The sequence below is a fragment of the Pseudomonas sp. ABFPK genome, assembly GCF_001586765.1.
In the GTDB taxonomy this organism is placed as follows: domain Bacteria; phylum Pseudomonadota; class Gammaproteobacteria; order Pseudomonadales; family Pseudomonadaceae; genus Aquipseudomonas; species Aquipseudomonas asiatica.
On sequence record NZ_LQXW01000012.1, the window covers coordinates 56,911 to 388,939 of the forward strand.

The 332,029-nt window shown below is 62.8% G+C and carries 286 protein-coding genes, 3 tRNA genes and 4 pseudogenes (1 of these 293 cut by a window edge); 129 read left to right on the top strand and 164 right to left on the bottom strand.

Features of this window, described 5'->3' with window-relative positions; translation table 11 throughout:
- The 3 genes from dnaX to recR form a co-directional block, all read left to right on the top strand.
- A protein-coding gene (dnaX, locus tag WM94_RS09505; protein ID WP_061551052.1) for a DNA polymerase III subunit gamma/tau crosses the window boundary here: on the top strand, positions 1–71 show its 3' portion. The gene continues 1,990 nt to the left of window position 1, outside the view; 71 of the gene's 2,061 nt are visible here — the last part of the coding sequence; the start codon falls outside the window, past its left edge; its stop codon occupies positions 69–71.
- Positions 72–135: 64 nt separating this feature from the next.
- The gene (locus tag WM94_RS09510) at positions 136–471 is read left to right on the top strand and encodes a YbaB/EbfC family nucleoid-associated protein (protein WP_003259671.1); all 336 of its coding nucleotides are present in this window, start codon (positions 136–138) and stop codon (positions 469–471) included.
- Between the two features lie 290 nt (positions 472–761).
- Positions 762–1,364 carry a recombination mediator RecR gene (recR, locus tag WM94_RS09515; RefSeq protein ID WP_003259670.1) on the top strand — a complete coding sequence of 201 codons (603 nt, stop codon included), beginning with the start codon at positions 762–764 and terminating at the stop codon, positions 1,362–1,364.
- Between the two features lie 144 nt (positions 1,365–1,508).
- Here recR and WM94_RS09520 read toward each other — a convergent pair whose 3' ends face one another.
- The 16 genes from WM94_RS09520 to ccoN (WM94_RS09595) form a co-directional block, all read right to left on the bottom strand.
- On the bottom strand, positions 1,509–2,057 hold the full coding sequence (locus WM94_RS09520) for an adenine phosphoribosyltransferase (protein ID WP_009683910.1): 549 nt from the start codon (positions 2,055–2,057) through the stop codon (positions 1,509–1,511).
- Between the two features lie 55 nt (positions 2,058–2,112).
- A complete protein-coding gene (gene fnrA, locus WM94_RS09525; RefSeq protein ID WP_015271145.1) occupies positions 2,113–2,847 on the bottom strand; it encodes a Crp/Fnr family transcriptional regulator FnrA in 735 nt (244 codons plus the stop codon).
- A gap of 184 nt (positions 2,848–3,031) precedes the next feature.
- Positions 3,032–4,414 carry an oxygen-independent coproporphyrinogen III oxidase gene (gene hemN, locus WM94_RS09530; protein WP_015271144.1) on the bottom strand — a complete coding sequence of 461 codons (1,383 nt, stop codon included), beginning with the start codon at positions 4,412–4,414 and terminating at the stop codon, positions 3,032–3,034.
- 157 nt (positions 4,415–4,571) lie between these two features.
- Positions 4,572–5,255, bottom strand: a complete 684-nt coding sequence (locus WM94_RS09535; RefSeq protein ID WP_061551053.1) for a sulfite exporter TauE/SafE family protein — start codon at positions 5,253–5,255, stop codon at positions 4,572–4,574.
- Positions 5,248–5,463, bottom strand: coding sequence for a cbb3-type cytochrome oxidase assembly protein CcoS (ccoS, locus tag WM94_RS09540; RefSeq protein ID WP_013973501.1), 216 nt, complete (start codon positions 5,461–5,463; stop codon positions 5,248–5,250). Before ccoS ends, WM94_RS09535 begins: the two co-directional genes overlap by 8 nt.
- Entirely contained in the window at positions 5,442–7,916 is a 2,475-nt protein-coding gene (locus WM94_RS09545) for a heavy metal translocating P-type ATPase (protein ID WP_061551054.1), read from the bottom strand. Before WM94_RS09545 ends, ccoS begins: the two co-directional genes overlap by 22 nt.
- A gap of 149 nt (positions 7,917–8,065) precedes the next feature.
- The gene (locus tag WM94_RS09550; RefSeq protein WP_003259657.1) at positions 8,066–8,590 is read right to left on the bottom strand and encodes a FixH family protein; all 525 of its coding nucleotides are present in this window, start codon (positions 8,588–8,590) and stop codon (positions 8,066–8,068) included.
- 15 nt (positions 8,591–8,605) lie between these two features.
- Positions 8,606–10,021: a cytochrome c oxidase accessory protein CcoG gene (ccoG, locus tag WM94_RS09555; protein ID WP_015271140.1), complete on the bottom strand. Its 1,416-nt coding sequence runs from the start codon at positions 10,019–10,021 to the stop codon at positions 8,606–8,608.
- A 321-nt stretch (positions 10,022–10,342) separates the two neighbouring features.
- Positions 10,343–11,323 carry a cytochrome-c oxidase, cbb3-type subunit III gene (ccoP, locus tag WM94_RS09560; protein WP_038410021.1) on the bottom strand — a complete coding sequence of 327 codons (981 nt, stop codon included), beginning with the start codon at positions 11,321–11,323 and terminating at the stop codon, positions 10,343–10,345.
- Positions 11,320–11,511, bottom strand: coding sequence for a CcoQ/FixQ family Cbb3-type cytochrome c oxidase assembly chaperone (locus tag WM94_RS09565; RefSeq protein ID WP_003259925.1), 192 nt, complete (start codon positions 11,509–11,511; stop codon positions 11,320–11,322). The genes ccoP (WM94_RS09560) and WM94_RS09565 overlap by 4 nt, the downstream gene beginning before the upstream one ends.
- Before the next feature lie 5 nt (positions 11,512–11,516).
- Entirely contained in the window at positions 11,517–12,125 is a 609-nt protein-coding gene (ccoO, locus tag WM94_RS09570) for a cytochrome-c oxidase, cbb3-type subunit II (RefSeq protein ID WP_013973496.1), read from the bottom strand.
- A complete protein-coding gene (gene ccoN, locus WM94_RS09575) occupies positions 12,125–13,567 on the bottom strand; it encodes a cytochrome-c oxidase, cbb3-type subunit I (protein ID WP_061551055.1) in 1,443 nt (480 codons plus the stop codon). The genes ccoO (WM94_RS09570) and ccoN (WM94_RS09575) overlap by 1 nt, the downstream gene beginning before the upstream one ends.
- Positions 13,568–14,028: 461 nt before the next feature.
- Positions 14,029–14,970 (bottom strand): cytochrome-c oxidase, cbb3-type subunit III, encoded by a 942-nt coding sequence (ccoP, locus tag WM94_RS09580; protein WP_038410020.1) that lies wholly within the window; start codon positions 14,968–14,970, stop codon positions 14,029–14,031.
- Positions 14,967–15,161, bottom strand: a complete 195-nt coding sequence (locus WM94_RS09585) for a cbb3-type cytochrome c oxidase subunit 3 (RefSeq protein WP_023661030.1) — start codon at positions 15,159–15,161, stop codon at positions 14,967–14,969. Before WM94_RS09585 ends, ccoP (WM94_RS09580) begins: the two co-directional genes overlap by 4 nt.
- 5 nt (positions 15,162–15,166) lie before the next feature.
- On the bottom strand, positions 15,167–15,775 hold the full coding sequence (gene ccoO, locus WM94_RS09590; protein ID WP_013973492.1) for a cytochrome-c oxidase, cbb3-type subunit II: 609 nt from the start codon (positions 15,773–15,775) through the stop codon (positions 15,167–15,169).
- 13 nt (positions 15,776–15,788) lie between these two features.
- Positions 15,789–17,213 (bottom strand): cytochrome-c oxidase, cbb3-type subunit I, encoded by a 1,425-nt coding sequence (gene ccoN / locus WM94_RS09595; protein WP_013973491.1) that lies wholly within the window; start codon positions 17,211–17,213, stop codon positions 15,789–15,791.
- Positions 17,214–17,263: 50 nt separating this feature from the next.
- Here ccoN (WM94_RS09595) and WM94_RS09600 point away from each other — a divergent pair, with 50 nt between their 5' ends.
- Complete coding sequence (locus WM94_RS09600; RefSeq protein WP_025340007.1) at positions 17,264–17,956, top strand: alpha/beta family hydrolase; 693 nt, start codon at positions 17,264–17,266, stop codon at positions 17,954–17,956.
- A 113-nt stretch (positions 17,957–18,069) separates the two neighbouring features.
- Here WM94_RS09600 and WM94_RS09605 read toward each other — a convergent pair whose 3' ends face one another.
- Together WM94_RS09605 and WM94_RS09610 are read right to left on the bottom strand one after the other, a co-directional pair.
- Complete coding sequence (locus WM94_RS09605; protein WP_003259920.1) at positions 18,070–18,354, bottom strand: pyrimidine/purine nucleoside phosphorylase; 285 nt, start codon at positions 18,352–18,354, stop codon at positions 18,070–18,072.
- Positions 18,355–18,428: 74 nt separating this feature from the next.
- Complete coding sequence (locus tag WM94_RS09610) at positions 18,429–18,980, bottom strand: exonuclease domain-containing protein (RefSeq protein ID WP_061551056.1); 552 nt, start codon at positions 18,978–18,980, stop codon at positions 18,429–18,431.
- Between the two features lie 172 nt (positions 18,981–19,152).
- Between WM94_RS09610 and WM94_RS09615 the strand changes: the two genes are divergently transcribed.
- Positions 19,153–19,953 carry an ABC transporter substrate-binding protein gene (locus tag WM94_RS09615; protein ID WP_061551057.1) on the top strand — a complete coding sequence of 267 codons (801 nt, stop codon included), beginning with the start codon at positions 19,153–19,155 and terminating at the stop codon, positions 19,951–19,953.
- A gap of 63 nt (positions 19,954–20,016) precedes the next feature.
- Entirely contained in the window at positions 20,017–21,030 is a 1,014-nt protein-coding gene (locus WM94_RS09620) for a GNAT family N-acetyltransferase (protein ID WP_061551058.1), read from the top strand.
- Between the two features lie 134 nt (positions 21,031–21,164).
- On the opposite strand, the gene WM94_RS09625 is transcribed toward WM94_RS09620, so the two are convergent.
- Positions 21,165–21,695: an RNA polymerase factor sigma-70 gene (locus tag WM94_RS09625; RefSeq protein ID WP_061551059.1), complete on the bottom strand. Its 531-nt coding sequence runs from the start codon at positions 21,693–21,695 to the stop codon at positions 21,165–21,167.
- A 388-nt stretch (positions 21,696–22,083) separates the two neighbouring features.
- Between WM94_RS09625 and WM94_RS09630 the strand changes: the two genes are divergently transcribed.
- On the top strand, positions 22,084–35,037 hold the full coding sequence (locus WM94_RS09630; protein ID WP_061551060.1) for a non-ribosomal peptide synthetase: 12,954 nt from the start codon (positions 22,084–22,086) through the stop codon (positions 35,035–35,037).
- A gap of 248 nt (positions 35,038–35,285) precedes the next feature.
- On the opposite strand, the gene dsbG is transcribed toward WM94_RS09630, so the two are convergent.
- Genes dsbG through dsbD form a run of 3 tightly spaced genes read right to left on the bottom strand, consistent with a single transcriptional unit; the run spans position 35,286 to position 38,597 of the window.
- Positions 35,286–36,044 (bottom strand): thiol:disulfide interchange protein DsbG, encoded by a 759-nt coding sequence (gene dsbG / locus WM94_RS09635; protein ID WP_061551061.1) that lies wholly within the window; start codon positions 36,042–36,044, stop codon positions 35,286–35,288.
- Position 36,045: 1 nt separating this feature from the next.
- Positions 36,046–36,882: a TlpA disulfide reductase family protein gene (locus tag WM94_RS09640; protein ID WP_061551062.1), complete on the bottom strand. Its 837-nt coding sequence runs from the start codon at positions 36,880–36,882 to the stop codon at positions 36,046–36,048.
- Positions 36,882–38,597, bottom strand: a complete 1,716-nt coding sequence (gene dsbD / locus WM94_RS09645; protein ID WP_061551063.1) for a protein-disulfide reductase DsbD — start codon at positions 38,595–38,597, stop codon at positions 36,882–36,884. The genes WM94_RS09640 and dsbD overlap by 1 nt, the downstream gene beginning before the upstream one ends.
- Before the next feature lie 560 nt (positions 38,598–39,157).
- Between dsbD and WM94_RS09650 the strand changes: the two genes are divergently transcribed.
- The 5 genes from WM94_RS09650 to WM94_RS09670 are packed head-to-tail and all read left to right on the top strand — an operon-like array spanning position 39,158 to position 45,270.
- Positions 39,158–41,989 carry a xanthine dehydrogenase family protein molybdopterin-binding subunit gene (locus WM94_RS09650; protein ID WP_061551064.1) on the top strand — a complete coding sequence of 944 codons (2,832 nt, stop codon included), beginning with the start codon at positions 39,158–39,160 and terminating at the stop codon, positions 41,987–41,989.
- The gene (locus tag WM94_RS09655) at positions 41,982–42,518 is read left to right on the top strand and encodes a (2Fe-2S)-binding protein (RefSeq protein ID WP_061551065.1); all 537 of its coding nucleotides are present in this window, start codon (positions 41,982–41,984) and stop codon (positions 42,516–42,518) included. Before WM94_RS09650 ends, WM94_RS09655 begins: the two co-directional genes overlap by 8 nt.
- A 2-nt stretch (positions 42,519–42,520) precedes the next feature.
- Positions 42,521–43,732, top strand: a complete 1,212-nt coding sequence (locus tag WM94_RS09660) for a cytochrome c (RefSeq protein ID WP_061551066.1) — start codon at positions 42,521–42,523, stop codon at positions 43,730–43,732.
- Positions 43,733–43,735: 3 nt separating this feature from the next.
- Positions 43,736–44,707: an XdhC family protein gene (locus tag WM94_RS09665; protein WP_061551067.1), complete on the top strand. Its 972-nt coding sequence runs from the start codon at positions 43,736–43,738 to the stop codon at positions 44,705–44,707.
- Positions 44,704–45,270 (top strand): NTP transferase domain-containing protein, encoded by a 567-nt coding sequence (locus WM94_RS09670; RefSeq protein ID WP_013973474.1) that lies wholly within the window; start codon positions 44,704–44,706, stop codon positions 45,268–45,270. Before WM94_RS09665 ends, WM94_RS09670 begins: the two co-directional genes overlap by 4 nt.
- Before the next feature lie 16 nt (positions 45,271–45,286).
- On the opposite strand, the gene WM94_RS09675 is transcribed toward WM94_RS09670, so the two are convergent.
- The 5 genes from WM94_RS09675 to WM94_RS09690 all read right to left on the bottom strand — a co-directional run bounded on the left by WM94_RS09675 (position 45,287) and on the right by WM94_RS09690 (position 48,879).
- Positions 45,287–45,913, bottom strand: coding sequence for a GAD-like domain-containing protein (locus WM94_RS09675; protein ID WP_061551068.1), 627 nt, complete (start codon positions 45,911–45,913; stop codon positions 45,287–45,289).
- Between the two features lie 22 nt (positions 45,914–45,935).
- Positions 45,936–46,553 carry a GAD-like domain-containing protein gene (locus WM94_RS09680; RefSeq protein WP_061551069.1) on the bottom strand — a complete coding sequence of 206 codons (618 nt, stop codon included), beginning with the start codon at positions 46,551–46,553 and terminating at the stop codon, positions 45,936–45,938.
- 18 nt (positions 46,554–46,571) lie between these two features.
- Positions 46,572–46,739 (bottom strand): polymorphic toxin type 15 domain-containing protein, encoded by a 168-nt coding sequence (locus tag WM94_RS28920; protein ID WP_082810543.1) that lies wholly within the window; start codon positions 46,737–46,739, stop codon positions 46,572–46,574.
- 163 nt (positions 46,740–46,902) lie between these two features.
- Positions 46,903–47,526, bottom strand: coding sequence for a GAD-like domain-containing protein (locus WM94_RS09685; RefSeq protein WP_061551070.1), 624 nt, complete (start codon positions 47,524–47,526; stop codon positions 46,903–46,905).
- A 15-nt stretch (positions 47,527–47,541) separates the two neighbouring features.
- Positions 47,542–48,879, bottom strand: coding sequence for a DUF6861 domain-containing protein (locus WM94_RS09690; RefSeq protein ID WP_061551071.1), 1,338 nt, complete (start codon positions 48,877–48,879; stop codon positions 47,542–47,544).
- Between the two features lie 296 nt (positions 48,880–49,175).
- On the opposite strand from WM94_RS09690, the gene WM94_RS09695 reads away from it, so the two are divergent.
- The 3 genes from WM94_RS09695 (at position 49,176) to WM94_RS09705 (ending at position 52,787) form a co-directional block, all read left to right on the top strand.
- Positions 49,176–49,859, top strand: a complete 684-nt coding sequence (locus WM94_RS09695; protein WP_039615126.1) for a response regulator transcription factor — start codon at positions 49,176–49,178, stop codon at positions 49,857–49,859.
- Entirely contained in the window at positions 49,856–51,178 is a 1,323-nt protein-coding gene (locus WM94_RS09700) for an ATP-binding protein (protein ID WP_061551072.1), read from the top strand. The genes WM94_RS09695 and WM94_RS09700 overlap by 4 nt, the downstream gene beginning before the upstream one ends.
- A gap of 217 nt (positions 51,179–51,395) precedes the next feature.
- Positions 51,396–52,787, top strand: a complete 1,392-nt coding sequence (locus WM94_RS09705) for an aspartate aminotransferase family protein (RefSeq protein ID WP_061551073.1) — start codon at positions 51,396–51,398, stop codon at positions 52,785–52,787.
- Positions 52,788–52,928: 141 nt separating this feature from the next.
- Here WM94_RS09705 and WM94_RS09710 read toward each other — a convergent pair whose 3' ends face one another.
- On the bottom strand, positions 52,929–54,050 hold the full coding sequence (locus WM94_RS09710; protein WP_061551074.1) for a cupin-like domain-containing protein: 1,122 nt from the start codon (positions 54,048–54,050) through the stop codon (positions 52,929–52,931).
- Between the two features lie 142 nt (positions 54,051–54,192).
- On the opposite strand from WM94_RS09710, the gene WM94_RS09715 reads away from it, so the two are divergent.
- Complete coding sequence (locus WM94_RS09715; protein ID WP_061551075.1) at positions 54,193–55,158, top strand: alpha/beta hydrolase; 966 nt, start codon at positions 54,193–54,195, stop codon at positions 55,156–55,158.
- Between the two features lie 141 nt (positions 55,159–55,299).
- Here WM94_RS09715 and WM94_RS09720 read toward each other — a convergent pair whose 3' ends face one another.
- Both WM94_RS09720 and pvdM read right to left on the bottom strand, forming a co-directional pair.
- Entirely contained in the window at positions 55,300–56,586 is a 1,287-nt protein-coding gene (locus WM94_RS09720; protein WP_061551076.1) for an aminotransferase class V-fold PLP-dependent enzyme, read from the bottom strand.
- Between the two features lie 17 nt (positions 56,587–56,603).
- The gene (gene pvdM, locus WM94_RS09725; protein ID WP_061551077.1) at positions 56,604–57,950 is read right to left on the bottom strand and encodes a pyoverdine-tailoring dipeptidase-like protein PvdM; all 1,347 of its coding nucleotides are present in this window, start codon (positions 57,948–57,950) and stop codon (positions 56,604–56,606) included.
- A gap of 346 nt (positions 57,951–58,296) precedes the next feature.
- Here pvdM and WM94_RS09730 point away from each other — a divergent pair, with 346 nt between their 5' ends.
- Entirely contained in the window at positions 58,297–59,916 is a 1,620-nt protein-coding gene (locus tag WM94_RS09730) for a hypothetical protein (protein WP_015271109.1), read from the top strand.
- A gap of 136 nt (positions 59,917–60,052) precedes the next feature.
- Here the strand turns inward: WM94_RS09730 and WM94_RS09735 are convergent, their stop codons facing one another.
- The 3 genes from WM94_RS09735 to WM94_RS09745 are packed head-to-tail and all read right to left on the bottom strand — an operon-like array spanning position 60,053 to position 64,612.
- Positions 60,053–61,471, bottom strand: coding sequence for an efflux transporter outer membrane subunit (locus WM94_RS09735; RefSeq protein WP_061551078.1), 1,419 nt, complete (start codon positions 61,469–61,471; stop codon positions 60,053–60,055).
- Between the two features lie 3 nt (positions 61,472–61,474).
- On the bottom strand, positions 61,475–63,439 hold the full coding sequence (locus WM94_RS09740) for a MacB family efflux pump subunit (RefSeq protein ID WP_061551079.1): 1,965 nt from the start codon (positions 63,437–63,439) through the stop codon (positions 61,475–61,477).
- Positions 63,440–64,612 carry an efflux RND transporter periplasmic adaptor subunit gene (locus WM94_RS09745; protein WP_061551080.1) on the bottom strand — a complete coding sequence of 391 codons (1,173 nt, stop codon included), beginning with the start codon at positions 64,610–64,612 and terminating at the stop codon, positions 63,440–63,442.
- Between the two features lie 478 nt (positions 64,613–65,090).
- Here WM94_RS09745 and WM94_RS09750 point away from each other — a divergent pair, with 478 nt between their 5' ends.
- The 3 genes from WM94_RS09750 to WM94_RS09760 all read left to right on the top strand — a co-directional run bounded on the left by WM94_RS09750 (position 65,091) and on the right by WM94_RS09760 (position 67,613).
- Complete coding sequence (locus tag WM94_RS09750) at positions 65,091–65,567, top strand: sigma-70 family RNA polymerase sigma factor (RefSeq protein ID WP_039615137.1); 477 nt, start codon at positions 65,091–65,093, stop codon at positions 65,565–65,567.
- A 168-nt stretch (positions 65,568–65,735) separates the two neighbouring features.
- Positions 65,736–66,215, top strand: coding sequence for a hypothetical protein (locus tag WM94_RS09755; RefSeq protein ID WP_039615138.1), 480 nt, complete (start codon positions 65,736–65,738; stop codon positions 66,213–66,215).
- 72 nt (positions 66,216–66,287) lie between these two features.
- On the top strand, positions 66,288–67,613 hold the full coding sequence (locus WM94_RS09760; RefSeq protein ID WP_061551081.1) for an MFS transporter: 1,326 nt from the start codon (positions 66,288–66,290) through the stop codon (positions 67,611–67,613).
- 181 nt (positions 67,614–67,794) lie between these two features.
- On the opposite strand, the gene WM94_RS09765 is transcribed toward WM94_RS09760, so the two are convergent.
- Positions 67,795–69,477: an electron transfer flavoprotein-ubiquinone oxidoreductase gene (locus tag WM94_RS09765; RefSeq protein ID WP_082810544.1), complete on the bottom strand. Its 1,683-nt coding sequence runs from the start codon at positions 69,475–69,477 to the stop codon at positions 67,795–67,797.
- Positions 69,478–70,015: 538 nt separating this feature from the next.
- Here WM94_RS09765 and WM94_RS09770 point away from each other — a divergent pair.
- The 9 genes from WM94_RS09770 (at position 70,016) to WM94_RS09810 (ending at position 77,106) form a co-directional block, all read left to right on the top strand.
- Positions 70,016–70,765: an electron transfer flavoprotein subunit beta/FixA family protein gene (locus WM94_RS09770; RefSeq protein WP_025339979.1), complete on the top strand. Its 750-nt coding sequence runs from the start codon at positions 70,016–70,018 to the stop codon at positions 70,763–70,765.
- Entirely contained in the window at positions 70,766–71,695 is a 930-nt protein-coding gene (locus WM94_RS09775) for an electron transfer flavoprotein subunit alpha/FixB family protein (RefSeq protein ID WP_013973453.1), read from the top strand. It begins immediately after the preceding gene.
- 77 nt (positions 71,696–71,772) lie between these two features.
- Positions 71,773–72,594 (top strand): ABC transporter substrate-binding protein, encoded by an 822-nt coding sequence (locus tag WM94_RS09780; RefSeq protein WP_061551083.1) that lies wholly within the window; start codon positions 71,773–71,775, stop codon positions 72,592–72,594.
- 9 nt (positions 72,595–72,603) lie between these two features.
- Positions 72,604–72,957, top strand: coding sequence for a DUF4398 domain-containing protein (locus tag WM94_RS09785; RefSeq protein ID WP_013973451.1), 354 nt, complete (start codon positions 72,604–72,606; stop codon positions 72,955–72,957).
- Positions 72,954–73,766 carry an OmpA family protein gene (locus WM94_RS09790; protein WP_015271099.1) on the top strand — a complete coding sequence of 271 codons (813 nt, stop codon included), beginning with the start codon at positions 72,954–72,956 and terminating at the stop codon, positions 73,764–73,766. The genes WM94_RS09785 and WM94_RS09790 overlap by 4 nt, the downstream gene beginning before the upstream one ends.
- 336 nt (positions 73,767–74,102) lie before the next feature.
- The gene (locus WM94_RS09795) at positions 74,103–75,545 is read left to right on the top strand and encodes a PLP-dependent aminotransferase family protein (protein WP_013973449.1); all 1,443 of its coding nucleotides are present in this window, start codon (positions 74,103–74,105) and stop codon (positions 75,543–75,545) included.
- A gap of 63 nt (positions 75,546–75,608) precedes the next feature.
- The gene (locus tag WM94_RS09800) at positions 75,609–76,082 is read left to right on the top strand and encodes a hypothetical protein (RefSeq protein ID WP_061551084.1); all 474 of its coding nucleotides are present in this window, start codon (positions 75,609–75,611) and stop codon (positions 76,080–76,082) included.
- Between the two features lie 130 nt (positions 76,083–76,212).
- Positions 76,213–76,467, top strand: coding sequence for a YkgJ family cysteine cluster protein (locus WM94_RS09805; RefSeq protein ID WP_023661894.1), 255 nt, complete (start codon positions 76,213–76,215; stop codon positions 76,465–76,467).
- Between the two features lie 33 nt (positions 76,468–76,500).
- On the top strand, positions 76,501–77,106 hold the full coding sequence (locus WM94_RS09810) for an START domain-containing protein (RefSeq protein WP_061304243.1): 606 nt from the start codon (positions 76,501–76,503) through the stop codon (positions 77,104–77,106).
- 68 nt (positions 77,107–77,174) lie between these two features.
- Here the strand turns inward: WM94_RS09810 and gltA are convergent, their stop codons facing one another.
- Entirely contained in the window at positions 77,175–78,464 is a 1,290-nt protein-coding gene (gene gltA / locus WM94_RS09815) for a citrate synthase (RefSeq protein WP_013973445.1), read from the bottom strand.
- 352 nt (positions 78,465–78,816) lie between these two features.
- On the opposite strand from gltA, the gene sdhC reads away from it, so the two are divergent.
- The 11 genes from sdhC to WM94_RS09870 all read left to right on the top strand — a co-directional run bounded on the left by sdhC (position 78,817) and on the right by WM94_RS09870 (position 92,990).
- The gene (sdhC, locus tag WM94_RS09820) at positions 78,817–79,203 is read left to right on the top strand and encodes a succinate dehydrogenase, cytochrome b556 subunit (protein WP_012315350.1); all 387 of its coding nucleotides are present in this window, start codon (positions 78,817–78,819) and stop codon (positions 79,201–79,203) included.
- Positions 79,197–79,565, top strand: coding sequence for a succinate dehydrogenase, hydrophobic membrane anchor protein (sdhD, locus tag WM94_RS09825; RefSeq protein ID WP_003254214.1), 369 nt, complete (start codon positions 79,197–79,199; stop codon positions 79,563–79,565). The genes sdhC and sdhD overlap by 7 nt, the downstream gene beginning before the upstream one ends.
- A gap of 3 nt (positions 79,566–79,568) precedes the next feature.
- Positions 79,569–81,341 (top strand): succinate dehydrogenase flavoprotein subunit, encoded by a 1,773-nt coding sequence (gene sdhA, locus WM94_RS09830; protein WP_013973442.1) that lies wholly within the window; start codon positions 79,569–79,571, stop codon positions 81,339–81,341.
- Between the two features lie 11 nt (positions 81,342–81,352).
- A complete protein-coding gene (locus WM94_RS09835) occupies positions 81,353–82,057 on the top strand; it encodes a succinate dehydrogenase iron-sulfur subunit (protein ID WP_011534752.1) in 705 nt (234 codons plus the stop codon).
- 245 nt (positions 82,058–82,302) lie between these two features.
- Positions 82,303–85,134 carry a 2-oxoglutarate dehydrogenase E1 component gene (locus WM94_RS09840; RefSeq protein WP_013973441.1) on the top strand — a complete coding sequence of 944 codons (2,832 nt, stop codon included), beginning with the start codon at positions 82,303–82,305 and terminating at the stop codon, positions 85,132–85,134.
- Positions 85,135–85,176: 42 nt separating this feature from the next.
- Complete coding sequence (gene odhB, locus WM94_RS09845) at positions 85,177–86,397, top strand: 2-oxoglutarate dehydrogenase complex dihydrolipoyllysine-residue succinyltransferase (protein WP_025339969.1); 1,221 nt, start codon at positions 85,177–85,179, stop codon at positions 86,395–86,397.
- Between the two features lie 93 nt (positions 86,398–86,490).
- Positions 86,491–87,927: a dihydrolipoyl dehydrogenase gene (gene lpdA / locus WM94_RS09850; RefSeq protein ID WP_013973439.1), complete on the top strand. Its 1,437-nt coding sequence runs from the start codon at positions 86,491–86,493 to the stop codon at positions 87,925–87,927.
- Between the two features lie 172 nt (positions 87,928–88,099).
- Positions 88,100–89,266: an ADP-forming succinate--CoA ligase subunit beta gene (gene sucC, locus WM94_RS09855; RefSeq protein ID WP_003254205.1), complete on the top strand. Its 1,167-nt coding sequence runs from the start codon at positions 88,100–88,102 to the stop codon at positions 89,264–89,266.
- Positions 89,266–90,150, top strand: coding sequence for a succinate--CoA ligase subunit alpha (gene sucD / locus WM94_RS09860; protein ID WP_004376004.1), 885 nt, complete (start codon positions 89,266–89,268; stop codon positions 90,148–90,150). The genes sucC and sucD overlap by 1 nt, the downstream gene beginning before the upstream one ends.
- A 481-nt stretch (positions 90,151–90,631) precedes the next feature.
- Positions 90,632–91,945 carry a branched-chain amino acid transport system II carrier protein gene (gene brnQ / locus WM94_RS09865; protein ID WP_004375997.1) on the top strand — a complete coding sequence of 438 codons (1,314 nt, stop codon included), beginning with the start codon at positions 90,632–90,634 and terminating at the stop codon, positions 91,943–91,945.
- Positions 91,946–92,240: 295 nt separating this feature from the next.
- Positions 92,241–92,990 (top strand): DUF599 domain-containing protein, encoded by a 750-nt coding sequence (locus tag WM94_RS09870; RefSeq protein ID WP_004375995.1) that lies wholly within the window; start codon positions 92,241–92,243, stop codon positions 92,988–92,990.
- 67 nt (positions 92,991–93,057) lie between these two features.
- On the opposite strand, the gene WM94_RS09875 is transcribed toward WM94_RS09870, so the two are convergent.
- Complete coding sequence (locus WM94_RS09875; protein ID WP_015271093.1) at positions 93,058–93,351, bottom strand: hypothetical protein; 294 nt, start codon at positions 93,349–93,351, stop codon at positions 93,058–93,060.
- Positions 93,352–93,505: 154 nt separating this feature from the next.
- Between WM94_RS09875 and WM94_RS09880 the strand changes: the two genes are divergently transcribed.
- From WM94_RS09880 to WM94_RS09895, 4 genes are all read left to right on the top strand, one after another.
- Positions 93,506–93,982 carry a PaaI family thioesterase gene (locus WM94_RS09880; RefSeq protein ID WP_004375991.1) on the top strand — a complete coding sequence of 159 codons (477 nt, stop codon included), beginning with the start codon at positions 93,506–93,508 and terminating at the stop codon, positions 93,980–93,982.
- On the top strand, positions 93,979–94,461 hold the full coding sequence (locus WM94_RS09885) for a PaaI family thioesterase (RefSeq protein WP_004375989.1): 483 nt from the start codon (positions 93,979–93,981) through the stop codon (positions 94,459–94,461). The genes WM94_RS09880 and WM94_RS09885 overlap by 4 nt, the downstream gene beginning before the upstream one ends.
- Positions 94,462–94,532: 71 nt before the next feature.
- Positions 94,533–96,437, top strand: coding sequence for a molecular chaperone HtpG (htpG, locus tag WM94_RS09890; protein ID WP_023661535.1), 1,905 nt, complete (start codon positions 94,533–94,535; stop codon positions 96,435–96,437).
- A 79-nt stretch (positions 96,438–96,516) separates the two neighbouring features.
- Positions 96,517–97,242, top strand: a complete 726-nt coding sequence (locus WM94_RS09895; protein ID WP_061551085.1) for a dienelactone hydrolase family protein — start codon at positions 96,517–96,519, stop codon at positions 97,240–97,242.
- A gap of 133 nt (positions 97,243–97,375) precedes the next feature.
- Here the strand turns inward: WM94_RS09895 and WM94_RS09900 are convergent, their stop codons facing one another.
- On the bottom strand, positions 97,376–98,239 hold the full coding sequence (locus tag WM94_RS09900; RefSeq protein WP_061551086.1) for a pirin family protein: 864 nt from the start codon (positions 98,237–98,239) through the stop codon (positions 97,376–97,378).
- Positions 98,240–98,356: 117 nt separating this feature from the next.
- Here WM94_RS09900 and WM94_RS09905 point away from each other — a divergent pair, with 117 nt between their 5' ends.
- Positions 98,357–99,358, top strand: coding sequence for an amidohydrolase family protein (locus WM94_RS09905; protein WP_061551087.1), 1,002 nt, complete (start codon positions 98,357–98,359; stop codon positions 99,356–99,358).
- Between the two features lie 176 nt (positions 99,359–99,534).
- Here the strand turns inward: WM94_RS09905 and fabB are convergent, their stop codons facing one another.
- The 5 genes from fabB to WM94_RS09930 all read right to left on the bottom strand — a co-directional run bounded on the left by fabB (position 99,535) and on the right by WM94_RS09930 (position 106,455).
- Positions 99,535–100,755 (bottom strand): beta-ketoacyl-ACP synthase I, encoded by a 1,221-nt coding sequence (gene fabB / locus WM94_RS09910; RefSeq protein ID WP_013973429.1) that lies wholly within the window; start codon positions 100,753–100,755, stop codon positions 99,535–99,537.
- An 11-nt stretch (positions 100,756–100,766) separates the two neighbouring features.
- A complete protein-coding gene (fabA, locus tag WM94_RS09915) occupies positions 100,767–101,282 on the bottom strand; it encodes a 3-hydroxyacyl-[acyl-carrier-protein] dehydratase FabA (RefSeq protein WP_061551088.1) in 516 nt (171 codons plus the stop codon).
- 207 nt (positions 101,283–101,489) lie between these two features.
- Positions 101,490–103,421, bottom strand: coding sequence for an ATP-binding protein (locus WM94_RS09920; RefSeq protein ID WP_039613080.1), 1,932 nt, complete (start codon positions 103,419–103,421; stop codon positions 101,490–101,492).
- The gene (locus WM94_RS09925; RefSeq protein WP_061551089.1) at positions 103,418–104,308 is read right to left on the bottom strand and encodes a hypothetical protein; all 891 of its coding nucleotides are present in this window, start codon (positions 104,306–104,308) and stop codon (positions 103,418–103,420) included. Before WM94_RS09925 ends, WM94_RS09920 begins: the two co-directional genes overlap by 4 nt.
- A complete protein-coding gene (locus WM94_RS09930) occupies positions 104,308–106,455 on the bottom strand; it encodes a TonB-dependent siderophore receptor (RefSeq protein WP_177342375.1) in 2,148 nt (715 codons plus the stop codon). The genes WM94_RS09925 and WM94_RS09930 overlap by 1 nt, the downstream gene beginning before the upstream one ends.
- 142 nt (positions 106,456–106,597) lie before the next feature.
- Between WM94_RS09930 and WM94_RS09935 the strand changes: the two genes are divergently transcribed.
- The 13 genes from WM94_RS09935 to WM94_RS09995 all read left to right on the top strand — a co-directional run bounded on the left by WM94_RS09935 (position 106,598) and on the right by WM94_RS09995 (position 120,468).
- On the top strand, positions 106,598–107,623 hold the full coding sequence (locus WM94_RS09935; protein ID WP_061551090.1) for an NAD(P)H-dependent glycerol-3-phosphate dehydrogenase: 1,026 nt from the start codon (positions 106,598–106,600) through the stop codon (positions 107,621–107,623).
- Between the two features lie 36 nt (positions 107,624–107,659).
- The gene (locus WM94_RS09940; protein WP_039613082.1) at positions 107,660–108,007 is read left to right on the top strand and encodes a DUF4389 domain-containing protein; all 348 of its coding nucleotides are present in this window, start codon (positions 107,660–107,662) and stop codon (positions 108,005–108,007) included.
- Positions 108,004–108,462, top strand: coding sequence for a phosphohistidine phosphatase SixA (sixA, locus tag WM94_RS09945; protein WP_015271084.1), 459 nt, complete (start codon positions 108,004–108,006; stop codon positions 108,460–108,462). The genes WM94_RS09940 and sixA overlap by 4 nt, the downstream gene beginning before the upstream one ends.
- A gap of 235 nt (positions 108,463–108,697) precedes the next feature.
- Positions 108,698–109,486 carry an alpha/beta fold hydrolase gene (locus WM94_RS09950; protein WP_039613084.1) on the top strand — a complete coding sequence of 263 codons (789 nt, stop codon included), beginning with the start codon at positions 108,698–108,700 and terminating at the stop codon, positions 109,484–109,486.
- The gene (locus WM94_RS09955) at positions 109,483–110,337 is read left to right on the top strand and encodes an alpha/beta hydrolase (RefSeq protein ID WP_039613085.1); all 855 of its coding nucleotides are present in this window, start codon (positions 109,483–109,485) and stop codon (positions 110,335–110,337) included. The genes WM94_RS09950 and WM94_RS09955 overlap by 4 nt, the downstream gene beginning before the upstream one ends.
- Positions 110,338–110,446: 109 nt before the next feature.
- Positions 110,447–111,241 (top strand): DUF4892 domain-containing protein, encoded by a 795-nt coding sequence (locus WM94_RS09960; RefSeq protein WP_023661209.1) that lies wholly within the window; start codon positions 110,447–110,449, stop codon positions 111,239–111,241.
- A 12-nt stretch (positions 111,242–111,253) separates the two neighbouring features.
- Positions 111,254–112,306 carry an AI-2E family transporter gene (locus WM94_RS09965; RefSeq protein WP_015271080.1) on the top strand — a complete coding sequence of 351 codons (1,053 nt, stop codon included), beginning with the start codon at positions 111,254–111,256 and terminating at the stop codon, positions 112,304–112,306.
- 239 nt (positions 112,307–112,545) lie between these two features.
- A complete protein-coding gene (gene kdpF / locus WM94_RS09970; RefSeq protein ID WP_003251485.1) occupies positions 112,546–112,635 on the top strand; it encodes a K(+)-transporting ATPase subunit F in 90 nt (29 codons plus the stop codon).
- Between the two features lie 9 nt (positions 112,636–112,644).
- Positions 112,645–114,339 carry a potassium-transporting ATPase subunit KdpA gene (gene kdpA, locus WM94_RS09975; protein ID WP_061551091.1) on the top strand — a complete coding sequence of 565 codons (1,695 nt, stop codon included), beginning with the start codon at positions 112,645–112,647 and terminating at the stop codon, positions 114,337–114,339.
- Between the two features lie 9 nt (positions 114,340–114,348).
- Positions 114,349–116,403 carry a potassium-transporting ATPase subunit KdpB gene (kdpB, locus tag WM94_RS09980; protein ID WP_038409996.1) on the top strand — a complete coding sequence of 685 codons (2,055 nt, stop codon included), beginning with the start codon at positions 114,349–114,351 and terminating at the stop codon, positions 116,401–116,403.
- Between the two features lie 10 nt (positions 116,404–116,413).
- Entirely contained in the window at positions 116,414–116,965 is a 552-nt protein-coding gene (gene kdpC / locus WM94_RS09985) for a potassium-transporting ATPase subunit KdpC (RefSeq protein ID WP_061551092.1), read from the top strand.
- Between the two features lie 156 nt (positions 116,966–117,121).
- The gene (locus WM94_RS09990; RefSeq protein WP_061551093.1) at positions 117,122–119,776 is read left to right on the top strand and encodes a sensor histidine kinase KdpD; all 2,655 of its coding nucleotides are present in this window, start codon (positions 117,122–117,124) and stop codon (positions 119,774–119,776) included.
- On the top strand, positions 119,773–120,468 hold the full coding sequence (locus WM94_RS09995; protein WP_013973414.1) for a response regulator: 696 nt from the start codon (positions 119,773–119,775) through the stop codon (positions 120,466–120,468). Before WM94_RS09990 ends, WM94_RS09995 begins: the two co-directional genes overlap by 4 nt.
- 172 nt (positions 120,469–120,640) lie before the next feature.
- Here the strand turns inward: WM94_RS09995 and WM94_RS31090 are convergent, their stop codons facing one another.
- The 5 genes from WM94_RS31090 to WM94_RS10015 form a co-directional block, all read right to left on the bottom strand.
- On the bottom strand, positions 120,641–121,411 hold the full coding sequence (locus tag WM94_RS31090; RefSeq protein WP_317246569.1) for a DUF6708 domain-containing protein: 771 nt from the start codon (positions 121,409–121,411) through the stop codon (positions 120,641–120,643).
- A complete protein-coding gene (locus WM94_RS10000) occupies positions 121,411–124,593 on the bottom strand; it encodes a T6SS effector BTH_I2691 family protein (protein WP_061551094.1) in 3,183 nt (1,060 codons plus the stop codon). Before WM94_RS10000 ends, WM94_RS31090 begins: the two co-directional genes overlap by 1 nt.
- Positions 124,590–125,549, bottom strand: a complete 960-nt coding sequence (locus tag WM94_RS10005; protein WP_061551095.1) for a hypothetical protein — start codon at positions 125,547–125,549, stop codon at positions 124,590–124,592. The genes WM94_RS10000 and WM94_RS10005 overlap by 4 nt, the downstream gene beginning before the upstream one ends.
- A 122-nt stretch (positions 125,550–125,671) precedes the next feature.
- Positions 125,672–126,577 (bottom strand): LysR family transcriptional regulator, encoded by a 906-nt coding sequence (locus WM94_RS10010; protein WP_013973410.1) that lies wholly within the window; start codon positions 126,575–126,577, stop codon positions 125,672–125,674.
- Positions 126,578–126,939: 362 nt separating this feature from the next.
- Positions 126,940–129,870 (bottom strand): aminotransferase, encoded by a 2,931-nt coding sequence (locus WM94_RS10015; protein WP_061551096.1) that lies wholly within the window; start codon positions 129,868–129,870, stop codon positions 126,940–126,942.
- Between the two features lie 181 nt (positions 129,871–130,051).
- On the opposite strand from WM94_RS10015, the gene WM94_RS10020 reads away from it, so the two are divergent.
- Entirely contained in the window at positions 130,052–131,215 is a 1,164-nt protein-coding gene (locus WM94_RS10020) for an ATP-binding protein (RefSeq protein WP_061551097.1), read from the top strand.
- 192 nt (positions 131,216–131,407) lie between these two features.
- On the opposite strand, the gene WM94_RS10025 is transcribed toward WM94_RS10020, so the two are convergent.
- From WM94_RS10025 to gloB, 9 genes are all read right to left on the bottom strand, one after another.
- A complete protein-coding gene (locus WM94_RS10025; protein WP_061551098.1) occupies positions 131,408–131,671 on the bottom strand; it encodes a DUF3077 domain-containing protein in 264 nt (87 codons plus the stop codon).
- A gap of 156 nt (positions 131,672–131,827) precedes the next feature.
- Positions 131,828–132,070: a hypothetical protein gene (locus WM94_RS10030; protein WP_013973406.1), complete on the bottom strand. Its 243-nt coding sequence runs from the start codon at positions 132,068–132,070 to the stop codon at positions 131,828–131,830.
- Between the two features lie 390 nt (positions 132,071–132,460).
- Entirely contained in the window at positions 132,461–134,071 is a 1,611-nt protein-coding gene (locus WM94_RS10035; protein ID WP_061551099.1) for an ABC transporter ATP-binding protein, read from the bottom strand.
- Position 134,072: 1 nt separating this feature from the next.
- Complete coding sequence (locus tag WM94_RS10040; RefSeq protein ID WP_013973404.1) at positions 134,073–135,092, bottom strand: ABC transporter permease; 1,020 nt, start codon at positions 135,090–135,092, stop codon at positions 134,073–134,075.
- Between the two features lies 1 nt (position 135,093).
- The gene (locus WM94_RS10045) at positions 135,094–136,167 is read right to left on the bottom strand and encodes a microcin C ABC transporter permease YejB (protein ID WP_009686399.1); all 1,074 of its coding nucleotides are present in this window, start codon (positions 136,165–136,167) and stop codon (positions 135,094–135,096) included.
- A gap of 1 nt (position 136,168) precedes the next feature.
- Positions 136,169–138,004, bottom strand: a complete 1,836-nt coding sequence (locus tag WM94_RS10050; RefSeq protein WP_039613094.1) for an extracellular solute-binding protein — start codon at positions 138,002–138,004, stop codon at positions 136,169–136,171.
- Positions 138,001–139,830: an extracellular solute-binding protein gene (locus WM94_RS10055; protein ID WP_218188720.1), complete on the bottom strand. Its 1,830-nt coding sequence runs from the start codon at positions 139,828–139,830 to the stop codon at positions 138,001–138,003. The genes WM94_RS10050 and WM94_RS10055 overlap by 4 nt, the downstream gene beginning before the upstream one ends.
- A gap of 222 nt (positions 139,831–140,052) precedes the next feature.
- Entirely contained in the window at positions 140,053–141,483 is a 1,431-nt protein-coding gene (locus WM94_RS10060) for a lytic transglycosylase domain-containing protein (RefSeq protein ID WP_013973401.1), read from the bottom strand.
- Between the two features lie 100 nt (positions 141,484–141,583).
- Positions 141,584–142,363: a hydroxyacylglutathione hydrolase gene (gloB, locus tag WM94_RS10065; RefSeq protein WP_061551101.1), complete on the bottom strand. Its 780-nt coding sequence runs from the start codon at positions 142,361–142,363 to the stop codon at positions 141,584–141,586.
- An 85-nt stretch (positions 142,364–142,448) separates the two neighbouring features.
- On the opposite strand from gloB, the gene WM94_RS10070 reads away from it, so the two are divergent.
- From WM94_RS10070 to WM94_RS10085, 4 genes are all read left to right on the top strand, one after another.
- The gene (locus tag WM94_RS10070) at positions 142,449–143,222 is read left to right on the top strand and encodes a class I SAM-dependent methyltransferase (protein ID WP_013973399.1); all 774 of its coding nucleotides are present in this window, start codon (positions 142,449–142,451) and stop codon (positions 143,220–143,222) included.
- 13 nt (positions 143,223–143,235) lie between these two features.
- Positions 143,236–143,682: a ribonuclease HI gene (gene rnhA, locus WM94_RS10075; RefSeq protein WP_003261021.1), complete on the top strand. Its 447-nt coding sequence runs from the start codon at positions 143,236–143,238 to the stop codon at positions 143,680–143,682.
- Between the two features lie 51 nt (positions 143,683–143,733).
- Positions 143,734–144,492 (top strand): DNA polymerase III subunit epsilon, encoded by a 759-nt coding sequence (dnaQ, locus tag WM94_RS10080; protein ID WP_039613097.1) that lies wholly within the window; start codon positions 143,734–143,736, stop codon positions 144,490–144,492.
- Positions 144,493–144,758: 266 nt separating this feature from the next.
- The gene (locus WM94_RS10085) at positions 144,759–147,008 is read left to right on the top strand and encodes an Orn/Lys/Arg decarboxylase N-terminal domain-containing protein (RefSeq protein ID WP_061551187.1); all 2,250 of its coding nucleotides are present in this window, start codon (positions 144,759–144,761) and stop codon (positions 147,006–147,008) included.
- Here the strand turns inward: WM94_RS10085 and WM94_RS10090 are convergent.
- Positions 146,992–147,210 (bottom strand): hypothetical protein, encoded by a 219-nt coding sequence (locus WM94_RS10090; RefSeq protein WP_003261019.1) that lies wholly within the window; start codon positions 147,208–147,210, stop codon positions 146,992–146,994. The genes WM94_RS10085 and WM94_RS10090 overlap by 17 nt on opposite strands.
- 156 nt (positions 147,211–147,366) lie before the next feature.
- On the opposite strand from WM94_RS10090, the gene chrR reads away from it, so the two are divergent.
- Positions 147,367–147,927 (top strand): class I chromate reductase ChrR, encoded by a 561-nt coding sequence (gene chrR / locus WM94_RS10095; RefSeq protein ID WP_061551102.1) that lies wholly within the window; start codon positions 147,367–147,369, stop codon positions 147,925–147,927.
- Between the two features lie 142 nt (positions 147,928–148,069).
- On the opposite strand, the gene WM94_RS10100 is transcribed toward chrR, so the two are convergent.
- Positions 148,070–150,136, bottom strand: a complete 2,067-nt coding sequence (locus tag WM94_RS10100; protein ID WP_061551103.1) for a TonB-dependent receptor domain-containing protein — start codon at positions 150,134–150,136, stop codon at positions 148,070–148,072.
- 220 nt (positions 150,137–150,356) lie between these two features.
- Here WM94_RS10100 and WM94_RS10105 point away from each other — a divergent pair, with 220 nt between their 5' ends.
- From WM94_RS10105 to WM94_RS10115, 3 genes are read left to right on the top strand one after another with little or no spacing between them, the layout of a single operon-like run.
- Complete coding sequence (locus tag WM94_RS10105; RefSeq protein ID WP_003261017.1) at positions 150,357–150,605, top strand: helix-turn-helix domain-containing protein; 249 nt, start codon at positions 150,357–150,359, stop codon at positions 150,603–150,605.
- 11 nt (positions 150,606–150,616) lie between these two features.
- Positions 150,617–150,964: a head completion/stabilization protein gene (locus WM94_RS10110; protein WP_061551104.1), complete on the top strand. Its 348-nt coding sequence runs from the start codon at positions 150,617–150,619 to the stop codon at positions 150,962–150,964.
- On the top strand, positions 150,957–151,319 hold the full coding sequence (locus tag WM94_RS10115) for a hypothetical protein (protein ID WP_015271057.1): 363 nt from the start codon (positions 150,957–150,959) through the stop codon (positions 151,317–151,319). Before WM94_RS10110 ends, WM94_RS10115 begins: the two co-directional genes overlap by 8 nt.
- On the opposite strand, the gene WM94_RS10120 is transcribed toward WM94_RS10115, so the two are convergent.
- Positions 151,316–151,708 (bottom strand): helix-turn-helix domain-containing protein, encoded by a 393-nt coding sequence (locus tag WM94_RS10120; RefSeq protein WP_003261013.1) that lies wholly within the window; start codon positions 151,706–151,708, stop codon positions 151,316–151,318. The genes WM94_RS10115 and WM94_RS10120 overlap by 4 nt on opposite strands.
- A gap of 200 nt (positions 151,709–151,908) precedes the next feature.
- On the opposite strand from WM94_RS10120, the gene WM94_RS10125 reads away from it, so the two are divergent.
- Positions 151,909–152,172 (top strand): ogr/Delta-like zinc finger family protein, encoded by a 264-nt coding sequence (locus tag WM94_RS10125; RefSeq protein ID WP_023662582.1) that lies wholly within the window; start codon positions 151,909–151,911, stop codon positions 152,170–152,172.
- 78 nt (positions 152,173–152,250) lie between these two features.
- Here the strand turns inward: WM94_RS10125 and nuoN are convergent, their stop codons facing one another.
- The 16 genes from nuoN to WM94_RS10205 form a co-directional block, all read right to left on the bottom strand.
- The gene (gene nuoN, locus WM94_RS10130; protein ID WP_013973390.1) at positions 152,251–153,720 is read right to left on the bottom strand and encodes an NADH-quinone oxidoreductase subunit NuoN; all 1,470 of its coding nucleotides are present in this window, start codon (positions 153,718–153,720) and stop codon (positions 152,251–152,253) included.
- A 7-nt stretch (positions 153,721–153,727) separates the two neighbouring features.
- Positions 153,728–155,260 carry an NADH-quinone oxidoreductase subunit M gene (gene nuoM / locus WM94_RS10135; RefSeq protein WP_015271056.1) on the bottom strand — a complete coding sequence of 511 codons (1,533 nt, stop codon included), beginning with the start codon at positions 155,258–155,260 and terminating at the stop codon, positions 153,728–153,730.
- 49 nt (positions 155,261–155,309) lie between these two features.
- Positions 155,310–157,163, bottom strand: coding sequence for an NADH-quinone oxidoreductase subunit L (gene nuoL, locus WM94_RS10140; RefSeq protein ID WP_013973388.1), 1,854 nt, complete (start codon positions 157,161–157,163; stop codon positions 155,310–155,312).
- Positions 157,160–157,468: an NADH-quinone oxidoreductase subunit NuoK gene (gene nuoK, locus WM94_RS10145; protein WP_003251446.1), complete on the bottom strand. Its 309-nt coding sequence runs from the start codon at positions 157,466–157,468 to the stop codon at positions 157,160–157,162. The genes nuoL and nuoK overlap by 4 nt, the downstream gene beginning before the upstream one ends.
- Positions 157,469–157,471: 3 nt before the next feature.
- The gene (gene nuoJ / locus WM94_RS10150) at positions 157,472–157,972 is read right to left on the bottom strand and encodes an NADH-quinone oxidoreductase subunit J (protein WP_003261007.1); all 501 of its coding nucleotides are present in this window, start codon (positions 157,970–157,972) and stop codon (positions 157,472–157,474) included.
- 10 nt (positions 157,973–157,982) lie between these two features.
- Positions 157,983–158,531 (bottom strand): NADH-quinone oxidoreductase subunit NuoI, encoded by a 549-nt coding sequence (nuoI, locus tag WM94_RS10155; RefSeq protein WP_003251442.1) that lies wholly within the window; start codon positions 158,529–158,531, stop codon positions 157,983–157,985.
- Positions 158,532–158,542: 11 nt separating this feature from the next.
- On the bottom strand, positions 158,543–159,550 hold the full coding sequence (gene nuoH / locus WM94_RS10160) for an NADH-quinone oxidoreductase subunit NuoH (RefSeq protein ID WP_003251440.1): 1,008 nt from the start codon (positions 159,548–159,550) through the stop codon (positions 158,543–158,545).
- A complete protein-coding gene (gene nuoG, locus WM94_RS10165; RefSeq protein ID WP_015271054.1) occupies positions 159,547–162,261 on the bottom strand; it encodes an NADH-quinone oxidoreductase subunit NuoG in 2,715 nt (904 codons plus the stop codon). The genes nuoH and nuoG overlap by 4 nt, the downstream gene beginning before the upstream one ends.
- 133 nt (positions 162,262–162,394) lie before the next feature.
- The gene (gene nuoF, locus WM94_RS10170; RefSeq protein ID WP_025339923.1) at positions 162,395–163,759 is read right to left on the bottom strand and encodes an NADH-quinone oxidoreductase subunit NuoF; all 1,365 of its coding nucleotides are present in this window, start codon (positions 163,757–163,759) and stop codon (positions 162,395–162,397) included.
- Complete coding sequence (gene nuoE, locus WM94_RS10175) at positions 163,756–164,253, bottom strand: NADH-quinone oxidoreductase subunit NuoE (protein WP_003251433.1); 498 nt, start codon at positions 164,251–164,253, stop codon at positions 163,756–163,758. The genes nuoF and nuoE overlap by 4 nt, the downstream gene beginning before the upstream one ends.
- 2 nt (positions 164,254–164,255) lie before the next feature.
- Complete coding sequence (nuoC, locus tag WM94_RS10180; RefSeq protein ID WP_013973384.1) at positions 164,256–166,037, bottom strand: NADH-quinone oxidoreductase subunit C/D; 1,782 nt, start codon at positions 166,035–166,037, stop codon at positions 164,256–164,258.
- A 78-nt stretch (positions 166,038–166,115) separates the two neighbouring features.
- Complete coding sequence (locus WM94_RS10185; RefSeq protein WP_003251429.1) at positions 166,116–166,793, bottom strand: NADH-quinone oxidoreductase subunit B family protein; 678 nt, start codon at positions 166,791–166,793, stop codon at positions 166,116–166,118.
- A 9-nt stretch (positions 166,794–166,802) separates the two neighbouring features.
- Positions 166,803–167,216 (bottom strand): NADH-quinone oxidoreductase subunit A, encoded by a 414-nt coding sequence (locus tag WM94_RS10190; protein ID WP_003251427.1) that lies wholly within the window; start codon positions 167,214–167,216, stop codon positions 166,803–166,805.
- Positions 167,217–167,599: 383 nt separating this feature from the next.
- Positions 167,600–168,262, bottom strand: coding sequence for a lysoplasmalogenase (locus WM94_RS10195; protein ID WP_061551105.1), 663 nt, complete (start codon positions 168,260–168,262; stop codon positions 167,600–167,602).
- A 481-nt stretch (positions 168,263–168,743) separates the two neighbouring features.
- The gene (aceA, locus tag WM94_RS10200) at positions 168,744–170,069 is read right to left on the bottom strand and encodes an isocitrate lyase (RefSeq protein ID WP_013973380.1); all 1,326 of its coding nucleotides are present in this window, start codon (positions 170,067–170,069) and stop codon (positions 168,744–168,746) included.
- A 489-nt stretch (positions 170,070–170,558) separates the two neighbouring features.
- Positions 170,559–171,293 (bottom strand): secretin N-terminal domain-containing protein, encoded by a 735-nt coding sequence (locus tag WM94_RS10205; protein ID WP_061551188.1) that lies wholly within the window; start codon positions 171,291–171,293, stop codon positions 170,559–170,561.
- Between the two features lie 164 nt (positions 171,294–171,457).
- Here WM94_RS10205 and WM94_RS10210 point away from each other — a divergent pair, with 164 nt between their 5' ends.
- Positions 171,458–172,900 carry a SulP family inorganic anion transporter gene (locus WM94_RS10210; protein WP_061551106.1) on the top strand — a complete coding sequence of 481 codons (1,443 nt, stop codon included), beginning with the start codon at positions 171,458–171,460 and terminating at the stop codon, positions 172,898–172,900.
- Between the two features lie 112 nt (positions 172,901–173,012).
- Here WM94_RS10210 and fusA read toward each other — a convergent pair whose 3' ends face one another.
- Positions 173,013–175,124, bottom strand: a complete 2,112-nt coding sequence (fusA, locus tag WM94_RS10215; protein WP_013973378.1) for an elongation factor G — start codon at positions 175,122–175,124, stop codon at positions 173,013–173,015.
- 73 nt (positions 175,125–175,197) lie between these two features.
- On the bottom strand, positions 175,198–175,623 hold the full coding sequence (locus tag WM94_RS10220; protein WP_061551107.1) for a hypothetical protein: 426 nt from the start codon (positions 175,621–175,623) through the stop codon (positions 175,198–175,200).
- A gap of 245 nt (positions 175,624–175,868) precedes the next feature.
- Here WM94_RS10220 and WM94_RS10225 point away from each other — a divergent pair, with 245 nt between their 5' ends.
- The gene (locus tag WM94_RS10225) at positions 175,869–176,171 is read left to right on the top strand and encodes a hypothetical protein (protein ID WP_061551108.1); all 303 of its coding nucleotides are present in this window, start codon (positions 175,869–175,871) and stop codon (positions 176,169–176,171) included.
- A 12-nt stretch (positions 176,172–176,183) separates the two neighbouring features.
- Here WM94_RS10225 and WM94_RS10230 read toward each other — a convergent pair whose 3' ends face one another.
- The gene (locus WM94_RS10230; protein WP_061551109.1) at positions 176,184–177,437 is read right to left on the bottom strand and encodes an aspartate aminotransferase family protein; all 1,254 of its coding nucleotides are present in this window, start codon (positions 177,435–177,437) and stop codon (positions 176,184–176,186) included.
- 235 nt (positions 177,438–177,672) lie between these two features.
- Positions 177,673–178,569, bottom strand: a complete 897-nt coding sequence (gene gcvA, locus WM94_RS10235; protein ID WP_015271044.1) for a transcriptional regulator GcvA — start codon at positions 178,567–178,569, stop codon at positions 177,673–177,675.
- A gap of 255 nt (positions 178,570–178,824) precedes the next feature.
- Between gcvA and WM94_RS10240 the strand changes: the two genes are divergently transcribed.
- The 3 genes from WM94_RS10240 to WM94_RS10250 all read left to right on the top strand — a co-directional run bounded on the left by WM94_RS10240 (position 178,825) and on the right by WM94_RS10250 (position 181,546).
- Entirely contained in the window at positions 178,825–180,204 is a 1,380-nt protein-coding gene (locus WM94_RS10240; protein WP_061551110.1) for an amino acid permease, read from the top strand.
- A 61-nt stretch (positions 180,205–180,265) separates the two neighbouring features.
- Positions 180,266–180,763, top strand: coding sequence for a PaaI family thioesterase (locus WM94_RS10245; protein WP_061551111.1), 498 nt, complete (start codon positions 180,266–180,268; stop codon positions 180,761–180,763).
- An 87-nt stretch (positions 180,764–180,850) separates the two neighbouring features.
- Complete coding sequence (locus WM94_RS10250; protein WP_015271041.1) at positions 180,851–181,546, top strand: glutathione S-transferase N-terminal domain-containing protein; 696 nt, start codon at positions 180,851–180,853, stop codon at positions 181,544–181,546.
- Positions 181,547–181,678: 132 nt separating this feature from the next.
- Here WM94_RS10250 and WM94_RS10255 read toward each other — a convergent pair whose 3' ends face one another.
- The gene (locus WM94_RS10255; RefSeq protein ID WP_061551112.1) at positions 181,679–183,295 is read right to left on the bottom strand and encodes an inorganic phosphate transporter; all 1,617 of its coding nucleotides are present in this window, start codon (positions 183,293–183,295) and stop codon (positions 181,679–181,681) included.
- 128 nt (positions 183,296–183,423) lie between these two features.
- Here WM94_RS10255 and WM94_RS10260 point away from each other — a divergent pair, with 128 nt between their 5' ends.
- The 7 genes from WM94_RS10260 to WM94_RS10290 all read left to right on the top strand — a co-directional run bounded on the left by WM94_RS10260 (position 183,424) and on the right by WM94_RS10290 (position 188,156).
- A complete protein-coding gene (locus WM94_RS10260; protein WP_061551113.1) occupies positions 183,424–183,810 on the top strand; it encodes a DUF488 domain-containing protein in 387 nt (128 codons plus the stop codon).
- Between the two features lie 142 nt (positions 183,811–183,952).
- Positions 183,953–184,384 (top strand): GNAT family N-acetyltransferase, encoded by a 432-nt coding sequence (locus tag WM94_RS10265; RefSeq protein ID WP_015271038.1) that lies wholly within the window; start codon positions 183,953–183,955, stop codon positions 184,382–184,384.
- Positions 184,385–184,501: 117 nt separating this feature from the next.
- Entirely contained in the window at positions 184,502–184,891 is a 390-nt protein-coding gene (locus WM94_RS10270) for a helix-turn-helix domain-containing protein (protein WP_061551114.1), read from the top strand.
- A 63-nt stretch (positions 184,892–184,954) separates the two neighbouring features.
- Positions 184,955–185,593, top strand: coding sequence for a UvrY/SirA/GacA family response regulator transcription factor (uvrY, locus tag WM94_RS10275; RefSeq protein WP_015271036.1), 639 nt, complete (start codon positions 184,955–184,957; stop codon positions 185,591–185,593).
- Between the two features lie 6 nt (positions 185,594–185,599).
- The gene (uvrC, locus tag WM94_RS10280; protein ID WP_013973365.1) at positions 185,600–187,423 is read left to right on the top strand and encodes an excinuclease ABC subunit UvrC; all 1,824 of its coding nucleotides are present in this window, start codon (positions 185,600–185,602) and stop codon (positions 187,421–187,423) included.
- Between the two features lie 32 nt (positions 187,424–187,455).
- Complete coding sequence (gene pgsA / locus WM94_RS10285; RefSeq protein ID WP_025339908.1) at positions 187,456–188,016, top strand: CDP-diacylglycerol--glycerol-3-phosphate 3-phosphatidyltransferase; 561 nt, start codon at positions 187,456–187,458, stop codon at positions 188,014–188,016.
- Positions 188,017–188,080: 64 nt separating this feature from the next.
- Positions 188,081–188,156 (top strand) — tRNA-Gly (locus WM94_RS10290).
- Between the two features lie 489 nt (positions 188,157–188,645).
- Here the strand turns inward: WM94_RS10290 and WM94_RS10295 are convergent.
- The 6 genes and pseudogenes from WM94_RS10295 to WM94_RS28950 form a co-directional block, all read right to left on the bottom strand.
- Entirely contained in the window at positions 188,646–189,173 is a 528-nt protein-coding gene (locus tag WM94_RS10295; protein ID WP_061551115.1) for a hypothetical protein, read from the bottom strand.
- A gap of 77 nt (positions 189,174–189,250) precedes the next feature.
- Positions 189,251–189,757: a hypothetical protein gene (locus tag WM94_RS30075; protein WP_156485954.1), complete on the bottom strand. Its 507-nt coding sequence runs from the start codon at positions 189,755–189,757 to the stop codon at positions 189,251–189,253.
- On the bottom strand, positions 189,747–189,902 hold the full coding sequence (locus WM94_RS31095) for an HNH endonuclease domain-containing protein (RefSeq protein ID WP_082810545.1): 156 nt from the start codon (positions 189,900–189,902) through the stop codon (positions 189,747–189,749). Before WM94_RS31095 ends, WM94_RS30075 begins: the two co-directional genes overlap by 11 nt.
- Positions 189,899–190,165, bottom strand: a pseudogene (locus WM94_RS28940) (T6SS immunity protein Tdi1 domain-containing protein); the annotation flags it as partial. The pseudogene WM94_RS28940 and the gene WM94_RS31095, both read right to left, overlap by 4 nt.
- A gap of 61 nt (positions 190,166–190,226) precedes the next feature.
- The gene (locus WM94_RS28945; RefSeq protein ID WP_082810546.1) at positions 190,227–190,658 is read right to left on the bottom strand and encodes an SMI1/KNR4 family protein; all 432 of its coding nucleotides are present in this window, start codon (positions 190,656–190,658) and stop codon (positions 190,227–190,229) included.
- The gene (locus WM94_RS28950; RefSeq protein WP_218188721.1) at positions 190,649–191,575 is read right to left on the bottom strand and encodes an RHS repeat-associated core domain-containing protein; all 927 of its coding nucleotides are present in this window, start codon (positions 191,573–191,575) and stop codon (positions 190,649–190,651) included. Before WM94_RS28950 ends, WM94_RS28945 begins: the two co-directional genes overlap by 10 nt.
- A gap of 128 nt (positions 191,576–191,703) precedes the next feature.
- Between WM94_RS28950 and tssM the strand changes: the two are divergent.
- Positions 191,704–193,689, top strand: a pseudogene (tssM, locus tag WM94_RS10310) (type VI secretion system membrane subunit TssM); the annotation flags it as partial.
- A 30-nt stretch (positions 193,690–193,719) separates the two neighbouring features.
- Here tssM and WM94_RS10315 read toward each other — a convergent pair.
- The 4 genes from WM94_RS10315 to WM94_RS10330 form a co-directional block, all read right to left on the bottom strand.
- Positions 193,720–195,309 (bottom strand): PAS domain-containing methyl-accepting chemotaxis protein, encoded by a 1,590-nt coding sequence (locus WM94_RS10315; protein WP_061551118.1) that lies wholly within the window; start codon positions 195,307–195,309, stop codon positions 193,720–193,722.
- Positions 195,306–197,552: a bifunctional diguanylate cyclase/phosphodiesterase gene (locus WM94_RS10320; protein ID WP_061551119.1), complete on the bottom strand. Its 2,247-nt coding sequence runs from the start codon at positions 197,550–197,552 to the stop codon at positions 195,306–195,308. The genes WM94_RS10315 and WM94_RS10320 overlap by 4 nt, the downstream gene beginning before the upstream one ends.
- 171 nt (positions 197,553–197,723) lie before the next feature.
- Positions 197,724–198,035, bottom strand: a complete 312-nt coding sequence (locus tag WM94_RS10325; protein WP_061551120.1) for a hypothetical protein — start codon at positions 198,033–198,035, stop codon at positions 197,724–197,726.
- Between the two features lie 167 nt (positions 198,036–198,202).
- A complete protein-coding gene (locus WM94_RS10330) occupies positions 198,203–198,889 on the bottom strand; it encodes a FadR/GntR family transcriptional regulator (RefSeq protein ID WP_061551121.1) in 687 nt (228 codons plus the stop codon).
- A gap of 262 nt (positions 198,890–199,151) precedes the next feature.
- On the opposite strand from WM94_RS10330, the gene WM94_RS10335 reads away from it, so the two are divergent.
- Genes WM94_RS10335 through WM94_RS10350 form a run of 4 tightly spaced genes read left to right on the top strand, consistent with a single transcriptional unit; the run spans position 199,152 to position 201,994 of the window.
- Entirely contained in the window at positions 199,152–199,937 is a 786-nt protein-coding gene (locus WM94_RS10335; protein WP_013973355.1) for a transporter substrate-binding domain-containing protein, read from the top strand.
- 22 nt (positions 199,938–199,959) lie between these two features.
- Positions 199,960–200,625, top strand: coding sequence for an amino acid ABC transporter permease (locus WM94_RS10340; protein ID WP_003258372.1), 666 nt, complete (start codon positions 199,960–199,962; stop codon positions 200,623–200,625).
- Positions 200,626–201,273, top strand: a complete 648-nt coding sequence (locus WM94_RS10345) for an amino acid ABC transporter permease (RefSeq protein ID WP_013973354.1) — start codon at positions 200,626–200,628, stop codon at positions 201,271–201,273.
- Positions 201,260–201,994, top strand: coding sequence for an amino acid ABC transporter ATP-binding protein (locus tag WM94_RS10350; protein WP_015271020.1), 735 nt, complete (start codon positions 201,260–201,262; stop codon positions 201,992–201,994). Before WM94_RS10345 ends, WM94_RS10350 begins: the two co-directional genes overlap by 14 nt.
- 165 nt (positions 201,995–202,159) lie before the next feature.
- Here the strand turns inward: WM94_RS10350 and WM94_RS10355 are convergent, their stop codons facing one another.
- The 4 genes from WM94_RS10355 to WM94_RS10370 all read right to left on the bottom strand — a co-directional run bounded on the left by WM94_RS10355 (position 202,160) and on the right by WM94_RS10370 (position 206,150).
- Positions 202,160–203,158: a transketolase family protein gene (locus WM94_RS10355; protein ID WP_015271019.1), complete on the bottom strand. Its 999-nt coding sequence runs from the start codon at positions 203,156–203,158 to the stop codon at positions 202,160–202,162.
- On the bottom strand, positions 203,155–204,003 hold the full coding sequence (locus WM94_RS10360) for a transketolase (protein WP_061551122.1): 849 nt from the start codon (positions 204,001–204,003) through the stop codon (positions 203,155–203,157). The genes WM94_RS10355 and WM94_RS10360 overlap by 4 nt, the downstream gene beginning before the upstream one ends.
- A 23-nt stretch (positions 204,004–204,026) precedes the next feature.
- Entirely contained in the window at positions 204,027–205,325 is a 1,299-nt protein-coding gene (locus WM94_RS10365) for an MFS transporter (protein WP_013973350.1), read from the bottom strand.
- Positions 205,326–205,400: 75 nt separating this feature from the next.
- Positions 205,401–206,150: an SDR family NAD(P)-dependent oxidoreductase gene (locus WM94_RS10370; RefSeq protein ID WP_061551123.1), complete on the bottom strand. Its 750-nt coding sequence runs from the start codon at positions 206,148–206,150 to the stop codon at positions 205,401–205,403.
- A gap of 198 nt (positions 206,151–206,348) precedes the next feature.
- Between WM94_RS10370 and WM94_RS10375 the strand changes: the two genes are divergently transcribed.
- Together WM94_RS10375 and WM94_RS10380 are read left to right on the top strand one after the other, a co-directional pair.
- Positions 206,349–207,269, top strand: coding sequence for a LysR substrate-binding domain-containing protein (locus WM94_RS10375; RefSeq protein WP_061551124.1), 921 nt, complete (start codon positions 206,349–206,351; stop codon positions 207,267–207,269).
- 239 nt (positions 207,270–207,508) lie between these two features.
- Positions 207,509–208,699: a Bcr/CflA family efflux MFS transporter gene (locus WM94_RS10380; RefSeq protein WP_061551125.1), complete on the top strand. Its 1,191-nt coding sequence runs from the start codon at positions 207,509–207,511 to the stop codon at positions 208,697–208,699.
- Between the two features lie 53 nt (positions 208,700–208,752).
- On the opposite strand, the gene WM94_RS10385 is transcribed toward WM94_RS10380, so the two are convergent.
- On the bottom strand, positions 208,753–209,268 hold the full coding sequence (locus WM94_RS10385) for a DUF4880 domain-containing protein (protein WP_003258382.1): 516 nt from the start codon (positions 209,266–209,268) through the stop codon (positions 208,753–208,755).
- Positions 209,269–209,705: 437 nt separating this feature from the next.
- The gene (locus WM94_RS10390) at positions 209,706–210,017 is read right to left on the bottom strand and encodes a DUF6124 family protein (protein WP_025339827.1); all 312 of its coding nucleotides are present in this window, start codon (positions 210,015–210,017) and stop codon (positions 209,706–209,708) included.
- A gap of 130 nt (positions 210,018–210,147) precedes the next feature.
- On the opposite strand from WM94_RS10390, the gene WM94_RS10395 reads away from it, so the two are divergent.
- Both WM94_RS10395 and WM94_RS10400 read left to right on the top strand, forming a co-directional pair.
- On the top strand, positions 210,148–210,801 hold the full coding sequence (locus WM94_RS10395) for a LexA family transcriptional regulator (RefSeq protein ID WP_061551126.1): 654 nt from the start codon (positions 210,148–210,150) through the stop codon (positions 210,799–210,801).
- A gap of 102 nt (positions 210,802–210,903) precedes the next feature.
- Entirely contained in the window at positions 210,904–211,569 is a 666-nt protein-coding gene (locus WM94_RS10400; protein ID WP_371264022.1) for a LexA family transcriptional regulator, read from the top strand.
- 168 nt (positions 211,570–211,737) lie between these two features.
- Here the strand turns inward: WM94_RS10400 and WM94_RS10405 are convergent, their stop codons facing one another.
- The 4 genes from WM94_RS10405 to WM94_RS10420 are packed head-to-tail and all read right to left on the bottom strand — an operon-like array spanning position 211,738 to position 217,296.
- Entirely contained in the window at positions 211,738–213,690 is a 1,953-nt protein-coding gene (locus tag WM94_RS10405) for an acetyl/propionyl/methylcrotonyl-CoA carboxylase subunit alpha (protein ID WP_061551128.1), read from the bottom strand.
- Positions 213,687–214,502: a gamma-carboxygeranoyl-CoA hydratase gene (locus WM94_RS10410; protein WP_039613144.1), complete on the bottom strand. Its 816-nt coding sequence runs from the start codon at positions 214,500–214,502 to the stop codon at positions 213,687–213,689. Before WM94_RS10410 ends, WM94_RS10405 begins: the two co-directional genes overlap by 4 nt.
- Positions 214,503–214,505: 3 nt before the next feature.
- Positions 214,506–216,113, bottom strand: coding sequence for a carboxyl transferase domain-containing protein (locus tag WM94_RS10415; RefSeq protein ID WP_046615628.1), 1,608 nt, complete (start codon positions 216,111–216,113; stop codon positions 214,506–214,508).
- Positions 216,114–216,132: 19 nt separating this feature from the next.
- Positions 216,133–217,296, bottom strand: a complete 1,164-nt coding sequence (locus WM94_RS10420; RefSeq protein WP_013973339.1) for an isovaleryl-CoA dehydrogenase — start codon at positions 217,294–217,296, stop codon at positions 216,133–216,135.
- 323 nt (positions 217,297–217,619) lie between these two features.
- On the opposite strand from WM94_RS10420, the gene WM94_RS10425 reads away from it, so the two are divergent.
- Positions 217,620–219,302 (top strand): AMP-binding protein, encoded by a 1,683-nt coding sequence (locus WM94_RS10425; RefSeq protein WP_061551129.1) that lies wholly within the window; start codon positions 217,620–217,622, stop codon positions 219,300–219,302.
- A gap of 340 nt (positions 219,303–219,642) precedes the next feature.
- Here WM94_RS10425 and WM94_RS30425 read toward each other — a convergent pair whose 3' ends face one another.
- The gene (locus tag WM94_RS30425; protein WP_015271006.1) at positions 219,643–219,804 is read right to left on the bottom strand and encodes a hypothetical protein; all 162 of its coding nucleotides are present in this window, start codon (positions 219,802–219,804) and stop codon (positions 219,643–219,645) included.
- Between the two features lie 140 nt (positions 219,805–219,944).
- On the opposite strand from WM94_RS30425, the gene WM94_RS10430 reads away from it, so the two are divergent.
- The 3 genes from WM94_RS10430 (at position 219,945) to glgB (ending at position 227,664) form a co-directional block, all read left to right on the top strand.
- On the top strand, positions 219,945–221,963 hold the full coding sequence (locus tag WM94_RS10430; protein ID WP_061551130.1) for an alpha-1,4-glucan--maltose-1-phosphate maltosyltransferase: 2,019 nt from the start codon (positions 219,945–219,947) through the stop codon (positions 221,961–221,963).
- 172 nt (positions 221,964–222,135) lie between these two features.
- A complete protein-coding gene (gene treS, locus WM94_RS10435; protein ID WP_061551131.1) occupies positions 222,136–225,453 on the top strand; it encodes a maltose alpha-D-glucosyltransferase in 3,318 nt (1,105 codons plus the stop codon).
- Positions 225,454–227,664: a 1,4-alpha-glucan branching protein GlgB gene (gene glgB / locus WM94_RS10440; RefSeq protein WP_061551132.1), complete on the top strand. Its 2,211-nt coding sequence runs from the start codon at positions 225,454–225,456 to the stop codon at positions 227,662–227,664.
- A gap of 116 nt (positions 227,665–227,780) precedes the next feature.
- Here the strand turns inward: glgB and WM94_RS10445 are convergent, their stop codons facing one another.
- The 9 genes from WM94_RS10445 to WM94_RS30430 form a co-directional block, all read right to left on the bottom strand.
- Positions 227,781–228,857, bottom strand: coding sequence for an autotransporter outer membrane beta-barrel domain-containing protein (locus tag WM94_RS10445; RefSeq protein ID WP_013973333.1), 1,077 nt, complete (start codon positions 228,855–228,857; stop codon positions 227,781–227,783).
- A gap of 300 nt (positions 228,858–229,157) precedes the next feature.
- Entirely contained in the window at positions 229,158–229,967 is an 810-nt protein-coding gene (locus tag WM94_RS10450) for an endonuclease/exonuclease/phosphatase family protein (protein ID WP_015271002.1), read from the bottom strand.
- Positions 229,968–230,120: 153 nt separating this feature from the next.
- Positions 230,121–232,274 (bottom strand): glycogen debranching protein GlgX, encoded by a 2,154-nt coding sequence (glgX, locus tag WM94_RS10455; protein WP_013973331.1) that lies wholly within the window; start codon positions 232,272–232,274, stop codon positions 230,121–230,123.
- A 153-nt stretch (positions 232,275–232,427) separates the two neighbouring features.
- Positions 232,428–232,676: a DUF2934 domain-containing protein gene (locus WM94_RS10460; protein WP_061551133.1), complete on the bottom strand. Its 249-nt coding sequence runs from the start codon at positions 232,674–232,676 to the stop codon at positions 232,428–232,430.
- 14 nt (positions 232,677–232,690) lie between these two features.
- Positions 232,691–235,465 carry a malto-oligosyltrehalose synthase gene (locus WM94_RS10465; protein ID WP_061551134.1) on the bottom strand — a complete coding sequence of 925 codons (2,775 nt, stop codon included), beginning with the start codon at positions 235,463–235,465 and terminating at the stop codon, positions 232,691–232,693.
- Positions 235,462–237,531 carry a 4-alpha-glucanotransferase gene (malQ, locus tag WM94_RS10470; RefSeq protein WP_061551135.1) on the bottom strand — a complete coding sequence of 690 codons (2,070 nt, stop codon included), beginning with the start codon at positions 237,529–237,531 and terminating at the stop codon, positions 235,462–235,464. Before malQ ends, WM94_RS10465 begins: the two co-directional genes overlap by 4 nt.
- On the bottom strand, positions 237,528–239,270 hold the full coding sequence (treZ, locus tag WM94_RS10475; RefSeq protein WP_061551189.1) for a malto-oligosyltrehalose trehalohydrolase: 1,743 nt from the start codon (positions 239,268–239,270) through the stop codon (positions 237,528–237,530). Before treZ ends, malQ begins: the two co-directional genes overlap by 4 nt.
- Positions 239,271–239,284: 14 nt before the next feature.
- Positions 239,285–240,844 carry a glycogen synthase GlgA gene (gene glgA, locus WM94_RS10480; RefSeq protein WP_061551136.1) on the bottom strand — a complete coding sequence of 520 codons (1,560 nt, stop codon included), beginning with the start codon at positions 240,842–240,844 and terminating at the stop codon, positions 239,285–239,287.
- Positions 240,845–241,438: 594 nt separating this feature from the next.
- Positions 241,439–241,606 carry a DUF6026 family protein gene (locus WM94_RS30430; RefSeq protein ID WP_015270996.1) on the bottom strand — a complete coding sequence of 56 codons (168 nt, stop codon included), beginning with the start codon at positions 241,604–241,606 and terminating at the stop codon, positions 241,439–241,441.
- Between the two features lie 152 nt (positions 241,607–241,758).
- Between WM94_RS30430 and gnd the strand changes: the two genes are divergently transcribed.
- The 6 genes from gnd to WM94_RS10510 all read left to right on the top strand — a co-directional run bounded on the left by gnd (position 241,759) and on the right by WM94_RS10510 (position 247,712).
- Positions 241,759–242,793 carry a phosphogluconate dehydrogenase (NAD(+)-dependent, decarboxylating) gene (gene gnd / locus WM94_RS10485; protein ID WP_123085144.1) on the top strand — a complete coding sequence of 345 codons (1,035 nt, stop codon included), beginning with the start codon at positions 241,759–241,761 and terminating at the stop codon, positions 242,791–242,793.
- A complete protein-coding gene (zwf, locus tag WM94_RS10490; RefSeq protein WP_061551137.1) occupies positions 242,790–244,295 on the top strand; it encodes a glucose-6-phosphate dehydrogenase in 1,506 nt (501 codons plus the stop codon). Before gnd ends, zwf begins: the two co-directional genes overlap by 4 nt.
- Positions 244,296–244,439: 144 nt before the next feature.
- The gene (locus tag WM94_RS10495; protein WP_061551138.1) at positions 244,440–246,236 is read left to right on the top strand and encodes a glycoside hydrolase family 15 protein; all 1,797 of its coding nucleotides are present in this window, start codon (positions 244,440–244,442) and stop codon (positions 246,234–246,236) included.
- A 116-nt stretch (positions 246,237–246,352) separates the two neighbouring features.
- On the top strand, positions 246,353–246,631 hold the full coding sequence (locus WM94_RS10500) for a type II toxin-antitoxin system RelE/ParE family toxin (RefSeq protein WP_039613156.1): 279 nt from the start codon (positions 246,353–246,355) through the stop codon (positions 246,629–246,631).
- A gap of 15 nt (positions 246,632–246,646) precedes the next feature.
- Complete coding sequence (locus WM94_RS10505) at positions 246,647–246,934, top strand: HigA family addiction module antitoxin (RefSeq protein WP_025339798.1); 288 nt, start codon at positions 246,647–246,649, stop codon at positions 246,932–246,934.
- 157 nt (positions 246,935–247,091) lie between these two features.
- Positions 247,092–247,712, top strand: coding sequence for a TetR/AcrR family transcriptional regulator (locus WM94_RS10510; RefSeq protein WP_015270992.1), 621 nt, complete (start codon positions 247,092–247,094; stop codon positions 247,710–247,712).
- A gap of 147 nt (positions 247,713–247,859) precedes the next feature.
- Here WM94_RS10510 and preA read toward each other — a convergent pair whose 3' ends face one another.
- The 3 genes from preA to hydA all read right to left on the bottom strand — a co-directional run bounded on the left by preA (position 247,860) and on the right by hydA (position 252,156).
- Positions 247,860–249,134 carry an NAD-dependent dihydropyrimidine dehydrogenase subunit PreA gene (gene preA, locus WM94_RS10515; protein ID WP_061551139.1) on the bottom strand — a complete coding sequence of 425 codons (1,275 nt, stop codon included), beginning with the start codon at positions 249,132–249,134 and terminating at the stop codon, positions 247,860–247,862.
- Positions 249,135–250,502, bottom strand: coding sequence for an NAD(P)-dependent oxidoreductase (locus WM94_RS10520; protein WP_061551140.1), 1,368 nt, complete (start codon positions 250,500–250,502; stop codon positions 249,135–249,137).
- 214 nt (positions 250,503–250,716) lie between these two features.
- Entirely contained in the window at positions 250,717–252,156 is a 1,440-nt protein-coding gene (hydA, locus tag WM94_RS10525) for a dihydropyrimidinase (RefSeq protein ID WP_061551141.1), read from the bottom strand.
- A 341-nt stretch (positions 252,157–252,497) separates the two neighbouring features.
- Here hydA and WM94_RS10530 point away from each other — a divergent pair, with 341 nt between their 5' ends.
- Positions 252,498–253,988, top strand: a complete 1,491-nt coding sequence (locus tag WM94_RS10530) for an NCS1 family nucleobase:cation symporter-1 (RefSeq protein ID WP_013973311.1) — start codon at positions 252,498–252,500, stop codon at positions 253,986–253,988.
- Positions 253,989–254,125: 137 nt separating this feature from the next.
- Complete coding sequence (locus WM94_RS10535; RefSeq protein ID WP_061551142.1) at positions 254,126–255,409, top strand: Zn-dependent hydrolase; 1,284 nt, start codon at positions 254,126–254,128, stop codon at positions 255,407–255,409.
- Positions 255,410–255,451: 42 nt separating this feature from the next.
- On the opposite strand, the gene WM94_RS10540 is transcribed toward WM94_RS10535, so the two are convergent.
- The 4 genes from WM94_RS10540 to nhaB form a co-directional block, all read right to left on the bottom strand.
- Positions 255,452–256,411 (bottom strand): ribonuclease Z, encoded by a 960-nt coding sequence (locus tag WM94_RS10540; RefSeq protein WP_061551143.1) that lies wholly within the window; start codon positions 256,409–256,411, stop codon positions 255,452–255,454.
- A 177-nt stretch (positions 256,412–256,588) separates the two neighbouring features.
- Entirely contained in the window at positions 256,589–257,134 is a 546-nt protein-coding gene (locus WM94_RS10545; RefSeq protein WP_061551144.1) for a lipocalin family protein, read from the bottom strand.
- Between the two features lie 80 nt (positions 257,135–257,214).
- Positions 257,215–257,829, bottom strand: a complete 615-nt coding sequence (locus WM94_RS10550) for a dihydrofolate reductase family protein (protein ID WP_061551145.1) — start codon at positions 257,827–257,829, stop codon at positions 257,215–257,217.
- 195 nt (positions 257,830–258,024) lie between these two features.
- Positions 258,025–259,527: a sodium/proton antiporter NhaB gene (nhaB, locus tag WM94_RS10555; RefSeq protein ID WP_061551146.1), complete on the bottom strand. Its 1,503-nt coding sequence runs from the start codon at positions 259,525–259,527 to the stop codon at positions 258,025–258,027.
- 150 nt (positions 259,528–259,677) lie between these two features.
- Here nhaB and WM94_RS10560 point away from each other — a divergent pair, with 150 nt between their 5' ends.
- Together WM94_RS10560 and nudC are read left to right on the top strand one after the other, a co-directional pair.
- The gene (locus tag WM94_RS10560) at positions 259,678–260,490 is read left to right on the top strand and encodes a crotonase/enoyl-CoA hydratase family protein (RefSeq protein WP_013973305.1); all 813 of its coding nucleotides are present in this window, start codon (positions 259,678–259,680) and stop codon (positions 260,488–260,490) included.
- A gap of 36 nt (positions 260,491–260,526) precedes the next feature.
- The gene (gene nudC / locus WM94_RS10565) at positions 260,527–261,357 is read left to right on the top strand and encodes an NAD(+) diphosphatase (protein WP_061551147.1); all 831 of its coding nucleotides are present in this window, start codon (positions 260,527–260,529) and stop codon (positions 261,355–261,357) included.
- Positions 261,358–261,487: 130 nt separating this feature from the next.
- Here the strand turns inward: nudC and WM94_RS10570 are convergent, their stop codons facing one another.
- From WM94_RS10570 to WM94_RS10625, 12 genes are all read right to left on the bottom strand, one after another.
- The gene (locus tag WM94_RS10570) at positions 261,488–262,267 is read right to left on the bottom strand and encodes a TSUP family transporter (RefSeq protein ID WP_039613166.1); all 780 of its coding nucleotides are present in this window, start codon (positions 262,265–262,267) and stop codon (positions 261,488–261,490) included.
- Between the two features lie 128 nt (positions 262,268–262,395).
- The gene (locus WM94_RS10575; RefSeq protein WP_061551148.1) at positions 262,396–263,292 is read right to left on the bottom strand and encodes an RHS repeat-associated core domain-containing protein; all 897 of its coding nucleotides are present in this window, start codon (positions 263,290–263,292) and stop codon (positions 262,396–262,398) included.
- A 230-nt stretch (positions 263,293–263,522) separates the two neighbouring features.
- The gene (locus tag WM94_RS10580; protein WP_039613168.1) at positions 263,523–264,353 is read right to left on the bottom strand and encodes an alpha/beta fold hydrolase; all 831 of its coding nucleotides are present in this window, start codon (positions 264,351–264,353) and stop codon (positions 263,523–263,525) included.
- A gap of 249 nt (positions 264,354–264,602) precedes the next feature.
- Positions 264,603–265,892 (bottom strand): FAD-binding oxidoreductase, encoded by a 1,290-nt coding sequence (locus WM94_RS10585; protein WP_061551149.1) that lies wholly within the window; start codon positions 265,890–265,892, stop codon positions 264,603–264,605.
- A gap of 233 nt (positions 265,893–266,125) precedes the next feature.
- On the bottom strand, positions 266,126–268,069 hold the full coding sequence (locus WM94_RS10590; RefSeq protein ID WP_061551150.1) for a DNA topoisomerase III: 1,944 nt from the start codon (positions 268,067–268,069) through the stop codon (positions 266,126–266,128).
- Between the two features lie 200 nt (positions 268,070–268,269).
- Positions 268,270–268,698 carry a GNAT family N-acetyltransferase gene (locus WM94_RS10595; protein ID WP_003258855.1) on the bottom strand — a complete coding sequence of 143 codons (429 nt, stop codon included), beginning with the start codon at positions 268,696–268,698 and terminating at the stop codon, positions 268,270–268,272.
- Complete coding sequence (locus tag WM94_RS10600) at positions 268,691–269,857, bottom strand: cupin domain-containing protein (protein ID WP_061551151.1); 1,167 nt, start codon at positions 269,855–269,857, stop codon at positions 268,691–268,693. The genes WM94_RS10595 and WM94_RS10600 overlap by 8 nt, the downstream gene beginning before the upstream one ends.
- Before the next feature lie 81 nt (positions 269,858–269,938).
- Entirely contained in the window at positions 269,939–271,309 is a 1,371-nt protein-coding gene (gene purB, locus WM94_RS10605; protein WP_013973297.1) for an adenylosuccinate lyase, read from the bottom strand.
- A 249-nt stretch (positions 271,310–271,558) separates the two neighbouring features.
- On the bottom strand, positions 271,559–272,185 hold the full coding sequence (gene hflD, locus WM94_RS10610; protein WP_015270973.1) for a high frequency lysogenization protein HflD: 627 nt from the start codon (positions 272,183–272,185) through the stop codon (positions 271,559–271,561).
- The gene (mnmA, locus tag WM94_RS10615; protein WP_061551152.1) at positions 272,182–273,306 is read right to left on the bottom strand and encodes a tRNA 2-thiouridine(34) synthase MnmA; all 1,125 of its coding nucleotides are present in this window, start codon (positions 273,304–273,306) and stop codon (positions 272,182–272,184) included. Before mnmA ends, hflD begins: the two co-directional genes overlap by 4 nt.
- Positions 273,307–273,366: 60 nt before the next feature.
- On the bottom strand, positions 273,367–273,807 hold the full coding sequence (locus WM94_RS10620) for an NUDIX hydrolase (RefSeq protein WP_023662388.1): 441 nt from the start codon (positions 273,805–273,807) through the stop codon (positions 273,367–273,369).
- Positions 273,808–273,998: 191 nt separating this feature from the next.
- A complete protein-coding gene (locus WM94_RS10625) occupies positions 273,999–276,224 on the bottom strand; it encodes an NADP-dependent isocitrate dehydrogenase (protein ID WP_013973293.1) in 2,226 nt (741 codons plus the stop codon).
- Between the two features lie 428 nt (positions 276,225–276,652).
- On the opposite strand from WM94_RS10625, the gene icd reads away from it, so the two are divergent.
- A complete protein-coding gene (gene icd / locus WM94_RS10630; RefSeq protein ID WP_013973292.1) occupies positions 276,653–277,909 on the top strand; it encodes an NADP-dependent isocitrate dehydrogenase in 1,257 nt (418 codons plus the stop codon).
- A 73-nt stretch (positions 277,910–277,982) separates the two neighbouring features.
- On the opposite strand, the gene cspD is transcribed toward icd, so the two are convergent.
- Complete coding sequence (gene cspD, locus WM94_RS10635) at positions 277,983–278,237, bottom strand: cold shock domain-containing protein CspD (protein WP_061551153.1); 255 nt, start codon at positions 278,235–278,237, stop codon at positions 277,983–277,985.
- A gap of 229 nt (positions 278,238–278,466) precedes the next feature.
- On the opposite strand from cspD, the gene clpS reads away from it, so the two are divergent.
- Both clpS and clpA read left to right on the top strand, forming a co-directional pair.
- A complete protein-coding gene (gene clpS / locus WM94_RS10640) occupies positions 278,467–278,829 on the top strand; it encodes an ATP-dependent Clp protease adapter ClpS (protein ID WP_013973290.1) in 363 nt (120 codons plus the stop codon).
- A gap of 30 nt (positions 278,830–278,859) precedes the next feature.
- A complete protein-coding gene (gene clpA, locus WM94_RS10645; protein ID WP_013973289.1) occupies positions 278,860–281,130 on the top strand; it encodes an ATP-dependent Clp protease ATP-binding subunit ClpA in 2,271 nt (756 codons plus the stop codon).
- 142 nt (positions 281,131–281,272) lie between these two features.
- On the opposite strand, the gene infA is transcribed toward clpA, so the two are convergent.
- The 3 genes from infA to aat form a co-directional block, all read right to left on the bottom strand.
- Entirely contained in the window at positions 281,273–281,491 is a 219-nt protein-coding gene (infA, locus tag WM94_RS10650) for a translation initiation factor IF-1 (protein ID WP_002553999.1), read from the bottom strand.
- Between the two features lie 102 nt (positions 281,492–281,593).
- Positions 281,594–282,301 carry an arginyltransferase gene (locus WM94_RS10655; protein ID WP_061551154.1) on the bottom strand — a complete coding sequence of 236 codons (708 nt, stop codon included), beginning with the start codon at positions 282,299–282,301 and terminating at the stop codon, positions 281,594–281,596.
- Positions 282,302–282,356: 55 nt separating this feature from the next.
- Positions 282,357–283,037: a leucyl/phenylalanyl-tRNA--protein transferase gene (gene aat, locus WM94_RS10660; RefSeq protein ID WP_061551155.1), complete on the bottom strand. Its 681-nt coding sequence runs from the start codon at positions 283,035–283,037 to the stop codon at positions 282,357–282,359.
- 384 nt (positions 283,038–283,421) lie between these two features.
- On the opposite strand from aat, the gene WM94_RS10665 reads away from it, so the two are divergent.
- The 6 genes from WM94_RS10665 (at position 283,422) to cysG (ending at position 291,081) form a co-directional block, all read left to right on the top strand.
- A complete protein-coding gene (locus WM94_RS10665) occupies positions 283,422–285,971 on the top strand; it encodes a DNA translocase FtsK 4TM domain-containing protein (RefSeq protein ID WP_371264020.1) in 2,550 nt (849 codons plus the stop codon).
- A gap of 62 nt (positions 285,972–286,033) precedes the next feature.
- Positions 286,034–286,669: an outer membrane lipoprotein chaperone LolA gene (gene lolA / locus WM94_RS10670; protein WP_003258873.1), complete on the top strand. Its 636-nt coding sequence runs from the start codon at positions 286,034–286,036 to the stop codon at positions 286,667–286,669.
- Positions 286,670–286,681: 12 nt separating this feature from the next.
- On the top strand, positions 286,682–288,007 hold the full coding sequence (locus WM94_RS10675) for a replication-associated recombination protein A (protein WP_013973284.1): 1,326 nt from the start codon (positions 286,682–286,684) through the stop codon (positions 288,005–288,007).
- Positions 288,004–288,378 carry a fluoride efflux transporter CrcB gene (gene crcB, locus WM94_RS10680; RefSeq protein WP_015270966.1) on the top strand — a complete coding sequence of 125 codons (375 nt, stop codon included), beginning with the start codon at positions 288,004–288,006 and terminating at the stop codon, positions 288,376–288,378. Before WM94_RS10675 ends, crcB begins: the two co-directional genes overlap by 4 nt.
- A 30-nt stretch (positions 288,379–288,408) precedes the next feature.
- Positions 288,409–289,689 carry a serine--tRNA ligase gene (serS, locus tag WM94_RS10685; RefSeq protein WP_003258877.1) on the top strand — a complete coding sequence of 427 codons (1,281 nt, stop codon included), beginning with the start codon at positions 288,409–288,411 and terminating at the stop codon, positions 289,687–289,689.
- Complete coding sequence (gene cysG / locus WM94_RS10690) at positions 289,690–291,081, top strand: siroheme synthase CysG (RefSeq protein ID WP_013973282.1); 1,392 nt, start codon at positions 289,690–289,692, stop codon at positions 291,079–291,081. It abuts the gene before it with no gap.
- Between the two features lie 117 nt (positions 291,082–291,198).
- Here the strand turns inward: cysG and WM94_RS10695 are convergent, their stop codons facing one another.
- From WM94_RS10695 to WM94_RS10725, 7 genes are all read right to left on the bottom strand, one after another.
- A complete protein-coding gene (locus tag WM94_RS10695) occupies positions 291,199–292,158 on the bottom strand; it encodes a glutathione S-transferase family protein (protein ID WP_061551157.1) in 960 nt (319 codons plus the stop codon).
- Positions 292,159–292,250: 92 nt separating this feature from the next.
- Entirely contained in the window at positions 292,251–293,255 is a 1,005-nt protein-coding gene (locus tag WM94_RS10700; protein WP_061551158.1) for a glycosyl transferase family protein, read from the bottom strand.
- On the bottom strand, positions 293,252–293,587 hold the full coding sequence (locus WM94_RS10705; RefSeq protein ID WP_061551159.1) for a TusE/DsrC/DsvC family sulfur relay protein: 336 nt from the start codon (positions 293,585–293,587) through the stop codon (positions 293,252–293,254). Before WM94_RS10705 ends, WM94_RS10700 begins: the two co-directional genes overlap by 4 nt.
- Positions 293,584–293,880 carry a sulfurtransferase complex subunit TusB gene (tusB, locus tag WM94_RS10710; RefSeq protein WP_061551160.1) on the bottom strand — a complete coding sequence of 99 codons (297 nt, stop codon included), beginning with the start codon at positions 293,878–293,880 and terminating at the stop codon, positions 293,584–293,586. The genes WM94_RS10705 and tusB overlap by 4 nt, the downstream gene beginning before the upstream one ends.
- Entirely contained in the window at positions 293,880–294,239 is a 360-nt protein-coding gene (tusC, locus tag WM94_RS10715; RefSeq protein WP_061551161.1) for a sulfurtransferase complex subunit TusC, read from the bottom strand. The genes tusB and tusC overlap by 1 nt, the downstream gene beginning before the upstream one ends.
- Before the next feature lies 1 nt (position 294,240).
- Entirely contained in the window at positions 294,241–294,633 is a 393-nt protein-coding gene (gene tusD, locus WM94_RS10720) for a sulfurtransferase complex subunit TusD (RefSeq protein WP_061551162.1), read from the bottom strand.
- 184 nt (positions 294,634–294,817) lie between these two features.
- The gene (locus WM94_RS10725; RefSeq protein WP_013973275.1) at positions 294,818–296,197 is read right to left on the bottom strand and encodes a nucleobase:cation symporter-2 family protein; all 1,380 of its coding nucleotides are present in this window, start codon (positions 296,195–296,197) and stop codon (positions 294,818–294,820) included.
- An 83-nt stretch (positions 296,198–296,280) separates the two neighbouring features.
- Between WM94_RS10725 and WM94_RS30080 the strand changes: the two genes are divergently transcribed.
- A complete protein-coding gene (locus WM94_RS30080; protein WP_167506576.1) occupies positions 296,281–296,505 on the top strand; it encodes a hypothetical protein in 225 nt (74 codons plus the stop codon).
- Here the strand turns inward: WM94_RS30080 and WM94_RS10730 are convergent.
- A complete protein-coding gene (locus WM94_RS10730; RefSeq protein WP_003251184.1) occupies positions 296,486–297,157 on the bottom strand; it encodes a Bax inhibitor-1/YccA family protein in 672 nt (223 codons plus the stop codon). The two genes, WM94_RS30080 and WM94_RS10730, sit on opposite strands and share 20 nt — an antisense overlap.
- Before the next feature lie 134 nt (positions 297,158–297,291).
- Between WM94_RS10730 and WM94_RS10735 the strand changes: the two genes are divergently transcribed.
- Positions 297,292–297,379: transfer RNA gene (locus WM94_RS10735), tRNA-Ser, on the top strand.
- A gap of 121 nt (positions 297,380–297,500) precedes the next feature.
- Here the strand turns inward: WM94_RS10735 and WM94_RS10740 are convergent.
- Complete coding sequence (locus tag WM94_RS10740) at positions 297,501–298,670, bottom strand: site-specific integrase (RefSeq protein WP_061551163.1); 1,170 nt, start codon at positions 298,668–298,670, stop codon at positions 297,501–297,503.
- Between the two features lie 363 nt (positions 298,671–299,033).
- Between WM94_RS10740 and WM94_RS10745 the strand changes: the two genes are divergently transcribed.
- Complete coding sequence (locus WM94_RS10745) at positions 299,034–299,600, top strand: hypothetical protein (protein WP_061551164.1); 567 nt, start codon at positions 299,034–299,036, stop codon at positions 299,598–299,600.
- 52 nt (positions 299,601–299,652) lie between these two features.
- Here WM94_RS10745 and WM94_RS10750 read toward each other — a convergent pair whose 3' ends face one another.
- From WM94_RS10750 to WM94_RS10770, 5 genes are read right to left on the bottom strand one after another with little or no spacing between them, the layout of a single operon-like run.
- Positions 299,653–300,096, bottom strand: a complete 444-nt coding sequence (locus tag WM94_RS10750) for a hypothetical protein (protein ID WP_061551165.1) — start codon at positions 300,094–300,096, stop codon at positions 299,653–299,655.
- A gap of 59 nt (positions 300,097–300,155) precedes the next feature.
- Complete coding sequence (locus WM94_RS10755) at positions 300,156–300,515, bottom strand: hypothetical protein (protein WP_061551166.1); 360 nt, start codon at positions 300,513–300,515, stop codon at positions 300,156–300,158.
- Positions 300,512–300,835, bottom strand: coding sequence for a hypothetical protein (locus tag WM94_RS10760; protein ID WP_371264021.1), 324 nt, complete (start codon positions 300,833–300,835; stop codon positions 300,512–300,514). Before WM94_RS10760 ends, WM94_RS10755 begins: the two co-directional genes overlap by 4 nt.
- Positions 300,832–301,305: a YmfL family putative regulatory protein gene (locus WM94_RS10765; RefSeq protein WP_015270949.1), complete on the bottom strand. Its 474-nt coding sequence runs from the start codon at positions 301,303–301,305 to the stop codon at positions 300,832–300,834. Before WM94_RS10765 ends, WM94_RS10760 begins: the two co-directional genes overlap by 4 nt.
- A 29-nt stretch (positions 301,306–301,334) precedes the next feature.
- A complete protein-coding gene (locus WM94_RS10770; RefSeq protein ID WP_061551190.1) occupies positions 301,335–301,544 on the bottom strand; it encodes a DNA-binding protein in 210 nt (69 codons plus the stop codon).
- 85 nt (positions 301,545–301,629) lie between these two features.
- Between WM94_RS10770 and WM94_RS10775 the strand changes: the two genes are divergently transcribed.
- From WM94_RS10775 to WM94_RS10790, 4 genes are all read left to right on the top strand, one after another.
- Positions 301,630–301,959 (top strand): helix-turn-helix domain-containing protein, encoded by a 330-nt coding sequence (locus WM94_RS10775; protein ID WP_043936212.1) that lies wholly within the window; start codon positions 301,630–301,632, stop codon positions 301,957–301,959.
- Between the two features lie 392 nt (positions 301,960–302,351).
- Entirely contained in the window at positions 302,352–303,239 is an 888-nt protein-coding gene (locus WM94_RS10780; protein ID WP_061551167.1) for a hypothetical protein, read from the top strand.
- A 9-nt stretch (positions 303,240–303,248) separates the two neighbouring features.
- On the top strand, positions 303,249–303,488 hold the full coding sequence (locus tag WM94_RS10785; protein ID WP_061551168.1) for a hypothetical protein: 240 nt from the start codon (positions 303,249–303,251) through the stop codon (positions 303,486–303,488).
- Positions 303,481–303,864, top strand: a complete 384-nt coding sequence (locus tag WM94_RS10790) for a hypothetical protein (protein ID WP_061551169.1) — start codon at positions 303,481–303,483, stop codon at positions 303,862–303,864. The genes WM94_RS10785 and WM94_RS10790 overlap by 8 nt, the downstream gene beginning before the upstream one ends.
- A gap of 187 nt (positions 303,865–304,051) precedes the next feature.
- On the opposite strand, the pseudogene WM94_RS10795 reads toward WM94_RS10790, so the two are convergent.
- Positions 304,052–304,948: pseudogene (locus WM94_RS10795) on the bottom strand (phage late control D family protein); the annotation flags it as partial.
- On the opposite strand from WM94_RS10795, the pseudogene WM94_RS10800 reads away from it, so the two are divergent.
- Both WM94_RS10800 and WM94_RS10805 read left to right on the top strand, forming a co-directional pair.
- Positions 304,948–305,115 (top strand): annotated as a pseudogene (locus tag WM94_RS10800) (hypothetical protein); the annotation flags it as partial. The pseudogenes WM94_RS10795 and WM94_RS10800 overlap by 1 nt on opposite strands.
- Positions 305,112–306,122, top strand: coding sequence for a phage portal protein (locus WM94_RS10805; protein ID WP_082810549.1), 1,011 nt, complete (start codon positions 305,112–305,114; stop codon positions 306,120–306,122). The pseudogene WM94_RS10800 and the gene WM94_RS10805, both read left to right, overlap by 4 nt.
- A 3-nt stretch (positions 306,123–306,125) precedes the next feature.
- On the opposite strand, the gene WM94_RS10810 is transcribed toward WM94_RS10805, so the two are convergent.
- Both WM94_RS10810 and WM94_RS10815 read right to left on the bottom strand, forming a co-directional pair.
- Complete coding sequence (locus tag WM94_RS10810) at positions 306,126–306,893, bottom strand: hypothetical protein (protein ID WP_156485957.1); 768 nt, start codon at positions 306,891–306,893, stop codon at positions 306,126–306,128.
- Positions 306,894–306,965: 72 nt separating this feature from the next.
- Entirely contained in the window at positions 306,966–307,820 is an 855-nt protein-coding gene (locus WM94_RS10815; RefSeq protein ID WP_061551172.1) for a hypothetical protein, read from the bottom strand.
- 1,910 nt (positions 307,821–309,730) lie between these two features.
- On the opposite strand from WM94_RS10815, the gene WM94_RS10820 reads away from it, so the two are divergent.
- Entirely contained in the window at positions 309,731–315,334 is a 5,604-nt protein-coding gene (locus WM94_RS10820) for a retention module-containing protein (RefSeq protein WP_061551173.1), read from the top strand.
- 126 nt (positions 315,335–315,460) lie between these two features.
- Here the strand turns inward: WM94_RS10820 and WM94_RS10825 are convergent, their stop codons facing one another.
- The 3 genes from WM94_RS10825 to WM94_RS10835 all read right to left on the bottom strand — a co-directional run bounded on the left by WM94_RS10825 (position 315,461) and on the right by WM94_RS10835 (position 316,866).
- A complete protein-coding gene (locus WM94_RS10825) occupies positions 315,461–315,646 on the bottom strand; it encodes a hypothetical protein (RefSeq protein ID WP_003257393.1) in 186 nt (61 codons plus the stop codon).
- 320 nt (positions 315,647–315,966) lie between these two features.
- Entirely contained in the window at positions 315,967–316,167 is a 201-nt protein-coding gene (locus WM94_RS10830) for a hypothetical protein (protein WP_013973221.1), read from the bottom strand.
- Between the two features lie 120 nt (positions 316,168–316,287).
- Complete coding sequence (locus WM94_RS10835; protein WP_061551174.1) at positions 316,288–316,866, bottom strand: cysteine hydrolase family protein; 579 nt, start codon at positions 316,864–316,866, stop codon at positions 316,288–316,290.
- Between the two features lie 275 nt (positions 316,867–317,141).
- On the opposite strand from WM94_RS10835, the gene WM94_RS30085 reads away from it, so the two are divergent.
- Positions 317,142–317,477: a hypothetical protein gene (locus tag WM94_RS30085; RefSeq protein ID WP_139657810.1), complete on the top strand. Its 336-nt coding sequence runs from the start codon at positions 317,142–317,144 to the stop codon at positions 317,475–317,477.
- 227 nt (positions 317,478–317,704) lie between these two features.
- On the opposite strand, the gene WM94_RS10840 is transcribed toward WM94_RS30085, so the two are convergent.
- Positions 317,705–318,610 (bottom strand): LysR family transcriptional regulator, encoded by a 906-nt coding sequence (locus WM94_RS10840; protein WP_054572110.1) that lies wholly within the window; start codon positions 318,608–318,610, stop codon positions 317,705–317,707.
- 98 nt (positions 318,611–318,708) lie between these two features.
- On the opposite strand from WM94_RS10840, the gene WM94_RS10845 reads away from it, so the two are divergent.
- Positions 318,709–319,470, top strand: a complete 762-nt coding sequence (locus WM94_RS10845) for a TSUP family transporter (RefSeq protein WP_061551175.1) — start codon at positions 318,709–318,711, stop codon at positions 319,468–319,470.
- Between the two features lies 1 nt (position 319,471).
- Here WM94_RS10845 and WM94_RS10850 read toward each other — a convergent pair whose 3' ends face one another.
- The 5 genes from WM94_RS10850 to WM94_RS10870 form a co-directional block, all read right to left on the bottom strand.
- A complete protein-coding gene (locus WM94_RS10850; RefSeq protein WP_015270912.1) occupies positions 319,472–320,896 on the bottom strand; it encodes a GGDEF domain-containing protein in 1,425 nt (474 codons plus the stop codon).
- A gap of 137 nt (positions 320,897–321,033) precedes the next feature.
- Entirely contained in the window at positions 321,034–322,863 is a 1,830-nt protein-coding gene (locus tag WM94_RS10855; RefSeq protein WP_061551176.1) for an SLC13 family permease, read from the bottom strand.
- Between the two features lie 227 nt (positions 322,864–323,090).
- On the bottom strand, positions 323,091–323,474 hold the full coding sequence (locus WM94_RS10860) for a glycine zipper domain-containing protein (protein WP_025339704.1): 384 nt from the start codon (positions 323,472–323,474) through the stop codon (positions 323,091–323,093).
- A 74-nt stretch (positions 323,475–323,548) separates the two neighbouring features.
- A complete protein-coding gene (locus tag WM94_RS28980) occupies positions 323,549–323,749 on the bottom strand; it encodes a hypothetical protein (RefSeq protein WP_082810550.1) in 201 nt (66 codons plus the stop codon).
- A 126-nt stretch (positions 323,750–323,875) separates the two neighbouring features.
- Complete coding sequence (locus WM94_RS10870) at positions 323,876–324,166, bottom strand: RcnB family protein (protein ID WP_061551178.1); 291 nt, start codon at positions 324,164–324,166, stop codon at positions 323,876–323,878.
- A gap of 114 nt (positions 324,167–324,280) precedes the next feature.
- Between WM94_RS10870 and WM94_RS10875 the strand changes: the two genes are divergently transcribed.
- Both WM94_RS10875 and WM94_RS10880 read left to right on the top strand, forming a co-directional pair.
- Positions 324,281–324,631, top strand: a complete 351-nt coding sequence (locus tag WM94_RS10875) for a hypothetical protein (RefSeq protein WP_061551179.1) — start codon at positions 324,281–324,283, stop codon at positions 324,629–324,631.
- 215 nt (positions 324,632–324,846) lie between these two features.
- A complete protein-coding gene (locus WM94_RS10880; protein ID WP_061551180.1) occupies positions 324,847–325,668 on the top strand; it encodes a bifunctional 2-polyprenyl-6-hydroxyphenol methylase/3-demethylubiquinol 3-O-methyltransferase UbiG in 822 nt (273 codons plus the stop codon).
- On the opposite strand, the gene WM94_RS10885 is transcribed toward WM94_RS10880, so the two are convergent.
- The 4 genes from WM94_RS10885 to WM94_RS10900 all read right to left on the bottom strand — a co-directional run bounded on the left by WM94_RS10885 (position 325,669) and on the right by WM94_RS10900 (position 328,919).
- On the bottom strand, positions 325,669–326,436 hold the full coding sequence (locus WM94_RS10885) for an SDR family oxidoreductase (RefSeq protein ID WP_061551181.1): 768 nt from the start codon (positions 326,434–326,436) through the stop codon (positions 325,669–325,671).
- A 36-nt stretch (positions 326,437–326,472) separates the two neighbouring features.
- Entirely contained in the window at positions 326,473–327,540 is a 1,068-nt protein-coding gene (locus WM94_RS10890) for a phosphotransferase family protein (RefSeq protein WP_061551182.1), read from the bottom strand.
- Between the two features lie 294 nt (positions 327,541–327,834).
- Positions 327,835–328,152, bottom strand: a complete 318-nt coding sequence (locus WM94_RS10895) for an SCP2 sterol-binding domain-containing protein (RefSeq protein ID WP_061551183.1) — start codon at positions 328,150–328,152, stop codon at positions 327,835–327,837.
- A gap of 56 nt (positions 328,153–328,208) precedes the next feature.
- A complete protein-coding gene (locus WM94_RS10900) occupies positions 328,209–328,919 on the bottom strand; it encodes a histidine phosphatase family protein (protein ID WP_061551184.1) in 711 nt (236 codons plus the stop codon).
- A gap of 197 nt (positions 328,920–329,116) precedes the next feature.
- Between WM94_RS10900 and sohB the strand changes: the two genes are divergently transcribed.
- Both sohB and WM94_RS10910 read left to right on the top strand, forming a co-directional pair.
- Positions 329,117–330,136 carry a protease SohB gene (gene sohB, locus WM94_RS10905; protein WP_013973207.1) on the top strand — a complete coding sequence of 340 codons (1,020 nt, stop codon included), beginning with the start codon at positions 329,117–329,119 and terminating at the stop codon, positions 330,134–330,136.
- Positions 330,137–330,290: 154 nt separating this feature from the next.
- Positions 330,291–330,364 (top strand) — tRNA-Cys (locus tag WM94_RS10910).
- Between the two features lie 102 nt (positions 330,365–330,466).
- On the opposite strand, the gene WM94_RS10915 is transcribed toward WM94_RS10910, so the two are convergent.
- The gene (locus tag WM94_RS10915) at positions 330,467–331,351 is read right to left on the bottom strand and encodes an SOS response-associated peptidase family protein (protein WP_082810551.1); all 885 of its coding nucleotides are present in this window, start codon (positions 331,349–331,351) and stop codon (positions 330,467–330,469) included.
- Positions 331,352–331,454: 103 nt separating this feature from the next.
- Here WM94_RS10915 and WM94_RS10920 point away from each other — a divergent pair, with 103 nt between their 5' ends.
- Positions 331,455–331,883, top strand: coding sequence for a LexA family transcriptional regulator (locus WM94_RS10920; RefSeq protein WP_061305543.1), 429 nt, complete (start codon positions 331,455–331,457; stop codon positions 331,881–331,883).
- Positions 331,884–332,029 lie beyond the last annotated feature (146 nt).

Sequence of the window (332,029 nt, forward strand, 5' to 3'; positions counted from 1 at the left end):
AGTTGTTCGGCGCCAAGGTGCGGCAGGATACTATTGAGCCTGTAGAAGCCCTGGTTAATCAGGGCCAGTAACGGATAACCATGCGGCCGGCCCGGTGCCGGGCCGCATCACATGACCCAATCGAGGTATACCCCCATGATGAAAGGTGGCATGGCCGGCCTGATGAAGCAGGCCCAGCAGATGCAGGAAAAGATGCAGAAGATGCAGGAAGAGCTGGCCAACGCCGAAGTCACCGGCCAGTCCGGTGGTGGCCTGGTGAGCGTGGTGATGACCGGTCGTCACGACGTCAAGCGTGTCAGCATCGACCAGAGCCTGATGTCGACTGATGAAGACGACAAGGAAGTGCTGGAAGACCTGATCGCCGCGGCACTGAACGACGCGGTGCGCAAGGTCGAGCAGAACAGCCAGGACAAGATGGGCAGCATGACCGCCGGCATGCAGCTGCCGCCGGGCTTCAAGATGCCGTTCTAAGGGCATTTGCGTTACCGAAAACCGCCGCTGATGACAGCGGCGGTTTTTTTGTGCGTTCCTGCAGCCTGCGCGGTCTTTGTAGGAGCGGCCTTGTGTCGCGAAAGGGCTGCGCAGCAGCCCCGGCAATCCATGCTGCGAAGCTGATAACCTGGGGCCGCTTCGCGCCCCATCGCGACACAAGGCCGCTCCTACAGGGACCGCGCAAGCCTTGCAATGTGCGCATGGCTGATTTGACGCCACTGCCCCCGCTGGGTATAAACCGCCTCTTATTGATTTGTCAGGCCTTTCCCATGAGCTTCAGCCCTCTCATCCGCCAACTGATCGATGCCCTGCGTATTCTCCCGGGTGTCGGCCAGAAAACCGCCCAGCGCATGGCCCTGCAATTGCTCGAACGTGACCGCAGCGGCGGCCTGCGCCTGGCACAGGCCTTGACCCAGGCCATGGAAGGGGTTGGGCATTGCCGTCAGTGCCGCACCCTGACCGAGCAGGAGCTGTGCCCGCAATGCGCCGACACGCGCCGTGACGATACCCAGTTGTGTGTGGTCGAAGGGCCGACCGATGTGTATGCAGTGGAGCAGACCGGCTACCGTGGTCGCTACTTCGTGCTCAAGGGCCACTTGTCGCCGCTGGACGGGCTGGGGCCCGAGGCGATCGGGATTCCGCAGCTGATGGCGCGGATCGAGGAGCAGGGCACCTTCACCGAGGTGATCCTGGCGACCAACCCGACGGTGGAAGGGGAGGCGACGGCGCATTACATTGCCCAGTTGCTGAGCGAGAAGGGCCTGGTGGCGTCGCGGATTGCCCATGGCGTGCCGCTGGGTGGCGAGCTGGAGCTGGTGGATGGTGGGACCTTGGCCCATGCCTTTGCGGGGCGTCGGCCGATTTCGCTCTGATTCAGAATTGTTGGGGCCGCTTTGCGCCCCATTCGCGGCACAAGGCCGCTCCTACAGGGGCCGCGTAATTTTCGGATATTTCGCGATCCCTGTAGGAGCGGCCTTGTGCCGCGAATGGGCTGCAAAGCAGCCCCAAAACCCAACTCAGTACTCGCTAAGAGAAAACTCGGTCAGGCAGAAAGTCGGTACCCCGGCCGCCTGCAGCCGGCGCGACCCGTCCAGCTCCGGCAGATCGATGATCGCCGCCGCCTCGAACACCTGCGCACCGGTCCGGCGCACCAGGTTGGCCGCTGCCAGCAGCGTACCGCCCGTAGCAATCAAGTCATCGAAGATCAACACCGAATCCCCTTCGCACAGGCTGTCGGCGTGCACTTCCAGGAAGGCTTCGCCGTACTCGGTCTGGTAACCCTCGCTCAGCACATCAGCCGGCAGCTTGCCCTGCTTGCGGAACAGGATCAGCGGCTTGTTCAGTTGGTGCGCGATGATCGAGCCGATCAGAAAGCCCCGGGCATCCATGGCACCGATGTGGCTGAACTCGGCTTCGACATAGCGCTCGATGAACTGGTCGGCCACATAGCGCAGCCCGCGCGGCGACTGGAACAGCGGGGTGATATCGCGGAAGATCACACCCGGTTTGGGGAAGTCCACTACCGGGCGGATCAGGGCTTTGAGGTCGAAGGCGTCGCTGTGCATTGTTGCGGGTATCCTGGGAAAACGAATGCCCAAGTATACCCGCTAAACGCCGGCCTCAGGCCTCCATTGCTCCACCGGCCAGCGCGCACAGCTGGATCGGGTCGAGAATGTGCACTTCCTTGCCTTCGGCGCGGATCAGGCCATTCTGCTGGAAGCGGGTGAACACCCGCGACACGGTTTCCACCGCCAGGCCCAGGTAGTTGCCGATTTCGTTGCGCGACATGCTCAGGCGGAACTGGTTGGCCGAATAGCCGCGGGCGCGGAAGCGTGCCGACAGGTTGACCAGGAAGGTGGCTATACGCTCGTCGGCGGTCTTTTTCGACAGCAGCAGCATCATCTGCTGGTCGTCGCGGATTTCCCGGCTCATTACCCGCATCAGTTGACGGCGTAGCTGCGGTAGCTGCACCGACAGCTCGTCGAGACGTTCGAACGGGATTTCGCACACCGAGGTAGTTTCCTGGGCCTGGGCCGATACCGGGTAGGCTTCGGTGTCCATGCCCGACAGGCCGACCAGCTCGCTGGGCAGGTGGAAGCCGGTTATCTGCTCTTCGCCGCTGTCGCTGAGGCTGAAGGTTTTCAGCGCGCCGGAACGTACCGCGTAGACCGAGCCGAAATTGTCGCCCTGGCGGAACAGGAACTCGCCTTTTTTCAACGGCCGCCCACGTTTGACGATTTCATCCAGTGCATCCATGTCTTCCAGGTTGAGCGACAGAGGCAGGCACAGGGGGGCCAGGCTGCAGTCCTTGCAATGGGCCTGGTTGTGTGGGCGCAGTTTGACTGGCTCGGACATTTTCATTCGATCCTTGTGGGAAAGCACACATAAGACGTAAGGGTAACTCACGGCATAGGTTGTAGGCCAGCGTGCGCTGTTGTGGTGCGAGCTGGCCCGGCCCCGGCGGGTGTGCGCCGGGGCCTTCGCTGTGCCCATGGTGTGCCTGGCAAGGAACTTTGTCCATGCGGTTGAACGACTCGGTTCAGATCACCCGCGAGAAGCGCTGGCGGTTGTGCATCGCCAGGTAGGCGTCGAACACCATGCATACCGAGCGCGCCAGCAGGCGGCCGGCCGGCAGGATGCGGATGCCTTTGTCGTCCAGGCGGATCAGGCCGTCGCGCTGCAAGGTCAGCAGTTCTGGCCAGAGGTCGTTGAAGTAGCCGCGAAAATCAATGGTGAATGCCTGTTCGATCGGCTCGAAATCGAGCTCGAAATGGCAGATCAGTTGCTGGATCACTGCACGGCGGATACGGTCGTCGTGGTTGCACAGCAGGCCGCGCTGGGTGGCCAGCTGGGCGTTGGACAGGCTGTCCTGGTAGGTGTTGAGGTCGCTGCTGTTCTGGCAGTACAGGTCGCCGATCTGGCTGATGGCCGACACGCCCAGGCCGATCAGGTCGCAGTGCCCATGGGTGGTGTAGCCCTGGAAGTTGCGCTGCAGGGTGCCTTCTTCCTGGGCGATGGCGAGCTCGTCGTCGGGCAGGGCGAAGTGGTCCATGCCGATGTAGCGGTAGCCGGCTGCGGTCAGCTGGTCGATCGTGGCGTGCAGCATCTCCAGCTTGGCGGCCGCGCTGGGCAGGTCATTGCTGTCGATGCGCCGTTGCGGCATGAAGCGCTCGGGCAGGTGGGCGTAGTTGAACACCGACAGGCGGTCGGGTTGCAGGCGGATCACTTCTTCGACAGTGCGGGCAAAGCCTTCCGGGGTTTGCTTGGGCAGGCCGTAGATCAGGTCGAGGTTGATCGAGCGGAACTGCAGGGTGCGCGCGGCCTCGATCAGGGTGCGGGTCTGCTCCAGGCTCTGCAGGCGGTTGACCGCGCGCTGCACGGCTGGGTCGAGGTCCTGCACGCCCAGGCTGACGCGGTTGAAGCCCAGTTCGCGGAGCAGGCCCATGGTCGACCAGTCGGCTTCGCGCGGGTCGATCTCGATGCCGTAGTCGCCGGAGTCGTCGTCCAGCAGGTGGAAGTGCTGGCGCAGGGTGGCCATCAGCTGGCGCAGTTCCACATGGCTGAGGAAGGTTGGCGTGCCGCCGCCGAAATGCAGCTGCTCGACACGCTGCTTGGGATCGAGGTGGCAGGCGATCAGCTGGATTTCCTGCTCCAGGCGCTGCAGGTAGGGCGCAGCGCGGGCGCGGTCCTTGGTGATGACCTTGTTGCAGGCGCAGTAATAGCAGATGTTGGCGCAGAACGGCACGTGCACGTACAGCGACAGCGGGCGCACGGCCCGACGGCTCTCGCGCAGGGCGTGGAGCAGGTCGAACGAGCCCACTTCGCTGTGCAGTTGCACGGCGGTCGGGTAGGAGGTGTAGCGTGGCCCGGCCAGGTCGTAGCGGCGGATCAGGTCGGTATCCCAACGTAGGTCGTCGAGCATGAGGGTGGTCCCCGGAAAGAGCAGCAGTGCCCCGGAGTCTATGGCTGTCTGCAGGAATCGGTGTTGATTTGTATCAAGGGCATAGGGGCTGCTATCAGCCGTTCGCAGGGCCCTGTGGGAGCGGGCATGCCCGCGAAGGGCCGCACGGCGGCCCCCATCAATGCCCCATCAACCAATGCTGATGCGGCCCGGGCAAGGTCCATACCCCAAACAGCATCACCAGCACCCCGCCAGCCACCCGCACACTGCGCCGTTTCAACAACCGATTTACTCGCTCAGCCGCCAGTCCCGTGGCCAGTAGCACCGGCCAGGTCCCCACGCCGAACGCCAGCATCAGCGCCGCGCTGTACCCGGCATTGCCCTGACTGGCCGCCCACAGCAGGGTGCTGTATACCAGGCCGCATGGTAACCACCCCCATAGCGCCCCCAGCAACAACGCCCGAGGCACGCTGGACACCGGCAGCAAGCGCGACGCCACTGGCTGAATATGCCGCCACAGTCCCCGGCCCAGCGCCTCGATGCGGGTCAGCCCGCTCCACCAGCCGGCCAGGTACAGCCCCATTGCGATCAACAGCAGCGCCGCCACCACCCGCAGTGCCAGCGCCGCCGGGCTGCTGGCCACGGCCCAGCCGGCCAGGCCCAGCAGCAGGCCGGCACAGGCATAACTGAGAATGCGGCCAAGGTTGTACGCGAGCAGCAGGCGCATGCGCCGACCACGTTGTTCAGGCGGGATGGCAAGGGTCAGCGCGCCCATCAGGCCGCCGCACATGCCCAGGCAGTGGCCGCCGCCGAGCAAACCGAGGATCAACGCCGAGCCCAGCAGGGGCAGCAGGTCAGGCACGGGGCGGGTTTTCCTTGTCGGTGTCGGCTTTGCTGTCGTCAGGCTTCACCGCCGCCTGATGGCGCGGGTCCTGGTCGTCGAACAGGATGCTGTGGGCAGGGCTTTCCAGGTCGTCGTACTGGCCGCTGTCCACCGCCCAGAAGAAGATGTACACGGCCACGCCGACCAGCAGCAGGGCCGCGGGGATCATGACATAGAGGGCGGGCATGGCGACTTCCTCCCAGGCAGGGGCGCTTCGGTCGATGGCAAACCCGATGCCGGGGGCAGGCGGGTCAGGCGCAGGGCATTGAGCACCACGATCAGCGAACTGACCGACATGCCGATGGCTGCCCATACCGGGGTGATCCAGCCGAGCGCGGCGAACGGCAACATCAGGCCATTATACAGGGTCGCCCACAGCAGGTTCTCGAGGATGTTGCGGCGGGTGCGGCGGGCCAGCTCGAAGGCCTGTACCAGCGCCTGCAAGCGGTTGGACAGCAGCACGGCGTCGGCGCTGGTCTTGGCCAGGTCGGTGGCGCTGCCCATGGCGATGCTGATGTCCGCGGCGGCCAGTACCGGCACGTCGTTGACCCCGTCCCCCAGCATCAGCACCTTGCGCCCGGCCGCCTGCAGCGCCTTCAGCCGGTCCAGTTTGTCGTCCGGGCGCAGGCCGCCGATGGCCTGGTCGATGCCCAGCTGCGCGGCCACTTCGGCAACCATCGGCGAGCTGTCGCCCGACAGCAGCAGCGTGCGCCAGCCACGGGCCTTGCAGGCCGCCAGCAGGGCAGGGGCATCGTCGCGCAGGCGGTCGTCCAGGCCGAACCAGGCCAGTGGGCCCTGGCGGTCGCCCAGTAGCAGCCACTGGCCGCGCGGCTCTGGCACGCCAGGGATTTCCGCTCCGCTCAGGGCGCAGACGAAGGTGGCCTGGCCAATGCGCAGGCGCTGGCCGTCGACCAGCCCTTCCAGGCCCAGGCCCGGCACGGTCTGCACCTCGTCAGCAGGCGTGGCGGTGCGGCCGAAGGCACGGGCGATGGGGTGTTCGGAGCGGTTCTCCAGCGCTGCGGCCAGGGCCAGGCAGCGGTCGGCGGGCAGGCTGCCGAGCGGTCGAATGCTGCGCAAGGTCAGGCGGCCTTCGGTCAGCGTTCCGGTCTTGTCGAAAATCACCGTGTCGATCTGGTTCAGGCCTTCCAGCACATGGCCACGAGTCACCAGCAGGCCGAGCTTGTGCAACGTGCCAGTGGCTGCGGTAAGCGCCGTTGGCGTGGCCAGGGACAGTGCGCAGGGGCAGGTCGCTACCAGCATGGCCAGCACGATCCAGAACGCCCGCGTCGGGTCCAGGTGCCACCACCACAGGCCGATGGCCGCGGCGGCCAGCAGCGAGAACAGCAGGAACCACTGCGAGGCCCGGTCGGCGATTTCGGCCAGGCGGGGTTTTTCGGTCTGGGCGCGTTCCAGCAGGCGGACGATGGCCGACAACCGCGAGTCGTGGCCGAGGGCTTCGACTTCCACGTTCAGGGTGCTTTCGACGTTCAGGGTACCGCCCGTGACCCGCTCGCCGACCCGCCGTGGTTGCGGCAGGTATTCACCGGTCAGCAACGATTCATCGACGCTGGAGCGGCCTTCGACGATGCGCCCGTCGGCGGGAATTACCGCGCCTGGCAGCACCTGTACCGTGTCACCGCGCTGCAGTTCGCTGAGCAGGATGCGTTCACTGCGGCCGACGGCGTCCAGGCGCAGGCACGAGGCCGGCAGCAAGTTGACCAGCTGCGCAGTGGCCGCGGCAGTGCGTTCGCGGGCGCGGCGCTCCAGGTAACGGCCAGTGAGCAGGAACAGTGCGAACATGCCCACGGTGTCGAAATACAGCTCGCCGCTGCCGGTGATGGCGGTCCAGATGCCGGCGCCGAACGCCAGGCCAATGGCCAGCGACACCGAAACGTCCATGGTCAGGTGGCGGGTACGCAGGTCGCGTGCCGCGCCCTTGAAGAACGGTGCGCAGCTGTAGAACACGATGGGTATGGTGAGAAACAGCGCCACCCAGCGCAGAATGGTGTGCAGTTCGGGCGACAGGTCGATGTTGAATTCCGGCCAGGTGGCCATGGTTGCCATCATCGCCTGGAACCACAGCAGCCCGGCCACGCCCAGGCGGCGCAGGCCGCTGCGGTTCTCGCGGGCCAGTTGCTCGGCGGCCTGGTCGGGCTGATAGGGGTGGGCGGCGTAGCCGATCTGGCGCAGCTCGGCGAGCAGGCGCGAGAGCGGCAGTTGCTTGTCATCCCAGTTCAGCAGCAGGCGGTGGTTGGACAGGTTCAGGCGCGCCTCGGCGACGCCGGGCAGGTTGCGCAGGTGCTTTTCGATCAGCCAGCCGCAGGCGGCGCAGCTGATGCCTTCGACCAGCAGGGTGGTCTCGGCCAGGTCGCCAGCATGGCGAACGAAGGTTTGCTGAACGTCGCTGCGGTCGTAGAGGGCCAGTTCGTCCTGTAGCTGCCTGGGCAGGGCCTCGGGGTTGGCGCTGTTGTCGCTGCGGTGCTGGTAGTAGTGTTCCAGGCCACCGGCGACGATCGACTCGGCCACTGCCTGGCAGCCGGGGCAGCAGAACTGCCGGGGCTCGCCGAGGACCACGGCGGTGAAGCGGCTGCCGGCGGGGACGGGCATTGCGCAGTGGTAGCAGGGGGTGGGCTGGGTCATCACATCATTGCCTTACACAAATCGGCTGGTTGGGCACGGCACCTGTGGGAGCGGGTTCACCCGCGAATGCGTCAGATCAGGCAATGATGTTTCCAGGTTAGACGCATTCGCGGGTAAACCCGCTCCTACAAGGAGCGGCGGAGGTGCGATTATTGGTGCTCGGCACCTTGCAGTGCTTCATCACCCAGCTGCAAGGTCACACCATGCTCCACCTTTTCTTCCTCGAACAAGCGCCACACCTGGCCACCTTCGCTACCCAGCAGCTCAACGAAGCGCCGCCCGTCAACCTTGTCCTCCAGCTGCCCTACATAGCGCCCAGCCTCGACCCGGCTCAACAGCACCTTGCGGTCTTTCTCCGGCTGGGTTGGCGAGATCAGGTTCAGCTCCAGGCTCTGCGGGTCGCTGTTGCCGGTCAGGCGCACGTCCACTTCGCCGGTCAGCTCGTCCAGGTGCACGCCGGCCTTCAGGCCCAGCGTCTGCGCCAGCAGTTCTCGGTCCAGCGAGCGGTTGATGCCCTTGCCAGCCTCGTAGTAGTTGTCGTTCACCAGGTTGTCCGGGTTGTGCACGGCGATGCTGACCATGGTCAGGCTCAGGCACACCGAGGTGGCGAGAATGCCGATGATGATCCAGGGCCAGAGGTGCTTGTACCAGGGGCTGGCGGCGGTGGCAGGCATTGTGGGTTATCTCTCTTAGCGGATCTGTGGGCCGATGAAGCGGCTCTTGGCTTCAACCTGGGCGTCGCTGTCATCGGCGCTCTTGAGGATGAAGGTAATTTCGTTGGTGGTCGATGGCAGTTTCTCGGGCGCGATCGACAGCTGCACCGGCAGGCTGACGATATCACCAGCGTCCACGCGGATCTCGCGCTGGCCTTCAAGCTTCAGGTCCGGCAGGCCGGTGGCATCCAGCACGTAGACGTGGTCACGCTGGTCCTTGTTCATCACCTTCAGGCTATACACGTTCTCGATCCGGCCCTGGGCGTTCTCGCGGTACAGCACGCGGTCCTTGCTGACGTCGAAGCCGACCAGCGAACGGGTGGCGAAGGCGGTGGCCAGGCCGACCATCATCACCAGCAGTACCACGGCATAGCCGATCAGGCGCGGGCGCAGCATGTGGGTCTTCTGCCCGGACAGGTTGTGCTCGGTGGTGTAGCTGATCAGCCCCCTTGGGTAATTCATCTTGTCCATGATGTTGTCACAGGCATCGATGCACGCGGCGCAGCCGATGCACTCGATCTGCAGGCCGTCACGGATATCGATGCCGGTGGGGCAGACCTGCACGCACATGGTGCAGTCGATGCAGTCGCCCAGGCCTGCGGCCTTGTAGTCCAGGTCCTTTTTGCGCGGGCCGCGGGTTTCGCCACGACGCGGGTCGTAGGAAACGATCAGCGTGTCTTTGTCGAACATCACGCTCTGGAAGCGCGCGTAGGGGCACATGTACACGCACACCTGCTCGCGCAGCCAGCCGGCGTTGCCGTAGGTGGCGAGGGTGAAGAAGCCGACCCAGAAGTAGGCCCAGCCGTCGGCCTGGCCGGTAAAGAATTCGATTGCCAGTTCACGGATCGGCGAGAAATAGCCGACGAAGGTCATGCCGGTGACGAAACCGATCAGCAGCCACAGGCTGTGCTTGGCGAACTTGCGCAGGAACTTGTTGCCGCTCATGGGGGCTTTGTCGAGCTTCATGCGCTGGTTGCGGTCGCCCTCGGTGACCTTCTCGCACCACATGAATATCCATGTCCACACGCTTTGCGGGCAGGTGTAGCCGCACCATACCCGGCCGGCGAACACGGTGATGAAGAACAGGCCGAAGGCGGCAACGATGAGGATGCCCGAGAGCAAGATGAAGTCTTGCGGCCAGATGGTAGCGCCGAAGATGTAGAACTTGCGCTCGGGCAGGTTCCACCACACGGCCTGGTGGCCGCCCCAGTTCAACCACACCGTGCCAAAGTACAGCAGGAACAGCACAGCCCCGCCGACCATGCGCAGGCGTCGGAACAGGCCGGTGAAAGCGCGGGTGTAGATCTTTTCCCGGGAGGCGTAGAGGTCGACGGAATCCTTCCCTTTGTTGGCAGGCGGGGTGACGTCATGTACCGGAATTTGCTTGCTCATCATCAAGTCCCACGGCAGTGGAGAAGTGCCGCAGCCAGTGCATGCCGGCCGCAGTCTAGCGCAATCTGCTAGCGCTCTGCGGCCCATGATACGCCGCTGATGGCAGTATGGGGCTGCACTGCGACCTTTAGTCGCGTTGGGTTCGTGGTATGAATCGTGTTATGGCAGGTGTCAATTGATCCAGGTCATGGGGCCTGCAACAAATGTGTTTTCAGTACCGGCCTCTTCGCGGGTGAACCCGCTCCCACAGGGATCGCACAGATCCTGACGCGAGCGCAGTACCTGTGGGAGCGGGTTTACCCGCGAAGAGGCCTGGCCTGCTTACTCGGCTTTGGCCGGTGCCTGGTCCTGGTGCGACAGGCTGTACACATAAGCCGCCAGCAAGTGCACCTTGTCATTCCCTTGCAGCTGCTCCTGGGCCGGCATCTGCCCCTGGCGACCGTAGCGGATGGTCTGTTGCAACTGGGCAAAGCTCGAGCCGTAGATGAACGCCTGCGGATGGGTCAGGTTCGGCGCGCCCATGGCTGGCGTGCCCTTGCCCTCGGGCCCGTGGCAGGCCACGCAGTTGGCGGCGAAGATCTTCTGACCGTTTTCGGCATCGGCTTTCACGCCCTCTGGCAGGGTGCGGCCATCGAGCTTGCTGACCACGAACGCAGCCACGTCGGCCACGCCCTGCTCGCCGATCACTTCGGCCCAGGCCGGCATCACGCCGTGGCGGCCGCCCATGATGGTTGCCTTGATGGTGTCCGGCTCGCCGCCCCAGCGCCAGTCGTTGTCGGTAAGATTGGGGAAACCATAGGCACCCTTGGCGTCGGAGCCGTGGCATACCGAGCAGTTGGAGGCGAACAGCCGCGCGCCCATCTTCAGGGCCTGCGGGTCCTTGGCCACCTCGGTGATGGGCATGGCGGCGAACTTGGCGAAGATCGGCCCGAAGCGGGCGTCGGCCTTGGCCATTTCCTTTTCCCACTCGTGCACGCCGGTCCAGCCCGGCTGGCCGTTGGAAAACTCGGTCTGCTTGTCGTTATCCAGGTATGAGTAGCCTGGCAGGACGCCTTTCCAGTTGCCCAGGCCCGGGTACAGCACCAGGTAGCCGAGGGCGAAGATGATGGTGCCGACGAACAGCCAGAACCACCATTTCGGCAGCGGGTTGTCGTACTCCTCGATGCCATCGAAGGCATGCCCGACGGTTTCGTCGGTGACCTCTTCGCGCTGGCCCTTGCGGGTCGACAGCAGCAGCCAGGTCAACGAGAAGATGGTGCCCAGGGTCAGGACGGTAACGTACAGACTCCAGAAGGTTGTCATTGTTTTTTGCTCCCAGAAGCTTTTGCTTGCTCGACGTGCCGGCTGGCTTCGGGGTCATCCGCGAAGGGCAGTTGGGTCGCTTCGTCGAAGTCCTTCTTGCGCCGTGGGTTGAACACCCACAGCGCCAGGCCCACGAAGGCCACCATCACCACGACGGTGCCCAGGCCGCGAATCATCCCGATATCCATCAGCGTCACCGTTTGCTCTTGATGATGGTGCCAAGACCCTGCAGGTACGCGACGATGGCGTCCATTTCGGTCTTGCCCTTGACCGCGTCGCGGGCCCCGGCGATGTCGGCGTCGGTGTATGGCACGCCGAGGGTGCGCAGCACTTCCATCTTCTTCGCGGTGTCCTTGCCGTCGAGCTTGTGCTCGACCAGCCACGGGTACGACGGCATCTTCGATTCCGGTACCACGTTGCGCGGGTTGTACAGGTGCGCACGGTGCCAGTCATCGGAGTAGCGGCCACCGACCCGCGCCAGGTCCGGCCCGGTACGCTTGGAGCCCCACAGGAACGGGTGGTCCCACACGCTCTCGCCGGCCACCGAGTAATGGCCGTAGCGCTCGGTTTCGGCACGGAACGGGCGGATCATCTGCGAGTGGCAGCCCACGCAGCCTTCGCGGATGTAGATATCGCGGCCTTCAAGCTCCAGCGCGGTGCGCGGCTTCATGCCTTCCACGGGTTTGTTGGTGACGTCCTGGAAAAACAGCGGGACGATCTGGGTCAGGCCACCGACGCTCACGGCGATGACCATGAAGAAGGCCAGCAGGCCTATGTTCTTCTCGACGGCTTCATGCTTCATCAGTGCGCTCCCACGACGACGATCTTGGCGGCTTCCTCAGCCTGTGCCGGGTTGGCGGCACGTACGGTACGGAACACGTTGTAGGCCATCAGCAGCATGCCGGTGGCGAAGAACGCACCGCCCAGGGCGCGGACGATATAGCCAGGGTGGCTGGCCTGCAGGGCTTCGACGAAGGAGTAGGTGAGGGTGCCGTCATCGTTGATGGCGCGCCACATCAGGCCCTGGGTGATGCCGTTTACCCACATCGAGGCGATATACAGCACGGTACCGATGGTAGCCAGCCAGAAGTGCGCGTTGATCAGGCCGACGCTGTGCATCTGCTCGCGGCCATACAGGCGCGGGATCATGTGGTACACGGCGCCGATCGAGATCATCGCTACCCAGCCGAGGGCGCCGGCGTGAACGTGGCCGATGGTCCAGTCGGTGTAGTGCGACAGCGAGTTCACGGTCTTGATGGCCATCATCGGGCCTTCGAAGGTGGACATGCCGTAGAACGCCAGCGACACCACCAGGAAGCGCAGGATCGGGTCGGTGCGCAGTTTGTGCCAGGCACCGGACAGGGTCATCATGCCGTTGATCATGCCGCCCCAGCTTGGCGCCAGCAGGATGATCGACATCACCATGCCCAGCGACTGCGCCCAGTCAGGCAGGGCGGTGTAGTGCAGGTGGTGCGGACCGGCCCAGATGTACAGGGTGATCAGTGCCCAGAAGTGCACGATAGACAGGCGATACGAGTAGATCGGGCGTTCGGCCTGCTTGGGTACGAAGTAGTACATCATCCCCAGGAAGCCGGTGGTCAGGAAGAAGCCCACGGCGTTGTGGCCGTACCACCACTGGATCATCGCGTCGGTGGCGCCGGAGTAGGCCGAGTACGACTTGAACAGGCTTACCGGCAGCGAGATGTGGTTGACGATGTGCAGCATCGCGGTAACCACGATGAAGGCGCCGTAGAACCAGTTGCCGACATAGATATGCTTGGTCTTGCGCTTGACGATGGTGCCGAAGAACACCAACCCGTAGGTGACCCAGACGATGGCAAGCAGGATCGCCAGCGGCCACTCGAGCTCGGCGTACTCCTTGGTGGTGGTGTAGCCCATCGGCAGGGTGATCAGCGCCCCGACGATCACCGCCTGCCAACCCCAGAAGGTGAAGGCGGCCATGCTGTCGGAGATCAGCCGGGTCTGGCAGGTGCGCTGCACCACGTAGTAGCTGGTGCCGAACAGCGCACAGCCCCCGAAGGCGAAGATCACCAGGTTGGTGTGCAGCGGGCGCAGGCGGCCGAAGCTGGTCCAGGGCAGGTCCAGGTTCAGTTGCGGCCATACCAGCTGCGAGGCGATGAAGACGCCGAGGCACATGCCAAGGATCCCCCAGACCACCGTCATGATGGCGAACTGGCGGACGACCTTATAGTTATAAGCAGTCGGACTGATTGCTGTGCTCATTGCTAAGGTTCCACGGTTTTGATGTTCTTGTTGGTCGAAAAATCGGCGCCAGTATTGATAACCACCGGGGTTACCGCAACGCAACTTTGGTACGCCGACCCGTGCCCGAGCCCGTTCACTGATGTCCCGCAGCGATCGGGTCTGGACGATTGTACACAAATAAATATTTGTAATGTGTACCGTTTTTCGACTTTTTCTGATCGATCGGTCAAGCTTTTTATCGGGACGGCGACAGGCTACGCGCCGCGTCTGCTTCGGTCCTTTCGGAGCGAGGCCCACTGAGGCAACAAGCTTAGTTGTGTTCGGAGGGGGTGCAAGGAGGGGTAGAGCGAGGAGAGGGGCTGCTTTGCAGCCCGTTCGCAGCACAAGGCTGCTCCTACAGGGTGGCTTAATCTTGCGCGGTACCCTTGTAGGAGCAGCCTTGTGCTGCGAGTGGGCCGCAAAGCGGCCCTTGGGCGGTATTACTTGGCAGTCACGGTTTCAGCAGCACCATCCTGCGACAGGCTATACACATAAGCCGCCAGCAGGTGCACCTTGTCGTTGCCCTGGATCTCCGCCTGCGCCGGCATCTGCCCCTGGCGACCATAGCGAATGGTCTGCTGCAGCTGGGCAAAGCTCGAACCGTAGATGAACGCCTGCGGGTGGGTCAGGTCTGGTGCGCCCATGGCCGGGGTGCCTTTGCCTTCAGGTCCGTGGCAGGCCACGCAGTTGCCGGCAAAGATCTCCTTGCCCTTGGCGGCGTCAGCCTTGACCCCTTCCGGCAGGCTGCGGCCATCGAGGTTGGTGAGCACGAACGCGGCCACATCCGCCACGCCCTGCTCGCCGATCACTTCGGCCCAGGCCGGCATCACGCCGTGACGACCGTTCATGATCGACGCCTTGATGGTTTCCGCCTCGCCGCCCCAGCGCCAGTCCTTGTCGGTGAGGTTGGGGAAGCCATAGGCACCCTTGGCGTCCGAGCCGTGGCACACCGAGCAGTTGGAGGCGAACAGGCGGCTGCCCATCTTCAGTGCCTGCGGGTCCTTGGCCACTTCTTCCACGGGCATGGCGGCGTACTTGGCAAAGATCGGGCCGAATCTTGCGTCAGCCTTCTCCATCTCCTTCTGCCATTCGTTGGCGCCAGTCCAGCCATTTTCATAGCCCGGCAGGATGCCCTTCCAGTTGCCCAGGCCCGGATAGAGGATCAGGTAGCCGACCGAGAACACCAGGGTGCCGACGAACAGCCAGAACCACCACTTGGGCAGCGGGTTGTCGTACTCCTCGATGCCGTCGAAGCTGTGGCCCATGGTCTGGTCGGTGGTGTTGTTGCTCTGGCCCTTGCGGGTGGCGAGCAGCAGCCAGGTCAGGCCAATCAGGCTACCGATGGTCAGTACGCAGATGTACGTACTCCAGAAGGTGGTCATTGCCCGTTACTCCTTTTTGCAGCAGGTTCCTGTCCGGCAGAGGGCAGGCGGTCGTCGACGAAGGGCAGCAGGCGCGCTTCGGCGAAATCACGGTCGCGGCGGCGGTTGAATACCCACAGGGTGAGGCCGATGAAGGCGATCATCACCACCAGTGTGCCCAGGCCGCGGATCATGCCGATGTCCATTCCCATCGCATTCACCTCTTGTTCTTGATCGCGGTGCCTAGCACCTGCAGGTAGGCGACCAGGGCATCCATTTCGGTCTTGCCCTTGACCGCGTCGCGGGCCCCGGCGATGTCATCGTCGGTGTACGGCACGCCCAGGGTGCGCAGGGTGCGCATCTTGGTGTCGGTATGGCTGTTGTCGACCTGCTGGGCGACCAGCCATGGATACGACGGCATCTTCGACTCCGGTACCACGTTGCGCGGGTTGTACAGGTGCGCACGGTGCCAGTCGTCCGAGTAGCGGCCACCGACCCGGGCCAGGTCCGGCCCGGTGCGCTTGGAGCCCCACAGGAACGGATGGTCCCACACGCTTTCACCAGCCACCGAGTAGTGGCCATAGCGCTCGGTTTCGGCGCGGAACGGGCGGATCATCTGCGAATGGCAGCCCACGCAGCCTTCGCGGATGTAGATATCGCGGCCTTCCAGCTGCAGCGCGGTGTAGGGCTTCATGCCTTCCACCGGCTTGTTGGTGACGTCCTGGAAGAACAACGGGACGATCTGGGTCAGGCCGCCGATGCTGACGGCGAACACCATCAGCAGGGCCAGCAGGCCGACGTTTTTCTCGATGACTTCATGTTTCATCAGGCAGGTCTCCTCAAGCCAGCTGGGCGTTCGCAGGGGCGACATCGAGCGCCGGCGAACGCACGGTGCGCCAGGTGTTCCAGGCCATCAGGAACATGCCGCTGAGGAAGATCGCACCGCCGACGAAGCGCACGATGAAGCCTGGGTGGCTGGCCACCAGGGTTTCCACGAACGAGTAGGTGAGCGTGCCGTCGCTGTTGACCGCGCGCCACATCAGGCCTTGGGCGATGCCGTTGACCCACATCGAAGCGATGTACAGCACGGTGCCGATGGTGGCCAGCCAGAAGTGCGCGTTGATCAGGCCGATGCTGTACATGCGCTCCTTGCCGAACACTTTCGGGATGGTGTGGTACAGCGCGCCGATCGAGATCATCGCCACCCAGCCGAGGGCGCCGGCGTGCACGTGGCCGATGGTCCAGTCGGTGTAGTGGGACAGGGCGTTGACCGTCTTGATGGCCATCATCGGGCCTTCGAAGGTGGACATGCCGTAGAACGCCAGCGACACCACCAGGAAACGCAGGATCGGGTCGCTGCGCAGTTTGTGCCAGGCGCCGGACAGGGTCATCATGCCGTTGATCATGCCGCCCCAGCTTGGTGCCAGCAGGATCAGCGACATCACCATGCCCAGCGACTGCGCCCAGTCGGGCAGGGCGGTGTAGTGCAGGTGGTGCGGGCCGGCCCAGATGTACAGGGTGATCAGCGCCCAGAAGTGCACGATCGACAGGCGATAGGAATACACCGGGCGTTCGGCCTGCTTGGGCACGTAGTAGTACATCATCCCCAGGAAGCCTGCGGTCAGGAAGAAGCCCACGGCGTTGTGGCCATACCACCACTGCACCATGGCATCGGTGGCACCGGCATAGACCGAGTAGGACTTGGTCAGGCTGACCGGCAGTTCCAGGTTGTTGACGACGTGCAGCATCGCCACGGTGAGGATGAAGCCGCCGAAGAACCAGTTACCGACGTAGATGTGCTTGGTGTTGCGCTTCATCAGCGTGCCGAAGAACACGATGGCGTAGCTCACCCAGACGATGGTGATCAGGATGTCGATCGGCCATTCCAGTTCGGCGTATTCCTTGGAGCTGGTGTAACCCAGCGGCAGGCTGATGGCCGCCAGCAGGATCACCAGTTGCCAGCCCCAGAAGGTGAACGCGGCCAGGCCCGGTGCGAACAGGGTGGTCTGGCAGGTACGTTGCACCGAATAATAGGAGGTGGCGAACAGCGCACAGCCGCCGAAGGCGAAGATCACCGCATTGGTATGCAGGGGGCGCAGGCGGCCGAAGCTGGTCCAGGGGAGGTCGAAGTTGAGGGAGGGCCAGGCGAGCTGGGCGGCGATGAAGACGCCGAGCCCCATCCCGACGATTCCCCACACCACCGTCATGATGGCGAATTGGCGGACCACCTTGTAGTTATAGGCGGTACTGCTGGTTGTGTTCATGTATGGGTTCCCATCCACGGTTATTTGGCAGGCTTTACAGCGAGGCAAGCATGATTAATGGGCAAAGTGCCGGTATTGACGGGGATCAATGGGCGAAGGTCGGAAATGTCCCAGGCTTGCGCTGCGATCCCCCGCATGTTCGGGGCAAGGACGGCTACAAGGGCTGCCTGATCCTGGCTCATGGCGCAGGTGCGCCGATGGACAGCGGGTTCATGGACGAAATGGCGCAAAGGCTTGCGGCGCTTGGGGTAGCGGTAGTGCGCTTCGAGTTCCCGTACATGGCCGAGCGCAGGGTTGCCGGCGGCAAGCGGCCGCCGAACCCGCAGAAGGTGTTGCTGGAATGCTGGCGCGAGGTGTACCGGCAGGTGCGACCTTTGGTCGCGGGCAAATTGGCGGTGGGTGGCAAATCCATGGGCGGGCGCATGGCCAGCTTGCTGGCCGATGAACTGGAAGCGGATGCACTGGTGTGCCTGGGCTATCCGTTCTATGCGGTGGGCAAACCGGAAAAGCCACGGGTCGAGCACCTGGCCGAATTGAAGACGCCGACGTTGATCGTGCAGGGCGAGCGGGATGCACTGGGTAACCGCGAGGCGGTGGCAGGGTATGCGTTATCGCCGGCGATCGAGGTGAGCTGGCTGGTGGCGGGGGACCATGACCTGAAGCCGCTGAAGGCCTCGGGGTTCAGCCATGAGCAGCACTTGCAGGCGGCGGCTGAGAAGGTTGCAGCTTTCCTAAAAGATTAGTGCTGGATTCTTCGCGGGTTTGCCCGCTCCCACAGGTACCGCACAGGCCCGCAAGCTTGTAGTGAACCTGTAGGAGCGGGCATGCCCGCGAAGAGGCCGGACCAGGCTGACGCTTAGTCGCGGTACTCGCACAGGTAGGCGGTATCCACCTTCACCTGCAGCTGGAACTTGCTGTCAGCCGGCACGTTGAACTTGTCGCCCGCCTTGAAGGTTTCCCAGTTGTCGCTACCTGGCAGCTTCACGGTCAGCGCACCCGAAACCACGTGCATGATCTCGCGCTTGGCAGTGCCGAACTCGTATTCGCCCGGGGCCATCACACCGACAGTGGCCGGGCCTTCTTCGCCCGCGAATGCGATCGACTTGACGGTGCCGTTGAAGTACTCGTTGACCTGGAACATGGGCGACTCCTGAAAAGGGGGGATGAAAAAGGGCTGGCCAGTATGCCCAAGCCCACCGGCCCCGTCATCTGCTTTCAGGTAGCGTCTGCCGGCAGGCTCAACGGCAGCAGCCGCGCGGTATTGCGCGCATCTTCCAGGGCCCGGTGCTGCTGCCCGCAAAAGTGCATGCCGGCCAGCTGCAGTGCACCATTCAGCCCAGCGGGGCGCTGCAGGTGGCGGGCCTTGGCGAAGCGTTGCTTGAGGTTGATGTGCGGCAGGGTCCGCAGCAGGCTGTCCAGCCCATGCTGCTGCCACTCCTGGTGCAACTGCTGGCGGTCGTAGTCGCCCCAGCTGACCCTGGCCTGAAGCTGCCCGCGGTGGTGCCCGAGCCAGCGCTCGAAGCTTGCCCATACCTCGCGGAACGACGCCGCACTGTCCACGCTGGCCTGGCTGATGTGGGTCAGCTCACGGCAGAACGGGGTCAGCTGCGGCCGTCGCCGAGGCTTCACGAAGCGCTGGAAGTGGTCGACCTCGCGGCCATCGCGGGTAACCAGGCTTGCGCCGATTTCAATGACTTCCATCTCTGTGACCGGCCACCCACCATCGTCGGTGGTGGCTTCCAGGTCGATCACCAACCAGTGGCCCATAGCAGGCTCCCTTGCAGATCCTGCTAGAGCGTAGCGAAACTCCGGGCATCCGGCATCCCCTGGCAGTTTGCCCGCAGCTTTGGCGCAAAGGGCCACTAACCGGCAGTTGTGTCCGGCCCGGAAAACGCCTAGCTTAGGCGGACCCCGGCATGAACCGTGATGAGTGTCCGTCTTGACTCCAGCGACCGGCCTGAAGGCCCTGTCTTCCCTGATGCTGCTAGCCATGTTCTGGCTGGCGGCGCCGGCATGGGCTGCCGATGCCGTCGAGGTAAAGATTGGCGCTGCGCATTTCCCTCCGTACACGGTACGCCCGGAGCAGGGCGCCGACAGCGGTTTGCTGCGGCAGTTGGTCGACGCGCTCAATCGCGCGCAGCAGCGCTACCACTTCGTCGTGGTGCCCACCTCCATCCAGCGGCGTTTTGGTGACCTCCAGCAAGGCCGCACCGACATGGCCATTTTCGAGAACCCGGCATGGGGCTGGCAGCAGATTGCCCACCAGAGCGTGGACATGGGCCTGGAAGATGCCGAGGTGTTCGTCGCCCGCAAGGCCAGTGGCCGTGACCCGCATTACTTCGACGACCTGCGCGGCAAGCGCCTGGCGCTGTTCAACGGCTACCACTATGCGTTCGCCGGCTTCAACTCCGACCCCGACTACCTGCGCAACGCCTACAACGCGACCCTGACGTATTCCCATGACAGCAACCTGCTGATGGTGCAGGCCGGCCGCGCCGACATCGCCTTGGTCACGCGTTCCTACCTCAGCGATTTCCTGGCGCGCAACCCGGCCAGTCGGGAGCAGTTGATGCCCTCGCAGCGCATTGACCAGGTCTATCATCACTACGCCTTGCTACGCCCGGGGGCACCCATCGGTGAACAATCGTTCGCGGCGCTGCTGCGTGCCCTGCGCGACAGTGGTGAGCTGGCGCGTATCTTCGAGCCATACCGCATCACGGTGGCGGCCCCGCGCGACTAAATTCCCGTGATGCGGCAACGTTCTCAGCAGTGAGCCTTTTCTTCATTGCCGCGAGTCAAGCCCATGCCGTTCGATGCCGCATCACAGCCCCAGTCAGCGCCACGCTGGCGCAGCCTCAGTGCCGAGGAGGGTGACAGCTGGCTGAGCCTGTCCCTCGAAGGCCGCGCGTTGATCCAGTTGCGCCTGGAGATGGGTGCTACTTTGCATGTCCACCTCGAGCGGCTGTGCCCCGAGCGCCCCTATGTGGCCTTGTGGGCCGCCTGTTATTGGCTGCTCGCCCGCGATGCGGCCTGCCAGCGTCTTGCCTGGCACCTGCCCGAGCCGTTGCCTCAGGCATTGACCAGTGGCCTGCTGCTGGCCGGCGAGCAGCCTGGCCAATACCTGTGCGAGCGGGCGCTGTTCTGGCAGCTGCCACAGCCGTGGCTGGGCGAGTCGACCAGCGTCGCCTACCCACAGCAGATGCAGATCAGCAACGGCAAGCGCCACCCACGCCGCGCGCCCAAGCCTCGTGGCGAGGTGTACCGGCGCTTCGATACGCGCCTGGGCAGTTGGGTATCGCTGCGTACCTTGGAGATCGAGCATGACCTGGAGCGCTTCAACCGCTGGCAGAACAACCCGCGGGTGGAGGCGTTCTGGCAGGAGGGTGGCACCCTTGCGCAGCATCGCGAATACTTGGGCAAGCTCGAGGCCGACCCGCATGCCCTGACGCTGATCGGTTGCTTCGATGACCAGCCGTTTGCCTACTTCGAGGCGTACTGGGCCAAGGAGGATCGCATTGCGCCGTTCTACCCGGCCGATGACTACGACCGTGGCATCCACATGCTGGTGGGGGAGGAGAGCCACCGCGGGCCGCACAAGGTGGCCAGCTGGCTATCGGCGCTGGTGCACTACCTGTTCCTGGATGACCCGCGCACCCAGCGGGTGGTGGCCGAGCCGCGTGCCGACAACGGCAAGATGATCGGCTACATGCACGACCAGTGCTTCCATTGCGACAAGGAGTTCGACTTCCCGCACAAGCGTGCGGCGTTGATGATTCTGGGGCGGGAACGGTTCTTCGATAAGTGTAAATTGGCTTGAGTGCCAGGGGGCCGCTGTGCGGCCCTGTGGGAGCGGGTTTACCCGCGAAGAATGCGACATGGTGCATGGCACCGGCTATGCCGGTGTTCGCGGGTAAACCCGCTCCCACACGTGCCCTCAGCAACCTTGAAGGTTCAGGCCTGCCGACTGGCCGTCTTGCGGCAATGCACCAGCGCATCGCGGATCATGAAGTTGACCAGCGTCGGCGACACTCCCAGCTCCTTGGCAATGTCCTTCTGCGGCACGCCATGCAGGCGGTACATCTCGAAGGCATAGCGGGTGCGCTGGGGCAGTTCGTTCAGCGCCTCGGCAATGTCATCCAGCGCGGCAAGGTTGATGTGGGTGGCTTCGGGGGAGGTATTTTGCACGACCACGTTCAGGCCTTCCTCCTCGCTGCCGGAGTATTTCAGCTCCATGGCCTGCTTGCGGTAGTGGTCGATGGCCAGGTTGCGCACGATCTGGAACAGGTAGCTCAGCTGCGCCTTGAACGACGATGTGATCTGCGGGGCGGCGCTGAGCCGGAAGAAGGCGTCCTGCACCACATCTTCGGCGCGCGATCGGCAGCCGGTGATGCGGGCAGCGATCTTGACCAGAATGCTGCGGTTGTTGACGAAGGCCTGCAGTAATGGTGAATCGCACTTACTTGTGGATAGTTGTTCCGCCATGGAAATCACCTTGTCACAGAGGGGAAAGGACGCACCCAAATTTGGGAAGCTTCCTACGACGGGCGACAAGCTATTCAGAATGATAATGATTGTCAAATGCGAAATGTAATTGGTTTCATGTGATTTCAGTTCTAAGGTGTGAGGGTGGCTGGGTGCATGTCGGGCATTTTCTGCGCCTGTGAGATCGAGCGCCGCGCGGGCGGCGCTCGATCTCACAGGCGCAGAAAGTGTCAAGACGAATACCCGCGCCCCCCCAAAGCCTCACCACCGCTAATTTCTCCCCCCGCCCATCCGTCCCCCTGTGTACACCTCAGGCCGCCACATGCCGCTGCGCCCACGTTCGCGCAGCAGCCGGCCCGACCCAACCAGACACTGGCAGGAACACCCCATGACGGACGCCTTCGAACTCCCGCTCTCGCTGGTCCAGGCCCTGGCGCAGCGCGCCGTGCAGACCCCGGACAAAGTCGCCTTGCGCTTTCTGGCCGACGCTCCCGGCGAGCAGGCCGTGCTCAGCTACCGGGACCTCGACCAGCGCGCACGCACCATCGCTGCTGCCTTGCAAAGCCGGGCCGGTTTCGGCGACCGCGCAGTGCTGTTGTTCCCCAGCGGGCCAGACTATGTGGCGGCATTCTTCGGCTGCCTGTATGCCGGTGTGATTGCGGTGCCGGCCTACCCGCCGGAGTCCGCGCGCCAGCACCACCAGCAGCGCTTGCTGTCGATCATCGACGACGCCGAGCCGCGCCTGCTGCTGACCGTCGCGGCCCTGCACGACAGCCTGCAGGGCCTGGAAGCCCTGACAGCGGCCAACGCCCCCGAACTGCTGGCGGTGGATGGCCTGGACCCGGCACTGGCTGCAAACTGGCGCGAACCCGCGCTCAAGGGTGATGACATCGCCTTCCTGCAATACACCTCCGGTTCCACAGCACTGCCGAAGGGCGTGCAGGTCAGCCATGGCAACCTGGTGGCCAACGAACAACTGATCCGCCAAGGCTTTGGCATCGACCTCAATCCCGACGACGTGATCGTCAGCTGGCTGCCGCTGTACCACGACATGGGCCTGATCGGCGGCCTGCTGCAGCCGATCTTCAGCGGCGTGCCCTGTGTGCTGATGTCGCCGGGCTACTTCCTGGCCCGGCCGCTGCGCTGGTTGCAGGCCATCAGCGAATACGGCGGCACCATCAGCGGCGGCCCCGACTTTGCCTACCGGTTGTGCAGCGAGCGGGTCAGCGAGGCCTCCCTGGCGGGGCTCGACCTCAGCCGCTGGCGGGTGGCCTATTCTGGCTCCGAGCCGATCCGCCAGGACAGCCTGGCGGCCTTTGCCGACAAGTTCCAGGCCTGCGGCTTCGACCCGCAGAGCTTCTTCGCCAGCTACGGCCTGGCCGAGGCGACCCTGTTCGTCAGCGGTAGTCGCCGTGGCCAGGGCATCGCCGCGCTGGAGCTGGACGCCGGAGCCTTCGCCGCCAACCGTGCGGAGCCAGGCAAGGGCAGTGTGCTGATGAGCTGTGGCTACCCGCAGCCCGGGCATGCCGTGCGCATTGTCGAACCACAACGCCTGCAGGTGCTGGGCGACAACCAGGTGGGCGAGATCTGGGCCGCCGGCCCGAGCATCGCCCTGGGCTACTGGCGCAACCCCGAGGCCAGCGCCCGCACCTTCGTCGAGATGGGCGGCCAGACCTGGCTGCGTACCGGCGACCTGGGCTTCATGCGCGAAGGGGAAGTGTTCGTCACCGGTCGCCTGAAGGACATGCTGATCGTGCGCGGGCAGAACCTGTACCCGCAGGACCTGGAAAAGACCCTCGAGCGCGAAGTGGAGGTGCTGCGCAAAGGCCGGGTGGCAGTGTTCGCCGTCGAGCAGCAAGGCGAGGAGGGTATTGGCGTGGCGGTGGAAATCAGCCGCAACGTGCAGAAGGCGATCAAGCCCCAGGAGCTGATCAAGACCCTGCGCCAGGTGATTGCCGACGCCTGCCGCCAGGCCCCGGCCGTGGTCCTGCTGCTGAACCCGGGGGCGCTGCCCAAGACCTCCAGCGGCAAGCTGCAGCGTTCGGCCTGCCGCGTGCGCATGGACGATGGCAGTCTGGACTGCTATGCCCGCTTCCCTGAGGTGGGCGAGCCCGTCGCCACGGATGCCGCCGGCAATGAACTGCAGGCGCGCATCGCCGATGTGTGGCGCGACATCCTCAAGGTCGAGGCGGTGGCGGCAGACGACCACTTCCTGCTGCTGGGCGGCAACTCCATCGCCGCCACCCACGCCACCGCACGCCTGGCCGATGAACTGGGCATTGAGCTGGGCCTGCGCACCCTGTTCGAAGCGCCGATACTGGCTGACTACGCCAAGGCCGTGGCCGCGATCATCGCCGAAGGCGGTGGCCGGGTCGGTGCCATCGCTACACTGGAACGCACCCAGGCGCTGCCCCAGTCGCTGGCGCAAAACCGCCTGTGGTTGCTGTGGCAGTTGGACCCGCAATCGGCGGCCTACAACATTCCGGCCGGCCTGCAGTTGCGCGGTGAGCTGGACGAAAACGCCCTGGAAACAGCCTTCCAGGCGCTGGTGGCGCGCCATGAATCGCTGCGCACCCTGTTTGCCGAAGAGAACGGCCAGGCCCTGCAGCGCATCCAGGCGCAGCAGCCGTTCGACCTTCGGCGCCTGGACCTCGAAGGCCAGGCCGCCGAACAGGTCGCCGCCCAACGTGAAACCGAAGCTCGCCAGCCGTTCGATCTGACCCGGGGGCCGTTGCTGCGGGTGACCCTGGCGCGCCTGGACGATGAGCACCATCAACTGTGGGTGACCCTGCACCATATCGTCGCCGACGGCTGGTCGCTGAACATCCTGCTCGACGAATTCGCCAAACTGTACGCCGCCCACTGCCAGGGCCTCGAGGCCAACCTGGCACCGCTGACCCTGGGTTATGCCGACTACGGAAGCTGGCAGCGACAGTGGCTGGCCGCAGGCGAAGCCGAGCGCCAACTGCAGCACTGGAAGGAGCGCCTGGGGGATGAACTGCCGGTGCTCGACCTGTGTACCGACCACCCGCGCACCAGCCAGCGCGACCACCGCGCCGCTCGCTTCAACCTCAAGGTGCCGGCCAGGCTCACTGAAGCGCTCAAGGGCCTGGCCCGCGAACAGCAGGCCAGCCTGTTCATGGTACTGCTGGCCGGCTGGCAGGCGCTGTTGCACCGCTACAGTGGCCAGGCCGATATTCGTGTCGGCGTGCCCAACGCCAACCGCCCGCGCCTGGAAACCCAAGGCATGGTCGGCTTCTTCATCAACACCCAGGTGCTGCGTGCGCAGCTCGACGGCCGCCTGCCGTTCGACCAGTTGCTGGCCCAGGTGCGCCAGGCCACCCTGGATGCCCAGGCCAACCAGGACCTGCCGTTCGAGCAACTGCTCGAAGCCCTGCCCGAGGCTCGCGAGCAAGGCCTGTTCCAGGTCATGTTCAACCACCAGCAACGTGACCTGTCTGCGCTGCGCCGCCTGCCGGGCCTGCTGGCCGAAGAGCTGCCGTGGCACAGTCGCGAAGCCAAGTTCGACTTGCAGCTGCACAGTGAAGAAGACCACCAGGGCCGCCTGAGCCTGGCCTTCGACTATGCCGCCGAATTGTTCGATGCCAGTACCGTCAAGCGCCTGGCCCAGCACCTGTTGGCCCTGCTCGAGCAGGTGTGTGCCGGGCCGCAGCGGGCGCTGGGCGAGGTGCAACTGCTCGACGAGCCTGGCCGCGCGCAACTGCTGAGCTGGGGCGAGGCACCCGCTGCGCCGCCGCAACGCCTGCTGGTCGAGCAGCTCAATGAACAGGCACGCCTGACCCCGCAGCGCACCGCCCTGGTGTGGGACGGTGGCAGCCTGGATTACGCCGAGTTGCACCAGCAAGCCAACCGTCTGGCCCACTACCTGCGTGACAAAGGCGTGGGCCCAGACACTTGCGTGGCCATTGCCATCGAGCGTTCGCCGCAGCTGCTGGTGGGCCTGCTGGCCATTCTCAAGGCCGGTGGTGCCTATGTGCCGCTGGACGTCGATTACCCGGCCGAGCGCCTGGCCTACATGCTCGCCGACTGCAACGCTGGCCTGTTGCTGAGCCACAGCAGCCTGCTGGGCAAGCTGCCACAGGTGGACGGCGTCAGCGCCATCGCCCTCGACCAGCTGCACCTGGACAGCTGGCCAAGCCATGCCCCCGGGTTGCATCTGCATGGCGACAACCTGGCCTATGTGATCTATACCTCCGGCTCCACCGGCCAGCCCAAGGGCGTGGGCAATACCCACGCGGCACTGGCCGAGCGCCTGCAATGGATGCAGGCCAGCTATGTGCTGGACGACAGCGACGTGCTGATGCAGAAGGCGCCGATCAGCTTCGACGTTTCGGTGTGGGAATGCTTCTGGCCACTGGTGACCGGTTGCAAGCTGGTGCTCGCCGGCCCTGGCGAGCACCGCGACCCGCAGCGCATCGCCGCGTTGGTGCAGGCCCATGGCGTGACCACGCTGCACTTCGTGCCGCCGCTGTTGCAGGTGTTCGTCCAGGAGCCGCAGGCGGGTGCCTGCGGCAGCCTGCGCCGGCTGTTCTCCGGTGGCGAAGCGCTGTCCGCGGCACTGCGTGACCGCGTGCTGCAGGTGCTGCCACAGGTGCAGTTGCACAACCGCTATGGCCCGACCGAAACCGCCATCAACGTCACCCACTGGCACTGCCAGGCCACCGATGGCGAACGCTCGCCGATCGGCCGCCCGCTGGGCAATGTGCTGTGCCGTGTGCTGGACGACGAGCTGGAACTGACCGCCCCCGGTGTGCCGGGCGAGCTGTACCTTGGCGGTGCAGGCCTGGCCCGTGGTTACCTGGGCCGCCCGGGCCTCACCGCCGAGCGCTTCGTGCCCCAGGCTGACGGCAATGGCGAGCGCCTGTACCGCAGTGGCGACCGCGCCCGCTGGCAGGTGCAGACCGAGGCGCTGGAATACCTTGGCCGCCTAGACCAGCAGGTCAAGGTGCGTGGCTTCCGTGTCGAACCCGAGGAAGTCCAGGCCTGCCTGCTGGCGCAGCCGGGGGTCGAACAGGCGCTGGTGCTGATTCACAAGGATGCCATAGGCGCGCAACTGGTCGGCTACTACAGTGGCAGCGCCCAGCCTGATGCATTGCTGACGGTGCTGGCGGAACAACTACCGGCCTACATGGTGCCGGCACAGCTCATCCCGCTGGCGCAGATGCCACTAGGCCCCAGCGGCAAGGTCGACCGCAAGGCATTGCCCGCCCCGGTGTGGCAGCAGCGGCAACACGTCGAGCCGCAAACCGAGTTGCAGCAGCAGGTCGCCGCCATCTGGCGCGAGGTGCTGAACCTGCCGCGCATCGGCTTGCAGGATGACTTCTTCGCCCTCGGCGGCCATTCGCTGCTGGCCACTCAAATTGTCTCGCGCACGCGTCAGGCTTGCGATGTCGAGCTGCCGCTCAAGGCCCTGTTCGACGCCAGCGAGCTGGGCGCCTTCTGTGCCGAGATCACGCGTATTCGTGCTGCCGGTGAGCGCAACCTGCAAGGCGCAATCACCCGCGTCGACCGCCGCCAGGCGGTGCCGCTGTCGTATTCGCAGCAGCGCATGTGGTTCCTCTGGCAAATGGAGCCGGGCAGCCCGGCGTACAACGTCGGCGGCATGGCGCGCTTGCGCGGCACCCTGCATGTGGATGCCTTCGAGCGAGCGTTGCAGGCGCTGGTGGTGCGCCACGAAACCCTGCGCTCCACTTTCCCCAGCATCGATGGCGTGCCGTATCAGTGCGTGGCCGAAGACAGCAGCCTGCACCTCGACTGGCAAGACTTCAGCGCCTTGGCCGCAGATGCCCGCCAACAACACCTGCAGCAACTGGCCGACGACCAGGCGCACCAGCCGTTCGACCTGGAGCGCGGCCCGCTGCTGCGTGCCTGCCTGGTCAAAGCCGAAGAGCGCGAGCATTTCTTCGTGCTGACCCTGCACCATATCGTCACCGAGGGCTGGGCCATGGACATCTTTGCCCGCGAACTGGGCGAGCTGTACGAGGCGTTCGTCGATGACCGCGAATCGCCGCTGGCGCCGCTGCCGGTGCAGTACCTGGACTACAGCGTGTGGCAACGGCAATGGCTGGAAAGCGGCGAGGGCGCCCGCCAGCTGGCCTACTGGCAGGCCCGCCTGGGCGATGAGCACCCGGTGCTGGCGTTGCCTGCCGACCGCCCGCGCCCGGCAGTGCAAAGCCACCGTGGCGAGCTGTACCGCTTCGAACTCGACCCGGCGCTGGTTGCCCGCGTGCATGCCTTCAACAGCCAGCGCGGCCTGACCCTGTTCATGACCATGACTGCCACCCTGGCCGCCTTGCTGCATCGCTACAGCGGCCAACGTGACCTGCGCATTGGCGCGCCGGTGGCCAACCGCATCCGCCCGGAAAGCGAAGGGCTGATTGGCGCGTTCCTCAACACCCAGGTGCTGCGTTGCGAGCTGGACGGCCAGATGAGCGCCGCGCAGTTGCTGGAGCAGGTACGCCAGGTTGCCATCGAAGGCCAGTCGCACCAGGACCTGCCGTTCGACCAGCTGGTGGAAGCCCTGCAACCACCGCGCAGCAGCGCCTACAACCCGCTGTTCCAGGTGATGTGCAACGTTCAGCGCTGGGCCTTCCAGCAAAGCCGCCAGCTTGCCGGCATGCAGGTGGATTACCTGGTCAACGACGCCAGCGCCACCAAGTTCGACCTGTACCTGGAGGTGACCGACCTCGACGGCCGCCTGGGTTGCTGTCTGACCTATAGCCGTGACCTGTTCGACGAACCACGCATCGCACGCATGGCCGAGCACTGGCAGCAATTGCTGGTGGGCCTGCTCGACAACCCGCAACAGCGCCTGTGCGAGCTGCCGATGCTGAGCAGCGCCGAGCAGCAGGTGCTGGCTGGCCAGTTGCAGGGCGAGCAGGGTCTCGCACTCGACCAGACCGTGCATGGCCTGTTCGCCGCCCAGGCTGCGCGTACGCCACACGCTGGCGCGTTGAGCTTCGCCGGCCGGCACATGACCTATGCCGAACTCGACCAGCGGGCCAACCGCCTGGCCCGCGCCCTGCGCGAGCGTGGCGTCGGCCCGCAGGTGCGTGTGGGCTTGGCGCTGGAGCGTTCGCTGGAAATGGTCGTCGGCCTGCTGGCCATCCTCAAGGCCGGTGGCGCCTATGTGCCGCTCGACCCCGAATACCCGCTCGACCGCCTGCGCTACATGATTGAAGACAGCCGCATCGGCGTGCTGCTCAGCCAGCGCGCGCTGCTGCAAACCCTCGGGCAGTTGCCCGAAGGCGTGGCGCACTGGAGCCTGGAGGACGACAGCGCCAGCCTGTCGGCCTACAGCGATGCGCCGCTGGGCAACCTCAACCTGCCGCAGCACCAGGCCTACCTGATCTACACCTCCGGTTCCACCGGCAAGCCCAAGGGCGTGGTAGTCAGCCACGGCGAGTTCGCCATGCATTGCCAGGCGGTGATCGAAGCGTTCGGCATGCGCAGCGATGACTGCGAGCTGCACTTCTATTCGATCAATTTCGACGCCGCCAGCGAACGCCTGTGGGTGCCGCTGCTGTGTGGCGCCCGCGTGGTGCTGCGCGCCCAGGGGCAGTGGGGCGCCGAAGACATCTGCCAGCTGGTGCGCGAGCAGCAGGTGAGCATCCTCGGCTTCACGCCCAGCTACGGCAGCCAGTTGGCCCAGTACCTGGCCGGGCAGGGCGAGCAGTTGCCAGTGCGCCTGGTCATTACCGGTGGTGAAGCGCTGACCGGCGAACACCTGCAGCGCATCCGCCAGGCCTTCGCGCCGCAGCAGTTCTTCAACGCCTACGGGCCGACCGAAACCGTGGTCATGCCGCTGGCCTGCCTGGCACCACAGACACTGCCGGCGGAGCTGGGCAGCGTGCCGATCGGCCGTGTCATCGGTAGCCGCACGGCCTACATCCTCGACGAAGACCTTGCCCTGTTGCCGCAAGGCGGTGTTGGCGAGCTGTATGTCGGCGGTGCCGGCCTGGCCCAGGGTTACCACGACCGCCCGGGCCTAAGCGCCGAGCGCTTCGTCGCCGACCCGTTCGGCAGCGAAGGCGGGCGCCTGTATCGCACCGGTGACCTGGTGCGCCTGGGCAGCGATGGCCTGGTCGAGTACGTCGGCCGCGCCGACCAGCAGGTGAAGATTCGCGGTTTCCGTATCGAGCTGGGCGAAATCGAAAGCCGCCTGCAGGCGCATGCCGATGTCGACGAAGCTGTGGTGCTGGCCCTCGACCTGCCAGGTGGCAAGCAACTGGTGGGTTACCTGGTGTGCGGGCAAGCCGCTGCCGACAGCGAGGCCCAGGGCATGCTGCGCGACGCGGTGAAAGCCGATGCCCGCAAGCACTTGCCGGACTACATGGTGCCGGCGCACCTGGTGCTGCTCGACAGCCTGCCGCTGATGGGCAACGGCAAGCTCGACCGCCGTGCGCTGCCGCTGCCGAACCTGGAACAGGCACGCCAGCAGTACCAGGCGCCTGGCAACGAGGTGGAAGCGCAACTGGCGCAGATCTGGCGCGACGTGCTCAACATTGCCCGGATCGGCGTGCAGGACAACTTCTTCGAACTGGGCGGCGACTCGATCCTGTCGATCCAGGTAGTCAGCCGGGCCCGTCAGGCCGGCTTGCAGTTCACCCCGCGCGACCTGTTCCAGCATCAGACCATCCAGACCCTGGCCGCCATCGTTCAGCGCAGCGAAGCCGCCAGCAGCATCGAACAGGGCCTGCGCCAGGGCCAGGCCGGCCTCACGCCGATCCAGCACTGGTTCTTCGACAGTGAAGTGCCACAGCCGCAGCACTGGAACCAGGCTGTTCTGCTGGAGCCACGCAAGCCGCTGGATGAGGGGGTACTGGAGCGAGCCCTGGCCGGCCTGGTGCAGCACCACGACAGCCTGCGCCTGCGCTTCAGTCAGGCCCAGGGCCGCTGGCAGGCCGAATATGCTTCGCTTGCCACCGGGCAATTGCTGTGGACAGCCACGGTCGCCGACTTCGCCGATTGCCAACCGCTGTACACCGACCTGCAACGCAGCCTCGACCTGGAACAGGGCCCACTGTTGCGCGCCTTGCTGGTAAATGACGGCCAGGGCGGCCAGCGCCTGTTGCTGGCTATCCATCACTTGGTGGTCGATGGCGTGTCGTGGCGCGTGCTGCTGGAAGACCTGCAGGCGCTGTACCGTGGCCAGCCGCTGCTGGCCAAGACCCACGCCATGGGCGACTGGGCCGCACGCCTGGCCAGCTATGCCGGCAGCGATTCGCTGCGCGACGAGCTGGGCTGGTGGCAAGGCCAGTTGGGCGGCGTGCGCCGCGAACTGCCATGCGATCACCCGCAGGGCGGCAACCTGCACTGCCATGCCCGTACCCTGGCCATCGGCCTGGATGTGGAGCAGACCCGGCAGTTGCTGCAGCAGGCCCCGGCGGCCTATCACACCCAGGTCAACGACCTGCTGCTGACCGCGCTGGCGCGTGCCCTGTGCCGCTGGAGCGGCGACGAAGAAGTGCTGGTACAGCTTGAAGGCCATGGCCGTGACGGGCTGTTCGAAGACATGGACCTGACCCGCAGCGTCGGCTGGTTCACCAACGCCTACCCGCTGAGCCTGCGCCCGCTGCCAGGCGAGGACGATGCAGCGCGGGCAGGCTCGATCAAGCGCATCAAGGAGCAACTGCGCCAGGTGCCGCACAAAGGGCTGGGTTATGGCGTGCTGCGCTACCTGGCCGATACGGCAGTGCGTGAGCAGATGGCGGCCCTGCCGCAGGCACGCATCACCTTCAACTACCTGGGCCAGTTCGACCAGCAGTTCGACAGCACAGCCCTGTTCCAGCCGCTGGACGCCCCGGCCGGCCTGGCCCACGACCTCGATGCGCCGCTGCCCAACTGGCTGAGTGTCGATGGCCAGGTGTATGGCGGTGCCCTGCAACTGCGCTGGACCTTCAGTGCCGAACGCTACGACGAGCGGACCATCGCCTGCCTGGCCGAGGCCTATCGTCAGGAGCTGCTGGCGCTGGTCGAGCATTGCCTGGCTGATGGCAACGGCAGTTTCACGCCATCGGACTTCCCGCTGGCGCACCTGACCCAGGCGCAGATCGACGCGCTGCCGGTACCGGCAGCGCAGATCGAGGATGTCTATCCCCTGACGCCGATGCAGGAGGGCATGTTGCTGCACACCCTGCTGGAGCCGGGTACTGGCCTTTACTACATGCAGGACCGCTACCGCATCAACAGCGCGCTCGACCCCGAACGCTTCGCCCAGGCGTGGCAGGCGGTGGTGGCACGCCACGAGGCGCTACGCGCATCGTTCAGCTGGAACACCGGCGAGGCGATGCTGCAGATCATCCACAAACCGGGCAACATGCCGGTGGACTATCAGGACTGGCGTGGCCTTGACGACGACGCCCAGGAGCAGCGCCTGCAGGCCCTGCACAAGCAGGAACGCGAGGCTGGTTTCGCCCTGCTCAGCGAGGCGCCGTTCCACCTGCGCCTGGTGCGTGTGGCCGACGAGCGCTACTGGTTCATGATGAGCAACCACCACATCCTCATCGATGCCTGGTGCCGTTCGCTGCTGATGAACGATTTCTTCGAGATCTACCAGGCCCTCGGCGAGGGGCGCCAGGCCCGCTTGCCGGTGCCACCGCGCTACCGCGACTACATCGGCTGGCTGCAACGCCAGGGCCTGGACGACGCGCGAGCCTGGTGGCAGGCCAACCTGGCCGGCTTCGAACGCGCTACCACCATCCCCAGCGACCGCCCGCTGCGCCACGACCATGCCGGTAGCGGCATGATCGTCGGCGACTGTTACACCCGCCTGGCGGTGAGCGACGGTGTGCGCCTGCGCGAACTGGCCCAGGCCCACCAGCTCACCGTCAACACCTTCGCCCAGGCGGCCTGGGCACTGGTGCTGGCGCGCTACAGTGGCGACCGCGACGTGGCCTTTGGTGTGACCGTGGCCGGGCGCCCGGTGAGCATGCCGCAGATGCAGCGTACCGTCGGCCTGTTCATCAACAGCGTCGCCCTGCGCGTGCAATTGCCTGTGGCGGGTGAGCGCTGCAGTGTGCGGCAGTGGTTGCAAGGCCTGTTGGAGCACAACATGGAGCTGCGGGAGTATGAATACCTGCCGCTGGTGGCCATCCAGGAATGCAGCGAACTGCCCAAGGGCCAGCCGCTGTTCGACAGCCTGTTCGTGTTCGAGAACGCGCCGGTGGAAACCGCCGTGCTCGACCACGCCCAGCACCTGAATGCCAGCTCCGACTCGGGCCGTACCCACACCAACTTCCCGCTGACCGCAGTGTGCTACCCGGGCGATGACCTTGGCCTGCACCTGTCGTTCGACCAGCGCTATTTCGACTACCCGACCGTCGAGCGCCTGCTGGCCGAGTTCAAGCGCCTGCTGCTGGCGCTGGTGCAAGGCTTTGAAGGGGAGATGAGCGCACTGCCGTTGCTGGGTGCGGAAGAGCAGCGCTTCCTGCTGGAAGACTGCAACCGCACCGCGCGCGCCTATCCGTTGGAACAGAGTTACATCGCGCAGTTCGAGGCGCAGGTGGCCGTGCATCCGCAACGTACCGTGGCCCGCTGCCTGGACGCGTCCTACGACTACGCCGGCTTGAACCTGGCGGCCAACCGTCTGGGCCATGCCTTGATCGCGGCGGGTGTGAACGTGGACCAGCCGGTGGCACTGCTGGCCGAGCGTGGGCTACCGCTGCTGGGCATGATCGTCGGCAGCTTCAAGGCCGGCGCCGGCTACCTGCCACTGGACCCGGGCCTGCCGGCGGCGCGCCTGCAAAGCATCATCCAGCTCAGCCGTACACCCGTGCTGGTGTGCAGCGCGGCCTGTGCCGGGCAAGGGCGGCAGTTGCTGGACCAGCTTGCGTTGGCGGCACGGCCGCAGCTGCTGGTCTGGGAAGACATCCAGGCCAGCCCAGTGGCCAGCCACAACCCCGGCATTCACAGCGGGCCGGATAACCTCGCCTATGTGATCTACACCTCAGGCTCCACCGGCCTGCCGAAGGGGGTGATGGTCGAGCAGCGCGGCATGCTCAACAACCAGCTGAGCAAGGTGCCGTACCTGGCGCTCGGCGAGCAGGACGTGATCGCCCAGACGGCCTCGCAGAGCTTCGACATTTCGGTGTGGCAGTTCCTTGCCGCGCCGCTGTTCGGCGCCAGGGTGGAGATCGTGCCGAACGCCATCGCCCATGACCCGCAGGGCCTGCTGGCGCATGTGCAGGCCACCGGCATCAGCGTGCTGGAGAGCGTGCCGTCGCTGATCCAGGGCATGCTGGCCAACGACCACCAGGCCCTCGATGGCCTGCGCTGGATGCTGCCGACCGGCGAAGCCATGCCACCGGAGCTGGCGGCGCAGTGGCTGCAGCGTTACCCGCGGATCGGCCTGGTCAACGCCTACGGCCCGGCGGAGTGCTCCGATGACGTGGCGTTCTTCCGCGTCGATGCCGCCTCGACCCGTGGCAGCTACCTGCCGATCGGCACGCCGACCGACAACAACCGCCTGTACCTGTTCGGCGAGGACCAGGCGCTGGTGCCACTGGGTGCGACAGGTGAGCTGTGCGTGGCCGGCACCGGCGTGGGCCGTGGCTATGTCGGCGACCCGGTGCGCACGGCGCTGGCGTTCATTCCCCATCCTCATGGTGCGCCGGGCGAACGCCTGTATCGCACTGGCGACCTGGCGCGGCAGCGCCCGGACGGGGTGCTGGAGTATGTCGGGCGCATCGACCATCAGGTGAAGATTCGCGGCTACCGCATCGAACTGGGCGAAATCGAAGCCCGCCTGCACGAACAGCCAGAGATCCGCGACGCTGCCGTTGGCGTGCAGGAGGGCGTCAATGGCAAGCACCTGGTGGGTTACCTGGTGGCGCATCAGGGCGTTGCAGCCGACGCTGCGTTGCTGGAACAGATCAAGCAGCCCCTGCGTGCCGAGTTGCCGGAGTACATGGTGCCACAGCACTGGGGCTGGTTCGACAGCCTGCCGCACAACGCCAACGGCAAGCTCGACCGCAAGGCCCTGCCGGCCATCGACGTCGGTGGCCAGCACAGCCAGGCCTACCAGGCGCCGCGCAATGAGCTGGAAGAGGTACTGGCCGGTATCTGGGCGGATGTGCTCAAGGCCGAGCGGGTCGGGGTACACGACAACTTCTTCGAGCTGGGCGGGCATTCGCTGCTGGCCACGCAAATCGCCTCGCGGGTGCAGAAGCAGCTGCAACTGAACGTGCCGCTGCGAGCGATGTTCGAGTGCAGCACGGTGGAGGAGCTGGCGGTGTATGTGCAGGGGCTGCAGGGCAGTGTGCTGGATGACGACAAGGTCGACCGGCTCAGTGACCTGATGGCCGAGCTGGAGGGGTTGTGACCTGAGCAGGTGCACAAACGTTGAAATTGCTGGGGCCGCTATGCGGTCCTTTCGCGACACAAGGCCGCTCCTACAGGTGCGGCGTTGTTCTCGAGGTTTGGCGCAGTACCTGTGGGAGCGGGCATGCCCGCGAAAACCGGCGCAGCCGGTGCCATAACACCGCGTTGAGTTCTTCGCGGGCTTGCCCCACAGGTCCGCCACAGCCTTGTGCTACGAATGGGCTGCAAGGCAGCCCCGGCGATTTCACATCAGCGCTTGCCGAGAATCTTCCCAAGCAACTCCGGCCGCGGCGCGCCTTGCTGGCTCTGCAGGTTGCCCTGCTCATCCTGATAGAAGATCGCCGGGGTCGCCTGCAAGCCCATTTCTTCCATCAGCGCCATGTTCGCCGCCAGCTTTTGCTGCACCGCCTCCGGCACCTGCTCCAGTGCCTTCAACTTGCTGGCCTTGCCGGCCTTTTCATGTTCCTCCAGTGCCTTGGCCGGGTCTTTCGCCGCCAGCAGCGCCGCCGACTTGCCCGGGCTGTCCTCGCGGATGATGCCGACCATGATATGGCGCAACTGCACCTTGCCCGACTCCACCCATGGCCGCGCCTGTTCCCAGAACATGTTGCAGTACGGGCAGTTGGGGTCGCTGAACAGGTACACCTTGCGCGGTGCATCGTCCTTGCCGTCGGCGATCCAGGAGGTTTTCTCCATCTTCGCCCAGATTTCCTTGCTCATCGGCGCATACACCAGCTTTTTCAGCGGCTCGGCACTGAGGTCGTTGCCCTGTTCGTCGAACAGGCTGCCGACCAGTACATGCTTGCCGTCAGGGGTGAGGTACAGCGCCAGGCCGTTGTTCTGGTACTCGGCGGCATACCCGCGCAGGCCGTTGGGGGCGTCGAAGCTGCCTTTGATCACGGCGCCCTTGGCTTGTAGTTGCGCAATCGCCTTGGGCAGCTCTTCGGCCTGCAGGGTGGGGGCAGCCAGCAGGGCCAGGGACAGGGGCAGCAGTGCAGTCAGTCGCATGTCAGTTTCCTTGTGCGGCAGGGGCGGGCGCGGTGGCCCGGTCGAAAGGCTCCAGGGCGTGGCGCAGGCTGGCTCGGGACAGCTCGCCCAGATGGCTGCCGACCAGGCGCCCGTCGGCGTCGTAGAACAGGGTGGTGGGCAGGGCCATGGAGCCAACGCGCTGGGCCAGCAGACCGGTGCCGTCGAACAGCACGTGGGTCAGGCTCAGGCCGGTGGTGGCGAGGAAGGTGCTGACGTTTTCCGGGGTCTCGCCCTGGTTGACGAACAGGAAGGTCACGTGCGGGTAAGCGCTTTGCGCCTGTTGCAGCACCGGCATTTCGCGTCGGCAGGGTGGGCACCAGGTGGCCCAGATGTTGATGACCAGCGGTTTGCCGCGGTAGCTGTGCAACGCCACGGATTGGCCGTTGGCCTTGCGCAGGCTCAAATCGGGCAGTTCGGTGCCCTTGCTGTACAGGTGGCCCCCTAGGCTGGCCAGGCCCCAGAACAGCGCACCGCTGAACAGCGCCCAGCCCAGCGGGCGGCGCAGGCCCGGATGGCGCCAGCCCTGCCACAGGGCGCCGAGCACGATGCCGGCAAGGCCCGACCAGAACAGGAAGCCGCCATCACGGATATCGATGATCTGCAGCAGATCGTCCTGGTACATCGTCCAATAGGCCAGCACGAAGCCGGCGCGTGCGCACAGCAGGCCGATCAGGAACAGGTTGAACAGTGCCGATTCCGGGCTCTCGCCGCCACGCCGGGCGACCCACCAGCCGACCATGCTGGCGATCACCAGGGCGGTGAGCATCAGCAGGTGGTTGAGGGCCATGGTCAGTGGCCCGAGGGTTACGGTCAGCATCAGCCTTGGCTCCTGGTCTGGGTCCAGTGTTGCAGGAAGGCGGCTGCATCCACCTCACCAGTGATGCGCCGCGCGCGGCGTTCGTCGCCTTCCGGGCCGACCCAGATGATGCTGGGCGGGCCGGGTACCTGGTAGCGCTGCAGCAAGGCCTGGCTGGCCGGGGTGTCGGCGGTCACGTCCAGGCGCAGCAGGTGCACACCGGCCAGGCCGGCCTGCACGTCGCTGCGGGCGAACACCTGTTTCTCCATGACCTTGCACGACACGCACCAGTCGGCATAGTAGTCGAGCATCACCCACTGGCCACGGGCCTTGGCCGTATCCAGTTCGCGTTGCAGGTCTTCGGGGCGGCTGACGGTGACGAAAGCGTCCTCGATGTGCTGGCCGGTGGCCGGCGCAGCGCCGCCACCGGCGAACGGGCGCAGCGGCTGCCAGAGGTCGTCGCCACCAGCCGCCGCACCCACCAGCAGCAGGCCGCCCCACAGGGCTCCCAGCAGTGGCAAGGCGCGCAACGCCGGCAACCGCTGCAGGGCCGGCCAGGCAGCCCAGGCCAGGGCAATCAGCAAGGCGCCGCTCAGGGCCAGCAGCAATGCTGCGGGCAGCAGGCTGCGCAAGGTGTATAGCGCCATGCCCAGGAACACGAAGCCGAACACGCCCTTGACCCGGTTCATCCAGGCGCCCGGGCGGGGCAGGTAGCGGTTGCCCAGGGTTACCAGCAACAGCAGCGGCACGCCCATGCCCAGGCCGAGGCTGAACAGCACCAGCACCCCCTGCAGCACGTCGCCGCTCTGGGCGATGTACAGCAGCGCGCCGGCCAACGGCGCGGTCATGCACGGGCCCATCAGCAGGCCGGACAGCGCGCCCAGCAGCGCCGCGCCATACAGGTTGCCACCACGGGTGCCTTGCCCGGCGCGGTCGAGGCGGTCACGCACGGCGGCGGGCAGTTGCAGCTCGAAGGCGCCGAACATCGGCAGGGCCAGCAGCACGAACAGCCCCGCCAGGCTGCCCAGCAGCCAGGGTTGCTGCAGCCAGGCCTGCAGGCTGGCACCCAGCAGTGCGGCGACCACGCCCAGGGCGGCATACACCAGGGCCATGCTCAGTACATAGACCCCGGCCAGTATCCAGCCGCGCCGGGCGCTGGCGCCATTGCCCAGCACCAGCCCGGCGAGGATCGGCAGCATCGGCAGCGAGCAGGGGGTAAAGGCCAGCAACAGGCCCAGGCCGAAGAACGCGAGCAGGCTCCAGGCCAGGTGGCCTTTTTGCAGGTCGCTGGCCAGGGCCTGGTCACTGGCTTGTTCGACCGCCGGCACCACACTGCCACCCAGGTCGACCAACGTGGTTTGCGGGGGGTAGCACAGGCCGGCGTCGGCACAGCCCTGCCAGCCCAGGCGCAGCTGGCCCTGGGCATCGGCCGGGAGCAGCAGTTCTAGCTGGTCGCGGTACACCGCACTGTCGCCGAAGAACTCGTCGTGGTGGTTGAGAGCGGCCGGCAGTTGCGGGTGCTGTTCGGCAGGCAGGCCGTCGAACTTCAGGCGTTTCTGATACAGGTAGTAGCCAGGCTGGATCTGGAAGAACAGGCGCATCTGGCCGTCGGCCTGGCGGTCGTGGGTAAGCACGAAGGCCTGGTTGACCGGCAGGAAGTCCGGTTTGACATCGAACGGGTTGGCCTGCAATGGGCCGGCCAGCAGTAGTGTCAGGAAGAGCAGGAGGACGCGCATGTCTTCGCCTTGGCAGTACGTTGAAAGGGGTCATGCTGGCTTGGGTCGATTAACCCAAGGTTAACTCTGGTTTTTGGTCAGGGGGGCGCATCAGGGCTTGCAGGTGTTTGCCGTGGGATTGTCTGCGCCTGGGAGATCGAGCGCCGCCCGCGCGGCGCTTCGCAGCACAAGGCTGCTCCTACATCTGTTTCGGGCCAATTATTCCTATGAGGTCTGTGCGCGAACGCTTTGGCGCATGTCTCGATATCGCGTTGTACGAACAAGGCGGTCGCGTGCACTGGCACAGGCGTTACTGGCCCGAAACAGATGTAGGAGCAGCCTTGTGCTGCGAAGCGCCGCGCGGGCGGCGCTCGGTCTCCCAAGCGCCGAAGATCCTAAGACGAACGCCTACCAGCCCCAGAGCAAATTCCGCCCCAGATCCCAGACATGTCGCGACATATTGTCGACTTGACTTTGCCTGCGCCAACACAATTGCTGTAAAGTTGACGTACAGGTCAGCTTTTCAGGCTAGTACCAGAATCAAAAAAAGGGCAGACCCCCTGCTGCCCAGAGGATCAAGCATGTCCAACCGTGATATTTCCCGGCGCGCCTTCCTGCAAGGCGGCCTGATCGCTGGTGTCGGCGTGACCATGGCGCCGCTCGGCAGCCAGGCATTCGCCGCGCTGATGGAGGAACGCGTCACCACCTCGCCGCAGAAGTGGATGAACCATGATGGCAAGGCACGTTTCCGTAACGATGCCTTGTCCAAGGTGTGCGGCGACAAAGTGTTCGCTCGCGACATCCGTGCCAAGGACATGCCCGGCTGGCCCGCACAGCAGGGCCATGCGCTGCTGCTCAAGGCGACCAAGGCCGATCGTATCTATGCCGGCCATGACCTCAGCCTGCTTGGCGCCGACCTGCAGCCGGACCGCATCGTCACCGCTGCCGACCTGGAAAAGGACGGCATCGCATGGCCCGAAGCCCACTCGCCCGACCCGCTGCTGCCGCCCGGCAAGGTGCCTATGTTCATCGGCCACCCGGTGGCGATCCTGATCTGGCACGACTTCGAGCGCTTCCGTCAGGCCAAGCGCAAGCTGCAGTTCAATGACCAGGCGATCCGCTATGGCGCCCAGGCGCCGCTGTACCAGCGCGACCCCTACGGCAGCTTCCGCTTCGTGCGCGTGGGCGGTGCCACACCGTTCGACGACGATGAATTCTCCAGCCTGAAGAATTCCATGCTGTTCCCCACCATCCTCAACCGCAAGCCGGTGTGGTCGAAGCAGCCCAACCAGCATGGCGACCTGACCGAGCAGGGCCTGTTCTACGCCAAGCGCATGGCCGAGCAACTGGACAACCCGCCAGAGGACTGGCTGGTGTTCGACGAGCGCTACAAGACGCCGTCCATCGAGCCGGCCGCCCTGGAGCCGGACAACGGCAACGGCTGGTACGACCCGGCCAGCGGCACGTTGCACTTTGTGGTCGCGACCCAGTGCCCGTTCGAAGTGGCGCAGGAATGCGTGCACATGATCAAGCCGTCGCGCTTCGCACTGAACACGCTGAACATGCACCCAGGCTATACCGTGGGCTACGGCTCGAAAGACAACAACATCTTCGTCTTTTACGCCGCCGTGGCCGCGCTGTATGGCGCCGGTGTGCCGATCCGCCTGGCCAACGACCGCTACGAGCAGTTCCAGAGCGGCATCAAGCGCCATGCCTTCGATATCCGCTACCAGTTGGCGGTGGACAAGAAGGACAACAGCTTCAAGATCTTCCGCGCCGACATGAGCTGCGACGGCGGCGGGCGTATCAACTACAGCCCGTCGGTGGCAGCGGTGGGGGCCACGGCGGCGCAGTCGATCTACTACATGCCGCAGAACGACCTGTCGGTCACTGCCTATCACTCCCGTGGCGTCGAGGCCGGCTCCATGCGCGGCTACGGCACGCTGCAGACCATGGCCGCCACCGAAATGATGGTGGATGAGGTCGCCGGGCGCCTGGGCGTCGATGCCATCGACCTGCGCCGCGCCAACGCGCTGAAGTCGGGCATGAAGAACACCCAGGGCGCGGTCCCGGCCGGCGCCCTGCGCCTGTATGAGATTCTCGACAAGGCCGCCGTGCACGACTGGTGGCGCAACCGCGACGCGCGCAAGCAGCAGATGGACGCCAAGGACCCGGACCACTGGTATGGCGTGGGCTTTGCCATCTGCCAGAAAGACTTCGGCACCGGCTCCGAAGCCCCCATGGCCAGCATCGAGTTCAGCCGCGACGGGCGCATCAGCCTGCGCCACATCGGTACCGAGCTGGGCACCGGCATGTCCACCTCCCAGGCCCTGGTTGTCAGCGATTTCCTCGGCCGCTCGGCCGACGAGGTGAAGACCGCGGTCACCGAATGGCCGGAGCTGCAGCTGACCACCAGCGGCAACCCCTACCTGATCAGCCAGCCCGAGCAGGACGCCGCGCTGCGCAACCCGCGCTGGGTCGGCAAGCTTGCTTCGCCGTCGTCGGCGACCAACTCGGCCTTCTACTTCAGCCATGCCACCCGCGAAGCGGCACGCGTGCTGTTCAACCATGGTCTGTGGCCGGCGGCCATGGCCATCTGGCGCCAGGGCCCGTACGGCGGCCAGGCCAACCCGCTGGTGGTGCGCCGCGAGAATGCGGTATGGGTCAACGGTGAGCTGACCGGCAACGGCCTGTCACCGATCCCGTTCGCCCAGCTGGCCCAAAAGGCCCATGAAATGGGCCTGGTCACCGGCGTCAGCGTGCACGGCTTCAACCGCTGGAGCTGGGCCGAGGCCGACTTCGTCATCGATGGCGTGCGCGAACGCTTCCCGCTCGACGCGGTGGCAGTCAAATACGGCGATGGCGCGGTGAGCGCCAAGAAGGCGCAGATGAGCAGCCACGGCTACCACCTGCTCGACCGGCAGAACGCCGCCTACCCCGACACCCAGCTGAACAACGCCATGGTCACCTACTACAGCCCGGTGGCGACCATTGTCGAAGTCAAGGTGAACAAAGGCACTCACGAAGTGCAGGTGCTCAACCACCACAGCTGGGTCGAGTGCGGCCGGGTGCTGGTGCCGGAACTGGTCAAGGGCCAGCTCGAGGGCGGTATCGCCATGGGCATCGGCCATGCCTTGACCGAAGAAATGCCGTTGTACGAGGGCGGGCCCGGGGAGGGCGACTGGAACTTCAACCGCTACCGCCTGCCGCATGCGCGCGACGTGGCGGTGTGGCAACAGACCAGCGAAATCCTCCCGCCGCTGTCACCGACCGACCCGTCCAAGGGCATCGCCGAGGTGGTGATGATCCCGGTCGTGGGGGCCATCGGCAATGCTGTCGCGCATGCCATCGGCAAGCGCGTTCGCGATCTCCCCATCACCCCAGCCCGTATCAAGGAGGCCCTCAATGGCTAACCGTCCACTGCAACTGACCCTCAATGGTCAACCGGTCGGCCCGGTCGAGGTCCCCGACGACCTGGCGATGATCGACTACCTGCACGAACACCAGAACCTCACCGGCTCGCGCCTGGGCTGCGGCCAGGGCATCTGCCACGCCTGCGTGGTGATCGTCGACAACCCCGACGGCACCAGCGAGGAGGTGCGTACCTGCATTGCCGGCGCGCATTACTTCGAGGGCAAGAAGGTCCGCACCATCGAGGGCCATGCCAGACAGGACGAGGCCGGCAACCTCACGCTGAACCCGATCCAGCAGAAGTTCGTCGACCTGTTCGCCTTCCAGTGCAGCTACTGCGCGCCGGGCTTCGTCAATGCCGCCACGGTGCTGGTGGAAACCGCCCAGCGCCAGCCGTTGAAGAAGAGCGAGGTGGAAGACCGCATCGAGGCGAGCCTGGGCCACCACATCTGCCGTTGCACCGGCTACGTGCGTTACTACGACGCCACCCGCACGGTGCTCAACGACCTCGGCCTGGTCAAGGAGGGTTGAGCATGGGTCTTGTTCGTAGCGCAATGGCGCTGGCTTTCGGGCTTGCCGTTACCTCGCTTGCCCAGGCAGCCGACCAGGCGCAGGTCAAGCGCGGTGAATACCTGGCCCGCGCGGCCGACTGCATGGCCTGCCACACCGCTGAAGGCGGTGCGCCGTATGCTGGCGGCCTGCCGATCCATTCGCCGTTCGGCACCATTTACGGCAGCAACATCACCCCGGACAAGCAGTACGGCATCGGCAACTACAGCGCCGACGAATTCTTCGCCGCGGTAACCGAGGGCAAGCGCAAGGACGGCGCCAACCTCTACCCGGCGATGCCGTACACCTCGTACCACCTGATCAAACGCGAAGATTCGGACGCGATCCTCGCCTACCTGATGACCGTACCGCCAATCAACCGCCCGGCACCGCAGACTGCGTTGCGCTTTCCGTTCAACGTGCGCCAGGGGCTGAGCGGCTGGAACATGCTGTACGGTAAAAGCATGCAGTTGCAGCCGACCGAGGGCAAAAGCCCGGCCTGGCAGCGTGGGCAGTACATGGTCGAAGTCATGGGCCATTGCGGCGAGTGCCATACCCCGCGCAACCCGATCGGTGCGTTGCAGCAAGACCAGCGCCTGAGCGGCGGCCTGCTGGGTGGCTACCTGGCCCCGAGCCTGCTGGCCCAGGACCTGGCCGAGCGCGGCTGGACCCAGCCGGACCTGACCACCTTCCTCAAGCACGGCATCAGTGCCCAGGGCAGCATGTTCAACGAAATGTTCCCGGTGGTGCACCACAGCACCCAGCACCTGGAGGATGCCGACCTGGCGGCCATGGCCACTTACCTGCTTGGCGACCAGCCACCGCCGGCCAAGGCCATCCAGACGGTGGCACTGGAGCAGATGAGCGAAAGCGCCAGGCGCGGCCGCCAGCAGTACCTGAATGTCTGCGCCGGCTGCCATGGGGTGGACGGCGAGGGCAAGCCGCACATTGCCGTGGCCATGCGCGGCAACACGGTGCTGCGCCAGGCCGACTCGCGCAACCTGGTCAAGGTGGTCCTCGAAGGCATCCGTGAGCAGCAGTTCACCGGCTTCGAGCGCATGCAGCCGATGCCGGGCTTTGCCGACAAGCTCGATGACCAGCAGGTGGCGGATATGGTCAACTACCTGCGCCAGGCCTGGGGTGGATTGCCCGGTGACCTGAGCGTACAGCAGCTCGCCGAGCTGAAGGCGGAGTAAAGGGTGCAGCATCTCGATCTACAGGTGGTCCGCCAGGCGTTGCAGTGGTCGTGCGGCGGCCAGCGGGTGTGGTTGTGCACGGTGCTCGCCACCTACGGCTCGGCGCCCCGTGCGCCGGGTTCGCTGCTGGCGGTGAACACCAGCGGGCAGTGGCTGGGTTCGCTGTCCGGTGGTTGCGTCGAGGACGACTTTCTCGAGCGCGTGGGCCGGGGGGAGTTTCCCGAGCCGGTGGCCATCGTGCGTTATGGCGATGGTAGCGACTCGCGTTCGAGCATCCGCCTGCCGTGTGGCGGCGTGCTGGAAGTGCTGGTGGAGAACCTGCCGGCCGAATGCGAGGTACAGGCGCACCTGCGTGAGCTGGAAAGCGCATTGCAGGGCCAGCGCCGCGTGCTGCGTGAAGTGAGCCTGCCCGAGGGCAGGCGCCTGCTTGCCGATGACCACAGCCAGGGGCCGCGTGTGCAGCGTGAAAGTGCCTGTGTACGCTTGCGTGTGGGGGCCGCCCAGCGTCTGCTGCTGGCCGGGTACTCCAGCGTCGCGCATTTCTGTGCCGAGTTCGGCAAGGGCATGGGCTTCGAAGTCATCCTCTGCGAGCCGCGTGACGAAGTGCTCGACGGCGTGCGGCTGGATGGCATCGAGGTGCGCCGTGAGCTGCCATCGGAGTTCATCGCCCATGGCGGTTGCCATGCCGACACCGCGGTGGTGGCGCTCACCCACGACCCGAAGATCGATGACCTGGCCATGCTCGAAGCGGTGCGCACCGAGGCGTTCTATATCGGTGTGATGGGCTCCCGGGCCACCTCCGACAAGCGCCGCGAACGCCTGCGGCGGATCGGTGGCCTGGCCGAGGTCGAACTGGGCCGCATCCACGCCCCGATCGGCCTCAACCTGGGCAGCAAGACCCCGGCCGAGATCGCTTTGGCGGTGCTGGCCGATATCCTTCGCGTGCGCAATGGTATCGAGCGGGAGGCGCTGTGAGCGTGGTTGCACTGATATTGGCTGCTGGCAGCAGCGTGCGTTTCGGGGCTGACAAGCGTCGGGCGTTGTTGGTTGATGGTCGCAGCTTGCTGGTGCACAGCGTGGAGCGGGCCTGTGCAGTGTTCGACGATGTGCGGGTGGTGTTGCGCGAGGGGGAGCGGGGCGTGGATCTGGGGCTGCCTGCGGGGTGCCGGGTCGTCTCCAGCCCGGACTTCGCATTGGGCATGGGCCATAGCCTGGCGGCCGGCGCCGCCTCGCTGGCCGACAGCGAGGCGCAGGCAGTAGCGATTCTGTTGGGTGACATGCCCTGGCTGGAGCAGGCAACCCTTGCCCGGCTGGCTTCCAGGGCCAGCGCGTCGACCATCGTGTTGCCTTGCCATGAAGGGCAGCAAGGGCACCCTGTGCTGTTCGGGCGCGATTTCTGGCCGGCGCTTGCGCGCCTGACCGGCGATGAAGGGGCGCGTTCGGTGGTCAAGGCCAACCCGGCGAGTTGTGTCAGGGTAGAGGTGCCGGATACCGGTGTGCTGCTGGATGTCGACAAGCCTGATGCGGTGCACCGGTGAATGCGCTTGTCAGGGCCTATTCATCTTCTTCGTCAGCCAGCTCATAGGGTTGAAGCTCGCTCAGTTGGGCGAGCAGTACCAGATGCTCTACCGCCTTGAGCTTTTCAAGCCGCTCGAGGCTGTCTGACCCTCCCAGCATCAAGGCAGGAACAAAGCCATACATTTCGTCTGCAGCCAGCGTGCCGAGCCGTTCCCTGGCGGGTTCGAACAAGTCGTCGAAATAGATGCATTCGGTCATCAGCCACATGAGCAAGCCGTGGATCTTGTTGTCCCGCTCTTCGTCGCCTGAGCTGTGGGCGCCATCGAGGTAACGGGAATGGTACGCCGCTATGGTCAGCACCGAGCCGGTGTTCTCACCCCACAGGTACAGGTCGCCAAAAGCGCTACGGGCGATGAGGTGATAAGTGTCGCGTGCTTCGAAGAGCGTGCCTGACAGCCAATACGCTACTACGTCTTCGTAATCCTGAGGGTATACCAGCCAGAACAGGCCACCGCCGTAGCCGCACCAGCCGTGCTCTTGCCAGTATCCCAGGAGACGGTTGGGGAGTTTGCCTTGGTAATGATCGAGGGCAGAGGGCGGTACTGGTTGGTGGCCGACGGGGTCGCCGAAGGTTTCGAGGAAGATGCTGAATATGACGTCCATTTGATTAAGTCCGTTTTAGTGTTTAGAAGTCGGAGAAGCTGTAGGGCTCGAGTTCGGTTATTTGAGATAATAAGATCAAATGCTCTATTGCTTTAAGTTTTTCCAGGTTATTCAGATTGGGTTGTCCTCCAAGCGTTAGCGCAGGGACAAATGCATAGATTTCGTCTTCTTTTAATATGCCTAGTTTCTTCTTTGCGGGTTCAAATAGGTTGTCAAAGTCATTTTGTTCTTTTTTTCTTGATAGAAAGAAGCTTTGGACCTCTCTGGTTGCGTCATCTTCAGTGAGTTTATTGTCGTCACCCGTGTAACGGGACAGAAGGCTTGTGATTTTGACTGAAAAGCCGCTGTTCTCTCCCCAGAGATACAGGTCGCCAAAAGCGCTTCTGGCAATCAAGTGATAGGTGTCCCGGCTTTCAAGGTTTGTGCCCTCAGTCCAGGATGAGACAACTTCTTCGTATTCTTGTGGGTTAACCAACCAGAATATACCCTCGCCAAAACCACACCATCCATGTTCTTTCCAATAAGCTAGTAACAGCTTGGGGAGTTTTCCGTTGTACCGATCGATGCTGGATGGAGGCACCTCTCGGCGCGAAAAAGGGGCGCCTATTTTGTCAATAAATATGGAGAATACTTCATACATGGGTAGAGCCTCTTGTCGTTAGCATTTATGAAGCCTTACATTCATGTAGATCGAGTTGGTGCCGAGTTTAGGTGAGCTCTCCGCGGCCTTTTTGATACTGGCTAGCCTGTTTCGCCATTGAGCGCCAATGCTGGAGTTGACTTGTCTGTTGCCGAAGTCAGAGATCAGACAGAATAGTCGCGACATGGATTCGCCTCGGTGCTTGCCGCCGAAAGAAACAAGCCACAGAGCGGCCGCTTAAGCCTTGACCGTGCCCATCAAGTATAGGTGCCAAGCGCCTGACGGCGCTTGGTCCGTGATACTGCTATTTCTTTGTTCATTGAGAAAAGATAAGTGAATGGCTGCAGCATCAATCTGGTTGCTCGGAGAAGGGGTAAGGTTGCAGGTCTGTCAGTTGCGCAAGAAAGATCAAGTGCTCAATAGCGCTGACTTTTTGAAGGTGCTGCAAGGAGTCAGAGCCACCCAGCATGAGTGCGGGGAAAAAACCGTACATCTCGTCATGTTTAAGTCTGCCAAGCTTTTCTCTGGCGGGTTTGAAAAGGTCATTGAAATCATTTGAGGCGACTTTTCTTGATAGGATAAAGCCTTGAAGTTCGGTGTTGAGTTGTTCTTTTGTAAAATCAGTTTTATAGAAGACGTATTGAGAGCTAAAGCTTGCTATTTCCAGTGAGAACCCAGTTCTTTCACCCCATAGATATAAGTCTCCAAAAGCGCTTCTTGCAATTAAGTGATAGTTGTCATGTGAGTCAAGTGCGGTTCCTGCAATCCAGTAGGAAACTACGGCGTCATACTCTTGTGGGTTGATCAGCCAGAATATGCCTTCTCCATAGCCCCCCCATCCATGTTCGGACCAATATTCCAGGAGCTTGGAAGGAAGCTTGTCTCTGTATCTTTCGATTGTGGATGTAGGTACTTCCCGGCGGTCAATCGGTGGGCCGAAGTTTCCAATGAACTTGGAGAAGATTTTGTCCATTTTAATCTCCTTGCATTAGCATTTGTGTAGTTTGATATTCATGCGGGTTGAACCTCTTAGCTCCGGCGGTACCGTTTCGGCCGCTTTCTTCAAGTTAGGTATCTTTGTTCTCCATTGGGGTCCTATTATTGAGTTTACTTGTCGGTCCCCAAAGTCAGATATGACGTCTCGACCCCCTGCGATGAGGTCCGGGTTGTGTAGTGCCGCTGTGATTGACATTCGGTTTCGGGCTTTTTCTATTGCGATCCGTTGCGCTTCAGATGGATCCATGGTTTTCCTGAGCTCTTTTTCAAATTTTTCCTGGATGACTTCCTGCTCCTTCCTTCTCGCTCTTTGGGCGAGCCCTTTGTTTCGCTGGTTCGGGCTTTCAACTTTTTCCAAAAATTCTTCAACAGTCATCCAGTTGAGCCCATCTTCCTGACCATTCAACTGTCGTTTGAATTCGCCTATTTTGTATTCCGGCACTTTGTCAGCTTTGAAGCATTCAACATTATGCAATGCCATCGTGCCGGGGTGGGCCTTCATTGGCTCTTTCCTGGGCTGATGCGGGCGAACCGGTTGCGGCTCACCCACCGCCCCCTTGCGTCGCTCCGGCACCTGCAGGTCTGGCCGTTTCTTCAAGCCCTCTTCATGCTTGAGCATCCATTGCCCCAGCCGCGCACCTTTGCGGCTGGCCGTCATTTCCTGGGCCAGCACCCGGGCATCGCCGCGGCCGCGGGTGAGGTACGACACGATCGCCCCCAACAACAGCAGCACGACTTCCACATGGCCTTGGGCAATCTGATGCGTGGCCCGGGATATCGCATAGGGGTCGTCCCGGCAGAACGGGCCCGAGCCTTCATTGCCGCAGGTGCCTTCCCAGGCGAAGCGAATGCCGTCGACGTAGTACTCGCCGATACGCGGCAAGCCCTCGATGAAAAACTCGGCGATGGAGGCCAGCCCCAGCGCGCCGAGGATCCAGCCACTGACCTTGAGGCCCATGGCCGCGCCCGCGCCGGCGAACGGAATGGTTCCGGCGCCGCCAGCGAATGCGCCAACCCCCGCGCCAAGCAGGCCACCGGTAATGGTGCTGCCGGCGACGATCATCGCCATCTGCCGCACGACCATCAGCAGTTCGTCGACGATGCTGTTGATGTCGAGGTCGGCGAAGCGCTGGCGCAGCATGTGCGCCGCCTGCCGTTCGGCGTGGTAGAAGGCGGTGCGGACAGCTTCGATCCGGCGCAGGTTGAGGCCTAGCGAGGCGACCTCTTCATTGAGGCTGGTGCGGAACTGGCCACCGCTTTGGTAGCCCACCATGGCGATGACACGTGACTCGATCTCGTGCCAGGAGGGCACGAGGTAATCCAGGTACATGAGGTGTCTCCCTGACAGCGTGTGCAGGGGGAAATCCCATCATGGATTCGGATCGGAAGTTTCTGAGTCAGTTGTAGGAAAATGCGACTTCGTTTCCGGCGTGTTCGGCGGAGTTAGGCTGTCGGGGTGGGCCTTGGGGGGGCTTCAAATGTTTGTCGCTCCCGGGCGCATGTGGCAGTTGCGCGGCGCTCGTTGCCGCAGGCGCCATACATCCCCAATCCCCCACAAAAGGTCCATAATCCCCCCTTAATCCGCCCAAGGTGCAATGCCAGCTACACCATTCCGGGAGCCCCACCATGCACGTTCTGCTCTGCGAGGACGACGACCTGATCGCCGCCGGCATCTGCGCCGGCCTTACCGCCCAGGGCCTGACCGTGGACCGTGTGGGCAACGCCGCCGATGCACGGGCGATGCTGCAGGCCGCGCAGTTCGACGTGATGATCCTCGACCTTGGCCTGCCCGACGAAGACGGCCTGAAGCTGTTGCGCCGCCTGCGCGAGAAAGGCGAGACGCTGCCAGTGCTGGTGCTCACTGCCCGTGATGCGGTTACCGACCGGGTCGATGGCCTGCAGGCCGGCGCCGACGACTACCTGCTCAAACCGTTCGACCTGCGCGAGCTGGCTGCTCGCCTGCACACCCTGCTGCGACGGGTGGCCGGGCGGGCGGTGAATGTGATCGAACACGGCCCGCTGCGCTACGACCCGAGCAGCTGCGAGGCAACCCTGGCCGGCCTGCCGGTCGACCTGTCCCGGCGTGAACAGGCATTGCTCCAGGCGCTGCTGCAGAACCCCGGGCGGGTGCTGTCCAGCGAGCAGCTCAAAGACTGCGTGTACGGCTTCAGCGACGAAGTCGAGAGCAATGCCCTGAACGTGCATATCCACCATTTGCGGCGCAAGCTGGGCAACGGCATCGTCGAGACCGTGCGCGGCCTGGGCTATCGGCTGGGCCCGGCGCAAGCGCCGGAGGAGGCGGCATCATGAGCCTGAGGGTACGCCTGAGCCTGATCCTGGGCAGCGCCTTCGTGATCATCTGGGCGCTGGCCGCCGCGTGGATGCTGCGTGACCTGCGCCAGCAGATGATGTTCTCCCTTGACCAGCGCCTGGTGGCTTCGGCGCGCATGGTTGCCGGGCTGATAGACCAGCTGCCGCAGCCGCTGACTGCCAAGGGTGGGGAGGCGCACTTTTCCGCCGACCAGTTCAGCGTGCCGGACGGCATGGCTTGCCAGGTCAGCTCACTGCGTGGCGAGATTCTCGCCAGCAACCACAAGCACGATGGCGTCATGGACGATGAACGCAGCGGTTTCCGTGACCAGACTATCGACGACGCCCTGTGGCGCACCTTTACCTACAACCATGGCGATGTGCGCATTACTACCGCCGACCGGCACATGGAGCGAGAGGCACTGAACCAGTCGATCCTGCTGGCGGCCTCGGCGCCGGTGCTGATGGCCCTGCTTGGCAGCCTGGGGTTGTTGTGGATCGGCCTGGGCAAGGGCCTGGAGCCGCTCAACCGCATGCGCGATGCCCTGCGTCGCCGGCGCGCGGACAGCGTCGAGCCGCTGCAGGTGGCGGGCATGCCCAGCGAACTGCAACCGTTGCTGGAAACTCAGAACCAGCTGTTCCTGCGCATTGCCCAGACCATCGAGCGTGAGCGGCGCCTGACCGACGATGCCGCGCATGAACTGCGCAGCCCGCTGACGGCGATCAAGACCCACCTGCAGGTGGCACGGATGACCGATGGCGCCGTGCGCGAGCAGGCGCTGGAGCATGCCGAGCAGGGCGCCGACCGCATGCACCGCACGCTGGAGCAGTTGCTGATGCTGGCGCGAGTGGAGGGCAGCCTGTCGTTCGAGGATGGCATACAGTGCAGCGCCGAGCAGGTGGCCCGGCAAGCGGTGCAGGATGCTGGCGGCGGTGACAACCGGCGCATCGTGCTGCGGTTGCCTGAAGCCGCTACGCAGATCTACCTGGGCATGCCGGCACCGTTGGCGGTGGCGGCGCTGCGCAACCTGCTGGACAACGCCTTGCGCCATGGCGGCGACGAGGCGGTGGAGCTCGAGGTGCAGATGGCTGACGGCCAGGTGGGTTTCATGGTGCGGGACCATGGGCCGGGGATTGCCGAGGCGGACCTTGAGCACCTGACCGAGCGCTTCTGGCGTAACGGGCAGAGTGGTGGATGCGGGCTGGGGCTGGCGATCGTGCAGGCGATCGTGCAGCGTTGTGCCGGTAGCCTGAAGTTCGACAGCCGCAGTGATGGGTTGCGGGTGTTGTTGCAAGTGCCGGCGCGCTCGGGGCATTGATTTTTATTGCCTGTGCCGGCCTCTTCGCGGGTAAACCCGCTCCCACAGGTACTGTATCAACCCTGAGATCTGTGCCAATCCTGTGGGAGCGGGTTTACCCGCGAAGAGGCCGGGCCTGCTTTCAAAAATCCCACAGCAACCGCTAAATCCTCCCCGCACTCAAGCGTTTTCCAAGCGACGAACACCCGCACTTTCGCTTGCTTGCGAGGATTCACCCATGTCCACCGCTTCCTGCCTTGCCCAGGTCCCGCCGGCCAGCGCGCCGCGTGCCTTGTACGAGTTCACCGATTCACCCTTGCTGCAACGCCAGCAACAACAGGAGTCCAACGCCCGCAGCTACCCGCGGCGCATCCCGCTGGCGCTCAAGCGCGCCCGTGGCATCCATGTGGAGGATGTCGAAGGCCGCCAGTTCATCGACTGCCTGGCCGGCGCCGGCACCCTGGCGCTGGGCCACAACCACCCGGTGGTGGTCGAGGCGATCCAGCGGGTACTGGCCGATGAGCTGCCGTTGCACACCCTGGACCTGACCACACCGGTCAAGGACCGCTTCGTCCAGGACCTGTTCGGTGTGCTGCCCGAGGCGTTGCGCCGTGAGGCCAAGGTCCAGTTCTGCGGCCCGACCGGTACCGATGCGGTGGAAGCCGCGCTGAAACTGGTGCGCAGCGCCACCGGCCGCAGCACCGTGCTGGCCTTCCAGGGCGCCTACCATGGCATGAGCCAGGGGGCGCTGAGCCTGATGGGCAGCCATGGGCCGAAGCAGCCGTTGGGGGCCTTGCTGGGCAACGGTGTGCAGTTCATGCCGTACCCCTACGACTACCGTTGCCCGTTCGGCTTGGGCGGCGAAGCTGGGGTCAGGGCCAACCTGCATTACCTGGAAACCCTGCTGCTCGACCCGGAAAGCGGCGTGCCGCTGCCGGCGGCGGTGATGCTCGAGGTGGTGCAGGGCGAGGGCGGGGTGATTCCGGCCGATATCGAGTGGCTCAAGGGGGTACGCCGTATCACCGAGCAGGCCGGCGTGGCGTTGATCGTCGATGAGATTCAGAGCGGTTTCGCCCGTACCGGGCGCATGTTCGCCTTCGAGCATGCTGGCATCATCCCGGACGTGGTCACCCTGTCCAAGGCCATCGGCGGCAGCCTGCCGCTGGCGGTGGTGGTGTACCGCGACTGGCTGGACACCTGGAAACCGGGCGCCCACGCCGGCACTTTCCGTGGTAACCAGATGGCCATGGCGGCGGGTTCGGCGGTGATCGATTACCTGGTCGAGCATCGCCTGGCAGAGCATGCCGAGGCCATGGGCCAGCGCCTGCGCCAGCACCTGCAGCAGTTGCAGCGGGCTTATCCGCAGTTGGGTGATATTCGCGGGCGTGGCCTGATGCTTGGGGTGGAGCTGGTGGACCCGCAAGGCCAGCGGGATGCGCTTGGGCAACCGGCGGCCAATCGTGAATTGGCGGCGAAGGTGCAGCGCGAGTGCCTCAAGCGCGGGCTGATCCTGGAACTCGGTGGGCGGCATGGGGCAGTGGTGCGCTTCCTTCCGCCGTTGATCATCAGTGGCGAGCAGATCGATGAGGTCGCGCAGCGCTTTGCCGAGGCGTTGATCGCTGCGGTCTGATCGATTGCCGGGGCCGCTGCGCGGCCCTATCGCCGGCAAGCCGGCTCCCACAGGGACTGCGCCGACCGAAAGGCTTGCGCTGTACCTGTGGGAGCCGGCTTGCCGGCGATAGGGGCGCAAAGCGCCCCCTGGTAGTCCCGGCTACCAGCCGCGCCCGGAATTCACCCAGAAGTTCACCGACAGCGAGGTGGTCACAGACTCCACCTGGTGGAACCACCCTTCTGGCAGGAACAACAGGTCACCGGCCTGCAGCACCACGCGCAGGAACGGCACCTCGCGCGCCGCCGGGAAGCGCTGGTAGTCCGGGGCGTCGGGGTTGAAGTCGCAGCCGTCCAGGCCGCCCTTGGGGCTGGTCGACCAGGTACCCAGGGCCGGGCGATGGTGCGGCGCGGCAAGGATGAACGACTTTTGCCCCCATACCTGTGCGAACAGGTTGTCGGTGTCGTCGCGGTGCAGCGGCGTCAGTGTGCCCTTGGGGCCGATCCAGATGCGCGGCGCAATGAACTTCTCGCGGGCGAAGTACTGCGGGTAGCGAATAAGCGTCAGTAGCTTTTCCGGCACGATGTTGTTGCCCATGTAGGCCGGGGTTTCGCCGGGTTTGGCAGGGGTGTCCAGCGAGGCGATGAAGTCGGCCATGGAAGTGGAACGGAAGTCGCGGTCGGTGGAGAAGGTCTTCTTCACGTAGTCGCCGTGCCGGGTGATGCCCTGCAGTTCGGCAAAATGCTCCAGCGAAGCTTCGCGGCCCATGGTGAACAGCGGCCAGTCCTGCAGGGCATCGCTGATGACCACCGGCGTGCCGTGCTCCAGGTAATCGCCCTGGAAGCGCGCCAGCGGCATGTCGGCGCGGGCAATGCGTGCCACCTCGCGCTGCACCGGTTGCGCGGCCGATACCCGTTCGCTGAGGCGTGCCGGTGTCGGGTAGCGTTGGTTCATCGACACCTTGGTCGCCGGCGCACCGCGCCGGGCGTTGCTGATGATCTGCGGCAGCAGGGTGGCCAGGCCCATGTTGCCGCTGATCTTCAGGCGGGCGCTGGCGAACAGTTCTTCGACGTTGGCGGTGCCGCCCATGATGCCCATGAAGTCACGCTCGGCCACCTCGATGGTGACGTCCGGGGCGCTGTGCCGGCCGGCACCGGTGCGGCTGCTGTCGCGCACCTCCGACCAGAAGGCCCGGTCCTGGCCGAAGACGAACTGGAAAACGCCTTCGATGCCGACGGCATGGGCGTTGGCGAACAGTTTGCTGAGGATGCTCTGAAGGTCCACGGTATGCCTCTGGCGGTCTTTCGTTGTGCAGGGATAACGAGTGCCTGCACCAACGATTTAGCCGTGTGGGCGGGTAATTTTTCGGCGTGCTGCTACGTCCCGTAGGGAGGCTCGAGTCACATTGTTCACCCAAGGAACCCACATGGCACTGCACCCTGATCTGGCGGCATTTCTGGAACTGGTCGAATTTGGCCGGCTGACGGGCAGGAGCCTGCCCATGCACGCGATGGACGTGACCCAGGCCCGTGCCGAGTTCGAAGGCAGCTCGCAGGTACTCGACCCGAGCCCGCCCGGCAGCGTCAGGGCCAGCGAGTTGCAGATTACCGCGCGCGACGGTGCCCGTCTGGCTGCTCGTCTGTACCGCCAGGGCGGTGCTGGTGCTGCCTTGCAGCCAGTGATCCTGTACCTGCATGGCGGCGGCTATGTGGTCGGCAGCCTCGATTCGCATGACTCGGTGTGCCGTCGCCTGGCGGCCCTGGGCGAGTTCGCGGTGCTGGCGGCGGACTACCGGCTGGCGCCGGAGCAGCAGTTCCCGAAGGCCCTGCACGATGTACTGGACGCCGCCAACTGGCTGGCTGAGCAGGCGGCCTCGCTGGGCCTGGACAACCGCCGGGTGGTGCTGGCAGGGGACAGCGTGGGCGCCAGCCTGGCGGCGGTGCTGGCCATTACGGCAGTGGAGCAGCCCGAGGCGCTGGCGTTCAAGCCGCTGGCACAGTTGCTGTTCTACCCGGTGACCGATATCTCCTGCTGGCGTGAGTCCCATCGCGAGCATGCCGAGGGTTACCTGCTGGAGACGCCTACCCTGGAGTGGTTCTACCAGCACTATGCGCCGCAGCGCGAGCAGCGCCTTGACTGGCGGGTATCGCCGTTGCTGTCGACGCTGCGCCAGCCGTTGGCACCAGCTTACCTGTTCGTGGCCGAATATGACCCGTTGCATGATGAGGGCATGGCTTATCGTGACTGGCTGGTGGCGGGTGGGACGGCGGTGACCTTTGCCCGGGTGGAGGGGTTGACCCATGACTTCTTGCGCATGTCGGGGATCGTGGGGCAGGTGGAGGGGATTTACCGGGATGTCGGGGCGTGGTTGAAGCGGGTCGATCGCCGGTGATGGGCCGAGATTGCCGGGGGCGCTGCGCGCCCCTTTCGCGACACAAGGCCGCTCCTACAGTAGACCGCGTCAATTCGAACTTGGCGCTGTACCTGTAGGAGCGGCCTTGTGTCGCGATGGGCCGCAAAGCGGCCCCAGGCCTCACCTGCGAAGGTGCTTCTTCAACACATCGACCAATCGCTCGATCTCCGCCTCGGTATTCAACAGCCCAGGCGCCGTCCGCACCACCGGCCCGACATCCCGAGACACCGCATCGACCACGATGCGCTGGCTGTTGAGATACCGGGCCACCTCGTCAGCATCCTGCCCCGTGACCCGGAAGAAGGTGAACCCCGCCGAATACTGCGTGCTGCGCGGTGTCACCAGCTCGACCCCCGGCAGCGCCTCTAGCCGCTGCCTGAGATAGCCATTGAGCCCATGAATCCGTGCCTGCACCGCCGCCTTGCCCAGCTGCAGGTGCAACTCGAACGCCTTGCCCAATGCCCAGCGGTGCTCGAACGCGTGGTAACCCCCGGGCGTCATCACCGTGGCAAAGTCCTCGTTCTCGGAAAACGTGGCAATGGTCGGGGTCAGCTGCTTCAGTTCGGTGGACGCCGCGCAGATGATCCCGGTACCCCGCGGCCCGAACATCCACTTGTGCGTGCCGGCGATGAAGTAGTCGCAGTTGAGATCGGCAAAGCGCATGTCTTCGACGCCGAAGCCGTGCACACCGTCGATCACGTAGATGATCTGGTCCTGCTCGTCACGCTGGCGATTGACCTCGCGCACCAGTGCGCCGATCTCGCCGACGGGCAGTTTCACGCCACTGCCCGAGTGCACCCAGGTCATGCCCAGTACCCGGGTTTTCGGCCCGATGGCCGCGGCGATGGTGGCCAGTACCTGGTCGCTGTTGACCTTGGCGGGGTCGTCGAACAGGCGCAACCGGTGCACCGGTGTGCCATCGCGCGTGGTGCGAAAGCCCATGGTATGGCGGGCGGCCGAATGCTCGTGCACGGTGGTGAGAATTTCCTGCCCCGGGGCAATCTTCAGCCCGCCATAGATCAGCCCCAGGCCTTCGGTGGTGCTGCCGGTCAGGGCAATTTGCCGGGGCGTCACTTCGAGGTAGCGGGCTGCCCATTCACGCACGGCGGCCTCGTGCTTCCACTCCGATTGGCTGTCCCAGTCGACCATGCGGGCCGGGTGGCGGTCGAAGCGGGCGCGCAGCGCCTCGATGGCTTCGCGCACGGGCCGTGGGTGCGAGGTGATCAGGAAGTTGGCAAAGTGCGCGTACGCCGGGTCCAGCTCGAACAGGTTGCGAAACCCGGCCCAGTCGCTGGCGGTTGCAGGCTGCGCAGCCGCCGCTTGGGCGGCAGGCAGCAGTGGGCCTGTGAGGGGCAGGGCGGCCGCAAGCAGGCCGGCCTGCTTGAGAAAGGTGCGACGATCGTTCATCAAATGGCTCGCAAGGGTCAGGGGGATGAGGTGGCGACAGGTTGCGCGGCGCGCTGCACCTGCTCCCACACCCGCAGGAAGTTGCCGCCCCAGAGCTTGGCGATATCTGCTTCGGAGTAGCCGCGGCTGATCAGTTCGGCGGTGACGTTGCGTGCTTCACTGGCGTTTTGCCAACCGTCGATGCCACCGCCTTCGTTGAAGTCCGAGCTCAGGCCGACATGATCGATGCCGATCTTGCGCACGGTGTAGTCGATGGCGTCGCCATAGTCCTTGAGCGTGGCTGGCGGTTCTTCCTCGAGAATGCCGTACAGCGCGTTGGCATATTGGCCGACCTTCTGCTCGGGCCAGCCGGCAATCACCGGGTCACCTGGCATCAGTGCGTAGTCGAGGTTGACCAGTGGCGGCAGGTCGTAGCGGGCGCGCAGGGCGTTGAGTTTGTCCTGGGTCTTGCTGCTCAAGGGCTTGAGGTAGGTGGAGAAGGCCACCAGCTGGACCACGCCGCCGCTGTCCTTGATCAGCTGCAGCTCCTTGTCGGAGAGGTTGCGCCTGATGTCGACCATCGCCCGTGGCACCGAGTGCGAGGCCACCACCGGCGCGCGGCTGAGGGCGACGGCCTGGGCCAGCGCCTTGCTGGACATTTGCGACACATCGATGATCACGCCCAGGTCGTTCAGCCGCTGCACGGCGCGCTTGCCGAGCGGCGACAGGCCGTCCAGGGCATCGGCGGTGTCATTGAAGAACGGCAGCGGGCGCGAAGAGTCGGCCCAGCTGTTGTTGCCCACATAGCTGAACCCGAACATGCGCACGCCGCGCGCGGCCCAACGGTCGAGCTGGTCGATGTCATCGCCCAGCGCATAGGCGTTGAGCATGCTGAGGAACACCGCGAACTTGCCTTCGCCGTGCAGGCGCCGCATGTCTTGCGGGGTATAGGCAATACCCACCTGCTGCGGGAAGTCGCGGACCATGGCGGTGATGGCGTTGTAGCGCACCTCCTGGGTGTGGCGGGCGGCTTCGACGAAGCCTGGGGTCGGGCGGTGCGGGCCGCCGTCTCCGGTCCAGGACTCTGGCCAGGCGAAGATGGTCAGGGCCGCGCCGGACAAACGCCCGCGTGCGGCCTTGGCCAGGTCGAAGCGGCCATCGCCATCCTTGTCGGCCTCACTGCCTTCGGTGCCGAAGGTCAGCGGCAGGGTGACATGGCTGTCGAACGAGATGATGCGTTCCTGCAGGTCGTTGGCCTGGCGGGTCACCTCCCTGGAATAGCCGGCGGGTGTGGCGAAGTAGTGCCAGGCGGCAAACCCGGCGCCAGCGGCAGCCGCCGCGGCCAGGCTGATAAACAGGGCTTTCTTCCAGCGTGGAGTCGTCATCTTGGTCTCAGTAGGTTCACCGTCGAGGGATGGGCACAGAGGCCGCCGCTACCTGCAGTGAACGAGCTTGCACCCGGGAAATTTAGCCGCTATCAGGTCGCTGGCGCAGGGCCCTGTAGGAGCGGCCTTGTGTCGCGATAGGGGTGCGCAGCGCCCCCAGGATCTTCGCACCTCTGCAAAATTGCCGGGGCCGCCTTGCGGCCCTTTCGCGACACAAGGCCGCTCCTACATTGACCGAGTTGCCCTCAGGGGCGGGGGTGGCAAGCCGCTAAATTTCGCCTGCCGTGCAACGTTCTAGCCTTGGACGGGCCGTGCTCCATGGCCGCAATGAATGCACAGGTATGCAATGACGATTTCCCGACGCGGTTTCATCGCCGGTGTGGCACTGACGGGTGTGGTGGTGCCCGGTGCGCTGGGGGCGCTGTATGTGCAGCGCCAGCGTGCCGCCGAGGAATTCCCGGAAACCCCTGGCGAGGCCGTCGTCGAGTTGGCCGATACCCGCCTGCAGCAGTTGGGCGATACCCTGCGCGGCATCTGGCGCTGGACGCTGCTGGGCAAGGATGCGGGGCTGGACGGCCTACCCACGAGTGAACTGGAGCTGTTCCTGGATGTGGCAACCAGCGGACGCGCCCTGCGCGGCTACCTGGATACTCCCGAGCGCCTGCGTGGGCAGGATGAGCCGCGCTACCGCGTGATAGGCGACCTGCTGGCGGACAAACCGGGCACCCTGCGCTGGCGCCTGTTTTCGGCCCAGGCCCGCTATGAATGCCATATCGTGCTCGACGAGGTCTGGGGCCGGTTCGGCAACGCCGGGCCGGCCACCCTCAACGGGCGCATTGCACGCCTGGACCGCGCGCTGACTTTGCCTGTGGAGGACAACCAGTTCCTGGCCTTGAAGCGCACCTTCCCCGAGGCGCGCGAGCGTACCCCGCTGAACCCGCAGTTGTTGGCCTGGCTGACCACCCCGGAGCATCGCCTGTTCCACCAGCTGTGGCACTCGTCGCGGGACAAATGGCACAAGCTGGGCAAGGACAAGCAGGGCGCCCTTCGTGGCCTGGGCTGGCAGCCCGGGCCACGTGATCGCGAGCGTGACGCGCGGGGCCGGCACAAGGACCGCAACGGCTCGGGAGAAGACTTTTTATTCATGCACCGGCACATGCTTGGCAGGGCCCGTGCCTTGCAGGACTTGCCGTCATGGACGCGCTTCCCGTTGCCGCAGCCGGAACTGGAGCGCGACCGGGCCGGATTCGCCCGCTACTTCGACAACCATGACGGCAATGCCCTGCCGCCCACCTGGCTGGCCAGCGGTGATGCGGAATACACCCAGTGGGTGCGCGACATCAAGACGCCGGATACCTTCCATGGCAACTTCCAGGTCTGGGAGTCACGCTACACCGACCCGGAGTACCTGAGCACCTTGACCCTGGGCCAGTTCGGTTCGGAAGTGGAGCTGGGCCTGCACGACTGGCTGCACATGCGCTGGGCATCGGTGCCGCGCGACCCCTCCAACGGCATGCCGGTGCCGACGGCGCGCACGCCGGATGATTTTGCCGAGCGCTGGTTCGCCGAACAGAACGATTTTCTCGGTGACCCGTTTTCATCCCATGTGAACCCGGTGTTCTGGCACTTTCATGGCTGGATCGACGACCGCATCGAGGACTGGTTCCACGCCCATGAGCGGCTGCACCCAGGCGAGGTACGGCGCCTGGAAGTCAATGGCGTACCATGGTTTGCGCCAGGGCGCTGGGTGGAGGTGGCCGACCCGTGGCTGGGGCCGGATACCCATGGTTGCTCGACGGTGCCGGGTTTGCGGCCCGGGCGCAGTGTAGAGATGGACCCGGAGACCATGAAGCTGGCGTTGCGCATCATCTACAGCGATGACGACCTGCTCGACAAGCTGCGGCCCAAGGTACCGCAGCGGCCGTGGTATGCGCGCAACCTGAAGGTGGCGCAGCGCTCGCGTTGAAGCCCCCGAGGCTTGCGCCGCCTTTTTGTAGGAGCGGCCTTGTGTCGCGATGGGCTGCGCAGCAGCCCCCGGATTTCAGCGTTGATGCGGATAATGCCGGGGCCGCCTTGCGGCCCATCGCGACGCAAGGCCGCTCCTACAACGGGGCGCGCAGGTGTTCTAGTTGCCAGCCACCCCCCAATGCCTTGTACAACGCCACGCTACCCTGCAACCGGGCCAGGCGCAGTTGGGCCTGCTGGTCCTGCGCCGCATACAAGGTGCGCTGGGTCTCCAGCACGCTCAACAGCGTCTCCGCTCCCGCGCCATAACGCTGCTGCGCCAGGTCGAATGCCAGGCGCGCCTGCGCCACTTCTTCATCCTGCCACTGCCGCTGGCGGTCCACGCCCTGGATCGCATTGAGCGCCTTCTCGACATCGGCAAAACCGGCCAGGATGCTGCTGCGGTAGGTCTCCAGCAACTCTGCCTGTTCAGCCTCGGCCAGTTCACGCGCGGCGCGCAGGCGGCCGTTGTTGAAGACCGGCGCGACCAGGCCGCTGGTGAGGGTGTAGTAGGAGCTGTCGAACAAATGGGCAAAGGTATTGGCGCCAGCCCCCAGGTTGGCCCCGAGGGTGAGCTTGGGCAGCATGGCGGCGCGGGCGACCTGCACATTGGCGCTGGCGGCAGCGAGCCGAGCTTCTGCTGCGGCAATGTCCGGGCGGCGGGTGAGCAGCTCGCTGGGCACGCCGCTGCCAATGGCGGGCCATTGCAGGGTGTTGATCGCGTCCTGGCTGGTGGGCAGCGACTGCACCGGGTCGCCGAGCAGGGTCGCCAGGGTGACCCGGCTGTCTTGCCACTTCTGTTCCAGTAACGGCAACTGACGTTGCTGCGCGGCCACCAGGCTGCGCTGCTGGGCCAGTTCCAGGCGCGTGGCGGAACCGCTGCGCTGGCGTGCCTCGACCAGGCCCAGCACGTCCTGGGCATTGCGCAGGTTGAGGCGGGCAATGCGCAACTGTTCCTGCAAAGCCAGGCCCTGCAGGTAACTGTCGGCCACCGCGCTGACCAAGGTCAGCTCCACGGTCTGGCGGTCGAAGCGGCTGGCATCCAGGCTGCGCAGGGCGCTGTCACGGGTCGCTCGCAGGCCACCCCAGAAGTCGATTTCGTAGCTGGCGCTGAGCTGCATGCCGAACGAGGTGCTGGTGGGTTCGCTGCGGCTGACATCCAGCTGGTCGTAGCCGTCACCGTGCAGCAGGCGTTGGCGGCTACCATCCAGGCCCAGCTTCAGCTCCGGTAGCAGCGGCGCGCCGGCGATGACTGCGCGGGCCTGGGCCTGGCGTACCCGTGCCGTGGCAGCAGCCAGGTCGTGGGCATTGTGCAGGGCGTGCTGCACCAGGCGGTCGAGTTCGCGGCTGGCGAAGGCTTGCCACCACTGCGTCGTTGGCAGTTGGGCCGAGGGTGATGCGGCCTCGCCTTGCCAGGCAGATGGCGCGGCAATACCGCTGGCGGGTGTTTGCGGCGTGCTGCAGGCGGCGAGGCATACGCACAGGGGCAACAGGCTGATGCGGCTAGGCAGAGTCATGGGTTATTCGCTGGTAAGGGCTTTGACCGGGTCGAGGCGGGCGGCCTTGCGCGCTGGCATGAAGCCGAACACGATGCCGGTGACGACAGCACAGGCGAAGGCGCCGAGCATGGCGGGCAGGGCAAAGGCCACCGCCACTTCGGCCAGCATCAGGCCGCCACCGATGGCCAGGGCCAGGACGATGCCGGCCAGGCCGCCGACCATCGACAGCATCACCGCCTCGCTGAGGAATTGCCGCAGGATGTCGCGCTGGCGCGCGCCGGTGGCCATGCGGATACCGATTTCACGGGTGCGCTCGCGCACGGTCATCAACATGATGTTCATCACGCCGATGCCACCCACCAGCAGCGAGATCGCGGCGATCGCCCCCAGCATCAGCGACAGGCTGTTCTGCGTGCGCGCCTCGGCCTGGATCAGCGCTGCGTCATTGGTCAGCTCGAAGTCCTGGCGGCCGTTGTGGCGCTGGCGCAGCAGCTTGTCGATGGCCGCTTCGGCTTCGTTGACCCGCGTGGAGTCCAGGGCGGCAACGGCGATGTAGTCCGGGTCACGCTGGCCGAACAGACGGATGGCTGCGGCGGAGTAGGGCACCACGATGCGCCCGTCGCTGTCCTGGTCGCCAGAGCTGGCGCCCTTGCCGGCCAGGATACCGACCACCTGGAACGGCACATTGCCGATCAACAGGTACTGCCCCAAAGGGTCGCGCCCAGGGTCGAGCATCTTTTCCCGCACTTTCTGGCCGATCACCGCCACCGCGGCAGCGTTGGCTTCATCGGCATCGCTGTAGAAGCTGCCTTGCACCGCCGGCCAGTTGAAAATCTCGGGGAACCCGGTGTTGTTGCCACCCACATAGAACCGCTGGCTGTTGTTGCCGTGGCGCACCATCATCTTTTCGCCGATCACCGGCATCACGTGCTTGACCTGCGGCAGTTGGCCGATGGCAGCGACATCGTCGAGGGTGATGGTGCCGGCCTGCTCGCCCAGGCTCGCCGGCTTGCCGTTCAGGTAGAGGATGTTCGAGCCGAAGGCTGCCATCTGCGCCATGACCTGGCGCTTGCTGCCTTCGCCCACTGCCAGCATCACCACCACCGAGGCCACACCGATGACGATCCCCAGCAGGGTCAGGGCGGTGCGGAAGCGGTTGACCCACATCACCCGCCAGGCCGCCTGCAGGGCTTCGAACAATTCACCTTTCCATGCCCCGTGCAAGGTTGCGCCATGGTCCAGGCGCTGGCGCAGCTGGTCGGCCTGTAGCCCGCGACTGTTTTCGACCATGGGCTTTTCGGCGGCCGAATCGCTGATGATCAGGCCGTCGCTAATTTCGATCACGCGCTGCGCCCGCGCCGCGACATTGCGGTCATGGGTGATCAGGATGATCACGTGGCCCTGGCTGGCCAGCTCGTCGAGCAACGCCATCACTTCGGTGCCGCTGTGGCTGTCGAGGGCGCCAGTGGGTTCGTCGGCGAGGATGATATGGCCACCGTTCATCAACGCCCGGGCAATCGACACCCGTTGTTGCTGGCCGCCAGACAACTGGTGCGGGCGGTTGCCAGTGCGGCTGGCCAGGCCCAGGCGGCCGAGCAGGGCGCTGGCACGGGCGTGGCGTTCGTTGGCGGCGATGCCGGCATAGATGGCCGGCATTTCGACGTTTTCCTGGGCCGAGCCCGAGGGGATCAGGTGGTAGCCCTGGAACACGAAGCCGAACGCCTCGCGGCGCAGCCAGGCCAGTTCGTCGCTGCCCAGCTCGGCCACATCCTTGCCGGCGAAGCGGTAACTGCCGGAGGTGGGGCGGTCGAGGCAGCCGAGGATATTCATCAAGGTCGATTTGCCGGAGCCAGAGGCGCCGACGATGGCGACGAACTCGCCGGGATGGATGCGCAAGCTGATGCCATGAAGGATATCGACCTTGGGCGTTTCGATGCCGCCGTAGGATTTACGGATGTCGACCAGCTCGATCAGGGGTGTGCTCATTCAACCTCCGCTGACGCCAGGGGCGCCTATCACCAGGCGTTCGCCTTCGTTCAGGCCGTCCAGCACCTGTACCCGCAGGCGGTCGCTGAGGCCGGTGCGCACCTGGCGCTGTTCCACCTTGCCGTCGCGGGTCAGCACATGCGCCAGGCGCAGGCCATCGCCTTCGTCCAGCGCGGCCAGTGGTACGGTCAGCACCTGGCTGGCTTTGCCGGCGACAAAGAACACCTGCGTGGTCATCTCGGCCATCAGGGCGCCGTCCGGGTTGTCGACATCCAGCAGCACGCTGTACTGCACCACCTGGCTGCCGGCACTGCCATTGCTGACGCTGGCCGGGCTGCCGCCGCCCTGGCTGGCCTGCTCCAGTGGCTTGGGTGGGATCGGCAGCACTTGCCGCACGGTGCTGGTCCAGCGGCGCTTGCCGCCGGCCAGGGTGGTGAAGTAGGCGGTCATGCCCGGGGTGACCTTGCCGATGTCGGCCTCCGACACCTGGGCCCACACGGTCATCGGCGAGAGCTTGGCGATGCGCAGGATCAACGGGGTTTGTTGTTGGGCATTGAGGGTCTGCCCCTCACGGGCATCCACCGCCACTACCGTGCCGTCCATCGGCGCGTAGATGCGCGTGTAGCCCAGCTCGGCCTCGTCGCTGCGCAGGCTGGCCTGGGCCTGGCGGATCTGGGCCTGGAACATGTCGATGCGCGCCTGGGTGACCTTCAGCTGTGCGGCGGCCGTTTGCACGTCCTCGTCACGGGTGGCGCCGGCGGCGGCCAGCTCCCGTTGGCGTTTGAGCTGCTGCCGGGCCAGTTGGAACTGAGCGCGTTGTTCGGCCAGCTGGGCCTTGAGGTTGTCGATCGAGTAGCGGCCGGCATCCAGCCGGGCCTGCTGGGTAGAAGGGTCGATCTCGACCAGCAGCTGGCCTTTGCGCACCGTGTCGCCGACCTCCACATGCAGGGTGTGGATCTGCCCCGATGCCTGGGCACCGACGTCCACGTAGCGCCTTGGTTGCAGGGTGCCCAGTGCGGTAACGCTGCTTTCGATGTCGGCGCGGGTCACGGCAACCGTGCTGAGCGGCTGTGCGCCGTAGGGCAGGGCCTTCCAGGCCAGCAGGCTGCCCAGGCCGAGCAGGCCCAGGCCGCTGAGCAGGAGCCGGCGACGGGTGTTGGTTAAAGGTCTCATGCAGACATCCAGCCGAGTGGGTGCCAGATAGACGAAAGCGGCAGGAGGGGATTTAGCGAATATTGAGCAGGGGCTGACAGGTGTATGGCGACAGGGTTGTGGCGCCTGTGAGATCGAGCGCCGCCCGCGCGGCGCTTCGCAGCACAAGGCTGCTCCTACATCTATTTCGGGCCAGTAACGCCTGTACCAATGCGCGCGACCGCCCTGTTTGTCCGACACGATATTGAGGTGGACGCCAGAGGGACGCGCGCCTCTGTCACAGGAATAATTGGCCCGAAACAGATGTAGGAGCAGCCTTGTGCTGCGAAGCGCCGCGCGGGCGGCGCGCGATTTCACAGGCGCGAAACCTCCCAAGACATACCCTTGTTGCTGAGAATAATTATAATTTGTAAGATCGCACGTTGACATCACTCGGTCCCGCGTTGCTGCCTGAAAAGGCTTTCTGGCATAGGCTGGCAGGACGATCTCAGGTAACGTCGTGGAACATTACTATCGCGAACTGGTGGGTTTTCTTTCTTCGCGCCTGGGCAGTCGTCAGGCCGCCGAAGACGTGGCGCATGATGCCTACCTGCGAGTGCTGGAGCGCACCGACGCCGAGCGCATCGAGCACCCGCGTGCTTTCCTTTACCGCACCGCGCTGAACCTGGTTGTCGACCGCCATCGCCGGCACCTGGTGCGCCAGGCCGAGCCATTGGAGGTGCTGGACAACGACGAGCGCTGGCACACCCCGGCGCCGACCCATGACATGCAGCTCGACCAGCGCCTGGCGCTGATGCAGCGCGCCCTGGATGAGCTGAGCAAGGTCTGCCGCGACTGCTTCCTGCTGCGTAAGCTCGAAGGCTTGTCACACCAACAGATTGCCGAGCACCTGGGTATTTCCCGCAGTCTGGTGGAAAAGCACATCGTCAATGCCATGAAGCACTGTCGTGTGCGCATGCGCGAGTGGGAATCCTGATCGCCGGGTTGAAGGCGGATGAAAATTCCGTCAGTCGCTCACTTGATTTCCACGGTTTTCCCGACTTCTATCAAAGAAGACCCTTGCCAGGCGTAGCCTAGGCAGCAGCCGTTACTGGCGCAGTATGGTCATGGAGCCTAACCATTACCCAACTGCCCAGGTCCCACCATGGCCAACAAGACCCTGCGCATCCTCATCGCCGATGCACACCCCTGCCAGCGCCTGCAACTGGAGCGGCTGCTCAACGGCCTGGGCTACTACCGGATAGCGCCAGTGGAAAGCTTCGAGGAGCTGCAGCGCCTGGTGCTGAGTGCCTTGCAGCCTTTCCACCTGCTATTGGGCAATATTGAGCTGGCCAGCCATGTCGGGGTCGATCTGGCGCGCTTCTGTCGCGTCAGCACGCAGATCCAGCATGCCCTGCTTTATCACTCCAACCAGTTGCAAGTGCCGTTGGTGCCGCAGGCCGAGCGCCAGGCCGTCAGCATGAGCCTGCCCCAGGTGCCCGACAACGAGGCACTGGAGGCATTCATGGCGATCATCGATTCGCCGCTGCAGGTCGGCAGGCTACCGCTGCCGGGCGCCATGCCGGCTGCCACGGCGCGGCCACGGCCGAAGGCCAATTTCGTCAATACCCTGTTCAACCGCTAAAGCCGCAGCGGGCGGGGCAAGGGGGCAGCTATTTGCTATCCTCTTGCCCTTTGCCGATTTGCGGACCCTGCCATGACTGCCATCGATACCGCTCGCCCGCCCCGGTTCAGCCGCGGCGACCACCGGACCCTGGGCCTGGCGGCGTTGGGCGGCGCGCTGGAAATCTACGACTTCATCATCTTCGTATTCTTTGCGCTGACCCTCAGCCAGCTGTTCTTCCCGCCCGAGATGCCCGAATGGCTGCGCCTGCTGCAAAGCTTCGGAATCTTCGTCACCGGCTACCTGGCGCGGCCGCTGGGCGGCATCCTGATGGCGCACTTCGCCGACCACCTGGGACGCAAGCGGGTCTTCAGCCTGAGCATCCTGATGATGGCCCTGCCGTGCCTGTTGATCGGTGTGATGCCGACCTACGCCGACATCGGCTATGCCGCGCCGCTGATCCTGCTGGCACTGCGTATCCTGCAGGGCGCGGCGGTGGGCGGCGAGGTGCCGAGCGCCTGGACTTTCGTCGCCGAGCACGCGCCAGCCGGGCGGCGCGGTTATGCCCTGGGCTTCCTGCAGGCCGGCCTGACCTTTGGCTATCTGCTGGGGGCACTGACCGCGACCTTGCTGGCGCAAGTGTTCACCCCGCAGGAAATCCTCGACTACGCCTGGCGCTACCCGTTCCTGCTCGGCGGGGTATTCGGCGTGATCGGCGTGTGGCTGCGTCGTTGGCTCAGCGAAACACCGGTGTTCCTCGCCCTGCGCGCGCGCCAGGAGCAGCCGGTGAGCTTCCCGCTGCGGCGGGTGCTGGGCGAACACCGCCGGGCGTTGATCCCGGCGGCGCTGCTGACCTGCGTGCTGACTTCCGCCGTGGTGGTGCTGGTGGTGATTACCCCGACAGTGATGCAGCAGCGTTTCGGCATGAGTGCCGGGCACACCTTTGCCCTTAGCAGCGTGGGCATCGTCTTCCTCAACATCGGCTGCGTGCTGGCCGGGCTGCTGGTCGACCGTGCAGGCGCCTGGCGCGCACTGATGTTCTACAGCCTGTTGCTGCCGGTGGGCATCGGCGCGTTGTATGCCAGCCTGGTGGGACAGTGGAGCGTGACCTGGCTGGCCTATGCGCTGGCGGGCCTGTCCTGCGGCGTGGTGGGCGTAGTGCCATCAGTGATGGTCGGGTTGTTCCCGGCCGAGATCCGCGTGTCGGGCATCTCCTTCACCTATAACGTGGCCTACGCGCTTTGGGCCAGCACCACGCCGCTGGCGCTGATTGCGCTGATGCCGTGGAGCCCGTGGGTGTGTGTCGGCTTTTGTCTTGTCATGGGCACGGTGGGGTTGCTGACGGCCTTGTACTTCGGACGTCGGGAGCCATTGGCGTTCGCGGCAGAGCCGATGCCGGTAATGTGTGGTGAAAAATAGTTTTCTGTTGTTTGTTCTGGCCTCATTGCCGGCAAGCCGGCTCCCACAGGGATAGCGCATGGATCGAGGTCGATGCGGTCGAGGTGGGAGCTGGCTGCCGGCGATGAGGCCGGTACAGGTAAAACAAAAAGCCCCCGGCTCGTGAGAACCGGGGGCTTTTTGTTACTGCAGGGCAGAGGCCTTACATGTTCGGGTAGTTCGGCCCGCCAGCGCCTTCAGGGGTGACCCAGGTGATGTTCTGGGCCGGGTCCTTGATGTCGCAGGTCTTGCAGTGCACGCAGTTCTGCGCGTTGATCTGGAAGCGCTTGTTGCCATCCTCCTGAGTGACCACTTCGTACACGCCCGCCGGGCAGTAGCGCTGGGCCGGCTCGTCGTACAGCGGCAGGTTGCTGGCGATCGGCACGTTCGGGTCGGTCAGCTTCAGGTGGCAGGGCTGTTCCTCTTCGTGGTTGGTGCTGGAGAGGAATACCGAGCTGAGCTTGTCGAAGCTGAGCTTGCCGTCCGGTTTCGGGTAATCGATCTTCTGCGACTCGGCCGCCAGCTTCAGGCAGGCGTAGTCCGGCTTGGTGTCGTGCAGGGTGAACGGCAGCTTGCCGCCGAACCAGTTCTGGTCCACATAGTTGAATGCCGCGCCCAGCAGCGGGCCGAACTTGTGCATGGCCGGGCCGAAGTTGCGGCTGGCGAACAGCTCCTCGTACAGCCAGCTGGCCTTGAAGGCGCTGACGTAGCCGTTGAGCTGGTCACCGCCTTCGCTGCCGGCGATCAGTGCATCAGCCACCGCTTCGGCGGCGAGCATGCCGGACTTCATTGCGGTGTGGCTGCCCTTGATCTTGGCGAAGTTCAGGGTACCCAGGTCGCAGCCGATCAGCGCGCCGCCGTTGAAGACCATTTTCGGCAGCGAGTTGAAGCCGCCCTTGCAGATGGCACGGGCACCGTAGCTGATGCGCTTGCCGCCTTCGAGGTATTGCGCCATCACCGGGTGGTGCTTGAGACGCTGGAACTCGTCGAACGGCGACAGGTAGGGGTTGGCGTAGGACAGGTCGACGATCAGGCCGACCACCACCTGGTTGTTTTCCAGGTGATAGAGGAACGAACCACCAGTGTTGTCCTTGGCCATGACGTCCAGCGGCCAGCCGGCAGTGTGCACCACCAGGCCCTGCTCGTGCTTGGCCGGGTCGATTTCCCAGATTTCCTTCAGGCCGATGCCGTAGTGCTGGACGTCGGCTTCGCTATCCAGGTTGAAGCGCTTGATCAGCTGCTTGCCGATGTGGCCACGGCAACCTTCGGCGAACAGGGTGTACTTGCCACGCAGCTCCATTCCAGGGGTGTACATGCCGTCTTTCGGGTTGCCTTCACGGTCCACACCCATGTCGCCGGTGACAATGCCGCGCACCACGCCGTTTTCATCGAACAGCGCTTCCTGGGCGGCGAAGCCCGGGTAGACTTCCACGCCCAGGTTCTCGGCCTGCTGGGCCAGCCAGCGGCACAGGTTGCCCAGGGAGATGATGTAGTTGCCCTGGTTGTGCATGGTCTTGGGCACGAACAGGTCAGGCACCTTGGTCGAACTGCCTGCATCCTTGAGTACGTAGATGTCGTCACGCTTCACTTCGGTGTTCAGCGGTGCGCCGAGCTCTTTCCAGTCGGGGAACAGCTCGTTCAGGGCACGGGGTTCGAACACCGCGCCGGAGAGGATGTGGGCGCCGACTTCAGAGCCTTTTTCCACCACGCAGACGCTGATTTCGCTACCGGCTTCGGCGGCCTTCTGCTTCAGTCGGCAGGCGGCGGACAGGCCCGCCGGGCCGGCGCCGACGATGACCACGTCGAATTCCATGTATTCGCGTTCCACTGGTTCTCTCCTACTCATCAAGGCTCGTGCTGTTGCTTTGTCTTATTGGGTGCGCGGGGCATTCGCAGCGGTTCTACGCAACGGCGGAACTGTAGCTGGGCAAATGACGGACTACACCGTTTTGTCTTGGCCGCGCATTATATCTACACCACTTGGCGGGTCCAATACAAACGTTTGTTTGAATTTGCCGCAGGCCAGTAAAATCACAGGAACGCGGCTGGAGGGTGACCGATTTGCCGTATTGACCGGATTGGGTGTTACGGTCAAGATACGAGCGGTTTTACGTTCGCCGTAGGCTTGCAGCCGGGCGCAGGTACACCTCTAAAGACCAGGTGTGGAGCAGGGTTTTGCGGCCTTTGGCCGGTTTGTAGTGGAGTTTACACGCCATGACAGAAAATGACCCGTGAGTATTTGTCGCAAGAGTCCGGACAAGACTGTTCGGTCACTGTGAAGTTACCGCCTCCCGGTACGTTTTTAGAGGTGCCCTTGTACCCACGCGCATCGCAGGGCTCTGCCCCTGGCGACTATCTATTCACCGGAGAGTAACGAGGAATCCATGAAGGTTCTTGTAGCTGTCAAACGAGTGGTCGACTACAACGTCAAGGTTCGCGTCAAGGCGGACAACTCCGGCGTCGACCTTGCTAACGTCAAGATGTCCATGAACCCCTTCTGCGAAATCGCCGTGGAAGAAGCCGTACGCCTGAAGGAAAAGGGCGTCGCGTCCGAGATCGTCGTCGTTTCCGTCGGCCCGACCACTGCCCAGGAGCAACTGCGTACTGCCCTGGCACTGGGTGCCGACCGTGCCATCCTGGTCGAAGCCGCTGACGAACTGAATTCCCTGGCCGTGGCCAAGGCGCTGAAAGCCGTTGTCGACAAAGAGCAGCCGCAGCTGGTCATCCTCGGCAAGCAGGCCATCGACAGTGACAACAACCAGACCGGCCAGATGCTGGCTGCGCTGACCGGCTTCGCCCAGGGCACCTTCGCCTCCAAGGTCGAAGTGGCTGGCGACAAGCTGAACGTCACCCGTGAAATCGACGGCGGCCTGCAGACCGTTGCACTGAACCTGCCAGCCATCGTCACTACCGACCTGCGCCTGAACGAACCGCGCTATGCGTCGCTGCCGAACATCATGAAGGCCAAGAAGAAGCCGCTGGAGACTGTTACTCCAGACGCGCTGGGCGTTTCCCTCGCCTCCACCAACAAGACCCTGAAGGTTGAAGCCCCGGCTGCCCGCAGCGCTGGCATCAAGGTCAAATCGGTGGCCGAACTGGTCGAGAAGCTGAAGAACGAAGCGAAGGTAATCTAAATGACTATCCTGGTTGTCGCTGAATACGAGAACGGTGCCGTAGCCCCGGCCACCTTGAACACTGTTGCTGCTGCCGCCAAGATCGGTGGTGATGTGCACGTGCTGGTCGCTGGCCAGAACGTGGGCGGCGTTGCCGAGTCCGCAGCCAAGATCGCTGGCGTGGCCAAGGTGCTGGTTGCCGATAACGCTGCCTACGCCCACGTCCTGCCAGAAAACGTTGCGCCGCTGATCGTCGAGCTGGCCAAGGGTTACAGCCACGTGCTGGCGCCGGCCACCACCAACGGCAAGAACATCCTGCCGCGCGTTGCCGCGCTGCTGGACGTGGACCAGATCTCCGAGATCATCTCGGTCGAGTCCGCCGACACCTTCAAGCGCCCGATCTATGCTGGTAACGCCATTGCCACCGTGCAATCGAGCGCTGCCATCAAGGTCATCACCGTGCGTACCACCGGCTTCGACGCCGTGGCCGCCGAAGGTGGTTCGGCTGCCATCGAAGCCGTTGGCGCTGCGCACAACGCCGGCATCTCGGCCTTCGTTGGCGAAGAGCTGGCCAAGTCCGACCGCCCAGAGCTGACCGCTGCCAAGATCGTCGTTTCCGGCGGCCGTGGCATGGGCAACGGTGACAACTTCAAGCACCTGTACAGCCTGGCCGACAAGCTCGGCGCTGCCGTCGGTGCTTCGCGCGCCGCGGTCGACGCCGGCTTCGTGCCGAACGACATGCAGGTCGGTCAGACCGGCAAGATCGTTGCGCCACAGCTGTACATCGCCGTCGGTATCTCCGGCGCGATCCAGCACCTGGCCGGCATGAAGGACTCCAAGGTGATCGTGGCGATCAACAAGGACGAAGAAGCGCCGATCTTCCAGGTAGCCGACTACGGCCTGGTCGCTGACCTGTTCGAAGCGGTTCCGGAGCTGGAAAAGCTGGTCTGATCCGCCTGCTTCACTTATAAAGAACCCGGCCCTTGTACAGGGGCCGGGTTTTTTTTGGTCTGTACAAGGAGTGAGCAATGGTGCTGCGTAAAGCAGGCGGGGTGCTGGCATGCCTGGCGGTGCTGGTTTCGCCGCTGGCCATGGCGGCGGGCAAGTGTGAACGCCTGGTGGCAACCGGCAGCCCTGATTCTCCGCCCTATTCATGGCAGGACCCCAATGACCCGAAACAACTGGTCGGCGCCAACGTCGACCTGCTGCGCCAGGTGGCTGGCGAGCTGGGTGTGAAAGTGGAGGTGCTGAGCGCCGGCCGTCGTGACCAGGCGCTGGAAGAAGTACGTAGCGGGCGGATGGACCTGCTGCTCGACACCCCCATGCAGGTGGAGCAACTGACCGCGCTGGACTACATCCATCCACCCCTGCAGCTCAACGAATACCTGGTGTGGACGCGCCACGACGCCACACTGGCCTTCGAGGGCCCGGCTGACCTGGCCCAGTACCAAGGCAGTTTGTCCGAGCGCGCTCGGCTGACCCCGGCCTTTACCGCTTTCGCCAAGGCCCAGCTGAAGCTGGTGCCGGCACAGAACCTGACCCAGGCATTCCAGAAGCTGGTGCTCGGCCAGGTGGATTATGTGCTCGCTGGCCGCTATTCGGGCATGGCCATGGCCCAAAGCCTGGGCATGAGCAATGACCTGATCGCCCGCGGCCTGCCGGTGGATCGGCCGGGCCTGTATCTGGCCCTGTCGCACAATTCGGCCTGCAATGACAGCTGGTTGCGTGGGCAACTGGCGAAAAAACTGACAGAATTGCCGATCTCCGGTGCGTCCGAGGCTGTGCTGCAACGTAATGTCGAGCGCTGGAAAGCGCAGTTGCAGGTGCCGTCGGACGCCCCCAAACACTAGGAAGATTGCGTGAGAACCCAACCACTAATCCTTGCCCTGGCCGTGCTCGGCCTGGCTGGCTGCGCCAACGATCCGGCCCCGAACGAGCAGATGCGCATCTCCGAACAGGCACTGGAGCAGGCCAGGGCCGTCGGTGCCACCGAGCAGGTCGATGCGCTCAAGCTGGCTGAAGACAAGCTGGCCAGGGCCAAGACCAACATGCTCACCGAAGACTACCGCGATGCGCGCATGCGTGCCGAGCAGGCCGAACTGGATGCGCGTCTGGCCGAGGCCCAGGTACTGAACCAGAAGAGCGAAGAGCAGCTGCAACTGCTGCAGTCGCGGGTCCAGCGCCTGCGCAAGCAGTTGGAGGTGCAGCCATGATCCGTCGCATGCCATTGGCCGCGCTGGCAGTGCTGGCGCTGGCGGCAGGTTTGCAAGGTTGCGCCAGCCAGCGCAGCAGCGCAGCGCTGGATGATGCCACTGCAGCTTTCCAGAAGGTCAAGGATGATTCCAATGTGCTGCGCAGCGCGCCGCGCGACGTGATTCGCGCAGGCGAGTCGCTGGCCCGTGCCGAGCGCCTGTCCAGCTACATCGGCACCGGTGCCGACGTGCGCCATTACGCCTACCTGAGCCAGCGCTACAGCGAAATTGCCAGTGAGCATGCCAAGCTGGCGTTGAACCAGGAGCGCCAGGCCAAGCTCGACCTGGAGCGCCAGCGCCTGCAGCTGGCCTTGCGCGAGGCCAAGCTGGCCAGTGTTCAGCAGCAGGGCAAGTGGGTCGAATCGCAGATCGCCGCGCTGGCCTCGGAGCAGGCCGACCGTGGTCTGGTGATGACCCTGGGGGACGTGCTGTTCGACACCGGCCGCGCCGACCTGAAGAACTCAGCCAGCCGTACCGTGCTCAAGCTGGTGCAGTTCCTCCAGCTCAACCCGCGCCGGGTGGTTCGGATCGAGGGCTATACCGACAGCACCGGCCCGGCCGAGGACAACCTGAAGCTGTCCCGTGACCGGGCGCAAGCCGTGGCCGACATGCTGGTAGACCTGGGTATCGACGAGAAGCGCCTGCAGGTCGAGGGGTATGGCGACCAGTACCCGATCGAGGCCAATGCCTCGGAGCGGGGCAGGGCGCAGAACCGTCGGGTGGAGATCGTGTTCTCCGATGACAAGGGCAAGCTGGCGCCAGCACGCTGAGTCTTTGAAATACCGGGGACCGCTCTGCGGTCCTTTCGCGACACAAGGCCGCTCCTACAGGCGTTGTGCATGCCTTGAGTTTGGCACTGCTCTTGTGGGAGCGGCTTTAGCCGCGAACACCGGCAAAGCCGGTGCCATCCACCGCGTCACCTGCTTCGCGGGTGAACCCGCTCCCACAGGGGCGGCGCACCCCCGGCAGTTTGTCGGCTTAATCGTTTCGATAGCTGTCACGCTATTGTATTGTCGACTATGTTGCATTCTGTTCCAGTACACTCTGCAACTGTTACGGTATCCTCTACCGTCACTGAGCCGTACAAGAATAACGAGTCTGCCGCCATGACCAACCTGCTGTTGTACCAGCGTATCGCCCAGCAACTGGCCGATGACATCCGTCGTGGTGTCTACCAGCCAGGCGAGCGGGTGCCCTCCGTGCGCAAGATGAGCGCCCAGCTCAATGTCAGCCATGCCACGGTGCTGCAGGCCTATGCCAATCTCGAGGACCAGGGGCTGATTCGTGCGCGGCCGCAGTCCGGCTACTACGTGCACCAGACCCCGGCCCTGACGGCGCAGACCCCGGACATCGCCCGCGTGGAGCGCCCCGGCCTGGTCACCCGCGCCAGTATCATCCAGCAGGTACTGACCGAGGCTCGCCGTGATGGCGTGTTCCCGTTCGGCGCCGCTGTGCCGCATGTCGACTACCTGCCGGTCCGTGCTTTACACCAGCAGATTGCCAAGGTGACACGCTTCCACAGCCCGCGTGCCTTCAGCTACATGTTCAGCCCCGGCTTCGAGCCGCTGCGCCGGCAGATCGCCATTCGCATGCGTGATGCCGGCGTACTGGTCGACCCGCGTGAAGTGATCGTGACCCATGGCTGTGTCGATGCGCTGCAGATGTCGCTGCGCGTGCTGACTCGTCCAGGCGACCTGATCGCGGCCGAATCGCCCACCTATTACGGTCTGCTGCAACTGGCCGACCTGCTGGGCCTTAAGGTGATCGAGATCCCCAGTGACCCGTCCACCGGCATCAGCCTCGAGGCGCTGCAACTGGCCGCCAACCAGTGGTCGATCAAGGCCCTGGTTCTGACCGCGCGCCTTAGTAACCCGCTGGGTGGCACTGTCCCGGAAGAGCGGCAGAAGCAGTTGCTGCGCCTGGCGTCGGACTTCGATATCCAGATCGTCGAGGATGACATCTATGGCGAGCTGATGTTCGAGCAAGGCAAGACCAAGGCGCTCAAGGCATTCGACCGCCTGGACCGAGTAATCTATTGCTCTAGTTTTTCCAAGACGCTGTCCCCTGGTGTTCGAGTTGGCTGGATGATTGCCGGGCGCTATCAGGACGAGATCCAGCGCCTGCAAACCTTCACCACTCACTCGGCCTGTAGCGTGACGCAGATGGGTGTGGCGGCCTACCTGGAGAATGGCGGCTACGACCGGCACCTGCGTTACATTCGCCAGGAGTACCGCAAGAACCTCAGTGCCTACCAGCTGGCGGTGCAGCAACACTTCCCCGAGGGTACCCAGATGACCCGGCCGACGGGCGGTTTCATCCTGTGGGTGAGCCTGCCGGGGCGGGTCAACACCCAGGAGCTGCATGTGCGTGCGCTGGAGCAGGGCATCAGTATTGCGCCGGGGCTGATCTTCAGTAACACCGAGCAATTCAACCACTGCATCCGCCTTAATTGCGGCATACCCTGGAACAAGGAAGCCGAGCGCGCGGTGATCACTCTCGGTTTGCTTGCCCAGCAATTGTGTCGGGAGCCAGCGGCGGCATTTTTATAGGCTTGCCACGCGCCTGTGGAACAGGGAGCATACGCACTTTTGCTGCCAGTCTGTCCATTTGCCATGAATGCTCTGCGCCGTTTTGCCCTGATCTTGTGCCTTGTACCGCTCTGCAGCCTGGCTGGTGTTGCCCAGGCTGCGCAGCCGGCAGGCCAGGCGCAGGCGGTCAAGCCGGTGCAGAAGGCCGCAGCCAGGCCAGCGCACAAACAATCAGCAAAAAAAGCCGGTAACAGCAAGGCCAGGCCGGCGCGCAAGCAGGTGAGCAAGGAGGTTGCCAAGCCGCTACCCAAGGCAAAGCTCGACCTCAGCCTGCCGGCCGAGATGGTCGATAACCTTGAGCCAGATGTGGGCAGCCTGTCGCCGATACAGCGTCGCAAACCTCTTCTGCCCCCCATGTTCACTGAAAAGCCGGAGACCAGCGACAGCCCGTTCCAGCTCAATGGCCGGTTGATCAGCAATGAAATGCAGCTGCAGCTACGCAATGACAGCCGTCGGGAAGTGGAAGGGGCGGCCATCGATTTCGAGTACCGCCAGTAGCTGGCGAACTGACTGCCGGGTCATGGCAGATTTCATCGTGCCAGTAATTTCAAACGCCTGTTTGAGCGGTTACTATCCAGGGACGTTCGTCCCGTTTTGTTCCAGGGAGTCCTTATTTTGGTGAATAGCCATGAACTGTCGTGAGGGCTGTGGTGCCTGCTGCATCGCCCCGTCCATCACCTCTGCGATGCCGCGCATGCCCAATGGCAAGCCGGCTGGCGAGCGCTGCCTGCACCTGACTGTCGACAACCTCTGCGACTTGTTCGGCAAGCCCGAACGGCCTGCGGTGTGTGGTGGTTTCAAGGCGGATGTCGAGGTGTGTGGCAGTGATCGTGATGAGGCCATAAGGATTCTCGGCTGGTGGGAACAGATAACGGCGGCGTGACAGGCTGGATCTTCGAAAACAAGGATAAACATGATGAGATCGTTCAAGCGTATTGCTCTGCTGTGTGGCATGGGTGTTCTGCTGTCGCCTGCGGCCTGGGCCGAAAACTGGCAGGTAGCCAAGGACGAGGAGGGGATCAAGGTTTCCCTCAGCGAAGTGGCTGGTTCCAAGTACAAGGCCTATCAAGGCGTTACCGTGATCAAGGCGCCGCTGGCCAAGGTGCAGGCCTTGCAAGAGGATGTGGTCGGGGCCTGTGCCTGGATTCACGAATGCAAGTTGCAGAAGTTGCTCAAGCACGAAGGTGACCAGAGCTGGACCTACACCCAGTTCAATACGCCATGGCCGGTGACGCCGCGGGACTCGGTGTTGCATGTGACTACTGTGAAGGAGGCTGATGGCAGCCTGGTGCGCAACCTGAAGGAAGAGCCGACCTATATCCCGGAAGAGAAGGGCTTTGTGCGGGTGGCGAAGGTCGAAGGCTTCTGGAAGCTGGTGCCCAAGGGCGACAGCACGGAAGTGACCTATCAGGTGCACACCGAACCGGGTGGCAGCGTGCCGGCGATGGTGGCCAACAAGTTCGTGGTGGATGCGCCGTTCAATACCCTGAAAGGGTTGCGGGAGCGGGCGGAGAAAAACTGAGGCATTGTGTCGAGCAGAAATAAAAAAGGCTGCCCGAGGGCAGCCTTTTTGCGTTCGGCTAGGGAAGCTTACTTGCGGTCCTGCAGCGCAACGATGTCGCGCTTCTGCTCGCCGGTGTACAGCTGGCGCGGGCGGCCGATCTTGTACGGGCTGGAGAGCATTTCTTTCCAGTGCGAGATCCAGCCCACGGTACGTGCCAGGGCGAAGATCACGGTGAACATGCTGGTCGGAATGCCGATTGCCTTGAGGATGATCCCCGAGTAGAAGTCGACGTTCGGGTACAGCGAGCGCTCGATGAAGTACGGATCGGTCAGGGCGATCTCTTCCAGGCGCATGGCCAGTTCCAGCTGCGGGTCGTTCTTGATGCCCAGCTCGCGCAGGACTTCGTCGCAGGTCTGCTTCATCACGGTGGCGCGCGGGTCGCGGTTTTTGTACACGCGGTGACCGAAGCCCATGAGCTTGAACGGGTCGTTCTTGTCCTTGGCCTTGGCGATGAACTTGTCGATGTTCGAGACATCGCCGATTTCATCGAGCATGGTCAGTACCGCTTCGTTCGCACCGCCATGGGCCGGGCCCCAGAGTGCGGCGATACCGGCGGCGATACAGGCGAACGGGTTGGCACCCGACGAACCGGCCAGACGAACGGTGGAAGTGGAGGCGTTCTGCTCGTGGTCGGCGTGGAGGATGAAGATCCGGTCCATCGCCTTGGCCAGCACCGGGCTGATCGGTTTGATCTCGCACGGGGTGTTGAACATCATGTGCAGGAAGTTTTCCGCGTACGACAGGTCGTTGCGCGGGTACATCATCGGCTGGCCCATGGAGTACTTGTAAACCATCGCGGCCAGGGTCGGCATCTTGGCGACCAGGCGCACCGCGGAAATCTCGCGGTGTTGCGGGTTATTGATGTCCAGGGAGTCGTGATAGAACGCCGACAGGGCGCCAACCACGCCGCACATCACCGCCATCGGGTGGGCGTCGCGGCGGAAGCCGTTGAAGAAGGACTTCAGCTGCTCGTGAACCATGGTGTGGTTCTTCACGGTGCTGACGAACTGGGCCTTCTGCTCGGCATTCGGCAGTTCGCCGTTGAGCAGCAGGTAGCAGGTTTCGAGGTAGTCGGACTTTTCGGCGAGCTGCTCGATCGGGTAGCCGCGGTGCAGCAGGATACCTTTGTCGCCGTCAATGTAGGTGATCTTCGACTCGCACGAGGCAGTCGCCATGAAACCAGGGTCGAAGGTGAAGTGACCAGTGGCCCCCAACCCGCGGACGTCGATTACATCAGGACCAACGGTGCCGGTTAAAATGGGCAGCTCGACGGGGGCAGCGCCCTCGATGACCAACTGCGCTTTTTTGTCAGCCATGTGGCCTCCTATTAATGCTTGAAATCATCAGACAGACCCCCCACGCAGGGCCCGCACCACTATAGAGGGATAAATTCAGATGTCAATTTGCCTAAAGGCTTGTTGAAACAGGCATTGAGGCCTGATTTTTCGCGATATTCTCGCCCATTTACGCCTTTTGTGCGCTAAAGGCAATGCGCTATTTGGGCTACCCCGTCACGTTGTCATAAGCAGCCTAACTGTCTATACTCGCAACCCGACCGCCAGGGGCTTGCAAGCCCGAACTGCTGGGGGTCGCCGTTCCCTGGGTGGTGGGTACCTGACCAGTACACTTACCAACAACTTTGCCCTGATTCGCTAGGGGCTCTTCAGTGTGAAAAAAGCCGTGAAAAGCCAACGACCTGTAAACCTAGACCTAAGGACCATCAAGCTCCCCGTCACTGCGTACACGTCCATCCTGCATCGTATCTCCGGCGTCATCCTGTTCCTCGGCCTTGCCATCATGCTTTATGCACTGGGCAAGTCGCTGGGTTCCGAGGAAGGCTTTGGTGAGGTGAAGGCGTGTCTGACCAGCCCGCTGGCCAAATTCGTGACCTGGGGCCTGCTGTCCGCCCTGCTTTATCACCTCGTGGCAGGTGTTCGTCACCTGATCATGGACATGGGCATCGGTGAGACGCTGGAAGGCGGCAAGCTGGGCTCGAAAATCGTGATCGTCATCTCCGTGGTGCTGATCGTTCTGGTGGGAGTTTGGGTATGGTAACCAATGTCACGAACCTGTCGCGTTCGGGCCTCTATGACTGGATGGCGCAGCGCGTTTCTGCGGTCGTTCTCGCGGCTTACTTCCTCTTCCTGATCGGCTACGTGGTCGCCCACCCAGGCATCGACTACACCCAGTGGCATGGTCTGTTCTCCAACAACGCGATGCGGATCTTCAGTCTGCTGGCCCTCGTTGCCCTGGGCGCTCACGCCTGGGTCGGCATGTGGACCATTGCGACCGACTACCTGACGCCTATGTCGTTCGGCAAGTCGGCTACTGCGATTCGTTTCCTGTTCCAGGCGGTATGCGGCGTTGCGATGTTCGCTTACTTCGTCTGGGGTGTGCAGATTCTCTGGGGTATCTGATCCATGGCTAGCATTCCAACCATTTCCTTCGACGCCATCATCATCGGTGGCGGCGGCGCCGGCATGCGCGCTGCGCTGCAGCTGGCTCAAGGCGGCCACAAGACTGCCGTGGTCACCAAGGTCTTCCCGACCCGTTCGCACACTGTATCCGCCCAGGGCGGCATCACCTGCGCCATCGCTTCGGCCGACCCGAACGACGACTGGCGCTGGCACATGTACGATACCGTCAAGGGCTCCGACTACATCGGTGACCAGGACGCTATCGAATACATGTGTCAGGAAGGCCCGGCTGCGGTCTTCGAGCTGGACCACATGGGCCTGCCGTTCTCGCGTACCGAAACCGGTCGCATCTACCAGCGTCCGTTCGGTGGCCAGTCCAAGGACTTCGGCAAGGGTGGCCAGGCTGCCCGTACCTGCGCCGCTTCCGACCGTACCGGTCACGCGCTGCTGCACACCCTGTACCAGGGCAACCTGAAAGCCGGCACCACCTTCCTCAACGAGTACTACGCAGTTGACCTGGTGAAGAACCAGGACGGCGCATTCGTTGGTGTGATCGCGATCTGCATCGAAACCGGCGAGACCCTGTACATCAAGTCCAAGGCCACCGTGCTGGCAACTGGCGGTGCCGGCCGTATCTACGCCTCCACCACCAACGCCCTGATCAACACCGGTGACGGCGTGGGCATGGCCCTGCGTGCCGGCGTGCCGGTGCAGGACATCGAAATGTGGCAGTTCCACCCGACCGGCATCGCCGGCGCCGGTGTACTGGTCACCGAAGGTTGCCGCGGTGAGGGTGGCTACCTGATCAACGCCCACGGCGAGCGCTTCATGGAGCGTTACGCGCCGAACGCAAAAGACCTGGCCGGCCGCGACGTGGTCGCCCGTTCCATGGTCAAGGAAATCATCGCCGGCAACGGCGTGGGCCCGAACAAGGACCACGTACTGCTGAAGCTGGATCACCTGGGCGAGGAAGTGCTGCACAGCCGCCTGCCAGGTATCTGCGAGCTGTCCAAGACCTTCGCCCACGTCGACCCTGTGGTCGCGCCGGTACCGGTCATCCCGACCTGCCACTACATGATGGGCGGCGTTGCCACCAACATTCATGGCCAGGCCATTACCATGGACGCCGAAGGCAACGACCACATCATCCCGGGCCTGTTCGCCGTAGGTGAAGTGGCGTGCGTATCTGTTCACGGTGCCAACCGCCTGGGTGGCAACTCGCTGCTCGACCTGGTGGTGTTCGGCCGTGCTGCCGGCCTGCACCTGGAGAAGGCGCTGACCGAAGGCGTGGAATACCGCGACGCCAGCGACACCGACGTCGATGTTGCCCTGAACCGCCTGAACAAGCTGAACGAGCGCACCACCGGTGAAGACGTTGCCAGCCTGAAGCGCGAGCTGCAGAGCTGCATGCAGAACTACTTCGGTGTATTCCGTACTGGCGAATACATGCAGAAGGGTATCGAGCAGCTGGCCGGTCTGCGTGACCGTATCGCCAACGTCAAGATCAACGACAAGTCCCAGGCCTTCAACACCGCGCGTATCGAAGCGCTGGAGCTGCAGAACCTGCTGGAAGTCGCCGAAGCTACCGCCATCGCGGCAGAAGCCCGTAAAGAGTCCCGCGGCGCTCACGCCCGTGAAGACTACGAAGACCGTGACGACGAAAACTGGCTGTGCCACACCCTGTACTACCCGGGTGAGAAGCGCGTCGCCAAGCGTGGCGTCAACTTTGCGCCGAAGACTGTTCCAGCCTTCGAACCAAAAGTCCGGACTTACTAAGGGTGGCCGCTATGTTGCAAGTCGAAGTTTATCGTTACAACCCGGACACCGATTCGGCGCCGAAAATGCAGACCTTCCAGGTCGATACCGGCGGCAAGGATCTGATGGTTCTGGACGTGCTGGCACTGATCAAGGAACAGGACGAAGGTTTCTCCTATCGTCGCTCGTGCCGTGAAGGCGTTTGCGGTTCCGATGGCATGAACATCAACGGCAAGAACGGCCTGGCCTGCATCACCCCGTTGTCGGCGGTGGTGAAGGGCAACAAGCTGATTCTGCGTCCGCTGCCGGGCCTGCCGGTCATTCGTGACCTGGTCGTCGACATGAGCATCTTCTACAAGCAGTACGAGAAGGTGAAGCCGTTCCTGCAGAACGACACCCCGGCACCGGCCATCGAGCGCCTGCAGTCGCCGGAAGACCGCGACAAGCTGGACGGCCTGTACGAGTGCATCCTGTGCGCTTGCTGCTCGACCTCCTGCCCGTCGTTCTGGTGGAACCCGGACAAGTTCCTGGGCCCCGCCGCACTGCTGCAGGCCTATCGCTTCCTGGCCGACAGCCGTGACACCAAGACCCAGGAGCGCCTGGCGTCCCTGGATGACCCGTTCAGCGTATTCCGCTGCCGCGGGATCATGAACTGCGTCAACGTTTGCCCGAAAGGTCTGAACCCGACCAAGGCAATCGGCCACGTACGTAACATGCTGCTGCAAAGCGGCACCTGATACAAAGAGTTGTACCTGCAGTAAGCCGAGGTGCGGGTGGTGAGCCCGCACTGAGGTAAAACCCGAACAAGGGCCCACAAAGCCTGCGTTCATTACCTATGAAGATATGAGACCAGCAGGGGCTTCCGGGCTGGTACCCGGAAAATCAGCAGGATCCAAGTGGCGTGGTTCAGTCGCTGTATTCGGACTTTTCCAGGTTTGCTGTGGCTCTCGCCGATCAGTCCCCTAACCGAGGGTGACCAAGCATGCAAGAAAGCGTGATGCAGCGCATGTGGGAAAGCGCCCACCTTTCAGGTGGTAACGCTGCATATGTGGAAGAGCTTTATGAGCTCTACCTGCACGACCCTAACGCTGTGCCAGAAGAGTGGCGCACCTACTTCCAGAAGTTGCCCGCCGACGGCAGCACCGCTACCGATGTATCGCACTCGACAATCCGCGACCATTTCGTACTGCTGGCAAAGAACCAGCGCCGCGCCCAACCGGTATCCGCCGGGAGCGTGAGCAGTGAACACGAGAAGAAGCAGGTTGAAGTTCTGCGACTGATCCAGGCCTATCGTATGCGCGGCCATCAGGCTGCCAAGCTCGACCCGTTGGGGTTGTGGCAGCGTCCTGCGCCCGTAGACCTGTCGATCAATCACTACGGCTTGACCAATGCCGATCTTGATACGACCTTCCGTGCCGGCGACCTGTTCATCGGCAAAGAGGAGGCGAGCCTACGCGAGATCTTCGAGGCGCTCCAGAAGACATATTGTCGCACCATTGGCGCCGAGTTCACCCATATCGTCGATTCCGAGCAGCGCAGCTGGTTCCAGCAGCGTCTGGAAAGCGTGCGCGGCCGTCCGGAGTTTTCCGCTGACGTGCAGGCCCACCTGCTCGAGCGCGTGACCGCCGGTGAAGGCCTTGAGAAATATCTGGGCACCAAGTACCCGGGCACCAAGCGTTTCGGCCTCGAGGGCGGCGAAAGCCTGATCCCGATGCTGGACGAGATGATCCAGCGCTCCGGTTCCTACGGCACCAAGGAAGTCGTGATCGGCATGGCCCACCGTGGCCGCCTGAACGTTCTGGTCAACACCTTCGGCAAGAACCCGCGCGAGCTGTTCGACGAGTTCGAAGGCAAGAAGATGAACGAGCTGGGCTCCGGTGACGTCAAGTACCACCAGGGCTTCTCCTCGAACGTGATGACCCCGGGTGGCGAAGTGCACCTGGCCATGGCGTTCAACCCGTCCCACCTGGAAATCGTCTCGCCAGTGGTCGAGGGTTCGGTGCGCGCCCGTCAGGACCGCCGCAACGACACCGTTGGCGACAAGGTACTGCCGATCTCGATCCACGGCGACGCAGCATTCGCCGGCCAGGGCGTGGTCATGGAAACCTTCCAGATGTCGCAGACCCGCGGTTTCAAGACCGGCGGCACCGTGCACATCGTGATCAACAACCAGGTTGGTTTCACCATCAGCAACCCGCTGGACGCGCGCTCCACCGAGTACGCCACCGACGTTGCCAAGATGATCCAGGCGCCGATCCTGCACGTGAACGGCGACGACCCGGAAGCCGTGCTGTTCGTGACCCAGCTGGCCATCGACTACCGCATGCAGTTCAAGCGTGACGTGGTCATCGACCTGGTCTGCTACCGCCGCCGCGGCCACAACGAGGCCGACGAGCCGAACGGCACCCAGCCTTTGATGTACCAGCAGATCAGCAAGCAGCGCACCACGCGTGAACTGTACGCTGAGGCACTGATCCAGGCCGGCCGCATCGATGCCGAGCGCGCCCAGGCCAAGATCGACGAGTACCGCAACGCGCTGGACAACGGCCTGCACGTGGTGAAGAGCCTGGTCAAGGAGCCGAACCGCGAGCTGTTCGTCGACTGGCGTCCATACCTGGGCCATGCCTGGACCGCGCGTCACGACACCCGCTTCGACCTCAAGACCCTGCAGGAACTGTCGGCCAAGCTGCTGGAGATCCCGGAAGGTTTCGTCGTCCAGCGCCAGGTCGCCAAGATCTACGAAGACCGCCAGAAGATGCAGGCCGGTGGCTTGCCGATCAACTGGGGTTATGCAGAGACCATGGCCTACGCCACCCTGCAGTTCGAAGGTCACCCGATCCGCATGACCGGCCAGGACATCGGCCGTGGCACCTTCTCGCACCGTCACGCGGTGCTGCACAACCAGAAGGACGCCAGCACCTACGTACCGCTGAAGAACCTGTTCCCGGGCCAGCCTCAGTTCGAACTGTACGACTCCTTCCTGTCGGAAGAAGCGGTACTGGCCTTCGAATACGGCTACTCGACCACCACGCCGAACGCGCTGGTGATCTGGGAAGCCCAGTTCGGTGACTTCGCCAACGGTGCGCAAGTAGTGATCGACCAGTTCATCACCAGCGGCGAGCACAAGTGGGGCCGTCTGTGCGGCCTGACCATGCTGCTGCCACACGGTTATGAAGGGCAGGGCCCGGAGCACTCCTCCGCGCGCCTGGAGCGTTACCTGCAGCTGTGCGCCGAGCACAACATCCAGGTCTGCGTACCGACCACCCCGGCCCAGATCTACCACCTGCTGCGTCGCCAGGTCATCCGTCCGCTGCGCAAGCCGCTGATCGTGCTGACGCCGAAGTCGCTGCTGCGCCACAAGCTGGCCATCTCGACCCTGGAAGACCTGGCAGAAGGCTCGTTCCAGACCGTGATCCCGGAAATCGACAGCCTCGATCCGGCCAAGGTCGAACGCCTGGTCCTGTGCGGCGGCAAGGTTTACTACGACCTGCTGGAAAAACGCCGTGCCGAAGGCCGCGAAGACATCGCCATCGTGCGTATCGAGCAGCTGTATCCGTTCCCTGAGGACGACCTGGTCGAAATCCTGGCGCCTTACACCAACCTCAAGCATGCGGTCTGGTGTCAGGAAGAGCCGATGAACCAGGGCGCCTGGTACAGCAGCCAGCACCACATGCGCCGTATCCTGGGCCGCCACAACAAGGCACTGGTCCTGGAATACGCCGGCCGCGACGCTTCCGCCGCGCCAGCCTGTGGTTACGCATCGAAGCACGCCGAACAGCAGGAAAAACTGCTGCAAGACGCCTTCACTGTTTAATGCCTTCGCGCACCTGAAACCGAATTTAAGGAAACACAGATAATGGCTATCGAGATCAAAGCCCCAACCTTCCCGGAATCGGTTGCCGATGGCACCGTTGCCACCTGGCACAAGCAGCCGGGCGATGCCGTCAAGCGTGACGAGCTGATCGTCGACATCGAGACCGACAAGGTCGTCCTGGAAGTACTGGCCACCGCCGACGGCGTGCTGGGCGCCATCGTCAAGGGCGAGGGCGACACCGTCCTGTCCGACGAAGTACTGGGTTCGATCGTTGAAGGCGGTGCTGCCGCTGCTGCACCAGCTGCCGCCCCGGCCGCTGCTGCCCCGGCTGCCGCTGCTGCCGACGCTGGCGAAGAAGACCCGGTTGCCGCCCCGGCCGCGCGCAAGCTGGCTGAAGAGAACGGCATCGACCTGGCTACCGTTGCCGGCACCGGCAAAGGCGGTCGCATCACCAAGGAAGACGTCGTCGCTGCCGTCGCCAACAAGAAGTCGGCGCCTGCTGCAGCTGCCAAGCCTGCCGCCGCTGCCGCTGCTGCCCCGGTTGTCGTTGCCGCTGGCGACCGCACCGAGAAGCGCGTGCCGATGACCCGCCTGCGCGCCAAGATCGCCGAGCGTCTGGTCGAAGCCCAGTCGAGCATGGCCATGCTGACCACCTTCAACGAAGTCGACATGACCGAAGTCATGGCCCTGCGTTCGAAGTACAAGGACCTGTTCGAGAAGACCCACAACGGCGTGCGCCTGGGCTTCATGTCGTTCTTCGTCAAGGCTGCCACCGAAGCCCTGAAGCGCTTCCCGGCTGTCAACGCCTCGATCGATGGCAACGACATCGTCTACCACGGCTACGCCGACGTCGGCGTTGCCGTGTCCAGCGACCGTGGCCTGGTGGTGCCGGTACTGCGTAACGCCGAGTCGATGAGCCTGGCGGAAATCGAGAACGGCATCGCCACCTTCGGCAAGAAGGCTCGTGATGGCAAGCTGGCCATCGAAGAGATGACTGGCGGCACCTTCACCATCACCAACGGTGGTACCTTCGGTTCGATGATGTCGACCCCGATCGTCAACCCGCCGCAGGCCGCCATTCTCGGCATGCACAACATCATCCAGCGCCCGATGGCCATCAATGGTCAGGTCGTGATTCGCCCGATGATGTACCTGGCGCTGTCGTACGATCACCGCCTGATCGACGGCAAGGAAGCGGTAACCTTCCTGGTCACCATCAAGAACCTGCTGGAAGATCCGTCTCGCCTGCTGCTGGACATCTAACCCTCTGGCTGCGTACCGTGCCGGCCCTGGCTTCGCAGGAAGCCATGCCGCGCGGTCCGCGGCTTGTAGCTTGTAGCTGATAAGGAATCTTTTATGACCCAGAAATTCGACGTAGTGGTGATTGGTGCAGGTCCTGGCGGCTATGTTGCTGCCATCAAGGCCGCACAACTTGGTCTGAAGACTGCCTGTATCGAGAAGTACACCGACGCCGAGGGCAAGCTGGCCCTGGGCGGCACCTGCCTGAACGTAGGTTGCATTCCTTCCAAGGCGCTGCTGGACAGCTCCTGGAAGTACAAGGAAGCCAAAGAGAGCTTCAACGTCCACGGTATCTCCACTGGCGAAGTGAAGATGGACGTCGCCGCGATGGTTGGCCGCAAGGCTGGCATCGTCAAGAACCTGACCGGTGGCGTTGCCACCCTGTTCAAGGCCAACGGCGTTACTTCGATCCAGGGCCACGGCAAACTGCTGGCCGGCAAGAAAGTCGAAGTCACCAAGGCTGACGGCACCACCGAAGTCATCGAAGCCGAGAACGTGATCCTGGCTTCCGGCTCGCGCCCGATCGACATTCCACCGGCTCCGGTCGACCAGAACGTCATCGTCGACTCCACCGGCGCCCTGGAATTCCAGGCCGTGCCGAAGCGCCTGGGCGTTATCGGTGCTGGCGTGATCGGCCTGGAGCTGGGCTCGGTATGGGCTCGCCTGGGTGCTGAAGTCACCGTCCTGGAAGCCCTGGACACCTTCCTGATGGCTGCCGACACCGCCGTGTCGAAAGAAGCCCAGAAGACCCTGACCAAGCAAGGCCTGGACATCAAACTGGGTGCGCGCGTCACCGGCTCGAAAGTCAACGGCAACGAAGTCGAAGTGACCTACACCGACGCCAACGGCGAGCAGAAGATCACCTTCGACAAGCTGATCGTCGCGGTCGGCCGTCGCCCGGTGACCACCGACCTGCTGGCTGCCGACAGCGGTGTGACCATCGATGAGCGTGGCTACATCTTCGTCGACGACTACTGCGCTACCAGCGTACCGGGCGTGTATGCCATCGGTGACGTGGTGCGCGGTATGATGCTGGCCCACAAGGCCTCGGAAGAGGGCATCATGGTGGTCGAGCGCATCAAGGGCCACAAGGCCCAGATGAACTACGACCTGATCCCGTCGGTCATCTACACCCACCCGGAAATCGCGTGGGTCGGCAAGACCGAACAGGCCTTGAAGGCCGAGGGCGTTGAGGTTAACGTGGGCACCTTCCCGTTCGCGGCCAGCGGCCGTGCGATGGCTGCCAACGACACCGGTGGTTTCGTCAAGGTCATCGCCGATGCCAAGACCGACCGCGTCCTGGGTGTACACGTGATTGGCCCATCGGCTGCCGAACTGGTGCAGCAGGGCGCAATCGCAATGGAATTCGGCACCAGTGCCGAGGATCTGGGCATGATGGTCTTCAGCCATCCGACCCTGTCCGAAGCGTTGCATGAAGCAGCGCTGGCAGTGAATGGCGGCGCCATTCACGTGGCCAACCGTAAGAAGCGTTAATTATAAGAAACCACGGCGGGCTGCCCGTCGTGAGTCTTGCGTGCATGACTCACCGCGGAAAGTCCGCCGGACCGGATCACACGGGAAAACCCGGGGTCAACGGTCACAGGTGGTGCGGCGCCAGTGATGGCGCAGCGCCGAAGCGCAGTACCTAACGAAGACGGTAAAAAGCATGAATCTTCACGAGTATCAGGGTAAGCAGCTGTTCGCTGAGTACGGCCTGCCAGTTTCCAAGGGTTTCGCTGTCGATACCCCTGAGCAAGCTGCAGAAGCCTGCGACAAGATCGGCGGGAACGAGTGGGTGGTAAAAGCCCAGGTTCACGCGGGTGGTCGCGGTAAGGCGGGCGGCGTCAAGCTGGTTCGCAGCAAAGAAGACGCCAAGGCGTTCGCTGCACAGTGGTTGGGCAAGAATCTGGTTACCTACCAGACCGATGCCAACGGTCAACCCGTCTCCAAGATTCTGGTCGAATCCTGCACTGACATCGCCAAAGAGCTGTACCTGGGCGCTGTAGTCGATCGTTCGAGCCGCCGTATCGTGTTCATGGCTTCCACCGAAGGTGGCGTGGACATCGAGAAAGTCGCTCACGAAACGCCTGAGAAGATCCTCAAGGCCACCATCGACCCGCTGGTCGGCGCTCAGCCGTTCCAGGGTCGCGAGCTGGCATTCCAGCTGGGCCTGGAAGGCAAGCAAGTTCAACAGTTCGCCAAGATCTTCGTTGGTCTGGCCAAGCTGTTCAAGGATCACGACCTGGCCCTGCTGGAAGTGAACCCGCTGGTGATCAAGGCCGACGGCGACCTGCACTGCCTCGATGCCAAGATCAACATCGACGCCAACGCCATGTACCGTCAGCCGAAGCTGAAGACCTTCCACGACCCGTCGCAGGACGACGCCCGTGAAGCCCACGCTGCCAAGTTCGAACTGAACTACGTTGCCCTCGAAGGCAACATCGGCTGCATGGTCAACGGTGCCGGCCTGGCCATGGGTACCATGGACATCGTCAACCTGCACGGCGGCAAGCCGGCCAACTTCCTCGACGTTGGCGGTGGTGCTACCAAAGAGCGCGTTACCGAAGCGTTCAAGATCATTCTGTCCGACAGCAATGTTGCGGCCGTTCTGGTCAACATCTTCGGCGGCATCGTTCGCTGCGACATGATTGCCGAAGGCATCATCGGTGCAGTGAAAGAAGTCGGCGTGAAAGTTCCGGTTGTCGTTCGCCTTGAAGGCAACAACGCCGAACTGGGCGCTAAAGTACTGGCAGAAAGCGGTTTGAACATCATTGCGGCAACCAGCCTGACCGACGCTGCTCAACAAGTTGTCAAAGCTGCGGAGGGCAAGTAATGAGCGTCCTGATCAATAAAGACACCAAAGTCATCTGCCAGGGCTTCACCGGCTCGCAGGGTACTTTCCACTCCGAACAGGCCATCGCCTACGGCACCAAGATGGTCGGCGGCGTAACCCCAGGCAAGGGTGGCACCACCCACCTGGGCCTGCCAGTGTTCAACACTGTGAAAGAAGCTGTGGAAGCTACCGGCGCCGACGCTTCGGTGATCTACGTTCCGGCTCCTTTCTGCAAGGACTCGATCCTGGAAGCTGCCTTCGGCGGCATCAAGCTGATCGTGTGCATCACCGAGGGCATTCCTACCCTGGACATGCTGGATGCCAAGGTCAAGTGCGACGAGCTGGGCGTGACCCTGATCGGCCCTAACTGCCCAGGTGTCATCACCCCGGGCGAGTGCAAGATCGGCATCATGCCTGGCCACATCCACCTGCCAGGCAAGGTCGGTATCGTTTCGCGTTCCGGCACCCTGACCTACGAAGCTGTGAAGCAGACCACCGACGCCGGCTTCGGCCAGTCGACCTGCGTCGGCATCGGCGGTGACCCGATCCCGGGCTCCAACTTCATCGATATCCTGAAACTGTTCCAGGAAGACCCGAAGACCGAAGCGATCGTCATGATCGGTGAGATCGGCGGTTCGGCTGAAGAAGAAGCTGCGGCCTACATCAAGGCCAACGTCACCAAGCCTGTCGTTTCCTACATCGCTGGTGTTACCGCACCTGCGGGCAAGCGCATGGGCCACGCTGGCGCCATCATCTCCGGCGGCAAGGGCACTGCGGACGAGAAGTTCGCCGCTCTGCAGGACGCTGGTGTGAAGACCGTGCGTTCCCTGGCTGACATCGGCAAGGCCCTGGCCGAGCTGACTGGCTGGGAAGTCAAGAAGTAATACTGCTACACCCCCCACGCGCACAGAGGCCACCTTCGGGTGGCCTTTGTCGTTTCTGGGGGGGAATTCCTGTGCCGGCCTCTTCGCGGGCTTGCCCGCTCCCACATGAGATCTCCACTTTCCGGGGCTGTGGTGATCCCCTGTGGGAGCGGGCAAGCCCGCGAAGAGGCCGGTACAGGCAACATGGATTTTTCGATGGGTTTGATAGGAATTTTCACGCAGACGAATGTTTCAATTCGAGGATAATTCTCGCTGTCCTCGGTCGCACAGACGACAAACATGTACGCACATCGGACAAGCAGTACTGTGCCAGTGCGTTTGACTGACAAAACAGTTACATTACGCGCTCACTCTGTGCCCGTACCCCAAAAGGGAACGACACGCTAAACGGGTCTGGCCTATCAAGCCGGGCAGCATTTCCCCTCATCCAAAGGGAAATCCCCTCTCGAATCCCGATTTCAGCAGTGTGGTACTACCTTAAATGAAAGTTCTCAAAGGCCAGGATATCCTGGCGCTTGGCTTTATGACGTTTGCGCTTTTCGTGGGCGCTGGCAACATCATCTTCCCGCCTATCGTCGGTCTGCAGTCTGGCCCGCACGTATGGATGGCGGCCCTTGGCTTCCTGGTTACCGCCGTAGGCCTGCCGGTCATCACCGTGGTCGCCCTGGCCAAGGTCGGCGGCGGCATGGATGCCCTGAGCAGCCCGATCGGCAAGTTCTTCGGTGGCCTGCTGGCGGCCGTGTGCTACCTGTCGGTCGGCCCGCTGTTCGCCACCCCGCGCACCGCGACCGTATCGTTCGAAGTGGGCGTTGCGCCGCTGACCGGCGAAAGCCCGCTGGCGCTGTTCATCTACAGCCTGGTGTACTTCCTCGTGGTACTGGCCGTGTCGATGTACCCGGGCAAGCTGCTCGACACCGTGGGCCGCTTCCTGGCGCCGTTGAAGATCATCGCCCTGGCGGTGCTGGGCATCGCCGCCTTCGCGCTGCCTGCCGGTACCATCGGTGAAGCGCAGCCGGCCTATGCCGCCGCAGCATTCTCCAAGGGCTTTTCCGATGGTTACCTGACCATGGATACCCTGGGTGCCCTGGTGTTCGGTATCGTCATCGTCAACGCCATCCGCTCGCGCGGTGTCGAGTCGCCGAAACTGATCACCCGCTATGCCATCATTGCCGGCCTGATCGCCGGCGTCGGTCTGGCCCTGGTGTACATCAGCCTGTTCCGACTGGGTGCAACCAGCCACGAGATCGCGGCTGACGCTACCAACGGTGCGGCGGTACTGCATGCCTACGTGCAGCACACCTTCGGTTCGCTGGGCAGCGGTTTCCTCGCCGTGCTGATCGCGCTGGCCTGCCTGGTGACCGCCGTTGGCCTGACCTGTGCCTGCGCCGAGTACTTCAGCCAGATGCTGCCGCTGTCGTACCGCGCACTGGTGGTGATCCTGGCGGGCTTCTCGCTGTTGATCTCCAATCTCGGCCTGACCAAGCTGATCATGTTCTCGATCCCGGTGCTTACGGCGATCTACCCGCCGTGCATCGTGGTGGTCGGGCTGAGCTTCGTGAAGGACCTGTGGAACTCGCCGACCCGCATCCTGGCACCAGTGATGCTGGTATCGCTGCTGTTCGGCATGGTCGACGCGATCAAGGGCAGCAGCATTGCCCACGTGCTGCCGGACTTCATGGCTCACCTGCCGCTGAGCGACCAGGGCCTGGCCTGGCTGGTGCCTTCGGTGGTGACCCTGGTTGGCGCCGTGGCCTGCGACCGCATGCTCGGCAAGCCGCGCGAAGCGCTGGCCTGATAGTCGAAGCCTGAGGGCGGCACCGGCCACAAGCCGAAGGGTGCTCGCCAAGGGTGGAAGCTCAAGAGCCCCGTATCTGAAAGGATGCGGGGCTTTTTGTTTGCCTGCACTGGCCTCTTCGCAGCACAAGGCTGCTCCTACAAGTGCAGTGCCGTACCTGTAGGAGCAGCCTTGTGCTGCGAAGAGGCCAGAACAGGCAATGCGGATTTCTGGGTGAATGTGTGCCTTTTGCCGCTTGCCAGCGTCGAAATCCGGTCCCTATCCTTCAGGTATCTGGCCCTCCTGGGAACCGTGCATGAACTTCATCCAAAGCAACTTCAACAATCTTTTGGCCATCATCTGGTTCGCCCTGTGCTGGGGCGGTTACACCCGTTATGCCATCTGGAAGGGCCGCGACACCGCGTGCCTGGCCAGCGTGCTGCACCTGTACCGCGAAGACTGGATGCGCCGCATGCTGCTGCGCGACAACCGCATTGCCGATGCGAGCGTGATCGGCAACCTCGAGCGCAACGCCTCGTTCTTCGCCTCCAGCACCCTGATCATCCTCGCCGGTATCCTCACCGTGCTCGGGGCTTCCGACCGGGCGCTGTCGCTGCTGGCCGACCTGCCGCTGGTGCAGCAGACCTCCCAGGGCATGTCGGAGATCAAGCTGCTGTGCCTGGCCATGGTCTTCGTCTACGCCTTTTTCACCTTCAGCTGGTGCATGCGCCAATACAATTTCGCGGCAGTACTGGTGGGGTCGGCGCCGATGATAGGTGAACGTCTGGTAAATGAGCTTGAACGCAAGGCATTCGCCTCGCGGGCGGCGCGGGTGCTGTCGCTTGCCGCCAACCAGTTCAACCTGGGCCTGCGCTCCTATTACTTTGGCATGGCCATGTTGAGCTGGTTCATCAGCCCATGGTTATTCATGGTCATGAGTGTCGGGGTGGTGCTGATTCTGTACCGCCGCGAGTTCCATTCGGATGTATTGGATGTGATGGTGTTCACACCTACCGAAAGTGTTTCGATCGAACCCGCCAAGGAAAGCACCGCTCCTGGTGCCTGAAACGTTTAATCCATAAGTTTCAGGTACAAAAAAACCCGACAATGTCGGGTTTTTTTGTTTTAGCCGATTACTGCTTGGCAGGTTCGGCTGGAGCAGCTGGGGTAGCTGGAGCGGCTTCCGGAGCCGGAGTAGCCGGAGCGGCTTCTTCGGCGGCCTTCTGCTCGGCTTCGGCCTGATCTTTGGCGGCTTCGGCGTTTTCCTTGGCAGCCTCGTTCATTTTATCCTGAGCTTCGCCCGCTTTTTCCTGGGCTTGCTCGGCGTGTTGCTGTGCGTCCTGGGCTTTGTCTTCGCTCGCTTTATCGCAAGCGGCCAGGCCCATGGCAGCGGCCAGCATCAGAGCAAAAGCAAAAGGTTTACGCATGGGGGTGTTTCTCCTTGGTGGAATAAGTGACTTGTTCCTTCGAGTGCAACTACGCGGAATAAGTTCCGCGAAGATTACACATATATAACGTCCCGTTCTATATAGACTTTTTAGCGATTTTATGCCGCTGCGGCAATGCGCAGGGAAACAGCCAATGAGTGATTCAACCTTGATGGCCATGGCCGAGCGTTTTCTCTCAGCCCTGAAACATTGTCAGTTGTTGCAAATGCGTGTGGTGCAAACCAATGCCGATGGCATGACCCTGGTGCTGCCATGGTCTGCGGCCATTGTCGGCAACCCGCAGACCGGCGCCGTGCATGGCGGCGCGCTGACCACGCTGATGGACACCACTTGCGGCATGGCCACGCTGTGCGTGCTGCCGCGCTTCGAAGTGTGCCCGACACTGGACCTGCGCATCGACTATATGCATCCGGCCAAGGCCGGCAAGGACATCTACGGCCATGCCCAATGTTACCGAGTCACCCGCGATGTGATCTTCACCCGTGGCACGGCCTACCAGGATGACCCGGCCCAGCCTATCTGCCAAGTGGTGGGCACGTTCATGCGCCTGGGCCAGGAAATCAAGGGTGGCATCCGCTTCGGCAACAGCCTGAAGGAGGGCGGGGCATGATTCCGCACAAGGTTCGCCAACAGCTCAACGCTGCTCATGCGGTGGGAGACTATCGGCCCTTGCTGGCGCTGATCCCCTATGCCGGCCTGATCGGCATTGAATGCGAGCGTCAGGGCGATGACCTGCTGTTCCGCCTGCCGGCCAACCAGGACAACATCGGCAACCCGCTGCTGCCGGCCATCCACGGCGGGGTGATCGCGGGCTTCATGGAACTGTCGGCAGCGCTGTACCTGCTGATCTTCAGCGAGAGCGCAAGCATTCCGAAGATCATCGACTTTTCCATCGATTACCTGCGCGCCGGGCACTTTCGCGATACCTACGCCCAGTGCCAGCTTTGGCGCCAGGGTCGGCGGGTGACCAATGTGGCCATCACCGCCTGGCAGGGGGACAGGCAGTCGCCGATCGCTACGGCTCGCGCCCATTTCAAGATCGAACCGGAAAAGCCCTTGAAATCATCCGGGCAGCCCCCATCTGCATGACATCCGCCGCTAAACGCTGGCCAACCTGGCCGCCAGGCGTCAACTGCCATCAGATCGGAGTTTTGAAGACCATGAGTGTGGAGACTCAAAAAGAAACGCTGGGCTTCCAGACCGAGGTAAAGCAGCTGCTGCACCTCATGATCCATTCCCTGTATTCGAACAAGGAGATCTTCCTGCGTGAATTGATCTCCAACGCCTCCGACGCCGCCGACAAGCTGCGTTTCGAGGCCCTGGCCAAGCCAGAGCTGTTCGAAGGCGACGCCGACCTGAAGATTCGCCTGAGCTTCGACAAGGACGCCGGTACCGTGACCCTCGAGGACAACGGCATCGGCATGAGCCGCGAAGACGTCATCGCCCACCTGGGTACCATCGCCAAGTCCGGCACTGCCGACTTCATGAAGAACCTCACCGGTGACCAGAAGAAGGACTCGCACCTGATCGGTCAGTTCGGTGTGGGCTTCTACTCCGCGTTCATCGTTGCCGACAAGGTCGACGTGTACAGCCGCCGTGCCGGCCAGCCGGCCGCTGAAGGCGTGCACTGGTCGTCGAAGGGCGAAGGTGAGTTCGAAGTCGCCACCATCGACAAGCCACAGCGCGGCACCCGCATCGTCCTGCACCTGAAGAAGGGCGAGCAGGAGTTCGCCGATGGCTGGCGCCTGCGCAACGTGGTCAAGAAGTACTCCGACCACATCGCCATGCCGATCCAGCTGCTGAAAGAGCAAGCTACCGCCGAAGGCGAAGAGCAGCCGGCCGAAGAGTGGGAAACCGTCAACCGTGCCAGCGCCCTGTGGACCCGTCCGCGTACCGAAATCAAGGACGAGGAATACCAGGAGTTCTACAAGCACATCGGCCATGACTTCGAAAACCCGCTGGCCTGGAGCCACAACAAGGTAGAAGGCAAGCTCGAATACAACTCGCTGCTGTACGTGCCGGCCCGAGCGCCGTTCGACCTGTACCAGCGCGAAGCGCCACGCGGCTTGAAGCTGTACGTGCAGCGCGTGTTCATCATGGACCAGGCCGAATCGTTCCTGCCGCTGTACCTGCGCTTTATCAAGGGTGTGGTCGACTCCAACGACCTGTCGCTGAACGTGTCGCGTGAAATCCTGCAGAAAGACCCGATCATCGACTCGATGAAGACCGCGCTGACCAAGCGCGTGCTGGACATGCTGGAGAAGCTGGCGAAGAACGAGCCCGAGCAGTACAAGGGCTTCTGGAAGAACTTCGGTCAGGTGCTGAAGGAAGGCCCGGCCGAAGACTTCGCCAACAAGGAAAAGATCGCCGGCCTGCTGCGCTTCGCTTCCACCCAGGACGACAGCGGCGAGCAGAGCGTCGCCCTGGCCGACTACCTGGCTCGCGTCAAGGAAGGCCAGGACAAGATCTACTACCTCACCGGCGAGTCGTACGCGCAGGTCAAGAACAGCCCGCACCTGGAAGTCTTCCGCAAGAAAGGCATCGAAGTGCTGCTGCTGACCGACCGTATCGACGAGTGGCTGATGAGCTACCTGAACGAGTTCGACGGCAAGGCCTTTGTCGACGTAGCCCGGGGCGACCTGGACCTGGGCAAGCTGGACTCGGAAGAAGACAAGAAGGCCCAGGAAGAAGTCGCCAAGGACAAGGAAGGCCTGGTCGAGCGCCTGAAGGGCGCGCTGGGTGACAGCGTGGCCGAAGTGCGCGTGTCGCACCGTCTGACCGACTCGCCGGCGATCCTGGCCATCGGTGAGCAGGACCTGGGCCTGCAGATGCGCCAGATCCTCGAAGCCAGCGGGCAGAAGGTGCCGGAGTCCAAGCCGATCTTCGAGTTCAACCCGACCCACCCGCTGATCGAGAAGCTGGACAACGAGCAGAGCGAAGACCGCTTCGCCGAGCTGTCGCACATCCTGTTCGATCAGGCGGCCCTGGCGGCCGGTGACAGCTTGAAGGACCCGGCGGCTTACGTTCGTCGCCTGAACAAGCTGCTGGTCGAACTGTCTGCTTGAGTTGATGCATAGGAAAGCCCGCTTCGGCGGGCTTTTTTCATGGCGAGCATATTGATGACGAGTGCCAAAGGAGTGCTTGATGAGCAAAGTAATCGTCGAATCGCTGGTCTATCACCTGTCCGGCAAGGCGTATGAAAGCCGCCTGGTATACGAGCCGGGCGCGCTGGGGCGGCCAGGTCTGGTGATGGCGCCGAACTGGATGGGTATCGGCGAAAGTGCCGAGCGCATCGCCAAGGAAGTGGCCGAGAAAGGTTATGTGGTGCTGATTGCCGACCTGTACGGGCAATCGGTGCGTCCGTCCAACGCGGACGAGGCCGGCGCGGCGATGATGCCGTTGAAGAATGACCGAGGCGAGCTGCGCAAGCGCATGCAGGAAGCCCTGGCGCAACTGTTGGGGCAGTCGAAGGCGCTGCTGGAACCGGGCAAGGTCGGCACGTTTGGTTTCTGCTTTGGTGGCTGCTGTGCACTGGAGCTGGCCCGTACTGGCGCCGATTTGCGTGCGGCGGTGTCGTTCCATGGCACCCTGGATAGCCCGAACCCGGAAGATGCCAAGCGAATCAAGGGCTCGGTGCTGGTGCTGCACGGCGCTTCCGATCCACTGGTGCCGAAGGAGCAGTTGCCGGCGTTCGAGGAGGAGATGAACGCGGCCAAGGTTGACTGGCAATTGCTCAGCTATGGCGGCGCGGTGCACTCGTTTACCGACCCGAGTGCCAATGTGCCGGGCAAGATGCAGTATGACCGGCGTACCTCGGAGCGGGCGTTCCGCTCGATGCATAACCTGCTGACCGAAGTGTTCCAGCGCTGAGATTGCACGGGGCTGCTTTGCAGCCCATTCGCGGCACAAGGCCGCTCCTACAAAGGTCGCGCAAGCCATGAGTTACGCGATTCCCTGTAGGAGCGGCCTTGTGCCGCGAATGGGCCGCAGAGCGGCCCCAAAATCACCTAGGCAATTCGATCCTCGAAGTTTCCCCCGGCACCACCGGCCAATCCCCCGCAGCCCACTTGGCCCGGGCCTGTTCGATCAGCTCCGCATCACTAGCGACAAAGTTCCAGTTCATCCGCCGCGGCCCATCCAGTGGTGCGCCACCAATCAGCACCAGCTGGCACTGACCCTCCGCATACAGCGTCACCTCTTCGCCCTCCGGCAGGACCACCAGGCTGCACGGTTCCACATCCTCATCGTTCATCACCAGCTCACCATCGAGCAGGTAAATCGCCCGCTGCGCATGCTCGTTCGGCACCAATAGCGTGGTTGCCGGTTGCATCTGTACATGCGCGTACAGGGTAGGGGAGAGCACTGGCACCGGCGATTCCAGGCAGAACCCGCTGCCGGCGATCATGCAGATGCGTACCCCCAGGCTGTCGCTGACCGGCAGGCTCGCCGCCGGGTGATGGCTGTAGCTTGCCGGGCCTTGTTCATGCTCGCGTGGCGACGCCAGCCATACCTGCAGCCCGTGCAGGCGTGAGCCATGGGCCAGGGCATCTTCAGGAGTACGCTCGACATGGGCCACACCGCTGCCTGCGGTCATCCAGCTGACGTCGCCCGGCAGTACCCGCTGCGCCGAGCCAAGGCTGTCCTTGTGCAGGATTGCCCCTTCGAACAGGTAGGTAAGGGTCGACAGGCCGATATGCGGGTGCTGGCGGATGTCCATGCCATGCCCCGGGGCATAGTCGGTTTCGAGCATGTGGTCGAAAAACACGAACGGGCCGACGCTGCGACACTGGGCCGATGGCAGCGGGCGCAGGATCGGCTGGCCCTCGACCGATTCAGCACGTGGGCGGATGACCAGGGGGCTGCTCATGGGAAGGCTCCAGGCAAGGTGGAAATGCCCCAAGCATAGCGGTTTGCCCGCCCCGGCTGAACCGTCTCGCAGGCCGGCCGGTCTAGAGATCTGATACCCGGAAAAGGAAGCTTCGTCATGATCGTGAGAGCGTTGGCCTGCGTGCTGTTATCCACCTGGCTGTGCCAAGCGGCGCAGGCACGCGACTACCGCTACAGTGATGCCCACCTGCACTACGTCGACTTCTTCCAGGAAAGCGAAGGCATGCCCGCGCTGATCAAGGCCATGGATGCTGCCGGTATCGAGCAGTCGATGATTTCCGGCGTCCCGGTGGCCAAGAAGTGGCATGAAGACGAGCCCAAGCGCCCACGCTATTACGCTGGGGATGACGCCGAAGCCTACTGGTACAGCGCCACCGATACCTACGTGGCGGCGGCGCTACAGCAACTGCCCGACGAGCAGCGCAAGCGCTTTCATCCGTTCCTGGCCGGCTTCAATCCGGTGGACAAGAACGCCGCCAGCCATATCGAGCGCATGCTCGATCTGCATCCGGGGCTGTGGCAGGGCATTGGCGAGGTGTTCACGCGCCACGATGACCTGACTGCTCTTACCAGCGGTGACACGCCGCGCGCCAACAACGAAGCCATGGCGCGTATCTACCACCTGGCGGCCGAGCGCGACCTGCCGGTGCTGCTGCATTCCAACATCACCTCCAAGCGCGAGCGCAACCCGCTGTACCTGGCGGAGATCGAAGAGCCGCTGCGCAATCACCCGCACACGCGGTTTATCTGGGCGCACGCCGGCAGCAGCATGGAGATTCACCGGCACCAGACGCAGATGGACTTTCTGCTGCCGGTGCTGACGCGGTTATTGGAGGATTACCCGAACCTTTATGTCGATTTGTCGTGGAGCGTGCTGAAACCCTATCTGCTGGATGACCGGGGTGTGCCGCGCAAGGCGTGGCTGGCACTGGTCGAGAGGTTCCCGGAACGGTTCATGCTGGGTTCGGATGTGGTGGGGCGGTTTGGTAGCCTTGGGGAGCAGATGCACGGGTTCAGGCCGTTTCTGGATGCATTGCCGGAACAAGTTGCCAACAAGGTGGCCAGGGAGAATTTTCTGGATGTGTTGCCCAAGCAATAGTATTTCGCCTGTGTCGGCCCTTTCGCGGGTAAACCCGCTCCCACAGGGGCCGCGCTGCTCTTGAAACCGGTGCTGTACCTGTGGGAGCGGGCACGCCCGCGAAGAGGCCGGTACAGGCAATACAAATGAAAACGCCCCGAACCAGTCGGGGCGTTTTCGTTTACCGCAGCAGCGTCTTACTTGCCTTCCCAGCGCTTGAGCACCAGGGTGGCGTTGGTGCCGCCGAAGCCGAAGCTGTTGCTCATGACCGTGTCGATCTTGGCGTTTTCTTCGGTCTTGCGCAGGATCGGCAGGTCGGCGACCTCCGGGTCCAGCTCGTCGATGTTGGCGGAGCCGGCGATGAAGTTGTTTTCCATCATCAGCAGGCAGTAGATCGCCTCGTGTACGCCGGCAGCGCCCAGCGAGTGGCCCGACAGGCTCTTGGTCGAGCTGATTTTCGGTGCCTTGTCGCCGAACACGGCGCGAACGCCCTTGATCTCGGCAACGTCACCGACCGGGGTCGAGGTGCCGTGGGTGTTCAGGTAATCGATCGGAGTGTCGACGGTCGACAGCGCCTGCTGCATGCAGCGGATAGCACCTTCGCCGCTCGGGGCAACCATGTCGTAGCCGTCGGAAGTGGCGCCGTAGCCGACGATTTCCGCGTAGATCTTGGCGCCACGGGCCAGGGCGTGTTCCAGCTCCTCGACCACCACCATGCCGCCACCGCCAGCGATGACGAAGCCATCACGGTCGGCGTCGTAGGCGCGCGAGGCCTGTTCCGGGGTTTCGTTGCGCTTGGTCGACAGGGCGCCCATGGCATCGAACAGGAACGACTGGCTCCAGTGCTCTTCTTCACCGCCACCGGCGAAGACGATGTCCTGCTTGCCCCACTGGATCTGCTCCAGGGCGGTGCCGATGCAGTGTGCCGAAGTGGCGCAGGCCGAGGAGATCGAGTAGTTGATGCCCTTGATCTTGAACGGGGTGGCCAGGCATGCCGAAACGGTGCTGCCCATGGTGCGGGTAACGCGGTACGGGCCGACGCGCTTGACGCCTTTCTCACGCAGGGTGTCCAGCGCTTCCATCTGGTTCAGGGTCGAGGCGCCGCCGGAGCCAGCCACCAGGCCGGTACGCGGGTTGGAAACCTGCTCTTCGGTCAGGCCGGCGTCCTTGATCGCATCTTGCATCGCCAGGTAGGCGTAGGCAGCAGCGTGGCCGACGAAGCGGTAGACCTTGCGGTCGATCAGTTCTTCGAGGTTGAGGTCGATGGACCCGGAAACCTGGCTACGCAGCCCCATTTCCTTGTATTCCGGGTTGTAACGGATACCCGGACGGCTGTTGCGCAGGTTTTCGGTGACGGTAGCTTTGTCATTGCCCAGGCACGATACGATGCCCAGACCAGTGATAACGACGCGGCGCATGCGAATAACCCTTAGAAATTGTCAGTGGAGGTGAACACGCCGACCCGCAGGCCTTCGGCAGTGTAGATCTCGCGGCCGTCGACGCTGACCGAGCCATCGGCGATGGCCATGTTCAGCTTGCCCTTCAGGACGCGCTTGATGTGAATGTTGTAAGTGACTTTCTTGGCTTCCGGCAGTACCTGGCCGAAGAACTTCACCTCGCCCGAACCCAGGGCGCGCCCGCGGCCTGGCAGGCCCTGCCAGCCGAGGAAGAAACCTACCAGCTGCCACATGGCATCAAGCCCCAGGCAGCCCGGCATTACCGGGTCGCCTTCGAAGTGGCAGGCGAAGAACCACAGGTCCGGAGTGATATCCAGCTCGGCGACCAATTCACCTTTGCCGTACTTGCCGCCTTCTTCGCTGATATGGGTGATGCGATCGACCATCAGCATGTTCGGCGCGGGCAGTTGCGCATTACCTGGGCCGAACAGCTCACCGCGACTGCAGCGCAGCAGGTCTTCCCGAGTAAAGGCGTGTTGTTTGGTCATGCGAGCTCCTCAATAACCCCCTGCGGCAGGGGATGAATCTTCCCGGCCGGCCCGATACGCATCGCGTTCGGGGCGGCAGCCTACAGGTAGACTATTGCGTTGTGGTGAAAGTCACAGTGCACCCGGTGAAAGAAGTACAGGTGTGCACTGAAACGTCTATTTTCAGGTCCGATGAAGGTCCTGTCCAGTGTTTAAGACTGCCGCACTTTAGCATTTATCGCCAGTCGCGGTTGTCTGACCGGGTAGCCAGCGCTGCAGCACGCGCTGCAGTTCGGTGCGGCGCAAGGGTTTGCTCAGGTAGTCGTCCATGCCGGCCGCCATGCAACGCTCGCGGTCGCCCTGCAAGGCGTTGGCGGTCAGGGCGATGATCGGTAACCTGGCGCCGTTGGGCAGCTGGCGGATACGCCGGGTGGCTTCATAGCCGTCCAGGTGCGGCAGGCGGCAGTCCATCAGCACAGCGGCAAAACGCTGCCGGCTGACCCGTTCGACCGCCTCCAGGCCGTCCTCGGCCGTGCATACCGCCAGCCCGAGGCTACGCAGCATGGCTTCGATGACACTTTGGTTGACCGGATTGTCCTCTACCAGCAGCACCTGATCATTGTCGGCCACCGCCGGTGGCGCAGCGCTTGGCTGCGTCAGCGAGAGCGGGGCAGGGCTGGCCAGGGCCAGAGGCATCTCCAGGGTAAAGGTCGAGCCCAGGCCTTCACGGCTTTCGCCACGCAGCTTGCCGCCCATGCGTTCGGCCAGGGTGCGGGCGATCGACAGTCCCAGCCCGGTGCCGCCATAGCGGCGGGAAATCGAGCTGTCGGCCTGCTGGAAGGCGACAAACATCATTTCCAGGCGTTCGTTGTCGATGCCGATACCGGTGTCGCGCACACTGCAGGTCAACCAGATCAGTTGGCGGTCCAGCACCTGCCAGCGCGCCTCGACCTGAACCTGGCCGCGTTCGGTGAATTTCAGCGCGTTGCCGACCAGGTTCAGCAGGATCTGGCGGATGCGCGTGGGGTCGCCGTTCACCTGCAGCTGCTCGATACCCGCCGGCATTTGCAGGTGCAGGGCAAGGCCGCGCTGTTGGGCGCTGTGCTGGAACGACTGGACGCTGCTGGTGATCAGTTCGCCCAGGTTGAAATCGATGTGTTCCAGTTGCAGCGCGGCGCGTTCGATGCGCGAGAAGTCGAGGATGTCATTGATGACCTTGAGCAGGTGCCCGGTGGATTCGCTGGCCACCGCGGTGTACTCGGCCTGCTCGCTGTTCAGCTGCGTGGTTTCCAGCAACTGCAGCATGCCCAGTACGCCATTCATCGGCGTGCGCAGTTCGTGGCTCATCATCGCCAGGAAATCCGATTTGGTGCGGTTGGCCTGTTCGGCCTCCTCGCGGGCCTGGATAAGCTCGGCAATCGCCTGCTTCTGTTCATTGCTGGCCTGCGCCAGGGCATGGGCCAGGTTGTTGATGTGGCGTGCCAGATGGCCCAGTTCGCTGTCATCGACCACCGGCAACAGGGTGTGGTACTCGCCCTGCTGGATGGCCTTGACCGCGTGCCCCATGTCGCTGATCGGCTTGGCGAGGCTAAGGGCCAGGCGGCGCGCCAGCAGGAAAGTGAACAGCAGGGCGAACAGCGCGAGGATACCGGCCTTGATCACGATTTCCTGCTGGCGCTGGCTGAAGGCGTCATCGGACATGCCGACGATAACCCTGCCCAGGTAATCGTCGCCGATGGCCGGGCTGGTGGCCTTGCCCTGTTGCAGGAAGTCGCTGTCCAGGCGGATCTGCTGCAGGCGGATGGGCGCCTGGAACACTTCGACGCGCTGCGCGCGGTTGGCGCTTTCGTCGGACTGCTCAACATAAACCAGTATGTGGTTGCGGCTGTCCTGCACCTCGAGGAAGCGCACGTGGGGGATGCTGAGCGTGGCGCGCATCAGGCCCTCGAGCACTTCGTTGTTGCCCGAGATCACCCCGTATTCCGAGGCTGGCGCCAACTGGTTGGCGATCAGTTGCCCGGTGTGGTTCAGTTCCTGGCGCAGGTCCTGGATACGCACGAAGGTGAAGAAGCTGATCAGCAGCAAGGTCAGCAGCAGGGCAGGGCCGAGGCTGATGATCTGGGTGCGGGTGTGAATGTCCCAGCTCAGGCGCTTGCTCATGGGGTGGGTTCTCCTTCGGCCAGGGCCTTGGCGGCGGCGTTCGGATCGATCGGTTCAAGGCCCAGGGCGCGCGCCACCTGCTGGTTGCCGCTGACGCCGAAGCGTACCGGGTACAGGCTGCGTGGCCAGCGCGCCGGTGGCTGGTCGAGCAACTGGTCGAGCACCGCCAGCCAATCGTCCTGGTCGCTGAAGGTGCTGGCCAGGGCGCCGGCGCGGACGAACCCGGCGTTCGGGCCGATCAGCGCCATCTGCCGGCCATAGCTGCTCAACAGCAGGTTTTTCGCAGTCTTGGAGTTGTACAGGTCGGCATCGTCCAGGCCCAGCAGCACGTCACTGTTGGCCAACAAGTGTTGCAAAGGGCGGCTGTCGCGCGGGTCGGGCCAGTCCTGGGCAATGATCTCCAGGTCCAGCGCGCGGGCGGCGTGGCGCAGCTCTTCGAGCAGAAAGCTGCTGTGCTCACCGTACAGCACACCAATGCGCTGGGCCTGCGGCAGCAGGTAGCGCGCCAGGCGCAACTGCCGGCCCAGCGGCGGATCGCTCCACAGCAGCGTGAGGAACGCGGGCCGCGACTTTCCCAGGCGCTGTTCAGCCTGTACTCGGCTGACCCTCATGGCCAGGGCCGGCGGGCCGGCAGTTTCCCCGAGGCGCCATTCCAGTGCGGCGTTGTCCAGCAGGATCAGGCGCTGGTCAGCCTTGAGCTTGCCCGGGGGGGGCAGGTCGGCGGTGGTCTGGAAATGTACATGGTCGCTCGGCCGGCGGCTTTCCAGCGCGGCGACGAAACTGCGAATGCCAGGCTGGTCTTCCGCGCCTACCAACAGGATTTCGCTGGCGAACAGCGGCCCTATCGGCCACAGGCACAACAGCAACAGGCGCAGCAGCAGGGCCATCAGAACTCCAGCTCCGCGCTGACGCTCAGGCGGTGGCGGCTGTCGTAGCGGTTCTGGATTGCCGTGGTCGGCTCATCGTCCAGGCGCTGTTGCCACAGCGCCGCAAGCTCCAGGTTGCTGCCATGCACCCGGAAACGTTTGGCCAGACGCAGGTCCAGGCGCTCGTAGCGATACTGGTTGAGTGCATCGTCACCGTAATAGAACAGCGCGCTCGACCAACCGTCACCCCACTCGCGCATCCACCCGGCCGAGCCGCTGTTGCGCGCGCTGAGGCGGCGGTCGGCGGGGTTGCTGGCCCAGGCATCCACGTAGGCGTAGGTCACCCGCAGGCGGTCGCGCAGGGTCGGGCGCCAGTCCAGTTGCGCCTCGCTGCCGCTGAAACGGGCCTTGTTGGCATTGCTGGCGATGTACTGGTTGTTCTTCAGGGGCTCGCTGATCATGCCGGTGATCTCGTCATAGAACAGCTTCATATCCATGTTCAGGTCGATGTCGCTGAAGTAGCCGTTGTAGCCGAGTTCGCGCGAGCGCATGCGTTCCTGGTCGAGGTCGCCCGGGCCGCGGGTCTTGACGAAGTATTCGCCGTTTTGCAGGCCGAAAGCGTTGGGGGTCAGGTTCTTGACCGAGTAGCTCCAGTTGACGTTGTTCTCGAACATGTCTGGCGAGCGCACTGCCTCGGAATACACTGCACGCAGGCCATGGCGCGGGGTGATCAGGTAGTTGACCGCCACGCGTGGGGTCAGCGAGCTGCCAGACAGGCGCGAGTCCTCGAACATGGCACCACCCTGCAGGATCCAGTGTTCGTCGGCGCGCCACTCCAGTTGGCCGAACAGGCGCCAGGTCTGGTCGTCGATGCTGCCATTGAAGTAGGTCTGCGAGTCGGCACGATCATAGCGGTAGTTCATGCCACTGAGCAGGCGCAGGCTGTCGGTCAGGCTCAGGGTGTCCTGGATTTCCAGGTCGTAGCGGGTTTCGCGGGTGCTCTGGTCGACGTCGCCGCAGACCTGCTGCTTGCCACCGTTCGCCCATTGCTGCTGGACCTTCTCCAGAAGCCCTCTCATGACAGGATCGTTGGTCGAAAGTGGAGCGCCGGTAGCAATGCCGCGCGCCACTTTTTCGGCGAAATCGGGGTTCATTTGCCAGAGCTGGGTCAATTCCGGGCTGAACGACTGCAAAGCGTCACAGGCGCGCCACACCTGCTGACGGTCGAAATGCTGGGCAGAGCCTTGGATATACAGGCTGTGCTCAGAACTGAAGTCCTTGGTCCAGCGCAATGAGCCGGCGTAGTCCTTGGCACTGACGTCAGCGTTGTTACCGGCTTCGTATTTGGCGAACACCGGCTGGTAGGTATAAGGCCGCTGGTTGCTGCCTTCCTTCGCCGCAAGTTGCCATTCCAGGGTCTGGTCGTGTGCCAGGCTGTGACTGGCGTTGATATTGAAGCGGGTCAGCCGGCGGCTGTCGCGGTAGTCCTGGCCGAACTGGTTCTCGTCGAAGCCATCGTCCTGCTGGCCTGACAGCGACAGGCGCATGTCGCCACCATCCCAGCCGAAGCCGTGGCTGGCGTAGAAATCATTGATGCCGTCCTGGCCGCGGGTCATCTTCAGCCGCGTGCCATGGCTGTCGGCAGGGTTGCGGGTAAGGATGTTGACCACTGCCATCAGCGCGTTGGCGCCGTAGCTGACCGTGTTGGGGCCTCGGAACACCTCGATGCGCTCGATATCCTCCATGGCCAGGGGGATGTCGCTCCAGTCCACCGTGGCCAGGCCGGCGCGGTACACCGAACGGCCATCGATCAGCACCTGCATGCGCCGGGCATCGTTGACGTTGCTGCCGTGGTAATTGACCGTGGGTTGGTTGCCGGCGTTGTAGCCCACCATCATGCCCGGCACCAGGCGTAGCAGCTCGGGGATGTCGCGGGCACCGCTGGCGCGAATCAGCTCGCTGTCGAGCACGGTCATGCTGCCCGGGACTGCGGCGGGGGATTGTTTCAGGCGCGTTGCAGTCAGAACCTGCGGCAGGTCCGTGTTGTCGATGAACAGGTCATCGGCCACGGCCGGGCCGCCGAGCAGGGCAGTCAGTATGAGCAGGCGCGGGTACGAGGGCGTGCCAGGGAACACAAAGCGGCCTTGTATCAGGATTGAAACAGGCATGGTAACCGACCGTGGGGGTTTTGCCAGTGATCTGCTCTACCTGTCGAGCCCGCGAAAGGGCCGGTACTGACACTGGTTCTGTAGCAGGCGAGCCGTATAATGGCCGGGTCGCCACTTAACTTTTGGCTTTAACGGATTGGATATGACTGAACAGCAACCTGTTGCAGTTCTGGGAGGCGGCAGCTTCGGCACCGCCGTGGCGAACCTGCTGGCAGAAAACGGTGTGCCGGTGCGCCAATGGATGCGCGACCCGGAACAGGCCGAGGCCATGCGCGTCAATCGCGAGAATCCGCGCTACCTCAAGGGCATCCGCTTGCACGACGGCGTCGAGCCGGTCTGTGACCTGCTGGCCACACTGCAGGCCAGCGAGCTGATTTTCGTCGCCCTGCCATCGAGCGCCTTGCGTAGCGTGCTGGCTCCGCATGCCGAGTTGCTGCGCGGCAAGGGCCTGGTCAGCCTGACCAAGGGCATCGAAGCGCAAAGCTTCAAGCTGATGAGCCAGATCCTCGAGGAAATCGCCCCCGAGGCGCGCATCGGCGTGCTGTCCGGCCCCAACCTGGCCCGTGAAATCGCCGAACATGCGCTGACCGCCACGGTGGTCGCCAGCGAGGATGAAAAACTGTGCCAGCAGGTGCAGGCCGTGCTGCATGGGCGTACCTTCCGCGTCTACGCCAGTGCCGACCGCTTTGGCGTCGAGCTGGGCGGGGCGCTGAAGAACGTCTACGCCATCATCGCTGGCATGGCGGTGGCCCTGGGCATGGGCGAGAACACCAAGAGCATGCTGATTACCCGCGCCCTGGCCGAGATGACCCGCTTCGCCGTCAGCCAGGGTGCCAACCCCATGACCTTCCTTGGCCTGGCCGGTGTCGGTGACCTGATCGTCACCTGCTCCTCGCCAAAGAGCCGCAACTACCAGGTCGGCCACGCGCTGGGCCAGGGCCTGAGCCTGGAGCAGGCGGTCAGCCGCCTGGGCGAAGTGGCCGAAGGCGTCAACACCCTCAAGGTGCTCAAGGCCAAGGCGCAGGAAGTGCAGGTATACATGCCGCTGGTGGCAGGCCTGCATGCCATCCTGTTCGAAGGCCGCACGCTGAACCAGGTGATCGAGCACCTGATGCGTGCCGAGCCAAAGACCGATGTCGATTTCATTTCCATCAGCGGTTTCAACTGAGCCTTCAGCGGCTCTGACAACAGCAAGGAGCAACACATGAACGATACGCCCGAACGCGCCCAGCGCGAGTCAATCATCCTGCGGGCCCTGTGGATGCTGGTGTTCCTGGTGGTCTGGCAACTGGCCGAGCTGCTGCTCGGTGGCCTGGTGCTGGTACAACTGATCTACCGCCTGGTGTACGGCGCCCCCAGCGCCAGCCTCATGAACTTCGGTGACAGCCTGAGCCAGTACCTGGCGCAGATCGGCCGCTTCGGCAGCTTCCACAGCGACCAGAAGCCCTGGCCGTTCGCCGACTGGCCGGCACCGCGTGCCCCGGAAGGCGAGGCGCCGCATGCGGTGGCCCCGGCCTCGCACCCGGTGCGTGACGAGGAGCCCAAGCTGTGAAGCTGTGGGTTCTGCGCCACGGCGAAGCGGAGCCGCGGGCCAACAGCGATGCCGAGCGCCGGCTGACCGCCCATGGTCGCGAACAGGTGCTGCATAGCGCCGCCCGCCTGCTGGGCCAGCCGCTGCAGGCGATCATCGCCAGCCCTTACGTACGCGCCCAGCAAACGGCTGCCCTGGTGCATGACACCCTCGGCTTCGCCGAACCGGTGCGCACCGTGCCCTGGCTGACGCCTGACAGTGATGTGCAGCAGGTTATCGGCGAAATCGAGCGCCTGGGCCTGGAGCATGTGCTGCTGGTCAGCCACCAGCCGCTGGTGGGTACCTTGGTAGGGGCGTTGCAGCATGGCCACCAGCAGCAACCGGCGGGCATGAGCACTGCAAGCCTGGCGGAGCTGGAAGGGGACTGGCCGCTGGCTGGGTTGATGACCCTTCGGGCGATCAACTCGCCGGCCTGAGCTCTCAGGCTATCTCGGTTTCCTGTAGGAGCAGCCTTGTGCTGCGAAGAGGCCAGTAGGGCAATAGCTCTTCTCCGGCAGTTATGGCCTCTTCGCAGCACAAGGCTGCTCCTACAGGGAGTGCCCGCGTCCGCAAGCCTGACCTGATAGCCCTCGCCGATGACCTTTCCGGACGTTGCCGAACCGCCCCGCGATACCGACAATGGGCCATCATCTCGCATCCGGACCCGGCGCCATGTCGCAGCAGATCTTCTTCGCCCATGCCAACGGTTTCCCGTCGGCCACCTACGGCAAGCTGTTTGCCGCCCTGGCACCGGACTACCAAGTGCAGCACCTGGCCCAGCACGGCCACGATCCGCGCTTTCCGGTGGACGACAACTGGCAGAGCCTGGTCGATGAATTGCTGCACCACCTGGCCCGGCAGGGCCAGCCGGTATGGGGCGTCGGCCATTCGCTGGGCGGGGTGTTGCACCTGCACGCAGCCTTGCGCTGCCCCGAGTACTACCGCGGCGTGGTGATGCTCGACTCGCCGGTGCTCACCCGCGCCGACCAGTGGCTGCTGCGCACCGCCAAGCGCTTCGGCTTCATTGACCGTATCACCCCGGCTGGCCGCACCCTGGGGCGCCGCGAAACCTTCAATGACCGCGACAGTGCCCGGGACTATTTCGCCGGCAAGTCACTGTTCCGCCATTTCGATCCCGAATGCCTCGATGCCTACATAGAGCACGGCCTGCAGGCGATGGAGCAGGGGCTGCAGTTGCGCTTCGACCCGGCCACGGAAATCAGCATCTACCGCAGCATCCCGCATACCAGCCCTGCGCCCGCGCGGCAGTTGCAGGTGCCGCTGGCCATGGTCCGCGGCGAGCGCAGCAACGTCATTCGCCGCCACCACACGCTGGCCGTGCGTGGCATGCCCAGGGGCGAATACCACAGCGTGCCGGGTGGGCACATGTTCCCGCTTGAGCGACCAACCGACACCGCAAGCCTGATCAAGGGCCTGTTCGACCGCTGGAGCCAGGCATGAGCGCGCAGGTTGAGGAGATCCGCCTGAGCCTGGGCCATATCGAACTGGCGGCGCACCTGTTCGGCCCCGAGGATGGGCTGCCGGTAATCGCCCTGCATGGCTGGCTGGACAACGCCAACAGCTTCGCCCGCCTGGCGCCGCAGCTGAAAGGCCTGCGCATCGTCGCCCTGGACCTGGCCGGGCATGGTTATTCCGAGCACCGGCCGCTCGGCGCCGGTTATGCCCTGGCCGACTACGCCCATGACGTGCTGCGGGTGGCCGAACAGCTGGGTTGGCAACGTTTTGCCCTGCTGGGCCATTCGCTGGGGGCAATCATTTCGGTGCAACTGGCTGGCGCGCTGCCGGAACGGGTCAGCCATCTGGCCCTGATCGACGGCGTCATCCCGCCGACCGGCGCCGAGCAGGATGCCGGTGAGCGGCTGGGCATGGCACTGCAGGCCCAGTTGCGCCTGGATGCCAAGCGCAAGTCGGTATACACCACACTGGAGCAGGGCGTACAGGCACGCATGAAAGGCATGGTCGCGGTCAGCCGTGAGGCGGCCGAGCTGCTGGCCCAGCGCGGCCTGATGCCGGTGCCCGGCGGTTACAGCTGGCGCAGCGACAGCCGCCTGACCCTGCCTTCGCCAGTGCGCCTGAGCGAGGCCCAGGCCATGGCCTATGTGCACCGGGTGAGTTGCCCGACGCGCCTGGTCGTGGCCGCCGACGGCATGCTGGCGCGCCACACCGGGTTGCTGGAGCAGCTACCCTTTGAGCAGGTGACGCTGCCCGGTGGCCATCACCTGCACCTGAACGATGAGCAGGGCGCGGCCCTTGTCGCAGACTGTTTCAATCGCTTCTTTGGCTTTGCTTGACTTGCATCGGACAAGTGTCGAGGCTTGGCGGGTTGAACAGGGAGACAACCATGCAACTGCCAGACATCCTGGAGCTTCATCTCGGCGCTGAGCGCCGTCTGGTTCGCCAATGAGCGCGCCTGTTGCCATCCGTAATGCCTTCGCTGCCTGTCTGGTGTTCGCCAGCCCCGTTTTGTGGGCCGGCAGCCTGCCGGTACCGGTGGACGCCAAGGTGGTCGACCAGCGCCCGGCCGTGGAGCAGGAGCGCGTCTACCCCATGGGCCCGCTGCGCAAGATCAGCGGCCGCCTGCGGGTCGAGGACAAGGTCGAAAGCCGTGGCCAGGTCAGCTCGGTAACCTACGAACTGCCGGTCGAGCGTACTGCTCGCGAAGCCTTCACCAGCGCTCGCGAAGCACTGCAGCGCGACGGCGGCTACCCGCTGTTCTGGTGCCAGGGCCGCGATTGCGGCGAGGCCAGCCTGTGGGCCAATGATGTGTTCGGCAATGCCCGCCTCAACGGCGGCGACGAGCAGCAGGCGTTCATCCTTCTGCGCCGCTCGGCGGAGCAGGCCGACACCCTCGTCGCACTGTACAGCGTCACCCGCGGCAACCGCCGCGCCTACCTGCACGTGGAAGAGTTCGTCGCCGGCAGCCCGCTGGGCGAACTGCTGCCGACCGCCGCCACGGTGCTGCGCGAAATGCGCGACACCGGCAAGCTCGACTACCCTGACCTGGCCGCGCCGCAAGACGCCTGGGCGAACCTGCTGGCCCGCAGCCTGAACCTCGACAGCACCCTGCGTGCCAGCCTCAGTGGGGCCCAGGCTGAAGCCTGGCGCGAGGCGCTGGTCAAGGCGGGCGTGCGCAATGGCCGCCTCGAAGTCGGTAGTGCACCTACCGACGGCCTGCACCTTGAACTGATCCGTTGAACGGGCACCACCATGGCTAACAATGACCGCTTGCTGGTCCAGATTCTGCTGCTGGCGCTGCTGGGTGCCGGCCTGTGGGTAATGGCACCTTTCATTTCAGCGCTGTTGTGGGGAGCCATCCTGGCCTTTGCCAGCTGGCCCTTGATGCGCTTGCTGACGCGTGCGCTGGGCGGGCGTGAAACCCTGGCGGCAAGCCTGCTGACCACTGCCTGGATCCTGATCGTGGCGCTGCCGCTGGTGTGGCTGGGGTTCAACCTGGCCGACCACATTCGCGATGCGACGGCGTTCGTGCGTGACGTGCAGGTGGACGGCCTGCCCGATGCTCCGGCGTGGCTGGGTGGCATCCCGGTGGTTGGCGAGCGCCTGGTCAGCTGGTGGCAATCGCTGGACCAGCAGGGCGCGGCCTTGCTGGCCTCGGTCAAGCCGCACCTAGGGCAGGTGGGCAACTGGTTGCTGGCGCGCAGCGCGCAGATCGGCAGCGGCGTGCTGGAACTGACCCTTAGCCTGGTGTTCGTGTTCTTCTTCTACCGCGACGGGCCGCGCTTGTCGGCGTTCGTCCTGCGCTTGCTGCACCGTCTGATGGGCGACCGTGCCGAGTACTACCTGGAGCTGGTCGCCGGTACGGTGCAGCGGGTGGTCAATGGGGTGATCGGTACAGCCGCCGCGCAGGGCGTGCTTGCATTGATCGGCTTCCTGATTGCCGGTGTGCCCGGGGCCATTGTGCTGGGCCTGGTGACCTTCATGCTCAGCCTGATTCCCATGGGCCCGCCACTGGCATGGATTCCGGCCACCGGCTGGCTGGTATGGAAAGGCGAATACGGCATGGCGGTGTTCCTGGGAGCCTGGGGCACCTTCATTATCAGTGGCGTGGACAACGTACTCAAACCGTACCTGATCAGCCGTGGCGGCAACCTGCCGTTGGTGATCGTGCTTCTGGGCGTGTTCGGCGGCCTGATCGCCTTTGGCTTCATTGGCCTGTTCATCGGGCCGACCTTGCTGGCGGTCGGCTACAGCCTGCTGCTGGACTGGAGCCGCAACGCCGTCCCGCAGCCGCCTCAGCAGTAAACCTGTACTGGCCTCTTCGCGGGTGAATCCGCGCCCACAAGGATCTCTACAGCCCGGGAGAGCGGTGCGGTCCCTGTAGGAGCGGGTTTACCCGCGAAGAGGCCGGTTCAGGCAACCTCAACTCCCGATCTTTACGCCTTCTTTATCGCCATCCCCACCTCCCAGTCTCGCCCCTTTACGCCCCTCGCTCGGACAATTTCCCCAAAGCGGCTCAAGCCGCACCACGGGGAGAACCACACATGAACATGCTCGACGGGCTGTCACTGCTGCTGGCAGTGGCATTGGCGTTTTATCTGCTGGTGGCGCTGCTGCGCGCCGATCGCAGCTAGGGAGCGGCCATGCACAGTTACGATTTCGCCTTGCTGTTGGCATTTTTCGCCATCGTGCTGCTACCGGCACCCTGGCTCGGGCGGTTCTACTTCAAGGTCATGGAAGGCCAGCGCACCTGGCTGTCGCCCGTGCTGGGCTCGGTCGAGCAAGCCTGCTACCGGCTGGCGGGCGTGCGCGCCAGCCAGGAACAGAACTGGCAGCAGTACACCCTGGCCCTGCTGGCCTTCAACCTGGCCGGGTTCCTGCTGCTGTTCGCCGTGCTGCTGTTGCAGGGCTACCTGCCATTCAACCCGCAGCATCTGCCCGGCCAGGAATGGTCGCTGGCGTTCAACACCGCGATCAGCTTCGTAACCAACACCAACTGGCAGGCCTACAGCGGTGAAGCGTCGGTCAGCTACCTGAGCCAGATGCTCGGCCTTACCGTGCAGAACTTCGTCAGCGCCGCCACCGGCCTGGCCGTGCTGGTCGCCCTGTGCCGCGGCATCGCACGGCGCAGCGCCACGACGCTAGGCAACTTCTGGGTCGACATGACCCGCGCCACCCTTTACGGCTTGCTGCCGCTGTGCCTGCTGCTGGCGTTGCTGCTGGTATGGCAGGGCGTACCGCAAACCTTGGCCGACTACGCCCACGCGGTCACCCTGCAAGGCACCGAGCAGACCATCCCGCTGGGCCCGGCCGCCAGCCAGATCGCCATCAAGCAACTGGGTACCAATGGCGGTGGCTTCTTCGGAGTCAACTCGGCGCACCCGTTCGAAAACCCCACGGCCTGGAGCAACCTGTTCGAGGTGGCTTCGATCATCCTCATTCCGGTGGCGCTGGTGTTCACCTTTGGCCACTACGTGAAGGACCTGCGCCAGAGCCGCGCCATCCTCGCCTGCATGCTTGCGCTGTTCCTGATCGGCGGCAGCACGGCGTTGTGGTCCGAGTACCAGCCCAACCCGGCCCTCGAGAGCGCGCAGGTACAGCAAAGCGCCCCGATGGAGGGCAAGGAAACCCGCTTCGGCACCACCGGTTCGGTGCTGTGGACAGTGACTACCACCTCTGCGTCCAACGGTTCGGTCAATGCCATGCACGACAGCCTCAACCCGCTGACCGGCATGGTGGCGATGGTCAACATGATGGTCGGTGAGGTGATCTTCGGCGGCGTCGGTGCAGGGCTTTACGGCATGCTGCTGTTCGTGCTGATCGCGGTGTTCCTGGCCGGGCTGATGATCGGCCGCACCCCGGAATACCTGGGCAAGAAACTGCAGGCCCGCGAGGTGCAGTTGCTGGTGGCGACCCTGCTGGTGATGCCGGTCGGCGTGTTGGTGCTCGGCGCCATTGCCGCCAGTCTGCCAGGCCCGGCAGGTGCAGTCAGCAATCCGGGTGCGCATGGCTTCAGCCAGCTGCTGTATGCCTACACCTCGGGCACGGCCAACAACGGCTCGGCCTTTGCCGGCTTTGGTGCCAACACGGTGTACCACAACCTGATGATCGGCCTGGCCATGCTCATCGGCCGCTTCGGCTACATCCTGCCGGTACTGGCGCTGGCTGGCAGCCTGGCGGCGAAGAAAAGCGCGCCCCAGGGGCTTAACAGCTTCCCCACCCATGGCCCGCTGTTCACCGGCCTGCTGCTGGTCACCATCCTGCTGGTCGGTGGCCTGACCTTCCTGCCGACCCTGGCCCTTGGGCCGATCGCCGAACATTTGAGTCTGGGTTTTTGAGGACCGACCATGAACATGCCCATTGCTGAAGTAAAAGCCCGGCAAAGTGCCAAGGATCAGACCCGTTTCGCCGCATTGTGGCGCCCGGCGCTGGTGCAGGCATTCGTCAAGCTCGACCCGCGCCAACTCAAGCGCTCGCCGGTGATGCTGGTGGTCGCCCTGACTGCGGTACTGACAACCGTCCTGTGTTTCGCTCCCGGCAGCGGTGTGAGCACCGGTGTGGCCGTGCAGATCGCCCTGTGGCTGTGGTTCACCGTGCTGTTCGCCAACTTTGCCGAGGCCCTGGCCGAAGGCCGTGGCAAGGCCCGCGCCGACAGCCTCAAGGCTGGCAGCCAAGGGCTTACCGCCCAGCGTCGCAAGCGTGATGGCAGCTACGAAACCGTAGCGGCCAGCGCGCTGCGCAAGGACGATGTGGTGCGCGTGGTAGCTGGTGAAATGATTCCCGGTGACGGCGAGGTGCTTGAAGGTATCGCTGCGGTCAACGAGGCCGCCATTACCGGCGAGTCCGCGCCGGTGATCCGCGAGTCCGGCGGCGATCGCTCAGCGGTGACCGGCAATACCCGGCTGGTCTCAGACTGGTTGTTGATCCGCATCACCAGCAACCCGGGCGAATCGACCCTCGACCGCATGATTGCCCTGGTCGAGGGCGCCAAGCGGCAGAAGACGCCCAACGAGATCGCCCTCGACATCCTGCTGATCGGCCTGACCCTGATCTTCCTGATCGTGGTGGTGACCCTGCAGCCGTTCGCCCACTTTGTCGGTGGCAGCCTGCCGCTGATCTTTCTCGCCGCATTACTGGTAACGCTGATCCCCACCACCATCGGCGGCCTGCTGTCGGCCATCGGCATTGCCGGCATGGACCGGCTGGTGCGGCTGAACGTCATCGCCCGCTCGGGCCGGGCGGTGGAGGCGGCCGGTGACGTGCATACGCTGATGCTCGACAAGACTGGCACCATTACCTTCGGCAACCGCCGCTGCAGTGCGCTGCACGCGGCACCGGGCATCACTGCCCGCGAGCTGGGGGAGGGCGCCTTGCTGGCCTCGCTGGCGGACGACACCGCCGAGGGCAAGTCGATCGTCGAGTATCTGCGCCAACTGCATGATTTTGTCGAACCGTCCGCCGGCCAGTTCGAGGCCGTGGCTTTCAGCGCCGAGACGCGCCTGTCGGGGATCGACTTCCAGCAACACCGCTACCGCAAGGGCGCTGTCGATGCCGTACTGGCGTTCGTCGGCATGCAACGCCTGGAAATGCCACCGGCACTGGCCCGTGAAGTGGAGCGTATTGCCCAGAGCGGCGGTACACCGCTGCTGGTGTGCCTGGACAAGCGCCTGCTTGGCGTGATCCACCTCAAGGATGTGGTCAAACCCGGCATTCGCGAGCGCTTTGCCGAGCTGCGCAAGCTCGGCATCCGCACGGTGATGGTGACCGGCGACAACCCGCTGACCGCCGCCGCCATCGCTGCCGAGGCCGGCGTGGATGACGTGCTGGCCGAGGCCACGCCAGAGAAGAAGCTGGCGCGCATCCGCCAGGAGCAGAACGACGGCCGCCTGGTGGCCATGTGCGGCGATGGCGCCAACGACGCCCCGGCACTGGCCCAGGCTGACGTGGGCATGGCCATGAACGACGGCACCCAGGCCGCGCGCGAGGCGGCCAACATGGTCGACCTGGATAGCGACCCGACCAAGTTGCTGGATGTGGTGCAGGTCGGCAAGGAGCTGCTGGTGACCCGCGGCGCGCTGACCACCTTCTCCATCGCCAACGATGTGGCCAAGTACTTCGCCATCCTCCCGGCGCTGTTCGCCGCCATCTACCCGCAGCTGGGCGTGCTCAACCTGATGCACCTGGCCAGCCCGCAGAGTGCGATTCTGTCGGCCATCGTATTCAACGCGCTGATCATCATCGTGCTGATCCCGCTGGCGCTGCGCGGCGTGCGGGTGCAGGCGGCCAGTGCGGCGCACCTGCTGCGGCGCAACCTGCTGATCTACGGGTTGGGCGGCATTGTCGTGCCGTTTGCCGGGATCAAGCTGATCGACCTGCTGCTCAATGCCCTGCACCTGGTCTGAGGAGGCCACCATGAATGCTTATGTACGCCCGGCATTGAGCCTGGCCTTGTTGATGACCCTGGTGACCGGCGCGCTGTATCCGCTGGTGGTGACCGGTATTGCCCAGGTGGCTTTCCCCAGCCAGGCCAATGGCAGCCTGGTGCGCGATGACCAGGGCCAGGTCCGCGGTTCGGCGCTGATTGCCCAGGATTTCCAGGGCGATGGCTGGTTCCACGCGCGGCCATCGGCAGGCGCCTACGCCACCGTGGCCAGCAGTGCCAGCAACCTGTCGCCGAGCAACCCGGCGCTGGCCGAGCGGGTCAAGGGCGATGCGGCTGCGTTGTACCAGGCGCAGCAGGGGCCGGTGCCCCAGGCGCTGCTCACCACCTCGGGCAGCGGCCTCGACCCGCACCTGCCGCCGGAGGCCTTGGCCTACCAGATCCCGCGGGTGGCGGCGGCACGGCAGTTGCCGGTGGAGCGCTTGCAAGGCTTGCTGGAAGAGGCCACCCTCCACCCATTGATCGGCCCGCCGGTGGTCAATGTGCTGGCCTTGAACCAGGCCTTGGAAAACCTCAGCCATTGATAGATGACTTGAGGGGCTAGCAGGGACCCTGTGGGAGCGGGTTTACCCGCGAATGCGTCGGTGGCGCTATTACTGCATTCGCGGGTGAACCCGCTCCCACAGGTACGGTGTTTGTCCCTGGATTTGCTGCTTGCTGGAAATAGCAAAGGATGAAAGATGAGTGACTCCGCCCGCGCAGACGCGCTGTTGGCTACCCTCCCGCGAAGCGGCCGGGGGCGGTTGAAGGTGTTCCTTGGCGCCGCCCCCGGCGTCGGCAAGACCTTCGCCATGCTCCAGGCCGCCCACGCCCAGCAACGCCAGAACGTGCAGGTGCTGGCCGGGGTGGTCGAAACCCATGGCCGTGCCGAAACCGAGGTATTGCTCGCTGGCCTTCAGCAGCAGCCCCTGCTGCGTAGCCAGTACCGCGGCGTAACGCTCGAGGAAATGGACCTCGACGGCCTGCTCAAGGCCGCGCCGGCCCTGGTGCTGGTCGACGAATTGGCCCACACCAATGCGCCCGGCAGCCGCCATGCCAAACGCTGGCAGGACGTACAGGAACTGCTGGCCGCCGGCATCGATGTGTACACCACGGTCAACGTCCAGCACCTGGAAAGCCTCAACGACAAGGTCCGCGACATTACTGGCGTGCAAGTGCGCGAAACCCTTCCGGACTGGGTGCTGCAGGAAGCCTTCGAGCTGGTGCTGATCGACCTGCCCCCCCGGGAGCTGCTTGAACGCCTGCGCGAAGGCAAGGTGTACGTGCCCGAGCAGGCGCGGGCCGCCATCGATGCGTTCTTCTCGCAAACCAACCTTACCGCCCTGCGCGAACTGGCCATGCAGACCGCCGCTGCCCAGGTGGATGCCGACCTGGCCCACGGTTATCGCCAACGCGGCCAGGAAGCCCCGGCCCTGCGTGGGCGCTTGCTGGTGGGCGTGGATGGTGACGACCAGGCGGAACGTTTGGTGCGCCATGCCAGCCGCGTGGCGCAACGCCGCCACCTGCCCTGGAGCCTGGTGCACGTGGACAACGGCCGCCTGCGCGACGAAACCGCACGCCAGCGCCTGCAAGCTGCCCAGCAACTGGCCGAACGCCTGGGCGGCGAGGTGGTACTGCTGCGTGCCGGCGAAGTGGTGCGCACACTGATCCAGCATGCTGCCGAACGGCGGGCCAGCCTGGTGCTGGTTGGGCAGTCCCGCGACCGCCTGCGCCGGCGCCTGTTCGGTGCCGGTGTGGCCGCGCGGCTGCTGCGCGAAAGCCACGGCCTGGAAATCAACGTGCTGGACCGCGACGCGCAGCCGCCAGCGCCGCGTTCGGCGGTACGGCGGGTGTGGGTCTGGCGCCATTACCTGCTGGCGCTGCTGGCCACGGTCATGGCCGCAGGCCTGGCCTGGGCGGTGTCGAGTGTGCTGGCGCTGCCCAACATATCGCTGGTGTTCCTGGCCGCGGTGTTGCTGGTGGCAGTGCGCAGCAGCCTGGGGCCTGCGCTGGCCTGCGCGGTGCTGTCGTTCCTGACCTACGACTTCCTGTTCATCCCGCCCAACCTGTCGTTCAGGATCCAGCGCGAAGAAGACGTGCTGACCCTGGTGTTCTTCCTGTTGATGGCCGCGCTCACCGGCAACCTGGCCGCCCGCCAGCGCCGCCAGTTGCAGGCGCTGCGCGAGACCCAGGCGCAGACCAGCCAGTTGCTCGACCTGTCGCGCCGGCTGACCGTGGCCACCGACCGCCAGGCGGTGTTCAACGCCGCCGGCCAGCACCTGGACGGTTGGCAGGACATGCAGGTGTGCCTGCTGGAGCGCAATGTCGAAGGCCAGTTGCAGGTGGCCAGCGGCGAAGCCCATGCCTTCAGCGATAACGAACGCGCCGCCGCAGAGTGGGCCTGGCAGCACGGCCAGGCCGCCGGTCATGGCAGCGACACCCTGCCCAATGGCCGCTGGTGGTGGTGGCCGCTGGCGGTGGATGAGCAGCCCCTGGCATTGCTTGGTGTGCGCCCACGCTCCGGCCAGCCGCTCAGCGACCCGCGCCGGCGCCTGCTCACTGCCCTTGGCCAACCACTGGCCCAGGCCCTGGCCCGCGCCCGGCTGGCCGAACAGCTGGAGGCTGCGCGTCTGCATGGCGAAACCGAGCAGTTGCGCAGCGCCTTGCTCGCGTCCGTTTCCCATGATTTGCGCACCCCGCTGACCGCCATGCGCGGCAGCATCGACAGCCTGCTGGCGCTGGGCGAGGCGATCCCCGCCGCCGACCGCCGCGAACTGCTGGAGGGCACCCGCAACGAGGCCGAACGCCTCGACCGCTACATCCAGAACCTGCTCGACATGACCCGCCTGGGCCATGGCGGCCTCAAGCTGGCCCGCGACTGGGTGGCCCCGGCCGACATCGTCGGCAGCGCGCTCAACCGCCTGCGCGCGGTGCTGGCACCGCTGCGGGTACACACCGACGTGCCGACCGAGCTGCCGTTGCTGTTCGTGCATGCGGCATTGATCGAACAGGCGTTGGTCAACGTGCTGGAAAATGCCGCGCGCTTCTCGCCAGCCAATGGCCGGCTGGAGCTGCAGGTGTCGGTGCAGGACGCCCGGTTGTGCTTTGCCGTCAGCGACCAGGGCCCCGGCATTCCCGTGGAAGACCGCGAGAAGATCTTCGACATGTTCTACACCGCCGCTCGCGGTGACCGCGGCGGGCAGGGCACCGGCCTGGGCCTGGCGATCTGCCAAGGCATGATAGGCGCCCATGGCGGGCAGATCCTGGTGGGTGAAGGCATCGATGGCCAGGGCACCAGCATCACTTTATGCTTGCCGCTGCCCCCTCAACCTGAAACCGAAAGCGAAACCCCATGAGTCAGTCCGCCACCCTCCTGGTCATCGACGATGAACCGCAGATCCGCAAGTTCCTGCGCATCAGCCTGGCCTCGCAAGGCTACAAGGTGCTCGAGGCCGCCACTGGCGCGGAAGGGCTCGCTCAGGCGGCGCTGGGCAAGCCGGACCTGGTGGTACTCGACCTGGGCCTGCCGGACATGGACGGCCAGCAGGTACTGCGTGACCTGCGCGAATGGAGCGCGGTGCCGGTGCTGGTGTTGTCGGTGCGCGCCAGTGAAGTGCAGAAGGTCGATGCGCTGGATGGCGGCGCCAACGACTATGTGACCAAGCCGTTCGGCATCCAGGAGTTTCTGGCGCGGGTGCGCGCCTTGCTGCGCCAGGTGCCGCAGGCCGGTGGCTCGGAAGTGGCGGCCAGCTTTGGGCCGCTGATGGTGGACTTTGCCTTTCGCCGGGTGACCCTGGATGGCGTGGAAGTGGCGCTGACCCGCAAGGAGTATGCGCTGCTGGCGCAACTGGCCGGGCACCCGGGGCGAGTGATTACCCAGCAGCAGCTGCTCAAGGATATCTGGGGGCCTACCCATGTGGATGACACCCATTACCTGCGGATAGTGGTCGGGCATCTGCGGCAGAAGCTGGGCGATGACCCCACGGCGCCGCGGTTCATCATCACCGAGCCAGGTGTGGGATACAGGTTGGTGGCGCCCACCATGTAACCCCTGTGGGCATGCCCGCGAAGAATCCAGCGCGGTGCATGGCACCGGCTGCGCCTGTGTTCGCGGGCATGCCCGCTCCCACAGGGTCCCTGCTAATTCAATGAGTCATGTGCAGTTCTATGAGAGCTGGCATGCCGGCGATGGGGCCAGCGCAAGCAGCGAGACAGTAAGTTCAGGGGGCGGTTCTCGACTCCAGATCCATTTCCGCTGGCCACTCTACTCGGGGTGCCAGGCGCAGGGCGAACTCACACCAGAGCACATCGTTGTGATCCTTGGGGGGGGCGGGTGGTGGCAGGGCTGAGGGGCCTTCCTGCATGTAGGTGCAGATGTAGGCCCAGACATGTTGGTCGGCCCCCATCGTAACCAGAGGAAAACGGTCGATGACATTGTTTGTGCCTGGTGCAACGATGGAGAGTGTGACACCCCATTTGAAAATTAACCCACCGTTTGGCAGTGCGCCGGTCTGGGACCAGCGCTCGGCGCGGACTTGGGACCAGTCGTAGCAAACTGTTTCTACTTTCCAGTTCGTGAAGGGGTTCCACCAGCAGTACTTGAAATTGTATGCATACAATTTTTTACGTACTCGGTTGAAGCGAAGGGGTTCATCTCGGGGTGGGGATATGCTTACTCGAAGGCAAAATACGGATGCCCATACTCCGCATGCAAGTATTAATATATCAATTAGCACGGATTCGAAGTCTCTCTGCTCTATGTTGGAGTTTATGAAGCTGAGCAGAGGGGTGGTGATGGCGATAGTTGGAAGCGAAAGGAAAGCCATTACTTCTCTAGCCCAACCGAGGGGTCTGGGTACTTCAAGGTAGATAAGATCCTGATGGTTAGGGGATTGATTGCCCAGGCTGGCTTCGATCGCAATGGGAGTGTCAGGATGGGGTAGGTCCTCTATCCATCCTGTACATGGCGGGTTAAGGTGCGGGCGGGCCATTAGAATAGACCCCTTAGCGAGGATAGATTGTTTTCTCTCATTGTCACTTTTGCATAACCTGACATGTCATGCTTGTTGGGCCAATAAGTGAGCGTTAGCTCAATAGCTTTTGTGCAATGGTTATCCCGTAGTGGAATTGAAGTGCTGATGTGCAGGGTCTTATCGGTGGTTTTAAAAATTATTCGTTCGCTGACGCTTTCAGGGCTAGCAAAGGTTTTTTTGGTTTCTTCGGGCACGTATTCGACTACTTTTGGATGTGAACTATTACCAGAGAGATGAAAAGGCAGTCGATTTTGCCCTGCTGGGTACACAGTCAGTTGCCATTTGTACTGTGCGTCTTCAGTACTGAAATTTGGCAAGCTTATGTACAAATCGAGATAAAAACCTGCCGCAACAGCAGCGTCATCGCTGATGAAGGCTTTAGTTTGGTCTAGCGTGTGGGTACTGTGAGTTGGTTGAAATCTTGTCTCAATTGAAACCTGCGCTTGAACTCCCAAGGCTGCCGCGTTCAGTGAGCCAATTGCGGTATCCAGATCTTGTGGATTCATCCAGCGCCGATGTTCCTCTGGTGTTCCCCATCTACTGTGTCGGGACCAAAGCTCTAATAGTGAAGATTCTTGATTTTTGGCATCCATCGCCAGCGTATAGGCTGCCAGACCAAGGATGATCGTAAAGCCTAAGGGACCGAGTAGCGAACTTGCGAATAATGCCGAGTAAATACCAGAGACAGTGGAAACCGTAGCAAGCACGGCCGCGCGAGCGTACTGGTTTGCAGAGGTGCTGTCCCCTTGGTTATTAGTTCTGGCGAGCGCATTCACGTATTGCACTGCATCCATGGCATTGGCGAGTGCAGCGATGGCGCCGCCGTACTTGGCTAGGTTCTTTCCTAGAGAAGCTGTGGTTACCGTTCTGGGCCACGGTATCTTCGGTCGTACAAGTGTGACAGCAAGCCCTGCCGCTTCGACACTCACTCCCAACAACCCAAGCGATGAAGACCAGATCGCGGCAAGCGCCTCTGGATTGTTCTGATGCGTCTCCTGCAACGCCCGATAGTTCTTGCCCAGGCTGTCCTGCTGGAACCATATGCCCCCCAAGGCAAGCATCAGCTTCCCACTTCCACTACTCGCTGCAGCATCCCGCAGGCTGCGCATCGCATCGCTTGCCAGGCTTTGCGCGGCCGTAGAACTGATCTTCAAACCACCCGTAACCTGCGCACGCAGCGTACCCGCACCAATCGCAACATTGCGTACCAGCGCCCCGACGCCGCCGGCTGCACCCTCGCGCAACTGCACCAGCCGCGCCTGCAAACTCTCGGCGCTTTCCAACGTCCAGAGCATCACCTCGATCATCTGGCTACGGTTACCCACTGCCGCAATATTGATCGCGCCACTCAGCACCATGGCCCGCACCTTGCGGCCCAGTGGGTCACGGAACTGCTTGTCTACCTGCTGCAGAAACGCATCGGTCCGCGACTCCAGGGCTTCATTGAGCAGCCTCATGTACTCGCCTACCGTCAGCGACACCCGCAGCGGCGTCACCTGCTGCCCGGCAAACAGGGCAAACGCCGAGCGATGCACATGGCCGATCAGGGTCTTGGTCCGTTCACTCAGGTGCTGGCTGAGCGCATTCCCTGCGCTGTTGGTCGCGGCCAGCAACTGGCCAACGGCATCCTGTATTGGCTTGATCATCAACAGCTGGCCATCGGCGGTCCCGGCGATGCCCTTGATGATGTCGTACACCTTGCCGAAGTCGTCCCCGGACAGCGCGCTGGCCACCTGCTGCATCAGCTTCTGATTCTTGGCCAGCAGTGCCTGGTAAAGCAGGCTGCGGTTGTCCTCCAGCAACTGCTGCCAGATATGCTGGGTGATCCCGAGCGGCTGACCCTTCTGAGGCAAGGTTTCAGTGGGCCCGCCGGCCAGGCAGGCGGCCATCATCTGGATGAAGTACTCCACCGAAACGGGGGAGGTCGCGTCATAGTCGTAGTAGCCGATCTGTTGAAACGCCCGCTTGGCATAGTGCCGCGCATACAGATCGCCAACCTGGTCGATCATCGACTGCCAGTTTTTCAGTTCGCGGTCGTAGTCGGCCTGGAACGCTGCGCGGGCGCCTTCGTCGTAACGCTCTTCCAGCCGCTCGCGGGCGTCCTGCTGCTTGCGCGCGGTGTTGCGTTCGGTCTGCGCGTCGATGTCCACCGGCGGCAGATACGCCTTGGCTGCGATCGGGCTGTCGTTCCATTGCTCGATCTGCCGGGCTTCCCGCTGCGCGTCCTCGGCACCTTGCACAGCCGCCATGGCCGCGTGCAATTCGCGGATGCCCAGTAGTGCTTGCGAGGTGAAGTATTCGAAGTGCCGCTGCGGCTGCGCCCGCCATTCCTGCAGGGCCTGCACCCAGCCAGTGCGTTGCGCGTTGAGCTCCATGACCATTCCGACCGGGTCGGGCAGTGTCAGCGCCAGCAGGCCATTGGGCAGTTGTTCCTGCTCGATGACACTGCGCACATGCGTGCGGGTTTCATGCCAGCGGCCCAGGCGGCTGTAAAAGCCATGGACGCTGGTAAACCTGGCAGAGGAAAAGGTGGAGAACTCCAGCACCTGTTCCAGGCCGAAGCGGAAGCTGTCGGTCATGGCGATGCCGAGGCTGGCAGGGTCGTTGCGTGCGGTGTTCAGGTCCACTTCGACGAAGCGGGCGAGGGTGCCCGGGTCACTGTCGGCGATGCCTTGCCGATAGCGGTCGAGTACCGCACGGGGCCAAGGGTCGTTGGCGAAGGCGATCCAGGCCTTGCGGTAGAGTAGGGTATCGATGTTGATGAACGAGGCGATCACATCGTGGCCTTCGGTGGCGCATACCTTGGGTAACGACCTGGGTGGCCCCAAGGGCATCTGCGATACCGGAAAGCGCTGCAAGGTACCTTCCGCCGCTACCTCGTAGGCCTGCCAGATTTCCTGGTCGAGCAGTACGTAGACATAACCCTGGCGCAGGAGGCGCAACTGGTCGGTGTGCATCGGGTGGAAGATGATTTCGCTGTCGTCTGCCAGGCGATAGGGGCGCCCTGTATCCGGGCGCGGGGCGTAGGCCTCGCGCAGCAGCAGAATCGGCAGGCCGGAGCGTTCGCAGGCATTGCAGGTGCCGTAGGTGTTGGGGATCTCTTCCTGCATGGCGATGTGGATGGTTTTGCTGATGCTCATGGGTAACTCCTTGCCTTCGGCAGGCCGGCGACGATGTGCGACCAGGTGCAGTCGTCGTAGCTGGCGAAGCGGTCCGCCAGGCGCTGCTCGCCGGCCGCTGCCCTTTCCACCTCGTGCTGGATGGTCGGGTGCTGAAGGAGCAATGGGTGGATCATGAGCATGTGCAGGCTCATGCACTGGATATCGGCGCGGTCGCGCAGGCCCTGCTTGAACGCCTTGAGGATCAGGTTCATGGCATGGGTGGGGGCGTTTTCCGGCAAGCCTGAGGAGCCTGCGAAGTGCCAGGGTGCATGGGGATGCTGCACGGCACTCAGGCGATGCCAGGCGCCGAGCAGTTGAATGATCTGTGGTGCGACGTGCTGGGTCGCCCTTACGGCCTCGGGGACGGCCAGTTCGCCAGCCATGGGTTCTCGCTCGAAGACCTCGCAACTGCCACAACCATCGGGATGTAGCCAGCTGCGAACAGGCCCGAGGAGTTCGCCTGCGTTTTTCAGGGTCGCGCGTAGCAGCGCCAGCCGCACGGGCTCGAACCAGGCGGTGATACCGTGCGGTTCTGGTTGGTGCAGCACCTGACACTGGTGGCTGATGTGCTGGGCGATGAGGTCGGCGGGTTGATCGCTGCTCAGCCAGCCACACACGTAGTGCCAGGTAGCTGCCGATTCACGAGCGGCGCAGGTCGCGCTTAATAGGGCAAGGGCTGTGGGCGCATCGCCGGGTTCGGCAAGCCGCACCAGAGCTGGCCAGCACTCAGGATCCTGCACCAGGCGGCTGCAGTCGATGCGCGTTACGGCATCACCACCCAGCGCTTCGCTGAGGGCAGCGATGGCCAGCGGGTGCTCAGACGGGCAGCCGGCGAATGGGTCCAGTAAAAGGTAGAGGGCCTCTTCTGGTTGGCGCTGCTGGTTGGCGAAGTGATCGACCGACTGCACGTAGCCCTGCGTGGACTGGCTCGACATGAGAAGTTCCTTTTCTTCTTGATGGCGAGCAGAAACCTAACGGGGAATCAATGCTGCAGGTAGTTATCGGCTTCCTAACCAGCTGTAGGATTTTTCGCTGTCGGACGAGGCAGTCGTATCGCTCAGGACCTCGGGGATTCTGTTTCAAAGCATTGGCGCATCACGTCAAGGTAACGCCGCGCGCCCAGGCCCAACGGGCGCGACTTGACCCAGATGATGTCCACCCACAAGCGCAATCGGCTGGCCATGTTGTCGAAACGCACCTCCGCCAGCGCGCCCGAAGCAATCAACGGCTCTACCAAAGGCTGCGGCAGGTAGGCCCAACCGAGCCCCGATTGCACCAGGTCCAGCGTGGCCAGGTAGCTGTCGGTCAGCCAGATGCGCCGCGACAGCACCATGCGCGGGTCCGACCCGGTGGCCTTGCCCGACGCCACAATGATCTGCCTCTGTTCGGCGAAAGTTTCTTCCGGCAACGGCGTGCCGCTGTTCTGCCCGGCCGGATGGCGGGGGGAGGCGACGGCCACCAGCAATTGGCTGCCGGCCTCCAGGAATGACTCGCGCTCGTCGATGCCAGGCCGTTCGAAGACCAGTGCCAGTTGCACGCTGCCGTCATGCAGCAGGCGGATGGCTTCGGCCTGGGTGGCCGAGCGTACTTCGATTTCCAGGCTGGGAAATTCCTGGGCGAGGGTTTCCAGCGGCTGGCTCCAGCGGCCGGTCTGCAGCTCGGGGGCCATGGCGATAGTCAGGCGCTTTTCCAGCCCTTTGTGCAGTTGCAGGGCCTGGGCGTCGAGCAGGTTGAGCTGGCAGATCACCTGCCTGGCCTGGGGCTCCAGGGCCAGGGCGGCGCTGGTGGGCAAGGCTTTGCGCGTGGCCCGGTCGAACAGCACCAGGTCCAGCTCCGCCTCCAGTTGGGCGATGGCCATGCTCACGGCCGAAGGCACACGCCCCAGCTTGCGCGCGGCGGCAGAGAACGAGCCTGCCTCCAGCACCGCGAGGAAGATTGCCAGGGAGTCGCTGGTAAAGGCCATTGTCAGTAAACCTGATGACGGGGAGTGTTATGGAAGAAAATTATGGGGCTTTTGTTTGAGAATGCACCAGGGTGCCGAGCGGTTCGGCGGGGGATTGTCAGCGCCTGTGAGATCGAGCGCCGCCCGCGCGGCGCTTCGCAGCACAAGGCTGCTCCTACATCTGTTTCGGGCCAGTAACGCCTGTACCAGTGCACGCGACCGCCTTGTTTGCCCGACACGATATCGAGGTGGACACCAAGGGGCCGCGCGCCCTCGCCTCAGGATTTATTGGCCCGAAACAAATGTAGGAGCAGCCTTGTGCTGCGAAGCGCCGCGCGGGCGGCGCTCGATCTCACAGGCGCTGAAAAACCAAAGCCAAGCACCTACAGCCCTTCACCCAGCACCCGGTCAATGCTGTCGACAAAGTAGTCCACGCTCGCCCGGGTGGTGCACATCGGCGGCTTGATCTTGAGGATGTTCAGGTAATCACCGGTCGGCTGCATGAAGATGCCCAGGTCACGCAGGCGGTTGCACAGGGCCATGGTTTCCTCGGTGGCCGGCTCCAGTGTTGCGCGGTCGCGCACCAGTTCCAGCCCCAGGTAGAAGCCCGAACCATGCGCCGCGCCGGCCAGCGGGTGCTTGTCGACCAGTGCCTGCAGGCGCGCCTTGAAATAGCGCCCGGTATCGCGCGCGTTGTCCCACAGGCCTTCCTCCTGCATCACATCCAGCACCGCCATGCCGATGCGGCAGCTGACCGGGCTGCCACCGGCCGAGGAGAAGAAGTAGCCCTCGGCCTCCAGCGCTTCGGCGATCTCGCGGCGGGTGATGACTACGCCCAGTGGCTGGCCGTTGCCCATGCCCTTGGCCATGGTGATGATGTCGGGCACCACGCCCTGTTCCTCGAAGCCCCAGAAGTACTCGCCCAGGCGGCCATAGCCGACCTGTACCTCGTCGGCGATGCACACACCGCCCCGGGCGCGGACCTTGGCATAGGCCTCGCGCAGGTAACCGGCCGGCAACGAAATACCACCGGCATTGCCGTACACCGGTTCGCAGATGATGCCCGCCAACTGGCGGCCACGGGCGTCGAGGTCGGCCAGCTTGGCGTCGACGTCACGCAGGTAGTCGGTGGCGCTGTCGGCGCCACGGAAGCGGCCGCGGAAGGTGTTCGGCGCCTCGACCGGGTGCACCCAGTCCGGGCGGGTCTCCAGGGCCTGCGGGTTGTCGGCGATGGAAGTGGAAATAGCATCGGTGGCCACCGACCAGCCGTGGTAGGCCTCCAGCACGCTGAGCAGGTCGCGCCCGCCGCTGTAGGCCCAGGCCAGGCGAATCGCCAGGTCGTTGGCTTCGGTACCACTGTTGACCATGAACACCCGGTCGAAGCCTTCGGGTGCCAACTCCAGCAGGCGTTCGGAGAACTCGGTGATGGCTGCGTAGTGGAAGCGCGAGTTGGTGTTCATCAGCGACCACTGCCGTGCCGACTCGGCGACCATGCGCGGGTGGCCGTGGCCCAGCACTGCGACGTTGTTGAGCATGTCGAGGTACGAGCGGCCCTGCATGTCGATCAGGTAGTTGCGCCAACCGCGTTCGATGTGAGGCGGTTGCGCGTAGTAATGCTTCTGCGAGCGGGCGAAGCTGGCGTCGCGGCGGGCCAGCAGGGCCTGCGGGTCGGGCAGCGGCTCGGCATTGCAGTCGAAGCCCAGCAACGCAGCTGGCGACGGGCACAGGGCCAGCCAGGCGGTTGCCTGGGATGGGGTGGCGAAGAACGGCGGCTGGCTGCCGCTATCCAGGCACAGTTGCACGCTGAGGAAGCCACAACTGCTGCCCAGCGACTGGCCTTTTTCCACGGCCTGGCCATCTGCAGGCGCGTCTTCCAGGCCTTGCAGCCACAACGCCCAGTGCGCGCTGCGCAGGCAGCCACGGCCGTCGCCATGGCGCTGCCAGGTGCCGGCATCTGGCGCTTGCACCAGGCTGCCGTTGGGTACATGCAGCTCGACGCCCAGGGCACAGGTGGCAGGCTCTTCGGGGCGATCGATATGGGTTTGCGACAGGCGATACTGCCCGTGCAGGCTGCAGGCCGGTGCTGGTTGCGTGGTCAGCAGGTGCTGGTCGAAGCCCGGTTGCTCCCAGTTGCCCGCCTCGCAATGCACGCTGAGCACGCCCAGGTCGACGCGCGTCACTGCCTGCCGATCCAGTTCAGGGAGCAGAAGGGCGCAGCCGCTCAGGTCCGGCGTGGCTGGCTGCAGGCCCGCAGCTTGCAGGATGGCCGCTTCCATCAACGCGAAAGGTACGGCGGTGGCAGTGTCGAAGATTTCCCATTCATGGGCGATGTTGTCGCGGGTGTACTGGTTGCCGGGGTCGACGGCGAGCTGTTGCTCGCTGCTCAGCACCAGCACGGCAGCGCGGTTGAGCACCAGTGGCCACAGCGCCCGCAGTTCGGCTTCGCTCAGAGGGTTGAGCGCCTGGTAGGAACGTACGGCCGGCAGGATGCGCAGCGGGTCGCCCTCGGCGTGGTGCAACAATGCAGCGCAGGTCACCGACAGGTCGGCGATGCGCCAGGTGCGCAACAGGTCGCCGAAATCGATCACCCCTTGCAGCTGCCACTGGCGCTCGCCATCGCGGGCCCAGACGGCATTGTCGTCGGTGATGTCCAGATGCACGGCCTGGCTTGGCAGCTGGTCGACCAGTGGCGCCAGGTGCTCGGCGGCCAGCTGGGTGGCCCGTTCGATGCGGGCGCGTTGCTCGGCGTTGCCCAGCACGGGCAGCAGGTGCTGGATCAGGGCCTGGGCATGTTGCGGGTCCCATTGCAGGGTGCGCGCCAGGCCCGGGTGGTCGAAAGTGGCCAGGGCTTTGTCCAGCCGCGCGCAGAGCCCGCCGAGTTCGGCCATCAGGCGTGGCTCCATGTGCTTGAGGCGGGTCAGTGGCTGGCCTTCGATGTAGTCGAGCAGGCGCATGCGCAGCGGTTGCCCGTCTATTTCCAACGCCAGCAGCATCTGGCCATCGCTGGCCGGGCGCACGGCCGGCACAGGCAAGCCCTGTTCGCGCAGGTAGGCCAGGGCCGCGTGCTGGGCCTCGAGCTCCACCTGGGCGTAGCTGCCGTGGCAGGCCTTGAGCACGAAACGGCCTTGTGGTGCGTCTACACGGAAGTTCAGGTCCTGTTGGCTGCCCAGTGCCGAGAGGTTGCCGGTAATGCCGTAGTGCGTTTGCAGCACGGCATGTGCCTGGGCTTCGCCTAGCGCAGGGCTGGGCAGGCCGGAGCGCTGGATCAGCGTGGTCAGGGCAGGGGAGGCGGGCTGGTGGTGTGGGCTGGACATGGGGCTCTACCGTTGCTGCTGGGGTTGACGGTGGAGAATTTATGCCCGATCTGGCTGATGATGGAAGATGATTGTTGTCAGAAAATTTGATGACGGCTTTCGAGCCGACCTGCCTGTACGCCTTTACATTAAATTATTCTCTGCTAATAATTATTGTTATTCAATAATTTCGGATAAAGCCATGATCGACATCTTCCCGCGCCGTGAACTGGCTGCCGACATGGCCAGGCAGCTGTTGAAACCGTCTGCCCTGGATATCGGCTTGAGATCAGGGCTATTTTTCTCCGGGCTGCGCAGGACTGGCAAAACCACCTTTTTAAAGAACGACTTGATCCCTGCCCTGGAGGAAATGGGTGCATTGGTGATCTATGTCGACCTCTGGAGTGATACCCAGACCAGCCCGGTCGTGCTGGTCCTCGCCGCAGTGCGTAAAGCCCTTGCTGATCTTCAGAAACCTACCTCGGCTTTCTTGCAGAAACTCAAGGCCCTGCGTGGCGCGGAGGTCGAAGTGGCTGGGCTGAAGTTTGGCTTCAACCTGGAAACCTTGGGCACAGAGGGCGGTGTCACACTTGCGGAAGCGCTGACCGAGGTTGTGGACCAGGCCAGGACTGACGTCGTGCTGGTCGTCGACGAGGTGCAGCAGGCAATCACAACCGAGGACGGCCAACAGATGATGCTGGCGCTCAAGGCTGCGCGCGATGCCATCAATCCGCGCCCGAACACGCCAGGGCACTTCCTGTTCATCGGTACCGGCTCTCACCGGGCGATGGTCAACGAGTTGACCGCGCGGCGTAACCAGGCTTTTGCCGGTGCCACAAACGTGCCGTATCCGGTGCTGGACAGGGACTATGTCGAATTCTGGCTCAAGCGGCTCGCAAAAGATGGCCTGGGCAACTTGCCGTCGCTGGATGTCGCGGCACAGGCATTCAAAACGCTGGGCAGCAGGCCCGAGGAGTTCATTCGTGCACTTCGGCAGTTGGTGCACTCACCTGCGTCCGGGATGGGGCCGGATGAGGTGCTGCCGGTAATCGCATCAACGCTGCGTTCGGCGGCTGCTGACCTGGAACTGATGAAAGTAGAAGAGCTGGGCGTCCTGGCTGAGGCGATTTTTGCCCGGATCGCATCGGTCGAAGGCGATGCGCGTGGGGTGTTCTCCAACGAAGCGGCGGCCGAATATTCGAAGTATGTGGGGCGTGAAGTGCGTGTCGAAGAGATACAGCCGGTTGCCAACGAACTGCTGGCCGCTAACCTGATCATGCGTCGGGGGCATGGGCTGTATGGGGTGACCGACCCCTTTGTACAGGAGATCTGGCGCGAGCGGCAGGAGTTGTTGGGCCGGCTCTGAGCTGCATCAGCCTAGGCCAGCTAGCGCCGGTCTCCCTGGGTATGCAATCTCCCGTGGGGACGGCCTTGTGTCGCGAAACGGCCGCAGGGCGGCCCCCGGATTTCTGCATGAAAGCATAAACCGCCGGGGCTGCTTTCAGCCCTTTGGCGACACGAGACCGCCCCCATATGCGCGTATGGCCTGTGATGCCAATCAGCGCATCATGCCCAGCTCGGCGTCATCCATGAGGGCCTTGGCCATCGCACTCAGGTAGTGGGCAGCCCAGATCATCATCGGTTTCTCGTCCATCAGGCCGGTGATGGTCAGTTCGCGTACATAGCCCATCAGCTCTGAGGATTGCTCGCGGGCACCGCGGCAGGGGATGCCGGGCTCGATGCGGAACAGTGGGTGGGTGCCGTGTTCGCCTTGGTAGAACGTGGTTTTACCGACAGTGAATTGCGTGTCTTCTGTGGTCATTTTTGAATCCCTTGAAAATTCTCGACTGCCCGGACGGGCCCTTTCGCGGGTGAACCCGCTCCCACAGGTACTGCATCTACCTCAAGGCCTGTGGAGATCCTGTGGGAGCGGGTTTACCCGCGAAGAGGCCGGCCCAGACAACGCAACACTAAAGCCTCAGTGCAAAGTCCGAGGCTCAGCGGGCATTTGCACCTGAACCAGTGCCGACTCAAGCAAAGTCCGAAGCGCCTCCAGCTCATGCATCGAGGTCATCATCAGGATCGAAGCCGGCGATTTGGGCTGCAGTAGCAAGGCCTGATGCACCACGGTGGCCGCGCATAGCGCGTAGTCGGTGGCCTGGATCAGGGTGTCTTCGAGGGAATGGGTATCGTGGGGTGGATCGGGGACCATCTTCAACATCGCATAGTACCTTTGGTGGGGCTTCCACCTGGCTGCTGTCAAACAGTTGGGTGGCAGCTGTACATGGGTTGACAGACCGGCGGACTATGCAAGTTCCGGCGCACGCGAACGTGCCCCATGTACAGCCGCCAAAACAGGCGAGCCGTGTGCATATACCGTTACGGCCTGTCAAAGCCGTGTCGTTGATGAGCAACGACGTGCTGAGACTAGAGTGCTGCCAGAACAGCCGCAACGGAAAACACGCGGCAGGAGTATGTTTGGGAAATGGCCTACAAGGAAGCGGATAAGTCTGTTTTTTACCTCGCCGAAAGCGGGCCGCTTTGCGGCCCATCGCCGGCAAGCCAGCTCCCACAGGGATAGCGCATGGCTTGAAGCCGGCGCGGTCAAAAGCTAATTAGCCGCATCCACTTCCAAGAACGCCGCCTCCAGCAACTGCCGGGTATACGGATGCTGCGGCGCATGGAAGATCGCCTGTGCATCCCCTTGCTCCACCACATGCCCATGCTTGATCACCATCAACTGGTGGCTCAATGCCTTGACCACCGCCAGGTCATGGCTGATGAACAGGTAGGTCAGGTTGTATTTCTGCTGCAGATTGCGCAGCAACTCCACCACCTGCCGCTGCACCGTGCGGTCCAGCGCCGACGTAGGTTCATCCAGCAGGATCAGCGCCGGTTTCAATACCAACGCCCGGGCAATGGCAATGCGCTGGCGCTGCCCACCGGAAAACTCGTGCGGATAGCGATGCCGCGTGCGTGGGTCCAGCCCCACTTCCTCCAGGGCCGCAATAATCGCTGCTTCCTGTTCCTGCGCCGTGCCGATGCGGTGGATGCGCAACCCTTCGCCGACAATATCCTCCACGCACATGCGCGGGCTCAGGCTGCCGAACGGGTCCTGGAACACCACCTGCATTTCCCGGCGCAACGGGCGCACGGCCTTCTGGTTCAACCCTTCCATATCCTGCCCATGAAAGCGAATGCCGCCCTGGCTGGAGATCAGCCGCAAGATCGCCAAACCCAAAGTCGACTTGCCCGACCCGGACTCGCCGACAATCCCCAGCGTCTGCCCTTGCGGCAAGCTGAAGTTGATCCCGTCCACCGCCTTCACATGGTCGACCGTGCGCCGTAGCAGGCCCTTCTTGATCGGGAACCACACCTTGAGGTCATCCACCTCCAGCAATGGCGCGCCCACCGGGTTGTGCGCCGGCAGCCCGCTGGGTTCGGCATTGATCAGCATCTGCGTGTAGTGGTGCTGCGGTGCGCTGAACAGCCTGGCGCATTCGGCCTGCTCGACAATCTGCCCGTGCTGCATCACGCACACACGGTGGGCGATGCGCCGCACCAGGTTCAGGTCATGGCTGATCAGCAGCAGGGCCATGCCCAGACGCGCCTGCAGTTCCTTGAGCAGTTCGAGAATCTTCAACTGCACAGTCACGTCCAGCGCCGTGGTCGGCTCATCCGCAATCAGCAGTTCCGGCTCGTTGGCCAGGGCCATGGCGATCATCACCCGCTGGCGCTGCCCGCCCGACAGCTCATGGGGCAAAGCCTTCAGACGCTTGCGTGGCTCGGGAATGCCGACCATCTCCAGCAGCTCCAGGGTGCGCGCCGTAGCCTCCTTGCCGGTCAGGCCCTTGTGCAGCAGGAGGATTTCGTTGATCTGCTTCTCGATGCAGTGCAGCGGGTTAAGCGAGGTCATCGGCTCCTGGAAGATCATTGCAATGCGGTTGCCGCGAATGCGCTGCATGGTCTTCTCGTTCTGCTGCAGCAGGTCCTTGCCCTCGTAGAGGATGCTGCCGCTGGGGTGGCGGGCCAGGGGGTAGGGCAGCAGGCGCAGGAGCGAATGCGCGGTGACCGATTTGCCCGAGCCACTCTCGCCCACCAGTGCCAGCGTCTCACCCTTGCGGATGTCGAAGCTGATGCCGTTCACAACGCGGTGGGCCTGGTCCCCGGTGACGAACTCCACCGCCAGGTCGCGCACTTCGATCAGGTTCTGTTCACTCATGTCACTTCCTCGGGTCGAAGGCATCGCGGGCGGATTCGCCGATGAACACCAGCAGGCTCAGCATCAGCGCCAGCACGGCGAAGGCGCTGATGCCCAGCCATGGGGCCTGCAGGTTGGACTTGCCCTGGGCCACCAGCTCGCCCAGCGACGGTGCGCCCGGCGGCAGGCCGAAACCAAGGAAGTCCAGGGCGGTGAGGGTGCCGATGGCGCCGGTGAGAATGAATGGCATGAAGGTCATGGTCGAGATCATGGCGTTGGGCAGGATATGCCGGTACATGATCGCGCCATTGCGCATGCCCAGGGCTCGGGCGGCACGTACGTATTCCAGGTTGCGCCCGCGCAGGAACTCGGCGCGTACCACATCCACCAGGCTCATCCAAGAGAACAGCAGCATGATGCCCAGCAACCACCAGAAGTTGGGCTGCACGAAGCTGGCGAGGATGATCAGCAGGTACAGCACCGGCAGGCCCGACCAGACTTCCAGGAAGCGTTGCCCGGCCAGGTCGACCCAGCCGCCATAGAAGCCCTGCAAGGCGCCGGCGATCACGCCGACGATGGAACTGAGCAGGGTCAGCGTCAGGGCGAACAGCACGGAAATGCGGAAACCGTAGATCACCCGTGCCAGCACGTCGCGGCCCTGGTCGTCGGTGCCCAGCCAGTTGTCCGCCGACGGTGGGGCCGGGGCGGGTACCCGCAGGTCATAGTTGATGCTCTGGTAGCTGAACGGGATCGGTGCCCACAGCACGAAGCTGTCTTTCTTCTCCAGCAGCTCGCGGATGTACGGGCTCTTGTAGTTGGCTTCCAGCGGGAATTCGCCGCCGAAGGTGGTTTCCGGGTAGCGCTTGAATGCCGGGAAGTACCATTCGCCGTCGTAGCGCACGGCAATCGGCTTGTCGTTGGCGATCAGTTCGGCGCCCAGGCTCAGGCCGAACAGGATCAGGAACAGCCACAGCGACCACCAGCCACGGCGGTTGGCCTTGAAGCGCTCGAAGCGCCGGCGGTTGAGGGGGGACAAGGCCATGTCAGTGCTCCCGGCTGGCGAAGTCGATGCGTGGATCGACCAGGGTGTAGGTCAGGTCGCCGATCAGTTTCACCACCAGCCCCAGCAGGGTGAAGATGAACAGGGTGCCGAAGACCACCGGGTAGTCACGGTTGATGGCCGCCTCGAAACTCATCAGGCCGAGGCCGTCGAGGCTGAAGATCACTTCGATCAGCAAGGAACCGGTGAAGAAGATGCCGATGAACGCCGAAGGGAAACCGGCAATCACCAGCAGCATGGCGTTACGGAACACATGGCCGTAGAGCACCCGTGGCCGGCTCAGGCCCTTGGCCTTGGCGGTGACCACGTATTGCTTGTTGATTTCGTCGAGGAAGCTGTTCTTGGTCAGCAAGGTCATGGTGGCGAAGTTGCCGATGACCAGCGCGGTGATCGGCAGCACCAGGTGCCAGAAGTAGTCCAGCACCTTGCCGGTGGTGCTCAGCTCGTCGAAGTTGTTGGAGGTGAGGCCGCGCAGCGGGAACCAGTCGAAGTAGCTGCCGCCGGCGAACAGCACGATCAGCAGGATGGCGAACAGGAACGCCGGGATGGCGTAGCCGACGATGATCGCCGAACTGGTCCATACGTCGAAATGGCTGCCGTGACGCACGGCCTTGGCGATGCCCAGCGGGATCGACACCAGGTACATGATCAGCGTGCTCCACAGCCCCAGCGAAATTGACACAGGCATCTTCTCGATGATCAGGTCGATAACCTTGGCATCGCGGAAGAAGCTATCGCCGAAGTCCAGCCGGGCGTAGTTCTTGATCATGATCCACAGGCGCTCGGGCGGCGACTTGTCGAAGCCGTACATGCGTTCGATCTCGGCGATCAGTGCCGGGTCCAGGCCCTGGGCGCCACGGTAGTTGGAGCCGGCCACGGACACTTCGGCACCGCCACCGGCAATGCGGCTGGTGGCGCCTTCGAAACCTTCGAGCTTGGCGATCATCTGCTCGACCGGGCCGCCGGGGGCGGCCTGGACGATGATGAAGTTGATGATCAGGATGCCGAACAGGGTCGGGATGATCAGCAGCAGGCGGCGCAGGATGTAGGCCAGCATGTTATTCGGCCTCGTCCGCAGTGGTTTCGCTGACGGCCGGGGTTACGCCGGGCTTGATCCACCAGGTGTCGATGCCGATGTCGTACTTGGGCGAGACGTCCGGGTGGCCGATGTGGTTCCAGTAGGCCACGCGCCAGGTCTTGATGTGCCAGTTGGGGATCACGTAGTAGCCCCACAGCAGCACGCGGTCGAGGGCCCGGCAGTGGTCGATCAGGCTCTGCCGCGAATCGGCATTGATCAGCTGTTCCACCAATTGGTCGATGGCCGGGTCGCGCAGGCCGATGAAGTTGCGGCTGCCGGGGTTGTCGGCGGCGGCACTGGACCAGAACTCGCGCTGCTCGTTACCCGGCGAGTTGGACTGCGGGTAGCCACCGACGATCATGTCGTAGTCGCGCGAGCGCAGGCGGGTGATGTACTGGGACACGTCGACCCGGCGGATGTTCAGGTCGATGCCAAGGTCGGCGAGGTTGCGCTTGAACGGCAGCAGGATGCGTTCGAACTCGGTCTGTGCCAGCAGGAATTCGATGCTTACCGGCTTGCCCTGGGCGTCGACCATCTTGTCATCGACGATTTTCCAGCCGGCTTCCTGCAGCAGCTTGTAGGCCTGGCGCTGCTGTTCGCGGATCATGCCGCTGCCGTCGCTGACCGGGTTGCGGAAGGCTTCGCTGAATACCTGCTCGGGGACCTTGCCACGTAGCGGTTCGAGGATTTTCAGTTCGCTGGGGCTGGGCAGGCCGCGGGCGGCCATTTCCGAGTTTTCGAAGTAGCTGCCGGTGCGGGTGTAGGCACCGTTGAACAGCTGCTTGTTGGTCCACTCGTAGTCCAGCAGCAGGCTCAGCGCCTGGCGCACGCGCACGTCCTGGAACACCGGTCGGCGGATGTTGAAGATGAAGCCCTGCATGCCCGTGGGGTTGCCGTTGGGCAACTCTTCCTTGATCAGGCGGCCATCGCGCACGGCGGGTACGTTGTAGGCGGTGGCCCAGTTCTTCGCGCTGACTTCCAGCGCATAGTCGAACGCACCGGCCTTGAGTGCTTCCAGGGCGACAGTGGTGTCGCGGTAGGAGTCGAAGGTCATCACGTCGAAGTTGTAGAAGCCGCGGTTGATCGGCAGGTCCTTGGCCCAGTAGTCCTTGACCCGCTCGTAGCGCACCGAGCGCCCGGCCTTGACCTCGGCAACCTTGTAAGGGCCGCTGCCCAGCGGGATTTCCAGGTTGCCGCGGTTGAACTCGCGGCTTTCGTACCAGTGCTTGGGCAGTACCGGCAGCTGGCCGAGAATCAGCGGCAGCTCGCGGTTGTTCTTGTGCTTGAAGGTGAACAGCACCGTCAGCGGGTCTTCGGCGACCACTTCAGCGACGTCGGCATAGTACTGGCGGTACAGCGGCGCGCCGTCCTTGATCAGGGCATTGAAGGTGAACACCACGTCGTCGGCGCGCATCGGGTGGCCGTCGTGGAAGCGTGCCTCGGGGCGCAGGTAGAAGCGCACCCAGCTGTTGTCCGGGGCTTTTTCGATCTTGCCGGCCACCAGGCCGTACTCGGTGAACGGCTCGTCCTGGCTCTGGCGCATCAGGGTGTCGTAGATGCTGCCGATGTTCTCGGCCGGCACCCCCTTGTTGATGAACGGGTTGAGGCTGTCGAAGCCGCCGAAGCTGGACTGGCGGAAGGTGCCACCCTTGGGTGCGTCAGGGTTGACGTAGGCAAAGTGCTTGAAGTCGGCGGGGTATTTTGGGGGCTCGTCGTACAGGGTGAGCGCGTGTTGCGGTGCGGCCAGGGCGGGAAGGCTCAGGCAGGCAAGCAACAGGCTGCCGGCCAACCGGCGCAGTCGGTGCGTTGGCGTCATTGGGCTTTCTCCGAAGTCTTGATCCACCAGCTGTTCAGCCCAAGGGTGTAGGGCGGCGTGGTGACGAAGGCGAACCGGTTGCGGTAGGCCAGGCGATGATTGTCGAGGTACCAGTTGGGGATCATGTAGTACTGCCATGAGAGCACGCGGTCCAGGGCGCGGGCGGCGGCAACCTGATCATCGCGGGTGCGGGCGGCCAGCAGGGTGTCGAGCAGATGGTCGACCACCGGGTCCTTGACCCCAGCATAGTTCTTGCTGCCCTTGGTGGTTGCCTGGCTGGAGTGGAAGTACAGCCACTGTTCGAGGCCCGGGCTCAGGGTCTGGTTCAGGGTCATCAGAATCATGTCGAAATCGAACTGGTCCAGGCGTTGTTTGTACTGGGCGCGGTCCACAGTACGCAAGCGCGCATCGATGCCGATGCTGGCCAGGTTTTCGACATAAGGTTGCAGGATGCGTTCAAGGTTGGGGTTTACCAGCAGCAGTTCCATGCGCAGCTGCTGGCCCTTGCTGTCGACCAGACGTTGGCTGTTCAGCTTCCAGCCGGCCTCGGCGAGCAGGCCGAGGGCCTGGCGCAGGGTCTGGCGGTTGATGCCACGGCCATCGGTATGGCTGACCTTGTAGGGTTCGCTGAACAGGCTGGCCGGCAACTGGTCACGAAACGGTGCCAGCAACAGCCATTCCTTGCCGGTGGGCAGGCCGGTGGCGGCGAATTCGCTGTTGGGGTAGTAGCTGGTCGAGCGGCGGTAGGCGCCGCTGAACAGCGCGCGGTTGGTCCACTCGAAGTCGAGCATCAGCCCCAGTGCCTGGCGTACCCGTGGGTCGCTGAAGGTGGCCCGGCGGCTGTTCATGAACAGGCCCTGGGTTTGCGTGGGGATGCGGTGCGGGATCTGCGCCTTGATCACCTCGCCCCGGCGCACGGCCGGGAAGTTGTAGCCGTTGGCCCAGTTCTTCGCCTGGTGCTCGATATAGATGTCGAACTCGCCGGCCTTGAATGCTTCGAAGGCGACCGTGGCGTCGCGGTAGAACTCGTATTCCACGCGGTTGAAGTTGTACTTGCCACGGTTCACCGCCAGGTCCTTGCCCCAGTAGTTCTTTACCCGTTCGAACACCAACCGGCGCCCAGGCTGGACCTGGGTGATGCGGTAAGGGCCGCTGCCCAGTGGAGGCTCGAAGGTGGTGGCCTTGAAGTCACGCTTTTGCCAGTAGTGCTTGGGCAGCACCGGCATTTCGCCCAGGCGCAGGATCAGCAGCGGGTTGCCGGCGCGCTTGAATACGAAGCGGATGCGCAGCGGGCCAAGGATGTCCACCCGCTGCACTTCCTGCAGGTTGGTGCGGTAGATCGGGTGGCCATCCTTGAGCAGCGTGCGGTAGGAGAAGGCCACGTCTGCCGAGGTGATCGGCTTGCCGTCATGCCAGCGGGCCTCCGGGCGCAGGTTGAACACCACCCAGCTGCGGTCCTCGCTGTACTCCACCGAGCGGGCGATCAGGCCGTAGCTGGAGGTCGGTTCGTCGCCGGACGGGTCGTACTGGCCGGTGCCGACCATCAGCGGCTCGTTCAGCTCGCTGATGCCGTACTGCTGGAAATTGGGCGTGGTAATCGGGCTCGACCCCTTGAAGGTGTAGGGGTTGAGGGTGTCGAAGGTTCCGAAAGCCATCGCCCGCAAGGTGCCGCCCTTGGGCGCTTGCGGGTTGACCCAGTCGAAATGGGTGAATGTGGCTGGGTACTTGAGCGTGCCGAACTGCGCGTATCCGTGGCTTTCGCTCACCATCGCGGCTGCGGGAAAGCTCAAGGCCAGGCTGAGAGACAGCAGGAGGGGACGTATCAAGTCGGCATCCGATCCAGAGGCGTTGGGCTTTGATCGGGGTACAGTAACAGCTTGGTGGGGTTGGAAAAAGAGAGGGGGCAGGGGTTTTCCAGTGTGTATTTCTCAGGCCCATTCGCGGGCACGCCCGCTCCCACAGGTACAACACCGGCCTTGATGGCGGTGAAAAACCTGTGGGAGCGGGCGTGCCCGCGAATGGGCTGCAAAGCAGCCCCTGTAACTACATCAATGCGAGAGGTAGACGGTCAGGGTCTGGCCTGGCTTCAGGGCATGGCCGCTGCGCGGGTTCCAGCGCTTGAGGTGTTTCATTTCCACGTTGAAGCGCTTGGCCACCAGGTACAGCGAATCGCCTTTGCGTACCTTGTACTGCGTGGAGCGCTGCCCGGAGGCGGCTACCCGATTGCCAGCAGCGCTCGGCGCGCTGCCGCCGCGCAGGGCCAGGACCTGGCCAGCGCGCACGTTGTTGCCGGAGAGGCGGTTCCAGCGCTTGATGTCCTTGACCGAAACGCGGTTGGCCTTGGCGATGGCGCCCAGGTTGTCGCCGCGCTTGACCCGGTAGCTGCGCGCCGCCACTGGGGCCTTGGCTTCGGCCACGGCGCGGGCGAACACAGCCTTGTTCGGCTGCAGGCTGACCAGCTGCTCGGGCTTGAGGTTGGACAGGCTGTCGCTCAGCAGCTGCGCCTTGGCGGTGGGTACCAGTAGCTGCTGCGGGCCGTCCACGGTCATGCGCTTCTTGAATGCCGGGTTGAGCTGGATCAGCTCGTCCTCGTCGATGTTGGCGAAGGCCGCTACCCGCGACAGGTCCAGGCGGTCGTTGATGGCCACCGCCTCGAAGTAGGGTTCGTTGGCGATCGGGTTCAGGTTCACGCCATAGGCTTGCGGCGTGAGTACCACCTGCGACAGGGCCAGCAGCTTGGGCACGTAGTCGCGGGTTTCCTGCGGCAGCGGCAGGTTCCAGTAGTCGGTGGGCAGGCCGAGCCGTTCGTTGCGCTCGATGGCGCGGCTGACCGTGCCTTCGCCGGCGTTGTAGGCAGCCAGGGCCAGCAACCAGTCGCCGTTGAACATGTCGTGCAGGCGGCTGAGGTAGTCCAGTGCGGCGTTGGTCGAGGCGGTCACGTCGCGACGGCCATCGTAGAAGTTGGTCTGGCGCAGGTTGAAGTGACGACCGGTGGACGGAATGAACTGCCACATGCCCGCGGCATGGGCGCGCGAGTAGGCCATCGGGTTGTAGGCGCTTTCAATGGCTGGCAGCAGGGCCAGCTCCAGCGGCATGTCGCGTTCTTCGAGGCGCTCGACGATGTAGTGCAGGTAGAGGCTGCCACGCTCGCCGGCGCTTTCGATGAAGCTTGGATTGCTGGCGAACCACAGGCGCTGCTGCTCGATACGCGGGTTGACGTCGATGTTGTCCTGCAGGGCGAAGCCCTGGCGCATGCGTTCCCACACGTCCTGCGGTGCCTGTTCGGCCGGCTTTACCAGCAGCGGTGAAGGCTTGTGCTTGATCCGCGCCTGGTAGTTGTGCGCGCGAACGCTATCGGATTCGTCGAGCTGACGGGTGCTCTGGCAGCCCACCAAAGTGGCGGCCAGGGCCAGCGCACTGATTTGGGCCAGGCGCGTCAGGGCGACGGAATGAGAGGTTCTGCGGCTACGTGAAGACATCGGCTGACACAGGTTTCCGGGCGAAAAATTTCGGCGATTCTAGAAACCGCTCCGGGCCTGGTCAACCTTTGACCATCGCTTGCGATATATCTTGAGGTTATCAGAAGGTGTCCTTCCAAGACCTCAAGGCAGCAAAAACAGCGACATGCGAGGGGTTTGAATGTCCCTTCCATTCGTCTGCTTTTTGTTTAACTAATGTTTCAGAGGTGCGCAGGAAGGGGTTGGTCAGGCGCTCCAGACCGATCGTTGATGGCAATGTGATGCGATTTTCGGCACGCAAACGGGTAACGTCCTCGAACCGCTGCTGAACGTGCGGGTTGTCGGGTTCCACCGCCTTGGCGAAACGCAGGTTGCTCAGGGTGTATTCGTGGGCGCAGTACACCTCGGTCTGCTCTGGCAGGGCTGCCAGGCGGGCGAGGGCTGGCTGCATCTGTTCGGGAGTGCCTTCGAACATGCGCCCGCAACCGGCGGCGAACAGCGTGTCGCCACTGAACAGCACCGGCGTTGCCGGCTGGTCGCTGAACAAGGCGATGTGCCCCAGGGTATGGCCGGGCACGGCCAGCACCTGGAAGGTCACGCCCAGCACGGTCACCTGGTCACCTTCATCCAGCGCCAGGTCACGGCAGGGAATGCGCTCGTGGGCCGGGCCGCAGACCCGGGCGCCGGTAAGTTGCTTGAGCCGTTCCACGCCGCCGACGTGATCGTTGTGATGGTGGGTGACCAGGATGTCACTCAGTACCCAGCCCGGGTTGGCCGACAGCCAGCGTTCCACTGGGCCGGCGTCACCCGGATCGACCACCGCGCAGCGGCGTTTGGCAGTATCCTGTAACAACCAGATGTAGTTGTCGGAGAAAGCGGGGAGAGCATCGATCTGTATCATGGTGCGGATCCGATTCGCCTAGCGTGGCACATGAAGGCATCTTATCCGCGATGGCGCGGTGCGAGAACCTTCGAGGGAGAGCGCAATGACCGACCAAGCCTTTGCCCAGGCCGACCCGGACTGGGTCAAGCTGATCAGCCTGGCCCGTGAGTGGTTCAACGGCCCACTCGGCCAACTGATGCTCAGGGAGGAGGAAAAACTGCTGGAAGAAGAGCTCGGGCGCTTCTTCGGGGGTTACCTTGTGCACTACGGGCCCTGCGCCGAGCCACCGCCCAGCGCGCCCCAGGTGCAGCGCAACGTACGCCTCGGTGCGCCGCTGCCGGGGGTGGAGATTGTCTGCGAGGAGCAGGCCTGGCCGCTGAGCGAGCACGCCGCCGACGTGGTGGTGCTGCAGCATGGCCTGGATTTCTGCCTTTCGCCCCACGGCCTGCTGCGTGAGGCGGCCAGCGCCGTGCGCCCTGGCGGGCACCTGCTGATCGTCGGGATCAACCCCTGGAGCAGCTGGGGCATGCGCCATTTCTTCAGCCACGGCGCCTTGCGCAAGGCCCGTTGCATCTCGCCGTCGCGGGTGGGCGACTGGCTCAACCTGTTGGGCTTCGCGCTGGAGAAACGCCGCTTCGGGTGCTATCGTCCGCCGCTTGCCTCACCGGCCTGGCAGCAGCGCCTGGCGGGCTGGGAACGGGTGGCCGGCGGCTGGCAGAGCTCCGGTGGTGGGGTGTACCTGCTGGTAGCACGCAAGATGGTGGTGGGCCTGCGGCCGTTGCGCCAGGAGCGTCGCGAGCCGATGGGCAAGCTGCTGCCGCTGCCCCTGGCCAAGGTCAACCGCACGGCGGCCAACCCGGATACTGAAAAGCACTGAACATGAGTGGTACATGAGCGAAAGCGTCGAGATGTTTACCGATGGTGCCTGCAAGGGCAACCCTGGCCCTGGCGGCTGGGGCGTTCTTATGATCTACAAGGGCGTCGAGAAGGAACTGTGGGGCGGCGAACGCGAAACCACCAACAACCGGATGGAACTGATGGCCGCGATCCAGGGCTTGATGGCGCTGAAGCGCGAATGCGAAGTGGTGCTGACCACCGACTCGCAGTACGTGATGAAGGGCATCAACGAATGGATGACCAACTGGAAGAAGCGCGGCTGGAAAACCGCGGCCAAGGAGCCGGTGAAAAATGCCGACCTGTGGCAGCAGCTGGATGAGCAGGTCAACCGCCACAAGGTGACCTGGAAGTGGGTTCGCGGGCATATCGGCCACCCCGGCAACGAACGCGCCGACCAGCTGGCCAACCGTGGGGTCGATGAGGTGCGCGCCAAGCGCTGAGCTGGGGTACAATTCCGGCCTTTGTAACTGATGCAAGTTGGAGCGCCCCGCGTGGAGCAGCAGCAAGATAAACGGTTCGTCATTCTCGATACCGAAACCACGGGTATGCCGGTCAGCGAAGGCCACCGGATCATCGAGATCGGCTGTGTCGAGGTCATCGGCCGGCGCCTGACCGGGCGGCACTTCCACGTCTACCTGCAGCCGGACCGCGAGAGTGACGAGGGCGCCATCAACGTCCACGGCATCACCGATGCCTTCCTGGTCGGCAAGCCACGCTTTGGCGATGTTGCCGAGGAGTTCTTCGAGTTTATCCAGGGCGCCACGCTGGTCATCCACAACGCGGCGTTCGACGTTGGCTTCATCAACAACGAATTTGCCTTGCTGGGTCAGCAGGACCGCGCGGACATTTCGCAGCACTGCACCATCCTCGACACCCTGCTGCTGGCGCGCGCGCGCCACCCGGGGCAGCGCAACAGCCTGGATGCGCTGTGCAAACGCTACGATATCGACAACTCGGGCCGTGAGCTGCACGGCGCATTGCTCGACTCGGAATTGCTGGCTGACGTCTACCTGGCAATGACCGGTGGCCAGACCAGCCTGTCGCTGGCCGCGCATGGGGCAGAAGCCGGGGATGAAGGGACGGGTGCTGGTGGCAGCGAGATTCGCCGTATTACCGGGCGTGTGCCCGGGCGGGTGATCATGGCCAGTGCCGAGGAGCTGGAGGCGCATGCCGAGCGCCTGGCGGCCATTGCCAAGTCGGCGGGTGGGCCATCCATGTGGCAGGCTCTGACCGAGACACCTGCTGGCTGATCTTTCGCCTGCTCCGGCCCTTTCGCGGGTGAACCCGCTCCCACAGGTTCATCACAAGTTCCGAAGCCGGTGATGTACCTGTAGGAGCAGCCTTGTGCTGCGAAGAGGCCATTTCTGCTGAAGAAGATCTGTTGCCCTACCGGCCTCTTCGCAGCACAAGGCTGCTCCTACAGATCCTGCGCATGTCTTGAAGGCGATACCGGTCCTGACCACACAGGTTCTACTACCCTGAAATGGACGCCATGTCCTTCGGAGGTAGCCACCTGATGTACAAGGACCTCAAGTTCCCCATCCTCATCGTGCACCGCGCCATCAAGGTTGACAGCGTCGCTGGCGAGCGTGTGCGGGGCATCGCCGAGGAACTGCGCCAGGACGGCTTTGCCATCCTCGCCGCCGCCGACCATGCCGAGGCCTGCCTGGTCGCTGCCACCCACCATGGCCTGGCCTGCATGCTGATTGCCGCCGAGGGCGTCGGCGAGAATACCCACCTGCTGCAGAACATGGCCGAGCTGATCCGCCTGGCCCGCCTGCGCGCCCCCAGCCTGCCGATTTTCGCCCTGGGCGAACAGGTAACCCTGGAAAACGCCCCCGCCGAAGCCATGAGCGAGCTCAACCAGCTGCGGGGCATCCTCTACCTGTTCGAAGACACCGTGCCGTTTCTTGCGCGCCAGGTGGCGCGTGCCGCACATATCTACCTGGACGGCCTGCTGCCGCCGTTCTTCAAGGCCCTGGTGCAGCACACCGCGCAGTCCAATTATTCCTGGCACACCCCGGGCCACGGCGGCGGCGTGGCCTATCGCAAAAGCCCAGTGGGCCAGGCCTTTCACCAGTTCTTCGGGGAAAACACCCTACGCTCGGACCTGTCCGTTTCCGTGCCGGAGCTGGGCTCGCTGCTCGATCACACCGGCCCCTTGGCCGAAGCCGAAGCCAGGGCTGCGCGCAACTTTGGCGCCGACCACACCTTTTTCGTCATCAACGGCACCTCCACGGCCAACAAGATCGTCTGGCACGCCGTGGTCGGCCGCGACGACCTGGTGCTGGTGGACCGCAACTGCCACAAGTCGGTGGTGCATGCGATCATCATGACCGGTGCCATTCCCCTCTATTTGTGCCCGGAGCGCAACGAACTCGGGATCATCGGCCCGATCCCGCTCAGCGAGTTCAGCCCCGAGGCGATCCAGGCGAAGATCCAGGCCAACCCTCTTGCTCGCGATCGCGGGCAGCGCATCAAGCTGGCGGTGGTGACCAACTCCACCTACGACGGCCTGTGCTACCACGCCGGGCTGATCAAGCAGACCCTGGGCGCCAGTGTCGAGGTGCTGCACTTCGACGAGGCCTGGTTCGCCTATGCGGCATTCCACGAGTTCTTTACCGGGCGCTATGCCATGGGCACGGCCTGCGCGGCAGACAGCCCACTGGTGATCAGCACCCATTCCACCCACAAGCTGCTGGCCGCGTTCAGCCAGGCCTCGATGATTCATGTGCAGGACGGGGCCAGGCGCCAGCTGGACCGTGACCGCTTCAACGAAGCGTTCATGATGCACATCTCGACCTCGCCGCAGTACAGCATCCTCGCTTCGCTGGACGTGGCCTCGACCATGATGGAGGGGCCGGCCGGGCGTTCGCTGCTGCAAGAAATGTTCGACGAGGCGCTGAGCTTTCGCCGTGCCCTGGCCAACCTGCGCGAGCACATCGCCGCCGACGACTGGTGGTTCAGCATCTGGCAGCCGCCGAGCGCCGAAGGCATCCACCGCCTGGCCGCGCAGGACTGGCTGCTGCAGCCGGGGGCGGAGTGGCACGGCTTTGGCGAAGTGGCGGACGACTATGTGCTGCTCGACCCGCTGAAGGTGACCCTGGTGATGCCGGGCCTGAGCGCGGGCGGTGCACTGGGCGAGCATGGCATCCCGGCGGCAGTGGTCAGCAAGTTTCTCTGGGAGCGGGGGCTGGTGGTGGAGAAAACCGGCCTGTACAGCTTCCTGGTGCTGTTCTCCATGGGCATCACCAAGGGCAAGTGGAGCACCTTGCTCACCGAGTTGCTGGAGTTCAAGCGCCACTATGACGGCAATACCGCCCTGAGCAACTGCCTGCCGAGCGTGGTGGCTGCCGATGCCTCGCGCTATCAGGGCATGGGCCTGCGCGACCTGTGCGACCAGTTGCATGGCTGCTACCGCGCCAATGCCACGGCCAAGCAACTGAAACGGTTGTTCACGCGCTTGCCGGAGGTAGCCGTGAGCCCGGCCCGGGCCTATGACCAGATGGTGCGCGGTGAGGTGGAGGCGGTGCCGATCGAGGCGCTGCTGGGGCGGGTGGCAGCGGTGATGCTGGTGCCGTACCCGCCTGGTATTCCATTGATCATGCCGGGGGAGCGGTTTACCGAGGCGACCCGCTCGATAGTCGATTACCTGGCCTTCGCCCGGGCGTTCAACCAGGGCTTCCCAGGTTTCGTCGCCGACGTGCACGGCCTGCAGAATGAAAGCGGCCGCTACACGGTGGACTGCATCAAGGAATGCGAATGATCTCGACGCCGCTGCGTGCCAGTTCGAAGCGGTTTTCACCCAGATGGTTGACCTTGTCGCCGATGGCCAGGCGATAGGTGGTTATGGGCGCGCCCAGCGTGCTGCCGTCGGTTTGCAGGGTCGACTCCTGGAACTCGTGCACGGGGTAGATGCGGCCTTCGGCGTCACGGGCGTGGAATTGGCCGACCATTACTGCTGCCATTTGGGTGGAAACCTCTGAATTACGTGGGAAATGTCTGCAGGCATAGACCGTGGAACAGCGTCGGAAGTTTTCGCCCCGCGGAAAAAAAACCAAAGCGCCGAGGAACGGTCATCTATAACTACAACGTCCCTTTACTCAGCAAAGGTTGGAATTGCCATGAGCCAGGTGTATTCGGTAGCGGTTGTCGTCGGTAGCTTGCGCAAGGACTCCTACAATCGCAAGATCGCCCGCGCACTCTCGGAGCTGGCGCCGTCCAGCCTTGCCCTGAAGATCGTCGAGATTGGCGATTTGCCGCTGTACAACGAGGATGTCGAGGCCGAAGCAGCGCCGGAAGCGTGGAAGCGTTTTCGCGACGAGATCCGCCGCAGTGATGCGGTGCTGTTCGTCACCCCGGAGTACAACCGCTCGGTACCTGGCGGCCTGAAGAATGCCATCGACGTGGGCTCGCGGCCCTATGGGCAAAGCGCCTGGAGTGGCAAGCCGGCGGCGGTGGTCAGTGTGTCGCCTGGGGGCATTGGTGGCTTTGGCGCCAACCATGCCGTGCGCCAGTCGCTGGTGTTTCTGGACATGCCATGCATGCAGATGCCCGAGGCCTACATCGGTGGTGCGGCTAGCCTGTTCGAGGATTCGGGCAAGCTCAATGACAAGACCCGGCCGTTCTTGCAGGCGTTTATCGACAAGTTCGCTTCCTGGGTGAAGTTGAACAGGGCGGTTTGATTCGCGATCGTTGAATGGACGGTCTCTTTGTAGGAGCAGCCTTGTGCTGCGAAGAGGCCGGTACAAATCACACATCAATAGGATCTGTACCGGCCTCTTCGCAGCACAAGGCTGCTCCTACAGAAGCGGAGCGCGGCATGTTCTAGCGGAAGCTGTAGGAAACCCCGGCATACACACCAAAGCCTTCGCCTGGCGTCGAACGGGCCTCATCCTTTCCAGCATCGTTGTAGCCAGGTGTCACCGTCGCCGCATAACGCTTGTTGGTCAGGTTGCGCAGGTCCAGCCAGGTCTGCCAGTCCTGCTTCGGTGAATCCCAGCCCAGGCGTGCGCCGAGCAAGGCATATTCATCGGCGTGGTAGCTGTTGGCGTAGTCAACCTGCACCTTCGACGCCATCTGCGTATTCACCCCGGCATAGAAGCCGCTCGGCCAGTCATAGCGCAACTCGGCCTGGTAGTAGTGCATGGGGATGCCCGGCAGGCGGTTGTCGCCGAACTTGTCGTCATCGCGGTAGTGGAAGTCACTGAGGGTGTAGGCCTGGCGCAAGCTCAGCCTGCCAGTACCGGCGCGTTCCCACAGGGTACTGTCGAGGCCGGCTTCCACGCCCTGGTGCACGGTGGCGCTGGCGTTGAATTCCTTGGCCGGAGCGCCTTGCACGATCTCCACCGCCAGCAATTCATGGCGAACCTGCGAGTAGTACCACGCCAGGTCCCAATGCCCCAATGCCGATTCGCCGCGTGCACCCAATTCCAGTGTGGTGGCCGTCTGGTTTTGCATCTCGATCGGTTGGTTGGCTGTAGGCGCACTCCAGATCAGGGCCCAGGGATGGGGCGGCTCTACCGAGCGGCTCAGGTTGCCGTACACCTGCAAGTCCGGGCTGATGTCATAGCGCAGCCCCAGGCGTGGTGCATAGTCCCAGTCATGCTGGCTCACTTTGCCGCCCCCGGCAGGGTGGTAAGTGACATCACTTTCACGGCGGGTATAGATCATCGCCAGGCCAGTGGTCAGCCACAGGTTCGGTACCAGCTCCAGGTCATTGCCCACATGCAGCACGGTGTCCGAACCCTGGTAGCTGAAGTCACGGGTGCGCTCACCGAACACGTCGCCATTGCGGGTGAACTGTGAAGCACCGCTGTTGGGCAGGTGCTTGGTGGTGCGCCAGCCGACGGTGGTCTTGCTCTCGTGGCCGAACAGAGTGTCGCGGCGGAAGTAGTTCAAGGTGCCGCTCACATCGGTATAGGCCACCTTCAGGCGCATCGGGCCTTCGCGCAGGTCCATCGGGTAGTCGTGGTAGACCAGGCCGGCTTCCAGGCGCGCATCGTCGTCGAGGTAGAAGGTGGTCTTGTTGCCTACCCAAGTGCTGCCCGGTTGCGGGCGGCTGTCGTCGCGGGCCAGGTAGGCCGGGTTGGCCGCGCGTGGGTGATGCTTGATCTGCTCCTTGGTCAGGCGCCCGGCCAACTCGTTCTCGGTTTCCCGGTAGCGCAGGTAGAAGCGGGTTTCCAGGTTCGGGTTGAAGCGGTAGCCGACATTGGCCGCCACACCCTTGGCACTGCCGCTGCTGTGCGCCTGGTAGCCGTCATATTCCGAATCGGTCAGGGCCACGTAGTAGTCGAGGTTGCCCAGCACCTGCCCCGAGCTGATGTGCCGATGCTGGTAGCCGCGGCTGCCGACTTCGTAGCGCACCTGCAGCGGCGCGGCGTCGTAGCCGGTGTGGGTGACGTAGTTGATCGCACCGCCAAGGGCGAGGGAACCCTGGTCGAAGCCGTTGGCGCCGCGCAGCACTTCGGCACGGCTCAGCCACAGCGGCTCGAACAGCTCGTAGGGCGTACCGCCCGGGCCGGTCAGGGGCAGGCCGTCGAACATCGTGTAGACCCCGGAGCCGTGGGCCCCCGGTGCGCGGTTGATGCCCGAACCGCGGATCGACAGTTTGATGCCATCGTTGCCCGCCGATTGCGCGAACACCCCGGGCTGGTAGGCCAGTACATCCTGGTTGCTGGCAACCCGGCCTTGCCCTACACGCTGCATGTCCACCAGGTTGCTTGCGCCCGGCACTTCGTGCAGGCGTTCGCTGGCTGCGGTCAGGTCGTTCTGCTCCTCATCGGTGATCAGCACCTGGCCCAACTCGACCGAAGGTGCCGCCAGGGCGGGCTGGGAGACAGCGAAAGCAGCCAGCAGGCCGAGGCAGGATGGTGGGGGCAAAACGCAACGCATTGTACGACTCCAGGCGAAAGGCGAATGGACAACGGCGTTGAGACGAGCGAAATGCCGCTTGGAGCACGAGGAAAGTCGACAAAAATCGCGCAACCTTCGTCAGACGGTTTTGTACGAAAGTTCTTTACAAGCCGTAGCGATGGAGCAGGGCGACCCGCGCTTCGTAAGGTGATTGCAGACCGGCAGCGATGCCTCGCTCAATCACCCGTGGAGTTCAAACATGACTGACAACGCACGACACTCGCAGCAACCCCTGGCGGACGCCCCGGTTCGCCTGACGCCACGTGAACGGCAAGTGCTGTTGTGGTGTGCCTACGGAAAGAGCTCGTGGGAGATTGGCCAGATCCTGGAATGCAAGGAATCGACGGTGAACTTCCATGTGTCGAACATCCTGCGCAAGTTCGATGTGCCCACGCGGGTGGCTGCAGTGATCAAGGCCATTCGCTACGGCATGCTGGCCGAGCAGTGAGGGGGTGAAGCATGGGCAACGATCCTCGGTTACGGCGTTTTGCCGATTGCCATGACCCCTTCTGGCCACGGGTGGAACTGAACAGGCTGCGTGAGCGCCTGAACCTGCAGCGGCCTGTCAGTGAGGCTGTGCTGGAAGTGGCCGCACGCTGCGCTGCCATCGACGCTGCACGCGAATTCGCGCGCTGGCGCGCGGTGTTGCGAGAACGGGGCTACAAGCGCCTCGAGGATGTGGCCGGGCATGACCACGGGCGTGCATTGCGGGTGTGCTATATCCGCTTTGTCGAAGCCGCGGTCATGCATTACCTGGGCTCGACCGCCTACCTGCCCGCCGCACACCGAGGGGCTGCCCATGACTGAAAAATCTGTTGTCGACAGCCTGGCCCCGGCGCTGGTGGAGTTGCTGGGCGTGGATGGCAATGTCCTGTTCGCTGCGCTGCTGGGGGCTTTGCTGGTGAGTGCGGCGCGCGACCGCTTGATCACCAACACGGCCAGGCGCCTGACGCTGGGCAAGAAACTCTTGCTGGTGTTCGTGACCGTAGGGGTTGGCCACCTGTTCGAGCCGCTGGTTTCGTCACTGGTACCCTTGCTGAGCCGTGGCATGGCGGGGTTCGTGGCTGCCGTGGTGGTGATCCCCATCAGCCTCAAGGTGATGGTCTGGCTGGATACGCTGGACCCGCGCGAACTCATCCAGCGCTGGCGCCGCCGGGGCTAGCCGCTGGCGGCATTGGGCGAGCGACTGGTCAGCGCGCTCAATTGCCGCTCAAGCTGCTGGATGCGTTGCTTGTCCTGAACCAGCAGGAGAACGGCTTGGCGATCGGCAAGCGACAGGGTGCGCAGGCGCGCGAGCATGTCCTGTTCCCAGCCTTCGTCGTCCAGGCCTGCGCGATGTCGTTCGGGTTCACCCAGCAGAAGCCAGTCCAGTGAGCATGCATACTGCCTGGCGATATCTATGCAAAGTGAATAAGGAATGCTGTCGCGTACCTTCCAGCTGCTCAATGTCTGCGGGCTGATCGAGAGCGCTCTGGACAGCTCGGCGTCCGATTCCGTAGCGGTCAGAAGCTTCAGCCTGGTAAGCACCGAAGCAAGTACGTGGGTACTCATAACAAATATCCATGACTGGTTTAATGATATTCCATGGGCTTAAACTACTCGTTATGAATACAGCCCTGCGTTTTAAGGAGCATTCCTGCAAAGAGAAACATCAAACTGAAGAATACACCTATATATGCAGCCAATACTGACAAAACCGGACGACTATTCTCACAGAAGGTAAGCCTGAACAATGCTTGCAGGTACTTGCCGTGAGTACATACAAGCTGGTTTGCCCGCATTGCCACAGCCGGATGCGTATACGCACCAGTGAAGGGCGTCATATTTTCCTGCGGATCGCCTATTTGCAATGCACCAACGAGGCGTGTGGCTGGTCGGTGCGTGCCGAGTTCGAGATGACCCATGAGCTCTCGCCCAGCGGCATGCCCAACCCGGAAGTGTACCTGCCTTCGGCCAACGGTGATTTACGCAAGGCAGCGCTGCCGGGGGCCGTCCAGGACAATCCTGGTGAATAAGCCTTCATGCTCACGGATAAAAGCGTGCAGATAAAAAAACACCCCGCATAAGCGGGGTGTCTTGTTTTGCCGGGGCGATCAGCCGATCAGTTGCAGGCCGGCTTGCTGGACCATTTCCAGCAGCGGTTGCGGGTACACACCCAGCACGAAGGCGAGAATGGCGATGGCCAGCAGCATGACGCCGCCGGTGCGCTGTTCCCATTTCAGCGGGGCGTCGTGGCGACGCAGGTTCGGCTCGACCAGGTACAGGGTGACCATGACGCGCAGGTAGTAGTAGACGCCGATGGCGCTACCGATCACCAGGGCACCGACCAGCCACCACAGGTGCGACTCGACGCCAGTGGCGATGATGTAGAACTTGCCGATGAAGCCGGCGGTCAGCGGGATACCCGCCAGCGACAGCATCATCACGGTCAGTACCGCAGTCAGGTACGGACGGCGCCAGAACAGGCCGCGGTACTCGTACAGTGCATCGGCGTCACGGCCGCCGTAAGGCGAGGACATCAGGGTGATGACACCGAAGGCGCCCAGGCTGGTGATCACGTAGGTGACCAGGTACACGCCCATGGCTTCCAGGGCCAGGCCCTTGCTGGCGACCAGGGCGATGACCAGGTAACCGAAGTGGGCGATGGACGAGTAACCGAGCAGGCGCTTGAGGTTGCTCTGGGTCAGTGCCAGCAGGTTACCGATCAGGATCGAGGCCACGGCAATGACCGCCAGTACGGTGCTCAGCGCGCCGCTGCTGGCAGCAGGGGAGAGCATGAACAGACGCACGACAACGGCGAACACCGCAACCTTGCTGGCGGTTGCCAGGAAGGCGGCGACCGGTGCCGGGGCGCCTTCGTACACGTCCGGGGTCCACAGGTGGAACGGTACCAGCGACAGTTTGAAGGCCAGGCCGACCAGCATCATGCCCAGGCCCAGCTGGGCCACCAGGCTTGGCATGCTGGTGGCGGCCAGGGCCTTGCCGATCTGGTCGAAGCTCAGGCTGCCGGCGTCGGCGTACAGCAAGGCCATGCCGAACAGCAGGAAGGCCGAGCCTGCGGCCGACAGCACCATGTACTTGATGCCGGCTTCCAGCGAGCGCTTGTTGAAGAAGGCATACGCCACCAGGCCATAGACCGGTACCGACAGCAGCTCCAGGCCGATGAACAGGCCGGCCAGGTGGTTGGCGCTGACCAGCACCAGGCCACCGAGGGCCGACATCAGCAGCAGCAGGTACAGTTCTTCACGGTTGCCCGGGAAACCTTTGGAGCCTTCGCCGAGGTAGGCGTGGGCAAGGGTGACGCAGGCCAGCGTCGCCACCAGGATGATCGCCATGTACAGGCAGGCGAACTTGTCGATGGTGATCAGCGGGGTGACCGCCAGCGGCGCAACCTTCAGCGCCGGCAGGATCGACAGCAGGGCCAGGTTGAGGCCCACGGTGGACAGCAGGAAGGTCTGCGAGTGGTTGCGCTTCCAGGCGATCGCCAGCATCACCACCACCGTGGTGATGGTGGTGATCAGCATCGGCGCCAATGCGATGAAGTGTTGAGTGGTGAATTCCATAGCGCTCTTACCGGGCCGAAGCGAGTTGAGTGAAAGCGGAACCGAGCCACTGCTGCACACCACTCATGGTGGCGGCAGAGGTGTCGAGGAACGGCTGCGGATACACGCCCAGCAGGATCAGCAGTACCGCCAGACCCAGGACCATGATCAGTTCGCGTCCGTCCATGCCGGCCAGCACGGTGTCGGTCTTGGCCGGGCCGAAGTAGGCGCGGTGGATCATGATCAGCGAGTACACCGAACCGAACACCAGGCCAGTGGTGGCGATCACGGTGATCCAAGGCACGCTGGCGAAGCTGCCGATCAGAATCAGGAACTCGCCGACGAAGTTGCCGGTACCGGGCAGGCCCAGGGAGGCGGCGGCGAAGAACAGGCTGATGGCCGGCAGGTAGGCGATGCGGTGCCACAGACCACCCATCTGGCGCATGTCACGGGTGTGCAGGCGCTCGTACAGCTGGCCGGCCAGGATGAACAGCGCGGCAGCGGACAGGCCGTGGGCCAGCATCTGGATCACCGCGCCTTGCAGGGCCTGCTGGCTGCCGGAATAGATACCGATCAGCACGAAGCCCATGTGCGAGACGCTGGAGAAGGCGACCAGGCGCTTGATGTCGGTTTGCGCAAAGGCCAGGAAGGCACCGTAGAAGATACCGATCAGGCCCAGGGTCATGGCGATTGGCGCAAACTCGGCCGAAGCGTTCGGGAACAGCGGCAGGGCGAAGCGCAGCAGGCCGTAGGCCGCAGTCTTCAGCAAGATACCGGCCAGGTCCACGGAACCTGCGGTCGGTGCCTGGGCGTGAGCGTCAGGCAGCCAGGAGTGGAACGGCACCACCGGCAGCTTCACCGCGAAGGCGATGAAGAAGCCCAGCATCAGCAGGTATTCGGTACCTGCTGGCAGTTCGGCCTTGAGCAGGTCGCTGTAGTTGAAGGTGATCACGCCGGTGTTGGTGTAGTTGACCAGCACCAGGCCGAGGATCGCCACCAGCATGATCAGGCCGCTGGCCTGGGTGAAGATGAAGAACTTGGTCGCCGCGTAGATCCGGGTCTTCTTGCCGTCCGACGAGCTGTGACCCCAGAGCGCGATGAGGAAGTACATCGGCACCAGCATCATTTCCCAGAAGAAGAAGAACAGGAACAGGTCCAGGGCCAGGAACACACCGACCACGCCGCCAAGGATCCACATCAGGTTGAGGTGGAAGAAGCCGACGTGACGCTGGATCTCTTTCCAGGAACACAGTACCGACAGCACACCGAGCAGGCCGGTGAGCAGGATCATCAGCAGCGACAGGCCGTCGAGGGCCAGGTGGATGCTGATGCCGAAACGCTGGATCCACTGGACTTTGTATTCCAGGGCCCAGGCAGGCTCGGCGCCCGGAGCGGGTGCCAGGGTGTAGTCGCCGTTACCCCACAGCCAAAGGCCGATGCCGAGCAGAAGGGACATGGTCAGCAGCGCGATCCAGCGCGGCAGGGTGGCGCCGAAGCGCTCACCCAGCCAGCACAGGAAGCCGCCGATGAAGGGGATCAGGATCAGCCAAGGCAAAATCATGACGGGTTCGTTTCCTTTTGCAGGGTCGCAAGGTTCGCAAGGTTCATGGTCATACCGCGGCCACTACCACAGCGCCGAGTACCAGCACTGCGCCAACGGCGATCGAAGCGGTGTACCAGCGCAGCTGGCCGGTCTCGGTCTTGCTCATGGCGACGTGGCCGCCGCGAGCCAGGCGAGGAATCAGGCCGATGCTGCGGTCAACCGGGTCCTTGCGCAGGATGTGGCTGATCAGCAGGTAAGGTTTGACGAACAGCTTGTCGTAGATCCAGTCGAAGCCCCAGGCGGCGAACCACCAGGCCGACAGGACACGACCGATACCGCTGTTGGCGACGGCGCTGACGAAGCGGCGCTTGCCCAGGAACAGCAGGGCCGACAGCAGGATACCGGCGATGGCGATGGCGCCCGAAGTGATCTCCAGCGCGTGCTTGGCTTCGCCACCGGCGTGGCCGGCGCTTTCAGGCAGCACACCTGCCAGCGGCGGGGTGATCCAGGCGCCGACGAAGGTCGACAGCACGATCAGCACGCCCAGCGGCAGCCAATGGCTGATGCCGTGGCCAGCGTGGGCTTCGGTCTTGGCTTCGCCGTGGAAGGCGATGAAGATCAGGCGGAAGGTGTACAGCGAGGTCATGAACGCACCGACCAGGCCGGCGTACAGCAGGCCGGTGTTGCCGCTGGCGAAGGCTTCCCAGAGGATCTCGTCCTTGGAGTAGAAGCCCACGGTCACGATCGGCAGGGCAGCCAGGGCAGCGCCACCGACCACGAAGCTGGCGTAGGCCAGCGGCAGTTTCTTCCACAGGCCGCCCATCTTGAAGATGTCCTGCTCGTGGTGGCAGGCAACGATCACCGCACCGGAGGCAAGGAACAGCAGGGCCTTGAAGAAGGCGTGGGTCATCAGGTGGAAGATCGCCGCGTCCCAGGCGCCAACGCCCAGGGCCAGGAACATGTAGCCGATCTGGCTCATGGTCGAGTAGGCGAGGATGCGCTTGATGTCGGTCTGCACCAGCGCGGCGAAGCCGGCCAGTACCAGGGTCACGCCACCGACCACCCCTACCAGGTGCAGGATGTCCGGCGCCAGCAGGAACAGGCCGTTGGTACGGGCGATCAGGTACACGCCCGCGGTCACCATGGTTGCCGCGTGGATCAGCGCGGAGACCGGAGTCGGGCCGGCCATCGCGTCGGCCAGCCAGGTCTGCAGTGGCAGCTGGGCCGATTTACCGACCGCACCACCCAGCAGCATCAGGGTTGCCAGCACCATCCAGGTGTCGCCAGCCTGGAACTTCTGCGGTGCCAGCACCAGCAGTTCCTGCACGTTCAGGGTACCCAGCTGGACGAACAGGATGAACAGGCCGATGGCCATGAACACGTCGCCGATACGGGTGACGATGAATGCCTTGAGTGCCGCGTTACCGTTGTTGCGGTTGCTGTAGTAGAAACCGATCAACAGGTACGAGCACAGGCCCACGCCTTCCCAGCCGAAGTAGATGAACAGCAGGTTGTCGCCCAGCACCAGGAACAGCATGCTGGCGATGAACAGGTTGGTGTACGCGAAGAAGCGCGAGTAACCGGCTTCGCCACGCATGTACCAGGAAGCGAACAGGTGGATCAGGAAGCCGACACCGGTGACAACGCCGAGCATGGTGACCGACAGGCCGTCCAGGTACAGGGTGAAGTTCGGCGCGAAGCCGTCCACCGACATCCACTGCCACAGCAGCTGGCTGTACGCGCCGCCTTCAGGCGGGGCGACATTGAATTGCCAGATGACGTAGGCGGCGGTGGCGGCCGAAAGGCCTACCGAGCCGACGCCGATCAGGGCGGACAGGTTCTCCGAGAACCGCCCGCGCGAGAACGACAGCAGCAGGAAGCCGACGAGGGGGAAGACGAAAGTCAGGAAGAGAAGGTTCATCCGCGCATCTCACTGGCAGCATCGATGTCGAGAGTGTGGAAGCGGCGATACAGCTGCAGCAGGATGGCCAGGCCAATACTGGCCTCGGCGGCTGCCAGGCTGATCACCAGAATGAACATCACCTGGCCGTCGGGCTGGACCCAACGGGCACCGGCGACGACGAACGCCAGGGCAGAGGCGTTCATCATGACTTCCAGGCTCATGAGCACGAAGAGGATGTTGCGGCGGACCATCAGGCCAACCAGACCTAAGCAGAACAGGATGCCGGCGACTGCCAGACCATGCTCGAGAGGGATAGCACCCATGATTTACTCCTTCGCCTCGTTGCGGCCCAGGTGGAAGGCGGTGACGGCCGCGGCCAGCAGCAGCATCGAAGCCAGTTCGACCACCAGCAGGTAAGGGCCGAACAGGCTGATGCCGACTTCTTTCGGGCCCACGGTGGTGCCGCTGATGCCGGCGCCGCTCGGGGTGACGAACAGCACGTACAGCAGCTCCAGCAGCAGCAGGGCGGCGAGGATCACCGGCCCGGCCCAGATACCGGGCTTGAGCCAGCCCCGTTCCTGGGCGACCGAAGCCGGCCCGAGGTTGAGCATCATCACCACGAACACGAACAGCACCATGATGGCGCCGGCGTAGGCGATCACTTCCAGGGCGCCGGCGAACGGCGCACCCAGGGCGAAGAAGATCATGGCCACGGAAATCAGCGAAATGATCAGGTAAAGCAAGGCGTGCACGGGGTTGGTGCCGGTCACCACCCGAAGGGTGGAGACCACGGCGATCCCGGATGCGAAGTAGAAAGCGAATTCCATCTTTCTGTCCTTATGGGAGCAAGCTCTTCACGTTGATCGGCTCGGCTTCGTTCTGTGCAGAGCCCTTCGGCTTGCCAGCGATTGCCATGCCGGCAACACGGTAGAAGTTGTAGTCAGGGTTCTTGCCGGGGCCGGAGATCAGCAGATCTTCTTTCTCGTACACCAGGTCCTGACGCTTGAACTCGGCCATTTCGAAATCCGGAGTCAGCTGGATCGCGGTGGTCGGGCACGCTTCTTCACACAGGCCGCAGAAGATGCAGCGCGAGAAGTTGATGCGGAAGAACTCCGGGTACCAGCGGCCGTCCTCGGTCTCGGCCTTCTGCAGCGAGATGCAGCCGACCGGGCAGGCCACCGCGCAGAGGTTGCACGCTACGCAGCGCTCCTCGCCATCGGGGTCGCGGGTGAGGACGATGCGGCCGCGGTAGCGCGGCGGCAGGTACACGGGTTCTTCGGGGTACTGCAGGGTGTCGCGCTTGCGGAACCCGTGGGAGAACACCATTGCCAGGCTGCGCAGCTGGGTGCCGGTGCCCTTAACGATGTCGCCGATATACTTGAACATGGGTCAAATCCTCACTGGGCCGCGACGGCTGGCGTGTTGTAGAGCACGATCGCAGCGGTCACCAGCAAATTGATCAGGGTCAGCGGCAGGCAGAACTTCCAGCTGAAGTCCATCACCTGGTCATAGCGTGGGCGCGGGATCGATGCGCGCAGCAGGATGAACAGCATGATGAAGAACGCGGTCTTCAGCGCGAACCACAGGAACGACAGTTGCGGCAGGATGCCGAACGGGCCGTGCCAGCCGCCGAAGAACAGGGTTACCAGCAGCGCCGAGATGAGGATGATGCCGATGTACTCACCGACGAAGAACATGCCCCATTTCATGCCGGCATACTCGATGTGGTAGCCGTCGGCCAGTTCCTGTTCCGCTTCGGGCTGGTCGAACGGGTGACGGTGAGTCACGGCGACGCCAGCGATGAAGAAGGTGCAGAAGCCGAAGAACTGCGGAATGATGAACCACAGGTTCTGGGCCTGGTATTCAACGATGTCGCGCATGTTGAACGAACCCACCTGCACCACCACGCCCATAAGCGCCAGGCCCAGGAACACTTCGTACGACACGGTCTGTGCCGAGGCACGCAAGCTGCCCAGCAGGGCGTACTTGTTGTTCGACGACCAGCCGGCGAACAGCACCGCGTAGACCGACAGGCCGGCCATGGCGAAGAAGAACAGCAGGCCGATGTTCAGGTCGGCGACGCCCCAGGTCGGGGTGATCGGGATGACCACGAAGGCGATCAGCAGGGCGCTCATGGCCACTACCGGTGCCAGGGTGAAGATCACGCGGTCGACGAAGGGCGGGTTCCAGTCTTCCTTGAAGAACATCTTCAGCATGTCGGCAGCGATCTGGAACATGCCGAACGGGCCGACGCGGTTCGGACCGTAACGGTCCTGCCACCAGCCCAGCAGGCGGCGCTCGACGAAGCTGAGCAGCGCGCCGCAGACCACCACCGCCAGCAGGACCACGATGGCCCGCAGCACGGTCAGGATCACATCGATCACTTCGGGGGTGAACCAGCTCATTGTGCTGCCTCCTGCAGACCTTCGACGGATGCACCGAAGATGGCAGGCGGAATGCCGGCCAGGCCTTTCGGCAACGCGACCAGGCCAGCGCCCAGCTCTTCATTGATACGCAGCGGCAGGCGCAGGGCCACACCAGCCACGTTCAGGCTCAGCAGGGCACCGTCGTTGACGCCCAGGCGGTCGGCTTCGGACTTGGCCAGGGCCACGTAGGCTGCCGGGATGCGCTCTTGTACCGGTGCGGCGCGCGAGGAGCTTTCTTCGCTGCCGAACAGGTGGAAGAACGGCACGGCAGTCCAGGTACCACGGGCCGGGTTGAAGGCGCCCGGAATGGTATTGAACCAGTGCAGGCGGTCGCCTTGCGGTTCGATCAGGCGTACGCCCGGGTCACCGGCACGCAGGTGGCCACCGACCTCGTCCTGGAACTTGTTCCAGGCTTGCGGCGAGTTCCAGCCCGGTGACCAGGCGAACGGCACTTGCTGACGCGGTTCGGCCGAACCCGAGTAGCCTTCCATGGAGAAGGCGAACGCGGTGTCCTTGTCTTGCGGAGTACGCGGCTCGTGCACGCTGATGTTGGCGCGCATGGCGGTACGGCCGGAGTAGCGCAGCGGCTCACGGGCCAGTTTCATGCCCTTGATGCGGAACGCGGCGCTTGGCGCGGCGTTGACGATACCGGCCAGTTGCGGGGCGGCTTCGGCGCAGGCGCTGGTGACGTGGTCCAGCTGGGTCCAGTCGACCGGCTTGTTCAGCAGGGTGGCACGCAGGGCGTGCATCCAGCGCCAGCCTTCGTGGATCTGGATGCTGCTGTCCAGGTATTGCGGGTCGAACACCTGGAAGAAGCGCTGGGCACGGCCTTCCTGGCTGACCAGGGTACCGTCGCCTTCGGCGAACGAGGCGGCCGGCAGCACCAGGTGGGCGCGGTCGACAGTCGGGGTTTTCGAATGGTCGGCAACGATCACTACCTTGGCCGCGGCCAGGGCTGCATCGACCTTGGCGGCCGGTACGCGGGCGTACAGGTCGTTTTCCAGCACGACGATGGCGTCGGCCTTGCCGCTGATGACCGCGTCCAGCGCGGCATCGACCGACTCGCCACCGAGCATGGCCAGGCCGAGGCTGTTGGCTTCAGGCACCACCAGGCTCAGCGAGCCGTTCTTCTCGCGCAGTTTCAGCGCCTTGGCGATGTTGGCGGCGGCTTCGATCAGCGCCGGGTCGGCCAGCGAAGTACCGGCTACGACCAGTGGGCGCTTGGCCGCGACCAGGGCGTCGGCGATGCGCTGGGCCAGGGCTTTCGCTTCGGCGTCCAGGCCTTCGACGGCAGGGGCGCTCGGGTCGATGGCGTGGGCCACGGCAAAACCGATGCGGGCCAGGTCGGCCGGGGCGGCGTGCACGCATTCTTCGGCGACGTCGTCCAGCTTGGTTTCAGCCAGCGAAGCGATGAACAGCGGGTACAGCGCGTGCTGGCCGATGTTCTTCACGGCGGCGTCGAGCCACGGCTGCACCTTCATCGCTTCGGCCATGGCCTCGGCCTTGCCCTTGGTGGCCTGGCGCACGGCCAGGGCGACGCGGGCAGCGGTCTGGGTCAGGTCTTCACCGAGCACGAACACGGCGTCGTGGTCTTCGATGTCGCGCAGGGTCGGGACCGGCAGCGGGCTGTTGTTCAGCACGTTCAGAGCCAGGCGTACGCGGGCCAGTTCGCCGGCTTCCATACCCGAGTAGAAGTACTCGGCACCGACCAGCTCACGCAGGCCGTAGTTGCTTTCCAGGCTGGCGCGTGGCGAGCCGATACCGACGATGGTACGCCCGCGCAGCAGGTCGGCGGCCTTGTCCAGGGCGGCGTCCAGGCCCAGCTTGGTGCCGTCGGCCAGGTGTGGCTGGCGTGGGCGATCCTTGCGGTTGACGTAGCCATAGCCGAAGCGGCCACGGTCGCACAGGAAGTACTGGTTTACCGAGCCGTTGAAGCGGTTTTCCACCCGACGCAGTTCGCCGTAGCGCTCGCCCGGGCTGATGTTGCAGCCGCTGGAGCAGCCGTGGCAGATGCTCGGGGCAAACTGCATGTCCCACTTGCGGTTGTAGCGCTCGGAGTGGGTCTTGTCGGTGAACACGCCGGTCGGGCAGACCTCGGTCAGGTTGCCGGAGAATTCGCTTTCCAGCACGCCGTCTTCGACGCGGCCGAAGTACACGTTGTCGTGGGCGCCGTAAACGCCCAGGTCGGTACCACCGGCATAGTCCTTGTAGTAGCGCACGCAGCGGTAGCAGGCGATGCAGCGGTTCATCTCATGGGCGATGAACGGGCCGAGGTCCTGGTTCTGGTGGGTACGCTTGGTGAAACGGTAGCGGCGCTCGTTGTGGCCGGTCATTACCGTCATGTCCTGCAGGTGGCAGTGACCGCCTTCCTCGCACACCGGGCAGTCGTGCGGGTGGTTGGTCATCAGCCATTCGACGACGCTGGCGCGGAACGCCTTGGACTCTTCATCGTCGATGGAGATCCAGGTGCCGTCGGAGGCAGGGGTCATGCAGGACATGACGATACGACCGCGGGTGTCGTTCTCGTCGGTGTACTGCTTGACCGCGCACTGCCGGCAGGCGCCAACGCTACCAAGCGCCGGGTGCCAGCAGAAATAAGGGATGTCGAGGCCGAGCGACAGACAGGCCTGTAACAGGTTGTCTGCACCGTTGACTTCGAGCGCTTTGCCGTCTACGTGGATAGTGGCCATTGTTCAAAGTTCTTCGTTGGCCCGCGTGAGCGGGCGTGGCTAATGGAAATCGGTGAGCTCGTGACACGCCACGATTTCTCGGGCCTGCCGCCAAGCTGGCGAGTGGCACGGACCACCCGCCTTAATCATCTTGTTATGCGCCGACCACGATCGGCTTCGCCAGGTTCGGACGCAGCGCATCGCCAGCACCAGCTGGAGCGACACCGGCCTCGAACTCGGACCGGAAGTATTTGATGGCACTGCCCAGCGGCTCGACGGCACCTGGTGCGTGAGCACAGAAGGTACGGCCAGGGCCGAGGAAGTTGACCAGGCCCAGCAGCGTCTCGATGTCTTCGGCGCGGCCCTGGCCTTTTTCCAGTGCGCGCAGCATCTTCACGCTCCACGGCAGGCCGTCACGGCATGGGGTGCACCAGCCGCACGACTCGCGGGCGAAGAACTCTTCCATGTTGCGCAGCAGCGAAACCATGTTGATGCTGTCGTCCACCGCCATGGCCAGACCGGTACCCATACGGGTGCCGACCTTGGCGATGCCGCCGGCGTACATCTGCGCGTCGAGGTGCTCGGGCAGCAGGAAGCCGGTACCGGCGCCGCCTGGCTGCCAGCACTTGAGCTTGAAGCCGTCGCGCATGCCGCCGGCGTAGTCTTCGAACAGTTCGCGGGCGGTGACGCCGAAAGGCAGTTCCCACAGGCCCGGGTTCTTCACCTTGCCGGAGAAGCCCATCAGCTTGGTGCCATGGTCTTCGCTGCCTTCACGGGCCAGCGACTTGTACCAGTCGTTGCCGTTGGCGACGATGGCCGGGACGTTGCACAGGGTTTCGACGTTGTTCACGCAAGTCGGCTTGCCCCACACGCCCACGGCGGCAGGGAAGGGCGGCTTGGAGCGCGGGTTGGCGCGGCGGCCTTCCAGCGAGTTGATCAGTGCGGTTTCTTCACCGCAGATGTAGCGGCCGGCACCGGTGTGCACGAACAGCTCGAAATCGAAACCGCTGCCGAGGATGTTCTTGCCCAGCAGGCCGGCGGCCTTGGCTTCCTCGATGGCGCGGTTCAGGTTCTTCGCTGCGGTGGTGTATTCGCCACGCAGGAAGATGTAGCCACGGTAGGCCTTCAGGGCGCGGGCGCTGATCAGCATACCCTCGACCAGCAGATGGGGCTGTTGCTCCATCAGCATGCGGTCTTTCCAGGTATTCGGCTCCATTTCGTCCGCGTTGCACAGCAGGTAGCGGATGTTCATGGATTCGTCTTTGGGCATCAGGCCCCACTTCACGCCAGTGGGGAAGCCTGCACCACCGCGGCCCTTGAGGCCGGAGTCCTTGACGCTTTGCACGATGTCGTCGGCCGACATCTGCGCCAGCGCCTTGCGGGCGGCAGCGTAGCCGTTCTTCGATTCGTACTCGGCAAGCCAGACCGGCTCGCCGTCGTCACGCAGGCGCCAGGTCAGCGGGTGGGTTTCGGCCGTGCGCGCGATGCGGTTGGCCGGGCCGAAGGAAGTAATGGTCATACGTAACCCTCCAGCAATTTGGAAACGCCAGCCGGCTGTACGTCACCGAAGGTGTCGTCGTCGATCATCAGCGCCGGGGCCTTGTCGCAGTTGCCCAGGCAGCATACCGGCAGCAGGGTGAAGCGGCCGTCGGCGGTGGTCTGGCCCAGGCCGATGCCCAGTTCGCTTTGAATCTGGCTGACCACGGATTCATGGCCGCCGATGTAGCAGACCATGCTGTCGCACACGCGGATGATGTGGCGGCCGACCGGCTGACGGAAGATCTGGCTGTAGAAGGTGGCGACACCTTCGACGTCGCTGGCCGGGATGCCCAGTACTTCGCCGATGGCGTGGATGGCGCCGTCCGGCACCCAGCCACGTTCCTTCTGGACGATCTTCAGGGCTTCGATGGACGCCGCGCGCGGGTCCTCGTAGTGATGCATTTCGTGCTCGATGGCCGAGCGCTCGGTTTCGCTCAGGGCGAAACGGTCTGTCTGGATAAGCGTGCTGTTCATGCTTAGCGGTCCACGTCAGCCATAACGAAGTCGATACTGCCCAGGTACGCAATGAGGTCGGCGACCATGCTGCCTTTGATCACCGAAGGGATCTGCTGCAGGTGCGGGTAGCTCGGGGTACGGATCCGGGTGCGGTAGCTCATGGTGCCGCCATCGCTCGTCAGGTAGTAACTGTTGATGCCCTTGGTCGCCTCGATCATCTGGAACGACTCGTTGGCCGGCATGACCGGGCCCCACGAGACTTGCAGGAAGTGCGTGATCAGGGTTTCGATGTGCTGCAGGGTGCGCTCTTTCGGCGGCGGCGTGGTCAGCGGGTGATCCGCCTTGTACGGGCCTTCCGGCATGTTGCGCAGGCACTGGTCGATGATGCGGATACTCTGGCGCATCTCCTCGACACGGACCATGCAGCGATCGTAGGCATCGCCGTTGTGGGCCAGCGGTACTTCGAACTCGAAGTTCTCGTAACCGGAGTAGGGGCGGGCTTTACGCAGGTCGAAGTCGCAACCGGTGGCACGCAGGCCGGCACCGGTGGTACCCCAGGCCAGGGCTTCCTTGGTGTTGTACGCGGCAACGCCGATGGTACGGCCCTTGAGGATGCTGTTCTGCAGGGCGGCCTTTTCGTACTCGTCAAGGCGCTTGGGCAGCCATTCGACGAAGTCCTTGACCAGCTTGTCCCAGCCGCGCGGCAGGTCGTGGGCGACGCCACCGATGCGGTACCAGGCCGGGTGCAGGCGGAAACCGGTGATCGCTTCGATCACGGTGTACGCGCGCTGGCGGTCGGTGAAGGTGAAGAACACCGGGGTCATGGCGCCGACGTCCTGGATGTAGGTACCCAGGAACAGCAGGTGGCTGGTGATACGGAAGAACTCGGCCAGCATCACGCGGATGGTGTCGACCTTCTGTGGCACCTTGATGCCGGCCAGCTTCTCGACCGCGAGCACGTACGGCAGGTTGTTCATTACCCCGCCGAGGTAGTCGATACGGTCGGTGTAGGGGATGAAGCTGTGCCAGGACTGGCGTTCGGCCATTTTTTCGGCGCCACGGTGGTGGTAGCCGATGTCCGGTACGCAGTCGACGATCTCTTCACCGTCCAGCTGCAGGACGATACGGAAGGCACCGTGCGCGGAAGGGTGGTTGGGGCCGAGGTTGAGGAACATGTAGTCCTCGTTGGCGCCCTGGCGCTTCATGCCCCAGGCTTCAGGGTTGAAGCGTGCCGATTCCTCTTCAAGCTGCTGCTTGGCCAGGGTCAGGCTGTAGGGATCGAACTCGGTGGCACGGGCCGGGTAGTCCTTGCGCAGCGGGTGGCCTTCCCAGGTGGGCGGCATCATGATGCGGCTGAGGTGCGGGTGGCCGGCAAAGTCGATGCCGAACATGTCCCAGACTTCGCGCTCGTACCAGTTGGCGTTCGGCCAGATACCGGTCACGGTCGGCAGGTTCAGGTCGCCTTCGCTGAGCGACACCTTGATCATCACATCGCTGTTACGCTCGATCGACAGCAGGTGGTAGAACACGCTGAAGTCGGCGGCTGGCAGGCCGCGGCGCTGGGTGCGCAGGCGCTCGTCGACGCCGTGCAGGTCGTACAGCATGCTGTAGGGCTTGGCTACGCCGCGCAGGAAGCTGAGCACTTCCTTGAGCTGCTCGCGCTTGACCCACAGCACGGGCATGCCGGTGCGGGTTTCCTGGGCGACGAATGCTTCGGCGCCAAAACGATTGTGCAGTTCGACGACCACATCCTGGTCGTCAGCCTTGTAGGGCGGAATGAAAATAGCGTTGTCCGCTGTCATGGTCTCGGTCGCTTTGGGTCAACGTTAAGAATGAAGCCAGGCCGCCGGCTCCAGGGGAGCGGGCGGCAGGTCGCTGGATCAGACTTCGTCGGGGCTGCGCAGGTTGGTTACTGCAATGCGCTGCTCACGACGCAGGTCTTTCTGGGCTGGCATCTCGGCACGGTAAATACCTTGATCACCAACAACCCAGGAAAGCGGGCGTCGTTCTTGGCCGATCGACTCCTGCAGCAGCATCAAGCCTTGCAGGAAAGCCTCAGGGCGTGGCGGGCAGCCGGGCACATAGACGTCCACGGGGAGGAACTTGTCGACCCCCTGAACGACCGAGTAGATGTCGTACATGCCGCCGGAGTTGGCGCACGAACCCATGGAAATTACCCATTTCGGCTCGAGCATCTGCTCGTACAGGCGCTGGATGATCGGCGCCATTTTGACGAAGCAGGTACCGGCGATGACCATGAAGTCGGCCTGACGCGGCGATGCCCGGATGACTTCGGCGCCGAAGCGGGCGATGTCGTGGGGTGCCGTGAAGGCCGTGGTCATTTCCACGTAGCAGCAGGACAGGCCGAAGTTGTACGGCCAGAGGGAGTTCTTGCGACCCCAGTTGACCGCGCCACGCAGCACATCTTCAAGCTTGCCCATGAAGATGTTCTTGTGGACCTGGTCCTCCAGCAGTTGATCGGTGACGGTTTCCCGTTCACCGACCGGGTACTGCTCGTTGGGCGCATCCGGATCGATTCTGGTGAGATTGTATTGCATGCCAAAGCCTCATTGTTTCAGCTTCGCTTGCCGCTTGCGGCGACCTTCGGGAGCCCAATCAAGTGCCCCGACGCGCCATAGGTAGACAAGACCAGCCAACAGAATTGCTATGAAAACGAGTGCTTCGACGAATCCGGTCCAGCCGCTTTCGCGGACGGACACAGACCATGCAAAGAGAAAGAGGGCTTCGATATCGAAGATCACGAACAGCATCGCGACCAGATAGAATTTGGCGGACAGGCGCAGGCGGGCGCTGCCGACGGGCAGCATGCCGGATTCGAAGGGTTCGTTCTTGGCGCGGCCCCAGGCCTTGCTGCCGAGCAGGCTGGAAAGGCCGAGCATGAAGGCGCACAGGCCGACGACACCCAGGAGGAAGATGGCAAAGCCCCAGTTGTGGGCGATGAGTCCTGCCGAATCGGACATGCTAGAGATCCTTATACAGAGACCCAGCTCTGCAGTCTGAAATAAGTGTAGAGCGGCGACCTGGTGTCGCACATGCAGTGACCAAATGTCGCAGCTGAATCAATCGCGCTGATTTTATGGGTAAACCCCGTGCAAGTAAAATTTCTGTAGCAAATTTATTCGTAGGATTAAGTACAAAAGCCGCTTGTAACTGGCTGAAAGCCTTGAGATTCGGGCATTGCGTGCGGTTTTGTTAATTATGTTTCCTGCGAATGGTAACGAATTGCAAGTTTAGAAATGATAATTAATATCATTTGATCTGATGTCTGATATTTCCGTTGTTCTGTGTCTTGTAAAGTTCATCTGGCGATTCCCCCTACTTGCAAATGCGAAAAACGCCTGTTCTAGCAGCTTCTGACGCCGCTTGCCCCGCCCTGGGTCAATACTTTACCGATTGAGCTATGACTGGCTGATGAAGCGATCGCCCACTGGCCGAGCCAGTAGGTAAGGATGATCAGGTACGGTGCGGCGGCGAACGGGCTGACAAAGCGGTCGATACCGATCAGGCTGTCGGAGAGCACGAACAGGCAGGCGCCGAGCGCGGCGAGCCCGCCACGCGCCAGGGCGCGCCAGAGCATGGCGCTGATGGCCAAGGCATAGAGCACGACCGGGATCAGCAGTGGGCCGAGGCCGTGGCTGGCCAGTACGCCGAGCAGAGTGATGCCGGTGATGCCACTCAGCAGCAGTGCGGGCAGGGCTGGGCGCAGGGTCTGGCTGCAATAGGCGCTCAGGTAGGCCAGGTGGGCGCAAAGGAAGGCAGCCAGGCCGAACACGAACAGGTCGGCGGGGATGGCCAACAGGATGTCGCCGAGTACCGAGAGTGCCAGGCCGAGGGTGATCCACTGGCGATAAGGTGTGGCAGAGGTGCTGCGCAGCCAGGCGATCAGGGTCAGTACCGGGATCGGTTTGGCCAGGAGGGCAAGCAGGGTACTGTCGCTGGCCAGTGCATATATATAGAGTGCGGCGGCGGTCAGGGCGAGAATCATCAGGTGGTTTGGACGAAGCATGGGCAGTCCTTGCGGCTGTGCTGCCTCAAGCATAGACCTGATCGTGGGGGTTGTTGGTTATGGTTTTGTATTGTGTGAGGGCTGCCATGGGTATGGCGAAAGGAATGCAGCGCCTGTGGGATCGAGCGCCGCCCGCGCGGCGCTTCGCAGCACAAGGCTGCTCCTACATTTGTTTCGGGCCAATTTATCCTGAAGCAAAGGCGCGCGGCCCCTTGGCGTCCACCTCGATATCGTGTCGGACAAACAAGGCGTTCGCGTGCTCTGGCACCGGCGTTACTGGCCAGAAACAGATGTAGGAGCAGCCTTGTGCTGCGAAGCGCCGCGCGGGCGGCGCTCGATCTACGCAGCACCGCAAAAACCAAGGCAGGCACCTCGCCGCTGTTCGGCGCTAACCTGTTGTTCGTGAAAGTGGTGGTGCAGGAAAAAACAAAGGCCCGGGGCTTTAACAGGCCTCGGGCCTTTCTTCAGCAGCAACCCACTATCAGTGGAACTGCTCTTCCTCGGTCGAACCGGTCAGTGCAGTCACCGACGATGCGCCACCCTGAATCACGGTGGTCATGTCGTCAAAGTAGCCAGTGCCCACTTCCTGCTGGTGCGCCACGAAGGTGTAGCCTTTGTTGGCGTCAGCGAATTCCTGCTCCTGCAGCTTCACGTAGGCGGTCATGTCGTTGCGGGCGTAGTCGTGCGCCAGGTTGAACATGCCGTGCCACATGTTGTGGATGCCGGCCAGGGTGATGAACTGGTGCTTGTAGCCCATTGCCGACAGCTCGCGCTGGAACTTGGCGATGGTCGCGTCGTCCAGGTTCTTCTTCCAGTTGAAGGAAGGCGAGCAGTTGTACGACAGGATCTGGTCCGGATACTCCTTCTTGATCGCTTCGGCGAAGCGGCGGGCTTCGTCCAGGTCCGGCTTGGCGGTTTCGCACCAGATCAGGTCGGCGTACGGCGCGTAGGCCAGGCCGCGGGCGATGGCCTGGTCGAGGCCGGCGCGTACCTTGTAGAAGCCTTCACGGGTGCGCTCGCCAATCACGAACGGCTGGTCGTACGGGTCGCAGTCGCTGGTCAGCAGGTCGGCGGCGTTGGCGTCGGTGCGGGCCAGGATGATGGTCGGCACGCCCGATACGTCAGCTGCCAGGCGCGCGGCCACCAGCTTTTGCACGGCTTCCTGGGTCGGTACCAGTACCTTGCCACCCATGTGGCCGCATTTTTTCACCGAGGCCAGCTGGTCTTCGAAGTGCACACCGGCGGCGCCTGCTTCGATCATGTTCTTCATCAGTTCGTAGGCGTTCAGCACGCCACCGAAACCGGCTTCGGCGTCGGCCACGATCGGTGCGAAGTAGTCGATGTAGCCATCGTCGCCCGGGTTCTTGCCGGCTTTCCACTGAATCTGGTCGGCGCGGCGGAAGGCGTTGTTGATGCGCTTGACCACGGTCGGTACCGAGTCGACCGGGTACAGCGACTGGTCAGGGTACATGGACTCGGCCGAGTTGTTGTCGGCGGCAACCTGCCAGCCGGACAGGTAGATGGCCTGGATGCCGGCCTTGACCTGCTGCACTGCCTGGCCGCCGGTCAGGGCGCCCATGCAGTTGACGAAATCTTTTTCTGGGCGGAAGGACGGGTGGGCACCTTCGGTGACCAGCTTCCACAGTTTTTCTGCACCCAGGCGGGCCAGGGTGTGCTCCGGCTGCAGGGAGCCACGCAGGCGAACGACATCAGCGGCGGTGTAGGTACGGGTCACGCCTTTCCAGCGCGGGTTCTCGGCCCAGTCTTTCTCGAGGGCTGCAATTTGCTGTTCGCGTGTCAGTGCCATGGAAATAAACCTCGTCGCATCGATCTTGGGGTAATTGTGCTGATGCTCGGAGCAGATCAGGAGCTGGCGGCTGTCCTGTTCGCAGGAGTGCGGCGGCGAACGCGAAGGCTCGAAGGGGAAGGGTGTGCAGGCCAGGCGAAAGGGTGCTCCGGCAGGTCGGCTCGTGGTTGCCTTGCTGCGGTGCTACGCGATTGCCAGTACTGCGGTGATGCGCTTCCGTCCCTCGGGACAACTTCTTCGTTGCAGTCGCAATCCCGTCGAACCGCCTTGTGGGCCGTATAGACACGAGACGCCTCCAGGGGTGGGAGGAGCGCGCCTCGAAGGCCCTTGCCAGGGCCCCTGATTAGCGGGAGCGAGGCCATCATGCCCTTGGGAAAAAGACCCTGTCAAATGTTTTGTAGTGCTTTTTTTCACTTACTACATCTTTGGTCTAATACGACTTGGCAGTCAGTTTCAAGGCCTTTGGTCGAGGCCTTGAATTGCCTGGGATCAGTCGAGAAGGTCGACTTTGACGCGTAAAGTCATGTTTTCACCCCGTTGGGTGATGTAACTGTGGCTTGAGGCGCTACGGTCGGCTTGGCTCTGCTGGTTGTAGCCGGCCAGGGTGATCCATTCTCCGAGCTTGCCAGTGATTGTCGTGTCGGTGCTTTGCACTTTCACTACATCAGCACGTTCCTGGCTGATACGGTCATTATTGGTGCTTATTTGCAGACGAACCGTATCGCCACTCAAGCTGGGGGTGACGTAGAAACCCTGGGTCACGTTGCGGTATTCGGTATTGCTCTGAATGCGCCCGTAGCCGTCGGTGCTGGTGCTGGTGATCGGGATGCTCTGGCCAATCTGGATCAGCGCCGGCTGGCCTTCGCTGGCCTGAATCTGCTGCATGCCGCCGTCACGGTTGCTGGTGCCATAGTGGATGACGCGCGCGTTGCCACGGTTGTCCTGGAAGTTGCTGTCGTTGTTGTCGACGCTGATCAGCAGGCGCTTGGGTGCGGTATCCAGTTGTTGCAGCAGGGTGCGCAGGTCGTCGATGCGTTCGGGGCTGGCGTTGACGATCAGCTTGTTCTCGAAGGCGCTGACCGTGCCGTCCTTGCCGATGAATGCCTGGGCGGCGGGCAGCAGTTCGGCGCTGCTGCGGTGTTGTAGCGGCAATACCTCGGTGGCGGCCTGGGCGGTGAGGCTGGCGGCCAGCAGCAAGGCGGCGAATAGGGGGCGTAGCGGCATGTCCATGATCTCCGCAGGTGGAATGTTCATGATGGCAAATTTGCCCAGCTTCTGCTGGTTTCACGTTACAGAACCCCTTGAGCGGTGGCCGCTGTCAGACAAATTCCGTAACATCGCGCCCCTTGTTTTTGTACCGTCCGCCCGGATTGCCTCACAGGATGCCCATGAAACCCGCCCGACTTCGCGCCGACGTGCTCGCCGGCCTGACCACCTCGTTCGCCTTGGTGCCCGAGTGCATCGCCTTTGCCCTGGTGGCTCACCTGAACCCGCTGATGGGCCTGTATGGCGCCTTCATCATCTGCACCCTGACGGCGCTTTTCGGTGGTCGACCGGGGATGATTTCCGGTGCCGCCGGCTCGATGGCGGTAGTGATCGTTGCGCTGGTGGTGCAGCACGGTGCGCAGTACCTGCTGGCCACGGTTTTGCTGGGCGGCGTAGTGATGATCCTGTTCGGCTTGCTGCGCCTGGGCAAGCTGGTGCGGTTGGTGCCGTACCCGGTGATGCTCGGCTTCGTCAACGGCCTGGCGATCGTTATCGCCTTGGCCCAACTGGAACACTTCAAGGAGGGCGGGCACTGGCTCAGCGGTACGCCGCTGTACCTGATGATTGGACTGGTGGCGCTGACCATGGCGGTGGTCTACGTGCTGCCGAAGTTGACCCGTACGGTGCCGCCAGCGCTGGTGGCGATCCTTGGCGTTGGTTTGCTGGTGTACCTGCTTGGCCTGCCCACACGCACCCTGGGCGATATGGCGCGCATCGCCGGTGGCCTGCCGCAGCTGGCCCTGCCGGACGTGCCGTGGAACCTCGAGACCCTCAAGATCATCGCCCCTTATGCGGTGCTGATGGCCATGGTCGGCCTGCTTGAGACCCTGCTTACGCTCAACCTGACCGATGAAATCACCGAGAGCCGTGGCTACCCGGACCGCGAGTGCGTGGCGCTGGGCGCGGCCAACATGGTTTCCGGCCTGTGCGGTGGCATGGGTGGTTGCGCGATGATCGGCCAGACCATGATCAACCTCAGCTCCAATGGCCGTGGTCGGCTATCGGGGGTGGTGGCCGGGATTATGGTCTTGCTGTTCGTGTTGTTCCTGTCGCCGTTGATCGAGCGTATTCCGCTGGCGGCGCTGGTCGGGGTGATGTTCGTGGTGGCGCAGCAGACCTTTGCCTGGGCGTCTTTGCGGGTACTGCACAAGGTGCCGCTGAGCGATGTGCTGGCGATCATTGCGGTGACCGTGGTCACCGTGTTCACCGACCTGGCCGTGGCGGTGCTGTTCGGCATCGTCATTGCGGCGGTGAACTTTGCCTGGCAGCATGCGCGGGAGCTGTATGCCGACAGCCATGAGGATGCAGAGGAGGGCAAGCATTACCAGGTGCATGGCACGCTGTTCTTTGCCTCGACTACGGTGTTCCTGAACCAGTTCGACCCGGCTAACGACCCGGACAAGGTGACCCTGGATTGCCAGCATTTGAGCTTTGTCGATTATTCGGCGATTGCGGCGTTGAAGACCTTGCGGGAGCGGTATGCGAGGGCGGGCAAGCAACTGCGGGTGGTGCATTTGTCCGAGCGCTGCAAGAAGCTGCTGAAGCGGGCTGGGGAGCAGCACTGAGAAGGGTTTTTGCCTGTGCTGGCCTCTTCGCGGCTAAAGCCGCTCCCACAGGGAACGCATATCCCCTGTAGGAGCGGCTTTAGCCGCGAAGAGGCCAGCACAGGCGAACGAATCACTCCCCGCGGTTCTTCTTGACGATGGCATCGGCAATGCTCGCCGGTGCCTCGGCATAACGGGTGAACTCCATCGAGAAGCTGGCCCGGCCCTGGGTCATGGAGCGCATCGAGGTGGCGTAGCCGAACATCTCGCCCAGCGGCACCTCGGCACGGATCACCTTGCCGGCCGGCGTTTCGTCACCGTCCTGGATCATCCCGCGGCGCCGGCTCAGGTCGCCGAGGATGTCACCCTGGTACTCCTCCGGGGTCACCACTTCCACCTTCATCACCGGCTCCAGCAACACCGCCCCACCTTTCTGCGACAGCTGCTTGGTGGCCATCGAGGCGGCGATCTTGTAGGCCATTTCGTTCGAGTCGACATCGTGGTACGAGCCGTCGAACACCGCCGCCTTCAGGTTGATCAGCGGGTAGCCGGCCAGCACGCCGTTCTTCATCTGCTCCTCGATGCCTTTCTGGATAGCCGGGATGTATTCGCGTGGGACCACGCCGCCAACGATCTCGTTGATGAACTCCAGGCCTTCCTTGCCCTCGTCGCCGGGGGCGAAGCGGATCCAGCAGTGGCCGTACTGGCCCCGGCCGCCGGACTGGCGGACGAAGCGGCCCTCAATCTCGCAGGTGTTGCGGATTTTCTCTCGGTAGGCCACCTGTGGCTTGCCGATGTTGGCTTCGACGTTGAACTCGCGGCGCATGCGGTCGACGATGATGTCCAGGTGCAACTCGCCCATGCCCGAGATAATGGTCTGGCCGGTCTCCTCGTCGGTGCGCACGCGGAATGACGGGTCCTCCTGGGCCAGCTTGCCCAGGGCGATGCCCATTTTTTCCTGATCGGCCTTGGTCTTTGGCTCCACCGCCACGGAAATTACCGGGTCGGGGAAGTCCATGCGCTCGAGGATGATCGGCTTGTCCATGTCGCACAGGGTGTCGCCGGTGGTCACGTCCTTCATGCCGATCAGCGCGGCGATGTCGCCGGCACACACATCCTTGATTTCAGCCCGCTGGTTGGCATGCATCTGCACCATGCGGCCGATGCGTTCCTTCTTGCCCTTGACCGAGTTGAGCACCGCGTTGCCGGAGCTGAGCACGCCGGAGTAGACCCGGGCGAAGGTCAGGGTGCCGACGAACGGGTCGGTGGCGATCTTGAATGCCAGGGCCGAGAACGGCTCGCTGTCGTCGGCGTGGCGCTCCAGGTGCTTTTCTTCGTCATCCGGGTCGGTGCCCTTGATGGCCGGAATCTCCGACGGGGCGGGCAGGTAGTCGATGACCGCATCGAGCATCAGTGGCACGCCCTTGTTCTTGAATGACGAGCCGAGGATGGTCGGTACGATTTCGTTGGCGATGGTGCGTTGGCGCAGTGCTGCCTTGATTTCGTCGACGCTCAGTTCCTGACCTTCGAGAAACTTCATGGTGAGCTCGTCATTGGCCTCGGCCGCTGCCTCGACCATGTGCGCGCGCCACTCGTCGGCCAGCGCCTGCAGCTCGGCAGGGATGTCTTCTTCGCGGTAGCTGGTGCCCTGGTCGGCATCGTTCCAGTAGATGGCCTTCATCTTCACCAGGTCGATCTGGCCGATGAAGTTCTCTTCACTGCCGATGGCCAGCTGGATCGGCACCGGGTGGTGGCCCAGGCGCTGGTCGATCTGCTTGACCACGCGCAGGAAGTCGGCGCCCTGGCGGTCCATCTTGTTGATGTAGGCCAGGCGCGGCACGTGGTACTTGTTGGCCTGGCGCCATACGGTCTCGGACTGCGGTTCGACCCCGTCCGCGCCGCTGAACACCACTACCGCGCCATCGAGCACGCGCAGCGAGCGCTCCACCTCGATGGTGAAGTCGACGTGGCCTGGGGTGTCGATGATGTTGAAGCGGTACTTGTGGGCGAACTGCTTGGTCGAGCCCTGCCAGAAGGCAGTGGTCGCCGCCGAGGTGATGGTGATGCCGCGCTCCTGCTCCTGGGCCATCCAGTCCATGGTCGCGGCACCATCGTGCACTTCGCCCATCTTGTGGTTGACCCCGGTGTAGAACAGGATCCGCTCGGTGGTCGTGGTCTTGCCGGCGTCCACGTGGGCGACGATACCGATATTGCGATACAGCTCGATGGGCGTTGTACGGGCCATGGCGGACTACCTGCGGATGAGCGGATTCTCCCACGGTAGCAGAACGGGAGAATCCTGCTTTACCGCCGGGCCGTCAGTCGGCCTGGGCTTGCAGCAGCCACTGGCCATCCACTTCGCGGGCCAGGCCGCTGGCTGGCAGCAGGGCCAGCAGGCGCGTGTGCAGGGCGGCTTCGGTGAAGGTCTTGAGAGTGACCAGGTCCAGTGCGCCGATCAGGTTGAGATCGGCCTTGGTGTACGAAAGCCAGGCCTTTTTCAGGGCCTGGGCGACGTCGCTGCCGGAGGTGCTGGCAAAGCGGCGGTGCCATTGGCGGCCGTCGAAGGTGAAGGTGTGGGCGTGACTGTAGGTGCCTTGGTCGCCCTTTTCGGTGCAGCGATGGCAACGGCACGGGCCTTCGCCGAAGGCGTTGCGCAGGTAGCTGTTGAAGTCCACCACGGGCTTGAGGGACAGGCGTTTGTCGACTTCGAACAGGTCGGCGATCAGGGGTTCTTCGGCGCTCACTCGGGATCCTCGTGTGGTGTGGCGTGCATCGGCGGGCACCCTAACAGATCGGGGCATTCAGATCACCTTTTGCAGGCCCGGCCTCTTCGCGGGTAAACCCGCTCCCACAGGTACTGCGCAGGCCTTGGGCAATGTGCGGTCACTGTAGGAGCGGGTTTACCCGCGAAGAGGCCAGTAGAGACAATGGAGATCACCTGCCGTACTCTACGCGCCCATACGCCTACACACCCACAGAGGTAACCCGCTTGAGCACCAAGTACCCGTACATCGCCACCATCACCATCAGCGCCGAAGACCGCGGCGGCGACACCGAAGCCTCGGAAAACCCAAACATGCGCGTTGGCCTGGAAGCGGTGACCGAAACGCTGAAGAAGGTGCATTTCGTCGGTACGCTCGCAGCCCCCGAAAAGAACGCCACGCACATCTGCGTGACCCTGGAAAACGGCCTGACTTACTACGGCCCGATCGTCAACGGCCACGCCGAACTCGAAGGCGGCTGGATTGCCTTCGAGTCCGACATGCTCACCCCGCAGGAACTGGGTCTTTAAGCCCCGTTCTTCTCAGGAGCCCAGCTCCGCCAGGCACTGCTCGAGGATATCCAGGCCCTCCTCGAGCACTTCGGCTTCGATGGTCAGCGGTGCTAGCAGGCGGATGATGTGCCGCGCCTTGCCGCTGGGCATCAGCAACAGGCCCTTGGCGCGCGCCGCGTCCATCACCTTGGCCAGTTGCGCCGGTGCCGGGCTGCCGTCGGCATTGACGAACTCGATCCCGCGCATGGCGCCGACGCCGGTCAGGCGGCCGATGAACGGGCTCAGGCCCGAGGCCTTCCAATGCTCGACGCGGCGCACGATTGCCTGCTCCTGGCGCTCACCCCAGGTAGCGATGTTCTCGTCGGTCATCTGCGCCAGGCTGGCCAGGGCTGCCGCACAGGCGATCGGGTTGCCTGAATAGGTGCCACCCAGGCCGCCCTTGGGCAGCGCTGCCATCAACTCCTTGCGCCCGACCACCGCACCCAGCGGCATGCCGCCAGCAATGCTCTTGGCCAACAGCAGCAGGTCGGGCTCGAGCCCTAAGCGCGGGAAGGCGAAGCGCTGGCCGGTGCGGCCGAAACCTGACTGGATCTCGTCGATGATGATCAGGATGCCGTGCTCGTCGCAGAAGCGGCGCAGGGCCTGGGCGAAGGCTGGGTCAAGGGCGAGGAAGCCGCCTTCGCCCTGCACCGGCTCGAAGATGAACGCCGCCACGTCTTCCACTGCCAGCTCGACGCTGAACAGGCGGTCCATAGCCTTGAGGGCCTGTTCGCAGGTAACCCCGGTGTCGGCGCTGGGGTAGGGCAGGTGGTACACCGGCCCCGGCAATTCACCGACCCGCTGCTTGTACGGGGCGACCTTGCCGTTGAGGTTCAGGGTGGCCAGGGTGCGACCGTGGAAGCCGCCGTCGAAGGCGATGATGGCGCGTTTGCCGGTGGCACCGCGGGCCACTTTCAGGGCGTTTTCCGCAGCTTCCGCGCCGCTGTTGGTGAGCATGCCGGCCAATGGGTAGCTGACCGGTACGAACTGGCTCAGTTGCTCCATCAGCGCCAGGTATGGGTCGTGGGGGGCTGCGTTGAAGGCGTAGTGGGTAAGGCGAGCGGCCTGGGCCTGGATCGCCTCGACCACGGCCGGGTTGCAGTGGCCCAGGTTGAGTACACCGATACCACCGACGAAGTCGATGTAACGTTTGCCGTCGGTGTCCCAGACTTCGGCATTACGGCCATGGGAAAGTGTGATCGGGTGAACGATGGCAATGGATTGGCTGATACTTTCCTGGTTCATGGGCACGCGGACCTTTGTTCGAATTTCTTATTATCCAAGCGTGTTGGCAGGTTATTCCGCAAACGAATTATTCGATTGCGGTCATTCCCTGGATTCTTGATGTTGGCTGATTTTGTATTGCTAGCACTGGCCTCTTCGCGGGTGAACCCGCTCCCACAGGTACGGCGCCACGCTTGAAAGGTGTGCGATCCCTGTGGGAGCGGGTTTACCCGCGAAGAGGCCCGCCCAGGTGATATCAGTCCCCCTCGGCCACCCGCTCCCGAATCCACTGCACGAAGGCCCTGACCTTGGGCACTTCGGCCGCATGCTCGGCATGGGCGATGAAGTGCCGGCCGTTGCTCGCCACCGGGTGGTCCCAGGCCACTACCAGCTTGCCCTCGCTCAACTCTTCGGCCACCAGGTAGCGCGGAATCAGGGCGATGCCGCAGCCGGCAATGGCTGCGCGGATGCACAGGTAGAACGTGTCGAAGCGGGGCCCGTGGTAGCTGTTCTGGCTATGCAGCCCCAGCCCCAGGAACCATTCGTGCCAGGCCTCCGGGCGTGACACACACTGCAACAGGCGGTGCTCGGTCAGCGCCTGGGCGCTGTCGAACCGGTGGTTGGCCAGCAGCTGCGGGCTGCACACCGGCACCACTTCCTCGCTGAACAGTTCGATGCAGGTTGCCCCGGGCCAGGTGCCCTGGCCGAAGAAAAACGCAATGTCGGCCTTGGCCTGCACCAGGTCGAACGGCTCCAGTTCGTTGCGGATATCCAGGTGAATGCGCGGGTAGCGGTCGCCAAAACCCTTCAGCCGGGGTACCAGCCAGCGCGCGCCGAAGGTGGGCTGGGTGGCGATGCGCAGCACTTCGGTCTCGTCGCCGTAGCTGAGGATGTAGCGGCTGGAAATGTCGATCTGGGTGAGGATCTTGTTCACTTCGGTGAGGTACAGCGCGCCAGCCGGGGTCAGGTGCAGGCGCCGGCGAATGCGCTGGAACAGCGAGTGCGACAGCATGTCCTCGAGCTGCGCCACCTGCTTGCTGACGGCGCTCTGGGTCAGGTGCAGTTCCTGGGCCGCGCGGGTGAAGCTGAGGTGGCGGGCGGCCGCTTCGAAGCACTGAAGGGCGGTGGTCGAAGGCATCAGGCGTTTGGACATGACGGGCAAATACCGAGCAAAAAAGGAAGGAGTTCATTCCATAACGGAATCATGTGTTTCGAAAAGGTCGTTTGTTGACCTCGGCCTATAGATTAATACTGACCTGGATCAACGATTACAACCGGTCGTGCGAAGAGGAGGTCAGTACCCGCTTCCGGCATCTGCAAAACAACAAAAACGAACATCAGAAATTTATAAGAATTCTGCTCCAGTCTTCAGCCGCCCCGCTGCGGCCGACCCATTCGAGGGTTCTTCATGGCTTCGCCAAACAACAAACAGCGTTCGCTGCAGCACGGCCTGACGTCCCGTCAGGTATCCATGATCTCCATCGCCGGCATCATCGGCGCCGGCCTGTTCATCGGTTCTTCCAACGCCATCGCCACCGCCGGCCCGGCCATCCTCATCTCCTACGCCATGACTGGCCTGCTGGTCTTGCTGGTGATGCGCATGCTGGGTGAAATGGCCATCGCCAACCCCAACAGCGGCTCGTTTTCCACCTATGCCTCCGAAGCCATCGGCCCTTGGGCGGGCTTTACCATCGGCTGGCTGTACTGGTGGTTCTGGGTACTGATCATTCCGGTCGAGGCCATTGCCGGCGCCGACATCCTGCATGCCTACTTCCCTGGCGTGCCGTCGTGGCTGTTCGCCTTCCTGATCATGCTGGTGCTGTCGGGTACCAACCTGATCAGCGTGAAGAACTTCGGTGCCTTCGAGTACTGGTTCGCGCTGGTCAAGGTGGTGGCGATCATCGCCTTCATCGTGGTCAGCAGCCTGGCGGTGTTCGGCGTCTGGCCGCTGGCCGAGGTGTCCGGGGTCAGCCGGTTGTGGGACAACGGCGGCTTCATGCCCAACGGTTTCGGCACCGTGCTCGGTGGCGTGCTGATCACCATCTTCTCGTTCTTCGGTGCCGAAATCGTCACCATTGCCGCTGACGAAACCGCCAACCCGAAAGACAAGATCCGCCGCGCTACCAACCTGGTGGTGTACCGCATCGCCATCTTCTACCTGGCGTCGATCTTCCTTGTGGTGTCGCTTGTGGCGTGGAACGACCCGGGCCTCAAAGCGGTAGGTTCGTTCCAGCGCGTGCTGGAAGTGCTGAACGTGCCGGGCGCCAAGCTGCTGGTGGATATCGTGGTGCTGGTTGCCGTGACCAGTTGCATGAACTCGGGCCTGTACACTGCGTCGCGCATGCTCTATTCGCTGGGCGCCCGTGGCCAGGCGCTGAGCGTTACCAAGCGTATCTCCGGCTCGGGCGTACCGACCGTGGCGGTCATCTTCTCGACCCTGGCCGGCTTTGCCGGGTGCTTCGTCAACTATGTGTTCCCGGGCAAGGTATTCGGCTTCCTGCTGTCCACCACCGGCGCCATCGCCTTGCTGGTGTACCTGGTGATTGCCGTTTCGCAGCTGCGCATGCGGGCCCGTGCCGAGCGCGAAGGGCGGACGCTGGAGCTGAAGATGTGGCTGTTCCCATGGCTGACCTGGCTGGTGATCGGCACCATCGTCATGGTGCTGGGCTACATGCTGTTCAGCGATGCCTACCGCTACGAGACGCTGATGACCGCCGGGGTGACCGCGTTCATCCTGCTGGTTTCGCTGACCCAGCGGCGCGCCAGGGTGGTTGCCCAGACGGCCTGATGTTTCTGTTTTAATGTGGGGGCGTTGCGCGCCCCCCCATATCAATAAGCACAGGAAGCGTATGAACGACCACTCCCTTTCCCTCCAGGCCCTCGCCGCACCCGACGGCACTTGCTACGGCTGCGGTTGTTCCCACCCCAGCGGCCTGCACCTGCAAAGCCATTGGGACGCCGACGGCATCCACCTGGTGTGCCGGCACGCGCCCGACAGCACCTTCATCGGCTGGCCCGGCCTGGTCTATGGCGGGCTGCTGGCGATGCTGGTCGACTGCCACTCCAACTGGACGGCAATGGCTTACCACTACCGCAACGAAGGTCGCGAAGCGGGCAGCCTGCCGCGCATCGACTGTGTCACTGGCAGCCTTGGCCTGAACTATCTCAAGCCCACGCCCATGGGTGTCGAATTGTTGCTCAAGGCGCGTGTGGAAGGTGAGGTAGGGCGCAAGACCCGGGTGATTTGCGAAGTCTGGGCCGACGATGTGCTGACAGTGACTGCCGACTCGGTGTTCGTTCGCGTCGATACCGAAAAGCTCAAGCTCAAGGCCCACGGCCAGGCCTGAGCCGCCGGTGCTGATGAGTGGTCGGTGATGGTCAGCGGCCGGGGATGTCTCTAGAGTGAGAGGTTCATTCCCCAGGCAAGGTTGATCATGACCGATCTCAGTGCTTTCCCCATTACCCGCAAGTGGCCCGCCAGACACCCCGAGCGCCTGCAGCTGTATTCGTTGCCGACGCCCAACGGCGTCAAGGTGTCGATCATGCTCGAAGAGATCGGCCTGGCCTATGAGCCGCACAAGGTCAGCTTCGACAACGATGACCAGCTGAGCCCCGAGTTCATCTCGCTCAGCGCCAACAACAAGATCCCCGCCATCCTCGACCCCAATGGCCCTGGCGGCCGGCCGCTGCCGCTGTTCGAGTCGGGGGCGATCCTGCAGTACCTGGCAGAGAAGAGCGGCCAGTTGCTCAGCCAGGACCCGGCCCAGCGTTACCAGACCTTGCAGTGGCTGATGTTCCAGATGGGTGGCATCGGGCCGATGTTTGGCCAGGTCGGGTTCTTCCATTTCTTTGCTGGCAAGGAATACGAGGACAAGCGCCCGCGGGACCGTTATGTCAACGAGTCCAAGCGCCTGCTCGGTGTTCTGGACCGGCATCTGAAAGGCCGGGAATGGATGGTCGACGAGTATAGCATTGCCGATATCGCGATCTTCCCGTGGGTGCGTAACCTGGTTGAGCGTTACAACGCCCGAGATTTGGTAGGCTTCGATCAGTTCAAGGAAGTGCAGCGGGTGCTGGCGGCGTTCCTCGAGCGGCCGGCCGTGCAACGCGGGCTGAAAATTCCAGGTTGAGGTTGGCTGTAAGGGCCCTATCGCCGGCAAGCCGGCTCCCACAGGTAATGCACAGGGCTTGAGGTCTGTGGTGTTCCTGTGGGAGCTGGCTTGCCGGCGATAGGGCCAGTGAAGGCGAAACTGTTTTCAGGCTCAGAAAATGTGGTGCAGCAGCCAGTACAGGCTGCCGGCCAACAGCATTGCTGCTGGCAAGGTCAGCACCCAGGCCATCAGCAGGTTGACCAGCGTGCGCTTCTGAATCCCCGACCCGTTGGCCACCATGGTCCCGGCCACCCCGGAACTCAGCACATGGGTAGTCGACACCGGCAACCCGAACATGTCCGCCGCACCAATGGTACACATTGCCACCACTTCGGCCGAAGCCCCCTGGGCATAGCTGAGGTGGGTCTTGCCGATCTTCTCGCCTACCGTCACCACGATGCGCCGCCAGCCGACCATGGTGCCCAGCCCCAGTGCGATGGCCACGGCCACTTTCACCCACAGCGGGATGTAGCGGGTGGCATCATCCAGCTGGGTCTTGAACAGCAGCACCTGGCTGCGTGTACCTGCATCGAATACCACCAGCTGGTTCTTCTCGATCAGGCGGATGGCTTCGCTGGTCAGGTACATGTCGTTGCGCACGTTGGCCATGGCTTCCGCCGGTACCCGCTTGAGCGAGCCATAACCTTTGACCTCTTCGCCGATCATGCCGGTCAGCGCCGCCAGCGCCGGTATCAGTTGCGGGTTGGCCCTGGGCTCGGCAATGAACGTGGTCAGCACCTGGCGTGGGTCGGCCGGTGCTGCTTGCGGGGCGCCGCGCACCAGTGCCTGGCGGGTTACCTCGGCGACCGCGGAAAACTGCAGGGCCTGTTCATTGGGCATGGTCTTGTTCAATGCGTAAGCCATCGGCAGGGTGCCAACCAGGATCAGCATGATCAGGCCCATGCCTTTCTGGCCGTCGTTGGAGCCATGAGCAAAGGACACCCCGGTGCAGGTCAGGATCAGTACGCCGCGGATCCACCACGGTGGCGGTGTCTGGCCTTCCGGCGCCTGGTACAGCGCTTTGCGCTTGACCAGCGCGCGCAGTGCCAGCAGCAAGAGGGCGGCACAGGCAAAGCCGAGCAGTGGCGAGAACAGCAGGGCATAACCGACCTTGCTGGCCTGGGCCCAGTCCACGCCACTGGTGCCGTCGCGCCCATGCATCAGGGCATTGGCCACGCCCACGCCGATGATCGAACCGATCAGGGTGTGCGAGGATGAGGCCGGCAGGCCCAGCCACCAGGTGCCGAGGTTCCAGATGATCGCTGCCAGCAGCAGGGCGAAGACCATGGCGAAACCGGCCGAGGAGCCGACCTGCAGAATCAGCTCCACCGGCAGCAGGGCGATGATGCCGAACGCCACCGCGCCACTGGAAAGCAGCACGCCGAGGAAGTTGCACAGCCCGGACCAGACCACGGCGACGGGGGCAGGCAACGAGTGGGTGTAGATGACGGTGGCCACTGCGTTGGCAGTGTCATGGAAGCCATTGACGAACTCGAAGCCCAGTGCAATCAGCAATGCCAGGCCCAGCAGCAGGAATGGCGTGACCGTGGTGATTACCGTGCCGCTGGCCGTCACATCCTGCTTCAGGCTCCAGGCGGTGTAGGCGATACCGGCCAGCAGCAGGCCGAAGAACAACACCAGGGTGGCTCGCCCGGGCTTGTGGGCAAGTTGCGGGCGGGCATCGCGTTGGGCCAGTTGCGGCAGGCTGGCCAGTGAGGGGGTTGCCATGGTGGCTCCGGTCGGGGTGGGGCAAGGGTGCCGAAGGCCTTGAGCATAGAAACAATTCGTAACCCGGCCGTGACCTCGATCAATGATTTATCTAGGCTCAAGACGGACGGTAGTGGCAGGAGAAACCCATGATTCGCTGCAAGCGTGTCTACGATGCGGTTGAGCAAGACGACGGCCAGCGCGTGCTGGTCGATCGCCTGTGGCCGCGTAACAAGCGCAAGGAAGACCTGCACGGGCAGTGGTTGCGCGAAGTTGCACCCTCGGATGAGTTGCGCAAGGCGTTTCACCAGGGTGAAGTGGATTTCGCCGGCTTCACCGAGCGTTACCAGCAAGAGCTGGCGGCCCACCCCGAGCACTGGTATCCGCTGCTGGACCTGGCCGGAAAGGGCACGCTGACATTGCTTTATGCGGGCAAGGATACCGAGCACAACAATGCCCGGGTGCTGGCCGAATGGCTGGAAGATGAACTGGACCGGCGTGGGCCCGGCAGTTCGCCCGTGTGCTACGCCCAATGATTGGTGTTCGTTGTACTGGCCCTATCGCCGGCAAGCCAGCTCCCACAGGTACTGCGCTGCCTTCAAGGCTATCGCTGTACCTGTGGGAGCTGGCTTGCCGGCGATAGGGCCGGGCCTGGCAAACCGAAGAGTATGAAATGTGATGTCCCTGAAACTGACCCCCGCCAACGACACCCACCGCACCTTTGCCCGCGACCTCACGCGCCGCGCCATGCTGCCGTACTACCGCGAATACGACCTGCTGTGGCTAGAGGAAGCCTTCGACGAAGCCTGGGGCTGGCGCGAGCAGTGGCTGGTGACCGAAGGCGACGCGGTACTCGGCTTCTGCAGCCTCAGCCAGGACCGCCAGGCGCTGTTCATCCGCGAGTTGCACCTGTTACCCGAGCACCGTCGGCGTGGGGTCGGCAGCTGGGTGCTGGAGCAGTTGGCACTGTGGGCCCGCCAGCGGCACCTGCCGCTGCTGCGGCTGATGGTGTTTCGCAGCAACCCGGCGCGCGTGCTCTACCAGCGCCACGGCTTCGTCGAAATGGGTGAGGACGAATGCTTTGTGCGCATGCAGCGCACGATCGACTAATAGCTCAATGATGGCTTGTCGCGACTGGTGAGCATCGGCATAGTGAACTCAGGCGTTCACGGCTGCCTGCAGGTGGGTAGGCCGTACATGAGTGTGATCAGGGATAAGGAGCCCCCCATGAATGGAATCGGTCCGCGGCTGCGGGAAGAGCGTGAGCGTCTGGGGATGACCCAGCGCGTGTTTGGCGATATCGGTGGGGTCGAACCCAATGCCCAGGGCAAATACGAGAGTGGTGAACGCTCGCCGCGGGTCGATTACCTGGCGGCATTGGCAACCCGGGGCGTGGATGCACTCTATGTGCTCAGCGGTATCCGCACCCCGGCACCGCTCGAGGGGCTGAGCGCCGACGAGTTCGGTTTGCTGGGGGCTTTCCGGCAGTTGTCGTGCGACGATCAGGCAGCACTCTGGCACTTGTTGCGGCGTTTGACCAACAACGACAAATCCTGGCAGACAGTGAGGCCGCTTACGGTTGAACGTCAGGGGTTTCTTACGGAAGGAATGCGTTAGGTCCGCCGTGAAAAATTTTGTTAAGGTGGCGGGATCCAATCGCCCTGCTGACGAGGTGTGTGCTTGATTAGGGTCTTAGTGGTCGACGATCACGATCTGGTACGAACCGGTATTACACGCATGCTGGCCGACATCGATGGCCTGCAGGTGGTGGGTGAGGGCGATTCGGGCGAGTCGGCACTCAGGCTGGCCCGTGAACTGAAGCCGGATGTGGTGCTGATGGACGTGAAAATGCCCGGCATCGGCGGCCTGGAGGCCACCCGCAAGCTGCTGCGCAGCCACCCGGACATCAAGGTGGTTGCCGTGACCGTGTGCGAGGAAGACCCGTTCCCCACACGCCTGCTGCAGGCCGGCGCTGCTGGCTACCTGACCAAAGGCGCCGGCCTTGACGAAATGGTCCAGGCCATCCGCCTGGCCTTCGCCGGCCAGCGCTACATCAGCCCCCAGATTGCCCAGCAGATGGCGCTGAAGCCATTCCAGCCACAGGGCTCGCCGTTCGATGCCTTGTCGGAACGGGAAATCCAGATTGCCCTGATGATCGTCGGCTGCCAGAAAGTGCAGATCATCTCCGACAAGTTGTGCCTCTCGCCCAAGACCGTCAATACTTACCGTTATCGGATCTTTGAAAAACTCTCGGTCACCAGCGACGTCGAACTGACCTTGCTGGCCGTTCGCCACGGCATGGTCGACGCAAGCCTGTAAAACCTCATGTCCCAAGTTTTCGATGCCAGCGCATTCCTGGCTACCTGCAGTGGTCGCCCGGGCGTCTACCGGATGTTCGACGGCGAAGCCCGGCTGCTTTATGTGGGCAAGGCCAAGAACCTCAAGAAGCGCCTGGCCAGCTATTTCCGCAAGACCGGCCTGGCGCCCAAGACCGCCGCGCTGGTGGCCCGCATCGCCCAGGTCGAAACCACCATCACCGCCAACGAAACCGAGGCGCTGCTGCTGGAGCAGAACCTGATCAAGGAGTGGCGGCCGCCGTACAACATCCTGCTGCGCGATGACAAATCCTACCCCTACGTGTTCCTTTCCGACGGCGAGTTCCCGCGGCTGGGCATTCACCGTGGGGCGAAGAAGGCCAAGGGCCGCTACTTTGGCCCGTACCCCAGCGCCGGCGCCATTCGCGAAAGCCTCAGCCTGCTGCAAAAGGCCTTTTCGGTGCGCCAGTGCGAAGACAGCTACTACGCCAACCGCACCCGGCCATGCCTGCAGTACCAGATCAAACGCTGCAAAGGGCCCTGCACGGGCCTGGTGACCGCCGAGGAATATGCCGAGGACGTGCGCCACTCGGTGATGTTCCTCGAAGGGCGCAGCCAGCAACTGGGCAACGAGCTCAATGCCGAGATGGAGAAGGCCGCCATGGCCCTCAATTTCGAGAAGGCTGCCGAGTTGCGCGACCAGATCGCCTTGCTGCGGCGCGTTCAGGACCAGCAGTACATCGAAGGCGGCAGCGGCGACGTCGACGTTATCGCCGCCTTCGTCAACCCCGGTGGCGCCTGCGTGCACCTGATCAGCGTGCGCGGCGGGCGGGTGCTGGGTAGCAAGAACTTCTTCCCGCAGGTGGGCATCGAGGAGGAGGTGGCCGAAGTGATGGCCGCTTTCCTCTCCCAGTATTACCTGGGCAATGCCGAGCGCGAATTGCCGGGCGAACTGATCGTCAACGTGGTGCACGAAGATTTCGCAGCCATCAGCGAAGCCCTGCAGACCTTGCGCGGCCGCGAGCTGACCATCAGCCACCGGGTACGCGGTACCCGCGCCCGCTGGCAGCAGCTGGCGGTGACCAACGCCGAGCAGGCGCTCAATGCCCGCCTGGCCAACCGCCAGCACATGGCCGCACGTTTCGAGGCCTTGGCCGAGGTGCTGGGCCTGGACGAGGTGCCGCAGCGCCTGGAGTGCTACGACATCAGCCATTCCAGCGGCGAAGCCACCGTGGCCAGCTGCGTGGTGTTCGGCCCCGAAGGCCCGCTCAAGTCCGACTACCGCCGCTTCAACATCGAAGGCGTCACCGCTGGTGACGACTATGCCGCCATGCACCAGGCCCTGACCCGCCGTTACGGGCGCATCAAGGATGGCGAGGGCAAGCTGCCCGACGTGCTGCTGGTGGACGGCGGCAAGGGCCAGCTGAACATGGCCCGTGACGTGATGCAGGAGCTGGGCTTCAGCGACCTGACCCTGCTTGGCGTGGCCAAGGGCGTGACGCGCAAGGCCGGTTTCGAAACCCTGTACCTGAACGACGTGCACCACGAGTTCACCCTCAAGGGCGACTCACCGGCCTTGCACCTGATCCAGCAGATCCGCGACGAGGCCCACCGTTTCGCCATCACCGGCCACCGCGCCCGCCGCGGCAAGGCCCGCCGGGTGTCCAGCCTGGAGGATGTGGCCGGGGTAGGGCCCAAGCGCCGGCGCGACCTGCTGAAACATTTCGGCGGCCTGCAGGAGCTCAACCGCGCCAGTGTCGATGAAATCGCCAAAGCACCCGGCATCAGTAAAAAGCTTGCCGAGTCGATTTATGCCAGCCTGCATAGCGAGTAGAATGCGGGCTCAACTTGCGGCCAGTCGTACCGATGAATATTCCAAACCTGCTCACCGTTCTACGCGTCCTGCTCATCCCGATCTTCATCCTGCTGTTCTATGTGCCCTATCACTGGAGCTACATGGCCGCCAGCAGTGTGTTCGCCGTTGCCGCCGCCACTGACTGGCTGGATGGCTACCTGGCGCGTCGTCTTCAGCAGAGCACGCCGTTCGGTGCCTTCCTCGACCCAGTGGCCGACAAGCTGATGGTGGCGGTGGCCCTGGTGCTGCTGGTGCAGACCCACGCCAACTTCTGGCTGACCCTGCCGGCCGCGGTGATCATCGGCCGCGAGATCGTGGTTTCGGCGCTGCGCGAGTGGATGGCCGAACTGGGCGCGCGGGCGCATGTGGCGGTGTCCAACCTCGGCAAGTGGAAAACTGCGGCACAGATGCTGGCGCTGGTGATCCTGCTGGGCAACCCGCCGGCGGTGACCTTCTGGGTAATCCTCGGCTACGCGCTGCTGCTGGTGGCGGCGGGGCTGACGCTGTGGTCGATGGTGCACTACCTGCTGGCCGCCTGGCCGCACCTGCGCGAAGGCTCGGAGCAGAAATAAAAGTTTTTTTGAATCAAGGGGTTGACGCTGTTTTAGAAATCGCTAGAATGGCACCCATCACGACGCGGGAATAGCTCAGTTGGTAGAGCACGACCTTGCCAAGGTCGGGGTCGCGAGTTCGAGTCTCGTTTCCCGCTCCAAATATAGATTTGCAGGGTTCCACGGAAGTCTGTAAATCATTGAAAAAAGACGCTTCGGCGTCTTTTTTTGTTTCAGTCAGATCCATCAGGATCCGTGGGCATTCGGGCCTATCCAGGCTTTCTACGAAATCCCAAGTAACCCAATCACCGCCCCTCGAACGCTGAAACTTTGCAGAGTCCCCCGGCATCGACGGAAAGGCATTCTGTGATGGCTAAGCGTTACGAATACTCGGACGAGGTGTGGGGTGTGGTCTCCGAGCTCTTCATCAAGCCCCAGCTGCCACCGGCCCAGCTGTTAAGAGGAGTGTGATGCCTGCTTGAAGTACGCAACCCGCTCATCGGTCCTGGACTGACTGAAAGAATTATATTTGTTGCCTCTGTTGTTGGATGTTGACTCGCCGATTACCCTGTTCGTGTTTAAAAGTTCTCTATGAAGTACCGCTTTTTGTCCCCGAGCGTGTCCATATGTGAGATCTCTAGTTGTGCTTGTTATAGTGATTGGTAGAGCTTTATTCTCGAGTCATCCAGCGGAAAAAATTCTTCTGATAACTCATAGAGGCGCATGACCCAAAAGTTGTCCTCCTTGGCCATGGCTTTGCTGTCTATTTCGGAATAAAATTTTTGAAGTGTGGCGATCTGCTTGTTGATATCTAATATTTCAATGCTCATTATTCTGGTTATTAGGTTTATAAATAGGTTGTGAAAGGTTATGAAGAGGTTTATTGTGGAGTTGCAATATGTGGTGTTGGTCAGTTCGTCGTTTTCAAACATGTATCCGATGGAGGAGTCCTCTGTATTGACAAAAAAACATCCGGTGAAGTCGTGTCCAAAGAATGCAAGGTGCTTATGCAGGGTTGGGATGTGGTATAGCGTATTGTAGAACTCTGCCTTGTTGTTTTTGTAGGGTGGCAATAAGCAGGTTTTGCTTCGTACGTCGGAAAGTACGGGGGATTTATTAATTGCACCACTTTGCATCTTGGTGTATTGGGCTTGGAATTTTGCGAAAGGAAGTTCCATGTTTTTCTCCTGCGGACAGGTGGTTTTATTTGGCGGTAACAGACATACTGCTGGATGTCTGTTGATCGCCCTTTCGCTTAGTGGGAGGTTTCCCAAAATTTGGCGCCCTCTGCGTCGGCTATTTTCTCCATAAACTCCGATAATGATCCCGCTGCTTTTATCCATTCGTGTCTGTGGTCAAGAGGTGTGCAGGCAAAAATTTCACCATTTTTGGTAAGTATTAATAATTCGGAGTCGCCATAAAGTCGGCCGACGACGATGTCGCCTGCTAGTGTTTCATCGCTTCGGGTATGTCGCAGTTTTTCAGTTTCGGTGATGGATTCTTCCGGGGTGAGCATTTCGATCCCCCATTGTCCATATAGGTTATCTTTAAAGAGTTCGGATTTTTTGCTGAGTCGCCATAGTGCTAAGAGTTCATTGGGGAAACTGGGTGTAAGGTCAGAAATTTCTCTATCGCTGAGTCCGCTTGAAAAAGTGCAGGCCAGAAGGAATGGGCACTTTTCTTTATGATGGTAGGCTATTTGTGGTGATGACCATTTGTTTTTTAGTCTGCTAATTACAGTGGTTAACTTGTTAGAGTTCATTGTGGTTTCGCCAGAATGTGTTGAAGAGTTCTTGGTGCGTCTTGCGCTGTACGGATACTAAATTCCAGAAAGTATTGTCACCGCCGTATTCTCTTGGCTTGATATGGTGAATGTCGTACTCTTGGTGTTGCATATCCTCGATCATACCCGAATACGAGTTTGTCGAGCAGGTAGTCGAAATCGATATCGTTTTCGAAGCTGATCAGTATCAGTTCCAGGTAGTTTCGGTGTGTCGAAGCTACGCAGGATTAGAAGATGGGGATCGAGTTTTAATTTGCAAAGATTGTCCAAGGTTGGTTTTCCTCCGGCCACAAGAGTGGGTTCGAAACCGTACATTTCATCCGGGGCTAGTGGGCCGTATTTCTTCAAGGCGCGCTTGAATAAAGGTTTGCCATTTGAGTCGGAGGTGTCGTAGTTATCTGGTTCACTGCATACCTGTAGATAGAATGTTTCGAATTATTGAATTTTATTATTCATGGTGGCCCCTTCGTGTAGAGCTGAGAATATGAAGAAAACAATTGAATGTGTCAGAAATTGGGAGTTTCTCGCTCTCGCTTGGTAACCATAGGTAAACGCGGCCATTATCATCGTTATTTGTTGATAGTAGGAATAGGTTGCCGCAGTCGTCATAGGCAAATGGTATGAGTCCGGCTAGCGAAGGGGTGCTTTTGACTAGTTGTTTGTAGACGTTTTCTATCGTGGCTTCACCATATTTTATTGATAAAAAGCTATTTATTAGAAGCTCGGATTCGGTGTGTTGTTTATCATCAATGAATCCGCCGTTGTTGGTCAGATAAAAGTTCATGAATTCACTTGTTGGGTGTGCATCTATTGATTTTGTGAATTCAAGAAAGTCGCTTGTGGATATGGGTTGTTCACTTTCTATCAATTTTACGGGCACGGTTTTGCTCCTTTAGAAAATCTGGCTGGATGTGTATACCTTTTGCCTGTCACGGCTGCGTACTGACTTACGCCTCCATTGTGAGTTATCCCGAGGTGTGCGGTCTGTTTTACAAGCTGCATGGTCCCGCGATTGGTCTGGGCATTATAGTCGTCAACGTGATGCCATACATAGCCCCTAGGAGTTGATTTTTGATTCAGTCCTGCTTTGGTGTTTGCTGCCTGCGCATCCAGCGCATAATCCCCGGTATATTCAATGGTTACCACAGGGTTGATATTTTTCTTTGTGTAAAGTGCATTGCTGTTTCTGTAGTCAAGGCCACCGCTCTGTGTCTGCTCTACACCTGTGAAACCAAGTTCTAGTAATGCAGAAATTGGATCATAGGCTAAGCCTAATGGGTCGACGAAACTAATTGAATTGGGGGCGTATTGATAAAAATTTATACCTCCGGAAAGCCCTATGGGATCAGGTTGGGTGAAGTGACCAATGCTTGGGTCGTAAAATCTATATGTGTTGTAATGAAGTCCGATTTCGCGATCGTGATATTGTCCTTGATTTCGCAAATTTTGCTCTCGCGATTCTCTTTGATCTTGCCATTGCTCTTTAATTTCCCCCCAGCCGCAATAGTCACTGCGCCAGATAGTGCCGCCGCTTTCGTCGGTCAGCTGTTCAGGTTGGCCTGCCAGATTAGTGTGGAAATGCTGGATGCTTTCTTTTCCGTAACCCCCATCAATTCGAGCCAAAGGCTCATAGCTTTTAGGACTGGTGTAAACGTATAGACTAGATAGGCCGCTCTGAATTTCCTGTAATAGGCGTAATCCCTGCCAGTGAAACAGGACTCGCTGACGAGGTTCCGAGTGATCGCTTTGATAAACTTCCTTGCTGATTCGCCTTCCCAGAGGATCGTATCGGAACATAACACGTTCACGCTCACCGCTGCGGTACTGGTCTACGCATATCAGGCGTTGTTCGGCGTCGTACTCGAAGTGCTGTACCCAGTTACTTCCAATCCTTTTTTCGCACAATCGCCCAAATCGGTCATAGCGGTAGCGCTTGGCCGGGTGTTTCCGACCTAGGCTTGTATCAGGGGCGCGCCATTGGCCCTCGCGTCGACGAGGCCTACCTGAGCTTGCTCTCCAGGCGCTTTCTGCCAGCCTTGGCCAGCGGTGTGATCGATGCCATGGACGCTGCGCCGCCGGGCAGTGAACAGCAGATGGCTGCGCTTCGGGTTTATCGAATGCTGGAGGACCGCCAGAGCCGCCGCCCCGAATGGGTCGAGGACTGGATGGCGCGCCAGTGGCAACAGAAGTTCCCCGGGCAGGGGCAATTGCAAGGCGACCTCATGCGGCACCTGCAGTATGCCTTGGCCTATGCCGATACCGATCTGCCGCAGTATCGCCAGCGTATTGCAGAGGTGCAGCAGGTCCTGCGCAAGGTACCTTTGCCAGAGCGGGTGTACGCGAGCCTGAAACAGCAGGCTGGAGAGCAGTTGAATGCCGGCCTGGACCTGCGTCATCAGGTGGGGCCAGCGTTCGATGTGGTGTATCAGTCCTCACCCGGCTTCAGGCAGGGGGAGGGTGTCCTGATAGCGCCGATGCTCACCGCCAAGGGCTTCAAAGAGTACTTCGAACCACGTAGTCAGCGGTTTGCAGATATGGCCATGATCGACCAGTGGGCACTTGGAGAGCGTGGCCAGCTCGATTACTCGGATGCCGACCGGGAGGCACTGGGCGAGCGGCTACGTAACCTGTACAGCGCCGATTTCATTGACAGTTGGCGTCGTGCCTTGAATGCCTTTTCGGTGGCTGACTTCCACGACCTGGATCATGGCGTAGCGATCCTGCAGCAGTTGACCGGGCCAGCAGCGCCCCTGCATCGGTTGTTGGACACAGTGAGGGACAACACTTCGCTTTCATCAGCCGTTGTCGCTGAGGCAGCCGGGGAGGTCGAAGCGTTGCAGCCGACAAGTGGCAGGCCTGATCAACAACAGGCCTGGGCCATTCAGCGGGCCTTTGCCGGGCTGAGTGCCATGCTGCAGGCAACCGGTGAGAAACCCAGCTACTACGATGAAACTCTTGGTGCCATCGCGGCCGTGCACGACTACGCCAAGGCGGTGCAGGACAGCCCCGACCGAGGCAAGGCTGCCCTGCAGGCCGTGCATCAGCGATTCTCGATGACAGGGCAAGACCCCATCGGCACCCTGCAGCGGGTGGCCACCGGCTTACCGGAACCGATCAACCAACAGGTCAGAAAGATGGCCGATCAAACAGCACAGGTGCTGAATGTCGAAGCCCTGCGCGAATTGGAGCGACGCTGGGACGCCGAGGTATACAGCTTCTTCCAGCAGCGCCTGGCAGGGCGCTACCCCTTCGTCGTGAAGGCTCCCGACGCCTCGCTGGACGACTTTGAGGCCTTCTTCGGGCCGAAGGGGCGGCTGCAGCAGTTCCATGATCAATACCTGAAGGTCTTCCTGAGGGATAACCTCGAAGCCCTGCAGGCCGGCCAGCAGGGGCAGTCGCTGATCCGCAGTGATGTGCTCGAACAGCTGGAGCGGGCAGATCGTATCCGCGAGACCTTCTTTGATCAGCGCGGCAACCTGAGTGTGCAGTTCAGCATCGAGCCGTTGGGCCTGAGTGCCAACCAGCGTACAAGCTTGCTGGACCTGGACGGCCAATTGATTCCCTACACCCATGGCCCGAGCCAGATCACCGGTATCGTCTGGCCCAATACCTTGGGGCAGCAGGTGCGCAGTAACCTGACCTTGCTCCGGCAGAACGGGAACAGCAGCAGCCTTGAGTACCGTGGCCCCTGGTCGATGTTCCGCTTGCTCAGCCGTGGCTCGCTCAATGGGCGCACGGCGACCAGCGTGGACCTGAGCTTCAGGACCGGCGATGGCGTGATGCGCTACAGGCTTAACGCGCAGAAAGCCTTCAACCCTATAACCCAAGAGCCTTTCAAAGGTTTCCAGTTGCCACGAGGGTTGTTGCAGAAGTCGCCCAAGCTGGGGCCGACCACGCAGGCCGGCTTGTGAGGGTTGGCTTGGGAGTACGGTGCGAACCGGTCACCCATTGCGCTGGCGCCCCCAAAGTTGCGCCGACAGCAGTTGAAGGCGCTCGGCCAGCTTGGCGACATGGGCGGCAGTGGTTCGACTCTGGTTGCTGGCGTGCACGCTTTTCTGGGTGGTTTGACTGATATCGGCCAGGTTGCACTGGATGCTGTCACCCACCGCGCTCTGCTCCTCTACGGCGGCAGCGATCTGCACGCTCATGCCGCTTATTTCATCTACGCGCTGGGTGATCCCGTCCAGCGCCCGGGCAGCCAGCAGTGCCTGTTCTACACTGACACCGGCCTTGCTGTGACTGCGCTGCATCGCAAGCACGGCATCCCCCGTGGAACGCCGCAGGGTGTCGATGGTGCCCTGGATGTGAGCAGTGGATTGCTGAGTCCGCGAAGCCAACCCGCGCACCTCGTCGGCGACCACCGCGAAACCCCGGCCCGCCTCTCCAGCGCGGGCAGCCTCGATGGCGGCGTTGAGGGCAAGCAGGTTGGTCTGTTCGGCGATGCTTTGAATGACCTCGAGTACGCGGTCAATTTCATTGCCATGCTGTTCCAGTTGATGAATCACCATGCTGGTCTGTTGCACTTCGCTGGCGAGGCTATCAATGTGCTGGCGGGTCTGCTCAACCAGTTGGTGGCCGCGGTCGGATTCCTGGTTGGCCAGGTTCGCGGCGCTGGCGGTGAGCTGAGCGTTGCGCGCCACTTCCTGCACACTGCTGGCCATCTGGGTTATTGCGCTGGCAACCTGGGCAGTTTCCCCCTGCTGGCGGAGGGTCGCGCAATTGTTGTTGTCCACTGCAGAAAGAAGCTCTTCGGCTTCCTTGCTCAACTGGCGGGACGAATCGGCAATGCGTCCGACTATTGCCCGGGTCTCGGCTTCGAGCATTTGCAGGGTGAAATCGATCTGGCCAAACTGGTCGCGGCGGCCGCTGTAGAGAATCTGGCTCAGCGGATTGTCGGCGATCTTCCTGGCTTTTCGGGCAAGGGCGTCGAGGGGGCGCAGGCTGAAGCGCAACACGCCGCCAAGCAGCAAGCTCGATAGCGTCATGGAGAAAGCGGCATGGCTCCAGGGCAACGCACCCAGCAAGCCCAAGGCAGCAAAGCACAGCAGGTTCACGCCAGTGCTGGCAAGTGCCAGGCGCATGCCGACGGACAGCCGTGACATACGCAGGCAGTTGGTCTTTTTACCACTACGCAACTGTGCATAGAGATGTTCAGCAGCCTCCACCAGCGCTTTGGCCGGTAGCGTGCGAACCGATTGGTATTCCACTGTTTCGCCATTGCGCTGCATCGGCGTGACATAGGCGCTGACCCAGTAGTGGTCACCGTTCTTGCAGCGATTTTTTACCAGCCCCATCCACGAGCGCCCATCCTTGAGTGTCTGCCACATATGCGCAAAAGCTTCTGGCGGCATGTCCGGGTGGCGCACGATGTTGTGATTGACGCCGAGCAATTCGGCTTCACTGAACCCGCTGATGTTGATGAAGTCGGGATTGACGTAAGTGATGGCGCCCTTTGGGTTGGTTGTTGAAAGAATGTTCGCGTTTGCGCTGAATTCGACGGCACGACCACTGACCGGAAGATTGGTTTTCATTGTTTTTCTCCTGAACTGACAGGTACGCGCCGGGTAACTGCGCTTCCTTCGAAACGGTCTTCTGTGCTGAGCAGGTGTTGTATCTGAGCGGCGGGTTGTGGCCGGCTGAACCAGTAGCCTTGGGCGTAGTGGCAGCCTTCACCGACCACGAATTCGAGTTGCGCCGAACTCTCGATGCCTTCGGCCACTACTTCCAGGCCGAGGCTACGGCCGAGAACGATGATCGCCTGGCTGATCGCGCTCTGTTTGTTCTCGTAAGGAACGCCGGTGATGAAGCTCTTGTCGAGCTTGAGGATGTGCAGCGGAAAGCGCGTGAGGTAGCCGAGCGAGGAGTAACCCGTGCCAAAATCGTCCAGCGCCAGCAGAACACCAAGGCTGGTCAGCTCATGCAGACAGGCCAGCGTGTCCATGTCGTCGTGCATCAGTTGGCTTTCGGTGATCTCCAGGATCAGGCTGGCGGGAGGCAGGCCGCTTTCCTGGAGGATATCGATCAGCCGGAGGGTGAAGTCGGCTTGTTGCAATTGCGTGCTGGAAATGTTCACCGAGCAGCGCAGGCGCTCATGCCCGGCCAGTTGCCAGGCCCGGGCCTGCCGACAGGCCTGGCGCAGTACCCATTCGCCGACGCGGATGATCTCTCCCGATTCCTCCAGCGCAGGGATGAACTCCAGTGGCGAGATCAGGCGTTCGCCATGGCGCCACCGCAACAGCGCCTCGACCCCGGTCACCAGAGGTGTCCCTTGGTCCAGGTGATAGATCGGTTGGTAGTACAGTTCGAATTCATTCTGTTGCAGTGCCTGGCCTAGCGCGGATTCCAGTTCCAGATGCTGCTGCGCGGTATCTTGCAATGTTTCGTCGTAGTGGGCGTACCGCGCCTTGCCGGCAGACTTGGCTCGGTAGAGGGCAAGGTCGGCAGCCTGCAGCACATCCAGGGCTTTGCCATTGTCGTGCAACGGAGCGATGCCGATGCTGGCGCTGACCACCAGGGTTCGACCGTCCATGTGCAGCGGTTGGTGCAGGTTGTCGAGGATGCGTTGGGATATCTGCTCGGCGTCGCGGTCGCAGGTGAGGTCGTGAAGCAAAACGATGAATTCGTCTCCGCCGAAGCGGAACAGTTGGTCAGTGGGGCGCAGTGACTCTTTCAAGCGCCTTGCCACTTCCACCAGCACGCGATCACCGACGTTGTGGCCGAGGCTATCGTTGATCAACTTGAAGCGGTCCAGATCGATGAACAGCAGCGCTTCGTAGTCACCGCCCTTGCGCTGCTTCCTGAAGGTCTTCTGCATTTGCTCGTCAAGCCGGATGCGGTTGGCCAGGCCGGTCAACGGGTCATGCTGGGCGGTATGCTGGAGGCGCTGCTCGGCATCCTTGCGTGCACTGATATCAGACTGCGAGCCAGCCATGCGTAGCTCGCCAGGGTTGGTCATTTCGGCGACCCCTCGCACGAGGACCCAGATGTAGTCGCCGTTGTGCTTGCGGATACGGTACTCGTGGTGAACGGATGATGTCTGCCCTTGAAGATGGGCATCGATGGCATGGCGAAAATCGGGCAGGTCGTCCGGGTGCACGCGACCGAACCAACTGGAACTGCTCTCGCCGATGCTGTCGCGGCTGAGGCCAAGCATGCTGGCCCAACGCTCTGAAACGTAAAGCCGGTCCTGATCTACATGCCAGTCCCACAGCCCGTCGTTGGCACCGCGCAGCGCGCGGGCGAAGCGAGCCTCACTATCTTCCAGCGCCTTGTGCTGGGCCGCACTGTAGGTATCGATGGCTAGCGTCATGTCGAAGAACACTGCCTTCAACAGGCTGGAATACAGCGTGGCATCCGGGCTGTCGCCGAACACGCTTTCAAGCATGTCGTCGAGGTAAAGCCGATAGCTGCCGAGATACCACTTCAGCTCCAGGCCGATCTGCTGATGGATCACACCGATGCGCAGGCGGCCGTTGACGTAGGTTTCATCGTAGGGGCCGCTCCACAAGCGCTGGTAATACTCAGCCTGGCTCTGCTTCAAACGGGCGGTGACTTCCGGCGTGCGAAGCAACGCGGACGGCGTGGAAAATTCCGCCAGGTGACGGTACAGATGGTCGACGAAAGCTTGCTGGGACGGGGCCATGTACTGAGCTGCTACGCCTAGTCGTCTGGCATCTTCGGCGCTCCAGTCGAGAAAGCGAAAGCGTTCGACAATCTCCGCATGGTCGAGACGGATACGCTTGAGTAATTCCTCGAGGTCTTTTGTCACCTTCATTCACATCCCCCCGGTGTTGGAGAAGATTCCTTTTTGCTGAACAAAAAAAAGCGCCGTGGCAACAAGTTCTGCTCAAGAACTTGTTGTCACGGCGCTTCGTCTTTCAGGCCTATTATCCTGCTCGGCAAAGCCGGTTCCCGCAGGGCGGAACCTGGTGATGGCACATTCACATCACTGGGGATCTTCCGACAATTTATCCAGCAATGCAACCAGGCGTCGCCGCAGCAGCCCCAGTTCGCGGGATTTGAAGGCGTGTCGGGTCTGTTCGAGAACCTCGGTGGCATCCAGCAAGGCAGCCTGTATCTGCCCAGCCGAGCCCAACTGGGTTTCACCGAGCCAGCGGCAAAGCGGGGCGACGCTGCAATTGCCAGGCGTACTCAGCACCTCGCAATCGGGTGCTACAGGCGCCAACAACTGGCGCAATTGATCGGCCAGCTCAAGATTGTTGCAGATAATTCTGGTTGCCTGGTTGGACTCGCTCATCAAACTGCATTCCCATATGTTTGGTGTGCTGTTTACAACACCGCCCATGGCGTTTGACTGATTCAGGTCAATGCTGAAGCCTTTCCACTTACCCTGTGAGGGTGATGTTGCCGTGTGTTGTCATGCACGGGGTCGCTGGCCTGGTATTCCGGTGTTTGGCTGACCAGTCAACATGGGAACACCACGTTCGTGCGCGATGCCGCGTTGCGGATATGCTCCTGCATTGCACGCTGTGCCCCGGCCTGGTTGCCACGGGCAAGCTGGCGCAGGATCTTGCGGTGTTCCTGCCAGGTCTCCATGGCGCGTTCAGGGCGAATGAAAGGCAGCTTCTGGCTCTCCAGGAAAATGTCCTGGCTGGTGGTGATCACCTGCAGCATGGCGTGGTTGCCACTTGCTTCCAGCAGGCGGCGGTGAAAGGCGAAGTCCAGGCGCGCTGCGGCCTCGAAATTGCCGGCACGCAGCTCCTGGCGCATCGACTCGACATTGGCTTCGAGCGCATCGATGTCTGCTGCCGTCAGGTACAGCGCCGCCAAGCCGGCGGCAAACCCTTCGAGTGCATAGCGCAGTTGGAAGGTATCGACGGCGGATACCTGTTCGGCATAGGGCCAGGAGAAGCCGGTGGCGGATGGCGGCGCCTGGACGAATACCCCCTTGCCCGGTTGTACGCTCACCAGCCCCAAGGCGCTCAAGGAGGACAGCGCCTCGCGCAGGGACGCGCGGCTTACACCCAACTGCTCTGCCAGGTCACGTTGGGAGGGCAGGGCATCACCGGGCTGGTAGTCGCCTTCCTGGATCAGTTTGCGGATAGCCTGCAAGGCGATTTCCGGAACTGCGCGGGGGAGTGTCTCGAGCATCTGTTCAGACCAGCTGGCAAGGGGTCTGCGCTTTTTAAAGGCTTTACCGGTTGCCTGGCAAGTATCGCCCCATGCTGACGCAGCGGGGCAGGTGGCTGCACGAAAGGGGGGCGATGGCAGAGGGTAGGCGCTAGCTGTTCAGACCAGTAAGACCGCGTGATGCCAAGGGGCGAAAGCGTATTCCGGGGCTGCCGGGCAACACTGGCACGGCCTGTGCTTTTCGGGCTAGGCAACTTCTTCGCATGCACCCGAGGCATTTTCCATGAAAAACATCCGTTCCTTGCTTCTGGCCGCCCTGGTTTGTGGCGGCGTCATGAGCGTTTCCCACGCCCAGGCCGATGCGCTGGCCGACATCACTGCCCGGGGCGTGCTCAAGGTAGCCGTACCCCAGGACTTCCCTCCCTTCGGCTCGGTGGGGCCGGACCTCAAACCTCGCGGCCTGGACATCGACACCGCGCAGCTACTGGCTGACAGGCTCGGCGTCAAGCTGGCGCTGACCCCGGTCAACAGCACCAACCGCATTCCGTTCCTCACTACCGGAAAGGTCGACCTGGTGATTTCCAGCCTGGGCAAGAACCCGGAGCGGGAAGCGGTGATCGATTTTTCCCGCCCCTACGCACCGTTCTACCTGGCAGTGTTCGGGCCGGCCGAGACGTCGATCGACAATATCGGTGCCGTTGCCGGCAAGACCATCAGTGTCACGCGTGGCTCGATCGAGGACATGGAGTTATCCGCGGTCGCCCCTCAGGGTGCGGTCATCAAGCGCTTCGAGGACAACAACTCGACCATCGCCGCCTACCTGTCGGGCCAGGTCGAGCTGATCGCCAGCGGCAGCGTGGTAATGGCTGTCATTGCCGAGAAGAACCCGAACAAGGTGCCGGTCATGAAGGTCAAGCTCAAGGACTCGCCAGTGTACGTGGGGCTGGCCAAGCAGGAGCCGGCCTTGCTCGAGAAGGTCAACGCCACTCTGAATGCGGCCAAGGCCGACGGCAGCCTCGACCGCAATGCCGAAAAGTGGCTGAAGCAGCCATTGCCGGCCGACCTTTGAACGGCCCTGGAGTCGCCGACCCATGGCCTATCAATTTGACTTTTCCCCTGTGCTGGCCCAAGGCGGCCTGCTGCTCGAAGGGGCTGTGTTCACGCTAGAGCTGACGTTGATCGGCACCCTGTTCGGGGTGGCCATCGGTGTGCTGGGTGCGGTGGTGCGCGCCTGGCGACTACGGCCGTTCGATGCGCTGTTCGGCCTTTACGTGGAGCTGATCCGCAACACGCCCTTCATCGTCCAGTTGTTCTTCATCTTCTTCGGCCTGCCCTCGCTTGGCGTTCGGTTGACGGAATGGCAGGCGGCGGTACTGGCCATGGTGATCAACCTTGGGGCCTATTCCACCGAAATCATTCGGGCGGGTATCCAGGCCATTCCCAGAGGGCAACTGGAGGCTGCGGCGGCATTGGCCATGAGTCGTTTCGAGGCTTTTCGCCATGTGGTGCTGCAACCTGCACTGGCCAAGGTCTGGCCGGCCCTGTCGAGCCAGATCGTGATCGTAATGCTCGGGTCGGCGGTGTGCTCGCAGATCGCCACAGAAGAACTGTCGTTCGCTGCCAACTTCATCCAGTCGCGCAACTTCCGGGCTTTCGAGACATACCTGCTGACCACGGCTCTGTACCTGGTCATGGCCATCCTGGTGCGCCAACTGCTGGCATGGATAGGCCGGCGCGCTTTGACGGGGAGACGCTGAATGGATTTCACCTTGTGGGACATCGTGCGCAACCTGCTCGCAGGTTTGCAATGGACCTTGCTGCTGTCGCTGGTGGCGTTCGTCTGCGGTGGTATTGCCGGGCTGTTGCTGCTATTGGCGCGAATCTCCGATAGCCGGATGCTGCGTGGCGCGGCCAGGAGCTACATCGAGCTGTTCCAGGGGACGCCGCTGCTGATGCAGCTGTTCATGGTGTTTTTCGGCATCGCCCTGTTCGGCATCGATGTTTCGGCCTGGATGGCGGCGGCCATCGCCTTGACGTTGTTCACCAGTGCCTTTCTCGCCGAGATCTGGCGAGGCTGCGTCGAGTCCATACCACATGGCCAGTGGGAGGCCTCCGGCAGCCTGGCCATGAGCCGTCTGGAGCAGTTGCGCCACGTCATCCTGCCCCAGGCCCTGCGCATTGCCGTCGCGCCGACTGTCGGGTTCTCGGTGCAGGTGGTCAAGGGCACGGCGGTGACCTCGATCATCGGTTTCACCGAGCTGACCAAGACCGGCGGCATGTTGGCCAACGCCACTTTCGAACCGTTCCTGATCTACGGTCTGGTGGCCGTGGGTTACTTCGTCCTTTGCTACCCGCTCTCGCTGAGCGCCCGTTACCTGGAGAGGAGGCTGCATGCCCCTGCTTAGAGTGTCTGCATTGCACAAGTACTACGGCGACAATCATGTGCTCAAGGGTGTCGACCTGGCGATCGAGGAGGGCGAGGTGGTCGCCATCATCGGCCGTAGCGGTTCCGGCAAGAGTACCTTCCTGCGTACCCTCAACGGCCTGGAGTCGATCAGCGATGGGGTGATCGAGGTGGACGGCGAATACCTGGATGCCGGCCGCGCCGACTTGCGCTCGCTGCGGCAGAAGGTTGGCATGGTGTTCCAGCAGTTCAACCTCTTCCCTCACCTGACAGTGGGCCAGAACGTGATGCTTGCGCCCCAGGTGGTGAAGAAGGCCGGCAAGGCCGAGGCCCGCCAGTTGGCCGAGCAGATGCTCGCCAGGGTTGGACTGGGCGACAAGTTCGACGCCTACCCGGACCGCCTTTCTGGCGGCCAGCAGCAGCGGGTGGCGATTGCCCGGGCGCTTGCCATGTCGCCAAAGGTGTTGCTGTGCGACGAGATCACCTCGGCGCTCGACCCCGAGTTGGTCAACGAAGTGCTCGGTGTGGTGCGCCAACTGGCCAGTGAAGGCATGACCCTGATCATGGTCACCCACGAAATGCGTTTTGCCCGGGAAGTCGGTGACAAGCTGGTCTTCATGCATCAAGGCAAGGTCCACGAGACTGGCCATCCACGCGAGGTTTTTGCGGCGCCCCGAACAGCTGAGCTGGCGAATTTCATCGGTAGCGTGGCAGGAGGTTAGGTGGCGTCTGCAGGTTTCGTCGCCCCAAAAAATGCTCCGTATCGAATGTTACGGAGCATTTTTCATCATTGCCTGGATCCCAGGGGCTGCGGTGTGCCTTTGTCATGGGCCAGGTATCCATCACGCTTGCATCCGCCGCGCTTCAGGTTTGACCCACGGCTACGGTCAAAGCCATGCCTTGATCTGCCTCGACACAGCGTCAGTGGAGATCCCGTATCGGTCATGCAAAGTCGGCAGTGCCCCTGCATCGAGAAACGCATCCGGTAGCGCGATCTGGCGGAAGGTTGGTGTGACCCCGTTGCGCAGCAGTACGCCGGCCACAGCTTCCCCCAGGCCCCCTATGATCGAGTGGTTTTCCGCAGTGACCACCAGGCGACCAGGCTTGCGTGCCTCGGCGAGGATGGTCTGTTCATCGAGCGGTTTGATGGTAGGCACGTGCAGTACCGACACGTCCACTCCGTCCTTTTGCAACTGCTCGGCAGCCTCCAGCGCGCGCATGGTCATGAGGCCGCTGGCTATCAACAGCACGTCCCGGCCACCGCGCAGCACCTGTGCCTTGCCCAGCTGGAACTGGTAATCGTAGCGATCGAGCACCAAGGGTACGTTGCCGCGCAGCAGCCTCATGTAGACCGGCCCCTGATGGGCGGCGATCGCTGGCACAGCCTGTTCGATCTCAAGCGCATCGCAGGGGTCGACGATCATCAGGTTGGGCATCGCCCGGAAGATGGCCAGGTCATCCGTGGCCTGGTGGCTAGGACCATAACCGGTGGTCAGGCCAGGCAGCCCGCAGACGATCTTGACGTTGAGGTTCTCTTCTGCGATTGCCATGCAGATGAAGTCATAGGCCCGACGGGAAGCGAACACCGCATAGGTGGTGGCAAAGGGGGTCATGCCTTCCCGTGCCATACCGGCAGCGGCGCTCATCAGCAACTGTTCGGCCATGCCCATTTGATAGAAGCGCTCGGGGTGGGCTTTGGCGAAGATGTGCAGGTCGGTGTACTTGGACAGGTCGGCACTTAGCCCAACAATATCCTGACGTTGCTCGGCAAGGCTTGCCAGGGCATGGCCAAACGGGGCAGGGCGGGTCGGCTGGCCGTCGGCGGCAATCGAAGCGATCATGGCCGAGGTGGTCAGGCGTTTCTTGGGTGAGTTCACAGTGCTCATGCTTGGCTCCCGGCGTCCAGCGCCTTGAGGGCGAGGTCCCATTCGTTTTCATCGACGCGAATGAAGTGCGTCTTGTCGCGGTTTTCCAGGAAAGGCACGCCTTTGCCCATGCGGGTATCGCATATGATCACGCGCGGTTGCGCCCCGGTGTGGGCGCGGGCCTGGTCGAAGGCGCCGGCCAGCGCATCCAGGTCATTGCCGTCCACGCGTTGAACGAACCAGCCAAAGGCTTGCCAACGGTCGACGATTGGCTCGAAGGCCAGTACCTCGCTGGAATGGCCATCCGCCTGCTGGTTGTTCACATCGATGATGGCGATCAGGTTGTCCAGGCGCCAATGGCTGGCCGACATGGCGGCCTCCCAGGTCGAGCCCTCGTTGAGCTCGCCATCGGACAGCAGGTTGTAGACCCAGCTGTCCGAACCCTTGCGTTTGAGCCCGAGGCAAGCGCCGACGGCGATGCCCAAGCCGTGGCCGAGCGAGCCACCGGTGATCTCCATGCCTGGGGTGTAGGCAGCCATACCGGACATGGGCAAGCGGCTGTCGTCGCTACCGTAGGTTTCAAGCTCCTCCTCGGGGATTACGCCGGCCTCGATCAGTGCGGCATAGAGGGCGATCGCGTAGTGCCCGATGGACAGATAGAAGCGGTCGCGCTGCTCCCATTCGGGGTTGCCGGGGTCGAGGCGCAGCGCATGGAAATACGCGACCGCCAGCAGGTCGGCGGCGCCCAGCGCCTGGCCGACATAGCCCTGGCCCTGGACTTGCCCCATGCGCAATGCGTGGCGGCGGATATTGCGAGCGCGCACAGCCAGCGGCAGCGCCTCGGTGTAGGTAGGCACAGCAGTCATTGAAGTGACTCCTTTTTATCGAATCAACGATTGACCAGATGGGCCGGTACTCGCGACACCAGGAAGGCGCCAAACATGAGTACGGCCGTGATGAGATACATGCCGATGGCATTGCTGCCCAAGGTGGTAGTGACCCAGCCGATCAGGTAGGGCGAGCAGAAGCCGGCGAGGTTGGCGAAACTGTTCACCGCCGCGATGCCTGCCGCCGCCGATACACCTCCCAACAGCGTGGTGGGCAGCATCCAGAACAGTGAAGAGGCGGATAGCACTCCAGCCGCAGCGAGGCACAGGCTGAGGATCGACAGCGTCAGGCTGCTGCCCAGTGCTGCGGCGAGGCTCAGGCCCAGTGCACCGATCAACATGGGGATCGCCAGGTGCCAGCGGCGTTCACGGTGACGGTCGCCGCTGCGCCCGGCCCACAGCATCGCGACGATGGCACACAGGTACGGCAGGCTGGTCAGCAGGCCGATGTGCAAAGGTTCGCTGACGCCGGCATTGCGTACCAGTGTGGGTAGCCAGAACGTGATTGCGTACTGGCCCATCACTACGCAGAAGTAGATGCCCGCCAGCAACCAGAGCCGACGGTCGCGGATGAAGTCGGCCACCGAGCCGTGGTTTACCTTGTGTTGTTCGTCTTCAGCCAGCTCCTTGCGCACCAGGGCTTTTTCTTCGTCGCTCAACCAGTGAGCCTGATCGACGCCATCCTTCAGGTAGCTCAGCACCAGAACGCCCACCAGTACCGTGGGGATGGCTTCGAGCAGGAACATCCACTGCCAGCCCGCCCAGCCGTGAACGCCGGCAAAGCGCTCCATGATCCAACCCGACAAGGGGCCGCCGATCATGCCCGACAGCGGAATCGCGATGAACCACAGCGCGGTCATCTTCGCCCGGCGGTAAGACGGGAACCAATAGGTCAGGTACAGCAGAAGCCCTGGTGCCAGGCCTGCTTCGGCGATCCCCAGCAAAAAGCGCAGGGTATAGAATTGCCAGGCTGTCTCCACCAGGGCGAACATCGCCGAGATGATGCCCCAGGTGATCATGATGCGAGCGATCCAGCGTCGAGCGCCCACTTTGTGCAGAATGATGTTGCTGGGCACCTCGCAGAGAAAGTAGCCAATGAAGAACATGCCGGCGCCCAGCCCGTAGACCGCTTCGGAAAGGGCCAGGTCGTCCATCATCTGCAGCTTCGCAAAGCCGACATTGACCCTGTCCAGATAGGCGCACAGGTAGCAGAGCATGAGAAAAGGCATCAGTCGCCAGGCCGTTTTACGGTAGGCACTGCTGCGTGCGGCGGATACCGCATCGAGCGCTAATGTGGTCATTCGTTCTGATCTCTTGTTGTTATCGAACGCGTGGCCTGCGCCGGGCTCGGGTGCAGGTCACGATGCACCGGGTGCTCAGTGGATCAGCATCCCGCCGTTGACATCCAGGGTAATGCCCGTCAGGTAGCTGGACAGGTCACTGGCCAGGAACAAGGCCGCATTGGCGACATCGCGCGCCTCGCCCAGACGGCCCAAGGGGATGCCTTCGATGACGGCGTGACGGCGCTCATCCTGCATGAGGCCACCGGTGATGTCAGTGTGAATCAGGCCTGGCGTGATCGAGTTGACGCGAATATTGTCCGGCCCCAGCTCGCGGGCCATCGCCTTGCCCAAACCAAGCACGCCAGCCTTCGCCGCGCTGTAGTGAGGGCCACCGAAGATGCCGCCACCACGCTGGGCAGACACAGAGGACATGCAGATGATGCTGCCGGCGCGTTGCGCACGCATGGTTGGGATCACCGCCTGGGACATCAACAATGTGCCACGAAGGTTCACGTTGAGAATCCGGTCATAGTCGGCCCCTGTGATTTCCAGGGTTTTCACCGGTTGAGTGATACCGGCGTTGTTTACCAGCACGTCGATCCGACCGAATTGCGCGAGCACTTGAGCGATGGCATCACGCACTTGTGCTTCATCGGCAACGTTGGCAGCCAAGCCGAGGTGGCCTTCGCCCAGTGAAGCGGCAGCCTCGGTCGCGGCGGAGGCGTCCAGGTCCAGGATCGCGACTTTGGCGCCCTGAGCGGCAAACGCCTGGGCTGTTGCGCGGCCGATGCCGCGGGCAGAGGCCGCGCCAGTGATCACGGCAAATTTTCCTGTTAACAGCATCGAAGGTGCTCCAGATGGTTGTTGTTGTGAGCGGCGGTTCCAGGCAGAACCGATAGGCACAGCTTCGTCCCGGACAGCACCCCGAGCAACGCTGCCTCCTTCACCCGGTGCTGAAAAAAATTCAGCCCTCGACTTGTGCCTTGGGCTTACAGGAAGGTAAAAGCCTTGGTGTCGCTTCGAATCCTTCAGGAAATGGTCATGAGCCTGGACATCCTCAGAAAATCGCCTCAGATCCCTTCCCTGAAAGCAATTCAGGCCTTCGAGCAAGTCGCTCGCTTCGCCAACGTTGCACGGGCCGCAGAGCAGTTGAACCTCACACCCTCTGCGGTGAGCCACCAGATCGCCAATCTGGAAGCCTTGATCGGTCGTCCGTTGTTCATTCGCGAAGCGCGCGGTGTTGCATTGACCCCGGCCGGAGAGCAGTACCTGCGCGAGGTGTCAGGCATATTGCAAAGCCTGGCTACGGCCACCGAGCGCGCCGGCAACTCGGTGGGCTTCGATTGCTTGCGGCTTCATTCCGCGCCCAGCTTTGGCCTGCTCTGGTTGCTGCCGCGCCTGGACCATTTTCGTAACAGTCATCCGCAGATCCAGATCAACCTGTCGTGCTCCTACGAGTCGCTGCACTTCGGCCGCCATCAGATCGATCTGGATATCCGTCATGGCTATCCCAACTGGCCCAGCCTGGAAGTGCGTACCATCCGGCATGAACGTGCAACTGTGCTGGCCTCGCCACAGCTTCTCGAGCGTACGCCTATCAGGCAGCCGGGCGATCTGCTGGGGCAGAACCTGATCCTGTCGGAAGCCGCATTGGTGCAGTGGCCCCAATGGTTCGCCCAGCAAGGTGTGACGTTGCCTCAAACCCCCTACGCCCTGAGCTTCGATCGCTCCTACATGAGCCTGGAGGCCGCCAGCCACGGGTATGGGGTGGCCTTGGAGAGTTCCCTGCTGGCGCAGGACTACATTGCCCGAGGCGAGTTGGTACCGGTATTTACAGAAGACCTGGCGACGCCCGTCAGTGCCCACCACCTGGTTTTTCCTCGAGGCCATGCTGAAGCTCCCAGGGTTCGCCAGTTCCTTGAATGGGTTCAGGGCCAGCTCGGTCATGACTTCAATTACTGAGAGCCGTTTGCACAACAGATGAACTGCGCTAGGGGCCGGCTATCAAGTCAGCAGAAGGCTGGATAGCACCAGAACTCAACGGTAATAAGCAACAAGGGAAAAGCCCTACAACCCTATCGGAAGTTTCGCTGCCCGGTTCGGGTTGTACATCTTCAGGGTGTCGCTACCATCAGGGCTCGGCGCTTCCATGGAGATTCCAGTGACTACTTCCGGCAATACAAGAAGGCGGGGTTGGTAGCGTGCATCAGCCCTTGGGTTCGTTCACTAGCTTTCTGCGCTCGGCCTTGGTGATTCTGTTGTGTCTATTGGGCGTATTCCCTCTGGATGTGATCCTGCCATCATTCCCGGCGCTCGCAGACGAGTTTCACGTCGAGCCAAAGCAGATAGCCTACTCGGTGAGCTTCTTTGCGTTTGGTGTCGCCTTGGCGCAAATCGTGATCGGGCCATTGTCGGATGGCATGGGGCGCAAGCGGTTGTTGCTCGCTGGGTTGGGAGTGTCCATTGCAGGGGCAGTGGGTTGTGTACTTTCAACCCGCTATGAGACGTTCATGGCGTTCCGTTTGCTGCAGGCCCTGGGTTGCGGGAGTTTCGTGCTGGGCCAGGCGCTCGTGCAGGATCTGTACAGCGGTAGACAACGCAATGCCATGCGTATCCTGCTGACCAGCGCAAGTGGGCTGTTCATTTCGTTGTCACCGGTCGCAGGCGCTTTTCTCCAACAATCCTTTGGCTGGAAGGGCAGTTTTACGGTATTCGCTTTCATAGCCGTGATCGTTTCATGCCTGTCATATGCATTGCTGCAGGACACGCCTGCATCGCGAAGCCGTACGTCGGGCATGCACAGCTATTGGATCATGCTGCGTGATACGACCTATCTTGCGCACTCCCTGTTGTCCAGCCTCGCGTTTGCCTGCCATTTTTCCTTCATCGTTGTCGCGCCATTGGCGTTGATGGACAGCCTGGGGCTGACGCCATATCAATTCTCGGTGGTATTTATCGCCTATGGGCTTGCGTATATCGCTGGCGGAGTAGCCGCGACCTATTTGAACAACCGCGTAAGCCCGCAGGTTCAGATCAAGACGGGATTCCTGCTCATAGCTGCCGGGGGCATCACACTGTTGATCTGGGAGCAGGTTGCAGGGTTGACGGTGGCGAGTCTTATGCTGCCGATGATCATCTGCACGACGGGGACAACGCTGGTGCGTCCTGCTGCGACGACCCAAGCCTTGACGCGTTACCCGCAGCAAGCCGGTGCGGCAGCGTCGCTGAATACGACATTGTTGTTCGCAGGTGGTGGTTTGGCCGGCAGTCTTGTTGCTGGCGTCGAAAGCGAGCTGCCGATGAGCCTGGGGCTTCTGTTCCTGGGTGTCAGTTTTTGCGGATGGCTACTGCTTGCATGCCTGACGGAAACGCTGACCAGCACTCGAACTTGATAACGACCGAGCCATCCGCGGTGAAAACGATAACGGTGTAGCGCAGGTGTTGATCAGGCCCAGAAACCAAACAGCACCAACGCCGCCACGCCAAGCCCGACCGCAACCGAACAGCCGCCCAACGACAGTGCCGCCCGACCCTGCCGGTACCAACCATCCTGGCCCAGCTGCCGTGCCGGTGCCAACAGGCTGCGCCAGTGCATTTCCGTGTCATGAAACGCCTGCAAGTTCGCCATGTCCGCATCCAGCCAACGGCGAAAATCGATCCGCTCGCACGCCGTCACCTGTGGGCTCTGCAAGCGCACATACCATTGCCCGGCAACACTCGCCAGCACATCCCGGCGCGAGCGACCGGCCTGCAGTGCCTGGTCCATGTGCCGCTCGATGCTCGCCAATGGCAGGTCGAGGCGGGCGGCGATGCTGGAGAAGTCCAGTTGGTCGAGGCGGTTGAGCAGGAATACTTGTTGGACACGCCGTGGCAGGTGTTTCAGGGCGTGCAGCAGGGCGTCGTCGGCATGATGTTCGGCAGCGGGGTTTGGGTGCTCAAGGGGCAGCAGCAGACGGGTCATGGACAGCTCCTTGCTCTGTGGAGGAAAGGGATGGGGGCATCTTCCGTGATGCGTGATCAGCGTATGTGAAACGAGATTGATTCTCAAGTGCTGATTCCGCAAAGTTTTGTAATGAGCGTTCACGCCCTGAAACACCTTTGCTATCATGCGCGCCATCACGATCTTCATTAGCCTGAAGAGCCAAAAAAAAAGACCCAGCAAAAAGCTGGGTCAAAAACCGTGATTAGCCTGATGAGGAGATAATCTGAGAGCGACCTAAGCTCCAGGTTATCCAGCAGATCTCGCGATCAGCTGAGTGCAATAATAATCGTTATCATTTGCCAGTCAAATGAATTTTCGCTAATCCGGTAAAAAAGTTTTACCGGTGCGCTTCCTTGTCCCGGCAATCGGGGCCTTCGCCGTTACCCGGCCATCACGTTCTCTCCCTTCTTTCTTGCTTACAAACCCGATTCCACGGTGCGTTTGTGCTCGAGCAGTGCGCGCGCCATGTCCATCATATGCATCAGGGCAAAGGTCAGTTCGCGCTGGCTGCCGTGCTGGTGGGTGGCGGTTTCCTGCGCGGTGGCGGCGGCGCAGCGCAGCAGGGCGATAGCGTGTTCCTGGGCCTGGTCGCCGGTTACACCCTCGTGCAGGGTCCAGATCCTGTTGTCCAGGGTGGGACGCGGCGGGTTGGGGTTGAGGTAGTAGTCGAGGGCGCGGCGGGCGGCTTCGCTGTCGAGATCTGTTTCGTCGTTTTTCGGTGGTTTCATCGCGATACCTTCTGATTTCCCTTCAAACACACAGGAATCAGAGGATAGGTCAGTCTGTACTATCTATCTAAAAATAAATAATTCAGATTGTGTATTGCTGCGGTTAATACAGTCCGTATTGTTGCCGCTCATGGAAAACTGGAACGCATTTCTCAAGCGCTACAAGCGCGAACACAATCTCAGCCAGCTCAAGCTGGCCGAGCGCCTGGGCATGACTCAGGGGGGCGTGGGGCATTGGCTGCGTGGCACGCGGCGGCCGACGCTGGAAACCATCAACGAAAAGCTCGAAAAGCTTGGGCTGGTGTTTCTGGAAGCCCAAGTCATGGTGGTGGAGCGCGATATCGTGCGCGAATCGCCTGGTCACTATGCGGCCGAGCAGCCGGTTTCGGCACAAGCTCTGCTTTACGCGAGCTTTCGCTTCCCGGTGCTGAGTTGGGCTGACTTGCAGGGGCCCTTGCCAGAAACAAGCAAGGCCCACGAACAGACTGACTACATGCCCGCCGGCAATGCGTTCTGGCTGGTGGTGGAAAACGACTCGATGAATGCCGCCAGTGGCAGGAGCATACCTGAGGGTATGCGTGTGCTGGTGGATACTGGCCTGCCGGCAGAGCCAGGCCGGTTGGTGATTGCGCGGCAGCCCGGGCGGCCGGCAGTGTTGCGGCAGTTGGTCGAGGAGGGCGGAGACAGGATGCTCAAACCGCTGAATACCCGCTATCCGACAGTTCTGTGTGAAGAGGGCTGCGAATTTCTGGGTGTGGTCGTGCGGGGGCACGGGGTCTTCTAGCTTGCCGGGGCTGCTGTGTAGCCCTGTCGCGACACAAGGCCGCCCCTACAGCGGCCGCAGCGAGATCGAGATGCGCGCCTTTGCAGGAGGCTGATGGCAGCGATGAATATGGATAGATGGATTGCCCTGGTCCGTGACCGGATGGAGGAGCTAGGGCTCACTCAAGAGCAGCTTGCCGAGCGCGTTGGCGTGTCTCAAGGCAGCGTGGGGCATTGGGTGAACAAGCGGCGGCAGCCGAAGATCGAGTCGATGAATCGCACCCTCATCGAAATTGGCATGCCGCACTATCTCGTCAGCTTGCAGCTGCGCATTCAGGGGCAGGTTGACGGGAAGCGGAGCATTTACGAGGTCGATGACTCCGATGATGACCTGGACCTCATGCAATACATCGTGTGCTTCCGCTACCCGGTGCTGGGCTGGGATGAGTTAGGTATCGCAGAGGGGGCGGAGCCAGGTGTGTTCGAGCAGACGGACTACCTGGCCCAAGGCAAGGCGTTCTGGCTGACTGTCGAGAATGATGCGATGAGTGCCGCCAGTGGCCGCAGTGTGCCGCAGGGCATGCGGATGTTGGTGGATCCTGGGGTAGATGCCGAGCCAGGGCGTCTGGTTATCGCTCGTCAGCCGGGCAAACCGGCGATCTTCCGAGAGTTGGCGGAGGAAGGTGGGCAACGGTACCTGAAGGCACTCAACAGCAACTACCCGGCGCTGTTGTGTGAGGAAGGCTGCGAGTTTCTGGGTGTGGTCGTGCGAGTGCATGGCTCCTTCTAGATTGCAGCGACACAAGGCCGCTCCTACAGGTAACGCACAATCCTGTAGGAGCAGCCTTGTGCTGCGAAGACGCCATTACTGACACACAACCTCTTCAGTCATGCCGACCCTTTCGCAGCACAAGGCTGCTCCTACAGGGCTGCGGCACGGCTGTCAGCGATGGTTACATTATTCCGCCAGTTCGACCAGCACCGTCCCTTCGCTGACCATATCCCCTTCCTGGCAGAACAACGCCTTCACTGTGCCGCCATGCGGCGCGCGAATGCTGTGCTCCATCTTCATGGCCTCCAGCACTACCAGCGCCGTACCTGCTTCCACCACCTGCCCAGGCTCCACCAGCACCCGCACGATGCTGCCGTTCATGGGCGCGCCCAGGCCGCCCTGGTGGCTGTGGCTGGCCTCGGCCTCGGCAATCGGGTCGAAGGCTTCGATGGCATGCATCTCGCCATCCCACTGCAAGTACAACGTGCCACCGCGGCGGATCGCCAGATGCTGGCGTCGCACACCCGCCTGGTCATGCACCAACTGCTCGCCCACCAGTTGCCAGGTAGACGCTGCGCTGCGCTCCAAGGCAACTGCCTGGTCCTGCCCGCCACTCGCCAGGTGCAGGCTGCTGCGCGCCGGCAGGCCCAGGCGCAGGCCGTTGCGTTCGGCCCACGGCGAACTGCGGTCGTCCTCCCGCTGGTGTGCGGCCTGGCCCTGCAACCAGGCCTCGGCCGCGGCTTCCCAGAAGCCTGCCGGCAGTGCTTGAGGGGCGGGCAGCAAAACCTCCTGGTGGCGCGGAATGAAGCCAGTATCCAACTCCGCTGCAGCAAACGCCGGGTGGGCGAGAATGCGCCGCAGGAAGGCGATGTTGGTCTTCAACCCGCCAATGGCAAACTCGTCGAGCATGGCCAGCAAGCGCAGGCGCGCCTGCTCGCGGTCTTCGCCCCAGGCGATCAGCTTGCCCAGCATCGGGTCGTAGAACGGCGACACCACATCACCTTCGCTGACCCCGCTGTCCACCCGTCGCCCTTCGCCGGCTACCGACTCGCGGTACAGCGCCAGCTTGCCGGTCGCGGGCAGGAATTCGTTGGCCGGGTCCTCGGCATACAGGCGCACTTCGATGGCATGGCCGATCAGCGGCACCTGTTCCTGGGTGATCGGCAGGGCCTCGCCGCAGGCCACGCGAATCTGCCAGGCCACCAGGTCGAGCCCGGTAATTGCCTCGGTGACCGGGTGCTCCACCTGCAGGCGGGTGTTCATCTCCATGAAGAAGAACTCGCCACGGGCATCTAGCAGGAACTCCACGGTGCCGGCACCCACGTAGCCGATGGCCTGGGCCGCGCGTACTGCCGCCTCACCCATGGCCCGGCGCAATTCCGCTGACAGGCCTGGCGCTGGGGCTTCTTCCACCACCTTCTGGTGACGGCGCTGTATCGAGCAGTCACGCTCGTTGAGGTACAGGCAGTTGCCGTGCTGGTCGGCGAATACCTGGATTTCCACATGGCGCGGCTTGAGCACGTATTTTTCCACCAGCATGCGCGCATCGCCGAACGACGACTGCGCCTCACGCTGGGCCGAGGCCAGGGCGTCGGCCAGCTGGCTTTCTTCCTCGACCACTTTCATGCCCTTGCCACCGCCGCCGGCGCTGGCCTTGAGCAGCACCGGGTAGCCGATGCGTTCGGCTGCGGCGCGGAAGGTGTCCAGGTCCTGGGCTTCGCCATGGTAGCCCGGCACCAGTGGCACGCCAGCGGCTTCCATCAGTGCCTTGGCCGCCGACTTGCTGCCCATGGCGTCGATGGAGCTGGCCGGTGGGCCGAGGAAGATCAACCCGGCCTCTTCGATGGCACGGGCGAAGCCTGCGTTCTCGGACAGGAAGCCATAGCCCGGGTGGATGGCCTGGGCGCCGCTGGCCTTGGCTGCGGCCAGCAGCTTGTCGACCAGCAGGTAGCTTTCGGCAGCCTTGGTGCCGCCGAGGTCGACGCGGATATCGGCTTCGCGGCAGTGCCGGGCATCACGGTCGGTGGCGCTGTGCACGGCCACGGTGGTCAGGCCCATGGCCTTGGCGGTGCGCATCACCCGGCAGGCGATTTCGCCGCGGTTGGCGACCAGCAGGGTGGTCAAAGCGGGGCGGCTCATGGGCGCGGCTCCTTCTTGTCGTCGGTTTGCCAGGCGGGGCGGCGTTTTTCCAGGAAGGCGCGCAGGCCCTCCTGGCCTTCGGCGCTGACGCGGATGCGGGCGATGGTGTTTTCGCAGTAGCGGCGCAAGGCCGGGCTGAGTTCACCGTCGTCCACTTCACGCAGCAGGTCCTTGGTGGCGCGCAGCGCTTGCGGGCTGTTCTGCAGCAGGTTGCTCACCCAGGCTTCGACCTGGGCGTCCAGTTCGCTGGCCGGGTAGACCTCGGCCAGCAGGCCCAGCTCGCGGGCCCGCACGCCGCTGAAACGCTCGGCGGTAAGGGCATAGCGGCGCGCGGCACGCTCGCCGATGGCCTTGACCACGAACGGGCTGATCACTGCCGGGGCCAGGCCGATGCGCACTTCCGACAGGCACAGCTGAGCGTCTTCGGCACCGATGGCCATGTCGCAGCAACTGATCAGGCCCAGCGCGCCGCCAAAGGCCGCGCCTTGCACCACGGCCAGGGTCGGCGCCTTGAGGCGGTGCAGGGCATACATCAGCTCGCCCAGCTCGCGGGCATCATCCAGGTTGGTGTTGAAGTCCAGCTGCGCCGACTGCTGCATCCAGGCCAGATCGGCGCCGGCGCTGAAGTGCCGGCCGCGGCCGCGCAGCAGCACGAAGCGCAGGCTGGCGTCCTCGGCCAACTGGTCGAGGGCGACGATCAGCTCGCGGATCATCAAGGCGTTGAAGGCGTTGTTCTTGTCCTCGCGGCTCAGCCACAGGGTGGCGAAGCCGCGCGGGTCGCGGATCACTTCGAGGGTGCTGAAATCGCTCATGGGTCACATCCGGAAAATGCCGAAGCGGCTCTGTTCGATCGGTGCGTTCAGCGCGGCGGACAACGCCAGGCCGAGCACGTCGCGGGTCTGTGCCGGGTCGATGACACCGTCGTCCCACAGGCGGGCGCTGGAGTAGTAGGGGTGGCCCTGGTGCTCGTACTGGTCAAGGATCGGCTGTTTGAGCCGGGCTTCGTCTTCGGCGCTGAACGGGTGGCCACTGCGCTCGCTCTGTTCGCGCTTGACCTGGGCCAGCACGCCGGCGGCCTGTTCGGCCCCCATAACGCCGATCCGCGCATTGGGCCACATCCACAGGAAGCGCGGGTCGTAGGCACGGCCGCACATGCCGTAGTTGCCGGCGCCAAAGCTGCCGCCAATGATCACCGTGAACTTCGGCACCTGGGCGCAGGCCACGGCAGTGACCAGCTTGGCGCCGTGCTTGGCGATGCCGCCTTCTTCGTACTTCTTGCCGACCATGAAGCCGGTGATGTTCTGCAGGAACAGCAGCGGGATGCCGCGCTGGCAGGCCAGTTCGATGAAGTGCGCGCCTTTTTGCGCCGCTTCGGCGAACAGGATGCCGTTGTTGGCGAGGATCGCCACCGGGTAGCCGTGCAGGTGGGCGAAGCCGCACACCAGGGTGGTACCGAACAGCGCCTTGAACTCGTCGAACACCGAGCCGTCGACCAGACGCGCGATAACCTCGCGCACGTCGAACGGTTGCTTGGCATCGGCCGGCACCACGCCATACAGCTCATCGGCGGCGTACAGCGGTGCCACCGGGGCCAGGCGCTGCAGCTTGCCCAGCTTGTGCCAGTTGAGGTTGGCCACGCTGCGTCGGGCCAGGGCCAGGGCATGTTCGTCGTTGTCGGCATAGTGGTCGGCCACGCCGCTGGTACGGCAGTGCACATCGGCGCCGCCGAGGTCTTCGGCGCTCACCACTTCACCGGTGGCTGCTTTCACCAGTGGCGGGCCGGCGAGGAAGATGGTCGCCTGCTGGCGCACCATGATCGCTTCGTCGGCCATCGCGGGCACGTAGGCACCGCCGGCGGTGCACGAACCCATCACCACGGCGATCTGCGGAATGCCCAGTGCGCTCATGTTGGCCTGGTTGAAGAAGATCCGCCCAAAGTGCTCGCGGTCGGGAAACACTTCGTCCTGGCGTGGCAGGTTGGCGCCGCCGGAGTCCACCAGGTAGATGCACGGCAGGCGGTTCTGCAGGGCGATGGTCTGCGCACGCAGGTGCTTCTTCACCGTCAGCGGGTAGTAGGAACCGCCTTTGACCGTGGCGTCGTTGGCCACGATCATGCATTCCACGCCTTCGACGCGGCCGATGCCGGCGATCACGCCCGCAGCGGGCACGTCTTCGCCATACACCTCATGGGCAGCCAGTTGGCCGATTTCGAGGAACGGCGAGCCCGGGTCCAGCAGGCGGTCGATACGCTCGCGTGGCAACAGCTTGCCACGCGAAGTGTGCCGCTCCTGAGCCTTGGGCCCACCGCCCTGGGCCACCTGGGCGAGCAGGCCGCGCAGGGCCTGGACCTGTTCGAGCATGGCCGCGCTGTTGCTGGCGAACTCTGCCGAACGCGGGTTGATCTGGGTGTGCAAGGTAGCCATGTGCGCCCGTCCCTTGTGCTCAGCGGGTTTCGTTGAACAGTTCGCGGCCGATCAGCATCCGGCGGATTTCGCTGGTGCCGGCACCGATCTCGTACAGCTTGGCGTCGCGCAGCAGGCGGCCTGCCGGGAATTCGTTGATATAGCCGTTGCCGCCGAGAATCTGGATCGCCTCCAGGGCCATTTGCGTGGCGCGCTCGGCGGTGTACAGGATCACCCCGGCGGCGTCCTTGCGGGTGGTTTCGCCACGGTCGCAGGCCTGGGCCACGGCATACAGGTAGGCGCGGCTGGCGTTGAGCTGGGTGTACATGTCGGCGATCTTGCCCTGGATCAGCTGAAACTCGCCGATGCTCTGGCCGAACTGCTTGCGGTCGTGAATGTAGGGCACTACCAGGTCCATGCAGCTCTGCATGATGCCGGTCGGGCCGCCGGACAGCACCACGCGCTCGTAGTCCAGGCCGCTCATCAGCACGCGCACGCCACCGTTTAGCTGGCCGAGGATGTTTTCTTCCGGCACTTCGACGCCGTCGAAGAACAGCTCGCAGGTGTTGGAGCCACGCATGCCCAGCTTGTCGAACTTGTTGCTGCGGCTGAAGCCTTTCCAGTCACGCTCGACGATGAACGCGGTAATGCCGTGCGCGCCCTTTTCCAGGTCGGTCTTGGCATAGATCACGTAGGTGTTGGCGTCCGGGCCGTTGGTGATCCAGGTCTTGCTGCCGTTGAGCACGTAGTGGTCGCCGCGCTTTTCCGCGCGCAGCTTCATCGAAACCACGTCGGAACCGGCGTTGGGCTCGCTCATGGCCAGGGCGCCGATGTGCTCGCCGCTGATCAGCTTGGGCAGGTACTTGAGCTTCTGCTCGTGGCTGCCGTTGCGGTTGATCTGGTTGACGCAGAGGTTGGAGTGGGCACCGTAGGACAGTGCCACCGACGCCGAGCCACGGCTGATTTCTTCCATCGAAACCACGTGGGCCAGGTAGCCCAGGCCGGCACCGCCGTATTCTTCCGGCACGGTGATGCCCAGCAGGCCCATGTCGCCGAACTTGCGCCACATGTCGGCAGGGAACAGGTTGTCGTGGTCGATTTGCGCGGCGCGTGGGGCCAGTTCGGCGGCGACGAAGGTGCGCACCTGGTCGCGGAGCATGTCGATGGTTTCGCCCAGGGCGAAGTTCAGGGTGGGGTAATGCATGCTGGGGCACCTTGTTGTTCTTGAAATATGGGAAACACCCTGGCTCAAGGATCTGGCGCCGGACCCTGTGGGAGCGGGCGTGCCCGCGAATGCGTCAGCAGGACCACCGTCATTGCCTGAGTGATCGCATTCGCGGGCACGCCCGCTCCCACAGGGTTCGGCGTCATGCCTGAGGGGCGGTGTCGTTCATCACCTTTACGTTAACGTAAACCTGCATGCGCTCACTGTCAATCGACTCATCACCTTTACGTAAACGTAAATCTGCGCCAGAGTATTCCCGCTTGCTTCAGTCGTGCCCAGAACAACCACAAGAAGGGACACCCATGAGTCAACCAAGCTATACCCGCGGTCGCCAGGACCAAGCCTTGCTGACCCAGACCATCGGCCAGGCCTTCGACGCCACCGTGGCCCATTGTGCCGACGGCGAGGCCCTGGTGTCGCGCCATCAGGGCCTGCGCTACAGCTGGCGGCAGTTGGCCGAGCAGGTCGAGGTGCATGCTCGTGCCCTGATGGCCCTGGGCGTGAACACCGGCGATCGGGTCGGCATCTGGTCGCCCAACTGCGCCCAGTGGTGCATCCTGCAGCTGGCCAGCGCCAAGGTCGGCGCGATTCTGGTCAACATCAACCCGGCCTACCGCGTGGGCGAGCTGGAATACGTGCTGCGTCAGTCCGGTTGCCGCTGGCTGGTGTGTGCCGATGCCTTCAAGACGTCCGACTACCACGCCATGGTCCAGGAACTGGTGCCGGAGCTGGCCAGCGCCGCCCCCGGTGAAATGGCCAGTGAACGCCTGCCCGACCTGCGCGGTGTGGTCAGCCTGGCCGCCAACCCGCCGGCAGGCTTCCTGCCTTGGCAAGCGCTGGCCGAGCGGGCAGGGCAGACCTCGACCGAGGCCTATGCGGCGCGCCAGCAAAGCCTGCAGTTCGACCAGCCGGTGAACATCCAGTACACCTCCGGCACCACCGGCGCACCGAAGGGCGCCACGCTCAGCCACTACAACATCCTCAACAACGGCTTCATGGTCGGCGAAAGCCTGGGCCTGACCGCACGCGACCGCATGGTGATCCCGGTACCGCTGTACCACTGCTTCGGCATGGTCATGGCCAACCTCGGCTGCATCACCCATGGCAGCACCATGATCTACCCCAACGACGCCTTCGACGCCGAGCTCACCCTGCGCGCCGTGGCCGAAGAGTGCGCCAGCATCCTCTATGGCGTGCCGACCATGTTCATCGCCATGCTCGACCACCCCGCGCGCGGGCAAATGGACCTGTCGACCCTGCGCAGCGGCATCATGGCCGGCGCCACCTGCCCGATCGAGGTGATGCGCCGGGTCATCGACCAGATGCACATGGCTGAAGTGCAGATCGCCTACGGCATGACCGAGACCAGCCCGGTGTCGCTGCAGACCGGCCCGGACGACGACCTGGAGCTGCGCGTGACCACCGTCGGCCGCACCCAGCCGCAGCTGGAGAACAAGCTGGTGGACGCCGACGGCTGCATCGTCCCGCGCGGCGAGATCGGCGAGCTGTGCACCCGCGGCTACAGCGTGATGCTCGGCTACTGGGACAACCCCCAGGCCACGGCAGATGCCATCGACCCGGCCGGCTGGATGCATTCTGGCGACCTGGCGGTGATGGACGAGCACGGCTACGTGCGCATTGTGGGGCGCAACAAGGACATGATCATTCGCGGCGGCGAGAACATCTACCCGCGTGAACTGGAAGAGTTCTTCTACACCCACCCGGCGGTGGCCGATGCGCAGGTGATCGGCATCCCGTGCAACCGGTATGGCGAGGAGATCGTCGCCTGGATCAAGCTGCACCCGGGGCACAGTGCCACGGTCGAAGAGTTACAGGGCTGGTGCAAGGCGCGCATTGCACACTTCAAGGTGCCGCGGCATATCCGCTTTGTCGACGAGTATCCGATGACGGTGACCGGCAAGGTGCAGAAGTTCCGCATGCGGGAGATCAGTGTGGCGGAGATATCGGCTTTAACTGCTGGTTGATGTATTGATGCTGCCGGCCCTTTCGCGGGTAAACCCGCTCCTGCAGGTACAGCGCCGCGTTCGAAATCGGCGCGGTCCCTGTGGGAGATTGCCCAGTCCTTTGGGCTGCGCTTTCGCGCAGAGAACCAATATCGCTCGTCTGATGCGTCCTTTGTAGGAGCAGCCTTGTGCTGCGAAGAGGCCGGTACAGCCAACAGACAGGCTTTGTCAGCCCCGGCCTCTTCGCAGCACAAGGCTGCTCCTACAGGACCTCGCCGAACCAATGAGTCATGTGTTGTTCTATGAGAGCGGGTTCACCCGCGAAAGGGCCGGTCCTGCCTGCGTAGATCCTGGTCTACCCTTAAGCCTTCACCGGTGGTTCCTGGCTCGGCGGGTCGCCCACTGTCGGCGGCACGGTCGGTTTGATCGGCAGCTCGTCCGGCTCTTCCTCCGGCACGGGCGGCGGCAGGCTCGGGTCGTCGATGTTGGGATCGGGAGTCTCCGGTGGAATGGGAATGTTCATGGCCTGACCTCGCTTGGGTAAATGAAGAGGTGCTGCAGGCTTCGACCCCTCGCAGCTGCCGTTCGCTCAATTTTTTTGAACCCCACGCCTGTGCCCGGCTCTGAACCCTTACCGCCACCAGCCTGAGGGAGCAAGGTCCGATGTCACGAAACGAGCCCTTCGAAAGCGTGCCCATGGCCAACGATCACCCGGACCAGGCCATCAGCCTGTCCCAGGCGCTGCTGGCGCCGCGCATCGTGATCGAAGACACCCAACCCGTGCTCGAGGCCGGCACCTTCGCCGCCAAGGCCATCAGTGGCCAGCCGGTGGCGGTCAGCAGCAAGGTCTACAGCGACGGCCACGACCGCCTGGCCGTGATGCTCAACTGGCGCCAGGCCCACAGCCGGCGCTGGCATTGCGTACCCATGCAATCGCCGGGCAACGACCTGTGGCTGGCCGAGTTCACCCCCACCGAACTGGGCCCGCACCTGTTCAGCATCGAGGCCTGGATCGACCCGTTCGCTACCTACTGCCACGACCTGGAGAAGAAGTACCACGCCGGTGTCGAGGTCCGGTTGGAGCTGGAGGAAGGCCGATTGATGCTGGGCAAGGGCATCGAGCTGTGCAACGGTGCCCTGCGCGAGGAGCTCCAGGCGTTGCAGCAGCGCCTGCCCACGCTGAATGCCGACGACCAGGTGGCACTGTTTCTCGACCCCGCTACCGCCCGCCTGATGAGCGACGCCGAGCACCGCAGCTACCTGGCCCGCAGCCGCGAATTCCCCGTCGATGTCGACCGCCCGGCCGCGCAGTTCGCCAGCTGGTACGAGCTGTTCCCGCGTTCGGTCACCGACAGCCCCGAGCGCCACGGCACGTTCAACGATGTGCACGAGCGCCTGCCGATGATCCGCGACATGGGCTTCGACGTACTGTATTTTCCGCCGATCCATCCCATCGGCATGCAGCACCGCAAGGGCCGCAACAACGCCCTCACCGCGGAGCCCGGCGACCCGGGCAGCCCGTATGCCATCGGCAGCGCAGAAGGTGGTCACGAGGCGATTCACCCACAACTGGGCAGCCGCGACGACTTCCGTCGCCTGGTGGCCGCAGCGGCCGAGCATGGCCTGGAAATCGCCCTCGACTTCGCGATCCAGTGCTCCCAGGACCACCCCTGGCTCAAGGAGCACCCCGGCTGGTTCAGCTGGCGACCGGATGGCACTATCCGCTATGCCGAGAACCCGCCGAAGAAATACCAGGACATCGTCAACGTCGATTTCTACGCGCCCGAGGCCGTGCCCTCGCTGTGGCTGGCTTTGCGTGATGTAGTGGTCGGCTGGGTCGAGGAGGGTGTGAAGACCTTCCGCGTCGACAACCCGCACACCAAACCACTGCCATTCTGGCAATGGCTGATCGCCAATGTGCGCAGCCGGCACCCGGAGGTCATCTTCCTCGCCGAAGCCTTCACCAAACCGGCGATGATGGCCCGCCTGGGCAAGGTCGGGTACGCGCAGAGCTATACCTACTTCACCTGGCGCAATCACAAACAGGAACTGCGCGAATACTTCGAGCAGCTCAACCAGCCGCCATGGAGCCAGTGCTACCGGCCCAACTTCTTCGTCAACACGCCCGACATCAACCCGTACTTCCTGCATAGCTCCGGCCGTGCCGGCTTCCTCATACGCGCTGCACTGGCCACCATGGGGTCGGGGCTGTGGGGCATGTATTCGGGCTTCGAACTGTGCGAAGGCACACCGCTGCCGGGCAAGGAGGAGTACCTGGATTCGGAGAAGTACGAAATCCGCCCACGCGATTTCAGCCAACCCGGCAACATCATTGCCGAGATCGCCCAGCTCAACCGCATCCGCCGGCAGAACCGCGCCTTGCAGACCCACCTGGGCGTGGCGTTCTTCAACTGCTGGAACGACAACATCCTGTACTTCGCCAAGCGCACGCCCGAGCGCGACAACTACATCCTGGTGGCAATCAGCCTCGACCCGCACAACGCCCAGGAGGCGCATTTCGAGCTGCCGCTTTGGGAGCTGGGGCTGGATGACAACGCCGAAACCCATGGTGAGGACTTGATGAACGGCCATCGCTGGTCGTGGTACGGCAAGACCCAATGGATGCGCATCGAACCCTGGCATCTGCCTTTCGGTATCTGGCGCATCGAAAAGGCCCGTTAGCGACGGGATACGCCATCCCCTGTGGGAGCGGGTTTACCCGCGAAGCAGGCGCCGCGGAGCATGGCACCGGCTTCGCCAGTGTTCGCGGGTAAACCCGCTCCCACAGGGATCGTGTCAAGTCAGTTGCTTGTGCATCAGGGCCAGAGCAACCAGAAATTGAAAGGAGTCGCACATGGCCAAGCGTTCCCGCCCGGCAGCCTTCATCGACGACCCGCTGTGGTACAAGGACGCCGTCATCTACCAGCTGCACATCAAGTCGTTCTTCGATTCGAACAACGACGGCATCGGCGATTTCGCCGGCCTGATCAGCAAGCTCGACTACATCGCCGAGCTGGGCGTCAACACCCTGTGGCTGCTACCGTTCTATCCCTCGCCACGCCGCGACGACGGCTACGACATCGCCGAATACAAGGCCGTTCACCCCGACTACGGCAACCTGGCCGATGCCCGCCGCTTCATCGCCGAGGCGCACAAACGCGGCCTGCGGGTAATCACCGAGCTAGTCATCAACCACACCAGCGACCAGCACCCCTGGTTCCAGCGCGCCCGCCATGCCAAGCGCGGCAGCAAGGCACGGGACTTCTACGTGTGGTCGGATGATGACCAGAAGTACGACGGCACGCGCATCATCTTCCTCGACACCGAGAAGTCCAACTGGACCTGGGACCCGGTCGCCGGCCAGTACTTCTGGCACCGCTTCTACTCGCACCAGCCCGACCTCAACTTCGACAACCCGCAAGTGCTCAAGGCTGTGATCGGGGTGATGCGCTTCTGGCTGGACCTGGGTGTCGATGGCCTGCGCCTGGACGCCATCCCTTACCTGATCGAGCGCGACGGCACCAACAACGAGAACCTTGCCGAAACCCACGACGTGCTCAAGGCGATCCGCGCCGAAATCGACGCCAACTACCCCGACCGCATGCTGCTGGCCGAGGCCAACCAATGGCCCGAGGACACCCGCCCGTACTTTGGCGAAGGCGAGGGCGACGAATGCCACATGGCCTTCCACTTCCCGTTGATGCCGCGCATGTACATGGCCCTGGCCATGGAAGACCGTTTCCCGATCACCGACATCCTGCGCCAGACTCCGGAAATCCCCGCCAACTGCCAATGGGCGATTTTCCTGCGCAACCACGATGAGCTGACCCTGGAAATGGTTACCGACCGCGAGCGCGACTACTTGTGGAACTACTACGCCGAAGACCGCCGCGCCCGCATCAACCTGGGCATCCGCCGCCGCCTCGCGCCGCTGCTGCAGCGCGACCGCCGGCGCATCGAACTGCTCACCAGCCTGCTGCTGTCGATGCCCGGCACGCCCACCCTGTATTACGGCGACGAACTGGGCATGGGCGACAACATCTACCTGGGCGACCGCGACGGCGTGCGCACGCCCATGCAATGGTCGCCGGACCGCAACGGCGGTTTCTCCCGTGCAGACCCGCAGCGCCTGGTACTGCCGCCGATCATGGACCCGCTGTATGGTTACCAGACCGTCAACGTCGAAGCCCAGGCCAACGACCCGCATTCGCTGCTGAACTGGACCCGGCGCATGCTGGCGGTGCGCAAGCAGCAGAAGGCCTTCGGCCGCGGCAGCCTGCGCACCCTCACGCCGAACAACCGGCGCATCCTCGCCTACTTGCGCGAGTACACCGACGCCGATGGCAACACTGAAGTCATCCTGTGCGTGGCCAACGTTTCCCGCGCCGCCCAGGCAGCTGAACTGGAATTGTCACAATACGCCGACAAAGTACCGGTGGAGATGCTCGGCGGCAGTGCCTTCCCGCCAATCGGGCAACTGCCGTTCCTGCTGACATTGCCACCCTACGCCTTCTACTGGTTCCTGCTGGCCAGCCACGACCGCATGCCCAGCTGGCACATCCAGGCCACCGAGGGGTTACCCGAATTGACCACACTGGTATTGCGAAAGCGCATGGAAGAACTGCTGGAGGCCCCCTCCAGCGATACCCTGCAAAGCGCCATCCTGCCGCAGTACCTGCCCAAGCGGCGCTGGTTCGCCGGCAAGGAAGGGCCGATCGACCAGGTGCGCCTGTGCTACGGCGTGCGTTTCGGCACCGCCACCACACCGGTGCTGCTCGGTGAAATCGAAGTGCTCAGCGAGGGTGTGGCTACCCGCTACCAGCTGCCGTTCGGCCTGCTGCCCGAAGAGCAGATCAGTACCGCGTTGCCGCAGCAGCTGGCCCTGGCGCGGGTGCGCCGTGCCCATCAGGTTGGCCTGATCACCGATGCCTTCGTCCTCGAGCCATTCATCCGCGCGGTGCTGCGTGCCTGTGAGGGCGGCATGCATCTGCCTTGTGGCAACGGCGAGGGCGAGCTGCGTTTCGAAAGCACGCAGCAGTTGGCGAGCCTGGCGTTGAACGACGAAAGCAGCGTGCGCTACCTCAGCGCCGAGCAGTCCAACAGCTCGGTGGTGATTGGCGACCAGGTGGTGCTCAAGCTGATTCGCCGGGTCAACCCGGGCGTGCACCCCGAGCTGGAAATGAGTGCCTACCTGACCGCCGCAGGCTTTGCCAACATTTCGCCGCTGCTGGCCTGGGTCAGCCGGGTGGACGAGCAGGGCGCGCCACACCTGCTGATGATCGCCCAGGGCTACCTGAGCAACCAGGGTGACGCCTGGGCCTGGACTCAGAACACACTGGAACGGGCCATCCGCGACCAGATGGAGCCCTCCAGCCTCGACGCCGATGCGCACACCGATGCACTGGCCGAACTCACCGGCTTTGCCGCCTTGCTCGGCCAGCGCCTGGGCGAGATGCACCTGCTGCTGGCCGCACCGACCAATGACGAAGCCTTCCAGCCGCGCCCAAGCGATGCCGACGACAGCGAACGCTGGAGTGCGCAGATCAGCGCCGAACTCACCCATGCCCTCGACCTGCTGGCCCAGCACCGCGACAGCCTAGACAGCGAAAGCCAGGCGCTGGTCGACGATTTGCAGCAACAGCGCGACGGCCTGGCCCAGCACATCGCCAACCTGACCCGCCAGGCCCAGGGCGGCCTGCTGATGCGCGTGCACGGCGACCTGCACCTGGGCCAGGTGCTGGTGGTGCAGGGCGACGCCTACATCATCGATTTCGAAGGTGAACCGGCCCGGCCGCTGCAAGAGCGTCGGGCAAAACACAGCCCGTACAAAGATGTCAGCGGCGTGCTGCGATCCTTCGACTATGCTGCTGCCATGATCTTGCGCAGCGCGTCTGCGGTCGACCTTTCCGACCCGGCGCGCCAAGCCCGGCAACGGGTTGCCAGGCAGTACCTGCACCAGTCGCGGCATGCCTTTGTCGAAGCCTATGGCCTGGCCACCGCGGCCATGCCTCACGCCTGGCAACAGGCCGAGGGCGAGCGTGCTGCACTGGAGCTGTTCTGCCTGGAAAAAGCCGCCTACGAAATCACATACGAAGCCGAGAACCGTCCGAGCTGGCTGGCCGTGCCTTTGCATGGCCTGCATGGACTGATCAGTACCTGGGGAGAGTCATAGATGAATGCAACCACGCGTGAAAACGGCGGCCTTCGGCAACGGGACCTCGACGCCCTGGCCCGCGCCGAGCACGCCGATCCATTTGCGGTACTCGGCCCCCATGGCGACGGCGCCGGCGGGCAGGTGGTCCGCGCCTTCCTGCCCAACGCCCTGAATGTGCGCATCCTGGCCCGGCATGACGGGCGCATCCTCGCCGAAATGGAGCAGGGCAGCCTGCCAGGGTTGTTCACCGCGCACCTCGATGAGGCACACCCGTACCTGCTGCAGATCGGTTGGGCCGGTGGCGAGCAGATTACCGAAGACCCCTACAGCTTCGGCCCGCAACTGGGCGACATGGACCTGTACCTGTTCGCCGAAGGCAACCACCGCGACCTGTCCGGGCGCTTCGGCGCCCAACCCATCCAGGTCGATGGCGTCGATGGCGTGTGTTTCTCGGTGTGGGCACCGAACGCCCGGCGGGTGTCGGTGGTGGGTGACTTCAACAACTGGGATGGCCGCCGCCACCCCATGCGCCTGCGCCACAGCGCCGGGGTGTGGGAGCTGTTCGTGCCGCGCCTGGGCGTGGGCGAAACCTACAAGTTCGAGGTGCTGGGCAAGGACGGCATACTGCCCCTGAAGGCCGACCCGCTGGCGCGCGCCACCGAACTGCCGCCGAGCACCGCATCCAAGGTGGCAGGGGCGCTCAGCCACGACTGGCAAGACCACGACTGGATGGCGCAACGCGCGCAACGCCATGCCTACAGCGCGCCGCTGTCGATCTACGAACTGCACCCGGGGTCGTGGCGCTGCGAGCTGGATGAGGCGGGCGAGGTCGGGCGCTATTACAACTGGCGCGAGCTGGCCGAGCGCCTGGTGCCGTACGTTCAGGAACTGGGCTTCACCCACATCGAACTGCTGCCGATCATGGAGCACCCGTTCGGCGGCTCCTGGGGCTACCAGCCGCTGTCGCTGTTCGCCCCCACCTCGCGCTACGGCAGCGCCGAGGACTTCGCCGCGTTCATCGACGCCTGCCACCAAGGGGGCATTGGTGTACTGCTGGACTGGGTACCGGCGCATTTCCCCACCGACGAACACGGCCTGGCGCGTTTCGACGGCACCGCCCTGTACGAATACGACAACCCTCTGGAGGGCTACCACCAGGACTGGAACACGCTGATCTACAACCTTGGCCGCAACGAAGTGCGCGGCTTCATGATGGCTTCGGCGCTGCACTGGCTGAAGCACTTCCACATCGATGGCCTGCGCGTCGATGCGGTGGCTTCGATGCTGTACCGCGACTACTCGCGCAAGGCCGGCGAATGGGTGCCCAACCGCCACGGCGGGCGCGAGAACCTGGAGGCCATCGACTTCATCCGCCACCTCAACGGCGTGGCGGCCCACGAGGCCCCGGGCGCGCTGATCATCGCCGAGGAGTCCACCGCCTGGCCCGGCGTCAGCCAGCCGACCCAGCAGGGTGGCCTGGGCTTTGCCTACAAGTGGAACATGGGCTGGATGCACGACACCTTGCATTACATTCAGAACGACCCGGTGCACCGCACTTATCATCACAACGAGATGAGCTTCGGGCTGATCTATGCCTATTCCGAGCACTTCATCCTGCCCATCTCCCACGACGAAGTGGTGCACGGCAAGCATTCGCTGATCGACAAGATGCCCGGCGACCGCTGGCAGAAGTTCGCCAACCTGCGTGCCTACCTCACCTTCATGTGGGCGCATCCGGGCAAGAAGCTGCTGTTCATGGGCTGCGAGTTCGGCCAGTGGCGTGAGTGGGACCACGATAGCGAGCTGGACTGGTACCTGCTGCAGTACCCTGAGCACCAGGGTGTACAGCGCCTGGTAGGCGACCTCAACCGCCTGTACCGCGAGGTGCCGGCGTTGCATGAGCAGGATTGCCAGCCGCAGGGGTTCCAGTGGCTGATTGGTGACGATGCGCAGAACAGCGTGTATGCCTGGTTGCGCTGGAGCAGCAGTGGCGAGCCGGTGCTGGTGGTGGCCAACTTCACCCCGGTGCCGCGCGAGGGGTATCGCATTGGCGTGCCGTTTGGCGAACGCTGGCAGGAGCTGTTGAACAGTGATGCGGAGCTGTATGCCGGGTCCAATGTCGGCAACCTGGGGGTCGTGCAAAGTGACGAGATAGCCAGCCATGGGCAGCCGCAGTCGCTGGCCCTGAACCTGCCGCCGCTGGGTGTTCTGATAATGAAACCAGCCTGATGTTTTGCCAGTACTGGCCTCTTCGCGGGTAAACCCGCTCCCACAGGTATTGCACAAGCTTCAGACCCTGTGCGGTCCTTGTGGGAGCGGGTTTCCCGCGAAAGGGCCGAACCTGCCTACCACCGCATCCGCACCCCAAGGCTGCCAATCAACCCATTCAGATCATTGTCGTCGACGTCACTGCTGTAATCGGCACTGACAAACAGCGCCACCGTGGGTGTCACCCGCGCCACCAGCCCCAACCCCAGTTCCACCGTGGTCGAGTAGCGCGAGCTGGAGATCTTGTCGACCTGGTCCAGCTTCACCTCATCGGCATTGCTGAAGTCATACCACACGTTGGTCCGCACATAGGGTTCGATCGGCATGCCGCGTACTTCATAACGCCCGGACAGCCTGGCGCCGACCCGACCGCTCCAGCTCGGCTGGCTGTCGAAGGCCTGCAAGGTCTCTTCCTGCGCCCGGCTGCCGGGGAAGAACTGCTGGTTGATCAACTGTGCCTGTGGCTCGATCACCCAGCCGCCACCCAGGCCGATGGGGATGCCGCCTTCCAGCGAGAAGGTCATCGCGTGGCCGCTGTCGTCCAGTCGCTGGCCGTTTTCGCCTCGACCGTTGACGTCGATGCGTGAACCCATGGCCACGGCATCCAGGTGCCAGCCCTGTTCATGGGTCATGCTCCAGTACACCCCCAGGCTTTCGCCGCTGAGGTTCACGGCGTTGCGTTGCTTGTCGCCCAACAGCTGGCGCATGCCGTTGAAGTTGGTCTGCAGGTTGTTTTGCCCCACGAAGATCCCCGCGCGGTGCACATTGCCCGCTGCAGTTTCACGCACGAACAGGTCCGGGCCGATCATCAGTTGCTGGCTGGGGGCCTCCAGCTGGTCTGGAGGCTGCGCGCCACTGCGCGCGGTGGTGGGGAAGAACTGCGCCCACTGGCTGGCGACCAGGTCCGGTGCAGGCTGCCCATGGCGTTCGCTCATCTTTTGCGAGAACGCGTTCAAGGTACCGATACTCAAGCCACTGGCGCTGACCGGGTCGAGCGTAAGCTGTGGTACTGCCGGTTGGTGCAGGAAGCCGGGCGAGGTCGGGTCGTCCTGCAGTTCATACGCGATAGTTTCCACCGGGGTTGCCAGAAGCAGCGACGTGGAAACCGCGTAGAAAATGCTTTCGAAGCGCAAGGGGTTCGAGGTGCTTTTCATGGCGGATCTCCTTTGTTTTTGTGTTACAGCCCTAGGACCTGGCCTGTTGTCACGAGCTGTACGGCAAAAACAGTGGGCGACCCAAACCAGCACGCCTGGCTTTTCGCAGCGCGCACGAAGGCGCGAGCTAGAGGCCCTGCGCGAGATCATTACTGCTAGATATGTTCAGCTAAGGAGAGGGCGCCGCTTGCGTCAAGAAAGCGTGAAGGATGTGTTCAGGTTCCGTGGCTTTGTTCAACTTGTTGAATCACAAGATAATTCGGCTAGGTATAGCCAGGTTCGCTATTTGCCGTGCTGCGGCTATGAAGAATGATTGCTAAGCCTGACTTCGACCGACAACGGCAGGTGGTCCGACAGGTGCGACCAAGGTTTGTGCCCCAGAATCCGCGGCCCATGGCTTTCGGCGTTGCGCAGGTAGACACGGTCCAGGCGCAACAGCGGCAGCCGCGCAGGATAGGTGCGGGCCAGGTGGCCATGGTGGCGTTCGAAGGCCTCGTGCAGGTCACGCTGCAGGCCCAAGGTGCGGTTGCCGTGGGATTTCCAGTCGTTGAAGTCGCCAGCGATGATCACCGGGGCGTCGGCGGGCAAGGATTCGAGCAGCTTGCGCAGCAGTTGCAGCTGCTTCTGGCGGTGGCTTTCCAGTAACGACAAGTGCACGCAGATGGCATGCACCTGATGCTGGCCAGGCACGTCGAGGACGCAGTGCAGCAGGCCACGTCGTTCGGGGCCGGTGATCGACACGTCGAGGTTGCGATGTTCGATGATCGGGTATTTGGACAGCAGCGCGTTGCCGTGGTGGCCGTCAGGATAGACCGCGTTGCGCCCGTAGGCGAAGTCGCTCCACATGCTGTCGGCGAGGAACTCGTACTGCGAGGTCTGCGGCCAGCCGGGGTAGCGCGCGGCGTGGCGGTCGTGGCTGCCGAGCACCTCCTGGAGAAAGACGATGTCGGCCTGGGTGCTGCGCACCGCCTCGCGCAGTTCCGGCAGGATGAAGCGCCGGTTGAAGGCGGTGAAGCCCTTGTGGGTATTCACCGTCAGCACCCGCAGCCGCTTCACGGCCGGGGCCTGGTTGACACTGGCGAAACCTTTACTGCCGGCTTCGGGGTTCACGGTTACTCCTCGGTCAACGGGTTTGCGCGGATCCTTGTAGGAGCAGCCTTGTGCTGCGAAAGGGCCGATAAGGCAAACCACTTGCTGTGCCGGTAAAGGCCTCTTCGCAGCACAAGGCTGCTCCTACAAGGGACAGGTACCAAACTGTCAGGTTCACTCCTCATCACGCTGCAACACCATCAGCAGCAACGACCGCCCCTTCACCTCGAAGGTGCTGTCGAACTGCAGATGCTGCCCCTTGCGCAGCTCTGGCCGGTCGGTATCGACCAGGCAACTCCAGTAATCCCCCTCGGGCACGGTTGGCAGCTGGAACGGCACGATGTCATGGTGGGCATTGACGATCAGCAGCACGGTGGCCTCGGCGCCTGGCCTGGCAATGCCGCTGACCTGGGCACGGCCATCGATCAACATGCCCAGGCAACGCCCGTGCGGGTCTTCCCATTGTTCCACGCTCATCTCGTTGCCATCCGGTGCCAGCCAGGTCACATCCTTGACACCGATCGCCTCATTGTAGTCGCCAACCAGGAAGCGCGAGCGGCGCAGTACCGGGTAGGCCAGGCGCAGGCGGGTGAGGCGCTTGACGAAAGCCAGCAGCTCTTTGCCCTCCTGGTCCAGGTCCCAGTTCACCCAGCCGATCTCGCTGTCCTGGCAATAGGCATTGTTGTTGCCGTGCTGGGTACGGCTGAACTCGTCACCGGCGACGATCATCGGCGTGCCTTGGGCCAGCAGCAGGGTTGCGAAATAGTTGCGCATCTGGCGCATGCGCAGGGCATTCACGGCCGGGTCGTCGGTTGGCCCCTCGACACCGCAGTTCCATGACAGGTTGTTATCGGTGCCGTCCTGGTTGTTCTCGTCGTTGTCCTCGTTGTGCTTGTGGTTGTACGACACCAGGTCGCGCAAGGTGAAACCGTCGTGGGCGGTGACGAAGTTGACCGAGGCATAGGGGCGCCGGCCACGGTTGTTGAACATGTCCCCCGAGGCTGTCATGCGCGAGGCAAAGTCGGCCAGTTGGCCTTCGTCGCCTTTCCAGAAGGCGCGCACGGTGTCGCGGAAGCGGTCGTTCCACTCTGCCCAGCCCGGGGCAAAGTTGCCCACCTGGTAGCCGCCCGGGCCGCAGTCCCATGGTTCGGCAATCAGCTTCACCTGGCTCAGCATCGGGTCCTGGCGGCAGGCGACGAGGAAGCCGTGGCGTTCGCTGTAGCCGTCGTGGTAGCGGCCAAGGATGGTCGCCAGGTCGAAGCGGAAGCCGTCCACGTGCATTTCGCCGGCCCAGTAGCGCAGCGAGTCGGTGACCAGCTGCAGCACGCAGGGGTGGCTCAGGTCCAGGGTGTTGCCGGTGCCGGAATCGTTGATGTAATAGCGCTTGTCGTCCGGCATCAGGCGGTAGTACGAGGCGTTGTCGATACCGCGCATCGACAGCGTGGGGCCGCGCTCGTTGCCTTCGGCGGTGTGGTTGTAGACCACATCCAGGATCACCTCCAGCCCGGCGTCGTGCAGGTGTGCGACCATTTCCTTGAACTCGGCGATCTTGCCGCTGGCCAGGTAACGCGGGTGGGGCGCAAAGAAGGCGATGCTGTTGTAGCCCCAGTAGTTGTTCAGGCCCTTGTCCAGCAGGTGCTGGTCGTTGACGAAGGCGTGAATCGGCAGCAGCTCGATGCTGGAAACGCCCAGCTCCTTGATGTGCTTGAGCAACTCGTCATTGGCCAGGCCGGCGAAGGTGCCGCGCAGTTCTTCCGGCACCGCTGGGTGGCGCATGCTGATGCCACGGGTGTGGGCCTCATAAATGATCGTACGCTCCCAGGGGATCTGCACGCGCTGGTCGCGGCCCCAGGTGAATGCAGGGTCGATCACCTTGCACTTGGGCACGAAGGGCGCGCTGTCGCGCTCGTCGAACGACAGATCGCCGTCGGGGTGGCCGATGGTGTAGCCGAACAGTGCTTCGGACCATTGCAGGCTGCCGACCAGTTGCTTGGCATACGGGTCGATCAGCAGTTTGTTGGGGTTGAAGCGGTGGCCGTTCTCCGGCTCGTAGGGGCCGTGCACGCGGTAGCCGTAGACCAGCCCTGGGTGAGCGTCAGGCAGGTAGCCGTGGTAGATCTCGTCGGTGTATTCGGGGAGCTCGATGCGTTCGATTTCGTGCTCGCCGGTGGAGTCGAACAGGCACAGCTCGACCTTGGTGGCATTGGCCGAGAACAGGGCAAAGTTGACCCCAAGGCCATCCCAGGTGGCGCCGAGGGGGAAGGGCAGGCCTTCGCGGATACGCGACGGGGCTACCGAGCGGGTTTTCTTCGGGGTGCGGGGGCTCATGGCGGTCCTCTGTGGCCGTGGTGGTGGAGGGAGCTGCGTAGGCCTGTACCGGCCTCTTCGCGGGTGAAACCGCTCCTACAGGGATAGCGCCAGGCTTGAGGATGACGGGGTACCTGTGGGAGCGGGTTTACCCGCGAAGAGGCCGGTGCAGGCTCAACCGGCAGCCGGCTTTTTCACCGCCCGGGGTTTCTTCACAGCCACGGCCTTCTCAACCGGTTCAGCCGCTACCTTGGGCTTGGCCGGGGCCCGTTTGCGCGGCGCCGCCTTGGGTGCCAGTGCCTCGGCTTCGGCCAGCTTGCGAGCCATGTCCCAATGGCGGTCTTCCTGGCCGGCGGGCTTACCCTCGGACTCCCAGATCTGGTAGGCAAATTCGCGGATACGTTTTTCATCAACACTCATCATGACGCTCCTGATGTTCAAGATTGTTGTATCAGCAGGTTGACCGGAAACTCCGCCAGCACGGCGCTCAACATCAGCTCCCTGCAAGAGCTGACCGCGGCACTGGGGAAAAGTCCCGTCGAGTTGGCAGGCGACAAGGCAAACGGCAGGTTTACCCGGGTGTCGTCCCAGTTCTGTGCCGGGATCAGGGGTATCGGTGCACCTGCCAGCAGGGTACTGGCCAGGCGTGGCGCGATGATGACGGCCCGTTCGCCCTCGCCAAGGCGAGCGAACGCGATCACCTTGTCGGCATGCCGACCCTGCACGGTCAGGGGCAGGTAAGCGCCACGACGGAACAGCTCGGCATGGGCCTGGCGGCAGTCCAGCACCCGGGCGATCAGCGCCTGCTTGAGGTGGCCATCGCGCCAGTGTTCCAGCAGTTCGGCAACCGGCGTTGCATCGTCCAGGGTGCGACGCCGGCACGCGTAGTCCACGGCGCGCCGGTTATCCGGGTCGACCAGGCTGAAATCCCAGTATTCGTTGCCCTGGTACAGGTCCGGTACGCCCGGCGTGGTCATGCGCAGCAGGGCCTGGACCAGGCCGTTGAGGGCACCGGGGCAGGCCAGCAGCTGTGAGGCGTCGGCCAGCGACTTGCGCAGCTGCTGGTTCTCGCCGTCCAGCAGCAGGCCATCGATGTAGCGGGCACAGGCGCTTTCGTAGGCTTCGTTCGGGGCGCTCCAGCTGCTGCGCAGCTTGGCCTCGCGCAGGGCTTTCTGCTGCCACTGGCGAATGCGTTCGGCGTACTGGCCAAGGGCGTTGACATCGTGCAGGTCGAGGTCCAGCGGCCAGCTGCCCAGCAAGGTCTGCAACAGCATCAGCTCGTCGCCGGGGCTGGGCGCCAGGCCGTCATCCAGTTGCGTGCGCAACGGCGTGGCCAGTTCGCGCCAGTGTTCCATTCGGCTGGCCAGCCACGGGCCGCGCTCGCTGAGCACGGCCAGGCGTGCACGAGTGTCTTCGCCGCGCTTGTGGTCATGGGTGGCGCTTGCCAGCAGGTTGTCGGGGAAGTCGCGCAGGCGCCGCTGGGCCTCGTTGTGGAAGTGCTCGAGCGGGGCGCTGAAACGCTCGGCGTCGAAGCCCACATCGTTGCGCGACAGCAGCCGCGCGCTGCGGTAGAAGGCGGTGTCTTCCACGGCCTTGGCGGCGCTGGGTGCGGTCAGTTGCTGGAAGCGCACGCAGGCGTGGCGTAGCTGCTTGCGCGCCCGGCCTGCTGGCAGGCGGCGCCAGGCTTGCCCGCCCAGCCATTGTTGCAGGTGCTCGAGCAGTGGCCAGTCGGCTTCGCCGAGGTCGAGGCGGGCATTGGCCAGGGCCTGCTGGAAAAACCCTTCGTCTTCTGCCGGGCGCCCGCAGGCATTGAAGTAGGTGCGATACACCGGGTAATGCGCCACCAGCGCCTGCAAGGCACGGCGAATCGCGCCCAGGGTCAGGTCGCGGGTCATCAGGTCGTTGCGCGCCACCTGCAACAGCGCCTGGGCCACCGACTCGCAGTCGCCGGCCAGGCTGGCATTGAGTACCAGGTGGCGGGCCTGACGTACTTCTTCGGGGAAGTCGGGGCGTTCGCTCACATTGGCCCACAGCTCGGTCAGCGCTGCTTCGCCTGCCGGGTCGTGCTGCAGCAGCGAAACCTGGTTCATGAATTCGTAGCCGGTAGTGCCATCGGTAAGCCAGTCGCGGTGCAGGTGCTCGTTGGCGCCGAGGATCTTCTCCACGTAGATCGGGAAATGCTCCAGGGCGGCATTCAACGGCCGCCGTGCCAGCAGGCCATCGACCCGTCGGCGCAGCTTGCGACAGTAACCGCGCGGGTCGGCCAGGCCGTCGATATGGTCGATGCGCAGGCCGTCCACCAGGCCGCGCTCGATCAGTTCGAACAGCTTGGCGTGGGTGGCCTCGAACACCACCGCGCGTTCCACCCGCAAGCCGCCCAGCTCGTTGATGTCGAAGAAGCGCCGCCAGTTGATGTCGTCGGCGGCGGTACGCCAGCTGGCCAGGCGGTAGGTCTGGCGTTCCAACAGCAGGTGCAGGCGCTTGAAGCCATTCTCGCTGCGGCTGTCGAACGCCACCAGAGCCGATTCGAGGTCAGCGCCTTCGCCCGCCAGGCGCGCCAGTTCAGCTTGCAGGGGCAGGGCGTCGGCCAGCGGCGTGGCCGATGCGTTCAACGCGGTGAAGCGTTCCGCCAGGGCCTTGAGCGCCGGCTCCGGGCTGAGCGCGAGAATCCAGCCATAATCGACCGGGCAGATCGGGAAGCGGTGTTGGTAATGGGCGACCTGCAGCAGCCCATGGTGCTTGTCGAACTCGAGCGGTATCTCGCCATTTTTCAGCGCCACGCCATAGTCGCTGGCGAGGAACGGCAACAGCAACTGGCCGGCCAGCAGTGGGTCGCTGGAGTGCCACTGGATGTCGAAGAACTCTGCATACGGGCTGCGCCGACCCCAGGCCAGCAGGCTCTGCCACCAGGGGTTGTCGGCACCGCCCACGGCCATGTGGTTGGACACCGTGTCGAGGATCAGCCCCATGCCGTGCTGACGCAGGGCGGCGACCAGCCGTTGCAGCGCCGCTTCGCCGCCCAGCTCGGGGTTGACGCAGGTCGGGTCGACCACGTCGTAGCCATGGCGCGAGCCGGCGCGGGCCTTGAGGATGGGCGAGGCATACAGGTGGCTGATGCCCAATTGGGCGAAGTACGGCACCAGCGGCACGGCCTGATCGAGGGTGAAGTCACTGTGAAACTGCAGGCGCAGGGTCGCGGTCAGCGCTTTCATCGGTCACGCTCCCAAGCCTGTTCGCGGGCCTGGGCCAGCAGTTCCAGGCGCCGCGCAGCGTCTTCGTCGTCGAGCAGTTCACGTACCGGCCGGGCAAAGCGTCGGCGCCAGTTGGGGTGGCCGGCGGTGGTGCCCGGCAGGTTGGGTTGCTCGTCACAACCCAGCAGGTCTTCCAATGGCACCAGCACCAGCGGTGCGCGGGTGTGGCCAACGTAACGGATGGCAGCGTCGATCAGCGCGTCGTTGTTCGGCAGCGTGCCGTAGTTGGCCTCCAGGGTGCGGCGCAAACCATCGTGCTCCTTCTGCCGCTCGTGGCGCCAGTGCAGTTCGGTGGCAGCATCGATCAGTTGCAGGCGGTGGCTCCAGTCGATGTCGCGGTTTTCCAGCCAGCCGGCCAGCGGCGCCAGGTCGTGGGTGCCGGTGGTGGCCAGGGCGTTGTCCGGCCAGTCGAGAATCGGCTTGAAATGGCCGGGCTGGGTCTGCTCGAAGGGCAGCACGCGCATGCCCAGCACGGCCTTGGCCGCCAGTTGCTCGCGCAGGCCGTCCGGCACGGTGCCCAGGTCTTCGCCGAGGATGATTGCCTGGTGGCGCACCGACTCCAGGGCCAGCAGGCGTAACAGATCATCCAGCGGGTAGTTGAGGTAGGCGCCTTCGCTGGGCTTGGCCCCCTGCGGGATCAGCCACAGCCGGCGCAGGCCCATGACATGGTCGATGCGCAGGCCGCCGGCGTGGGCGAGGTTGGCCCGGAGCATTTCGATGAAAGCGCGGTAGCCGTTGCGCTTGAGCCCTTCAGGCGAGAAGGCGCAGATGCCCCAGTCCTGGCCGGCACGGTTGAGGATGTCAGGCGGTGCACCCACCTTCAGGCCTGCCAGCAGCTCGTCCTGGCGGCTCCAGGCCTGGCTGCCGGCACCGTCGGCGCCCACCGCCAGGTCAGCTATCAGGCCGACCGCCATGCCGTTGCCGCGCGCTGCTTCCTGGGCGCGTTGCAGGCCCCGTTCGGTCAGCCATTGGCAGAAGGCATGGAACTCGATCTTGGCCGGGTAGGCGTTGGCGAAGGCCTCCACTTCCGGGTGGTATGGGTCGTGCCAGGCCTTGGGCCAGTGGCGCCAGTCGGCGCCCAGGCCATGCTCCACGGCCTGGGCCTGCAGCACCTCGAAGCGGCAATGGTGCTCCAGGGCCTGGCCACCGGCTTCGCGGAAGCTGTCGAAATCCTTGCGCAGCGGGTGGTCGCCCTGGCTGAAGCCCTGGTACAGGGCTTCGAGCAGGCGCTGTCGGGCGCTGGCGGCACGCGGCCAGTCTACCAGCGGGCCTTGCTCAAGGTCTTCGAGCTGTTGCTCCAGGCCGCAGGCTTCGATGGCCACGCGCACCTCCCGCTCGCCGAGCAGCGCGGCTGGGCTGGCGTACAGGGTATTGAGCAGCAGGCGGCTGGAGGGCGAGTAGGGGCTGTAGTGCGTCTGGTCGATGGCCGACAGGGCGTGGATCGGGCTGATGGCCAAGGCATCGGCGCCGCGTTCGGCAGCCGCGCGGGCCAGTTGTTCCAGGGCCAGGCAGTCGCCATAGCCGCCATCGCCGGGGCGGCGCAAGCTGTACAGCTGCACCGCCAGGCCCCAGCAGCGCGGTGGCGGCTGTTGCACCTGGTCTTCAAGGCTGTGGCAGCGCAGCGGGGCCACGGCCACGGTGAAGCGGCGGCTGTCGATTTCCACCTGGTGGTAGCCGATGGGCAGCGCGCCGGGCAGGCGGGCCTGGTCGTCGAGGCTGAGGGTGAGGGCGCTGTGGTCCTCCAGGGTGCAGTGCGCGACGCTGGCGGCGCTGAAGTAGCGCGCCAGTGCCAATGGCTGGCCTAGGTCGGCGGTCAGCAGCGGCGGCAGGTGCTCACTGTCTTCGGCAGCGTCCACGGCGCGCAGGCTGGCGGCGATGGCGGCGTCATCGTTGGCAGGGTGGCCAAGGCCTTCAAGTATGTTGCGCAGTACCTCGTCGCTGACACGCTGGGGCCGGGCATTGGCGTCGATCCAGTCGCGGCTCAGCCCGACGCGGCTCGCCAGACGGTGCAGGGCGGTTTCGCTCATGGGCGCTCCTGGGCAGGGGGAAGCAGGCTGACCACGCAGCTGTATGCGGCCAGATGGGTATCGGGGTGCCGGGTGTCGCTGCTGTCGAACAGGCGGTTGGCCGGCGCGGGCAACTCGACCACCTGCGGGGTGGCGGCCAGGTTCAGGTCGATGCGCAGGGTGGTGCCATTGCCCAGGCACCAGCGTGCGGTCAGGGCCTTGTCGCCGTGTACTTCGGCGCCCAGCGCGCGGCTGCCGGGCAGGTGCGGGATCACATGGCGGCGGCGCAGTTCGAGCAGGTGCTGGTACAGGCCGTGCCAGCCGGCGATCACTTCCTTGCCTTGCGGGCGGGAGGCCTCGAAGGTCTGTTCGGCGTTGGGGTCGGGGATGCGTTGGCGCTGCTCGGGGTCGGCGAAGGCGGCGAAATGGGCGAACTCGCCGCGCCGGCCTTCGCGCACGGCGTCGGCCAGCTGGTCATGGAAGTCGGTGAAGAACAGGAACGGCCGGCAGCTGCCATCGTCGTCGCCCATGAACAGCAGCGGAATCATCGGCGCCAGCAGCAACAGCCCGGTGGCTGCCCGCAGCGCCTGCGGTGGGCACAGGCGGGTCAGGCGCTCGCCCAGGGCGCGGTTGCCGACCTGGTCATGGTTCTGCAGGAACAGCACGAAAGCGCTGGGTGGCAGGTGCGCGCTGGGTTCGCCGCGGGGCGTGCCATGGCGGTTGGCCTGGCCCTGGAACACGAAACCTTCGGCAAGGCAGCGGGCCAGCTGGTCGATGGGGCGCTGCTGGTAGTCGGCGTAGTAGCCTTCGGTTTCGCCGGTCAGCAGCACATGCAAAGCATTGTGGCCGTCGTCGTTCCACTGGGCGTCGAAGCCTTGCTCCAGCAGGAAGGCCTGGTTGTGTTCGTTCTCAAGTACCAGCCATACGTGGCGGCCCGGTTCCACCGCAGCGCGTACCCTTTGCGCCAGCTCGACCAGAAAGTCGGGCTGGTCGATGGCGTGCACGGCATCCAGGCGCAGGCCGTCAAAGCGGTAGTCGCACAGCCACATCAGGGCGTTCTGGATGAAGAATTCGCGCACCTGCGGGCGACGGAAGTCGATGGCTGCGCCCCAGGGGGTCTGCCGGTCTTCGCGGAAGAACGGGCTGGCGTACTGGTGCAGGTAATTGCCGTCAGGGCCGAAGTGGTTGTACACCACATCGACCAGCACCATCAGCCCGTGGCCATGTGCCTGGTCGACCAGCGCACACAGCTGCTCGGGGCTGCCATAGGTGTTTTGCGGCGCATAGGGCAACACGCCGTCGTAACCCCAGTTGCGCTCGCCGGGGAACTGCCCCAGCGGCATCAGTTCGACGGCACTGATGCCCAGTTCGGCCAGCCGCGGCAGTTGCCGGGCGACCCCGGCGTAGCCATCGAGCAGGCCGACATGCAGCTCCTGTATGACCGCCTCGTGCCAGGGCCGGCCTTGCCAGGGGTGTCGCCAGGCATAGCTGGCCACATTCACCACCTGGCTCGGCCCCTGCACGCCATCGGGCTGATAGCGCGAGGCCGGGTCGGCCACCTTCAGTGCACCGTCGATACGGTAGTTGTAACGGTCACCGGCCTGGCACGGGGCCACGCCGGTGAACCAGCCATCATCGTCGGGCAACAGCTCGATGGCCGGCTGCTGCTCCAGTTCCACGCTCACGCTGCGCGCATCCGGCGCCCAGAGGGCGAAGCGCGCCGACGTGGCGTCCAGCAGGTGTGCGCCATGCCTGTGCATCTTCAACTCCCCGCTCAGTAGTGGCTGTGCTGCGCCTGCTTGACCAGGTCCTCGTACAGACGTGCATAGGGCTCCACGGCCTGGCACCAGTTGAACGGTTGGGTCATCGACAGGCAGCGCATGGCGTTCAGCAGGTCCTTCTTGCCATATACATAAAAGGCGCGGCTGAGTGCCTCGCGATAGCTCTCGACGGTGGACTCGTTGAACAGGAAGCCGGTAACGCCGCACTCGATGGTGTCGGCCAGGCCACCGGTCTTGCGCGCTACCGGCAGCGAGCCGAAGCGCTGCGCGTACATCTGGCTGAGGCCGCATGGCTCGTAGCGAGACGGCATCAGCAGGAAGTCGCTGCCGGCGAACATGCGCCGGGCATCGGTTTCGTTGAAGCCGATGCGCACGCCGATACGGCCCGGGTGGCGTAGCGCCAGTTCGCGCATGGCCTGCTCTTCTTCCGGCTCGCCACGGCCGATGATCGCGATTTGCCCGCCTTGCTCGACGATGTAGTCGGCCACACCCAGGGTCAGGTCCAGGCCTTTCTGGTAGACCAGGCGCGAAACCACTGCGAACAAGGGCCCTTCGGAGGGTTGCAGTTCGAACAGCGCGCGTACTTCCTGGGCATTGCGCGCCTTGCCTTCCCAGTCGTTGATGCTGAAGTTGTGCTGCAGGTGCTTGTCGGTGGCCGAGTCCCAGCTTTCGTCGATGCCGTTGGGAATGCCGCCGAGCAGGCCTTGCTGGGCCTTGCTGGCGAGGAAACCGTCCAGGCCGCAGCCAAATTCCGGGGTAGTGATTTCCCGGGCATAGGTGGCGCTGACCGTGGTGATGTGGCTGGCGTAGGCCAGGCCAGCCTTGAGGAACGACAGCTTGCCGTAGAACTCCATGCCTTCCTGCTGCATGGCGTGTTCGGGGATTGCCAGTTCCGGGCTGCAGCCGCGGCTGTACACACCTTGGTAGGCCAGGTTGTGGATGGTGAACAGGGTTGGCGTGCTCAGCCCGCGCCAGTGCATGTAGGCCGGTGCCAGGCCGGCGGGCCAGTCGTGGGCGTGCACCACTTCGGGCTTCCAGTGGATCCTGCCTTCGCCGGCGGCGATTTCGGCGGCGGCCAGGCCCAGGCGGGCGAAGCGGATGTGGTTGTCGGGCCAGTCGCGGCCGTTGTTGGCACCGTAGGGAGTGCCGTCACGCTGGTACAGCTCCGGGCAGATCAGCACATAGATGACCAGGCCGTCGGCCATGTCCATGCGCCCGATCTTGCACGGCGGCAGTGCGGCGTGGCCACCCAGTTCACCGACGATGTGGATGGGGTTGTCGCTTTCCATCACCTGCCGGTAGCCGGGGATCAGCACCCGCACATCGTGCAGGTGCGCCAGGGCACGTGGCAGGGCTGCGGACACGTCTCCCAGGCCACCGGTTTTCACCAGGTCGGCGATTTCCGAGGTCACGAACAAAATCTTGCGCTTGTTGCGGTTGTGCTGGCGCTGGGCGCCGGGTGCCTTGCCTGTCGTGGCGACGTCCGGGGTTAGCGGTTCGCGGTTGTCCGGGTTGAATGAATCTACGTGAGGCTCGACAGCGGCACTGATCATACTTCTCTCCGTCCCTATGCTTGGCCGGGTGCTGGCACCCGTGGCGATGTTTCGTGTTGGTTCTCTCTGATTCTGGATTCTGCGTAGTGCGTTCCATGCCCCAGGGTCGTGCACGCAGGCACGGCGCGATCGGCATTCCGGCCGAAGGCGATTGGGCTGGTGGGGTATGTGGGCCGATGCTGGGAAGTCCCTTTGCGTTTGGCCTACTTAGTTCCTGACCTGCCCGCGTTCCGGAAAGTTCGACTTTTTTTCGTCACTCGTCCGTTGAGCAAATGGCGGGCCGAAACCCGAGTGTAGGAGAGAAATAGATGAAAAGGTGACCCGCTGGTCACTATTGTCATGCCGCGGAATAGACGCAAACGTTGGCGTTTGTGACCGAATGTGAATAGGTGCGGGCGGGGGTATGGGGATGGTGCGCCAAATTGTGGCTTTCAGGTGCTAATGCACCAGAGTGGGGCGCAAGGCAGATGTTGGATTCTTTCGCAGTCTTCGTGGGAGCGGGCTTGCCCGCGAAGAAGCCGGGCCTGGAAAAGAGGAATCAGAGAGAGACAAGCAGGGTGGGAGCCGTTCAGCTCCCACGAGAAGAAGGTAGAATCAGAGGCTGACAGCTTTGTCTTCAGCGCGTTGTTGCGCCAGCAGCAGGTTCAGTTGGGCGACCTGCTGGCGCAGCTGGTCACGTTCGTCCTTCAGTTTACGCAGCTCATCACGGCGCACGGAGACATAGAGGGTCTGGGTTGGGGTTGCAGGCATCAAAGTACCCATGGACACACCTCGCGGTTTTGGCTGGTGACAAGTTAAAGCGTAGACGCTTCACGCGGGCGCATTCTGAATTCTTTCGCAGGTCTTGGGAACTTTTTTGTTTATCGTGGTCCCGCCGTTCGTCGCTGAACCCTCGAGCGGTACGCTGGACTAATCTGAAAAGCTGGATTGTGTTGTCATTTATTTCGAAAGGGGAGCATCGGCTCATGCAACTGGGAATCATCGGGCTGGGCCGCATGGGCGGCAATATCGCAAGGCGCCTGATGCGCGCCGGCCACCGTACTGTGGTGCATGACCGCAACCGTGAGGCCATCACCGGTCTGGAGGGCGAGGGCGCCCAGGGTGCGCACGACCTCGGTGCGCTGGTACAGAAGCTGAAAGCGCCGCGCGCGGTGTGGGTCATGTTGCCCGCCGGCGAGCCCACCGAGCAGACCATCGCCCAACTGGCCGAACTGCTGGAGCCGGGCGATGCGATCATCGATGGCGGCAACACCTTCTACAAGGACGACATGCGCCGCGCCGCCGAACTGGCCAAGCGCGGGCTGCATTACCTGGATGTCGGCACCTCGGGCGGTGTGTGGGGCCTGGACCGTGGCTACTGCATGATGATCGGTGGCGAAAAGGACGTGTTCGAGCGCCTGGAGCCGCTGTTCAAGGCGCTGGCCCCGGGCGTGGGTGACATCCCGCGTACCCATGGCCGCAGCGGCGAGCACCAGCGTGCCGAGCACGGCTACATCCATGCCGGCCCACCCGGTGCCGGGCACTACGTGAAAATGGTGCACAACGGCATCGAATACGGCCTGATGCAGGCATACGCCGAAGGCTTCGACCTGCTGCGCAGCAAGGGCGGCAACGAACTGCCGGAAGACCAGCGTTTCGACCTGAACGTTGCAGAAATCGCCGAAGTGTGGCGGCGCGGTAGCGTGGTCACCTCGTGGCTGCTCGACCTCACCGCCGATGCGCTGGTGGCCGACCCGCAGCTGTCGCAATTCAGTGGCTCGGTGTCCGACAGTGGTGAGGGCCGCTGGACCATCGACGCCGCCGTCGAGCAGGCGGTGCCGGTGCCGGTGCTGTCCAGCGCGCTGTTCGCCCGCTTCCGCTCGCGCCAGCAGCAAGGCACCTATGGTGACAAGATTCTCTCGGCCATGCGCCTGGGCTTCGGTGGCCACGTCGAGAAAAAAGCCGAATGACCAAACAGAGCATTCCGGCTGCTCCGCCATGCACCCTGTTCCTGTTCGGCGCCAATGGCGACCTGGTAAAGCGCCTGCTGATGCCGGCGCTTTACAACCTCAGCCGTGACGGTCTGCTGGACCGCAACCTGCGCATTGTTGGCGTCGACCACAACCCGGCCACTGCCGAGGAATTCGCCGAACGCCTGCACGCGTTCATGGTCGAGCGTGACAAAGGCGGCGAGGGCAAGGCCAAGTGCCTGGATGAGAAGCTCTGGGCACGCCTGGCCAAGCGCCTGGATTACCAGACCGGCGACTTCCTCGACCCGGCCACCTACCAGGCCCTTGCCAAGCGCATCGACACAACCCGCCATGGCAACGCCATCTTCTACCTGGCGACCTCGCCGCGCTTCTTCCCCGAGGTGGCGCAGCGCCTGGGGCAGGCCGGGCTGCTCGACGAATCGGCCGGCGGCTTTCGCCGGGTCGTGGTGGAAAAGCCCTTTGGCACCGACCTGGCCAGCGCCGAGGCGCTCAACGCCTGCCTGCTGAAGGTGATGGGCGAGCGGCAGATCTACCGCATCGACCATTACCTGGGCAAAGAGACGGTGCAGAACATCCTGGTCAGCCGGTTCTCCAACGGCTTGTTCGAATCGTTCTGGAACAACCACTACATCGACCATGTGCAGATCACCGCCGCGGAAACCGTCGGCGTCGAGACCCGTGGTGCGTTCTATGACAGCACCGGAGCGCTGCGCGACATGGTGCCCAACCACCTGTTCCAGTTGCTGGCGATGGTGGCCATGGAACCCCCGGCCGCGTTCGCCGCCGATGCCGTGCGCAGCGAAAAGGCCAAGGTGGTCGGCGCCATCCGCCCATGGTCGGCGAAGATGGCCCTGAAAAATTCCGTGCGTGGCCAGTACGGCGCCGGCAAACAGGGGCGCAAGCAGTTGCCTGGCTACCGCCACGAGCCCAACGTCGCGGCGGATAGCCAGACCGAGACCTATGTGGCGCTCAAGGTGATGATCGACAACTGGCGCTGGGCCGGCGTGCCGTTCTACCTGCGTACTGGCAAGCGCATGAGCGTGCGTGATACCGAAATCGCCATCTGCTTCAAGCCTGCGCCCTATGCGCAGTTCCGCGAGTCGGAGCTGGAGCGGCCCAAGCCCAATTACCTGAAGATCCAGATCCAGCCCAACGAAGGCATGTGGTTCGACCTGCAGGCCAAGCGCCCCGGGCCGGAGCTGGTGATGGAGAATGTCGAGCTGGGCTTTGCCTACAAGGACTTCTTCAAGATGACCCCGGCGACCGGCTACGAGACGCTGATCTACGACTGCCTGACCGGTGACCAGACCTTGTTCCAGCGGGCTGACAACATCGAGAACGGCTGGCGCGCGGTGCAGCCGTTCATCGATGCCTGGGCCCAGGGCGGCGAGGTGCATGAGTACCCGGCCGGTGAAGACGGGCCCGAGGCCGGCAATGAATTGCTGGCGCGGGACAAGCGCGAGTGGCATCGCTTGGGGTGAGGTTTCTGTAAGGCCTGTGCCGGCCCTTTCGCGGGTAAACCCGCTCCCACAGGGATATCGATGGTTTCAAGGCCTGTGATGTACCTGTGGGAGCGGGTTTACCCGCGAAGAGGCCGTCACAGGCAACCACACAAAGGAGCCCCAATGCCTGCCCACATCGAAGACTATGCCCTGCTGGGCAACTGCCGCAGCGCCGCCCTGGTCAGCCGCGATGGCTCGCTCGACTGGCTGTGCCTGCCACGCTTCGACGCCCCCGCGGTATTCGCCGCACTGCTGGGCAACGAGGAAAACGGCCGCTGGCGCCTGGCCCCCTGCGACCCGGTCGAATACAGTAGCCGCCAATACCTGGACGACACCCTGGTGCTGGAAACCACCTGGGTCACTGCCACCGGCCGCGCCCGTGTGCTCGACTTCATGCCGCTGGGCGAGGTCAACTCGCTGGTGCGTATCGTCGAGGGCCTCGCAGGCGAAACCAACTTCGAGATGGACCTGGTGATGCGCTTCGACTATGGCCGCAGCGTGCCCTGGGTAGAACGCCTGGACCCGCGGACCCTCAGCGCCGTCGCCGGCCCCGACCGGCTGATCCTGTGCAGCACCGTCCCCCCGCATGCCCGCGACCAGCACACGGTCGCCCGCTTTCGCGTTGGCGCGGGCGAACGCCAGGTGTTCAGCCTGCGCCACCAGCCCTCGCACCTGCCGGTGCAGCCCGGCTGTGATATCGACCAAGCGCTGGCGCAGACCATCGACCAATGGCAGGCCTTCGCCGCCCGCTGCCCACAGGTGGGCCCATACTCCGCCCTGGTGCGCCGCTCGCTGCTGACCCTCAAGGCCATGACCTACGCGCCCACCGGCGGCATCGTTGCCGCCGTCACCACCTCGCTGCCCGAGCGCATCGGCCACGAGCGCAACTGGGACTACCGCTTCTGTTGGCTACGCGACGCGACCATGACCCTGCTGGCCTTCATGAACCTCGGCTACTTCGACGAAGCCCAGGCCTGGCGCGAGTGGCTGTTGCGCTCGGTGGCCGGCAACCCCGAGCAGATGCAGATCATGTACGGCCTGGCCGGTGAGCGCGACCTGCAGGAATACACCTTGCCGTGGCTGGCCGGCTACGAGCACTCGCAACCGGTGCGGGTGGGCAATGCAGCGTCGGCGCAGATGCAACTGGACATCTACGGTGAACTCGCCGATGCCATGACCCAGGCAATCAAGGGTGGATTGCCTCGCCATCCACGTAGCGCCGCCATCTCACGTCTGATCCTGCCTTACGTCGAGCGCATCTGGCGCCAGCCGGACGAAGGCATCTGGGAAGTGCGCGGCGGCCGGCAGCAGTTCGTGCACTCCAAGGTCATGGCCTGGGTTGCCTTCGACCGTGCCGCAGGGCTGGCCGACACCACCGAGGAAGGCCGCGAGCGTGGTCAGCATTACCGCCAGGTGGCTGACGAGATTCGTCGTGAAGTATGCGCGCGGGGCCTGGACCCCAGCGGCCGTTTTTTCGTCCAGGCCTATGGCTCGACCGAGATGGACGCCAGTTTGTTACACATCGCCCTTACCGGCTTCCTGCCGGCGGATGACCCACGCTTCTTGCGCACGCTCGAACAGGTCGAACAGCGCCTGATGAAAAACGGTCTTCTGCTGCGCTATGACAGCGACAGCTGTAGCGATGGCCTGACTCCAGGGGAGGGCACCTTCCTGGTGTGTTCGTTCTGGCTGGCCGACGTATATGTTCTGCTAGGTCGCCAGGCAGAAGCGCAGGCACTGTACGAACGCCTGACCGGCCTGTGCAACGACCTCGGCCTGCTGGCCGAACAGTACGACCCGGCGGGCCAGCGCATGCTCGGCAACTTCCCCCAGGCGTTCAGCCATATCGGCATCATCAACACCGCACTGAACCTGCACCGCGCACAGTGCCCGGTGCGTGATCGGGCGAGTTGCGGATAGAGTCGCATCCTTCGGTAATTAATGTGTGACGCATTGAGTCACACATGATACTTTGCTTCGTGTGATGCATGGGGTCACACTGGGCTCGTCTCCCAAATGGACACGGCGAGCTACCCATGATCATCAGTTTTCGACACAAGGGACTGCGAATTTTTCATGAAACGGGCAACATCCGAGGGATTCAGGCCTCCCACGCAAAGCGCTTGAAGCGGCAACTCCAGTTTCTTGATTGCGCCATGTCTGCGCAAGATTTGAGCGTTCCAGGCTGGCAGTTGCATCCGCTCAAAGGGGAGTTATCGGACTTCTGGTCAGTCAGTGTGTCTGGTAACTGGCGCCTGATCTTTCGCTTCGTGGGTTCGGATGTCGAACTGGTCGATTACCTTGATTACCACTGAAAAGGAGAGCTGAGCATGCCTTTGCACAATCCGCCACATCCAGGCGAAACCTTGCGTGAAGATGTCCTGCCCGCGTTAGGTCTGACGGTGAAAGCCTTCGCATCGCATCTTGGGTTCTCTCGAGAAGCGCTTTCGCGGGTATTGCATGGTCGCGCTGCGATGTCTCCAGACTTGGCAATACGCCTGGAGATGGCTGGAATCAGTACCGCACGGTTGTGGTTGGCCATTCAGGCTGATTACGATATCTGGCAGGCTCGTCACCGACAGCAACCTGTGATTACCCGGTTGTTTCAGGCCGCCTGATATAAAAGTGTGAAACGACCGGGGTAGACTAGGGCATACCCCTTCGGCACGGAGCACACATGGGCATTCGCGGTACTGATCGGCAGATCGACAACATCGAGTTCAATTTCATCTACCCAGACGGTTATGAGCTGGCGGTGTGGACGGCCCAAGCCTGATGGCCAATCACAAGATCGAAATACGCCGGCGCAATATCGAGAAGATCCTGCAGGCGGCGGAAAAGGTGTTCGCCGAGAAGGGCTACGGCGCCACGTCGATGGGTGATATCGCCGAGCAGGCCGAGCTGCCGCGTTCCAACCTGCATTATTACTTCAGCACCAAGGACGATCTGTTCCGCGCAGTGCTGCAGGACTTGCTGGATGTTTGGAAGCAGGACGCGCTGTGCTTCGAGAACTTCGACGACCCGCGGGTGGTGCTGACCAGTTACATCCGGGCGAAGATGGGCCACTCGCGCTCGCGGCCGCTGGGCTCGAAGATCTGGGCCGAAGAGATGCTGCACGGGGCGCCGGTGTTGGGGGTGAACCTGGATGAAAGCCTGGTGCCCTGGGCCAAGCTGAAGGAAGCCAAGATCCGCCGCTGGGTGGAGGAGGGGCGCATCCTGCCGGTGGAGCCGTCGGCACTTTTGTACATGATCTGGGCCTCGACCCAGCACTATGCCGACTTTGGTTATCAGGTGACGTTGCTCAATGGCGGGGAGGCGTTGTCGGACATGGCCTTTGAAAATGCCGTGCAGACGGTGACCAGCGTGATCTTGCGGGGGATCGGGCTGGAGCCTTGAGGTCGGTGTACGCTGAGCGATTGGGGCCGCTTTGCGGCCCTTCGCGGGCACGCCCGCTCCCACAGGTGTTTCGCTGCCCTCCCAAGCGGCGCGATCCCTGTGGGAGCGGGCGTGCCCGCGAAGGGCTGCAAGGCAGCCCCAATTGCCTCAACTGGCCTCGCGGTAGGGATTGCGCGGGTCCTGCGTCCAGTTCAGGTACGGCTTGCCGGTATCCTGGGCCACCATCTCGATGCAGTTCTCCACCGGGCAGGTGATCTGGCACAGGTTGCAGCCCACGCATTCCTCTTCGATCACGCTGTAGGTATGCGTCCCGTCAGCCTGCAACGTACTGGCAATCGCCTGGTGCGAAGTGTCCTCACAGGCAATGTGGCAGCGCCCACAGCCAATGCATGCTTGCTGGTCGATGTGCGCCACCGACTTGTAGTTCATGTCCAGGTACTTCCAGTCGGTGGTATGCCCCACCGCCTGGCCGCGGAACGCTTCGATGTTGGGGTGCCCGTGCTGGTCCATCCAGCGCGCCAGGCCGTCCTTCATGTCCTCGACGATGCGGAAGCCGTGCAGCATCGCTGCCGTGCACACCTGTACAGCGCCACTGCCCAGGGCCATGAACTCGGCTGCGTCACGCCAACTGCCGATGCCGCCAATTCCACAGATCGGCAAGCCGCGCGTCTGCGGGTCGCGGGCGATTTCCGCGACCATGTTCAGGGCAATCGGCTTCACCGCCGAACCGCAATAACCACCATGGGTGCTCTGGTCGCCAACGATGGGGTGGGCGACCATGCGATCGAGGTCGACGCTGGTGATCGAGTTGATGGTATTGATCAACGACACCGCATCCGCCCCGCCACGGTGCGCGGCGCGGGCCGACTGGCGGATATCGGTGATGTTCGGCGTGAGTTTGACGATCACCGGCAGCGAGCAGTACGTCTTGCACCAGCGGGTGACCATCTCCACGTACTCCGGCACCTGGCCGACCGCCGCGCCCATGCCGCGCTCCGGCATGCCGTGCGGGCAGCCGAAATTCAGTTCGATGCCATCGGCCCCGGTGGCTTCCACCAGCGGCAGTATGAACTTCCACGAGTCTTCCACGCAGGGCACCATCAGCGACACGATCAGTGCGCGGTCGGGCCAGTCCTTCTTCACCTGGGTGATTTCGCGCAGGTTGATGTCCAGTGAGCGGTCGGTGATGAGCTCGATGTTGTTGATGCCCTGCACCTGGCGGTTGGGGCCGTAATGCGCCGAGTAGCGCGACGACACGTTGACTGCCGCCGGGTCTTCACCGAGTGTTTTCCACACTACGCCACCCCAGCCGGCCTCGAAGGCGCGGACCACGTTGTAGGCCTTGTCGGTTGGCGGAGCGGAGGCCAGCCAGAAGGGGTTGGGTGCCTTGATGCCGGCAAATTTGATGGACAGGTCGGCCATTTACGCAGCCTCCACGTTGAGCATGAGTTGGGCATGGATGGCTTCGGCGGCCAGCTTGCCGTGTTGCACGGCCTGGACGGTAAGGTCCTGGCCCAGGGCGGTGCAGTCACCGCCGGCATAGACGCCCGGCAGGCTGGTCTGCATCGTTTCGTCGACGCGGATGCGCTCGCCGTCGCGCGCCAGTTGTGCGGCCACCGGGTCGACGAGGCTGGTGTCGTCGAAGCGTTGGCCGATGGCCTTGAAGATGGCATCGGCAGCCAGTTCGAAGGTTTCGCCGGTGTCGCGCAGGCGGCCGTCTGCCAGCTCGGTGCGGGCAAAGCGCATACCGCGCACCTTGCCGCTGTCGTCCAGCAACACGGCATCGGGGCGGGCCCAGGTATGCAGGCGCACCTGGTTGGCCTTGGCGATGTCCTGCTCGTGGCCGGTGGCACCCATGTCGGCATGGCCACGGCGGTACACCAGGTTGACGTCGCGGGCACCCAAGCGGCTCATCTGCACGGCCATGTCGATCGCGGTGTTACCGGCGCCGATCACCAGGCAGCGGTCGGCCAGGGGCAACTGGCTCAGGTCGTCGGCCTGGCGCAGTTCGCGGATGTAGGCGGTGGCGGCGAGCAGGCCGGGGGCTTCTTCATCAGGCAGGCCGAGCTGGCGCACGGCATTCAGGCCCAGGCCGAGGAACACTGCGTCGAACTGGTCGCGCAGCTCGCCCAGGCCAAAGTTGCTGCCCAGGCGCTGGCCATGGCGGATCTCGATGCCGCCGATGCCGAGCAGGAATTCCACTTCACGCTGGGCGTAGTCGTCCACCAGCTTGTAGCGGGCGATGCCGTACTCGTTGAGGCCACCGGCCTTGTCGCTGGCCTCGAACACCACCACATCATGCCCGTGCATGGCCAGGCGGTGGGCACACGACAGCCCGGCAGGGCCGGCACCGACCACGGCGATGCGCTTACCGGTGGCCGGCGAGCGCTGGAACGGGTGCTCGGTGAAGTGGGCGTTGTCCAGAGCATAGCGCTGCAGCTGGCCGATCAGCACCGGTGCGCATTCCTGCGCGTTGTTGCGCACGCAGGCTTGCTGGCAAAGGATTTCGGTGGGGCAGACGCGGGCGCAACTGCCGCCGAGGATGTTGGCCGAGAGGATGCGCTCGGCGGCGCCTTGCAGGTTTTCGTCGCTGATGCGGTGGATGAACGACGGGATGTCGATGTCGCTGGGGCAAGCGTTGACGCAGGGGGCGTCGTAGCAATACAGGCAGCGTGCGCTTTCGACGGCGGCCTGACGGGCGGTGAGGGGTGGGGCCAGGTCGCTGAAGCGCTCGGCCAGCTGGTCGGCGCCGGCCCGTGGGCGCGGCAAGTGGTTCAGGGCGTCGATCACGGTTGTAGCCTCTCTTTTTATATGGGGCTTGGAATGGGGGCGCGGTGCGCCCCAATCGCCGGCAAGCCAGCTCCCACAGGTACAGTGTTGTCCTTGAGAGCAGTGCCATCCCTGTAAGAGCTGGTTCCTTCAGGAGAGCCACGTCCTTGAGAGCAGCACTATTCCTGTGGGAGCTGGCTTGCCGGCGATGGGCTGCGCAGCAGCCCCAATGGCTTCAGCGCTGGACGGGCGTCGGCCGCTGCACTTCGGCCCTGCGCCCCAGCACTTCATACACCGACGGATACGCCGGCCGTTCCACATACCGCCCCGCGCCTTTTTCCGCGCGCAGGTCGCCATCGGCCCAGAGCACTTTGCCCTGGCTGATGGTATGGCTGGGGATGCCGCGCACGGTACGGCCTTCGAAGATGTTGAAGTCCACCTGCTGGTGGTGGGTCTTGGCCGAGATGGTGCGGGTGCCTTGCGGGTCCCACAGCACCAGGTCGGCGTCGGCACCAACACGAATGGCACCCTTGCGAGGGAAAAGGTTGAAGATTTTCGCGGTGTTGGTGGAGGTCAGCGCAACGAACTCATGCATCGACAGGCGCCCGTTGTTGACCCCGGCATCCCACAGCACCGCCATCCGGTCCTCGATGCCGGCAGTGCCGTTGGGGATACGGCTGAAATCGTCGCGCCCCATGGCTTTCTGCTCGGCGCAGAAGCAGCAGTGGTCGGTGGCGGTGGTGTGCAGGTTGCCCGATTGCAGCCCGCGCCACAGCGCCTCCTGGTGTTCACGCGGACGGAACGGGGGACTCATCACGTAGCCTGCGGCGGTGGCCCAGTCAGGGTCACGGTAGACGCTGTCATCCAGCAGCAGATGGCCGGGCAGGACTTCGCCGTAGACCGGCTGGCCCTTGCCTCTGGCATAGGCGATTTCATCCAGCGCTTCGCGGCTGGAAACGTGCACCAGATACAGTGGTGTGCCCAGCGTCTCGGCAATGCGGATGGCTCGGCTGGCCGCTTCACCCTCGACCTGGGATGGGCGTGACAGCGGGTGGGCTTCCGGCCCGGTCAGGCCCTGGGCCAGCAGTTTTTTCTGCAGGTGGTACACCAGTTCGCCGTTCTCGGCATGCACGGTGGGCACCGCACCCAGTTGCAGGCAGCGCTCGAAGCTGGCCACCAGGGTGTCGTCGGCGGCCATGATCGCATTCTTGTAGGCCATGAAGTGCTTGAAGCTGTTCACCCCATGTTTGGCTACCAGTTCGCCCATCTCTTCGGCTACCTGCTCGCTCCACCAGGTGATGGCGACATGGAAGCCGTAGTCGCTGGCGCTTTTCTGCGCCCAGCCGCGCCAGGTGTGGAAGGCCTCAAGCAACGACTGCTGCGGGTTGGGGATGACGAAGTCGATGATCGAGGTGGTGCCACCGGCCAGGCCCGCGGCGGTGCCGCTGAAGAAATCCTCGCTGGCCACCGTGCCCATGAACGGCAGCTGCATGTGGGTGTGCGGGTCGATGCCGCCGGGCATCAGGTACTGGCCACTGCCGTCGAGGATCTGGCAGTCAGTGGGCGGTTCGAGGTTTTGCCCAATGGCACGGATCAGGCCATCGGCACACAGGACATCAGCGGGGTAACTCTCTTCGTGGGTGACCACGGTGGCGCCACGGATCAACAGGGACATGCCGTTTTCCTCGCAGGCTGACCGGTCTGGGCCGGTTCTTGGAGTTTTCTTGATGCAGGGCGGGCAGGGCGGTTAATCCTGTCAGGCCTGACAAGATTCGAGGCTAGATGCTGATCCGCGATTCGGCAAGAAAATTTTCCCATTAATTTTGTGGTTTTTAACTAATTGAAATTAAAGGGTTAATTTAATTATTCGCGCTGGCTGCGTAGCTTTCTGATGCTTTGACTTACTTGACAAGATGAAAATCTGGTCGAGATTTTCAAGCACATGAACCGTGAGTACTCCGGCCATCGCATCAGCCCGATGGGCAACAACTAGAAGAAAATCTGGAGAGAGCCCCCATGCAGCAGAGCAGATCGGAAGTGGTCGAGCGCGATGGCCTGTTCGAGCTGTCCGAAGGTAGCGATGTCCTCGACAGCCCGCGCTACAACCACGATATCGCCCCGACCAAGGTGCACCAGCGCACCTGGAACAAATGGCACATCACCGCCCTGTGGGTGGGCATGTCCATCTGCGTGCCCACCTACACCCTCGGTGGCGTGCTGACCGCCTACTTCGGCCTCAGCGTGGGCGAGGCCTTGCTGGCTATTCTGCTGGCCAACCTGATCGTGCTGATCCCGCTCACCCTCAACGCCTTCCCTGGCACCAAGTATGGCATTCCGTTCCCGGTGCTGCTGCGTTCGTCGTTCGGCATACTCGGCTCAAACGTGCCATGCCTGATCCGGGCGGTGGTCGCCTGTGGCTGGTTCGGCATCCAGACCATGTTCGGTGGCCTGGCCATCCACCTGTTCCTTGGCTCGGTGTTCGACGGCTGGAAGGCCCTGGGCGGCACCGGCGAGGTGATCGGCTTCATGATCTTCTGGTGCCTGAACCTGTGGGTGGTGCTGCGTGGCGCCGAGTCGATCAAGTGGCTCGAAACGCTGTCGGCACCGCTGCTGGTGGCGGTCGGCGTCGGCCTTCTGTTCTGGGCCTTGCCGCACATGTCGATGACCGAACTGCTGGCCCAGCCGCCCAAGCGCCCGGAAGGGGCGAACATGCTCGGCTACTTCTGCGCCGGGCTTACCGCCATGGTCGGTTTCTGGGCCACGCTATCGCTGAACATCCCCGACTTCAGCCGCTACGCCCGCAGCCAGAAGGACCAGATTCTCGGGCAGATCTTCGGCTTGCCGCTGACCATGTTCCTGTTCGCCTCGCTGGGCGTGGTGCTGACTGCTGCCTCGGCATCGCTGGTTGGCGAGACCGTGTCCGACCCGGTCAGCCTGATCGGCAAGATCCACAGCCCGTTCTGGGTGGCCCTGGCCATGGCGCTGATCGTGATCGCCACGCTGTCGACCAATACTGCAGCGAATATCGTGTCGCCGACCAACGACTTCCAGAACATCGCCCCACGCCTGATCGGGCGCAGCCGCGCGGTGTGGTTGACCGGTTTCATCGGCCTGGCGCTGATGGGCCATGAGTTGCTGAAGAAGCTGGGCTGGATCGTTTCCGACCTGAGCCTGGAGAGCGTGTACTCCAACTGGCTGCTGGGCTATTCGAGCCTGCTGGGGCCGATCGCCGGGATTATGGTGGTGGACTACTTCCTGATCCGCCGGCAGGAGCTGGACCTGGCCGGGCTGTACCGTGACGACGTGTACCCGGCATGGAACTGGGCCGGTTTTGCCGCCTTTGCGTTGCCGGTGGCGCTGACCGTCATGGCGATTGGCAACAGCAGTTTCAGCTGGTTCTACGACTACGGTTGGTTCACCGGTTCGCTGCTGGGTGGGGCGCTGTATTACCTCTTGGCCCGTGTGGTCGCGCGCAGCCCGGCGCGGGTGGTCAAGCCTTTGCCGTGAGACCGCGCCGGCTTCTTCGCGGGTAAACCCGCTCCCACAGGTACAGCGCAGGTCCTGAGGCCAACGCTGTACCTGTGGGAGCGGGTTTACCCGCGAAGAGGCCGGCACAGACAACAAAAATGCCTGAGGAAAATCCCATGACCCCAGCCCAACAAGTACTGCAATCCACCCAGCACCACATCGACAGCACCCGCCTGTGGCAGTCCCTGATGGACCTGGCCCGCCTCGGTGCCACCGCCAAGGGTGGCGTGTGCCGCCTGGCCTTGACCGACCTCGACCGCCAGGCCCGCGACCTGTTCGTGCAGTGGTGCGAGGCCGCCGGTTGCACGGTCACCATCGACGCCATCGGCAACATTTTCGCCCGTCGCCCTGGGCGTAACCCCAAGCTGCCCCCGGTGATGACCGGCAGCCATATCGACACCCAGCCCACCGGTGGAAAGTTCGACGGTTGCTTCGGGGTGATGGCCGGGCTGGAGGTAATTCGTACCCTCAACGATCTCGGCGTGGAAACCGAAGCACCGCTGGAAGTGGTGGTGTGGACCAACGAGGAAGGCTCGCGCTTTGCGCCGTGCATGATGGGCTCCGGGGTGTTCGCCGGCAAGTTCACGCTGGAGGAAACTCTGGCCAAGCGCGACGCCCAGGGTGTCAGTGTTGGTGAGGCGTTGAACGCCATCGGCTACGCCGGCCCGCGTGCTGTATCAGGCCACCCGGTGGGGGCCTATTTCGAAGCGCATATCGAGCAAGGCCCGATCCTCGAAGATCAGGGCACGACCATCGGCGTGGTGCTGGGCGCGCTGGGCCAGAAGTGGTTCGACCTGACCTTGCGCGGTGTCGAGGCCCACGCCGGCCCTACGCCCATGCACCTGCGCAAGGACGCCCTGGTCGGCGCGGCGGCAGTGGTGGAGGCAGTCAACCGCACCGCCCTCGGCCACCAGCCCCATGCCTGTGGGACGGTGGGGTGCCTGCAGGCCTACCCGGGCTCGCGCAACGTGATCCCGGGCGAAGTGCGCATGACCCTGGATTTCCGCCACCTGGAGGGTGAGCAGCTGAATGCGATGATTGCCGATGTGCGTGCGGTGATCGAGGCGACCTGTGCCAGGCATGGCCTGAGCCACGAATTGGTGCCTACGGCTGATTTCCCGGCGTTGTACTTTGATAAAGGGTGTGTCGATGCCGTGCGCGAATCGGCGCAGGCGCTGGGCCTGCCGCACATGGACATCGTCAGCGGCGCGGGGCACGACGCGATCTTCCTGGCCGAACTGGGGCCGGCGGGGATGATATTCGTGCCGTGCGAGAACGGTATCAGCCATAACGAGATCGAGAACGCCACGCCCGAGGACCTGGCTGCGGGCTGCGCAGTGTTGCTGCGCGCGATGCTGGCGGCGTCGGAGGCGATTGCCAGTGGGCGGTTGGCGGCATAGTGGAGCGGCGGGTTGTGGCGAGCACCTGCGAATCTCCACAATTCATCCCGCGGGCTCAAGACAGCCATCGCGCCCGATGTGATAGCGCTGCAGGTCCTGCGCCAGGGTAAGCTGCCCGCTGTAGTGGGCGAGGGCTTCGTCGCGCACATCGTCGATGCTCGGGCTGCGCCGTGGGTCGTGCTGGTAGCGGGCGCTGAAATGCGTCAGCACCAAATTGCGCACGCCCGCAGTTTCGGCAAAGCGCGCCACCGCAGCTGCGGTGCTGTGGCCGAAGGTGACCCCCGTGCGCTCGACCACCGCCTGGGTGAACGTGGCCTCGTGCACCAGCACGTCCGCGCCCCGGGCGGCGTCGGCCAACAGCTCGGGGTTGTCGTTGTCGCCGCACACGATCACCCGCCGCGGCGGGCGCGAAGGGCGCAGGTAATCCTTGCCGTGCAGCCGCCGCCCGCCATGCTGCACCGTCAAACCCTTGGCCAGCTCGCCCCACAGCGGGCCGCGGGGGATACCTTCGGCTTCCAGGCGCGGGATGTTCAGTCGCGGTTCGGGGTTGAGCTCGGTGAACACGAAGCCGACGCTCGGCACCCGGTGCGACAACTGCACGCTGGTCACTTCCAGGGCGTCACTGCGCCATTCCACCAGCTCTTCCACGGCCAGCAGGCGCAGTTCGAACGGCAGGAAGGTATCGCTGGCCACCAGCCCCTGGCGCACCCAGTCGTGCAGGGCGGCGGGCAGGACAAGGTCCAGCGGCTGGGTGCGCCCGCTCATGCCGGCGCTGGCCAGCAGGCCCGGCAGACCGAAGCAATGGTCGCCGTGCACGTGGGTGATGAAGATGGCGCGCAAGTCGCGGATCGACAGCGGCGTATGCAGCAGCCGGTGCTGGGTGCCTTCGCCACAGTCGACCAGGTACCAGTGGCTGCCACTGGCCTCGATCACTGCGGTACCGCTCACATTGCGTGCCTTGGTCGGCACGCCGGCGGAGGTGCCCAGGAACAGCAAATCCATGGTCTGGCTCCTTGTTTCAGCCCAGCAGTAACGTCTCCACCAGCGGGCCGATGGGTGTCGGGCGGATGCAAGGTGCTGGTGGCGGCGTGGTACTCAACGGGCTCGTTCCTTCGAGGTAGTAAGGGCGCACACCTTAGCCGGATTACCGCATGTCGTCGATGGCCCGCCAGGTCTTGCCTACTCGGCCTGCCGCCAGATGAGCTTGCTGGTGTCATAGCCTTGCTCACGGGCGATCATCAGCAGTTGATCGCGCATCTGGTCCGTGACTGCAGGCGTGCGTGAAAGCAGCCACAGGTATTCTCGGTTCGGGTGGCCGACCAAGGCTACGCGGTAGTCCTGGTCGTGGTACAGCACCCAGTACTCGCCCTTGGTAAGGCCGGGCGCGAGGCGGCTGAACCAGTTGTCGAAGCGCACCCAGAGCTTGTCGGTGCTGCCCGGTTGCTGGGCTTCGGCGATGCCCTTGGCCTGGTTCCACTGGCCGTCCTTTTCCTGGCAGCGGTTGGTCACGTCGAGGCGACCATCCTCTCGCAGGCCATACTGCGCCTCGGACTGCACGCAGTTGCGCTGGAAGAACATCGGCAGCCGGGCGAGTTCGTACCAGGTGCCCTGGTAACGTTGCAGGTCGACCTGCTGGGTACGCGGCGGTGCCGGGTGATCGTTGCCGGCGCAGCCGAGCAGGGCCAAGGTCATGCAGGAAAGCAGCAACGTGGTGCGTAGCGCCATGGTGAACCTCCTTGATACGGACGGGGCTTACTTGGGTTTCGATGCGAGCGAGAGGCAAAAGTTGTACAGGATTATGCCTTTCAGAACGAACCGGTCTGCACTTCGCCTGCACGCACGTAACGGGCGATGAGCACGCCCGTGGGCGAAACCTGCGAATGCTGCAGTGTGAAGGCCGCCGCTGCCGCATCGTCGCCGAACAGGCGCTTGCCGTGGCCGAGCAGCAACGGGTGGATCAGCAGTTGCAGTTCATCGACCAGGCCCGCCGCCAGCAGTTGCTGCACCAGCTCGCTGCTGCCCTGGGTCAGCAGGTTGGCGCCGTCCTGTTGTTTCAGCGCGTGGACCGCTGCGGTGATGTCTGCGCCCAGTGCATGGCTGTTGTGCCAGTCGAGGGTTGCGGGGGTGTGGGTGGCCACGTGCTTGGGCACGCTGTTGAACAGGTTGGCGATGGAGAAGTCTTCCGAGCTGCCTTTTACCTTTGGCCAGTAGCCGGCGAAGATGTCGTAGGTGCGCCGGCCCAACAGCAGCTCGAAGGGCTGGCTGAACAGGGCTTGCATGGCTTGGCCGAAGACTTCCTCGGCGTAAGGTACGATCCAGCCGCCGTAGGTGAAGCCGCCGCTGGTGTCTTCCTGCGGACCACCGGGGGCCTGCATGACACCGTCGAGGCTGATGAAGGCGGCTACGATGAGTTTGCGCATGGGGACTCTCCTGTGTGCAGCCGGGGTGGCTGGGGGCATGGGATAGTCGAATGGCGGCGGACAGAATCGACAACGCAAACCTGTGCCGGCCCTTTCGCGGGCATGCCCGCTCCCACAGGATCACCACAGCTCCAGAAAGCGGTGCAGTGCCTGTAGGAGCAGCCTTGTGCTGCGAAGAGGCCGATGCAGGCTACCTCAAAGCCAGTAGGTCACCGCCCACCACCCCAGCCCACCCATCACTACGGTATAGGGCAAGGCCATCCACACCATTCGCCCATACGACAGCCGGATCAGCGGCGCAATCGCCGAAGTCAGCAGGAACAGGAACGCCGCCTGCCCATTCGGCGTCGCCACGCTCGGCAGGTTGGTGCCGGTGTTGATCGCCACCGCCAGCGTCTCGAAATGCTCACGGCTCATGTTGCCATTGAGGAACGCCTGCTTCACCTCGGTGATGTAGATGGTGGCAACGAACACGTTGTCGCTGATCGCCGACAGCAGGCCGTTGGCCAGGTACAGCATGCCCGGTTGCTGCTCCGCCGGCAGCGCCAGCACCCAGGCAATCAACGGGCTGAACAGTTGCTGCTGATGAATCACTGCCACCACGGCGAAGAACACCACCAGCAAAGCGGTGAACGGCATGGCGTCCTGGAAGGCACGGCCCAGGCGGTGTTCGTCGGTAATGCCGGTGAATGCCGTGATCAGCACGATCACCATCAGGCCGATCAGGCCGACCTCGGCAACGTGCAGCCCCAGGCAGACGATCAGGATCAGTGCGGCGAACCCTTGCACCCACAGTGCGATGCGCTGGGCAGTGGTGCGTGCAGCATCGTCCTCGGCGGCGTAGGCGGCCAGTACCTGACGCACCGGCTCGGGCATCAACGTGCCGTAGCCGAACAGGCGCAGCTTCTCCAGCAGCACGCAGGTCAGCAGGCCGGCGCCCAGCACCGGCAGTGACACCGGTGCCACCTTCAGGAAGAAATCGGCAAAGTGCCAGCCCATTTCGTGGCCGATCAGCAGGTTCTGCGGCTCGCCCACCAGCGTGCATACCCCGCCCAGGGCGGTACCCACCGCGCCATGCATCAGCAGGCTGCGCAGGAAGGCGCGGAACTGGTCGAGGTCTTCACGGTGCAACTGTGCGACCTGCTGGTCGCTGTCCAGCGCACTGTCTTCGCGCGGGTTGGCCCCGGAGGCAACGCGGTGGTACACCGCATAGAAACCGACCGCGGCGCTGATGATCACGGCGGTCACGGTCAGCGCATCGAGAAACGCCGAGAGGAATGCCGACAGCACGCAGAACAGCAACGCCAGGATCGCCTTCGAACGCACCCCCAGCAGGATGCGCGAGAACAGGAACAGCAGCAGTTCCTTCATGAAGTGGATGCCCGCGACCATGAACATCAGCAGCAGGATCACCGGGAAGTTGTGCTGCAGCTCTTCGTACAGGGCTTGCGGGGTAGTCATCTGCAACAGCAGGGCTTCGACCAACAGCAGGCCGCCAGGCATGAGCGGATAGCACTTCAGGGCCATGCCCAGGGTGAAGATGAATTCGAGCACCAGTGCCCAGCCAACAGCGACCGGGCCGACGGTCACCAGCAGCAGTGGGTTGAGCACCAGGAACAGGCAGATGACTGCCTTGTACCAAAGCGGCGACTGGCCCAGAAAGCTGTGGGCGAGGGCGCCGGTCAGGGAGCGCGACATGAATTTGTATCCTTATGATTCGGCGATGGCGCACGGTGCCGGATCAGCGCCTCTTAGGCAAGGCGTAAAGTCCCGTTTTTGGCACAAGTGCGGTCATCGGGCTGGGTTAACATCCGTGCCATGAACCCTTTATCCGCAGGAGTGCCGCCCGTGACCGAGTACAGCGCGTTCAAGGTCGAACTGACCAACAGCATCGCCCACGTTCAGATCAACCGCCCGGACAAGCGCAATGCGATGAACGCTGCCTTCTGGGAGGAGATCATCGACATCTTCCAGTGGGTCGACGACACCGATGCAGTGCGAGCGGTAGTGATCAGCGGTGCCGGCAAGCATTTTTCCGCCGGTATCGACCTGATGATGCTGGCTTCGCTGGCCGGGCAGATGGGCAAGGACGTGGGGCGTAACGCGCGCTTCCTGCGCAGCACCATCTTGCGCCTGCAGGCGTCGTTCAATGCCGTGGACAAATGCCGCAAGCCGGTACTGGCCGCGGTGCAGGGTTACTGCATTGGCGGCGCCATCGACCTCATCTCGGCTTGCGACATGCGCTACTGCAGCAGCGACGCGCAGTTCTCGATCAAGGAAATCGACATGGGCATGGCCGCCGATGTCGGCACACTGCAACGTTTGCCTCGTATCATCGGTGACGGCATGATGCGTGAGCTGGCTTTCACCGGGCGCAATGTCGAGGCAGAAGAGGCGCTGCGCATCGGCCTGGTCAACCGGGTTTATGATGATCAGGCCGCGCTGATGGACGGGGTCTTTGCCATCGCTGGCGAGATTGCCGCAAAATCGCCGATCGCCGTGGCCGGCACCAAGGAAATGCTCAGCTACATGCGTGACCATCGCATCGATGATGGCCTGGAGTACATCGCCACCTGGAACGCCGCGATGCTGCAGTCCGAAGACCTGCGCGTGGCGGTGGCGGCGCACATGAGCAAACAGAAACCGACGTTCGCCGACTGATCAGGCCGGGGGACGCGAAGTAAGGGAACCCCCGACATGTCAGCACGCTGGACTACCGCAGTACTCGACCCGCAGATCACCGGGGGGCTGGCCGTGGCCCGCAGCCCGGAAGGGTTCCTGGTGGACGACAACGGCGCGCTGTTCCCTCGCGACTGGCTCAAGCGCCAGGACCTCGACGTACTGTGCGAGCATGGCATCGGCCACTTCGACGGCCAGCCGGTGTTCCTGCTGGAGCTGCGCAGCGCTACCGAGGTGCCCGGCTGCGCCTGGCGCGGCCTGCGTGCATTCATGCTCGAGGGTGATTTCGACACCTACAAAGTGCTGGGCTATGCCGCGCAGATCGGCACCTGGGCCCGCGAGCACCGATTCTGCGGCAGCTGTGGCCAGGCGATGACGCAAATTCGCTGGGAACGGGCAATGTACTGCCAGCCGTGCGACCTGCGCAGCTACCCACGCATTTCGCCAAGCATGATCGTGCTGGTGACCCGTGGCGACGAAATCCTGCTGGCGCGTTCGCCACGCTTCGTCACCGGGGTGTACAGCACACTGGCAGGCTTTGCCGAGCCGGGCGAGTCGGCCGAGGACTGCCTGGTGCGCGAAGTGCGTGAAGAAGTGGCGGTGGAGGTGCAGAACATCCAGTACATCGGCAGCCAGTGCTGGCCGTTCCCCCACTCGATGATGCTGGGCTTTCACGCCGAATACGCTGGCGGCGAGATCGTCATGCAGCCGGACGAGATCGAGGACGCCAAGTGGTTCAGCGTTCACGACCTGCCGCCGCTGCCGGCCGGGCGGTCCATCGCCCGGTATCTGATCGACCTGTATGTTGCACGGCGGCTGGGCTGTGATATCCCTGCTTTCCCGTCCTAGCTGAAGTGAGAAATGTTCTCCGACTAGGCGCAGGGCGCAGGCAATGGTCATTCCATTGCCAAGTCCTGCAACGACGGCGGAGGACATTTCTCGCGCAGATAGGGCGGGAAAGCAGGGGTATCACAGCCCATCAGGCTTGGCCGAACCAGTGCTGCCACGCTAGGCGCACGGTCAGTGCCAGCACCACGGTGATGAACACTGGGCGGATGAACTTGCTGCCGCCACTGATCGCCGTGCGTGCGCCGAAGAAGGCGCCAACCATCACCGACAGGCCCATGCACAGGCCGACGATGTAGTCCACCTGCCCGGAAATGATGAACACCGTCAGCGCTGCGATGTTGCTGACGAAATTCATGCTGCGCGCCACGCCGCTGGCACGGACCAGGTCGATGGGGTAGAGCAGCAGGGTGCTGACCGTCCAGAACGCCCCGGTGCCCGGGCCGGCCACGCCGTCATAGAAGCCCAGGGTGAAGCCTTGCGGCATTTGCCACTTCTTCTTGATGGGTGCATCGGCATCGAGCGGCGCCTTGGGCGTGCCACCGAACAGCAGATAGACGCCACAGGCGAAGACGATTACCGGCAGCATTTTGTTCAGCCATTCGGCCGGCATGTAGTGGGCGATCACTGCACCGAGCAAAGCGCCGACCAAAGTGGCGAACAATGCCGGGCGCCACTGCGCCGGGTGGAACAGTTTGCGCCTGTAGTAGGTGAAGCTGGCGGTGGCCGAGCCGAAGGTAGAGCTGAGCTTGTTGGTGCCCAGTACCAGGTGCGGCGGCATGCCCGCGGTGAGTAGCGCGGGGGTGGTGAGCAAGCCGCCACCGCCGGCGATGGCATCGATGAAACCGGCGACGAAGGCGACCAGGGCCAGGATCAGCAGGGTGAGGGGTTCTACGGTGAGTTCGAAGGGCATGGGAGGCTTCAGGCTGGAGGGTCGGTTTGCGGCTAATGGAGAAATAAACGGGCATGATAATCCCACGTCCCTAAGGCTGACAGTGTTTCCGGCCGCTTACTTGTTTCAAACCAACCCTGCAGGGGTATCTAGGTACCACGTATCGCTGATCTGGCAGTTGTAGGGCGTGATGCCTCAGGTGACAACTGACTGCTCGAATTCATTGTAGTGGGTTCATGTGACGCCAAGTTGCTCAGTAGGGTTCTGTACTCAAGGATTTTTGCCTCTAGGGCTATGTAATTAAGCTGCTCGTCCATGTACAGGTATTTTTCGTAGTTAAAGTCATGAGTGATGGGGCCTTCAATGTTGCCATGCTTTAAGCGCCAGTTGCGGACTGCTGTATCCTTGAGATCGCTGAGCATGGCATCACCCTTCGGAAGCTTGTAAATCGCCTTGAGGGTTTTTATGGTTACGTTCTCGTCATCAATGACAGCGGAATACTTTTCGAGATTCGGATTCTCGGTAATTGCTTCCCTTGCTTTATTGATGTAATGGATTCTGGGTTTTACAAACTTATCCTTTACGTTATTCCACATTGTCCTGGCGCGACGTAACATATGCCCTGAAGGGTCGTGATGGTTCACGGGGTCTCCCAAGCAATAGGCGTAGGCGTTATGTGTGTGTTTCTTAAACGGGCTGAAGCTGTCCGCTGAGTAAAATCGCGCCAGCCTAGTACTAAAGGCACGATAGCCGTTGCCAAGGAGGTAGCAGTTTGTGACGCTATCGGAGCGTTGTCCGGTGAAGCCCATCATATGAGCTGTGGAGCTGTATCCGTAAGCGGTGTAGGCCAGGTTGTGAATGCCTTCGCGATGAGAACGGTTGATTATGGAACTCTGAGAGTCTGCCGCCAGTAGTAGTGTCTCTGTCGAGCGTTGCGCTAGAGAAAGGTTTGAGATTGAAAAGACTGTGACGGAACGATCGCTGCCGATCTCCAAAGACAGTTGGCCATTCTTGTAGAATAAACGCTGCTTCCAGTTCTGTGCCATGGTCAGCCTGCTGGTGCGAGAAGTACTGAATTTAAATTACCTTCATGCAAAATAGACAGGCGCGCAACTGGCAGTTTTGCCAGTTGCATACACTCATGAAATAAGTATGTTGACAGTGCCGGCCCTTTCGCGGGCTCGCCCGCTCCCACAGGTTATATGTATATCTCAAGACCTATGCAGTACCTGTGGGAGCGGGCGTGCCCGCGAAGAGGCCGGTGCAGGCGACTACATCAGCTACGTATGAACGCCAGCAAATCCGCATTGATCACATCGGCATGGGTGGTCGGCATGCCATGCGGGTAGCCTTTGTAAGTCTTCAACGCGCCATTGGGCAGCAGCTTCGCCGACAGCACTCCGGAGTTCTCATACGGCACGATCTGGTCATCATCGCCGTGCATCACCAGCACAGGTTGCTGGATGCCCTTCAGGTCCTCGGTAAAATCGGTCTGGGAAAATGCCACGATGCCATCGTAATGGGCCTTGGCGCTGCCGATCATGCCCTGGCGCCACCAGTTACCAATGATGCCCTCACTCGCTTCTACACCAGGGCGGTTGTAGCCGTAGAACGGCCCGGCTGGCACATCCCGGTAGAACTGCGCGCGGTTGCTGGCGACCTGGGCCTGGAAGCCGTCGAACACTGATTTGGGCAAGCCGCCGGGATTACCGGGGGTCTGCACCATCAGTGGCGGTACGGCGGCGATCAGCACGGCCTTGGCCACCTTGTCTTCAGGGTGCCGGGCCATGTAGCGCACCACTTCACCGCCACCGGTCGAGTGGCCGACATGCACGGCGCCCTGGATGCCCAGGTGAGCGACGACCGCCGCCACATCGTCGGCGTAATGGTCCATGTCGTGGCCGTCCCATACCTGACTGGAGCGGCCATGGCCGCGGCGGTCGTGGGCGACCACGCGGTAACCATGGGCGAGGAAGAACAGCAACTGGGCATCCCAGTCGTCGGCGCTGAGCGGCCAGCCGTGATGGAAGTGGATAACCGGTGCATCGCGCGGGCCCCAGTCCTTGTAGAAGATCTGCACGCCGTCCTTTGTAGTTACATAGCTCATGGTCGGGTCTCCTGTGTACAGGAAGCGAAGGGAGCTATTGAGAATAGGAGGTATTTTGCCTGGTACTGGAATTTGTGATTTTGCACCGGAGCTTCAGACCTACGCAGCCCTTTGTGGGAGCGGCCTTGTGTCGCGAAAGGGCTGCAAAGCAGCCCCAGCAATTTGTGTGTCAGTACTGAATTTCTTGGGGCCGCTTTGCGGCCCTTTCGCGACACAAGGCCCCTCCCACAAGGAAGGGGCGTCAACCGATCAGACGCGGTCGCGCATCCGGTACCAGGCCTTGGCTGCAGCTTCCAGCGGTGCTGCCAGCAGGTCGCCGCCGGGGAAGCGGCCGTTGTCGATGCCTTGGTACAGCGCCAGCAGGTCGTCGTCGCCAAGAATGGCATCGCTTACCGCCCGCGCCGCCGCCAGTGTAGGTAGCACGCCATGGCCCGAGAACCCCTGCAGCCAGTAGCGCTGGCCCTCGCGACCGACATCCGGGGTGCGCTGGATGCTGCAGTCGATATGGCCGCCCCAGGCATAGTCGATGGCCACCCCGGCCAGCTGCGGGAACACCCGCTCCAGGTAGGGGCGGGTGGCGCTTGCGACGTCCTTGGGAATACCGCCCAGATAGGTGCAGCCGCCGCCGAACAGCAGGCGATGGTCCGGGGTGAGGCGGAAATAGTCGGGCACGAACTGGTTGTCGATCACGCAACTGTTGCGCGGCAGTAGCGACTGGGCGAAGTCGGCATCCAGCGGTGCGGTGGCTACCTGATAGGAGCCAACCGGCAATAGGCGGCGCGACAGGTTGCGGTCGAGGCGGTCGATGTAGGCGTTGCAGGCCAGCACCAGCACGTGGCAGCGTACTTCGCCGCGGTCGGTACGGGCCACATAGCCGTCGCCGGCTTTCTGGTAGTTGAGCACCTGGCTCTGTTCGTAGATCCGCCCGCCAGCCGCCTCGATGGTGCTGGCCAGCCCCTGAGCCAGCTTGAGCGGGTTGAGATGGGCGCCTTTGGCGTCGTATAGCGCGGCCTGGTAGCGCGGGCTGTCGATCCATTGAGGCAGCTCGTCGCGGCCGATCAGGCGCAGGGCGTCGTAGCCCCATTTGTGTTCGGCCTCATGCAGGGCTTCTTCCAGCATCTTTACCCGGCGCGGCAGTACGGCGGTCCACAGGCTGCCCAGCCGGTAGTCGATGTCGAAGCCGTGGCGCTCGGGCAGTTCGCGCATTTCATCGGCGGCCCAGCACATGCTGGCCCACAGGCGTTGGGTGCGTTCGGTGCCCAAGGCCTTTTCCAGCGGCGGCATGTCGCACGACCAGCCGAGCAGTGCCTGGCCGCCGTTGCGGCCGGACGCGGCCCAGGCCACGCGGCTGGCTTCCAGCAGCGTTACACGCTTGCCGGCCTGGGTCAGGCGCAAGGCGGTGTGCAGACCGCTGAAGCCGGCGCCGATGATCAGGACCTCGGTGTCGTGGCTGCCTTGCAGGGTAGGGTGCAGGGGAATGCTGGCGGGGTAGGTCTGGGCGTAGTAGCTGGCGACGTGCTGGGCGGATTGTTTGAACATGCAGGAGTCTCATGAAAATTCTTGTGTTTATTTTCATGAAAACTTAGCAGGTAAATTTCATGGCGCCAATGCATTGGCCGGGTTTGTGGCTTACCTCGGGTTGTTGTTTTCCTGTCCTGGCCCTTTCGCGGGTACACCCGCTCCCACAGAGTCATCAACGGTCTCGAGGTCGGCGCTGTAACTGTGGGAGCGGGTTTACCCGCGAAGGGGCCTGACCTGAGAGTGCAAAATCTTCAGGTTGTCGCCTTTTTTCGAGGCTGTCTTGGCTTGCCTGCGGCCGCTTTGCCTTTCCCGCCACCCCGACGCTTTTTCTTCCACGGCGGCGCAGCCCCGGCTGCCGGCCCGCTGATGGTCATGCGCATGCCGCTGCACCGTTCGACCAGCTTGCCCATCCATGCCGACTGCCGGGCGACGAACTCTTCCAGCGTCATCTCGCCACTCTGCACCATGTCCAGCGCCTGCTCCCAGATAGCTGTGGTACCAGGGTCGGCAATGGCGCGAGGTACGGCGTCGATCAGGCTGAAGGCCGCAGGGGTGGCGGATAGCGCCTTGCCGTTCTTCACCAGGTAGCCGCGGTCAAGCAGGCCCTGGATGATGCTGGCGCGGGTGGCTTCGGTGCCGATACCGGTGGTTTCCTTGAGCTTCTGCTTCAGCCGCGGGTCGTCCACCAGCTTGGCCACGTTCTTCATTGCCTTGATCAGGTCGCCTTCGGTAAACGGCTTGGGCGGCTGGGTCCACAGGTCTTTCAATTGCAGGCCCTGCACCGTGCAGTCCTGGCCTTCGCGCAGCGCCGGCAACACCTGGGCCGGTGGTGCTTCGCGGCCCTTGGCCGGGGTCAGCGCCTCGGGCAGCGCACGGCGCCAGCCGGGTTCGACAATCTGCTTGCCTACGGCACGCAGGGCATGGCCGGCGCAGTCGAAGTCGGCCTGGGTGCGGTCGTACTCATGGTTGGGCAGGAACTGCGCCAGGTAGCGGGCGCGGATCAGGGTGTACACCGCCTTGTGCTTGGCCGGCAGGCGCGACGGGTCGCTGGCGGCGGCAGTGGGGATGATGCCGTGGTGGGCGCTGACCTTGGCGTCGTTCCACGCCCGTGAGCGGCGTTGCGGCTCCAGGTAGGGCTGCAGCGGCGCAAGGCTGGCATCGGAACGTTGCAGGGCGGCGAGGATGGCTGGCGCTTCGGCGTGCTGGCTTTGCGGCAGGTAGCCGCAGTCGCTGCGCGGGTAGGTGATCAGCTTGTGGGTTTCGTACAGGGCCTGGGCGATGTCGAGGGTTTCCTGGGCGCCGAGGCCGAACTTTTTCGAGCACAGCTCCTGCAGGGTGCCAAGGTCGAAGGGCAGGGGTGCCGCTTCACGCACGCGTTCGGTGGTAACCTTCACGGCCCGGGCACTACCCGCATTGCCGATGTCGGCGGCAGCCTGCTGCGCCAGGGCCTGGTTCAGGCAGCGGCCCTGGTCGTCGCAGGCGTCCTCGGGGGCGCGCCACTGGGCGTTGAAGCCAAAGCCTGCGTGTTCGAGCTGCACGTCGATGGCCCAGAACGGTACCGGCACAAAGTCGGCGATGCTGCGGTCGCGGTCGACCACCAGGCGCAAGGTGGGCGTTTGCACCCGGCCCACCGGCAGCACGCCCTGATACCCCGACTGGCGGCCCAGCAGGGTGAACAGCCGGCTCATGTTCATGCCGATCAGCCAGTCTGCGCGCGAACGGCCCAGCGCCGAGTGGTACAGGTTGAAGGTTTCGTGGCCCGGCAGCAGCCGCGCCAGGGCCTTGCGAATGGAGGCATCGTCCAGTGCCGACAGCCACAGGCGCTGCACCGGGCCGCGGTAGCGGCAATGCTCGACCAGTTCGCGGGCGATCATTTCGCCTTCGCGGTCGGCGTCGGTGGCGATCACCAGTTCGCGTGCTTCGCCGAGCAGGCGCTTGACTGCCTTGAACTGGCTGGCGGTCTTGGGCTTGACCAGCATTTTCCACTTTTCCGGGATGATCGGCAGGTCGGCCAGGTTCCAGCGCTTGTAGCGTTCGTCGTAGCTGTCGGGCGGGGCGGTTTCCAGCAGGTGGCCGATGCACCAGGTCACGCAGACGTCGGTGCCTTGCCAGCAGCCATCGCCCTTGCGGTTGGCGCCGAGCACTTTGGCGATGTCTTTTGCCTGGGAGGGTTTTTCGCAGAGGAACAGGCGCATGGCCGGGGACGCTTCATCGGGGGTGATGGGCGATAGGATGCGCAAGCGAAGGCGCGGAGGCAAGTTTTATCTGGATGGATGTACAGGTTTTTTGTCAGAGGGGATGTCTTGGCTGTGCCGGCCTCTTCGCGGGTGAACCCGCTCCCACAGGCTCCCCACAATCTTCAGAATTTGTGGGGGGCCTGTGCGAAGGTCGTGGATCAGGCGCGCGAGTCGCGCACCATGTCCACGTGCGGGATGCCGGCTTCGAGGAACTCTTCGCTGACTACGCGAAAGCCCAGCCGCTCGTAGAACGGCGTGGCGTGCACCTGGGCACTGAGCATCTGCTGCTTCAGGTCGCGGTTCTGTGCTTCGACAATCACCGCGTTCATCAGCGCGTCACCCACCTTCAGCCCGCGCCAGTCCTTCAGCACCGAGACCCGGCCGATGGTGCCGTCAGGCAGCAGGCGCGCTGTGCCGATCGGGTAGTCGCCTTCCAGGGCCAGGAAGTGCGCGGCGGTCGGGTCATCCGAATCCCACTCCAGTTCTGGTGGAACGTGCTGTTCGGCAATGAACACCGCTTCGCGGATGCGGCGGATGTCGGCGTTGTCCTTGTGCCAGTCGGCGAGGCGCACACGAATCTTATTCATTGGCGAATCCCAGGCTTCCTTGTTTGACCAGCTGCTGTACCAGCATAAGGCCATCTTCATCCTGCAGCCATTCGCCCAGGTTGTCGATGTGCAGGGCGTCGGCCGCGCAAACCAGCTTCAGCAGCTCGCGCAGTTTGCCCGGCAGTGGGCAGCTGCGGCCGCTGGCGAACAGCAGCAGGTCTTGTTCGAACTCCGACCAGGCCAGGCGCGCGCTCGGGTTGCGGATCAGGATGGCGCCTTGTTCCAGGGCATCGATCAGCTCTTCCTCGGACAGCTCTTCACCGACGATCTGCTCGGGGTAGCGCGGCTCGGTCATGAACTGGCCGAACCAGGTCAGCAGCAGGTCCTTGTCGCCCATGTGCTTGTCGAGCAGCGCCTTGAGGCGGTCGAGGGCGTCGTGCTGGATCTGGTGCGGGTCACTGACCGGCTGGGCGTCGGCGTCGCTGTAGCGTTCTTCATCGGGCAGGAACTGGCCGAGGAAATCGGTGAAGTGGGTCAGCACTTCGGCGGCGCTTGGCGCGCGGAAGCCTACCGAGTAGGTCAAGCAGTCATCCACGGCCACGCCGTAGTGGGCCAGGCGTGGTGGCAGGTAGAGCATGTCGCCCGGCTCCAGGGTCCACTCATCGCTCTGCTCGAAATCGGCGAGGATGCGCAGGTCGGCGTGCTCCAGCAGCGAGCTGTCGCTGCTGCACATCTGGCCGATTTTCCAGTTGCGCTGGCCGTGGCCCTGCAGCAGGAACACGTCGTAGTTGTCAAAGTGCGGGCCGACACTGCCACCAGGGGCAGCGAAGCTGATCATCACGTCATCGATGCGCCAGCTGGGCAGGAAGCGGAAGTTTTCCAGCAGTTCGGCTACTTCCGGGACGAACTGGTCCACGGCCTGCACCAGCAGGGTCCAGTCCTTTTCCGACAGCTCGGCGAAGGTGTCTTCGGTGAACGGGCCGCGGCGCAGTTCCCACGGGTGCGCGCCATGCTCGAGCACGATACGCGACTCTACTTCCTCTTCCAGGGTCAGGCCGGCCAGCTCGTCGGGGTCGATCGGGCTGATGAAGTCCGGGAATGCCTGGCGCACCAGCAGTGGCTTCTTCTGCCAGTAGTCGCGCATGAATTCGCGGGCCGAGATGCCGCCGAGCAGCTGCAGTGGAGTATCAGGATTCATGTTCAACCTATTGAAAAAATGTAATTTTCGTCCGGGAATAAAAACGCCCGGCCAGGCCGGGCGTTGAACGCGACGGTCAGCTTAGATGCGTTTGGCCTGTGCTGCCGCGTTGCCGATGTAGGTAGCAGGGGTCAGCTGCTTGAGCTCGGCCTTGGCTTCGGCTGGCATGTCCAGGCCGTCGATGAAGGTCAGCAGCGCTTCCGGGGTGATGCCCTTGCCACGGGTCAGCTCCTTGAGCTTCTCGTAGGGGTTCTCGATGTTGAAGCGGCGCATCACGGTCTGGATCGGCTCGGCCAGCACTTCCCAGCAGGCGTCCAGGTCGGCGGCAATGCGGGCTTCGTTGACTTCCAGCTTGCCGATGCCTTTCAGGCTGGCTTCGTAGGCGATGACGCTGTGGGCAAAGCCCACGCCCAGGTTGCGCAGCACCGTAGAGTCGGTCAGGTCACGCTGCCAGCGCGAGATCGGCAGCTTGCTGGCCAGGTGCTGGAACAGCGCGTTGGCGATACCCAGGTTGCCTTCGGAGTTTTCGAAGTCGATCGGGTTGACCTTGTGCGGCATGGTCGACGAGCCGATTTCACCGGCAACGGTCTTCTGCTTGAAGTAGCCCAGCGAGATGTAGCCCCACACATCGCGGTCGAAGTCGATCAGGATGGTGTTGAAGCGGGCGATGGCGTCGAACAGCTCGGCGATGTAATCGTGCGGCTCGATCTGGGTGGTGTACGGGTTGAACTGCAGGCCCAGCTCGTCTTCGATGAAGGCGCGGGCGTTCTGCTCCCAGTCGATCTGCGAGTAGGCCGACAGGTGGGCGTTGTAGTTGCCCACGGCACCGTTGATCTTGCCCAGCAGCGGTACGGCGGCAACCTGGGCGATCTGGCGCTCCAGGCGGTACACGACGTTGGCCAGTTCCTTGCCCAGGGTGGTCGGCGAAGCCGGCTGGCCGTGGGTGCGCGACAGCATCGGCACGTCGGCGTGGGCGTGGGCCAGGGCGCGGATGGCGTCGGCGATCTGGCGCATCAGCGGCAGCAACACTTCGTCACGGCCAGCGCGCAGCATCAGGGCGTGGGACAGGTTGTTGATGTCCTCGCTGGTGCAGGCGAAGTGGATGAACTCGCTGACCTTGGCCAGCTCAGGCAGCTTGGCGGCCTGCTCCTTGAGGAGGTATTCGATCGCCTTGACGTCGTGGTTGGTGGTGCGCTCGATTTCCTTGACGCGTTCGGCGTGCTCGAGCTTGAAGTCGGTGGCCAGGCTGTCCAGCAGGGCGTTGGCTTCGGCGGAGAACGCCGGCACTTCGCCGATCTGCGGGTGGGCGGCCAGGCGCTGCAGCCAGCGCACTTCGACCAGGGCGCGGAAACGGATCAGGCCGAATTCGCTGAAAATGGGGCGCAAGGCCTGGGTTTTGCCGGCATAACGGCCGTCTACAGGGGAAACCGCAGTGAGCGAAGAGAGCTGCATGGGGTGTTCTCGGACAGTCAGGCTTTTGGAAGGGCGCATATCATACATGAAAAATGCGCTCAGGTCGGGTGGCTGACCAAAGGTCGGGCCTATAAAAATATGTCACAGGCTCTGTGTAGGAGCAGCCTTGTGCTGCGAATGGGCTGCGCAGCAGCCCTGGCAATCTGTGCAAGAGCCCAAATCCTGGGGCCGCTGCGCTGCCCATTCGCAGCACAAGGCTGCTCCTACATTGGGTTCGGCGTCGCTTTTTCAGGAGGGCGAACGCATCATGTCGTACAGTTCGTTCAACAGCTTGCGCCGGCTGAATACCAGCTGCCAGCGGTGCCCGCCCAGCTGGCGCCACAGGCGTGCGGCGCGGATGCCGGCCAGCAACAGGGCGCGGATTTTCGAGGCATTGCTGGCCTGCTGCAGGAAGCGCATGTCGCCATGCACCTGGATGCGCTGGCGCAAGGTGCTCAGGGTGTCCTGGTACAAGGCTCCGCTGGAAGCGATGACGTTTTCATGAACCAGGCCAAAATGCTCGGCCTGGGACTGGATTTGCGGCAGGCGGTTGCCGATGGTGTCGAGCAGGTCGCCGCGCTTGTTCAACTGGCGTTCAAGGCCCAGCATCGACAGGGCGTAGCGCAGTGGCTCGCGCTGCAGGCTGCTGGGGTCGCGCTCCAGCGCACCGACCAGCGCGCGATAGCCGTCGCGCAGGTTCAGGTCGTCACCGCCGAACACCTCCAGGGTGTCCTTGGGGTCACGTACCAGCAGGCTGCCCAGCATGCAGCCGATGTTGGCCTCGCTGGCCTGGCCGGTGCGGGCGATGCGGTCGACCAGTACGGCGGCCTGGAACACACCGCCCAACGCAATCAGCTGCTCCTGCAGGTTGCTCATGCGCGCGGGCTCCACGGCTCGGCGGCTTCGATCACGCCGCCGCCCAGGCACACTTCGCCGTCGTAGAACACCACCGACTGGCCCGGGGTGACGGCGCGTTGCGGTTCGTCGAACACTGCGCGGTAGCCGCTTTCGGTCAGCTCCAGGGTGCACTGCTGGTCGCTTTGGCGGTAACGCACCTTGGCGGTGAGCTGGCGCGGGTTGCCGAGGTCGACCGGGTTGACCCAGAAAATTTCCGAAGCGAGCAGGGCGCGGGAGAACAACCACGGGTGTTCATTGCCCTGGCCGACCACCAGCACGTTGCGGGCCAGGTCCTTGTGCAGCACGTACCACGGCTCGTCACCGGCGTCCTTCAGGCCGCCAATGCCCAGGCCCTGGCGCTGGCCGATGGTGTGGTACATCAGGCCGTGGTGGCGGCCGATCACTTCACCGTCGGTGGTCTCGATGTTGCCCGGCTGGGCCGGCAGGTATTGCTTGAGGAAGTCGCTGAAGCGACGCTCGCCGATGAAGCAGATGCCGGTGGAATCCTTTTTCTTGGCGGTGGCCAGGCCGTGCTTTTCGGCAATGGCGCGTACTTCGGGCTTTTCCAGTTCGCCAACCGGGAACAGGGTACGTGCGATTTCCTTGCCGCCGACGGCGTGCAGGAAGTAGCTCTGGTCCTTGTTCGGGTCCAGGCCCTTGAGCAGCTCGGTGAGTTCACCGGTGTCGCGGCGGCGCACGTAGTGGCCGGTGGCGATCAGGTCGGCACCCAGCGACAGGGCGTAGTCGAGGAACGCCTTGAACTTGATTTCGCGGTTGCAGAGGATGTCCGGGTTGGGCGTGCGGCCTGCCTTGTACTCTTCGAGGAAGTGCTCGAACACGTTGTCCCAGTATTCGGCGGCGAAGTTGGCGGTGTGCAGCTTTATGCCGATGCGGTCGCACACGGCCTGGGCGTCGGCCAGGTCTTCACGGGCGGTGCAGTATTCGGTGCCGTCGTCTTCTTCCCAGTTCTTCATGAACAGCCCTTCCACCTGGTAGCCCTGCTCCATGAGCAGAAGGGCGGAGACGGAAGAGTCCACGCCGCCGGACATGCCGACGATGACGCGGGTCTTGGCGGGGTCTTTGAGTGCTGGGCTGGTCATGGGTACCGGTGTGTATCAAAGGGGGAAAAACGCCAATTCTATCAAACCTGCGGCGGCGCGTCAGTCGCGCAGCAGGTCGAGGCTGTGCAAGGGGCCTTTGAGGTAATCGTCGAGACAGCGTGGCACCAGTTCGCTGCGCCAGCGGGCGGGGTCGGCCAGCAGTTCGTCGCGGGTCAGCCACACGGCGCGGACGATGTCGCTGTCCAGTGCCAGGTCGGCGTGATGGCGCACGGGGCGGGCGGCGAAGCAGACGCGCTGGTAGGTCACGCCGTTGCTTGGGGCGGTGTACAGGTAGATGCCGACCACGCCGGTGAGCTCGACTTCCCAGGCGGTTTCTTCGAGGGTTTCGCGCAGGGCGGCCTGGGGCAGGGTCTCGTTGGGTTCGAGGTGGCCGGCGGGCTGGTTGAAGACGTGCTGGTTGGCTTTGAACTCTTCGACGAAAAGGAACTTGCCTTCGTGTTCGACGATGGTGGCGACAGTGATGTGGGGTTGCCAGGTCATGAACAGCTCCTTAGAGGCCTGCACAGCCCTTGTGGGAGCGGGTTTACCCGCGAGTGCGTCAGTGGATTCGCCATCGCATTCGCGGGTAAACCCGCTCCTACAGAGTCCGCGCTGGCGGCCAGAAATCGTTTTTCCAGAAAGCACAAACCCCGGTGCGTGGCCGGGGTTTGTGCTGTTACTTCAAGCGAACCTTAAAGGGCGGCAATAGCGCTGTTCAGGGTCTGGCTTGGGCGCATCACCTTGGCAGTCAGCTCGGCATCCGGAGCGTAGTAGCCACCGATGTCGGCCGGCTTGCCCTGGACGGCGTTGAGCTCGGCGACGATGGTCTCCTCGTTCTCGGTCAGGGTCTTGGCCAGTGGTGCGAAGCGTGCCTGCAGGGCAGCGTCGTCGTTCTGCGCAGCCAGGGCCTGGGCCCAGTACAGGGTCAGGTAGAAGTGGCTGCCGCGGTTGTCGATACCGCCAACTTTGCGCGAAGGCGACTTGTTGGTGTCGAGGAACTTGCCGGTGGCCTGGTCCAGGGTATTGGCCAGCACTTTGGCGCGCGGGTTGTCGTAGGTGTTGCCCAGGTGCTCCAGGGAAGCGGCCAGGGCCAGGAATTCACCCAGCGAGTCCCAACGCAGGAAGTTCTCTTCCACCAGCTGCTGCACGTGCTTCGGTGCCGAACCGCCGGCGCCGGTTTCGAACAGGCCACCGCCGTTCATCAGTGGCACGATCGACAGCATCTTGGCGCTGGTGCCCAGTTCCATGATCGGGAACAGGTCGGTCAGGTAGTCACGCAGCACGTTGCCGGTCACCGAGATGGTGTCCTTGCCTTCGCGGATGCGGGCCAGGGAGAACTTGATGGCGTCGACCGGTGCCAGGATGCGGATGTCCAGGCCGGTGGTGTCGTGATCCTTCAGGTACTTCTGCACCTTCTCGATCATCACGCCGTCGTGGGCGCGGGCCGGGTCCAGCCAGAACACTGCAGGGGTGTTGCTCAGACGGGCACGGTTGACGGCCAGCTTGACCCAGTCCTGGATCGGCGCGTCCTTGACCTGGCACATGCGGAAGATGTCGCCGGCTTCGACGTTCTGCTCGAGAACGACCTGGCCTTTGCTGTCGACCACGCGCACGACACCGTCGGCCTTGATCTGGAAGGTCTTGTCGTGGGAGCCGTATTCTTCGGCCTTCTGTGCCATCAGGCCGACGTTCGGTACGCTGCCCATGGTGGTCGGGTCGAAGGCGCCGTTGGCTTTGCAGTCTTCGATGGTGGCCTGGTAGATGCCGGCGTAGCAGCGGTCCGGGATGATCGCCTTGGCATCCTGCAGTTCGCCAGCGGCGTTCCACATCTTGCCCGAGTCACGGATCATGGCCGGCATCGAGGCGTCGACGATGACATCGCTCGGCACGTGCAGGTTGGTGATGCCTTTGTCGGAGTTGACCATGGCCAGGGCCGGACGCTGGGCGTACAGGGCCTGGATGTCGGCTTCGATCTCGGCCTGCTTCTCGGCTGGCAGGTCCTTGATGCGGGCGTACAGGTCGCCGATGCCGTTGTTGGCGTTGAAGCCTACTTCAGCCAGGGCGGCGGCGTGCTTGGCCAGCACGTCGTTGTAGAACTCTTCGACGATGACGCCGAACATGATCGGGTCGGAGACCTTCATCATGGTGGCTTTCAGGTGTACCGACAGCAGCACGCCGGAAGCCTTGGCATCGGCGATCTGCTCGGCGATGAAGGCTTTCAGGGCCTTGCGGCTCATGGTGGCGCAGTCGATGACTTCGGCAGCTTTTACCGCAGTCTTTTCTTTCAGTACGGTGGTGTTGCCGTCTTTGCCGACCAGTTCGATGCGCAGGCTGTCGTCAGCTTCAATCAGTGCGGCTTTCTCGCTGCCGTAGAAGTCGCCCTGGGTCATGTGGGCAACGTGCGACTTGGAGTCGGCAGCCCAGGCGCCCATCTTGTGCGGGTGCTTGCGGGCGTAGTTCTTGACCGACAGCGGCGCGCGGCGGTCGGAGTTGCCTTCGCGCAGGACCGGGTTCACGGCGGAACCTTTGATGCGGTCGTAGCGGGCGCGGGATTCTTTCTCTTCCGCGGTGGCCGGCTCGTCGGCGTAGTCAGGGATGTTGAAGCCCTTGCCTTGCAGTTCCTTGATCGCGGCTTTCAGCTGCGGTACCGAGGCGCTGATGTTCGGCAGCTTGATGATGTTGGCTTCAGGGGTGGTAGCCAGCTGGCCCAGTTCCGCCAGGTGATCGCCTACTTGCTTCTCTGCGCCCAGTTGCTCCGGGAAGGCGGCGAGGATGCGGCCAGCCAGGGAGATGTCGCGGGTTTCGACGGCGATGTCAGCCGAAGCGGTGAAGGCTTCGATGATTGGCAGCAGCGAGTAAGTGGCGAGGGCGGGGGCTTCGTCGGTGAAGGTATAGATGATCTTGGAACGGGTGGGCATGCGGGTTAACTCTCTGTGTGCTGAGCGTGCTCGAGTCTCGTGGTGCGCAGGGTAGGCGCATCGCCCTGGCAGCGCCATGAGCGGAAAGTCGAGAGGCTGCGAGCGGTGATGGTGGATGCATCAGTCGAGCGTCAAGTGCTGAGCTGCGGTAACAACCCAGGCTTTATGGCCAGGCTTTGTGTCCATTCATGGCCAAGGGCGGTCCGCATTTTTCCAAGGGATCGCCCCGATGACCCTTCGGTCGCGGCGGAGTATACCAAACCATTCGGGCTAATCAGCAAGGCCAAGTGATATCGGGCCATTTATAAGACCAAAGACTAAGCGGCAATGTGGCGGGTTGTCGCATGCCTTGCAGGTCGGCAGATGTGGTTTAGGCTCAGTGGATCGCAATGATGTCCAATCACACCCGACAGCGGAGTAGTGCAAGCATGGGATACCAGAAAATCAAGGTTCCGACCGACGGCACCAAGATCACCGTCAATGCCGACCATTCGCTCAACGTTCCTGACAACCCGATCATTCCCTATATCGAGGGCGACGGGATTGGCGTCGATGTCTCGCCGGTAATGATCAAGGTGGTCGACGCCGCCGTGCAGAAGGCCTACGGCGGCAAACGCAAGATCGCCTGGATGGAGGTGTACGCTGGCGAGAAAGCCACCCAGGTGTACGACCAGGACACCTGGCTCCCCCAGGAAACCCTCGATGCCGTACGTGATTACGTGGTGTCGATCAAAGGGCCGCTGACCACCCCGGTGGGCGGTGGCATCCGGTCGCTCAACGTGGCCTTGCGCCAGCAACTGGACTTGTACGTGTGCCTGCGTCCGGTGCTGTGGTTCCAGGGCGTGCCCAGCCCGGTGAAGAAGCCAGGCGATGTGGACATGGTGATCTTCCGTGAGAACTCCGAGGACATCTATGCCGGCATCGAGTGGAAGGCCGGCTCGCCAGAGGCGAACAAGGTGATCAAGTTCCTCAAGGAGGAAATGGGCGTTACCAAGATCCGCTTCGACCAGGACTGCGGCATTGGCGTCAAGCCGGTGTCTCGCGAGGGCACCAAGCGCTTGGTGCGCAAGGCCCTGCAGTACGTGGTGGATAATGACCGCGAGTCGCTGACCCTGGTGCACAAGGGCAACATCATGAAGTTCACCGAGGGTGCCTTCAAGGACTGGGGCTATGAAGTGGCGCGCGACGAGTTCGGGGCCGAGTTGCTCGATGGTGGCCCGTGGATGAAGTTCAAGAACCCCAAGAGTGGGCGCGAGGTCATCGTCAAGGACGCCATCGCCGATGCCATGCTGCAGCAGATCCTGCTGCGCCCGGCCGAGTACGACGTGATCGCCACCCTCAACCTCAACGGTGACTACCTGTCCGATGCCCTGGCGGCGGAAGTGGGTGGTATCGGCATTGCGCCGGGTGCCAACCTGTCCGACACCGTGGCCATGTTCGAGGCCACCCACGGCACCGCGCCCAAGTATGCCGGGCAGGACAAGGTCAACCCGGGTTCGGTGATCCTGTCGGCGGAGATGATGCTGCGGCACATGGGCTGGACCGAGGCGGCAGACCTGATCATCAAGGGTACCAACGGCGCGATTGCCGCCAAGACAGTGACCTATGACTTCGAGCGCCTGATGGACGGCGCCACACTGGTGAGCAGTTCAGGCTTTGGCGATGAAATGATCAAGCATATGTAAGGCAACGGAAAACCGGCCGCTTCCAGTCAGGAGGCGGCCGGTTTTTAAGTGTACCGGCAGGCGGCGCGGCAGTTCAGGCGTCGGCAGTGCTGCTGGTTTGCGGAGCCCTGGCGACCGTGGCGGCAGTGGCGCTGCTGATATTCACCGCGTGCAAGCCTTTGGGGCCCTGGACGATGTCGAAACTCACGGCCTGGCCGGCCTTGAGCGTCTTGTATCCGTCCATCTGGATGGCTGAGTAATGAGCGAACAAGTCTTCATCCTTGCCCTCTTCATTGATGAATCCGTAGCCCTTGGCATTGTTGAACCACTTGACTTTACCGCTTGCCATCCCTATGTCCCTCTGCAAAGGACTCCATCACTGGAGTATCATCCACTCATCCGCATACGAACCATGCGAAAAATCTGGTTGACTGCGCGGATCTTTATCGACCACGGTGGGTTCTTATTGGTTGTAACACCGTTTTGCCGATAGTCAAGGTCGCCCGGCGCCTGCGCTGGCCGTGCCCTTCGCAGTCAACCCACAACCTTAACCTGTCGCTCATGATGAAATTCTTTCCATGCATGCACCTAGTGAGATTCGACTAACATTCAATCAGGATCGCCCGCAATCGAATGAGGACGACGGCTCAGGTCTTGCGGTTCAGGAAGCCAAGCCGATCCTGCAGGCGCCACCTATGTACAAGGTGGTTTTGTTCAACGATGACTACACGCCGATGGATTTCGTCGTCGAAGTGCTCGAGACGTTCTTCAATCTGAACCGCGAGCTGGCGACCAAGATCATGCTGACCGTCCATACCGAAGGGCGGGCAGTGTGCGGATTGTTTACCCGTGACATCGCCGAAACAAAGGCTATGCAGGTCAACCAATACGCCAGGGAAAGCCAGCATCCGCTACTCTGTGAAATCGAGAAGGACGGTTAATCGCCGACCACTTGGGTATGAGGTGAAGCTATGTTAAACCGCGAGCTCGAAGTCACCCTCAATCTTGCCTTCAAGGAGGCTCGTTCGAAGCGTCATGAGTTCATGACCGTCGAACATCTGCTGCTGGCACTCCTTGACAATGAGGCTGCCGCGACCGTTCTGCGCGCCTGTGGCGCCAATCTCGACAAACTCAAGCACGACCTGCAAGAGTTCATCGATTCCACCACACCCCTGATTCCGGTCAACGACGAAGATCGTGAAACCCAGCCGACCCTGGGCTTCCAGCGTGTGCTGCAGCGTGCCGTGTTCCACGTGCAAAGCTCCGGCAAGCGTGAAGTCACTGGCGCCAACGTGCTGGTTGCGATCTTCAGCGAACAGGAAAGCCAGGCCGTGTTCCTGCTCAAGCAGCAGAGCGTGGCCCGCATCGACGTGGTCAACTACATCGCCCATGGCATCTCCAAGGTGCCGGGCCATGGTTCGCATTCCGAAAGCGACCAGGAAATGCAGGACGAAGAGGGCGGCGATACCGCCTCTTCGAGCAACCCGCTGGATGCCTACGCCAGCAACCTGAACGAACTGGCCCGTGCCGGCCGTATCGACCCGCTGGTAGGCCGCGAGCAGGAAGTGGAGCGCGTGGCGCAAATCCTTGCCCGTCGGCGCAAGAACAACCCGCTGCTGGTGGGTGAGGCAGGCGTGGGCAAGACCGCCATCGCCGAAGGCCTGGCCAAGCGCATCGTCGATGGCCAGGTGCCCGACCTGCTGGCGCAAAGCGTGGTGTATTCCCTCGACCTCGGCGCACTGCTGGCTGGTACCAAATACCGTGGCGATTTCGAGAAGCGTTTCAAGGCGCTGCTCGGCGAGCTGCGCAAACGCCCGCAGGCGATCCTGTTCATCGATGAAATCCACACCATCATTGGTGCCGGCGCGGCGTCGGGCGGGGTGATGGATGCGTCCAACCTGCTCAAGCCACTGCTGTCGTCCGGTGAGATCCGTTGCATCGGTTCGACCACCTTCCAGGAATTCCGCGGCATCTTCGAGAAGGACCGTGCCCTGGCACGGCGCTTCCAGAAGGTTGATGTCAGCGAGCCGTCGGTCGAAGACACCGTGGGCATCCTGCGTGGCCTGAAAGGGCGCTTCGAAAGCCACCACAACATCGAGTACAGCGACGAAGCCTTGCGCGCCGCCGCTGAACTGGCCTCGCGCTATATCAATGACCGGCACATGCCGGACAAGGCCATCGACGTGATCGACGAAGCCGGTGCCTACCAGCGCCTGCAGCCGGAGGCCAACCGCGTCAAGCGCATCGACGTGCCGCAGGTCGAAGACATCGTCGCCAAGATTGCGCGCATTCCGCCGAAGCACGTCACCAGTTCCGACAAGGAACTGCTGCGCAACCTCGAGCGTGACCTGAAGTTGACCGTATTTGGTCAGGACCAGGCGATCGATTCGCTGGCCACCGCTATCAAGCTGTCCCGCGCCGGCCTCAAGTCGCCGGACAAGCCTGTCGGTTCGTTCCTGTTCGCCGGCCCGACCGGCGTCGGCAAGACCGAAGCAGCACGGCAGCTGGCCAAGGCGCTGGGTGTCGAGCTGGTGCGCTTCGACATGTCCGAGTACATGGAGCGCCACACCGTGTCGCGCCTGATCGGTGCGCCTCCTGGCTATGTTGGCTTCGATCAGGGTGGTTTGCTGACCGAGGCGATCACCAAGCAACCGCACTGCGTATTGCTGCTCGACGAAATCGAGAAGGCCCACCCGGAAGTCTTCAACCTGCTGCTGCAGGTGATGGACCACGGCACCCTGACCGACAACAACGGGCGCAAGGCCGACTTCCGCAACGTGATCCTGATCATGACCACCAACGCTGGCGCTGAAACCGCCGCGCGGGCCTCGATCGGCTTTACCCATCAGGACCATGCGTCCGATGCCATGGAAGTCATCCGCAAGAGCTTCACGCCGGAGTTCCGCAACCGCCTGGACACCATCATCCAGTTCGGCCGCCTGAGCCACGAGACGATCAAGAGCATCGTCGACAAGTTCCTTATCGAACTGCAGGCGCAGCTGGAAGACAAGCGTGTTCTGCTGGAGGTCAGCGATGATGCGCGCGGTTGGCTGGCGGCCTCGGGCTACGACGTGCAGATGGGTGCGCGGCCGATGGCGCGGCTGATCCAGGACAAGATCAAGCGGCCGCTGGCCGAGGAGATCCTGTTTGGCGAACTGGCCGAGCATGGTGGCGTGGTGCACGTCGACCTGCGCGATGGCGAACTGGTGTTCGACTTCGAGACCACGGCTGAGGTTGCGTGACAGCGGGGGCCGCGTTGCGGCCCATTCGCAGCACAAGGCTGCTCCTACAGGGAATGCACGCTCCCCTTGTAGGAGCAGCCCCCTGCAATCTGACAGGCACAAAAAAGCCCGGCACATGGCCGGGCTTTTTCATGGCTTGAGCTTAGCGCGCACGGTAGGTGATGCGGCCCTTGCTCAGGTCGTAGGGCGTCAGTTCGACGCGGACCTTGTCGCCAGTGAGAATACGGATGTAGTTCTTGCGCATCTTTCCGGAGATGTGCGCGGTTACGACGTGCCCGTTTTCCAACTCCACGCGGAACATGGTGTTGGGCAGGGTGTCGACGACAGTACCTTCCATTTCGAAGCTGTCTTCTTTCGACATGCAGTAGAGCCCTCGGATCCAGTGTTGGCCCGACGCATAACCGCACCGGGCAAAAAAGTGGCGTGGATTATGCCCGAAAACTGTGTGTCAAGCCAATGCCTTTCAGTTGAGGGTGACCCAGCGCTGGTTTATCAGCAATTCGATAGGCCGATACTGTGTCTTGTAGTTCATTTTCTTGCAGTTCTTGATCCAGTAACCCAGGTAAACCGCTTCCAGGTCCTGGCGCAGGGCTTCGGTGATCTGCCAGAGAATGGCAAAGCGGCCCAGGCTCCGGCGTTCTTCGTCCGGCTCGTAGAAGGTGTACACAGCCGACAGGCCGTTGGGCAGCAGGTCGCACACCGCCACCGCCATCAAGCGGCCATCCAGGCGGAACTCATAGAACCAGCAGAACGGCAGGTCGCGCACCAGGAAGGTGGAGAACTGATCGCGGCTGGGCGGGTACATGTCACCGTCGGCATGGCGCGTTTCGATATAGCGCCGGTACAGTTCGAAGTACTCTTCCTTGAACGCTGGACGTGCGGCGGTCACGGTCAGGTCGGCGTTGCGCTTGAGGATGCGCCGTTGCTGGCGGTTTGGGATGAAGCGCGCCGCCGGGATGCGTGCCGGCACACAGGCATTGCAGTTCTGGCAGTGCGGGCGGTACAGATGGTCGCCACTGCGGCGGAAGCCCATTTCCGACAAATCGGCGTACACGTGCACGTCCATCGGCTGGCTGGGGTCGAGGAACAGCGTAGTTGCCTGTTCGTCGGGCAGGTAGCTGCAGGAGTGGGGTTGAGTGGCATAGAACTTCAACCGCGCCAACTCTGTCATGATCAACCCCCTCGGTGAGACTTTGTTTAAGTGTAAGCCAGCTACGGGAACTCGCCTAGGGAAGCCATGTGGCGCTGTTGGGCTGGTCGAGGTGGCGTGCCAGGTAGTCGGCAAACTCGGCGCGGCTAATGGCGTGGGCTCCCAGGCTGTGCAAATGGTTGGTTGGCATCTGGCAGTCGATGAGGACGAAACCGGCCTGGCGCAGGTGGTTGACCAAAGTCACGAAGCCGACCTTGGAAGCGTTGTCGGCGCGGCTGAACATCGATTCACCGAAGAACAGCTGGCCCATGGCCAAGCCATACAGACCACCGACCAGCTTGCCGTCCTGGCGCACCTCCACCGAATGGGCGATGCCGCGTCGGTGCAGCTCGCAGTAGGCGGCACGCATGGTGTCGGTGATCCAGGTGCCGTCGGCGTAGTCACGTGGCGCGGCGCAGGCGGCGATCACCGCGGGGAAGTCTGTGTCGAAGCTGACCTGGTAACGGCCCTGGCGCATCAGCTTGGCCAGCGAGCGCGACACGTGCAGCTGGTCCGGGAGCAGCACCGTGCGCGGGTCGGGTGACCACCAGAGGATCGGCTGGCCGTCCTGATACCATGGGAAGCAGCCATGGCGATAGGCCTGCACCAGGCGCTCGGGGCTCAGGTCGCCGCCGGCAGCGAGCAGGCCGTTGGGGTCGTGCAGGGCCTTTTCCAGGGGCGGGAAGGTCAGCGAGTCGCGAGTCAGCCAGGTGAGCATGGTCTATCGTGCGGTGGGGGAGGGGAGAGGGCAGCATGGCGCGGGTGAAAAGCAGGGTCAATCTCTTTGGCTTCTTCGCGGGCGCGCCCGCTCCCATAGGCCATATGCAGGCTCTGAAGCCTGCGGGGTGCCTGTGGGAGCGGGCAAGCCCGCGAAGAGGCCGGCACAGGTGATGAAAATAGGCAATTTCCTACACATTCATGAAACCGCAGGCACCATCCGCTACATTTGCTGTCACACCTGTGCAAAAACACAGCATAAGCCTTTGTCACAAAAGAAAATGCATGCTCAAATTGCAGCTATATGAAAGTCGCCCCCGGCCAAACCCCATCTGGCGTGCCGCCATGGCGGCTGGCGGGCAGTAATGTTAAAAGTAGTGGTTCATTGGCCGCACCGTCGGCCGATCACTATTGGACGCGCAGCACGCGCAGGAATAGACGCGTTTTGAAGAAATCCACCGCAACTCCAGCTCCCTTGCCCGTCCCTCTGTGGCGGCAGCAGCTGCATTATCGCCTCAAGGAAGGTGCGTTGATCGCTGTCGGCGCCCTGTGCCTGTACCTGTGGATGGCGCTGCTGACCTACGATACGTCGGACCCGGGCTTCAGCCACACCAGCAACGTCGATCAGGTGCAGAACGCCGCCGGGCGTGCCGGTGCCTACTTCGCCGACATCCTGTTCATGGTGCTGGGGTACTTCGCCTACATCTTCCCGCTGCTGCTGGCGATAAAGACCTGGCAGATCTTCCGCGAACGCCACCAGCCCTGGGAGTGGAGCGGCTGGCTGTTCTCCTGGCGGCTGATCGGCCTGGTGTTCCTGGTGCTGTCTGGTGCGGCGCTGGCCCATATCCATTTCCACCCGCCTGCGAGCATGCCGTTCTCCGCCGGTGGTGCATTGGGCGAGAGCCTCGGCGACCTGGCGCGCAACCTGCTGAACGTGCAGGGCAGCACGCTGATGTTCATTGCCCTGTTCCTGTTCGGCCTGACCGTGTTCACCGACCTGTCGTGGTTCAAGGTGATGGACCTGACCGGCAAGATCACTCTCGACCTGTTCGAGCTGGTGCAGGGCGCCGCCAACCGTTGGTGGGAAGCGCGCAACGAGCGCAAGCGCCTGGAGGCGCAGCTGCGCGAGGATGAACCGGTGATCAAGGCCGCGCCAATGGCCGCCGACAAGCGCGAACCGGCCAAGCCGGCGCTGCGCGAGCGCATTTTCAAACGTGAAGAAGCACCTGCCCAGCCGGTCGAACCACGTGAGCCAACCCTGTCGCGCGAGCCTGTGGTGCCACGCGAGTCGCCGGCACCTCGTGAGCCGGTAATCTCTCGCGAACCACCTGCCGCGGCCCCGATGATCGTGCCGCCGACACCCGCCAGGGCGCCGGAGCCGAGCAAGCGGGTGATGAAGGAGAAGCAGGCGCCGCTGTTCGTCGACAGCGCGGTGGAAGGCACCTTGCCGTCGATCTCCATCCTCGACCCGGCCGAACAGAAGAAGATCGAGTACTCGCCGGAATCCCTGGCCGGTGTCGGCCAGCTGCTGGAAATCAAACTCAAGGAATTCGGCGTGGAAGTGGCGGTGGACTCGATCCACCCGGGCCCGGTGATTACCCGTTACGAAATCCAGCCGGCCGCCGGTGTGAAGGTCAGCCGTATCGCCAACCTGGCCAAGGACCTGGCGCGTTCGCTGGCAGTGACCAGTGTGCGTGTGGTCGAGGTCATCCCCGGCAAGACCACCGTGGGTATCGAGATCCCCAACGAGAACCGGCAGATGGTGCGTTTCTCCGAAGTGCTGGCCACGCCGCAGTACGACGAGCAGAAATCGCCGGTCACCCTGGCCCTGGGCCACGACATCGGCGGCAAGCCGGTGATCACCGACCTGGCCAAGATGCCGCACCTGCTGGTGGCCGGTACTACCGGTTCCGGTAAGTCGGTGGGTGTGAACGCGATGATCCTGTCGATCCTGTTCAAGTCCAGCCCGGAAGACGCGCGGCTGATCATGATCGACCCGAAAATGCTCGAACTGTCGATCTACGAGGGCATCCCGCACCTGCTGTGCCCGGTGGTCACCGACATGAAGGACGCCGCCAACGCCTTGCGCTGGAGCGTGGCCGAGATGGAGCGGCGCTACAAGCTGATGGCGGCCATGGGCGTGCGTAACCTGGCCGGCTTCAACCGCAAGATCAAGGACGCCCAGGAAGCCGGCGAGATCATCCATGACCCGCTGTACCGCCGCGAGAGCATGGACGACGAGCCGCCTGCGCTGAAAACCCTGCCGACCATCGTGGTGGTGGTCGACGAATTCGCCGACATGATGATGATCGTCGGCAAGAAGGTCGAAGAGCTGATCGCCCGTATCGCCCAGAAGGCGCGGGCCGCCGGTATCCACCTGATCCTCGCCACCCAGCGCCCGTCGGTGGACGTGATTACCGGCCTGATCAAGGCCAACATCCCGACCCGCATGGCGTTCCAGGTATCGAGCAAGATCGACTCGCGGACCATCATTGACCAGGGTGGTGCCGAGCAGCTGCTGGGCCACGGTGACATGCTGTACATGCCGCCGGGCACCAGCCTGCCGATTCGTGTGCACGGCGCGTTCGTCTCCGACGACGAGGTGCACCGCGTGGTCGAAGCGTGGAAGCTGCGCGGCGCCCCGGACTATAACGACGACATCCTCAACGGCGTCGAGGAGGCCGGCAGCGGCTTCGAAGGCGGCGGTGGTGGTGGCGATGGCGAAGATTCGGAAAGCGACGCCCTGTATGATGAGGCCGTGCAGTTCGTGCTGGAAAGCCGCCGCGCGTCCATCTCGGCTGTGCAGCGCAAACTGAAGATCGGCTACAACCGCGCCGCCCGCATGATCGAAGCCATGGAAATGGCCGGCGTGGTCACCCCCATGAACAGCAACGGCTCGCGGGAAGTGATAGCCCCGGGCGGCCCGCGCGACTGACGAACACCTTGCCGGGCGCCAACGGTGGCGCCCGGCCTTTTCAATGCTCGATGAGGACTCCCATGCGCGCGATTCGCATGCTGTTGGTTTCTGCCCTGGCCGCGGCTTCTGTGTCGGCCACCGTATCGGCTTTTGCCGGTGAGCAAGACGTACAACGCCTGACCCAATTGCTGGAAAAGTCGCAGACCATCGAGGCCAACTTTTCCCAGCTGACCCTGGACGCTGGCGGCACCAGCCTGCAGGAAACATCCGGCAAGATGACCGTCAAGCGCCCGGGCCTGTTCTACTGGCACACCGATGCGCCGCAGGAGCAGGTGGTGGTATCCGACGGCAAAAACGTCACCCTGTGGGACCCGGACCTGGAACAGGCGACTATCAAGAAGCTGGACCAGCGCCTGAACCAGACCCCGGCGCTGCTGCTGTCCGGTGACGTGTCGAAGATCAGCCAGAGCTTCGACATCAGCTCGAAGGAGCAGGGCGAAGTGATGGACTTCACCCTCAAGCCGAAGACCAAGGACACCCTGTTCGACTCGCTGCGCGTGTCGTTCCGCAAGGGCCTGATCAACGACATGCAACTGATCGACAGTGTCGGCCAGCGCACCAACATCCTGTTCAATGGCGTGAAAGCCAACCAGGCGGTGCCGGACAGCAAGTTCAAGTTCGACATCCCCAAAGGCGCGGACGTCATCAAGGAGTAACCAGAGCTCGCCATGGACCTGTTTCGAAGCGAACCCGTCGCCCAGCCCCTGGCCGCTCGTCTGCGCCCGTCCAACCTGGACGAGTACGTCGGCCAGGAGCACCTGCTGGCGCGCGGCAAACCGCTGCGCGAAGCGCTGGAGCAGGGTGCGCTGCACTCGATGATCTTCTGGGGGCCGCCGGGGGTGGGCAAGACCACCCTCGCGCGGCTGCTGGCGCAGTTCTGCGACGCGCACTTCGAAACGGTATCGGCGGTATTGGCCGGGGTGAAGGAGATTCGCCAGGCGGTCGAGGTGGCCAAGCAGCAGGCTGGCCAGTACGGCCGCCGAACCATCCTGTTCGTCGACGAAGTGCACCGCTTCAACAAGTCACAGCAGGATGCCTTCCTGCCCTATGTGGAAGACGGCACCCTGCTGTTCATTGGCGCCACCACCGAAAACCCGTCGTTCGAGCTGAACAACGCACTGCTGTCGCGGGCGCGGGTGTATGTGCTCAAGAGCCTGGACGAGGCGGCGCTGCGCAAGCTGGTCAACCGCGCGTTGACTGAAGAGCGCGGCCTGGGCAAGCGCAACCTGCGGGTTGGCGACGACGCCTTCAAGATGCTGATGGCCGCCGCCGACGGCGATGGCCGGCGCATGCTCAACTTCCTGGAAAACGCCTCGGACCTGGCTGAAGACGGCAGCGAGATCGATGTCGAGATGTTGCAGAGCCTGCTCGGCGACAGCCGCCGCCGCTTCGACAAGGGGGGCGAGGCGTTCTACGACCAGATTTCTGCGCTGCACAAGTCAGTGCGTGGCTCCAACCCCGATGGCGCCCTGTACTGGTTCGCGCGCATGCTCGATGGCGGCTGCGATCCGCTGTACATTGCCCGCCGCGTGGTGCGCATGGCCAGCGAAGACATCGGCAACGCCGACCCGCGCGCGCTCAGCCTGTGCCTGGCGGCCTGGGATGTGCAAGAGCGCCTGGGCAGCCCCGAGGGCGAACTGGCGGTGGCCCAGGCCATCACCTACCTTGCCTGCGCGCCGAAGAGCAACGCGGTGTACATGGGCTTCAAGACCGCCCTGCGCGAGGCCGCGGAGCATGGCTCGCTGGAAGTGCCGTTGCACCTGCGCAACGCCCCGACCAAGCTGATGAAGCAACTGGGCTACGGCGACGAGTACCGCTATGCCCACGATGAACCCGACGCCTATGCCGCCGGCGAAGACTACTTCCCCGAGGAGCTCGAGCCGCGCCAGTACTACCAGCCGGTGCCCCGTGGCCTGGAACTGAAGATTGGCGAGAAGCTGCGCCACCTTGCCGACCTTGACCGCAACAGCCCCCGCCAGCGGAGAAAGCCGTGATTGCACTGATTGCCGCCGTCAGCGCTGGCGGTATTGCCGGTACCTTGTTGCGCTTTGCCACCACCAACTGGGTGTCTGCCCACTGGCCACGGCACTTCTATCTCGGTACGCTGGCGGTCAACCTGGTTGGCTGCCTGCTGATCGGCCTGCTTTATGGTCTGTTCTTGCACAAGCCGATCGTGCCGGTCGAGCTGCGCGCCGGGCTGATCGTCGGCTTCCTCGGCGGCCTGACGACTTTTTCCTCCTTTTCGCTGGATACCGTACGCCTGCTGGAAAGCGGGCAAGTGCCCCTGGCTTTGGGCTATACCGGTATCAGCGTGGTGGGCGGGCTGCTCGCGACCTGGGCCGGCCTGTCCCTGACCCGATTCTGAACCAACACCTACACATAACGAGAGAACGATATGCTCGATTCCAAACTGTTACGCGGCCAACTTCAGGAAGTGGCGGATCGCCTGGCCTCCCGTGGCTTCAGCCTGGATGTCGCGCGCATCGAATCACTGGAAGAGCGCCGCAAGGCGGTGCAGACCCGCACCGAGCAGCTGCAGGCCGAGCGTAACGCCCGTTCCAAGTCCATCGGCCAGGCCAAGGCCAAGGGCGAAGATATTGCGCCGCTGATGGCTGACGTCGAGCGCATGGCCAACGAACTGGCTGCCGGCAAGACCGAACTGGACGGCATCCAGGCCGAACTGGATGGCATCCTGCTGACCATCCCCAACCTGCCGGACGCCAGCGTACCGGTTGGTGCCAGCGAAGACGACAACGTCGAAGTGCGCCGTTGGGGTACGCCGAAGGCTTTCGACTTCGAAATCAAGGACCATGTCGCCCTCGGCGAAGTCAGCGGTGGCCTGGACTTCGAAGCTGCCGCCAAGCTGTCTGGCGCGCGTTTTGCCGTGCTGCGTGGTCCAGTTGCCCGCCTGCACCGCGCCCTGGCGCAGTTCATGATCAACCTGCACACCGGCGAGCACGGTTACGAGGAGCACTACACCCCGTACCTGGTCCAGGCCCCGGCCCTGCAGGGTACCGGCCAGCTGCCGAAGTTCGAGGAAGACCTGTTCAAGATCAGCCGCGAAGGCGAGGCCGACTTCTACCTTATCCCGACCGCCGAAGTGTCGCTGACCAACCTGGTGGCCGGTGAAATCCTCGATGCCAAGCAGCTGCCGCTGAAGCTGGTTGCCCACACCCCGTGCTTCCGCAGCGAAGCCGGTGCTTCCGGCCGTGACACCCGCGGCATGATCCGCCAGCACCAGTTCGACAAGGTCGAGATGGTGCAGGTGGTCGAGCCGTCCAAGTCGATGGAAGCCCTGGAAGGCCTGACTGCCAACGCCGAGCGCGTGCTGCAGCTGCTGGAGCTGCCGTACCGCGTGCTGGCCCTGTGCACCGGCGACATGGGCTTTGGCGCGGTGAAGACCTACGACCTGGAAGTGTGGGTACCAAGCCAGGACAAGTACCGTGAAATCAGCTCGTGCTCCAACTGCGGCGATTTCCAGGCGCGCCGCATGCAGGCCCGCTGGCGCAACCCGGAAACCGGCAAGCCAGAGCTGGTGCATACCCTCAACGGCTCCGGCCTGGCCGTAGGCCGTACCTTGGTTGCCGTACTGGAAAACTACCAGCAGGCCGATGGTTCCATCCGTGTGCCGGAAGTGCTGAAGCCTTACATGGGCGGCGTCGAGGTCATCCGCTAAATGGATTACCTGCCGCTGTTCCACAAGCTGCAGGGCGGCCGCGTGCTGGTCGTTGGCGGCGGTGAGATCGCTTTGCGCAAAGCGCGCCTGCTGGCCGACGCCGGCGCCGCGCTGCGCGTGGTTGCACCGGATGTCGACGGCCAGTTGGCCGCGCTGGCCCGGGAAGGTGGCGGCGAGGTGCTGGTGCGCGGCTATCAGGCAGCCGACCTGGTCGGTTGCCGGCTGGTGATTGCGGCCACCGACGACCCTGGGCTCAATGCCCAGGTGTCGGCGGATGCGCAGGCCCTCAGCCTGCCGGTCAACGTGGTGGATGCGCCGGCCCTGTGCACGGTGATCTTCCCGGCGATCGTCGACCGTTCGCCGTTGGTGGTTGCGGTGTCCAGTGGCGGTGATGCTCCGGTGCTGGCGCGTTTGATTCGCGCCAAGCTGGAGGCCTGGATCCCGTCCGCCTACGGCGAACTGGCCGGCCTGGCCGCACGCTTCCGCGACAAGGTCAAGGCCTTGTACCCGGACGTCAACCAGCGCCGAGGCTTCTGGGAAACCGTGTTCCAGGGGCCGATTGCCGAGCGTCAGCTGGCCGGGCAGGGCGCCGAGGCCGAGCGCCTGTTGCAGGCGATGGTCGACGGTGCACCGGTGCAGCAGGGCGGTGAGGTGTACCTGGTGGGGGCTGGCCCAGGCGATCCGGACTTGCTGACCTTCCGCGCCTTGCGCCTGATGCAGCAGGCCGACGTGGTGCTGTACGACCGCCTGGTGGCGCCGGCGATTATCGAGATGTGCCGACGTGATGCCGAGCGTATCTACGTGGGCAAGCGTCGCGCCGACCATGCCGTGCCTCAGGACCAGATCAACCGCCTGCTGGTCGACCTGGCCCGGCAGGGCAAGCGTGTGCTGCGCCTGAAGGGCGGCGACCCGTTCATCTTCGGCCGGGGCGGCGAAGAGATCGAAGAGCTGGCCGAGCACGGCATCCCGTTCCAGGTGGTGCCGGGCATTACCGCAGCCAGCGGTTGTTCCGCTTATGGCGGGATTCCGCTGACTCACCGCGACTATGCCCAATCGGTGCGTTTCGTGACCGGGCACCTGAAAGATGGCACCAGCAATCTGCCGTGGCATGACCTGGTAGCGCCGGCGCAGACCCTGGTGTTCTACATGGGCTTGGTGGGGTTGCCGACCATCTGTGCCGAGCTGATTCGCCATGGCCGCGCGGCCAGTACCCCTGCGGCGCTGGTGCAGCAGGGGACTACGCGTAATCAGCGGGTGTTCACCGGCACCCTGGCGGACTTGCCGGACCTGGTGGCGCAGCATGAAGTGCATGCGCCGACCCTGGTGATTGTCGGGGAGGTGGTGCAGTTGCGTGACAAGCTGGCCTGGTTCGAAGGCTCGCAGAACAGCTGAAATCGTTGGGGCCGCTTTGCGGCCCGTTCGCAGCACAAGGCTGCTCCTACAGGGAATCGCGTTTCCTGTAGTAGCAGCCTTGTGCTGCGAACGGGCTGCAAAGCAGCCCCGACAGCCTCAAACCTGCCAAATCCCCTTGCCTGCCAACTGCTCCCGATCATGCGGCAGGTTGAAGTCCTGCATCGGCCCCTTGGGCACGATCCCGTTCGGGTTGATGGTCTTGTGGCTCATGTAGTAGTGCTTCTGGATATGCTCCATGTCCACTGTGCCCGCCACCCCCGGCCACTGGTACAGCTCACGCAGCCAGTTCGACAGGTTGTGATAGTCGCTCAGGCGGCGCAGGTTGCACTTGAAGTGCCCGTGGTACACCGCATCGAAGCGCACCAGGGTGGTGAACAGTCGCACATCGGCCTCGGTCAGGTATTCCCCGGCCAGGTAGCGGTTGCGGCTCAGCAAGTCTTCCAGGTAGTCCAGTTCGTTGAACACTTCGTCAAACGCAGCCTCGTAGGCTTCCTGCGTAGTGGCAAAGCCTGCGCGATAAACGCCGTTGTTCACCGCCGGGTAGATGCGCTCGTTCAGTGCCTCGATGGTCGGGCGCAGCGGCTCTGGATACAGGTCCAGTGTATTGCCGGTCAGTTCGTTGAACGCGCTGTTGAAGATGCGGATGATCTCCGACGACTCGTTGTTGACGATGCGTTTCTCTTTCTTGTCCCACAGCACCGGTACAGTCACGCGGCCAGTGTAGTGCGGGTCATCCTGGGTGTAGCGCTGGTGGAGGTACTGCAGCGCGTCGAGGTGGTCGCCGCTGGAACCTTGCTGCTGGTCGAAAGTCCAGCCATGGTCCTGCATCAGCCAGCTGACCACCGACACGTCGATCAGTGGCTCCAGGCCCTTGAGGGCACGGAAGATCAGGGTGCGGTGCGCCCATGGGCAGGCCAGCGAGACGTACAGGTGGTAACGGCCAGCTTCGGGAGCGGGCAGCTGATTGCGGCGTTGGGCGTTTTCGCGTTTGAACGTGCCGTCCTTGCCGTTTTCATACCACTGGTCATGCCAGCGGCCGTCGATCAAAAGGCCCATGGTGAGCTCCTCGGAACAAAGTTGTTTGTCGTTGGAGCCCAGTCTAGGGAAAAACGTTCGAATAACTAGCGCAAAGACTGCACTCTTACTATCTAGTTATTAGATTGGTTGCGTGCGCCCCAGTAACCGCGTGCCGTGGCGAAAGCCTGCTCACGGTCTTGGCCCAGGCCGCGCAGGGCAAGGGCGATGGTCGCGACCACGGCCATTTCACCGTAGCTGTCCTCGGCCTCGCCGCGCCAGACCGCCAGCAATTGCTCGGGCTGCAGGCTTGGCGGCTTCACGTGGCGGCGTTCGCTCAGCGCAGGCCATTCCTCGTCCCAGGCTTTGCCGGCGGTGGTGCCGTACAGATGGCTGATGACATCGGGGTTGACCTCGATCTCGCCGCCATCACCCTTGATTACCACGGCATGGTCGCCCAGCAGGCGGCTGGCCTCGCGGTGTACTGCCTGGTAGCCGGGGTGGAAGATGCTCTGCAGGCCACAACGCGCAGCCAGTGGGTTGAGCACCCGGGCCAGCGAATGGATGGGCGAACGCAGGCCCAGGGTGTTGCGCAGGTCGATCATGCGCTGCAACTGCGGCGCCCAGTCCTGCAGCGGGAAGAAGGCCAGGCGTTGCTGGTCCAGGGCCCGGCTGACCGCAGCCCAGTCACGGCACAACGGAATTTCCAGCAAGGACAGCAACTGCTCGGTGTACATGCGCCCGGCGGTATGCGCACCGCCACCGTGCATGAGGATGCGCACGCCATTGTTGGCCAGGCATTTGGCAGCCAGCAGGTACCAGGGCAGGTGGCGCTTCTTGCCGGCGTAGGTGGGCCAGTCCAGGTCCACGGCGATGCGCGGCGACTGCAAGTGGGCGCGCAGGGCCTCGGTGAAGCCGGCCAGTTCTTCGGCGCTTTCTTCCTTGTGCCGCAGCAGCATGAGAAAGGCACCGAGCTGGGCATCTTCGACCTTGCCTTCCAGCAGCAGGGTCATGGCCGTGCGGGCTTCTTCACGGGTCAGGCCACGCGCGCCGCGCTTGCCTTTGCCAAGAATGCGCACGAACTCGGCGAACGGGTGTTCGGCAGGGGTTTCCAGGGTAAGCGGGCGAGGTTCTGTCATATGCAGTTGGTCGGCTTGGGCAGGCCCGCCAGCTTGGCGGCCAGTTTGGCGGGAGTGCCGTTGAACAGGCGGTTGAGGTGCGGGCTGTTGCCCTTTTCCGGGCCCAGTTTGAGGGCCGTGTACTTGATCAGCGGGCGCGTGGCCGGGGACAGCTGGAATTCCTGATAGAACTGGCGCAGCAGTTCGAGGATTTCCCAGTGGTCCGCCGTCAAAGGGATGCCCTCGCGCGCGGCCAAAGCCTCGGCGGCGGCATGCGACCAGTCTTGCAGGTCGACCAGGAAGCCGTCCTTGTCCAGGGCGATCGCCTGATCGCCAACGTTGAGGGTATTCATAGCCAGCTGTTGACCTTGTCGTAATGCAGCGACAGTTCGACGAACCCGGCGTAGTCCACGGCCTTGGCCAGCTCGTTGCCGACCGCGCGGGCCTGCACGTCTTCATCCAGGGCGAACAGGCGCTGGGCCAGGCCGGCGGCTTGCAGCTGGCGGTGCGGTTCGCTGCCGCTGCGCAGGGCATATACAGCATCGCCGCACAGCAGCAGGGCGTCGTCGGTGCCGAGCAGGCGCAGGCAGGTGGCCAGGCGCTCGTCGCCAAACGGGGAGTGGGCAATTACATGCAGGGTCGTCATCAGAGCGTTACCACCTGGTCGAAACGGGCGATCAGTGCGGTCAGGGCCGCGTCGTCCAGCACTTGCACCGGCAGCGTCAGAGTGTCGGCTGCCAGGCCGCGGCGAGTGAGGCTGTGGCTACAGGCGAACAGGTCCTCGACGCCGAACATTGGCAGCGCCTGCAAGTTGGCGGCCAGGTTCTTCTGTTGCACGGCGGTGGGCTGCTGGTCTGCGGCGAGCTGGAACACGCCGTCATCGAGGAACAGCATGCCCAGCGGCAGATCGAACGCGCCGCCAGCCAGGGCGATGTCCAGTGCTTCACGGGCCGATGGGCCGTTCCAGGGCGCCTGGCGGCTGATGATCAACAAGGATTTGGCCATTTCAGTCGCCTCCGAAGCAGACAAGGCGATCGGCAACTTGCGCCGCCTCATGCAGCTGGCCAAGCCCCGACAGCTCCCAAGGCTTGGGCAGGTTCACGGCCGGGCGCTGGTAGCGGTTGGCCTCGGCCTCGTCGAGCACGCCACGGCGCAGGGCGGCGGCGATGCACACCACTGCGTCCAGCTGGTGGGCTGCAATGAACTCGCGCCATTGGCTGGCAACATCCAGCTCGTCCTGGGGGGCGACCACGTTGGCCGAGGCACTGTGTACCCCGTCCTGGTAGAAGAACAGCCGGGCAATCTCATGCCCGCCGGCCAGTACCGCCTCGGCGTAGCGCAGGGCGCGCCGCGAGGAGGGCGCATGGGCCGGGGAGAACACCGCGATAGCGAATTTCATGGATAACTCATGCAAAAGGAATGGTGCCATGATAAAACAAAAAAGCCCGCGCCCGCTTGTGCATGGCGGGGCGGGCTTTTGGTCTTGCACCAATCTTCAGGTCTACGCGGCTTCGTGTAGGAGCGGCCTTGTGTCGCGACGGGCTGCAAAGCAGCCCCATGGCCCTGACAGAAGGACTCCAGGCTCAAGCCTGTTCCTTGCTCTCCGGCAAGAACCAGTTCAACACCAGGGCACAGATACCCCCGGTAGCCACGCCCGACTCCAGCACATTGCGAATCGCCGCCGGCATGTGCGCCAGGAACTCCGGCACCTGCGCCACACCCAGGCCCAGGGCCAGGGATACAGCGATGATCAGCAGGGCGCGACGGTCCAGGCGAGTGCTGGCCAGGATATTGATCCCCGAAGCCGCAACCGCCCCGAACATGACCATGGCCGCACCACCCAGCACCGGCTCCGGCACCGCCTGGATCACCCCGGCAACGCTCGGGAACAGCCCCAGCAGCACCAGCATCACGGCAATCCACATACCGATATGGCGGCTGGCGATCCCCGTCAGCTGAATCACGCCATTGTTCTGGGCAAAGATCGAGCTCGGGAAGGTGTTGAACAAACCGGCCAGCAGCGAGTTGGCCCCGTTCACCAGCACACCGCCCTTGATCCGCTGCATCCACACCGGCCCTTCGACCGGCTGGCGCGACACCTTGCTGGTGGCGGTGACGTCACCGATGGCTTCCAGCGAAGTTACCAGGTAGATCACCAGCATCGGGATGAACAGTGCCCAGGAGAAGCCCAGGCCGAAGTGCAGTGGCGTCGGCACCTGGAACAGCGCGGCTTCGTGCATGCCGGTGAAATCCAGGCGGCCCAGGTAACCGGCCAGCGCATAGCCGACCGCCAGGGCGATAACGATGGCGCAGCTGCGCATCCACACTACCGGAATGCGGTTGAGGATGACGATGATCGCCAGCACCACGCCCGACAGCAGCAGGTTCTCGCCATTGGCGAAGGTGCCATTGGCCATGGCGCCGAAGCCACCACCCATGCTGATCAGGCCGACCTTGATCAGGGTCAGGCCGATCATCAGCACCACGATGCCGGTGACCAGCGGGGTAATCAGGCGTTTGACGAAGGGCAGGATGCGCGACACGCCCATCTCGACGAACGAGCCGGCGATTACCACGCCAAAGATGGCCGCCATCACGCCTTCCACCGGCGTACCTTGCTTGACCATCAGCGCCCCGCCGGCAATCAGCGGGCCGACGAAGTTGAAGCTGGTGCCCTGGACGATCAGCAGCCCGGCACCGAACGGCCCGAAGCGCTTGCACTGGACGAAGGTGGCGATACCCGAGATGACCAGCGACATGGAGACGATCAGGTTGGTATCACGTGCGGAAACCCCCAGCGCCTGGCAAATCAGCAGGCCAGGGGTGACGATCGGGACGATGATCGCCAGCAGGTGCTGCAGTGCTGCCAGCAGGCCGATCAACAGCCGTGGCTTGTCCTCAAGACCAAGCACCAGTTCATTGGCAGGCGCCGCCGCGCCTGGGCTGTGTTCGTGTGAGCTCATTGCGAAAAGCTGCCCCGGAAGAAAAAAGGAGCGCATTTTACGGGGTGATGGCGAATTGGGGTAGAGAAAAGCACGATGGCGGCATGATCGACGACCATTCGCCCGGTTATCTGACTTTATGGTCAATTATTGGTGCTTTTGGCCTGAATCCTGCGCGGACCCTGTGGGAGCGGGTTCACCCGCGAAGAAACCAACGCGGTGCCTGGCACCGGCTGCGCCGGTGTTCGCGGGTGAACCCGCTCCCACAAAAAAAGCCCGCCGAAGCGGGCTTTCTCTTGCAGCAATCAATCAGTCATCACGACCCATGATGCCAAACAGCTGCAGCAGGCTGACAAACAGGTTGTAGATCGACACATACAGGCTGATGGTCGCCATGATGTAGTTACGCTCGCCACCGTGAATGATCGCGCTGGTCTGGAACAGGATGCAGACCGACGAGAACAGCACGAAGCCAGCGCTGATCGCCAGTTGCAGGCCGCTGATCTGGAAGAAGAAGCTGGCCACGACAGCACCGAGCAGGACAAAGAAGCCCGCAGTGATGAAGCCGCTGAGGAAGCTCATGTCCTTGCGGGTAATCAGCACATAAGCCGACAGGCCGCCGAACACCAAGGCAGTCATGGCAAATGCCGAGCTGACCACCTCGGCGCCACCGGCCATGCCCAGGTAACGGTTGAGGATGGGGCCGAGGATAAAGCCCATGAAACCGGTGAGGGCGAAGGTGGACACCAGCCCCCAGGCCGAATCACGAAGCTTGTTGGTAAGGAAGAACAACCCGTAGAAGCCGATCAGCACCACGAACACGTTCGGGTAGCCGACGCGCATCTGCTGGGCCACGAAGGCCATGACACCGCTGAAGGCGAGGGTGAGCGCCAGCAGGCTGTATGTGTTGCGCAGGACCTTGCTGATCTCCTGCTGCTCGACCTGCTGGCCGTGGTGTACGGCGTAATCCTGTTCGCGCATGGCGACACTCCTTGGTAAACCTGTGGTTTTCAAACGTTCAGATGCTAGGAGTCTATCAGAGCTCCCGCAACCCGCGACACAGAGAGTTTGACAGCTTGTTTCATTACGGTATTATGGCGGCCGCAAAACGAGCTGGAAGCGTGGCCGAGTGGTTTAAGGCAACGGTCTTGAAAACCGTCGATGGGCAACTATCCTAGAGTTCGAATCTCTACGCTTCCGCCATACAAGTGCTTGATTTCATTGATGTTCGCAGCCGCTTGACCCTCAAATGGGAGCGTTTTGGGAACACTTTGGGAATGACAGGCAGAAGAAAGGGGCCCTTGCGGCCCCTTTTTTTGTGCGTTCAGGTCAACCTGAGCGCCTGATTCAACAACCCCACCACATCCGGGCCGTCCTCGCTGATCCACTTCGCGTAGTGCTTGAAGATCATCGCCGTCGATGTGTGCCCCATCTGGTCTGCAATCCACTCTGGCGTGGCGATGCCGCTGCTTAGCAGCTGGCTGGCGAACGTGTGTCTGCAGGTGTTCGGCCCACGCTGACGGACCCCGGCCTTCTCCAGGTGAAAGATCCACCAGCCATGCCGCAGCACATCAGAGGAGCGGTACGGCTCACCCGTTGCAGTGTTGTGGAAGACGAACCGCACACGCTGCTCTCGCATAGTCCGGTTGTCGCGATCGACAACCTCGATCAACTCCGGTGGCAGGTTCTGAGTGAATCTGGCTTGCGCCTTGAGGGCGCGCAGGGCTGGTGCGAGCAGTTTGACTTTGCGGGTAGATCGCCTGGTCTTGGTGACCTTGTACTGTCCGGCCACCCGCGCGCGACGAATCTCCACGGTACCCGCCGCCAGGTCGACGTCTTCCCAGGCCAGGGCGATCGCTTCGCTGACGCGCGGGCCAGTCCACATCATGAATTCTGTCAGGTTGATTTCTTGATGCCGTTCAGTCTGCTGCTCAAGGATCGCGGTGATTTCTTCCCGGGTGAATGGGTCTGGGTCGTCAGCGTCTGGCAGCGAGATAGTGATCCCATCGGTCGGGTCGAACGCGAAGCGGTTCCGAGTACGGTACAGCTGGAAGATCTGGCGCAGGTGGCTGACGATCTCGCGTACGGTCTTGTTGTGCAGCTTGGGCATCAGCACGCTTTGCACCCAGTGTTGAATGTCCAGATGATCGATACGATCTGCCTGCTGATCGCCCCAGCGTGGGCGAATGTGCTTCTCGGTGCGGCTGCGGTACATGGCGAAGCCGCTGGCTGCCATCTGGTTGCCCTTTATCTCTAGCCACAAGTCGATGTAGTGGCCGAGGGTGTTGGTCTTGACTCGCGGCGAGTCGGGGAAGTGCCGGGCATAGTTGAACGTGCCGGCCTCAATCTCGTAATTGATGATCCCAACCAGACGCTCGGCATTGGCCAGGTTTGCGGGCGAGGCGTCGCCGGGGATGGTTTCCCGGCACAGCTCGCCTTGGTAACGGAAATACACGCGGACGTGGTTGCCGCGCACTTCTACTCCAGCTGCCATTGAATTTCACTCGAAACGAAGATATAGCCCAGTTTATTGGGCGCCGAAGGGGAATGGACTGTTGCCAGGCCTAGAAGATCGCTTTGTCAGTTCTGGGTACAGCACCTGCACGGCGTGGCCAACGTGTTGAGTAGGGCGCGGTGATTACTGTTTTCGCAATCGGTGTGAGGCTCTGGTCAGCCTGGATTGGCGACGCGAAGTTGACACGATGTGGTGATGTAGGTAATCGATTGTCTATTTTTCTGTCGTGATTGTAATTTGCCGGCTGTCGGCTAGCATTCAATTGCCATGCGTATGCTGTTTGCAGGCCTCTCTTAATTAGTGAGAGATAGAGTTTTCTACATATTGAATATGGAGATCTTGATGAGTGAGCTAATGGATGTCCCTGATTCATTCTATGTGTCAACCTGTATTTCTTGGGCTAATTCTGTGATTTTGCAGGGTGAGCGAATACACGAATTGGTGAGGCTCTTTCAAGGGTCTGGCGATCTGTATCGTCATGGAGATATTTCTGAAATAAGAAAGCTTGAAGTTAGGCTAGATACTCAAAAAGCTGAGGAGCATTTTTTCTTGATCGCAGCGGGGAAACTGACCGATTGGCTGCAGTCCTCTCAAGATAAAGGGCTAGTCAGTCCTGACGAGTGGCGGGATATTCTCTCATTTAAAAAGTCGATCGATGACACTCGGAATATGCGAGAGCATGATGATGAGTACTTTTTCGGTAAGGGGCGTGCGCAGAATAGATTTATCCAAAAAGTGGAGCGTGGTGGAGTTACCGTACAGTCCGATGCTAGTTCCACAATCGGTCAAGAAGGCGAGCTATATATAGGGCATGGCGTTGCGATGTTTAAAATTATGGATCTGGCACGGAATCTTCTAGGTGTTCTGGAGCCTCGGCGCAAAGAAATTATGTCTAAAAGGAAACTGTGATTGAAGATTTGAAGGGCAGTCAAGGCTGCCCTTTTTTATTACAACTCCCAAGTCATTCCGCGCCTTCTTTATGTGCCGGTTCGCTCGCCAGTAGCAGTCCCGCCATGTAATCGATGGCTTGCATGGCGTTATCGTCGTTCTCGCCGAATACCTCGCGAGCTGCCGCTTCGGCCCGGGCTACGGCAGTCCTCCAGTCCACCGGGGGGTCTTGGGCAACAACATCAGCATCCCAACCAAGTGCTCGGCGTCGGCGCATCAGGTTGAGCGCATCGGCTGCTCCCTGTGCCAGGCCGTGATAGCTGCCGTCTGCCAGATCATCCACGAACTCCTCCAAGGCATCCATAGCCGCCAGGCCGTGGCCTAGGCTCCAGGCAACTACCTCGCCACCGTCAACTTCCCGGGGGACGGTATGGCCAGTGGCGCCACGGATTACAAGGGTGTCGTAACGCACTGTGTTAGGCTTCTGCGCGCCAACTTCGGGGGTTTCTACTTGCATGTCGTTTCTCCTTGGGGTTGGTCGGCGCCGGGGAGTTGCAGCTCCTCGGCGCCACCTGGTTACTTCAGGCGGTACTGTTTGCCGTCATCGATGATGTAGAACTCGACGTCACGAATCGGGTAAACGCCGCCTGGTCCGCCGTGGACAGCAAAGTTTCCGTAGGGTGGTTTGCCTACTCGAATGGGGAATAACTTGTCGCTCTGGTGCGCGTATTCGCTGGTTCTTTTGATCCGTGCATAGAGCTGCTGGCCAGATGGTCGGCAGCCGGCGGGGCCGTGTGCCGCCTCGAACCCGAGCCAGGCCGCACGGGTTTCCACGTTGGTCGGGTTTCCATCGGCATCAGCGCTCAGGTCATAGCCGTGTTCTTCGGCCCACACCGTGAACCCAAGCATTAAGTTCAGCTTTTCCAGCGAGCTCATGCTTCACCCCCGACTTTCGCCAAGCGGGCTGCCTCATACTCGCTGGGCAGGAGCTCGATGGCCCCATTGATCCAGCCAGATGTGGGTTTGCCCGCTGCTACCTTCTCTTCGTGGTCGGCCTTGTTGATTTCGAAGCCTAGGGCGAAGTAGGCAATGCCCAGGTGCTCGAACTTAATTCCACCGCCGAGCAGCAGATTTCCGGTGTTAACGTTGAGACGATCCCAGTAGTCATGGGTGTACAGGCTGGCGGGGCAGTGTGCTTTCCACAGTTCGCACATGCGGCTGGAGCAGTGGGGGCAAACGAGCTTGTAGGTGCTCAATTCGAATCCCCCTTCGTATGCAACTGGATGGTCGCTGTGACCTCGGCCGTGCGTGCGGAGAGGTACTGGTGGTGCGCATCCATGATGAATTTGGCTTCGTCTTCCTCGATGACGCCGTCCTCCAGGGACTTGGCGATGATCTGGTCGACTACCCCACGCTTGGCTGCAGCCCGCACCGAGCGCTGGTAGAGCTCGACGTTGTCCAGGTCTTCGGGCTGGATGAGTGGCACGAACATGCCGCCGTACATCTTGGCGATGAACTCCGGCAGGTGCGTGGTACCGGCGTCGGTTTCCAGCAGATGGATTTGGTCGTAAGTCAGTGGGCGGCTACCGGCGTTCTCGTAGACGCGGTTGTCGAACTGCTTGAGTTCGTAACCGAGACGGGCAGCTGCACATTCGCGACCGCCGGGGTAGGCGCATACCACTGCACTCACCACCTGGCGAAGGGTTTCTAGAACTGGGCGCTTCATGTTCTGGTTTCCTCCTTGAGCCAGGGGGCTTAATTTTCAGGTCCGGGTTTGATGCCGAGCAGCACGGCCGCCCGGTGCGCCTCACCTCGGAGGCACTTTTTCTGGCCGTTCAGGACCGCGTACACGGTGGATGGGTTGAGGTCATGCTTCTCAGCCCACTCTTTCGCTGAAATTCCTTGTTGCGCGAGGCGAGCGCGCGCTTCCCGGCATGCTTGCTCGGTGGGGTAGGTGTTCGGCATAGTCTCGTTTCGTGTGATTTCGTGTGATTGCAAGGTCAGATTATTCAACATTTGTTGAATGGTCAAGGATTGGAGTTCCGTTTTGTTGAATATCGGCGAAAGGCTGAGAGAGGAGCGTGTCCGCCTTGGCTACAACCAGGCTGACTTCGCCGCCATTGCTGGTGTGGCGAAAACCTCACAGTTCAATTACGAGAAGGGTGAACGAAGCCCCGACGCGGCCTACTTAGCTGCGGTCGCAGAGAAAGGGGTGGATGTTCTGTACGTCGTTACCGGTGTGCGGCTGCCTGTACACGCTGACCAACTCAGCCCGGAGGGGGCTGAACTGATGCACTTGGCGCAGAAGATCAAGGATTCCGATATGGCGATCCTGGTGCGTATGGCCTCGGCGTTTGCGGTGGCTAACGACCAGGCGTGAGGCCTGACCAGCTCGTTGGTGTTATCGCCAGGTGTACGGATGCGGTGCGCTAGCGGCGGTAGGCTGTTTTTTGAGGGTGATGGGGGAGTGGATGAGGGGCTAGTGGCACGCTTAGGTATGCCGACAATGCGGAACTCCCGGTCGTCTTGTTTGGTGCCGTCGGCACCAGGCGACCGATTATGGAAACGGAGTACGCAACATGGAACACCTTACTCAACTGGAGCGCGCATTCATTGATCTTCTGCGCCGATTGAACCCACAGCAACAGCAGGATGTATTACGGGTTCTAGAGGTGCTAGGCAATCGCCAGCGTAAGGGATAAATAAAAAAGGCCCCGACAAAATATGTCGGGGCTTTATATGATCTGCAAGCACTTATCTGATGAGGGAGTTATGGCCGAAGCAGCCAAGGAAAAGTTTTCGATATCTTATGATGCCGAGTCTGGCGACTATCACAATCACGAAATAGATGCGCAAACCCTTAGTCGCTCTATTCAGGGTGTGTGCGACATGGTTGCGGAGGCCAATGCGCTCATAAATAAAGGAGCCGAGGTAAACCTAAAGGTCACGGCCCCTGCTAAAGAAGGTTCGGTGATAATTGAATACCTTCTGCTCGCTAGCACTCCACAAGCCCTAGCGGTCCTGAAATACCTCGGTCTCACGGCGGCGAGTGCAGCTATAGCTGGTGGATCGCTTCTTGAAGTGGTGAAGAAGCTCAAGAATCGCCGTGTCGCAAATGTTGTGATTGAGGGTGATTCGGATATAGCAAAAATTGAGGTTGATGGCGAGGTTGTTGAGTGCGACAAGTTTGTGGCACGCCTTGCCGTCGACAAGAAAGTTCGAGATGCGGTTCATAGCGTTGTGCAAGCACCTATCTCGGGACGTGAAGGTGCGAAGTTTAAGGTCCTGAATGAGCAGGATGATCCGGTTGTAGTAATCAAGGAGGAGGATGCAAGTGATTATTCTCCGCTGCCCCGCAAGTCGTTGGAGCAGGAAGAAATAACTTCCGAAAAGAAGACGGCCTATTTTGTTCAGGTTAATTTTGAGTCGAACAACGGCTGGCGTGTAAAATTGGCTGATGGTACAGAGCATGCTGTAACGCTAGCTGATGAAGCGTTTATGGATAAAGTCAATCAAAATCAACAAAGTTTCTCTAAGGAGGATTTGTTTGAGGTTGTTATTGAAACCAAGGCGATATACAGGCAGACTAGATCGACGTTCAATTATACGATTTTGGAAGTTACCAGGCACTTTGCTGATAAAGGTCGGAGACTTGTTTGAGGTGTGATTATGAGCATAGATGTTGCGTTTGTTGAGGCGCTTTTCTATGTATCCCTGATAATACTGGCGCCTGTGCTTTTTAAGCTGTCTCGCATTGCGACAAGATATTTTCTCAATCGCTATGTCTCTGATGCTGAGATAGTGATTACGAGAAAGCGGAATGGAGTTGTTGTAAGCGTGCAGCGGATCAAAACCACTGGCTATGTGGTCGATCAGTTGAACAGCCTGCGAGGTAACGCTAATGGCTGACACTAAAAAGGGTGGGCCTCAGAGCTTGCAAGCTACCATTACGGCGGGCCTTGGCGCGGCTGCTACGGCGAGTTGCATTCAGTGGATTGATCCTAAATATGCACAGTACTGGGCTGGGCTTGCTAGTTTAATTGTTCCCGTTGTTGGGTACTTTGCAGCTAGGCTAGTAGCGTCGATGGATGAACCAGAGGAGTTGACCCGGTATAAGGCGAGACTAAACAGGGACTTGAAGCATCAGAAGAAAATTCTTAAGGACAAGAATGTCCCTGCTGAAATTAAAGAGGGCATCAAGGTGAAGTACGCCCAAACAATGCTCAAGCTTGCCACAGCAAACCAAGACTACAATGGCCAAGCATTAGTCATAGAAGAAGAATAGCAGCGCGCTGATACAAGATGGCCCCGCAGTGCGGGGCCTTTTTCTATTCGGCAGCGAGAGCCGCGAATCGCTCGATGCGCGGTTGCTTGGTCGATTCCGCTTCGTAAAAATAGACGTAGGCCTGTGTGCTGGAAGTTGATGATCATGGGCATGGTGTGATGCAACACGTCACTTTTATCAGCTCTGATCAACGACCGTCTGGCGGATCCTGCAGCCGCTTCCACTCCCGATTCACAGCCCGTCGAGCGTTCTTCTCGCTCACGTACACATGCCGCAGCCGTCTCGGCCTGGTCTGATCGCCGGCCGTGACCGACTTCTCTTGCCCGGTGGCCGTGTCGCGGTAGAAGGCGATAATACCGGTGTATTCGATTTTTCCTTTCACCCCGTCCTCGAGGAGGCCATCAACGCTGTCCTCCGGCAGTTTGCTCTCCAGTTCCAGGCTGACTGTGTAGCCGGAACTGTCCGTCAGGCTGTGTTGCACGTTGCCGCCGTACCAGATGATCTCGTCGATTTCGGCCTTTACCCCCTGGAGCGTATACGTCAGTTCGGGGATCAGGTCTGGCCGACCTTTGGCCAGCGTATAGCTGAGCGTTGCGCTACCCCGCTGCAGGCGGTTCAGCAGGTTGGCATCGGACTCGTTGGCTTGGTCCAGTTGGTGGATCGTTTGGCTGTCCAACGTGCCGGCTATTTTCGCGGTGAGTCCGTTGCCCAAGGCAACGTCGCGTAGGACCTTGCCGAGCGTTGTGGTGCTCCAGCTGCGCTCGCGCTTGGTCTTGAGGCCTTTGCGCAGATCTGCCGATCGGGCGCGGATGCTCAGGACATCCGGCGCTCCACTGTGCTCTGTCTCGTCGACAACGTAGCTGCCCTTGTCGACAAGGCCAGTGTCGCTCCAGCCGAGCCAGAGGCGTATCACGGCCCCTCGGGGCGGGATCGTCAGCAGGCCGTCGTGGTCGCTGAGCGTAATGCTCAGCTGATCCGCTTCAAGCCCCCGGTTGTCGGTCAATTGCAGGCTCATGAGGCGTGGAGCGATTCGCATGGCGATATCGTTCCCGTCCACGGTGATGCGAAATGCAGGTACCGGATATCCGCAAGACCATCACGGCTGGCGGGCGGCAGTTCACCTACACCGCCGGCCGCAACGAGACCACCGGCCATGCCGACCTGGCGTGGGCGCTCTTTCACGCACTGCAAAACGAGCCGCTGGAGGGCCAGACCACGGCCAACACCGGCTTTATGGAGATCTACTCATGAGCAAGGTGAGCAATCGTCGCCAGCGCGACGGCAAATTGCTGGTTAAAGGAACCGGCGGAGAATCAATGGCGTTCACATTCGGCGAGCCGGTACCGGTTCTGGATGGCCGCGAGATTTTGGACTACCTGGAGTGCTGGTCGAACGGCCGTTGGTTTGAGCCGCCGGTTAATTTGGAGGGACTGGCCAGGTCGACCAAAGCCAGCGTCTATCTGCAGTCCGGCCTGACGTTCAAGCGCAACATGCTGGTGCGCAGCTTCATCCCCCATCGGCTGCTGAGTCGGCAGGCGTTCGAGCAGATCGTCATGGACTGGGGGTGGTGCGGAAATTTGTATCTAGAGAAGCGCGACAACATGCTTGGCCAGGCCCTTGGGCTGCAACCTTGCTTAGCCAAGTACATGCGCCGCGGCACTGACATGGATACCTACTACCAGGTGCGAGGCTGGAAAGACGAGCACGCCTTCAAGAGCCGCAGCATCTGTCACCTACGCGAAGCCGACATCAACCAGGAGATCTACGGGCTGCCTGAGTGGATGCCTGCGCTACAGAGTGCGCTGCTGAATGAGAGCGCAACGCTGTTCCGGCGGAAGTACTACCAGAACGGCAGTCATGCCGGCTTCATCCTCTATATGACCGATCCGGCACACAGCGAAAAGTTCGTCGATGACCTGCGAGATGCGATGAAGAATAGCAAAGGACCAGGAAACTTCCGCAATCTGTTTATGTACGCACCGAATGGGAAAAAGGACGGCATTCAACTGCTGCCGATCAGCGAGGTGGCCGCCAAGGATGATTTCGGGGCTATCAAGAACATCAGCCGAGATGACTTGCTCGCAGCGCTGCGCATTCCGCCGCAATTAATGGGCATCGTGCCCCAAAATGCCGGAGGATTCGGCTCTATCAAAGAGGCGACAGAAATATGGATCCACAATGAACTAGAGCCTGTGAAAAATCGCTTGAAACAGGTAAATGACTGGCTTGGGGAGGAAGTTATTGCTTACTTCGACTAGCGTCTAATAGGGGTATTTTTTAATGTTCATGAGTGGTTTGGTTGCAATGCTATCGTTCTCACTGGTGAGTATTGCTCCGTCCTTCAGCGGGGCGTAAGGCCAGTTGGGGTCTACGGTGACTCTAGTGTCGATTCTTATGCTGTAAAGCTTATGTATATCGTTGCCTAAATGAAGCGTCAAATCGATGATGCCTGAAATGTCAAAGTCTGGGTTGAGGTTTTTTTCTCCAAAGCCGAACGCTAAAGGGTAGGTTTTATAGGAGGAGATCCCAAACGGCGAAAAGCTTTTCCCGAACTGTGTATGGTAAAGATCTTTGAGAATTGCTTGTTGGCTGAAAGGATAGAGCCATAACTGAAATTGATATCCGGCAGGAAAGTTTGCTTCCGGTGTGAGAATGTACCGGCGCAGTTTTCTTATGAAGCGATGGCGTGCTTGGGGTGTTTCATCATTTGCGATGAAGTGTGCGATTACTGCTCTGGCGACCTTATTAAGCTCAATGTTTTCTAATGTTATTACAGGTTGCATTAGAAACTTCACGTTTCGAAGCTGGAGTGTTGCCTCTTTGTAGAGCCGGGTAAGGGATGGGTCAAGTAATTGTCCGAGAATATTGTTGTTGCAGTTGGCGCATAAGGTATGCCGTACAACGCCATTCTGTACTAGTCGGGAATTTGGTCGTGCTTTGTAACGTGCTTTGAGGGTCTTTAATGTTTGAGTGACCTGGCGTTGCCCAGGCGGCGCAATGCTCTTAGGGAAAACGTGGTCGGCTGTCATATTTGCACGTTTCAAACAAAGATTGCATCGGCGCATATGTGGTGGTCTCGAAAATTGATCGTTATTCTATATCTATGCTTCAGGCTTTTCTTCTCTAAGGTTTTCTTCCATTGTGGCTAGAAGAACGTTTAATGAGTCTTTGATTTTTTTGGATTGTTGTGCCATCTGCAATTGGAAGTCGCTTAGGTGCGAGTTAAGTCCTAAGTCCTGCCTGATAGCAATGGTTACATTGTTTTGCTTTTCTAGGACGTCCTCCATTTCGATATAAAGTGTTCGGCAATATTCAAATTGCTGGGCGTTATACTTGTTCCAGGCAGCATTTCTTTCTTCGGCGTAATTTTGTGCCTGCTCCGAGTGAAAGTTGTAGGCATTTTGTAGTGGTCGCAAATTGTCTTCAGTGGCGGCGTTGCTCTCGATTAGTCTGGATATCTCACTTTGTAACCTTTTTGCCTCCGTGCTGGAACTCTCGTAAAACTGATTGCTGATGTCAATATCTATGCGTGACATTTGCATGGGGAAAGCTTTTCCCATTAACTTTAAGTGTAATTCGGTATAGGCGCCTGTAAGCTCGCCGACTTTTAGTGCGGTGGTCGGCTCCGCTATCAGCTGAAGTTTTGAGGATGTTGCTAAAAGATCGGAAAGTTCAGTGGCGGGTGTCCCGTCAAATTTTTGTTGTGGTAATGAGCCTAGATGCCCCATGGCTTTGCTCATATGCTCGGCAGCACTCAGGTAAGTTTCGCGCCTTAATGTCGCGGTTCGCTCTTTTTGTTTTTCGTTTGAGTCATGATTCAATTGGATTTTAAGGCGCTTAGTATTACTGGCGTTCGACAGTAGCACGCCAGTAAAAGTAAGTGCCGATGCAATGATTCCAGACCAGATAACGTCTGGAATCGAAGCAATTGCATCCGTAAACCAAACACATTCCATTTCTGACTTTCTCCGGCTTTTCCAACTTCATTGTCTGCTGGCATGCTGACATTACCTCCTTCTTGAGGCCAGTGCTAGCCAATGTATGCCGACGCGTCATCTGCACTCGCACGGACCTTCGGGCGAAGCGCATCCAATCTCGGCCTGACCATTCTTAACCCTCCAGGTACAACTAGGGACAGATCCCCCCTGCGCATGGCCTGCTCCAAATGGACAACGGCAAAGCCATTCCTTGACCAATCAATGCCGTATGAGCACCTAGCCATGTCCATGGGGGATGTATTTGAACTTCCAGACGCCCGGCGCGCGCAATCGTCCCCACGCCACGCCTGCGGGCTAAACGTGTCGGAATTTCTGCGCACCTGCGCGACCGCCAGCTCAGCGCAATTACTGGGCGGCCGGGTAGGTATAGGGGAGGGCGCGCTTCTGCGAATCCCTGCAGCAAGACCCATTTTCGCAGGCATAGGACTCGCATCCTTCCATTTTTAGGAGGACCCATCAAAAAAAGGTAATTTCGGTTAGGAGGGGGTATGACACCCCTGCAAGCCTTATGGGGCAAGGGTTTGAGCGATTACCAAAAAAGGTAATTAAAGGTAAGGAGAAAGGTAATTTCTCAGTAAGTCCTTGATTCTAAAGGGTGTGATTTTTCCCTCACACAACCAGTCATGGAGGTAATCCAATTACCTTTCAATTACCAGAAAATTACCTTTTCCAAAATCCTTGTAGCCCTTGGTTTACGTGGCCTCCAGAGCATTTTCAGATCTCACTTACCAAAATTACCTTTTTTTGAGGGGTCAACCTTAAACGGCGGCTCCCTATGGGGAAGCACCCTGGCAGAGTGACGTGCACACCCACCCTGGGAACACTCTGGGAACAAAAACGCTCACAAACGCTCTCTCTTGGCCACAGAAATCAAGGCCTCCAGCCTATCTGCCGCAATCTCGTTGAGTTCGAATCTCTACGCTTCCGCCATCATTCCTCATTAAAGCCCTGATTATTCAGGGCTTTTTTGGTTTTCACGGCCCCGTTCTTTATCTGGGGGCAAACCCCAGGCCTCCGTCGCGAGGCAGAGGAGCGAGCAGGAAGAGTCGAGTTGAACGCTCGACCAGCGTGCCAACCGCAGAATGGTGCGGCCGCCAAGCTTGCCACTAGTTCACGATTGCAGGCCTCTGGCATCTGCTCGCGCTTGGATTTAAAGAGCCTGACGAATTGCTTCCTCACAGATTCGCATAGACCCATTGGCCGGAAAACCAATCTGTAGACGATTGATAATGAATTCGGGTGCCTTGACCTTTTTACGATAACTACACGTGTCGGATCCCGGCACTGTCGATGGGTTTCTTAAATCGGCGTGTAATTTTATGCGCGTCAATATTTTGCACTCTGAACAAGCCAATATCTTGTCGCATTACGAAAGTTGAATCTTCGGCAGATGGCAGCCTCGCTATGACTCTAAAGTCAAAGAGCCCAATGCTGAACGTTTTTTGGTTCCGTCGGCTTAACTTAAAAGATGGACCTGTTTCAAATCCTGACACTACGGGCAGGCTTCCTGCAGGCCCGGAGCGGGCGAGCACGGTCGGAATGAAGGAAACGAGTAACACTCGCATCTAGCGTTGCTTAATGGGGCTTTTACCGGTGTTCCAGAATGCGAGCAGGGTGGCTGAGCTCGCAGGTAGAAGCAAGAAATGTTGCCTTTAATGTCGAAATGTCATTAGGCCATTATTTGCGTTATTGCTTATTATTGAGTAACTAGGAACAATGGCTACGTCATAAGCTAGTTGAATTAGGAGGACTAGTAGTTGACGCCAAAAAACAAACGCCAATAAGAACAAACATCCTTGTAGCCAGCCGAAGACTCGAAGCATGGCGACCATGGAAGCCAAATGCACACGTTACCCGGGAGAGCCCCCTTGAGCATCGCCATAGTCAAAAGTATTGTTGGCCAGGTAATTGCCATTTCCCCAGAGGGCACCCAGCGTGTGCTTGTGGAAGGGGACCGAGTGTTCGCGGGTGAACAGATCCAGACCGGCCCTGGTGGTGCGGTGAGCCTGGAGCTGGCCGATGGACGCATCCTCGACCTGGGGCGCGATACCCAGTGGAGCGCCGATGCTCCAGATAGCGTGGTCGACCTGAGCGCAGCCACTGCTCAGGCCGCACCATCCGTTGAGGAGCTGCAACAAGCCATCGCCGCCGGTGCTGACCCGACAACCGCACTCGAAGCGACCGCAGCAGGCCCAACCGGGGCAGGTGCGAACCCTGGTGGCATCGGGGGCGGCCACTCGTTTGTGATGCTTGAAGCAGTGGGCGGGTCGGTCGCCCCTACCATTGGTTTCCCCACTGGGCCACTTGGCGTTGCTGTCGAGCAAGCGCGAGAGTTCGTGGGCAATGCAACACCGGCACAGCAGGCAGCGGTGCTAGTACCTGAAGTACCACCCGAGCCCCAGCCGATTGCGGCCACGCTGACCCTGAGCAGCAACAATGTGCAGGAAGGGGGGCTAACCAGCATCACCGGTACCCTGAGCCAGCCGGCAGGAAGGGATTTCACGGTGACCCTGAGCAATGGCCAGACTTTGTCGTTCAAGGCCGGTGAAACGGTCGCAACGACCGGTGAGTTCGCTGCCCAGAGTGATGATGTGTTCCAGGACGGTGAAATCCAGAACATCACCGTCACCAATGCGGGCGACCATGGCTTTGGCAGCCTCAATACCGGTGCAACTTCTACCCTCACTGTCACCGATACCGTCGATACCGTGAGGGCCGAGCTGAGTATCTCGCCGAACCCAGCAGTGGAAGGGCAGGCGGTGACTTACACCATTACCCTGACCGGTCCTGCCGGTGCCGATTTGACTCAGCACGGTGGTCTGTCCATCACCCTGAGCAATGGCGAGGTGATCAACATCCCTGCGGGCCAGGTCAGCGGTTCGCAAACCGCTAACCTGGCGAACGACTTCTATGTGGGCAGTAGTGCTCCGAGCATCGCTATCTCCGGGATCACCGAGCAAGGTACAGGCAAACAGGTCTTTGAGAATCTGGTCAAAGGCGACCCGGTCACCCTGCAGATCACTGACGAACCGGGCACCCCAGGTAACCCTGGTACGCCGGGCACGCCGAATGGTGGCGATGAAGTGACGCTGACCCTCACCGGCAATGCCGTGCAGGAAGGGGGGCAGACCACTATTACCGGTACCCTGAGCCACCCGGCAGGCCAGGCCTTTACCGTCACCCTGAGTAACGGCCAGGCCCTGAGCTTTGCCGAGGGCGCGCTTACTGCGACCACCAATCCGTTCGTAGCCCAGAGCGATGACGTATTCAAGGATGGCGAAACCCAGACCGTCAGCGTGATCGATGCCGGTAGCCACAACTTCGAAAACCTGAACACCAGCGCCACCACGACCGTCACCGTGAGCGACACCGTCGACACCGTGAAGGCTGAGCTGAGCATCTCGCCGAACCCGGCCGTCGAAGGCCAGGCGGTGACTTACACCATTACCCTGACCGGGCCGGCCGGTGCCGATTTGACCCAGCATGGCGGCCTAGATATCGAGCTGAGCAACGGTAAGGTGGTGCACATTGCAGCCGGGCAGATCAGTGGCTCGCAGTCGGGTGTTCTGGCGGACAACGTCTATGTCGGCAGCAGTGCTCCGAGCATCGCAATCTCCGGGATCACCGAGCAAGGCACGGGCAAACAGGTCTTTGAGAACCTGGTCAAAGGCGACCCGGTCACCCTGCAGATCACCGACGAACCGGGCACCCCAGGCAATCCTGGCACTCCGGGTACACCGAATGGCGGCGATGAAGTGACGCTGACCCTCACCGGTAATACCGTGCAGGAAGGCAACACCACGACCATCACCGGCACCCTGAGCCACCCGGCAGGCCAGGCCTTCACCGTCACCCTGAGCAACGGCCAGACCCTGAGCTTCGCCAAGGACGCCACCACCGCCACCACCGCACCGTTCGTGGCACAGAGCGATGATGTGTACCGTGACGGTGAAACCCAGACCATCAGCGTGACGAATGCGGGCAGCCACAATTTCGAGAACCTGAACACCAGTGCCACTACGACCGTTACGGTGAGCGACACCGTCGACACCGTGAAGGCGGAACTGAGCATCTCGCCGAACCCGGCGGTGGAAGGCCAGACGGTGACCTACACCATCACCCTGACCGGTCCTGCCGGTGCCGACCTGACCCAGCATGGCGGTCTGGATATCGAGCTGAGCAATGGCAAAGTGGTGCACATTGCAGCCGGGCAGATCAGTGGCTCGCAGTCGGGTGTTCTGGCGGACAACGTCTATGTCGGCAGCAGTGCCCCAAGCATCGCCATCAACGGAATCACCGAGCAAGGCACGGGCAAACAGGTCTTTGAGAACCTGGTCAAAGGCGACCCGGTCACCCTGCAGATCACCGACGAACCGGGCACCCCAGGCAACCCTGGCACCCCGGGTACACCGAATGGTGGCGATGAAGTGACGCTGACCCTCACCGGCAATGCCGTGCAGGAAGGCAACACCACAACCATCACCGGCACCCTGAGCCACCCAGCAGGCCAGGCCTTCACCGTCACCCTGAGCAACGGCCAGACCCTGACCTTCGCCAAGGACGCCACCACTGCGACCACTGCACCGTTCGTGGCACAGAGCGATGACGTGTTCCGTGACGGCGAAACCCAGACCATCAGCGTGACGAATGCAGGCAACCACAACTTCGAAAACCTGAACACCAGCGCCACCACGACCCTCACGGTCACCGATACCATCAACACCGTGAAGGCCGAGTTGAGCATCTCGCCGAACCCGGCCGTGGAAGGGCAGGCGGTGACTTACACCATCACCCTGACCGGCCCGGCCGGTGCCGATCTGACTCAGCACGGTGGCCTGTCCATTGCACTGAGCAACGGCGAGGTAATCAACATCCCTGCGGGCCAGGTCAGCGCGTCGCAAACCGCTAACCTGGCGGATGACGTCTATGTCGGCAGCAGTGCTCCGAGCATCGCAATCTCCGGGATCACCGAGCAAGGCACCGGCAAACAGGTCTTTGAAAACCTGGTCAAAGGTGACCCGGTCACCCTGCAGATCACCGACGAACCGGGCACCCCAGGCAATCCTGGCACTCCGGGCACGCCGAATGGCGGTGATGCAGTGACGCTGACCCTGACGGGCAATGCCGTGCAGGAAGGCAACACCACGACCATCACCGGCACCCTGAGCCACCCGGCAGGCCAGGCCTTTACCGTCACCTTGAGCAACGGCCAGACCCTGACCTTCGCCAAGGACGCCACCACCGCTACCACTGCACCGTTTGTGGCGCAGAGCGATGACGTGTTCCGTGACGGCGAAACCCAGACCATCAGCGTGACGAATGCAGGCAACCACAACTTCGAAAACCTGAACACCAGCGCCACCACGACCCTCACGGTCACCGATACCATCAACACCGTGACGGTCGTGCTGAGCGCTTCGCCCAACCCGGCAGCCAAGGGCCAGGAGGTGACCTACACGGTCAATCTGGAAGCGCCGGCTGGCATGAGCGCAAGCAACCATGGCGGCCTGACCATCAAGCTGGACAATGGCCTGACCATCATGGTGGCGGCGGGCAGCACCACCGGCACGGTGAAAGGTGCCATTCCCGACAATGTCTTCGTGGGTGGTGGCAGCGTGTCCGTGGGCATCGACCAGATCACGCAGAATGGCACGGGTAGCAAGGTGTTCGAGAACCTGGTCCCGGGCGCCAGCGTTGCCGTGGGCATGACCAATGCCACGCCAACCATCACTTCGGGTGCCGCGCTGGTGTCCGAGGAGGGGCTGATCGGCGGGAACAAAGACACCGTCGGTTCACCAGCCGACCAAAGCGACAGCAAGTCGTTCGCTGGCAAGCTGACGGTCAGTGATATCGATACGCCGTCGGCCAACCTTTCGGTCAGCCTGGCAGCACCATCGACAGCGCTGACATCCTCTGGCCAGAGTGTGCAATGGGCGTTGTCCAATGGCGGCAAGACCCTGACCGGCACGGCCGGTGGCAAGGACGTGATCGAAATCAGGATCGACAACGCTGGCAACTACACCGTGGAACTGAAGGGGCCGCTCGACCATCCGAACCCGGCGGCCGAGGATGTACTGTCCCTCAACGTTGGTGTCAGCGTTTCCGACGGCAGCACCTCATCGACCGGCACGCTGACAATCAGCGTCGAGGACGACAGCCCGACCTTCGCCATCAGTGACAATGCCGGCATGTGGAACACTGTCGGGTACACGGCGGTCGGCGACACGCACTTCCTGGCGGGTGGTGATGGCGTGGGGACGCTGAAGTTCGGCAGCATCGTTGGCCTGCCTTCGGGCTGGAGCAGCAAGGCAACGGATGCAAGCGGCACCACGGTGGAAGTCTTCGACGGTACCACGAAGGTGTTCACGCTTGCCTTGGGAGCGGATGGGCAATACACCGTCACCCAGAACGCCGTGCGCGAAGGTAGCCGAGATACGTTCAACCTTGAAGGTTTGAAATCCGGGAATACCTCAACCCTGTCCGTCACTTTCAACAGCGGCTTGACAGCCACCTTCGAAGCCTTGGCCAGTGCTACAGGGAAGCCGACGATCAACGTCGGCAATGGGTTGGGGGTGGGTAACAACCACTTCTCTGCCAACGAAAAGTTCTCCTTGGCGTTCACCGATGCCCAGCAGCACGCCGTCTCGATGAAAGAGGTCACGCTAGGCATTGCGCGGCTTCAGGTCAGCGGTGACGTCAATATCATTGCCTCCTACAAGGACGCCAATGGTGTTGTGCATGAAGCGACGAAGACGTACACCATCACTTCTGGCTCCGAGGCCATAAAGATTCTGGCCAGTGACTTTACGGGCCTTGCCGGGCACGCCTTCGACACGATTACCCTGGCTGCACCGAGCAATAGTACGCTTGACACCACCTTCACCAAACTTACCTATGTAGAGGAGAAACCTGCCAGCGACCTGAACTTCACGGTCCATGTCATCGGCACCGACCACGATGGTGATTCGGCAAGCAGCTCGTTCGTGGTGACATCCCATGGTGACGCAGCCTCGTCGACGTCGATGAGCACGATGTCGCTGATGGCGAGCGACACATCGGACAGCGCCTCCACGTCCCTGCTTGGCAGCGAGGACCACATCCTGTTCGTGGGGGCAGGGGACAGCACCGTCACTGGCAGCAGCGGCATCGCCGAGTCCTTCGTGTGGACGGCAGGTGATACCGGCCATGACGTGATCAGGAACTTCAATGCTGATGAAGGCGACCGCCTGGACCTGAGTGCGCTGCTGCAGGGGGAATCGCTGTCGACCATCGACAACTATTTGAAAATTACCACGGTCAATGGCGAGTCGACCTTGCAGGTCAGCACCCAGGGCAAGTTCACACCCGACGGTGACACCAGCAGCGCTGATGTGTCGATCAAGCTCGAAGGTGTGAACTGGTCGAATACCACAGTCAGTTCGCTGGTCAGTGGTGGCGATCCAACCATCAAGATCGACCATTCCCAGCAATGAGCCATACCCTGCGGCAGTCGCCAGGCCGCCGCGGGGTTCGCTCTGTGGCTTGGTTCGGTGAACGGCGTGAGGATCAGGCGATGTGCCGCAGAGCATTATTCGCGGGCAAGCCAACTCCTGCAGGTTTTACTGCAGGGTCACCGGCTTCATGCCATCCGGCAGCTTTTGAATGGCTGCCTCCATCCGCGCGACGGCTGCCGCAAGTTCGTCCGCCTCCTTGTCCTTGCCCTCCCTTCTCAGGCGGTCACGCTCAAGGCGCAGGTTAAGCAAATTCTTCTGTAGTTTCAGGGCCGAGGTATTGAACGGATCCATGCTTTTCTCATGCTGTAGGCTTCCGTGCCGCTGTAGGAAAACTGGACCGTAGCAGTTCGAATTTGCTGGAGAAACTGATGTTTCATACAGGCAAATCCCACTACATAGATTCTTCCTACATTGCGCGGTAAAAGATCCTACAGTCAGCGTTTCAAATCATGTCTTTCAAACCCTCCTGAGCCCGCATGGTAGGTGGCGATGATAGGTGTTTGGCAATGCAGGCCCTCAAGGCGGATTGATCCAGAGGCTGCAGTGCTTTTCGAAACCTTATGTAGCAATTGCCGCCCCGCGCGCTACAGGTGGTCCGCATCCATCACCGCCTAGGTGAATGTCTGAGGCGCTTCCTGCGGCAAGTTGTTAAGCGGGTCGAAGTCATCCGCCGCTGTAGCGGCTGGCTGGGGCTGCTGTGCTGCAGCCGTGGTGATGTCCGCCGTCAGCAGGCCAGGTGGCAGCAGGGTACAGGCGAGCAGTGTACGGCTGAAACGGTGTGGCAGGGTGGTGGTCGAGTGGCGGGTAGACATCGGGCATCTGCGCCCATCCGCTTCGCCAAGAGCAGGTGCAGATGGTGCGCCCGCTCAATGGCTGGGTCTGGTGTCGCCGCCATGGCAATGACGAGTTGGCTGGTTGCCTGCGCAGAAGCTTCAGCGGTTGACCTGAAGCGAGTCAGCAATCAGAACCTGCTCCGTGCGCAGGATGCGCGCGTAATCCAGAGCCAGGTTGCTCAACGACAGCGCATGTACATCCTCCGCCGGCCAAAGCCGGCCTTGCAGGTCGTGCTGGTCAAAGGTGAAGCAGGCATCTTCCACCACCACCACATCGAAACCGAGATTGCCCGCCGAGCGTGCGGTGGATTCCACGGAGTTGTTGGTAATTACCCCGGCGATGACCAGTGCGTTGATGCTGCGCGCATGCAGCCAGCGCTCCAGGCCGGAGTTGGCGAAGGCATCGGGCACATGTTTGTCGAACACGGTTTCGCTGGCCAGTGGGGTAAATGCGGGCTGGAATTCGCAACCGGACTGGCCCGGCCAGAACACCGAGTCTACCGAGCGGGACAGGTTGCGCACATGGATTACCGGGCGTCCTGACCGACGCCACGCAGCCAGCAGATCGCCTATACGCAGTTCGGCCTCATGGTTGTTGCGCCGGCCCAGGCGCGGGTGGTGGATACCAATCTGAAGGTCGATCAACAACAAGGCAGCGTTGGTCGCGAAAGCGGTCATGAAGGGATGGCACTCCTGGCAGGTTCGAGCGCTTGACCCTAGCACAGCGTGGATGACTGCAAAAATTGCTGCCACGCGTAAGGGCCAGATGCGCCGCTCTTGTGGGAGATGGCCCAGCTCTTTGGGCTGCGCTGTCGCGTAGATAACTGAAATTGCAAGCAATCCGCGTACCCGGTGGGAGCGGCTTTAGCCGCGAAGAATCCAACGCGGTGCATGGCACCGGCTGCGCCGGTGTTCGCGGCTGAAGCCGCTCCCACAGGGCCCCTGCTAATTCAATGAGTTATGTGCAGTTTTATGGGAGCGGCGCCTTGTGTCGCGAAAGGGGCGCGCAACGGCCCCAGGTTTTCGATGCATCCCTCAAGATTGCCGGGGCCGCCCTGCGGCCCTTTCGCGAAGCAAGGCCGCTCCCACAAAAGAACCGGTGCCTCACATCTGATCCGCTTTTTTTCCATAAAGCTGAATCTGTAACGGTATCAGCCCAAGCCCGACAATATGCCCATTCCCGCATCACACTTGTAGAGGTTCCAATGGGCAAGCTCGCGCTATTCCTGGGTGGTTTTCTGCTGCTGACCATTCTGATCGGTATCCTTGGCACCATTCCGCCAAGCTGACGTTCACCACACCTATCCCTCGCGGCCTGCCTGTCCTTCGGGCGGGCCCATTCCTCTTCATTGTTGGCCGATTCACCCTACCGATTTGTACGATAAGTCATTCTTTGCACTGGGAAAACTGTCCACAAAAAACGTGGGTAGGTCTGTGGATAAAGTTCTGCAAGCCAAGCCCGTGGCGGGCTCTGTCAAATTGAGCAGAAATTGAACAGCCGTTTCAGGGCGTTGTTTCAGTAGGCCAGGCCGGCGCGGCGCAGGGCTGCCAGCAGGTCGCGTACCCGCGCCGGCAGCTCGCCGGCGGGGTACACGGCATGCATCTGCGGGTCCCGGCCGTTGCTGGAGGTCAGGCGGTACTGCGGGCATACCCGCACCAGCCGCCCGGCCTTGACCTGCGCTTCGCCGACCCAGGCGGCCAGGCGGGCGATACCGGCGCCGGCCAAGGTGCTGTGGTACACCGCGTCACCTGAGTCCAGGCGCAGCCTGGGCCTGGGGCGCAGGCTGGTGATCTGGCCGTCGCGGCAGAAGTGCCAGGCCTTGAGGATGCGCGGGGCGGTGTGCAGGATCAGCGCGTGGCCCTCGAGGTCCTCGGGTTGTTGTGGCGTGCCGGCCAGTGCCAGGTATTCAGGGCTTGCATACAGGTGACGCTGGTAATCCCACAGCGGGTAGCCGATCAGCTCGCTCGACTGTGGGAAGGCACCGCGCACCACGAAGTCGAACTTGCCTTGCAGCGGGTCCAAGGCCCCGTCGCTGTACTGCACGTCCAGGGTTACCTGGGGGTGGCAGCGGGAAAACTCGGCAAGCACCTGGGGCAGGACATGTTCGCCCAGTACCTGCGGCACGGCGAAGCGGATCCAGCCTTGTGCACTGCCGCTGAGCGCGGCCAGTTCGTCGGCGGCATCACGTTGCACATCCAGCAAGCGTTCGGCGTGTGGCAGCAGGCGCTCGCCGGCTTCGGTCAGGGTCACGGCATTGGCGTTGCGGTTGAGCAGTTTGCTCCCGGCGTTGTCTTCCAGGGTTTGTACCGCGCGGGTTACCGCGCTGGGGGAGCGCCCCAGGGCGCGGGCGGCGGCGACGAAGCTGCGCTTGTGCGCCACGCTGACGAACGCCTGGATTTCCCGCAGCATGTCCAATGCCATTGCCTGCTCCTCGTTGCAGTTTTCGCAATATGGCATTTCAACACAAGCGCGGCACTTTGATTAGCCTTGCAGGCGTCTTCACTGCCTGGAACCGCGTCATGATGGATATCGCTGTGCTTTCCGTGTTCGCCTTCGCCGCTGGGCTGATCGACGCCGCCGTGGGTGGCGGTGGGCTGATCCAGATTCCGGCCTTGTTCAACGTGCTGCCCACCGCGCAACCGGCGGCATTGCTCGGAAGCAACAAGCTGGCGTCGGTGTGTGGCACGGCCTTCGCTGCGCGTTCGTTCATCCGCAGGGTGACGCTGGACTGGGGGGTGATCGTGCCGGCAGCGCTCAGTGCGTTCGTAATGTCTTTCGCCGGTGCCGCCACGGTGTCGCTGGTGCCGCCCAGCGTGATGCGCCCGGCGGTGCTGGTGCTGATCGTGCTGATGGCCATCTACACCTTCTGCAAGAAGGACTTCGGCACGCTGCACAAACCCACAAGGATCGGCCGCAAGGAGCAGTGCCTGGCGGTGCTGATCGGTGGCGCGATCGGTTTTTACGACGGCCTGTTCGGTCCGGGTACTGGCAGCTTCCTGATCTTCCTGTTCATCCGCTTCTTCGCTTTGGACTTTCTGCACGCCTCGGCGTCGGCCAAGGTGGTGAACATCGCCACCAACCTGGCGGCGCTGGTGTTCTTCGTGCCGTCAGGCAATGTGCTGTACGCCATCGCCTTGCCCATGGCGGCTTGCAACATCCTCGGCGCGCTGACCGGTACCTGGCTGGCGGTGCGCAAGGGCGCGGGCTTTGTGCGTGGGTTGTTCCTGGTGCTCTTGTGCGTGCTGATCGCCAAGTTGACGTGGGACCTGCTGGGTGGCTAGTTCACATCGCCTGGCGTTGTGGCTCGGCCTGTTCGACGCGATTGCGGCCATGGGCCTTGGCGCGGTACAGCGCCTGATCGGCGCGTGCCAGCAGTTCATCGAGGGTGGGGGCCGGCATGTCGGCGGCACAACCGGCCAGGCCGATACTGACGGTAATCTGCAGGGACTGGCCGGCCTGCATCACATGCAGGTCCTGCACCGCACGGCGCAGGCGCTCGGCAGTGAACTTGGCCCGATCTGGCGCCAGGCCCGGTAGGACCACGACAAATTCCTCGCCGCCCAGGCGAGCGAACAGTTCACCATCGTGCAACTGGTCCTGCAGGGTGCTGGCGAACTGGCGCAGCACCTGGTCACCGACCGCATGGCCATGGACATCATTGATCGACTTGAAGTGGTCGATGTCCAGCATCATCAGGGTCAGCGGCAGCGCCTGGGCGTGTTGCTGGCGGCTTTCCAGCAGCGCGTTGGCGCGGCGGGTGAAGGCGCTGCGGGTGAGCACACCGGTGAGGTGGTCGATGCTGGCCTGATGCGCCAGGCGGGCCATCAGGCTGCGGTTTGCCTGGCTGACGCAGGCCACCACCAGCGGCCCGAGCACCAGCATGGCGATGCCCAGGCGCGCCGACATCAGTGTGGTCACTCCGGGCTCGCTTTGCGGCACGCTGAAATGCATGAGGTTTTGCGCCACCGCCACGATCAGCGTGCTGCCAGCGGTGAGTGTCAGCAGAGAAACCAGGAACGGTGAGTAAGTCCAGGCGCACCACAGCAGCGCGGCAATCGGGAAGGCAATGGCCCCGGGGCCGCCGAAGGCAATGCTGAACGCCAGCGAGGCCAGCAGCACCAGCAACGGCGCCAGGCGGATGGCCTGGGCGCCACCGCGCACCAGCGCTCGTGCCGTAGGGGCTGTCAGCAGCACTGGCAGCACCAGCACGCTGGTCGAGAACTGTTCACTGAACCAGGCCAGCCAGGTGGCGCGCAACGACTGTTCGAACCACGGCGCGGCCACTGCCGCCGCCATGCTGGCAGCCACTATTGCCCCGGCGGCACTGGCGCCGAACACGCTGAGGACGCCGTGGGGAGTACGCATCCGTCGGTGCAGGCGTGGCAAGCGCGAGAGCATCAGCCAGAGGGTGACCACCACGCCCAGGTTGCACAGGTTGAACCACAGGGCAGGCACCCAGGCGCTGCCGCACAGCAGGTCGGCGCCGACCATGGCCAGCCAGACCAGGGTAAACCCCGTCAGCGTGGCTTGGCGGGGGTAGCGCAGTAGCACCCCAGCCAGGACCGCATTGACCGGCCAGAACAGCGACAGGGATTCGATCGGGCGGGCCAGGATGCCGCCCAGGGTCAGGGCGAAGGTCAGGCCGAGTAGAACGACGTAGTGCAACAAGCGCGATTGGGCTGGAAAAACCATGGGCTCGACCGGCAAGGCGGAAACGAAATCCAGGACAACGGCTTGAACCACCTGGGGCAATTGCGCATAAGTGTGTTTCGTCAGGGGACTTGATGTCAATCTGCCGCGATCGGTCGAGATAATGCCAAATCGCCTTCATTCGTAGCCAAGCCCTACAGCCCAAAGAACCACGGCACCATCAACACGGTCACCAGCATCACCAGTATGGTGAACGGCACGCCAACTTTGACGAAGTCGGCGAAGCGGTATTGCCCCGGGCCAAGTACCAGGGTGTTCACCGGCGATGACACCGGCGTCATGAAGGCCGCCGAGGCAGCCAGCGCCACGGTCATGGCAAACGGGTAGGGCGACATGCCCAGCTGCGTGGCGGTGCTGACGGCCACGGGGGCCATCAGTACCGCAGTGGCCGTGTTGGAGATGAACAGGCCGATCACCGCCGTGACCGCGAACAGGCAGGCAAGGATGGCACTGGGGCCGGCACCGCCCAGCACGCTGACCAGGCCGCCCACTGCCAGGTCGATGCCGCCGGTTTTCTGCAGCGCCTGGGCAAAGGGCAGCATACCGACGATCAGCACCAGGCTTTGCCAGTGGATGGCCCGGTAGGCGCTGTTCATGTCGATGCAGCGGCCTGCGCCCATCAGCAGGCAGCCGATCAGCGCGGCAATGACATTGGGGACCGCGCCGCTGACCATCAGCCCGACCATCACCGCCAGGCTCAGCAACGCCTGTGGTGCGCGGGTGCGGGCGGGCGCGACCAGGTCGATTTCTGCGGGCAGGCTCAGTACCAGGAAGTCCTTGGGCTTGCTTTGCAACTGGCGCACGGCTTTCCACGGGCCGACTACCAGCAGGGTGTCGCCCAGGTGCAGCTTTTCTTCCACCAGCTGTTCTTCGATCGCCACCTGCTCGCGGCGCAAGCCTACAACGTTGAGGTCGAAGCGCGTGCGGAAGGCCAGTTCGAGGATGCTCTTGCCGAGCAGTTTCGAACCCGGTGGCAGCAATACCTCGGCCATGCCCAGCTCCTGGGACTGGTCAATGAAGTAGGCGGCCTTGAAGTGCAGCGGCTCCAGCTGCATGGTCTGGCACAGGCTGCGCAGGTCGTCGCGGTTGGCGAACAGGTCGAGCAGCAGCACATCGCCCTGGTGCAGCACGGTGCTGGAGTCGGCGGCGATCACCCGCGTGGTGAACTTGTGCTGGCGCTCGATGCCGATCACGTTGGCGCCATGCCTGGTGCGCAGCTCCAGCTCGCCCAGGGTATGACCGATCAGCGGTGAATGGGGGCGGATGCGCAGGCGCCGTTCACGGCCATTGAGCTTGTAGTCCAGCACCAGGTCCAGCAGGGTGCGGCGGCTTTCCACGCGGCCGTCCTTGCGCACTTCGCCATTCAGCCAGTGCCGGGTCAGCAGCATGTAGCCGATGCCCAGCACCAGCACCACCAGGCCGAACGGGGTGAAGCTGAAGAAGCTGAAGCCCGCTTCGCCATGGCGTACCAGCTCGCTATGTACCACCACGTTGGGCGGTGTGGCCACCAGGCTGAGCATGCCGCTGATCAGGCCGGCGAAAGCCAGCGGCATCATCAGGCGGGCGGGCGAAAGCTGCAGGCGTGCAGCGATGCTCAGCACCACCGGAATGAAAATGGCCACCACGCCGGTGGAGCTCATCATCGAACCCAGCCCCGCCACGGCTACCATCAGCAACACCAGCAGGCGCGCCTCGCTGTTGCCGGCCCGCTCGCTCATCCATTCGCCGATACGGTAGGCAATGCCGGTGCGCACCAGGCCTTCACCGATCACGAACAAGGCGGCGATCAACACCACGTTGGGGTCACTGAAACCGGCCAGCGCCTGCTCCACGGTGAGGATGCCCGACAGCGGCAGGGCGAGGATCACCAGTAGCGCGACCACGTCCATGCGTGGGCGGTTGATGACGAACAGGGTGATGACGATGGCCAGCAGGCCGAGGACCCAGAGCAGCTCTTGGTTCATGGGGAGGGGGTGTTCCTTCACACGGGGGCACGATAGACAGTAGCAGCCAGTGTGCCGGATTGCGGTGAAGGGGGTATTGATGTGCTGCAACAAAAAGGGCCGCTAGGCGGCCCATCGCTGGCAAGCCAGGCTCCCACAATGACTGCGCATGGCTTGAGGTCAATGCGGTCGACGTGGGAGCTGGCTTGCCGGCGATGGGCTGCGCAGCAGCCCTTCAGGTCACCGGATCAGTGACGGTGACGGCGGTGCTTGCCGTTGTTGTCGCCCAGGTGGTTGCCGATGGCACCACCGGCTGCGCCACCCAGGCCGGCGCCCACGGTGGAGCCGGTCTTGCCGCCTACCGCGCCGCCCAGCAGCGAACCGCCGGCCGAACCCAGGCCACCGCCGATGGCGGCTTCGGTACGGTTGCCCTTGCGTGCACCTACCGCACTGCCGGCTGCGCCGCCGAGGCCGGCGCCGATGGCCGCCCCCGTTTTGCCGCCGATCTGTTGACCGACAACGTTACCCAGAACACCACCCAGGCCACCGCCAATGGCGGCGGTACCGTCACCGGCGAAAGCGCCCTGGCACAGCAGCAGGCCAAGGGCAAGGGAAGGCAGAGTCAGACGCATGATACGAACCTCAAAGGAATCATCAGGTTAAGGTGCCGCGCAACGGGCGGCGGGCCAGGGTTGAAAAAGACGCTTCAGCGGTAGTAGCGGTCACCACGGTATTGACGATTGTCATCATCGTCGTCGCGGTCATGCCGATGGTGGTGGCGATGGCCACGATCGCGATCACGATCACGGTCACGCCAGCCATCGTCGTCGTCATGGTAGCGATGGCTATGGCACCCTGCGGTCAGCAGGACAACGGCAATCAGCGAAAGGCTTGCAAGACGGGTCATCACGATATAGGTCCTTGATCCGCAAAGGTTTACGGCACACCCTCTGAGACTGGAAAGGATCCATTTGGTTTCGCTGGCAGGCAAAAATTTGTCGTGCCAGCGATGAGCGGCGGGGAAAGTGTGGAATCAGTGGGTTGGCTGAATTGCCAGCACCACACCGTTGGTGATCTGCACCAGCACGTAGCGCCCCCCCATGTCTACCCAGTGGCTCTCCTTTTCCGGCGCTGGCAGGCCCTTGGTTTTCCAGTCCTTGATTGCCTGGTCATCGCGTTTGTACTGGTCGGGTGCCTTGTCGCCGACCTTGAGCTCGCGGTTGTGGGTTTCTGGCGCGGTGATGCTTTCTTCGCCGGAGGGGGCTGCGGTGGCAGCGAGGGGCAGGCAGGGAAGGGCGGCGAACAGCAGGTAGTGCAATTTCATGACGTTCTCCTTGTGGCGGAATGCCTTATCTGCGACAGCCACCTGCGCGTGACAATTCACTCGCGATGCTTGCCAGTGCTAGAGTCGCCTTCTTTTTTACCCTGAGGATGGAACATGCGTGCGATTCTGCCGATGGCTGCGGCGCTGATGCTGGTCGGTTGTGCTTCTGCGACCATGGAAACGGCCCGCGGCGGCAAGCCGAGCGCGCAGCTCGACTCGCACAAGGCGCCGGAACTGGTGGCCCAGTGCATCCAGTTCAGCTGGCAGGAAGAGAAGGTATTCGGCGACGACGCCAGTGGTTATCTCGAACCACGCAAGCAAGGTGGCTTCACCGTGTATACCCGTGAGGCCGAGGCGTTCGTGGACGTGTACCCGCAGGTGGGTGGGGCGCGGGTGGATTACTACGCGCAGAAGAACGACGGTGTGGCCCTGCAGCGCCGGGCGGCGGCGGCGACCTGCCTGTAACGGCTGGCTGACTTGGCAGGGGCTCTGTGTGGTCGGGTGGGAGCGGGCGCGCCCGCGAACACCGGCGTAGCCGGTGCCAGCCACCGCGTTGTTTCTTCGCGGGCACGCCCGCTCCCACAGTGACCGCACCAGCTTTACAATTTTTAGCAAGGCTTTTGTGTCGCAGGGAGATTGGTGGAGGCTAGCATGAGCCCCCACGAATCAAGGAAGGCACCATGGACCGCTCACTGCAACTCAACCGCGCCAGCTGGGATGAACGTGCCCCGTTGCACGCTGCTTCCAACGACTACGAAGTCGAACGGCTCGTCCAGCATCCCGAGCACCTTTCCGAAACCGTACGCTTCGACCTGCCGTTGCTTGGCAATATCGACGGGCTCAACGCCGTCCACCTGCAGTGCCACATCGGTACCGATACCCTCTCGCTGGCGCGCCTTGGCGCCAAGGTCTGTGGCCTGGACTATTCCGCGGCTTCGCTGGCCGAGGCGCGGGCGCTGGCCCAGCGCTGTGCGGCACCCATCGCGTATGTCGAGTCCGATGTCTACCACGCCGACAAGGTGTTGCCGGCCGGCACGTTCGACCTGGTCTACACCGGCATCGGCGCGCTCTGCTGGCTGCCTCGCATCGAGCCGTGGGCGCGTACAGTCGCGGCCCTGCTGAAGCCGGGCGGCCGGTTGTTCCTGCGCGACGGGCACCCGATGCTGATGGCAGTCAACGAAGACCACCAGGACCGCCTGCAACTCGAATACCCGTATTTCGAGCACGAAGAACCGACGGTGTGGCACAACGACCAGACCTACGTCGAAACCGAGCAGCGCCTTTCCCACACCGAAACCCACGAGTGGAACCACGGCCTGGGCGAGGTGATCAGCGCCTTGCTGGCCCACGGTCTGCAGCTGACCGCCCTGGTCGAGCACCAGAGCATCCCCTGGGAGGCGCTGCCGGGGCAGATGGTCAAGGGCGACGACGGTGAATATCGCCTGCGCGAGCAGCCCGCACGCCTGCCCCTGAGCTACACCCTGGTTGCAGTAAAAGCCTGATCAGGACAGGTAACCACCGTCGACATTGAGCGCGGTACCGGTGGTGTAGCTCGAGGCATCGCTGGCCAGGTACAACACGGCGCCGGCCATTTCCTTGGGGTCGGCCACGCGCTTGAGCGGGATCTGCTGCAGCGCGGCATTGAGGATGGCGTCGTTCTTCACCAGTGCCGAGGCGAACTTGGTGTCGGTCAGGCCTGGTAGCAGGGCGTTGCAGCGGATCCCGAACTGCGCGCACTCCTTGGCGAACACCTTGGTCATGTTGATGACCGCCGCCTTGGTCACTGAATAGATGCCCTGGAACAGGCCGGGTGAAACCCCGTTGATCGACGCCACGTTGATGATGCTGCCGCCACCTTGCTCGCGCATCAGCTTGCCGGCCTCGACCGACATGAAGAAGTAGCCCCGGATGTTCACGTCCACGGTCTTCTGGAAAGCACCCGGGTCGGTATCCAGCACGTTGCAGAACTGCGGGTTGGTCGCCGCATTGTTGATCAGGATGTCCAGCCGCCCGAATTGTTCGCGGATGCCGGCAAACACCTGCTGGATCTGCTCCAGTTCACCGATGTGGCAGGCCACCGCCGTTGCCTTGCCACCGGCGGCGATGATGGCGTCAGCCACCTGCTGGCAACCGTCGAGCTTGCGGCTGGACACGATCACATGGGCACCTTGCTGGGCCAACAGGTGGGCGATGGCCTCGCCGATGCCACGGCTGGCGCCGGAAACGAAGGCAATCTTGCCGTCGAGGTCGAACAGGTGGGTCTTGGACATGCTGTTTTCCTTGTTATCCGTCGTCTAGGTCGGGGCTCAGAGGCTGGACTTGGCGATGACCTGCAAGGTCATCTGCTCCAGCAAGCGGTTCATGTGGATGAACTGGGCAAAGCGCTTGTCCTGGGTCTGGCCGTGGTAATAGCGGTAGTAAATCTGCTGGACGATGCCGGCCAGGCGGAACAGGCCATAGCAATAGTAGTAATCGAAGTTGTCCAGGCGGATGCCGGCGCGCTCGGCGTAGTAATCGACGAACTGGCGGCGGGTGAGCATGCCCGGCGCGTTGCTCGGCTGGCGACGCATCAGCTGCACCGGCGCCGGGTCGTCGGCCTCGATCCAGTAGGCCAGGCTGTTGCCCAGGTCCATCAGCGGGTCGCCCAAGGTGGCCATTTCCCAGTCCAGCACGCCGATGATGCGCATAGGGTTGTCGGCATCGAGGATCACGTTGTCGAAACGGTAGTCGTTGTGCACGATGCCGGGCCTCGGGTGGTCGGCGGGCATTTTCTCGTGCAGCCAGGCAGTCACCTGTTCCCAGCGCGGGGCGTCGGGGGTCAGGGCCTTTTCATAGCGGCTGGTCCAGCCCTCGATCTGGCGCTGCACATAGCCTTCCGGTTTGCCCAGGTCGGCCAGGCCGCAGGCGTTGTAGTCCACCTGGTGCAGTTCCACCAGGCGGTCGATGAAGCTCTTGCACAGGGCCTCGGTGCGGTTGGCGTCGAGGCCCAGCTCGGCCGGGATGTCCGAGCGCAGGATAACGCCCTTGACCCGCTCCATCACATAGAACTCTCCGCCGATCAGGCTGCTGTCGGTGCAGTGCACATAGGCCTTGGGGCAGTAGGGGAAGCCGCTGTTCAGCTGGTTGAGGATGCGAAACTCGCGGCCCATGTCGTGGGCCGACTTGGCCTTCTGCCCGAACGGTGGGCGGCGCAGCACGAAGTCGCGGCCCGGGTAGCTGAGCAGATACGTGAGGTTGGAGGCGCCGCCAGGGAACTGGCTGATGCTCGGCAGGCCATCCAGGCCGGGGATGTTTGCCTTGAGGTAAGGGGCGATGACAGCCGCGTCGAGTTCTTCGCCGGGGCGTACCTGGGTGGACTGGTCGGTGAGCGTCATGCGTTTTCCTTATTCTCGATCGCAAGGACTATTGGCTAATCTAATGGTCCGCCGAGGATGGGACAAGCGTGCCAGATGCCATATAGGTGAGGGTGTTGCTGCCTGATCAACTGCCTTGATGAAGCGACTGGCCCTATCGCCGGCAAGCCAGCTCCCACAGGTACGGCGTCGTTCTGCAGGCAGGTGCTGACCCTGTGGGAGCTGGCTTGCCGGCGATAGGGCCCGAACAGGCGGGCAAAAAAAAACCGAAGCCGGTCAGGCTTCGGTTTTTCGATCATCCGCTATTTCCTGCCCTCAGGACGGGAACAGCTCGCTGAGCTTCATCGACAGCATCATGTCGCCTTCAACACGCAGCTTGCCGCCCATGAATGCCTGCATGCCGTCGGTTTCGCCGCTGACGATACCCTTCAGGGTTTCGCTATCCATCACCAGGGTGCAGTTGGCATCCCGGTTTTCGCCTTCCTGCAGGTCGCAGGTGCCGTCCTTGACGATCAGCGCGTAGTGCTTGTCTTCGTCGGTGATGTTGAAGCCGAACACCAGGTCCAGGCCGGCGGCAGCGGATGGGTTGAACTTCTCTTGCATCTTTTTAACGGCATCAGCTACGGAGGTCATGGCGCATTCCTTATAGAGTGATTTACACGTCCCCGCAGGGACACAACAAGCCGGGCTCATCGATAGGTGACAAGCTCCGGCGCCCTCAACAGCTGCACATGGGCCTGGCTGTTGAAGGAAGCCAGTGCCACGTCGCGGCCGCGGAACTTCAGCTGGCTGAGCGACGTGTTGATGATCTGCCAGTTCAGCGCGAACGCCTGTCCGGGGGTAATACGGGTAACCAGGTGGAGCAGGGCGGCAATGGTACCGCCCGAGGTGAAGATGGCGATATTGTCGCCGCTACCGGCAGCATCCAGTACGCGCTGCAGGCCGCCTTGCACGCGGGCGGTGAACGCCAGCCAGGTCTCCAGGCCATCGTCGGCATGTTCGCCATCGTGCCAGCGCTGCACCATCATTGCGAACAGGCGCTGGAACTCGCTGCGGTGCTGCGCGCCATTGCGCAGGATGTGCAGGGCGTCGGGCTCCTCAGGCAGCAGCCCGGGCAACAAGGCGCGGATCACACCATCGGCATCGAACTCATTGAATGCTGTATCGGTCTCAACAGCCGGCACCGGGCAGCCATTGGCGTGCAATGCATCAAGGGCCAGGCGCGCGGTATCCTGCTGGCGGCGCAGGTCGCCTGCCACGCAGCGGTCCAGCCTTACACCGAGCTGGGCCAGGTGCTCACCCAGGGCCTGGCTCTGGCGCACGCCCACGGGCGAGAGGACATCGTAGTCATCGGCGCCGAAGGAGGCTTGGCCATGTCGGATCAGGTAGAGGTTGCCCACGAAAGGTTCCGGCCTGTTGGAGGTTGCTGCGAGGTTAGGATGCGGCACACGGGCTGTCAACGAAAAAACATACAAGCGTTTGAAAAGGTTGTTTGAAAGATGTTGCCAGCGTTTACCGTGGCTGGCAGCACCTCAGGCGCAACGGTATGCTTGCATCAGTTACGCGCCGTAGTGGCGCAAGTCTTTAAGGAGTCAACGTGGAGTTTCTTGCTGAATACGCAAGCTTTCTCGCCAAAACCGCCACCCTGGTCATCGCCATCCTGATAGTGCTGTCGGCCATCGCCGGGCTGCGTGGCAAGGGGCGGCGCAAATCGGGTGGGCAATTGCAGGTCACCCGCCTGAACGAGTTCTACAAGGACCTGCGCGAGCGCCTGGAATCCGGCCTGCTCGACAAGGCCCAGCTCAAGGCCTTGCGCAAGCAGCAGGCCAAGGCGGAAAAGCGGCAGAAAAAAAGCAAGGCCGAGGAAAAGGGCCGGGTCTTCGTGCTGGATTTCGATGGCGACATCAAAGCTTCTGCCACCGAAAGCCTGCGCAACGAAATCACCGCGCTGCTCACCCTCGCCACCCCGCGCGACGAGGTGGTGCTACGCCTTGAAAGCGGTGGTGGCCTGGTGCACAGCTATGGCCTGGCCGCATCGCAGCTGGCGCGCATTCGCCAGGCTGGCATCCCGTTGACCGTGTGCATCGACAAGGTAGCCGCCAGTGGCGGGTACATGATGGCCTGCATTGGCGAAAAGATCGTCAGCGCACCGTTCGCCGTACTTGGGTCCATTGGCGTGGTGGCGCAGCTGCCCAACGTCAACCGCCTGCTGAAGAAGCACGACATCGATTTCGAAGTGCTGACCGCCGGTGAATACAAGCGCACCCTGACCGTGTTCGGCGAGAACACCGAGAAAGGCCGGGAGAAGTTCCAGGAAGACCTGGACATCACCCACCAGCTATTCAAGGACTTCGTTGCCCGCTATCGCCCGCAGCTGCACATCGACGAAGTGGCCACCGGCGAAGTCTGGCTGGGCGTCGCGGCACTCAACCGCAAGCTGGTGGACGAGTTGCAGACCAGCGACGAGTACCTCAGCGAACGCGCGCGCAACGCCAACCTGTTCCACCTGCACTACGCCGAACGCAAGAGCCTGCAGGAGCGAATCGGCATGGCTGCCAGTGGCACCGTGGAGAACACAGTGGTGGGCTTGTGGAGTAAACTCGGCCGCCTGCGCTAACACCTTGAACCTGTTGAAATTTTTTTTCGTTCAGGGGGTTGCAAGGTTAAAGGAATGAAGACATAATGGCGCCCATCGAAACGCAGCAAACTTTGAAAAAGGTTCAGCGTTTCAAGGAGATAGCGAAGCGCAAGCTGCTAGATCCGACCTTTGAGGCCGAGTAGCAAAGTGGTTATGCTCCGGATTGCAAATCCGTCTACGCCGGTTCGATTCCGACCTCGGCCTCCATCATTCGAAAGCCCCGCAGATTAACGTCTGCGGGGTTTTTCTTTGTGCGCAGAAAAACCGGATCGTTTCCGCATCATTTGGCATCGTTTCCGCATCAGCCCTTTATTTGGTCGGGCTGACCACCTCGCCGACACGGCGATAAACCCGCTTGGTGATTTCCTCCTTGGAGTGCCCAAGCAGCCGGCTGGCGTGGTTGATGTCCTCGATTTCCGACGCTGCCTTCGGTCGAATATCGCGGAACTGGAACTGCCGAACTTTCGTGGCCAGGTCTGTGTTGCCATCGGCAGTCAGCTTCCGAGCTGCCTTGTCACGCGCTTCGCTGAAGCGGTTCCTCAGCATTTCCCAGCTCATACGCAGGCCTGAGTCGTTGGTGATGAGGCGTGAGTTGCGCACACCGTGAAGCTTGCGCCGCTCGAGCAGCGCCTCGATGAACAGGCCAAGCCCGGTCAGCTCGCCATTGATATGCCGGCGAATGCGTAACTTCTTGTCGGTTTTGTTCTGGTCGACCCACAGGTAATCTTCGTCGAGGTCGACGGTGCTGAACTTCAGTGTGTCGGCGGGGCGCTGGCCGGCCAAATAGGCCAAGTCCATAGCGTCCTTGAGGCCCTGGTCGCCCTCGGCATATACCGCATCCCAGATTTCGTCGGCCGCGTAGAAGTCGCGTACCTTCTCCTTGTTGCGGCGAACTGCCAGGTATGGGTTGCGCTCGGCAAAGTCCCATTCCATGGCCATGGTGAAAACGTGCGAGAGCAGGGCGATCTCCCGGTTTGGGCGTTTCCCCTTCGCCCAGAAAGGCGACCATCCCCACTTGACCCTATCCACACTCAGCCCCTCGTCTACTCTGCGGATTACCTCGACCCGGGTCGAAGGCGCCACATTGAAACGACTGATGGGTTCATGGTCGTAACCATTGATTACGACCAGATCCAGTGATAGCTGTCGCAGGTAGTGATCCATCGACTCATAGATCGAGTACCGTCCGCACATAATTCCCCCTCTCGCCCGTCAGAATTCTCACCGTCCAGGATTGACCGGGCAGCCGATGCTGGATTTGCTGTATATGCATACAGCATGCTTCGGACCTTCCACCATGACTATCACTTTCTTGGGTACGCCAACCGGCGGTACCGAACCGCTCCCGCTGTATTCGTTTCGCGTGCCGGCCGGGTTCCCGTCGCCTGCTGCGGACCACCTGGAAGGCCATATTTCCCTTGATGAGTTATTCGACCTCCGCGCGCCCCATGTGTATCTAGTGAAAGTCGAAGGCGACAGCATGCAAGGGGCAGGCATCTATTCCGGGGACATCGTCATCGTCGACCGCGGCCGCGAGGCTGAACATGGCGATGTGGTGATTGCCGCAGTTAACAGCGAGCCAGTATGCAAGCGCCTGCATCGGCGCGATGGTGTGGTCATCCTGAAGTCAGAGAACCCGGCATATCCGCCGCGGTACATCATGGAAGGCGACGAGCTCGTGATCTGGGGCGTTGTGCGTTACAGCGTTCGTGACCATGCGCAGTGACCACGTGTTTGCGCTGATCGACTGCAACTCTTCTGGACCCTAATTAACCGTTAGCTTTGATTTTATCAATGTAATTCAATGCTTTAACCTTAGTAACTATTTTTAGGTTTTTCGAGCGTGTTCTACTGAACCCCGCAAATGGAATA

Bases quoted from the DNA above. Each gene is read 5' to 3' on its own strand.
- WM94_RS09510 (WP_003259671.1), top strand. From the start codon at position 136: ATGATGAAAGGTGGCATGGCCGGCCTGATGAAGCAGGCCCAGCAGATG.
- recR (WP_003259670.1), top strand. From the start codon at position 762: ATGAGCTTCAGCCCTCTCATCCGCCAACTGATCGATGCCCTGCGTATT.
- WM94_RS09520 (WP_009683910.1), bottom strand. From the start codon at position 2,057: ATGCACAGCGACGCCTTCGACCTCAAAGCCCTGATCCGCCCGGTAGTG.
- fnrA (WP_015271145.1), bottom strand. From the start codon at position 2,847: ATGTCCGAGCCAGTCAAACTGCGCCCACACAACCAGGCCCATTGCAAG.
- hemN (WP_015271144.1), bottom strand. From the start codon at position 4,414: ATGCTCGACGACCTACGTTGGGATACCGACCTGATCCGCCGCTACGAC.
- ccoS (WP_013973501.1), bottom strand. From the start codon at position 5,463: ATGCCCGCCCTCTATGTCATGATCCCCGCGGCCCTGCTGCTGGTCGGC.
- WM94_RS09545 (WP_061551054.1), bottom strand. From the start codon at position 7,916: ATGACCCAGCCCACCCCCTGCTACCACTGCGCAATGCCCGTCCCCGCC.
- WM94_RS09550 (WP_003259657.1), bottom strand. From the start codon at position 8,590: ATGCCTGCCACCGCCGCCAGCCCCTGGTACAAGCACCTCTGGCCCTGG.
- ccoG (WP_015271140.1), bottom strand. From the start codon at position 10,021: ATGAGCAAGCAAATTCCGGTACATGACGTCACCCCGCCTGCCAACAAA.
- ccoP (WP_038410021.1), bottom strand. From the start codon at position 11,323: ATGACAACCTTCTGGAGTCTGTACGTTACCGTCCTGACCCTGGGCACC.
- WM94_RS09565 (WP_003259925.1), bottom strand. From the start codon at position 11,511: ATGGATATCGGGATGATTCGCGGCCTGGGCACCGTCGTGGTGATGGTG.
- ccoO (WP_013973496.1), bottom strand. From the start codon at position 12,125: ATGAAGCATGAAGCCGTCGAGAAGAACATAGGCCTGCTGGCCTTCTTC.
- ccoN (WP_061551055.1), bottom strand. From the start codon at position 13,567: ATGAGCACAGCAATCAGTCCGACTGCTTATAACTATAAGGTCGTCCGC.
- ccoP (WP_038410020.1), bottom strand. From the start codon at position 14,970: ATGACCACCTTCTGGAGTACGTACATCTGCGTACTGACCATCGGTAGC.
- WM94_RS09585 (WP_023661030.1), bottom strand. From the start codon at position 15,161: ATGGGAATGGACATCGGCATGATCCGCGGCCTGGGCACACTGGTGGTG.
- ccoO (WP_013973492.1), bottom strand. From the start codon at position 15,775: ATGAAACATGAAGTCATCGAGAAAAACGTCGGCCTGCTGGCCCTGCTG.
- ccoN (WP_013973491.1), bottom strand. From the start codon at position 17,213: ATGAACACAACCAGCAGTACCGCCTATAACTACAAGGTGGTCCGCCAA.
- WM94_RS09600 (WP_025340007.1), top strand. From the start codon at position 17,264: ATGATTAATGGGCAAAGTGCCGGTATTGACGGGGATCAATGGGCGAAG.
- WM94_RS09605 (WP_003259920.1), bottom strand. From the start codon at position 18,354: ATGTTCCAGGTCAACGAGTACTTCAACGGCACCGTCAAGTCGATCGCA.
- WM94_RS09610 (WP_061551056.1), bottom strand. From the start codon at position 18,980: ATGGGCCACTGGTTGGTGATCGACCTGGAAGCCACCACCGACGATGGT.
- WM94_RS09620 (WP_061551058.1), top strand. From the start codon at position 20,017: ATGCCGTTCGATGCCGCATCACAGCCCCAGTCAGCGCCACGCTGGCGC.
- WM94_RS09625 (WP_061551059.1), bottom strand. From the start codon at position 21,695: ATGGCGGAACAACTATCCACAAGTAAGTGCGATTCACCATTACTGCAG.
- WM94_RS09630 (WP_061551060.1), top strand. From the start codon at position 22,084: ATGACGGACGCCTTCGAACTCCCGCTCTCGCTGGTCCAGGCCCTGGCG.
- dsbG (WP_061551061.1), bottom strand. From the start codon at position 36,044: ATGCGACTGACTGCACTGCTGCCCCTGTCCCTGGCCCTGCTGGCTGCC.
- WM94_RS09640 (WP_061551062.1), bottom strand. From the start codon at position 36,882: ATGCTGACCGTAACCCTCGGGCCACTGACCATGGCCCTCAACCACCTG.
- dsbD (WP_061551063.1), bottom strand. From the start codon at position 38,597: ATGCGCGTCCTCCTGCTCTTCCTGACACTACTGCTGGCCGGCCCATTG.
- WM94_RS09650 (WP_061551064.1), top strand. From the start codon at position 39,158: ATGTCCAACCGTGATATTTCCCGGCGCGCCTTCCTGCAAGGCGGCCTG.
- WM94_RS09655 (WP_061551065.1), top strand. From the start codon at position 41,982: ATGGCTAACCGTCCACTGCAACTGACCCTCAATGGTCAACCGGTCGGC.
- WM94_RS09660 (WP_061551066.1), top strand. From the start codon at position 42,521: ATGGGTCTTGTTCGTAGCGCAATGGCGCTGGCTTTCGGGCTTGCCGTT.
- WM94_RS09675 (WP_061551068.1), bottom strand. From the start codon at position 45,913: ATGGACGTCATATTCAGCATCTTCCTCGAAACCTTCGGCGACCCCGTC.
- WM94_RS09680 (WP_061551069.1), bottom strand. From the start codon at position 46,553: ATGTATGAAGTATTCTCCATATTTATTGACAAAATAGGCGCCCCTTTT.
- WM94_RS28920 (WP_082810543.1), bottom strand. From the start codon at position 46,739: ATGTCGCGACTATTCTGTCTGATCTCTGACTTCGGCAACAGACAAGTC.
- WM94_RS09685 (WP_061551070.1), bottom strand. From the start codon at position 47,526: ATGGACAAAATCTTCTCCAAGTTCATTGGAAACTTCGGCCCACCGATT.
- WM94_RS09690 (WP_061551071.1), bottom strand. From the start codon at position 48,879: ATGTACCTGGATTACCTCGTGCCCTCCTGGCACGAGATCGAGTCACGT.
- WM94_RS09695 (WP_039615126.1), top strand. From the start codon at position 49,176: ATGCACGTTCTGCTCTGCGAGGACGACGACCTGATCGCCGCCGGCATC.
- WM94_RS09700 (WP_061551072.1), top strand. From the start codon at position 49,856: ATGAGCCTGAGGGTACGCCTGAGCCTGATCCTGGGCAGCGCCTTCGTG.
- WM94_RS09705 (WP_061551073.1), top strand. From the start codon at position 51,396: ATGTCCACCGCTTCCTGCCTTGCCCAGGTCCCGCCGGCCAGCGCGCCG.
- WM94_RS09715 (WP_061551075.1), top strand. From the start codon at position 54,193: ATGGCACTGCACCCTGATCTGGCGGCATTTCTGGAACTGGTCGAATTT.
- WM94_RS09720 (WP_061551076.1), bottom strand. From the start codon at position 56,586: ATGAACGATCGTCGCACCTTTCTCAAGCAGGCCGGCCTGCTTGCGGCC.
- pvdM (WP_061551077.1), bottom strand. From the start codon at position 57,950: ATGACGACTCCACGCTGGAAGAAAGCCCTGTTTATCAGCCTGGCCGCG.
- WM94_RS09730 (WP_015271109.1), top strand. From the start codon at position 58,297: ATGACGATTTCCCGACGCGGTTTCATCGCCGGTGTGGCACTGACGGGT.
- WM94_RS09735 (WP_061551078.1), bottom strand. From the start codon at position 61,471: ATGACTCTGCCTAGCCGCATCAGCCTGTTGCCCCTGTGCGTATGCCTC.
- WM94_RS09740 (WP_061551079.1), bottom strand. From the start codon at position 63,439: ATGAGCACACCCCTGATCGAGCTGGTCGACATCCGTAAATCCTACGGC.
- WM94_RS09745 (WP_061551080.1), bottom strand. From the start codon at position 64,612: ATGAGACCTTTAACCAACACCCGTCGCCGGCTCCTGCTCAGCGGCCTG.
- WM94_RS09755 (WP_039615138.1), top strand. From the start codon at position 65,736: ATGGCCAACAAGACCCTGCGCATCCTCATCGCCGATGCACACCCCTGC.
- WM94_RS09760 (WP_061551081.1), top strand. From the start codon at position 66,288: ATGACTGCCATCGATACCGCTCGCCCGCCCCGGTTCAGCCGCGGCGAC.
- WM94_RS09765 (WP_082810544.1), bottom strand. From the start codon at position 69,477: ATGAGTAGGAGAGAACCAGTGGAACGCGAATACATGGAATTCGACGTG.
- WM94_RS09770 (WP_025339979.1), top strand. From the start codon at position 70,016: ATGAAGGTTCTTGTAGCTGTCAAACGAGTGGTCGACTACAACGTCAAG.
- WM94_RS09775 (WP_013973453.1), top strand. From the start codon at position 70,766: ATGACTATCCTGGTTGTCGCTGAATACGAGAACGGTGCCGTAGCCCCG.
- WM94_RS09780 (WP_061551083.1), top strand. From the start codon at position 71,773: ATGGTGCTGCGTAAAGCAGGCGGGGTGCTGGCATGCCTGGCGGTGCTG.
- WM94_RS09790 (WP_015271099.1), top strand. From the start codon at position 72,954: ATGATCCGTCGCATGCCATTGGCCGCGCTGGCAGTGCTGGCGCTGGCG.
- WM94_RS09795 (WP_013973449.1), top strand. From the start codon at position 74,103: ATGACCAACCTGCTGTTGTACCAGCGTATCGCCCAGCAACTGGCCGAT.
- WM94_RS09800 (WP_061551084.1), top strand. From the start codon at position 75,609: ATGAATGCTCTGCGCCGTTTTGCCCTGATCTTGTGCCTTGTACCGCTC.
- WM94_RS09805 (WP_023661894.1), top strand. From the start codon at position 76,213: ATGAACTGTCGTGAGGGCTGTGGTGCCTGCTGCATCGCCCCGTCCATC.
- WM94_RS09810 (WP_061304243.1), top strand. From the start codon at position 76,501: ATGAGATCGTTCAAGCGTATTGCTCTGCTGTGTGGCATGGGTGTTCTG.
- gltA (WP_013973445.1), bottom strand. From the start codon at position 78,464: ATGGCTGACAAAAAAGCGCAGTTGGTCATCGAGGGCGCTGCCCCCGTC.
- sdhD (WP_003254214.1), top strand. From the start codon at position 79,197: ATGGTAACCAATGTCACGAACCTGTCGCGTTCGGGCCTCTATGACTGG.
- sdhA (WP_013973442.1), top strand. From the start codon at position 79,569: ATGGCTAGCATTCCAACCATTTCCTTCGACGCCATCATCATCGGTGGC.
- WM94_RS09835 (WP_011534752.1), top strand. From the start codon at position 81,353: ATGTTGCAAGTCGAAGTTTATCGTTACAACCCGGACACCGATTCGGCG.
- WM94_RS09840 (WP_013973441.1), top strand. From the start codon at position 82,303: ATGCAAGAAAGCGTGATGCAGCGCATGTGGGAAAGCGCCCACCTTTCA.
- odhB (WP_025339969.1), top strand. From the start codon at position 85,177: ATGGCTATCGAGATCAAAGCCCCAACCTTCCCGGAATCGGTTGCCGAT.
- lpdA (WP_013973439.1), top strand. From the start codon at position 86,491: ATGACCCAGAAATTCGACGTAGTGGTGATTGGTGCAGGTCCTGGCGGC.
- sucC (WP_003254205.1), top strand. From the start codon at position 88,100: ATGAATCTTCACGAGTATCAGGGTAAGCAGCTGTTCGCTGAGTACGGC.
- sucD (WP_004376004.1), top strand. From the start codon at position 89,266: ATGAGCGTCCTGATCAATAAAGACACCAAAGTCATCTGCCAGGGCTTC.
- brnQ (WP_004375997.1), top strand. From the start codon at position 90,632: ATGAAAGTTCTCAAAGGCCAGGATATCCTGGCGCTTGGCTTTATGACG.
- WM94_RS09870 (WP_004375995.1), top strand. From the start codon at position 92,241: ATGAACTTCATCCAAAGCAACTTCAACAATCTTTTGGCCATCATCTGG.
- WM94_RS09875 (WP_015271093.1), bottom strand. From the start codon at position 93,351: ATGCGTAAACCTTTTGCTTTTGCTCTGATGCTGGCCGCTGCCATGGGC.
- WM94_RS09880 (WP_004375991.1), top strand. From the start codon at position 93,506: ATGAGTGATTCAACCTTGATGGCCATGGCCGAGCGTTTTCTCTCAGCC.
- WM94_RS09885 (WP_004375989.1), top strand. From the start codon at position 93,979: ATGATTCCGCACAAGGTTCGCCAACAGCTCAACGCTGCTCATGCGGTG.
- htpG (WP_023661535.1), top strand. From the start codon at position 94,533: ATGAGTGTGGAGACTCAAAAAGAAACGCTGGGCTTCCAGACCGAGGTA.
- WM94_RS09895 (WP_061551085.1), top strand. From the start codon at position 96,517: ATGAGCAAAGTAATCGTCGAATCGCTGGTCTATCACCTGTCCGGCAAG.
- WM94_RS09900 (WP_061551086.1), bottom strand. From the start codon at position 98,239: ATGAGCAGCCCCCTGGTCATCCGCCCACGTGCTGAATCGGTCGAGGGC.
- WM94_RS09905 (WP_061551087.1), top strand. From the start codon at position 98,357: ATGATCGTGAGAGCGTTGGCCTGCGTGCTGTTATCCACCTGGCTGTGC.
- fabB (WP_013973429.1), bottom strand. From the start codon at position 100,755: ATGCGCCGCGTCGTTATCACTGGTCTGGGCATCGTATCGTGCCTGGGC.
- fabA (WP_061551088.1), bottom strand. From the start codon at position 101,282: ATGACCAAACAACACGCCTTTACTCGGGAAGACCTGCTGCGCTGCAGT.
- WM94_RS09920 (WP_039613080.1), bottom strand. From the start codon at position 103,421: ATGAGCAAGCGCCTGAGCTGGGACATTCACACCCGCACCCAGATCATC.
- WM94_RS09925 (WP_061551089.1), bottom strand. From the start codon at position 104,308: ATGGCCCTGCTGCTGCGCCTGTTGCTGTTGTGCCTGTGGCCGATAGGG.
- WM94_RS09930 (WP_177342375.1), bottom strand. From the start codon at position 106,455: ATGCCTGTTTCAATCCTGATACAAGGCCGCTTTGTGTTCCCTGGCACG.
- WM94_RS09935 (WP_061551090.1), top strand. From the start codon at position 106,598: ATGACTGAACAGCAACCTGTTGCAGTTCTGGGAGGCGGCAGCTTCGGC.
- WM94_RS09940 (WP_039613082.1), top strand. From the start codon at position 107,660: ATGAACGATACGCCCGAACGCGCCCAGCGCGAGTCAATCATCCTGCGG.
- WM94_RS09950 (WP_039613084.1), top strand. From the start codon at position 108,698: ATGTCGCAGCAGATCTTCTTCGCCCATGCCAACGGTTTCCCGTCGGCC.
- WM94_RS09955 (WP_039613085.1), top strand. From the start codon at position 109,483: ATGAGCGCGCAGGTTGAGGAGATCCGCCTGAGCCTGGGCCATATCGAA.
- WM94_RS09960 (WP_023661209.1), top strand. From the start codon at position 110,447: ATGAGCGCGCCTGTTGCCATCCGTAATGCCTTCGCTGCCTGTCTGGTG.
- WM94_RS09965 (WP_015271080.1), top strand. From the start codon at position 111,254: ATGGCTAACAATGACCGCTTGCTGGTCCAGATTCTGCTGCTGGCGCTG.
- kdpF (WP_003251485.1), top strand. From the start codon at position 112,546: ATGAACATGCTCGACGGGCTGTCACTGCTGCTGGCAGTGGCATTGGCG.
- kdpA (WP_061551091.1), top strand. From the start codon at position 112,645: ATGCACAGTTACGATTTCGCCTTGCTGTTGGCATTTTTCGCCATCGTG.
- kdpB (WP_038409996.1), top strand. From the start codon at position 114,349: ATGAACATGCCCATTGCTGAAGTAAAAGCCCGGCAAAGTGCCAAGGAT.
- kdpC (WP_061551092.1), top strand. From the start codon at position 116,414: ATGAATGCTTATGTACGCCCGGCATTGAGCCTGGCCTTGTTGATGACC.
- WM94_RS09990 (WP_061551093.1), top strand. From the start codon at position 117,122: ATGAGTGACTCCGCCCGCGCAGACGCGCTGTTGGCTACCCTCCCGCGA.
- WM94_RS09995 (WP_013973414.1), top strand. From the start codon at position 119,773: ATGAGTCAGTCCGCCACCCTCCTGGTCATCGACGATGAACCGCAGATC.
- WM94_RS31090 (WP_317246569.1), bottom strand. From the start codon at position 121,411: ATGGCCCGCCCGCACCTTAACCCGCCATGTACAGGATGGATAGAGGAC.
- WM94_RS10000 (WP_061551094.1), bottom strand. From the start codon at position 124,593: ATGAGCATCAGCAAAACCATCCACATCGCCATGCAGGAAGAGATCCCC.
- WM94_RS10005 (WP_061551095.1), bottom strand. From the start codon at position 125,549: ATGTCGAGCCAGTCCACGCAGGGCTACGTGCAGTCGGTCGATCACTTC.
- WM94_RS10010 (WP_013973410.1), bottom strand. From the start codon at position 126,577: ATGGCCTTTACCAGCGACTCCCTGGCAATCTTCCTCGCGGTGCTGGAG.
- WM94_RS10015 (WP_061551096.1), bottom strand. From the start codon at position 129,870: ATGTCCAGCCCACACCACCAGCCCGCCTCCCCTGCCCTGACCACGCTG.
- WM94_RS10020 (WP_061551097.1), top strand. From the start codon at position 130,052: ATGATCGACATCTTCCCGCGCCGTGAACTGGCTGCCGACATGGCCAGG.
- WM94_RS10025 (WP_061551098.1), bottom strand. From the start codon at position 131,671: ATGACCACAGAAGACACGCAATTCACTGTCGGTAAAACCACGTTCTAC.
- WM94_RS10030 (WP_013973406.1), bottom strand. From the start codon at position 132,070: ATGTTGAAGATGGTCCCCGATCCACCCCACGATACCCATTCCCTCGAA.
- WM94_RS10035 (WP_061551099.1), bottom strand. From the start codon at position 134,071: ATGAGTGAACAGAACCTGATCGAAGTGCGCGACCTGGCGGTGGAGTTC.
- WM94_RS10040 (WP_013973404.1), bottom strand. From the start codon at position 135,092: ATGGCCTTGTCCCCCCTCAACCGCCGGCGCTTCGAGCGCTTCAAGGCC.
- WM94_RS10045 (WP_009686399.1), bottom strand. From the start codon at position 136,167: ATGCTGGCCTACATCCTGCGCCGCCTGCTGCTGATCATCCCGACCCTG.
- WM94_RS10050 (WP_039613094.1), bottom strand. From the start codon at position 138,004: ATGACGCCAACGCACCGACTGCGCCGGTTGGCCGGCAGCCTGTTGCTT.
- WM94_RS10060 (WP_013973401.1), bottom strand. From the start codon at position 141,483: ATGTCTTCACGTAGCCGCAGAACCTCTCATTCCGTCGCCCTGACGCGC.
- gloB (WP_061551101.1), bottom strand. From the start codon at position 142,363: ATGATACAGATCGATGCTCTCCCCGCTTTCTCCGACAACTACATCTGG.
- WM94_RS10070 (WP_013973399.1), top strand. From the start codon at position 142,449: ATGACCGACCAAGCCTTTGCCCAGGCCGACCCGGACTGGGTCAAGCTG.
- rnhA (WP_003261021.1), top strand. From the start codon at position 143,236: ATGAGCGAAAGCGTCGAGATGTTTACCGATGGTGCCTGCAAGGGCAAC.
- WM94_RS10085 (WP_061551187.1), top strand. From the start codon at position 144,759: ATGTACAAGGACCTCAAGTTCCCCATCCTCATCGTGCACCGCGCCATC.
- WM94_RS10090 (WP_003261019.1), bottom strand. From the start codon at position 147,210: ATGGCAGCAGTAATGGTCGGCCAATTCCACGCCCGTGACGCCGAAGGC.
- chrR (WP_061551102.1), top strand. From the start codon at position 147,367: ATGAGCCAGGTGTATTCGGTAGCGGTTGTCGTCGGTAGCTTGCGCAAG.
- WM94_RS10100 (WP_061551103.1), bottom strand. From the start codon at position 150,136: ATGCGTTGCGTTTTGCCCCCACCATCCTGCCTCGGCCTGCTGGCTGCT.
- WM94_RS10105 (WP_003261017.1), top strand. From the start codon at position 150,357: ATGACTGACAACGCACGACACTCGCAGCAACCCCTGGCGGACGCCCCG.
- WM94_RS10110 (WP_061551104.1), top strand. From the start codon at position 150,617: ATGGGCAACGATCCTCGGTTACGGCGTTTTGCCGATTGCCATGACCCC.
- WM94_RS10115 (WP_015271057.1), top strand. From the start codon at position 150,957: ATGACTGAAAAATCTGTTGTCGACAGCCTGGCCCCGGCGCTGGTGGAG.
- WM94_RS10120 (WP_003261013.1), bottom strand. From the start codon at position 151,708: ATGAGTACCCACGTACTTGCTTCGGTGCTTACCAGGCTGAAGCTTCTG.
- nuoN (WP_013973390.1), bottom strand. From the start codon at position 153,720: ATGGAATTCACCACTCAACACTTCATCGCATTGGCGCCGATGCTGATC.
- nuoM (WP_015271056.1), bottom strand. From the start codon at position 155,260: ATGATTTTGCCTTGGCTGATCCTGATCCCCTTCATCGGCGGCTTCCTG.
- nuoL (WP_013973388.1), bottom strand. From the start codon at position 157,163: ATGAACCTTCTCTTCCTGACTTTCGTCTTCCCCCTCGTCGGCTTCCTG.
- nuoK (WP_003251446.1), bottom strand. From the start codon at position 157,468: ATGGGTGCTATCCCTCTCGAGCATGGTCTGGCAGTCGCCGGCATCCTG.
- nuoJ (WP_003261007.1), bottom strand. From the start codon at position 157,972: ATGGAATTCGCTTTCTACTTCGCATCCGGGATCGCCGTGGTCTCCACC.
- nuoI (WP_003251442.1), bottom strand. From the start codon at position 158,531: ATGTTCAAGTATATCGGCGACATCGTTAAGGGCACCGGCACCCAGCTG.
- nuoH (WP_003251440.1), bottom strand. From the start codon at position 159,550: ATGAGCTGGTTCACCCCCGAAGTGATCGATGTGATCCTGACCGTGCTG.
- nuoG (WP_015271054.1), bottom strand. From the start codon at position 162,261: ATGGCCACTATCCACGTAGACGGCAAAGCGCTCGAAGTCAACGGTGCA.
- nuoF (WP_025339923.1), bottom strand. From the start codon at position 163,759: ATGACCATTACTTCCTTCGGCCCGGCCAACCGCATCGCGCGCACGGCC.
- nuoE (WP_003251433.1), bottom strand. From the start codon at position 164,253: ATGAACAGCACGCTTATCCAGACAGACCGTTTCGCCCTGAGCGAAACC.
- nuoC (WP_013973384.1), bottom strand. From the start codon at position 166,037: ATGACAGCGGACAACGCTATTTTCATTCCGCCCTACAAGGCTGACGAC.
- WM94_RS10185 (WP_003251429.1), bottom strand. From the start codon at position 166,793: ATGCAATACAATCTCACCAGAATCGATCCGGATGCGCCCAACGAGCAG.
- WM94_RS10190 (WP_003251427.1), bottom strand. From the start codon at position 167,216: ATGTCCGATTCGGCAGGACTCATCGCCCACAACTGGGGCTTTGCCATC.
- WM94_RS10195 (WP_061551105.1), bottom strand. From the start codon at position 168,262: ATGCTTCGTCCAAACCACCTGATGATTCTCGCCCTGACCGCCGCCGCA.
- aceA (WP_013973380.1), bottom strand. From the start codon at position 170,069: ATGGCACTGACACGCGAACAGCAAATTGCAGCCCTCGAGAAAGACTGG.
- WM94_RS10205 (WP_061551188.1), bottom strand. From the start codon at position 171,293: ATGCCGCTACGCCCCCTATTCGCCGCCTTGCTGCTGGCCGCCAGCCTC.
- WM94_RS10210 (WP_061551106.1), top strand. From the start codon at position 171,458: ATGAAACCCGCCCGACTTCGCGCCGACGTGCTCGCCGGCCTGACCACC.
- fusA (WP_013973378.1), bottom strand. From the start codon at position 175,124: ATGGCCCGTACAACGCCCATCGAGCTGTATCGCAATATCGGTATCGTC.
- WM94_RS10230 (WP_061551109.1), bottom strand. From the start codon at position 177,437: ATGAACCAGGAAAGTATCAGCCAATCCATTGCCATCGTTCACCCGATC.
- gcvA (WP_015271044.1), bottom strand. From the start codon at position 178,569: ATGTCCAAACGCCTGATGCCTTCGACCACCGCCCTTCAGTGCTTCGAA.
- WM94_RS10240 (WP_061551110.1), top strand. From the start codon at position 178,825: ATGGCTTCGCCAAACAACAAACAGCGTTCGCTGCAGCACGGCCTGACG.
- WM94_RS10245 (WP_061551111.1), top strand. From the start codon at position 180,266: ATGAACGACCACTCCCTTTCCCTCCAGGCCCTCGCCGCACCCGACGGC.
- WM94_RS10250 (WP_015271041.1), top strand. From the start codon at position 180,851: ATGACCGATCTCAGTGCTTTCCCCATTACCCGCAAGTGGCCCGCCAGA.
- WM94_RS10255 (WP_061551112.1), bottom strand. From the start codon at position 183,295: ATGGCAACCCCCTCACTGGCCAGCCTGCCGCAACTGGCCCAACGCGAT.
- WM94_RS10260 (WP_061551113.1), top strand. From the start codon at position 183,424: ATGATTCGCTGCAAGCGTGTCTACGATGCGGTTGAGCAAGACGACGGC.
- WM94_RS10265 (WP_015271038.1), top strand. From the start codon at position 183,953: ATGTCCCTGAAACTGACCCCCGCCAACGACACCCACCGCACCTTTGCC.
- WM94_RS10270 (WP_061551114.1), top strand. From the start codon at position 184,502: ATGAATGGAATCGGTCCGCGGCTGCGGGAAGAGCGTGAGCGTCTGGGG.
- uvrC (WP_013973365.1), top strand. From the start codon at position 185,600: ATGTCCCAAGTTTTCGATGCCAGCGCATTCCTGGCTACCTGCAGTGGT.
- pgsA (WP_025339908.1), top strand. From the start codon at position 187,456: ATGAATATTCCAAACCTGCTCACCGTTCTACGCGTCCTGCTCATCCCG.
- WM94_RS10295 (WP_061551115.1), bottom strand. From the start codon at position 189,173: ATGGAACTTCCTTTCGCAAAATTCCAAGCCCAATACACCAAGATGCAA.
- WM94_RS30075 (WP_156485954.1), bottom strand. From the start codon at position 189,757: ATGAACTCTAACAAGTTAACCACTGTAATTAGCAGACTAAAAAACAAA.
- WM94_RS31095 (WP_082810545.1), bottom strand. From the start codon at position 189,902: ATGATCGAGGATATGCAACACCAAGAGTACGACATTCACCATATCAAG.
- WM94_RS28950 (WP_218188721.1), bottom strand. From the start codon at position 191,575: ATGTTCCGATACGATCCTCTGGGAAGGCGAATCAGCAAGGAAGTTTAT.
- WM94_RS10315 (WP_061551118.1), bottom strand. From the start codon at position 195,309: ATGAAAACCAATCTTCCGGTCAGTGGTCGTGCCGTCGAATTCAGCGCA.
- WM94_RS10320 (WP_061551119.1), bottom strand. From the start codon at position 197,552: ATGAAGGTGACAAAAGACCTCGAGGAATTACTCAAGCGTATCCGTCTC.
- WM94_RS10325 (WP_061551120.1), bottom strand. From the start codon at position 198,035: ATGAGCGAGTCCAACCAGGCAACCAGAATTATCTGCAACAATCTTGAG.
- WM94_RS10330 (WP_061551121.1), bottom strand. From the start codon at position 198,889: ATGCTCGAGACACTCCCCCGCGCAGTTCCGGAAATCGCCTTGCAGGCT.
- WM94_RS10335 (WP_013973355.1), top strand. From the start codon at position 199,152: ATGAAAAACATCCGTTCCTTGCTTCTGGCCGCCCTGGTTTGTGGCGGC.
- WM94_RS10340 (WP_003258372.1), top strand. From the start codon at position 199,960: ATGGCCTATCAATTTGACTTTTCCCCTGTGCTGGCCCAAGGCGGCCTG.
- WM94_RS10345 (WP_013973354.1), top strand. From the start codon at position 200,626: ATGGATTTCACCTTGTGGGACATCGTGCGCAACCTGCTCGCAGGTTTG.
- WM94_RS10350 (WP_015271020.1), top strand. From the start codon at position 201,260: ATGCCCCTGCTTAGAGTGTCTGCATTGCACAAGTACTACGGCGACAAT.
- WM94_RS10355 (WP_015271019.1), bottom strand. From the start codon at position 203,158: ATGAGCACTGTGAACTCACCCAAGAAACGCCTGACCACCTCGGCCATG.
- WM94_RS10360 (WP_061551122.1), bottom strand. From the start codon at position 204,003: ATGACTGCTGTGCCTACCTACACCGAGGCGCTGCCGCTGGCTGTGCGC.
- WM94_RS10365 (WP_013973350.1), bottom strand. From the start codon at position 205,325: ATGACCACATTAGCGCTCGATGCGGTATCCGCCGCACGCAGCAGTGCC.
- WM94_RS10370 (WP_061551123.1), bottom strand. From the start codon at position 206,150: ATGCTGTTAACAGGAAAATTTGCCGTGATCACTGGCGCGGCCTCTGCC.
- WM94_RS10375 (WP_061551124.1), top strand. From the start codon at position 206,349: ATGAGCCTGGACATCCTCAGAAAATCGCCTCAGATCCCTTCCCTGAAA.
- WM94_RS10385 (WP_003258382.1), bottom strand. From the start codon at position 209,268: ATGACCCGTCTGCTGCTGCCCCTTGAGCACCCAAACCCCGCTGCCGAA.
- WM94_RS10390 (WP_025339827.1), bottom strand. From the start codon at position 210,017: ATGAAACCACCGAAAAACGACGAAACAGATCTCGACAGCGAAGCCGCC.
- WM94_RS10395 (WP_061551126.1), top strand. From the start codon at position 210,148: ATGGAAAACTGGAACGCATTTCTCAAGCGCTACAAGCGCGAACACAAT.
- WM94_RS10400 (WP_371264022.1), top strand. From the start codon at position 210,904: ATGAATATGGATAGATGGATTGCCCTGGTCCGTGACCGGATGGAGGAG.
- WM94_RS10405 (WP_061551128.1), bottom strand. From the start codon at position 213,690: ATGAGCCGCCCCGCTTTGACCACCCTGCTGGTCGCCAACCGCGGCGAA.
- WM94_RS10410 (WP_039613144.1), bottom strand. From the start codon at position 214,502: ATGAGCGATTTCAGCACCCTCGAAGTGATCCGCGACCCGCGCGGCTTC.
- WM94_RS10415 (WP_046615628.1), bottom strand. From the start codon at position 216,113: ATGGCTACCTTGCACACCCAGATCAACCCGCGTTCGGCAGAGTTCGCC.
- WM94_RS10420 (WP_013973339.1), bottom strand. From the start codon at position 217,296: ATGCATTACCCCACCCTGAACTTCGCCCTGGGCGAAACCATCGACATG.
- WM94_RS10425 (WP_061551129.1), top strand. From the start codon at position 217,620: ATGAGTCAACCAAGCTATACCCGCGGTCGCCAGGACCAAGCCTTGCTG.
- WM94_RS30425 (WP_015271006.1), bottom strand. From the start codon at position 219,804: ATGAACATTCCCATTCCACCGGAGACTCCCGATCCCAACATCGACGAC.
- WM94_RS10430 (WP_061551130.1), top strand. From the start codon at position 219,945: ATGTCACGAAACGAGCCCTTCGAAAGCGTGCCCATGGCCAACGATCAC.
- treS (WP_061551131.1), top strand. From the start codon at position 222,136: ATGGCCAAGCGTTCCCGCCCGGCAGCCTTCATCGACGACCCGCTGTGG.
- glgB (WP_061551132.1), top strand. From the start codon at position 225,454: ATGAATGCAACCACGCGTGAAAACGGCGGCCTTCGGCAACGGGACCTC.
- WM94_RS10445 (WP_013973333.1), bottom strand. From the start codon at position 228,857: ATGAAAAGCACCTCGAACCCCTTGCGCTTCGAAAGCATTTTCTACGCG.
- glgX (WP_013973331.1), bottom strand. From the start codon at position 232,274: ATGAGCCCCCGCACCCCGAAGAAAACCCGCTCGGTAGCCCCGTCGCGT.
- WM94_RS10460 (WP_061551133.1), bottom strand. From the start codon at position 232,676: ATGATGAGTGTTGATGAAAAACGTATCCGCGAATTTGCCTACCAGATC.
- WM94_RS10465 (WP_061551134.1), bottom strand. From the start codon at position 235,465: ATGAAAGCGCTGACCGCGACCCTGCGCCTGCAGTTTCACAGTGACTTC.
- malQ (WP_061551135.1), bottom strand. From the start codon at position 237,531: ATGAGCGAAACCGCCCTGCACCGTCTGGCGAGCCGCGTCGGGCTGAGC.
- treZ (WP_061551189.1), bottom strand. From the start codon at position 239,270: ATGCACAGGCATGGCGCACACCTGCTGGACGCCACGTCGGCGCGCTTC.
- glgA (WP_061551136.1), bottom strand. From the start codon at position 240,844: ATGATCAGTGCCGCTGTCGAGCCTCACGTAGATTCATTCAACCCGGAC.
- WM94_RS30430 (WP_015270996.1), bottom strand. From the start codon at position 241,606: ATGGGTACTTTGATGCCTGCAACCCCAACCCAGACCCTCTATGTCTCC.
- zwf (WP_061551137.1), top strand. From the start codon at position 242,790: ATGACCAAACAGAGCATTCCGGCTGCTCCGCCATGCACCCTGTTCCTG.
- WM94_RS10495 (WP_061551138.1), top strand. From the start codon at position 244,440: ATGCCTGCCCACATCGAAGACTATGCCCTGCTGGGCAACTGCCGCAGC.
- WM94_RS10500 (WP_039613156.1), top strand. From the start codon at position 246,353: ATGATCATCAGTTTTCGACACAAGGGACTGCGAATTTTTCATGAAACG.
- WM94_RS10505 (WP_025339798.1), top strand. From the start codon at position 246,647: ATGCCTTTGCACAATCCGCCACATCCAGGCGAAACCTTGCGTGAAGAT.
- WM94_RS10510 (WP_015270992.1), top strand. From the start codon at position 247,092: ATGGCCAATCACAAGATCGAAATACGCCGGCGCAATATCGAGAAGATC.
- preA (WP_061551139.1), bottom strand. From the start codon at position 249,134: ATGGCCGACCTGTCCATCAAATTTGCCGGCATCAAGGCACCCAACCCC.
- hydA (WP_061551141.1), bottom strand. From the start codon at position 252,156: ATGTCCCTGTTGATCCGTGGCGCCACCGTGGTCACCCACGAAGAGAGT.
- WM94_RS10530 (WP_013973311.1), top strand. From the start codon at position 252,498: ATGCAGCAGAGCAGATCGGAAGTGGTCGAGCGCGATGGCCTGTTCGAG.
- WM94_RS10535 (WP_061551142.1), top strand. From the start codon at position 254,126: ATGACCCCAGCCCAACAAGTACTGCAATCCACCCAGCACCACATCGAC.
- WM94_RS10540 (WP_061551143.1), bottom strand. From the start codon at position 256,411: ATGGATTTGCTGTTCCTGGGCACCTCCGCCGGCGTGCCGACCAAGGCA.
- WM94_RS10545 (WP_061551144.1), bottom strand. From the start codon at position 257,134: ATGGCGCTACGCACCACGTTGCTGCTTTCCTGCATGACCTTGGCCCTG.
- WM94_RS10550 (WP_061551145.1), bottom strand. From the start codon at position 257,829: ATGCGCAAACTCATCGTAGCCGCCTTCATCAGCCTCGACGGTGTCATG.
- nhaB (WP_061551146.1), bottom strand. From the start codon at position 259,527: ATGTCGCGCTCCCTGACCGGCGCCCTCGCCCACAGCTTTCTGGGCCAG.
- nudC (WP_061551147.1), top strand. From the start codon at position 260,527: ATGTCAGCACGCTGGACTACCGCAGTACTCGACCCGCAGATCACCGGG.
- WM94_RS10570 (WP_039613166.1), bottom strand. From the start codon at position 262,267: ATGCCCTTCGAACTCACCGTAGAACCCCTCACCCTGCTGATCCTGGCC.
- WM94_RS10575 (WP_061551148.1), bottom strand. From the start codon at position 263,292: ATGGCACAGAACTGGAAGCAGCGTTTATTCTACAAGAATGGCCAACTG.
- WM94_RS10580 (WP_039613168.1), bottom strand. From the start codon at position 264,353: ATGAGCTATGTAACTACAAAGGACGGCGTGCAGATCTTCTACAAGGAC.
- WM94_RS10585 (WP_061551149.1), bottom strand. From the start codon at position 265,892: ATGTTCAAACAATCCGCCCAGCACGTCGCCAGCTACTACGCCCAGACC.
- WM94_RS10590 (WP_061551150.1), bottom strand. From the start codon at position 268,069: ATGCGCCTGTTCCTCTGCGAAAAACCCTCCCAGGCAAAAGACATCGCC.
- WM94_RS10595 (WP_003258855.1), bottom strand. From the start codon at position 268,698: ATGAATAAGATTCGTGTGCGCCTCGCCGACTGGCACAAGGACAACGCC.
- WM94_RS10600 (WP_061551151.1), bottom strand. From the start codon at position 269,857: ATGAATCCTGATACTCCACTGCAGCTGCTCGGCGGCATCTCGGCCCGC.
- purB (WP_013973297.1), bottom strand. From the start codon at position 271,309: ATGCAGCTCTCTTCGCTCACTGCGGTTTCCCCTGTAGACGGCCGTTAT.
- hflD (WP_015270973.1), bottom strand. From the start codon at position 272,185: ATGAGCAACCTGCAGGAGCAGCTGATTGCGTTGGGCGGTGTGTTCCAG.
- mnmA (WP_061551152.1), bottom strand. From the start codon at position 273,306: ATGACCAGCCCAGCACTCAAAGACCCCGCCAAGACCCGCGTCATCGTC.
- WM94_RS10620 (WP_023662388.1), bottom strand. From the start codon at position 273,807: ATGACCTGGCAACCCCACATCACTGTCGCCACCATCGTCGAACACGAA.
- WM94_RS10625 (WP_013973293.1), bottom strand. From the start codon at position 276,224: ATGCCCACCCGTTCCAAGATCATCTATACCTTCACCGACGAAGCCCCC.
- icd (WP_013973292.1), top strand. From the start codon at position 276,653: ATGGGATACCAGAAAATCAAGGTTCCGACCGACGGCACCAAGATCACC.
- cspD (WP_061551153.1), bottom strand. From the start codon at position 278,237: ATGGCAAGCGGTAAAGTCAAGTGGTTCAACAATGCCAAGGGCTACGGA.
- clpS (WP_013973290.1), top strand. From the start codon at position 278,467: ATGCATGCACCTAGTGAGATTCGACTAACATTCAATCAGGATCGCCCG.
- clpA (WP_013973289.1), top strand. From the start codon at position 278,860: ATGTTAAACCGCGAGCTCGAAGTCACCCTCAATCTTGCCTTCAAGGAG.
- infA (WP_002553999.1), bottom strand. From the start codon at position 281,491: ATGTCGAAAGAAGACAGCTTCGAAATGGAAGGTACTGTCGTCGACACC.
- WM94_RS10655 (WP_061551154.1), bottom strand. From the start codon at position 282,301: ATGACAGAGTTGGCGCGGTTGAAGTTCTATGCCACTCAACCCCACTCC.
- aat (WP_061551155.1), bottom strand. From the start codon at position 283,037: ATGCTCACCTGGCTGACTCGCGACTCGCTGACCTTCCCGCCCCTGGAA.
- lolA (WP_003258873.1), top strand. From the start codon at position 286,034: ATGCGCGCGATTCGCATGCTGTTGGTTTCTGCCCTGGCCGCGGCTTCT.
- WM94_RS10675 (WP_013973284.1), top strand. From the start codon at position 286,682: ATGGACCTGTTTCGAAGCGAACCCGTCGCCCAGCCCCTGGCCGCTCGT.
- serS (WP_003258877.1), top strand. From the start codon at position 288,409: ATGCTCGATTCCAAACTGTTACGCGGCCAACTTCAGGAAGTGGCGGAT.
- cysG (WP_013973282.1), top strand. From the start codon at position 289,690: ATGGATTACCTGCCGCTGTTCCACAAGCTGCAGGGCGGCCGCGTGCTG.
- WM94_RS10695 (WP_061551157.1), bottom strand. From the start codon at position 292,158: ATGGGCCTTTTGATCGACGGCCGCTGGCATGACCAGTGGTATGAAAAC.
- WM94_RS10700 (WP_061551158.1), bottom strand. From the start codon at position 293,255: ATGACAGAACCTCGCCCGCTTACCCTGGAAACCCCTGCCGAACACCCG.
- WM94_RS10705 (WP_061551159.1), bottom strand. From the start codon at position 293,587: ATGAATACCCTCAACGTTGGCGATCAGGCGATCGCCCTGGACAAGGAC.
- tusB (WP_061551160.1), bottom strand. From the start codon at position 293,880: ATGACGACCCTGCATGTAATTGCCCACTCCCCGTTTGGCGACGAGCGC.
- tusC (WP_061551161.1), bottom strand. From the start codon at position 294,239: ATGGCCAAATCCTTGTTGATCATCAGCCGCCAGGCGCCCTGGAACGGC.
- tusD (WP_061551162.1), bottom strand. From the start codon at position 294,633: ATGAAATTCGCTATCGCGGTGTTCTCCCCGGCCCATGCGCCCTCCTCG.
- WM94_RS10725 (WP_013973275.1), bottom strand. From the start codon at position 296,197: ATGAGCTCACACGAACACAGCCCAGGCGCGGCGGCGCCTGCCAATGAA.
- WM94_RS30080 (WP_167506576.1), top strand. From the start codon at position 296,281: ATGATCGACGACCATTCGCCCGGTTATCTGACTTTATGGTCAATTATT.
- WM94_RS10730 (WP_003251184.1), bottom strand. From the start codon at position 297,157: ATGCGCGAACAGGATTACGCCGTACACCACGGCCAGCAGGTCGAGCAG.
- WM94_RS10740 (WP_061551163.1), bottom strand. From the start codon at position 298,670: ATGGCAGCTGGAGTAGAAGTGCGCGGCAACCACGTCCGCGTGTATTTC.
- WM94_RS10745 (WP_061551164.1), top strand. From the start codon at position 299,034: ATGAGTGAGCTAATGGATGTCCCTGATTCATTCTATGTGTCAACCTGT.
- WM94_RS10750 (WP_061551165.1), bottom strand. From the start codon at position 300,096: ATGCAAGTAGAAACCCCCGAAGTTGGCGCGCAGAAGCCTAACACAGTG.
- WM94_RS10755 (WP_061551166.1), bottom strand. From the start codon at position 300,515: ATGAGCTCGCTGGAAAAGCTGAACTTAATGCTTGGGTTCACGGTGTGG.
- WM94_RS10765 (WP_015270949.1), bottom strand. From the start codon at position 301,305: ATGAAGCGCCCAGTTCTAGAAACCCTTCGCCAGGTGGTGAGTGCAGTG.
- WM94_RS10770 (WP_061551190.1), bottom strand. From the start codon at position 301,544: ATGCCGAACACCTACCCCACCGAGCAAGCATGCCGGGAAGCGCGCGCT.
- WM94_RS10780 (WP_061551167.1), top strand. From the start codon at position 302,352: ATGGCCGAAGCAGCCAAGGAAAAGTTTTCGATATCTTATGATGCCGAG.
- WM94_RS10785 (WP_061551168.1), top strand. From the start codon at position 303,249: ATGAGCATAGATGTTGCGTTTGTTGAGGCGCTTTTCTATGTATCCCTG.
- WM94_RS10790 (WP_061551169.1), top strand. From the start codon at position 303,481: ATGGCTGACACTAAAAAGGGTGGGCCTCAGAGCTTGCAAGCTACCATT.
- WM94_RS10805 (WP_082810549.1), top strand. From the start codon at position 305,112: ATGAGCAAGGTGAGCAATCGTCGCCAGCGCGACGGCAAATTGCTGGTT.
- WM94_RS10810 (WP_156485957.1), bottom strand. From the start codon at position 306,893: ATGACAGCCGACCACGTTTTCCCTAAGAGCATTGCGCCGCCTGGGCAA.
- WM94_RS10815 (WP_061551172.1), bottom strand. From the start codon at position 307,820: ATGGAATGTGTTTGGTTTACGGATGCAATTGCTTCGATTCCAGACGTT.
- WM94_RS10825 (WP_003257393.1), bottom strand. From the start codon at position 315,646: ATGGATCCGTTCAATACCTCGGCCCTGAAACTACAGAAGAATTTGCTT.
- WM94_RS10830 (WP_013973221.1), bottom strand. From the start codon at position 316,167: ATGTCTACCCGCCACTCGACCACCACCCTGCCACACCGTTTCAGCCGT.
- WM94_RS10835 (WP_061551174.1), bottom strand. From the start codon at position 316,866: ATGACCGCTTTCGCGACCAACGCTGCCTTGTTGTTGATCGACCTTCAG.
- WM94_RS30085 (WP_139657810.1), top strand. From the start codon at position 317,142: ATGAGTTATGTGCAGTTTTATGGGAGCGGCGCCTTGTGTCGCGAAAGG.
- WM94_RS10840 (WP_054572110.1), bottom strand. From the start codon at position 318,610: ATGGCATTGGACATGCTGCGGGAAATCCAGGCGTTCGTCAGCGTGGCG.
- WM94_RS10845 (WP_061551175.1), top strand. From the start codon at position 318,709: ATGATGGATATCGCTGTGCTTTCCGTGTTCGCCTTCGCCGCTGGGCTG.
- WM94_RS10855 (WP_061551176.1), bottom strand. From the start codon at position 322,863: ATGAACCAAGAGCTGCTCTGGGTCCTCGGCCTGCTGGCCATCGTCATC.
- WM94_RS10860 (WP_025339704.1), bottom strand. From the start codon at position 323,474: ATGCGTCTGACTCTGCCTTCCCTTGCCCTTGGCCTGCTGCTGTGCCAG.
- WM94_RS28980 (WP_082810550.1), bottom strand. From the start codon at position 323,749: ATGACCCGTCTTGCAAGCCTTTCGCTGATTGCCGTTGTCCTGCTGACC.
- WM94_RS10870 (WP_061551178.1), bottom strand. From the start codon at position 324,166: ATGAAATTGCACTACCTGCTGTTCGCCGCCCTTCCCTGCCTGCCCCTC.
- WM94_RS10875 (WP_061551179.1), top strand. From the start codon at position 324,281: ATGCGTGCGATTCTGCCGATGGCTGCGGCGCTGATGCTGGTCGGTTGT.
- WM94_RS10880 (WP_061551180.1), top strand. From the start codon at position 324,847: ATGGACCGCTCACTGCAACTCAACCGCGCCAGCTGGGATGAACGTGCC.
- WM94_RS10885 (WP_061551181.1), bottom strand. From the start codon at position 326,436: ATGTCCAAGACCCACCTGTTCGACCTCGACGGCAAGATTGCCTTCGTT.
- WM94_RS10890 (WP_061551182.1), bottom strand. From the start codon at position 327,540: ATGACGCTCACCGACCAGTCCACCCAGGTACGCCCCGGCGAAGAACTC.
- WM94_RS10895 (WP_061551183.1), bottom strand. From the start codon at position 328,152: ATGACCTCCGTAGCTGATGCCGTTAAAAAGATGCAAGAGAAGTTCAAC.
- WM94_RS10915 (WP_082810551.1), bottom strand. From the start codon at position 331,351: ATGTGCGGACGGTACTCGATCTATGAGTCGATGGATCACTACCTGCGA.
- WM94_RS10920 (WP_061305543.1), top strand. From the start codon at position 331,455: ATGACTATCACTTTCTTGGGTACGCCAACCGGCGGTACCGAACCGCTC.